Below are 461373 nucleotides of genomic sequence, written 5' to 3' on the forward strand. Positions count from 1 at the left end.
ATCTATTTTTTCTACAAACCCTTAATGAATTGAAAATTGGAAATCACAACTTGATTTCAATTTTAATATAGAATTCAATAGGAGCGGGCTTTAGTCCGCTTTTTTGTTAATCAATCAGGTTAGTGAAAGCATGAAATCTGTAGAATTTGTGAATTCATCGGAGATTGAATCAATAAGATACACCGATAGGAGCGGGCTTTAGCCCGCTTTCATTTTTCCGTTAACCATTCGGCTTTAGCCAAAACCTGAAAATTTACAGAAAATTGTCCATAAAAAAACAATTCATCCCCCCGATAAAAATAAAATGCTCCACATTCACCAAAACTTATCTTATCCATTTTTTTAACAATAATAACATTAGTATTTTTGCAGCAAATTATTCACATGCAAAATTATTTAGAATTCGATTTCAGGATTTCGCCGCTTCAGCCATGGAACGAAATATTAATGGCAGAACTTATAGAAATAGGTTTTGACAGTTTCACGGAAGAGCTGGAAGGAATTTTAGGATATATCCAGACAGATGTATTTAATGAAGAAGAACTGAAGGCTTTACCGCTTTTTCAAAATGAAGAAGTGAAAATCGAGTATACTTTCCAGGAAATGCCCAATATCAACTGGAATGAAGAATGGGAAAAGAATTTTGAACCCATCAATATCGATGATAAAGTAATGATCAGAGCAGAATTCCATGAATCTGTACCGGGAATGCACGAAATTATTATCCAGCCGAAAATGTCTTTTGGAACAGGGCACCATCCAACAACCCACCTGATGATCCAGCAGATGATGGATATTGACTTTACCGGTAAAAAAGTACTGGATATGGGTTGCGGAACTTCTGTACTGGCGATCTACGCAAAACAGCAGGGAGCGGGAGACACAAAAGCAATTGATATTGACGAATGGTCTGTAGAAAATTCAAAGGAAAATGCCGTGAGAAATGGTGTTGAGCTTGATATAGAACAGGGAACAGCTGAAAACCTGGGAAATGAAAATTATGATATTATTTTAGCCAATATCAACAGAAATATCCTGATTTCCGATATCCCGACGTATGTGTCCGTGCTGAATGCCGGAGGTAAATTATTACTTTCAGGATTATGTTTCTTTGATGTAGATGATATTCTTGAAGTTTGTAAAGAGAACGGTCTTACCTTGAAAAAGCAACTGCAGCGTGAAGAATGGGTAAGCCTGTTATTGGAAAAATAAAAAAAACAAAATAGTAATATGAAAACTTTATGGACAGCTTTATTTTTGCTGACTCTGCAGTTTTTTGGAGCTCAGGAAAATGAAGTTTATGCAGATGGAATCTTCGGGTTTGAAGAAAACAAAACCCAGAAAATTTTTACCGATTGGACAAGAGTCAGAAAAGAACCGATGGCCAATTCTCCGATTTTAGACTCGTTACCAACCAATCAACAGATAATGATTCTGAAGAAAGATGAGACAGTTCCTGTTTTGCAGCTGGGGGAAAGAAAAGCAAACTGGTATAAAATCTCCTACCAGAAAGGGGATGCAACCGCCGAAGGCTATGTGTGGGGAGGAAATCTCTGTGTAGGCTACCGCAATAAGAATGGTTATGACTTCCTTTTTGGACTTTCAAAAACAGTCAGTCAGAAAAGCAAAGACTTTGATGGTTTTGAAAAACAAAATATTGCCGGAGTAAAGGTACTGGAAGGACATAGACTTGTAGATGAGGTATATTTCAACACAGGAACAGGAGAGGAGCTGAGCTATGCAACGTTCAATATAGAAAGCAATCATCAATTACAAAATGTTGAGCTGACCCTGAAAGCAATGGTTTCCGGTGAAGCGTGCGGTATTGCAAGCTATGATCAGTATATCCTCTTTAAAGACAAAAAGCTTATTGCGCTTCCTCAGTTGATGAATGTAGGAGATGCAGATGTCTATTATCACAGTGAAGTATATGTTTTTCCAAATGATAAAGGCGGAATTCCAAATACTTTCGTCTTTAAAATGGAAGAAATGGAAAAAGACGACAAAGACAGAGAAAAGAAAAAGCATTCTTCCAAAACCTATCTATGGAATGGAAGTTCATATAAACTGAAATAAAACTTTTTCATTAAATAAAAAACCGTTGTACTATACAGCGGTTTTTTATTTTTATGTTCCGTCAAGAAGCAAAAACACCTCTTGGGTACCTGGAAAAAATCAAATACATTTATACTGACAAAATAAGTACGCAAATGGATTTACTTGATGATATACTTCCGATTCTTTTTTCAGTGATGGTAGGCGGTATTATAGGCATTGAAAGAGAATACCAGCTGAAGTCCGCAGGACTACGAACGATGATACTGGTAACGCTGGGAGCTTGTATTTTTACTATGCTTTCCCAGAACCTGGGTGGATCAGGCAGTCCGGATCGGATAGCTGCGAACATTATTACAGGAATTGGTTTTGTAGGAGCAGGAGTGATTTTTAAAGAGGAAAACAGAGTTTCGGGCCTTACCACAGCTGTTACCATCTGGATATGTGCCGCATTGGGTATGACTATCGGAGCCGGATATTATCAGGAGGCTACAGTAGGTTCTGTTGTCGTATTCTTACTGTTGATTATGTTTAAATATATTCAGGATGTGATCGATAAAATCAGTACCCGTTATACCTATCAGATGACTCTTTCCTATGAGGACGGTGTAAGGGAAAAATATGAAAATCTCTTTAAAGAGCACAATCTGAAATCAATGAGAGGAAAACAGATGAGAAACGGAGAAAAATATACTATCATATGGCGTGTACAGGGAGCCGCCAAAAATCATGACATTTGTACAAAAATTTTACTGAATGATTCGTCCATAGATGAATTTAAGTTCTGATAAAAAACATCAATTTGGTGTTATCATAAAAAATAGGACTGGAACGAACCAATCCTACCAAACTTGATTAAGTGTATAGATTAGCCATAATGAATGGCTACAAGGAGCTTAAGAAGCACAAAAAAGATTTTTATTGATCCTTAACCAATGTTTCATTAAATTAATTAAACTAACTTTTTAATGGTCTATTTTTGTTTACCATGTAAATGTAAGATGAATTCTCGCCAGTAAAGGTAAAAGTTAAGTTGATTCAACAAAATAAGGAGGTGAAACGTAGTTTTCATTGAATGAAGTGTTGAGGATATCGGCTTGCAAAATATTATTCAAAGATTAACATCACAGTTCCTGCAATAATCAGTAAAGCGCCGATAACTGTTTTTATCGTCAGAGATTCACCAAGGAAAATGACAGATAAGAAAATAGTCAGGGCAACACTCAATTTATCAACAGGAGCTACCTGAGTTACTTTGCCGGTTTGAAGTGCTTTAAAATAAAATATCCAGGAAAGGCCTGTTGCCAGTCCTGAAATTACAATATAAATCATGTTGTGACGCGAGAGGGCCGGAATTCCCTTGTATTCGCTACGAGCCAGAACGATTCCCCATGCAACAAATAAAATGATGATGCTTCTGATCGCGGTAGCCAGATTTGAATTAACCCCGGTGATTCCAATTTTAGCAAAAATTGCGGTTAATGAAGCAAAAAAAGCCGAGAGAATTGCGTATACCCACCACATAATTTAAAATCTTTTAAAATTATTGAAATGCTTATATATTAATTTAAAGGTAGTTATAAAAGTAATAATACATTTAATGTTACTTTAAATTTTAATCTTCCATAAAAATAAGCATAGGAAATATACCTCATGAGTCCTTTCTAAAACATGTAACCGTATAATGAATTAGGCCATTAATAACTCAGGTTATGTATCGGGATGCTCTATCCTTGTTGAGGTATTGCTATTAAAAATATAACACAAAAAAAGACCCTCATAATTGAGAGTCTTAGAAGTGATCGCGAAAGGATTCGAACCTTTGACCGTCCCGATCTGTATCGTGATGCTCTATCCTTGTTGAGGTATTGCTATTAAAAATATACCACAAAAAAAGACCCTCATAATTGAGAGTCTTAGAAGTGATCGCGAAAGGATTCGAACCTTTGACCGTCCCGATTTTTGATCGGGATGCTCTATCCTTGTTGAGGTATTGCTATTAAAAATATAACACAAAAAAAGACCCTCATAATTGAGAGTCTTAAAAGTGAGCGCGAAAGGATTCGAACCTTTGACCGTCTGCTTAGAAGGCAGATGCTCTATCCAGCTGAGCTACGCACCCTAAAAAAAGTCGGGGCGGCAGGATTCGAACCTGCGACCTCCTGGTCCCAAACCAGGCGCGATGACCGGACTACGCTACGCCCCGATTGGTGGTCATCTTATCAACTTTGATTTTGCTATGGCAAAGATACAAAGCTTTTTTGAAAAAGAAAACTCACAATAAGTTGTGAGCTTGTAGTGAGCGCGAAAGGATTCGAACCTTTGACCGTCTGCTTAGAAGGCAGATGCTCTATCCAGCTGAGCTACGCACCCTAAAAAAAGTCGGGGCGGCAGGATTCGAACCTGCGACCTCCTGGTCCCAAACCAGGCGCGATGACCGGACTACGCTACGCCCCGATTAATGGTCATCAATAACGAATTTTACTTCGTTTTTGCGGTTGCAAAGGTACAATACTTTTTGAAATAAAAAAATAAAATTTACGATAATTTTCAATTAATTTTTTGAGATAACGCAGTTCTTACCTTTACCCTGTTAATAACCATTGACTTATCGCGGTATAAAATAGACACCCATTTTTTTGATGATTATCTTCATTTTACAAGGTTCCTGACTTTTAAGGTATAAATAAAACAGTAAAATTCAGATAGAATACAAGTGGACGTCAACAAAACATCGCAAAATAAAAGGTTTTTATCCTTACAAAAAGTACTAATTCCTATCTTTACCCCATGAAACGATTAATGCTAGTGAGTTTATTTTTCCCATTACTGATATTTTCTCAAAACAGTGGAAGGGTAATAAAAATTTCAGATGGAGATACCATTACCGTACTTATAGACGGAAAACAACAAAAAAAATTAAGACTTGCGGAAGTAGATTGTCCTGAAAAAGGCCAGCCGTTCGGAAAAAATGCCAAACAGTTTACTTCAAATCAGGTTTTCGGTAAGACGGTCACTTTTATCGAAACCACTACAGACCGTTATGGGCGCTCTATCGCCAAGGTATACTATGACCAGGATAAATACCTTTCCAAGGAATTGATAAAGGCCGGAATGGGATGGTGGTATTATCCTTATTCTAAAGATCTTTCTTTGGGGAAATTACAGGAAAACGCTCAACGTAATAAGACAGGACTTTGGCAGGATGTGCATGCCATATCTCCCTGGGAATACAGAAAAATGAAACGTGAAGAGTACAAAAATAAAAAATATGAAGCATCCAAAACTCAATGGAAACTCAAAGAAGCTTAGCACAGGAGATCTTTAAATGAATATTTTAGGTTTCTTCTTTGTCATTTTCAATAACGTAATTTGTTATATTTGTAACATTCACATTTCCTTTAGTCTTAACAGGGAAATATGATGAATAAACTAATTAATTATGAGGGCAAGCAAATTTACGATCCTGTGTTTTTCTTTATTTTTTTACTCGATAAACGGACAAAGCCCGCGAATTTCACATGATAGCATTTCCGTTTTTTTTAATGAACTTAAAACAGCTTCTCAGAAAAGTGCTTCGTTATGGAATGAAGCATTATACGGTCCGGTTCTTTTTATTGATCCAAAAACCAGAGATATTTTCGCAAACGAAAAGGATGCAGAAGGGTTACTACAATTAAGTGCTGATGTATATACGGGGATTTTACCTTTAAACATTAATATTGCCAATACAGCGATCAATTGGAAGGGAAAAAGATGGGCAATGATTATGTTGCCGCTTCCTGAAAATAAGCAAAAGAGGATAGGCTTACTGGCTCATGAATCATTCCACCGTATACAGCCGTTATTAGGATTTGAACTTAACAATAAAGAAAATAACCATCTGGATCAAAGAGATGGTAGAATGTATCTCCGGTTAGAACTTGAGGCACTGAAAAAAGCTATTCAATCAGTCTCAGATAATGAATTAAAGGAACATCTTACCCGTGCGCTGTCTTTTAGAAAGTACCGGCACAACTTGTATGACGGATCTGCATTAAGTGAAAACCTTCTGGAATTAAATGAGGGAATGGCAGAGTTTACAGGCGTAATTGTCAGCAACAGAAATAAAAGGGAAACAGCAAAGTTTCTAACCGACGGGATTAATGGCTTTTTCAATAATCCAACATTTGTCCGGTCGTTTGCCTACCATACAATTCCTGTTTATGGATATTTGCTTTATGATAAAGATAAAAACTGGAATAAAAACATCACGGCAAAAACAGATTTAACAGATTATTTTGTGAAAGCATTCAAGATCAGTATCTCATCAGATTTAGAAAATGCTGTCAAAAAAGAGTCTTTGCTATATAACGGTTCATCAATTGCTAAAGAGGAAGGAATAAGGGAAGAGAAGAAAAAAAACGGATTGCCGAGTATAAATCTCAATTTATTGAGCAGCCTCATTTTGAAATAAAATTTGAGAAAATGAATGTCTCTTTTGATCCAAGAAATATTATTCCGGTAGAAGATAAAGGAACGGTTTACCCTGTAATCAGAGTTACGGATAAATGGGGAGTACTAACCGTTGAAAAAGGAGCGCTGACGAGCCCCAATTGGGATAAAATTTCCATCACCAATCCGAATCAGGCAGAAGACAAGAAAATATCAGGTGAAGGCTGGACACTTGACCTAGCCGATGGTTATATGATAAAAAAGGATGAGGTAACAGGGAACCAAACGTTGGTAAAAAAATAATTCTGTGATATCCTTATCAATACGAAATTAAAGGTACGCATAGAAGGGCAGGAATAAAGAAAATAGATATTTGTAACGTCAAATGAGCGGAAAGAAGTAGGGCGTGTTCCGACGGAATACCTAAAAACCCCACCACTTGATGGGTGAGGTTGCAGGTATTATACGATGTGTTATATGACTAAAATTTGCATCCGAAAATTTAGGGAGTACTTTTCACAGCATTATACATCAATGAATCTTTTTTCTGATCAGTGTAGTCGTATCTATAGTTGTAGAATGAGGATTCCCAGTCTCCATACCCTGTGTTGGGGATGATAATGAACCTTTTACCAAAGTCTTTAGCAGAAGATTTTACTGCTGCAGACCTTTCTGCTTCGGTCTTTTTATCAAATATCGCGGCAAAGTCTGAAAGATTATCTCCTAAGAGTAAAACGATATTGTAATTTTTGGCAACATCATTACGACGGTTTTCCTTACTGCTTTCTTTTGACCGAAGAATAAGGTTGGTATCATTTTGAATAGGAAAATTATACTTTTTTAAATTTTTCAGAGTTCCTGCACGCTCATGCTCGGCACGATTGGTAATGTAAAAAACCTGAACGCCTTTGCTTGCTGCATACTGATAGAATTCCTGCGCACCTGTAAGAGGTGTAGCAATTCCTTTTGCTGTCCATTCTTCCCATGTTTTCTGATCATAGTTTTTTCCCATTTTTGAACGCTCAACGGCATAATAGGAATTGTCCAGAAAAGTTTCGTCAATATCTGAAACAATAGCTAGCTGCCTGTCTGATTTTTGTGTCAGAGCTTCATCCAGACGAAATTTAGCGATATTGTAAGCTTGCAGACAAAGCGCTTCATATTCTGCGGCTCGTTGCTGATAAAAGGCAGAGTAAATCTTTCCGTTATGTCCCAGATTTTGATAAGGAGCGTTTTGACCTGTTGTGGCAGATGTTGGATTTACTGTCTTACACGAGGTCGTCACAGCAAGTAAACAACTTGCGATAATGAAGTTTAAATTTTTCATTGAATTAAAATAAAGAATGACAAAATTATGACATTTGAATTTGATAGCAGCTATTTTGCTACTATTTAAGATTGTTGTATTGCTTGTTGTTTTCTCAGTCTTTCCTGCAAGTCTTCACATGAATGTCCGATATAATATTTATCTAAAGACTCTGAATAAAGAATATAGCAATAACACATGAAACGAATATAAAACAAAAAATCTCACCATAGAAATGATGAGATTTTTTGTGAGCGCGAAAGGATTCGAACCTTTGACCGTCCCGATTACAAATCGGGATGCTCTATCTTGAAATCCTGGGAAATAAGTTTTTGTATTTTGACTTTACTTTTCCATGCTTTGATCTCCCGTTCTCTGTGGTATGCGTCAGCTTTAGAGTTGAACTCTTCCGTATAAACAAGTCGCCAGTCTTTAACTTTAGCAGTGAAGCCTTTGTGGTCTGAAAGATGTTTTCTAAGCCTTTCCTGCAAGTCTTCACATGAATGTCCGATATAATATTTATCTAAAGACTCTGAATAAAGAATATAGCAATAACACATGAAACGAATATAAAACAAAAAATCTCACCATAGAAATGATGAGATTTTTTGTGAGCGCGAAAGGATTCGAACCTTTGACCGTCCCGATTACAAATCGGGATGCTCTATCTTGAAATCCTGGGAAATAAATTTTTGTATTTTGACTTTACTTTTCCATGCTTTGATCTCCCGTTCTCTGTGGTATGCATCAGCTTTAGAGTTGAACTCTTCCGTGTAAACAAGTCGCCAGTCTTTAACGTTAGCAGTGAAGCCTTTGTGGTCTGAAAGATTTTTTCTAAGCCTTTCCTGCAAGTCTTCGCATGAATGTCCGATATAATATTTATCTAAAGACTCTGAATAAAGAATATAGCAACAACACATGAAACGAATATAAAACAAAAAATCTCACCATAGAAATGATGAGATTTTTTGTGAGCGCGAAAGGATTCGAACCTTTGACCGTCCCGATTACAAATCGGGATGCTCTATCTTGAAATCCTGGGAAATAAGTTTTTGTATTTTGACTTTATTTTTCCATGCTTTGATCTCCCGTTCTCTGTGGTAAGCATCAGCTTTAGAGTTGAACTCTTCCGTATAAGCAAGTCGCCAGTCTTTAACGTTAGCAGTGAAGCCTTTGTGATCTGAAAGATGTTTTCTCAGTCTTTCCTGCAAGTCTTCGCATGAATGTCCGATATAATATTTATCTAAAGACTCTGAATAAAGAATATAGCAACAACACATGAAACGAATATAAAACAAAAAATCTCACCATAGAAATGATGAGATTTTTTGTGAGCGCGAAAGGATTCGAACCTTTGACCGTCCCGATTTGTAATCGGGATGCTCTATCTTGAAATCCTGGGAAATAAATTTTTGTATTTTGACTTTACTTTTCCATGCTTTGATCTCCCGTTCTCTGTGGTATGCGTCAGCTTTAGAGTTGAACTCTTCCGTATAAACAAGTCGCCAGTCTTTAACTTTAGCAGTGAAGCCTTTGTGGTCTGAAAGATGTTTTCTCAGTCTTTCCTGCAAGTCTTCACATGAATGTCCGATATAATATTTATCTAAAGACTCTGAATAAAGAATATAACAATAACACATGAAACGAATATAAAACAAAAAATCTCACCATAGAAATGATGAGATTTTTTGTGAGCGCGAAAGGATTCGAACCTTTGACCGTCTGCTTAGAAGGCAGATGCTCTATCCAGCTGAGCTACGCACCCTTAGAAGTTGATTCTCGCTTAGTTAAATAAGCGCATTAAAAAAAGTCGGGGCGGCAGGATTCGAACCTGCGACCTCCTGGTCCCAAACCAGGCGCGATGACCGGACTACGCTACGCCCCGAAATATATAGAGTGCGGAGGGTAAGGGATTCGAACCCTTGCGACACTTTCAGCGTCGACAGTTTAGCAAACTGCTCCATTAACCACTCTGGCAACCCTCCTTTTTGTTTATTTTTTAATGATCGTTGTTCCGTTATTGCGAGTGCAAATATAGAATAGATTTCTTTATTTACCAAATAAAATTCAAGAAAAATTTGTGTATTTTTGAGGTAATAAATCATTCAAAAACCAAACTGATGCGTAAGACATTATATATCATCGGATTAAGCACATTCGTTTTTTCGTGTACTTCCCAACAAAATGTAAAAAAAAATACATACAAACCGAAAACCCCCGTGGTACAGCCAAAACCGGTCGTTAAAACACAGACTCCCGAAGGCAATAAACCCAAAGTTGTCTCGGAGCATGGAGTAGATTTTTTTACGACTAATATAGCAGACCCAACAAAAAATGACAATACCGCAAGTTATGGTTCAATCGTAACGGCAAAACCTATAGGGTATAAAGTAGTGAAAACCTATTTTCCGGCTATTGCACAAAACTTCAGACAGCGTTATCTGATTTTACATTACACCGCACTTCCTGATGATAAATCGGTTATGGTTCTTACCCAGCAAGCGGTAAGTTCACATTACCTGGTAAACAATACCGGTGATAACGAGATTTATCAGCTTGTAGATGAAAACAAACGTTCTTATCATGCCGGTGTAAGCTCCTGGAGAAATGATAAAAACCTTAATGATACCTCCATCGGAATTGAAATTGTAAATGCAGGCTATTCTACAGATGCCAGCGGTAAAAGAATATTTGCACCTTTCAGTGATGAGCAAATAAGGAAAGTAGCTGCATTGGCAAAGGATATTGCGACAAGGTATCAGATCCCGGCAACAAATGTTTTGGCACATGCTGATATTGCACCGACAAGGAAACAGGATCCAGGGCCAATGTTCCCATGGAAAAGACTATACGACCAGTATCAGCTGGGAATGTGGTATGATGAAGCTGCCAAACAAACTTATTTTGATCTTGCGGAGGAAGAGTTACCTGCCAGATACAATGATTCTTCATTTATCTTCCTTATCCAGACGGCATTGCAGAAATTCGGATATGGGATAGAACCGAGTGGGAAATGGGATGATGCTACGAAGAAGACTATTGAAGCTTTCCAGTATCATTACCGTCCGCAAAATTATGATGGAATTATGGATGCCGAAACATGGGCAATACTTCAATCTTTAAACCAAAAATATCCGGTAAAATAAATCAAATTAAAACGCATCGTTTAGATGCGTTTTTGCTACCTTTATGCCATCAAAAACAGTAAAATATCTGTAATGGAAAATTTCAGAAAAGAAAGTGATCTTTTAGGGGAACTGAACGTTCCAATAGACGCTTATTATGGGGTGCAGACGCAAAGAGCGATCAACAATTTTAAAATTTCGGGGCAGCTGTTGTCTTCATACCCGGATTTTATCAAAGGGTTGGCTTTTGTAAAAAAAGCTGCCGCAAAAACAAACTATGAATTGGGGCTTCTTGATGAGAACCTTTATTTTAAAATAGCAGAAGCTTGTGACGAGCTTATTGCCGGAAAATATCACGAACAGTTTCCGGTAGATATGATCCAGGGTGGGGCAGGTACTTCAATCAATATGAATGCGAATGAAGTTATTGCCAATATCGTATTAGAAAAACTAGGAAAAAATAAAGGAGAATACGAATTCTGCTCACCTAACGACCATATCAATCTTTCACAGTCAACCAATGATGCATATCCTACTGCGATCAAAATGGGACTATTGCAGATGAATATCGGTTTAGTGGAAAGACTTGAAAAAATCGTAGATGCATTCCGTGCCAAAGGAGTGGAGTTTCAGGATGTCATAAAAATGGGACGTACTCAGCTTCAGGATGCTGTTCCGATGACATTGGGGCAGGAATTTGAAGCTTATGCAGCTACTTTAGAAGAAGATATTTCTAAATTAAATAATAATGCAAGCCTGTTTGTAGAAGTAAATATGGGAGCAACAGCCATCGGTACAGGATTGAATGCTCCGGTAGGCTATGCGACTCTTTGTGCGAAAAACTTAGCCCAGATTACAGGTTTTCCTATTATTTCCGCACCGGATTTAGTGGAAGCTACGCCTGATACAGGATCTTATGTGATCTATTCTTCAGCAACAAAACGTCTTGCCGTAAAACTATCCAAAATCTGTAATGATTTGAGATTACTTTCTTCAGGACCAAGAGCAGGTCTTTTTGAGATTAACCTTCCTCCGATGCAGCCGGGATCTTCCATCATGCCAGGGAAAGTAAACCCCGTAATTCCTGAAGTGGTCAACCAGGTTTGTTTTAAAGTCATCGGAAATGACCTTACCGTGACTTTTGCTGCAGAAGCAGGACAGTTGCAGCTTAACGTAATGGAGCCGGTACTTTCTCATGCAATCATGGAAAATATCAATTTCCTTTGCAATGCTCTGGATACCCTGCGTGATAAATGTGTAGTAGGAATTACTGCCAACAAAGAAGTGTGCCTGAATATGGTAAAACACAGTATTGGTATTGTAACAGCCCTTAATCCTTACATCGGCTATAAAAAATCGACAGAGATTGCCAAAGAGGCCCTGGAAACAGGAAAAAGCGTTTACAATCTTGTATTGGAAAAAGGAGTTCTTTCTCAGGAAAAACTGGATGAAATTCTGGATCCTAAAAATATGCTGAAACCGCATAATAAGTAATATAAAACAATAAGTGATAAATGAAAGGGTACTATCATTTATCACTTATCATTCACCATTTATAAATTAATTCGTGAGGTTTTTAATCATAATTCCGGCCCATAATGAAGAACAGAACCTCTCATTTACTCTGGATTCTTTATTACAACAAACCTGTAAAGATTTTAAAGTAATCGTTGTCAATGACGGTTCTACAGATAAGACTTCCGAAGTAATCAGGAAATATACCGGGACTGATTTTCGTTTCGAAACGGTGAATCTGCAAAAATCTGAGCACCAACCCGGCTCAAAGGTTGTACATGCCTTTAAAAACGGATTGCAGACCCAAGTTTTGGATAAATTTGACGTCATCTGTAAATTTGATGCAGATATTATCTTACCTGAAAATTATTTGGAAACAGTAGCAGACACCTTTGTAAAAAATCCTGAGTACGGACTTGTAGGAGGATTGTTGTATGTAGAGAAGGGCGGAAGCTGGATATATGAAGGAAATTCTAATAAACATCATGTAAGAGGCCCCATGAAAGCTTACAAAAAGGAGTGTTTTGTGCATATGGGCGGCTTAAGAGAAACGCTGGGATGGGATAATATTGATGCCATTCTCCTTGAGAATCTCGGTTGGAAAGAAGTGGTCTTACCGGAACTTCATGTAAAATTAATTAAAGTAAAAGGAGCGGACTATACCATAAGGCCTGCAGATTATTACGGCAGGTATTTTTATTTCTTAGGATTAAACCGGTTCCTTGCTTATATTGCTTCTTCGAAAGAGGCGATGAAAAGTAAATCCCCTTCATTCTTTTTTGATATTGTCAGATCTTATGAAAACTGCCGGTCAAAAAAACTGGAACTGAAGATTACAAAAGAAGAACAGAAAGTAATCAACGACCAGCGCTGGAAAATGTTGAAGAAGAAGTGGCTGAAGATGTGATGACGATGATCAAGGAATACTATAAGTATCGATAAAAAGGAAAGCTTGTTTCATAAATCAAAAACTAAGTCGAAATTAGCCGAAATAAAGATTTTAATCTCAATTAATCAGTGAAGAAAATAGCTTACATAGAAATAGACACTCATGCTGAGATCGCACAGGCTTTCATGAATATTATGAAAGGTGCCGGAGACTTTGATGTAGACTATTATTTTTCAAAAAAAATTAAAGATCAGGTCAGTCACAAAGATGAGCCTGTATTTTTATCTGACAGTTCTATGATTTTGGATCAATTGAAAGGCAAAAACTATGATCTGGTGATTGTAGGTACAGTTCATCGTTTTTTCAATACCTTTTTAGCAATTACAAAAAAATACAATACTGCTGTTATTACCCATAATCTTAATTTTAGCAAAACCTCAAAATGGGATCTTACAAAAAGTATTTTTAAAGGAGATATCATTTACAGGTTAAAATTATTGTTGAAAGAAGGGTTGTTTTATTCTTCAGCGGTATACCGGAAATCTGCTTCCCGTTTGGTGCTGGATGAAGCATTAAGCTCAGACAGATATCAATTTCTTCCCATTTTTTATACAAAAGATTTTGAGAAGCCCGAAAATAAAAAACCGGTTATTGTTATTCCGGGAGGGGTTTCCCAGAAGAGGAGGGATTATCATTATATTTTTAAAACAATTCAGGAATTAAAACCGGATGCGTATGGTGAATTTGTATTTCTGGGAAAGGCAAAAGGCAACGAATTGAAACAATTGAAGAGCCTTTCTGAAAAAGCGCCGGAAAATATTGTGATCACCTGCTTTTCTGAAAGAGTTTCCTCACAAGAATTTGAAAAATGGATGCAGAAAGCTGATGTTCTTTGGTGTCCCATCCAACAGGAAACAGAATTTTTCAGTGTCAATGAAAAATACGGTGTGACCAAAATGACAGGAAATCTTGGAGATGCGATCGGATACGGCAAACTTGCTGTATTCCCTAAAAACTATCCTTCAACGCTGGAGTTTATCATTCCTGAAAAAGAAAACATTTTTGACCAGCTTGAAGAGCTTTCGGAAAAGACATATGATTTTCAGAAAAATTACAGTAAAGCACAGGTTCAGAAAAAACTGAAACAGGTTTTAGACCAATTTATTTCCTCTGATTAAGGCAAAAAATCAGCCTTTCATTTCCTTTTTAAAATTTAAAAATACTCTTAATAAATCTCATGTTGAGGTAATCTTCCAGCGGGAATATCTTTGTGAAATAATTTCCGATGTAGATCAGCAGCAAAACAACTGAAGGCTTGTATATCATGTTGATCAGGTTGCTGCTAAAATTCGGAAGTACGATCGCAACGGTAATCGCTAAGGTACAGATGATCGAAACAAAGATCATTTCAATACTCAAAGGAGAAACCTTGAATACAATGTAATTGAAAACAATTTTGATAATATTGTAGATCGATAATGAAATAGCAGTAGACAAAGCGATTCCGATAAGCTTTAATGGGGTATTCTTGATGAAGTAATAGTTTAACCCAATCGTTAATCCGGCTAATAAAAGCATCACCAGGATATTGAAACGGTAGTATTTTGAGAGTGAGATGATATTCCCGTTGAAGCCGGTGGCAAGATCTATCAGAACCGCAGATCCCCAGATCCAGACTACAGGCTCATATTCTCTCAGCATCGTTCCGTTTTTCGGCATAAATTGCGTCAGATAAGGAAATCCAACCATGATACATGAGAATAATACAGCTCCCAAAAAGTATAATGATAAAGATGTTTTTTTGTGGAATCTGTCAAGTTCTTCCATATCTCCGTCAGCAAGGGTCTTGTTGATAATAGGAGCGGAAATATTAAATAATCCAAGTTGTGGGATAGAGATCAGGGAAATCAGGGCGTATAGCACAGAATAGATTCCTACCTCTTCCATTCCCATAAACTCTCCGATCATAAAACTGTTGATAGCCAGATAATTTCCGAAAGTCCCCAGGAATCCAAAAAAGCTGTAATTGAAAAATTCTTTCCAGAAATTATTCTTTTTGAAGTAATCGGTATTAAAATCCAGCTGTATCTTTTCAAGCTTATTGGTGTAATAAATATATCCGAAAAGCATCAGGGTAAATATTCCGAAAAAGAAAGCAAAGGCTATTTTCTGTGATAACGCAAAATAATAAAAAAGGCAAAATGCCCCGAGGTTAGCTATTTTCGGAAACAGATTGTCAAAAATATTGGAAACAACAATTCTTTTATAGTTCGAAGTATACTTGTTAAAAATAGCGCAGAAAGAAAGAATTAAAATTAATGGAAGAATCATTTCTTTGATCTTCCATGCTTCTGAATGTTTGAATTTAGGGTAAAAATAAGGCAGGATAAAAAAAACAGCCGTGAAGATCAGAAAATTGATAAAAACGGTCAGCAATGACAGCGACAGCATATTTTGTTTCTTACCGTCCTTTTCTACCGTATGAAAGAATTTTACGTTAGAATAAGAGATTCCCAATACCACAAAGGGTACCAGCATTTCAGCAGTAGGAAGGATATAGCGAAGTTTTCCATAAAATTCAAAATCATTCGGGAAAATGAAAATTGCGGAAACTGTGCCCAGCAAAAAACCAATATAGCCGATAATGGAATATTTGAAGCCTTGTCTCGCTACTACACTCATAAAGTTATTTTAAGGGTTTCTAGGTATAAAAATAATATTGTTGATGTACTGAGTTTTATTTTTTTCGTCGTTTGTATTTTGTGATATGATTTCCTCCGTAAGTGTTTCCAGGGTGAAGCTGTTCCTGTTAAGGTATTTCGCCTCATATCCCCAGCTTTTTACTTCAGATATCTCGTTCCATATAGGTGTTTGGTGGTGTCTTTGTTCCATTTCAACCATTAAGGTAGGAAGGAACTGTCTTATGGTTTCCCTGGCTCCGGAAAGGGTCTTGATCTCATTTCCTTCAACATCAATTTTAATAAAATCAAGTCTGTTGAAATGCTCCAAAGCTGCCCAGTCATCGAGTTTAATCACCTTTACTTGCTCGGTGTAGCTTTTTTCTTCACCTTTTTCTTTGTAAGAAGTGTTTAAGGTCCCACGGGATGCAATTGTTTTTCCATTGATGACAGGAACTTTAAATTCGGCCATCATATTTTCGTCAGAAAGGGCCAAAGGAAGTACACGCATGGAAGGAAATAATCTTTTTAATCGCAAGAATAGCTTTTTATTAGGCTCAAAAGCGTAAATATGCTCATGATCCAGCTTGTTTTCCAATTGATAAAGAAAGGTTCCTACATTCGCACCAATATCAAGTATTACAGCATTTTTGGGAAGGTACTCTTTGATCCATACCAGTTCCGGTTCTACATTGCGTGCCGAAAAATTATCCTTATTAAGATTATTTAAACTTTTAAAGTATCTTTTTTATAAAAACTCGGACTTATATATTGTAGGTTTTCTGCAATTTTTTGGTATAAAGACATCCTTGACTTTTTGACGAACAGCAAAGATAAACAAAAATGTAAAATATATCTTAAAAAATGTTAAATATAAAATACTGATAGTCAGTAAGTAGTGTATGTGAGTTATTTCTGAGAGATATGAGTTTTGACAGGTTAGAGGTTTTATTCTGCTCTATGATAGTTTCTTCACAGGGTCTGAAACAAGCAGTAATGATAAGGTGTATACCTAAAAGCTTATGTAATGTCAAAGAAAAGGAGTGTTGAGGAAATCATTAAATGGTTTCATGAGTTTAAATATCTTTGACATTTTGCCGGCGGCATTTTTATCCAGGACCTCTTCGTCCTTAAGATGATAAAGAACAATAAAATTTTTAAGTTTCAGATATTCTCCCATCGGATCTTCTTTTTCAAAACCCTGAGGTATCTTTTTCAGCTTATCCTGCTGATCAAGTTCAGGAAAATGTTTTTTAAAATCTTTCTGATTTAAAATGTTGAGAAAGTCATTTCCGTACAAAGATATTTCCTTGCGTACTTCTTTCAGTACCGAAGGTTCAGGCATGTAAATTCCTCCGGCCAAAAAAGATTTGCCGGGTTCCATATGAAGGTAATAGCCTCCTTTCTGGCTTCCTTTTCCCATTCCCAGGGAAGCCCCGAAATTGGTTTTATAAGGACTTTTATCTTTTGAAAACCTGGTATCTCTGTAAATTCTGAATAGTGCTTTTTTACTGTCAATTTTTGCAAGCCCTGCATCGAATGATGACATTTCTTTAAGCAGGTCATCCAGAAAACTGATCACATTTCCCTGAGATTCTGTGTAGAGATTTTTGTTTTCATTGAACCATTCTCTATTATTATTTTTGTTTAATTTTTTTAAAAAACCGAATGTATCGGGAGAAATACTTGCTGACATAATTTTGTGTAGTGTTTTTGTGGGTGGATGGTTATCTGGTTGCTCTTTGTGAGTTGCTTGTTACTGCCTGTTATTTGTGGCAGGTTAATGATGTTGGTAAAACAGCTGTTTTTCATTTTCAACGTTCAATTTTCAACTTTTCCAAAAAATCAAAGCCTGTAAAAGGGTATTTTAAATGGAATAATCCGCGTTCTGTGGTTTTATTTTTAAAAGTTCATACATAATACATAAAAAATTAATCCAATTTAATAAAAAAAAATAATATTTAATAATACCTTAATGTAAGGGTGTTTTTTTTTGGATTTAATTTTCCAAAAATTAAAAAAATAGTAAAAGATTCTGAATTTAAGTTTGTATATTTAAAACTTTGTTCAAAAACAAGTCAAATATTTATTGTATCTTTGCAAAAATTTTAAAATAGTTAATGAATTTATTTACGGAAACCAATTTAAGTCCTGATATCCTTAAGGCAATTGGCGAACTGGGTTACGAAAGCCCAACAGAAATCCAAAAACAGACTATCCCTTTTATTCTTTCAGATATTCGCGATTTGATCGCACTTGCGCAAACAGGGACAGGCAAGACAGCAGCGTTTTCGCTTCCGATTTTGGATATGATTGACGATACGAGTCGCAAAATCCAATTATTGGTGCTTTGTCCGACACGGGAATTATGTCTTCAGATTTCGAAGGACATAAAGAATTACTCTAAGTACATGAAAGACATCAAAACTACAGCAGTTTATGGTGGAAGCAGTATTGTAGATCAGATGAGATCTTTGAAGGATAAGCCACAGATTATTGTGGGAACTCCTGGTAGAGTAATTGATCTTATCAACAGAAAAGCATTAGACTTTTCTGCTATTCATTGGTTGGTATTAGATGAAGCCGATGAAATGCTTTCTATGGGATTCAAAGACGAATTGGAAACCATTCTGAGCGAAACTCCGGAAACTAAACAGACTTTCTTATTCTCGGCTACGATGAATAAAGAAGTGGAAAGAATTTCCAAAAACTATCTTACCAAGCCACACCGTATTTCAGTAGGTTCTATCAACGAAGTGAAGAAGAACATTACTCACGAATACTACGTGGTAGGTTACCGTCAGAAAAAAGAAGCGTTGAAGAGATTGATCGATGCTAATCCTAACCAGTATTCTATTATCTTCTGCAGAACGAGAATGGAAACTCAGGAGGTAGCTGATTTTCTGATGCAGAACGGTTATGCTGCTGATGCTCTTCACGGAGACCTTTCTCAGGCGCAGAGAGATACGGTGATGAAGAAATTCAGATTAAAAAACATTGATATTCTTGTAGCAACAGACGTTGCAGCAAGAGGTCTGGATGTAAACTCTCTGACTCACGTGATCCATTTCTCTTTACCTGATGATCCTGAAGTATTCGTTCACAGAAGCGGAAGAACAGGTAGAGCAGGGAAGGACGGTATTTCTATGGCTTTAATCAAGCCGGAAGAAAGCAGAAAGCTGAAGCAGATCAAATCTGCTACAAAGATTGAAATTAACGAAAGATTTATTCCTACCGGTGAAGATATTATCAAAGCTCAGGTAGGTGGTGTTTTTGAAAAATTATTCACAGAGCACGAAGATCTTTTCGAATTTGATGATAGCTTAATTCCTGATTTGAGCAACTTCACAAAAGAAGAATTGGTACACCAGTTGCTGCAGTTCCAATTGAAAGATCTTGCTTTATATTACAAAGATAAGCATGACCTTGCTGAGCAGAAACTGAGCAGCAGAGATGACGATTACTCAAGAAGAGACCGTGGCCGTAACAGAGATAGAGACAGAGGTCGCGACAGAGATCGTGGAAGAGACAGAGACCGTGGTGGAAAACCAAGAAGAAAAGATGAAAACATGGTAAGATTCTTCTTCAACCTTGGGAAAAAAGACCATTTGAAAAAACTCGATGTTTTAGATATTATCAACAAAGCTACCGCTGGTGGAAAAACCAAGAAAAGAGCTGAAATCGGTGATATTGAAATTTTAGAGAAATTCTCTTTCTTCGAAGTTGAAAAATCATTCAAAGACAATGTCCTTAGCAATATTCAGTCCATGAAATTCAAAGGAAAAGATATGAGGGCTGAAGTGGCAAACTAACCCTTGTGTAAACCATATAAAACCGGCAGTAATGTCGGTTTTTTTATTTGATAATCAGAAGGTAAGCGAATGTTAACAAAACTTAATGTTATATAGTTTCGTGGGCGGTCCTTTTTAGGAAATTTGCACACGAATTATAAATACTAAAAAATGGGAATTGGTAATATTTTCCACGCTTTTCAACCAAAAGATAAAATCTTCTTTGTACTTTTTGAAAAAGTAACTGAAAATCTAGTTGCAATGTCTGAAGAATTCAATACAGGAATTAAAGATTTCGATCTTAATGATGATTCTATGTTGAAGAAAATGAGCGACTTCGAACATAAAAATGATGAACTTACGCATGAGATTTTCGTAGAATTAGGAAAAAACTTCATTACTCCTTTTGACCGTGAAGACATTCACACCTTGGCAACAGGATTAGATGATATCGCTGATTATATCTACGCTTCTACAAAATATATTTTCTTATACAAATCGCCGGAGATGAAGGCGTATTCCGACTTCTCTTTACTGATCCACAAAGCATGTCTTGAAATTCAGAATGCCATGAAAAACCTTAAAGGTTTCAAAAATATGGAGCAGGTGAAAGAAGCTTGTATCAAAGTAAATTCTATTGAAAACATTGCAGACGATTTACTTTCCAATTCAATGGTGGAACTATTTGAAACCAACGATGCAATCAATATCATCAAAGTTTCATCTGTATTGAACTATCTTGAAATTGTAACTGATAAGGCAGAAGATGTTGCCAATACCATTGAGAACATCATGATTAAATACGCATAATACATCGCAAAAAATGGAATTTCCTATTTTACTTGTAGTTATTATTGCGCTGGCATTAATCTTCGATTACATCAATGGTTTTCATGATGCAGCCAACTCAATTGCAACTATTGTTTCTACAAAAGTTTTAACTCCATTCCAGGCCGTACTATGGGCAGCCCTATGGAACTTTGCAGCATTCTTTATTGCTGCTTATATTATTGGAGAATTCAAAATCGGTAATACAATTGCCAAAACAGTTAATGAGAATTTTATCACCCTTGAAGTCATATTTTCCGGTCTGGTGGCAGCAATTGCCTGGAACCTGTTGACATGGTGGTTCGGAATTCCTTCATCATCTTCACATACATTGATCGGTGGATTCCTGGGAGCAGCATTAATGCATGCTTTCATGATGGATTACCATGAGGTGGCAGCAGCGCAGCCGGCTCTTGGTTTCTGGGATACGGCTAAAGAAGCTTTCAACCAGGTGACTCACCAGAGTGTCGTGAAGTTTGATAAAGTGATTCCTATCTTCTTATTCATTTTCATGGCTCCGATTATAGGGATGATTATCTCAATCATCATCACTCTTATCATTGTACACCTTTATAAAAGATCAAACCCTCACAAAGCTGATAAGTCCTTCAAAAGATTACAGCTGGCTTCTTCCGCTTTGTTTAGCTTGGGACACGGTCTGAATGATGCTCAGAAAGTAATGGGGATCATTGGGGCAGCGGTTATTTATTATCACGTTAATATGCTTCAGGATACCCAGTATTTGAACATCCCTTCAGCAGAACGTTTTGATTACTTTGCCCAGCACTATATTTGGGTTCCTCTCGTTTCATTTATTGCAATCGCTTTAGGAACAATGAGTGGAGGATGGAAAATCATTAAAACAATGGGGACCAAGATTACTAAAGTAACCTCATTGGAAGGGGTAAGTGCAGAAACTGCAGGAGCTATCACCTTATTCATTACAGACCATTTCGGTATTCCTGTATCTACAACACATACGATTACAGGTTCTATTATCGGGGTAGGATTGACAAAAAGAATATCGGCAGTGAGATGGGGGATTACAGTAAGCCTTCTTTGGGCCTGGGTACTGACAATTCCGATTTCAGCTATTGTAGCGGGAGTTACTTATCTTATTGTAACCTTCCTTTTCTAAGATAAAAATTGAAATAAACATATAAACTTTGTCCGTTTGGGCAAAGTTTTTTGTTTCTATAAATGAATGTAGTTGGATAAGACAAATGCTATTTCAATGTGAGTTAGGATTTGTTTTAAAAAAATATGTTTACTTAAAAATGTTTTTGTTGTTTTAAAAAATAATAGCTTTTTTAACTGTAATTTATATTTTTTTCCAAGAGATATTTTTTAAAAAATTAATAATAAGATGAAGAGATCAGATATTTACACTAGTTTTTTTATTATATTTGAAATTAGAATCACAATTGATTAAAGATTTCTTTAATGTTTGTGATTTCAAAAAAAACTAGTGGAAGAAAAGCAAAATACTTAGATCTTAATCTAAAAAACTTTAAGATTTAAAGCTATAAGTTAAGTGCTTTTACTCCATCAAAATAACCATCTATGAAAACAAAACTCCTTTCAATGTTCTCTCTATTGATAGGTTTTCTCGGCTATTCACAAACTGAAGTCTATTTTAAATATGATGAAGCTGGAAACCAACGATACAGAGGAACAAACAGTACCGGGAAAAAATCGGAAGAAACTGTACCAAAAGAGATTAAACTACAGGAGCTGTTAAAACCGCAAACAGTTACCCAACAATCTTCAACCATTGATGAGAAAGCCTTCTGGAAACAGATCAGGCTTTATCCTGTTCCGGTAAATGACTATTTGACCATAGACTGGACGGAAGAAGTTGATAATCTGATTGAATCTGTCTCATTGTATCAACATAGTACTGTTCACTGGAAATTCCAGCAGCAGAATACACCAGGATTAAATCGTCAGGTGAAAATCAATATGACAGGCTATGACTGGGGCGTTTACATACTACGCTTTACATTAAAAGACGGAAGAGTTTTTAGTAGAAATATTACCAAACGATAAGAGTAATATTCAAGAATTGGGACATTGAAGATTAAAAATATTCTTTTTCTCTATTCAATACTATTTCTACAACCTATCAATTATCACTTATAAAATAATTATATGAATATGAAATTTATTTCATCTTTTATACTATCCTTATGTTCTGTGGCGGGATTTTCGCAAACCATACTTTATCAGGCAGAAACTACATCCCGAACAGTTCAGGATCCGCAGAGTATAATATTTGCACAAGGTTTTTCTGCTAAATCAAGCAGCTCTAATCCATTTATTGCTAAGATCGGGCCATCGACTGACAACCCAGGTGGTGGGCCAGCAGATTCAAATGCTGGCGCTAATAATCCAAGTGGTACCAGTGCGCCACAAGGCCAAAGCTTTCATGATACGAAAGGAAATATTGATGTCAATGTATCGGGACAGCTACAATTTACCGTACCAGTTGCTTTACCTCCGGGAGTAAAAAGCGTAGCCCCACAAATTAACCTGGTGTATACAAGTGGCTCTGGAAATGGGATTGCCGGATATGGCTGGAACTTAGCCGGAATCACATCGATAGCCAGAATCGGAAAAACCGTTGAAAAAGACGGAGAACTTAAAGGGATTCAGTTAGATTATTCCGATTATTACACCTTCAATGGTCAAAGATTAATCTTAAAGTCAGGTGAATATGGAAAAGACGATGCTGAATATGTGACAGAAAGGTTTTCAAATGCCAGAATAAAATCAAAAGGAGCCATTAGTGGGCAGGCATGGCAAGGACCTGAATATTGGGAAGTGACTTTTGAAGATGGATCTCAAGCCTGGTATGGGGCCGTAGCTTCAGGAACAAGCCAGGCAAGAACCCCGATAGAATATAATATCGTAAAATGGAAAGATAGCAAAGGAAACTACATTACTTATAACTATACTCAAAGTAGTAATACAGCTGCTATTAACACCATCCAATGGGGCGGAAATGAAACACTGGGGAAAGCTCATTACAATCAGATTAACTTTTACTACGCTCCCAGAAATATCCAGGAATCATCTTATGTGAAAGGGGTGCCATTCTTACAGAGTAAAATATTAACTACAGTAAGAGTTAACGCAGGGAGTAGTACCTTCAAAAGCTATTCTATGAACTATTCCGTGGAAACTGTCAATAGTGATCCCAATAACAGGGTTAACTATCAGTTTGTAAAAAGTGTAACGGAAGGTAACAGTATAGGAGATGCAGCCAATCCGGTTACCTTTACTGCAAAACCATTAACCACCACGAGCAGTGAAAGTAATTTTGCTGATTACAATAATATTGTGACGACCGGAGATTATAATGGAGATGGATTGGTTGATTTTATCGTAATGCAGCCTGCTCAGAGTGGCAGACCTGATGGATATTATATTTATTTCGATGCTATCAACAGCAGCAGTCCTTCTTTTGTTTATTTGGGCGCTTCAACCACTTTTTGGCCTAGCAGCAGTTTCACCACTTTTAATATAAAATCAGCAGACAATTATATTAAAACGAAACAAGGACTTATTATTTCCAAAGCAAACTCAAGCTCTAATCCTCCGTCTACAGGAAATATAGAATTAAAATACTACTCTATAAAAAGTGACGCTTCTGTTTTAAATACTTATAATAATCCTCTTGTTTTAGAATATTCTAAAACGATAGCCAACAATACCTATGAGTTTGGTAATGGTATATATCCGCCTGATCCGGATCCTGAGTATGAATATGGAAGTAACAAATCAAGTCTTATCACTTTAAAAGAAGCAGATATCGATTCTGATGGAATGTCTGAACTTGTAATGGGAATACAAGATAGTAAATGCAAATATGTTGTGATTGTTCCAGATCCGCCTAAAGGAAGATGGCAATGCAAAACAGTTGGGCATAGATATGTAGTTGTAGATAATGATGATATAAAAAACAATACAATCCATATTATCCCCGGTACTACACCTAAAGATATTCTCAGTAAAGGGGGAATTATGGATTTTGACAACGATGGAACACAGGATGTTGTTTTTGTAGAGGCTACCGGTGGAAATACGGATGTAACTTTTTTTACCAAAGAATACATGAACGAGAATGGTTCATCTACTACTAGAACAGTTAATACCCCATTAAACAGTGTTCGACAATATGAACTGAAAAAGCAAAACAATACCTATGTTCTCAATCTGAAAAATTTACATACCGTAAAAGGATTGATAGATGGGCTACAATTTGGAGATCTGAATGGGGACAGAAATATTGAAATGCTTCTGCCTTTGCATGAGAATGCAACCAACGATATCTATATGACAGGATGGTCTATCTATTTAAATACCGGACTGTCTCTATCTGAAAGTGTTCAGGGACTAATGTATTACAAAAAGGTATCTCAGAACCCTACCTCTCTTGTCAACTATTCTCAACCGGGATTGATTGATCTGGATAATGATGGGAAAAGTGACCTTGTCAATTCTACAATAATATTTGCAGCTAATAATAATCAGTTGTCTACATGGTCTATTGACAATTATGCAGAACCGTATTATAATGCTGCAGATACAGAATTTAAATGGCGTTTCACCAGGAAACGTATTTATTATTCGCAGCGAGCTAAAGTAGTTGTAAACCCGCTATTTGGTGATTTCAGAGTGAATAATAAATCATCTAAAATATTATTTTTATTGAAGAGTGTTGATAATGGAGAAAGAAAACTGATCAGTTACCAACATTATAATCTCAATGCTGATAAAAATATTTCAGGTATCTTTCAGGGTGGTATTCAGTATGATATTGATTATAAAGAACTTGATCCTGTCATCAATCCCAATATATATTCTCCGGTAAAAAAGGAACTTTATCCGTACATGGAAATGGATAGATTATCTCAGATGTATGGGGTAAGTCAGATCAGGATGTCAGGCAGGAAGCAGGATTTCAGATACAGAGGATATATTGCTCATTTACAGGGGAAAGGTATAGTAGGCTTCCGTCAGACAGCCCGCTCTTCCTGGTATGCTGATGGGCTTGAAAATACCAAAGTATGGACAGGAAAAGAGATTGATCCTTTAAATGACGGGGTTCCGCTAAAAGAATGGTCAATCAGAACTAATAATGAAAATATGATTTTCCCGGGAGATATCTCTGAGAATAATTCGCAATTATTAAGTTTTAAATTTACACAATATCAAATCGATAAATTGCTGAACGGACAGGTTGTCACTTCCATACCTAATGCTGATAAACCGAAAATTGTTACAGCACTGCTACCAAAAGAGATCAAAACCAAGGATTTTTTAACAGGCATCACCAATGTGAATAATATCACTTATGGAGAATATTATCTTCCGTCAAAAAGCATTTACAATGTTAACAATGGTTATGGTATTACTACGTCTACTTTTGAGTATATTCATAATCCATCTGGAATTGGAGCTGATTATTATATTGGTCTTCCCAAGTCTAAAACTGACATAGGACAGGCCTATGGAGATAACAAATCTGCAAAGGAAGAATACACATACGAAAACAACTTACTGAAAACCCAAAAAACATGGAACAGAGATAATTCCGGATATATACTGGATACCTACATTTATGATGGGTTTGGAAATGTTATTCAAAGAATCATCACAAATAGCATAGATTCTCAGAGCCAGACTACGCAGGCAGAATATGATAACAAAGGTAGATTTGTCGTTAAAAAAATTGATAATCTCGGATTGCAGACCAACATTACTTATAATGATTGGGGGCAAATTTTAACCCAAACTGATCCTCTCAATAATACCCTTATCAACACCTATGATCCATGGGGTAAGCTTGTGAAGGCTAAAACCAATTTACTGGGTACAACAACATATCAGTATGAAAAAGATTATTTTACCAATTTGATTATTACACAATATGATCCAAGTGGAAATATTTCAAAGAAATACACCAATACACTTGGTCAGGAAATAACTTCTTCAACCAAAGCTTTTGGACAGGGATACTTTGTTTTAAAAGCTACGCAATATGATATTTTAGGAAGAAAATCAAAGGAATCAGAGCCCTTTTTCGAAGGGCAGGGGGTAAGTGATTGGAATATCATAGAGTATGACGATACTTTTTTCCCGGCTAAAATAAAGGCTACTTCTTTTACAGGGAAACAAATGGAGACCAGCGTTTCAGGGTTAACTACCACAGTGAAAGAACTGAACGGATATGGTAGGGTGACAACTAAAACTGCGGACGCCTTGGGAAATATCTTAACAACTACCGATAAGGGAGGAACCGTTACATTTTCCTATAATGCTGCAGGAGAACAGATAAAGGCTCAATATGCCGAAAATATCGTGACTACGAAGTATGATGCATGGGGAAACAAATCGGAATTTAATGATCCTTCCAATGGGTTGTATCAATATGAATATGGAGGATTCGGACAACCAAAGAAATTTATCAGCCCAAAAGGTACCAAGGAGTATGCTTATAATAATTTAGGACAGCTAATTAATAAAAAAGAAATTTCTACCGTCGATGGTGGGCAGGCAACCAATAAAACTATTTCTTATTCATATAATGACAAAGGAAAACTGATTTCCAAATCCGGAACTTCCAAAGGAAAGGCATTTGGTTACAATGTTTCTTATGATCCCCAGGGGAGAATTTTATCTTCTTCGGAAAGCAGTAATGGTAAGTATTTTATCCAGAAAGGCATGACCTACGATGATAAAGGAAGAATAGTTTCTTATGAAAAACAGGTCTACTCTTCCGGTACTCTTACCAAAGTGAACATAGAAAATGTATACAGTACATGGAATGGTGAGCTTTATCAGGTCAAAGATAAAAACTCAGGGAAAATCCTTTGGCAGCTTGATGAAGTCAATGTAAAGGGACAAATATCGAAAGCTAAATTAGGATCGACGCAGATTAACAATACTTACGATACTAATGGTTTCTTAGTTGGTATCAACCATTCTTCCCAAATAAAGCCGGGCATTCTACAGCTTTCCTATTCATTCGATGCCATCAGAAATGAATTGAAGAGCAGAACAACAGGAGGCGACTTTAATATTGTTGAGACTTTCGATTATGATGATAACAATAGATTAGTCAACTGGACAGATCCTGTAACAGGAGTAAAACCTGCGGCTTACAGAAATGTTTATGATGTTAAGGGGAGAATCATCCAAAATGATCAGGTCGGGACGATTAAGTTTGAGAATTCTGCCAAAATTTATCAGGCAACAGGAATGACCTTAAATGCTGCCGGAACTCAAAATTACAATAATGATCTCATTCAGACTATTGTTTATAATGAAAATAATGATCCTGTATTCATTGATGGAGAAAAGGGCGATGTTGCCTTCCAATATGGATTAACAGCAATGAGGCAGAGGGTTACTTACGGAGGAAACTTCGCTGCAGAAGCTGATGGTAAATTTACCAAATTCTATAATGAAGACGGAAGCTATGAAATCATTACTGACAATACGACAGGAAAAGAAAAACATATACTGTATATTGGTGGGAATCCTTATGAAAGCAATATTATCTTTGTGAAGAATTATACGGAGGCTAACGGATCTTATAAATTTTTGCATAAAGATTATTTGGGAAGTATCTTAGCGGTGAGTGATGAAGCAGGAAATAAGCTTGAACAAAGACATTTTGATGCATGGGGGAACTTCACTCATTTACAAATAGGAAACGGAGCGATTATCACAGATAAAGCTTCCATCCTCAGCCAGTCGAATGATCTTATGATTGATCGTGGGTATACCAGCCATGAACATTTTGGAGAAGTAGGAATTATTCACATGAATGGAAGATTATATGATCCGTTATTAAGAAGATTTTTAAATGCCGATGAGAATATTCAGGATCCTACCAATACCCAAAATTATAATAAATACGGATATGTGATGAATAATCCACTGATGTATAACGATCCGAATGGAGAATTTGTTTTTGCTATTTTTGCAGCCTTGCCTGTCTTTTGGGGAACAGTTGCTACAGCAGCCGTTATAGGGGCGGCAATAGGAGCCGTTTCTTACATCATTAGTGCTTCTTTTTCCAGCAACTGGAGTTGGGGCGGATTCTTGAAATCCATTACCTTCGGAGCAATAAGCGGAGCCGTGACAGCAGGAATAGGAGGAATTTTTACTACTGCAGCAAGTGGATATACCGCCGCTACACAGTTTGCTGGGACGACGTTAGGTGTTTTAGCACAAGCGGGAGCGCATGCGGTAGCTCAGGGTGCCTTATCTTTAATGCAGGGATATAATTTCGGACAAGCATTTTTATCAGGTGCTTTAGGAAGTTTGGGAGCAAGTGCTTTTGGAGCTATCGCCAAAGGAGCTGCTGGTTCTGCTGTAGGGCAGATCAGTTTCGGAGCTTTAGCAGGAGGTGTAGGTTCAGCTTTATCAGGAGGGAATTTCTGGCAGGGAGCTCTGATTGGAGGAACTGTAGCAGGGCTGAATCATGCGCTGCATACAATGGCTGCAATGTCAGAGTATAAAGAAAAACTAAACCAATTTTTAATAGATAATAAAGTAAATCCAAAAGATAAGGCAAATCAAACAACTTTAAATGCCTATAAGACCATATTTAAAGAATATTGGGATAATAGTGCACAATGGGCAGAATTTGCTGACGCCAATACAATTGCCGAATGGGAAAAAGGTGATAATGCAAAACTAACGATTACAGCAAGAGGTACTTTGAACTCTGGTGGAAAAGATTCTGCATGGGGAATTACAAATGCGGAAGGAAAAGTTATATTGGCTCCTGGACTGACTTCAAAGTCTAATTATAAACTGGCCACAGTATTTATACATGAAATGAGGCACTCTATTGATTATGTTTCAGGATTCTATAAAACATTTTGGCAGCTTTCTAGCATTACTGATATTATGGAATATAGAGCCTATTTTGAAGAATATAAATGGACAGGAGTTATGGATTCAACAGGTCTTGATCATAAAGTGAAAATGGGTTTTGTACCATCATTTTTGCTTATTAAATAAATATAAAATGAAAAGAACTTGTATATTGATTGCAATATGTATTTACAGTTTTTATTTGTCTCAGATAAAGGTAAATACTAGAAGTGATCTGGAAATTATTTTACTAGATTCCAGTGTGTCAATGCAAAGATATTTGGACGGAGCTAGCCCCTACACATATAAAATCATTAATCATACAGACGATAATTATATTATAGATCCCCAGGGATTTATTGGTAAAACATATGTGTACGAGAATAATGAATTGTATGATGTTCCAGAAAAAATGATCCCGAAAGGCTATTATTCAAGAGATCTGGAAGATTGCAAAGCCGATTTATTATTGGTAAATAAAAAAGATTCTTTGATAGTGCAGCTTGACATTTTAAATATAAATTTTTACTATAAGATCAAAAAAACGGAAAAATATGATTTAGAAATTCAATCTAGGCATAATGAATATACTGCAACTCTATTAGGTTGTTCAAAATATATAAAAGATCTTAAACGTAAAGGGTATAAAATTTTTGATGACAAAATCAATATTAAAATACCATTAAAATCTTAAAAGTGATTATCAAAGTTCTTAAAATGAAACTTGATTTTGTCACACAAATGATCAGATATTCAAAGCTAATACACTAAAATAGCATTACAGTGAATTATCTTGATAAATACCAAGCCATCTTATGTTTATCATAAGATGGCTTTTAATATATTATACATACCATTGGTTTTGTTCTATGATTAATCTATAAAAAAATAATTTATCATAGTCATTCATTGCTTCCAGAAAAATTAGGCAACTTTTACCAAAAAGAGTCTGCATTTTTATTTTCCTAACTTTTTAAAAATCGTATTTTTGTTCAAATTATAAGATTTTATGGAATTTTTAGACAGATACCAGCAGCTTGTTGGGGAGGCCATCAATAAGTACACTTTTAAAGATAAGCCAGCGGAACTATATGAACCGATGAATTACATTATTTCCCACGGAGGAAAACGTCTTCGTCCCATTATGGTACTGATGGCTTGTGATTTGTTTGGCGGCGACCTTAAAGAGGCTATAAAGCCCGCGTTGGCAATTGAGTTTTTCCATAACTTCACGCTGATCCATGATGATATTATGGACGAAGCCCCCTAAGAAGAAATAAACCTACCATCCATACTTTACACGGAATCAATGTGGGAATCCTTTCAGGAGACGGATTGATGTTGAAAGCATATAAATTCTTTGAAGATCTGGAACCTGAAATTTTCAAGGCATGTATCAGGATTTTCACTCATACAGGTCTTTTATTGTGTGAAGGGCAGCAATATGATATCAATTTTGAAACTCAGAAAGATGTAACTTTTGATGACTATATCAGAATGATTACTTACAAAACAGGAGTTTTAAGCGCCTCTTCTTTTGAAATCGGAGCCTTGATCGCAAGAGCAGATTTTAAAGATGCAAAAGCCATCTTCAACTTCGGAAAACATATCGGAATCGCCTTCCAGATCATGGATGACTATCTTGACGTTTTCGGAGATCAGGCACAGTTTGGAAAGAAACATGCAGGAGATATCTACGAAAATAAAAAAACGGTTTTGTACCTGCTGGCAAGAGAACATGCTACAGAAGAAGAAAGAAAAGAGCTGGATTACTGGTATTCAAAGAAAACTGAAAATATTGACAAGGTATATGGCGTTGAAAAGATCTTCAGAAGAACGAAAGTAGATGAAAAAGCACTTCGCCTTATCGAAAAACATAACGAAATAGGACAAAGCTATCTTCAGAAAATCGATATTCCGGAAGAAAAGAAAAAACCGTTTATCGAACTGGCAAATTATTTGTTGAGAAGAGAAAGTTAATAGAGGGAGCAGAAGGCATGCCGCAGGTAACAGCAATTTACCTGCAGCGTGTTTCCTGCAATCTAATACCTGTACAATGAAATTCAGAACAGAAGTTGATATTCCGGCATCAGAAAAGAAAATTGAGATTGAAGATAAAATATTTTCAGTAGGTTCTTGTTTTGCTTCCGAAATGACCGACCTGTTACAGCAAGGTCAGCTTCAGACACTTAATAATCCTTTTGGAACCATTTTTAACCCGTTTTCAATTCATAATGAAGTCAGGATACTTCACGACTCAGCATTTTATGAGGAGGAAGATTTAATCACTTATCATGATCAATACATCTCTCTCGATCACCATACAAGCTTTGATACCCGATATATTCACCAGACCCTAGATAAGATTAATGGGGCTATTGAAGCAGGTAACGCTTTCCTGCAGGAAGCTGATTGGGTGATTGTAACCTACGGAAGTTCGTTTATCTACGAATTTCTCCCCCAAAAAAAACTCGTTGCAAACTGTCATAAAATTCCACAGAAGTTTTTTGAAAAGAGATTGCTGACCCATCAGGAACTTACCGCCGCCATTTATAATACCATTCTGGATCTGAAGGATATTTGTAAAGAAGGAGTTCAGATTTTATTTACCGTATCACCTGTACGCCATACCAAAGATGGCATGGTTGAAAATCAACTCAGTAAGTCTAAGCTGATTACAGCCATCCACGAGTCTATTTCGATGTTTGAAGATTGCCAATATCTGCCGGTGTATGAAATATTGATGGATGATCTGCGGGATTACCGCTTTTATAAAGAAGATATGATTCATCCCAGTACACAGGCGGTTAATTATATTTTTGATAAATTCGGGGATGCTTATTTTTCAAATGATACCAAAGATTTTATCAAAGAAAATTTTAAAATCATGAGGGCGCTGGAACATAAAACAAATGATAAAAAAGATCCGAAATTTATTGAATTCAGAGAAAAACTGGATCAAAGGATTGAAAAGCAACGCGAAAAGGTAAAGCATAAAATATTTTAAATGATCGATTTTACCAGGATTAACTATTTGAGAAATGGTAATGAACGACAGAAAAGAGCGCTTGAAGTTCTTACAAAATATAAAGTTTTAGAAAAATTAAAACCATACTCTCCATTACTGACAGGTACAGTTCCTATACAAATTGATATTGAAAGCAGCGATCTCGATGTCATTTGTGAAGTAGATCTCAGATTTGAAAAAGAATTTTTGGAAGATATAGTACCCTTACTACCGTCCGGTACCGATATGAAAGTGGAAAACACGGTCATAAATGGAGAAAAAAGTATCGTTATAAACTTTATGCTGGAAGAATTTCCGATTGAAATTTTTGGACAGAATAAACCTTCTGAGCAACAGAATGCATACCGGCACATGATCGCCGAGTACAAAATACTACAGGAGAAAGGAGAAGAATTTAAACAAAAAATAATAGAACTTAAAAAACAGGGCATAAAGACCGAACCTGCCTTCGGAATACTGATGAATCTTGAAAATCCGTATGAAGATCTGTTAAAACTATAAAAAAATGATTGATACACATACCCACCTCTATGCTGAAGAATTTGATGCGGACCGAAAGGAAGCCATCCAGAGAGCTTTAGATAAAGGAATTACAGAATTTTATCTTCCTGCCATCGATTCCGAATCACACGAAAAGATGTTGCAGCTGGAAACCGAATATCCGGGACAGATTTTTTCAATGATGGGATTACATCCATGCTATGTAAAACCGGAATCCTGGGAAAAGGAACTGGAAATTGTTAAAAATTATCTCGATCAAAGGCAGTTTCCGGCCATAGGAGAAATAGGAATTGATTTGTATTGGGATCAATCGACTTTAGATATACAGGTGAAGGCTTTCGAACAACAGATCGATTGGGCTATAGAAATGGATCTTCCCATTGTCATCCACACAAGAGAAAGTTTTGATGAAACATTTGAAGTATTGGAACGAAAAAAACATCCCCAATTAAGAGGTATTTTTCATTGTTTTTCAGGAAACCTTGAGCAGGCAAAACATGCCATTGATCTGAATTTTATTTTAGGCATAGGTGGAGTAGTCACTTTTAAAAACGGGAAAATTGATCAGTTTTTACAAGAAATCTCTTTAGATAAAATTGTATTGGAAACAGACTCTCCTTATCTGGCTCCCGTTCCGCACAGAGGCAAGAGAAATGAAAGCGCTTACCTTGATCTCGTCGCCGGGAAACTTGTGAATATCTACGGAAAAGATTTTTCTGAGATAGACAGGATAACGACAGAGAATGCCCGGAATCTTTTTAAATAAACTCCACGAAGATTGATCATCAAAATAAAACCCTTTTCAGATCTGAAAAGGGTTTGTCTTTATTTTTTTCTTGTGAAATTTTTGTTTTTAGGTTTTTTAAATCCTACGGAAGCGGCTGTAGAAGGTTTCTTTTTCCTGTTTCCATTACTTTTAGGCGCTCTTGAAGGTTGTTTTGGTCCCTGCGATTCCCCACCTGAACGTACAGGTTTGTTATTGGAATCTCTTTTCTCAGCAACAAGGTCATCAGTATGGAAAGGGTGGTCTTTTATGATAGGAATTTTCTTTCCGATAAGCTTCTCCGTATTTTTTAAATTTAACAGGTCAAGACCATCCACAAAAGAGATTGAAGTCCCTTCAGCTCCGGCTCTTCCTGTTCTTCCGATTCTGTGTACATACGTTTCGGAAACATCTGAAAGTTCAAAATTGATCACGAATTTCAGCTCATCAATATCAATTCCCCTTGCAGCAATATCTGTAGCTACCAGAACTCTGGTTTTCCCGGATTTGAAATTATTCAGTGCATTTTGTCTTGCATTCTGAGATTTATTACCGTGTATCGCCTCTGCCGAGATATTATCCTTTTGAAGTTTTCTCGCGATTTTATCTGCACCGTGCTTTGTTCTTGCAAATACAAGTACAGAATCAGCGATATCATTTTTCAGGATGTGAGAAAGCAGATTCAGCTTATTTTCACGTTCCACGAAATAAACAGATTGTTTGATGGTATCTGCAGTAGAAGAAACCGGTGTTACTTCTACTTTTACAGGATTATTAAGGATAGAATTAGCCAGTTTCTGAATTTCTCCGGGCATAGTTGCAGAAAAGAATAACGTTTGTCTTCTCTGTGGTAAAAGCTTGATGATTCTTTTTACATCATGTACAAAGCCCATATCAAGCATTCTGTCCGCTTCATCAAGAACAAATATCTCAAGGTTTTTAAGGCTGATGATTCCCTGAGCAATAAAGTCAAGAAGCCTTCCAGGCGTTGCTACCAGAATATCGACCCCTTTTTTCAGGGCAGCTTCCTGGTTGCCTTGCTTTACGCCTCCAAAAATAACAAGTTGTTTTAAAGGAAGGTATTTTCCGTATGCATTAATGTTTTCTTCAATCTGAATAGCTAATTCTCGCGTAGGAGTAAGAATTAAAGCTTTTATATGATTGTTTGAAATTTTATTTTTTGATAAATTCTGTAATATAGGAATAGAAAAGGCTGCTGTTTTACCTGTTCCGGTCTGAGCACACCCTAAAAAATCTCTCCCTTGTAAAATATCAGGAATAGATCTTTCCTGGATAGGGGTAGGAGTAGTATATCCTTGTTCCTTGATTGCCTTGGCAATAGGTTCTATTAAGTTTAAGTCTGTAAAATTCAAATGAATTATTTTAAAATTTAAATAAAAAATTCCTTCAGTATGAAAGAATTACATTTTGCAAAGGTACTCTAAATATTTTTAAGAATTTTAGCTTATTGCTATGTTGTGTAAAATGCTTATTTATAGTTGGTTATATTTATGTTGAAAGAGCTTCTTTTTAATGAACAAATTGGAATCCTGGAACTTTATGATTTTTTAATGTCACGTACTGGTAAGCTATCTTGGTTATGCGTATATTTGGAGTAAAACTAGTAAATAACTATGAAAAAAATCGCTATTTTGCTTGCGGCATTGCGGGTCTGCAGGTACATGCTCAATCATGGAGCACCACCGGAAATGCCGGAACAAACTCTGCAACCAACTTTATCGGAACTACAGACAATCAACCATTGGTTTTTAAAATAAACGGAGCTGAAAAAATGAAACTTTCGCCTAACGGAAGGCTGGTTTTTTTGATACGCATTCACAAACCTGGAGCAATAATCTATACATCGGAGGAGGAAATGAGGTACCCTCAAACAATGCCGGAGGAATTAATTATGCTAACGTAGCAGTAGGACTGGGATCCATGAGCTCCAATACAACAGGAAATGCCAATACAGCCGTAGGTTTTAATACCATGACAAGGAGTACTACAGGATCTTTGAATACTGCTTTGGGAATTAATTCAATGCAAAATTCAGTTACCGGTAACAACAATGTAGCTGTAGGACACAATACATTGGGCGGTATGATTGCCGGAGAATATAATACAGCAGTTGGATTTTCAGCAATGCGTACCTGGGGAAGCACCAATTCAGTTCCGTTGGTGGGAAACACTGCCATAGGAAACAGTGCTTTAATGGACCTTAATAATGGTTCCTTTAATACTGTAATGGGACATAATTCATTCCTGAGAACGGTAAATGCAAACTATAATGTTATAATAGGAACAAATAATGCTCCTTTAATCAATAATGCTACCGGAAATATTTATATAGGAAATAATATTGCTGCTGTAGGCACAAGCCCTTCTAATGAATTGAACATCGGAAACTGGATTGTAGGGAATAACGGAACTATCGGTATCGGGCAGTTTACCACTCAATTGCCAGCGGATGGTGTTGCTGCTGACGGACAAAAATATAAATTATTCGTAAAAGATGGAATCAGAACAGAAAAAGTGAAAGTAGATATTGCTTCAGGTAACGGCTGGGCTGATTATGTTTTTGAAAAAGACTATCAACTAATGTCGTTGAATGACCTTAAGGAATTTATTGATAAAAACGGACATTTACCTGAAGTTCCTACCACAGAAGAAGCCATTAAAAATGGCATTGAATTAAAGGAAATGAATATCCTCCTGCTAAAGAAAATTGAAGAATTAACACTCTACACCCTTGAACAGGAAAAGAGGATAGAAGCCTTAGAGAAAAAGGTAAAATAATACAAATTAATTACAATGTTTCAAATGCACAATATCTTTCTGATGATGTTCTGAGAAGCATGATATATATTATTTTAATTGTAAAGAGAATGGCTGCCTGAATTAGCGCAGCCATTTTTTATGAATAACAGAGTTTTAATTTGGATTACGCTTATTCTACCTTGGTCCACTGTTGATTTTTTCTAAGGTCTTCAAAAAAATGATAAACTTCTGAAAGTTTTTCACTTCCTCTTTTCCATAATCTTCTACATTTTTTGAAGTTCCGTCGGTAAATTTAATTCTTAAATAGGAGGTAGGTAAGTCTGTGATATTCTTTTCACCATAGTTATCCTTTAAGTTTTTGATATCCAGGCCATTCAAAAGGCTTATGAGTTTTTGATAATCCGCTTCTTTAATCGTTCCTTTAAAAGTTCCTTCGCGTGGTTTCGAGAACTCATCCTTTGAAGGTTTATCCGTGAAGTTAAAATGCTCGGCTTCGAAAACAGCTGTTCGGTCCGGATTGATCGTCATCTTAAAAACAGGGCAGAACCCAAAACACGGGCTAGCCTGGTATTCAATTTTAGAATATCGATTAATATTTTTCTGTGAAGTACAGGACAATAAAAATACAAATGCACATAGACCTAATAAATATTTCATAGTTTTTGAATTTGAAAAGGTCTGTCAATAATTATTCCAAAGAGAGCCGGCAAACCCTATTTAAAAAGAAACCCCGGAAATATTCCCGGGGTTGTATCATATTATAGATCAGAATTTTTTCTTATCCATGCAACTGTTTCCAGATGGCATCTTTTAGTTCTGTAAGACCTTCTCCGGTAACCCCTGAAAAGAATAAAGGCTGTTTATTCTCAGGAAATTCAGCTGCGATCTCTTTTTTCAGCTCACTGTCTAAAAGGTCAGACTTGGAAACAGAAATAATGAAATCTTTATCTAAAAGTTCCGGGTTATATTCCTTCAATTCATTTTCAAGAATTTTAAACTCCTGATAATGATCTTCCGAATCTGCCGGAATTAAAAATAAAAGAATGGAGTTTCTTTCAATATGCCTCAGGAATCTGTGTCCCAGTCCTTTTCCTTCTGCTGCACCTTCAATAATCCCCGGAATATCAGCCATCACAAATGATTTGTAATTTCTGTAATCTACAATTCCTAAGTTGGGAGTCAGCGTGGTAAAGGCATAATTGGCAATTTTAGGCTTCGCTGCCGAAACAGAAGCTAAAAGTGTAGATTTTCCTGCATTTGGAAACCCAACCAATCCTACATCTGCCAAAATTTTAAGTTCGAAAACAACATAACCTTCTTGACCATCCATTCCGGGTTGGGCATATCTTGGCGTCTGATTGGTAGAAGATTTGAAGAATTCGTTTCCTCTTCCTCCTTTTCCTCCTTCCATTAAAATGATTTCCTGCTTGTCTTCAAGGATCTCGCCGATAATTTCTCCTTCTTCATTTTTAGCAATAGTTCCGATAGGAACATCGATGTAAATATCAGAACCGTCAGCTCCGGTAAGCTGGTTTTTGGCTCCGTTTTCACCACGCTCTGCTTTGATGTGGCGGGTATAACGAAGCGGAAGTAAAGTCCATTCCTGGGCATTTCCCCTCATGATAACGTGGCCTCCACGACCTCCGTCACCACCGTCAGGACCTCCCTTGGGAATATATTTTTCACGGCGAAGGTGTGCAGAACCTGCTCCTCCGTGTCCGCTTTTACAATGAATCTTTACGTAATCTACAAAGTTTGACATATTTTTTTAGGCTTTAGGCCTTAGGGGTTAGGGAATAGATATTTAACTATGCTAAATCCTAATCCCTAAATCCTTATTTAATTTTCTCTATCTCAGCGAAAAGTTTTTGGGAAATCTCATCAATTTCTCCAACACCGTTTACCTCTACATATTTTCCCTGCTGCTTATAAAGTTCGGCTACCTCTGCTGTTTTAGTGTAATATTCTTTAATTCTGTTTTCGATGATCTCTACATTGCTGTCGTCAGATCTTCCGCTGGTTTCACCTCTTTTCAGAAGTCTTTCAACCAAAATTTTATCTTCTACTATCAATGAAAGACAGATATCAATCTCATCATTCAATTCTTCTTTTACGATTTTTTCCAGCGCTTCTGTCTGAGCAGTAGTTCTCGGGTATCCGTCGAAGATAAAACCGTTGGTATCCGTTGGTTTTCTGATCTCATCAATCAGCATATCTGTTGTTACCTGATCCGGAACCAATTCTCCCTTATCGATGTAAGACTTAGCCAGTTTACCAAGTTCAGTGTCATTTTTCATGTTGTATCTGAAAAGATCACCTGTTGAAACCTGTTTTAAGTTGAATTTTTCGATTAGATTCTGAGCTTGTGTTCCTTTTCCACTTCCTGGAGGGCCGAACAGAACAATGTTTATCATAATGTTGATTCGCTTACGGCAATGGGCATTGGGCTTCTTGTTTTGGCGGCTTGCTCTTTTGCTTTCAGCTTTTTTAAGTTAATATTTTACTTTCTTTAGATATTGATTTAAAAGCTAATAGCCAAAAGCTAGAAGCTTATAGCAATTAATGATTGATTTGTCCTTCCTCTAATTGATATAGGTTAGGTAAATTTCTTCCCAATTCATCATAATCCAGTCCATAGCCAAGAACAAATTTGTTGGGGATTTCCTTTCCGATATAATCCAGTTTGAAGTCTTTTTGTAAATCTCCGGTTTCAATAAGAAACTGGCCAGTTTTACAGATTTAGGACGCTGAGTTTCCTGGAAATATTTAAAAAGACTTTCTACAGTATTTCCTGTATCTACAATATCTTCTACAAGAATGATGTGACGGTCTTTTACTTCTTTAGTCAGCTCCATTTTCTGATAAACGATTCCCGTAGATTCTGTTCCTACATAAGAACTCATTTGAATGAAAGCAATCTCGCATTCACCCGGGTAATATTTTAAAAGATCTGAGAAGAACATAATAACCCCATTCAATACTCCAATGAAAACAGGAACTTCATCCTTGTAATCTTCATAAATTCTTAACGCTGTCTCTTTTACAATTTCCTGAATTTCGGCATCCTTTAAATAGGGAACGAAAGTTTTGTCGTGAACTTTAATGCTTTCCATAAAATTTTTAGTAGGAGGCAAAGTTACGGATTTTTGATTTTTGATTAAAATCTTTTTGTGTTTAATCCGGGATTTATACTATATTTGTTCTTTCAAAACCCATAAATACAGACATGTAGGATATAATTTCTTTCAGATTCAATAGGACAGTAACCGGTGAGTTGCTGGTGTTTAACCATAATTAAGAAAGAAATCATGATTTTACTACAAAATATATCCTTTGGGTTTCCGGGAGGAGATCTGCTTTTTAATCATATAAACTTATCCATACAATCTCAAACCAAATCAGCACTCGTTGGAAGTAATGGTATGGGAAAATCCACGTTGCTGAAAATTATCGCACATACCTTACAACCCTTGGAAGGAAGTATCAGTATTCAGGGCGAAGTGTTCTATGTGCCCCAGATGTTTGGGAATTTTAACCATCATACCATTGCAGAATGTCTGAAAATAGACAAAAAACTGGAGGCTCTTCAGAAAATAACAAATGGGGAGGTTGAGGAACACTATTTTGAAACTTTAAATGACGACTGGGATATTGAAGAACGCTCTCAGGCGGCTTTACAATATTGGGGCCTGGAAGATTTTGAGCTCACCCAAAGACTTGATGAGTTAAGTGGCGGGCAAAAGACCAAAGTATTCCTTGCCGGAATTCAAATTAACGAGCCTGATATTGTCATATTGGATGAACCTACCAATCATCTGGATCACGAAGGAAGAAAGCTGTTATATGATCTTATCGATAAAATGAAGGCAACGGTTGTTATTGTGAGCCATGACAGGGCATTATTAAATCTGGTGGATACAATTTATGAGTTGACCAATCAGGGAATTGATACCTATGGAGGCAATTACGATTTTTATGCAGAACAAAAAGAGATAGAAGAAGAAGCTTTACACAATGATATCCATGCCAAAGAACGCGCTTTAAAAAAAGCAAAGGAGAAAGAACGGGAAACTTTGGAACGTAAACAAAAGCTTGATGCCAAAGGAAAACAAAAGCAGGAAAAATCGGGAGTGGCTAGAATAATGATGAATACTATGCGGAATAACGCAGAGAAAAATACCTCAAAACTCAAAAGTGTGCATGCTGAGAAAATCAGTGGGATATCCGGAGACTTAAGGGATCTGCGTTCTTCTTTAAAAAATTCTGATCAGATGAAAGTTAATTTTAATGATTCAGGTTTACATTCCGGTAAAATCCTCATTGCAGCGGAGGACATTAATTTTATATATCAGGATAAAAAGCTTTGGAAGGAAAATATAAGTACTGAAGTTCGCAGCGGAGACAGAATCTCTGTTAAAGGCTTGAACGGATCAGGAAAAACTACATTAATAAAATTATTACTGGGAAATCTTACCCCTTCGTCAGGAATAATAAAAAGGGCTGAATTCAATAGCATCTATATCGATCAGGAATATTCCCTGATTCCTTATGATGTAACAGTTTATGATTTTGTTCAGACCTTCAACGATAATGGTTTGCAGGAATCAGAAGTCAAAACACTGTTGTCGAGATTTCTGTTCGGAAAAGAGACCTGGGACAAGAAGTGCGGGGTACTGAGCGGAGGAGAGCGGCTCAGGGTACTCTTGTGTGCATTATCAGTAAGCAACAGGACTCCCGATATGATTGTTCTGGATGAACCTACTAATAATTTAGACCTCCAAAACATTGAGATTCTTACAAATTCCATCAAAGATTATCACGGTACGTTATTAGTGATTTCCCATGATAAAGTCTTTTTGGAGGAGATTAAGGTGGATCAGCAATTGATCCTTGGCTGATCTTTTTTAAATTCAGGGGCGGGCTTTAGCTCTCCTGTCAATACAATAAATCCCATTGGCTTTAGCCGGAACTTTATCAAAAAATAAACCTGGAAATTTATTTCCAGGTTTATTTTTATCCCTTGAAAAACTTTTTCTTTTCTTATTGTGGTATCAAGACAAGGCAAGCCTCAGTTATTGCGAGTATAGCGAAGAAGTCTCTATTTCACCTGCAGGTTTCCCTGTTTTACCTGATTCAATATAATCTCCATCTTTTGAGTCAACTCATAATCACCGGACAATTCAATTAAAGGTGTATCTATATCAGACAGCCATTCAAGATGAGCTTTTAAAGTTCTGTTGGCAATACCGGTATTATGATCATAATCTTTAGCCCAATCCATAAATTCTTGGAACTTTTTAGATTTTTCAGGATGCGTGATGATGGCATCGCCGTATCTTTCTAATTCTCTTTTTCTCAGCCTTTCCATTCTGAGTTCAGATGGCAGATAGAGAAATATGATCAGATCAAATGGTGGAAATACATTCTCACCCCAATGAATGATTGAACCCCCAAAAATCCAGTTGTCGGTGGTGTGAAGCTTCTCCGATACCATGGTATTCCTTACTTGAGGATGTTGTCTTTGCGTAAATGGATGTTGGGTTTTAAGCCAGAAAAAATCATCACTGTCAAAGTATTCAATATGGAGTTTCTCAGACAGTGCTTTTCCCAAAGTGGTAACACCGGAACCGGAAGCTCCGAAAATATGTATTCTCATTATTTTTAACTTGATAAAATCTTTGGAATTTCCATAATTTATTGGTTTTTAGTATTTTAGAATCCAATTGTAGATTTCCTTTAACACTTCTTCCCGTATTTCTTCATTCAAAATCTCATGACGCATATCCGGATAGATCTTTACGTCTACATTTTGAAAACCATCAGACTTTAAATGGTCTACAGTCTGCGTTACTCCTTCACTGAAATTACCGATCGGGTCATTCTCTCCGCTCACAAATAAAAAAGGAAAAGATGGCGGAACGGAAGAAGCCCAGTTTCTTGCCGTAGCCCTTTTATAAATGGTAAACAAAGTATAAAAAGCATTATTAGTAAAAGGAATTCCGCAAAGGTCATCCTGCTCAAAAGCTCTTCTGTTTAGGGTATTGATACTTAGCCAGCTCGTTTCTCCGAAGTCTTTATCCTTTTTAAACCTTTTATTATTCACTTTAGTAAAAACAGAATTCAGGAAAGTACGATGGTGAGGAGCAATAAAATTAGCTAATGATAAATACCCTTGTAATAAACTGATGCCGCGCAGCGGTCCACCGGTTCCGGTAATGATGGCTCCCGTAAATTTTTTTAGACGCTGTCTGAAGCAGACAACGGGTAATAAAGGATCCCATGGAATGGCCGAGAATAAAGTGGGGAACATCAGGGTATTTTCCTGCAAGATAGTCAGCCATCATTTCGGCATCGGCAACCAGTCTTTTGTCCGGCTTACTGAGCTGAAAAAAGCCAATTTCCTTTTTTCTTCTCACAGATCTTCCATGTCCCAGATGATCATAGGTTACTACAGCTATTCCATGATTGGCAAAATATTCTGCTATTTCTGAATATCTTCCGCTATGTTCCTGCATGCCATGAACAATTAGCAGGGTTGCTTTTACGGTTTCCGGTGAAAAGAGAGTAAAGAAAAGTCTCGATTCATTATTCATATTAGAAGGCAGATACGCTGATGTTGGAGATGAAGTCATAACAGTTCGGGTATTATATTATTGTATCTCAATGTCAGGGATTTTGTAATTTCCAACGGTTTCTATTAGTTTTTGATGAATTATTCTTTTTGCCCCAAAGCAATAGGTCCCGGCATGCTTAAATAATCCTTTGCCGTCGTAGCCCTGCTTTGCGCTTGTATGCAAAATATCGGTACTATCAGAAATAAGATTAGTATTTTGAATTTCATCACTTTTAGCTTAAATTTTAAAGTAAATATAGTGGATTTATAGAAAATAGAATGTATAATTAATATTAATAATACTTTCCCAATCTCATGATTTTCATACCAAATCAAAATAAATTCCTCTATAATTTGGTCGTCATTTTTTTTAAAAGTAATTTTGCACGAATCTTAAAACAAAAGTAAAATATGTCAACTTATGTAGTTGTAGGTCTTCAGTACGGAGATGAAGGCAAAGGTAAAATCACGGATGTTTTATCGGCAAAATCGGACTATGTAGTGCGTTTCCAGGGAGGAGACAACGCTGGTCACACGGTTTATGTGGGAGATGAAAAATTCGTTTTACACCTTCTTCCTTCAGGAGTTCTTCAATGCAAAGGGAAATGTATCATTGCAAACGGAGTAGTGGTAAACCCTAAATCTTTCATTAAAGAAGTGAATCAGATCGAAAGCAAAGGCTTGAGAACAGATCACATTTTTATCAGCAGAAGAGCGCATGTCATCATGCCTTACCACATCCTTTTGGATACTTACCGTGAAGAAGAGCACGGCGGAACTCAGATCGGAACTACCAAAAAAGGAATCGGACCTTGCTACGAAGATAAAATAGCAAGAGTAGGAATCAGAATGGTAGACCTTCTTAATCCTGAGATTTTAAGAGATAAAATTGAGAAAAACTTAAAAGTTAAAAACTCTCTTTTGAAAAATATTACGGAAAACCTGTTTTGGATGTTGAAGAAATCTATAACGAATTTTTAGAAATCGGAAAACAACTTCAGGACAGAATCGTTGATACAGAACTTGAACTAAACGAAGCGATACAGGAAGGTAAAAATGTCTTATTCGAAGGTGCTCAGGCACTAATGCTGGATATCGACTTCGGTACTTATCCGTATGTGACTTCATCTTCTCCGTCTACAGGAGGAGTGTGCTCAGGAGCGGGTGTACCACCAACTTCACTTCAAAACCTTATCGGGGTGGCAAAAGCATACTGTACAAGAGTAGGTAACGGACCTTTCCCATCCGAATTGGATAATGAGCTGGGAGAAAAAATCAGACAGATCGGTGGTGAGTTCGGAGCTACAACGGGTAGGCCGAGAAGAACAGGTTGGCTAGACCTTGTTTCTTTAAAACATGCTTGTATGATCAACGGGATCAACAATCTTGTGATTACGAAACTGGATGTTCTTACAGGAATTGAAAATCTTAAGATCGTTACTCATTATAAAACTGAAGACGGAAAAATTATTGATTATTTCACATCTTCAACGGAGAAATTATACAACTACGAACCTATCTATCACGATTTACCGGGTTGGGAAGAAGATATTACCAAAGCGAGAAGCTATGATGAACTTCCTGATAATGCTCAGAAGTATATCGAGTTTATTGAAGAGTATTTAGGAATCAATGTATATCTGGTTTCTGTAGGACCTGAAAGAAGTCAGAATATCATCAGAAAAGAATTGTTCTAATTCATTTACCTTAAAAATAAACTAAAAAGAGACTGTCTTATCGGATGGTCTCTTTTTTTATGTCACTAGAATCACTTATCTTTATTTTTACATGGAAAATAATAGTAAAGCAACCGGACCTGTGAACAAGATCGTAATAAGCTCGATTCTCAGTCTCGTCTATTGTCTTGTAATGATCATTTATAATGCAATGCCATTATCGATGATTTCTAATTTTCTCCTTGTTTTATTTATTGTATCTACTTTAGTCTTGAGTAGTGCTGCGATCTATTTTGCGGTTAAAAACTATCGTAGAACAAAAATCTTATCCATTATCTTTATCATTATGAATTCCATAGGGTTGCTGATCCCCTTAATACTTCTGCTTTTGCTTATGTGATGTCTATTTTTTTTCTGGCTATTTATAAGACATTTTTATCCTTAAATACCTGTATGTTTGTAGATTAGTCTATGTTTTTTGTAGAGTTTTTTGTTATGTTGAAATGTTAAAATTTAAACTTTGTCATAAAATATTATAATATTATGTTGTTTTGATAAAATTGTGGCAGATATTTTGATATTGATACATTGCTTATCGATAAGAACTAATCAAACTAATAATCACATTTTAACCGTTTAAAAAAAGAAGTAGTGATGAAACAACAGAATCAAAACCAGGAATTTCGCTTCAACGAAGTTCTTTTTGAGCACCGCAACAAAGAATATGGTGCCTATGCATTAAGAAACGAATCAGACAGAATATTAACCAAAGCACTTTTTGTGGGAGTAAGTTTAATGGCTGCAGTATCCATTACACCGTTTGCTATGTCAGCATTTACAACAGATGTACCACATGAGGGACTAGGTGGAGTTGTTATAGATTTTACTCCAGTTACACCTGATGAACCAGCTCCTCCTGTAACTATTGTACCTGTAAAACCAGCAACAGCTCCTAATACAAAAACGTTTGACAGTACAGTGCCAACTCCATCAAAAACAGCACCCGATGATCAGACGAAAAAGGATCCAGTACCTGATGACGCTGTGGCAGGTCTTGCTAATAATTTAAAAGGAGATGTGGTAGCCCCCAATACATATGTTCCGACAACAGCACCTGTAGGAACTGGTCCGGTAATCAATACCGCACCACCAACAATTCCTGAGGCTGTAGATAAAAATAAAATAGTAGAAGCAGGGGATCTTGGGATAGAAGCTAATTATGCAGGAGGAATAGACTCATTCAGAAATAAAGTAATGAACAGTTTTGACAGTTCAGGATTTGAATCAGATGGAGTTATGAAAACTATAGTGACTTTTATTGTAGAAATGGATGGCTCAATTTCAGGAATAAAAGCCAGCGGAACCAACGCTGATTTCAATAACGAAGCGATCAGAACGATCAAATCCGTGAAAGGAAAATGGGTTCCTGCCAAAAATAAAAAGGGAGAGTTCGTAAGAAGTTATTTCAAATTTCCGATCTCAATGAAGTTTGAAAATTAATACAGAAAAACAAAATTTAAATAGTTATCCACAAAGATTTTTTTTGTGGATAATTTTTTTAACGGTTAAGGCTCTTATTAACAGTATTTTAACTCAATTTTGATTTTCGTCACTCACCAAGAGCAAAGAAAAAAGTGTATTTTTGAAACTTAAAGTTCTAATAATGGCAAAAATCATAGGTATTGCTAATCAAAAGGGAGGTGTCGGTAAAACTACCACAGCCGTAAACCTGGCAGCAGCATTAGGAGTATTGGAAAAAAGAATATTAATTATCGATGCAGACCCGCAGGCGAATGCTACATCAGGTCTGGGCGTTGAGGATGTTCAGTATTCTACATATAATCTACTGGAGCATAGTGCAGATACAAGAGTTTGTATCAAGAGAACTGCAACTCCAAACCTGGATATTATACCGTCACATATCGATCTGGTAGCTGCGGAAATTGAATTGGTTGACAAGGAAGACCGTGAATATATGCTGAAAAAAGCATTAGCCACCGTAAGGGATGATTACGACTATATCATTATCGACTGTGCACCGAGTTTAGGACTTATCACAGTAAATGCACTTACAGCAGCTGATTCTGTGATTATTCCGATCCAATGTGAATACTTTGCGTTAGAAGGACTTGGGAAACTTTTGAATACCGTTAAGAATGTTCAGAAGATTCACAATAAAGATCTTGGAATTGAAGGCCTCCTTCTAACAATGTATGACAGCAGGTTAAGACTATCCAATCAGGTAGTGGAAGAAGTGAACTTACACTTTCCAGAAATGGTTTTCGAAACCATTATCAGCAGAAATGTAAGATTGAGTGAAGCTCCAAGTTTTGGAGAAAGTATCTTGAATTATGATGCTGAAAGTAAAGGAGCTGTTCAGTACATTCAGTTAGCAGAAGAAGTTCTTTTGAAGAACGAAAATTTAGTAAAGAATTAAATTAATAATAAATGGCCACTAAGTGAATGTTAGCCATCACTTATCAAACATCATTTATCAATTATATCTATGAAGGACAAAAAAAGAGCTATGGGACGCGGCTTGGGCGCCATTTTAAGTGCAGAATCCAAAGCAACTGTCAACTCCGCTACTGATGAAGGAGCAGATAAGTTTGTAGGAAATATTGTTGAAGTAGCACTTGAAGACATCTATCCGAACCCGACGCAGCCGAGAACTTATTTTGATGAAAAAGCATTAAACGAACTCGCCCAATCGATTAAAAACTTAGGCGTAATCCAGCCGATTACCTTAAGAAAAGATGGTGAAAAGTTTGAGATCATATCCGGGGAAAGACGTTACAGAGCCAGTAAAATTGCCGGTTTAACGACTGTTCCTGCCTATATCCGTTTAGTGAATGATCAGGAGCTTCTTGAGATGGCTCTTGTGGAAAATATTCAGAGAGAAGATCTTGATGCGATCGAAATCGCTTTGACCTATCATAGGCTTTTAGAGGAAATCGGACTTACTCAGGAAAACCTGAGCCAGAGAATAGGAAAAGACAGAAGTACCATTACCAACTCAATCAGGTTGTTGAGGCTGAATCCCGATATTCAGAATGCCATCAGAAGTGGTGAGATTTCTGCAGGACACGGTAGAGCTATCATCAGTCTCGAAAGAGAAGAAGATCAGCAGGTTTTATTTGATCTGATTATTAAAGAAAAATTAAACGTTCGTCAGGCAGAGCAGGCTGCTGCTGCATTGAAGAATCCTAAGTCTCCGGCAGCTAAAAAAGTAAGTGCCGAGCTTTCCAATAATTACAAAAGAGCCCAGAAGACGATCGCTGACATCTTAGATGTGAAAGTAGAGATCAAAGCTTCTGGAAATGGTAAAAAAGGTAAAATTGTCCTCGACTTCAAAAATGAAGAAGAATTAGAGTATATTTTATCCCATATTAAATAATGAAGAATATATTTTTCACATTTTTCCTTTGTATCACTTCGCTGGCTTATTCACAAGTCGGTCCTATCGATACTGTCCGGGTACAGGCGCTTCCACAGGAAGAAACTGCCAAGGTAAAGCCGGGGAAAACCGAAGCCAAAATTATCGCTGATCTCGAAAAAGCCAATGGACCCACAAAAAAGACCATAAAACTAAATCCTACGAGAGCAGGGCTGTATTCAGCTGTTTTTCCGGGATTAGGGCAGTTCTATAACAAAAAATACTGGAAAATTCCCATCGTTTGGGGAGCTGTAGGAGCAGGAGTTGGTATTGCTATCTGGAATGATAATCAATACAAAAAATATCGTGAATATTATATAGCCAAACTTAACGGTACCCCTAATGAATTTGTTGACAGCCGTCCCTGGTTGGATAAAAAAGCTTTAGGTAATGTACAGGACAGAGCAAAACGACAAAGAGATTATGCCATTGCCATTACAGGATTGATCTACATCCTGAACATTGTAGATGCTGTAGTCGATGCCCACCTGTATGAAAGCCGTCATGATCCGGACCTTACTTTTAAGCCGTCAGTGATTCAGGATCAGTATGGTTATGATGCACCAAAGACGGGTTTCAGTTTAAGTTATAGATTTTAATACAATAAAAATGCACAGACGTACTGTTTCTGTGTCAAAAAAATAGAATATAAGATATGAAAATAGCATTAGTTGGTTATGGGAAAATGGGTAAGATCATTGATGAGATCGCTCAGAAAAGAGGTCATGAAGTGGTAGCCCGCCTGAAGGAGACTCCAACTGCTGAAAATCTTAATAACCCGGATGTTGTTATTGAATTCTCTTTGCCGGAAGTTGCATATGATAACATCAAAGCCTGCCTTGAAAATAAAATTCCTGTAATCTGCGGAACAACAGGCTGGCTGGAGAAAAAAGCTGAAATTGAGCAACTGGCTGTAGATAATAACACTGCCTTCTTGTATGGCTCCAACTTTAGTCTGGGAGTGAATTTGTTTTTTGCTTTGAACGAAAAATTAGCCGCTTTGATGAAAAATGTTGATGAGTATTCCTGTCAGCTGGAAGAAATTCACCACATTCATAAAAAAGATGCACCCAGCGGAACCGCTATTTCTATTGCGGAAGGAATCTTTAAAAACAATCCGAAATTCGATGCATGGAAACTGGAGGAAACAGAGAATAATCAACTGGGAATTTTTGCTATTCGTGAAGATGAAGTTCCGGGAACCCACAGTGTGTTTTACAGAAGCGAAGTAGATGAGATTGAAATCAAACATACCGCTTTCAACAGAAATGGATTTGCATTAGGAGCTGTAGTCGCTGCAGAATGGATTAAAGATAAAAAAGGGAACTTCGAAATGAAAGACGTTTTAGGGCTTTAATTTGTAACAAATTATTTAAATTGCATACCAATAACAGGAATGATGAATAGTAAATTGTAAATAGCACAAGCTGTACTCATTTATTACTCATCATTTATCATTTATATTTAGAATAGGCACAAAAAAATTATGAATTATTTTTTAACTTATACAGTGTATGTCCTTATCTTATCCGTATTGATGGGGATTTCAACATGGAAGTTGTTTAAGAAAATGGGGTATAGCCCCCTATTTGCATTTATACCTTTCTATAATTATTTCATTATCCTGAAAGAAACCAAACATCCGAAGTGGTGGGCCATCCTGTCTTATCTTCCGATTGTAGGACCAATCATGATGTCTGTTTTCCACCTTTATTTAGTGAAAAAGTTTGGAAAAACTCTTTTTAAAGATCAGATTCTTACGGTAATTCTGCCGTTTATCTATATGGCCATCATCAACTATTCTAAAGATGCAGAAGTGGAAGATGAAAATGCCAATGATCTTTTCCTTACAGATGAAGAAAAAGAGGTTAAAAAGAAAGATACCTTTTTGGGATCTATTACTTTTGCGGTAGTATTTGCAACCATTATCCACGTTTTTGTAACCCAGCCATTCGGAATCCCTACAGGATCCATGGAAAGAACTTTATTGGTAGGAGACTTCCTTTTTGTAAACAAATGGAGCTATGGATACAGACTTCCGATGCGTCCGGTCGCTATCCCTTTCCTTCAGGGAACCATTATGGATACGGGACAAAAAGGAAATCCGAAAGATGACCCGAAATCTTACGTTGACGGCGTGAAATTACCATACACAAGAATTTTACAGTTTAACAAGCCTCAGAAGAATGATGTCGTTGTTTTCAACTATCCTCAGGATTCTGTACATACAGCGATCGACAGAAAAGATCCTTATGTAAAAGATGTGTGGCTACCGCAGGGGATACTTTTGAAATGAGAGCCGGAAGACTTTTCGTAAACGGAAAACCGGAAACTGTTTTAGGAGACCAGGAAGTACAGCACCGATATATGGTAACGACAGGAAGCCAATTGGATATTCCTGCACTATATAATACCTACGGCTTTTTACCCGTACAGGAAGTACAAACCAATAGCGGATATTTATATGGATTCCAGGGATTAACTGATAAGACGGCTAAAGAGATCAAAGCACTTCCGCAGGTAATTGATATGAAGGAAGAAGTTTCTGCCAAAGGAGAAGCTGCGGTATTATACAGAGATGAAGCTAAAACAAAGATCGATACAACACAGTCTATTTTCCCGATCAACAAACCTTGGAACCAGGATTGGTACGGTCCGGTAAGAATTCCTAAAAAAGGAGATGTGGTAGCTATTAATAACGAAACACTTCCAATGTTCCAGTGGATCATTTCCGAATATGAGCATAACAGCTTAGAAAAGAAAAACGGAAAAATTTTCATCAACGGAAAAGAAGCTAATCAATACACCATCCAGCAAGATTATTATATGATGGTAGGAGATAACAGAGATGCTTCATTAGATGCAAGATTCTTTGGCTTCGTTCCTGAAGAAAATATTGTAGGAAAACCAATGTTTACCTGGATGAGTCTTCAAGGAGCTTTTGCAGACAGTGGTTCAACCTATCAGGCCCCGTTTAAAATCCGTTGGGAAAGAATGTTTAAAGCAACCAATACAGGAGAAGCCAACAAAACTTCATACTGGTGGATCGCTGCAATGATTTTAATATTGTTCTTCGGATGGGAGTATTTTGTAAAATTATTCAGAAAGAAAAATACTGAAGACGAATTGTAAATAAAATTAAACTTAAAATAGAATGAAGTATTTGAAAAAATACTTCATTTTTGCATTATGAATATGAAGAATGTATTATTACCGGTATTTTATATGCCCCCGGTTTCATGGTTTTCAGTCCTTTTGGATACTGAAAACGACATTACACTTGAACAGTTTGAAAATTTTCCCAAGCAAACCTACAGAAACAGAGCTAATATCTATGGAGCCAACGGTAAGCTGTCACTGATTATTCCCATTAATCATAACGGAAAAAGAGAATTCAAGGATATCGAGATTTCTTACAGAGAAGATTGGAGAACCCTTCACTGGAAATCCATTCAGACCGCGTATCAAAGTTCTCCCTATTTCGAGTATTATGAAGACAAGTTCAGGAAAATATTTGATTTGAAAGAAAAATTCCTTTTGGATTTTAACCTTAAAGGGATAGAAATCATCCAACAGATACTGAAAACAGAAAAGGCATACTCTTTGAATGAAGAATATATCAAAAATCCCGAAGGGATCAGTTTCAGAGAAAAATTCTCAGCAAAGCTTCCTTCAGAATTTGGAATGGAAGACTATTATCAGACATTCTCAGATAAGTATGGATTTCTGGAAGATTTATCGGTTTTAGATCTTATTTGTAACAAAGGACCGGAATCTCTTACTTATATAAAAAGTATTAAATTAAAATAATTTGAAAAAATTGCCATTCAACAACAGTTAACAGATAAAATGGCAACCCGTTTCACTTTATAAAATAAATATCAACATATGAAAAAGGTATTATTAGCTGCTGTTTTTTTAGCAGGTTTTAGTTTCTCTTATGCTCAGGAATCCAAAGCAAAGAGTATTGATCCAAAAGAAGATAAAGATCTGATGACTTGGTATCATAAAGATTTTTCTGGTACAAAAGTATATGGAGTAAATACGGAAAACGCATACAAATATCTTGAATCTAAAGGCTTAAAACCTAAAACGGTTGTCGTTGGAGTGTTAGACAGCGGAGTTCAGGTAGATCACCCTGGATTAATTAAAAACGTATGGTCCAACCCTAATGAAGTACCTGGAAATGGTAAAGATGATGATGGAAACGGATACATTGATGATGTACACGGATGGAACTTCATCGGAGGGAAAAACGGAGATATCGATATAGATAATATGGAAGTAACCAGAGTGGTTGCTAAATATAAGCCGCTTTTTGAGGGAGATGACTCCGCAAAAAACAAAGCAAATCAGGTTAAAATGCCGGAAGATTTTGCGATGTACATGAAAGCTAAAGAACTTTTTAATAAGAAAAGTATTGAGGCAAAACAAGGTCTTCAAACCTATACAATGATCAATGAGGTCGTTCCGAATATGGTTAAACTATTAGGAGGAAAGCCGGTAACTGCCGAAACGATAGCTTCCATTAAAGCTCCGTCTGACCAGAAAGATGCCATTGCTTTACAGGTTTTAGGGCAGGTATCACAAAGCCCTGAATTTAAAGGAAAATCATCAGCTGATTTTGAGAAAGCAATCAGAGAGCAAATGAAAGAAGCTATCGATTACTATTCTCCGCAGTCAAAACAATACGACTTAAGCTATGATCCGAGAAAAGAAATCGTAGGTGATAACTATGATGACTATTCTGAAAAAAATTATGGTAACAACCATTACGAAGGACCGGATGCAGAGCATGGAACACACGTAGCGGGGATTATTGCAGGACTTCCGCAAGGAAAAGAAGTACAGTATGGTATTGCATCCAAAGTAGCCAAAATCATGTCTGTAAGAACCGTTCCCAACGGAGATGAAAGAGATAAAGATGTTGCCAATGCCATCCGTTATGCAGTAGATAACGGAGCAAAAGTTCTGAATATGAGCTTTGGAAAACCCGTTTCACCCGGTAAAAACGTAGTTTGGGATGCATTTAAGTATGCAGAAGATAAAGGGGTACTTTTGGTAAAGGCAGCAGGTAACGAAAATGAAGACGTAGCAGAACATTTAGCATATCCTACCAACTTTAAAAATGTGGCAGATGAAAAACCATTTGTAAACAACGTTTTGGTTGTAGGGGCAAGTACCAATAAAAATAGTGCTTTGAGAGCAAGTTTCTCAAATTATAATAAGAAAATGGTCAACGTTTTCGCACCGGGAGAGGAGATTTATTCTACCGTTCCTAAAAACGAATACAAGTACCTTCAGGGAACTTCAATGGCATCACCGGTTGTAGCAGGAGCAGCAGCTGTTTTATTAGCGTATATGCCAAATCTGAAACCTTATCAGATCATTGAAGCGCTTGTGAAAAGCAGCAACCCGAGTACAGAAAATGGATTTACCGATTATTCCCAGGCTGGAGGAGTAATAGATTTGAAAAAAGCAGCAGAATATGCTTATAACAATTTCTATGACGGAAAATCTACAGCTTCAGGGAATGCAAAACCTTCGAAATCCACAAAAAAGGCTGTTAAAAAATAGTTTATCTCCCTGTGTTTAAGGAGAAACCATAAAGAGTCCGAATTTTTTCGGACTTTTTTATTTTTTATTTTCAAATTTGGCACGGTTTTTTGTAACTTTAATGTAACAAAATAATAAACAACAAAATGAAAAAGTTACTACTTGCAGGGATGTTGGGAACATCACTTTTTGCAGTGTCGTGTTCCTCTGTAAACAAAGCAGCTACATCTCAGAATCAGAGAGCTGATTTCCTTAAAATGAAAGGAGACTGGCAGATTGTAAGCATAGATTACGAAAAAGGATATAAAATTAAACCTTTCGATGAAGGAGCAGATGCACAGTGTTTTGTAGGAAGTCACTGGAGACTTATCCCTAACAACTGGACTGGTGCTTATACGTTAAATGGAGGAGGAAGTTGTCCGGCTATCACACAGCCTATCAAATTTGAAGTGAAAAACGGGAATACATTTATGTTTAAAAAAGTTTTAGATGGTACTAAAGCAAAACAAAACATAGCAGGGTATACATTGACATTAATTAACCAGACTACAGATCAGTTTTCACTTCAGCAAGATGTTCCTTTCGAAGGAGGAAGCGTAAAAGTTGTTTACAACTTTGAAAGAGCAGGAATGAAATAATTCAATAACATAAAAGATCAAAAAAAATGAAATTTACTAAAACATATGTAGCAGCCCTTTTCTTGTCATCAGCTTTATTATTGACAAGCTGTGAAGCGGTTCAGAATTCAAATCACCAGCAAAGAGGAACAGCCGTAGGTGTTGCTTCAGGAGCAGTACTTGGAGGTATTCTTGGAAATAATGTAGGAAGAGGTGGAAACGGAGCTATCGGTGCTGTATTAGGTGGTATTATCGGTGGTGTTGCAGGGAACGTTATCGGTAACAAAATGGATAAACAAGCCAGAGATATTAAAGAAACTTTACCAGGTGCTCAGGTTGAAAGAGTAGGAGACGGTATCAAAGTTACTATGAACGAAAGTATTGTAAACTTTGCATTCGATTCTTCAAACCTTACTTCTGTTGCACAGGGGAACCTTGATAAATTAGCTAAAGTATTAAGTGATAATCCTGATACCAATATCAACATCTACGGACACACAGACAGCGTAGGTAAGGATGCTTACAACATGGCGCTTTCTCAAAGAAGAGCGGATGCTGTAAAATCATATTTGATAGGAAAAGGAATCGCCGGTAGCAGAATGTTCACAAAAGGTGAAGGTAAAAATATGCCGGTTGCGAGCAATGATACTGACGAAGGAAGAGCTAAAAACAGAAGAGTTGAATTTGCGATTACTGCCAACGAGAAAATGATTAATGATGCCAAGCAAGGACAGTAATTAATTTAACATATAAATATTTTCGTAAAAGACCGCCCCGGCGGTTTTTTTTGTATTTTTATGCAGGAAATTTTGAATTTATTACTTTTGCAATTGAAATAACATAAATGAAGAAATATTTAAAACTGCTCCGGGTGGAGCAATGGGTAAAAAACCTGTTTGTATTTGTCCCTCTGTTTTTCTCAGGTAATATTACCAACTTAGATTTACTTGCCAAAAGTATCTTTGCTTTTATCATTTTCTCACTGGCTGCCAGTGTCGTTTATATTTTGAATGACTACAATGATATTGAAGCAGACAAAAAACATCCTGAGAAACGAAGACGCCCTTTAGCAAGCGGTGCCATATCAAAATCAAAAGCAATTGCCATTTTAATTGGATTGGTTGTTGCAGATATTGCCCTTGTATTCTTTGCTCAACTTTATTTTCATGAATTTTTATGGAAGTTTGCTACCATCATTGGCTTTTATGTGGTGATGAACCTAGCCTACACATTCAGGTTAAAGCATGTTCCGATTATTGATATCTTTATTATAGCCATTGGTTTTGTATTAAGAGTATTGGCCGGCGGTTATATCACGGGAATCAGTATTTCACAATGGGCTATTTTACTGACTTTTGTGCTGGCACTGGTTCTGGCTATCGGAAAAAGAAGAGGAGAGCTTATCAATGCACAGGTTTCCGGAAAAACACGAAGAGCACTTGACGGTTATAATGTACAGTTTGCAGACATCGCCTTATCAATATCGATAACCCTGGCAATTGTTTGTTATCTGATGTTTACCCTGTCACCTGAAGTACAGGCCAGGTTTCATGAAAGAGTATTTTATACGGTTGTCTTTGTAGTGTTTGCTCTTTTAAGATATCTGCAGCAGACACTGGTGTACAACAGAACAGAATCTCCTACAAAAATTGTCTACAGAGACCGCTACATACAGGTTACTTTATTACTTTGGGTTGCCGCATTTTTAATTCAAATTTACTTTAAAAAATGAAGCCGAATTTTACACAGAAAGTTACAAACTGGGGTAATTACCCGGTAGTGGAAAAAGAAATGAGATCTGAGGACAGCTTCAAAAAAATAAAAGAATTTGTACTCAATCACAACGAAGTTATTGCGAGAGGGAACGGAAGATGCTACGGAGACGCTTCATTGGGAGAATCCATATTTTCTACCAAAAAATTAAATAAGTTCATTAGTTTTGACCGTTTAAACGGAATTATAGAATGCGAATCAGGTGTATTGCTTTCAGATGTTCTTGAAATATCTGTTCCGCAGGGATACTTTTTGTATGTAACTCCCGGAACGAAATTTATTTCCGTTGGAGGAGCCATTGCTTCTGATGTTCATGGAAAAAATCACCATGCAGAAGGATGTTTTTCAGAATATCTGATCGAATTTAAGCTGATGACAGAGAACGGAGAAATCATGACCTGTTCAAGAGAAGAAAATTCAGAAAAGTTCTGGGCTACGATTGGCGGAATGGGACTTACAGGAATTATCCTTACTGCAAAATTTAAACTTAAAAATATTGAATCTGCCTACATTCGTCAGGAAAGTATCAAAGCTGATAATCTGGATGAGATTTTCAGATTGTTTGATGAAAGCGAAAGCTGGACGTATACGGTAGCCTGGATCGATTGCCTTCAGAAAGGACAAAATATCGGGAGAAGTATTCTGATGAGAGGTGAACACGCTTTTCAGCACGAGCTTCCTCAACACCTTGGAAAAACCCCTTTACGATTAAAGAAAAAGTTGCAGCCTACAGTTCCTTTTTATTTTCCCGGATTCGTATTGAATGCATTGACGGTGAAAATTTTCAACTGGTTGTATTATAAAAAACAGACTAAAAAGGAAGTGAAGAATTTTATCGATTATGAAACGTTCTTCTATCCGTTGGATGCTATTAACGAGTGGAATAAAATCTACGGAAAATCAGGTTTTATACAATATCAGATGGTGATTCCCAAAGAAGCAGGGAAAGAAGGGATGAAAAGAATCCTGGAAACCATTGCCAAGAGTGGAAACGGATCCTTTCTGGCGGTGTTGAAACTCTTTGGAAAAAATAATCCGCAGGCTTACAATTCATTTCCTGTAGAAGGATACACGCTGGCACTTGATTTTAAGGTAAATTCAAAACTAAAAAAACTGGTAGATCAGCTGGACAGTATCGTCCAGGAATTTGGAGGGAGAATTTATCTTACCAAAGACAGTATGAGCAGATCGTCTCTGACCAATTACCTGAAAAATATTCAAAGTCCTAAATTTGTGTCTTTACAGCACAAAAGAATCATAAACAACAACTCATAATGATAGTCCTGGGAAGTACATCTGAAGTGGCACAGGCTTTTGTGGAAAAAGCACTTCAGGAAGGAGAAAAATTTGAAAAAATCTATCTTTTTACCTCAAATAAAGAAACTACAGAAAGGTTTGCAAGACATATTGACGTCAAGTTTCTGCAGCAGTCTGAAGTGATTGAACTGGATCTGACAAAAGAAATTGATTACAACAGATTTGATTATGTCAATTCAAATGTATTATTTTGTGCCGTAGGATATTTGGGCGAAGGAACGGAGGAAGGCCTGTATGATAACAGAAACACACAGCGTATCATTGATATTAATTACTCAAAGCTGGTTCCGGTTATGAATTATTTTGCCCAGAAGTTTGAGAGCAGAAGGTCGGGGACGATTATCGGGCTTTCTTCAGTAGCAGGAGACAGAGGAAGGCAGAGTAATTTTATCTATGGAAGTGCTAAAGCTGCCTTTACAGCGTATCTGAGTGGTCTAAGGAACTACCTGTTTGATAAAAAAGTACATGTCCTTACCATAAAACCCGGATTTATGGCTACCAAAATGACAGAAGGTTTACCGTTAAATCCTAAATTAACAGCTACCCCAAAGCAAGCTGCTGCCAGTATTTATAACGCTTTCAAAAAGCAGAAGAATGTGGCATATGTTTTGCCGGTTTGGAGTATTATCATGATGATTATCAGGAATATCCCTGAATTTATATTTAAAAAATTAAAGCTTTAAAAAATGAAAAAATTGTATTGTTTTGATTTTGACGGAACCCTGACTTATAAAGATACTATGTTTATGTATCTTAAGTTTTACGATTCTACAAGATATAGAATACAGTTTTTAAAGCACGTTCCGCTCTTTATTTTATTGAAACTGAAACTGGCGGAAACTGAAAAAGTAAAAAAAAGTTTCATAGGTTCCATTCTCAAAGGACAAACCCAGGAAAAAATTGAATTAAAATCTAAACAGTTTTTTGAACATCATTATCCTAAAATTGTAAGGGAGAATGCATTAGACTTTATAAAAAATATCGATAGGAATAATACACAAAGTTTATTGGTGACAGCTTCACTGGATATTTGGGTAAAGCCATTTGCAGAAGAATTGAAAATGCAGCTTGTTTCTACACGGGCAGAGTTTAAAAACGGTGTTTTCACCGGGAATTTTATTGGCAAAAACTGCAACGGAAAAGAAAAACTGGTCAGAATAAAGGAGGAAATTAACGATTCTAAGTACGATAAAATTATTGCATTCGGTGATACTTCTGGCGATCGGCCAATGTTGAAGTGGGCAAATGAGGGACATTACCAATTTTTTCATTAATTTTGGATGATAAAAGTGTAAAAAATGAAAAGGCTGTTAATCGTATTCTCTGCAATCATAATGAGCTGTACAAATGTACCCTCTCAAAAGTCATCAAGCATGCAAAATAACGCAGAACTCCTTGCCTCTGAGTCACAAGGTGGAACAAAGCAGCCTGGTTTTAGAATCATTAAAGACGAGACTGATTTTCGTAATGTCATGAAGGCAGGCTTTCAATTGGTGGAAGAAGGAAAAGAATCTTCTCATTCTCCGGAATTCCCAAAAAACAAGAAAGTTATTGTCTATAATTTGGGAAGCTTCAGATCAGGAAGCCACAAGATTTCGCAGATCAAAAGTATATCGGTGAAAAATAATGTCCTGTACGTAGAAGTTCCTGCCGGCCCGCCATCCGGTGGAATGGAGATTCAGATGATTTCTAATCCCTGGTTTATGTTTGCAGTCCCTGCAGATTTTCAGTTTACCTCAGTAGAATTAAAATATTCAAAATAATAATGGATAAAATATATTTAGATAATGCCGCAACCACTCCGCTTGCAGATGAAGTTATAGATGCAATGGTAGGTACGATGAAGATGAATTTCGGAAACCCGTCTTCAACTCACAGCTTTGGCCAGGAAGCAAAAATCCTTATTGAAAATGTAAGAAGACAGGTTGCAGACTATCTTCATGTAACTCCTGCTGAGATCATTTTCACTTCCTGCGGAACAGAATCCAATAACATGATCATCAAATCTTCGGTAGAACACCTTGGGGTTGAGAGAATCATCAGTTCTCCTCTCGAACATAAATGTGTCTCTGAGAGTATTTTGGATATGAAAAGCAGAAAAGGAGTGGAGGTAAACTACATCCGTCCTAATGAAAAAGGAGATATTGATCTTAATAAACTGGAAGAATTATTAAAATCTTCAGATAAAAAAACTTTGGTAAGCTTAATGCATGCCAACAATGAAATCGGAAACATCATCAATTTAAAAAAGGTTGCTGAGCTTTGCAAAGAGAATAACGCGCTTTTCCATTCGGATACCGTACAGACTATGGCCCATATGAACCTTGATCTTTCCGATATTCCGGTTGATTTTGCTTCCTGCAGTGCCCATAAATTCCACGGTCCCAAAGGAGCCGGCTTTGCTTTCATCAGAAAGGCAACAGGTTTAAAAGGTATCATTACAGGAGGTCCTCAGGAAAGAAGCCTGAGAGCAGGTACGGAAAATGTAGCAGGAATTGTAGGACTTGGAAAAGCATTAGAACTTTCCCTGAATCATATGGAAGACTATACCAATCATATGCAGTCAATCAAAGATTATGCTATTGAAAGGCTTTCTGCTGAAATAGAAGGGATAAAATTCAACGGACGCAGTGCTGAGAAAGAAAACAGTCTTTATACGGTATTAAGTGCATTATTACCCTATAAAAACCCATTGATCGGCCTTCAGCTTGATATGAAAGGAATTGCGATTTCCCAGGGAAGTGCATGTTCTTCCGGAGCCTCAAAACCTTCTATGGTGATGATGATGGTACTCAGTGAAGATGAAATGGATCATTGTACCCCTTTACGTATATCTTTCAGCCACATGACGGCAAAATCAGATATTGATGCCCTGGTGGATGCCCTGAAAGAAATCTCAAAGGACTTTGCTATAGAAAAAACTAATGTTGAGCATAGATAGTCTTATGATGTAAAAATCGTAATTTTGACTGCTCAATAAGAGTAAACAAGAAAATAATATTAATTAAAATAAAAGAAACAAAATGGCTTTAGAAATTACAGACAGCTCATTCCAGGATACGGTATTAAAATCTGATAAACCGGTATTAGTAGACTTCTGGGCAGTATGGTGCGGACCATGTAGAACATTAGGACCAATCATCGAAGAAGTTGCTTCAGATTTTGAAGGAAAAGCAGTAGTTGGAAAGGTAGATGTAGACAACAACCAGGAGATTTCAATGCAGTATGGCATCAGAAATATTCCTACAGTTCTTATTTTTAAGAATGGAGAAGTAGTAGACAAATTAGTAGGTGTAGCTCCAAAAGAGGTAATCGCTGAAAAATTAAGCGCTCACTTATAAAAAAAATAAGTTTGATAATGAATGCCTTCCAGTATTGGGAGGCATTTTTTCAAAAATAATTTGCAGATAACAAAAAAAGATGTAATTTTGCAACCACGAAAAAGAAACGACGTTCTTTAAAAAAATGATCCGGTAGTTCAGCTGGTTAGAATGCCGCCCTGTCACGGCGGAGGTCGCGGGTTCGAGTCCCGTCCGGATCGCAAAAAGTTTTTTCAATTACTTTTAAAAAAATTGATCCGGTAGTTCAGCTGGTTAGAATGCCGCCCTGTCACGGCGGAGGTCGCGGGTTCGAGTCCCGTCCGGATCGCAAAAAGTTTTTTCAATTACTTTTAAAAAAATTGATCCGGTAGTTCAGCTGGTTAGAATGCCGCCCTGTCACGGCGGAGGTCGCGGGTTCGAGTCCCGTCCGGATCGCAAAAAGTTTTTTCAATTTCTTTTTAAAAAAATTGATCCGGTAGTTCAGCTGGTTAGAATGCCGCCCTGTCACGGCGGAGGTCGCGGGTTCGAGTCCCGTCCGGATCGCAGAAGTTTTCTCAATTTCTTTTAAAAAAATTGATCCGGTAGTTCAGCTGGTTAGAATGCCGCCCTGTCACGGCGGAGGTCGCGGGTTCGAGTCCCGTCCGGATCGCAGAAGTTTTCTCAATTTCTTTTAAAAAAATTGATCCGGTAGTTCAGCTGGTTAGAATGCCGCCCTGTCACGGCGGAGGTCGCGGGTTCGAGTCCCGTCCGGATCGCAAAAAGTCTTCTAGAAATAGGAGACTTTTTTTATGGTGCAAAACTGGTATATATACGATTTATTGATATTTTAGTCGTTAAAACAAAATCAATGTCGAGAGGAAAATTTATTCTGCTTTATATTCTTAAGACTTGGGGCATTTCCCTACTTATTTCTGTTATTTTTCTGATCATCTTTTTATATGTACTCCAAGGGGTAAAAGAACGTCCAAGAAATTGCGATATGAGTGGATTGGCTTATGTTTTTGTAGTTTTTTGGATAACATTTCTGAGTTCGGTTTCATTGAGCAGTCTTTTGTCACTTTTAAAACAGTTTCAAAAAGGAATAATGTCAGGTTTGTGCTGGTTTTTATTACCGGCAGTAGTGATCCTTTATTCTTTTTTTGCGATAACCAACGGAAAGATCAACGGGCAGGAAACTGTACTCTTTTTAATCTTGAATATTCCCTGGATACTGGTTTGGATATTTTATTATTACAGATTTACCACTGTATTCAAGTGACAATTTTTTACTTCAATTGTGAGCTATAGAATCCCGGCTGATAGAATTTTCTGCATCTGAGGTAGAAAAAAACCGATATTAAACTTATTGCTTGGCATTGAATGTTATGATGGAAGAGATCTCATATGATAAAGTAAACCTAACAGGTTTCAATAACCTGTTAGGTTGGTTGGTTGGTTGGTTGGTTGGTTGGTTGGTTGGTTGGTTGGTAAATGATTGCGGATATTAGTAGGTCAGTTGATTATTTACATAATGAATTCAAAGGGTAAAGTATCCTTTTCCTGAAGGTGGCTGTACAAAATAGGACGTCCCGTATGTATTTCCTGCCCGGAAAAAATCTGTTGACATAACATGAAAATGATATTTTGTCAAAATAATAGATAATCTATGCATCAATTCTTTAACAAATTATTAAATATAAATTGCTGTGTTTGGTTGATATTTTCTTTATATTATAGAGAAATAAGTGATTTTTTTAATTTAGTTTTGCGGTTTAGAACAGCAGCTAGAGAATTTTCAGGATGTTTACCAACAGAATAAAAGAGCTTATTTTCCGTGCATTTACGATAAAAATAGATTCAGAAAGAATTTTTGGACTGGACGTACTGCGTTTTTTTGCAATAGGCTTCGTCGTGATATCTCATGGTTTACATTATCTTCCTTATGCTGATTTTTTACTGAATTTTATGCTGGATGGGGTCACGCTTTTTTTTGTTTTAAGCGGTTTTTTGATCGGAGGGATATTAATAAAGATTTTAAACCGCAAATCCTTTGACAAAAAAGCATTGCTGAATTTCTGGATCAGAAGGTGGTGCCGAACGTTGCCCGCTTACTTTTTGGTTCTGGTTATTTTACTTATTTTGGATATCCTGTTTACTCCCGGGTTTTCCATCACTCATGAATTCAGATACTTTCTCTTCATTCAGAACTTTGCCTTTCCCCATCCTGAATTCTTTGCTGAAGCATGGAGCTTGAGTATTGAAGAATGGTTTTATTTATTAATTCCTATTTTTCTATATGTTTTGATCAGCCTAATGAAACGGGATGTACGGTCATCAGTACTTCTGGTTATCATTTTCATTATTCTTTTTACGACTTTGTTCAGACTATACCGTTATTCGGTATCAGATATTCCCCATGATCTCAATTTCTGGGATCTGAACTTCAGAAAACAGGTTGTCACAAGACTGGATAGCCTGATGTATGGCGTTTTGGGAGCGTATATAAAATATTATTATTCAAAAATATGGAATAGCTATAAGAAGAAACTGTTTTATGTAGGCCTGGTCCTGATCCTGATCAGTCAATTGTCTTTTATAGAATTGCTTTCTCACGCAGGGGACCTCTTTTTTCTGTATTTTCTTTTAGCGTGATGTCTGTCGGAACGCTCTTGCTTTTGCCCTTACTGAGCACTTATAAAGACGGACCATCTGTCATTTCCAAACCGGTAACCTGTATTAGCCTTATCTCATATTCGATGTACCTTGTCAATCTGACATTTATCCAGACATGGATTATAGGCCGGATGTTTGTTCATAAGCATATATTTCATTATTTCATTTCTTCTTCTTATGTTTTGTTTGCAGTATATCTTATCCTGTGTTTTATACTATCTTTCTTTTTATACAAGTATTTTGAAATTCCGACCACTCAGCTGAGAGATAAATGGGTAACAACCAAAAAAAACGTGACTCCATGTGACGACGGTCAGATCTTCTGATAAAAAAAATTACTGCCATAAGACAGTAAATAATGTTTTGTGATACGGTGCAGATCAGTGACTTTTAGTAACACAAATGTGTATTATTTAAAAGGCTGATCCTTTTGAGCTGCTGTAAATTCGGTCGGAATCACTTAGTATTTTGTATGGATAAGGTATCATTGTCTGAGTTTATTTTACGATAAAAACTTTAATTGACGAATCAACTTTGGCAGACCGAATTGTTGGTGCAGCTTCTTTATGTCATGGTTATGATTATATTGTAAAGCACTGCTGTTCTGAGTAATATTTTTTTTAAAAAGCATCAGAGTTCTCATTGAGCAGTTTTCTCCGTGTTTTCAAAGAAAGTACAATCATGAAAGCACTTTGCAAATGTAAAAGTCTTCATTTTGAAAAATACTACACTTTTGTGTAGATTTGTACTACGGATCTTAAAACTACTCTTTGGGGTAGTGCCTTGATGATACTAAAGAATATGAAAGAGATTGACCGGTTTTTTAACGATAAAAATGAAGTAAGCAAGAATGCCGAAATTGATTATAGTCAGTCCACAGATTATCTGGAGGGAATAAAAGCTCTTGCCCGGACTACATATCAGAGTTTATATGTCATTAACTACCAAACCAGGGGATTTGAATATGTATCTGAAAATCCGCTTTTCCTATGCGGGAAAACTTCAGAAGAAGTAAAGGAATTGGGATATGCTTTCTATTTTCAGAATGTGAAACCCGAAGATGTGGAAATGCTGATCAAAATCAATAAAGCAGGATTTGAATTTTATGAAACAATCCCTGTTGATGAACGAAAATTATATTCTATTTCTTACGATTTTTATCTTATCAACAGTGGAAAAAACCTTGTTCTGGTTAACCATAAGCTTACCCCCATGTTTCTTACCGAAGAAGGACAGGTCTGGAAGGCATTATGTGTAGTCTCTCTTTCTAACAGTAGCTCTTCAGGAAACGTTGTTTTGAGTAAAGAGGGAACTGATGTAATCTGGAAGTACGATCTCACCGAAGATATATGGGTGAAAAGTGAGAAAATCAGGTTGTCGTCAAGAGAGTATGAGATCTTACGCCTGTATGCGAGTGGAATGACAATTAATGAAATTTCCGGGAAACTTTTTATTACTGCAGATACAGTGAAATTTCACCGGAAAAAACTATTCGAAAAAATTGGAGTTAATAATATTGCGGAAGCGTTAGGATACGCTAAAACGAATAAATTACTATAAAACGCTGTTTTTTCTTACCGTTTTTTTACGGTATTTTTAATAATCTCTTTTGTGATTCAAATTTAGGTCTGATATTTGTACTGGGTAGCCAAACTAAATGACCTGATCTATTTATGAAGAACATATCTGTGAAAAAAACAATTTTATTTGCCTGCTTTTGTACCCTGTTTCTTATTTCATGTAAAAAAGAAATAGAAAAGGTAAGTGATACATTCAAAGAGACGGTTTCCGGATCTGATGTATCCGAAATAGAAAAAGATTCTGTAAAAAAAGATTCAGTACCTGCAGTAAAAAAAGAATCCGTTCCGCCGGTAATGCAGGAGAATGGTTTCTATAATGCCTTTGTCATTCCTAAAGACAAGAAGGTAAGAGATTCTGTATATTCTGCTTTCAGCAAAAAGTACAGCGTTGAAGAACGTACTGCTATTCTCGCTTTAAACAGGCTGGACTCCAAGAGTAAATGGAATGCCGATACTTTGGTTGTTCCGGCTAAAATAGATACAACTTTGATGGCCTACTCACCATTTCCGATGCAGCTGGATGTACTGAGCGGTGTGAAGAAATTCGTCATCTTTTCATATCCTATACAAGCTTTTGCCGTATATTCCAACGGAAGTCTTGTAAAATGGGGTCCTACAAGTATGGGTAAAAAAACAGCTCAAACGACCAGAGGACTTACTTTCGCCAACTGGAAAAAGAAGTTGTCTATTTCTACGGTAAGCACAGAATGGAAATTACCTTATAATTTTAATATTCACAATATCGGAGGAATCGGATGGCACGAATATACGCTTCCGGGATATCCGGCCTCACATTCTTGTTTAAGATTACTGAGAAAAGATGCCCAGTGGCTATATTCCTATGCTGATACCTGGATCCTTAATCCCGGAGGAGCTACGACAAAGGCAAAAGGAACAGCTGTGATGGTGTTCGGGGATTACAAATGGGGAGGGAGAAAACCTTGGAGAAAGCTTTTGGATGACCCTAATGCCAATAATATTTCAGTGGAAGAACTCACTAAATTATTAGAACCGGATGTTCCTAAGATGTTGAAAGAACAGGCAAACAGGGAAAAAGTAGCTGACTCTATTAAAACAGCAAGAGCAATGGCTCCGGCTGTTCAAAATAAAAGTGGAGATTCTTTGTCTAGGTAATTTTCTTTTCAAACTGTAAAGTAGATTCTTCAGCAAATTTTCTGAGTTTAAGCATCTCATCTTTCCCTTTATGTTGTCCAAATCTTGCAGCAGCATAAGTAAGAAGAATAAAAAATAACATGACAAAAGAAGCGCTCAGTGCCCAGGGGTACTCGGCGCTTTTTATTTGTTTTTCCACGTAATACATGGTAAAAAATGTCATCCAGAAAATAGAAAAAGAAAAATACAGGAACATAAAAAAAGTCCACACCGCTGAACTGGGACCAAATACTCCGCGGATCACCGTTTGTTCGTCCTCGATCTCTACCCGTAATGAGAGACGCGGTTTCCAATAGTTATCATACGGCGTTTCAACACTGATTGTTGCCACCTCCTTATTGATATTTCCCGAGAATTCATCTTGATGTTCTGCCAGATATTTTTTTAGATTTTCAGCATACTCTTCTTTTGTCAGATGAGTAAACATCTTAAACCTGGGCCGTGTTCTTATTTTATCTAACGTTGTTTCTTCTGTTTTCATATTCTATTCTTGATAAGGAATCGGATCTTCCAACGTAAACCTGATGGTCAGTATTTCGTTTTTTCGCTGGATTTCCATGTTGATACTTCGCCCTTCCTCGGATTTCATAAGTTCAATCATTCTTTCCAAAGTCATCTCAGAGGTCTTACTCCCGTTAATGCTGATAATACGATCATCCCTTTTAAACCTGCCTCATAGGCAGGTGAGTCTTTCCGTACTCCGGCAATAGAAAAGATGGGCTTTAAGGAAAACTTATACTGAATAGCATCCCTGTGTATGATATTGCCACCATCTGCATTCTGGGTTTCCACACTGATCTTGTCCGGTTGCCACTCTAAACCATCCTGCTTGAAATCCAATCCGCTCATATTAAAATGGAAGGGGTCGGTAAAATTCCTGTTTTTTTTCAAATATAACTTTTTGTTGGCATAATCAAAAATAACAGTAAACCGGCGCATGATTTCCCCGCCAATGGAACCTTTTCTGTCTTCTACTAAATTCACATGTTGAATAGAAAATTCGTCAGGCATTGCGGTAAGGGGTTTTTCAAATACAAAACTTCCCAGATAAAAATTGTGAATCCTGCTCCTTTTGCCATAGATGTCACCATTGAACCCGCGTCCCAGAAAATCCTCAATATTGGGTCTGTTGTACACGAAATCTTTAATAAGAGCCGGGAAAAGCCATATGGCATCACTATTCCCGAGATCAATCAGTAGTTTTGAGTCTTTTTTCTCTTTCGTCATTTCTACATCGGCGTGGAGATAGGGCTTATTTTTTTCAATAGTAATCGGAAATTCTTCAAACCTTCTGATTTTTTTTTGGAGAAGATCTATGCTTTCATATACGGTTATTTTCTTTGCCATATAATCGATGACAACCGGATGATCTTTAAAAAAATGATAACCGATGACTCCGTTGACCGGGATTCCTATGTGGGCTGAAATATTAAACTCTTCATTCATAATGATGTAGAGCGACATGGACGTATTGATGATAGCATCTCCGATACGAACTACATTCCGGTCAGATTTCAGACCATCCATACTTAAACTTCCTCCAAGACCCGAAAATTTTATTTTTTCAACATTTTTTAGGTTAATTTCTTTATTTTCCAGACTGAAGAGAATCGTTTCTGCAACTCCTGTATCAAGTAGCAAAGTAAGTTCGGCTCCATTGACGGTGACGGGAATAAAGATAAGATTGTTGATAAATTTAAATGGAATAACCGCTTTCTTGGCATTAATGAGTTCAAATGAGTTTTGAGCATACATGAAAATGCTGAAAAATAAACTCATCAAAAGAAGCTTTGGTTTCATTTACTGAATTTACTAAAATTATCTTTATCATAATAAAAAACCATTCCAAATACAGGAATGTTTGTATGAACTTCAATGAAGTGCTATGTTTTGTTGAGTTTTTTTGAATGGAGGATCTTTGGTTATTTGGAGAAAAACTCCATTAAATCCATATAATTTTTCTGATTAACCCCATGACCACTCATATATTCTCTGAAAGTGAAATAACAGCTCAGGTCATATAACAAATCAGCAGCTTTTCGCCCCCATTCCAATGGGATTACAGCATCATCCGTACCATGGGAGATAAAAAAGCGAAGCTTTTCCAGTTTCTTTTTATCCTTCACAATATGATCAAGAATCTTTTCTTCCGGATAGGCACTCATACAAGCCACATAATTAAACAGGTCAGGATATTGTAAAGCTAAAGCATAACATAATATTCCACCCTGGCTGAAACCGCATAAATGAGCTCTGCTTTCGGTAAGGCCATAATGATTGATGATTTTTAAGATGTTTTCCAATACTGCACTCAGAGATTCCTTTGCCTGCGGTAAATCAATAAAGCTTTCAGGATCATTAAAATTGATATCATACCATGAATATCCTTCAAACTGAGTATTTCTTGGTGCCCTGAAGCTGATGATAATCCAGTCTGCAGGAAGCGTTTCTCTGAAACTGAAAAGGTCCTGCTCATTACTTCCATAGCCATGAAGCATAAAAAGAATAGGAGTGTTCGGGGTAATATTTTCGGGTTCTCTTACTAGATAGTCTAAATTCATACAGCAAATATACTTAATAAATTATTTTGTAAATCTTAAGTTTTATTATTCATATATGGAATTCAAATGATCCTGTGTTGTCTATGTAATGATTATTTGAATGTACTGTTTTATTGGGTTTTATGTCTTGATTCGTAATTTTATTAATTTCATATTTTTTGTAAATTTCTAATGAAAATTTTACAAAAAAAATATTTTTATATTAATAAAAAACTTATATTTGGAACATTAAAAAATCTATTTGAAGAAATGAAGCAATTTTACAATTCAAAAAGTTTACTCAGACTTTCTCTTTTATTCGTTTTATTATTTTCTGTATTTAACGTGGTCAGTTCTTGTAAAAAAGATGACGATGACGACGGGTATAAAGACCATTTGGTTCAGTTTGAAGTGAAAACATCTGCTGGCGGAGAGATTATCGGTATCGCCACACAAGTCGGTACTACACAAAGTATGATGTTTAATACTCCTACAACACCTTTAAATTCACCATGGTCTAGTGGAGAATTCTTTGTAAACTCAAGTCAGGCCCAGCTCAATCTGGATGCTAATGCGAAATTACCGGCTGCGGATTCAGAATTGATTATCAACCTTTATATTGATGGAGAAGTTGTGAGAACAGTTAAGAAAAAAGGACAAGGAGAATTGGTTGCTTCAATTGACTATAGCTTCCTGGAACCTTAATCTTACTATGTATATAAAATAAAAACCGCTGATAAGCGGTTTTTTTATTCCTCTATCATACGTTGTTGTATAGCACGATTGATCAGTTCTGTTGAGTTTTTGGCCTGGAACTTCTGGAGCAGATTTTTGCGGTGAGTATCTACGGTAAGCGGACTTAAAAATAATTCTTCCGCGATGACATTACTCGTCTTTCCCTGCGCTACCATTTGCAGGATCTGTTTTTCCCTTTTGGTGAGTCTGGGAATGGGCAAGTCATTTTGTGACGGTGGCCGGCTGATAATATGCTTGGTTTCGTTACAGAATACAATATTTCCTGAAAGAGCTCCTTTAATGCATATGACCAGTTCATCTATCGAGGTATTTTTCAGCAAATAACCGCTGGCTCCATTTTGTATAGATTGCATAATGATGCTTCTCTCAGAGCGGTTGCTAAACATAATCACTGAGATTTCCGGTGATATTTTTTTAATTTCTCTGCAAAGCTCAGTACCATTGCCGTCAGGTAAGGCAATATCTAAAAGGATGATGTCCACTTTATGATTTTTCACAAAACTGATGATTTCTGAGCCCGATGTAAACGTTTCAGCAATATTAAAAAAGATTGGCTGCCCAGCATCATTTTCAATCCTTCAATCACAATGGGGTGGTCATCTACAATGACAATATTTATTTTTTCATTCTCCATCTATATTAAGTTCTATATTAATGGTTGTTCCTTGAGGATCGGAGTTGACTTCCATTTTCCCTTTCAGATAATTCACCCGGTTATTAAGATTTCTAAGGCCCAGACTTTTTGTAGTCTTTTCAATATCTTTATTAAATCCTTTTCCGTTATCTTCAATGGTGATGAGGAAACTTTCACGGGATTGAGAGCATTGCAGCAAAATACTGCTGGCCTGAGCGTGTTTTACCGCATTGGCCAGAAGTTCCTGTACAATCCTGTAAATATTAAGCTGGATACTTAAAGGAAGCTTTTTTTCAATATCCATAGGCTGAAAGTAAATATCGAGGTCTTTACGTGCATAAAACTCACAGAGATCACCCAATGCGGTCTCCAATCCGAATTTCAGGAGCGATTCCGGCATCAGGTTTCTTGCTACATGCCTGAGCTCCGTTACAGAATTATCCAATTGATTCAGGATTTTATAAAAATCTTTATCATGCTCCGGATTTAAATGATTGGATGACCAGGTTGAAAGGTTGATTTTAACTCCTGCCAGCATTCCCCCAAGACCGTCATGCAGATCTTTTGCAATGCGTTCCCGTTCTCTTTCTTCCCCGTCCAGAATTGCCTTGGTAAGGGCTAATTGTTCTTTTTGCTTAATGTCTTCTATTTTTTGCTGAAGATTTATTTCTTTTTGTTCAGACAGCTTTTTGTTCTTCTTATACAAAATGAACAGGAATATTAAAAGACTTAAAAAGAATAACAAAATGAGACTTAGCACCCATAAATAGGAGTCTTTTTTGTTGACCTCCATTTGCTTTTGGTTCTTTTCAGCATTCAGGAATGCTATTTTTTTCTCCTTTTCCAGAGCACTAAATTTAGTTTCCAGTTTATTGATTTCAAGTTTTACGTTTTCTGCATTCAAACTGTCATTTAACTTTGAATATTTCTTTTCCCACACTAAGGCCTGGCCGGGATTTCCCATAATTTCATTGATCCCTGACAGATGGCTGTATATTGTTTTTCTGTTATTAAGATCCTGGGCGAGCGTTTTTTCTGCCAGGATTTCTTCCAATAGATTTTTGGCTTCCTTATATCTCTTTAATTTTTTAAAAATGTCATATTTATGGAAGTAAAACATCTGCATCTGTAGTTTCTGATTGTATTTTTTAGCATATGACAATCCTTTTTCTATCATTTCTAATGCTTCTGTATGCTCCTGCAGACCTATAAAGTACAGGGCTTTGTTATAATAGTACAAAGTATTTGAAGATGATTCGCGATAAGGACGAACCATTTCTCCAGCTTTATTCAGAAACTGTTTTCCCGAACTGCATTTTGCCTGATAGCAATAATTGCTGCTGGTATTGAGGTACGCATAGAACAGCTCGGTGGAGTGAGGGGCATTTTTCTCAAGAATCTGAACCGCTTTTTCATTATAACTTTTTGCTTTTTCGAATTCGGCATTGTAGGTAAGCATCAGGGCAAGTTGAGTGTACAAAAAGCCGAGAACTTTAGTATCTCCGTATTTTTCTGCAGTAGGAATGCTTTTTTCAAGCATGGTTTTGATCAGGAAAGGATAGCCTTCCTTATTTTTTTGTACGATACCGTAGTTATACCAACTCATGGAAGTATACAGGGCGGCTTTTTTGCTTTTTAAAAGAGATAAAGATTTAATAGCTTTATCAAAGGATTCTGCTGCTTTTTCTTTGTTGACATCCTGATAATATTGCCCCTCATAATAATAGTAAAGAGCAGCTACAAATGGGCCGTTTCCGCCACTTTTCTTTCCGTTTTCCAGATAATTTCTGCTGAGAATTGTATCGGTATTTTTATAATAGGCGGATAACAGGAAGTACGTATGGGCCTGGGAAATATTGTTTACCTTATTGTTGGCGGAAGATCGCAGACTGTCTATATATTTTTTCTCATTCAGGGGAAACAATCCTTGTCCCTGTAATAAAGGGTGCAACAGAATATATAAAATGCACAGCAACCGTTTCATGGATCTTAATTTCAGTATGAAAAGTTTAGTTTTTTAGTAAATGTGAATATACTTAAAATAATAAGGATGAAAAATACCTAAAACTGGGTAGAAATGACAGGGAAAAATGGGCGGAATGACCAGCCGTGCTATGAGAGCATTAAATTAAAAATCCTTACTTGATCATCAGTCCTGATGTGATACAGATGAAAATAATATTAATATTTTGATGTGTTTGTTGTAATAATTTTCATTTATATAGATTTATATTTTTGAAATTATTAATTTCGTATTTAAAATCACAGTGTAGTGAAACATCAGGAAAAAACCAGCCTGATCAGGAAGGAGATTAATCAGTCCTATCAGCAACTCAAAGAAAGATATCCTTTGTTGAAAAAGCAGGATAGTATTGGATTGGGTATTTTTTTAGTCTCAATCGCAGCGATTATTAGTACTTCAGTCAGTTGGTCCCAAGCTGTTGTTCCAACATGGCTTATGATTATCATTAATGCTTTTTTTATGGGGATCCTTCATGAAATAGAGCACGATCTTATTCATTGGCTTTATTTCAGAAAACAGAAAGCGGTGCATCATTGTATGCTTTTTACAGTATGGATTTTACGTCCGTTAACTGTTAACCCCTGGATCAGGCGTACATTGCATTATCATCACCATAAATTCTCAGGAACATTGCATGATGTGGAAGAGCGGAGTGTAACCAATGGAGAACGATGGTCCGTTAAGCGATTGCTGATGACCCCTGACATTGTATTTGGAGGTCTGCTTCGCCTCCATCACATGCATAAGGATATGGACAGGGAAGTGGCAAGCGGCAATCTTAAAGAGGAAACTTCAGCTGCTTTAAAAAGAATTACTTTTTTAAGTATAATACCTGTGACCATTTTTGCCCATATTGTATTATATCTGTTTTTTGCAGACTTATTAGTAAAGCTGATCAACGTTCAGCTGGGGACAGATGTTAGTTTACCATACTACATTAATGGTCTGCTCAGTTCTCTGAATATAATAATTTACACCATTCTATTGCCTAACCTGTTGAGACAGTTTTGTTTGCATTTTATCACTTCCAATATGCATTATTTTGGAGATGTTGAAGAAGGTAATGTCATCGAGCAGACCCAGGTATTGAATGTTTGGTGGACTTTTCCTATGCAGCTGTTTTGTTTCTTTTTCGGGTGGACGCATAGTATTCATCATTTTGTAGTGAATGAAACCTTTTATGTACGTCATATCGGCCGGAAAAGGTCACATGAAGTGCTGAAGAAATATGGAGTGCGTTTCAATGACCTGGGAACCTTCAAAAGAGCCAACCGTTTCCGGGAACAGGCACAATAAGAGAATATTTACAGATTGATTTTTAAAAATCCGGTGAATAAACTACCCAAAAGCAGGTAGAAAAAAATACTTTTTTTTGATGATTGCGATGCCAAAAAATCTATGATAGTTTTGGAGGCAGAAACCATAATAGAAAACGTAATTATTACATGGAAAAAAGAATTTTTATACTGGGAATGGTATTCATTTTTAGTAGTATGTATGCACAGAGAATCCAGAAAGGGGAAGCACAGGTCAATGTGGATATTGGGGTGGCCAACGATTGGGGGATACCTGTTTCAGTAGGAGTAGATTATGCAGTGCACAATGATATTTCTGTAGGTATTCAGGCCAGTTATACTACTAAGAAATATACAGGTGATATTAAAGGCAGCTGGTTCGGAGCCGGGATCAATGGAAATTATCACTTTAATACATTACTTAAGATTCCCAACAAATGGGACGTATATGCAGGTGCAACACTGGCATATAACTCTTTTTCCTATAAATACAACGGATCAGACTACGATGATTTTGACGGAAAATCTTCAGGCGTAGGTTTTGCCGGACAGGTAGGCGGAAGATACTTTTTTACCAACAATCTTGCTTTTCATGTAGAGTTGGGAGGTGGAACAATAGCTTCCGGTGGCAAAGCAGGACTTACTTATAAATTTTAAATACGGCAATCAAGGTAAACAAATAATATTTTCAATAAAACTTTTCAGAACTTGCAATAATGAAAATTGATGTCAGGGCTAAAAATGACAATTTCTCAGGAAAGTACTGAAGTTTTTCACTACTTTTTTAACGGAATAAAAAAAGAGGCTGTCTCAAAAGACAGCCTCTTTTATGAAATAATATTTTTGTTTAAAGTTATTGAACTTTAATAATAAAGTAACTTTTTTTACCTTTCTGAAGCAATAAGAACTTACCGTCAATAAGATCTGTTTCGTTTGCTGTAAATGTGTCGTTTATCTTTTGTTTGTTCACAGAAATTGAATTGCCTTTGATTTCTCTCTGTGCCTCACTCTTCGATTTTAAGAATCCTGATTTTTCAGAAAGAAGATCAACAATACTGATTCCCAATACATCAGCTTTCGCCACTTCTTTTTGTGGAACGCCGTCAAACACTTCAAGGAAAGTTTCTTCATCAAGGCTTACAAGATCTTCAGCAGTAGATCGCCCGAAAAGAATTTCAGAAGCTTTAAGTGCCTTTTCGTATTCTTCTCTTCCGTGTACCCAAACCGTTACTTCCTCTGCAAGCTTCTTCTGAAGTTTTCTTTCATGCGGAGCTGTTTTATGCTCTTCAATTAAAGCTTCAATTTCCTCTTTTCCTAAGAAAGTATAGAATTTGATGAATCTTTCAGCATCCTCATCCGTTGCATTCAGCCAGAACTGGTAGAATTTGTATGGAGAGGTTTTCTTTTTATCTAACCAGTAGTTTTCTCCGCTTTCAGATTTTCCAAACTTGGAGCCATCCGCCTTAGTGATCAAAGGAACCGTCAGTGCAAAAGCTTCTCCTTGTGCTTTTCTTCGGATTAATTCTGTACCGGTAGTAATATTTCCCCACTGGTCAGAACCTCCCATCTGAAGCTTTACGTTATTGTTCTGATATAAATGAAGGAAATCATATCCCTGGATCAGCTGGTAGGTAAACTCTGTAAAACTCATTCCATCCGCACCGGATTCTCCTGAAAATCTTTTCTTTACAGAATCTTTGGCCATCATGTAGTTAACTGTGATGTTCTTTCCAACATTTTTTGCAAAATCAAGGAAAGAGATATTTTTCATCCAGTCATAATTGTTTACCAATTCAGCCTTATTAGGACCATTTCCGGCAAAATCTAAAAATTTTGAAAGCTGGTTTTTCAAACAATCCACATAATGTAAAAGTGTTTCTTCATCCAGAAGGTTTCTCTCCGCCGATTTTCCGGATGGATCACCAATCATTCCTGTAGCTCCTCCTACCAATGCAATAGGTTTGTGGCCATGCTGCTGAAAGTGCGCCAATATTTTTATCTGAATAAGACTTCCGATATGTAAAGAATCGGCCGTTGGATCAAAACCAATATATGCAGTAGTTACCTCTTTGTTCAGTTGTTCATCGGTTCCGGGCATCATATCGGCAAATAGACCACGCCATTTCAGTTCTTCTATAAAGGAATTCATTGATTTTTACTTTAAAATTTTACCGTGCAAAGATAGTAAATTCAGAAGGAAGAGAAAACGGTCAGAAAACTAAAATTGTAAGGATGGAAATTTCATAATTTGCTTCCCGCTTTCATTTGCCTTTTCGAGTCAAATGCTCTATATTTGTTATTAATGAACGACGAACAGCTATTCCTGCTCATCCAGAAGGCCAAGGAAAAAGACCAGAAGGCCCAGACTAAACTCATTAATATTTTTTGGGTGGATGTTTTCTCATTTGTGATGAAGAAGGTAAGGGATGAAAATGATGCAGACGAAATCACGGTCAATGTTTTTTCCAAAGTTCTATCAAAGCTTGACATGTTTGACCCGCATTTTCAGTTTAAAACATGGGTTCTGACCATTGCCCAGAATACAGTAATCGATTTCTGGAGGAAGAAAAACCGCGATAATGAAGATGCTGTTGAAAACCTTGATGAAGTCAAAAATCAATACGCAAAATCGCCCGAAGAGCTGATGATTTCTGATGAGGAGCAAAAGAAAATCATTAAAACCATAGAATCTCTCGATGCCAACTATCAGGACATTATCAAACTGAGATTTTTTGAAGAAAAAAGTATCAAAGAAATTGCCGAAGAATTGGGGATTTCTGTTGCAAACACAAAAGTACGCGTGATGCGCGCCAAAAAAGTCCTTGCCGAGTTGTTAAAGAACAATGAATTTGATGATAATTAAACCCAACCATTCAATGGAAACGGGCCTTAGCCCGCTTACTAAAAATTAAAATTCAAAATTGGCTTTAGCCAAAACTTAAATCTTCCGGCTTTTATTTACAGATAAACCTTTTCCTTCGTTTTTGGAAGTGTAAACTCTATATGTTCCTTCTGTCTTCTGTTTTGCAAGTTGAGTTTTATTCCTTTTTTGATGTACGTTTCCTGGGTAGATTTACCGTACTCTTCCGTATTTGCAACCTCTTTTTTGAAATTAAGCTGTCCTGTTGACAAGTTGAAATCTACTTCTGTGGAGTATTCTTCAGGTTTTCCGTACTCCGAAAAATACCCGATTAACTCAAATTGTCCGTTCTGAAAACGATATTTGTCGGTATGTCCCCATCTCCATGTGCTACCACCTGCCTGAGTAATCATTAAAATGCCTTTTTCAATAGTAGTATTCTGGTAAGGATCTCCCATCATACCACCGGCATTGCTTTCCAGGATCGCATGTCTTGATTTTTCAAGCACCGTCCATTTGCCTTTAACCTTTTTCAGAATCTGGATTTCACGGATATTACCGGATTCATCTTCACTTTCATCTTTTGTATTGTAAATAATTACTTTTTCAGGAATTTGATCCCCATCAAGGTCACCTTCTACAGTTTCAATAATGGTAGATCCGGCAGGTTGAAATTCTTTTTGGGCGAAGCATAATGCACTTCCAGTAACGGATAAAGCGAAAAGTATCTTTTTCATGGATAAAATTTTGTGGGCGAAATTTACAACGAAATTTTGAATTATTATTTCCATCAATATTTCCGGTAGATGGTTTCCATTAAAAAATCCTTAACTTTGAACTTCAATTTTAGAAATGGAAAATTCAGTTCAAGACACTACCGTTCAAAAACCAAAGTGGATCCGAGTAAAACTTCCTACCGGAAAAAACTACCGGGAGCTAAGAACTTTGGTTGATAAATATAAATTAAACACAATTTGCCAAAGCGGAAGCTGCCCAAACATGGGAGAATGTTGGGGAGAAGGTACAGCCACTTTCATGATTTTGGGAAATATCTGTACGAGAAGCTGCGGATTTTGTGGAGTGAAAACAGGAAAACCCCTGGATGTAAACTGGGACGAACCTGAAAAAGTAGCACGTTCGATCAAATTAATGAAGATCAAACACGCAGTGCTTACCTCTGTAGACCGTGATGACCTGAAAGATATGGGATCTATCCTGTGGGGAGAAACCGTCAATGCTGTGAGAAGAATTTCTCCGGGAACAACCATGGAAACACTGATTCCGGATTTCCAGGGAATTACAAAACACCTTGACCGACTGGTAGAAGTTGCCCCTGAAGTAATCTCTCACAACATGGAAACCGTAAAACGTCTGACAAGAGAAGTGAGAATCCAGGCTAAATACGAAAGAAGCCTTGAGGTTTTAAGATACTTAAAAGAAGCAGGACAAAGAAGAACCAAAACAGGTGTCATGCTTGGTTTGGGAGAAACAAGAGATGAGGTTTTCCAGACGATTGAGGATATCAGAAACGCCAATGTAGACGTTATTACCTTAGGACAATATCTTCAGCCGACTAAAAAACACCTTCCGGTGAAGAAATTTATCACGCCTGAAGAATTCGATGAGTTCGGAGATTTTGCAAGAAGTTTAGGATTCAGGCATGTTGAAAGTTCTCCTCTTGTAAGAAGTTCTTACCATGCAGAAAAACATATTCACTAAAAATAATAAAACCGCTCAACAATGAGTGGTTTTTTTATTGATCATAGGAGCGGGCTTTAGCCCGCTTTAAAAATGTAAAAAATTCATCCGGCTTTAGCCGAAACCTATTATTTCATCTAAAAATCAATTGTAATTTGTGGATTAAAATTCTTTATGGCATGATGATTCCCGTGTGATCACCCCAATTCTTCCATTGATTTCAATCGCTTTGAAATGTTTCTTTTTAAACTCCGAAGGCGTTTCACCGGTATGCTGCTTGAATAATTTGTTGAAATAGGAAAGGCTTTCAAAACCCACCTGAAAACAAACTTCCGTTATAGAATAATCTTTCAGCAAAAACACTTTGGCCTGATTGATCCTGTAATTATTGACAAAATCTGTAAACGTCATATTCGTCTGCTTTTTGAAATAACGGCAGAAGGCTGGCGTGCTCAGGCTCACAATTTGGGCAATCTCATTTACATTGGGCTTTTTATCATGATTTTCATGAATATAATCGTAGATCGTTCCCATTCTTATTTTATCATTCAAAAACCATTTGATCCTTGTATCTTCTTTGTTGAGTTCCTGTACTTCACTTGAATCAGCGAGGATTTGCAGTATCTCAATCAGTTCCATCAGTGATTCGAAAGAGCTTTTATCCCGCATCCGTTGAAGTTTCTCAACCACAATTCTTTTGGTTTCACCCGAAAATGACAGCGCCAGATATGATCTTTCCAAAAGATTTTTAATATTCTCAAACTCCGGAACAGGGAGAATAACATCGTGAAGGAAATTTTCCCTCATTTGCAATACCAGCTGATTACACTCTGTCTGGATTCCATAATCGAAATTAAGATGAGGTACATTGGCACCGATCAGCAGCAGATCACTATCCGTAAATCCTGAAATATTTTTTCCGACATGCCGGATTCCGTTTACGGCTTCTACATATACCAACTCTATCTCAGGATGGTAATGCCAGAAAAAACAGTTCTTAAAACTGGGTGAAAAAAGCTTGAATGATTTTCCTTTTTCAAACTCAATAACTTCTTTCTGGATTTTCATTTTGTTCTGTTTTGATTGTTTGTGGATTTAAATTTACATAAAAAGGTTAATGTGGAGCAAATTTTTATCATTTTAAAAGAAGTGAAATTCAATCTTTCTTTCGAATTTTGCACTTTCAAATAATGATTCAGAAAAAAGAACATACTCATGAAGATTGATAAAAGAATTATACCGCTGGCAATTGGCGGTTTAGGGATAGGAACAACGGAATTTACCGTGATGGGATTGTTGCCGGATATGGCAAAAACGTTACAGATTTCGATTCCGCAGGCAGGACACTTAATTTCTGCTTATGCCATGGGAGTTGTTATAGGGGCTCCTCTTCTGATAGGATATTCTGTAAAATTTCCACCTAAAAAGGTTTTGATGGCTTTCATGGTGCTTTTCACTTTATTTAACGGACTTTCTGCCGTAGCACCAGATTATACGTCAATGCTGATCATAAGATTTATGTCGGGACTTCCTCATGGAGCATTTTTTGGAGTCGGAACTGTGGTGGCGTCGAAGATGGCAGGAAAAGGGAAGGAGGCATTCTATATTTCCATGATGTTTACAGGGCTTACAGTGGCCAATCTGGCCATGGTACCTTTGGTAACTTATATCGGACATATCTACCATTGGAGATGGTATTTTGCTATTGTAGCGGTAATCGGGCTTTTTGCTTTATTATTTCTAAAATTATGGTTACCTAATATGGAAGCCAATCAGAATACCCACTTCCTGGAAGAATTGAAATTCCTGAAAAATAAGCAATCATGGTTGGTGCTGGGAATTACAGCAATAGGATTTGGAGGGCTGTTTACCTGGTTAAGCTATATTACTCCTTTGATGACGGGTATCTCCGGTGTGCAAAGTGATCAGATGGCTTATGTGATGGTTCTTGCCGGTGCCGGAATGGTGGTCGGAAATCTCGTGGGAGGACTTGTTTCAGACAAGCTTGGCCCTGAAAAAACTTGTGCTCTGTTGATTTTCCTGATGATGATTTCATTGACCGGAGTGTTTTTCCTCTCTGAACATCAGAATATTGCTTTTGTACTGACCTTTATGTGTGGCGCGTTATCCATGTCTATTGCAGCACCGATCAATATTATGATGATGAAAGCAGCCCCGAAAAGTGAAATGATGGCCGCCGCTTTTATGCAGGCAGGTTTTAACATTGCCAATGCCCTGGGAGCTTTTCTTGGTGGAATTCCATTGGAATACGGATTACCCTTCAACTATCCTTCGCTGGTAGGAGTAGGAATGACATTTATCGGGTTGGCAATAAGTGTACGATATATGTATGTGTACGGTAATCATTCTGGCGAAGAAGAAACTGTAGCAGAATGTGTGTCTTGCGATAAATAAACAGAAAGTTTTGATCAGAAAGATAAGAAACTGAATGCAAAAGCAGCTGATTCACTATGAACCAGCTGCTTTTCTTTTGTATAAAATAATGTTATGCCTCTACTTCATCTCCATTTTTGCACCAGTAGAGCGCATTGTATAAGTTTTCTTTTGGGAAAGATTTAAACTCTCCCGGCATTACAACGCTGAAAATGTCTGTGAAATTCTGTACGCCTTCTTTATCCGTTACAATTGCCGTACGATTCCATTTGGTAAGATTCGTTAATCCCAGTAAAACATCTTCAAGCCATGCCCCCATGGTAAACTTATCCAGATCGGTATCCAAATACAATAAGTAATTCAGTTCGCCAAATTGATCTACTTTCTCTTTGACACGCGGAATTACCAATTTTTCAAAATCTTCTTTCGTCACTTCTCCCGTTGCATTGAATGCTGCAACATTCTCCGGAGCTTCTGGAATAATTGTTATCATAGTCAATATTTTATGGTGGTTTAGTTATAGGTGCCAACAATAATTACACCAATGAACGCTCGTGTGGTAGTTAAAATATTCACAAATATTCCTATTTTAGTTCAAAATATTAATTATGGATTTGAAATCGAATGAACCTTTCTGGCTTTTAAAAAATGGATTAATCGCCTCATACCCGTCTCTAAAATCCGATGAGGAATGCGATGTCCTCATTATTGGTGGCGGAATCACCGGAAGCCTGATTGCCCATCAAATGATTAAAGATGGATACCATACGATTTTAATTGACCGACGCGAACTTTGCAACGGAAGTACGTCTGCCACCACTTCAATGTTACAATACGAAATAGATGTTCCTCTTTTTGAACTGATTGAGAAAATCGGTAAAAAAGGAGCCATTGAAAGTTATAAAGCATGTTCTGATGCAATTGACCGGGTAGAGAAACTGGCAGGGCTCATTAAGTCTGATGCCGGATTTAAACGGAAGAAGTCATTGTATTTCGCTTCCAAAAAGAAAGATACAGAATGGCTTCAAAGAGAATATCAGGCAAGAAAGGACGCGGGATTTGATGTGAAATGGCTCAAGAGTGAACAGGTTTTAAAGCAATTCGGATTTGAAAATACCTACGGCGGAATCCTATCCAAACAAGGAGCGAGCATCGATGCTTTCCGATTTGCTCATGAATTGTTCAGACACAATGTAAAGAAAGGTTTGAGAATCTTTGATAAAACCGAGATGGTGAAAGTACAATATCACAAAGGTTTTAATCTCGTTTCAACGGATAAAGGATATCAGATTAAAACAAAAAAAATCATCTATTGTATCGGCTATGAAAGTAAAAATCTGATCAAAGAAAACTTTGTGGATTTGAAAAGCACCTATGCTGTAGTTTCTGAAATCGACAATGATAAATTTAAAAATATCAGCAATACATTGGTCTGGAATACTGATGATCCCTACATTTATATGCGAACCACAGATGATGGCAGGCTTCTTATCGGCGGAGGTGACGAAGATTTTTATGATGCTGAAAAACGGGATTCCCTACTAGAGAAAAAGGAAAAGGAAATTATAAAATCACTTAAAAAAATAAAACCTGACTATCATTTCTACCCTGATTTTGTCTGGGCCGGAACTTTCGGAGAGACAAAAGACGGGTTACCCTACATCGGTGAACATGAAAAATTTAAAAATTCATATTTCGTCCTTGGCTTTGGCGGAAACGGGATTACCTTTTCAGCAACAGGAATGGAAATGACTTCTCTGTTTATGAAAAATAAGAAACATCTGTTATCAAAGTATTTTAAATTCGGAAGATAGCAGAAACAGTCGTTGTATGCCTTCGCTTAGAAAGAATCAATTTCATTGATCAACTCTTTGTTTCTTAAAATATAAAGCATATTAAAAAGTAAAAGGTGGCTTCAAAAACTGAGGCCACCTTTTTTAGCATTATCTGTTATAATATTGTATCTGCATGTCTTTCGGATATTTTACTTCATAGGAGAAGTTGATTTTATCCGATCCTCCGGAACCGATATTCTTATTCCACAGGATGCTTCCTGTTTTCTCATCGAGATTTCCACCACCGGAATCAATGGCTTTTACCTGGATTTTGGAATTTTCACTGATCGGAAGCTGATCAAGAATTTCCAACTCAATATTTTCTTTGGTATTATTTCTAATGTTGATCTGATACGATTCATTTTCCCATTTATTAGAATTCATCGCTTTTTGAGAAGTTTTATCTTCGAGCTTGATTCTCTTAACGGTAATTCTTTCATCCACACCAAGCGAAATCGGGAACTCATCTTTTACGTAATTGTTTGTCATGGTTGTTTTTCCGATATAATTATCTTCAAAATAAATATTTGCTTCTCCGTTGATCAGGTTAAGGTTCTGCCAGTTTTTTACAAAAGCCATGAGAAACACATGATTATTAATCTTAGGAACCGTGTGATATTTATAAGTAGCATCAATTTGTCTTTTATCGAGAATAACATACTGCTCTTTTTCCTGGCTCAGAATCGTTTGGTTATAATTCAGTTCATACATCACGTTCATCTGATTGTCAGAAACAGAAGCAACCGGGATTTGGCTTGGTTTTACAGCGATGTCTTCTCTCATCTGGTATGCATTCACTGCAGCAGTTTCTTTTTTAAGCCTGTAGCTTGAAGCTATTTCGACCTGTGGACTGTAAGGTGTATATTCCGCGACATATAAAGGTGATAGTATAGGACGATCCTGATTATACGATGGTCTGTATGTGGAAACAAAAAGTTTCACATTCTTCCAGTCCTGTCCGGTTTTTTGGTAGATTTTTCCTTTGTACACCATTTCAAGAGGTTTTTTTACAGATTGTGCCCGGAGGTCATATGACGGAACCCAGCCGGCATCAGAAACAATATAGCTTACCCCAAGATTCAGATTGGTATCATTATCAGCCAGGATTTCCAGTAAAAGTTCCTTTCTGTTGGTGTTTTTGTGGGTTTGTTCTTCAGCAGATTGTTGATCAATCTTTGCGATGCCTTCATCCAAAGTTGTTTTTTGTTCATTTAACAGGAAAACCTGATTATCGATTTCAAGCATTCGTTTTCTGTAGAACTCTGTAAGCTTGATGAGTTGTTCCTGTGGAGTAGATTTATCGTTTGTCGAAATTTTTAGATTATCATTGATGATAGTTTGCTCCCCGGTCAGGTTTTTAATCTGAATATTCAGCAGACTGGCCTGTCGCTGAAGTTTTTTCCTTTCCTCATCCAGTTTCTTTTCAGCACCGGATAATTCATCTGTTTTTAAAAAATTACTTTGTGGAGTAATGGAAAGAAGGGTCGTATTTTTTTCAAGATTGATTTTGTAGGTATTCTCATCCAGATTGTTGGGTAGATTGACAATTCTCACCATATTTCGTCCTTTTTGAAGGCTGACACTGGTACTGCCATATACTTTTGCTCCCTGAAGGAATACAGTGGCCTGCTTCACTTCAATTTCCTGTTTGATTTCCTGGGCCGTGATCAGTGAAACCGAAAATGTGATCAGTATTAAAAGATAGCGTTTCATCGTTTATTATTTTAAATTATACTGTAAAATTATCCCTAAACAAGTCTGAAAACTCGGGAACTTGGTGAAACTGTACTTTGACTTGGTGAGTTTTAGAACAACATATTATCTACAAATACACGAACGATAAAAATCTATTATAATCTATGTGTCTATGTGGTAAAATATAAACCACATAGGCACATAGACAATCAGAATAACTTAAAATACACTGATTGGTTAAAGCTAATTGTACTGTCGTTGCTAAATAATAAAAAGCTGCCACACAATGTGACAGCCTTTGCTAAGTTTCTATTTTAAAGGATTTCGTATCTCGTTTTGATGCTGTATTTAAGCTTGATATTTTCGATATTGTCAAACGAATAATCTAGCGGAGCATCTGCCATTTCCATTTGCACATTGGCCATTCTGCCTTTGTAAGCGAAAGGGATGATAATATCGCTGGTATAATCTTCTATTTCTACAATTTCAAGAGCACTTCCCGTTTTTTTACCCATGCTTTCCAACAGGTAGTCTGCCTTTTCTTTGGCGGCTTTCAAAGCATTGATTTTGACTGCTTTTCTAAAGTCTGCAATTTTTGTGCTTTTTACCTCAGCAATATTCAGGCTGCTTACCCATTTCTGGTTAAGGTCTTCAAAGATCTTACTGATGTTTGCCTTTTTACCAATCTTAAACTGATAGTTTTTACTGAATTTCGCCGTTTTGGAGTAGATATTTTGATACATAGATTTAAACTTGATATCTTCATTCTTCACTCCGGCACTTTTTAAGGTCTCAAATAATTTCTTTTCATTATCTGCCAGATCATTTTTATTATCTGCCTTTATTCCGATGCTGAATATGATTTCATCAGGTTCTACTTCCATTTCGGCAACGCCTGTTACTTCAATGCCATTTTTCTTTACTTCCTGTGCGCTTGCAAAGCTTCCCAAAGTTAAGATTCCGATCAATAAAAAATGTTTCAATTTCATAATTTCTTGTTTTTAAATTTTAAATTCTGAAGTAAAATTAGTCAGTTCTGAAACCAAAAACCGGGAGACTTGGTGAAACTGACTTTTCACTTGGTGAATGACTACGAAAAAAGCAACCTGTAGAAGATTGCTTTAAAAAATGGAATATGGAATGTAAAATGAATCGTTATTTAATGAAGAAAGTACACCTTTGATATCTTATCATTTTTGATTTCATAGATGGCTGTAGCTTCTACTTTTTGACCGGGTCTCATTCCTGAAACACTTTCCTTATCTATGACCGTATTGCTATTGATGATCCTTTGTCTGATCTCACAATGCAGATCAGGTGCTTTTTTGAAAAGATTGTCATAGGTTTTTCTCATCCCTTCCTTTCCTTTGCTTACCAATGTGTTGGGAAAGTTGTAGATTTCTACATCTTCAGCGTACGGTTCAAGGAAGGCTTCTAAATTTCTTTCGTTATAGCCGTTTACCTGTTGTTGTACCAATACCTCGGGCGTTATTTTTAAAATTGTATGGGGATCCATGGGTAGCCCATTCTTTATTACGGTATCTATTTGGGTAAGGTGATTCAGATTCTCAATAGGATTAGCATTCAGGAGAACCATGTCTGCCACCTTTCCGGTTTCGATACTTCCATACTGACTGTCTTTATTCAGGATTTTTACAGGATTGATCGTTGCTGACTGTAAAATCTGCCAGTTGTCCATTCCGCTTGCTTTCATCATATTAAGTTCTTCCATAAAAGAAGAAGCGTGCTGGGTGCCGATATTTCCGGCGTCCGTACCTGCAGCAATAATCACTCCGCCATCCGTTAGTTTTTTCAGGTTAATTTTTCTGATAGAATCTACCTTGGAAACATAGGCTTTGATCTGAGGTGAGTTGAATCTTGTTTTATATTTTTTAATCCATGTCGAATCTGAAGTGTCCTGCAGATGTTTCAGGTCGGAAATCGAGCCTACACTTTTCGGATTGGAGTTTTCCAGCTCATAGGTATTGTAATGTTTTTTCTGACCATAGGTATCATAATAATTGTCTGATACAGTCATCGTAGGACAAACAATCACTTTTTTAGATTTTAAAAGCTTAACGAAATCATCGGAAACCACCTCATCTTCAATATTGTGAACAAGATAATCGGCTCCGTTTAAAACAGCTGTCTGCGCAGTAAAACGTTCCGTAGCATGCACAGCGACCTTTAAATTGTTCTTGTGAGCTTCATCAATAGCAGCTTTGACAACCGGCTCCAGCTTTTTGGCTTCTCCCTCTTTTTTCTGAGCTTCCCCCAGTACGATATACCATATTTTAATAAAGTCTGGTTTATAAGGAAGCTGTTCCTGAACATATTTCCTTGCATCTTCAGTGGTCAGAGTCAGTTTAAAAGGTTCATCCTTTCCGAGATTTTTGAAAGCATCAGGCTCATATGTTGTAATAAGCGGACCGGACATATAAACGGATGGCAGGTTTTCTTTCTTTTTCAAAGAATCTCTGAGCTTTAGAAAGTTGTAAGTAGCTCCGGGATCAATCACAGAAGTTATACCCGACCGAAGATAATAGTGAAGGAAATTTTCCATATTCTGATGACCCCAGTCGATTTCCTCCTGATAAGGAACATGCTTTTTTAGATTAAGCGCATCAGGCCTGGTGTACAGACCGCCACTCTGAAAAAAGTGAATGTGGGAATCCGTCATTCCGGGGATAAGGTATTTTCCCTGACCATTGATCACCTGCGAGTTTTGAGGAATTTTAACCTGTTTACCGGGCTTTACAGCTGTAATAGTGCCATTGGTGATGATGACCGTTTGGGAAGGCAGCATCTTTTTATGGATGACATCCGCAACGGTTACATTTTGAATATAAGTTTGTGCCTTCATGCTGCTCATGCAGAAAAAGACCGCCACAATGATAAGTTGGAATTTTTTCATGATGTCTATTAGATGAAGTAAAAATACAAATATTATTACAAGCAATATTTAATTACCTGTTGATGTTTAAGTGACCTTATTATGAAAGACTTGGTGAAAGGAGGTTTTGACTTGGTAAAGAATGAAAGAAGATCGCTAAAGTTTTACTTACTTTGCAGTAAAGATCCGAAATCCGTGAAATTGATTTTTAAATTACTATTTTTATTCATATTTGTCAGTGCCGCAATGGTGCAGGCACAGGATAGTACGCGGGTTACCCAGGCTCTTAAATCAGCCGCAAAACTGAAAAAAGCGGTAGATAAAAATGATAATAAAGGAGTAGCCGATGCCTATGTTGGCATGGCCAATGATTATTACAATCAGGGAAATTATGCCAAAAGTGAAGAGTTCCTGATCAAAGCTAAAAACCTCTATCAAAACCTTAACGATAAAAAAAATCTGGAAGCTGTCACCAGAAAACTGGCCCAGTCACAGGAAAAACAGAATAAAATAAGTCCTGCCATCAGCAATTACAGCATGGCTGCCCAAATGGGATATAGTGAAAAAAGCCGGACGGTGAATTCCAATGATGTGGCCAGGCTTTCTTCTCCCACTCCCGAGATGAAGGCTGAGGCCATTCAGAATAATATCAATCTCAGCAAAAAAGAAAACGTACAGGCCGAAGTAGCAGCTGGATACAGCCAATTGGCAGACGTGAATATTCAGCAAAAGGATGTTTCCAAAGCAGAAGAAAACCTTAATGCCGCTTACAGGATTTCAAAGAAAGAAGCTCCTCAGCAGGCCTTGGAAATCAATCAGAAGCTGGCGGATCTGTATGTGGAAAATAAAAAATTTGATAAGGCTATTGAAGCAAAAAGAAAGTGCTGAAAGAAGACTTTGTGAAAGAAAACTCACAGGAAAAAGTCAATCAGATTCAGGAGCTGGCAAATATTTATATTAAGAAAAATGATCCCGAGGAAGCGGTCAGTTTATTGAAAAATGCTTACGGCATTGCCCTGAATAAAGGACATACCATGGAAGCCCAGAAAAGTGTGAAAAAACTGGACAGTTTATATGCGATCTCAGGAAATACCGATGCTTCGGTTCATCTCTACAGGGATTTTCTTGGAAGATTGCCGGATCTGGTATCAAAAGACAGAAGCCTTGTCGACAATAAAATTCTTGCAGATACTGAAGAGAGGGTTTCGCAGCTGGAAAAAGAGAAAGAACTGAAGGATGAGCTGATCCGTAAGAAAAATGTTTTCAATTACGGATTAATAGGAGCTTTGGTATTGTTGACAGGACTTATTGTGATTATTTTCAGAACCCTGAAAAAAGTTCAGATTAAAAATAAAAAGATTGCCCTTCAGTCGCTTCGCCGCGAAATGAATCCACATTTTATATTCAACAGCCTGAATAGTGTCAATCATTTTATTGCCACGAATAATGAACTGGAGGCCAATCAGTATCTTACAAAATTTTCCAAGCTGATGCGTGGCGTGATGGAAAACTCCACAGAAGATTTTATCCCTTTCCAACAGGAACTGGATCTTCTTCAAAACTATCTTGCCCTGGAAAAAACACGTTTTGCAGATAAATTTGACTATGAAGTTGAGGTGGATGAAAACCTGAATATGCAAAACCTCCAGGTACCCGGAATGCTGGTGCAACCTTTCCTTGAAAATGCCATCTGGCACGGATTGCGTTACCGGACAGACAAGGGTTTTTTAAAACTCAATTTCGAAAAAGATGAATCTTTCCTGAAGGTAATTATTGAAGACAACGGCATAGGGATTGAAGAAAGTAAAAAGCAGAAAACTGCACATCAAAAGACCAGAGAGGGCAGAGGAATGAAAAATACCCTCGAAAGAATTCAGCTGCTGAATGATTTATATAAAAAAGAGATCACCTGCTCTGTAAAGGATAAAGAAAATAACGGTGGAGTTCTGGTAATAATTAAAATTAATCTGGGCTGAAATCAGTCAGATATCCTTAATTTGCAACCGTAATCTACCATTTAACACCTGATTCTGATGAAAATAAAAGCCGTCATTGTAGATGATGAAATAATGGCAAGAGAAGTACTGAGAAGCTATCTCACGAAATACTGCCCGCAAGTTGAACTGTTGGGAGAAGCAGAAAACATTAAAGAAGCAGTCCCGTTAATTACTGAAAAGCAGCCTCAGCTGGTATTTCTGGATGTAGAAATGCCTTTTGGGAATGCCTTTGACGTATTGGAAGCAACGAAAGATTTTTCCTATGAAACCATTTTCATTACTGCATTTTCACAATATTCTTTACAGGCCTTAAATAAATCTGCAAGTTATTATATCCTAAAACCTATCGATATCCAGGAATTGATACTTGCCGTCAATAAAGTTGCTGAAAGTCTGGAAAAGAAAGAAGAGCTGAACCGGAACAAAATTCTCCTTGAAAATCTGAAATTAAAGCCGGAAAAACAACAGCTTATTCTTCCCACTTTACAGGGTTTTGATGTCGTGAAAACTGAAGATATTGTCCGCCTGCAGGCAGATGGAAACTTTACGCAGGTATATCTGACTGATGGTTCCAAAAAGATGGTATGCCGTTTTTTGAAACATTTTGATGATTTGCTGGAAAACCCGTTTGTGAGAGTTCACCGTTCTCATATTATCAATACTACATTTGTGAAATCATACCATAAAAGTGGAACGGTAATGCTTGCTGATGATACTGAAATTGAAGTTTCAGGCAGCTTTAAGGATAATTTCCTGAAAGTTTTCTCCTAGAATTTATTGTTCCTTAACAGCCTAAAGGCATTATTTTTGACGGTTTTATCCTAACCATTACAAAATAATCAGGCTATGAAAACGGTTCACAAAATTATACTTCCCGTCTCTCTGGGAGCTTTGGCACTCATTGCTTTTAACTCATATTCGGTCGGAATTCCAAAAGGAGCTGTTGCTGTGAAGGGTTTTGATCTTAAAAAATATTTGGGAAGATGGTATGAAATCGCCCGATTCGATTACCGCTTCGAGAAAAATATGGATAATGTCACCGCTGAATATTCAGAAAACTCTAACGGAAGTGTGCGTGTCCTTAATAAAGGATATGATTACACCAAGAAGTTGTGGCAGGAATCTATTGGAGAAGCAAAATTCGTAAAAGATCCTAAGGAAGGCCGGCTCAAAGTTTCTTTTTTCAAACCCATCTGGGCAGGATATAATGTGATAGATATTGATGAAGACTATCAATATGCTCTTGTTGCCGGCAGCAGTCTTAAATATCTGTGGATTCTTTCCCGAACAACCACTATCCCTGAAAGTATCAGACAGCGTTTTTTAGAAAAAGCAAAAAGAATAGGTTATAAAACTGAAGACCTGATCTGGGTAAGACATAATCAATGAAACGAAAAAGTCTGAGAGAATAAAATAACAGAGTAATAAACTGACTTAGGAAGCAGTAGCGTTAATAAAATATAAAATAGAGATTGAATCCGTTAAAAAATTTCCACTGTCTGAGCATGGATGAGATTTTGAGTCGAAAAGAATCGTTGGATTCCATGCGAGTTTGGAAATTTTAGGAGTCAATCTTTATTTTTAGCGGATGATTCCAGTCTTGAATTTTTGTATACTTTTGTGTCAAGACAAAAGTATAAATAAGAAAAAAAAGTTCAATTTACATCCTTATACTCTATGTTTATATCCAATTTTTAATTTAGATAGGGATTAATCTAAATTTAGTTTTGAGTCTGATCTATTGCTTTTAACTTCCCACATACTCTTTCCATTCTTCAAAACGGTAATCAATGACCTGTTTCATCAGATCATAGTTTTCATACGTATCTTCGATATGATAAAAGGTGTCGTATTGGTAATCATTTTCTTCAGCTTTGGTATCAAAAAGATTGACATAATCATCCGCAAATGAGCTGTATTTATTTCCAAAATCAGTATCGTCGGCATAATAATCTTTTGCAAAACTGTTTCCCAGGTCACTTAAGTCAGATTCTGAGAATTTTCCGTCGCGTGATTCCATCACAAATTCTGCTCCTGTGATTTCCCTTCTTTTTACTTTTTCAATTTCTTCCGCACTATCTTCCTTTAACTCTTCAGAAATCAGATCATTATTGATACACCAGTTCAGGAACATCCCGGTGTGGGTAGCTCCGTTTTTCTGGGGAAGTCCTTCCGGAAAATCTCCGCCATAATGCCATGAAGCATCATCATATTTAGACATATTCTTTAATTATAGTTTTAAACAATTTTTGCCAAAAATAGAAAAAATCAATTTATATTGTCGGTCACAGAGAATTTTCCGTCATTTGTATCAGAATTTTTTCGAAAACAAAACATGGAAAACGCAGTTCTGATTACCATTGGCGACGAGATCCTTTCCGGAAATACAGTGGATACCAATTCCAACTTCATCGCTACCGAACTAAAAAATATAGGCATTAAAGTGAAGCAGATTTTCACAATCTCTGATGAAATTGAAACCATTAAAAATACTTTGCATGAGGCTTTTGAACTGGGAGATCTCGTGATCACTACAGGTGGACTGGGGCCAACAAGAGATGACAAAACAAAAAAAGCTTTAGCTGAATTTTTTGAAGATGAAATTGCTCTGGATGAGGTTACTTTTAATCACCTTAAAGATTATATGCAAAGACGCGGAAGAGCAGATATTCTGGAAAGAAACAGAGAGCAGGCTTTTGTTCCTACAAAATCCGTCGTTTTTCAAAACCACTTTGGTACCGCACCATGTATGATGATGGAGCAGAACGGAAAACTGTCTTTCAGCTTGCCCGGGGTTCCTTTTGAGGTAAAACCATTGATTAAAGATCAGATCGTTCCGTATTTACAGGAAAAATTCAGTCTTCAGTTTATCCATACCCGGATCGTTTCTGTGGTAGGTATTCCTGAAAGTATTCTTGCAGATATTATTGAGGACTGGGAACTGGCTCTTCCTGAAAATATAGCTTTGTCTTATCTGCCGGTTGGAACACGGGTGAAGTTAAGAATCACAGCATCCGGAGAAAGTGAAGACGCATTAAAAGAGCAGACTGAGAATGAAATACAAAAGTTGCTTCCCCTCATTGAGAAAAACGTGATTGCCATATCTGAAGACAAAATTGAAAATATTCTGGCAGAAATACTTACTGAAAGAAAACTGACGATTTCCACAGCAGAGAGCTGTACCGGAGGTGAGCTGGCCAAAATGATTACCTCTGTTTCCGGAAGCTCAAAATATTTCCTTGGAGGGATTGTTCCTTATGCTACAGAAAAGAAAATCAGGATTTTGAATGTTTCCGGAGAAACCGTAGATCGGTTTACCGTAGTGAGCGAGCAGGTTGCCCGGGAGATGGCAGAAGGTTGTCAGATATTGTTTGATACCGATATTTCCCTCTCTACAACAGGAGTGGCCGGCCCGGGAAAAGGAGAAGACGGAAAAGATATAGGAACAGTTTTTTACACGATAAAGATCAATGATGAAGAAGTAACCTCAAAATTATACATGCCCCATCTGGAAAGGACAGACTTTATGAATTTCGTTTCCCAGAAGGTGATTCAGGATCTGGTAGGCCTTTTGGTAAAGAGCTAGGAACCAGCGATTTTTTTTAATATTTTTTTAATGAATTTTAAGGTAGATTTTCACACTTTTTGAAAACATTCATTAAAATTTTAAAATCGTGGAAAATTCCAAACAGATTTTTCAGACCAACAGTAAGAAACGCTGGAAAAGCGTACAATGGGGGAGCCGCTTCTTTATTTTTGTAGGAGCTCTGCTATTTCTTGCTTTAGGGCTGATGATGACACTGGACAGAAGTCCGAAAATTCCTTTCAAGGAAGACTATAAAGCAGTGATTACTGCCAATAAACCTTATCTTCAGGAGAACAAAATTTCAAAAGAATATAAAGGCTTCAGAAGCTTTATTTCCGAAAAGACAATGCATACCAGTCTTGCTAAAATTGAAAAGGCAAGAGAAGAAAGATTTAAAAATCAAAACAGAAACTGGGCACAATTTCCCGGAGGAATCCGTTCTGCTTTTTATGTGGCATGGGATCCGCAATCGCTGATGTCTCTGAAAAGAAACATCAGGCATGTCAATCTGGTCTTTCCGGAATGGTTTTTTATTGATCCTAAAACCGGAGATCTGAAAACCAATGTAGATCCGGAAGGGTATAAAGTTATCAGAAGAACCGGTGTGGCAGCCATGCCCATGTTAAGTAACAACTTTGACCGGGAATTCCGTGCTGAGGGTTTAACCAAGGTACTTAATGACCCGAAACGAAGAACCAATCTGATTCAAAAAATTACACAGCAATGTAAAAAATACCGTTTCAAAGGAATCAATATCGACTTCGAGGACATGAATCTGGATTCTGATGAAAATCTGATAGCTTTTATGAAAGAACTTTCAGAAACCTTCAAACAGAACCAGCTGCTTGTTACCATGGATATTATGACGGATAATGATGATTATAATATTCCGGGATTAGATCCTTATGTGGATTATTTTGTACTGATGGCCTATGATGAGTATTCTCAGGGCAGTGATGCAGGACCGGTTTCTTCCCAAAAATGGATTGAAGCCCAGACAGGGAAAATGATAAAACAAACCTCACCCCAGAAGATTATTCTCGGTCTCGGTGCTTATGGTTACGACTGGAGTTCCAATAAAGATGACAATACTTCCGTTACTTACATGCAGGCAATTACCAAAGCCAGTGCCAGTAAAGCGGTTATTGATTTTAATGATAATACTTTTAATCTCAATTACTCTTATACCGATTCTAAAAATAATATGCACACGGTATTTTTCAATGACGCAGCCTCTGTCTTCAATACGATGCGTTTCTCATCGGAATATCCGTTGGCCGGAACCGCTCTCTGGAGATTGGGAAGTGAAGACAGCAGAGTGTGGAACTTTTATGATAAAGATCTTACGTTTGCAGGTCTCTCCAAACTTAATCTGAAAACACTGGAAAATGTAAAAGGCCAGACAATGGTCGATTACATTGGTGATGGTGAGGTTCTGGATGTACTGAATACGCCTCATGACGGAAAAATTGCCCTGGAAATTGACCCTAAAGAAAAGATCATTACCGATGAAAACTACGTTACTTACCCAAGCTCATATGAGGTGAAAAAATACGGAAGTGCTCCTCAAAAAGAACTGGTGCTTACATTTGATGACGGGCCGGATGAGACTTACACACCACAGGTATTGGATATATTGTCCAAATACCACGTTCCCGCAGCTTTCTTTCTTGTCGGATTAAATGCTGAAAAAAATCTTCCCCTGGTCAAAAGAATTTATCGTGAAGGCCATGAAATAGGAAACCACACATTCACCCATGAAAATGTTGCTAAAGTAAGTCCTGAAAGAGCTTTGCTGGAATTAAAATTAACCCGTCTGCTGATAGAATGTGTGACAGGCCACAGTACCATTCTTTTCAGAGCACCTTATAACGCAGATTCTGAGCCTACAACTTCAGAAGAAATTATTCCCGTAGCGCTGGCAAGACAACAGAATTATCTTGATATCGGGGAAAATATTGACCCCGAAGACTGGCAGCCGGGCATCAAAGCTGATGAAATTGTAAAACGTGTAATGGCCGGAATCAGACAGCAGAGAGGTAATATCATCCTGCTTCATGACGCAGGCGGAGATACCAGAGAAGAAACGGTGAAAGCTCTAAAGATTTTAATTCCGACACTGCAGAAACAAGGATATCATTTTACCAATCTTACAAATATTTTGCATAAAAGCAGAAGCGAGCTGATGCCTGAAGTTCCCAAAACAAAGTCTTATTACATCATGCAGCTGAATTTGGTTTTAGCCACAGCAATTTATGGAATCAGCCATTTCCTGGTTGCCCTGTTTACAATCTTTATCATCTTAGGATTGATCAGATTGTTGTTGATGGCGTACTGGGCTTTTAAAGAAAGAAAAAAGAGAAAAAACTCGGTGAGTTTCCGGTTCTGGAATCTTATCCGAAAGTCTCCATCATTGTACCGGCTTATAATGAAGAAGTAAACATTGTGTCTTCCCTCACCAATTTGTTGAAACAAACCTATCCTAATTTTAATATCATCATGGTAGATGACGGAAGTAAAGATTCAACCTATGATAAGGCAAGAGAAGCGTTTCCTGATCATCCGAAACTGGAAATTTTCACCAAAGCCAATGGCGGAAAGGCAACCGCGTTAAACTATGGTATATCACAGACTGATGCAGAATATGTCGTTTGTATTGATGCAGATACCAAACTGCAACAGGACGCGGTAAAATATCTGATCGCAAGATTTTTAAATGCAGGTCCGGAAGAAAAGATTGCCGCTGTGGCAGGAAATGTAAAAGTAGGAAACAGGGTCAACTGGCTTACAAAATGGCAGGCAATAGAATACACGACAAGTCAGAACTTTGACAGACTGGCTTACGCCAATATCAACGCGATCACTGTAATTCCGGGAGCGATAGGAGCTTTTAAAAAATCAGTGATCAGAGAAGTAGGAGGATATTCTTCAGATACATTGGCGGAAGATTGTGATATTACGGTAAAGATTTTAAAAGAAGGATATACCGTTGCCAATGAAAACAGGGCCATTGCAGTAACCGAAGCACCGGAAACGGCGAAACAATTCCTGAAACAACGTTTTCGTTGGACCTACGGAATCATGCAGATGTTCTGGAAACAGAGACAGACCTTCCTTAACCCCAGATATAAAGGATTGGGACTATGGGCCATGCCGAATATTTTATTATTCCAGTATATTATTCCATTCTTCTCGCCACTGGCAGACATTATAATGGTACTGGGAATTTTATCCGGAAACGGAGGCAAAATATTCACTTATTACCTTCTTTTCCTTGTAGTAGATGCTTCCTTAGCTTTAGTGGCATTTGTAATGCAAAGGGAAAAACTGAGTAATCTGCTGTACATTATTCCGCAGCGGTTCGGCTACAGATGGCTGATGTATATAGTACTGTTTAAAAGTTTAAGAAAAGCATTGAAAGGCGAAATGCAGTCCTGGGGATTCCTGAAACGAACAGGAAATGTGAAGGAGATAGCAGCTTCTTAGGGAGAGGCGGGAAGTTACCTACAATTGTTGTTTGAGTGAAATTTCCGTTCAGATGAATTGGGAAAAATAATTGGAGCATTCATTATTGATAACTTCCATTTTTCCCGCTCCTTCAGGCCTGGCATGTAGGTTTTTATGAAGTTGTGAGTTTGTGTTTAATTTTTTTTCACAAAAAAGTAACAAAAATGAAATAAATCATACATATTGTATAAATTGTTATCATAATGAAAAAATTAACGCTTTCTTTGTTTTTAATAGCAGGGATCTGCTCTCAAAATACCATGAGCGCACAAGCTAAAGCTGCAAAAGTAGCTGTGAATACTACGGATAAAGGCTTAGACCTTAGTTTGATGGACACTTCCGTTCGTCCACAGGATGATTTTTATAACTACGTAAGTGGAACATGGATGAAAACTGCCAAGATTCCATCTGATAAACCAACGTGGGGAAGTTTCAACAAATTGGCTGAGGATACGGATAACAATTCCATGACCATTCTGAATTCTCTTCTGAAAGATAAATTTGCTGACGGAAGTGAAGGTAAAAAAATCCAGGATCTCTATGCTTCCTATATGAATATGCAGAAGAGAAATGCTGACGGAATCAAGCCTATTCAGGAAAACCTGGGTAAAATCGATGCCATCAAAAATATGGCTGACCTTCAGAACTATCTTGCTTCTGTAACAAAAGAAGGAGAAAACAATTTCTACGGATGGGGCGTATATGCAGATTTGAAAAACTCTAATATGAATGCCGTTTATCTGGGAGAAGCTTCTCTGGGATTAGGAAGAGATTATTATCAGAAAGTCAATGATAAAAATACAGAAGCTATTGCTGAATATCAGAAATATGTAGCTTCTATGCTAACTGAATTAGGATACAAAAATGCAGATGCCGCAGCAAAAGGTATCGTAGACTATGAAAAAAGCATCGCAAAAACTTACCTGACTAACGAGCAAAGCCGTGACAATACGTTACAGTACAACCCTCAGACAATGGCTGAACTTTCAGCTTTGGTAAAAGGAGTTGATCTTCCTGCTTACCTTAAAAAAGTTGGAGTAAATACCGATAAAATTATCATCGGAGAATTAGGATACTATAAGAACTTTGATAAATTGGTAAATGCCCAGAATCTTCCTGTCATCAAGGATTACCTGAAATTCCATATGATCAACGGTAGTGCTTCTTATTTAAGTGAAAAACTTGGAGATATGAAATTTGCATTCTTCGGGAAATACTTAAGAGGTCAGCAGGAACAAAGAGCATTGAATAAGAGAGGTTTTGAACTCATCAACAGAAATCTTGGTGAAGCTTTCGGAAAATTATACGTTGAAAAATATTTCCCTGCAGAAGCTAAGGCTCAGATGGTAGAACTGATCGATTACTTAAAGAAAAGTTTCGCTGTTCACATCAACAACCTTGCATGGATGTCTTCTACTACAAAAGAAAAAGCAATGCAGAAGCTGAACAAGTTTACAGTGAAAGTAGCTTATCCGGACAAGTGGAAAGATTATTCAAAACTACAAATCACTCCTGAAGCGAAAGGAGGTACTCTATATCAGAACCTTCAGAACGTTGCTGAATGGCAGTACAACAAAGACCTTGCTAAAGTAGGAAAGCCGGTTGATAAAACAGAATGGGGAATGACTCCACAAACTGTAAACGCATATTATAACCCGGTATTTAACGAAATCGTATTTCCGGCAGCTATTCTTCAACCGCCGTTCTTCAACCCTAACGCCGATGCAGCTGTAAACTTCGGAGGAATCGGGGCTGTAATCGGTCACGAAATGAGCCACGGATTTGATGATTCAGGAGCTCAGTTTGATGCTGAAGGAAACCTGGTAGACTGGTGGACTCCTGAAGATAAAGCTAACTTCGAAAAAGCAACAAAAGCCCTGGCATCTCAGTATGATAAATATGAGCCTGTAAAAGGAACTTTTGTAAACGGTACATTCACAAACGGTGAGAATATTGCTGACTTAGGTGGGGTAAACATCGCTTACGACGCGCTTCAGATGTATCTGAAAGATAAAGGAAATCCAGGGAAAATCAGTGGATTTACTCAGGATCAGAGATTCTTCTTAAGCTGGGCAACCGTTTGGAGAACTTTATCAAGTGAAAAATATATGGTGAATCAGGTGAAGACTGACCCCCATTCTCCGGGATATTTCAGAAGCTTTGGTCCGCTCATCAACGTTGATGCTTTCTACAAAGCTTTCGACGTGAAAAAAGGAGACAAATTATACAAAGCACCGGAAGACAGAATCAAAATCTGGTAATAAAAATAGAAACCGTTCATCATTGGACGGTTTTTTTTATTCTTACTGCAGACTTCAAGCGTTAGACTTCAATTTTTACCCATAGCATTCATTATTTTCAACTTTCAACTTTCAATTTTCCATGATTTCACAATTATCATTAAAGTTTGTATATTTGATACGTTTGTGTAAAATCAAAAATTATCTTTAATGAAAAAGCTAAATATTGGAGTACTTGCCTTTTCGGGTATTGTATTTCTCAATTCGTGTGGTGCTACAAAAACTACAGCGACAGAGACAAAAACTGAGACTGCGAAGGTAGCAGAACAGGTGAAGGAAGAAGTAAAAGAGGAGGGAATCAATTTATCCTATATGGATAAGAATGTTCGTCCACAGGATGACTTTTTTAGCTATGTAAACGGAAATTGGGTGAAAACGACTCAGATTCCTTCAGACAAAGCCAATTGGGGATCTTTCAATGCATTGAGAGAAAATGTGGATGATGCCTCATTGGATATTTTAAACAAAATTCTTACCGAATCTTATTCTGCTGGCTCCGAAGGAGAAAAATACAGAATCTGTATGCCTCCTTTATGGATACTGCTAAAAGAAATGCAGAAGGTCTTGCCCCTATTAAAGGAGATCTTGCTAAAATTGATGCGATTAAAAACATCAACGATCTTCAAAAATACCTTTTAGAAGCGACAAAGCTAGGCGATAATTCTTTCTATGGATGGAGAGTAGGAGCTGATATGAAGAATTCTAAAATGAATGCAGTCTATCTTGGCGGTCCTGATCTGGGTTTAGGAAGAGATTATTATCAGAAAGTGAATGAGGCCAATACGAAGACTTTAGCAGAATATCAGGCATATGCAGGGAAATTATTCGGAGTTTTAGGATATAAAAATTCAACTCAGGCAGCGCAGAATGTGGTAGATTTTGAAAAGCAACTGGCGAATTATTTATTAACCCTTGAGCAGAACAGAGATGCCAATTTACGGTACAACCCTAAGAATGTATCAGAATTGTCAGGCCTGGTTAAAAATGTTGATCTAGCGAAATATCTGAAAGAAGCCGGAGTGAATACAGACAGAGTGATCATTGGTGAACTGAAATATTATCAGAATATGGATCAGTTTGTGACCCAGAAAAATCTTCCTCTGTTAAAGGATTATTTGAAGTTCCATTTAATCAACGGAAACGCCAGCAATCTGGATGACAGTCTTGAGCAGATCAGATTTGATTTCTACGCAAAATATTTACAGGGCCAGAAAGAGCAGCGTCCGATGAACAAAAGGGGATTAACTCTTGTGAACGGTGTGCTGGGAGAAGCTTTCGGTAAGCTTTATGTTGAAAAATATTTTACTCCTGAAGCAAAACAGCAGATGGAAACCTATATCGATTACCTTTTAAAATCGTTTAAGAGCCATATTGCCGGTATCGACTGGATGTCTCCTGAAACAAAAGTAAAAGCTCAGGAAAAACTATCCAAGTTTACGGTAAAAATTGCATATCCTGATAAATGGAAAGACTATACCCAGTTAAAAGTAGAATCTCCAAAACAGGGAGCAACATTATATTCCAACCTTCAGAATGTTGCTGCGTGGCAATATCAGAGAAGTCTTGATAAAGTAGGGAAACCGGTTGATAAAACAGAGTGGGGAATGTCTCCGCAAACAGTAAATGCTTACTATAGCGGATCCAATAATGAAATTGTATTCCCTGCGGCGATCCTTCAGCCTCCTTTCTATAACCCTAATGCTGATGCCGCTGTAAACTTTGGTGGTATTGGTGCAGTAATCGGACACGAAATTTCTCACGGGTTCGATGACAGCGGTTCCCGTTTTGACGGCGATGGAAACCTGAATAACTGGTGGACAGATGCTGACCGTAAAAACTTTGATGCAAAAGTAGGACAACTTGCTGCCCAGTACAGTGCCTACGAGCCTGTAAAAGGAAGTTTTGTAAACGGTAAATTTACAAGTGGTGAGAACATTGGAGATTTAGGTGGAGTCGCAGTAGCGTATGATGCCCTTCAAATGTATTTAAAAGACAAAGGAAATCCGGGGAAAATAAGCGGATTCACTCAAGATCAGAGATTCTTTATGAGCTGGGCTACCGTTTGGAGAACGAAAGCAACCGATCAGTATATGATCAACCAGGTGAAAACGGACCCGCATTCACCGGGAATGTACAGGGCATTCGGACCGTTGGTGAACCAGGACTCGTTCATCAAAGCATTTGATATCAAACCGGGGGACAAAATGTATAAAGCTCCTCAGGACAGAATAAAAATTTGGTAATCATTGTACCAAAAATTGTTAGAAAAGAAAGAATCCGTCTCATAGACCATGAGATGGATTCTCTTTTTAATATTCTTTCTTATAATTCCGCACTACAAATCTGATTCCCGTTTCTATAATATCCCCCATGCTTTTACAATACTTGAAATTCACATCGTAAGTAAGCTTTTGCAAAGCAGTCTTTAATTCTGAAACATTGGCTTCAGGCGCGATATTATCTTTTTCATAATAGAAATGAGTTCATCGAATCTGGTTTTGCTGCTGGTCACTCTTTTTACAATCTGTGAGCGTACTTCCTTACGATACTGTTCGATAGAGCTGGGTTTCAGTTTTTCCATCACCATAGTAACCATTTGGTTGTTTTCTTTGAAATACTGGGGAAGATACACTTTCAAATTACCTTCATAGGTCTGCTGGTCAAAATCGATAGGCCGGATCCTGTAAATAACCTGGTCAAAATCGTGTATGGGAATCACCACATAGTTGTAAGAACGCATGTCACCGAGAAGCCCAATGAGACAGCGTTCATTGAATTTTACAAATTCCTTGGAGATCTGTGCTTTTTCCAACTCTGTACAATTGTGCATATGCTTCTGAATAAAAACATCTCCGGGAATTCCTAAGATGTGCTCTTCGATCAGGGTATTTTTATAAATCAGAAAGTTAATCCGGTTGGGAGAAAGCAGATCTTCGAGCTCCAGCCCGTATATGCGGGAAGCATCGGCTTGTTTAATGTAAAAATTAGTATAGTTATCGTTCAGAATATTCCTTACCCGAACCCGGAAAGGTTTAGAATTCCCGAAGGTACAAAAGTCGATTGTATCTACTTTCAGATAAGGTAAAGTAGCGGTGTCTCCGTCGGAATGGAGTAGAGTATAGATTTTGTTTAAGTTTGCCTCAATTTCTTTGAATTCATACTCAGGATACATGACCCCGAGCCACAAAGTATCTTTACCCTCTTTGTCCAGAATATTTACACTGTCGCTGAATCTCAGAAGATCTTCATACAGAAACTGAATTTTAGTCGTTCTGTTATATTTTTCCAAATACTGTTGTAATGCCTCCGATACAGGAAATATGGGTTTTCTAAACGCTATTTTTACATCTTTCATGACTCTGTTTCTTTGTTTAAATATAAAGAATATTTATTCACTATCTTTCCTGAAAACCTGAGGAACTTTATATCTCATTCCCTATATTTTTTCATAAAGGAGAAATAGTACAACGTTTTTATTTATTTTTTCATAGCTTAGTGATATCATAAGTGGATGATTACATGGTAAATAATTCCATATAAAATTAAATAGTTCAAGAAAAAATCTTGACAAAATTTTGTATGTTATAGTTTTTTTTAAATTTAAACACTGGATTGGTCATTTATTCGATTCGTCGGTAAATTGCTCAAAAAACAGATATTAACCAAAATAAGAAATCTCAAAATAATAATAATATGGCAATGTTTAATTATGGTGTTGGCGGAAACGAGGTAAAAGTAGACGCTAATGAAGCGATTCAGGAAATACAGGAAAATAAATCACTGATAGTAAGCCAGCTTACAACAGAAGAATCGTACACTCCTGAAATCGTGACAGGATTAAAAACCGTAGAGGACGTTTTCAGACATTTTCAACCTTCTGTAGCGGTACAGCATGAGACGGAAGATGGAAGTGTTGTTGAAGAAGAATTCCGTTTTCAAAATCTTGGGGACTTTACTCCTAAAAGCCTTACTCAAAAATCAGATTACCTTCAGCAACTGAGTATAGAACAGGAGCAGTACAACAAAATTGTACGTCAGCTGAAAACCAATAAAATTCTGCGAAATATGTTGGAGAACGATCAGACCAGAGCTGCGTTCATCGAGGTATTGAAAGAAGTGGCACAAGAACTTGAAAAATAATTAAAGACTTAAATCAAATCATGGATAGCAAATTACAGGCACAAGAAAGCCAGCAGCAGGGGCAGCAGCAACATTCCGGGCAGCCGAAAGGTAACCCGCTTGCAGAGCTCAATAAAATGGGAGGATTTGGCTTTGTTGAATCCGTTGTAGACGGTATTGCCAATATGAACCCAACCAGAAAGGCAAGAAAAGAGATCTTCCTGAACGACAACAATAAAGCAGACGAAAGAAAAGAACTTCTTCAGAAGATCAATCTTTGGGTAAGCCTTTTAGAGGGTAATGAATCAGCTGATAAAATGGCAGATACGTGCAAAACTAAAGCACAGCAAGCCGATCAGAACCTTAAAACAAATTTAAAAAATACACTGGATGCCGTTCGTTTGTTGGAAACCAACTACAGAACCGTAGCTCAATTCTATAAAAATACAGAATTGGATAAAGTGGACAACGTAAGTATTGTGAATGCTAGTCTGGAACAGGTTTCGGATTTAGATAATCCTTTATTTATCGATGCAATCTCTGAAGAATTCAAAAACTATTATGACCGTTTAGATCTTAGAGATAACTATTCAATTCTTGCAATCCCGGGATATTTAGGATCCAATAAAGTGATCGAAAAATGGGCAAAAATCTGTAACGAGAATAAAGTAATGATGGTTACAGACTTCGCCAACCTTGATAAACCGGATGATGTTGTAGATTTATTCCACTCTGCAAACCTTACCGGAGGTGAGCTTCACAGAAGTAATGTGATCATGACGTGCAACTGGTTGGTAGGCAGAGGAAAAGCTGAAGAAGTAGGTGAAGAAGAAAATGTAGAACTTCCACCTTCCACTTCATTGGCAGGAAAAATCCATAAAACACTGATGTCTCAGGTGGCAGCAGGTAAAAAACATGGTAACATCAACGAAGTAGACGCTGTAAAATTCGAGTTGAAGAAAAGTGAAATTTCTCAGTTAGAAAAAATGGGTCTTGTTCCGATGGTCAACGAATACGGAAAAATTATGGCATTCTCTGCGAAAACATTATTTACAGGAGACAATATCGGTCTTCAGACGTATTCCGTAGTTCGTGTATTCGACTACGTTACCAAAGTGTTGCTTGACTTCCTTAACAGAAGAGCTTTCGAAAACTGGAATGCCAAAAACGAAGATGATCTGAGAAGACAGATCGTCACATTCCTGGACAATATCAAAGGCCCGGATAAGTTGATCGAGAAATTCAAGATTGTTCGTTTCGAACAGGATAGAGTGAATAAAGATAGAGTATGGCTGGACATTCGTATGACGCCCTATTTCCCGACAAAAAGTTTCGTTATTAAACTGGACGGACACAAAGGAGATGATGGTAACGAATGGGATGCAGAATACACTCAGGAATAAAAAAATTACTTTTAATACTAAAAACCGATGCAATTTTACATCGGTTTTTTTCTACCAACACCTATGAATATTAAAATGAATAAAAGACTTTTCATTGGCTTGCCGGTCATATTAATGACTTTTTTGACAAGTTGTGAAAAAAAATATCAAAGTCCCGGTCATTACGAAGAAGATCTTTTTGCTGATGAACGGCAGGAAGGGAAGGCCTACATCATGAGCGAAGAAGAATGCTTCGATGGCAGCGAACTTGTGATAGCTGGTTCCGGGGTAAAACTAACTGATAGTTCAAAAGGCCGCGGAAGAGGTTTTTTTATCTATAGAGTAAACTCCGGTAAAGTATTAAAAACAGTGAGAGATTCTACTGTACAATTTCCTATGCAATTTCTTTCTCCTCAAAGGTTAAAATTAAAAGGCCACGGTAATGATTCAATCTATGTTTATCTAAAGCAACTTAAAGGTTACCGTTTTATTGCCAAAGACAAAAATCTTAAATATCAATGGTTGAAAGCGGCTCCGGTATATTCTGTGAAAGAAAAATAAAACTACTATTTTGATGAATTAAATTCATCAATTTTATAAAATTGAAGTGGCTTTTGCCACTTTTTTTATTTATGTATAGTTGTTTTTGTTGTTGTATGTATTTGATATATAAGTTAATGTGTATTTTTCTCGTGGGGCTTCTAAGATTAAATTTATAAATCTGATGATAGAACACTTACCATGATTTTAAAAAAATATTACACTTGTGATATACAAATACATGAATGGTGTTATGAAGGTTCACCTCCTGATTTTATGCGACTTAAGAGCAAGCAACGACTCTTATGTTCGAATCGAGTTGTAATAACTAAACCTCAATGTAAAAACTATGGAATTAAAAAGAACATTCAAGTGTATCGCCCCTATTCTTTTAGTAGGTATACTTTCATTTGTATTCATGTCTAACAGGATAAAAGGATATTTTCCCTCGACAGGGGGAGGCGGAAGCAGCAGTAATGTTGCAGACAAAAATTTAACGGTTAATTTATATGGTATTTCCAGTTTACCTAAAGTAAATTACAGAAACTATCCATGTCCTGCAACTCCTTACTTGGGTATGGGGTCTAACAACTATGCATCAAGCTTAGACGATCTCCCATTTGAAAAATTCTATTGTGTAGTCACCGTGACGAATATGACCAATTCTTCATGGGGAAATAACGGAAAAAAGACCACTATATGGAATACAGCAAGCAACCAGAAAGTGATATCTGTTCCTGGTAACTCTGCTTATCGAGTTACCGTAGATTATTATGAGCAGAAGAACCAATTTTGGACTAATACAGCTCAATCTGCGAGGGGAAAATGGACTTCAGAATATACGTTTTCTTCGGGATATTCGGGAACTTACAGTTTTAGCTTTTTTACGTTTGTACAACAATTATTTTAAATTAAAATCATATGAAAAAAATATTTTGTTTTTGGATGTTGGGTGCGCTCATGTTATCCTGTAAAGATGAAAATATAAGCATAGAAAAAGGTAATAATACTGCTGAAGCAGCACAATCCAACTACTATAAAATTTATAATTCGGAAGCGAAAAATCACCTTTTAATAGAAAACCTAAATGGCATTTATGATAAAACCAATATTTCAAATATTACCTCCCGGTCTTTAGATGGAAATCCAATGAGTTTAACTTTTAATGGACGCACCCTATCACCGCAAGTCAATATTGTCGGAAAGGGCGGTTTATGGACTGCTTCTACGGCTGATGTGAAATCATTATTTGGAAAAAAACTATTCCTACAAGTTGTTAATAATAAGCTGGTTGCCACAACCAATACTGGAGCTGCAGGAAAAAATGCAGGAGATGGCTTAAGTGTTTATATTCCGGAAATTATCAATGCTGAAGTTTCAGGTCTGAATAACGGAAGCGTTGCTCCCGGAACTGTGGTCACTTGGAATAGAGATATGAATAATGTTATGGGAGTCTCGTTGATGATTGAATATAATCCATTTGAACAGACTATGACCGGACCTTACGCTGGTGTTAACCCAAATACTCAGCCATTCAAATCGAAGTATCTTGAAATTGAAGATGTAGGAAGCTATACAGTGACCGAAGAAGATCTTACAAGTTTTCCCAGTGGATCCAATCTGTCCTTTTATATCTCGAGGTCAGCGTATGCTGTGGGCTCTGATCCAACTATTGGTACGATGCCGGGAAATGACACTTCCATAGGTGCGGTTACGGCAACAAGAGCTGATTTTCAAATTAAATACTAATTTTTTAGGGCTGTAACGGCCCTTTTTTTCTTTCCAATACTGAATATTGTAATGTTTAAATATAGTAGTTATCTTTTTACGTTTTTGTTGTTCTCTTTTTGTCATGGAACTATTATGGAATATTTTTTTTGGTTAATATTATTCTTCTGTTTTTTATCATTGATACAATAAAAGATAAATCTTTTGGTAAAAAAATACTTTATGTCTATCCATTTTTTCTATCCCTGAATGTCGGTGTCACTTTCTGGCTTTATCAATCTGATCCTTTGTATTTTATTATTACGTTTATTTCTAACGCCCTCATTATGACTTTCTTTTTCATAATGGCAAATCTTCCGTTGTGGAAAAATACAAAGGTGGCATTTATTATTATTTGGTTTGCTAGTGAAATTATTCTCACCAAATGGGATCTATCCTGGCCTTGGCTGATTTTTGGAAATGTATTGAGCAACCAGTGGTATCTTATTCAATGGTATTCATTTACAGGAGTATATGGAGGTTCCCTATGGTTATTGTTGTTAGCATTTATTATTTATATGTTAATTACAGAAGGATATTCTCGATTAAGGGTTAGCATGTTTTTATTATGTTTGATCTTCCCCCTATTATCACTTGTAATGTACAATTGGGCCCTTCCTGAGACTAAAGAAAAAGAAACGATCATTTTGTACACTCCTGATGCAGCCACTTTTGGAGATAGCAGCTATCAAAAAACAAGAACATTATTATCTGTTTTATCTCAAAAAAAAGTTGATAAAAGAACTAAAATCATAACAACTGAATTATTTTTTCAGATTAAACCTTATGATCTTATTCACGGGAATATTCATTACTTAATGGATAGTTGGATGACTGATAATGATCTCACCTTCGTAATGGGGTCGCAAATTGAGAATGATTCAGCCAACAAGTTTAATGGAATATCCGTGATTAACAAAAGAAATACTATGTTCAGAACAAAAAAGAAATATGTTCCGGTAAGCGAATACACTCCAAAATTATTAGTTCCCATGTTTGGAAAGTCTTTCTATGTTAAAAATCAGGATGATGATTCAAAAAGAATAACAGGTGAGTTAAATACATTTCCATTCGTATGTTATGAAATCCTGTTTTCTGATTTTGTTGCCCAAAAAACATCTGACGTCAATATGATCATGGTGCTTGCCAGTGAGGAATTTATGAATGGTTCTTTTTTTGGAAGTTTACAATACAATAACATTATCAGGATAAGAGCAATTGAAAACAGTAGATATCTTATTAAAAACTCATTTTTAGGAAAATCATTAGTTGTGAATCCAAAAGGAGATATTATAGACGTCATGTCTTCTAATTTTCATCAGGTTACAGTTCCGGTTTATCAAAAAAACTCTTTCTATCAAATGCTGGTTACGAAATTGTTTTCTGACGAATAGTATGCCGCTCACAATAGAATAAAAAAATAAAATAACCTTATCTTTGCTTCTTCAAAATAAATGAAGAGAAAATAGTCTCTTAAAGATTAAATAGTTTAAGTTTTTGGAAAAAAATAGAGCAGCCTCAGATTTTCTGCATGTGGGAAACAGGCTTTTGGAATGGTATAGGAATAATGCGAGAGATTTGCCTTTCAGGCAGACGAAAGATCCTTATAAAATCTGGATTTGTGAAATTGTCTTTCAGCAGACCAGGATTAATCAGGGACTCAATCACTACAATAATTTCGTTACAAGATTTCCGGATGTAAAAACTTTGGCAGAAGCTGAAGAGAACGAGGTGTTACTCTATTGGAAAGGGCTGGGCTATTACTCCAGAGCCATTAATATCCATACCGCTGCCCGGCAGATTATGAATGATTACCACGGCATATTCCCTTCTCAATATGAAGAAATTCTAAAGTTAAAAGGAGTAGGGAAGTACACCGCTGCTGCCATTTCAAGCATTTGTTTTGGAGGTAAAATGCCGGCTGTTGACGGTAATTTCTACCGTGTCCTGAGTCGTCTTTTTGCAGATGATTTTGATATTTCAAATTCAAGGGCTTTTGCCTATTTTTCGGAATTGGCAACCTTGGTGATGCCGGATAATGTAGGAGACTTTAATCAGGCCATGATGGATATAGGTTCTGAAATTTGCAAACCCAAAAACCCTGTATGTGGTGAATGCCCGATTAATGAAGATTGCCTGGCTTTTTCCATGCAAAAAGTTTCACAATATCCTGTGAAAACTAAAAAAGTAAAGGCAGAAGACCTCGCTCTGACCTATTATTTTGTACATAGAAACGGAGATTTTTTGATTCAGCAGAGAAAAGATGACTTTATCTGGAAGAAACTATTCGAATTTCCGACTGCCATTACAGCTGAAATGGAACCCTTTATTACCGGTTCAAAGACCATTACCCATAAACTGACTCACAAGAACTTAAGTATAGAAATTTTTAAGGTTGAAATAGATTCAGAAGAAGTATGGAATGATTTTATCGCTGAAAATCAGTACATGATCACTGATGCGCAGGCATCCCACGATAAATCCTTCCCCAAGCCTCTTGAAAATTACATTCAAAACTCTCTGAAAGACTGAAATTTGTCTTCCTAAATCTAAAATCTAATTTGTACTTTTGCAAAATGATAAAAAAGGTCATTTTTATTTTTGTATCGCTGCTTTTAATTTCATGTGGAAAAGACCAGGTTCCGAAACCTTACGGAGAATTGCGCCTGGAATATCCTGCACCGAAATATCAAAAGTTTGAAAACAACTGCGCCTATACTTTTGAATACTCAGATTTTGCTACTATCACAGATGCTAAAAAGCCATGTTGGTATTATCTGAACTACCCTTCAATGAAAGCGAAGGTCTTCCTGACTTATTATCCGATACAGAATGACTTTGCTGCACATATCAAAGAAGCAGAAAAAATGGTGTACGAGCATACCATTAAGGCGAGTTCCATAGACACAAAATCTTTCGAATACCCTGAAAAAAAAGTATACGGGAATTTTTATGAGCTTAAAGGACAAAGTGCCTCCAATCTTCAATTTTACATTACAGACAGTACGAAACACTTCGTGACTGCATACTTATACTTTAATACGAGACCGAAACCGGACTCCCTGGCTCCTGCGGTAAACTATATCAAAAACGATATGAAACACCTGCTGGATTCTTTTGAATGGAAAAAATAATTACTTTTAATATACATTGAAAAATATATGAAACTTTTAGTTGTAGGAAGTGTTGCATTTGATGCAATTGAAACACCATTTGGTAAAACGGATAAAATTTTAGGCGGAGCTGCCACTTATATTGGGATCACTTCATCTATTTTAGGCGTTAAATCCGGTATCGTTTCTGTAGTAGGAGGAGACTTTCCACAGGAGCATCTGGATATGTTCACAAACAGAGAAGTAAATATCGAAGGAATTGAGATCGTAAAAGATGGGAAAACTTTCTTCTGGTCAGGGAGATATCATAATGACCTGAATACCAGAGACACCCTGGCTACAGAAGTAAACGTACTGGAAAACTTTGATCCGAAAATTCCGGATTCAATGCAGGATGCCGAAATTTTATTACTTGGAAACCTACATCCTGGAGTTCAGTTATCCGTACTGGAAAAAATGAACAACCGTCCTAAGCTGGTAATCCTTGATACCATGAATTTCTGGATGGATTGCGCTTGGGATATTCTGATGGATATGATCGCAAAAACAGACGTAATCACCATCAATGATGAAGAAGCAAGACAGCTTTCAGGAGAATATTCTCTGGTAAAAGCAGCTAAAAAGATCCACACGATGGGACCGGAATATGTAATCATTAAAAAAGGAGAGCACGGGGCTTTACTTTTCCATGACGGTAAAGTATTTGCAATTCCTGCACTTCCTCTTGAAGATGTATTCGATCCAACCGGTGCCGGAGATACTTTTGCGGGAGGTTTTGCTGCCTATCTTGCCAAAAAAGGTAAAATTGATTTTGATACCATGAAATCTGCTTTGATCGTAGGATCTGCCATGGCATCTTTCACCGTAGAAAAATTCGGAACACAAAGAATTCAGGAAGTAAACGAATCGGATATGTTCAGCAGATTGAGACAATTTAAAGAATTGACGACATTTGATGTTGAACTGCAGTAAATAAGTCTTTTTAAGAAATATTTATAATAAAAAATTGAGTAAAATTCGTTAAGAATTCTAAATTTGCAACTTGTTTAAAATAGTAAAATGACAAATAGACTAAAAATCACTTTTCTCCTTGGGATTTTCATGATGATATTCTCTTCAAATATGATGAATGCCCAATTAAAACCGGGAGATTTAGTGGATGGTATTGCTGCTGTTATCGGGAACGAAATTGTTTTGGAATCTGATGTAACTGAACAGATGAATTATGGGAAACAGCAGGGAGCTTCAAACACAGATAAGTGTGAGTTCCTGGAAAACCTGATCAGTAATAAACTTCTTGTATACGAAGCTAAAAAAGATACATTAATTGAAAACCGTTCTGCTGCTATCAAAGAGCAGGCTAATCAGAAATACCGTCAGTTGCTATCTCAATTTCCTGATGAAAAAACATTATTAGCTGCCTATAAGTTCAGAAATGCCTATGAAATGAAGAACGCGATCGAGAAAATCGATACAGATCAATATTACGGGCAGGCAAAATATCAGAGAGTTACCGATAAAGCTGACGTAACTCCTAACGAGGTGACCGATTTCTACAACCTCTATAAAATGCAGCTGCCTCAGGTAAAAGATGAGGTGACACTGGCACAGATCATGATGTACCCGAAATTAACGGAAGCTCATAAACAAGATCTTATCAACAGACTGAAAAAGATCAAACAGGATATTGCCGGTGGTGAAACTTTTGAAAGCCAGGCCAGAATCTACTCCGAAGACGAAGGCTCAGCTTCCAACGGAGGACTTTATAAAAACATCAACAAAGGACAGATGGTAAAGCCTTTCGAGGCCGCAGCACTGAACCTTCAGGAAAACGAAATTTCTGACCCTATAGAATCTGAATTCGGATATCACATTATTCAGCTGGTTAAGAGATCAGGTAAAGTTTATGATGCGAGACATATCCTGTTGAAAGCTACCCCTACAGATGATGAAATGAAAACTGCCAAAGCAAAATTAGACAGTATCAGAGGCCTGATTTTAGAAGGTAAAATAACATTTAAAGATGCTGCATTCAAATTTTCAGATGATAAAAGAACCAAATTCAACGCCGGGATCATTCCGGGAGCAGATGGTTCTGATAAAATCGAAAGAGAAAGCATCCCTGGAACGATCAGCTATGAATTGGCAGGATTGAATAAAGGAGATATTACCACTGCTTTTGATGAAGAAGAAAACAGAAGAAAGGTAGTAAAGATCATTAAACTGGATGATGTTATTCCGGCCCACCAGATCACGCTTGAAACTGACTTTAGCAGAATCAAACAAATGGCGCTTAATAAAAAGAAAAATGAAATGGTTGAAAAGTTTGTTAATTCCAAACTACCGACAACTTTCATTTCCATAGACGGACGTTACGACAACTGTAACTTTAAGGCCAACTGGAAGAAAGACGCAATCAAAAAATAATATCAAAACCTTCAGAATTTCTGAAGGTTTTTTTTATTGCTGCAAAACAATACTTCTTTAGCGGATCACCTGATCCGGTCATATTATTTTTAGGCTGCCTGGCAGAAAATCTACTAATATTTCGCCCATCAATCCTATGTTTTTATTATTTTTACATATGAGCAATTTTATAGATTTTAATTCGGCAAAAAAACTTCATGATATGCAGGCCAGTCAAAATAGAATTACAGAACTTTTCAATATAAAATACCCGATAATCCAGGCAGGCATGATCTGGCACTCAGGATGGAGGCTGGCGTCTGCTGTTTCTAACTGTGGAGGTCTGGGTTTAATAGGAGCCGGAAGCATGTATCCCGATATCCTTAGAGAAAATATACAGAAATGTAAATTGGCGACTGATAAACCTTTCGGAGTAAATGTTCCGATGCTGTATCCAAATCTTGAGGAAATTATCCAGATTATCATAGAAGAAGGGGTGAATATTGTTTTTACATCTGCCGGAAATCCGAAAACCTATACAGAAACCTTACAGAAAGAAGGGATAAAAGTTGCTCACGTCGTTTCCTCTACCAAATTTGCAGTTAAATGTGAAGAGGCCGGAGTAGACGCTATCGTAGCAGAAGGATTTGAAGCCGGAGGGCACAACGGAAGAGATGAGACGACTACCTTCTGTCTTATTCCCAATGTGAAAAAACATATCTCTAAACCCCTGATTGCAGCGGGGGGAATTGCTTTAGGCTCCCAGATGAAAGCTGCCATGATATTAGGTGCGGATGGTGTACAGATTGGTTCCCGATTTGCTGCGACTACCGAGGCAAGTGCACATGAAAACTGGAAAAAGAAAATCACAGAGCTGAAGGAAGGAGATACCCATCTTACCCTCAAAGAACTGGCACCTGTCAGAATGGTTAAAAATAAGTTCTTTAATGAACTGGAAGATATTTACCAGATCGGTAGAGATAAAGAAGCATTAGTCGCATCATTAGGCAGAGCCAGGGCAAAGCGTGGAATGTTTGAAGGTGATATGGAAGATGGAGAATTGGAAATCGGTCAGGTATCCGCTTTAATAGATGAAGTTCTACCTGTAGAAACTGTTTTCAATCACCTTTTAAAAGAATTTGAAGAAGTAAAAATGCCGGCTTTTTAAGAATGGATACACGAATAATTGAGGTAAAAGGACAAAAGCTATACATAGAATACCAACATATAAAAGAGAAAAGACCTACCATTGTTTTTTTGCACGACTCACTGGGTTCTGTGCAGCTTTGGAGAGATTTTCCGGGAAAAGTATCCGATGCTACAGGATGCAATATTCTCGCGTACGATAGATTAGGATATGGAAAGTCAAACCCAATGCCTACCCACGAAAGACCTGTCAATTATATGGAACTGGAGGCAGATCTGTTGAATGATCTTCTTGATCAGCTGAATATCAGCAATGCTATTCTGTTCGGGCATAGTGATGGTGGTACCATTGCTCTGACTACCGCCGCAAAATATCCGGCAAATGTGAAGGCCGTGATTTGTGAAGCAGGGCATATCTTTGTAGAAGAAGTAACTCTAAAAGGCATTTATAATGCCTGGGATGCTTATAAAACCACCAATCTGGCAGAACGTTTACAGAAATATCACGGAGACAAAACAGATACATTATTTAAAGCCTGGACGGAAACCTGGACTTGCGACGAATTCCGAAACTGGAATATTGAATACCTTCTGAAAGATATTACCTGTCCGCTCCTATTCATCCAGGGAGAAGCAGATGAATACGGTAGTTTAGATCAGGTAGAAAAAACGATTACCCAGACAAGCGGTCTTGCGGAAAAATATATCATTCCCGGTATCGGTCATACACCACATAAAGAAGTACCTGAGCAGGTATTGAAGGCCACAGCCAGATTTGTCGGGAATTTGTAGTGACTTTTAAATGTATTAATTATGTAAAAATATTATTTTATGAATGCTTTTTTTTTAAAAGAGATTTTTGAGCCAAAGGAATATTTTTTAATTTTAATACACCAAAAAAATAAATATTTATGAAAAATGCAGACTTAAAAAACAAACTGAACCTGAAAGGGAAGAGGTTAACTTCTGAACAGTTAAAAACCGTTCTTGGAGGTATATCAGAATTTGATTGCGCTTATAAATTTGATTTCACCTATGTCCAAAGTTATATGAATGAGCTTAGAGCAGAGGGCCACTCTGATGTGGAAGCAATAGCCATACTCAGGGGCAAGCTTTTAGCCTGTGGAATTCATCCGTAAATGAGTTTTTTTGAAAATTCCGGAACCGGATAAATCTTCCGGCCAAATAATACACCGTCTGCAAAGGCGGTTTTTTTTATGAAAATTGTTTTTAAAGCAATCCTATCTCATGACTTATATTGTCTCTTGCCTGCATTTCGTATTTCTCTTTAAAATAATCTGTCTTAAAGATACTTTCAAGTTCCAGAAAATGTCTGAGTACTTTTTTCCTTCCCGGATTGTACAGAATATTTGGATAGATAGAATACTCTTTTCTGATCTTTTGGGTATAATCCAGATAGGTTCCAAGATCCTTTCCAAGGACAGAAAGATCTGCATCCAACAGATAATTGGTATCCGTATGCTCAGATTTCAAATGAGCCTTTGTAGCGATAATCTGGTCAGAAATAAGACTGATTTTATCTTGATGTAAACCCAACCGGACAAGTCTCGTTTTGGCAACCGCAGCACTCTTTTCCTCATTAGATTTTGAGGTGGCATCATAAATAATATCGTGGTAAAATACAGAAAAAGAAACAGCTGTACAATCTGAAATTTTATCTTGTACAGATTCAAGCTCAAGAAACATATTTTCAAGATGGGTCAGGACGTGATAATGTCTGCTTTTTTCAGTATATTTTTTCTCGATTTCTTTCCATAAGGTAGAAATTAAATTTTCATCCGTTGTCAATGATACACAAAGCTGTTCAAACTGATTTTTTACATTCATAATACATAAGGGAATAAAAAAAGGAACTTTTAAAAAGTTCCTCTGTTTGCTTCAAGTGCAGCTTTCAGCTCAGCCCAGCCTCCGCCGTTATAACCGTCTTTTAATCCTTGAGCGGTAAGGTATTCTAACGCTTTTCCACTTCTGTTTCCGCTTCTGCAGAAAATGATTACCGGTTTTTCGATAGATAAAATTTCATCCTGTCTATCTTCTACTTCACCAAGAGGAATATTCTTAGCACCTTCAATATTTCCGTCCATTTCAAGCTCCATAGGCTCACGAACGTCGATCAATTCATAATTTCCGGATTGTATTACTTCTATTAAAGACATAGTTGTTTGTTTTAAACATTAAATTATAAACGAAATTACGTAATTTTTTATGAAAAACTCTCTGCCTGATCTACTATTTAAAATAGAGTATACCCCAAAATGAAAGATACGGTATTATAATCCGAACCTATACTTACATAATTGCGAAGCAGAGTTCTTGCTGTTCCCACTCTGACCTCAGCACTGAATTTGTCATTGTACTTATAACCGGCTCCGAACACAAAATTATTTCCTGATGAAACTTCCAATTCTGACCGATCAAATTTGATAGACGAATTCATATTAAAATCGATGACGTAGGCTGCATTTAAAAATAGCTTGGAACGGTCACCCAAAAAGAAATAATGCCTTAATCCAAGAGGAAGTTCTATAGATTTATAATCTGTTGTAGCAGTATATTTGTATTCAAAATAAGTTCCTGCATTCTCTGTGATTTCCTTACTTCCTTTGTAATACTGGTAAGTTGGTTCTGCAAAAAGGGCCCATTTGTTCTTGTTAAAAGGAAGAACATATTCCAGTTCCAGTCCGATTCTGAAAGAGGTATGGCTACCAAAATTTGTTTCTATAGATTGCCAGGTATAATTATGAGTCGTTTTAAAAGATGAAAAATTAACTCCCGGTCTGATGTTCAGATGGAAAAGGTTTTTCTTAACATTATAATTGGTATAATCTGCCACCAGGTCACCTGAGCACTGATTATACTGTGTAAAAACCTTCGTAAGATCTTTTGTTGTATAGGTAACGTTCTGAAGCGGTATACCGTTGCTGCCACATTTCAGGTGTTCAGTAATCTGCTTTTTATAATCTTCATTATATCCTATACTTCCTTCGTTGATATAGTATGCTTTGTAAATAAGCTGTTCCGGCTCAGAGGTCTCAGAATTGTAAAAATACCTCCTGAGATTGCCGTCTTCATAATAATAAAGATCAGCTTTTCCTTCAACGATATATTTAAGGAAAAGAGTTTCCTTTTGTAATTCCGGAGCCTTGTTTTCGGACATGGAGTTGAGGTTCATAGAAGAACGGTCAACCATTACGGTAGCTCTTAGATATTTGCATTCACCATCGATGCTGAATTCCTTTACATTATTGATGCTTTCTTTTTTAATTTCCGAAGAAGTATCGGTTTTATATTCAAAATCTACAGGATTGTTTTTCCAATCCATATTTCTGATTAAAACCTCCTTTTTTTCACCACTGTTGTTTATGAAATATCCTTTTTCAAATTTAATTTGTGCATAATGCATGCCTGCAGCAAGAAGTCCTGCCAGAAGAGCTGCTTTTTTCATAAGTGTTGATTAGTAGTTTTTTTATCGGGTTATTTTTATTCTAAAATTGTAAAACGCGCAAATTTATAAAATAATCTTAATTTTGCACTGTGAAATTATGAATGCAGGAGCAGAAAAATATTCCCAACTGATAAAATCCAAGGCCAAAAGTTTTGGATTTCAGAGTTGTGGTATTTCCAAAGCTGATTTTTTGGAGGAAGATGCAAGACCTCTTGAAAAATGGCTTAAGAATAATTTTAATGGCGAAATGAAATATATGGAAAATCACTTTGATAAAAGACTCGATCCGAGGCTTTTGGTAGAAGGTTCCAAATCGGTAATTTCACTTTCGTACAATTACTTTCCCGAAGAAAAACTCTCCGTTCTGGAGAACTTTAAAATATCAAAATATGCCTATGCTGAAGATTATCATGAGGTCATCAAAGAAATTCTTCGTGAAATGGTAGCTGAGCTGCAGGAAGAAATCGGCGAATTCGGTTTCAGAGTATTTGTAGATTCTGCCCCTGTTATGGAAAGAAGCTGGGCAAGGAAGTCTGGAATTGGCTGGGTAGGAAAAAATGCCAACCTCATTACCAGACAAAACGGTTCCTTTTATTTTTTGGCAGAAATTATCTGTGACCTTGAGCTGATTGCCGATCATGCCACAACAGATCATTGCGGAACATGCAGGAAATGCATTGACGCCTGTCCTACAGGTGCTATCGTTTCAGAAAAAATTGTCGACGGAAGTCGATGTATCTCATACGCTACCATCGAGCTTAAAGACGAAATACCCGATCACTTTAAAAATAAAATGGAAGACTGGATGTTCGGATGTGACATCTGCCAGGACGTATGCCCCTGGAATCGTTTTGCAGCACCCCATAAACAGAGCAGATTTACCCCTAATGAAGCTTTGAGAAATTTTAAAAAAGGAGAATGGAAAGAGCTTACTCAGGAAATTTTCTCTGAAATCTTCAGGAAATCACCCGTGAAAAGAACCAAATTTGCTGGCCTGAAGAGGAATATAGAGTTTTTGCAGAGATCTTCAGACTGATTTTAGCTTAAACTTTTGGTGACAATCCCTCCTTTGGAATTTTTCTGAGTTCCAAACTAAAGCTGATAATCGACCATTCCTTAAGTTTTCTACCTTAAAGAGGTTAAGATTTTTTTGAATAAGTTTCTTAAAAAAGCCTTTCCTAAAAAGAAAAATTGACTTTCAGGAGATTAAATCTCACCGAAAATCAACGTTTTTTTTGTATTCTTTTGGAGCAGTTTTTACTCTTACTTTAAATCTTTTTTGGGACTTGGTATTTTTACGCATATTTATGAATATTTCGTAACTAAATATAGCCATTTTTTCGATAAAAACAAATACTTTTACCAAAAATTAAAGATTAAATTTTATTAAAAAAACATGACTGGGAAAACCATACTCATCTACGCTCTGAAAGTTTTGGGAATTATTTTGGGAATTGTGATTATTTACGTGATCCTGGGACTGCTGATTCCTTTTATACCGGTTTCTGCTAAAAATGATGGCGAAAAGAAAGATATCCCCATTTATATTTATACCAACGGTGTGCATACTGATATTGTGATGCCGGTAAGGAATGATATGCAGGACTGGAGCCTGAAAATACCTTTTGCCAACGTCAAATCAAAAAAAACAGATTACAATTATATAGGAATAGGATGGGGTGATAAGGGCTTTTACCTTGATACCCCGACCTGGGCTGATTTAAAATTTTCCACCGCTGTAAAAGCAGCCTTTTGGTTAAGTGATTCGGCCATGCATTGCACCTACTATTATACCATGAAAGAAGCAGATGACTGCAAAATGATTATGATCAGCAGAAGTCAGTACAAAAATCTTGTACAATTTGTAGAAGATAAATTTGACAGAGATCAGAATGGAAATTTCATGCTGATACCTACCGACGCGGTGTATAGCGATAATGACGCTTTTTATGACGCAAAGGGAACATACAGTTTCCTCTATACCTGCAACACCTGGACAAATGATGCTTTGAAGGCGGCAGGACAAAAGGCAGCTCTTTGGACTCCCACTGATTTTGGGATTTTTCAGCACTATAAATAAAGATGAAAAGGATTTATCTGTTTCTTTTGCTGAATTTTATTTCTTTCTCTTGTATCAAAGAAAAAGCTGCAACGGATTTTATTACTGTTAATCCTGTTCCAAAGGCTGAAAAGAAGCCGGAAGCTGACCTTTCTAAAATGAAAATAAAAGGTCAGGAAGCCTTGAAATTTTGTATGTCCAAAGATCTGAATACCGATTTTTGTATTCTTATTGATATGAGCCTGCATTCAGGGATCAAACGATTTTTTGTCTGGGATCTAAAGACACAATCGGTTACAGAGAAATACTTGGTAGGTCATGGTTGTGGCCCAAACTCATGGAGTAAGGACGAATCAAAAGATCGCCCGGAATTCAGTAACGAAGACGGAAGTCATCTGTCTTCACTGGGAAAGTATAAACTGCAGGGAAGAGGCTACAGTGAATGGGGAATTAATATAAAATACCTGATGCACGGGCTTGAAGAAACCAATACCAATGCATTAAAAAGATTTATTGTCTTTCATTCCTGGGACCTGATGAGTGATGAAGAAACTTTTCCCAAAGGATCACCGGAAGGATGGGGCTGTCCTACCATTTCAAATAATGCTATGAAGAAAATTGATCCTATGATTCAAAATTCAGAAAAACCGGTTCTGATGTGGATTTATAAATAAAAAGAAATACGATGAAGCATATCCTTTTCCGGGAGCAACAGCTCAACTGTGATATAGAAACTGCCTGGAAATTTTTTTCTTCGGCTAATAATCTTTCTGAGATTACTCCCAAAGACATGGGATTTACTGTTCTTACAGAGATGGAAAATGATGAAATTGATGAAGGCATGATCATCGATTATTATATTTCGCCTTTATTCGGGATCAGAATGAAATGGCAGACAGAGATCACCCACGTGGATTTTCAAAAAAGCTTTATCGATTTTCAAAAAAAAGGACCTTACAAATTATGGAATCACCATCATGAATTTATTCCTAATGAATATGGAGTATTAATGCGCGATACTATAGAATATGAGCTTCCTGTGGGATTCCTGGGGGAAATCGCCCACAAACTGTTTGTTAAAAAGAAACTGGAGTATATCTTTGATTACCGTTTCAGGATACTGAGTAAGTTGTTTTAAACACCGTAATTCGTCACCTTAAAATTTGCCAGAGCCTGAAATCTTTATACAAGCTAAGGATTCCATGGTGATACATAGCCATTGTTTAAGTTTTTTTAACAATTAAAAGACCGCTTTTCCGCACAAAAATCCCTATTTTTGCGGCACTATCGTTTTTACACAAAACACGTATTCTTGTTGACATGGCAGGTCTGAGGTCATTTATCATATTTTATATTATACTGGTTTTTACCCTTTTCAATTCGAATTGGGCAGAAAAATCATTAAATAATATTCCTCATGTTCCCCATGTAAGCAATATCCACTTGTTGGATGTTTACGAGGAGGCTGATATGAATACACATGCATTGCCCGCAGCCTCAAAAATTGTAAAACACTCCGTACGCAAAGAAGAAGATGCTCCGGGAGACTTTTCGGCAGTTCTAAAACTAAGCCCGAAAATCAGCCTTCCTGAAATTTCACTCTCTACCATTTGCGGCGTCAGATCTTTTCTCCATCTCCTCCAGCTCTATTAGTTTAAGGTATTGAAAACCAGTTTTATTTTAACGAAATTTTTATAACTTAAACATTGTAAGATGTATTTTAAAAATGTAATAATTTGCACTTTTGCAACATTATTCGCTGTGTCATGCAGTAAAAACAAGGAAAGAAACAATCAGAACGAGAAAGAAGTCCCGGTACTTGAAATCACAGAAAAAGATACTTTAGTAAGTAACCATTTTGTAACAGATATTCAGGCCAAAAAGAACGTGGAAATGCGTTCCAGAATAGGAGGGATTATACAGCATATTTACGTTAACGAAGGTCAGTTTGTACGCCAGGGCCAGGCTCTCTTTAAAATTAATGATGCCGAACTTCAGATGGAATTACTTAAAGCCAACGCAGCCTTAAAGCAAACAGAGGCTGACGTCCGTATTGCTGAAGTGGAACTGAAACAGATCCAGAGCCTGCACGCCAAAAAATTTGTGGCCAATAACGAACTGGAGATGGTAAAAGCAAAATTATCATCCGCCAAAGCCAGGCACGCCTTTGCTGATGCTGAGAAGAAAACCGTATTGCAGAAGATTAGCTTTACAAAAATTACAGCCCCTTTCGATGGAGTTATTGATGTTATTCCTCACAAAGACGGAAGTTTGGTAGAAAATGGTACCCTTTTGACAACACTATCTCAGCTGAATGAGGTGTATGCCTATTTTTCCATTCCGGAAAATGTATACTTTGAACTCTTGGCTAATGATAAGATAGGTAATCATCAGAAGATTGAACTGACATTACCCAATGGCGTAAATTACCAGTTTAACGGAGCCTTGAAAACAGCAGAAGGAGAAATTGACAGGGCCACAGGCTCCATCCGGTATAAAGCCTTATTTCCCAATCCGGACCGTCTGATCAAACATGGTACTTCCGGGAAGCTTATCATTTCCGAACAACAGAATAATGCCATTCTTATTCCGCAAAAATCTACATTCTCTATTCAGGATAAAACCTACGTTTTTGTACTCGATAAGCAGAACAAGGTGAAAATGACCCATATTAAGATCGGAAATACTCTGAGGGATTCCTATTTGGTGGAAAGTGGTCTTAAAAAAGGAGATTTAATCATTTATGAAGGTACTCAGTCTTTAAAAGATGGTGATGCCATTAAAATTAAAAAGAAGGTGTAAGCTTTCATAATCTTTAAATCAATTTATAATGGTAGAAATGTTTATAAGACGAAAGGTTCTTTCGTTGGTTATTTCCATAGTATTTGTACTCCTGGGAATTATGGCCTTGCTGAAGATGCCGATTACCCAGTTTCCCGATATTGTACCGCCTTCTGTAACGGTAACCGCAAAATATACAGGAGCCAATGCGGAAGTGTCAGCTAATGCTGTAGCACTTCCTCTCGAACGGGCCATCAACGGAGTGCCGGGCATGACCTATATGTCTACGGTTACTTCAAATGATGGGCTTACCCTTATCCAGGTGTTTTTCGAAGTCGGAACAGATCCTGATGTAGCAGCAGTCAATGTACAGAACAGGGTAACTACAATCCTTGATGAACTTCCCGAAGAAGTAATCAGGGCCGGAGTTACCACTGAAAAGGAGGTGAACAGTATGCTGATGTACCTCAATATTACCAGTACTGACCCAAGCCAGGATGAACAGTTTATTTACAACTTTACAGACATCAACGTTCTTCAGGAATTGAAACGTATTGATGGAGTAGGTCGTGCCGAGATCATGGGACAGAAAGAATATTCCATGAGGGTGTGGCTCGATCCCCAAAAGATGGCAGCCTATACTATCTCTGCAGATGAAGTGATCAGCTCACTCCAGAAGCAGAATATTTCCGCAGCACCCGGAAAAGTAGGTGAGACCTCAGGAAAAACTTCCAGTCAGCTGCAATATGTAATCAAATATAAAGGTAAATTTTTCGAACCTAAGCAGTACGAAGAAATTCCTATCCGTGCTGATATAGACGGAACGATCTTAAAACTGAAAGATATTGCAAAAGTGGAATTCGGAGCAATGAATTACGGAATGGTTTCCAAAACAGACGGAAGACCTTCTGCGTCCATTATGATGAAACAACGTCCCGGGTCCAATGCTTCTGAAGTGATTGAAAGTGTCAAAGCCAAAATGGAAGAACTGAAAGTCTCCTCTTTCCCTCCGGGAATGGAGTATAATATGGCTTATGATGTGTCCAGGTTCCTTGACGCATCCATCAGTGCGGTATTGACAACTTTGATCGAAGCATTTATTCTGGTAGGAATTGTGGTATTTATCTTCCTTCAGGACTGGCGCTCAACATTGATTCCCGTACTGGCGGTTCCGGTAGCATTGGTAGGAACTTTTGCCTTTATGAATATGCTTGATTTCTCCGTCAACCTGTTGACCTTATTTGCCCTCGTCCTCGCCATCGGAATTGTGGTGGATAATGCAATTGTCGTCGTGGAAGCCGTTCACGTTAAAATGGAAGAAGGAATGAATGCCATGGATGCCACAGTGAGTGCTACAAAAGAAATAGCGGGAGCGGTCGTAGCAATCACCATTGTAATGTCTGCCGTATTTATTCCCGTAGCATTTCTGGATGGGCCGGTTGGTGTTTTTTACCGTCAGTTTTCACTGACGCTGGCGATCAGTATTGTGATTTCAGGGGTGAATGCCTTAACGCTTACGCCTGCGCTGTGTGCTATTATTTTAAAGCCTCATGCGCATGATAAAAAGAAAACCATTATCGACAGGGCTTTCCAGAGCTTTAATACAGGTTTTGAAAGATTGACTAACGGATATGTAGGTATATTAACAAAATTTGCCACAAGAACAACTGTTACGTTCGGCTTACTTTTCTTATTTATAGCATTAACTTTTGTAACCAGTAAATTCCTTCCGACCGGATTTATTCCGATGGAGGACCAGGGAATGGTGTACGTCAGTGTTACCACACCACAGGGAGCCACGGTGGAGAGAACAGAAAAAGTACTGGACGAAGTGACAGTGATGGCTAAGAAAATTGAAGGTGTGGAAAACGTAACAACACTTGCCGGATACAGTATTGTAACAGAAATTGCAGGTTCCTCCTACGGAATGGCAATGATCAACCTTAAAGACTGGAAACAACGAAGTATTTCAGTGAATGATCTAATTGCTCAACTTTCAGAAAAAACAAAAGGTATTGCCGATGCCCAGATAGAAATCTTTGCTCCACCAACCGTTCCCGGATTTGGAAATACCAGTGGCTTTGAATTGCGTTTACTGGACAGAACCGGCGGAACAATCGAAAATACCGATAAGATCACGAAGGATTTTGTTAAAAAACTGAATGAAGCACCGGAACTCCAAAACAGCTTTACCAGTTTCGATGCTACCTTCCCGCAATATATGATCAATGTAGATTACGATATGGCCGCGAAGAAAGGAATTTCTGTAGACAATGCAATGTCAACACTGCAGACTATGTTAGGTTCCTATTATGCAACAAACTTTATCCGTTTTAGTCAGATGTATAAAGTGATGGTTCAGGCTAGTCCCGAGCACAGGGATACCCCAGAGAGTATTTTGAATTTATATTTAAAGAATGACAAAGGCGAAATGGTCCCTTTTTCAACATTTATCACTATTGAAAAAGTATATGGTCCCGAAGTGCTGACAAGGTACAATATGTATATGTCGGCCATGATCAACGGGGAACCTGCGGAAGGGTATAGTTCCGGTGATGCCATTGCAGCCGTAGAACGCGTAGCTAAAGAGGTACTTCCGAGAGGTTTCGACATAGAATGGTCGGGAATGACAAGAGAAGAAATTTTGTCCGGAAACCAAACCGTTTATATTTTCCTGATCTGTTTATTGTTTGTATACCTTTTGCTGGCGGCGCAGTACGAAAGTTTCCTTCTTCCTATGCCCGTACTCTTAAGCCTGCCAACCGGGATCTTTGGTTCATATATCGCACTGGTATTGGCCGGACTGGATAATAATATCTATGCACAGGTTGCTCTGGTCATGTTGATCGGGCTTTTAGCTAAAAATGCCATCCTGATTGTAGAATTTGCCGTAGCCAGGAATAAACAGGGCTTTGATATCATTCCGGCCGCTATTGAAGGGGCAAGACAGCGTCTTCGTCCTATTCTGATGACTTCTTTTGCATTTGTGGCAGGTCTTATTCCTCTGTGTATTGCATCAGGAGCCGGTGCGATAGGAAACCGGTCGATTGGTACGGCAGCAGCAGGAGGAATGCTGATCGGAACTATTTTCGGATTGGTAGTCATCCCCGGGCTGTATATATTCTTTGCAAAACTTGAAAATAAGAAGAAAAATGAAACGACTAAATCATAGAAATATAGTATTCGGAATTGCTGTCATAAGCCTTAGTTCCTGCGCAGTACCTAAAGTGGCTGATGTAAAAAAAGCCCGGGAGCTGCCGCAGGAAATTCTCAAAAAAGGGAATAGTACAAATTCAGAGGAATTTCAACAACTCAATTTGAAAGCGTATTTTACAGAACCACAATTGTTGGAGCTCTTTGATAAAGTAGTTCAGGCTAACCCTGATTTTCAGATTGCCCAACAGAGAGTAGAAATTGCCAATAGCTTTCTTCAGCGTTCCAAAATGGATCTGTTGCCCTCTTTGGAAGTGGGAGTAGAGGCTTCAGGCAACCGTTACGGAAAATATACCATGGAAGGAGTAGGAAATTATGATACCAATCTTTCTCCTAATATCACTGAGGAACAAAAGATCAACAGAGACTTTACACCCAATTATTGGCTGGGGGCAAGGAGCAGCTGGGAAATTGATGCCTGGGGTAAGTTAAAAAATAAAAAAATTGCAGCTCAAAAGAAATTTCTTGCTTCTGCGGAAGGGCTAAGGCTCTTACAGGTAGAGCTTTTTACTGATATCGCCAATTTATACTATCAACTGGTGGCTTTAGACAACCGTCTTGCCATTTATCAGAAAAATTATAACCTTCAGCAGCGCGCCTTTGAGATTGTTTTGGCCCAGCGTGAAGTCGGAAAAGCAACAGAACTGGCGGTACAGCAGTTTAAAGCTCAGAATAATAACTGGCTGGCTGAAATTGAACACATCAAAGTTGAGATTGTTACCGTTGAGCAAGCCATTACTACCCTCACCGGAAGCTATGGTGGTGATGTAAAACGAGGAAAGACCTTGATGCCTACCAATATGGATGTTTTAAATAAAAATATTAATGTGGAAGCTGTTATTCACTCTCGTCCTGATGTTGCAGCCAATTATTATGTGCTGGAAGCCTCGCAGGCCGACGCCAAAGCGGCAAGAGCTGCCTTCTACCCTAAAATAGACCTTGGTGCCGGTTTCGGGCTGAATTCTTTTTCCGTGGAAACGTTATTCAAACCAAGTTCCTTAGCAGGGCAATTGCTTGGTGGGCTTATGGTGCCCGTCTTTAATAAAGGACAATTGAAATACGAATTTAAAGTAGCAAGCAAAGAACAGGAAATCGCCTTTCTGAACTATCAGAAAAGTATTACCACCGCATTCAATGAATTGCAGTCTATTCTGAAGCAAACTAAAATCTACGAGAGGGTTTTGCAATTAAAATCTGAAGAAGTGGGATTTCTGGATCGGGGAGTAGAAGTCTCTAATGACCTCTATCTGACAGGATATGCGAATTATTTTGAACTGATCAATTCTCAAAAGAGCAAATTAACTGCTGAACTGGATTTATTACAGTTCCAGCATCAGAATACCAGGAATAACGTCCTTTTGTTTAAAGCACTCGGAGGGAAACTGGATTGATTATACTTTTTTACGATGGATGAAGCTGCCTTTTCAGGTGGCTTCTTTTCTTTTTGTGAAATATCATCCGGAATATTTATAACTATATGATTCGGATATAAAAAAGAGACTGCCCACGGGCAGTCTCTTTCTGTATTGTTTACAATAAATCTGCTTTGAATGACAGAAATATTTTATCGGTAAATATTATTTGACAATCTGAATTTCAACAGCTGAAAACCCTTTAGGAGACTTCTCTTTTTCAAAAGATACCTTGTTTCCTTTTTTCACAGGTTCCGCACAGTTGTTGTTGTGGAAGAAGATATTTTCTTTGGAATTATCTTCTGTAATAAAACCATATCCTTTTTCACTCAGGAACGTAACAATTCCTGTTTTTCTTGGATCTTCTTCAATGATAGGAGCTGCACCAAGCTGAATATCTTCAAGGTTGATTTCCTGTCTTTGCTCAGGGGGAGTAGATGTTAATCTTCCGAATTCATCTACGTACATGAATACATCTTCCATGTCCTTCCCTTTGTTGTTGTTCGTTTTACGTTCTTCGCGTCTTAGCGCCTTTTCTTTTTGCTTTTGAATTTTTTTCTTGAAATTTTCCTTTTTAGAAAAAGAATCTGCCATAAATTATTTTTAGTATTTAGTTTCTATAAATTGTTAAGTTCAATCTGGTCTCTTGCAGACCTTTAAAGCCCGTCGATGTTTCCTGTCCTTGGATTTTTTTCCAATCATCCAGAGCTTTAAAATTCCGACAAGTATTGTTCTTAATAGAAGAATAAAAGTTAAAAATATGGCTGCTCAAAAAGCAATGACTGAATGAATTATTCGAGTCGTTACAGAAAACAAAGTAGTGACTTGATTATAATATGCAAATATACAACAATAAAATGAATAATCCTGTTTTAAATGATTGATTATCAGAAAAGGTTATTATTAAGAATTTTATAAATCATTTTATAGTAATGATGATGGAGTATTCAAAAGGATTTACCAAAAAATCCCCAGAAACCTGAGGATTATGAAAAAAATATATTTTTGTATGAATGTGGTGTGCGATACTCGCCAAAGTATCAAATGCTGTGCCTAAAATTCTTTATTGATGGGGGTTTTCAGTGTAAATTTCATTTTATCCTGGTCTCTTAAAATGTATCTGTCTGGTAAATAATACCATAATGATAAAATTGTTTGTGATAAAATTTTGATTTTTATTTTGACCTGATTCAGGAAACGGTAACTGATACTTTAGACAACTTCCGAAAAATTCACCATACTGTAGTGCGTTTTATTGTTCATCTTTGCTGTATTAACATTTAAAAATTACAAAATGTCAACACAAAATGTACAGGGAAAAGTTGTTTTAATTGCCGGTGGAGGCAAGAATCTTGGAGGATTATTAAGTAAAGATTTTGCCGCAAAAGGAGCAAAGCTGGCCATTCATTACAACAGTGAAAGTTCTAAGGCCGAAAGTGAAAAAACTCTTGCAGAAGTTCAGGCATTAGGTGCAGAAGCATTCCTGTTTCAGGGAGACCTCACCAAAGTAGAAAATCTTACAAAGTTTTTTGATGAAACGATTTCCCGTTTTGGAGGAATCGATATAGCTATCAATACCGTAGGTATGGTCTTGAAAAAGCCGTTCACCGATACTACGGAAGCAGAATATGATACCATGTTCAATGTCAATTCAAAATCTGCTTACTTTTTGTTACAGGAAGCCGGCAAAAAACTGAATGACAACGGAAGAATATGTACGATTGTCACTTCATTGCTGGCTGCCTATACCGGATTGTATTCCACCTATGCGGGGGCAAAAGCTCCTGTAGAACACTTCACAAGGGCTGCATCAAAAGAATTTGGTTCAAGGGGTATTTCGGTAACTGCTGTAGCTCCGGGCCCTATGGATACTCCTTTTTCTATGGCCAGGAAACAGACGACGCCGTTGCTTATCATAAATCAGCAGCTGCATTAGGAGGCCTTACCGATATCAAAGACATTGCCCCATTGGTAGAGTTTTTAGTAACCGACGGATGGTGGATCACGGGGCAGACCATCTTTGCCAACGGAGGATATACCACAAGATAGGTAAGAAATACCATAAAAAACTCATTGAAGCCATTTTCAATGAGTTTTTTTTATTTAACAGAAAAGTGGAAATTATGAAGTTTTCATTTTCCCTTTTTCAACTATACTTTTGATGATAAAAAATAAGCCAAGGATAATAAAAGGAATGCTTAAGAGTTGTCCCATATTTAAGCTCATACCATGTTCAAATTCAACCTGATCTACCTTGATAAATTCAATCAGGATACGCATGACGAAAATTAAAAGAATGCTTATCCCAAAGTAAAAGCCTTTTCCGATTTTGACGAAGTTTTTCTTATACATCAAGTAAACAACGGAAAATATGATCAGATAAGAGATCGCTTCATAGAGCTGGGCAGGATGCCTTGGAAGGTCGTCTACCTGTCTGAAGATAAAAGCCCACGGAACATTCGTTGGTACACCTATAATTTCTGAATTCATCAGATTCGCCAATCTGATAAAGGTACCTCCCAATGGTAATACAATAGCGATAGCATCCAGTATGGTCATAAAGGGGATCGCATACTTTCTTGCATACAACAGCAGCATAATAATCAAACCGATACCACCACCATGGCTGGCAAGCCCGGCAAAACCTGTGAAATGATAAGCTCCATCAGGGCCTTTCTGGATGGGTAAAAGTATTTCTAAAGGATGTTGTGAGTAATAATCAAAGTCATAAAAAAACAATGGCCCAGACGTGCTCCTAATAATATTCCGATCAGAGCATATGAAAACAGCGCTTCATGTGCCTGCATACTCAAATTTTCTTTTTATAAACACTTTTTAAAATGTTGAAGCATAAAACAAGGCCTGCAAGAAATAATAGACCGTAATATTTTAAAGGAATTCCCAGAATATTTGCAATTTCGGGATTGACATTCCAGTCAATGTATAATAAACTCATTGTGCAAATATAAGAAAATACGAACTTTCACGTGATAAGACAGTAGATGTCGGGTTCTATGATCTGAATCATAAAGTGTTAACTGTATTTTTTTACCTTCGGTCAGATATGTTCTGCAAGGGTTGCTTTCTAAACCTACCACATTTTTCGTAAAGGCTTTATTTCTGATTGAAAGATAACTGCTGGAAAAAATCAATCTCAATCCGGGTTGTTACAACCTGTTGTAAGCTCAGTAATTTTAAAAAATAATGTTATGATAAAAGATATGTTGAATAGTGTTACCACTGGAGCTTTTGTTAAAGGAAGTGCAGTTCTGGGAATTGCCGCTTTTGCGGTAATGATGATCCGTAATGCACAAAAAGATTCAAAAGAGCTGCAGCTGAAACTTGATGAGCTGATTGCGGCTATTGAAAAAAGTAAGCATGATACCCTGGATGATCCAAAAGACGATATTACGCTCCAAAAAACGTCATATGAGCAAGATCCGGAAACTAAGAGGGACAATGAAGCCAGTCTGACAGAGGAAAGTATAACCTATTACAGATATAAATAATCCATCAGGATACTATTTCTTTTTACTATTCGTCACGTTATTTCATAGGATTTTATGCATGTACAGAAGTTTCTTGCTTCTAAGTCTTCCAAGTTCCTCATTGTACAATTTACTTTCTTTCCCAAACCCGGGTAATTTAAAATGATTCTTGAAGAAACATTTTATAACTTTAATAACAATATCAACGCCGAAACAAGTAAATATGCATCATCAGTTAGAAAAGCATTACGTAAACAGAGTGGGATGGCTCCGTGCGGCTGTATTGGGAGCAAATGACGGGTTATTATCTACAACAAGTATTGTCATTGGTGTTGCCGCAGCAGAACCGGAACGTCATATTATTATTCTTGCCGCATTAGCCGGAATGATTGCCGGGGCAATGTCTATGGCAGCCGGTGAATACGTGTCCGTAAGTTCCCAGGAAGACACCGAAAAAGCAGACCTTATCCGTGAAAAACGTGAATTGGAAGAAATGCCGGAAATAGAACTGCGGGAACTTGCTAAAATTTATGAAAAAAGAGGATGCAGCAAAGAAACGGCATTGCAGGTAGCTACAGAGCTTACAGAACATAATGCCCTGGAGGCCCATGCAAGAGATGAGCTGGGAATCAATGAAATAACACAGGCAAAACCTTTGCAGGCAGCTATTGCTTCATTCGCATCATTTGCTGTAGGAGCCCTATTGCCTTTTACGGTTTCCCTCCTGGCTCCGATTAAACAAATGGTTTATTTTCAATATGGTTTTTCAATTATATTTTTGATGCTTTTAGGAGCTGTATCAGCAAGAACGGGAGGCTCACATATGGGGATCGCCATGGTGAGAATCTGTTTTTGGGGTACTGTAGCAATGGGAATCACAGCACTGGTAGGACATTTTTTTGGCGTTCATGTGGATTAAGTGTTTGTGTTTTTGCTATTGTCTATAATGTAAAAATAGCGACAAATACATGGTTTAAATTATGCAGGTTTTAAAATGTTTTTATTAATTATTATTTAGAATTAATAAAAATAAATACCTTTGCAGCAAAAATAAACTATGAAGAAGCTATTGTGTTCAATACCCTTATTGTCGGGAGTATTGATCGTTGCACAACACAAAAAAGACACAACGGTTCAATCAAAACACATTGAAGAGATTATTGTTTCGGGGGTAAAAAAATATGCCGAGAAAAAATCTGAATATGTTGCCAAAATGCCTCTTAAGAACCTGGAAAACCCGCAGGTTTATACCGTTCTTCCCAAAGAATTAATACAACAGCAGGTAGCGACCGACCTCCAGAGCTCACTGAATCTCCTTCCCGGAGTAAATAACGTATCCGTAAGTGTAGGAAGCGGAGGGGTAGGCCTCGGTCTTACCATGCGCGGATTCAGTTCGAATGCCTCGGCAGGAGCGCTGCGAAATGGTATGGCGACAAACTTTGTCTCTCTATCCGATCCTGTAAACCTTGAAGCTATTGAAGTGATCAAAGGGCCGTCCGGAACCTTATTCGGGTCTGCATTATTGGTAGGCTACGGAGGATTTGTTAACAGAGTAACCAAAAAACCATTACACCATTTCAAAGGTGAAATAGGGTATACTGCGGGAAGCTGGAGCAGCAACCGTGTCACGGTAGATGTGAGTACACCGCTTAATAAGAACAAGACTTTTCTGGCCCGTATCAATGCCGCCTATAATAACGACGGAAGTTTCCAGGACTTCGGAAAATCAAAATCCGTGGCCATTGCGCCTTCTTTTTCCTTTAAAGTAAATGACCGCCTGGATATTAACCTTGATTTTGAATATTTTGATATTAGCCGTAATACTACTTATATGGGGCTGATAACAGGAAAAGATATTGTCTTCAAAGATAAAAGTATCAATGATTTTAATCTGGATAAAAAAATATCATACGCAAGTGATGAAATCCAGAGTAAAGCTAAAATATTCAACACTTTTGCCACGGCAAACTATAAAATATCAGATAACTGGGTTTCTCAAACCAGCTTCTCTTCTGCCAAAACAGAGAATGATGCCCATTATCTTTTCCTGAATTTATCCAACAAAGGAACTATAAGGAGAGATTATTACCATATCCCCAGCACATTTAATCTGAATGAAATTCAGCAAAACTTTATCGGCAATTTCAATATTTCGGAAAAAATTAAAAATAAAATATTGGTAGGATTTGATTATACTACTACCAAAACGACAGATAAAAGAGGGGTAGTACAGGATATTGACCAGCAGATTTATAAAAATAAATTTGGTAATCTGGATAAGTTTGTTCCGGTTATGTTTAATGATGAAAGCTCACCTTATATTTCGCAGGCTGCCTATCAGGATATATTGGGGCGAACAAACTATAGAGGCTATAAGCGTGATTACAGAAACTTCAGTGTGTATGTTTCTGATGTGATCAATGTCTCGGATCGTTTATTTGCGATGGCTTCCCTTAGATATGATCATTTCAACAGTGTTTCCGATAAAGATATTCAAAACTCGTGGTCTCCAAAACTCGGATTGGTTTATCAGGTGATAAAAGATAAGGTGTCTTTGTTTGGAAATTATATGAACGGTTTTAAAAATATAGCGCCAAGCAGCTCATTAGGTGAGATAAGAACTTATAAACCGGAACAGGCAAATCAATGGGAAGGAGGTGTGAAATATGAGTTACTGGACGGTAAGCTTTCCGGAACTCTAAGTTATTATAATATTCAGGTAAAAGATAAAGTACGCAGTACACCTACAGAAAAAGACCCCACCCTTACCATCCAGGATGGAACCCAAAGAAGTCAGGGAGTGGAAATGGATCTGATCACATCCCCATTTCATGGATTTAATATTATTCTGGGATACGGCTATAATGACAGTGTCTATGAAAAAGCAAAAGCAGATGTACAGGGAAGAAGACCGGCCGGACAGGCAAGACACGCCGGAAACTTCTGGTTAAGTTATACCATTCCTTCTGGGAAATACTCAGGTTTTGGTATCGGCGCAGGGGGAAATGCACAATCCCAGTTCTATCTTGTAGACAGTTCTGATGTCGTATCTAAAGGATATGCAAAGTTTGATGCTTCTGTTTTCTATGATCAGTCATCATACAGAATTGCCCTCAAACTAAACAATTTTACCAATCAGCAGTATTACCTTGGCGATTCCTGGACGTATGTGCAGAATCCACGCCAGCTTTTACTTTCATTAAACTATAAATTCTAACTATATAAATAAAACAATTGCTAATGAGAACCGGATTATTATTTATAGTACTATGGGCGGGACTGTTACAGTTCAAAGCACAGGCAACTCAGATTGAAAATATCAGTATAGGAATGAAAATTCCATTGAAATCGGAGTTTCTTCATGAAGAACGTTCCGTTTACGTGTCTCTTCCTGAAGGATATGATCAGTATACCAAAACAAGCTATCCCGTGATTTATGTATTGGATGCTGAAAATAATTTCAACTACCTTTCCTCAGTATATCAGTATTTGAGTAAAGAGCCATTTGGCATTTTACCACAAGCCATTCTGGTAGCGATAGCCAATACAAACCGTACCAGGGATCTGACACCTACAAAAGCTTCGAAAGAAATGAACTTTGCGGGTAAAAAACAGACAATGTTTACAGAAAGCGGAGGCAATGAAGTATTTATGAAGTTTATCAAAGAAGAGCTCTATCCGTTCATTGAAAAGAAATATCGTTCAAATGACTACAAAGTTTTGATAGGTCATTCATTCGGAGGACTTACAGCAGTCAATAACCTTTTGTCAGATCCGTTTTTTAATGCTTATATAGCCAATGACCCAAGCCTTTGGTGGGATAAAGAGCTGATGGTCAGAAAAGCAGAGAACTCGACAAAAGATTTTAAAAATATTAAATTTTTCCTCGCTCAGGCCAATAATGCAGAGGCAAGAAATGTTAAAGACGATGAACATGAAATCGCCATTGGTAAATTCAAAAACCTGCTGGAGCAGCAAAAGCTGAAAAACCTCAGCTGGAAATATGAATTCTATCAAAATGACGACCATGGAACAGTTCCTTTACCCGGTAATAATGACGGACTACGCTTTATATTCAAATCAAATAAATGGAATTTCAGGGAGGCTCTGAAAGATCCTGCACTTATCAACCAGCATTATCAGGCATTTTCCAAAGATTTGAATCATACTTTTAAGCCTACCGAATTATTCTTTAAAAAGATAATTAACATCGCCAAAGAAAGAGGTACACCGGAATCGGTAAAAGCCTTGGAAAGGCTGGAAAAACAATATTATCCATCATGAAAAAAACAAACATGAATGATAAAGCGAAAATTCCAAAGAAAAAAGGAAAATCTCTTTTCAGCAGGATTGTAGCATGGCTTCACTTATGGCCAAGTATTGTTGCAGGAGTGATTCTGGTCGTGGTATCTCTTTCAGGAACCATTATTGTTTATTGCGACGAAATTATGGACTGGAGTGCCGGCAAGGCAAGATACGTCGCTGTTCCCGACAATGCAGAGCGGGTATCTTCTGACGTACTAAAACAGAATTTCAGGAAAGCTAATCCGGGGTACGACATTTCAGAGTTTGTGTTCTTTAAAGATCCGAAAAGAAGCGTCCGTATCAGGGCTTTCAGTCCCGAAGGGCCAAAGTTGGCCATGGTCTACGCAGATCCGTACACAGGTAAAATTCTCAAAAAAGATGAATCACTCCAGTTTTTCTTTGTCATGGCTCATTTTCATGCCTCATTTCTGGCGGGAAAGACAGGAGGTTGGGTGGTAGCCTTCGCTACGATTATTTTTGTGATCAGCACGGTCACGGGGCTTATCTTGTGGTGGCCCAAAAAATGGAATAAAACCACGAGGCAGGCGAGTTTTACGATAAAATGGAAAGCACGATTCAAAAGATTTAATTATGATCTTCACAATGTATACGGCTTTTATTCGCTTCTTGTGTGCTTCATGCTGGGAATGACAGGGCTTATTATTTTCTTTGAACCTCTGATGAATACTACTGTAAAGATGACCAACGGGACTACAGAACATTTAATGGACATTCTACCCAGGCAGGATTCTACGAAAACAGCAAAGGATATTGTTCCGTTCGCTTATGAAGTACTGAACAAAAGTGGTGAAAAAGAAGTCAGTATCTGGAATTTTGAAAGAAAGAAACTGGGAGCCTATATTTTCACTTCAGGAAAAGTAGGACTTAAAAGTATTGAGCATGCCTCTTTGAGTATTTATGATATGTATTCAGGAAAAGAGATACATATCGGAAGAAAATATCTGCAACATGAAAAGACCGAAAATATAGTCTGGCAACTGCATATGGGGCAATGGTGGGGACAGATCGGAAAATTATCTACATTTCTGGCCGGTATCATCGCTACTTCATTACCTATTACCGGGTTCCTGATCTGGTGGGGAAGAAGAAATAAATCCAAAAAGAAAAAAGAAACAAAAAATAATCATAAACACAGAGTATCGGCCCATCAGGGGCAAACTACCTGAAGCTTTATGTCTGATAGAAAAAGGTTATCTCACTGAGGTAACCTTTTCGTTTTACATCTAGTTTGTGATTTTTTTGGAATTTATAAATAATTGATTTACAGACTGTATTATACCTAACAAGTGTTAGTCGTAGAAATACGACACTTTTTCATATTTAGATAAAAATATTCTTCCGGTCAAATATTTACATCTAAATTTGGTGATATAACCAACCATCAATCATCAAATATTAACGATTAAAATTTACCATCATGGCAGAAAGAAATTCAAGAGGAATCTTAAAATTCAACAACGGGGAAGGTCAGAAGCTCTTAAAGCTTAACTACAGCGTATCAAGATCTACAGACGTTTCAGGACGTGTAGCATCAGATCCTTCCAATGCGTTAATCAAAATTACAGTAGAAGCTACAGAAAAAGCAGATATTCTGGAAAGTCTTCTTAACGGAAAGTACAAGCCTACAGTGGGCGAAGTAACTTTCAACAAGTCTCATGAAGAAGGAACTTTAACAACATTGAAATGGCAAAACGGATACGTGATTCAGCATGAAGTGGATTTTGATGCCGTGGATGAAAACAGTATGTACATTTCTTTTGTTATAAGTGCTGAACAGATTGATCTGGGAACCTCTTCTTATCACGGAGCATGGCCTACTGCATAAGAATCTGATCACTTTAAAAACTTACATAAGAAAACAGAATAGTTCATCCGTCAGGACGCTGTTCTGTTTTTTTGTCTCCAATGATCATCAAATCTATGTTTTTAAATGTCTTGTATAAATTGCTGTTATTTTTTAAATATGATGGATATTAATTGGTTTTATATTGTGAAAAATTTATAACTTTATAAAAGGACGCTTATTTTTAGAATTATTTTTAAAAATAAAAACCTTTCAAAAACACCTCATCTCCTATGAATAAAAATACCTCGAATTCTGAAAAGATTTCGGAAAATCATATTCCCGGAATCAACCGCGTGGTGAAACTGGATATTGTGATTGAAGGGAAAATAATCAAGCACTTCAAACACTTCCGTTTACAGCAGAGCGTAAAAAAACACCATGACTTTGAATTGACTCTAGCCCACGATACACTTGATGGAATACAAAACCATGATCTTGAAGAAGCTCAGCAGTTTTTAGGAAAACGCCTAACTGTAGTTTTTAAGTATAAAGATGTAGAAGGCAGCCCTGAAAGAACCTTTGTGGGAGTAATCACAAAAGTGGGCTTCAGCCAGGAACACCATAGTCTGGGAAATATTGTACTAAAAGGACAGAGCCCAACTATTTTATTGGATGCCGCTCCCCATACACAAAGCTTTGGTGGAGAACAGCCTGTCAACATGGGAATTATTGCTGCCGAAGTAATTAAACAGGGGATTGAAAGCAGTAAGTTTGACGTGAAAATAAACGCTAAAGCATCCGCTCAGATTCTGTACAGTGCCCAGTATAACGAAACCCATTACAACTATCTCTGCCGGATGGCAGAAGCTTACGGAGAGCAGTTTTATTATGACGGCGAAGTATTGCACTTCGGAAATATGCCTCCACAGAACAAAGCACTTGAACTTATCTACGGAAGTAATGTCTCTGATATCAATGTTGAGTTGAAAGCTGTGCATATCAAACCTAATTTTTACGGATACAACAGCAGCTCCAATGCTAAACTGACTTCAGGAGAAACGCCCATAAAGCATGTGGGGAATTTGGCACAGACTGCTTATAAAAATAATGACGGAATTTTCAAAACACCGTCTTTACAGGTTGCCCCCATAAAAGCCGCGACTGATATGGATGTGGTTATTTCTCAGACCAGCAAGGCAGGAAGCAGGGCTGTAGAAGTATTTACCGTTTCGGGAGGTAGTACCATTCCGTTTTTATATCCGGGATGTGTTGCTGACATCAATATGAGAAAGAATGATACCAACAAAACAGCTTATTTTACAAAACTTATGATGACGGATATCATTCACGAGGTAGATGCACTGGGACGCTACGCAGGAAGATTTGAGGCTATAGCTTCGGACACCGGATATATTCCTACTCCTGATTTTACCCTTCCTATTGCACAGCCACAAATTGCAACCGTTATTTCCAATACAGATCCGCTGGGCCAGGGAAGAGTAACGGTGAAATTTGACTGGCAGCTGCATGATACCACCAATTTTATCAGGATGATGGCCCCTGATGCGGGAGGAACAGATCAGATTACTCAAAACAGAGGCTATGTAGCAATACCGGAAGTAGGAGATCAGGTTATGGTAGGATTTGTACATAATCATCCGGACCGCCCTTTTGTGATGGGAGGAATGTTTCACGGAGGTGTTGCTTTGGGTGGCGGAGTGAATAATCACTTAAAATCCATACAAACCCGAAGCGGAATCAGGATTCTGATGAATGATGCAGAAGGAAGTGTCAATATTATAGACCCCAGCGGAAACAACTATTATATGGACGGAAAAGGTAATATTGTCGTAACTGCCCCTAAAAATATGACATTCAATGCGGGAGAAGATCTTAACATCAACGTCGGAAAAGACATGAAAACAAGCGTTGGAAATGATAATACCACCCATATTATCAATGATCATAAATTTACCTCAAAAAATTATAAACAAACTGTGAACGAGAATAAAACCATTAATGTGACAGGTGATTTAAAGGAAACAACGTCTACCACAACACATAAAGCAAAAAATGGCGATATCTTGTTACAAAGCTCCGGGGTTGCCAAAATGCTGGGGAAAATAGACGCTAAAGTGAATAAAGGCTAAATGTATGTTGAAAAAAGGACTTATTGCTCTATTGTTATCTTTAGTTTCCGTCATCCTCACTGGTATCATTACATTAAGTGTCATGGATTGTACAGGATATGGTGACGGCGATTGCGGCTGGCTGGCTGTATGGCTCTGCGGTGCTTTTTTGCCCGTATTGTTTTTTCTGCCGTTTATAATAGCAGCTCAGAAGAAGAAAGATGCAATAGGTGATTTTACATTATTTGGTATGTATTCAGGGGGTATCGGTTTTATCATCATATCCGTGATCCTGTTGATTATAGTTCCCCGATTATGCTCCTGAAGACAAACATTGTTGTACTAAAATGGTGTCATAATGACTTTATAAGATTGTAAGAATGAATAAAATATTAAAATATCTACTAAGCTTTTTATTTTTTACCCAGATGTCGTGTCAGGAAAAAAAAAGCTCCTAAAAAAACTGAAACTATGACAAAATATGAATGGACTGAAGCAACTTCTGCTTCCTTAGGATATCCCATGGAAGTATACAAAGGAGGAATTGAATGCGAAGGTGGGGAATGGGTAAGTTTAGGTTTTGGGATAGCTCCCGGTGGTAACCGTTGGGGTACCATCAACAATGGGATGGGAAATGGTTTTAAAAGCCTCCCTTCCCGGTTGGATTTTGTGTGGATGTCTTATATGGAAAACCAGTTTTATATGATTGATACACCTATCGATACCGCTAAAATTAAAGAATACTTTAGTAAAGGATATCAGGTAAAAGTAACTAATGGCAGTGGTGAAACAGAACATTTAAATTATAATAAAATTTGTGTAGGAATGGCTCCGGGAGGAGTAGTTGTCGTTTGGGTAGCCGGTGTTGGAGTTCAGAAAGAAGTGGGAAGGTATCAGGCGAAAAAAGTAACCATTCCGGAATCTGAAATTGCGACATTGGACAGTCATGAAAATCGCTTTTGGAGGAAAGATTATTTGGAAATGGTGCAGACTCGCGAACAGATTATTCCGGCAAGGATAAGGGAAGAAAATAAAGGAAAACCTATTCCTTTCGGCTTGTGGGATCAATATAGAATACGATACAGCTGGAAACCTGTTTTTGAACTTCCGGAAAATGCCGGTCTCAATCCTTTGACAGATGTTGGTATGTCATTACTTAATGGGGAACAGGAACAGCTCGATGCGGCGAAAATTTCTCTAAGTGAAAATGAAATGAGGGCAATACCGAGAAGCATCGGTTTTGATTTTATTGGCGCAGACAAGAAGAAATACGGGGCAGATTGTGATCTGAATGAGAAATCGGCTTTTGAGGCCTTTGCTAAAGTATTTGGTGATGATCCCAAATCAACAAAGGCAAGTCTTTTTATTAAAGTAAATGAGGCATATAGCTTCTTTACCGTCTTATTGAAGGGTGAAAATGGTAAAGAAGCCTTTATAAAGACTGACAAAGTAGAGGTTTTCTAAAAACAAGAACTATGGGAAAAACTTTTGTATACAACACGGGCAATCCTAAAACTCCTGTAGATGAAATGCATCTGGAAATAGGAGTATTCTTTGATGGTACTTTGAATAATTTGAAAAACAGCGAATTAAGAATGAAGTACAGAGATGGAAAGAATAAAATGACAAGTACTGATACAGAGGATCAGATCAGGGAAAAAGAAAAGGCAATCAAAGACACAAGGATCCTGCAGGAAAAAGAATATGAAAGATTGAAAAAGAAAAAGCTGCTGGATGATAATTCTGAATACCACCAGTATCTTAAATACAGTCATCAGGAATGGCTGGACAAACAGGGGGTGGATAACAGTTTCAGCAACGATTATACGAATGTAGCAAGGATGTACCAATGCTGTGAGCAAAATTCATATGGCATTTATGTGGAGGGTATTGGGACGCTCAATAACAATCGGGATGTTGATGACGGTTTCCAGTATGGTTCCGGTAAAACCGGAGTACGGGGGAAAGTAAGGAAAGGGTGTGAAATGGTGGCCGATAGGATTGGCGATTTAAAAAAACAACAACGCGATAAAAAAAAATTGGTTAAAATAATCGTTGATACCTTCGGATTTAGCAGAGGAGCCGCTGCGGCAAGAAATTTTGCCTACGAAATCAACGGAAATAAAAGACCCAAAGATGTTGAGATCAAAAAAATCAGAAAAGTAATAGGATATACCCAGACCTATTCTCCTTATGGTCCGGTATCGGTTCCCGAATATGGAGATTTCTGGATAGATAAAGACAATATTGAGGTAGATCCGAAATATATCAAAGATGGTAAACTTCCAAAATTTGGCTTTTTGGGATACTATCTTTTAAGTAAAAAAATCTTATCAGAACAACAACTTGAAGACTTAGATCTTGATGTTCGTTTTATAGGGGTGTATGATACGGTATCTTCTTATGAAGAGTTTGGTGATATGGGAACATTGAAAAGAGTAGGCTGGCAAGGAATGAAGCATTCTGTTTTGGGACCAAATTATAATTTCGGAGATGATGTAGAGCAGTTACAGCTTAAGAATCCGGGACCTTACTTTAAAGCTGTTCATTTTACTGCAGCCAATGAACATCGGGAAAATTTTTCATTAACGAGATTTCCGGGGAGTATTGAAAAAGAATTTCCCGGAGTGCACTGTGATATTGGTGGTGCTTATGAGAACGGAACGGAAAGAGTGGATGAAATAGAAACTTCCAATCATAAACCCGTATGGTTCCTGAATAAACGCCGGCAACAACTGATTGATGAATGCTGGTTTGATAGTGAGCAGATCGAGATCAATAATAGCTTCCTGAATGTCCTTACCTTCGGAGGAGTATACCGTAAAATTACCGGAACCCGTTTTCTAAGGAAAGAATACAGCTATATCCCGCTGCATTTTATGGAAGAACTTGGTGAAAATCTTTACAATCATCAGTTAATGACAAAAACAGAAATCACCTTTTCCATAGAAAATGATAAATATTTGCCTCATGCAAAAGATCTTTTACACGGGTATGTATTTGAAAATGAGGGTAAATGGGATTTCAAAACAGATGAGGTGGTAGAAAAAGAAAAACAGGAGAAAGCCCTGCAAAGACTGTTGCATCCTGAGCCCGTACAGGAACCTGCTCATGAAGAATCTCCCGAAGAGAAACTGGATGAAAACGGGAATAAAATGAAAACCACAACATTGGAAGAAGTGACGGTTACTGCTTATCATCCCCAAACTCTATTACGAATTATGCGTAAGCAATACCTTCACTGGTCTGCCAACAGAGACTGGATGGGAATGGACCCCAACAATGATTATCAAAGAAGAATATATTAAGAATGACCTACAACATATTGCAGAATCTTCACCGGAAAACATACAGACACGAAACGATTGTTATAGAACAAAAAAATTCGTTCTATACGACCCAAAAGAGCTTTGCAAGGCAGATTGAGATATACTATCTGGGAAAAGCAAAGGAAGAATACAGGTTCCAGGTCCTTGTGGTTGATTTTGATTTTTCTGATGATGAAGATGCAATGGGAAAATTTTTAAAAAAGATCAGTTATTTATTTGATGAAATCGAATGTAAAGTGGATGAAGATGGGAATATTACAGCCATTGACAATCTGCTTTTCCTTCGTCTGAGATGGGTGAAGATTCAGGATGAATTAGTAAAAACACATCAGGGAGAAGCCGTAGAAAGTTACTTCAGTCACATAAGCAGTTTGCTTGAAGATGAAGCAAAACTGATCGATTTTTTAGGAGGATATAATATGTTCGGATTACTCTTTAACGGGCTGCTACAGTCGTTTGAGACTAAGAGAAAAAGAGAAACGACAGAAGGATTTACAGAAATAATGACTCCTGTAAAGGTGGGTGATAAAATGATTTTAAAAATTTCCGCCCAAAATCTGGAGGAAACAGACATTGATCATTTTACAGGACTGTTTGTCTGCAAAGGAGACCTGTATGAAGAAGGTTTTATAGAAATCAAAAAACAGAATTCTCATTTAAAACATTCATTATTATGGATAGGATAAAGGATGGAGGAGTAGGAGAAGCTCCTGAAGTTCAAAATCAGGCTCCGGCTCAGGATAATGATCAACAGAAGGCGGAAAATAAGCAGAAGATGGATGATCAACGGGCGGAAAATGAGGCGAAAGATAAAAAGGATGAAGGTTTATTACTGGCCATAGATGGTGCCAGAATAAAATTCAATGCCCACCTTGGAACCTTTAAAGTGTTGAGCAATGTACCGACAACTCAGGATAAACTTACCGCAACTGTTGTGGAAAAACAAATTCCGAATTTTATTTTTGATGATGGTTTTCAGATGATTTCCATGGCGGACTGGCAGGATTTTGGAACAGTAAAAGTTCAGGACAATTATGTGCTGCTAAAAAAATCTACTTTACCGGGAACAGGAAAAATGCCGGGAAGTATACCGCCTGAAACAGGCAAAATAGAATTTGTAACCTCCGGACAGGTACATGCTCCGGAAAGTATAGATGCGAAGGGAGCACCGGTGCCGGAACAGGAAAAGAAGAAGAGTTCGTGTTCAGATGATTTTACTCTATTACAAATAAAAAAAGTCTGGCCTAATGCTTCCAATACTTCTTGGTTACAAGGTATAGTAGATGAACTAAATAAATCATATATAGTAAAAGGCGAATCTAAAAAATTATATGAAGTATTTGAACTTAATACTTGCCTTAATAGAGCTCATTTTTTTGCACAGGCTTTTGTTGAAAGTAGTGATGATTTATCGGGAGCGTTTAATGGGGAAAGTTTAAACTATTCTGTTGAAGCTTTAAGATCTGGCTACCCCTTTTCCGTATTCAAAAACAATAAAAAATACTATGATTATGCTGATGAAATAGGGCGGAAAAGTGAAGTTGATCCTAAAACTAAAAAGAAAAAAATTGTGCATGCTGCAGATCAGGAGAAAATTGCAAATATTGCTTACGATGATGCGAATCGGGGAAAGGATTATAAGTTAGGAAATGTAAAAGAAGGTGATGGATGGAAATTTAGAGGAAGGGGGCTAATGCAAATTACGGGAAGAAGTAATTACAAGAGTATTCAGGAAATAATTGACTCAAGATTGCCCGATTCCGGAATTGATCTGTCATTAGGTAAATCAATGTTTACAGCAAAGGAAGCTGTTTTTGCTGGATTAGGAGACTGGATTTTAAAGAAGGCTAATACATTGTCTAAAAATGGGGCAACCCATGAAGTAGTGAATTCAATTACAGCAAAAGTAAATTATGCAACTAAATCATATAGTAACAGAAGAGATGCATTTGACAGAACGGTTAAAATATTTAAAGATGAACAATAAATTTTTTTTACTGCTTTTATTATCGGGGATAAGTTGTCACTCTCAAAGTAATCATTTATATTCCTTATTAAAAACAAACGAAATTGTAGCTCAACTGCATAATGATTTTAATAATGATGGTTTGCGTGACGATTTATATGTTTTAACATTAAATAATAAAAAGCAGCCTCAAGACCTTACCAAAAGAAAGCTCATCATTGTTTTCAAAAATAAAAATAATACAGAACTTGTATATGAAAATGATAATATTTTTCCATGTAAGGAATGTAGTGGTAAGTCAGACGGAAATATTGAACAGGTTAAATTTGAAGATAAATTACTCTCATATACGACATCAGTTGCGCCTTTTGCTTCTGATAAATATTCAGTAATCGACTTTAAGCTACAATTCTCAAATAATAATTTTGTTCTTCATCAATATAAAGAAACTTACTTTGCTACAGAATCTGATGATGACGCAACAATAGTACTGGATACAAAGGATTTTCTGAAGGTAAATTTTAATTATTATGATTGGGTAGCCAACAAAAGCTGGTTAGATCATGTCGATATTTCTGCTGATAATATTACTAAGATTAATGATCTTGCTTTTAAGCTCGAAAATGTTAATCCGGAAGTTTCAATTACAGTGCTAAAAAAAATACTTCAAAAATATCCGGATCGGATCGTTGCTTATCTCAATATCGCAAATAGCTATTGGAATGTAGGTGAAAAAGAAAAAGCCATAGAAAATTACAAAACATATTACTCTTTAATGAAATCTCAAAAGAAGGACCTTAATAAAATTCCAAAATATGTCGGGGAAAGAATAAAATAAGAAATTTTTTTCTATCATTTGAGGAGGGAAGTATTTTTAGTCAAAATCATATCTTGTAATTTGACAGAACTATGGTGCTGAATGTATTGTATGATGTTTCAACTGATATAGGAAATGCACAGGAATATATTTATTCTTCTAAATATAAAAATTGTATATTAACTGAAGATGAGACTTTTTATAAAGAGGGAAATGGGAAAATAGAAAATAATATGAAATGCTCAGGAAAAACAGTTATGGATACAACCAATAAGAAAAATATACTGCTATTGATTTTACTGCTTTTCCAAGCAACGTTTGCTCAATCCGGAAAAACGTCTCCTATTATTACAATATCCGGATCCTGTAAGTTAGGATTCAAAACTTATGATAAGGAATTTAACATGTATCAGAATCCTTTTATTTTGAACGACGGAAAAAAATATAGTATAAAAGGATATAATCATGCTAATTACTCCGGTGGAAAGATTCTCAGTATTTCGCCAGATAAAAAATATATAGTCCTTGATTATATTTCGAAAGGATATGTGGATGATGGAATCAATAAAACATTATATGAGAATTATCTATGTGTTATTGTTGATGTTGCCAAAAGAAAAGTGCTTACTGAATTGCAGGGAGACTGTGGTGGTCATTGGAACAAACAAAACAGATGGATAAATGATGGAAAGATAATATTTTGATGAAATTGATTACTGGAATGTACAAGTTAGTAGCTAAGAGTAAATCAGTGAATTTTTCCAGATGAACAATAATTTTTTTTACTGCTTTCATCTTCAGGGCAAGTGATCCGTCTCAAAGTAATCTTTTAGGTTATTTATTAAAATCAAACGAAATCGTAGTCCGGCGGCATAATGATTTTACTTTTTAACCTACATCATATTTTATAATTTAACACTTTCATTACTATGGATAGAGTAAAGAACGAAGGAGTCGGAAATACTCCTGAAACTCAGAATCAGGCAGCTGCTCAGGATATTGAGCAAATGAAGGCCGGCAATAGTAAAAAGATGGAGGAAAAGCGTGCTGAAAATGACGAGAAAGATAAAAAAGAAGAAGGTTTATTATTGGCCATAGACGGGGCTAAGATAAAATTCAATGCTCATCTGGGGACATTTAAAGTTTTAAATGATGTACCGACCACGCAGGATAAGCTTACAGGAACTGTCGTAGAAAAACAAGTTCCCAATTTTATTTTTGATGATGGTTTTATCCTGACACAACCTGCGGAATGGCAAAATTTTGGAACAGTAAAAAGTACAGGACAGCAAAGTTTTGCTGAAACAGTCATTTTTACCGGGAGTAGGTGCTATACCCGGGACACCTCCCGAAACCGGGAAAGTTGAATTCGTAAACTCAGGACAGGTGAATATACCTGACAGTATTGATACAAAAGGAGCTCCGGTACCTCCTGCTCCTGTTCAGGTAAGCATAGGCAGGGTAATCAGAGGAAATCCATATGTCGGAAAAAATGCAACATCCGTGACAGGGCTGCCTGATAGTGTTCCTTTAAATAAGACTTACGAACTTAAAGTTACAGTAACCGGAGCAGGTTCCGTTAATTTATCAATAGTAAACTCAAGTCCAGATAATGGAAATGCCAGTATTACACCTTCTACTATTACAGCTACCACTAAAGTAACTATAAAAGGAACGGCTATGACAAAACCGGGACATGGAGGACAACTTAAGATCGAAGCTAAAGTAGGAAACGCAAGAAAGGCCACTTCCCAGGGTTTCAGCGTGTGCTGCCATCCTATCAATTATACAGACACCTATGTTGGCGAAGTGAATACTTCCACAAGACTGGGAGTAATTGTTCAGGATGGGTGGAGTTCTGATAATGGTGTTTTTGCAGATTTAAAGGAAATTGAAATTAAAGAGGTGGTTGATTATGTAGGTAGAAATGATAATCCCCCTTTTCCTGCCAGAGGCGGGTCAGCTGATAATTCAGGATATCTGGCCGGGGATCAGCTGACTCAGGATACCCATTCAATGGCGAGAGCAAATATTACGTTGGGCAGAGCAGGAATTTCAGAAGCCAATCAATTGTGTATATATAAATGTAAATGTTGTGGAGCTGTTGATATTGTTCATCCGAATTCCGGTTTTAAAAGAATTCATGAAGTATATAATAAAGGAACTGCCAGCGCACCACAATGGAAACATCGCACAAGAAAAATAGGAGCTGCAGTAACAATAGGTGGGTTTATAACCGGTGCAGGAAATGCAAATGTAACAAGTCAGGATCATAATTTGCCTTAAAAATAGTATTATGAAAAACTTATTAATTATCATTATCTTATTCATTAATGCACAGTGTGCTTCACAAAATACTACTAAAATGAACAGTAACAACAATATAAGCGTTAATATTACACCAGGTCAGGGAAAAAATCTGCTTAATGGAGTAGTATCCTCCATCCTGACAATTACTAATAATTCTTCACAGGATATCAGTATTTTATTATTTTACCCTAACCCGAATGATCTCTCTTTTACATCATCATCTCCGTTGATAAAAATAAAAGATAGACAATGGAACGACAGTGAGCGCTCGGCTCCTATTAAAATTGGGGCTGGAAAGTCATACCAGGCAACGTATTTTTTAAACAGATACTTTAATTTTCTTCAAGAAGGAGAAATCAGCATGCAATATAATTTAGATCTGTTTGTTGCAGCAGATGGAGGCTCCCCGAAAAGTTCAGCTTACCATGGTACTTTCAATATTAAAGTTGTTAGGGGCTCAAAAGATGAAGTCTACCAGCAAATCTTATATTATCAGAATAATTTAAAATCTGATCATCCCAGTTTAAAAAGGAAGCTGAAGAAGCCCTTCTTTATTTAGCTGCAGGGAGTGAGAATTAAGTTAGGCTCATTTCAATCGATAAATCCTGCTGTTACCTGGAGGTCATAAAATTTAACGGAAATTATACAAAAGCATATGAAAGTTTATTCTCATTAAATATTGATGCTTTTAATGATACCGTTATCTGGTGTAAGTTCAAATTGGAAAAAATAGTATAAATAAAGTATGAAACTGACAAGAACTACCATGTTATTAGTGCTTTAAAATAAAAGAATACCTTAACCTCCTAATGCTTTGGGAGGTTTTTATTACCATTTACCAAACAAATGAATACGGACATAAATGCTTATAAATATCACTGTTCGATGATATATTTTTTGTATATTTAAACGTTCGATTATTTAATTTCGGATTTTATGTATTCTGCCCCCGATGAGCGGGCTGTGTATATTTTAAGTATCTGCAGCTGGAATTAGCAACTGCTTAATTTACTTTTGTCCTTTTATAACGAGGTTTTTTATACGAAATAAAACCACATGATGAAATGTTTCGTATATCAACATACTACTCATTTTTTGAGTTTTTATGGTTATTAGTTTTTATCTCCAGAGAAATCCGGGGATTTTTTATAGCATGTATCTTATTGTATTTCAGGTTTATTTGTGAACTATTTTTTTGAATGGACCACAAATATAAGAATTTCATTAAACGGTGAGCGTATTGGCACATGTATTGTTAGTATTGATGAGGGTTTTTAAATAAATCCTGTTCAACACCACATCATTTTTCTATAATTAATCACACACTTAAACTTCATTTTTTAATGAAGTTTTTTTATTTTTTTAATTATTTATGGTTTATATATATACTATTTGTTTACTGTGCCTTTGTTTTATGAAAAGGAGTTTTTTATCAATATGCAGTGTAAAGACTTATTTCAAACTATTATTGTGAATCTTATTTATTCATCGAAGAAAAGCCTTAGCTAAAAACTGCTTTTACCTGTGGTGGAGCAGAAATTTTTGAAAATATTCCTAGAGGTTCCGGTTGTTTTGAAACAAATACCTGGATTAACAATAATATTACCTGGACAGCTTCTGACTCAAGAACTGATCAATTTATTAATGGTAAAGCAATTACTATCCGGAATGGTAATTTAATGAGTTCTGTAATTAATGGAGGAATTAAAAGTCTTACTATGACTACATAACTGAAATTTGCTGGAAACCCTGGTGAACTTATGGTAGAAATAGATGATATTCCGGTTGGGACAATACCTTTCAGTTCCATTGCAACTGTGACTACTATTGATAATTTGAATGTAACCGGTGATTTTGTAATTAAAATTTTGAACCCAAATACAGGACAGCGAATTGCAATTGATGATTTGACCTGTACATGTTATTCAACTTTAGGAGTTAATGAAAGCACTAAGTCGGTTCAGGTTCCAATTTATCCTAATCCGATTAAAAATGGTGAGTACCTACATCTTAATACAATAGTAAATGAGGTTAGTATTTACGATAGAGAAGGGAGGCTAATTAAAAGGTCAAATGTGAAAGACAATTCTCTATTGGTTAATAGTCTTTTAAATGGAGTATATTTCATTAAGATAGGTAACTCTATATATAAATTTGTTGTTATATAGCCTTATTTAATAAGTGAAAATAAAATGTAAAGTAAAAAGAATGAAAATAATTTTGATATTTAAAATGTAAAGTGTAACTTTGCACTTAACAAAACAAATAATAACCATGAAAGCGATTAGTAAAACAAAAAAAGTAAACAAAATTTTAATAATTAAATTATGGGTATTGAATCTATTAAGCATAAAGGCTTAAGATTGTTATACGTCGAAGGAGACGTAAGTAAGGTTCAACCACATTTAGTGAAGAAAATAAAAATTATACTATCTGTGATTGATACATTAGAAAAAGTTCCTGAAGACCTTAAAGGTCTTAGACATTTAGAACCTCATAAATTACAAGGCAATTTATCTGAGTTTTGGGCAATATCTGTTTCGGGAAATTATAGAATTATTTTTAAGTTTGACAGTGATACTCAACAAGCCACACATTTGGATCTTATTGATTATCACTAATACATAAAGTATTATGACAATTGAAAGACACAAAAGTATTAATGTCCATGCTGGAGAAGTTCTTAGAGAATTTGTAATTGAGCCAGCAGAGCTAACAGTGGGAGAGGCTTCTACATATTTAGATGTAACAAGAGTTACTCTTTCTAATATTCTTAATGGGAAAAGTGCAATTACTCCAAATATGGCCCTTAGAATAAGTTACGTCTTTGGAGGTACACCAGATTTTTGGCTTCGTTTACAAAGAAAGTATGACCTTATGAAAGCCGAAATAGAATTTGAAGAAAAAGGTTTGAAAAAATTTATCGTAGAAAAGTAGAAATTAATAGCGCTTATTTTAAAATTAAAAATAAATCTGAAAAAAGTTGTTCTAATATTAGAACAACTTTTTTGTTTTAAAATAGTGTATTTATTCTTATAATTAATAAGTTAGAAATATTTCAATTAAAACTTATCAGAATTAATAATGGGAATAGATTTATTAAACAGTTTGTAAATTACTATAATTAAATATTTATGTATTAATTAATTTTCCGACATTTTCAAAATAAATTTAAATACGACATGTTTTGTCGTATTTGGGGTTGAGATTTACATTTTATTTATTTCGCCAATATAATTTAGTTTTTTATATTAACAAATAAAATTCATATAGTCAATTAAAAAAGTTAACTTTGCATCAAATAATGGCTCAATTAGATTACATAAAAGATATTGCTAAATATGGTCTTGAAAATGATCAAGAGCGTTTATTATCTGTATTAAATGATTTAATTGAATTTTCAAAAAAAAATAGAAAACTCAATTTTGCAATTCAACTTCAATCAATACTAAAAGACTCTTTACAATATCAAAAGAGTAATTCTTTAACAAAAATCGGTTCGGAAGTACACTTAAATCGAATTGAAGACAAAGAGATTTCCGAATTAATCTTAGAAAAAATCACTTCGGATTATACTTTAAATAATATAATTGCAAACGAAAATATTTATAATGAATTAAAGTTTTTCATTGAAGAGCATCAGAAAATAAATATCTTACAACAGTTTAACTTGCCGGTATCCAATAAACTACTTTTACATGGACCTTCTGGGTGTGGAAAAACCTTAGCATCTTATGTAATTGCGGGCGAATTAAATAAAATGATGGTTGTTGTTAACTTAGGAGCTATTGTGTCTTCTAAATTAGGTGAAACAAGCAAGAATTTATCAAAGATATTTAAGAAAGCAGCCATTGAAGACTGCATTATCTTTTTGGATGAGTTTGATAGCTTAGGTAAGATTCGAGATTACAATCAAGATCACGGAGAAATGAAACGTGTTGTTAATACTATCTTACAACTATTTGATTATTTACCTCAAAATAGTCTTGTCATTGCGGCGACTAATCAAAAAGATATGTTGGATGAGGCTTTACTTAGAAGATTTGATAATATTATTGCTTTTCAACTTCCCAATGAGCAGGAAGTTAAAAAGCTAGTTGATTTAGTATTACAAAATGGTAATTTTAAATTTGATAGTAAGATTAGCGCAAATAAGATTATTAAATTATGTTTAGGACTATCTTATTATAGCATTCAAAAGACGTTAATTACTGCTGTAAAACGAAGCCTTTTTGCTAGTAAAGAACCAGAAAAAATATTATCTACCAAAGTAAGTACTTCTATTTGGCTTAAGCTTGTTGAGGCTGAAAAGCGATCTTTAAATATCTAATTCATTGATTTCAGAAGTTAGGTCTAATTCAACATGTTGAATTGCCTCTAGTTCATTAAATAATTGTATTTCATCATATAATTTTCCTTTCGGATCTTTAACGGTTTCCTCAATAGTTAATGCAATTGAAAATGGAAACTCTGTAGGATAGCTATCTGGTAGCCCACCAACAATTTGCTTGGATAATTTTGCATGAATTGCTAATTTGAATGTGCTATCCTCTTTAATTAAATCATCAACATTTACACGTAATTCTATTTTTTGAGTGTTAGAGTATGGTAAAGGTTTGGAAACGTATCTTCCGTTTTCAGACCAAGATAATGTTGAACGAAGTTTAGATGTAAAACCAGCATCTTTATCATCGGCTTTTATAATATCATCAGCAGAGTGGTTTTTGAATATTGAAAAAGCCATGTGTATTGGATTATAGGATAGTTGATTATTTCTGAGTGGTAAGAATTTAAAACATAAGGTAGCTGTAATTTTAAATCTCTTTTTTACTACACCAAAATTTTCTTCAATTAAATATTTCGGGAAATTGATAGGATATACTCTTATTTTACCGCTTCTTATTTTATCCTCTAAAATTAAGGTTGCAGTATTTTCATCAGAATAAAGGCTTTTGGAATCGTTGATTAGACCATTTCCTATAACCCTTTTATGGATATTTTTAGCATCAGAAGGGAAAGGTATTAATTTTATTGAAGCACCATTTATTATCAAAGCTTTTATGCTTTCATTGGATAGGTTGGGGTAATTTTTTATAATTCTTGCAGCAAGGTTAGCTACTAATGGTGTAGCGAAACTTGTACCTACCTCTTGCATTATGCCTATATCTGGACGAGCTGATAATAAGGTGAGAGCTGGTTCATCCATCCAATCCAAAGCATTTTGTCTGAAATATCCTACATCGCCACCGCTTTCTATAACATCTGGTTTAAAATAGTTTTTATTGGTTTTCTTAGGGTTATAAATTGCTGATAAATCAATGTGTCCCTTTCTCGTATATAATGTAGGAAATTCCCTTCCTGTAGCAATACCAAGAAACGCTCCATCTTTTAGATTATCTGCAGCTGCTCCAATAGTAATATTATTTAGACTATCAGAAGGAGTTGATAGGTTGGTGTCTTCTCTATGAAAATAAGATAAATCGTAATTGGTGTTATCATAAATACAATTATTGTTATTGCCGGTGCAAATAAAGATTAAACTATTAGTTTCATATGAAAATTTATCTAAGCTATATGTATAGTCTGAAAATGTTTCATTATTTTCCAAAAATTTACCATAGCATGTTGTTAGAGTAAACAATCTAATTTCTGGATATTTTTCTTTTACATCATATAGCATTTTTAATAAATCTACTTCTGAGATATATCCACTTCCTGTTTCACTAATTTTTATTGATAACAATTTTGCATCAGCAATAATATTGCCTTCAAAGTTATTTCTATGATTATATTTTCCTAAAGCGGCTAAACCTGCAACTGCAGTTCCATGTCCCAATCTATTTCTCCCTGCTTGATCAATTAACGGATTTCCTGCAAGAGAAAATGTTGTATCCTTGATAATTATATCTGACAGTGCTGAATCGAAACTAATTCCAGTATCTATAATTCCTATAATTGGTAGGTCTTCATCTTTATTATCAATATTAAAACTGAATTGGCGTTGGACTGTGTTGAATTCTCCAGGGCGAACAGTGGTGAAGGCTGAGCAAGTAGCACTTTCAATGATATCATAATTTTGAATAATTGTTTTAATATCTTCAGCTGTGGGATGGTGTAATTCTATTCTGTTATTAACATTGTCGTATTTATAGTTTAATTCATTATCTTCAAGATAATGAATTAAAGAATTGATTATTTCGTGCTTTACTATTTCATCTAATGGTAGATCTATTAAGGATAATTGTACCATGTCTCCTGTTTGATCTAGTTGAAACTTTAGAATATCCGAAAATCTTAATAGTTGAAAGTTTGAAATATATTTAACGTGGTTATTATATTCTACATTGTGGCTTCCATTCAATTCCTTTTTAATAAATAACGTAATCTGTTCAATAAATTTTTCGAATTTATCTCTATCAATAATTGCAAATAAACCTTTTTTGCAAAATCATAGAAAGCTGTAGCTTCTAAGCCAAAATTATTATAATAATCATCAAAATATTTATCTATAATAAATTGATCCTGAAAAGTAAATACGATATAATCTATATCATGAGGAACTTCTAATTTATAATCTCTATTGCTATATTTTGTGTTTATATCTTCTTGGTATCTTTTTAAATCAGCTCTAAATGACATAGCCAATCTAAAATAATTCTTAGGAGTAATATCTTTTTTTTCCTCTTTTTTGGGATCAAAACCATAATTGTAATTGAATTCTTTTATTTCTGGTTTTTGTTGTTCATTTAAAAATTTTAAATGTGATTTATTCGACATATGGTTATAATTTTATATAAATATATGACAGAATATAGTGAATATCAAATTTTGTGTAAATAAAGAAAAAGAACATTTAAATAATAGCCACCCTTTTGACCACCCTAAAAAGCAAAAACCTCTGAAAATCAAATGATTTCAGAGGTTTTTTGTACCCAGGACCGGGATCGAACCGGTACTCCTAAGAACTGGTGTTTGAGACCAGCGCGTCTACCAATTCCGCCACCTGGGCTTGATGTTGAGTTCAAACGTGATGTTTGTTTCAAATTGGTGTGCAAATATAGGAACTTTTTTCAATGTTCAAAAGCTTTTTTGAATAATTTTTTAAAAATTAAGTTCCAAACCATCGTAGGCAAGATGGATTCCGTCCGGAAGCTCCTTATCTTCAATATCATGCAATCCTAAATGATGACTGATATGAGTGAGAAATAATTTTTTAGGTTGCAGCTCTTCAAAAAGTTTGATAACGTCCGGAAGAATAAAATGAGCCGGATGCGGATCAAATTTCCGGATACAGTTTAAAATTAAAACATCAAGATCTCTTAATTTTTCCTTTTCCGTTTCAGAAATAAAGCCGGCATCTGTGATATAGGCCAGTTTTTTAAACTTATATCCAAAAACGGAAATTTTAAAATGAATGACCTCAATTGGTGTAATGACGGTATCTAATACTTCAAACGGTTTATTTTCAATCTCATGAAGCTCAAAAGCCGGAGCTCCTGGATATCTTACATCCGCAAAAGCATAGGGAAAACGGTTTTTTATCTCATGAGCCACTCTCTGGTAACAATACAGCGGAACATCCTTGCCACTTTTAAAAATAAGCGGTCGCATATCATCCAGCCCGATCACATGGTCATTATGCTCATGGGTAATCAGGGTGATGTCTACCGTATGCTCATGATTGGTAAGCATCTGCTGCCTGAAATCAGGACCACAGTCGATCAGTATTTTTTTATTTTCTTCCGTAGTAATCATCACGGAAGAGCGTAAACGTTTGTCTTTGGGATTTTGAGAAGTACACACTTCACATGTACAGCCTATAACTGGCACACCTTGCGAAGTACCCGTTCCTAAAAATTTCAACTTCATTTTGTTTTGAGGTTGGTTTAATTTTGGTAAATTTACAAAAAATTTCATGTCCTAATGTATCAGAAACTAACTCCCAAACAAAAAGCATTAACAATTAACCTAGATCCTACTATTTATGGTACTTTCGCAGAAATTGGAGCAGGGCAGGAGACTGTTCGGCACTTTTTTAGAGCAGGGGGGCTTCCGGTACGATTGCCAAGGCAATGTCTGCTTATGACAAAGATTTTAGTGATGCTATCTACGGAAAAGAAGTAAAAAACAGGTACGTCACCCAAAACAGACTTCGAAAAATGCTCCGTTATGAGGTAGCTTTGATCGAAGAAAGAATTTCAAGGGATAATAACCCTGATAGAAAGTTTTTTTCTTATGCCAATACGGTTACCACCATCAACTTTGATAAGACGGTAAGAGGCCACGGCTGGGTAGGAATCCGTTTTCAGACCAAAGAAAATGAAGACTACAACGAGATCGTTATTCATGTGAAATTCAAGGAAAACGACGCGACCTTACAACAGGAAACGTTAGGAAATTTAGGGGTAAACCTTATTTTCGGAGCCTTCAACTATTATGACAATCCAAGAACTTTAGTAGAATCCTTATACGACGACGTAGCAAAAGACAATCTGGAGATCGATATGATTGACTTCAGCGGGCCTGCTTTTGCCTATGTTGATAACAGACTGATGTCTCTTCAGCTTGTGAAAAACGGAATGACAGATGCTGTTATTTTCAATTCACAAGGGAGTAATATGCTTCCGGCAGATGTATTGTATAAGAAAAATATTTTTGCAGTAAGAGGAAGTTTCAGACCCGTAACGAAAGTTAATATCGATATGCTTCAGAACGGGATGGATATGTTTTTTAAAGACGCCATCTGTACCCACGAAGAAACTGAAGTCCTTATCGAAATTACCATTTCCAATCTTAGAGCAGATGGGGATATTGATGAGAGAGATTTCCTTGACAGGGTAGATATTTTAGGTAAGTTGGGATATACTGTTATCATTTCAAATTTCTCGGAATACTACAGGCTCATTGACTATTTCGCTTCTTACACGACAGGTGATATAGGGGTGGCGATGGGAGTGAATAACCTGTTGATGGTATTTGACGAGAAATATTATAAAGATTTATCGGGGGGAATCCTGGAAGCATTCGGGAAATTCTTCAGAAACGGAATGCGGGTATACCTGTATCCGTACAAAGATCCTGAAACCCATGAGTTATTAGACTCATCGAATCTTAAAGTAGAAGAAAATCTTAAAGAATTATATAAATATTTCAAACGAAACGAGCGTATTGTGGATATTACCAACTATAATCCGGAGTTTCTTGAAATCTATTCCAGAGAAATATTAAGAAAAATTGCATGTTGCGTTAAAGGCTGGGAAACTCAGGTTCCGGAAGGCGTTGCAGAAATGATTAAAGAACGTGGAATGTTTGGGTATAAAGAAGAGCTTTCCCTAAAACAATTCTCTTAAAAAAATAAATATAATGTCAGAACTAAAGAAAAGACTTTCCTCAATTCTTGAAAGTCCTAAGCATAATACAGAAGAAAAACTTGAAAAAGTTTGCCACCTGCTGGATCAGGAAATTTCTTATTTCAACTGGACAGGTTTTTATTTCAAAAACGGAGATAAGGATGAATTGATCCTTGGTCCTTATGTGGGAGCTCCTACAGACCATACCATTATTCCGTATGGAAAAGGTATTTGCGGTCAGGTTGCAGTTTCCAATGAAACATTTGTGGTGCCTGATGTACACGAAGAAAGCAATTATTTAAGTTGCTCCATCGATACAAAAGCTGAAATTGTAGTTCCCATCTTTAAAGACGGAAAAAATATCGGCCAGATAGATATTGATTCTCATACGATTGATCCTTTTACAGCAGAAGATCGTGAGCTTTTGGAATGGCTTTGTAATGAAGTTTCCAGGATTTTATAATCAGAATCTGACAAAAATATAATAAAAACTCCGGCTCAAAAGCCGGAGTTTTTTATCAATATAGATAAGAACTTTTTACGGATTGTTTGTCGTAATCACAAACATGATTAAAGGTTCCTGACCGGTATTTTCAATGGAATGATAGCCTATCGAATGAATGGCGGTAATATCACCCTTCTGAAGCATTTTTTTGCGTATTGGCCCTTCTTTTCCCATTCTTTCCCGGTATTCTCCGGTTCCGTGTACTACGACATATAATTCCTGCTCGTTTCTTTCATTATGAGTATGAAACCCTGATTCATCACCTTTATTCAGTAAAACCATATAGGCAGCGAGACGGTTATTGGCCAGCTCTTTTTGATCAAACATCTGAATCATATAGACGGTTCCGTGACCACCATACATACTTTCACGTTTATCAATACGTGTAAAGCTTCTTTCGTCCTTTTCAAATGGCATTACATAGAGGTTGATATACTTTGCAACTTCTTGTATAACGTGGTCAAACTCTGCTCCTTCAGACAATATAATAGTTCCGGACATGTGTTTTTTTAATATTATTCAGACCAATTTACCAAAAATTACAGAATAAGACAAGCTGCATTTTTATCAGAAATGTTTTCTATTAAATTAAAGATATCTCAACAGGAATTTCGAATATCTAGCCATTATAAAAATCACATTCTTAGGAATCCAAGTGTATTCCACAACTGTTTGGTATCAGTTGAAATAGTTAAGAGGTTTTGCGGTTAAGATCAATCTGCGCGGAGTCTATCTCTGCCAATAGTTCTTTAAAGTAATTTTCACATTTTGCCATATGCGTTCCGTACCATGAAAAGGCCTCACCATCGACAATCATGATTTTTTTATCAGGATAAAAGACTTTCAGCTCTTCAATATGTTTTTCTTTAAAAGGGAAGGGTTCAGAGGAGAGCATAATGACATCGGCGTCCGCCAGATCTTCTGGGGCAATCACAGGATAACGGGTTTTATCCTTAAAAATATTTTCAAAACCTATTTCGGCTAAAATTTTATGAATAAAAGTATCTGCACCTATTGTCATATAAGGATTTTTCCAGATAAGATAGGCTGCCTTTACCTTTGTTTCAAGTTGAGCCTGGTTGAGAATTTCATAAATTTTAAGATTGAAAAGTTGCGCTCTATCTTCTTTTCCTAAGATTTTTCCAAGGTTTTTAAGCAGGTAATAGTTGTCTTCAATCGTCTCTACGTTAGTCACTATAACCTTACAATCTTCCATTAAGGCCTCCACCTGTTCCTTTACATTTTCCTCCTTATTGGCGAGAATAAGATCCGGTTGCAAAGCTTTTATTTTTTCAATATTGATATTCTTGGTACCGCCTATAATTGTTACATTTTTTACACATTCATGTGGGTGAATACAGAATTTTGTTCTTCCGATAATTTCGTGTTCGCCCGGTCCCAGATCAAATAAGGCCTCCGTAATAGAGGGTACAAGAGATACAATTTTCATATTGGCATGTTAGATGATGCCTAAAATTACAAAAGTTTTCCCGTTAAGAAAAGTCCGGCTACGGTAAAATAAATGATAAGTCCTGTCACATCCACCAAAGTGGCTACAAATGGAGCTGAAGAAGTAGCAGGGTCAAGTTTTAATTTTTTAAGACAAACGGAATCATAGATCCCGATAAAGTACCCCAAAGTACAATGGCGATAAGAGAAACGGAAACACTTAATCCAACATATGCCCAGTACTGGCCGTAATCAAACAGACCTATTTTTTGCCACAACATGATCCTTACAAAACCAATGATTCCTAAAATAGCACCCAGGCATAATCCCGAAATGATTTCCTTCCTCATGACATACCACCAGTCTTTAAGGCTTATTTCCTGAAGAGCCATAGCACGGATAATCAGGGTAGCAGCCTGTGATCCCGAGTTTCCTCCACTGGAAATAATTAAAGGAACAAATAAGGCAAGAACAACCGCTTTTTCAATTTCTTTATCAAAATATCCCATAGCGGAAGCGGTCAGCATTTCAGAAACAAAAAGAATAATCAGCCAGGTGGCTCTTTTCTTAATCATTTCCGTCCATGAAGTTTGGGTATAGGGAAGGTCTAATGCTTCCAACCCCCCGAATTTCTGAATATCCTCGGTGTTTTGTTGCTCAATTTGGTCAAGGATGTCATCTATTGTTACAATTCCTACCAGGACGCCGGCTTCTGTAATGATGGGAAGAGCGCCGCGGTCATACTTTTCAAAATATGTTACCGCATCCTCTTTTGAAGTGGTCGTTGTTATAGCTACGAAATGATTATCTGTAATGTCAGAAACAAGAGTATCCTCTTCTTCCAGCAGTAAAGTTCCGATAGCAAGGTCATCAATGAGTCGGTTCCTTTCGTCTACCACATAAAGATAGTTCATGGTTTCCACTCTTCTTCCGACCTTTTTGATTTGCTGAAGACATCTCTTTACAGTCCATTCCTTACGGATCTGAATATAATAAGGAGTCATCAGACGGGCAATAGAATCTGAGTTGTATCCTAAAAGTTTTAAGGCAATTCTTCTTTCCTGAGGGTTCAGGTGATTGATGGAATATTTGATCAGTTCATCAGGAAAATCCTCGAAAAGTGCAGTCCTGTCATCAGGAGTCATGGCGTTCAGGATTTCCGAAACATCATCACTTCCAATACTTCTGATGGTATCTTCCTGGAAATCAGGGTCAAGATGAGAAAATACTTCCGCTTTATACTCTTTCGGAACTTTCAGGAACGCGAGCAGCCTCTCATCAGCTGGTAATTCGCTGAGAGTTTCGGCAATATCGGCAGGGTTGAAGATAAGTTCGTCTCTAGAATTCAAAACGTGAAATTTTTTAGGATATGCAAAAATAATTCAAATTTTTAAGACTGACGAACAAACTGGGAAAATTAAGGATTAATTAAAGTGCAATGCCATGTAATAATAATAAAAAACACCCGCCGGAGCGGATGTTAAAAAAATTAAATTTTAAAAATTTATGTATGTCTATTTATTCTAAAAAATAGGCTCACATTCTGTAATAGGAGAAGGAAGGCAGAATCCTCCGGTACAACATGTACCCGGATCACACTTTGGTTCAGTGCTTCTGCATTTTTGCATCTGAAGGCTTCCTTTGATTTCTTTTTGTACCTGCCTGCTCAGTTTTTTAAAATTTGAAGTTTTCATGGCTATTGATTTTTAACAATTAAGAATATAATTTTTAATCCTCAAAACATGCATATTCCATACAAACTCCTTTGCAGCACATTCCATAAATACATTGTGAATGTTCTGTACATCTTTTTGGTCCTGCACCTTTAATTTCCTTGGCTGCTTCTCTGCTAAGCTTCTTTAGATTTTTCATATGATTTAGTTTTAATGTTTGACTAAAATAATAAATATTTTTCATGTATTCAACGGTGGGTGAAAATATTTGACTGTAAATCAAATTATTATGGAGTGTATTGCAATACCTGCCATAAAAGTCACTTGTAATAAACAGGTGTTGTTCTTATGCATTTATTCCAGAGGACAAGGGTATAAAACACATCTGTTTCTGCAACATGATCCACCCGGACATTCAAAATGTTCTGTACATCCTCTGATTATTCCGCTTCCTTTCATCTCTTTTTGCTCTTCTCTGCTGAGCTTTTTAAGGTTTTTCATACGATATGGTTTTTGATGAAATGATAATTTAATAAAATGATAAACTGCATCTTACTCTATACAGATAAACTCTTTACACATACCATTGCAGCACCATCCTACTGGACAAGGATCTGTATCGCTGCATCTTTGAAATCCTCCGCCTTTAATCTGCTTTGTCATTTCTCTGCTGAGTTTCTTTAAATTTTTCATATGATTTAGATTTTAATGTTTGTACTAAAATAGTAAATAATTTTTAATTACTCATTGTTTGGTGAAAATATTTAATTGAAAATCAAATTATTGTAGTATGTTTTTTAATTTGTATGACAAAAAAGCACCTGTTAAAAACAGATGCTGAAATGTATTTTTCTAATTGATAGGACACCTTTGTGGACTACAAATTCCCTCACAACACCAACCTACGGTACATGGTCTGGTATTGCTACATCTTGCAAGAGCTCCTCCGTTGATCTGTTTTGCCGCTTGTCTGCTAAGCTTCTTTAAATTTTTCATATGATTTAGTTTTAATATCAGACCAAAATAGTAAAAAATATTCAATTATTCCTTTATTGGTGAAAATATTTACCTGATATACAGTTGGTTGTATTGTTTTTGAAAAAATACTATTTGGCTAAATCCGGGGAGAAGTGTCTATAAATCCGGACACGCAGTAGAAATACAGACTCTGAAACAACATGATCCGCCGGGACATTCAAAAGGATATGTACATTTTTGAAGACCTCTTTCCGCTCCTGAAATCTGTTTCTGTTGATTTCTGTTGAGCTTTTTTAAATTTGAATTTTTCATAATGATGACATATTTTGTAAATCAAATCTAAAAAGTGATTCAACGGGCAGGTGTCGGTTGGATATATTCAGCAGGGTAGAGGCTATCAACGGCAAAAGATGATAACGGGAAGGATGTAAAGTTTAATAGAAAATTGATAGGTAAGGTGAAAACTACTCACAAACCATACGTGATAAATATTATAAATTTTCAGCTGTTAAAGTTCAGTTTCTGCAGGTTTCAGTTTCCTGAGTTTTTTGATGATATCTTTAATGGCTCCATCAGTGCCTATTTTAATCGAATTTACTGTTGATCCCAGTAAACGCATATTTTTTCGGTAGGTATCATAGTCAGATTCGGTAATCAGATTTCCGTCAGCACCGAAAAGCTTCATGCTTACAACTACCTGGTTTGAGAAAACATATTTTCCGATTCCCACTTTGAAATAACGAACTTTGGAAACAATAGCAAAATCAGCATCATTATTGACACAATAATCCGTGATAGTCTGCTTATCTATACTATCAAATGCAACCTGAACTTCTGCCCGGAGCATTTTTTTTTTTCTTCCACTGAAATTATCAGAAACAGCACTGAAAAAGGCGTTGTTGGTAGGCTCTTTTATTTCGTCAATATCAGGCTCTACCTCGGGATTGAAGTATAGAACCTTTCTTATTTTGTCTTCAGCGCTTTTTTGTGCTTTCACCAAAGTAAAGCCCACTGATAAGAAACTAACAACTGCTGTAAAAAATATAATTTTTCTCATTTGTAATTCGAATGCAAAATTACTGCCTTTTCGTTAAATTTTGTAAAATTTATTAAGAAATTTTTAACATTTTTTTCTATCAAATTTGATTTATGAAATCAATAATGTGAGAAGATGTTTGCAGAATCAAAAAATAGTTGTAATTTTGCACCCGTTACATAATAATCATTAAACAATATTGGAATGTACTTAACAACAGACAAAAAGCAGGAAATTTTCGCAAAACACGGAAAATCTGCACAAGACACAGGAAGTGCTGAAGGACAAATTGCTCTTTTCACTTTCAGAATCAACCACCTTTCTGCTCACTTAAAGAGTAACCACAAAGATTTCGCAACTGAAAAATCTTTGGTGAAATTGGTAGGTAAAAGAAAAAGATTACTAGATTACCTTAAGAATAAAGATATCGCAAGATATAGAGCGATCATCGCTGAACTAGGTTTAAGAAAATAATCTACAAAGATTTTCAAAAACAAGGCAACTTCGAAAGAGGTTGCTTTTTTTATTATACCGAAATTATAGCAGTCAACTGTAAATTTACTTCTCTGGAGAAGAGCCCGTAGTTTATATCTTTTTCCCGATCTTCCCTAAATGGGTATTCTGGAAACTATCCGGGTATTTTAAACCATATCCCAATAACCTGTCAAAAGCCGAGTGTGAAAATAAAATGGCTCCTGCCATTTGTAAATAAGGCAGAGATAAGGCCGCACCGGCAAGATAAACAATAATAGCCACACCGAGATGATGAAATAAATTGTAGCAAAAAGCACCTACTTTGTTGTTAACCGTATAACCCAACATGGAAATGTCGGGAGCAAGGAAAAATCCGGCAAACCACCACCAGGAATATTCTGTATGGGCAAAAGCTACAATTCCAAGAACTAAAAATGCCACGTATTCAAGATTTAACTGGATTTTCATAAGGATTATGGTATTTAGGTGATCTGTAGGGTAAGTCGGGATTTTGGGAATAAAGTTACACACTAATGTATACTAAAGGAATTTGAAGCTCTAAAATATTGGAAAATGCAAAGACACAAAGTTTTTTAAGCTTCATTTTTTAAGCGCAAGGGTTTTATCTTCAATAAAATATGTGATCAGCATATTGGTTTGCCACGAATGCACGAATAAAAAAGCGTTTTTCTATCCTATTTGCCTGTGTGGTTAAAAACAACAACAGGCCGTTTCCCGGTGGAAACAGCCTGTTAATATATTTAGTAAATATTATGTAATATTAATGCCCTGATTTGGCCTCCGTACTTTCTACATGACTTAGATATTTTGTGCAATAAGCACCGAAGATAAGAATCACCAGATAACAGAATACAGGAATAATAAATGAATGTTGTACGCCAAACTGATCTGCAAGATACCCCTGGAAAATAGGAACGATAGCCCCTCCCAAAATAGCCATTACCACCAATGAAGAACCCTGACTCGTATATTTTCCTAAGCCTGAAATGGCCAACGTATAAATGTTAGAGAACATAATGGAGTTGAAAATTCCGATTCCCAGAATACTGTACATAGCCAGCTCACCATGATTCACCATGGCTGAAATCAACAATATAACATTGATAGCTGCAAAAATAGATAACGTTCTTGCCGGAGCGGCTTTACCGATGAAAAAGGCAACGAAATTAAGAACAATAAAAACCAGGAAAAAGCTGATCTGGGCAAAGGTAAGATTCACAATGCTGAAAATCACAAGAAAAACTGCTGCAGCTGCCCCCAACATATAAACTGCTTTTTTCCCCTGACTTAATGATTGATTGAGAGAAATAGCTCCCAGGAAACGACCGATCATCGCGCCTCCCCAATATAGGGAAAGATAGTTTTTGCTGATAATTTCGTTAAAACCCATAATTTGGGGCTGTTCAAGGAAACTGATGATAAAACTTCCCACTGCAACTTCTCCGCCTACATAGCAGAACATCGCAAATACTCCGAATTTAAGATGACTGAATTCCAGAGCTCCCCAGCCTTTTACGATTTCTTCTTCTCCTATCTGAAATGACGGAAGCTTTACCCTGGAAATCAATAAAGCAACCAATAAAAGAATTCCCGCAAAAATCAGATAAGGAATTCTGGTCGCTACAGCACTGAATGAGCCATCCGGAGATGAGAAAAATTCAAATATCAGATGTCCTCCCAATACCGGAGCAATTGTTGTTCCGAAGGCATTAAAAGCCTGGGTCATATTTAAACGGCTGGAAGCAGATTCTTCACTACCCAATAAAGAAACATAAGCATTCGCTGTGATTTGTAAGACGGTAAAACCAAGCCCCAGAATAAACAATGCTCCTAAAAACAAAGGATAGTAGGAGAAAGTAGCGGCCGGATAAAACAGGATACAGCCGAAAGCTGCAAGAAAAATTCCAAATAGGATTCCTTTTTTATATCCTAATTTATTGATGGGATCTCCCTTGGAAATAGAGATCAGAAAATAAATAAGCGATCCTATAAAGTAAGCCCCGAAAAAACAGAACTGTACCAGCATGGATTCGAAAAAGGTAAGATTGAAAAGTTGTTTCAGATAGGGGATCAGGATATCATTCATACAGGTAATGAATCCCCACATAAAAAACAGCAGGGTGATGGTAATCAACGGGACCGTGTAATTCCTGCTTTGCGGTTGTACTTCTTTGTTCATAAACATTTATTTATCTGTGGTAAGGATGTATAAGTCCTTATCTTTTTTACTACAGCATTGTATTTTGTGAAGTAGGGCAAATATAGGGATCAACCCCTGTTTTTGCAATTATTTTAAAGGCTTTTATAATGAAATGTATATTTTTTATCATATAAAAACATTATTTCCATTTTTTGAGACAATAATACAAAAACAACATGATTTATCAACAAGATATATTCAAAAAAACGGTTTTTATTTTTATAATAAAGAACCGGTTTTTAAATTAATAATGATAAGTTTTTAAACTTTCATAAAACTGATAGCCAAAATTTTGTATTTTGACAGCCTATTTATGCAATCGAAAAATTTAATATATCATTATTATATAGTACCTTTGCACACGAAATTTAAAGAGTTTAAATATTAATTCATACTCAATACGGAGTATTAAGAAGACAAATTTATGAGTATACCTCAAGCGTTTACAGAGTTGATTACTCTTGCTGATGGCAGAGAAATCACTATTGAAACAGGTAAATTGGCCAAGCAGGCTGATGGATCTGTGGTAGTAAAAATGGGTGGAACAATGCTTTTAGCAACTGTTGTAGCCAATAAAGAAGCAAATCCCGGTGTAGATTTCTTACCATTAACAGTAGATTACAGAGAAAAATTCTACGCAGGCGGAAGAATTCCCGGCAATTTCTTCCGTAGAGAAGCAAGACCATCTGATCAGGAAATTTTAACAATGCGTTTAGTAGACAGAGTACTGCGTCCGCTTTTCCCTGAAGATTTCCACGCGGAAGTACAGGTGATGATTTCCTTAATTTCTTATGACGGAAAAACAATTCCTGATGATTTAGCAGGTTTAGCTGCTTCTGCAGCGATTGCTATTACTGATATTCCTTTCAACGGACCAATGTCTGAAGTAAGAGTTGTAAGATTTGACGGAAAACTTTCTATCAATCCTAGCTATGAAGCACTAAAAGATTCTGAATTGGATATTATGGTTGGAGCTACTAAAGATTCAATCGTAATGGTAGAAGGAGAAATGAAAGAAATTTCTGAGCAGGAAATGTTAGAAGCTATTAATTTCGGTCATGCTGAAATTAAAAAGCAGATTGAAGCTCAGGAAAGACTGGCAGAAAAAGTTGGTAGAGCTTTCCCTAAAAGAGAATATTCCCACGAAACTCACGACGAAGAAATTCGTGAAAAAGTTTGGAAAGAAACTTATGATAAAGTATATGAAGTAGCAAGAACTCCATCCGGAAAAGAGGAGAGAGGTGAAAAATTCAAAGCGGTTCGTGAAGAATTCCTTGCTCAGTATGCTGATAACGAAGAAGAATTGGAAAGAGTAACTCCTTTCGTAAAAGTATATTATCATGATGTAGAGAAAGAAGCGATGCGTCAGATGATCCTTGAAGACAATATCCGTCTTGACGGTCGTGATCCTCAGACGATCCGTCCGATCTGGTCAGAAATTGACTATCTTCCGGGAGCTCACGGTTCTGCAGTGTTTACAAGAGGTGAAACTCAGTCTTTAACGGCAGTAACGTTAGGTTCTGTAAAAGATGCCAACATGGTAGACAGCGTCATCACGCAACACGACGAAAAATTCTTCCTGCATTATAACTTCCCTCCATTCTCAACAGGTGAAGCAAGACCTTTAAGAGGAACTTCAAGAAGAGAAGTTGGACACGGTAACCTTGCTCAAAGAGCATTACAGGCAGTTATTCCTGAAGAAAATCCATATACAATCAGAGTTGTTTCCGATATCCTTGAATCAAACGGTTCGTCTTCAATGGCAACAGTTTGTGCAGGTACCTTAGCATTGATGGATGCCGGAGTACAAATTACAAAACCTGTTTCAGGTATTGCAATGGGATTGATCACGGATGCAAAATCAGGTAAATTCACAGTACTTTCCGATATCTTAGGAGATGAAGATCACCTTGGAGATATGGACTTCAAAGTAACAGGTACTGCAGACGGTATCACAGCTTGTCAGATGGATATTAAAATCCAGGGACTTTCTATGGATATCATGGAAAAAGCTTTGATGCAGGCTAGAGACGGAAGATTACACATCTTAAATAAAATTACTGAAACTATTTCTGAGCCGAGAGCAGATGTGAAGCCTCACGCTCCGAAAATGGTAGTAATGGAGATCTCTAAAGACTTCATCGGTGCGGTAATCGGACCTGGAGGAAAAATCATTCAGCAGATGCAGAAAGATACGGATACCGTTATTGCTATTGAAGAAATTGGTGAGATCGGTCGTATCGAGATTGCAGGAACAGACAGAGAGAAAATCAATGCTGCTGTTGCCAAAATCAACGAAATTACTTTCGTACCGGTTGTAGGTGAAGTATACAAAGGTAAAGTGGTAAAAGTAATGGACTTCGGAGCTTTCGTAGCGATTGCTAAGGGAACTGAAGGACTTCTTCACATCTCTGAAATTGAATGGGCTCGTTTAGACAAAGTTCCTTACGCAGAAGGGGATGAAGTAGAAGTTAAATTTATGGGTTACGATGATCGTAAGAAAATGAAACTTTCCCGTAAAGTTCTTTTACCAAGACCTCCAAGACCAGAAGGAAAACCAAGACCAGAAGGTCAGGGTAAGCCGGACGGACAAAGAAGACCGGACGGACAAAAACCACAGGGTGAAAAACCTGCGGAAAGCCAAACTCCTTCTACAGAAGCATAAGATGAATTCTTAGTATAAAGAAATCCCTCAATACGAGGGATTTCTTGTTTTTATAAGTCATTGCAAACCGAAGGTAAAGCAATCTCAGAAAGTATTTGGCATGACCCACACTGGAATCTTTTTTTTACTATAAAATCTTCTGTACAATGATTAAAAACTGTCGATAGGACTGTTCATTTTTTCTTTTACGGAAACACTTTCAGATGTGCTGGATGCAGGTGTATCTCTGGTGGTTTTAAATAGAAAATCAATCTGTTTTCTGATATCTGGATCAGGTGAGACTTTATAAAATTCATTAAGTAAATCTACTGATGTCGGTTTCTTAGGGTACCGGTTGTTGTTAAGAAAATTTTTGAGAGCCATATTGAGTTTATCTTCACCTAACAGGTCACTCAATCGTACCATAGCAACGGCTCCTTTTGAATATGCGATATGTGGAACATCTCCGGTTGCTTTGTAAATAGCCCTGTTTTCAGAAAGGCCCTTTTCATTATTGTAAATTTGTTGATGTACCAGTATTCTTTCCATCATTTTTTCCCTGCCATACATTTTTTTATACAGCATCATTTCTGTATACATCGCCAGTGTTTCGGTAAGCATTACTGATCCTTCTCTTTCATCCGGATCAATCTGGTTGTTACCCCACCAAAGATGAGAAAGTTCGTGTCCTGCAAGCTCATTGATGACATCCTGCTTCTTATCCGCCTGGATATTGGCGTGAAAAATCATATCCTCGGGCATAAAGATCGCAGAAGGATAAGCTGTAGCGGCAAAACCTCTTGTAAATGAAGAAATTTCTGCAAAACTGATGGTTTTAAAAGGATATTTTGCGAAATTTTGCTGGCAGTAATCTAAAGTAAGCTTTGCATTTTTCAGAAGATGATTTACATTTTCAAAATGTTTTTGGTGATAAAAGATATTGATGGTAATTCCTTTATAGCGCTCACTTTTTATTCTGTAGTTAGCTGAAGAGACTGCGAAACGACAGGGAATTTGATCTGCTTTGTACTTAAAATAAAGACGCCCTGATTTTGTCCATTTCTTTACCAGATCTCCGGTTCCGATGGCGGTTTGATTTTTCTCTGTAGAAATGGTCATATCCAGATTGATGAAGTCTTTTTAAATACCTCAGGATCTTCAGGGCTTTTCATTGGGGTGAGTTTTCCCAGCTGGAAGTGATTTCTCTGTTGTTGATCCTGAACCTCGTTGTGCTTCTGATAACCGAGGGTCGGATAATACCTGCTGATGCGCATAAAAGAACCGTCACCAATGATCGCATTGAAAGACTGATGACCATTGACTGCATACCATTTATAAAATAATTTAAAATTAAGTAGGCCTGTATCATTGGGCTGCATAGGATTTTTTAGCATAATCTCTGCCGTGGCAGCATTGACCTTTATAACTTCATTACCCAATATAAACGTAGCATTTTCCACATGTAAATCAGGATGAAAGTTGATGAGAACTTTATGAACAGGCTGGCCGGTTTGGTTACGCACTGTATATTTTCCGGTAATCTGATAGGCATTTTCTGAAGGATAAAGCTTAATTTCTGTAGTAACATCGGTAATATCAGGTTGTGGCAGATTTTCATATTTACGGTATTTTTTCTCGTATTCAACAGATTCCATCACTATTTTATCCTCATCTTTGGGAAGGTAACCTTTCATGAAATACATTCCTGCGAACAATCCGAAAATTAGCAAAATAGTGATAAGTACAGCATGAAGAAGAATTCGTCTTTTGGAGATAATGAATGTATTGATCGTCCATAAAGAAGCAATTACACCAACTCCAAAGACCAGTCTTTGAGTGAAAGCCAACATATAAGTTCCGTACCCGTTAAAATCACTGTAACTGCCCTTAAAGTCTGAAAAAATTCTCAAAAGAGGATAAGGAAGGATTTTGCCCGAAGCAGGACCTGCCAACACTAAAACAGCGAAAACAGATATTCCCAGGGCAACAAACTTATTCCGGAAATTGTCATTGATTAACAGAATAAAGCCGGAAAATAAGATGAGAGGAAAAGTAGTAAAAAGAAAGACGGGAAGATAAGCGTTCCAGTCAATATAAAAGTACTGATATACCGCCTGAAAAATAATCCCTTGGGCAATCAGAATTCCTGTCAGGAGGAATAGCAGGATACTGATCGCAATTAAATGCCCGGAAAGTTTGTTCTTACGGAGAAAAGCAGTGTTTTCAATCATACAGAATGCTGAAGAATGACTTCTCCAGTACAGATCATTGAGAAAATAAGCGGAAATCAGTAATCCGAATAAAGGAAAATTCTCAGAGATCGTGGTTGCCATAAGACCCGAGCTTGCATATTTTTGAGGAATACGAATGCCTTTTTCAATTTCCGCATACAGCTCCATTCCAATGCAAAAAAGTAAGAGAATCGATATCGCAGGTACGGTAATGCTTTTAAACAGGTAAATGAGATCAATTTTTGCATAAGAAAGTATAGAGGCTATATAAGCTTTTAAACCGAAGTCAGGAACAATAGGTTGATATTTTGAAACCAATGATCTTGATGAAAGATCTGACACTTTCAATATCTTTTTTCCCTTTTTTCCGGCGAAACTGCTGAAAGAAAATAGCCGGATAGACAGGGAGATAAAAATTACGGATATGAGTACGAATAGTATTCTGTTTAATAACAGATATCCTGATAAATGAACAAGCTCTGTGTTCTTTTGAAGAACAGTGGTTGTTCTTGCGTCAAAAAAATAAGAAGAAAGCCCGAACGGATCTACTATTGCAGAAAATTGCTGCGCTTCCAATGATTGTGGAATACTTCCGGTCATAAAAGGTGAATTGGAAAATAGTAAAACAATCATATAAAGTATGTATAGCAATAAACCGGATATAACGACGAATAACTTTTTACGAACACTAAGGGCAATCAGAAAAAGAAAGCTGCAGACTAAAAGGCTGTTGATAAGGCCGAAAATCAATATCGGATAGAGATAGTAGATGATCCTGAACCCTTCCTGCATTTCACTTCCCGTGCGAAGGAGCTGACCAATAATAAACCCGCTCATCATGAGACAGAAACTAATGAAGGTCTTTAGAAAATACATGGTAAATCTTCCGGTTAGATATGTCAGCTTTGACACAGGAAACGAAAAGAGAATCACTGCAAAACGGGTATCATGATCTTTAAAAAGCAATTGCAAAGCATAGACTGTGGCAAATAAAATAATGGAAAGACTCAGCATTCCGGTCATAAAACCGACGGTATAGGGCGAGTTTAAATAAATTCCTTCTCCTACTGAAAGATTGAACCGATTTCCGCAGAAAATACCGAGAGCTATCAGAAGTAAGGCCACAAGATAGGTGAGCCAGTGCTTGGAAGAGCGTCCGGCTTCAAATAAAAATATAGTGTTCATGATTAAGGTTTTAGGGTGAGTGTATGGAAATAAACGTGTTCCAATAAAGGAGTTACGGAACTGAAATCTTTCGGAGATTCTTCAGAAAATACAGTAATATGAAGTTCTCTTTCGAGAAGCTGTCTGCTGATGATTTCATAGCTGGAACTATAGGTTTCCAGTTCGGTTTTGTGAATCGGTTTTGTCCAGATTTTATTTTCCAGCTCTGCGATTAATTTTCCAGGATTTCCTTTTCTGAGAATTTGTCCGTGATTCATCACCGCCATTTCTGAGCAAAGATTTCTGACATCCTCAACAAGATGAGTGGACAGAATAACGATCACATCCTGACTGATATCATTGAGCAATGTATTAAAACGGTTTCGTTCTTCAGGATCCAGTCCTGCAGTAGGTTCATCCACAATAATAATCTTCGGATCTCCCAATAATGCCTGAGCTACGCCGAAACGCTGTTTCATTCCTCCGGAGAAGGTGTGTGCTTCTTTTTAGCAAAATCAGAAAGATTGACCTTCTCAAGCAGGCCCAGAATTTGATTTTTACGATTATTTTTGTCGGTAATACCTTTTAATATGGCTATATGTTCCAATAGATCATAAGCTGATACTTTTGGATACACTCCAAAATCCTGAGGAAGAAATCCAAGATTCTGTTTGATATAATCAGGATTTTTGATAATATCTACCTCATTGAAAAGCAGTGTTCCCGATGTAGGTTTCTGAAGCCCGACAATGGTTTTCATCAGAGAAGACTTTCCGGCTCCGTTGGGACCCAATAAACCGAACATGCCATTGTTGATTTCCAGAGAAATATTTTTAATAGCTTGAAAGCCATTTTTGTAGGTAAGGCTTAGGTTGTTGATGGTTAATGTATTCATAAGGTTGTGTTTGGGGAATAGAATGACCGGCCACCTTTTGGCAGCTCATTTTTAATGGATCTCTTGTGATGTCTGAAACTTAAGGCCGGAAGTTAAAAGGTAAGAGAAGATGATTTAATCTCAAGGTCCTTCTGGGTAAATTACTCTTTAAATTCAAGAATATCTCCGGGCTGGCATTCAAGGATTTTACAGATAGCTTCCAGCGTATCAAAACGGACACCTTTGGCTTTTCCGGTTTTAAGGATAGAAAGGTTTACAGGGGTGATTCCCAGTTTTTCTGCCAATTCTTTACTCTGCATTTTTCGTTTGGCAAGCATCACATCTAAGTTGACTATAATTGGCATTTTATATAAATAGGTCTTGTTCGTTTTGCAAATGTAGCCCTTGCTTAAAGATATTGGCAAGAAACAGACAGAAAATTCCAAGCATAAAGTGAATAAACACCAGGCCCCATATAAAAATTTCCACTTCTACAAAGAAACTCGCGATCATAACTACGGGAACCGGAATGAAAATATTATACAGGTAAAATCTCTTGAGCTTTTGTATATGTTCTCTGGTAAATAGCTTATTCTGAAAAAATACCCTGAAAACTTTAGCGGAAAGCCAGAAAAAGATGCCATAAGAAGCTAAAACCAGGAGAAATGAAAAGAAAATATATGGATAATTGTTCTCAATATTCAGAAAAGGACTTTCTGTAAACGGATAATTGATATGAAGGTATTGCCCGCCTTGGTAAGGGGTAACCGAAAAGTCTGTAGCCAGGCAGAGAATGGAATACACAAATGTTATTAAATATCCAACGGAAAGTAGGGTGCAGATATAAAATAAAATCTTTGAAATAATTTTGGTCTGGTTCATGTCATGATCATTATTTATATTGCAAATGTATAATTAATTATCGTAAAACAATAATTAATTTAAATAAAATATTATTTCAGAAAGATAGACGTATTAAAAAAATATGGGTAAAAGACAGTGTTGAACGTTGTTTTTAAGTAATTTTAATTGATAAAAAAATAAAACCATGGCTTACAATATTGAGTTGGCCGACAGAGTTCGTGAACGGCTGGCGAAAGTTCCTGATATTGAAGTGGAAGAGAAGAAAATGTTCAGTGGTTTATCATTTTTGATTAATGGTAAAATGTGCATTAATATCAGTCATGAAAATCTTATGTGCCGTTATAACCCTGAACTGGAAGATGTGGTCTCGGAACGAAAAGGTTTTCTGCCTATGATCATGAGGGGCAAGCAGCTTCCGGGTTATTGCTACGTAGAGCCTGCCGGATTTCGCCAACCTGATGATTTTGAATATTGGATAAAAATCTGCCTTGATTATAATCCGGTTGCAAAAGCTTCGAAGAAGAAGTAAGTATGAAAAGTCTTTGGATATCCTAGATTGGAATATGAGAGTGGGAGGCCGTCATGGTGACTCTCCACTCTGTTATTCGTTATTGATCTCTGTATAGTTTTTCTCTTATTTGAACCAGAATTTGAGTTGATTCTTGTAAATTGGGCGTATCGGGAAGATCGGATGTAGTATGGTAGGAATCGATGGATTGTATCAGAGCTTCTGCTTTTTGCATCAGCATCTCATACGGAAGATTTCCGGCTTTAATATTGAGCAGTTCTTCACGATTGTCTACCCGAATACTAAGCGAACCGGTTTTAAAAATTTGCTCACACGATTGCAATAAACGGATGGTGTGCATCATGTTTTTACTGTCGTAATTCTGTCCGTGTTCCTGATTTACATGATAACGGTCTTCGTTTCGTTCATGCACCCATTTCCAATATTCTCTGTAATCTTTGCAGTATGTAGAGTAGGCATCAAGATTACAGAAGAGATAAGCTAAGGGTTTTTCAGTTTTTGGAACAGATGATACGCAAACCTGATTAGCCTCTTCATTTTGAACTATTCCTTTGTAGTTTAATGTTTGGGAAGCATCATAAAATAAAGCAAATATTCCCTTGGTATGATCGATATTGACCAATCCGCAAAGATCCTGAGTTTTTCCCTGTTCTGAAAGCCAGTTTTTTAACGGTACGGAGCCTTGTCCCTTAAGAATAAAACAAAAGTCAAGAATAGATTTTCTTTCCTTCTCAATAGGATTTACAATTTTTTTGTTGAGACCTTTCGCTTTTTTTATCTGAGAAATGGCATATCCGGCAAAAGTATCTTTACATAATTTGGATAAAAAATCTTCAGGTTTTAAAAGATCCATTACAGAATTTTTGTATTGAATACAATTCTCAGGGCTCGCCAGAATTTCCAGAATATTGGGATTGTTTTTCTGCAACAGTTCCACAAATCTTCCGATTTCATAATAGATGATATCATTGGTCTCGTTAGAAACCTGCGGAATATAGTTCAGTCCGAAGAAATCTTCTTTTGGCAGATAATATACCCCGCGGATATCGGTATCCGAGGTTTCAGTATCCAGTCCGAAAGCACGGCTTCCGGAAATAGCTTCAAAGAGAATAAGGTTTTTATTTTTTAAGTCTTGTATTGTCATGATTATATCGGAAACAAAATATTATTTGTTTCTCCGGCATTGTATTTTAGTTTGGATCTGAATTACTTATACTCCTTCTGTTGATTGTTCCAGTTCCCGGGCTGTCTGCAGGAATTCTTCCACATCCATTTCCTTAAAAAAAAGTAATCCGTGGGTAGCCCTTAACCGTGGACTGTCATTGTCGTAGAAGTATGGTTTTCCCAATATCAACTGGGCAGCCTGAAGCTGTTCTACCCATGTTTGTATAGAAAGGTGACTGAACTTTCCATTATACCGGTAGCTCGGGAAAGAGGCATTCACCTGGCTCAGGTAACTATTGGTAAAGCTTTCGTCCATTGTGCTCATGGCATTCAGTGATACAGGGAAAATATGAGTGACATCAGCGGCATTGAACTGATACCAGACATTTCGGTACCCCCCATATTTTAAGCTGTGACAGGTCTTTTTCTTTACTCCATTCCCGTACTGCCGCCGCAATAGCCTGCAAAACTTTGTAATGGGTATCCGGACCGCTTCCTTCAGGATCAAATGCCAGACTGATAACGGTCGGATTGATGGCTCTCAATTCTTCCAGGATGGGATATACATCTCTTTCCCTGTTGGGTTTTTCGGTGAAAATAGCACCTGTGTAAAAACCGAGCCTCAGGTGAGATACATTTTTTGTTCTTACCCCAAAATGAGCCCATACCAGTTCTTCCTCATATTCGCGGATCATTCCTTTAAGGGTCTGGATTTTCGGTTCCGGATTCTGGCCGTCATAGCTTGATCTGACCACAGAAATAATCCCATTGATTCTCTCTTCCAGTTCCTGCTGACTTGTAATATTCCAAAGCTCAACAATGTTTCTTACCATTCTGTGAGATACTGCTCTTGACCTCTCTGTTGCATTTTCAGAGGCTATATTGATGAGGTAATGATAGACATCTTTATCCCTTTTATTTTTGTATCCCACTTCAAAAAAGTCTGGATAATTAATCATTTCCACGTCTCCTTTTTGAATGAAAGAGAGGGTATTTCTAAGGATATCCGTTAAAAATTTATTCGTTACAGCCGTGAAACCTGAAGTCAGTACAGAATAATGAGAGGTATTGGTTTCGTTACGGGATTGGTAATGGATATAAGGTAAAAGCCCGAGTGAAATATCATCATGATGCGGCCCTGTGTGATAAAAAACTTCGTGCGTAAGCTGCTCTGTCCCTTTTTTTATTTTATTTTCAATGGAAGTGATGACAGATTGCACCGTATTCTCATCAAGGCCCGGAATGAGCCGGGTATGGGGATCAGATCGCAGGTCCCCGATGGTAAGATGTTCTGCATATTTGTTGAGTTTTTGAGTCAGCTGCATGACAGCTTTATCCGTTTTTTCCTGAGACCAGCTTCCGGATTGATAATAATCGTCAATAAAATCATTCAGCATACTCGCTGCTCCCAACGTGATATAAAACCTGCTGTTGGGCAGTTTGGAAAGAACTGATGCAGGGTATAAATTGGAGGGCGGAAGTTCCAACGCATTTTTTATCATAGGAGCTTTGGCTTCTCCGGCGGCAAAAATAATGGCAACCGCATCTTTGTTATAAGTAATGGTTTCAAGTCCTATCGTGATGACCAGCCGTTCCCGGGAGATTTCAATTCCTCCAAGGTCACCTGCTGCAACGGCTTGTGTTTCAAAATTCGTTGAGGTCAGTCGGGTGGTCGAAAAAGGATCAGAACCTTTGATGTTGAACGCTATATGGCCATCAGGACCTATTCCTCCAAGGAAAAAACCGATTCCACCCAGGTTACGGATCTTCTGTTCGTATTCCGAACACCAGTTATCGATGAGAAAAATAGACTCTTTCTGTAGTTTTTCGAAAGGGGTTTCCGGTTCATAATACCTTAATTCAAGATTGACCTTATGATCAGGAAAAATTTCTTCAAAGCTTTTACCTTCAGCCAGAGGAATTTCATCACAATTGATCAGGATCGCATTTTCTCTTTTCAGCCCCAGGCCTTCGATGTAATATTTATTGACATAATGATAAAAACTATTAGCCTGAGATGATCTGATAGGGTAGAATTCATCGATCTGCACAAAATGAAGCTCGGAGAGTGAAGGTTTAACATTCCCTAAACGATGCTTTTTTCTAAGCTCGGCAATCTCTTCTTTTTCCCAGTTTTCAAGGATATGCTTTGTCCAGAAAATGAAATATTCCGGAGTTTTTCCTGTTGGTAAACTGATGACCCCTTTGGGGTTTAGAGATACCCATTCCAGAAATCTAAGGGCTGTCAGCATCCCCAGATTAGGGAAATTATCGACCGCAATATAAGCGATATGGGTACTGCTGTTTTTCGAAAGATCTGTTACAAATGATTGTTCTACAGGCGTAAAGTTTTTGTTTTCCATATTTATGTTCTTTGATAAGGCTACTTAAAGGTATTGATAAATTTCTGATCCGCAATGGCTGTTATTACCGGTTTGGAATAAATAATTGTTAAGAAAAAGCGGAGAGAGGGGAAACAAAAAAGCTTTACCGGCCTCCTGATCTATTGGATAATTATTTTAATATCTCCCTGAAAATCCTTTCCATCTCAACTTTATCCGCATTACTTCCTCGCAGACTTTTTGATTTATTCTCGTTTTCTTGTATGGTCTTTTCTAAAAAGTCAAACAATTCCCAATCATTAGCATGAAAGTAAGCCTCTCCCTTGGTGGCCTTCAAAGCAACCAGGTGTTCTATTTTACGTCTGGTTGCATCATCTGTTAAGACAAGAAGGTCACTGAACAATACGGGAGGAACTGTTCCTTTGTCTATGATCCACTTTCCTGTTAATGCCGTCCGAAGACAATAAAAGTAACTTTTCAGCTTTACTTCATCGTTTCTGCAGCCTTCAAGATACTTTTTACTCATGCTTACATAATGGTAAGAAACAGCTATCGGAGAAAAACAGGCATCTGTCAATGGTTTGAAAAGTTCTACGAATCTTTCGTTTTTCATATACACAATAGGAGAATAGAACCAGCTTAACAAAGCCGCATTCGATTTCAGGAGAAGATGAAAGGTTTTCCTAAGGTCCCATCCGGAACCATCGAGATCATCTTCCGTCATAAATTCTATAGTTTCATCTTTATCCCAGGGCGAAAGATACCAGTCTTTTTCATGCCTGTATATAAAGCGTATATCATAGTCGCTGTCAGGAGATGCAAAACCCCAGGCCCTGCTCCCTGATTCTACAGCCAAAAGGACTTCTACGCCCTTCGACGTTTCAACTTCTTTTATTTTTTTCAGTATTTTCGGTGTCATTGTTTTCGATTTATAATGCAAAGTAAATAAAGAAGTACGCAGTGTAACTACGTAGTGTTTGTAAACGAAGAAAAGTATAATAGATTGCTTTGAGTTGCAGGATTCAGCAGTAACCGGATTCTAAAGTTCCAGGTTTAAGATGTAAAGCTGCATCGGGTCCAAGTTTTTTGCTGGTTGCTTGTCCCTTATCTCTTCGTCTTTCGTCTATCTGTCTCATACCTTTTTCTTCCCATTACATTGTATAAAACGGCCTATTTCACTAATATTGTACTTTCTCTATTTTAATATTACTAAGTTTATACATCCATGTTATCAAACGAATTACAGCATACAATTGATTTTAAAACGAAACCTTTAGGAGCATTAGGATATCTTGAACACTTAGCCCATAAAATAGGTATGGTCCAGAAGACGACTTCCCCTCAGTTGATAGCTCCCCATATGGTTGTTTTTGCAGCTGATCATGGGATTGCTACAGCAGGTGTGAGTGCTTATCCGCAGGAAGTTACTTACCAAATGGTGATGAATTTTCTGGGTGGCGGGGCAGCCATCAATGTTTTCTGCCGGCAAAACGGTATTGCAATTAAGATTGTAGATGCCGGGGTAAACTTTTATTTTCCTGAAGACCTTGCTTTGATAGATAAAAAAGTCCGGAAATCCAGCCGTAATATATTGGAAGAGCCTGCAATGACGCCTGAAGAATACCTGAAAGCTCTTGAAAATGGAAGGCAGGTCGTGAAAGAGATCGCAGAAACAGGCTGTAATATCATCGGTTTTGGAGAAATGGGCATTGGAAATACTTCTGCTTCTTCACTGATGATGAGCCAGCTGTTTGGTTTACCAGTTGCCAGTTGTATCGGACGAGGTACCGGTTTGAATGATGACCAGTTACACAACAAGGTCAATATTCTTTCCACGGCCATTGAAAAATATCCCGACATAGCAACACCGGATGAAGTTGCCCGGATTTTTGGCGGACTTGAAATCGCACAGATGATGGGCGCTATGGAAGAGGCTTTCGATCAGAATATGCTGATCATGGTGGATGGATTTATTGCTAGTGTTGCCGTTGCCGCTGTCTGGAAAAAGAATTCTGAAGTCCTCAATAATTGTATTTTCTGCCATGTAAGTGATGAAAATGCCCATCTTCAGCTGATAGATTTGTTGGGGCAGAAAGCGTTACTCAACCTGAATTTAAGGCTGGGAGAGGGAACCGGCTGTGCATTAGCCTATCCGCTTATCCGGAGTGCAGTTGGTTTCCTGAATGAAATGTCCAGTTTTGAAGATGCTCATGTTTCCAATAAAGAATAAATGAAGATCCTGAAAAACGAACTGATTTATTTTGCAACGGCTCTGATGTTTTTCACGAGGATTCCGGTGCCATTTACAATTCCTTATTCCAAGGAGATTATGAATAAATCTCAAAAATATTTTGCGTGGGTGGGTATGCTGGTGGGCTTGATCAATACAGTAGTCTTGTATTTTTCAGCTCAGCTTTTTAACCTTGAAATTGGAATTGTCCTCATGATGATCATCAGTGTTTTGCTGACCGGAGCCTTTCACGAAGACGGTTTTACAGATATGTGTGACAGTTTTGGTGGTGGCTACGGAAAAGAAAAGATTCTTACCATTATGAAAGACAGCAGGGTAGGAGCCTATGGAACCATTGGGATTATTCTGCTCTTTGCCCTGAAATTTTTCAGTATTCAGACTTTGGGAACTGCTGATTTGGGTAAAACTTTAGCAATTATTATTCTGGCTCATACGACAAGCCGTTTTATTTCTGGCACCATGATCTACACGCATCAGTATGTAACGGATATAGATGTCAGCAAATCCAAACCGCTGGCCAATAAGCCTTTGGATGGAGTAGCGTTGGCTGTTGGATTTCTAAGTGTTTTGATTTCCTTTGCCTTAATTCCGGACTGGAGACTGGTTTTTGCTTTTGCTCTGGCCTATACCGGTAAAATCTATATGGGATGGTATTTTAAAAAACATATCGGTGGCTATACCGGAGATTGTCTGGGTGCTGTACAACAGGTTTGTGAAGTGTTATTTTATCTGGGAACAATTATCGCATGGAAATTCATCTGATTCGTCATACAGCTGTCGACAATCCTGACAACCTATGTTACGGTTTTGCTGAAATGCCTTTAAAACAAAGCTATGATGAAGACTTTAAAAGCCTTGATCTTGATCATGATTTTGATCTGGTAATTTCAAGTCCGTCACAGCGTTGTTGCCTTATGGCAGAGCATTTTAAGTTTAATTATAAAACTGATGAAAGAATCCGGGAAATGAATTTCGGAAACTGGGAACTGAAAAAATGGACTGAAATTCCTGAGCAGGAAATTAATCCCTGGTATAAAGATTTTGTCAGTATAAAAACTCCGGAAGGAGAAAATTTGCTTGAAATGCAGGCCAGGGTACTCAATTTTTGGAGTGAACTGATAAAAACCCAGAATATTGATAAAATTCTGATCATCACCCATGCCGGAGTTATTCGTCTGGTCATCCAGTCGATACTTCAGTTTCCTCTGGAAAATATGTTTAATATCCGCATTGATTATGGGAAAAAAGGTATTGTGAAACTGGAAGGAGAGGTATTTTCAATTCACACAATAAATGTTTAGAAACATCTATGTTTTAAAATAAAAAAACCGCCCATACCGGCGGTTTCATTTTTATAGAGTATTTTTTAAAACCTTCTGACAGGTCTTACCATCACTTTGTTATAATCTTTTTCGTAATTTGAAAGGTATCCGTTAAATCCGTCTATCAGGGTCGCTTTGTTCAGGCCCGGTACTTCGGTAGAACTCCAGTAATAGTCATTCCATTGAATGGTAGCGATCGTGTAAACATTCTTTGAACTTTTATAAAATGCTTTAAGTTCTTCTACAGATGGTAAAAACCAGCCTGTGATGCCATTCACAGTATAATTGGCACATAGTCTCGCCGCACAGTTGGCTTCGGAACATTGAGAAATAATCCTTGCCGTATTAGCCGGTCCTGATCCCATCACCGACTGTGTCTGATTCACAACGTCGAAAGGACATCCCCATTGTACTTTAACCGAGCCGTTATAAGTAAGATTGGCAGGTGCGGCCTCCAGATATCTCCAGCCATCCGTAGCTTCTCCCTTATCATAGAAAATATATCCGCCTGAAGCTCCTATCGCTCCGGCTGTGGTAAAGGTTTTTTCAGCTGAATAATATACATTAGACCCTTCTTTTACATAGGATTTTACATAATAGGTTGTGTTCGGAAGCAATCCTGTCACTTCCAGCTCATACGGTGAATAATTACCGGGATTGTCAACTTTGACAGTCTGGCCGTTGGCAATATCAACTCCGGTACTGGTTCTGTAGCAAAAACCTTTTTCGTTCGGAAAGAAACTTTCAAGATAATTTACAGAAATCTTTTCTGTAACTAAAGTGGCTGAAGTAGTGTATATCTCTTTAGCCATCTTGAAGGTAATATCCATTTTTGCAGGAGTCATGAACGATACATTATCTCCATAGATGACCTCCCCGTTAAAGGCCTGAACATAAGCTCTTACATAATAAGTGGTCGATTTATCAAAATCTGTACTATAAGTAGCCATCAGCTGATAATCACCTGTAGTATTGGTAAATTCCTCAATGTATTTTGAATTGCCGATCGTCGGATTGATGTTTTTGCTCCAGCAAAACCCACGTTTTGAATAACCAGATCCCGTGGAAGTTACCGTTCCTGCAAATTTGAACTGGGCGTTCGCGATGATGGGAGTGCCTGTGACAACTTTCGGAGCTGCATTGGCTGTATTGTTAGACCCGTTGTCATTATCCCTGCCTCCGTCTGATCCGCATGACGCGAGCGTGAGAACGGCTAACATTACGAATACTATTTTCTTCATGATTAAAAGTTTTTTTGTTTATTATTTAAGGTCGGCAAATGTATAAAAATATCCCCGGCTGAACAAATGCTGATAGATTGTTTGTGAGTTGGTTATGTCGTTTAAAGGATCAATATAAAAACGCCATCCAATAAAATTAAATGGCGCATTTATTATCTGAAAATTTTAGTAAAACTATCTTTTTCAAGATTTTCAAGAGAAAAATCAAAATCGGCTTCTGACTTTTCTGCGGTCACTGTAGCTCCTAATTCTCTGATCAGCTCATTGAAAGACAGAGGCTCATACCATTGCTGATACAAAGCTTCTGTTGCCATAGCTGCCACTTTAGAGTTTCCGGAAACCTGAGCCTGGCCTGAACCGAAATTCAACAGCACAAAGCATTGGTTTTCACCTTTTGGTAGCAGCATTCCTAGAATTGTTTGTCTCTGTACCGACTTACATTTCACTTCAGCAAACAGATGATCAGGGTTCATCATATAGTCTCTTGAAATATCATCTCCTTTTCCCACAACAATTTTATATCCGCAATCCGATGCTCCCGAATAAACATTGTTCATGATCAGCGTAGGAGTATTCAGCCCTCTGTTGGCGTAGAGATATTCCACAGCACCTTTAGGCGCAGAGGTCATATCTCCCGAGTACATTAAACTTCCGTTTCCCTGATTATAGGCGGCATTCCATCCGGTTTTCCCTGAGATATTCAGGCCGGAAAGGTCAAGGTCATAGGCTCCCCATGCATTTTCCCAGTATATTCCCACTGCCAGTTTTTCCCCTGTAAATCTTGTTCCTGTCGGGAAATTTCCTACAAACATTTTCTCAGAGGTGGGGAGCCCGTAGTCTATATTTTCAGGGAAATAGAATTTCTTTCCTGAGAAATCAAATCTGGATTGTAAATAGCGTAGGATAAAGTCATAATTCATCTCATTGACATCCGTGTTTTTTCCGTTTTTTACCCATGATTTCCCGTTTCTTATCCTATAGACGAAAGTATTCTGACCATACATTCTCTGATAACAAGCCGATAATGCTTTAAACAGTGCAAACGGTGTTGCATGTTCCAGCCAGTGTCTATCACTTTCTATCAATAAAGTACTTGTTGCATCATTCAATGGGTTTGAAACCAAAGGCTGATGATATATTTTTGACAGTTTTGAAATCTTATTGACCGTCTTTGACGACCTGTTTTTGTAGGCCAGAAATAAGGGCTTGAATCTATTGAAAATTCCGGCAAGCTTTTCAGTTCCGAATGTTTCAAACAGGTCAGATGGATCAAATTTACTTAATTTGATATTTTCAATCAGTTCCTGATTTTTAATCAAAAGACTGGTATCTGTTGTTTTAAAAATAACATATCTCAGAAATTCGACAGGATTTTCAGGATAGATCTCAAAAAGATCAGCTATTCTTACCATCGCTTCTTTGTTTCTGATATTTTCTTTTCCAGTAAATTCATACTCAAGTTCTTCCGTTAAAATATAGAACAGGTCATCAATGGTTTCTTCAGTTAAAGCTATCCCTGACTGTAATAATGACAGGCATTTTACTGTCATTTCATCAGGAGAATAGGCTTTGATTACTTTAAAAATAAGCTTCGTTCCAGGAACGTTCAACACTTCATCAGGAATGTAGATCTCATCCTGAAAATGACTTCCGTACGTAGAAGAATAGTGAAGAATCTGTTCCATTAACAGTTCAAATCTTGTACTGTTTTTAATTTTCTCCCACGATTTATGGAAGGTTTTATTCAGGTCATTTCCATTTAATTTTTCTTTCGAATAATATTTGATGATCTGTTTTTTTGCCCAAAGTGCATCAGGTTCAATTACAAATCCGTCCTGTGAAATGAAAGGTTTTTCATCAGATTTTTTAGCCAGTACGGCATTAAATAATTTAAGTGTTTTCATGATATAAAAATTAAATAAGTGAGGAGTAGATTTTTTAATAGAAAAATGATATAGGAACTCCTTTTACCTATAATTTTTGAAAAAGCGGGGAGTAGAATCCAAATTGTATAGGAACTCCCTTTGCCTTATTTTTTATTGACAGGATACTTTCATTTTGCAAGGAAGACAGGCTTCCAACCTGCGTCCCACGAGTAAGGGAACTTTATATGCCAATGGCGCACAGTGATTGTTGTTCTGCCTGCTGAGCTCCTGCCCATCCTGTTTGTTTCCGGAAACCTGACAGCTCTCAAAACCTGTCAGGTTTATATATTGAGTTTATGCTTTTCTGAATTTCTTTTTTCTCTTCCACGGTGCATTTTTCTCCACATCGCCGGCCATGATACATCCGTAAGGCATCACTTCATCCAGGACTTCACAAAGTCCGTATTCTTCAATCTGTGCTCTTACGTTTTTAGCACTTTTATAAGCGCTTGGCAACTCAGAAATGTCAATTTCATTAGAATAAAAACGGATATCCAATCCTGCTGTTTCTTCTTCAAAAATTTCTTCCGTCGTTTTATGAGCCATTGATTTTTTATGCTGACTTCTGCTGAAATTTCTTCCCGCTCCGTGTGGGGCAAAACCCAGATTTCTTTCATTGGTTTTTCCCTGAACAATCAGTACAGGCTCTGCCATATTCAACGGAATCAATCTTGGTCCCGTAATATCAGGCATGAATTTATCATCCAGTGGAGTAGCTCCTTTCGCATGGTAAAACAAATCTCCGTCTTTGAAGACAAAATTATGTTCATTCCAGTAACGGTTTTCCTTCTCCATTTCCAGTTTGTTTAGAACGGCATCATGAATAGAAGTATGGTTTTCCTTAGTCCATTGTCTGATCAGTTGCAGCGCTTCCCAGTAGGCTTTTCCTTCATCGGTATCATAGGGGATCCACGCATTTTCTTTCAGGGTTTCAGGAGAGATATCCATTCTGAATCTGTTGGCTGCTTTCATTCCCTTATCATATAATGCAGCACCCGGTGCTCTCGAACCATGATGGGTTACCAGCATCGTGTTTCCCGTATTTTTTGAAGTTCCTACGAATAAGAAGTGATTTCCATCTCCTTGTGTTCCCATATGAGAACGGGCGATACTGATCAGCTTTTCATCATGTAAGAAGTCATTGGCTCTGAATGCGTCCATCAATTCCTGAGACATGGGCATCTGTTCTCCTCTCGGTCTTCCTCCATATCCGAAATGGGTCACAGCGTGAGCCGCATCCAGCACCTCTTTTGGATTGATCTTACCAAAATCAGTCAACATCACGGAACAACAGATATCTGCGCTGTGGAATCCCGGATGAATTGCATTTTGAGCCACCACAACACCTCCTACGGGAATCTGACCTGCAGGTCCTGTTGGACAGGCATCCGGCATAATAGCTCCGTTAATCAAGGTAGGTGTTTTCATCAGGATATTCATCGTATTGATTACTTTTTCTACATTGTCTGTTTCACTTTCATGTTCAGCTCTGATATTGATGATAAAATCTTTAGCTGTTTCATGAAGAGGCATCAGGTCCGGTTGTTTAAACTGTTCAAGGTATTCTTTGATCTTAATTTCATCCAGATTATTTTCGTTGATATAGATAATGGCATCTTTAAACCATTTAGCTGGTCTATATCCTAATTCGATTAAGTGATTTCCATTAAATTCCATTGTTTTGTCATTTTGATAGTGCAAAGTAATTACGTTATTGCGCAATAGTTTTGCGTACATATCTTTTTTTTAATTATTTTTACAAAAATTTAAAAAAAGCAGATTCAGCAGTGGGGAAAATTACTGATCTGCTATATACGTTAAGAAATAAAATCCTACCATTATGATACTATTAGAACAATTAAAACATTTTCCTGAAACCATTCAGTTTAACGATGTGATTGCTTATATTGATGAACATTATCACTTTGTTCCGACAGCTTTTAAAAACGGAAATATCATGAATGAAGCAGGGCAGAACAACGGCTCTTGCAAGATCTTCGGTTTTGCTGCATATGAAGGTATTTCAAAAGAACAGACTCTTTATCTTTTCGGCGATTTTTACAGAGAAGATGTTTTGAAGAACCCGGATGGAACCGATCATCAGAATATCAGAAACTTTATGGAGTTCGGCTGGGAAGGGATTACTTTTGAAGGGGATGCGGTAGTGAAAAAGTAAATTTCCGCAGAAGATCAATTAAAACTAAACATCATGTCATCCAATAAAAACGCGCTGATTCGCTATAAAACACTGGACAAGTGTCTTAAAAACAAGTACAGGAAATATACCCTGGAGGATCTTATTGATGAATGCTCCGAAGCCCTTTTTGAGTTTGAAGGCAAGGAATCCTATGTCAGCAAGAGAACAATTCAGCTTGATCTTCAGAATATGAGGAGTGAAAAATTCGGGTATGAGGCGCCTATTGAAGTATATGAAAGGAAATATTACCGTTACAGTGATCCGGAATACAGCATTCATAATATTTCTGTGAATGAAAGTGATCTGAAAGCAATGAATAATGCGGTTCAGATTTTAAAGCAGTTTAAAGATTTTTCAATGTTCAAGGAGATGAACGGGGTTATTCAAAAACTGGAAGATTCCATTCATTCCACAAATCAGAAATCGATTATTCACCTGGATAAAAATGAACAGCTGAAAGGATTGGAGCATATTGATATTTTGTATGAAAGTATAGCCAACAAAAAGGTATTACAAATTCTATATAAAAGTTTTACTGCAAGAGAATCCAGCGTGTATACAGTTCATCCGCAATTGTTGAAGGAATTCAATAACCGTTGGTTTCTGATCTGTCTCTATAAACAGACAATGTATAATCTAGCTTTAGACAGAATGGAGACTATCGAAGTAGCGGAAAAACACCAGTATATTGATAAAGAGCTGGATGGGGATGTTTATTTTAAAGATATTATAGGTGTTACTGTTTCCGAATCGCTGGCTCCCAGGAATGTTGTTTTTTGGGTAGATGCCCATAACGCACCTTATGTGAAAACAAAGCCATTGCACAGAAGCCAGGAAATCGTAAGTGAAAATGAAGAGGGAACTCTTTTTAAAATCTGCGTTCAGATTAATTTCGAGCTGGAGAGATTATTATTAGGCTTTGGGGACTCTCTGCTTGTTCATAAGCCCAGAAAATTAAGATTGAGAATGGAAGAAAAATTCAAGACAGCAAGTACAAATTACCAAAATCTCATTGTACCTGAAGAAACTGAACCGGGTACAAAAAATGAAGGTTAAACAAAAAAATATTGTCCTTGTGTGGCATTTAAATGATATAGTAAATGTTCCGGATTCCCAAGTTTTTAAGATAAGAAAATTAATCACAAAAAAAGAGACTGTACATAAGGTGACAGTCTCTTTTCAATAATTTTAAATTCTAACTACTTTTACGTTTATGCAGTAATCTGCTTAGGTTCTTTTTCTTTCTTTTCTTCGTTTTTATCTATTTTCTCAGATATTTTTTTTACGATATATTCAATCGCTATTGGGGCTAAAATTGCAATTAATGCTTTAAATATTCTTGATTTCATAGTGCTATTTTGTAGAGACTTATGCAATTTCCAAGCCAAGATAAAAATGTGTGGGGGAATTTTTATCTAAACGAAATCATAAATCCCGTTTTTCCAGCCCAGAACCTTAGAGGAATCTGCTTTAAGCCAGTTTTTTAGAATAGTGGCATATACTTTTCTGAAATCTTCAGTATAAATAAGGTCGCCCTCGTTCAGGTGTTGCAAATCAGGAAGAGCGTTGAGCAGACCTTTTCTTTTGAGATTTCCACTGATAAAAAACATCTGATTGGCAGTGCCATGATCAGTGCCATTGCTTGCGTTTTGCGCAACACGGCGCCCGAACTCGGAAAATGTCATCAGCAGAATATTGTTAAACAATCCATTGCTTTTCATATCTGCAACAAATGATTTTACAGCCTCATCAATATCAGAGAACAACTTCGACTGCCTGTCGCTTTGATTGACATGGGTATCAAAACTTCCGACAGATAAATAGTAAACCTGGGTATTGATATCGGATTTTATTAATGAAGCTACCGTTTTAAAATCTTTTCCCAGTTGGGAATTGGGGTAGGTTTGTTCCGTTTTTTTAGCTTTACTTTTATCAAATATATATCCTGCATTGTTAATGGTTGACTCTAATGTCTGATAAAGGTATGATACCGTTTCATCATCGTGATGATGATCATAAAGGGATTTGAAATATTTTTCCTGGCTGGTTTGGTACAGTCTTTTGGGATCCTTAAAGGCAAATGCTTTATTGTTTTCCCCTTTTAAGGCAAGACTCAGCATATCATCTACTTCCAGTGCCTGTGTAGGATGCTCGCAACGATAACATTCTTCGTCCAGAAATCTTCCCAGCCATCCGGTATCCAGAAATTCGTCGCTTCGGCTTGCTGATTGCCAGATATCCATACTTCTGAAGTGGGATTTGTCCGGATTAGGATAGCCGACATTATTCAGGACAGAGAGTTCACCATTGTCAAAAAGTTCTTTAAAATAAGAAAGAGAAGGATTGATCCCTGCCTCATCTGTCAGAGGTAACGAATTTTGAACGGCAAGGGTTTTCCGTTCTCTGAAGTAAATATCGTTTTTTGCAGGAATAATGGTATTTAACCCGTCATTGCCTCCTGTAAACTGCAGAACAACAAGAATGTTCTGGTTGGTTGATAGCGCATCGTCCAGAGCCATTGCTTTTAAAAAATTAGGCATCATCAATGAAGCCGTTGCCAGTGAACTTATTTTGAGGAATTCTCTTCTTTTGATTAACATAATTTTGTTTTTTTAGGGTAAAGGTGGCACATGTTAAGTTGTGGGTTGCAGGGCTAGTCTATATTTTTACTATTATTTGTTTTTATAAATTTTTACAGAATTAAATAGTAAATAAAAGGTTGTAAAGCGAAACTGCGAGTCACTATTACCTGTTGCCTGCAACCTGAAATCTTCTACCTAACATAACTGATATTCCGGAGTTGACATCAGGTTGATGACAGTCATTTTAATACTCTTGTCGGAAAAATTCTTTACCGTATTAATATCAAGACTTTTAGTTTTTTGAAGTATATAATCTTCACAGTTCTTTTGTGCAAATATTGTATCAACCCGATTCCAGTCTATGGTAATATTGGGATTTTTAAAGCTTTTATTGAGAGCCGTTTCACGGGATTTCATTCCCATATCAATATCATCGTCCTGGCGTGGACTATACTCCAATGGTCGCAGCCCGGACCATATCTGAGGAACCTGAAGCCTCAGCATCAGAGTAGAGCTGTCTATCCATGATTTTCCACTGGGCCATCCCGAAACATTCGGTGGATACAACAACATTTGCCCCAATAGCTTCTGGTATACGATGAGGTTTTCCGGATTCTGGATTTGCATGGGAAGAATTCGCATGATCCCGACCATCAGTTCGACTGGTGACTTGATCCTGTTTCCGATATTCTTTTCATCATAGAACCAGGAACTTGAAAATATCTCCGTCAGAAGTTTTTTTATATTGTAACCTGAATTGTAGAAATTTGTACTCAGTCTATTGACGATTTCATGATCTACGTTTTCATTGACAAAAAACTTATAGATCTTCGTTGTGATGAATTGCGAAGTTGCTTTTTGTTCCAGAATACTATTTAAAATATCTTCACCATTAAAATTTCCCGTTCTGCCTAAAAAATTTTTTACTCCTTCATCATGCAGGTTTTTTTCTTTCCTTAAAGTTTCCTTCCTTATCATAGCTCCAACCGGTAAATGCGCGTGCACCTTCTCTTACATCTTTCTCCGTGTAATTTCCTCTGCCCATGGTGAAAAGTTCCATGACTTCACGGGCAAAGTTTTCATTCGGATGATCTTTCTTATTCTGCTGGTTGTTCAGAAAGTTTAGCATGGCCGGTGACTGGCTCACTTCAAACAGCAGGTCTTTAAAACTACCTAAAGCGTTTTTACGGATCGTATTCAAAAGCTGTTTGTTGAATTTCGGATTGATGACTCTGGAGGCAAAATGCCCGTGCCAGAAAAATGCCATCTTTTCTCTTATTTGTTCCTTACCGTTCACCATCTGATTCAGAAAGTTCAGATTAAGTTCGTTGTTTTGCTCCCTGTTGATGCGCTGCATTTCCTTTTTCCTTTCTGCAGGAGTATTTGCGTTCATATCATCTGTAGTTGGATCTACATCCGGGGTATCATAGCTGATTTCGGTAAATTGATCTTCTTTAAATAATTCGCCAATAAGCGTTTTATTGCTTTTATTTTTCAGCTCCGAAATTTGGTTGATGCCAATCCCGAAACCTGCACGCCAAAGGAGATGTTTGTTTTTTATTAGTGAATCAGCCATCGTGAGAAAATTTATTTTTTTGATGTATTTGTAGTAAAAAGGTTAAAATAATAACGGGTTAAGGTTTGTTAATATTACTGTTGGATGATCAAAATATGGTCTGAAGGAAACATCGGCACTTCAAAAGATCAGTGCAACAGCTACCAACACACCAATGATTATAATGACGAGAAAGGTTCTGATATATCTATTTACAGGATTTACTGGATCTGATATTATAATTTGTATCAGTGATTTTATTCGTGCATTCGTGGCAATACTACAGAAGTACTCATTAAATGAAGCTATTCCTAGTGAGAAGGCATAACAATTACCAACATACTAATGATCATATTATGAAAGGACTTTAGAAACATTCTTATAGACGGGATAAATAACTGATAGGGTGTATTTTGACAAATCGTATCCGGATTTTACTTTGCATTTTTAGACTTAATTCACTTTTTAATATAAGTTTTTGATAATTTTGTTAAACAAACATTTAAAATTTGTTAAAATTAACCTGTTGAAATTCATTGTTTTATGGTTTTATTGAGTGTTAAAATCGAAAATACCACGGTGCTTGGCACGATTTTTACATCTTACCAGTTTAGTAAAATTTAAAAATTAGAGTTATGAAAATGTTTAAACAAGCAATATTGCTGGCTGGAATTTTAACAGCAGGTTTAGCAAGCGCTCAAAGTGCACAAATGAACAATATGCTTAAAGTTGGCGCAAATGTTGGTTTAGCAGTTCCTTCAGATAACCTTTCTGCTGCAGTAGGAGTAGATGTGGCTTACCAGAACCTGATCACTCCAGGATTCGGATTGGGTATCGCAACAGGATATTCTCACTATTTTGGAAAAGAAAATAACGGTTATAAAAATAATGACGTAGGAGTAGTTCCTGTAGCTGCTTTGATCAGAATTTATCCAAAACAAACCGGTTTCTATTTCGGAACAGACTTAGGATATGGTTTTCTGGTAGGAGATAAAACAGTAGCTTCCAATACCAATGTAGAAAGAGCTAGCGGAGGTTTCTACCTTAAGCCGGAAATCGGATACCACAACAGAGACTGGAACTTCTTCGTACAATACCAAAAGGTTTTTGTAGGAACTAAAGGAGATCTTCCGGGTCAGGACTATAATGTGGGGAATATCGGAGTAGGCTTCGGTTATAATATTCCATTAGGAAAGTAGTTAGATTTAATATAAACAATTATTAACCAAACCTTTTCACTTTTGTGAAAAGGTTTTTTTTATCTCTAAAGGATAATTATTATATTTGGTAAAATTTGAGGTTATGATTCTGAATCCAAAATTTCCACTTTATTTACCAGGAGTAGAGAACAGTAATAATGATAACGTTTCTATCATTGGGGCAAGCCTCCGTGAAGATATAACAATCTTAGGCTATTTTGTTTCCGGTGACGGAGGTCTTGAGATAAAAAAACAAAATACGTATGTAACCAAAGAATATACTTCTTTTGCTGATATTTTAAAGAAGTTTATTCAGGATAACCAGCTTGAAAACGTAAAACGTTTGGGAATGGCTGTACCGGGGCCGGTATTTGACGGCAAGAGTACTCCTCCACGATTAGGCTGGCATTTGGATATCGAAGTCTATAAAAGAGATTTCGGGTTTGAAAAAGCAGATATGCTGAACGACCTTGAAGCTTCCGCATACGGAATGGCTCTTCTTGAAGACGACGATCTTGATGCGATCTATACAAGCGGTCATCTCGAAAAAGGCAATGTAGCGATCCTTGCTCCAGGAAACGGACTGGGAGAAGCCGGATATTTCTTTGACGGGAAATACCTGAGACCATTTGCCACAGAAGGCGGACATTCTGAGTTTTCACCAAGAACCAACGTAGAAGTTGAGTTTTATCAGTTCTTAAATAATATCTACGGAATTGTAAGCTGGGAAAATGTATTATCTAAATCCGGTTTATTTAATATCTACAGATTTTTAAGAGATGTGAAAAGACATCCTGAGCCTGAATGGCTGGGTGAGCGTCTTGCCAGCGGTAACTTTGTAGACGAACTTTATAAAGCAGCTGTTGAAGAAAATGTAATGATCTGTAGAATTGCTTTAGATACGTTCCTGGAGTTTTTAGCAAGGGAAGCAAACAACTTGACGTTAAAGTTAAAAGCGACAGGTGGTTTACTCATCGCCGGAGATATTCCTCAGATGCTGAGAGAATATATGGATAAAGCCAAGTTCTATGAAAAGTTTAAGATCAGCGATAAAATGGAAGAGATGTTGAAAAACATTCCGATTTATCTGGTCAAGCAAAATCATACAGCTATAAAAGGAATTGCCCTTTATACAGCTTATTATCAAAATTAAAATACAAACTCCGGATTATTTCCGGAGTTTTTTATGAGATGATATTATTCATAAAAATAATCAATTTTCTTGATATACATCAATGTCATCTATCAAATAAGATGGCTACCTTTGCTTTGTTAAATAAACAAATCTATTCAATGAAAAAAATATTTTTACTGGCAGTATTAGCCGGTGGTTTAGCTTTCGGACAATCAAAAAAAGTGGTAGCTTCTGATATTCACTGGTGGGGATACAAAGTTGCAAAATCTGAGGCAAGCTCTCATGATGGAACGATTAAAGTGAAATCAGGAGATATGGTGATGAAAGGAAACCAATTGGTAGGAGGAAGCTTTGTTCTTGATATGACTTCCATCAACGCTACTGACCTTACAGGTGAATATCAGCAGAAATTAAACGGCCATCTTAAGAATGGTGACTTCTTTGAAGTGGAAAAACACCCTACAGCCACTTTCAAAATTACAGGAGTAAAGAAAAACAACGATAAGATCTACAACTCTTTAGTAACAGGAAATCTTACCGTGAAAGGAAAAACAAATCCGGTTACTTTCCCTGCTAAAATTGCTTACAGCAAAGGAGTAGTGAGTTTAGTATCCAACAAATTCTCTTTCGACAGACAGAAATTTGATGTAGCATACAAATCTACAATGCAGGATGTTTTTGTGAAAGATGATATAGATATGGTAGTAAAGGTAACTGCTCAATAAATTAATCAAAAAATATTGTTAAAAGTGTAGAAGTTCTACACTTTTTTTTATTTTTGTTGAATTGTAAATAAAAAAGAATGAAAAGATTACTATTGTTTGCTTTGGTGTGCGCAAGTATATCATTTGTTTCTGCCCAAAAGAAATTTGATAAAGTGTCTAAAGTGACCTCGTCAGAGATCAGATGGTGGGGATATAAAGTGGTAAAAACTGAAGCTTCATCTCACTCGGGAACCGTAAAATTAAAAAGTGGAAAATTTAATTTTGACCACACTGTTTTGGTAGATGGAGAGTTTGTAATAGATATGAGAAGTATGATGGCGGGCGATGTTTCTGATGAAGATCAGATCAAGCTTACCAATGATCTGAAGAGTACAAACTTCTTTGAAGTAAAGAAATTCCCGATTGCCAAATTCCATTTGACCAAAATTATACCGTTAGCAAACAGTGAGTTTAATTCTACCGTATATGGAGATCTTACCCTAAAAGGAGTAAGAAAGACAATTTCCTTCCCTGCGAATGTATATGTTACACAGTTTACCGTAGTAATTGAATCTGCCAAATTCTCCCTGAACAGGAGAGATTTTAAAGTATTCTACCAGTCGTCATTGAAAGATTATTTCATCAAGAACGAAATGGATATTCAGTTTAAAGTATCTACCGAAAAACTGGATAATGAAAACAGAATCCCTGTAAAAAAGAAATAGATTAAATACGATATTGAGATAAAATGAGCAGTTTTTTTTAAACTGCTCATTTTTTATTGAAAGCTGTAGCTAAAACTAAAGTAGAAATTCCTGTACTACAAATTCTATCCGCTCGGATCTGTTTTCATTACAGTATTTTTTATAAATTAGTCCTATGAAAATTTATATGGTAAGTGGCCTTGGCGCAGACTTTAAGGTTCTGGAAAGAATAGAGTTTCCCAAGCACTGTGAATTGATTTTTATAGACTGGCTCATTCCCGAAAAAAATGAGTCTTTTCATGCCTATGTGGAGCGGATGGCTGAAAAAGTAGATGATTCTGAGCCGTTCTATCTTTTGGGCTATTCTTTCGGAGGAATTATAGTACAGGAAATAAACCGCCTTAAACCTGCTGAAAAAGTCGTTATTTTAGGTAGTATAAAATCAGATAAAGAAAAATCAAGATTTATAAAAACCGGAGAGATCACAAAAATTCCAAGAATATTACCTGTAGGGCTTTTTAACGAAAGAGCAGCCCATGCATATGCGGTGGTAAGAAAGCTTTTTGATCCTAAAAATCCCAGACTTCTTCAGTATTTTAGAGTGAGAGACCCTTATTATCTGAAATGGTCTGTGGAGAAGGTTGCCGAATGGAAATTTGAAGAAACCCCAAACGTTGTACAGATATTGGGAGATAAGGATATTGTTTTTCCAATAAGGTATTCAAAACCTGATTATGTTATCAAAGGAGGAACTCATCTTTTTCCTGCCACCAAATACAAAGAAGTTTCTAAAATCCTGAATGAAGTTTTTGTGTAATATTATTCTTTGAATATTATTTTAATGGGGGTGTTGTGTTAAAAAACACTTTTTTTATGAGATTTATATTTAAATTTGATAGGGTTAAATATGAATTATCATGAAAATTGGTTTAAAATGGATCGTTTCATTCTCTCTTATTGCTCTTGTGGCAGTGGGAGGATTATTTTGGAATCCGGAAATACCTGTCGTCAATACCGCAGATTTTCTTTCCGAAGATAAAATTGTAGGTGCAGATGTAGCATGGATTCTTGCCGCCGCCGGGCTGGTGCTTCTCATGACTCCGGGACTATCTTTTTTTTACGGAGGAATGGTAGGTAAGAAAAATGTCATTTCTACTATGCTGCAGAGCTTTATTGCTCTGGGAGTTATTTCCATAGTCTGGATAGTCGTGGGCTTTTCTCTTTCTTTTGGAGAATCATTAGGATTTACTTTTAACGGAAAGCACTATGGAGTTATAGGAAATCCATTAACCTATCTCTTTTTTACTGGAGTAGGAAATCTTCCCCATAAAGCGATGGCCTCCACCATTCCTTTTATCTTATTTGCCCTGTTTCAGATGAAATTTGCAGTGATTACTCCTGCCATTATTACCGGATCTTTTGCTGAAAGGGTTCGTTTTATATCCTACCTTTTATTTATTGTACTTTTCAGTCTTTTTATTTATACTCCGCTATGCCATATGGTATGGCATTCGGAAGGCCTTCTGAATACCTATTTTGGTGTCAAAGATTTCGCCGGAGGAACAGTGGTGCATATGAGTGCCGGTTTTGCGGCTCTTGCAGGAGCTCTTGTGGTTGGAAACAGAAAGAATCCGCATCATGAGCCTTCCAATATTTCGTATGTACTCTTAGGAACAGGCATGTTGTGGTTCGGCTGGTTTGGATTTAATGCAGGATCTGCCTTGAGTGCTTCTGCTTCTGCAGCAACGGCATTTGGAACGACGACTATTGCTTCAGCTTCCGCGATGATGACCTGGATTTTTTTGATAGAATCAATGGAAGAAGTGTCTCGGCTTTGGGTGCCTGCATCGGAGCAGTGGTTGGATTGGTGGCCATTACTCCCGGATGTGGTTTTGTCAGTATCCAGGAAAGTCTTTTCATAGGGTTTATTACGGCTATTGTTTCCAATATAATGGTCAACTGGAAAGCTTTAAAAAAAATAGATGATACGCTGGATGTTTTTGCCTGTCACGGCGTAGGAGGAATTATGGGGATGATCCTGACAGCGGTCTTTGCCCACGGGGAAAACGCAAGTCTTTTGCATGGAGGAATTGATGTTTTTCTTCACCATATGGCAGCGTTGGTTCTTGTTTCTGTATTTACATTTTTCGGGTCGCTGGTATTGTATAAGGTTACAGATTCCATTATTACATTACGGGTATCGGAAGAAGCTGAAAATAAAGGGCTTGATCTCTCCCAGCACGAAGAGAGCCTGACTTGATTTTCTCTATTTTTATATTATCATTAAACCTCCGTGAAATCCTGGATTTTATTAAGATTTATCATGTATCTTTGCTTTAGAGGAAAATGACGAATCATTTATGGAATCAATATCGGTTTTTGAGATTATTAAAGTAGGGATAGGCCCGTCCAGTTCGCATACGATGGGGCCGTGGAATGCTGCATCTGCATTTATCAGAATTATTAAAAGAGAAAGATCAATCGAAGAAGTGAAAGAGGTTTTTCTTGAGTTTTTCGGCTCACTGGCAAAAACGGGGATCGGACATGGTACTGATATAGCAGGAATGCTGGGTTTAAATGGAGAAGATTTTAAAACAATCGATACTTCAAAAATTGATGAGAAAATTGACCACATAAAAAATACTCAAACCATTAACTTAGGTGGTGAGAAGCTGATCCCTTTTGTTTACGGGCATCATTTGATCTTAAACATGCAGAAATCACTTGATTTTCACCCCAACGGAATGATCTTCAGAGCTGTTTTTGAAGATGGTACTGAGCTTGTTCAGGATTTTTATTCTGTGGGAGGAGGTTTTATTGCAAGCCAGGAAAAGAACTCCATTGAAAAACATTGTGTCCGTACATTGTACCCGTGTCACCATGGCTCAGACCTTACAAAATATTGCCAGAAACTGGGATTTGATAAAATTTCGGATTTAATTTTAATAAATGAAGAAAGCTGGAGAACCCAGGAAGAAACAAAACAGGAAGCCCTTTATATCTGGCAGCAGATCAAAGAATGTATTTATAAAGGAGTTAATAAGGAAGGTATTCTTCCCGGAGGCTTAAATGTTTCCCGAAGAGCTGCCGGAATAAACAGAAAGCTTTTAGGGGATAAAATTTATAAAAATATTGACGAATGGTTCCAGCTGGTAGTAGATGCGGAAGAGAATTTTACCAATATCAATAAATGGATTGCCTGCTTTGCACTGGCAGTAAACGAAGAGAATGCAAGCTTCGGAAGAATCATTACCGCGCCTACCAATGGTGCTAGTGGAGTAATCCCGGCTGTATTAATGTATTCACAGGCATTTACACCATTTACAAGCGAAGAGGATATTGTAAGATTCCTTCTTGTGGCCGGTGAAATAGGTACATTGTTTAAGAAAAATGCAACAATATCTGCGGCAATGGGAGGTTGCCAGGCAGAAATCGGGGTGTCATCAGCCATGGCGGCGGCAGGACTTACAGAAATCCTGGGAGGAAGCGTAGGACAGGTGATGATGGCTGCAGAAATTGCAATGGAACATCATCTTGGATTAACATGTGATCCTATCAAAGGACTTGTGCAGATTCCTTGTATTGAAAGAAATACAATGGGTGCTATGAAAGCAATTACGGCCGCTAATATTGCTCTTGAAAGTGACCCGACCAAAGCAAAAGTAACATTAGATGAGGTCATTCAGACGATGTGGGAAACCGCACAATCGATGAGTGATCGCTTCAAAGAAACTTCAGAAGGCGGATTAGCTATTGCGGTAAACGTACCGGAGTGTTAAAGATAAAAACGTAATAAAAAAGTCCCCGGATACAGGATCCGGGGACTTTTTTATTGCCGGAGTTCCATAGTTTTTAGGCTATTGCAGAATCAGAATCATGTATAATTTAAGTATTTTTATCTGTAAGAATTGTGTTATTGTTTGCTTGGAATATTTTCTTATCACCTGTTAGAAAAATTCATCCGAAAGCTATAACGATTCATTTGTGTCTGATATTTATTTTCCAAAATTATCTATATTTATAAAACAGATTCCCTTGTAATAAATTGATTTTCAAAATGCACTTATATTTATTAAATTATTGATAATGAATATGTTATTTAAAAAAAATGATTGGAAATGAATTGCTTGTCGGTTGATGAAAAAAAATTATAGCTAAAAATGGAAGACCTTAAACATCACTTTATACATCAATACGTAATTCTTACCTGTTGCTTTTTATTGCTGAATATTTTCATTTATCAATTTTTTATGTCCGGTTCTTTTCTGGTATTGTATTTTAGTATGGCGCTGTTGATTTTATCTTATACCTATTTATTAATAAGAAAAAAATATAATGCCAATAAAATTATGCATATCTATATGATCATTGGCCCGTTATATATATCTTATATTTTGGTTGCATTTTGGGGAACTTCGGTGGGGAGTTTTGTAATGTTGCTTCCCCTGCCACTTGCTGCTTATATTTTTTTTTCAAAGAAAGAGGCTATGGCTTATTCATTCTATTTACTGCTCATTGTCATTGCTTGTTTTCTGGTTCATAAATATTCAGGATTTACATTTGAAAGATTTCCTGCAGATAAAATTATGATTACAGATATTCTTCTTTTTTGTTATAACCTTCTTGTCATTGCCGGTTTGCTTGTTTACAACAAAAAGCTTAACAGATTGGCTTTTTTATCGGATATTCAGGCTCTAAAGATATCGGCAGACAAAGAAGAACGGAAGAAAATAAAGGTTTCAGAAAAGGCAGGTGAGAAGGAAAATATTGATGAAGAAATAGTAGATAAACTCACTCACGTTATGGAAACCGAGATGCTGTTTAAAAACCCGAATCTGAATATTGCCGGTTTAAGCAGCCGCTTTCATGTAAATTACACTTACATTTCGAAGATTATCCGCTATCTGGGGTATACGAACTTTAATCATTACCTGAATGCATACAGAATTCGCCATGTGAAAATGCTTATCGGTGAAAGTGACCTGCAGAAAGTGACATTGATGCACATTTATACCGAGGCCGGGTTTTCCAATCAGGCTACTTTTAACAGAGTTTTCAAACAAATGGAAGGTATTACGCCAAGTGAATATATAAGTTTGACAAAAGAAGAAAAGACAGAATTGAATTAGTCCGGGTTTTGATACGAAATTCTAAGAGAAAATCCCGGTTATTTATCCAGGATTCCTCTTATTTTGTTGGCGTTGGTGATCAATTCTTCCAGGTATTCATAGTTTTCTTTTTCCAGGGCAGACTTGAACTTTCTGAGTTGAGTGATGTGCTCGTTCAGTACATCAAGCACATTTTCTTTGTTTTGTTTGAAAATGGGAACCCACATTTCAGGATGAGATTTGGCAAGACGTACCGTACTGGAAAAACCTGAACTCGCAAGCTGAAAGATAGTCTCCTCTTCACGTTCTTTCTCCAACACAGTATTGGCAAGCGCATATGATGTGATGTGGGAAATATGTGATATATAAGCTGTATGAATGTCGTGATCCTCAGCATTCATATAGATCATATGCATATCTAAGGCATTTACAACATCTTTCACAGTTTTCAGTGCGTCGTCTGCAGATTCTTCCTGATTACAGATTACCCCGGCTTTACCTGAAAAGCTTTCCGCAATGGCAGACTTCGGACCTGAGTTTTCCGTTCCCCACATCGGGTGAAAGGCCACAAATCTTGAACGATTTGGATGGTTTCTGACAGCACCAACGATTCCCGCTTTAGTAGAACCCGCATCCATAACAGTCTGATGGCCGGAAATCAAATTAAGAACTTCAGGTAGTAATTTTCTGGCGGCATCTACCGGAACAGCTATGATAATCAGATCGGCATTTTTAATGCCTTCCTCAAGGTTTGCCTCTGCGTCAATGATTTTCAGATCAAGAGCATCGGTGATATGTTGTTTGTTGTAATCGATTCCGTAGATAAAACTGGCGATTCCTTTTTCTCTTAATTTTAATGCCATTGAACCTCCGATTAGTCCAACTCCTATAATACTTATTTTCATCTTTACAATTTGTTTAAAATAAAAAAACCTCGTCCAGGACGAGGTTTTAAATTATGTTCATAAGAATCCCTATCCCAGATCTGAGGTAAAAATTCTATAATAATATGTTCCGTTGTTAAAATTCACAAGGCGAAGTTATAAAATATTTTTGAATCCGGAGAAATTTTAATGAAAATTTGTAATTTAATAAGTGAACAGGTTTGAATTTTTCCCCTCTGTACATTGTTTTAAAAAATCATCGGTTAATTTCTTCTTCTCGGTCCTCCCGGATAATTACAGTGCTTTGACGTATTGCCGGCAAATAATAATATATTTTTTGGAAAATGATAGGGCGGTTTGGGAGCTTTGATGATCTTCCATTCTAAATAATTCGAATTAATCAGCTGAAGCTCTGCCATCCCTTTATTCTCTTTTGATCCTAAAAAACTGTAAAATTCAGCGATGATTTTTCCATTGACGATTCGTCCATGAATATTATACCCGGTGTTGCTGCAGTCCAGTATTTTTCCTTTATCAGCTTTTGCACAGTAGCGTCCTATTACAGAATCTTTTTCATTTTTCAGGTCTAAGGTAAAATATTCAAACATGCTGTCACTGGAATCCGAATAAGTATCATAGGTCCATTTTTTTGTTATTAATGTTTTGAGCCTATAATTTCTTACGCTGATGATGGAATCATTGAGAGAAATGGTATCCTGAAAAGGATTGATCTGGGTTTCCATTGGATTATTGCTTTTTTTACAGGAGATCAGCCCCAGAACAATAAATAAGAGCAAGAATCGGGTAGTCATTTGTTTTTTTATCATTTATAATTAGCGAAGCTATGGTTAAGACATAGATACGTCTTTTAACGTAAACTTACAAAAATTACACAGTCATTATTAATGGGTATTCTTTTATCATTTTTTTTGATAATTTTAAACAAATATTTTACAGAAATACCAAGTGATGAAAAACAGGTTTTTATATTTTTCTTTTATTTTATTCATTGCCGGTAACACTGCGTTTGCAAAAGGATTTTCTGATCAATCAATTGGTATTTCCGCAAGAAAGGATACATTGAAAATGAAAACTGTTGTCAACGGAGAAGTCCCGAAATCCAATGAATACCTGAAAGAACGTCTTAAGCCTATTCAATCCGGTTATAAAAGAATCAATTCTATCAGACAGTGGACTGCAATCACGAAGAAAAATATTGAAGGCGAGTCGACAGAAGGAGGAGAAGCGGCATTTTACTATAAAAATAAACGATTGGAAAAAGTGATTGCCAGACATTACGGGGAAATGGGCCGGAAGCTTATAGAATATTATCTTTTGAACGGACGTTTATCTTTTGTTTTTGAAAAAGAGTATACCTACAATCGTCCTTTGTTTTACGATCTGAAAGCTATGAAAGAAAACGGTGATACTGAAGCATTTGACCTTAATAAATCAGATATCATGGAAATCAGGAGTTATTTTGAAAAAGGAAATCTGATATATACGGTCAACAATAAGGATACCGTGGCTTCCTTTGGGAATGATCATACACAGAAGAAAGAACAAAAAATCTCCGAAGACTTTCAGAGACTTTTAAAACTTTCACAGGAAAAATAATCGATGCAAAAATATTTTTTTTTACCCTCACATCAAGAAGCTTTAATGCTGGCAAGTCTTTCTTCTACCTCTTTGATTTTATTTAGCCAGTAATTTATTCCTTCCTGATTGGTTACCGTTTGCTTAAAAGCATTATTACTGACTGTCCGCAACTGAGAACCGTTTTTCTGATACTCCAGTTCGCGTTCCTTTTTATTTTCGGGCTCAACACGGTATCTCCAGAAAACAAGGGCATGCATGTATTCTGAACGGATTTTTTCCAGGTAAGCAATAATGGCCTTTCTGTCCTGAGGAATATATCCCGGCCCTGAGCATCCGCAGGAATGGAACGTTATTCCGACAGTATATAAATCTTTGATGTGTGCCCATTTTTTATCATCGTTTTTTGGAGGAGATTCAAAATCCAGCCCCATACTGGCCATCAAATTTCCGCATTCGGGACATTTGGCTTCTACAGAGATCCGGGCATCCCGGTCCACATCTTTTAAGACGCGGCGTTTGAATGTTTTCCGGCAATTGAAACAGGCATAGTGACGTTTATAGATCGTCATGGCGTATCGGCACATTGTGTTTTTTATTAATCGTTAGTGTTTTATTTATATGGGTGTTTATTTTTGTGTAAAATTATGAATTTTTGTGAATTGTTAGAAATATAATTGTCAGGAATATAATTGTTGGATTTGAACTTTTAATGGTTATTTTACCGGATCAGGAACGAGCCGGACCAAATTTTTACCAGTGATCAGTTCCCTTATTGTATACAGAACACAGGCGATTCCCAGGTCGCCATAGCAGCATGTAAGTCTTGAAGCATATTTTGAATTTTCCTTACAACCTTCCATATAAACATAGTACGCAAACTCCGTTATCGTATTTCTGACAAAAGAAAATCTCTCCCAGAATTCTTATTGAAAACAAAAATCGACAGCATTTACTTGAAATACTGTCGACTTGATATGGTCTTTATTTCATGGGGCATAATTGATAATTGGGATCATCAAAAATTGCAGAAATAGTAAGACCGATCGGAACTGTTTACGGGTTTGAAATGATTAATGTAGAAGGGATGTCAGATAGCCAAAGACTCTTTGTGTCAATCAGGTTTTTCCAGCTTTTGCTGCTGATCAGCATCAGGTCCTGTGAATTCAGGAATTCTTTCTCAATTTTCTTTTCGTTATATAAAGTGATGTGATTGGGTGCTACCTGTTCAATGCTTCGGATCAGCTCTTTTACTTCGATATTGTTGCGGATCTGTCCTGCTGCATCAAGAATGATAACCTGAGAATTGTTATTATTGATAAGCCTTTTCGCATATTCAAGCAGGTAAAAATCACTGAGGTTAAAGATCGGGACAAATATTTTGTCTGCAGTATTGAATTCTTTATCAACCAGGATACCGACAGGAATGGTTGTTTTATCCAATACCTGGAGGGTGAGGTCATCAAAAGGAGATGTGTTGAAAATATTTCCTTTTCCTTTTACGGTATTTAATAATTTTTCAGGATTAATTATTTTTGTGGTAAACCCTAATAATCTTCCCAATAAACTGCCTTCGTACATCGATTTTCCGAGCATGATCAGCAGAAGATCATAGTTTCCTTTATTGGTAATATTGGTCAGATCACTTTCTACATCCGTAGATGCCTTGAACAACGTCGTCACTGCAAGTTTAAGTTCCTGGGAAGTTTCAATTACATTTTTAAACTGTTCTTTTTCAAAATTTTCGATATCGAAGGCATGAAGTTCGTCAACCGGAACAATATTCATTGCGGTCACACTTTTATTGCCATTCATCTTATGAGTGAAGTTGTCTGCCAGTCTTAAAAGTTTGCTTCCTGATTTTGCTGTTTCAAATGATAACAGAACTCTGTATTTGGAATCATGATCATCTTCCTGCTCTTCTTCAATCATTGATTTTTTTCCTTTAAAAAGGTAATTGATCAGATCAAGGCACGGTCCGGTCATAAAAGTGGTAAATAAAGCCATGATGACAAGCATAGCAAACAATTCAGGACCTAAAACTCCAAGATCATAGCCGATATTCAGTACGATAAGTTCGGTAAGACCTCTGGTATTCATCAGCGCACCGATCGTGAGACTGTCTTTCCAGCTGATTTTCAGAAATCTGGCGGTAAGGGCGCTTCCCACAAACTTTCCGGTAACAGCAGTAAGAATGATCAGGCCTCCTATTTTCCATAGATGGATATCATTCAGCAATCCGATCTGCGTTCTTAATCCGGTAAATACAAAGAAAAGCGGGAGTAGTAAAACCAGCGCAACATCTTCTACTTTTTCGATAAAAAGGTTTCTGAATTTTATATTCTCAGGCATGATAGCCCCGGCCATAAAGGCTCCAAAAAGGGCATGAATTCCGATAACTTCTGTTGCATATGACGAGATAATCAGAACCAGAAAAAGATTGCTACCAATGATTTACTGATAAAGCCTTTTCCTTTTTGTGATTCTGCAATTCTGTTCAGGAATGGTCTCACTGCTTTGATCATGATAAAAACATACAAGATAGCCATGATGATCACAAACAATGATCCCGAAAATGATCCGGCTTTCACAACAGCGATTACAGCGGCTAAAATACACCATGCCGTAATATCATCTGCTGCTGCACAGGTAATAACAACTGTTCCTATTTTTGTTTTGTGAAGATTTCTTTCCTGTACAATTCTTGCCAGAACAGGAAAAGCGGTAATACTCATGGCAATAGCAATAAATAAGGCAAATGAACTGAATTGAATGCCCTCAGGAGCAAATTCCTTATAAATAAAATAGGATAAACCGACTCCCAGCGCAAAAGGAAAAATAATACTGGCATGGCTGATGACTACAGCATCGTGAGCTTTTTTTCTCAAAACACTCAGGTCAAGTTCCATCCCTACAATATACATGAAGAGAATGAGACCTATCTGGCTTAAAAACTGCAAATTTCCTAATGACTCTTTTGGAAAGATAAAGGCAGAAAGTTCAGGAAAGTATAATCCGAAAAGGGAAGGCCCAAGAACAATACCTGCGATCATTTCGCCAATTACTGATGGCTGTTTTAGTTTTATACAAATCCATCCGAATAGCTTGGCGACAAGGATAATCGTAACAATCTGTGCGAGAAGAAGCGCCAGAGGATGATGGAGGTTTGTTAAGAATGAATCGGCAAAATTTTCCCACATGGTAGAACCTGTAGTTTTAGGAAGCGCAATATTTTCCCCAATTTCCAGTGTTTTTCCTTCCACAAAAAACCAGTACATCAGGCATGAAAAAAATGCAATTGTACTGATGTAAAAAATAATATTTTTATATTTCCCCAAATTCATGATTCCTTTATTTTGATGCAAAGTTGATAAGAATAAACTTATATTAAAATACCCTGGTTTTTAAAATGTAATGAATGTTCTAAAAAATGTAATAAAAGCTATCTGAAAGAATAGCCTATACCAATTCCTATTTTCCATTTTCCATTCTGATCTGCAGTTTTGGAATTATAATAGACCGGAATCTGCAGCGCAATCTTTTTATAAACTGTAGTAAGACCGGCTCCTAAAGTAGGAGTAATAGGACTATTTCTGGTTCCTGAAGAGCGGTCTTCTTTAATCCTCAATGAGGGAAGCATTCCCAGAATAAATTTAATGTTTTTGTGGGTGAGGCTTACGTTGGGCCCTGTAAAGTTGACGAAAGCACCATGATCTACATATCCGGCTACTGCGATTCCGTCGAAAAAGGAAGCTTTAATCCCGGAAGAAGCTTCTTGCGAAAAACACAGTCCGGATATGAGAATTCCTGCTGCATACATGAAGTTTTTCATTATAAAATCAATTAATTCGCAGTAAAAGTACATCCGTCGGATGTTTTAAAAAGGGCATGTGTAATAAAGCGAAAGTTTTCTGTAATGAAACCTGAAATGTTTGAAAAGTCTATTTTCCAAACAGCTCCATTAGTGAGTTTTTGTAGGTGTCACCGATCTGTAGTTTAAGGAAATTTTCACCCTCGGTGTGTATGCTGGTTATTATTTCGCTGGTGGTAAATACTTTTATCACAGAGAGGGCAATGATCTCTTTCTTATTAACTTGTGCAAAATCCTTGGCAGGAAGCATTTCAAGCAGATTTTTAAAATTGAGGTTTTTCAGTACAATCGTCGTTCCGTCGTTCAGGGTGATATCTTTGTCTCTGCTGTCGATTTCCGAGGTTTTGATATATACGATCTGTTCAGTAAGAATAATAGTTTTCCCGATATTGGTATTCCACTCAATGAATGCTTTTTTCTGCGGAATCTCGATCTGTTCTTTGGCCTTTTCAAATGCCTGCATCAGGCGTTCTTTTTTGATGGGCTTCCTTACATAATCGACAACATTAAGATCAAAAGCTTCTGCAGCATATTCTTTATAGGCAGTGGTGAAAATTATTTTTTTTGAACCGGAGATCAGTTCTGCGACCTGAAGGCCTGTCATCCCAGGCATTTCAATATCAAGAATACAAAGATTACAGTCAAGATGATGTATTTCTTTCAGAAAGAGTTTAGGATCGTTGAATGCTTTTACCACTTCCACATCGTCGATCTGTTCGCACAAAAGCTTTAAATAGCTGATGGCTAGTAATTCATCATCCAGAATAACGCATTTTATCATAGAATTCACCTAAATTGATTTTTAATTCTGCTGTGAAGATACCGTTTTTTGAACTCTTTTCGAGTGAATAATAAGAGCTGTAGATCATCTTAAGCCTCTGATCCAAAGACTGACTTCCAAAGCCACTTTTTTCTTTTTCCAGACTATTTCTTAAGGAAGCTTTGTTGCCCACTTTCATCGTGAAAATCCCGTTTTCAAGCTCCAGATGAATGGAAATAAAAGAATCCTGTGCAAGAAAATCAGTATGTTTGAAAGCATTTTCAATAAGATCCACAGATATTAAAGGAGCAAAAACCTTCTCTTCATACAGAGAATCAGATTTATTGATCCTGGATTTAATCCTGAAATCAAAAAGAGGATTGATCTTGATCTTATTGATCTCAATCAGATTTAAAGCGAAATTCAGTTCCTCTTTTGGACTTACATATTTATTATTGCTTTCATATAAAATATAATCCAGCACATTAGCCAGTTTATCCAGAGACATATACGTCTGATACGCATGAGACTGCACCGAATTAAGGATGTTTTTAAATAAATGCGGATTCAGTTTCGTACCGATATGTTCCAGGCGTACTTCATTCAGACGCTGTTCAATAATTTTATTGCTTTCTGATAACTGGGTGTTTTTCTTTTTGGCTTTCTGATGCTCATTAAAAAGGTAAATACTGGTCGTCAGAAAAAGAAAATGGCAAAAACTCCGATGAATATCAGATAATCATGGATCATGTAGTAATTGCCTCCCATATATCAGTAGTTATAAAGACTATTTAAGTTTTTTTAGCCCGTTTATGGTTACACTTTCTTCACATTTTTCAAAAGTGATCTCATAGATAGGCTTTTTTTCAGGGTAGACGATCGTATATCCCGGACATGGTTTTTTTTGTGCCTGGCTTCGGTCAAAATCTACTTTTCCTTCTGTGATGATGCTGTCTTTTACAAATTTTTCATCAATTCTGTAAGTGCTCATAGCGGCTTTAGCCTGTTCAGAATATTTAAATTCTTTGGAAAGGGTTTCTGCAATGACACGGCTATTCGGTAAATATCCGCTGCAGCTGGCTCCCTTCTTGTTTAAAATAAAAAATACGAGTAAAAGCCCCGGAACGAAGCCTATGGCATAAAATTTCAGTTTTTTCATTAGAAAATTAAAAGATTGATATCGTGGTACGTAAGTCCGAAACGGTCACAGATGATCTTTTTAGTATGTCTTCCCTTGTACATATATAAACTCTGCTTCATTTCATTTTTGCGGATCAGCATGTTTTCAAAACCGCCTTCTTCATCATAATTTAATATATAGGAAAGGAAGAAATTCGAAATGGCCTTTGTGGTAGTTCTAGGCATTCTAGACGTAAGGTTGGGAAGTCCGCAATGAATCACCCCGTGTTTGATCACATAAGGATTTTCCATGGTAGTCAGTTCAGAGGTTTCAATCACCTTACCGTTGTCTATGGTAATATCAATGATGACACTGCCTTTTTTCATTTTCATCACCATATCTTCAGTGACGATCGGGGTCATATTCAATCTCGGAAGAGCTCCTATTACTACATCTGCTCGTCTTAAACTTTTGCTCAGCTCTTTAGGATCAATGATTGAAGTCGGAACACGGCTGTCTACCATGGTATGAAGTCTTCTTAATTTTGATAAAGAATTATCGAAAACCTTTACACTGGCACCCAGGCCAATGGCTGCTTTTGTAGCAAATTCACCTACGATTCCGGCTCCCAGAATAACTACTTCTGCAGGTCTTACTCCTGTAATTCCTCCCAGCATTAAACCGTTGGAAAGAGCCAGTAGTTCTGATGCATATAAAATAGAAACAGTTCCCGCAATCTCGCCGATGAGTCGTACCAAGGCAAGTTGTTTGTATTCGTCAACGATAAATTCAAAAGCAATGGCATTGATTTTCTTCTCTGCAAGCTTTAAGAAATAGGATTTTTCTCTAAGGTTGATCTGAAGCGCTGAAACCAGATAGGTATTAGGTTTCATAAAATCAATCTCGTCTTCTGTAGGAGGATTGACCTTTAGGATAAGGTCCTGCCCGAAGGCTTCCTTAGGATCATTCGTGATCTTTGCCCCGGATTCAGAATACTGTAAGTCTGTAAAAAATGAACCCTGACCGGCTCCTGATTCTACAATGATCTCATGGCCGTGCTCTACCAACACCTGTACGGCGTCAGGAGTAATGCAGGTTCTCCTTTCGTTAAGACAGGTTTCCTTAGGTATTCCAATACTGAATTGTTTTCCTTTTTTTATCACCTCCAATTTTTCCTCTTTCGGCATCAATTCTTCTTCTGTGAAAGGAGTAAAAATGTTTGTACTCATCCTTAAATTAAATTATGTCTTACAGATTGTTATTTACTGTTGAATTAATAAGCAAAGATACATAATATTTAATCGAATAAGATTTCTCTGCTTTCACCGGTATTCACAATACTCATTGTGTGGTACTTGAGACCGTAAAGTTCTTCTTCGTATACTTCCGGCCACTCAATAATACATAGAAAAGAGTTGTCCAGGTACTCTTCGATACCGATATCATAAACTTCTTCAATATTTTTCAGACGATACAAATCGAAATGGTAGATTTTTCCTTTTGATGTATTGTATTCATTGACAATCGAATAGGTAGGAGAGTTTACTTCATCTTCACTTCCTAGGTTGTTAAGTAAAAACTGGGTAAACGTGGTTTTTCCTGCTCCCAGATTTCCTTTTAATAAAAGGATGTTATGTTGCAGCTGAGGAAGGATACTGTCTACTACTTCCTGCCAGTCTTCTATTGTATGTATTGTAAATTGCATAGGCTAATTTGTTGCAAAAATAATCATAAAACACATCAAATATATACTACACTTATATAATTGCCGTGTTTTTTTTAATGTGTATTTTTGCAGTATGATTTCTAAGCAGACCATTGATAAAATATTTTCTACAATCCGTGTTGAAGAGATTGTGGGCGAATATGTGCAGTTGAAAAGAGCGGGGTCTAATTATAAAGGACTCAGCCCGTTTCATGAGGAAAAATCTCCAAGTTTTGTTGTTTCGCCAAGTAAACAGATCTGGAAAGATTTCTCTACAGGAAAAGGAGGAACGGCGATCTCTTTCCTGATGGAAATTGAAAACTTTACCTATCCTGAAGCATTGCGCCATGCAGCCAAAAAGTATGGAATTGAAATCGAAGAAGATCAAAGAGAGATCTCCGAAGAAGCCAAAAATGCCCAGACAGAGAAAGATCTCTTATATAAAATCCACGAAGTTGCCAATACCTATTTTCAGGAAGTGCTTTGGGATGATGCTGATGGAAGAAGTATAGGACTGTCGTATTTTAAGGAAAGAGAACTTAAAGATGACATCATCAGGAAATTTCAGTTGGGATATTCTCCGGAAAAGAAAAATGCCTTTACCCAATATGCCCTGGAAAAAGGGTACACCAAAGAGATTCTGGAGAAATCGGGACTTTCCATTTTTCCTGAAAATACACCTGCCGGAGTTGACCGTTTCCGCGAAAGGGTGATTTTCCCTATTCATAGTTTTTCAGGAAGGGTGTTGGGCTTTGGGGCCAGAATTCTTAAAAGTAATGTTAAAACAGCCAAATATCTCAACTCACCGGAAACTGAGATTTATCATAAATCTAATGTCCTTTACGGATTAAATCAAAGTAAACAGTCTATTTCAAGGAAAAATGCCTGTCTATTGGTTGAGGGATATATGGATGTGATCTCACTTCATATGTCGGGAATTGAAAATGTGGTGGCAAGTTCCGGAACTTCCCTGACAACAGAGCAGATCAAGCTGATAAAAAGGCTTACAGAAAATGTGACGATTCTTTTCGATGGTGATAACGCCGGTATTAAAGCGAGTTTCCGAAGTATCGACATGTTGCTGACAGAAGGGATGAACATCCGTGTACTTTTATTCCCGGATGGTGATGACCCGGATTCTTTCGCCCGAAAACATCCGCAGGATTATGTAGAGAAATACATCGAAAATGAAGCGATGGACTTCATTGATTTTAAGGCGGAAATCCTGCTGAAAGATATCGGAAATGACCCGATAAAAAAGGCTGAAGCGATCCGTGATATTGTAAAATCTGTTTCCTTTGTACAGAATGCCCTGAAAAGGGAAGTATACCTTAAGGAAGTTTCCAATAAATTTGGACTTTCAGAGCAAAGTCTTTTCAATGAGCTGGATGTTCAGAAACAGATTACTCAGAACCAGACCCATCATGTTCAGCAGCAGCAAAAAGAAAAGGAAGCTCCGAAAATGGAGATTGTTCCCTTGGATCAGGAAAAAGAAGATCCTTTCTTATTTGAGGTATTGTTTATGGAAAATAAGCTTGTTGAGCACATGCTTGCGTTCGGAGATATTGTTCTGAAACGCAGGACTGAAAATAATGAAGAATATCAGATCACGGTTATCGAAGAAATTCTGCATCATTTTGAAGAAGAGCAATATGCATTTTTAGTTAAAGGAAATGAGATTATTATCAATCAGGTAAAAGAGGGAATTCAGAAAGAGGAGTTGAGGAGTGGAAACTTTTTCGTATCTTTTATGGATGAAGAAATTACCTCAAAAGTTGTAGATGCCCTGATCCCTTTAGACGAGCTTGAAAATTGGGCTTCCCGGAATATTTATCCCCCAAACTACGGAGATAAAGTAGCAGATCAGATTACAGGCGATGTTTTGCTGCATAAATACAGGTACATTGACTATCTGATCAAAGAAACTGCAAAAGAACTGGATCAATACAGCAATACCGATGAAGGAAAATACTATGAGCTGATCAAAAAAATCACCCTACTGAAACAGGCTTCCATGCGATTGAGCAATATCATCGAGTATTCGCCTATCAAAGGAATCTATGTGGATAGAAAAAGATAGATCAGCAAAACGTTGAAGGATATTGTGACAAAAAGTCCTATTAAATTTTAGGAATAAATATTGTAATTTAACCTTCACGAATATTTGTTAAAATAATACATAATAGAAATATGGACATTAAAAAGGAATTCAGAGATTTCTCTGTAAAACATTTAGGAAACAACGGTTTGGTTACCGATCAGTATATGGGCATGTATGGCCCGACGAATCTTACTCCGTACATCATGGAAGAAAGAAGATTAAACGTTGCTCAGATGGACGTTTTCTCCCGTCTGATGATGGACAGGATTATCTTCCTGGGAACAGGAATTGATGATCAGGTAGCAAATATCGTTACAGCGCAGCTTTTATTCTTGGAAAGTGCAGACCCTTCAAAAGATATTCAGATTTATATTAATTCTCCCGGAGGAAGTGTATACGCAGGACTTGGAATTTATGACACAATGCAGATCATTAAACCAGACGTAGCGACAATCTGTACAGGTATGGCTGCTTCAATGGGAGCCGTATTACTGGTTGCCGGAGAAAAAGGAAAACGTTCTGCTCTTAAGCACTCAAGAGTAATGATCCACCAACCTTCAGGAGGGGCACAAGGTGTGGCTTCTGATATGGAAATCAACTTAAGAGAAATGCTGAAATTGAAGCAGGAGTTGTACGAAATTATCGGTCACCACTCAGGACAGACGTATGAGTGGGTGGAGAAATCTTCTGACAGAGATTACTGGATGACTTCTGAAGAAGCTAAAGGCTACGGAATGGTAGATGAGGTTTTACAGAGATCTACAGAGAAAAAATAAGTGATGGTCACATCATGAAAAAACGCACCAATTTGGTGCGTTTTTTTTGTCAAATTTTGATTTTTTATACATAAAATCCTTCTGACTGATTAGCCTTATCCTGTTATCTACATGGATCAAATTGAAGACGTGATAATTCCCCTCCGGCGGGGTGTCAAATCGTAGATTTGACGGGGTGGTCAGTAACTCCCAAAATGACTAAATTATGAATTTAGCTGATTCATGGTAAATTAAAGCAAAGTCATTAATTTATTACGTTAATTTTTATTTTTTGTTGTTTATCTTTAATTTATTGTAGAAATTTCATTGTTAAAATACAATTATCATTGTGTTCAAGATCAGTTTACAATCAATTTATACTTTCGCGCCATAAAAAGTATTATGAAAAAACTATTATTATCAGTGCTGGTAGTAACGGTAGGAATATCGTGCAGCAAAGATGATGACCATTCCAATAACCAGGATATTAATTACTCAAAACTTCCTCAGGAATTTCCTTTTTCCACGTTGGCAACAATCAATGGAGTAGATGTGATCAATGGCGGATTCGGCTCCGGAGCCGCAGCTCACCCTTCCAGAAAGGGAGAATTTTATGTGATTACCGATAGAGGACCCAATACAGATTATTTAAACGGAAAGAAATTTCTGACTCCTAATTTTACCCCAACCATTATGCATTTTAAGATCAATGCAGAAGGAAAAGTAGAAGTCATTCAATATATAAAACTTAAGAATCCATCCGGTCAACCGATCACCGGATTACCCAACCCGGTAGGAATGGGAAGTACGGGTGAAGTAGCTTACGATGCATCCGGAAACGTTCTGGGAACTGATAAATATGGGTTGGACAGTGAAAGTATTGTCGCAGCTCCGGACGGTACATTCTGGGTTTCCGATGAATACGGACCTCATATCGTACATTACAGTGCAGAGGGAGTTGAAATGGAAAGAATAAGCCCGGTCGGCGTGAATACAGGCACCAGAAAACTTCCTGCTGTATTGGCCAAAAGAAGAGCCAACAGAGGAATGGAAGGACTTTGCCTTACACCGGATGGTAGAACCTTAGTTGGTACAATCCAGTCTATGATGTATGTCCCGAGCAAAGCTGCCGCAAAAAATACAACGTTAACCAGAATTGTAACTTTTGACACGGTTACAGGTCAGACCAAACAGTTTTTATATAAACAGGAGGGCGGTGGCTCAGATTCTGTTTGTGATATTACAGCATTAAGCAACACCGAATTCCTGGTAATCGAAAGAGATGGAAACTTCGGATCACAAGGAGGAATTAAAAAAGTATACAGAATCAATATCAGCGCAGCTACAGATGTTACAGGAACCGATATAAATGCTGTTGACGGAATGAAAGTGAATAATAAAGCACTGGAAGAATGCACCTGGGACGAATTAAATACAGCGGGAATAAAAACTGTAACTAAAACGTTAGCGGTAGATCTTGTGGCAAAACTGGGATATGAACATGATAAGTTTGAAGGAATAGTTTATCTGGGAAATAATAAACTGGCCGTTTTCAATGATGATGATTTCGGAGTGGTAGATGATGGAAACGGAAACCCGAAAGCAAAAATATTACCTAAAACAGGTAAAGTAGACAAAGGAACTATGTACATAGTCGATATTCAGTAATTAGATTTTTTTAAAGAAAACGGCGAACATTTTGTTCGCCGTTTTTATTTGGAGTTGGGAATAACATTTTCCATCATAGCGGGCTTTAGCCCGTTTTCAAAAATACAATATTCCATCGGCTTCAGCCAAAACTTACCATGACAGGATTAGTTAAAAGCTTCAATAATCTTAGAGAAATCTTCCAGTTTTAAGGCAGCTCCACCGATAAGACCACCGTCAATATCCGGTTGTGAAAAAATTTCTTTAGCATTATCCGGTTTTACAGAACCTCCGTAAAGGATAGAAACTTCGTCAGCAACTTCCTGTCCGTATTTCGCAGCAATAATGCTTCTGATGTGAGCGTGGATTTCCTGAGCTTGCTCAGGACTCGCTGTTTCTCCTGTTCCGATAGCCCATACAGGCTCGTAGGCGATAACCACTTTCTTAATTTCTTCAGCAGAAAGGGTAAATAGAGCAACTTCAGTCTGGTTTTTTACCACTTCAAAGTGCTCTCCTGCTTTTCTTTGCTCAAGAGTTTCCCCGTTGCAATACACAGGAATAAGACCTTTGTCAAGAGCCAGTTTAATCTTTCTGTTGCAGTGAGAATCTGTTTCACCGTGGTATTGTCTTCTTTCAGAATGTCCGATTAATGAGCCGGTTGCATCGATAGATTCAAGCATATCTGCAGAGATTTCTCCGGTATAGGCACCGCTCTCATGCTCGCTCATGTCCTGGGAAAATACCCCGATTTCATCCTTTTCAAAGATGTCTTTGGCCATCATCAGGTATAATGAAGGGGGAGCAATCCAAACCTCACAGTTGGTAGTATTGTTATTTTTATAGCTTAGTAACTGAATCATCAATTGTTGTGCATCAATTACATTTTTGTTCATTTTCCAGTTGCCTGCAACTATTTTTCTTCTCATAAGATTTATTATATTGATTTATTTACTTTTTATTCTTTCTCACCAGATAATCTGAGGGCTTTTTTATCTCTCGCTGATTAGATTGATTGAGCAGATTATTGGAGTCATAATACACATTTATAGATTGTTTACAACTCTTTTTATACTGTCTAATATATTTGCCGTATTGAAGTTAATCAATAATCCTAATTTTTTATCAGATAACTTTAAATAAGTATTCAATTGTTTATAGTGAACGTTATCTAATTCTTTTACCGATTTCAATTCCAGAATGACCTTATCTTCAATTAAAATGTCAATTTTAAAATTGATATCAAACTTTTTGTCATCATAATAAACAGGAAGTATAACTTCGGATTTAACATTCAGATCATTTTTTTCTAATTCATAAATCAGTATTTTTTGATATACAGATTCCAATAAACCAGGTCCTAACTGGTTATATACATTGAAAACAGATTTTCGTACGATATATGAAATTTCGTTTTCTGTCATAATAAATAATCTGCGTGATCTGCGAAATCTGCGAGCAAAATATTACGCAATCCCCCAAAGATTCTTCAGCAGAATATAGAATGTATGCTCCTCTTCAGTTACTTTATTATCTGCTTTGATAAGTGATTTGGCAAACTGAACAAACTTTACACGCTCATCTTCTGTAGAATCATCCAGGAAGCATCTTGCATGAAATTCAAAATGATCTTTCCATTCCTCAGGCTGTAAAAGAGCAAGGGTTTCAAGTTCATTGTCAAGATTCATTCTGAAAGGAAATTCGTCAGCAAGATATTGTTGTACAAGCATCCCTTCTTCCGGAGCAAACTCTCCGTCTACAGAAGAAAGGATCATTAATAAGTGGTATCCTGCAATTGATTTATTTGATTTTTGCATTGTTTTTTTGAATTTATAGTTTAGTGTTTACGTCTCCCGATTATTTCTTACTTTATATAATCCTTTGCAGGCTGTTTATCTACAATTTTTCCATTTTGAAGAATCAGAACAAACGGGTTGCTTCTTGCAATGGTTTTAATAGCAGTACCGTCCATCATGGCATTTTTAATCGTTTTAAAAGTATTCTGATCTGTTGAAACGCCATATATAACTGCTCCTTTCTGAGTATTGACTTTGGTTTCTACCTTTTGAAGAAGATCGGCAGAAAACTCTTTCGGATGATAAGAAAATACTAAAACAGCTTTCGGAGCTTTGATGATCTCATCCGTAAGTTCCATTCCCGCAGGATCTTCAATCTTGAATTTTACAATCTCAGATTTATATCCTTCTTTTACAAGAACAGATTCATTTTTTCCTTCTTCAATCTTCCATGGAGAACCTTCTGCCCAGTATTTCGTTTCTTTGATGTAATCATCCTGGTTTACCTTTAAAATTTCTCCTGTTTTTTGATTTTTCAGAGAATAAAAGGTCTTATATTCAGAAGGATTTTTATTGATTTTTTCTTTTTCTCCTTTAATATCTGTTCCAACTTTATAATCACGGAAATCGATGATAGGTTCATGCATAATTCCTTGAGCCATAATGTAAATCATTCCCAAAGAAAATACAGCGAAAAGAGCATATTTGAACTTGCCTGTAGATTCTTTTTACTGCTTCCGTACTCATCCGTTTTACGGAAATCTTTTTATACAGAGCAAACAGAAGGATAAGTCCCACCAAAAGAGCAACATCTTTAAAGAAACTCTGCCAAGGCGTAAATTTAATAGCGTCTCCGAAGCATCCGCAATCTGTAACCACATTGAAATAGGCAGAATAGAATGTAAGGAATCCAAAGAACACACAAAGCGCTATCAATGCTGATAAGGTCAATTTTAGCTTCAGTTTAAGCAACAACATAAATCCGAGGAAAAGCTCGAGTACAACAACAATAATTGAAAACAGCAACGCAAATTTTTCAAAAAACGGCATGTTGAATACAGCAGGTGAAAAATATTCCTCCATTTTGAAAGAGAATCCCACAAGATCCACAGCTTTCACAAAGCCGGACAGGATAAAAATAACTGCGATAATAAAGCGTAATAAACCTTTGATCATATTAAATAGTTTTGGGTTCGAATTGATTTTCTTTTTCCGAGAACTTAATCAGACAGAAAACAGCATAGTTCAGCATGTCGAAATAATTGGCATCAAGACCTTCAGAAACAATCGTTTTGCCCTGGTTATCCTCAATCTGCTTCGTTCTCAGTACTTTCTGATAAATAAGATCTGTGATGGAAGAAATTCTCATATCTCTCCACGCCTCACCGTAATCATGATTTTTTCGCTCCATTAAAGCCTGGGCTTCATGAGCATATTTGTCATACAGACTTATGATCTCTTCTTTATTTTCGTTGAAATCATTGGAAAACCCTTTTTCAAGCTGAATAAGACCAATGATAGAGTAGTTGACAATTGCAATAAATTCATCCTCCTCACTTTCATCTACCATCTTTTTATCGGTCATTTGCAATGTACGGATTCTGTTGACTTTAATATAAATCTGATCCGTAATGGAACTCGGTCGCAAAACCCTCCATGCTGCCCCGTAATCCTGTAGCTTTTTACTGAAAAGGTCACGACACTGACTGATAACTTTCTCGAACTGTACTGATGTTTTTAGCATAAATTTTCTTAATCTTCCAAATATACGAATTGTTTTAGATTGGTAGCAAAGTACGGAGGTGAGAGGGAAGGTGGGAGTATTTGAGAGTCTGAGAATAGGAACGTTAAGCTGTAAGGGTTTGCAGCCACCGGTAAAAAGGATCCGATTCTTTACACTGATCTTCGTGTTTCAGGTACAATTTATTAATTTTGCAGCAGATAAATCTTGCTCTTATGCTCTCCAATCCTCCAATTCTCCAACCCTCCGACAACCCAACTTACTCAATCAACTGCAACGGCCGTTTGGTACAGCTTGATACTCCAAAAATCATGGGAATTCTCAATCTGACTCCTGATTCCTTTTCGGACGGTGGAAAGTTTAACACAGAAAAAAGGGCATTGGAACATGCGGAAAAGCTATTGAGTGAAGGCGCCGAAATTCTGGATATTGGACCACAATCCACACGCCCGAATGCAGAGTTTTTGACCAGTCAGGAAGAAATACAAAGAATCGGGAATACCATTTCCCAGATCAAAAAAGAATTTCCTCACACATTGATCTCTCTGGATACATTTTATGCAGAGACCGTACGCTTTGGCTTTAATGAAGGCATAGATATTATTAACGATATTTCCGGTGGACAATATGATGCACAGATGTTTGATGCGGCCGCGGAAACTGGTCTTCCCTATATTTTAATGCATGTAAATCCGTCTTACGAATCAATGCATGACAAAATTAAATTTACAGATATTACCTTTGAAGTCAACAGGTATTTCTCTCAAAAAACAGCAGAACTTTTGCAAAAGGGAGTAAAAGATATAATTCTTGATCCTGGTTTTGGTTTTGGAAAAACAGTAGAAGATCAGATGAAAATGATCCATGAAGTGAAGTATCTTGGATTTGAAAATTTCCCTTTATTAATCGGGATTTCGAGAAAATCATTTATTTATAAACCCCTAGGGAAGTCACCAATGGATATCAATGAAGAAACTCAGAAACTCCATCAGACAGTCCTTGAACAGGGAGCCAAAATTTTGAGAGTGCATGATGTCGCTCAGGCAAAGGAAACTTTAGTGCACTTTTTACAAAAAAAATAAAAAGTGTTAAAAAAACTTGTGAGTAATTAAAAAGTTTATACATTTGCAACATGAATTTTACGAATCAGAAAAATATCATCGTCATTTCTATTATTGCTGTTGTCATTAACAACAGTAAGGAAACGGCATTTTAAATAGATTTTAAATTTAAATTATATACAGGCCGTTTCAATTTGAAACGGCTTTTTTTATTTTAATTTTTTATTGTACAAAGTATGTATCAGTTATTAAGCGTAGTTATTATCGTCATTATTATTCCCTTGCGTCTGTGAGAAGGAAAGTGTATGACTTTACATATATCGGGCCCTCTCACAGCGTGAGAGGGCTTTTTTTTATTCCATTTGTTAATTTTTTAAACCAGTACAGCATGTATTACAACGACGACACGGTCATCTATTTTAACGGTAACTTCAGAAAAGCAAAAGAAGCCGGAACCGATCTTTACGGGCAATCTCTTCACTACGGATACTCCGTTTTCGAAGGAATTAAATCTTACAGTACCGATAACGGAACGAAAATTTTTAAAGCAAAAGAACATTACGAAAGGTTAAAAAGATCCGCCGACCTGATGCATATTCCGTTTGAATATTCTGTAGAGCAGCTTACAGATCTTACCTATGAACTTTTGGAGAAAAATGGATTTTCAGATGCTTATATCCGTCCGTTGGTGACCTGCTCACCCAATATGTCACTTTCAAAAGGGAAAGAATCTTACCTCTCCCTGTTAGCATGGGAATGGAATAACGGTTATCTGGCAGATAAAATGAAGATCGTGACTTCAGAATTTCAACGCCCGAATCCCAAAGCTTTTAAAGTGGAAGCCAAAGTAGGAGGGCATTATGTGAATTCGATCCTTGCTTGTCAGGATGCCAAAGACAAAGGCTACGATGAAGCTTTGGTTCTGGATGAAAACGGAAATGTTGCCGAAAGTTCAGGAGCCAATGTTTTCTATGAAAAAGACGGTACATTATTCACTCCCGCCAAAGGAAGTATCCTTCCCGGAATTACCAGACAAACAGTGATGGAAATCTGTCATGAACTTCAGATCCCCGTGAAAGAAACATTCTTTAAACCCGAAGAAATGCGTGGTGCTGATGCAGGCTTTTTCTGTGGTACCGCAGCAGAAATTGTTGCTCTTGATTCATTGGATGATGTTTCCTTTACCAAAAATTGGGAAGATACGCTAAGTCATAAAGTACAGGAGGCTTATTTAAAATTAGTAAGATTTTAGTCATTGTAGATTTTTAAAGTATAAGTATTTGATTGTTAATTTTTTATGTGTTATTTATAAACGATTGAATATTGTAGTTTTCAATAAAATCGAAATTAAGGAAAATATGACAAGCTGTAGTTTTGAACCAAAATTTAGGAAAAAGCTTCATTGATACGTTATGAAAATCTAAAACTTTCAAAATTTTACTGAGAAATAGACAACGCATGTAAGGAAACTCGGGGAATAGTAAAAAGAACCGGATTATAACGAACGGATATAGATAGCTAGGGATTTGTTTAACGCTAACAGAACCTTATTTAGAGGAAGAAATAAAAAAAAGGATAAATATGTTGAATAAATATTCAAAAACATTCACCCAAAATAATGAGCAGCCTGCTGCAAAAGCGATGTTGTATGGAATAGGCTTTTCAGAGGAAGATATGCAGAAGGCCCAGGTTGGCATTGCAAGTATGGGATATGACGGAAATACCTGCAATATGCATTTAAATGATCTGGCAAAAGTAGTCAAAAAAGGAACCTGGAATCATGGTCTTGCTGGATTGATTTTTAATACAATCGGCGTAAGTGACGGAATGAGTAACGGCACAGACGGAATGCGCTACTCACTGGTCAGCAGAGATGTCATTGCAGACAGTATAGAAGCAATTTGTGGAGCCCAGTATTATGATGGCGTCATTGCCTTACCGGGATGTGACAAAAATATGCCGGGCACGCTCATAGCGATGGGAAGACTCAACAGACCTTCGATCATGGTCTATGGAGGAACAATCGCTCCGGGCTGTTATAAAGGAGAATCATTGAATATAGTTTCAGCATTTGAAGCGCTGGGAAAAAAAATTGCAGGGGAGATCACGGATGAAGATTTTGAAGGAGTAATTAAAAACTCGTGTCCGGGAGCAGGAGCTTGCGGAGGAATGTATACAGCCAATACCATGGCTTCGGCCATAGAAGCACTGGGAATGAGCCTTCCGTACTCATCTTCAAACCCTGCCTTAAGTAAGGAAAAGAAAGAAGAATGTCTGGAGGCAGGAAAATATCTTAAAATATTATTAGAAAAAGATATTAAACCTTCCGATATCATGACCCGAAAGGCTTTTGAAAATGCGCTTCGCTTAATTGTAATTCTTGGTGGAAGTACAAATGCCGTTTTACATTTTATTGCTATGGCTAAAAGTGTCGGAGTATCCGTTACCCAGGATGATTTTCAGAAAATGAGCGATTGTACACCCGTTCTGGCAGATCTCAAACCAAGCGGAAAATATCTGATGCAGGATTTGCATGACCACGGAGGTACGCCGGCTGTCATGAAATATCTCCTGAAGGAAGGATTACTGCATGGAGACTGCCTTACCGTCACCGGAAAAACAATAGCAGAAAATCTGGAAAATGTTCCTGATCTTGATTTTAGTCAGCAAAAAATTATAAGACCGCTTTCTCAACCTGTAAAAGAAACAGGACATCTCAGAATTTTATACGGAAATCTTGCAGAAAAGGGAAGTGTTGCAAAAATAACAGGGAAGGAAGGTGAGCGGTTCACCGGAAAAGCAAGGGTCTTTGACGGAGAAAAGAATCTGATCCAGGGTATTGGAGACGGAACAGTACAACATGGAGACGTGATTGTAATAAGGCATGAAGGCCCGAAAGGAGCTCCCGGAATGCCCGAAATGCTGAAACCAACAAGCGCACTGATCGGAGCCGGATTTGGAAACAGCGTAGCACTTATTACCGATGGCAGATTCAGTGGAGGAACCCACGGTTTTGTAGTGGGTCATATTACTCCTGAAGCCCATGAAGGCGGATTGATTGCTTTCGTAGAGGACAATGATCTTATTGAAATCGATGCCGTAAACAATACGATACAACTGAAAGTTTCAGAAGAAGAAATCGCTAAAAGAAGGGAAGGATGGCAAAAGCCTGAATTAAAAGTAAAAAAAGGACTGTTGTATAAATATGCTCTCACTGTATCATCAGCAGCTGAAGGTTGTGTAACAGACGAAATCATGTAAATAAAAGAATAATGACGAATTGGAATTTATCAACAGAAAAAGAGCTTAGCGGCAGTCGGATCATTCTTGAAGCTTTTCTTCAGGAAGGGGTGAAGACCATTTTCGGATATCCCGGAGGAGCTATCATTCCTATTTATGATGCCCTCTACGACTATAAAGATAAGCTTGAGCACATTCTGGTACGACACGAGCAGGCCGCAGTACACGCGGCGCAGGGGCTGGCAAGGGTTTCGGGAGAAGTCGGTGTGGTAATGGCAACCAGTGGCCCAGGTGCTACAAATCTGATAACAGGACTGGCAGATGCCTTACTCGATAATACACCAGTAGTCTGCATTACAGGACAGGTTTTCGAACACCTTCTGGGAACGGATGCTTTTCAGGAAATAGATGTGATGAATATCAGCAGCCCTGTGACCAAATGGAATTACCAGGTCACTGATGCCCGTGAGCTTCCGGAAGTCTTGGCCAAAGCATTTTATATTGCCAAATCAGGACGTCCGGGCCCGGTTTTAATTGATGTCACTAAAAACGCTCAGCTGCAAACTGTTGAATACCAGGGATACACTCCTTGTGATTCTTTGAGAAGTTATAAGCCTGATCCGGTTCCGGATTCGGAAAGCATCGAAAAAGCCGCAGCTTTGATTAATGCCGCAAAGAAGCCGTTTGTAATTGCTGGTCAGGGAATTCTGTTGGGAAAAGCTGAAAAAGAATTCCTTCAGTTCGTCGAGAAATCAGGAATTCCGGTTGCCTGGACGGTGTTGGGAATGAGTGCTGTTCCCACTGATCATCCTCAGGCTGTAGGAATGGTGGGGATGCATGGAAACTATGGACCCAATGTCCTTTCTAATGAATGTGATGTATTGGTTGCCGTAGGAATGCGTTTTGACGACAGGGTTACAGGAAGGCTCGATCAATACGCCAAACAGGCAAAAATTATTCATTTTGATATTGATAAAGCTGAAATTAATAAAAATGTAAAAGCAGATGTACCGGTTCTTGGCAATTGTAAACATACGCTCCCTCTTCTTACTGAGTTGATCCAAAATAGAGCACATCAGGATTGGCATACAAAATTTAAAGATTGCCATGAAGTGGAAAGTATTAATCTGATTCAGGATGAATTGTACCCTCGGGAAGGAGAAATTACGATGGGGGAAGTGATCAGGTGTCTCAACGAAATGACTGCAGGAGAAGCAATTATTGTCACAGATGTAGGACAACATCAGATGGCTGCCTGCCGATACTCAAGTTTTAAGTATTCCCGTACCAATGTCACAAGCGGGGGATTGGGAACAATGGGATTTTGTCTTCCGGCAGCAATTGGGGCCAGCTATGCAGCAAAAGGTCGCCCGGTGATAGCGATCATGGGAGATGGAGGTGCGCAGATGAATATCCAGGAGCTGGGAACAATCATGCAATATCATCCGGAGGTGAAAATTTTAATCCTGAATAATTGCTATCTCGGTATGGTAAGACAGTGGCAGGAATTATTTCATGAAGAAAGATACTCTTCAGTAGATATTCAGAGTCCAGATTTTGTACAGGTCGCCAAAGGATATCATATTCAGGGAAAGAGAATTTCCCAAAGAGAAGATCTGGAAAACGGACTTCGTGAAATGCTTCATCACCACGGAACTTTTCTCCTTGAAGTCATGACAGGGAAAAAGCATAATGTATTTCCTATGATTCCCCAGGGAAAAAGTGTCTCAGAAATTGTATTGAGTAACAAATTTTAAAAAAGAAAAAGATGAAATCGCCATGACTGCATAACATAAACACTATGAAGGTGAAGCGATTCCATATGACTATTGAAAAACATTAAATATCTGCATATGAAAACAGAACATAAAGAATATACCATCACAGCCTATACAGAAGATTATTTCGGATTGATCAGTCGTATCAATGCTATCTTTTCAAGAAGAAGGATTTCCATACAGACCTTTCATGTAGGACCTTCAGAAACAGAAACGGTGAAAAAGTTCATCATCGTCATCAGAGAAACTGAAGAATCTGTTCAGAAGATTACCCGTCAGATGGAAAAACAGGTCGATGTACTGGAAGTGCATTATCACAAAAATCCACATTTCACAGCAATGGAATATGCCAGCTGAACGTAACAATGAAACATTTCAGTGGAGTTTAAAAGACGAACACTTAAGCTTTTAGAAACCTTTGATTTTCGCCTTATTTAAAGTAAGGTGAAGCGCTTAAGAAAAAAATGAATAGTGAAAAAATAAGATCAAAGAATCTTTATCATCAAAATAATATATAATAATTAAAATCAAGAAAAATGGCAAAATTGAATTTTGGAGGAGTTGAAGAAAACGTAGTAACAAGAGAAGAGTTTCCATTACAAAAAGCCCAGGAGACCTTAAAAGATGAAGTGGTAGCCGTAATCGGATATGGAGTACAGGGACCGGGCCAGGCATTAAATCAGAAAGATAACGGAATTAATGTCATTGTAGGACAGCGTAAAAATTCAAAATCATGGGATAAAGCAGTAGCAGACGGATTCGTACCGGGAGAAACCCTGTTCGAAATTGAAGAAGCTTTACAAAAAGGAACCATTATCTGCTATCTTTTAAGTGATGCAGCACAAATTGAATACTGGCCAAAAGTAAAACAGCACCTTACACCTGGCAAAGCGTTATATTTCTCTCACGGTTTCGGAATTACATTCAATGAACGTACGGGAATCATTCCTCCTGCTGATGTTGATGTTTTTCTGGTAGCTCCTAAAGGTTCAGGAACTTCTTTGAGAAGAATGTTTCTTCAGGACAGAGGTTTGAACAGCAGTTTTGCCGTATATCAGGATGCCACAGGAAAAGCAAGGGAAAGAGTAACCGCTTTGGGGATTGCCATCGGAAGCGGATATTTATTTGAAACAGATTTTAAAAAAGAAGTATACAGCGACCTTGCAGGAGAAAGAGGAACATTGATGGGAGCTGTACAAGGAATATTTGCTGCCCAGTATGATGTGTTGAGAAAAAATGGACACAGTCCGTCAGAAGCATTTAACGAAACGGTAGAAGAACTTACCCAGTCTTTAATGCCATTGGTAGCGGAAAACGGAATGGACTGGATGTATGCGAATTGCAGTACAACCGCTCAGAGAGGAGCATTAGACTGGTGGAAACGCTTCAGAGACGCCACATCCCCTTTATTCGAGGAGCTATACGATAATGTTGCCAAAGGAAATGAAGCCCAAAGATCTATAGATAGCAACAGCAAACCTGACTACAGAGAAAAACTGGAAGTCGAATTGACCGAGCTTAGAGACAGTGAAATGTGGCAGGCCGGAAAAACGGTCCGCAGCCTGCGACCGGAAAACAATTAATCAATCGTAAAAAAATGATGAAGGAAGAAATAAGCTCCTCCGTTTTGGAGAAGGTCTGCAATGCGGAGGAGCGTCTTAAGAATGTTATTGTAAAGACCCCTCTGGCAGTAAATGTAAACCTGTCATTTCTCTATCAGGCCAATATCATGTTTAAAAGAGAAGATCTTCAGCGGGTAAGGTCTTATAAAATCAGAGGAGCTTACAATAAAATGGCTGGTATGTCTCCTGAAAGCCTGGCCAAAGGAGTGGTATGTGCGAGTGCAGGGAATCATGCCCAGGGAGTGGCGTTTGCCTGCCATACGATGAAAGTGAAAGGAACGATCTTCATGCCTTTACCGACACCGGGACAAAAACTGGAGCAGGTAAGGATGTTTGGCGGTGAATATATTGACGTTGTTCTTTACGGAGATACTTTCGATGAGGCTAAAGATGCTGCGTTGAGGTTTTGTAAAGATCACGATGGTGTATTTATTCATCCCTTTGATGATCCTGCGATTATTGAAGGTCAGGCAACAGTGGCACTGGAAATTCTTGACCAATCGGAGCATTCTGTAGATTATCTTTTCGTACCGGTAGGTGGAGGAGGGCTGGCAGCAGGAATTTGCTCCGTCTTCCGGGAGTTGTCCCCTAAAACAAAAATTATTGGCGTAGAACCTTCTGCCGCTGCCAGTATGAAAAAGGCAATGGAAAAAGGTAAACCGGTATTGCTGGAGAAGATCAGCCGTTTTGTTGATGGAGCCGCGGTACAGCAAGTGGGAAACCTTACTTTCGAACGGTGCAAAGATGTACTGCACCAAATGGCTACTGTAGATGAAGGATTGGTCTGCCAAACTATTTTGTCCTTATATAATAAGGATGCCATCGTCGTTGAACCTGCGGGAGCGCTTTCTGTTGCCGCATTGGAAAAGTATAAAGATGAATTAAAAGGTAAAAATGTAGTATGTGTGATCAGTGGAAGCAATAATGATATCACCCGTATGGAGGAAATTAAAGAAAAAGCTCTTTTGTATGCAGGATTGAAGCATTATTTTCTGGTCAGGTTTCCGCAGCGTCCGGGAGCACTCAAAACTTTTGTAATGGATGTACTGGGGCCTGATGATGATATCACCTATTTTGAATACACCCAGAAAAACTCAAAAGAAAAAGGAATAGCTGTCGTAGGAATCGCTTTGAAACAAAACGGAGATTTTACACCATTGATCCATAAAATGAAAAAGTACGATTTCTTTGTCAATTATCTGAACAATGACCCGTCTCTGATGAACCTTCTTATTTGAGAAGGTTGCAAGCTGCAAGCTGGAAGCCGGGAGAGGGAAGTTGGAAGTACTGTTAGGCGAAATACATTTTGGATGTTTGTAATTCCTGAAATGGATCAATACTAGTGCGCGAATCTCTGATTAAAACTACAAAAGTCACAAAAGCTTTTGAATACTTAAGTTATTTAAAAGTGACAAACTTTGTGGATAGCAAGTTCACTAAAGTTTATGAAAACCTTTGATTTTCTTTTAAAGTGAGTTAACGCTATAGTCGCAAAGATCTTTTACTGAATTAAAAAAAAATTTCGCAAGGGCTTTCACTCAACTAATTGTCAATGATACTTTGCTGGGCAGAGCGCCTTAGCAAACGTAAAATAGGAGAATATACTCAGACACTTAGCGATCGTAGCGTTATAAAGCACAATTTTTATTGAAAAAAATCTGCGTTATCTGCTTGATCTGCGAGGGGTTCATTCGGTTAGTTCAACGAAATTCTAAAAACACAATGATGAAAAAAGCTTCACAAATTCTTGTGAAGCTTTTTTATTTATCGTTCAAGCGAAAAGTTAGTAATAACCTTCGGACGTCCGGTCTCATTAGCTACTTTCCAGGATGTTCTGTACATCCATTCAGTCATTTTATAGAGCTTTTTATAATTGATGTTTTCAGATTCATCCTGTGGAGTATGGTACTGATCATGTAGCACACTGGTAAAGAAGATAGCAGGAATTCCGGCTTTAGCATAAGGAAGATGATCACTTCTGAAGTAAAAATATTCCGCATGATTCGGGGAGTCCCAATCTTTTAAATAGTTGAATTTTGTACTTTCATTATTAGCCTCTTCAGCCATTTTTACCAATTCTTCAGAATTTTTATGAGGCGCGTTTCCACCCAGTAAAGCTGCTTCATTATTATCATTTCTTCCGATCATATCCCCATTCAGGACGGCTACAATTTTTTCTTTCGGAACAACAGGGTGGGCTACATGCCATCTCGATCCCAGCAGACCTCTTTCTTCAGCACCGTGGAACACAAACAGAATACTTCTTTTTCCCGGTTGCTTTTTGTAGGCTCTGGCCATAGCGAGCATGGCAACACAGGTACTGGCATTGTCATCAGCTCCGTTGTAGATGGTGTCATTTTTCACTGGATGTCTGATCCCGTCGTGATCCTGGTGTCCGCTTAATAAAACATATTCATCCTTAAGAACGGGATCTGTACCTTCTATTTTTCCGATGATATTGACCGAAGGATATTTGTAAGTTTCCGTAACGAGATTCAGGGAAACCTTAGGATTGCTTTTTACCCAATCTGCATTTTCTCTTTTGATCCATAGAACAGGGATATTCTGGGTTATTTTTTCCCGTAAACCTTCCACCCCATAGCTGCCTCTTGTCATTTGAGGAAGAACTTCGACCCAGCTTTTTTCAGAGATATCGTCGGTAATGAAGACAATTGCCCTGGCTCCCAGTTCATAGGCTTTGTTATAATACTTGTTTCGCACAAATCCGGGATATCTTCTTACAAAAAGGGTCATATCCTTATCTATATTTTTATCGGAAGCGTTAACGGCAAGTACTTTCCCTTTAATGTTCAATGCGGAAAGGCCTTCGGGTTCTGTATTTCTGGCATAGACAATTTCAGCATCAAAAGCCGTATTTACTGGTTCCGCAACCAGAAAATCTTTCCATAATTTCAGGTTTTTATCACCAACCTTCAGACTGCTTTGAGGCGTGATCTGATGCCTGTACATTTCAAAAAACTGAAAGAAAGTTCCATGATCACCGGCGGGCTTCATTCCTGCTTCTTTAGCTTTATCTGCGAGCCACATCGATACTTTCAATTCATCTAAAGTTCCTGCTTCACGGCCCCAGAACTGATCTGCAGCCAGTTCATACATATCCTTTCTGAGATCGGTTTCTTTGATGGCCGACACCAGAGGCTTTTTGTAATTCTGGGCATTTCCGATACTGAATAAAACTAAGCTCAGTACAGAAAAAATATAGTTTTTATTCATGGGCTTTCTTTAGTTCAGGTTAGCCAGTTTGTCTGAGAACTGCTTTGAGAATTCTTTTCTGTCTTCTTCCAGTTTTTCAGGATCAGAAGGCAAAACATAGTTAAAAAGGATTTTATCTTCGTTATCCAGGAAGATGATTTCCTTCTCATTTCCGTCAATCATTTGGGAGAAGATCGCCCACATGGAAGTGTCTTTTAATTTTAATAATTCAAAGAACTGTTCTGCTTTTATTTCGATTTTTTGCATGCGATGTTGTTGTATGATGAATAATATAATTGTTGAAAAAGGTATCTCGAGACTAGAATTCCAGGAATTTAAGTTTAAACTGAATGGCAAAATTCTGTCTGAAATCAGGAGTTGCGTAATATCCGACTCTATAAAAGAATCCAAGGTTGAAATAACTTGAAAGGAAATTGTTCCATTCCAGACCGACTTCCTGATACAGGTGATCCAGTTTTTTAAATTTGAACTGGTGGTATTCAGGATGTTTCATATCTCCGATAGTTCCCCGAAGTACGAAATCAAAGCTGGAAACATTATGCCCGAAGCTTTTGAAATAGAAAGGAAGCCTATGGGTAAAATAATAGGCTACAAACCTGTCGTTATAATACTTCCCGCCTTCCAGTGTTGCAAAACCAAGGAAAGAGGTAAGGTTAAAATTAAAATCTTTACCCGGAGACGCAAGACCGTTCATCGTAAAGTTCTTCCATATCGGTGCTTCCCCGAAAACCATCCCTCCGTACAATCTGAAACCTGTAGTTCCGATCGGGGTTTTAAAATTGTGAAGGAAAAGAGCATCAAAGCGGGAATAATTAAAGTTTCCTCCCAATGCTTTATAGCTTTGCTCGTAATTGAAATACAGCTCAGGATACTTCTGATCAATCAGAGATTTGCCCTGCGGCGTCATGATATTGGTAGAATTCGGAGAATATTTTAACGTGAATAACGTATTAAAGTTTTTAAATGAAGATCCACCATTTCTAAACTGATAATCAAATTCAGCTTCTTCAATATTTCTTCTCACGGCAAAAGCCATGGTAAGTCCGTTGGTCACATCATTCAGATAAGAAAGGGAAGCCCCTTTAAAGTGATAATATCTATCATTATTAAGGTTATTCCCGAAATTCATCATCCTCATTTTAAACGTCCACAGTCGCCGGTAGAATTCTCCGGAGGCCGTTACATCGTCATAAAATTCAAATCTGAAGAATGAATTTTTATCCAGTGTCGTCTTCATATCAAGCCCCATCCCATATTTCCACCTTCTGTCTTTAACTCCGTAGGCAAAATAGTAATCAGGAGAGAAATAGGGATTGAAATTTTCATTCATTTTGGCTTTTAATCCCAATCTGAAACCCTCATATGAGTTGTAGTTCACAATCTCATCAACGGCAAAATCTACAGAATTAACCCTGATTTGTCCGTTAAGAAGACCTGAGATGATCTGAGCTTTGCTGTCAATTTTATATTTTTTACCTAAACTGTCGATCGTTTTATAGGTATTCTTTTCTCTGTCAGTTAAAGGGTCTGTCCTGTAATACTCAAGGGAATGGCCATCAATACTTTTGATATCGAAAGTGTAGCCTTTGAAATCTTTTGGATTTTCTTCAATAGGAGATTGGAAGTCAAAATATTTGGATGTCAGGAAGGCGTAGGTTCCGAAGCTTTTTTTATCCTTCTTGTCTTCACGGTCTTTATCGCCCATCGCCATTTTTCCCATTTTAAGCTTGGCGGTTTCATGAGCCAGGAACCATTTGTTATTATAAAATACCCAGGTACTGGTGATGATTCCGTCGTTCTTGTTTTTACTGAAATTTTCAATCTTTTTTACTCCGTAGGTTTCAGTATCTACATAAATGGCACCTTTGTATTTCCTTTTCTTATCCATTTTTTTGTAATTCACTTCACGGAAGCGGATCACAAAGTTTTTTCGTCCGTCAAGCTCAATCGTATCTGAAAGAAAAAACCTGTAGAGCCCTCTGTTTTCCTGTTTAATCTGTTCAGGCACCACATCCCTGTTGCTTTGCTGCAGGGCGATCATTTCATAGACAGGTTGTTTCAGGCCGGAGATCCTGTTGTCCAGGATATTGATTTTTTCACCATATTTTTTTGAATATAAAAACTCCTGTGCTCTTTCCCAGAGGAAAAGTTTGCTTTTTGAAAATATCTTTCTTGCATTGCTGTTGTTTAATGAGTCTTTCTCCCTTTTTTTCTTGAAAAGGTTTAAATCATTAAAATACTGCTTGAATTGTGTAAGGCTGTCCTGATCAATATCCAAAGATACTTTCTCATAAGATTTGTAGGAATAGGAACCTAAGCTCTTGGGAGAATTCTGGCTGAACAGTTTATTTACTTTTTTAAGAATTTCCAGGGCTCGGGGATCACTTTTATCTTCAATGATTACCGTTTCAATAGCTGTGGTATTCTTCAGAGACTTTTTTACCAGTGATACTTCGAAACTGCTGTCTACTGACGCCGTTTCTTTCTGATACGTATCTGCTTCGATATCGATGTTTTTACAGGATGTCTTAAATTCAAGAATGCCCTGAACATTAGTATAGCCCAGAATACTGCCGTTACAGGATATCTTAACGTTGGAGACAGGCTTATTACTGGCATCATCAACAACTTTAATTTTCGATTGTGAATGACCCAAAAAGCAAAGTAAAAAAAATAGTAATGCTAAACCTCTTTTCATGTGAAAAAACTAGGTCAAAAATAATCATATTTATTGTGCTGGAAAAGTTTTTAACATAGTATAACATTGATTTGATCTAATTTATCCATGGAAAAATTGAACCGGGAAAAATTGTATTGATGATACCGGCATTCTGGATTACAGAGATTAAAATCATCTTTTTTACCCGATCACCCGGCTTTCTGTTTACGGTTCCAACTTTTATCTGTCATCCAGCGCTTTCATAAAATCAATAATATCATCAATTTCTTTATCGGTAAGCTGTAAAGGAGTATCTGAAAGGGTCTGATTCTCTACGGCAAATCCAAAACCTTTACCACCGCCTTTGTTATAAAAATTCATGATTTCTTTCAATGTTCTGTAACCTCCATTATGCATATAGGGAGCCGTTTTATTGATGTTTCTGAGGGTTGGTGTCTTAAAGGAATGCTGCAATGTAGCTACAGTTTCATGAAATTTTCCTCGCCCGGGATCCCGGTCAAAAATCCTATTATCCCCTTTGACGGCTACCCCAAGAACTTCCTGCTCCGTTTTTTTGAAGGTAGGAGGAACAGTTCCGTTGAATAAAGGAAGAAAATGGCATATAGCACACTGGGCTTTCCCGACAAAAAGATTGAAACCTCGTTTCTGGCTTTCTGTCATCGCCGATTTGTTTCCTCTCATATAATCATCAAAATTTGAGTTAAATGTGGCCAGGGAACGAATATAGCTTGCCAGTACATTCTGAAGTTGCCAGACTTCTGTTTTTTGAGTCTGATAGATTTTTTGGAAAGCTTCCTTATACTTTTTATCCTGATTAATTTTAGCAAGAATTACATTAAGGTTACCATGCATTTCCTCCTTATTGGAAATCACATCAGAGCTTTGGCCCTCCAGGTCATCTTTTCGCATATCCCAAAACTGGCCGTGTTGAAAACCCGCGTAATTGAGGGAAGGAGCATTTCTTGCCAATTCTGCATTTTCAAGAGACATTGATCTCGCCAGGCCATCTGTGAATGCTTTCTCAGGAATATGACAGGTTGCACAGCTTCTGTTGTTATTGTTGGAGAGAATTTTATCATTAAAAAGCTGATGTCCGAGACGGGCTTTTTCATCCGAGTACGCAAATTCTTCTCCGGGAGTAAACGCATTAGGATTAAACGCATTTTTAGAAAAAAAAGTAGCCGCATTTTTATTCAGAGCAGTGGTCACCTCTACATCCTGAATCTGCTCCTGTTTTTTAAATTCCTGAAGTAAGGCTGTAATTTTATTGAGATGATCGGGAATGAAATTCACATAATCGAAGGTGTTTTTATCAGTGTTTTTCTTTAAAAAAGCATTGGCAGAGCTGATTTCTGAAACAATGGCTTGTAAAGATTTATCTTTTGACTGCTGAGTTGAAATCTGCTCTAAAGTGTGTTGTACCCCGCTAAGAGAGTAGGGGATTTCTTCTAAGAATGTACCGGAAACAGGGGTGTCAAAGCCAGAAATTCCTAAACTGGAAATTCTGAAAACCTCCTGTCTCAAAGCATCGAAAGCCTGGTTTTTACTTACTGTAATAACCTGGAAATTCGTAGCGATCGTATTACTTTTATTGATTAATTTTCTGAGAAACCTGATTACTTCCTCTTTATTCTGTTTTTCATAGGGGTAGAACATTTCTTCCAAAACCTGCAAACCTTCAGGCTCTATTTCAGTATGCTCATCCATTTCAATCTCAGGAAGGGCAGCGCCATTGATGAATCTTGCCGAATGAGGAAGGAAATATTCAACGGCCCATTCCATTTTTTTGTAGGTTTTTCGGAGATCCTGAAATTTTTGCTGAAGGGCCTTTTCGTCAGCATCTTTAGATACCAGGCCAATCAATTCATTGATCTGTTTTTCAAATACGGAATTGTTGTTGAGGATTTCCTTTTTTACAGAGCCTAGATCTTCATATACAACCTGAGGTTTTTCATTCTTACAATAAGCCAATATGAAAAGAGCGGCTGCACAATATAAAAACAGAAGTATCGGATATTTTGAAAGTTTCTTCATAGGTATGAAAAAGTATCAACAGAAGAATTTCCATTGATACTTTGAAGTTTTATGAGTAATTAAAGCTATTTTTCTACGTTTCTGATGATGACAACCTGTCCTCCTTCTTTGTTGATGTTCACTCCGGATCCGTCTGGATTTTTGAATTTATCCAACTGCCATGTATGCGAATGAATATTTACGGTAAAGGTGTTTGGAACTCCTATGATGTCAGAAATATCTGTCATGGCACCAAATTCCCATGAACCGAATTTCTGAAGATCACCGGACTGGTTGTACGCTGTCTGCCATGCCTGATCATTTCTGTTGTGCTTCATATTCAACCATGGTTTGTATTGTTTTGTAGCAATATTAAGCTGCCAGATGTATGAATCATGATTAGCTCCTTTGTAGTAAGAGTCTCCGTCTTCCTGGATGTAAACGAAGTTTTCAGTTACACAAAGGTTATCAGGGTTGATCAGGTTATTACCAGGATTAGAATCTCCTTCAGCAACGACTTCCAGTTTTCCTGTCAGCATATTATTGGAGTTAAGAACCAGTTTGTAGACTCTTCCCCACATTGTTAATCCCGGTTTTGGATTCACTCCATCGGACGATTCTCCGGTAGCGGTAAAATAGATTTCTCTTCCTTTTCCGGCTCCTTTTCTGTAATCTACATCTTCAACCCTTGAAAAGCGGATCGCTTTATTATTAATGTTTTTTTGGTTGATTTCGGCTCCTGTAAGATTCTTGGCGTTAGGAATTTCAACAAACTCTACATCGTAGCTGTTTCCTTTGGTCATATCAGTTTCCGTATAGTTGTCGTTGGTTCTTTTTAAAGCATATAATTTTCCGTTATCAAGGTCGCCTTGAATATCAGCTACATACATGATCAGCTGTCCTGCAGACTGGTGAGAAGAAGAATACGACTGATCTTCACCAATAATAATATAAGATTTTCCGTTGGATACATCTTTAGGAAGCGGAACGGCATTTTCCATTGAAGCTTTTCCTAAAGCAGGCTTTACCCTCGATTTATCCGAAGCCTGAGAAGCTGGTGCTAAGGGATTTAAAGCATGAACCATACTCTCTTCACCGGATTCGCCTGCAGTAAGGAATGCACTGAAACCGTGAGTTTGAGGAGTAGCCAGGGTAGCCGAGCATAATCTTGTTATGCCTCCTGTTCCGTTCAGAATATATTCACCTTTTACAGGTCTGAATGTTTTATCTAAATACACTCTGGATACCGATTGCTTGATCTCATGGTTTGTGATCATCAGGTAACCGTCAGAGTTTGGATCTTTCATAATCCCCATTCCGTCCGGCTGACCACCAAAGACAAAGTCAGGAGATCCGGGTAAAATGTCAGAACTTGAAATAAGAGTGGTAATGTTTAAGTTTTCAAAACCCTGCATAGCGTACACAAAAGCGGATTCTTTAGAAAAATTTTCAAGTTTAATCTGGTCATTAACCGGAGTGTTTCCGTCTCCGTTATCATCATTACAGCCTTGAAATACAAGAGCTGCAAATAACAGAGCACCGATAGTTTTGTTAATTTTCATAATTGTTTTTTGAATTTCGATTGAGACAAAACTAAAACTCTCGTGTTAACTGGACTTTACGAAGACAAAACAAATAGTTTAAGATTCGCTCATGGTTTGTTAAGCGAAGGTCAATAATTAGAATGGATATAAATAGAGAGACTTTGATGAATATCTGAATAATAAGGAATGCCCTATTGTAACGCAGAGACGCTAAGACTTATAGATATCTGTTTTTTTGTTCGCAAAGGCATTCTATTTAGCAAAAAACGCAATCATTTCATGGCTGAGTGTAGCGCCTTTGCGAACGAAAATATCTATGATGATATGAGGGTTTCTTGCGTCCTTAGCGTTAAATAAAAGATAATAGTTAAAACTAAAACAGGCTGTCTCAAAATGAAACAGCCTGTTCTAATATTTATAAAAGGTATTCTATTTTAGATATTCAACGCTTTTTGATAAGCGTTTTCTAATCCTTCAAGGTTTTTACCGCCTGCAGTTGCAAAACCTGGGTTTCCACCACCACCACCTTGGATTTCTTTTGCAAGATCCTTTACGATAGCGCCAGCCTGATAATCAGCAGCCAGATCATCAGAAACTCCAACAGTAATCATTGGTTTTCCGTCCGCATCAGAAAGAATGATCGTTACAGAAGCAGGTATTTCTCTCTTCAGCTGGAAAACGATATCTTTTACAGATCCAGCATCCAAAGATGTTTTCTTCACTAAAAGCTGTTTGTTTCCTTTTTGCTCGTAAGCATTCTTCCAGTCGCTGATTTCTCCTTTTGCTTTTTCTTTCTTCAGAGCGTCTACTTCAGCCTTTAAAGAAGCATTTTCCTCGATTAGTTTCTCGATAGATCTTACAACGTCTTTAGATTTTAACAACTGGGAAAGTTCAGCCATTTGTTTTTCAATATTGTTGAAGTATTCCTCAGATTTATCTCCGGAAATAGCCTCAATTCTTCTGATTCCTGCTGCAGCAGAACCTTCGGAAACAATTTTGAAATGACCGATTTCGCTGGTATTTTTCACGTGAGTTCCTCCACAAAGTTCTTTTGAACTTCCAAACTGGATCATTCTTACGTTATCACCATATTTCTCACCAAATAAAGCCATTGCTCCTTTCTCTAAAGCTTCCTGAATAGGGATGCTTCTGAATTCCTGTAAAGCAATGCTCGCTTTGATTTTTTTATTGACTTTATCTTCAATTAAAGCAAGCTCCTCTTCATTGATTTTATTGAAGTGAGAGAAGTCAAAACGTAAATAATCAGGCCCTACATAAGATCCTTTCTGCTCTACGTGCGTTCCCAAAACTTCCCGTAATACCTCATGCAGAAGGTGAGTCACAGAGTGATTTCCCTGTGAATTTTTTCTTTCCGTTGCATTCACACGAGCGTAGAAAAGAGCACCTGCATCTTTCGGAAGACCGTTGATTAATGAAATAATTAATCCGTTTTCTTTCTTGGTTTCCAGTACTTCGAAGCTGTCGGCAGCATTTTCCAATACTCCTTTATCACCAACCTGTCCTCCTCCTTCAGGATAGAATGGGGAACTGCTCAGGACAACCTGATAAAATTCTCCGTCTTTATTTTCTACTTTTCTGTATCTTGTAATATAAGTTTCAGACTCAATCTGGTCATACCCGACAAATGTTTCCGGTTTTTCTTCCAGCACAACCCAGTCGTATACTTTCTGAGCAGAATCAGATTTTGAACGCTGTTTCTGTTTTTCCATTTCAGCATTAAATCCAGCTTCATCAATGGTTAATCCTTTTTCCTCAGCAATAATTCTTGTTAAGTCATCAGGGAAGCCATAAGTATCGTATAGTTCAAAAACTTCTTCGCTAGGCAATACTTTCTGATTGTCAGCAATTGTTTGTTGAATTAATTTTTCAACCCTGATCAGTCCGTTTTCAATTGTTTTTAAGAATGATTCTTCTTCACTTTTGATCACTTCTGTTACCAGTTTTCCTTGTTTTCCAAGTTCAGGGAAGAAGCTACCCATTTGTTCCTGAAGAACGGCCACCAATTTGTAAAGGAAAGGTTCTTTCATATTTAAAAATCGATAAGAATAAGAAATCCCTCTTCTCAAAATTCTTCTGATAACATAACCAGCTCCTCCGTTGGAAGGTAATTGGCCGTCTGCAATGGCAAAAGAAACCGCTCTGATGTGATCGACAACTACACGAATTGCAATATCTTTTTCATCTTCTAAAATTCCGGTATACTTCTTTCCTGACAGTTCTTCCACTTTAGCGATTAACGGAGTGAAAACATCAGTGTCATAGTTGGACGATTTCCCTTGAAGTGCCATACAAAGACGTTCGAAGCCCATCCCGGTATCTACATGCTGAGCAGGTAATTTTTCCAGAGATCCATCTGCTTTTCTGTTAAATTCCATGAAAACGAGATTCCAGACCTCCACCACTTGTGGATGATCGTTGTTCACCAATTCCAAACCAGAAACTTTAGCTTTTTCTTCCGGAGTTCTTAAATCGATATGAATTTCCGAGCAAGGTCCACAAGGTCCGCTTGCACCCATTTCCCAGAAGTTATCTTTTTTATTTCCGTTGATGATTCTGTCTTCTGAAATATGAGATTTCCAGAAATCAAAGGCATCCTGATCCCTGTTAAGGTTCTCAGAAGCATCACCTTCAAAAATTGTAACATATAAATTTTCTTTTGGAATTCCGTATACTTCAGTCAGTAATTCCCAGGCAAAAGCAATAGCCTCTTTTTTGAAGTAATCCCCGAAAGACCAGTTTCCCAGCATCTCAAACATGGTGTGGTGATAGGTATCTCTACCCACATCATCCAAATCATTGTGCTTTCCTGAAACTCTCAGACACTTTTGTGTATCGGCAATTCTAGGGGCGGTAGGCGTTTTGTAGCCTAGGAAAAAGTCTTTGAACTGCGTCATTCCTGAGTTGGAAAACATAAGGGTAGGATCGTCTTTCAGCACGATAGGCGCCGAAGGAACAATAAGGTGATCCTTACTTTTAAAATAATCTAAAAATTTTTGACGTATCTCTTGTGATGTCATAGTATTGCTTTTGCTTTTTTAAATATCAAATTTTGATAAGATGCAAATTTAGGATTTTTAGGCGATTTAATATCTACTATTTGATATTTTCAAGTACGTTTTATCAAATATCTGACCTCATAGTCAATCATCGTTTTTTTTATAATTGGTTATCGGCCATAAGGAATAGATTTTTATGTTTATAGAAACCTGTTAGGTTGGTAAAATTGAAACATAACAGGTAAGGAGTTAATTAAAACAGCAATTCCGGACTTTAATTCTACAATAAAAAAAATCTTATCTTCGTTTATAATTTCCTTGTGATGATGAAAAATGAAATTCTTAAAAGTTGGATAGAACAGTATTCCGGGGCACTATTGAAAAGAGCGCTCTATATGCTTTCCAACAAAGAAGATGCCCAGGATGTAGTGCAGGAAGTTTTTCTGGCTGCATTTTCAGCATATGATTCTTTCGAAGGAAACAGCCAGCCGCTGACCTGGCTGATGGGTATTATGAACAGAAAAATTGCAGACTTTTACCGTAAAAAATATAAATCTGAGCCTAATATACGGCTTGATCATTTTTTTGATGAAACAGGTTCATGGAAAAATAACGATGTTTTAAACGATTGGAATGTTTCGGGAAAAGAATCTGAATTGCTGGATGATCAGGACTTCAATAAAACATTGGAGGAATGTATCGAAGAATTGCCGTCCAGGTGGAAGATTCTATTAAAAATGTATTACATCGAAGAGAAAAAAGCACCCGAAGTCAGTCAGGAATTAGATGTTTCTACGACTAACCTATGGAAGATCTTACAGAGGAGCCGCATGCAGCTGAGAGAATGTCTTGAATTTAACTGGTTCTCAAACAGATAATGATTTAAAATGATACGAAGAATTTTACATATTTTATTCTTACCATGCAGTGAAGCTACTTTACTGATGGAAAAGCGGAATGCCAGTTCTATTTCTCCAAAAGAGGACAGGAAACTGAGCATGCACCTGATGATTTGTAAATGGTGTAAGATGTATAACAAAAAACTGAAAGTACTGGATAAGGTATTTAAAAAGACCTTATCCAAAAATACAGCTGAAATAAATGACGTTGAAATTCAGGATTTTAAAGATAAAATGATTAAAAAATTAGATTTTTAAGAAAAATTTTGTCAGGATTTTGAAACAGCTCCGACTATACTTTTGAAAAACAACATAAGTATTCATTCAAAATCTTAAAAAATATGGTCGGAACTCAAAACACTTCAAACAAGAATGCAACGTATCAGTCAGGATACTATATTTCGCTTTTCGGAGCAGCTCTTATCTTACTGTGGATAGGTATTTTCAAATTTACTCCTACTGAGGCAGCAGGAATAAAACCTTTGGTCGAAAACCATTTTCTGACCTTTTTCGTATATAAGATTATGAGCGTCCAGACAGTGTCAAATCTTATCGGAGCGATAGAAATTATCATTGCCTTACTTCTCATATTTAGTGCGAAATTTGCTGTATTAAAAAGATATGCAGGAATAGGAATGGTGGTAACATTTACGGTGACGTTAAGCTATCTCTTTACAACTCCCGGAATGTGGAAAATAGTAGATGGAGTTCCGGTAACGGACTTCTTTATCGTCAAAGACCTTATGTTTTTAGGATTTGGACTGATTCTGCTCCAAAATAAAAAGTCATGAATAAAAAGAATAAAATGAAAAATATACTCATTGTGCTCGGAATCGTTCTGGGTATAGCAGTTTTTGCTGCAGGATCGGGGCTTTTTAAAAAAAAATAAGCCTACACAGGTAAAAGAAGAAAAACAGGAAATTATGGATATTAAAAATGCTAGAGAAATTTATTTTGCAGGCGGATGTTTTTGGGGAACAGAACATTTCTTTCAACAAATTCGTGGAGTAGTAGGTACAGAAGTAGGATATGCCAACGGAAATACTCAGAACCCAACCTATGAAGAAGTGGTAAGCCATACGACAGGCTTTGCGGAAACGGTAAAAGTAAAATACGATCCTGAACAGGTGGATTTAAAACTGTTGATTGACCTTTATTTTAAAACCATTGATCCCACCAGTAAAGATCAACAGGGAAATGACAGAGGAAATCAATACAGAACAGGAATTTACTTTACGGACAAAACTGATGAAGCGGTTGTAAAGAATGAAGTTCAGAAATTGTCTAAAAATTATAGTAAACCAATTCTGGTAGAAACAATTCCTTTGAAAAATTTCTACAAAGCAGAAGATTATCACCAGGATTATCTGGATAAAAATCCGGGAGGCTACTGCCACATAGAACCGGGACTTTTTGAAATGGCGAAGAAAGCCAATCCGCTTCCGAAAGCAACAACCTACCAGAAGCAGGATAAAAAAGTCTTAAAAGAAAAATTATCTGCAGAACAATATAATGTCACTCAGGAAAATGGTACGGAGAGACCTTTCCAGAATGAATACTGGAATGAAACCCGCGAAGGAATCTATGTAGACATTACCACAGGGGAACCTCTGTTTGTATCAACGGATAAGTTTGAGTCAGGCTGCGGATGGCCGAGCTTTTCAAAACCGATTACCAAAAGTCTGATTAACGAAAAGCTGGATCGTACCCACGGAATGGACAGGGTAGAGGTAAGAAGTAAAACGGGAGATGCCCATCTGGGACACGTTTTTACAGATGGCCCTCAGGATAAAGGAGGACTTCGTTATTGCATCAACAGTGCCTCTCTGAAATTTATTCCAAAAGCGGAAATGGAATCTAAAGGATACGGAAAATATCTTCCGTTGTTAGATAAAAAGTAATGTGAAAGAAGGCTGCCGATCGGCAGCCTTTTATTCTGAATTAATGCTGCAGTTGAAATCTTTCTTTGATACTGAGCATTGAGAGGTTTAAAAATAAAAGAAATCCAAAAACAAAATAATATACATTTTGGGGAAGGATCGTAAACATTGACTGCATTTTTTCAAAAAAATCAGGTTTATATTCAGTAATGAGAACATCATTACAAAGTAAGCATTCATATTCAGATTCTTTTACATTGGGATCTTTGTAAAGTACGGTAGCAAAAATATGTCCCGTTTTTTCCATATCAACGGCATATTGTTCATGATTCGATATATTCATGTCATTTAAAACAGATACAAAATCACCATAAGTATTATCATTGTTTAAAATAAACTCAATTCCTGTATTTTTCTCATTTTTCTTTTGGAGATTTTTTAGTTCAGAAACATATAGCTTTGAATGATCTTTGGCAGTTCCGGGAAGTATATTTATTTTTTTATATTCCCAATTTCTATAGGGTTCAAAAGTAACATAGAGAGATGAGGTTTCTTTTCTGACTTTTGCCGGAAGTCCAATATCTACTACTGAAACATTAATTTCTTCAAATTTTTGATTTCCATAGTACCAAAATAATAATGGAATCAGAATCGCACTGATAAGTCCAGGGACATAATATATTTTCCTCACTTAGTTTTTTGATAAAAATAATAAAAAAATATACCTAGAAAACAGGAGTTAAAACACATGAAATTATATCTAATTTTATAATCCTAAGATCACATCAAAAAAATAAATAACCCATGAAAATATTTAAATGGATAAAAAAATTACTCCCGATAGTACTGGCTATCCTTATTTTTGGGTTAATTATCGGTTTTGTTTTTGAAAGAATCTCCCGCTCAAAGGCAGATACAATTCAGCCTAATGGTCAGCTTGTAGAAGTTGAAGGTCACCAAATGCATTATCTGAAAAAAGGAACCGCTGGTCCCACCTTTGTTTTTGAAACAGCTTTTGACCCTGCAGGGCATCTGCAGTGGTATCATATCCAACAGGAACTACCTGATACCTTTACTACTTTTTCTTATGACAGATCAGGAATTTTGTGGAGCGAAAGAGGCCAAGCACCCAAAACCGGTGAAGAGACGGCTGAAGAACTTCATACATTATTGGAGAAAGCAAGAGCTCCCAAGCCTTATGTGCTTGTTGGTCATTCTTTTGGAGGAACATTGGTTAGGTTTTTTGTTAATAAATATCCAAAAGATGTTGCCGGTATTATTTTAGTCGAGAGCCAGTGTCCGGATGATAAAAAATACCTTTCGCCTGAACTATATACTCTCGTTAACCAGGGGTTGCCGGGAGGATTGCTGAAATTTGCCAGTACTTTCGGACTGGCGAGACTGATGTTTAAGAATATGTTTCCTCCACAACCACAGTACAAATATCAGAATTCCATAATGCCTGCATTGATACACAAAAGTGCTTATGGCGTACTTGAAGAGCAGGATCAGATGAGTGCTGTTAAAAAAGAGGCCACGAAAATAAAGTCCTTCGGTGCGATTCCGCTCTATGTGATTACAGCAGGTGATACAACACGATTTGATGCTTTTATTAAGGATCCGAAATTAAAAAATGAAATGCTTGGAGCATGGGATAAAATGCAGAAAGATCTGTTGAAAATGTCTACAGATAGCAAACAGGTTATCGCTACATCAAGTGGACATTATATTAATCAGGATCAACCAATAATTATTGAGAATGCAATTAAAGACATGTATAAAAAGGTAACAGCACCTTAATAGTTCAGTATTCCCGTAAGTTCTTTGCCCATCAATTGTATGATGATACTTTTCAAAAAGAATGTCAGTTTTCATAACATCTTTAAGATTAAAATATTAAATTTGATAGAACTAATAAGGATTTATGAAGTTAATCGAACTGGCAGAAGAACTAAAGGTATCTGCAGAAGCTATAAAACAATTTATACAGGATTTTGACCTTGAATTGGTAGACTGTATCAGTACCAATTTCGAAGTAAAGGAGGATTTTGAAAAATTTGCCCGTGAGAATCTGGATTTTTTAAGGTTGTATGAAAAAGATCTTGATAAAAATAAAACGGTAGAGCAGATTGCAGAAGTTATCAATCAGCCTAAAGAGAAAGTAGAAAAAGCCATAAAAGAGAACAATCCCAATATTTTTGATAACGGTTTCTTTAAATCTTCGATCTCAAGTTATGGGATTGATCATAAAATAGGTGGTAATTATCAGTTTGTCTACGACTATTTCGGGCATAAAACAAGCCTGCAGAAAAGAGATTTTATAGGATACAGGGATCTTTTCTTCTACACTTCATCTGTGCTTGAACCTTTTTTAAATCCTCAGCAGATCAAAGACTGGGGGATCAATAAACCTGCGGGAATTGTATTGTACGGTCCTCCCGGAAGCGGAAAGATTTTCTGGGCCAATAAAATTGCTGAAATCATAGGCTATCAATTTAAAGAAGTTAAAAAACATTATTTAGGAACTTCCTTTGTGGATGGAAATGAGGTTAACTTCAGCGATTTTCTGCTGTCTATGCTCAAAGAAAATAAAATACTTCTTTTTCTTGATGATTTTGATGAAATTATGATGCAGAGAAAGGCAGAAACCGATGTTGCTTCCTGCAATCTTGAAGTACAGGAGCTTATTCTTCATTATATCGCCAAATTTGAAAAAGAAAATGTGTTGATGGTGGGATCTGCCAATTCTGTATCAGAAATTGACGAAGAGATTCTTGCTCCCGGAAGATTTGATGTCATGATTCCGGTCTTTCCTCCCAATGCGTCAGAGCGTTCAGAAATTATCCTATACGCGATGACCCGCGGCCTTGAAGAAGATTCATTGTTATATAAAATTCTTAAAAATAATAAAGCCGATAAAGTTCCGTTCTGGCAGGACATTGCTTCAAAAATGAAAGTTTTTAGCAATACGATGTTAATTGATTTTACCCAAAGCCTCAAAAAGAGAATCAAAAACCTGTATCAGAAAAACAGAAATGAAAAGCTTAAAATTGATCAGAACCTTCTCAATGCGGCTCTGAGAGATGCTGCAGGAAAGCTTACCGGCGAATATCTCGATCAGGTAGCCCGGTTTTTAGCCGATGTCGTGATCAATAACTTTGATGAATTTCAGTTCAGAATCAAAGCACTCAAGACAGAACTGGAAACCTATAAAGTCGTTGAGGAACCCAGAAGGGCAATCGGTTTCTCCCACAACGAAGAAGAGGAAAATAAAAAGAAGTAAAGAATTAATCTACTGCTCCATTACTCATGAACAGCATCTGGGAACTTGAGACTTTTTACCGGAAGAGAAATATAACCATTGTAGGATCCGGATTTTCCGGACTCTGGACGGCGATCTCCCTTAAAGAAAAGTTTCCTGAAAAATCAGTTTTAGTGATTGAAAGAAATCATATTCCTTTAGGCGCTTCCACAAGAAATGCAGGTTTTGCCTGCTTCGGCAGTCTTACAGAAGTGATTGCCGATTCTCAGAAAATGGGTTGGGATAAAACATTGGAGCTGATCAGGATGAGGTTTGAAGGACTTCAGAAAATCAGACACTATTTTACAAGGGATGAAATAGATTTTGAACTTGACGGAGGCTATGAAATTTTGAATGATGATCAGCCTTTACAATATCTTGATTCCGTCAATGAACAATTGAAATCTATAACAGGATCAGATCATACCTATACTCTCACCCAGAATAAAATCAGTGAATTCGGGCTCGGAAAGTCTCGGTTTCTCATTGAAAATGCCTGTGAAGGAAGCCTGCATTCCGGTAAGTTGTTGCAGAAACTTCTTGAAAAATGCCACGAACTCAAAGTTGAATTTTTATTTGGGACAGAGGTGAAGACCATTGAAGAAAAAGCGGATGAGATGCAAATTTTCCTTTCAAATGATCTTACATTGAAATCTGACCGGCTGATCTACTGTACGAATGCTTTTAGTGACAGATTTTTGAAAAATGAAGAAATAATTCCGGCTCGCGGGCAGATTATTTTAACAGAGCCTGTTGAAGATTTAAAATTAAAAGGAACATTCCACTATGATGAAGGCTTCTATTATTTCCGGAATCTGGGAGACAGAGTATTGCTGGGAGGTGGAAGAAATCAGGATTTCAAAACCGAAGAGACTGCAGCATTTGAAACCACTGAATTTCTGCAGAATCATTTAGAAAATTTTTTGAGAGAAGTCATTCTACCGGGCAAAGAAGTAGATATTGCTCTCCGATGGTCAGGAATTATGGCGATGGGCTCAGAAAAAATACCTATTGTAAAGCAAGTTTCTGAAAGACAGTTTTGTGCGGTAAGACTCTCCGGAATGGGAGTTGCCCTGGCTCCAAAGATTGGAGAGATGGTTGCTGAGATGATAAACATTATATGACGGAGAGTAGATAATAGACAGATAGATAATAGACGGGGAGATTATCACACTCTCACACGCTGCAACACTCTTATTCTCGAACCCGCCAACTCTCTCAATCAACCCCTTTCCACTCCAAAAGAAATCCTTATTTTTGCAAAAAGAAAATATTCGTGATCAACAACGACCAGATAAAAGACGTTCAATCCAGAATTGAAGACTTGCACAGATACCTTCAGATTGACAAAAAAAGATAGAAATTGCCAATGATGATGAAAAAACGGCGGCACCGGAGTTTTGGGATAATCCCAAAACAGCGGAAACATTTCTGAAGCAGCTTCGTTCCAAGAAAAAATGGGTAGAAGACTACGAAGAAATCAACACTCAGTTTGAAGACCTTCAGGTTTTGGCAGATTTTGCCAAAGAAGATCCCGATTCTGAAAAGGAATTGGATGAAACCTTTCCGCAATTGGTTGAAAAAATCGAGGACCTGGAATTTAAAAACATGCTTTCCAATGAAGGCGACGAGCTTTCTGCGGTTCTTCAGATTACTGCCGGTGCCGGTGGTACAGAAAGCTGCGACTGGGCTTCCATGCTGATGAGAATGTATACGATGTGGGCAGATAAGCAGGGATATAAAATCCGTGAACTGAATTTCCAGGAAGGAGATGTAGCAGGAGTAAAAACAGTGACCTTAGAAATTGAAGGCGAATATGCCTTCGGATATTTAAAAGGAGAAAACGGAGTGCACAGGTTGGTAAGAATTTCCCCTTTTGACAGTAATGCTAAAAGACACACGAGTTTCGTTTCCGTATACGTGTATCCTCTGGTGGATGATACGATTGAAATCAATATTAATCCGGCAGATATCAGCTTTGAAACAATGAGGTCTTCCGGAGCAGGAGGGCAGAACGTAAACAAAGTGGAAACAGCAGTACGTCTTCGCCACGCACCTACAGGAATTATCATTGAAAACTCCGAATCCCGTTCGCAGCTTCAGAATAAGGAAAAAGCGATGCAGCTCCTTCGTTCGAGACTTTATGAAATGGAACTTGAAGAACGTATGAAGGCCAGAAATGAAATTGAAGCCAATAAAATGAAAATCGAGTGGGGAAGCCAGATCAGAAACTATGTCATGCACCCTTACAAACTGGTAAAAGATGTACGCTCAGGCCATGAGACCTCAGATGTGGATGCCGTGATGAACGGAAATCTCACTCCTTTCCTGAAAGCCTTCCTGATGGCTGATGGTACAGCGGTTTCCGATGATGATCTTGATCTATAAAATATCATGTCTGAATTTTAGTTAAAATCTTATAATTAATTTTTGTTTCAGACATTTTAGACTTATTTTTGTTGGACATCGATATATATGGAAGATTTCAATAGCTGGAAGGATTTGTTAAACCCTGAATTTTATATTAAAATGGGAGGGTTTTGGTTGATTTTATTTATTGTTTTTGCTGAAACGGGTCTTTTTGTAGGGTTTTTCTTACCTGGAGATTCATTATTATTCGTTTCAGGAATTTATGCTGTTGAAATCATCAAAGAGACATTTGGCTCCACAGGGAGCGATTTCCTTGATACGACACTCTTAGCTTCTGGAGTTGCCTTAGCGGCAATCGTTGGAAATGAAGTAGGATATTATTTTGGAAGAAAGGCCGGACCTGCTTTATACAAGAGACCGGATTCAATGCTTTTTAAGAAAAAATATTTGTATCAGGCTCATGATTTCTTTGAAAAACATGGGGCATTAGCCATTATTATGGCAAGATTCTTACCGGTCGTGAGAACATTTACCCCGATCGTGGCAGGGATTGTAAAAATGGATAAAAAAGAGTTCCTGAGAGATAACGTGATCGGAGCTGTTTTATGGTCTTTTATTTTAATCTTTGCGGGTCATTACCTTGACAAGCTGTTTATGGAACAGTTTGGAATCAATTTAAAAGAAAAACTGGAATACATCATTATTGTTATCGTGCTTGTGACTACACTTCCGGTGATTATCAAATTTATGTTCGGAAAAAAGAGGATCTCTCTAAATATGAGAATAAAGATTTTGAACAATAAAATTAAAAATACAAATAGCCTGCATTTAGCAGGTTATTTTTTTATCCATTCCAGAATATTCGGATAGATAATACTGTCTCTTTTCCTTTTGCTGAACAGTCTCGGTACATGCCCTGTTCTTTCCATGAAGACAAATTTGTGCGGTATATTCATACTGGTGAGAGCAGAATCCATAGCGATTCCCTGATGCTGATTCACAAGAAAATCCTTATTTCCCTGAAATAACAGTGTAGGAACATAGGTAATATTGGCAATAGGGCTGGCTTCTCTAAAAGCTTCAGAAACATTCTTCCGGTCAAAAGGGATTCCAACCACTTTCTGAATCGTGGGTGAAGTATATTTGGAGTAAAAAGATTTTAAATAGTCGTGGCTGTAGAAATCGGTCGGGCCACTCAGGGAAATGATTTTTTTGATCTGATGAGGATGTTTGTATCCGTATAAAAGAGCAAGATGCCCACCGGCACTTTCTCCCAGAATAATATAATTGTTGGGAAGAAGCTCTGCTTTTTCAGTTAAAGAATTAAAACGGTCAATGGCCGAGCTGATATCTTCTAGCTGTTGTTTATAGGTTATTTTCTTTTTTTTCGAAACCAGGCGATAGTTCATATTGATACTGGGGATATTATTCTTAAAAAGCATTTTCTGAACCTGAATCATGTGTTCTTTTTTACCTAAAGTCCATGCACCTCCGTGTACGATAAGCAGTACCGGAGAATCTACAGGATACTCCTTCGGCAGAAAAATATCCATTTTCTGTCTTTTATGGTCTCCGTATTTTAAATTATAGATTTTTTGCTGACCGCTGGGGCCTACCCAAACTCTGAATTTCGTATTGCAGGACTGCAGTATGAAGCCAATGCATCCCATAACGAAAAAATGATACCTGAGAATGAGTTTTTTCATAAGGTAAAAATAAAGAAATATTATTACAATTCTTTATTCAAAGCCATTGCGTAGTTGCAGACAGATCGGTTGTATCTGGGCAAATGATGAGAAAGGGCTTTTAAACTTAATGATAATGCTTCCTTATGTTTTCCGGCTGAAGAAAGAGAAAGAGCTAAAAATGCGTCTACTGCATCATTCAGCTCATCAGAATAATTTGCTTTTTCTTCTCTTAGAATATGAATGCTTTCCTCTGTTTTTCCATTGTTTCTTAATGTACTTGCCAGCTGTATTCTTGCCCTCCTTCTCCGCAATCCCGATAATCCGGCGTTTATTGCGGCTCTGTACAAAGGTTCCGCTTCTTTTTCATGTCCCGTTGAGTCATAGGCGCATGCCATTTCGAAGTCAGCAATAGCCTGTGGAACTGAAAATACATTCATATGCTCTCTGATCTCTTGAATAAACTCTTCGCTGCGAATACTGCCAAGTCTCAGCCATATATCCTGCAACAGGATTTCCCAGTTTTCATCCATTGAATAGATTTTAAACAAAGATATAAAATATTGAAACTGAAGTATTACTTTATTGTTCGCATAATTTTCAAAATTATTGTCAATTTGTGAATCCGAAAACGGAATTAAATATTTATTTTTGTTGAACTTAACAAAGATTAAAAAATTATTAAAATATGGCATCAGGCTTTTTTGCAATTTTAGACGATATTGCAGCATTGATGGATGATGTAGCAGTTACCAGTAAGATCGCTACCCAGAAAACAGCAGGTATTTTAGGGGATGACCTGGCTGTGAATGCAGAAAAAGCCACGGGCTTTCTTTCTTCAAGAGAACTTCCTGTTTTATGGGCAATTACCAAAGGGTCTTTTATTAATAAACTGATTATTCTTCCTATAGCATTTCTCTTGAACTGGTTGTACAAACCGGCTATTGAGATGATTCTTATTCTCGGAGGCTTATATCTTGCGTTCGAAGGAGTAGAAAAAATCATTGAATTCTTATTTCATCGTTCCAAAAAAGGACATGAAGTAATCAAAGAAAGTACGGAAGAAGAAAATTCAGAAGTTTCTGAGAAAGCTAAAATAAATTCAGCGATCAGAACCGATTTTATTTTATCTATTGAAATTGTAATTATTGCCCTGGGAACGGTAATCCAGCAGGAACATCCGCTTCTTACACAGATTCTTACCGTAACTTTTGTTTCATTTATTGCGACAGTAGGGGTGTACGGAATTGTTGCCCTTATTGTAAGAATGGATGACGCGGGCTTTAGCTTAATCAGAAAAAGCCATGATAAAGGTTTCTTTTCAAAGCTTGGGCATTTACTGGTGAAAGCATTACCGGTAATTATTAAACTGTTGGGAATCGTAGGAACAATTGCCTTAATATTAGTTTCCGGAGGTATTTTCGCTCACAATATTCATTATTTGCATGACCTTCTTCCAAGCTGGCCATCAACGCTTAAAGAGTTTACATTCGGAATTATAGGCGGATTGGCTGCAGTGGCTGTGTTCACCGTAGGAAAAGCAATCTATTCGTTGGTAGCAAAGAAATAAAAACAGAATTAGAATTAAATAACCAAAAAACCTGTATTCGAAAGAATGCAGGTTTTTTATGGTCTGGCTTAAAGGTCATTTTGAAACTTTAAACACAAAAAAGAGACTTGTAAAAGTCTCTTTTTTATATTAATTGAATAAATCTTTTACTTTATCAAAAAAAGTTTTTTCCTTTCCGGACGGTTCTGCAACCATTTCTCCGCTGGACATCTGATTTTCGAAGAAGTCTTTTTGCTCTTTTGTAAGCTTTTGTGGAGTCCAGACATTGATATGAATAAACATATCACCTTTTCCATAGCTGTCAATACTTGGAAGTCCCTTTCCGGCAAGTCTTAAGATCTTTCCGGACTGTGTTCCCGGATCAACCGTAATTTTTACTTTTCCGCCTACTGTAGGAATTTCTTTTTTAGTTCCTAAAGCTGCTTCAGCAAATGAAATGTACAATTCCTGGTGAAGATTATCGCCTTCTCTTTTGATCGTTTGGTCAACCTCTTCTTCAATAATCACCAATAGATCCCCAGGAGTTCCTCCAAAAGGAGCATCATTTCCTTTTCCTCTTACATTAAGCTGGATTCCGTCTCTTGCTCCTGCAGGAATATTGATGGTGATTTCTTCCTCATCTTTTATCAGACCCTGTGCATTAGCGCCGGCTGGAATTTTATCAGCAACTTTTCCGATTCCCTGACATGTGGAACATGTTGTTTGAGTTTGCATCTGACCAAACATGGTATTCATTACTTTTAATTGAACACCGGAACCGTTACAGGTAGGACATGTTTTTGAAGTTGCCCCTTCGGCCATCTTCATTTTTTTTTACTTTAATGGTCTTGTGAGTTCCGTTTACCATTTCCTCAAGATTCAGCTTGATTCTGATTCGTAAATTAGAACCTTTCACCTGCTGGCGTCCGCCGCCGCCAAAGCCGCCTCCTCCGAAGCTACCGCCGAAAATATCTCCAAACTGGCTGAAAATATCCTCCATGTTCATTCCGCCTCCGAAGCCACCGCCTCCGAAGCCGCCGTTTCCACCCATTCCTGCGTGGCCGAACTGGTCGTATCTGGCGCGTTTCTGATCGTCGCTTAATACCTCATAGGCCTCAGCTGCTTCTTTGAATTTTTCTTCAGCCTCTTTGTCACCGGGATTTTTATCCGGGTGATATTTGATGGCCATTTTACGGTATGACTTCTTTATTTCGTCGGCTGATGCAGATTTACTGATCTCAAGAACCTCGTAATAATCTCTTTTTGACATGACAATTTTATAATTGATTATTGATAAATGATAAAAGATACTTTAAAATTTAATAAGTGAATATTCATCCATTATCACTCATCATTTATCATTTATGAATTTTAGTTTCCTGTTACTACTTTTGCAAAACGAATCACTTTATCATTTAAAGTATATCCCGTTTCAATAACGTCTACGATTTTTCCTTTTAAATCTTCTGATGGAGCAGGAATTTGAGTGATAGCCTCATGGAAATCAACGTTAAAGCTGTCACCAGCTTTTACTTCCATTGCTTTCAGTCCTTTTTCAGTAAGTTTATTTTTGAATTTCTGATAGATCAATTCTACTCCTTGCAAATCAGCCGGATTTCCGTTTTTAGCGATTTCTTTTAATGCTCTTTCGAAATCATCTAAAACACCCAGCATAGAAACCATCATGTCCTGATTGGCATACTGGAAAAATTCCATCTTTTCTTTAGATGTTCTTTTTTATAGTTTTCGAACTCAGCATACAGTCTGATGTAACGGTCTTTTTCTTCTGCCAAAAGTTCTTCCGCAGAAGGAGTCGCTGTCACATTGTCCTGAGACGTTGCTTCGTTCTGAACGTTGTTTTCTTCCTGATTATTGATGCTTTCTTCGTTAATATCCTGGTTTTCCATAATTCAATATTTATTTACTGAATTGTTTGACAAAAGGTCTGCCAAATAAAAAAATCAGGACATTAAGTCAGAAAATGAAAATTCAGGGTAAAAATTGAAAGTTGAAGTTGAAAATTTCTGATACTTTTTATTGTTCACCTGTGAATGTCTGATAGAGCAGATAAAGGTTTAAAACAATGATGATAGCAGAGATAATCCAGACACAGATTTTCAGGAAAGGTTTATTCACAAATTCTCCCATCTTCGCTTTATCATTGGTAAACATCACCAAAGGAACAACGGCAAAACTCAATTGCATCGATAAAATGACCTGACTTAAAACCAATAATTCTGTGGTGCCTTTTTCGCCATATAGAATAGCCACAATTAATGCGGGAACAACGGCGATAAGTCTGGTGATTAATCTCCTTAACCATGGTTTTAATCTGATATTCAGAAAACCCTCCATTACGATTTGTCCGGCAAGAGTCCCGGTAAGTGTAGAATTTTGTCCTGAAGCTAATAAAGCGATAGCAAATGCAATACTTGCCATGGAGGCCCCTAAAATAGGAGTCAACATTTTATAAGCGTCATGAATGTCTGCAACATGCTCGTTGCCTGTCGTATGGAATGTGGCAGCAGATAAGATTAATATGGCTCCGTTGATGAAAAAAGCCAGCATCAATGATACGGTACTGTCTAAAGTCGCAAATTTGATCGCCTCTTTTTTCCCCTCCCTGTCACGGGTATAATCACGGGTCTGAATAATACTGCTGTGGAGGTACAGGTTGTGAGGCATGACGGTAGCTCCCAGAATTCCAATGGCGATGTAAAGCATAGCCGGATTCTGTATAACTTCTTTCTGAGGAACCAGTCCTCCCAGGATTTCATTGACAGCGGGTTTTGAAATGACAATTTCATAAGCAAAACAAGCGAGAATAATGAAAATAAGACCACCTACAATACTTTCTATCCACCTGAAACCTTTAGCCTGAAGCAAAAGGATGACCAAAACATCTACGGTGGTGATGACAATTCCCCAGGTGAGAGGAATGTGAAAAAGAAGGTTGAGTGCAATGGCGGATCCAATAACTTCTGCAAGGTCACAGGCGGCAATGGCTATTTCACACAAGATCCAAAGAATAAAATTAGTGGTCGGGCTAAAGTGGTCTCTGCAGGCTTGTGCCAAATCTCTTTCTGTAGCCACTCCAAGTTTTACCGACAAATGCTGTAAAACCATGGCAAAAATATTAGAAATCAGGATCACTGAAAGTAGAGTGTACCCGAACTGCGCCCCTCCGGCAATGTCGGTAGCCCAGTTTCCGGGATCCATATATCCTACGGCAATCATTAAACCAGGGCCTGTAAATGCCAGATATTTCCTCCAGAATGATCCGTTTTTGGGAACTTTTATGGAAGAATAAACCTCTGATAGAGAATGATCTGTTTTATCTTGTCGCCATGCGCTTTTTAAATTGAAACTCATAAATGTTAGAAATGACTAACAAATTTAATTAAATAAATGTAAACACAAAAATCAGAGCATGAAAAAATCCCGGAAAATGCTTTCCGGGATTCTATTTTTATTGATTCTAAAGATTATTTTGAGAATCTTACAGACATTTTTCTGTCAGAAGCTCTTTCAGCATCAGAAGCTTTAGCATCTACAGTAGCAAATTTGCTTCCGTATCCTTCAGCTCCAAGTACTTGTGCTCCAACGCCTGCTTTAGCTAAAGCAGCTTTGATAAAGTCTGCTCTTGCCTGAGATAATTTTACGTTGGAAGCTTCGTTTCCTGTTTTATCAGTATATCCGCCGATTTTGATTTTAGCGTCAGGGAAAGCCTTTAGGATAGCCACTAGGTTATCCAATTGTCCTTGCGAACCAGCTTCCAGTTCAGTAGAACTTCCCATTTTGAAGTTTACATGATCAAAATCGTACCATTTATCCTTCAAAGCTGAATCATCAGCGGCATTTTTATAACCGTCAGATTTCAGGAAAGCAATCATCTGATCTTCCATTCCACCTTTATAACCTTTTAACATTACACCGTTCAGATCAATGTTTTCATCGGTTCTTGTTGCAGGTGTTGCGGTAGAAGTTGATGGAGCTGTTGTGGCAGAAGAGTCAACACCGGACGCTGCAGTTCCTGTAGAATCAGTGGTCGTCGTCGTTGTAGTGGTCGTCTGCTTTTTCTCGCACTGTTTCCATAAGAAATACCCGGCTGCAATTAACAATAAAAGCGGAAGTAACCATTTCCAGATTGACCCTCCGCCTTGATTGTTATTATTGTTGTTATTGAATTGCTCTCTGATTTCTCTTGCTCCTTCTGAAACATTTTCTCTGGCTGTTGCAACACCTTCAGAGATATTGTCTTTAGCCGTGGAAGTTACTGAAGAAACAGTTTCTTTAGCCTGTCCAAACCAATTCTCAGCTCCTAATCCAAAAGAAGCTAAAGAAAGACCTGCCGGCAATAGAGAAGAAATAATGCCTTTCTGGTCATTCAGTAAGCTGGAAATACCCGAAGCACCCAAATTGTTGTCTGCTGCGTATTTTCCTACAGTGCCTACTGTAGCCCCGGTCACCAGGTTTAACAAAGAACCTGCAGAATTGTTGCTGATTCCTGAAAAACTGGCAATGGAATTTACTAATCCTCCTACCTTATCTCCAAAAAGAGTAGTTAGCAAGTTGGTAATAATAGGGTTACTGGAAGATCCTCCTAATAAATTCCCTAAAATACCACTTGAAGAGGCTTTCGTAATAGCATCCACAACACCAGGATTGTTTGCGTTATTGGCCAATCCACCTACAACAGCAGGTAATAAGCCACCAATTGCTTTAGAAATTCCGGATTCGCTTTCTCCAAACTGTGATGCAGCCTGTGAAACCAAAGCGGGACCTAATTGTCCTTTAATTAAATCAATGACATTTAAAGACATAATAAATTTTTTTAGATTAATGTTGAGATAAATTTAAAAAAAAATCTGTCCAAATGTCACTTTTTTTTGAATATTTCTTTAAAAAATAATGAAGTTTTTAAAAATCACTAAATTTATTAGTAAGCTTTTGCGAATAATACACGTCTTTTTGATGGTTTTCCGGAAACCAAAGAAATACCTTCTTCTACATCATTATCCAGAGGAATACATCTGATGGTAGCTTTGGTTTCGTCTTTTATTTGCTCTTCTTCTTCTGCAGTACCATCCCAATGTGCATAGATGAAGCCTCCTTTTTCTTCTAAAACCTTTTTAAATTCTTCATAGGTATCCACTTTTGTGATGTTTTCTTTTCTGTAATTGAAGGCTTTATTGTAAATATCCTGTTGGATTGTTTTTAATAATTCTTCAATATAAGAATCGATTCCCTCAATAGAACGCACTTCTTTGGTAAGATTGTCTCTTCTTGCAATTTCTACAGAATTGTTTTCAAGATCTCTTGGGCCCATAGCGATTCTTACAGGAACACCTTTCAATTCATATTCTGCAAATTTCCAACCTGGTTTGTTCTGAGTATCATCATCAAATTTAACAGAAATACCTTTTGCTTTAAGCTTAGCCTGAATATCCAGTGCCACTTCGCTGATCTGGTTCAGCTGCTCTTCACCTTTAAAGATAGGAACTATAACGACCTGAATCGGCGCAAGGGTCGGTGGCAATACCAATCCGAAATCGTCAGAATGCGTCATGATCAAAGCTCCCATCAGACGGGTAGACGTTCCCCATGAGGTTGCCCAAGCATATTCCTGTTTTCCTTCTCTGTTGGTAAATTTTACGTCAAATGCTTTTGCAAAATTCTGACCCAGGAAGTGAGAAGTCCCTGCCTGAAGTGCTTTTCCGTCCTGCATTAATGCTTCAATACAATACGTTTCATCTGCACCGGCAAATCTTTCCGATGGAGTTTTCAATCCCTTAACAACAGGCATAGCCATGAATTTTTCTGCAAAATCAGCATATACATCATTCATTTTTTCTGCTTCTTCCACTGCTTCTTCTTTCGTAGCATGAGCAGTGTGACCTTCCTGCCACAAAAATTCTGCTGTTCTTAGGAACAAACGGGTTCTCATCTCCCAACGCACAACATTTGCCCATTGATTGATCAATATCGGTAAATCTCTATAAGATTGAATCCAGTTTTTGTAAGTATTCCAGATGATTGCTTCAGAAGTAGGACGAACGATCAGCTCTTCTTCCAATTTTGCATCAGGGTCCACGATAAGTTTATGAGGATTATCAGGATCTGTTTTTAGTCTGTAGTGCGTTACTACAGCACATTCTTTTGCAAAACCTTCTGCATTTTTTTCCTCGGCCTCAAATAAGCTTTTGGGCACAAAAAGCGGGAAGTATGCATTAACGTGACCAGTTTCTTTGAATCTTTTGTCCATTTCATCACGCATTTTTTCCCAGATTGCATAGCCGTATGGTTTGATGACCATAGATCCACGCACTCCTGAATTTTCAGCTAAGTCAGCTTTTACAACCAGCTCATTATACCATTTGCTGTAATCTTCGCTTCTTGAGGTTAATTTTGCCATTATCTTTTAAAATTTTTTTAACTTTTGTACAATATTGTTATCTAAAAATAAAAATCTATTTTTGATAGATTTTTTTACCGGTATTTTGGTACATTTTTGGTACAGATTGCAAATATAATTTAAATTAAAAATTTTTACGTTATCATGAAAAGAAATATACATAAAAATTTGCTTGGCTTGCTAAGGTCTAAAGGGATTTTAGCAATATCAGGCGGATTATTGCTTATGTCTTGTGGTGCTCAGATGGGAGGGTATAGCGAGACAGATGGGGTATATTATGACCCCAACAAGGATACGCTGCCCGAAGGAGTAATCATTAATGGTGGCGGAAACAGAGTAGGCGAATATTACGACTACTATCAGGATTCTAATATAATCCAGAATGCACAAACAAATTCAAGAGAACAACAAAATAAATATAATGAATGGGGAGGAACTGATCTGGGCTGGAGCGGAAATGCAACAGACTCTGATTGGGGCTTATATGCTGGATCTCAAACCAATTATTACGACAATTCATGGGGATGGGGATCTCCATGGGGCTGGTATGGCGGTTATAGCCCATACTGGGGTATGAACCGCGGCTGGGGCTGGGGTCTTGGCATGTCCTGGGGTTGGGGCGGATCATTCGGCTGGGGCTGGGGAGGCTCTTTCGGATGGGGAAGCCCGTACTGGGGATATTCTCCTTATTGGGGTGGATATTATGATCCGTTCTGGGGAGGATACTACGGTAACCCATATTGGGGATATGGTGGCGGTTATTGGGGTCACAATTACTACAACAGACCCTATCACATGAGAAGTGGATCTACAGGAGGTTTTGTTGGAAATCCGGGTATCGGTAGTGCAGTGTATAGAACGAATACTGCCAATACAGGTTCCGGATTCAGAAACGGAAATAATAATAGCGGTGGTTTCAGAGATGGTAGCTCAGGAGGATTCAGAAACGGAAATTCAGGAGGATTCAGAGATGGAAATTCCGGAGGTTTCAGAGATGGAAATTCCGGCGGATTCAGACAAGGAAACTCTGGTGGCTTCAGAGACGGTAATTCCGGAGGTTTCAGACAAGGAAACTCGGGAGGATTCCGTAATTCTGTACCGCAATCAAGACCGGATTATAATTATCAGCAGCCAAGAAACAACGGCGGGTTCAGATCTATGGATTCCGGTGGTTTCAGATCCGGTAGCGGCTTCGGCGGTGGCGGAGGCGGCGGCTTCAGAGGTGGCTCCGGTGGTGGAGGCGGTGGCTTCAGATCAGGTGGTAGCGGTGGCTTCAGATAATATAAAATCTAATAAACTATAAAAAAATAATGTTAAAAAAGTCTTTAGTATTCATGAGTATTTCTGCTGCATTTTTTGCGCAGGCTCAGGATGTCTCTGTGATAAGAAATACTGTTGAAGTGTACTCGGGTTCTCCTATGGTAGGATCAGCAAAGTTTAATGCGATGGCCGGTGCAAATGGTGCTTTAGGAGGTGATGCTAACTCGCTTCTTACCAACCCGGCAGGTTTAGGGGTTGCTATTTCCGGGGAGGTTTCTGGAACTTTATCTATTTCAGGAAACAAAAATAGCAGTTCATTAGGTGGGGCTACAGTAGATTATACCAAGACCAAAGGTGATTTGGGGAATGCAGGAGGGGTGATCGCTTTTCCGCTGATGACGGAAACAGCCTGGAAGTTTATTAATATCGGGATCAATTTTTCAAACCAATCTTTAGATAACGTGATACAATCTCCGGGAAATGCTACTATTACAGCCGACTTACCGGATGGACAAGCTGCATTAGCCGGACATGCCTACTCAAGATACGGAAACCTTTCGAAAATGAGTTTTGGGGTTGGAGCAAATTACAATCACAATCTCTATATCGGTGCCGGATTTAATTTCTTAAGTGCTTCGGTTGATCAATATGATGAATTGGCATTCCGAATGTTGAATAACAACGCTGTTGATTTTTTTAGTAAGCAGGACAGTCCTTATTCTGAAAGATCTTCAGGATTTTCAGCTTCATTAGGGGTGATTGGAAAATTAAGCCCTAATTTCAGATTGGGAGCATCCCTTGAAACACCCACTTTCTGGAATATAGACAGAACGTTTACTTTCTATAATCATCCTACTTATGGTAACGGCTCGGCGGCTGAAAGCAGGAAATATACTTCCCCGCTTAAGGCGACCGTGAGTGCCGCATTTGTAGCAAACAAAAACTTCTCCTTAAACGTAGATTATACTTTAGGACTTACAAAACCTGATTACAAGGTATATGGAAATCCTGAAAGAGAATTGAATGATTTCTTTAAAGACAATTACAAAAATATGTCTGAAGTGAGAGTAGGTGCAGAATACAGACTACAACAGTTCAGACTGAGAGGTGGATATTCATATTTGTCTAATCCTGTAGATGCTATTAATATTACAAGATTTGATAACAGTACGGGCATTAAAGGTGATGAAACTTACAACAATCTTATGTTGAGTGACCGAAACCTTATTTCATTCGGTATCGGGTATGATTTCAAATCATTCTATATTGATGCTTCATACCAGAATATAACTTCCAAATACAATAATCCTTTTATGAGAGGTGTAGCCGGAAGCAATTTTGATTCAGCATATTATTCAATAGATTCAAAATCTGTGTATGAAAATGATGCGTATGCAGTCAGTAACGTGAAAAACAGTAGAAATAATTTCTTCCTGACCGTAGGCTGGAAATTCTAAATTTTACTTATAATATCAAAATAAAGCTCCGATCTCGGAGCTTTTTGTTTGTTTATGAATTTATACAGTTAGTTAGCAAAAATATTAATTCATCATTTTGCAATGACGAATATTTTAAATCATTTTTAGAATAAATTTTATATATAAAATGATTTAACAATGAGATATTTAAACTTTTATTCAGATGGTTCAGTTTTTTCTCTAGTATTGTATACTTTCTTTGCTTTACAGATAATAGAAGATATAAAAATCCTTCTAAATAAGATTGTGTCTTCTGCTTAATAAGGATATCAGAGTCGTTATAGGAAATACAACTTTATTTAAAAAGGAAAATTGCTTCCAATGTATTCCTAGAGATTGGTAATTTTTTAATTGTATTTCCAACTGCCATATAAAGTACTTGTCATCTGGTTGTGCAGAGAGAAAAATCATACTATTAAATTTTATTTTAATAAATCAATTTCAATGATATTATTATCTTTTAAAACTATTTCTTTTCGTTCTGATTCTAAATTTTTTATTATTTGTGAAGGAGTAATTATATTTCCGGATTGATCAGTATAACTAACTAATTTTCCTTCATTAAATAATTGTCTTATATCTTTAATAGGATCTTCTCTATATTCTTTAAATAATTTTATATATTTTTTTTGATCGATTTCTATGGTTTTTTTTGATTGGTTTACTTCAGGATAGATAAAATCTTCTGATAATGATTTAATTCCCTTTAGTGCAAATGAGTGGCTTTTTGTCTCATCCTCTATTTTCAAAATTAAGCCTGGAAGTCCATGAAATTTGTATGGCCCATCTTGAATTGGCACTTGTGGGGTGAACCATGCTATCCATTTCCTACCTGCAAAATCGAGAGTTGCTTTTTGTACTTCAAAGTTTTCTAGCTTTTCTTTTTCCTTCAAAATTTGCCATTTTTGTACTCTATCATCTGAAATTTTATATTTTTCAATATAAAATTTTGTAAAAAGAAAGACTTTGTAATCAGGATAAGTTTTAATGATGCGTTGATCAATTTTACCTTCAATGGGCATTGTCATTTTTCCTGATTTTGCATCTTCAATCATTATAGAATCATTAACAAAAGAGCTGCGGCTATAATATACTGAACCTTTTGGAGAAGTATCCAAATACATTATTTCCATATTTATATCTGAGCAATTTGTTGAATCCGGTATAAAATGATACTCATAAATAAATCTTTTATTTTGAGCATTAAGACTTAAGATTAAAAAAAGTAAAATAAATTTCATCATTATTGTCGCTTCTTTAATAAATTAAAGAGGGAGATTTGTCATCCCACTCCATCTAATTTTCTTTAACAAGGAGCCGGTCAAGCTCCGGTTACATCCTCAAGCTGGAATAGCATTTATTCATGTACTACAATCATTTCCATTACAACACATATAACTCCTTCTTCATTACCGGTTCCTGGAGATGTAGGAGGGCTCCACCAAAAATATTTCCTAACTCAACTCTGGATAGAGGTTTTGAACCTTGTAGGTGTTCCTGTTTCAGTTTAATTTTTTGCATGCTTTTTGAATTTTAAATTTGGAATTTATGTTATTATAGCTTTTTAAAAGTATTAATAATAATTCAAAATGTAAAGAAATGTTTTGTTGTTTTTTTAGAATAAAAAGTATTTAAACTATTGATAAGTAGAATATTGATTTTTTTTCTTAAAGGTAAAAAAACAAAAGAAACAATTTCTTCCTGACCGTAGGCTGGAAATTCTAAATTTTACTTATAATATCAAAATAAAGAGGCTGCCTTTTGAGACAGCCTCTTTATTTTTTGTAAGAGTTAATCCGGATTCTGCACCAGGTTCGGTTGGATCTGGATCTGTTGTTCCGGAATATATTCTATAATTCTATTGTTTGTGTAAGGAACGGTGTAGAATGGATTATTTCCATTCAGGTGAGTTCCGGGATAATTTCTGTTGAGATCTAATTTATTCCTGAAAATATCATATTTACGTTGAGCTTCAAAGGCCATTTCAAGTCTTCTTTCTTCCAGGACTATGTCTAAGGCGGTCTGGCCTGCCGGAAGAGAAGTGTAGGCAGGAATTCCTGCTCTGGTTCTGATGATATTGACATCAGCCAATGCAGAAGTCGTTACTCCTTTTTTGGCCAATGCCTCCGCTCTGTTCAGGTACATCTCTGCCAATCTTAAAATAACCGGCGACCATAATTGTGGAATACCTTCCTGTAATGAGCACTTTAAAATATAGAATTTAGGATATCCATTCCTCTTATCCATATCATTATCCAAATTGACATAGACTTTGGTATTACCCGAGTTCATAAAATAATAATTTGTCTTATTAGGGAGTACTTCCGGATAGATCTGATAATTCACATTATTCATGCTGAAATAGGTATTACCGCCTTGCTGAAAGGTCTTCTGGAAACTATAATTATAAGTTATTCCTCCAGAAGCGTTGGTTCCCTGTTGTACCCAATAAGCAACGGGTGTCAAAGGGGTAGTGTATTTGGGAGAGATAAATTTCAACCTTGCATCCTGAGGATTTTTGTTGATGAGATCAAGATAAGAAGAAGATGCATACATCTCTCCCCAGCCTACATTTTGAATAGTGGCATACATTGATCCTATGGTATACCATCCGTCGCTGTAATCGCCATCCCTGTTGTATTTAAACGCGAAGATCGTTTCTTTGTTGGTTTCCGGTGTTTTGGTCGCATAAGAAGGAAGTTCAGCATTAGATAATAATGAGTACTTCCCTGAATTAATCACCTTATCTGCATATTCAATGGCTTTATCATTATTTTCCATATAAAGATATACGCGGGAAAGCAGTGCCTGAGCGGCCCGTTTAGAGGCATAAATATTGTCTTTATTGATTGTCATGAGTTGTTCTGCTTTTTGCAGGTCATTGACTATCTGATCGTAAATCTGCCCAACTGTTGCCCTTGGTGGCAAATCGTTCACGTCATCAGAAGTTTTCAGCGGTACTCCCGGATTGCCGGTTCCCTGATTGTAAGGTTTGCCAAATACATTGACCAGGGAGAAGTATACATAAGCCCTCAGGAAATAATTCTCTCCGATCAATTGATCCGTTGTGGCATCTTTTCCTTCAGAAGTTTTTAAAATTACCCTGTTGCACCCAATAATTGACTTATAGCCTGCATTCCATATGACATTGGAGCGCCCGTTATTTTTAATACTTCTGTAATTATAATAATAGAAAAACTGATCGGTGGTCGTTCCGCTGATATCGATATTATCTCCGCCATACTCACCAATTCTGTAAAGATTATTGAAAAAGCCTCCTCCGGATGCATCTCCCTTCAAAAGGGCGTAATTTCCAAGGGTAATGGTTTGTAAGCCTGTAGGATCGGTCAGTATGACTTCGGATTCCCGAGAATCATAAGGTGAGAGATCTGTACTACAAGATGTTATAGTTAATAATAGTAATGGTAAGAATATTTTTTTCATGATTTTTACATTTTAAAAAGAAAAGTTAAGGCCTAAAGAAAATCTTCTCGGAATAGGATAAATTGCTCCCGCATTTCCCGAATACGGATTGCCATCCCGTTTATCTGCATCAGAAGGACCCACTTCCGGATCGACCCCTGAGAACTTGGTAATTGTAAATAGATTTTCTCCCATGACATATATACTTAAAGACCGGACATGGAGCTTTTCCGTTAAAGACTGAGGAAAATTATATCCGAGCCTCAAAGATCTAAGCTTGACATAGCTGGCGTCTTCCAAGTACCGGGAAGAAGGTTTATTTGTCAACGTATTGTTGTTAAAAATGGGAAGCGGATGTGTGGCTACATCTCCAGGTTTTTCCCATCTGTTCCAGTCATTTTTTAATACCATCTGGTTGTAATACGGATAAGCACCATCCGAATCAAATAATTCCCTGTATGAGTTATAAATCTGTCCTCCCTGTGAGAAGTAGACATTAGCGTTAAGGTAAAAGTTATTGATGCTCAGATTTGTAGTGAAAGACCCGTAATAATCCGGTGTAGCTGCGCCTACAATCTGTAAGGTTGCCTGATTGTAATTGGAGGTAATGCTTTTGCTGCCGTCAGCATTTACGACTTCCCATTGCGCTGCACCGTTGTCGGGATTTACGCCCATCCATTTTCTCATATAGAAAGAAGTGACATCATTGCCTGCGATTGCCACCTGGTTATTAGACAACAGCTGTATACTGTTATTTATGGTTGACAGGACTCTGTTTTTGTAGGTACTTACATTAAAACCTACATCCCAGTTGACGCTTTGGGATTTAATAAGGGCATAATTGAAATTAAATTCCCATCCTTCATTCTTTACATCTCCCACATTCAGATATTGTCTGTCAACCCCGGTTAATGAAGGAAGGGTAACCAGCACCAATAAGTTTCTGGTTTTATTATTGAAATAATCCACATTGATACTTAATCTGTTATTAAAAGCTCTGATATCCGTACCAATATTATTCTGATAAATAGATTCCCAGGTGAGATCCTTATTACCCAGTTGATTCCATGTTGCTCCGATTTGCCCGTTATATATCTGTGTTAAAGCATACAGGTCCTGCCATCCGTAATTGGGGCTGGGCGTATTTCCTACAAGTCCTCTGCTTGCCCTGAGCTTCCACTCGTTAATTTGCTTTACCTGGAAAAAGTTTTCTTTGTGAATATTCCATCCCAGACTATATGAATAAAATAAACCATTTTTCTTACTCGTACCGAATGCAGACGAAGATTCGCTTCTTAAAGATCCCTGGACAAAATATTTTTTATCATATACATATTCGGCATTGAATAAAAATGCATTGAAGGCCCTGTCGTATTTTTTTCCAGACGGCTTCTGCCCTGTGATAGCTCCGTTATCGAAGATTTCTGCTCCCGGAACAATGGCATATACGCCTGCTTTGGATATTTTATACATTCTGTCAGTATATTCGTATGCCGCTAAAGCATTGACATTATGCACGCCAAAATCCTTGTCAAACCTCAGCATGTGGTTAAAGAATTTGCTGACATCTTTCACATAAGATTCTGCCAGTCCGCCCTTATTACTGTTTCCTGAGATAGATCTGGGATCTGTATAATACATATCATCATAGTTTTTGTATGTGATATTATTAGTAGTGACAAACTTGAGATAATCTGTAAGCTTAATTTCCGCATCAAAATTTCCGATAAGGTCTAATTGGTTGCTCTTACCGTAATTCCATTGCAGGTCGTACAAGTAATTGCTATAATCTCTCCCATACCATTTTCCGGTATAGGCATCATCAAGTCTGATAAGATCCCCGTTCTGGTCTCTTGGGTTGTCCCAAGGCATATTGAGGTACATCTGCTCAAGAGAACCCTGCCTGTCTTTTTTTGCAGTATACGACAGGCTGAGTTTTGGTTTTAAAATTAGCCAGGGTTTTACTGTTTGTTCGTGGTTAATTCTGAAGGACAATCTGTTATAATCATAGTTTTTTACCGTTCCGCTTTCGTCATAATAATTCCCCGAAATATAGGTTTTTGAATTTTCAGAGCCTCCTCTGAAGTCTATTGTATAATTTTGCACAGCTCCTGTCTGGGTGCCGTCTTTCAGCCAGTTGTAGCCGGGATTTCTCAGTTCCCCGGGAATGGTCGGTGCATTTTTTAATGAAGTGAAGTAATCATATAGCTGAGTGCCATCCATCAATTTAAAACGCCCGTTACTAAATGTATTAAACGAATTATTTAATGAAATAGTAAGAGAGCTTTTGCCTGAAATTCCGGCTTTTGTGAAAACCTGCACAATTCCGTTCGCTCCGCGGGAACCATATAGGGCCGTTGAAGTTGCGTCTTTTAAAATATTAATACTTTCAATCTGGTTTGGATCAAGATTAGGTACTCCATTCATCATCACACCATCTACAACCCATAAAGCCTGGCTGGGACCATTAATTGTTGAGGTTCCTCTGATTTTCACGCTTGCTGTAGAGCCGGGGCTGCCGCCTCCCGGCAATATTTGGGCGCCTGCAGCTTTTCCCTGTAAGAGACCTGCAACATCAGGAGTGTTGGAATCTTTGAGCTTTTTGTCTGAAATAACCGAAACGGCCGCCGTAAGGCTGGATCTTTTTGTGTTTTATATCCGATAACGACGATATCTTCAATTTGTTTCGATTTAAGAGAGTCTTTTTCCTTGGTGTTCTGTGAATATAGCAATCCGGGTACTGCTATAAAAAAAGGGCCTACTTTTCTGAACAAGTAAGTTTGTTTTTTCATATATATGATTTGTTATTTCAGCTAATATATGAAAAAAACACACTTTAGTGATTTTAATATGTTAAATGGTGTTAATTAATTGTATTTTTTATATCACTATAGATGGATACACATAAACTAACGGGATTTGTTGAGTTGTACTGATATAATCTGAAACAATATACCCTCTAAAATGTAGAGGGTATATTGTTTTATAATTGTTATTATATATCTAATGTGGAACCTGGGGATGCTGGTGGAAAAGGTGCATTAGTAATGCGAGAGTAACTCCCAGTACAACCAATCCGATCTTTATCCAGTCGATATTGTGATTTTTATTGCTTTCAAAAATAATCACTGATGAGATGTGGAGGAATATTCCACCCACAATAGCCAGGAAATATGGCTGCAAATCAGGATTAAAATAATTCCCTAATAACATTCCCATCGGCGAAGCCAAGGCAAATAAGGCTACGATGAGCAGGGAAGGATACGAAGAACTTTTTGAATCTTTTTTCCCATTGAATAAAAATGCTCCCAGAATGAATGATATCGGCAAATTATGAAATACTATTCCCAGCAGATAAGGAGATACTTCATGTTGTTCATTTGCTAAAGGGATTCCTTCAATAAAAGCATGAACAAATAAGCCTACCATCAAAGCAACCGGCAGGATATTGTGTTCGTTATGATGGTGGAAGTGTCCGTGTTCAAATCCCTTGGTCAATGCTTCAAGGATCATCTGTAACAAAACACCTATAATAACGAAAACGCCAAGATTACTGCCTTCCCCTGATGTGTAAACTTGGGGAAAAACTTCATTAAGGCAGATGGTAATCAGAAAGCCGGCACTTAATATCAATAGATTTTTAGCCAGTTTTTCCTTTTTACCAAAGTGTTTTCCAAGAAAGACTCCTGAAATGACACTTAAAATCAGTAAAAGTACTGCTATCATTATTTTTTCTTAAATAAATTGATACAACGCGGAGAGGTTTCTTTTTCAAATTCGTTCAGCTGATAATCTCCCCAGATTTTTACCCTTTCAAACCCACATTCGGAGGCATATACATTGATCGCTTCCAGAGTGTGAAGTTTTACTTTTTCAAAGAAATGAAAAGGTTTCCCGTCAGCTTCAAAACGGATATCTTTGATCACGTGTCTTCCTTCAATCTTCTTAAGGATTCTGAAATCAATCTCACCACGGGTAATGATCGTTTCCGGAACCAGTGTTTTTCTTACATATTCTTCATTCAGGTAGTCAAGGACAAAGTATCCTCCGGGTTTCAACACATCGTAAACCGATTGGAATACTTTTTTATCATCATTTTCATTGTTAAAATATCCGAAACTTGTAAATAAATTGAATACAGCATCCATAGGGTCTGCATCAATCGGATTTCTCATATCGTGAACTTCAAAAATCAGGGTCTGATTTTCATATTGCTTGTCTGATTCAATACTTTGTCTCGAAAGGTCAAGTCCCAGTACATCGTATCCTAATTTGTTGAGAAAAACTGAATGTCTTCCCTTACCACAGGCAAGATCTATGATTTTAGACTGAGGCGGAAGCTGAAGGTCCGCAGTCAGTTTTGTAATGAAGTTTTCCGCTTCCGTATAATCTCTATTGCTATAGAGTAAATGATAATAAGGGGTATCAAACCAAGATTCAAACCATTCCATAATGCAAAAATAACTAAATTTGTGCGGTTAAAAGCAAAGTATTTTATAACATGGCAAGATTGAAAAATTCAATTAATTTATAGTATTTAATACTAATGCCGTGATTGTTAAAACTTTAAATCTTTTAATTATTACTTATGGATACAGAAAATTTAAAAATACAGATAAAAACATTCTTCGGACTGGAACAAATTCTGGCTGAAGAAATCAAAAAACTGGGAGGAAGAAACGTTGAAATTAAAAACAGGGCGGTAAATTGTGAAGGAGACCTTGGTTTTCTTTATAAAATCAATTATTCAGCACGAACAGCATTGAAGATTCTTGTGCCGATCCACGAATTTAAAGCTTTTAACCAACATCAGTTTTATGACCGTTTGTTCAAGTTTGACTGGTCAGAGTTTATGGATGTAGACCAGTCTTTTTCTATTGATGCTACCGTAAATTCTGAGACTTTCAAACATTCTCAGTTTGTAACATTGAAAATGAAAGATGCTATTGTTGATTATTTTCAGGACAAATTCAAGAGACGCCCGAATGTTGAAACAAGAAACCCTGATATCAAATTTCACCTTCATATTGACAGAGAATTGGTAATGATTTCGATGGACTCTTCCGGAGATCCTTTATTCAAAAGAGGGTACAGAAGAGAGCAGGGAGAAGCACCTATCAACGAAGTTCTGGCCAGCGGAATGCTTCAGCTTGCAGGCTGGGACGGAAAAGGGAATTTCCTTGACCCAATGTGCGGTTCCGGTACCTTATTGATTGAAGCGGCTATGATTGCCATGGACCTTCCGGCGCAGCTCTTCAGAAAAAGATTCGGATTCCAGAACTGGAAAAATTATGACGCGGAACTGTTTTCGAAAATAAAAGAATTCAGGGTCAACAGAATCAGACAGTTTGACGGAAAAATCGTAGGATATGACATTGATGCACGAATGCTGAACGCAGCAAGAATGAATGTGGAAGCCGCAGAGATGGAAGATGTTATTGAAATCAAAAAACAAAATTTCTTTGATTCTAAAAAGGAACTTTTCCCTTTATTAATGGTGTTTAACCCTCCATATGATGAGAGAATTTCTATTAATGATGATGATTTCTATAAGAAGATAGGGGATACCTTTAAAACCCACTATCCCAATACCCTTGCATGGTTGATTTCATCTGACCTGGAAGCTGTGAAAAAGATCGGTCTGCGTCCGTCAAGAAAAATCAAACTTTTTAACGGAAAATTAGAGACGAGATTCTTACAGTATGAAATGTATGAAGGGACGAAGAAGGTGCATAAATTAGAAGATAAGAATAATTAATAGCTTAAAATAATATATGTCCTGGAGTTTTCTTGATGTATTGGAAGGAGCTTTGAGCATCCTTGAGTTATTCGGTTCAAAGTCAGCTCCTGAAGGAAAAAGCCTTAATTATGATGAGAGCGTTCAAAAGAAATCTTCTGTGCGATCAAAATATTTTACAGAGAAAGCCAGTGCAGGATTTATTCTTGTATCTGTCGTTCTCTTTTTTATTGCTTTTCATAGACCATTCCGCGCAGAAGATCAAATGCAGGCTATAATGGGAGCTTCACTGATAGGAGTTATCATTTCTGCATTATTTTTCTTTGTTTTGCATGTCATGGAGCTTTATTATTTTAAAAGTGCTTTTCAATGGCTTCTCTTTAGTTGTTCTGTGATTGTATTTTCTATTGCGTTGGTGCTATGTATCTATTATAAATCAGAAGTGTTTATTTAAGAAGATAAAGTTAATTTCTCCGAATAAGCTGTTAAACTGTTTGCTGGTTTTTCTGCGAATAAGTAATTTTGAAAAATTTTCAATTTGAATCCTAGTATTTCCATTGTTGTTGCTATTTACAACCGAAAAGATGAGCTTTTCGAGTTGCTGACTTCTCTTACCCGGCAGACAGATAAAGAATTTGAGATCATTATCGTTGATGACGGTTCTCTGATTGATCTGAAACCCACCATCAGGAATTTTGAAGAAATTCTTGATATAAAGTATTTCAGGAAAGATAATTCCGGGCCGGGACTCAGTAGAAATTATGGAGCGGCAAGAGCTGAAAATGACTGGCTGGTATTCGTAGACAGTGATGTGATCGTTGAAAAAGACTATATTGAACACATTAAAAGTGATATCCTGGCTATACCTTGTGATGCATTTGGGGGTGCTGATAAAGCCCATAAAGGGTTTAACCTGATGCAAAAAGCTATTTCGTATTCGATGACCTCGGTATTTACTACAGGCGGAATCCGGGGCAGTAAAAAAGCGGTTTCAAAGTTTCAGCCCAGAAGTTTTAATATGGGCGTTAAAAAGTCAGTATTTGAAAAAGTAGGAGGTTTTTCTGAGATGCGGATAGGAGAAGATCCTGATTTATCAATGACGCTCTGGGAAAATGGTTTTACTACCGCTTTTTTTGACAATATTGCAGTATATCACAAGCGTAGGGTAGACTTTGGAAAATTTTCAAAGCAGGTGTATCAGTTTGGCTGCGCAAGACCAATTCTTAACCAAAGGCATCCGGATTATGTGAAGATTTCTTTTGCATTTCCTACTTTGTTTATGCTGGGCTATATTCTAGGCTTTATTGAGTATTTTGTGCTGGGAAGAGGTATTATCCTTGCCTTCTATGGCTTGTATACATTTCTGGTGCTTTTCCATGCTCTATGGATTACTAAAAATATAAGCATTGCCGGAATGGCGGTGATTTCCACTTATATTCAAATGTTTTCATACGGATACGGATTTTTAAAATCCTGGATCTTGTTGAATGTTTTGAAAATGAAACCCGAGGAAGCTTTCCCTCATCACTACCATAAAAAATAAATAAAAAGGTTGCCCCAAAAGAGCAACCTTAACTGTACAATAAAATTTAAAATATAGAAATATTTTCATGGCTGAGCACGCCTGTTTTCAGCATGCATTCTTTCATTTTTTGATAAGTTCTCTCGATATCATGATCCAGACCGATGGAGAATCTGATCAGGCCATCAGAAATACCTATGGATTCACGTTCTTCTTCCGGGATCTCTGATGAGGTCGATTTTCCGGAACATGAGAATAATGTTTTATAAAAACCTAAACTTACTGCGAGATAACCGAGATTTTCTGTCTGCATCATCTCCATCAGTTCGTTGGCTTTTTCGGTTGTACCTGCATCCAGGGTCAATAAACCTCCGTATCCGTATTCCTCATGAAGCATGCTTTTCATCAGTTCATGATTTTTATGGGAAGGTAAGCCCGGATATGATACTTTCAGTCCGTCTTTTTCGAACCTCTCCGCAAGATACATGGCATTGTGGCTGTGCTGTTTAATTCTGATGTGAAGGGTTCTGAGGTTTTTTAAAATACTGGAAGACCTTAAGCTGTCCATCGTAGGTCCCAAAAGCATACAAGCGCCGGAGTTTACATTTTTGGTATTGTCAATAAATGCCTGTGTACTGCAATACACACCACCCACCGTGTCACTGCTTCCGTTGATGAATTTTGTTAGACTGTGAATCACAACATCAGCTCCAAACAGGGTTGGGGAAATAGAAAGGGGTGAAAAAGTATTGTCAACAATTAATTGTAAATTATGTTTTTTACAAATTTCAGATAGCCTTCTCAGGTCGGCTACTTCAAGAAGCGGGTTGCTGACACTTTCGCAGTAGATAACTTTTGTATGAGGACTTATAGCGTTTTCAATGCTCTCAAAATTATTGATATCTACAAAAGTAGTAGACACATTAAATTGTGGGAGAAAGTTTTTAAGGAAAGCATAGGTTCCACCATATATTGTTCTGCTTGAAATAATATGGTCACCACTTTTGCATACCTGCATCAACACAGAAGTAATAGCACCCATTCCGGAGGCGGTTACATTTGCAGATTCTGTATTTTCCATTTTAGCCAGTGCCTGTGCCAGATAGAGATTCATAGGAGATGAATGTCTGGAATAAAGATAGCATCCTTCGGCATTGCCTTCAAAAGTATCAAACATTGTCTTTGCAGAAAGGAATGTGTAGGTAGAACTGTCAGAAATTGAAGGATTCACTCCTCCAAATTCACCAAAATATTGTAGATCCTGGATTTCGTTGGCTGCATTAAAGTTTTCCATATAAATCTGTTTTTATTTTATCCGCCTAATTTGCGCTATTTTCCTAATAATTACAATGTAAATTTGAATTTATAGAATATAAAACTGTAAATTTTTGTTTATTTAGAAAATATATTTGGTATATTCGATATTATTAATTTTTTACCAAAAAATAATCTATGGAACTTGATGAAACTGATAAGAAACTGCTTCTGTTTTTACAGGAAGACTGTAAACAAACCACCAAAGAGCTGTCCGGAAAGCTTGCGTTGTCTGTGACAGCTGTTTATGAACGTGTAAAAAAGCTTGAGCATTCGGGAGTTATCTCTAAATATGTCGCGCTGCTCGATAAGAATAAAATAGACCGGAATTTTATTGTTTTATGCCACGTAAAATTGACACAGCACAAAAAGAATTTGTTCTACAGTTTGAAAGAGAAGTAATGAATCTGCTGGAAGTGACAGAATGTTTTCATGTGAGCGGTGATTACGATTATATCCTTAAAATAGGAGTGAAGAATATTGAAGATTACCGGAATTTTATGCTGACGAAATTAACAACACTTCAGCATATAGCCAGTACACACAGCTCTTTTATGATTTCTGAAGTGAAAAATACTACTGCAATTGTATTATAATTCATTCATAAAAAAACTTCCCAAATCTAAATTTTGAGAAGTTGAATTTTATTGTATTAAAAATTTTTATACCAGTACACCGTTTTTCGATGCAATAGGTTCCGGAAGGTCTGTTTCTCCGCCCATTTGAAGCAGGTCAATCTCAATCGTTCTGCATATCGAAAGCATCGGAACATCAAACATCAGTCCTGCAAAAGGGTTTTCTGAGTAGTCTCCCACCAGTTCCATAATAATATAGATCCATCCGATAATGATACAGAAAGGGATGGATGTCCAGATTCCCCAGTCTCCCAGCTTGGCAAATTCATTCACTAATCCTAGCGGAAGGAGCAGGATAAACAGGATGTTGAAAACAAATGCTGTACTTGCAAATTGTCTTGGGGAAGGAAATTTTTTAATTCTTTCGGCCTGTCCCTGGAATCCATAGAAATCATTCAGTGCGTTTTGAAGCTGGGTCTGATTGAAATCGGTTATAGCATTCATATTTTTAAGCTCATTGATGTCTTTTGCCTGCTGAGAAATCAGATAAGTGGCAAAATTTTTATACTGGCTCTTCAGGTCATATTCTTCCTCTGACAGATATTTGTGCAGGAAGATAGGAGCTCTTCCGTAATCAGGGAAGCCGGCTTTGATGAGTCTGTTTCTTCTTAAGTCGATGTTTCCAAATTTATTTTCACTGCTGATGTGTTCCCATTCGGTTGGAACCAAAAGCTGCTCACGGAAGGTGTACAGCCAAGCAATATGACGATTGACAATTCTTTTTTTCCGGTCTTCCAGGTCAAAAATACCAATTTCTTCATTTTTAGTATCAAAAGCATAGACCATTGAGGCAAATGAACGGCTGGAATTTACAATGCCTCCCCAGATTTTTCTGGCTTCCCAAAGTCTGTCGTAAGCCTGATTGTTCTTAAAACCAACAAGAAATGCCTCAGCAGTACCTATCAATGCAACGGGAACCCATGGAATAGTCATCCATTGCCAGTTGAAAAAATAGAAGAGCACCGCTATCAGTGTACACCAGATAGAGATTAAGATAAGATGAGCGCCTGATAAATTAAGAACCTGTTTAAAATTGACGTATTTTGTAGTGATCATAAAAGATGAATGTGTTTTGGGATTGCCGACAAAATGAATACCAAACTACAGGAGTATGGGCAGAGTATGTCTGCGAAATGAGGGGCGGTTAATTTTTTTTCGTTGTAATCTGTTAACATTGAGATTGATAATCCTGAATAAAAGTAATAAAAAAACCTCTAAGAATTTTTAGAGGTTGAAATTTTTATTTAAAATTTTATTGCTGTAGCATTTCTTCAATCTTTTTACTGAGTTTTTCCGCATTGGGAAGCATTTCTTTTTCAAGGATAAGATTGATAGGAACGGCAGGAACATCAAGGGATCCCATTGTTTCTACCGGGGCATCAAGGTATTTGAAGCAGTTTTTCGAAATACGGTGTGCAAATGCTTCCGCAAAAGAATTAGTAAGCTGCTCTTCAGTAAGAACTATGCATTTTCCGTGAGCTTTTACTCTTTCAAAAACAAGTTCTTCATCCAGCGGAATCAGAGTCCTTAAATCGATCACTTCAACTCTTCCATTGAAATTTCTGGCAGCTTCTTTTGCCCAGTAAACTCCCATTCCGTACGTTACAACCAATAAAGTTCTTCCTTTTTCAGTTTCATTTTTATCGGCTTCGATGATAACTTTACCTTTTCCGAACGGAAGAACGTAATCTTCTGCCGGTTCGATAGTTTTAGCATCTTCCGTTCCCGGTACCTTACTCCAGTATAAACCTTTGTGTTCCAGCATGATTACCGGATTCGGGTCGTAGTAAGCTGCTTTTAACAGACCTTTGAAGTCGGCCGCATTACTCGGATATGCTATTTTTATTCCTTTTATATTCGCAAGAATGCTTTCAACACTTCCACTATGGTAAGGTCCGCCGCCGCCATAAGCTCCGATCGGAACACGGATGATATTGCTCACAGGGAATTTTCCACCACTTAAATAGCTGGATTTTGAAATCTCAGTAATAAGCTGGTTGATTCCCGGATAAATATAGTCGGCAAACTGAACTTCTACAATAGGTTTTAATCCTACGGCACTCATCCCGGCTGTGGAGCCGATGATATATGCTTCCTGGATTGCGGTATTGAAAACCCTTTTGCTTCCGAATTTTTTCCTAAAGTCACTGTTTCACGGAAAACGCCACCGATTCTTTCTCCGACATCTTGTCCGTAAAGAAGAGCTTCAGGATGCTTCCACATCAATTCCTGTATGGCGTGAATAGCAGCATCTACCATGACGATCTTTTCGCCATTGGCAGGCTCACGTATTCCTGTCTCCTCGGTAATTGGCGTCGGAGCAAATACATGTTGCATTACAGTTTCAGGCTTCGGATCTTCAGCATTTTTAGCTCTTTCAAAAGCTTCTTCAGCTTCAAGACGTGCTTTTTGGTGATCTGCTTCAACAGATCTTCATCAACTCCTGAATCAAGTAGTTGTTTTCTTAGAATTTCTCCCGGATCCTTCGCCCTGTGTTTGGTTAAATCCTCTTCATCTCTATAAAATTCTCTTCGGACTCCGGATGTATGGTGACCGATAAGTACTGTTTTTGCACAGACAACCAACGGTTTTCTTTCTGTTCTCACGAAGTCTACCGCTTTTTTCATCGCTTCATAGCTTTCTGCGAAATCAGTTCCATCCACCCGCATTCTGCTTAATCCGTTGAATCCGGATACAAAATCATATGCATCGCAGGTTCTTGCTTCTTCCTTTGTTACGGAAATTCCCCATTCATTATCCTGAACAAGGAAAATAATAGGAAGTTGATGTAAGGCTGCAAATTGTAAAGCTTCGCTTACTTCACCTTCTGTCACTGAATTATCTCCAAGGCTGCAAACGACAACCGGATTGTTTTCAAACTGTTGAAGATTAAAGTCCTGGATATACTTTAATCCCTGTGCAACCCCTGTTGTAGGGATTGTTTGCATTCCTGTAGCGGAACTCTGGTGAATGATCTTTGGTTTATTTTCATCCCTGCTTGAAGGGTGAGAGTAGTAAGACCTTCCTCCTGAAAATGGATCGTCAGCTTTAGCCAGCAATTGAAGCATAAGTTGATAAGGCTCAAATCCTATCCCTAAAAGAATACTTTCATCCCTGTAATAAGGAGATACCCAGTCTTCTTTTTTCAATTGATATGCTGTGGCAAGCTGAATGGCTTCATGGCCTCTTGAGGTGCTGTGGACGTATTTGCAAACATTTCGGTTTTCTTCATAAATGTCTGCCATAGCCTTGGCAAGCATCATATGATTGTACGCTTTAAGTAAAATATCCTGAGAAACTTTTTCGTGAAGTGCATTTTCCATAGAAAGCAAATATACATTAAAAAAACAAAATACTAACAACTGTTAGTATTTTGTTCGTTTTGTCGTATTAAATGCCTGATATTCTTTGATAAAAAGTAAAAAAAGGCCTTTCTGTCGATCATTTTTTATAATTTTCTGTGCAAATTTCAGGATGTTGTTTAAAAAAAAGCGATATCGGTACTAGCCGATATCGCATATCAATTTTATGTGCGGAAAATGATTATTCCTTGATTACTTTCTTGGAAATTGTTTCTTTTCCTGTTTTTACTTCAATGATGTATACTCCTTTTGTGTAAGCAGATAAATCAAGAGGTTCCTTATCGTTGTTTACCACTCCGTTTTGTAATTTCTTACCTGATAGATCATATACCGTGAAGGTTGATTTTTTAGGAGCTTTCAGGATATTCGTAACATCTTTTGTGATGGAAGGAGCAATAGCAAGCTCATTGAATACGCTGGTTTTCGTATCCTGAGTCCCTAATACCTGATTGAAGCCGGTAACAATAATTGAATAATCCTGAGGAGCTGTAGCACTTGGTGTGGCATTATTCTTTAATGTTCCTTTGTGTGATATTTCAATTTTGTAGGTTCTTCCTGCTACAGGAGCGTCTATAACGACTTGCTCTACGTTGTCTACCGTGTTGTCTCCTTTAATCGCCGGAGTCATCGGACTAGTGGCGTTTAGCTTCCAAGGCAGATATACTGTATTTGTAGTTACATCAGTGATTTTAAGATCCAGGTCATTAACCAGTCTTGATGCTCTGTTGTTGTATGCATCATCCCAGGATACGCCGGCTGCCGGTAATTTGTACTCAGGGTCAATCCATGAGATGGTAACTTTAATTGGAGTATCACCTGTCGCTAAGATATTTTTCGTGTTTACAGCTCCGTTATTTAATGTTTCATTATTGAAAATTACCGTATTGTTAGATTTTCCTACTAATAATTCAGCTCCTTTTTTAGCATCGATGAAACCCCATCCGAACCATGGATCCGGGCCTACATTTCCAGCTTCTGCAGCAGAGTGGATCATTAATGTTTTCGCAGCAGCAGCATTTAATTCCGCATTGTTGAATAATTGCTTATTGATCTGTGTCCAAAGACCGATTACCCCTGTAACGACCGGTGCTGAATAAGAAGTTCCGTCTCCAACTGTTAAGCTTTGGCTACCTGTAGTATCCTCTGCTGTAGAAGCGCTTCCTACACCTGTTCCTACTGCTGTAATATCCGGTTTGATTCCTCCGTCATCTCTAGGACCCGCGCTGCTGTAATTTGAATGAACGACATCTCCGGGAACGGTATATCTTCCTGAATTGGCTGTAATGATATCTGTAGCACCTACTACGATAATATTTTTTGCCAAAGAACCAGGTCCGATACAGTCAAATCCTTGAGAACAGTTGGTTGTTGGTTTTGTGTCTGTGGCAGCAAATGCAACAGGAGCGTTGTTATTATCTGTATAATAGGTAGGTAATGGAGTCGGAGTTGGATAATCAGGGCCATATCCAAAATAATTTCCTGATGACTTTACTATGATATACGTTGGATTATTATAGACAATAGCGTCATAATTCTGATCATTAATAAAGTAAGTTCCTTGTAGGTCCATTGAAGTATTCGGACTGTCAAATATACCACCCCAAACCCATGCGTTGGATCCGTTTACTGTTTTTACATCCCAACCTGCGTTTACACCATATGAATGGTTTGAAATCTTAGGCTGTGCAGTCAGTATCTTTTGGAATACTGTACTGGTAGCAGTTTCTCCAGGTAGTATTGAGCTTCGGAAAGCATAAGAGTCAATAGTTGAATTTTTTGCTATCCCCTGAAAATTAATTGTTTTGGTAGTTCCATTGGTAAAGGTTACTGTCTGGGTATAAGGTTTAGCTCCAATAAATCCTGAAACCGAAGTGGCATGAGCAGAATAGTTCATTGTACTTGCTTCCTTATTGGTAATTCTGTTGGTTGCGTTATTAAAGAAAACATGTCCCGCAAAAGCTCTTCCACCGTCAAATATTGTGTACTTAATATTTTCACCATTGAAAGACCCTGTCAGGCCGGTTACCGTCCCATTTTGAAGAAAATCAGAATTTGAATTTTTGATCTGATCCATATCTTCATTTTTGTTAAATAATGGCTTCCCATCTGGCGTAAATCCAACTAAAGTAGATTTTTGTTCTTCAATTTCCTGCTGAACTTTTAAATCTCTACTAGTGTTTCCGTAGCGTTTTGCCGCATAATTATCAAATTTTGCGTTGTTTTCCCGGTTCTGTTTCGCAAACTCTCTTTTTAGTCCTTCATTGTTTTGCGCACTTATCAATGTGATGGCTAAAGTGCTGATCAAAAGTAAATGTTTCTTCATAATGGTTGTTGAATATTTAAAAAATGTAATTTGTCAAATGTATGGCAAAATATTTTAAAATCGAATATTTTCATTAAATAATTCTAATTTTTTATTGTTAAAGTTTAAAACGTTTATAGATTGGAGTTATTTTGTTTTTTATAATCTCATGGTTGTTATTAGAGATTTCATAATTTTATAGATACGGTCTATATCTCAATTAAAGTATTAATTAGAAAAAATGAAGTAACTTTACATTCTATTTCCTAAAAAAGTTAGAAAATTATATGTATTTAATTTTTGACACAGAAACAACCGGTTTACCAAAAATTTCAACGCTCCGCTTTCAGATTCGGATAACTGGCCCAGAATGGTTCAGATTGCATGGCAGTTACATGATGATGATGGGAACCTGATCGAAAACCAGGATTATATTATAAAACCTGAAGGATATGATATTCCCTTTAACGCAGCAAGAATTCACGGGATTACTACCAAGATTGCCAATGAAGAAGGTCGTGATCTTGAAGAAATCCTTAAGGAGTTTTCTGAAGTACTGAACAGAGTAAGGGTAGTATCCGGACACAATGTTGAGTTTGACTACAATATCGTAGGTGCAGAATTTTACAGAAAAAATATAAAAGATAACCTCCAGGAAAAACCAAGAGCAGACACCATGATTCTTGGAACTGATTATTGTCAGTTAGGCGGTGGGCGTGGAGGCCGCTATAAGTCTCCTAAACTTGAAGAGCTTTATGAGAAGCTTTATGGTCATAAATTTGATGAAGCACACAATGCTGCGGCCGATGTAAATGCTACAGCAAGAGCTTTCTTTGAGATGATGAGGATTGGTGTCGTTCCCGCTGAGGTACTCAAGATTTCTGAAGACCAGCTGGCTTATTTCAAAAGCCTCTATCCGGACCCGATAAAGCCTTTTAATATTGTTGTCAGAAGACAGGTTGCTGATTTTAATAATAAAAAGAAACAACAGGATTTCGGGAGTATTGATGAAATTGACTTAGGTAAATATTTCAATTTTGACAATCATAGTGTGTTCTCAACATTGATGGCGACTACAAGCATCAACGATTTGATTAAAAAAGCTTCTGATGATAACTTTCCTGCCGTAGGAATGGTGGATCTCGGAAATATGATGGGAGCTTTTAAATTCGTTTCTGCAGTAGAGGCGGCCAATGGAGACAGGGCAAAAAAACATAAAGAATATTTAGCAAAAAAACAGGAGGCCGAAGAAAACGGATTGGAATTTAATGAAGAAGAACCGCTTTCCGAACCGTTGATTCCTGTTGTAGGTTGTGAGTTTTATATCTCAGAACGTTACGAACAGAAGCAGTTTACCAAAGATGATCCGGATAGAAGAACGCAGGTGGTACTTTTGGCAAAAGATTTTAACGGATACAAGAATTTAGCAAAACTTTCAAGTATCGGTTTCCTGAAAGGTTTCTATTTTGGGGTACCAAGGATCAGCCGTGAACTGATTGCTCAGTATAAAGAAGGTGTCATTGCCCTTACTTCAGGAATTCACGGCGACATTCCTGATGCGATATTAAATACCGGTGAACAGAAAGGGGAAGAGCTTTTCAAATGGTGGAGCGATACTTTTGGAGAAGACTTTTATGTTCAGCTTCAAAATCATAAGCTGCCGGAAGAAGAGCATTTGAACGAAGTTTTATTATATCTTGCTGATAAATATAATGTTAAAATATTAGCGCAGAACGAAACCTATTATTCTAATAAGGACGATGCGAATATCCAGGATATTGTAAGCTGTATCAAAGATGGTGAAAAATTAACAACCCCTATCGGAAAAGGATTTGGTAAAAGGAGAGGGCTGACTACAGGAGAGTATTACATTAAAAATTCTGATGAAATAAAAGAAGCTTTTCTTGCTTATCCTGATGCATTTGAAGCCTATGATGAATTTTTTGCGAAGTTTAAACCTTATACTTTAAAAAGAGATGTCCTCCTTCCTAAATTTGATATTCCTGAAGAATTTATCCATGCAGAAGATGATATAGATGGAGGTAAAAGAGGGGAGATGGCTTATCTTACCCATCTTACCTATGAAGGTGCAAAAAAAAGATATGTTGATACAGGGATTACCGATGAAATTAAAGAACGTCTTGATTTCGAACTGGAAGTTATTGCTAACACCGGATATCCGGGATATTTCTTAATTGTACAGGATTTTTGTAATGAAGCCCGTAATATGGGGGTGTGGGTCGGTCCCGGAAGGGGATCGGCTGCAGGATCCGCAGTAGCTTACTGTATCGGAATTACGAATGTTGATCCCATTAAATATGACCTCCTATTTGAGAGATTCCTGAATCCGGAAAGGATTTCGATGCCGGATATTGATATCGATTTTGATGATGAGGGAAGAGATCGTGTAATCAAGTGGGTCATTGAAAAATATGGACAAAGTCAGGTCGCTCAGATCATTACTTATTCGGTTCTTGGGGGGAAATCGGCTATTAAAGATGCCGGAAGGGTTCTTGATGTTCCGATTCCGGATACCAATAATATTGCCAAGCTTATTCCTTCAACGCCAGGGATGAATATTGCGAAAGCACTCGCAAAATATGAAAAACTGAAACCTGAAGAACAGATGCTCGTTGATGAGATGAGGTATGTTCTTAATAGTCCTGATGACTCACGTCACGGAGTGCTGGCAAGTGCCAAGAAGATGGAAGGATGTATCAGGAATACCGGTATCCATGCCTGTGGAGTTATCATTACTCCGGAGGATGTAAGTAATCTGGTACCTGTAACCATAGCAGCGAAAGATGCTGATATTCTCGTTTCACAATTCGATAACTCGGTAGCGGAAAGCGCGGGACTCCTGAAGATGGACTTTTTAGGTCTTAGAACTCTTACAATCATCAAAGATGCCTTGAAGCTCGTTAAAGCAAGGTATGGTGTTGATATTGACCCGGATCTTATTCCGTTGGATGATGCCAAAACCTATCAGTTGTTTAAAGAGGGAAGAACGGTTGGGATCTTCCAGTACGAAAGTCCCGGAATGCAGAAGTACATGCGTGAGCTTAAGCCTACGGTTTTTGCCGATCTTATCGCCATGAATGCCTTGTATCGTCCCGGTCCGATTAAATATATCCCGAACTTTATTAACAGGAAGCACGGGATTGAAGAGATCGTCTATGATTTACCGGAAACAGAAGAATATTTAAAGGAAACATACGGAATTACCGTATATCAGGAGCAGGTAATGCTTCTGTCTCAGAAATTAGCCAACTTTACGAAAGGTGAAGCCGATACCCTGAGAAAAGCGATGGGTAAGAAACAGATCGATGTCCTGAACAAGATGTATCCTAAATTCATTGAAGGAGGGAGAAAAAATAACCTCAATGAAGAAAGGCTCGAGAAAATATGGAACGACTGGAAAGCCTTTGCAGAATATGCCTTCAATAAATCTCACTCGACCTGTTATGCGTTTATTGCCTATCAGACCGCATTTTTAAAAGCAAATTATCCTGCAGAATATATGGCGAGTGTGATGAGTAATAACATCAACAACACCGACTCCATTACCATGTTTATGGAAGACTGTAAAAGTATGGGCGTAGACGTTCTTGGGCCGGATGTGAATGAATCTCAGTACAAATTCTCTGTAAACGAAAAAGGGCAGGTTCGTTTTGGCTTAGGAGCCATCAAAGGGATTGGTGAAGGTCCGAGTGAGGCCATTACAAAAGAAAGAGAAAACGGAAGGTTTAAAAATATCTATGATTTCTTTGAGAGAATCCTACCTTCCCAGATGAATAAAAGAGTGGCAGAAAGTTTAGTGCTGGCAGGAGCTTTTGATGAATTGGACTCTTTCCACAGAGGCCAGTATTTTGATATCGATATGGCCGGAAAAACAAATCTGGAACGATTGATAAGATACGGACAGAGCTTTCAGGAAAGTAAAAATGAAATGGAACATTCCCTGTTCGCCGATTTTGCTGAGGAAGTTCAGATCGAACAGCCTAAACTGGCCCCTTGTCCTGAATGGCCTAATATGCATAAACTTAATAAAGAAAAGGAAATCATTGGTTTCTATCTTTCTGCCCATCCATTGGATGAATTTAAATTCCAGTTTCAGTTTATGCAGGGGCAGCTTTCAAAAAAAGCGGTGCTGGAAAAGGATGTAGAGGCTAAAGTATCACCGGATGAAACTCCTGTTTTGGAGCCGGATTCACAAGATGATACCGTGGATCTCGTTGAGATTGTTTCCGATGAATTGCCAACCGGGGAAGAAGAGGTGGTGGAAGAAGTTACCAAAAAAGCAGAGCCTAAAGGAAACTTTATGTTTCTGAACCTTGATGAGGTGGATGCTTATAAAGAACAGGCTTTTGCCAATAAGCAGGAAGAGCTGTTTGAAGAAAAAAGAAAGACTGGAAGACCATTCAGAAAGAAAGAGAAAATGGCGGTGGCGGAAAAGAATATACTGTAGCCGGGCTGATTACCGAATATGTGGTAAAAGATGGTTTCAGAAGCGGTGAAAAAGTAGCATTTGTGACGCTGGAAGATTATTCAGGTTCATATTCTTTCCGTTTAGGAGACAGAGATTATATGAGATTGAAGGAAAAGCTCGAGGTGCAGAGATTTGTTATTTTTAAAATAAAATTTGCCCAGGTAAAAGATGGAAGGGTTTTCGTGAATGTAAATGATGTCATAGAACTTCAGGAAGCCTTCGAAAGGTTTGCGAAAAGTATTTCATTGGTGATGGATGTGATGGATGTACGACCTGAAGACCTGGATTTTTTCAGAACAGTTCTTGACAGAAATAAAGGAAATCAAAAACTGAAGTTCTTCATTAAAAATATAGAAGATGATTCTCATATTGAAGTGCAGTCAATGAAACATTCTGTAGACCTGAATGGAGATTTGATTAAAGAAATTCAACTGCTGAACAAGTATGAGTTCTATCTGAATTGATCAGTAGGAATCTATAAATATCTGAAAAAGTGGCTTTTTGCCACTTTTTTTATGCCGTAATGTAAGTTCAAAGCAACTTTTTTATTATGTTAAATTGGTAGACTGTTGGTTGGGATCTTAATTTTTGTTTCATATTAACTTATTGTATTCCAATTGTTTAAAAAAATAAATCTATTGATTAAATAATTAATAAAATTAAATATTTGTTTAAATTTCATTAAAAATAATGTTGTTTTATTGAATAATATTTACTCATTTTAACTTATTTGTGATTTTGGATTAATTATTTTTTTACATTTATCCCCTAATTTTATTTTTACATGTATGAAAAAACTTCTACTATCGTGTATGATGTCACTGGGAATTGGGGCATCAGCACAAATTTTAGTTAATGAAGGGTTCGAAGGTTCAAGCTTACCTTCCGGTTGGACAAGCACCAACGGGGCAGGGACTACTCTGGCAGCAGGAGGTTACGGATCAAGTGCCGGAACCGCTTGTCAGGGAACTAAGGCCGTGTACAAGAATATTTATGACGGTGTACCAAGTTGGAATATGGTGTATACTTCTACAGCTTCCAATGCTACAGCGCTTAATTATTCTTTTAAATATCTCGCCAAGGGATATAACAGCACTGCCATAATTGATGGAACGGTAGCAGCGGATTATTCCGTAGATAATGGTGCAACCTGGGTCACTATCCTTAGCCCGCTGGCGATTAGTGGATCTGCCAATACCATCATACCCTGTACTACAGTTTCCGGATCAATTCCTGCAGGAACGATTCCTGCAGGTGCAGGTTTTAAACTTAGGCTCAAAAGTACAGCAGTAGGTACCGGTGATTTTTATATGGGATTTGACGATGTTCAGCTTACCCAGGATATAATAAGCCCGCCGGCGTGTAACACGATTTCGACTCCTGCCAATGCCGCTACAGGAGTTTCTGTTACCCCTACTATCACCTGGGCTGCAGGCACAGGAGGAACTAATGGATATAATCTGTATTTAGGGACAACGCCGGGCGGAAACAATATAATCAACGGATTGGATGTAGGAAATGTTACCAGCTATTCAATTACAGCAGCTAATGCATTGAGTTATTCTACCCAGTATTATGCAACGATAGTTCCGAGAAATGTTATAGGTTCTGCAACAGGATGTAATGGATCCAGTTTTACCACAACAACAGTTCCTTGTCCTGCTGTTTCTGCTCCGGCAGCATCAGCTGTAAATGTATCGGTGAATCCAACTTTCACCTGGTCAGCCGTAAGTGCAGCGACAGGATATAAGTTGAGGATAGGAACTACAGCAGGAGGTTCTGATGTACTCAATGATTTTGATATGGGTAATGTTACCAGCTATACCTTGCCAACCTCTCTCAATAATGCCACCACTTACTACTATACAGTAAAATCATATACGGCGACCAGCCTTTCCGCATCCTGTACTGAAAAAATTTTTACAACAGTATGCTTACCTACTTCGGCGCCTTATTCTCAGAATTTTGATACTACCCCCACAGGTTCATCGTCAAACGTTAATGCACCAACGTGCTGGTCATACGTAGAAACGTCCGGCAGTGCAGGTTACGGATATGTATCTTCTACCTCTCCATCTTCCACTCCGAATTGTTACATTTTATTTAACAGTACGGATACTACAGGAAATGTGATGTTGGTTTCTCCGCAGACAACCAATTTGACAAATGGAACAAAAAGAGTTAAATTCATGGCAAAAGGCGGAAGTACAGGATATACGATGTTCGTAGGAACTTTGTCTGATCCTTCTAATCCGGCGTCTTTTGCAGCAGTAGGTAATAGTATTGCGATCACAACTTCCTGGGCGTCATATGTTGTTAATATTCCTGCGGGATCAAATCAGTATCTGGCTTTCAAGCATGGCTTGGGAGGTACTTCAAGATCAGTGTATATTGATGATGTTGTGGTGGAAGATATTCCTTCATGTCTTGAGACTACCGGGGTTACGGTTGGTGCTGTTACCCTGAATTCTGTCGATATTTCATGGACAGCTCCTTCCACACCTCCGGCAAACGGATATGATATTTATTACAGTACGACCAACGTAGCACCTCTGCCTGCTACGGCGCCAAGCATTACTGCTGTTGCCGGTACATCTGCAACTATTCCCGGCTTATTACCATATACCACTTATTATATCTGGGTGAGATCAAGATGTAGCGGCTCAGATCAGAGTGTATGGACCTCTGCCGTGTCTGCTTATACGGGACATTGCATTCCTACAGGAGGTAGCAGCAATACCTTATATTACTATAATAATATTACCACGAATACTTTAGGGTATAATAACCTTGCCTACACGGCTGCATCATATTCGGCATACGTAAATAATTCATCTACATCATTCTCCGGAACTGCAGGAGGAAATATTGATTATTCATTAAAAGCATCAGGAGGAGGTACGTACTACTATTATATCTGGGTAGACTGGAATAATGACCTTGACTTTAATGATGCGGGTGAGACTATGCTTGCTGCTACCGCAGCCTATGCTGCAACGGCTTCAGGATCTTTCGCAATTCCTGCCGGCCAGCCGATGGGAGACTACAGAGTGAGATTCGGGCAGTCTTATAGTGGTACTATTACATCTTGTGGACCGGCCCCTTCAGGAAACTATGTTGACTTTACCCTGAGTGTTGTTGCACCGGCAACATGTATTCCTCCGACGGGAGTTGCTGTTTCAAATATAGCCGCAGATTCTGCTGCAGTGTCTTGGACGGCTTCTACAACGCCTCCGGCCGCGGGTTATGATATGTATTACAGTACTTCAAATACGGCTCCTACAGCATCTACGGTTCCTGTTATTTCGGGTGTGACCGGAACATCTCAGGTTCTTACTACGCTTACTCCTGCAACTACATACTATGTTTGGGTAAGATCCCACTGTAGCGCCAATGATACGAGCGCCTGGTCTGTGTCTGCTAACTTCAAAACAGCTTGTGCAGCGGTATCATCGTTGAATGAAAACTTTGATTCATCAGTTGTTGGAGCGCTTCCTTCATGTTGGCTAAGTATCGGTTCTATGGCGAGCTATGCCAAAGTTTATGCCCTTTCCGGAACAATGATAAGTGCTCCTTATGCATTGTATCTTTATACTGATAATTCTGGTACAGGAATGGTATCTACCCCTGAGCTCCTTAATCTGGATTCTAATAATTATATGATTAGCTTTAAAGGAAGAGCAAATCTTACTGCAGGTGGAGTTGTTCAGATAGGATATTTAACGGATCCTGCCAATACCGGTAGTTTTGTGATATTGGGTACTTATACAACCACAGGTACTACGGTTATTGATAACTATTCGTTGAATATTACCGGAGTTCCTGCCGGTGTTAATAAGCTTGTGCTTAAGCATACAGGATCTCCTGCCAATAGTGTGTTGATTGATGATTTTAATTTCCAGCTTGGTAATCTGTCAACTTCTGAGGTGACAAGGGATAAAAACGAAATCAGACTTTATCCTAATCCGTTCTCTGAAATTGTAAACATTTCCGATGTTTCTAAAGTAAAATCAGTTCAGATTGTTGATGCGGCCGGCAGAGTGGTGAAAACCATTGAAAATCTTTCTTTATCTCTTCATGTGGGAGATTTGAAACAAGGAATGTATTTAGTGGTCTTGAATATGAAGGACGGCACCAAACAAACGATTAAAACCATTAAAAAATAATATTTATAAACATCATAAATGAGAGACTTCCTGTAGGGGAGTCTCTTTTTTATTGCCTTAATTTTAAAATCTGTAAAATATTTTTAATGCTATTGGTTAAATATTGAAATTATCTCATATTAATTAAAAATTTATTTTTAATGGTCTTGATTTAATTTTTTTATGTATTTATTGCTTAATTTATTTAAATTTGAGTAAAATAATAATATTATATGAAAAATATTTTACTTGTTAATTTTCTTGCAATCGGAGCTTTATCCTTTGCCCAAACCTATTGTATTCCCGAATTTGCCAGTGGTTGTGATGGGGGGAGACCAGATAGACTCCTTTATAATTCCTTCAGTAGGATTTACCCATCAGGGGACAGGCTGTTCTACAGGTGCTTATGGAGATTACACCTCCATGACTATTAATCTGAATGCCGGATTAAATTATGATTTTTCTGTAACGCATGATTACGGAGATCAAAACGTACGTATTTGGATCGATTTTAATAATGACGGAACTTTTGATGATACGGATCCTGAGCTTGTAGCATTGGGAACGAGTGAAGAGGTGAATGGTACAAACGTTACGTTAGGTACAATCAGCATTCCCGCTACCGTTACTCCCGGCACCTACAGAATGAGGGTCGCAGACAGGTATTCAAGTCAGCCAATCCCTTGTAACATCTCAGGATATGGGGAAGCACATGATTATACGGTTGTTATTGGAGCGGCTCCAAGCTGTCTTGCTCCGGGCGGGTTAGCTTTATCTGCCATAACGCCTAATTCTGCGCAGCTTTCATGGACAGCATCTACAACTGTTCCGGCTAATGGATATGAGTACTATTATTCTACTTCCAATACATCGCCTACGGCAACTACCGTTGCCTCAGGAGCCAGCAGTACATTGACGGCTACTTTATCATCACTGTCACCGGCCAGCGTCTATTATGTATGGGTACGTTCGGTTTGCAGTACTACGGATAAAAGTGCGTGGTCGCAGCAAAAGACATTTACTACAGCCTGCGGGGTAATGAATGTTCCATACGTGCAGAATTTTGAATCTGCGGCAGTGCCCGGTTTACCATTATGTACGGAAGTTGTCAATAGTGGAACAGGAAATGAGTGGGAAACTTACAATTACGACGATAATGGATTTACAGGGAAGACACTTCGCTATTCATACAGTTTCTCAAATGCGGCCGATACATGGTTTTTTACCTCTGCTATAAACCTTACTGCCGGGGTTAGCTACAGAATAAAGTACAAATATGCCAATTCAACCGGAACTACAGTTTATCCTGAAAAACTAAAAGTAGCTTATGGTACTTCCGCCACAAGTGCAGATATGACCCATGCATTGGCAGATCATCCGGATATCGTTACAAGTACTGCTACCAGCAATTTTGTAGATTTCACCCCTACGACTACAGGTGTATACTATTTTGGATTTAATGCCTATTCTGATGCCAATATGAATCAGTTATATGTGGATGATATTGCAATCGATGTAACACCTACATGTAGTGAACCTACGGCACTGACGGTTTCAAATATAACTACAACGGGAGGTACGGTATCCTGGATAGCAGCAACTCCGGCTCCTGCAAACGGATATGATATGTATTACAGTACAACGAATACCGCTCCAACTGCAACAAGCACTCCTAATGCTACAGCAATTACCGGTACAACATATACAATCCCATCATTATCCCCTTCCACCAAGTATTATATCTGGGTAAGATCTGCATGTAGTGCAACGGATAAAAGTGCGTGGAGTGAACTCACTACCTTAACTACCTTATGCTCAACCGGTAATCTTCCGTATATCGTTGATTTTGAAAATGCTAGTATTCCTAACCTTCCCGGTTGTACAGAAAATGTGAATGCCGGATCAGGTAATGATTGGGAGACAGATTCTGAACCTTTTGATATTCAGGGGTTCTCAGGAAATGTACTGAAATACGGATATAGCTTTTCCAACCCGGCAGATGCATGGTTCTTTACACAGGGCTTAAGTCTAACTGCGGGAGTGCAATATACCATCAGCTATAAATACGGAAATAATTCAACTACTTATACTGAAAAGATGAAAGTAGCTTTTGGAACCTCAAGAGATGCTTCAGCAATGATTAATCCAATTGCAGATTATCCGTCAATCAATGATAATACGGTAAATACAGCATCTTTAACATTTACCGTTCCTGCAACGGGAGTATATTATTTCGGTTTTAATGCTTATTCAGATGCGAACCAGGATAATCTTTATCTTGACGATATTACTATCACGAATGGAAACCTGGCAACTTCAGAGATTGGACCGAAGAAGAACGATCTTAAAGTATACCCGAATCCGTTTACAGATGTACTGCATATTTCTGATAGTAAAAATGTAAAAAATGCTTTTGTAACCGATGCTGCGGGAAGGTTGATTAAAACAATCGAAAACCCAGGTACAACAATTTATTTGAACGATCTCAAACAAGGACTGTATCTGATTACTTTAGAAATGAAGGACGGCGGAAAACAGACTGTTAAAGGAATTAAAAAGTAAATACTCCTTTTGTATAAAGACAGAAAAGCGGATCATCAGGATTCGCTTTTTATAAGACAAATCGAGACATAGAATTAAAACAATCAGGTAGTAGAAGTACTTAACTGGTTTATAGAAAAAAGGTTGGGCGAAAATTTTCGCCCAACCTTTTATATTATGAGTTATCCTTTACTTATCAGGAACGGGCTGTACCTGTCCCGTATTCATCCAATCGAAAACGGTTGGAAAAAACATGACTAGGAAGAAATAAATAATGATCATCAGCACGACTAGTGCAAAAAGAATAACGACTAGACTATTCGGTTTGTTTTTCTTTTGTGGTTCCATGATTTTGTGGTATTTGGTGAATAAATTATATCGATATCAAATATCAAGCTAATTTCTTGCCACACTGTTTGCAGTACCTTGCATCATCATCAATATCTTCGTTACCACAACGGTCACATATCTTTTCAAGGTTCTGCCTTTTATTTCTCATTTCTGCAGTTACAATCCCGGTGGGAACAGCAATAATAGAATAACCGGCCAGCATGAGAACAACCGCGAAAAATTTGCCTAATGGGGTGATAGGAGACACATCACCGTATCCTACAGTGGTTACAGTAACTACAGCCCAGTAAATAGACTGTGGAATAGTTTCAAAGCCCTGCCTGCCGCCTTCTACCATAAACATCAGTGAGCCTACGATCACGGAAAAAATAATAAGGAATAAAAGGAAGATATATATTTTTCTGGAGCTGTTTTTTAAAGCCCGTACGATGAGGTAGCCATCGTTCATAAAATCCAGTAAATTAAAAATCCTGAAGATTCTCAACATTCTCAGCATTCTGAAGATCAGAAAGTATTTGGTGACCGGAAAGAAAAAGCTAAGATAAAACGGAACCAACGCCAGGAAATCAATGATTCCGAAAAAGCTGAAGATATAGGACCGCTTATTTTTTAATACCGCAATACGCATAGAATACTCGGCTGTAAAAAAGATTGAGATAATCCATTCAAGGATGATGAACGTATAATGGAACCTTCTGTCGAGCTGTGGTACACTTTCCATCATGATGATGGCTGTACTCGCAAGAATTAATGATAATAATATAATATCAAAAAGTTTTCCGAGCCTGGTATCAGAGCGGTAGATAATTCTATACAGATATCTTTTCCAAAGTTTATCCTCAGGAACAAGATTATGTTCTCTTTCCATGTAAGTTAAGTTATTTCACAACGAAGTTAGTAATTTACATAAAGTATAAGGTAAATATATGATTGTTAAAATGAAATTCCAAATGTTAAAAGTTTTTTAGTCGTTAAAAAGTGAATTATTGATATTTAATTTTTTGATTTACAGTTGATTATATAATATAAAATACGAATAAAAAATGAGAAATAAAAATTTATTTTTTAACATATTTTAGAATCTAGTTCGTAATTTTATTCAACAAAATCTAATATCATGAGAAAAATATTAACATTTTTTATTCTTTTGTTCATATATGGTTTTGTATATGCACAAGTAGGTATTGATACTACCACTCCCAATGGGGCGACAGTATTAGATATTGTTTCCAATCAGAAAGGAATTCTTATCCCTCGGCTTACCGATACCGACAGAGATACATACCTCGCTGACAATAATGCTTCCACAGTGCCACCTGCAGGTGTTGTGAATGCTAATCTTACTGCAGGAACTCTTATTTTATACGACAACCAACAATTTCCAGTATTGGGACGGTACCCTCTGGAGACAGCTTTTTGTTCCCACATCCTCTCAGGCTGGTAATGACGGTGTCGTTAAGGTGAATTCTGGAAACGCAAATGTAAAACCCTCTTTTAGTTTAAGTGCAGCAGGCAGCGGCTACGGGGCAAGACAACAGGTAACGTATACCGTACCATTGGTCTTTGCTGCAAGCCCTACGACCAGTTGGCCGGAAACTACTGTTCCTTTTCCGGGAGTTACAGCAAATATTTATACTGCTGCTACAGGAAAATGGAGGGAAAATGAAATTCACGGGCAGGTCCATATCTGGAGACTTATTGCCAATATTACTCCGGGATCCAATTCCTCAGGGTCGGTAAAGGCAACGTTTAAAAACCCCGATTCCGGGTTTGAAGTCAATTCGATCCAACTTGTTCCGAGCGGTTCAAACGGGGTGGGTAATCTTCTGACATTTTACTTTTATACCATTGCTGATCCTGCAAGTTTAGATCCCGGAAGAGGATATCAGCTTTTTATGGAATCTGATATAAGCTGTACTGTAGTAGTAGATTCATTTACCAGAGTGTCACTTTTCAAAGACTAGTTATATTTATTTTTCATGTTCAAACCGGCCACAGCAGGCCGGTTTTTTATAATATATTCTGCACTATTTTTTCTTTAATCATGGTAAAATTAATATCTTCGCCGTAATTGTAAATTTTAGAAACCCATGAAGCTAAGGACTGTAATTGCAAAAATTGAAGAGGAAATAAGTATCAGACAGGCAGAAGATTTTGATAATGTAGGTTTATTATGTGGTGTTCCAGATCGCGATGTTTCCGGAATTCTTGTGTGCCACGATGCATTGGAAAATGTAGTACAAGAAGCTATAGACAAAAATTGTAATCTGATTGCCTGTTTTCACCCCATCATTTTTTCGGGACTAAAGTCTCTGACAGGAAAGAATTACGTAGAAAGAGCAGTGATGAAAGCCATTGAAAATAAAATTGCCATCTACGCTGTTCATACAGCCTTTGATAATGATTTTTTTGGTGTAAACTATGGAATATGCAGCCAACTGGGGCTCAGGGAAATGAAAATCCTCCAACCGAAAGAAAACAACCTCAAACAACTCACCGTCTTTGTTCCTAAAGATCACTCGGAAAAAGTGAAGGAAGCTATGTTTTCAGCCGGAGCAGGAAATATCGGATTCTATGATGAATGCAGTTTTACCATCAACGGAAACGGAACATTCAGACCGGTTGAAGGGTCAAATCCTTTTTCCGGACAGCAGAATATCCGCGAAAATGCTGATGAAGATATGATCTCCGTAATTTTCGAAAATTATAAAGAAGGACAAATTGTCGGCGCCATGAAGACAGCCCATCCTTATGAAGAAGTAGCGCATCAGATCTATACCCTTGATAATAAAAACCACCACGCAGGACTAGGGATGTATGGTGACCTGGAAGAAGAAATGGACGAAAAGGACTTTTTGAATTTTGTAAAAGGAAAATTTAATCTGGAAGTCATAAAACACTCTTCCTTTACCCGGAAAAAATTAAAAGGGTAGGGGTTTTAGGCGGTTCAGGAGCCAGCGGCATCAGAGCTGCCCTTTCTAAAAAATGTGATGCTTACCTCACCGGAGATATTAAATACCATGACTATTTTCTGGCTGAATCTAAAATGCTGATCTGCGATATAGGGCATTATGAATCAGAACAATTGGTAAGCCAACAATTATTTGAAATTTTATCACAAAAATTTAGTACATTTGCAATTTCAAAATCTATTGAAAAAACAAACCCAGTAAATTATTTCATTTAAATATGGCAAAAACCAACGATATTTCAGTTGAAGAAAAATTAAGAGCTTTATACGATTTACAGATCATTGATTCAAGATTGGATGAAATCCGAAATACTAGAGGAGAATTGCCAATTGAAGTTGAAGATCTTGAAATCGAGATTGAAGGTCTTGAAAAAAGAGCTGAAAAATTTCATGCAGATATCAAAGATCAGGACGATCAGATCAAAACAAAGCATGAAGTTATTAACCATGCTAAAACTTTAATTGAGAAATACAAATCTCAGCAGGATAACGTAAGAAACAATAAAGAGTTTGAAGCATTAGGAAAAGAAATCGAATTCCAGGATCTGGAAATTCAGCTTGCTGAAAAAAGAATTAAAGAATTCGGAGCTAAAATTGCTCACAAAAACGAAACTTTAAGCGAATTGAATGCAAAGATCGAAGATTTGAAAAGCCACCTGAAATTCAAAAAAGAAGAATTGGATGGTTTGATCTCTGAAACTCAAAAAGAAGAAGAATATCTTTTAGAGCAGTCTAAAGAATTTGCGGGTAAGATCGATGAAAGATTATTAGCTTCTTACAACAGAATCAGAACAAACTCTATCAATGGTTTAGCGGTAGTAGGATTAGAAAGAGGAGCTCCGAAAGGATCTTTCTTTACCATTCCTCCTCAAAAACAAATGGAAATTGCTCAGAAAAAAAAATCATTATTGATGAGCACTCTGGGAAAATCCTTGTTGATGACGAGCTGGTAATGGAAGAAAACGAAAAAATGAAATCTGTAATTAAATTCTAATTACTGATTGTTTACATACTAAAAAGCTGTTTCAGAAATGAAGCAGCTTTTTTATTTTGCTAAAACACGTACCACACCAATATCTTCACAAATAGCAACGGATTATTCTTAAGCTTTTTTGTCATTCTGACGAAGGAGGAATATCAACAGAGTATTCAGGAGTACAAGGCTACTTTTGTTACGGAATGATAAATAACCATTAAGAGAAACGGGTCTTTGAATTATCCTCCTGCTTGGCTATACTTAAAAGATAAAAATACACAGAAAAAAACCGCTTCATTTTGAAGCGGTTATTATGTTATTCATGATGCTCATACATCTTGTTATACAGACTAATAAATTTCTCTTTGACAGCTTTCCTTTTCAATTTCAGGGTCGGGGTCAGAAGTCCTGCTTCAATACTCCAGACTTCAGGGGTAAGCTCTATTTTTTTGATTTTCTCCCAGTTTCCAAGGTGTTCGTTGATTCCTTCAATCTCTTTCTCAATCCTTTGCTTTAATTCCTGACTTTGTGCAATTTCTTCAGGGGCAGAACCGATGTTCAGATTATTTCTCATCGCCCAGCTTTTGGCAAATTCAAAATCGGGTTGTACTAAGGCACATGGCATTTTTTCGCCATCACCAACCACCATGATCTGCTCAATAAATTTGGATGCTTTTGCTAAATTTTCAATCGTCTGCGGAGCAATATATTTTCCGCCGGATGTTTTGAACATTTCTTTTTTACGGTCTGTGATCTGCAAGAAACCATCACTGTCGATATGTCCTATATCTCCCGTTTTGAAAAATCCGTCTTCCGTAAATGCTTCTTTTGTCATTTCTTCATTCTGGAAGTAACCTTTAAACACAGAAGGGCCTTTTACGGTAATCTCTCCATCTTCCTGAATTTTTACCTTTAAATTATCCAAAGGAACTCCTACCGTTCCCACCTTCATTTTTTCAAAGCTGTTTACGGAAATTACCGGCGATGTCTCTGTCAGTCCGTACCCTTCCAGTATAGGGATTCCTGCATTCTGAAATATCAGATTCAGTCTGGTAGATAATGCGGCAGAACCCGAAACTAAGGTAACAATTTCCCCGCCAAGACCTTCTCTCCATTTAGAAAATACCAATTTATCAGCAATAATCTGCTGGATCCCCGAAGGTTTCGAAATTTCCTTTTTCTTTGAGATTAAATTTAAAGCCCAAAAGAATATTTTTGATTTTAATCCTCCAGCCGAAGAACCCGTGTTGTAGATTTTATCATATACCTTTTCCACCAGTCTCGGTACAACAGTCATGTAATGAGGCTTTACCTCTTTTACGTTTTCGCCCATTTTATCAATGCTTTCTGCAAAATAGATTGAAAAACCGTTGTATTGGTACAGGTAAAAAAGCATTCTTTCAAAGATATGACAGATCGGAAGAAAGCTTAATGCTCTGCTTTCTTTATAATCTAAACTTTTTTTCTTCGGAATCCTCGGAATCGAACCCAAGACGTTAGAAACTATATTATTGTGGGTCAGCATTACACCTTTTGGCCTTCCTGTAGTTCCTGAGGTATAGATGATCGTTGCCAGATCTTCGGTGTTGATGGCATTAGAAAGGTCATCAACTTCAATTTGGGTAGACTCATCCTTACCCAGGTCAAGAATCTCCCTCCAGTTGGCAGCACCGCTTATGTTGTCGAAAGTAAAAATACCCTGTAGTGTAGGAATATTATGTTTTACTTTCATAACTTTATTCAATAGCTCTTTATCAGAAACAAAACAGTACTGAATCTCCGCATTATTGAAGATAAATTCGTAATCTTCAGGGGAAATGCTTGGGTAAACAGGCACCGAAACAACCCCGATCTGGGATAGTCCGAAATCCATAATCGCCCATTCTGTACGGGAATTGGTAGTTATCAAAGCGATCTTATCACCCGGCTTTATGCCTAGCTTTAGTAATCCACGGGATATTTTATTTCCCTCATTAATAAACTCCTGTGTTGAAGTTTTTTTCCATTCACCATGATATTTGGTTACAAACATGTCCGTTTTAGGATATTTTTCTAAAGCGTAATGTGGAATATCGAATAATCTCTTGATCGTCATGATTTTTTAAGTAATTTATAAAGAATTCTAAATATAAGCATTTTTTTTAATTGTAAAAACTAGAATTCGATAATCGGAAATAAGTTGAATGTCTGCCATAATATTTCCGATCAGATGAAGGATATCGCCGGCAGAAAAAAATTGACTTATTATGAGGTTGTCTTTATTCAGCTTATTTTGTTACACCATTTTTTATTCCATAATATGAGGCGGAAGCTAATGGAAAGACATTTGTTTTCATGACTTCCGGCCTCCTTTATCTCAGCTGTTTTCCCAATTTTAATTTATTTTTCATATTTGTCTAAAAAGTGTAAATTTACGGCTATCTAATTATTTTTTTTATGGACTTTAATTTATCAGAAGAACAGCTGATGATTCAGCAGGCAGCAAGAGATTTTGCACAAACCGAACTATTACCGGAAGTTATCGAAAGAGACCGCGACCAGAAATTCCCTGCAGAACAGGTGAAAAAAATGGGCGAAATGGGCCTTCTGGGAATGATGGTTGACCCAAAATACGGAGGAGCGGGTATGGACAGCGTTTCTTACGTGCTGGCAATGGAGGAGATTGCAAAAATAGATGCTTCTGCAGCTGTTGTAATGTCTGTAAACAACTCACTGGTTTGTGCCGGTCTTGAGAAATTTGCTTCCGAAGAACAAAAAATAAAATATCTTACACCATTGGCAAGCGGAAAAGTGATCGGTGCATTTGCTTTATCTGAGCCGGAAGCCGGTTCTGATGCAACATCACAGAAAACAACAGCTGAAGACAAGGGTGATTACTACCTTTTAAACGGGATCAAAAACTGGATCACCAACGGTGGAACAGCTTCTTACTACATTGTGATCGCTCAGACAGATCCTGAGAAAAAACATAAAGGGATCAACGCTTTTATCGTAGAAAGAGGATGGGAAGGTTTTGAAATCGGGCCAAAAGAAGATAAACTGGGAATCAGAGGAAGTGATACACACTCTTTGATCTTCAATAATGTAAAAGTTCCGAAAGAAAACAGAATCGGTGAAGACGGGTTTGGTTTCAATTTTGCAATGGCTGTATTGAACGGTGGTAGAATCGGTATTGCTTCTCAGGCCTTAGGTATTGCTTCAGGAGCTTACGAATTGGCATTGAAATATGCTAAAACAAGAAAAGCGTTCAAAACTGAAATTATCAACCACCAGGCAATTGCTTTCAAATTAGCTGATATGGCGACTCAGATTACTGCAGCAAGAATGTTGTGCTTCAAGGCAGCATGCGAAAAAGATGCAGGAAAAGATATCTCTGAAAGTGGAGCAATGGCAAAATTATATGCTTCTCAGGTAGCAATGGATACTACTATTGAGGCGGTACAGATTCACGGCGGATACGGATATGTGAAAGAATACCACGTAGAAAGATTAATGAGAGATGCTAAAATCACTCAGATCTACGAAGGAACTTCCGAAATCCAGAAAATCGTGATCTCCAGAAGCATCGCAAAATAACAATTGAATAAAACACACATTACTTATGAAAAAATCTTTGTGGATCACCCTTGGGGTCGTACTGCTATTGTTAGGAGTATTCGTATGGTATAAATATTTCTTCGTATTCGGAGAAGGAGTAAAGTCTGGATATCTGAACTATGCCATGAAAAAAGGGTATATTTTCAAAACCTATGAAGGCAAACTGATTCAGGAAGGCTTTGGAAAAGGAAGAACAGGAGGTATTACAAGCTATGAGTTTGAGTTTTCTGTAGATGACCCGGAAGTTTTCAAACAACTGGAAACCAACAGCGGCAAAACCTTTGACCTTCATTACAAAGAATACAATGGCGCTCTACCGTGGAGAGGAAACACAAAGTTTGTCGTAGATAAAGTTGTGAATATGAAATAAAGAAAGGCTTCCAATACCATTGGAGGCCTTTTTTATGAGTAATAAGTAATAAATGATGAATGATGAATGATGAATGATGAATGATGAACGATAGTGCTGTTAAGTATCAATGGATAGGTTTTTTGTATCATAACCGTTGTGTCATAACCACTTTTTTCATCCTGTAAGGATCCAAGTCAGGTATTATTATTTTACAGATCAGTAGTTTCCATTTGTATCAATATCAATATCAATATCAATAGGGGCGGGCTTTAGCATGCCCAAATAAATAAACCCCGTTCCATTGGCTTTAGCCAAAACCTAATTACTAAGATACAACCAAAACAAAAAAAATCCACCCTTAAGGATGGATCCTGAAACTCTAATGGGAATCTTTATCAGGAATGCTGTTTTGTTTCTTTTTATAAAAATAATATCCAATACCGCCAATCAAAAACACAGGCCACAAGGGAAGAAGAAAAAGAAAGATGGAAGTAATCACATCCCAGCCCGATTCAATAGCGGCTAATGATTTTCCGCCAAAAGTTTTAGGTTCCTTTTCCACTTCAGTTTTATCTGTAATATTGACATTGATACTGCAGATCGTATTATCTGTATAATTATGCCCTGTAACCTGGATATCTTTGGTGTCAATATCTTCTATATTGCTGCTTAAAGCTTCCATTAAACCGTCAAAATGCTGAATTGGAACCTTGATATTCAGATTATAGACCTTTTGATTCTCATCACGCTGATTAGCAGATTCAGCATAAGACTGGTTTTCACTTTTAACATACCCGTTATTCCTGATGGCTTCTTCTCTGATGATTTCTTTTACCGTTTCAGCGTTATCTGCTCTTACCACAAGATATCCTGTTTTTACCATCTTATCTTTTGACATATTCAGTTCATAGCTGTCGTTCTTAGGCTGTGCCTCTTTGTAAATGATTTTGGTTTCCTTAATAACTTTAGGAGCTGGAACGTTTGTAGCAACCTTTTCAGATTTCTTAACTGTGGAATCCTTTTTCTCAACCTTTGATTCAAGTTTTGTAGAAGCAATTTTGTCCGATAATGAATCTACCATTTTGGAGGTGCTTTCTATTTTTTCCTGAATATCGTTTTTAGCTCCTTCAATATCTTTTATTCTGATACCTGCAGAATCAAGTGCCCGGTTGGCTGTTTTGCTGACATTATCAATAGCATCTGATGCAACTGAAACTGTACTGTCTATGCTATTGGCAGCTTCTTCCGCTTTAGACACTCCGCCTTTCTGGCTGCACGCAATAAAAGCACCGGATATTGTAACAAGTAATATGAACTTTTTCATAACATTATTTTTTTGATGAAGTAAAATTAGTCATGAAGACTTTGAAGCATTTGTAAATAGAATGTATTCTGGTCGTAAAATTGTAACTGTTATATTTTCAGTATTTTGTATTTGTTTTACAAGAGATTTACAAACTATGCTTATACTGAACTCTGGATTTTAAACGCTCAAATTCTACTTGCTATAAGGTCCAATCGAAGACGTTATGACCACCCCGTCAAAAATTCTCTGAATTTTTGACGGGGTGGTCATAAAAAAGTCCGCAGAAAAACTTCTGCGGACCTATATCTTTAAGCAATTTCGCTTTTAATTAGTTATCCCTGAATTCACTGATAAAGTGAAGCTTCACATTTGGGAATTTCTCCTGCGTCATATGAATCGTAAATGACGAGTCTGCCAAAAATACAAGCTGGTTGTATTTATCTCTGGCAAGGAATCTTTGCTTTAATCTTGCAAATTCTTTGAACTCTTCCGATTTTTCATCAGCTTCCACCCAGCATGCTTTATGCATTGAAAGTGGTTCATAGGTACATTTCGCACCGTATTCATGCTCCAGACGGTACTGGATAACCTCATACTGAAGAGCTCCTACGGTACCGATGATCTTTCTTCCGTTCATTTCCAAGGTAAATAACTGGGCAACCCCTTCATCCATAAGCTGATCAATACCTTTAGCCAATTGTTTAGCCTTAAGCGGATCGTTGTTGTTGATATAACGGAAATGCTCCGGAGAGAAGCTTGGAATTCCTTTGAAACTTAGTTTTTCGCCACCCGTTAGAGTATCACCAATTCTGAAACTTCCTGTGTCGTGTAAACCTACAATATCACCGGGAAAACTTTCTTCTACAACCTCTTTTTTATCAGCAAAGAAAGCGTTTGGAGATGAGAACTTCATCTTTTGCCTTCTCTTACCAATAGATAATTTTCATTTCTCCTGAATGTTCCCGAAACAATTTTTACGAAAGCCAATCGGTCTCTGTGTTTAGGATCCATATTGGCGTGGATCTTAAATACAAATCCTGTAAAAGTACTTTCTTCAGGCTTCACCAAACGGGTATCGCTTTCTTTAGGCTGTGGCATCGGAGCAATGTCGATGAAAGCATCCAATAATTCACGAACCCCGAAATTGTTCAAAGCAGAACCGAAGAACACAGGTTGTAAATCCCCTTTCATATAATCTTCACGATTAAATTCCGGGTAAACAGACTGGATCAGATCAAGCTCCTCTCTTAAAGTAATTGCTGCTTTTTCGCCAATTACATCATCTATTGAAGTATCATTAATATCATCAAACTTAATAGAATCTCCAACTTTCTGTTTTTTCTCTTCCAGGAATAACTGGATATTGTTTTCCCAGATATTATAAATTCCCTGGAAGTCACTTCCCATACCAATAGGTAAAGAAAGCGGGCAAACCGTTAATCCTAATTTCTGTTCTACTTCATCAAGCAAATCAAACGCATCTTTTCCTTCACGGTCAAGTTTATTGATGAAAACCAGCATCGGAATGTTTCTCATTCTACAAACCTGAACCAGTTTTTCAGTCTGCTCCTCAACCCCTTTCGCGACATCAATAACAACGATTACAGAATCTACAGCAGTTAATGTTCTGTAAGTATCTTCAGCAAAGTCCTTGTGACCCGGAGTATCCAGAATGTTGATTTTATGGTCTCTGTATTCAAAAGCCAATACGGAAGTCGCTACCGAGATTCCTCTCTGTCTTTCGATTTCCATAAAGTCGGAGGTAGCTCCTTTTTTTATTTTGTTGGATTTTACCGCACCCGCTTCCTGGATTGCACCCCCGAAAAGAAGTAACTTTTCTGTAAGAGTGGTTTTTCCGGCATCCGGGTGGGAAATGATCCCAAAGGTTTTTCTTTTTTGTATTTCTTTGATTAAGTCTGACATATCGTATTTTGAAGTTGCAAAAATCGGGAATTTTTATGAGGTTTTCAAATTTAAATTCATACAATATGGATCGGAGACCAATCGAAATGGGTGATTGTCTTTAAATAGCACTTTAAATAAACAACGAAACAACATAAATTAATCCAAGGATGGCAAGCGTGAAGAATCCGGCTATGATATACTCAAATGCTTCAAAATTTTTAACCGGTGGAAAGTCTGGTGTGAGGCTGTATTCTTCAATAGTTTGCCGGCTTATAGTCAGATCCGGACGAAAGCACTGGACTCCTCTCAGAAACTGACGGTACATTTCAAACTGATTACTCAGAATAACATATTCAAAGTTGAAATCTATACTTGTTAGTACAATTTCCTCGGTTGTATTTTTAAGATAGATTTTCAGAAACGTTTTCGAATACCTTCCTGTTGTAGTGTACATAAATAAGTCTGCTTTCGAATTTCCCGACTGTTGAAGTTCACGGTATAAAATGGTATTGATAATATTATCCCGGCTGTTGTAAAAAGTGACACCACTCTCATTAATGACAGCCTTTTGTACTTTTTCTTCCTTTCGATAGGTTAAAGCGATCATCAGGGCTGCAAAACAGAACATCAGCAGGAATTGGGCCAGAATAAGAATGAAAAAAGTACCCTGATCATCTTGTAAATATTTTCTGAAGTTGCTATACATATCTTCGGCAATAATTCCTACTACAATAAGAATAATAGCGATAACCAGCCATAGGATTCCGGTCAGAAAGTAAGTAACCGGCTGGTTAATTTTAGACGTAACGGATTGGAATTTTTCTGTCATATCATTTTTTTTGTTTCAGCTAATAAAATGACAAACCCGATAATGACACAGGTAATGAGAAGTACCATCAGAATAAGTAACCAGCCGGCCAATGAAACCCCTTTGTGATCAACCTTCCAGGTATCTGAATTAACGGAAAAGCTTTTAAGGGCTGACGGATCTATCCTTAAATCAGGGCGAAAGACGGAGATTCCGTGCATGAAATGGGCATATAAACTGGGTTTATTTTTTACGATGCGAAACGGAAGATTCATATCGATTCGTTGGGTAGATTCATTTTTTTCTCCGGCTGCACAGTGATTTCCAATAACGGAGCGATTCCGGATCCTATTGGTGATATGGTGTAGACATCAAAATTTTGCTTCGAAGGCCGTAGTGCTGTATACAATATTTTTTCTGTGATTTCATTTTTTGAGTTATAAAATAAAATTCCCGTACTGTCTACAACAATCCTTCTGGCAATACTTTTTCTTTTGATGATGTATTGTCGCGTGACAGGAATGAGGACGAAAAGTGAAATGATCCAGCAGATCAGAGCTGTAGAGAGCATCGTTTGAAATCCTCTTTTATAAATTCCATAAGCAGGGCCGACAACAAAAAGACAGAAAAATAAAACAAGGATTCCCCAGAACGTTATCTGTAGCATAAATGTACCGAACTTGCTAATTTTAGACTCAACCCCCGGAAAAATGACTTCTGTATTTATTTTTGTAATGTTCATGGTATCGGGCTAAATTAAGTATTTTCTTTTTTAGTTGCCTGTAGCAATCAAAAAAATTATCTTTGTTTTCGTTAAATTTTTACAGAAAAAAGCATGGAAAATAGCAAATATCCGAAATTTACTTTCACATGGTGGGGCGCTGTTACTTTGGTGGTGGGATTGTTTGTAGGAACAATGGCTGTTTCGCTGTTCAGCCTTTTTTGGAAAGTTGCTTTCAGAGAAAACCTTGAGCTTAAAGAATGGTTTTTTATGTTGGCTAATTCAGCAGGCTTTTTATCGGCTATTGCTTTTTTTGACTATTTTATGGTGAGACGTACCACAGGGAAAAAACTGAATTTTAACCTGTCGTCAGTTAATTTTTATACCTATCTTTTAATCTTTCCGATGATGGCCGGGATGATGCTCATCTCAGAATTTGTAACCTCTCTTATTCCGACAACGGGATCTTTTTTCGGAGAACTTTATGAATATTTCATGCGGCTTATGAATCAGCTGACGGATGATCCTGTGGTCATGATTGTAATGACCGCGTTGCTGGCCCCCGTTTTTGAAGAAATAATTTTCAGGGGAATTATTCAGAAAGGATTGATTAATAAAGGGGTAGAGCCGTGGAAAGCTATTCTGTACGCTTCCATAATTTTTGGAGTCGTGCACGGAAACCCATGGCAGTTTATCAGCGCTGTAATGTTGGGATGTGTTCTCGGACTGGTATATTATAAAACAAAATCTTTATTAATGCCGATGCTATTGCACGGATTTAACAATCTGGTGCTCTCAGTACTGGTTCTTTACGGTAAAGAAGAAAGTTTTGCAAAAGTTTTTAATGTTTCAGAATGGCTTATATTACTCGTAGGACTTGTGATTTTTTCATTGTTCTATTATCTTTTTATGAAAAAATACAAAGTACATTACGCTGAACTGTAGACCATTTACAGCTAAAAAATAAAATTGAAAATGAGTATAGATATGGAATTATTGGTAGCTACACACAACGAGCATAAAAAAGAGGAAATTCAGCAGATTCTAGGCGGTGATTGTATCGTAAAAAGCCTTACAGATTATGATATTCATGAGGAAATCGTAGAAGACGGAGATTCTTTTCATGCCAATGCTTTAATTAAAGCAAAATACTGTTTTGAAAAGACAGGAATTCCAAGTTTAGGGGATGATAGTGGTTTGGTGGTAGAGTCTCTGGACGGAAGACCGGGAATATTCTCAGCACGATATGCCGGAGATCATGATTTTGCTAAAAACATTGAGAAAGTTTTGGAGGAAATGCAGGGCATAGAAAACAGAAAAGCATATTTTGTTACCGTTTTATGTTATTATGACGAAAATGGAGCTCAATACTTTGAAGGCAGGGTTCATGGAAATTTACTTACCGAAAACAAAGGATTGAAGGGCTTCGGATATGATCCTATTTTCGTTCCGGAAGGATACGACAGAACTTTTGCAGAAATGAATCCTGAAGATAAAAACAAAATCAGCCACCGCAAGCAGGCATTAGATTTATTTATGGATTTTCTGAAAGTAACAGATTGAAAAATTAAATACCATTCAACAAGCTGATCATTCCCCTTCTGCAACAGGTAAAACTCTGATCTGACGGGGGAGATTAGTCTTCTTTCTGATAAAATTTATTGTACATTTGTTATCCTAAACTATTGATTTGAGTACTTATTTAACGATATTAGGCTTTAATTCGGCAATTCCGACGATCAATTCTTCCCCCACAGCACAGCTGCTTGAGATGGAAGAAAGGCATTTCCTGATCGATTGCGGAGAAGGAACACAGGTTCAGCTGCGAAAAGCAAAAGCAAGATTTTCAAAAATCAATCATATCTTTATTTCCCATCTTCATGGGGATCACTGTTTTGGCCTTCCGGGGCTTATTGCTTCTTTCCGTCTTCTGGGAAGAGAAAACCCTTTGCATGTTTACGGTCCCAAAGGAATAAAAAAGATGATGGAAACTATTTTCCAGATTACAGAAACACACCGCGGTTTTGAAGTGGTGTATCATGAGCTGGATAAAGACTACTCCGAAAAAATTTATGAAGACAACAGGGTAGAGGTGTACACCATTCCTTTAGATCACAGAATCTATTGCAATGGGTATCTGTTTAAGGAAAAGCCTAAAGACAGGCATCTTAATATGAAGGAAATTGCCAAGTACAGCGAAATTGAAACTTGTGACTACCACAATATAAAAGCAGGAAAAGATTTTGTTTTAAGCGACGGTTATGTCCTTAAAAATGAAATACTGACTGTAGATCCGGCCCCGTCGGTATCTTATGCTTTCTGCAGTGATACCCGTTATCTGGAAAGTGTACTGCCGATTATAAAAAATGTGACCGTATTATATCACGAATCCACTTTTCTGCATGACCTGAAAGAAATGGCAGATTATACAGGACATACCACAGCTTTGGAGGCTGCCACTATTGCACAGAAAGCTCAGGTCGGGAAATTAATTTTAGGACATTTTTCCAATAGATATGCTGATCTGACAGTATTTACCGATGAAGCCAGAACTGTCTTTCCAAACTCATTCTTACCGAAAGCTTTGGAAAGTGTAAAAATTTAACTCAATATGCTGAAATTTGAAGAACTGAGAAGTTTTCTTGATGAAAAAGCAGATCAATATAACGCTCCGGATTTTGTTGAAAATGATCCCATACAGATTCCGCACCGTTTTTCATTAAAACAGGATATTGAAATAGCCGGATTTCTGGCTGCAACCATTTCCTGGGGAAATAGAAAGTCGATTATTAAATCTGCAGATAAAATGCTGGATATCATGGGAAACTCACCCTATGATTTCGTACTGAATTATTCTGAAAAAGATTTGAAAAGTCTTGAAGATCAAAGTATTCACAGAACATTTAATGGGCAGGATTTTTCTTATTTCATTAAACAGTTTCACAGGATTTATAATGAAAATGAAAGCCTGGAAAATTTATTTAAAGTAAAAGATCCGGAAGACAATTTTTACCATGCTATTGAAAGGTTCAGAAGTAATTTTCTGGAAGTTGAAAAACACAGAAGCCATAAACATATTAGCTCGCCATATAAAAATTCCTCCGCCAAAAGAATTATTATGTTTCTGAGATGGATGGTTCGAAAAGATAAACGCGGAGTGGATTTCGGAATCTGGGAAAATATAGACCAAAAATACCTTTCGATTCCTTTGGATGTACATACAGGGAATATTTCCAGAAAGTTAGGCTTGGTTTCAAGAACGCAGAATGACTGGAAGACTGTAGAAGAACTGGATGTAGCAATCCGGAAGTTTGATGAGAAGGATCCTGCAAAATATGATTTTGCCCTGTTTGGATTGGGAGTAACTAAGGAATTATTGTAAAAAAACATAGGATGAAAAAATATAACGAGAAAACAGAAATTCTTGAAAAAATAGCAGATAGTATTACCTCTTGGATAGGCTCCATTCAATCGCTGATTGTACATACGCTGCTTTTTATGACTTCGTTTCTGCTTCCGATGGTGAATCTGGTTTCATTTGATAAAATGTTACTGATTTTAACCACTGTACTTTCCCTGGAAGCAATATACCTGGCCATCTTTATCCAGATGTCTGTAAATAAAAGTCACGAAAAAATTGAAGATATCCAGGAAGATATTGAAGAGATCAGTGAAGATATTGAAGATATTCAGGAAGATATCGAAGAGATCAGTGAAGACATTGAAGAAATCAGCGAAGATATTGAGGAGATCAACGAAGACATTGAAGATATCCAGGAAGATATTGAAGAGATCAACGAAGATGAGGACGAAGAACATCATAATGAAAGAGCAAAAAATGTCATCCTGAAAAGTAACGTAAGCTCGAATAAAAACGAAATAAAATCTTTAAAAGATATCATCAACAAGCTCCAGAACGAAATTGAACAGTTGAAAAAAAATGAAGACTAGAATATACCGGAGATAAATTATTGTAATGAAACATGAAAAACAGATCTTTTTATTGGGATCTGTTTTTTATTTGGGGGATTTTATCTGGTCATTTGCGAAAATTGTAAAAATAAAAAAGATTTATTGCTGATAATTGTGTTGGAATAGAGATAAAGCAGGTTATACATTGAAATGTTACGAATAATTTTGTTACATTTGGACAAATGAAAACAAAATGTTAAACTATAGATTAAAAAGCTACTTTTTTTCTTTTCATATTTTTATTGACTTCAGTTTCTGTACTTTCGCAGACTGCACCCAACAGAAAAGTGTCGAAAATAAAACCTTCTGCTGAAAGCTTACGGGCAGGAGCATTTATTGATGTAAATGTGGCGTCATATCCTCCTTCAGGATACTCTCCCGCACAGCTCGTTACCGATGTTTTAATCAATGGAGGAACCACCTGTACAACAGCGAGCGTTACCAATGTTACGGTAAGTCCTAATCATGCAGTAGATAATGCCAATAGATTTTGGGGATACTTCCATAAAGGCACCACGAATTTTCCTTTTACGGATGGAATCGTATTAACAACAGGACAAGCAAAAGAAGCAGGGAATTCCTTTATCAATATGCTCAGTAAGAGTGTAGGGACGGGAAGCGATCCTGATCTTGTGGCAGCTACAGGTAATACCTCCACATTGAATGATGCCGTAGCTCTTGAATTTGACTTCGTTCCCAACTCAACCCAGGTGAAGTTTAATTATATATTCGCTTCCGAAGAATATGAGCCGACGAATGACTATCCTTGTACAGGATTTTCTGATGCTTTTGCCCTGCTATTAAAGAAAGCGGGAGATCCTACCTACACGAACTTAGCTATTTTACCGGGAACAGCAGGGCCGGTAAGCGTTACCAATATTATTCCCGGAGGAAATGTGTTCAATTGCGGACCAGTGAATGATGCTTATTTTGCAGGAATGAACAGCCCTCACCTTCAAGTTAATTATTACGGAAGAACAATTCCGTTAACAGCCGTTGCTGATGTTATTCCGGGTCAGACTTATCACTTTAAAATGGTTTTGGCAGACGCCATTGATACCGGACACGATTCGGCAGTTTTCCTGGAAGGAGGTTCCTTCGATATCGGGATCAAAATTGTAGATGAAGCAGGAGCAAGTTTGCCGGGAACAATTAATATGTGCGACAATACCCCGAAAGTATTAAAGGCTCAGGTAGCTGCAATTCCGGGTATGACTTTCCAGTGGTATAAAGATGGCGTTCTGATTCCGGGAGCAACCAATGCTACATATACTGCCGTTGCACCGGGAGTGTATACGGTAAAGGTAATGATACCAGGGAACAACTGCCCGGGAGAAGCTTCCATTACCATTGTGGGAGGAACAAGCCCTACCGTACATGATGCTGTACTTAAGCTTTGCTCAACTCCGGCTCTTACTACTTTTAACTTGGAAGATGCAAAACCCCTTATCAGTACCACTGCCGGTGCCGTATTTAAGTTCTATGCCACCCAGGCAGATGCACAAGCTCAAAATAACAATAATATCACCAACCTCACCAATTATAGCGGAACCGACGGGCAAATACTATACGTACTTGTTTCCAACGGTGCTTTTTGTAGTAAAATAGCTACTTTAACATTAAGAAAAGAGGAAACCCCTGTTGCCCTGCTTACCGCCCCGAGGTTAAAAATATGCGCAGGAGAATCAGTATTATTAACTGCTTCAGGAGGGGTAACCTATCAGTGGGGAGATTCATCAAGTACAGGAGCAATCAGAACCGTAAGCCCAACCCAGACGACAACGTACACCGTGTATGCGATCGGCGCACAAGGATGTAAGTCTTTACAACCGGCTCGGATCACAATCGAAGTGATACCTGCTATTGTCTCCAATGTAAAAGGAGGATATATTTGTAGAGGAGATAAAATTCTTCTGGATGCCGGTTCCGGCCCCGGATATACCTACCAGTGGAGTACAGGCGAAACAAGCCAGACAATCACGGCGGATACTCCCGGAGAATATTCCGTTACTATAAGCAATGGAACATGTTCTAAAGAGTTTAAAGCGCAAGTTATACAAGCCGTTATTCCACAAATTATAAAAGTGGATTATAACGATAAGGGAATGATGGTTCTTACTGCAAGTAATCCTAGTAATGGTACTTTGGAGTATTCGATAGACAATGGCTCTACATGGCAGAGTTCCAATGTATTTACAAATGTACCTCCTAATAAAGTTATTTCCATTCGTGTGAAAGTTAAATTTACCAGTTGTGAAGGTTTCCTTGAGTATTTTACATTTGTCATGAGAAATGTGATTACCCCGAATGGAGATAATATTAATGATATCATTGATTTTAGAGGAGTTAGTAATTATAAAGATTTCCAAGGTCAGATTTTTGACCGCTATGGAAAAGAAGTGTTTAAAGCCGAAAAAATCAGACCCTATTGGGATGGCTTTTTCCAGGGTAAACGCTTACCGACCTCATCATATTGGTATCAGATTACTTTTGAAGATCCGGCGAGTAAACAACTCACCGTGAAAACCGGATGGATTCTGCTTAAGAATATAGAATAATTTTAAGTAATGATTAAAAGACTGACTATTTTGTCAGTCTTTTTTTGTTATATTGAGAAAAATTAAGTTGATATCCTACGATAAATAAATTTGCGTTAGTAGCAATGTAAATTATGTTAAGTTGAATTTCAATCAAAAAAATAGTATTTTTGTTTAAAATAATATAAAATGTTAAATAGGAGGACGGAAAATTTATTTTTAGCGTTATTTTTTGCTTTTGTAGGATGCTTCGCTCTTGCCCAAAACAGAGAAAGAACAGCAGTAGCCGTAAAACCTACTGCTGCCTCAATGAGAGCCGGAAACTTTATTGATGTCAATGCCCTCAGTTATCCTGAATCCAGCTACAATATTACCCAACTGGTAAAAGACGTGCTGATCTCAGGAGGAGGATGCGCTACTTCCAATGTAAGCAATGTAACAGTGTCTCCTAATTTACAACCTACCAACCAGAATCGGAGCTGGGGATACTTTAATAAAGCCACTACAAATTTTCCTTTCAGTAAAGGAATTATTCTCTCCACAGGATATGCCTATAAAGCAGGAAATACAAATTACCCGGATCTGAGCGATGCTTTGGGAACCGGAGGCGACAATGACCTGGCAGCCGCATTAAATATTCCGGCTACAGACCTGAGAGATGCTACCTACATAGAATTTGACTTTGTGGCAGCTTCAACAGAAATTACATTCAGATATTTATTTGCATCTAAAGAATATCAGCAGAATTTTCCGTGTACTATTACCGATGGATTTGCACTCCTGTTAAAAAAAGTAGGTGATCCTACTTATACGAATCTTGCGATATTACCCGGAACGGCAGGGCCGGTAAGTGTAACGAATATTCACCCGGCTTACCCAAATTGCGGGCCAAAGAATGAAGCATACTACGGAGGTACCAACACCGCTCAGATCGAAACCAATTTTAATGGACGTACAATTCCGTTGACGGCAAAAGCTACTGTTGTACCGGGACAGACGTATCATTTTAAAATGGTGCTGGCTGACTATCAGGATCCTAATTTTGATTCCGCTGTATTTCTTGAAGCAGGATCATTCGATATTGGAGTTAAGATTTTAGATCCGGCAGGAGTACAGCTTCCGGCTTCTGTGAATATGTGTGACAATACTCCACAGACTTTCACAGCCTCTGTTCAGGCTCCTAACGTTACCTATCAATGGTTTTTAAATAACAATCCGATTAATGGAGCAGTGAATGCCAGCTATACGGCAACACAACCCGGTGTTTATTCCGTTAAAGTTTACGTTCCCGGAAATAGCTGTCCTGGTGAAGCCACTGTTACTGTCGTAGGCGGAACTTCCCCCACTGTGCAGAATGCTACTTTGACTGCTTGCTATGCAGCAGGAAACGCTACTTTTAATCTACAATCAGCTCAGGGATCTATCAGTACTACGCCTGGAGCCGTGTTTTCATATTATGCAACATTGGCAGATGCCAATGCAGGGAATACCAATACCATTCCGAATCCTACAGCATATCCGAGTCCGGGAGGTCAGACGGTATATGTAAGGGTGAGAAACGGATTCTGTGCTAAAGTGGCAGAACTCCAGCTAATAAAAGCTCCGCAGATGACAGGATCTATCGTACCTCCGGTCGAACTGACATGTACCAATTCCCAGATTACCCTGGATGCTTCAGCTTCAGTATATCCTGCAGGAGCGACTTTTAACTGGACAACAACCGGAGGAAATATTGTTTCCGGAGGGAATACTCTCAATCCTGTTATCAATGCTCCGGGTACCTATACTTTAACTATAACAAAAACATATCAACCGGGAGATGTTACCTGTACAGCAGTGGCCAATGTAACTGTTACCGGAGATAGTGCACCCCCAAATACAGGACTTACTGCTACAAAAATAAAGATATGCAAAGGTGAATCTGTAACATTAACTGCAACGGGCGGAGTTACTTATAATTGGGGAGGTGGGCTTACAGGAACAGGAAATACCCAGACTGTTTCACCTACCGTTACCACCACATATACTGTGACAGCAGTAGGGGCCAATGGATGTGTCTCTCAAAATCCCGGGACGATTACCATTGAAGTATCAGAACCATTTACAGCACAAAACGCGATATTACACAAATGTTATCAACCCGGGCTGGTATATGATCTGACAGAAGCTCAGCCCCAGATAACAACCGCTACAGGTACTATCACTTTTGTATATTATGTAAATCAGGCAGATGCTAACGCTGCCAATGGTAACTTTATAGCGAATCCTACTTCATACTCACCACCGGGTGGAAATCAGACCATATTTGTTTTGGTGAGCAACGGAGGATGTAGTTATGTGGTTTCTTTACAATTGTTGAGAACTGCTGAAACCACATTGACGATTGCAGCACCACAAACAGTGACTTGTACCACTCCGCAGGTGACATTAAACGCTTCTGCGTCTGTAGTTCCTCCGGGATCTACCATTAACTGGACGACAACAGGAGGAACCATTGTTTCAGGAGGAACAACGCTTTCTCCAGTGGTAAGTGCCGGAGGGACCTATACTTTGACAGTTACCAATGTCTCCCAACCCGGAAATCTAAGCTGTACCTATACCACAAATGTGACTGTACAGGAAGATAGGGTGGTTCCTGTAGCTGCCCTTGTGTCATCGCAACCTCGTATATGTGAAGGTGAATCAGTTACATTAACGGCTTCAGGAGGGGCTACCTACAACTGGGGGAATGGTCTTACCGGAAATGGTAATACCCAGGTTGTCTCCCCGACAAATACGACGGTATATACCGTTTTTGCCGTAGGAGCGAACGGATGTATTTCCGCTACTCCCGCTACAGTTACGGTTCAGGTAGGACCTCCTGTTGCAGGAATTGCAGCTTCTAAAACAAAAATATGTGCCGGAGAATCGGTTACACTTACCGCTACCGGAGGTATTACTTATAATTGGGTAGGTCTTACCGGAAACGGAAACACTCAGGTGGTAACCCCTCCAGTAGGTACAACTACTTATTCGGTATATGCTTTAGGAGGAAACGGATGTAGTTCGCTGGCTCCTGCGACAATCAGTATAGAAGTCGTTCCAGCTATTGTCTCTACACTAAAAGATGTCTATGCCTGTGCCGGCGACAATGCAGTATTAGATGCAGGGCCCGGAGTGAATTATACCTACCTTTGGAGTACAGGTGCTACGACTCAAACGATAACAGTGAACACTGCCGGAACCTATTCTGTAACGATTAGTAACGGGGTATGTTCTCAGGTATTCTCAGCCCAGCTGATTAACCCTGATTTACCACAGTTTACCAATGTTGTTTATGAAAACCATGTTCTTACGCTTACGGCAAGTAATCCAACTAACGGAACACTGGAATATTCTATTGATGGAGGGCTGACATGGCAACCGTCCAATATATTTACCGGACTCCTTAATAATACCAACTATCGTTTAATGGTAAGGGTTAAAGATGCCAAATGCGGAACTTCACTTGATTACTTTACATTAATTATCAATAATGCGATTACCCCTAATATGGATGGCATCAATGATACGATAGATTTTACGGGAATCAGCGGATATAAGAACTTTGCAGCTTCTATTTTCGACAGATATGGTGCAGAAGTCTTTAAGGCTACAAGGAATGATGCCGTCTGGAGAGGATCGCTAAGAGGTTCGAATTTGCCTACCGGTACCTATTGGTATAGAGTACAGTGGGAAAACCCGGCAAGTAAAAGGCTTGAGGAACGCTCAGGTTGGATACTCCTGAAAAATAGAAACTAAATCAGTATTAAAATATAAAAACAATAACAAAATCTTTCAGAAATGAAAGATTTTGTGGTTTAAAAAGTAAACCATTCTCTATTTTTATGATTTGGATAGGAGGCTGATGTATTTGACATAATGACTTGTTATGAGAAAATATTATCATTTTGTCTGATCCTTTTATTCGTTACGATTTTATATATACCAATTCCCTGGCGAAGGGCAACTGGAGGAGAATACGGATCAGAAATGTTCGGAAGAGCGGGAACTTTTATAGATGTTAATACCCCGGATATGACATGGTTGATGTATACTTTTTATACTAGAAATCAATTGCCGGAAACTATCCGGAATCTTTCATTTTAAAAAAATATATATTCATGGGTTTTATTCATTAGTGCTTTATATTTTTATTGTTTTGTTGTAAAAAAGTTAAATATGTATATGGTATATTCAAAAAAAATTAAATTTGTTGAAACAAAAATATTATGATAAGAAACCTACCGTTTTGTCTATTTTTTTTAGTCGTATCAACCTTCTTATTTTCACAAACACCCCAACCAAGAAAAGCTGTCAAGGAACATAAATCCTCATTATCCGCAAGGGCAGGGAATTTCATTGATGTAAACGCTCCAGCTTATACAGAAACAACTTACAATATTGAAAAATTAGTAAAAGATGTTTTAATTTCCTCCGGAACCAATACCTGTGTGACCCCAAATGTGAGTAATGTAAAAATTACTCCTAATCATGCAGTAGGTGATGCAGACAGAGCATGGGGATATTTTAATAAAGCAACAACGAATTTTCCTTTCAAAGATGGTATTATTCTTTCAACCGGATATGCGAGGAAAGCAGGTAACAGTTTCGAAAGTTTTACCCTGGGAGATACCAATGGAGGAGGTTCTGATGCTGATTTGGCACAGGTTATCGGTGTTCAGGAAAGCAGATTGAATGATGCTGTATTGCTGGAATTTGACTTTGTACCTACTACTACTCAGATTAAATTTAATTACTTAATTGCATCTGAAGAATATACCGGTTCTTTTCCCTGTACCTTTGCAGATGCTTTTGCAATTTTGTTGAGGCCTACATCGGGAGGACCTTATGTAAATATGGCAGTACTGCCCAATTCAGCAGGGCCTGTAAGTATTACCAATATTCACCCTGCAGTACCGGGATCATGTGCTGCTGTTAACGAACAGTATTTCGGAGGGTACAATACCGCCAATATAGAAACTAATTTTAACGGAAGAACAGTGCCGCTTACTGCAACCGCTACTGTAACGGCAGGGCAGCAATATCACTTTAAAATGGTGATTGCAGATTATAGTGACCATAATTACGACTCTGCTGTATTTTTAGAAGGTGGATCATTTAATATAGGGGTAGAACTTTTAGATCCTAGTGGTGCGCAATTACCTTCTGATATCAATGTTTGTGACAATGTACCTCAGGTAATCACAGCATCTGTAAGCGATCCGAACTTAGTATATCAGTGGTTTCTTAACGGAACTCTTGTTCCTGGAGCCAATACCAATACAATTACGGCTACACAACCGGGAACATATACTATTGAAGTAAGCGTTCCGGGGAACCCCTGTCCCGGTAAGGCCAGTATAGAAATTCACGGAGGATTTACGCCTCAGGCCAACGATGCAACATTGCTTTTGTGTACGACTCCTGATATAACAACTTTTGATCTGGAAGCCGTAAAGCCGTCGATCAGTACAACGGCAGGAGCGGTTTTCAAATTTTATGAAAACCAGGCTGATGCTACTGCACAAAATAATAACTACATTCAAAATTTATTGAATTATAATGGTAATGACGGACAGATTCTGTACGTTGTCGTTTCGAACGGTGGGTTCTGTAGCAAAATGGTAGAACTTAAATTATTAAAAGAAGCAACGCCGACGGCAAAATTGAAAACTTCCAAAATAAAAATCTGTCCCGGCGAATCTGTAACGCTTAGTGCTGAGGGAGGGAATACCTATTTGTGGAGTAACTTTTCAGGAACAGCAGATACCCAAACGGTTACTTTGTATCAGACCACGGTATTCACCGTGTATGCCATAGGAACAAAAGGTTGTAAATCTTTGAATCCTGCTACGATCAGAATAGAAGTCACTCCGGAAATTACTTCTCCTTTAACGGATGTTGAAATGTGCGTAGGAGATATCGTTACCCTGGATGCCGGAGCTGGTCCCAATTATAAGTACCTATGGAGTACAGGAGCTACTACCCAGAAGATCAATGTAGACCAATGGGGAATTTATACAGTGGAAATTGATAATGGCATCTGTAAAAAGGTTTTCCCTGTAAAAGTGATGGCTGCCGCAAGGCCTTATGTTACAGCAGTAGATTATCAAAGTTCTAAAAGACGCTGACGGTTATTGCCGAAAACCCTCCGATGAATAATACACCAAGTACTTTGGAATATTCTATTGATAATGGAGTTACCTGGCAACAGTCTAATATATTTGCCAATCTTTTAGATAATCTGAACTACACTATCTTAGTAAGAAGAGTAGGAACACATTGTGTAGGAACTTTTGATTTCTTTACACTGCAAATTAATAATATCATTACCCCGAACAACGATGGGATCAATGATGTGCTGGATCTCACTTCTCTTGGACAGTTTAAAAACTTTACGGGTTTAGTATTTGACCGTTATGGTGTAGAGATATACAGATTCTCAAAAGACAACCCAATCTGGGATGGAAGTGTGGCAGGTAAGAAGCTCCCTACAGCGACCTATTGGTACAAGTTTAATTTTGAGTATCCGAAATCCAAAACCCAGATGAACTGGTCCGGATGGATTATGCTGAAGAACAGAGAATAAACAGGATATGTGAAAAATAAATTAAAGCCTTTCAACTCAGTTGAAAGGCTTTAATTTTATATGATTAAACAGTTCTTACTTCCCTTTAGGAAATTCCTGATGAAGAACCTTTATACTTTATGGATTTTCTTTCCAGAGGTTGGCGAAATGGATAAAGTCTGATACGCTAAGTTCTTCCGCTCTTTTATCTAAAAACTCGTGTCCCTTTAATGCTTCAGGAATATTTAAAATTTTTAGGGCATTAGAAAGTTTTTTTCTTCTCTGGTTGAAACCTGCCTTTACAATCTGCTTAAAGAGAACCTCATTACCTGCAAGACCTTCTTTTGGATTTCTGGTCAGTCTGATCACTCCCGATTTTACTTTAGGAGGAGGATTGAAGACGTTTTCATGTACCGTAAACATATAAGAAACGTCATAATAGGCCTGTATCAGTACGGAAAGAATACCATAGTCTTTAGTTCTTGGTACTGCAGCAGTTCTTTCAGCAACTTCCTTCTGGAACATACCAACCATTTCCGGGATGAGTTCATAATGGTCAACGATCTTGAATAAGATCTGGGAAGAAATATTATAGGGGAAATTACCGATAATGGCAATCTGCTCCTTTCCGATAAAATTAAAGTCCTGCTTCAGAAAATCTCCTACAAAAGTATTTTCCGTAACCTTTGAATAATTTTTTTTCAGATATTCGATGGACTCTGTATCGATTTCAGCCAGGTAAATGTTCTGATCTTTTTCCAGCAGATATTTGGTAAGAACTCCCATTCCGGGACCAACTTCCATAATGTTATTATAGTTCTCAAAACTAAGACCTTCTACAATTTTTCTTGCGATGTTTTCATCTGTCAGAAAGTGCTGGCCGAGATGTTTTTTTGCTTTTACACTCAAGGTTTTTTATGATTTTATTAACAATGATTTTCTTTATTTCGTCCCAAATTTCGGAAGATTTTTTCTATTTTAGCCAAAAATTTTAATATTAATGGCTAAATCTGTAGATGAGTTTAATAAGAAAAGGCTTCGGTCCAGCAATATTACAGTAGTGATAAGTATTGCCTTAGTGTTATTTTTGTTAGGGTTAATGGGGCTTATTTTAATCAATGCCCAAAAGTATTCTGACTATATCAAAGAGCAGTTGGTGGTGAACGCCTACTTTGATGAAAATTATGACGCTAAAGATTCTGTAAAAATTGCAAAACTAGAGGAAGAAACTTTTAAAAAGATCCAGACGTTAGCTCCTGTAAAAAAAGCAACCTATATTTCAAGAAGTATGGCTGCCAAGGAAGCCAAGAAAAGTATGGGAATCGATAGCGATGCGTTATTTGAAGAAAATATTTTCCCTTCGTCCATCGAAGTTGCTTTGAAACCGGAATATGTTGACCCGACCAAAATTGATGAAGCAATCAAAGTCATCAAGTCCGTTCCGGGAATTATTGATGTGAAGAATGACAGCACGCTGATGGTAGACGTTTACAATAACCTGAGCAGGATCTTAAAATGGATCTTAGGGTTTTCTATCCTGTTTTTAGTATTGGCTGTCGTATTGATTAATAATTCAATCCGTCTGAAAATATTCTCCAAGAGATTTATTATTAAAACAATGCAGCTTGTGGGAGCAAAAAGAAGATTTATTCTTAAACCTTTCATTATCGAAGCCGTTGTTTTAGGAGCAATTGGATCAGTAATAGGTCTTTTGGCATTATTCGGTGTTTGGTATTACTTTACAAATCAGATCGGATCTGCATTTGTACAGGATAACCAGCAATATGTTTGGTTGGTGCTGCTGGTACTGGGCGTAGGTATTTTTATTACCGTCCTAAGTACTATCATTGCAACATGGAGATTCTTAAAATCAAACGTTGACGATTTATATTACTCTTAACAATGAGCAAAAAAACAAATAATTTTTCCGCTTCAAATTTTGGAAATGAAGCAGAAGCACCCCAGGAAAATACCTTCTATTTCGGAAAGGAAAACTTCAAATGGATGCTGATCGGACTGGCATTTATCGTTGTAGGATTCCTCCTGATGATGGGACCTGATGCCAATACGGTAGACGGTAAATTTGATCCGAACTCATGGAATGACGATATCTTCTCAATCAGAAGAATCAGGATAGCACCTTTATTCGTTGTCATTGGATTTGTGATAGAAGTTTACGCGATCTTAAAAAGGAAATAAAATAAAACGTATACGAAGAGATTAAGAGATCAGGAAATTTGGAACATTCTAAATTTCCGAGTCTCTTAATCTTTTACATTTTAAAACATATGGATTTAATCAAAGCAATTATCATTGCCATTGTAGAAGGGCTTACAGAATATCTTCCTATTTCTTCTACTGCACATATGGGATTCACAGCGAATCTTATGGGTCTGGAAGAAACAGAATTTTTAAAAATGTTTCAGGTTTCCATTCAGTTTGGAGCCATCCTTTCTGTAGTGGTAGCCTACTGGAAGAAGTTTTTTGATCTGAATAATATTAAGTTTTACTACAAACTGGCTTTTGCGGTAGTTCCCGCGTTGGTTTTGGGATATTTATTTGATGATAAAATTGAGGCTGTTCTGGGCAATCAGATTGCTATCTCTTCGGTGTTGGTACTGGGAGGGGTGGTGTTGCTTTTTGCAGATAAATGGTTTAAAAATCCTAAAATTGATGACGAAAAAGGAATTACTATCAGAAATGCTGTGACCATCGGATTTTGGCAATGTCTGGCCATGATGCCGGGAACAAGCCGTAGTGCAGCCTCGATCATCGGTGGGATGGCACAGGGACTTACCAGGAAAGCGGCGGCTGAATTTTCATTCTTCCTCGCAGTTCCTACGATGCTGGCGGTAACGGTATATTCTGTTTTTGTTAAAACATGGGGCAAAGAAACTCCAAATCCGCAGAAAGGTTACGAAATGATTATGGCTTCACAAGATCACATCATGATTTTTGTAATAGGAAATATAGTCGCATTTATTGTCGCTTTGATTGCTATCAAGGCCTTTATTGGAGTCCTTAACAAGTATGGTTTTAAACCCTGGGGATGGTACCGTATCTTTGTGGGGGTAGCTTTGTTGATCTATTTTTATTTTTTTAAATAAGAGGTTTTTCTTTTATATCTCCACACATGACTGCTGAAGAACTGAAATCAGGATACATTTTTTTATTAGACAAGCCTTTAGACTGGACTTCCTTTCAGGCTGTCAATAAAATGAAATATAAACTTAAAAGGGAATTTGATCTTCCTAAAAAATTTAAAATAGGCCACGCCGGAACTTTAGACCCGAGAGCTACAGGACTTCTTATCGTGTGCTGTGGTAAATTCACAAAAAAAATTCCTGAGATTCAGGATGCTCCCAAAGAATACTGGACAGAGATTAAAATAGGAGTGCAGACAGAATCTTACGATACCGAGAAACCGGAAATTCTTCATCAGGATATTGCCCATATTTCGGAAGAACATGTGACGGAGGCTTTAGAAAAATTCGTAGGAGAGATTGAGCAAAAGCCGCCAATTTATTCCGCTATTAAAATTGACGGTGAAAGAGCCTATAATCTGGCCAGAGCCGGAGAGGAAGTAGAAATGAAGTCCAGAAAAACAACCATTTACTATATCCGGGGTATTAAAATAGATTTTCCTTTGATAAGCTTTACGGTGGGATGTGCAAAAGGTACGTACATCAGAAGCCTTGCTCATGATATAGGACAGGAATTGGGAGTAGGGGGCTTACCTGACGCAATTGAGACGTACCAAAATCGGTGATTACGCCATTGAAGATGCTACAGACCAGTTTTTAAATAATGATTACAGATTCGAAGGTTTATAAAAAAATAATCGATCGTATTACAGAGACTAATGGAAAAGACACGTATCAATAAATATTTATCAGAAGTTGGCTACTGTTCAAGAAGAGCAGCAGATAAACTTTTGGAAGAAGGAAGGATCAAAATAAACGGAAAAATTCCTGAGCTGGGAACAAAAGTATCCGATGAGGATCTTGTAGAAGTAGACGGAAAACCAATCAGAGAACAGCAGGAAAAACCTGTATATATCGCTTTTAATAAACCTGTAGGGATTGTTTGTACTACGGATACAAAACGTGAAAAAAATAATATTGTAGATTATATTAATCATCCTCAAAGAATTTTTCCGATCGGAAGGCTCGATAAACCCAGTGAAGGCTTGATTCTTTTAACAAGTGACGGTGATATCGTTAATAAAATTCTGCGTGCCCGGAATAATCATGAGAAAGAATATCTTGTAAGGGTAGACAAACCTCTTACACCAAGATTTTTGGAAAAGATGAGAAACGGGGTTCCTATTTTGGATACGGTAACCAGGAAGTGCGAGGTCGAGAAAATTGATGAAATGAATTTCAGAATCATCCTTACACAAGGGCTAAACAGGCAGATCCGTAGAATGTGTGAATATCTCGGATATGAAGTGAAAAAGCTGAAAAGAATCCGTATCATGAATATTAAACTTGATCTTCCCATCGGTAAATGGAGAGACCTTACGGAAGAAGAACTGAATACTTTAAACAGTCTTCTTACAGACTCCAGTAAAACATTCGATTAATGTTATATAATTAGCAACCTATATATGATAAGCAGGAATATTTTCCTGCTTATTTTTTATAGTCTGTACTGAATGTATCTGTTGTTATGAGGTGATTCCTGTTTTTGTTTACTCGATATAGAATGAAAAGTTTAAACATTCAGGTATCAATATTCCAGGCTTTTAATTTTGAAACCTCAATTAAATATTCACTATTTTGTGTAATATTTTCGTTGTTTTACAATTATTTGTTATTTTTATAAAACAAATAATTGAAAACCATGAAATTAAAATTTAACAAAGTTCCCTTGTTTATCAGCATTCTGATCATATTTTCCAATTGCCAAAACGATAATCACCCCGAAATTCCTCATGACACTGCTTTTTATATTGATTATAGAAGCCTGACAGGGCAGCCGGATGGAATAGCCGTTATAGAGCTTGATCCCGATGCTCCGGATTTTGGTAACATGAGTAGTAAGCTGGAATTAGGTATTGGTGTTCTGCCTCATCATCTCTATTATAACCAGAATGCAAATAAATTGTATACCACGGCATTAGGCGGCAGTTATCTCTATCAGATAAAAACCGAAAAAGACAAAATAGGACAACCAAAATTAGTAAGCGCTTCCCCCATTGATACAGGAGAGAATACGGTAGGGGAAAATTTATTTTTTACCGGTGACGGACGGTTCTTTATGACCTTTATGGGAGGTGCAGGAGGACCAAAAGACGGCAGTGTCGGAGTTTTTAATGCCAATACCAATCAGCTTATTAAAACAATCAAAGCACCCATTCAGGAAAATCCCAATAAATTTATAATGTATCCGCACGGTATTTCAATTAATGAAGAAAAGGGATTAATGATGGTATCCTCCACCATCCACCCGGATCTTACCACAGGAATGGGAAACACCTGTACCTTATTGGATCTGAATACCTATGAAATAAAGGAGACCTATCAGGTAGCAGATTCTCCGACAGACCTGTCAGCTCCTGTTGAAGTCTTATTATTGCGTGGGAAATTTCCACAATATGCCCTTGCCACTACAATGCTTGGAGGTGATATCTGGATTGCCCCGTACAACTCCACCACCAAAAAATATGATGCTTTTACCAAAATATTTGACGGAAGTACGCAAGGTTTAGGCTGGACTCTTGAAATGTATATTGATGATAACAGCAGGCTTTACGTAAGTTTTGCAGATCCGGGAAAAGTCCTGGTCTTTGACATCAGTAATCTTCCGCAACTGAAACTTTTAAAGACCCTTACGGCAGATAAAGGAGCACATCATATGGTTTTCTTTAAAACCAAAAAAGGAAAAGAAGTTGTAGCAGTACAAAATAATCTTCTGAATATTCCTAACTTAAATTCCGGTACCATTAGTGTCATTGAAATTGAGACCGGAAAAACATTAGGTACAGTCGATTTACGTAAGCGATATGGAATACTGCCTGAATCCATCGAAGGAACCAACGGTCCGAGCAATTATATGCATCACTAAATTTTTGAATATTGTGGTAATGTTCTGATCTGAATTCCGGGTAAAATATTTTACCCGGAACTCAGATTATTCTCCCATACTGAATGATTTTATTTTAGGTATAATCTCATTCTTTCCTCATATTCAGGCTTTAGTTTCAGGAACTTCCATATTTTTTTATCATCGAAATTACTGATCCTGTAGAATATGATTTTTTCGGCAGAATATTTAAAATACGGGTGATTTTTAAGCCAGTCTTCTGGAGCGTCCGCTAAAGTATATTTAGCAACAGCCGAAGCATCCAGCGGAGCAATACTGAGCAATTTCTGAACGGTTTCTTTGTCTATATTATAAGTGTCCAGAATCTGTTGCTTATTGACGAAACCACCCAATTTCTTCCTGAATCCTATCATGGATCCGGCACTTTTCTCATCCAGACCAAATTCTATCAGCTGTCTAAAAGTAATTGAATTAAGATCAGTTTTTGAAAAATCTGTTTTCTGTTGCTGATTATTTTCTCTTTTCTCAGGAATAGGAGTGAGCTTAATGTAGGGCCTTAATTCTTCAAATTTCTCAGGTGATATTACAAAGCATTTTTGTAAATCTTCTGCGTTTTTAAAGCTGCCATGCAGGTTTCTGTCCCGATAATTTACAATAGTTGTAGCTTGTTTTTCCGAAAAACCAAGGGCTTTCCATCCTTCCAGATTTAAACTGTTGGGATCAAATGAATGGTAGGCTATTTTACTTTTTCCCGGATAATTTCTTGAAATATTTTTGAAGTTCTCGGGAGTTTTCACCGGTAGCATTAAATAAGGTTCCAGCTTTTTATAATTGTCCGCAGAGATGATAAAACACTCTTTAAACTTTTCTTTACTGATAAAGCTTCCTCCAAGATAATTTTTATACTTTAAAATTGCCTCTGCCTGCTTCTCGCTAAAGCCCATTTTTATCCAGTCACTTCCGGAATACTGATCAGGATTAAATGTATGGGCAACAGCAATGGCGCTTTTTTCAAAATTTTTAAATTGTTTTGCCGAAGATTCCTTACCGGTTTCCGGAAGCAAGATGAATGATTCTATTTCTCGGAATTTTTCGTCTGAAATAGCATAACATTTTTTCAATTGTTCTTTTGAAGTAAATGCTCCGCCCACAATATCCTTGTATTTAAGAATTGTGGATGCCTGTTTTTCAGAAAACCCAAGGGCCTGCCATTGTGTACGATGTAAAGCATTGGGATCAAATTTTGTGAATGCAGTGGAAGCTGAAGAATTCATGATGAAGTTAACCTCAGGGAAAGGTTCCTTTTCCCTGCTCGTATATTGCTGATAGACCAATAAAACTGTCAGCAGCATTATCATAAATGCTAATTTTTGGTAATAGCTTTTTCTCATTATAAAGTAAACTTACCAATAAAACAAAAGTATAGCAATGGGAAGATATAAATTGGTTGAGTTTAGAATATAATTGAGTAAACTTCCCAAAAAATATAAATAAAATATATATTATACATAAAATAAAATCCTCCAATGGGTGTCGGAGGAGGAAGTATCGTATGTCAAATTTTGTCAGGTTATTCTTCAGAATCCCTGTCGCCTAAAGATTCTTTTAATTTAAGAAGCTCTGCTTTTACAAATTCAAGTCGGTCAATAATGGTAATCGTTTCTGAAATCCTGCTGTTGGTCGTTAAAGCTACCCGCGCGCCATCCAGTGTATATCCTTTCTCCTTTACCAGATGGTAGATCATCTGAAGGTTTTTGATGTCTTCAGGAGTGAAATATCGGTTTCCTTTCCTGTTTTTTTTAGGTTTAATGATAGGGAATTCCTGTTCCCAATAACGTATTAATGAAGTGTTTACGTCAAAAGCCTTAGCCACTTCCCCTATAGAATAATACAGTTTATCAGGTAAATTTATTTTCATTTTACAAATCCTAAACTTCAAAGATAAAAATTTTTTAAACTTGCATCCAAATATATATGGCAAAGTCCTGGTATTACATACATTTTAACACGTTAGAAATAAAAAATCAGAATCGTATAAAAAAATAAGAATGACAAGTCATTTTTTATAATTTAGTGAATGACGAAAAAGTACAATGATTATGAAGCATTATTTTTTTATTGTAACACTTATGATTCCCTTTTTAGGATTTTCACAGTGGACGAGGACCGAGCTCAGGTCTCAGAGAGTTAAAAAGTCTCAGGAAAAATTAGAATTTTCAGGACTTTATACATTAGACTCTCATAAGTTAAGCCAAATTCTGAAAAATGCTCCGCAGAGGTCTTCCGGTTCCAAAGGAGTCATTATTTCACTTCCCAATGTCCATGGAAGACTTGAAAAGTTTCAGGTCTGGGAATCTTCGAATATGGCTCCTCAGCTGCAGGCTCAATTTCCGGATATCAGATCATATGTAGGAACGGGGCTAGACGATTCAGGGGTGTATTTGAGGTTTAGTCTGTCTCCCGAAGGATTTTCATCCATGCTTACCCGTTCCGGAATTTCTGAATTTATAGAACCGTATACGGAAGATAGAATGGTGTATGCTGTTTTTGATTCCAATGCAAGGAGAGGGCAGGATAAGGAGCCTTTTGAATGTACTGCAAGGGATACTGTGAAGAAAACTGATTATAAAATAACAGACACAATCAAAAATTAAAGCAGCGACGGGCGTTTCTGCCGGTCCTTTTTTGTTTAACTTTGTGGTGAGGCCTTATTTATAGTACCTTTATAAATGTTATCACTCCTTTTGTTAAAATATAGATGATGAAATCTATCTCTGTTCTTCATATTGACCTATTCCAGACGGGCAGAAGCACCTCTGATTTCTATTTTAATACCATGAAAAATCATTTGGTTGTAGGTCACAAGCATATAGAGAAACCCCACAGGCATGATTTTTATGCCGCTGTACTTTTTACCCGAGGAAAAGGCACTCATGAAATCGACTTCCAGAAATATGAGGTCTCGGAAGGAAGTCTTTTCTTTTTGTCACCCGGACAGGTTCACAGTTGGGAACTTTCAGAAGATATCGATGGTTATATATTCTTTTGCTCACAGGAATTTTACGAGATACATTATGTCAATCAGAAGCTGAGGAATTTTCCATTTTTCGGATCTGTTACTTTTCCCAGAAAACTTCAGCTGCATACTGTGGAATTAGAGGAAACCGTTAGATTGTTTGAAAAATTAGGCAACGAATATCAATCTAAACATATCATGAAAGAAGGTCTGATCCTTTCATTGATGTCTCAGCTGTTTATCTATGCTGCCAGATTGTTTTCAAGAGATACTGATTTTCTGGAATCTTCAGCCGGTCCTTCCTATTTTAAACATTATCAGGATTTTGAAACCCTTATTGAAGAACATTTTACAGAGGAAAAATCGATTGCGTACTATGCTTCATTACTCGAAATATCCTCAAAGCACCTTAACAGGATCGTAAAGACCGTGGTTCAGAAAACCGCCACCGATGTTATTACAGAAAGAGTAGTCCTGGAAGCTAAAAGAATGCTGATGTATCTTGATGAAAGCCTTGTAGAAATTGCTTTCAGACTTGGCTACGAAGAATATTCCTACTTTGTAAGAGTCTTCCGGAAAAGTTCCGGAATGACCCCTACGCAGTTTATGAGGAAATATAAGGCTTAAAAGAATTGATAATTGAAAGTTGATAATTAAAAAACGGGGAGTTGAAGGTTTTTCTGAGAACATAAGATAATATGGGTAACCTGTAACACTCAAACACTCCATGCCTATAATGCCAGTTTAAACGGTCCTTCAAAAGTGGTTTCAAAAGAGTCTACGAGTTTTCCTTTTTCATCAAAAACACCAATGACCATATTTTGTTTTGAAAATTTGATGTCTTCTTCAGGAAACGTAATATTAATATTTCCTTTGAGGATTTCATCACCCTTCAATATGATTTTTTCATTTCCGAAATAGGTGATCTCTGCATGATCCGGAGTGATAACTTTAATGGTTAAGGTTTTCTTTTCATTGGATTTGTTTAACAGAGTATAAATAAAGGTATTCGTAATCTTTCCGTCTTTAATAAAAAAGGTAGAACCTGCAGGTTTGATAAACTTTGCTTCCATAGACCCACGGTCATACATCAGGAATCCAAGGAATCCGATAAGAAGAGCAAGAATGACCGAGGTAGCCTTCATTCTCGGAGTAAATCTGAATTGATCCTGGTTTTCAATTTCAGATTCTGTAGCATAACGGATCAGACCTTTTGGCAGACCTACCTTGTCCATCACTTCATCGCATGCATCAATACAAGCTGTACAGTTGACACATTCAAGTTGTTGCCCGTTTCTGATATCAATACCGGTAGGGCAAACGACAACACATTGGTTGCAATCGATGCAGTCTCCCTTTCCTGCTGCTTTCCGGTTTTCATTATTTCTCCATTTTGAACGACCTTCGCCTCTTTTAAAATCATAGCCCACATTAATGGTCTGCTTATCAATCAATACCCCCTGAAGCCTTCCGTACGGGCATACCAAAGTACATACCTGCTCACGAAGCCATGCAAAAACAAAATAAAAAGTCATCGTGAAAAAAATCATCGTGATAAACTTCAGAGGATGCTCGGAAGGGCCTTCAATCATGATACGGAATACCTGCTCATAGCCTACAATATACATAAACATGAAGGTAGAAATGACCAATGAAATGAAAAGAAATACAGACCATTTTGTAAGCCTTTTTCTTATTTTTTCAGCATCCCATTCCTGTCTGTCGAGCTTCATCTGCTTGTTTCTGTCACCTTCTATCCAATATTCAATTTTACGGAAAACCATCTCCATAAAAAGGGTTTGCGGGCAAAGCCATCCACAGAATATTCTTCCGAAAACTACCGTGAACAGCATCACAAATATTACAGAAGTCACAGCTCCCAATGCCAGAATAAAAAAGTCCTGAAGATAGAATGGCTGACCAAGGATAAAAAATCTTCTGTCGATAACATTAATCAGTAAAAAGGATTATTATTGATTTTTACAAAAGGAAGCCCAAAGAAAAGAGCAAGAAGGATATAGCTGGTATAATTCCTGTAATTGGTGTATTTTCCTTTAGGTTTTCTGGGGAATATCCATTTTCTTTTTCCGGTTTCATCCATGGTTCCCACTGAATTTCTGAAATCTTCATTTTCAATCTCCAAGGATTTGATGTTGTTAGACTCTGCACTCATTATTGTATGCTATAAAAGTATTATGGTAGTATTTATACACAGGATCAATTCTTTGATTTTGTGCTGTTTTTTATAGAACAAATAATATCAATCCCTTTGGCACAAAGCTCTGAATTATATCAGTGGTCTCCTAATATGATCTACTTATTCAATAGGACAATTAGGACATTTTTCTTTTTCTGTTTTATTAGATCAAAATGAGAAAATATTTTGGGATCCTGTGGGGCATATCGTAAATTGCAGATCTAAAAATGAAGTATGAAGAATATCTGTACAATAGTTGGGATTGGTTTGGTTTTCGCATTGGTAAACTGCCAATCAGTAAATAGTAGTAAAATGTTTTATGAAGGTGTACAGCCGGAAAGGGTATCGGACCAGTTTAGTTTTACCGAAGGACCATCGGCAGATAAAATAGGAAATGTATATTTTACCGACCAGCCCAATGATAAAATTTATTATTGGGATTGGAAAACGAATAAGATCATAAAATTCCTGGACAAAACGGGAAGAGCAAACGGAACTCATTTTGATAAAGATGATTTTCTGATCACCTGTTCGGATGATCAGGGAGAAATGTGGAAAATTTCAAAAGATAAAAAAGTAGAGGTTTTGTTCAAAGGTTTTGAAGGCAAACGATTTAATGGCCCCAATGACGTCTGGAATGACACTTCAGGAGGTATGTATTTTACCGATCCGCTATACGAAAGAGACTACTGGGTTAATTTTAAACAGGAACTATCCCATAAAAGTCTTTATTACAGGGATAACAAGGGCAAAATCGTCAAACTGGAAACATTTACGCAGCCCAACGGAATTATTGGTAGTGAAAAATTAAAAAAGCTATATATTTCAGACATTGATGCCGGAAAAACTTATGTTTACGATATACTCGGAAATGGAAAACTTTCTCCCAAAAGGTTATTCTGTGAAATGGGTTCTGACGGAATGACGCTCGATAAGCACGGAAACCTTTATTTGACAGGAGACGGAGTACATATTTTTAACCGAGATGGCAAGAAAATATACCATATTTCTATCCCTGAAAAATGGACGTCGAACGTGACTTTCGGTGGGGAAAACAATGATATCTTGTTCATTACAGCTTCAAAATCGGTGTATACTTTTCCGATGAGAGTGAGAGGAATAAAATAATTTTCGTGTCATTGCGAGGAGCGTAGCGACGAAGCAATCTCATACCTACAATTATATTGAATGATAAGAGATTTCTTCCCTTCGCTCGCAATGACTATATATTATTGAGGAGTATTTTAATAAGCAACCTCCATCTTTATCTTTTTCCCTTTCAGTTTTTCATTCTGGAGCTTTTTTAACACAGCATTGACTTTACTTCTGGAAACGGCTACATAAGAGGTCGTGTCTTTTACTTCAATCAATCCGATGTCTTCTTTCTGAAGGTCTCCTTTTTTGATCAGATATCCTACAATATCAACTTTATTAACTTTATCTTTTTTGCCGACACTGATATAAATAGTCTGGAAAGGTGTTTTTTCAGGAACTTTAGTAAAACCGGCTACACTTTCTTCCTGAGTATCATTTTTAATGAATGGGAAATTTTCTTCTTCAGTCATAATCAGATACACAAATCCTTTGGCATTCATTCTTGCCGTACGTCCGTTTCTGTGGATGAAGGCATCTTCTTTTGGCGGAAGCTGGTAGTGAACGATAGATTCTACTTCGGGAACATCAAGACCACGGGCGGCCAGGTCGGTAGTGATAAGAATTCTCGCAGAATCATTTCTGAACTTCAGTAAGGCACGCTCCCTTTCATCCTGTTCCATACCACCATGAAAGGTTTCTCTGTCGATCCCCATCTGATGAAGAAGCTCAGAAATACGATCAACGGCATCACGGTGATTACAAAAGATCAAAGTTCTTTTGTTCCCGATTTTACAAACCAGATTGAAGAGTGTGTCCAGCTTTTCCTCAGGAATAGTCATCACTTTTCTTAACTGAATATCGGGTTTTACTTCATTTTCTTTAAGGAAGCTGATTACTTTTTCATCTTGTAAGCCTGTAAATGCTGGGATTTGATCCATTGCTGTTGCAGACGTTAAAATCCTTTGAGAAAGTCCTTTCAAAGAATTGCAGATAAATTCCATATCATCATGAAATCCCAGTTCCAAAGCTTTGTCGAATTCATCCAAAACCAATGTTTTAATCGTCTTTGGGTCAAAATTGTTGTGTCTCAGGTGGTAAGTTACCCTTCCCGGAGTTCCGATTAAAACAGCAGGAGCTTCAATTAAATTGTTGACTTCAATCTTTTTATCATGCCCGCCATAGCAAACAGAAACTTTAAAGTCTGTTCCCATAGCTTTAAAAACCTGCTCAATCTGTAAAGCCAGTTCTCTGGCCGGAACGAGTATCAGAGCCTGAACTCCCTGCACATTTTTCTTCAGGTTTCTCAGAACCGGAAATAAAAAAGCAAGTGTTTTTCCTGATCCGGTAGGAGAGAGCAGTACAATGTCCGTATTGTTTTCAGAGGCTTTATAAGTTGACTTCTGCATCTGATTCATATCCTGAATCTGCAGCTTTTGATAGATTGATTGTAGTTCCATGGTGCAAAGGTAGTGAATTTTGGAGTTTGGAAGTTTTAGGATAGGACGGTTTGAAAATTGTGAATGGGAAGCCTTGGGAATAGCATCTTTTGTATTTCGATGTTGGTGTCATTCTGAACGGAACGGAATAGTGAAGAGTCTCAAAACTGTATATAAATCATTTTACGGAAAGCCGTAATGTATTTGTATGTCCTTCCAATAATTTTGAAGCAATAAACTTAATGTCATGAAACTCTATCAAACCCTTGAAAAACAGATTAAGAAAGAACCTAATTATATTTCTGATAACGGAGAAATTAAAAAATGGGTGGTTTTGAATAAAGCACAAAACTTTGATGAAGAACTCATTGGATTATTGTTGGAAGACCCTGATTTGAAAGCAAAATTTTTCATCCAAGTAAAAGAGGTATGGGTGTTCAAACAAAACCTTTTCATCCAGTTTCTTGAGCAGAAAAATTATCTGAATGACAGCTATACCCAGTTTAAAAACAAAGTAGGATTAACTATTGATGGTAAGCATCTGAAGCAGCGCAACGAAGTGTCGTTGGTCTGGCCATTTAAAGACTGTATTTTGGAAGGCGGACAAAGCCGTGAGGAAGATAAAAGAGAAGAGATTTTCTTCAATGAAGTGCTGGCACAGGATGAAATTACCGAACTGCTGGATCCAAAAGTGCTAACCAACACCAAACGCTTTGATAAAGATGGTGAACATCATTTTGCCCGATTCAATAGAAATGAAAAGGGAACGATTACTGATAATTTAATTATTAAAGGAAACAATTTGCTAGCCTTGCATTCTCTCAAAAAGGAGTTTGCTGGAAAGGTGAAGCTTATTTATATAGACCCGCCTTATAATACAGGAAATGATGGGTTTAAATATAATGATAGTTTTAACCATTCTACCTGGCTGAGTTTTATGAAGAATAGGCTTAGTGTCGCACGAGAATTATTAAGAAATGATGGGCTTGTTTTTGTTCAGTGTGATGATAATGAACAGGCATATTTAAAAGTATTAATGGACGAAATTTTTGCAAGAGAAAATTTTGTGAGTAATATTGTTTGGAAAGGTAGAGGTGGAAGACAAGATAGCAAATTCATTGCACAGATTCATGAAACAATTATTTGTTTTTCAAAAAATATTTCCAATTTAAAACTGTTTAAAACTACGGTTGAGGATACATCTACATATTCATTAAAAGATGAGAAAGGTAATTATAAAACTCAATTGATTAGAAAATGGGGAAGTAATAGTAGAAGAGCTGATAGACCTAATTTGTATTATGGAATTGAATTTGAAAATGAAATTATTTTCCCTATTCTACCAGATGGAACCGATGGCTGTTGGAGATGGAGTAAAGCTAAACTTAGAAACTCAATTGAAAATGGAGAAGTGATATTGATTGAAAAAGAAGGGAGGAAAGAATTGTATGAAAAAATACGCGAAAAAGATGGAACCAAACAAATTGTTTTTAACTCTTGGATTGATGAATCATTTTCTGGACAGGGAGCAAAAACTATTCAAGATATTTTTAGAATAAAAGTATTTGATTATCCTAAACCAGAACAATTAATAGCTAAATTAATTGAAATATCAACGCAGGAAAATGATATTATTCTCGATTATCACCTCGGAAGTGGTACCACAGCATCCACAGCTCACAAAATGAATCTTCAATATATCGGAATAGAGCAAATGGATTATATAGAAACGGTTGCAGTAGAACGCTTGAAAAAAGTAATTGATGGCGAACAAGGCGGCATCTCCAAATCCGTCAACTGGCAAGGCGGCGGCTCCTTCATCTACCTCGAGCTCAAAAAATACAACCAAACCTTCATAGAAAAAATAGAAGAAGCAAAAGATGCAAAAACGCTCCTTCAGATTTGGGAAGAGATGAAAGAAAAGTCATTTCTTAATTATAATATAGATATCCAAAAGCAGGAGGAATATATTGAAGATTTCAAAACATTAAGCTTGCAGGAACAAAAGCAGCATCTTTGCGAACTGCTCGATAAAAACCAGCTCTATGTAAACCTTTCTTCTCTTAAGGATGGGAATTTTGCATGTACTCCGGAAGAACAGAGAGTAACCCGGGAATTTTATCAACTTAAAAACTAGGCATATGGCATTTTTACATGAAATATTCAATAATCCGTTTGCCCGTAAGGCTCTTGCAGAAGTTTCTTTACCTAATGGAATCACCGATAACCTGAAGTTTGGAATTCGCCCTTATCAGGAAGAAGCATTCAGACGTTATTTGTATACGGAAAGGGAAGATTTTGATGGGAAGCCTAAGAAACCCTTACATCTTCTTTATAATATGGCAACGGGAAGCGGGAAAACAATGGTGATGGGTGGTTTGATACTTCACCTTTATCAGAAAGGATATCGGAATTTTTTGTTTTTTGTCAACAGTAATACTATAATTCAGAAAACGACGGATAATTTTCTCAATCCCCATACTTCTAAATATTTATTTCAGAATAAAATCGTTATTGATGGGAAAGAGGTCTTTTTAAAGGAGATTGATAATTTTGATGAATCAGACCATGAAAACATCAATATCAAATTTACCACCATTCAGCGGCTTCACACTGATTTAAATAACACCAAAGAAAACAGCGTTACCTATGAAGATTTTCAGGATAAAAAGATGGTATTGATTGCCGATGAGGCCCATCATTTAAACAGTGGTACCAAAAGCGGAAACCTGTTTGGAAGCTGGGAAGAGACCGTTCTCGAGATTCTGCATCAGAATTTTGAAAATATCCTTTTAGAATTTACGGCCACTCTGGATTATGAAAGCCGGGAAATCGCAGAGAAGTACAAAGACAAGGTTATTTATAAATATGATCTGGCGCAGTTCAGAACAGATAAATTTTCTAAGGAAATCAACCTTGTCCGCTCCTTATATGATGAGCAGGAAAGAATTATTCAGGCTTTAATTCTTAATCTGTATCGCCAGGAATTGGCTACTGTTCATCATATCAATCTGAAACCCGTTATTCTTTTTAAAGCCAAGAAGACCATCAAAGAATCTGAACAGAATAAGGAAAACTTTCACAAGCTGATCGATGCTTTTTCTGAAACGATGGTAGATAAGATCAGGAAAACATCAACCGTTCCTATTGTTCAGAAAGCTTTTGATTTCTTTGAAGGCAGAAATATTTCAAAAGGAGATATTGTAAAACGGATACAGAATCATTTCCGGGAAGAAAATTGCCTGAGTGCCAATAATGACTTAGAAGCAGAGAAAAACCAGATTTTACTCAATACATTGGAAGAAGAAAACAATCCTATCCGTGCTGTATTTGCAGTGCAGAAACTTAATGAAGGCTGGGATGTTCTCAATTTATTTGATATTGTAAGATTATATGAAGACCGGGATGGGAAAGATGGTAGACCCGGAAAGACAACCCTTTCCGAAGCACAGCTCATCGGACGTGGAGCAAGATATTTTCCTTTTTCTGTGAAGGAAGGTGAAGATAAGTTTGTAAGGAAATATGATGATGACATTTCAAACGATCTGAAAATCCTGGAAGAGCTGTATTATCATACCAAAGAAGACAGCCGCTACATTTCAGAGCTTAAAAAAGCGTTGGTAGACTCCGGAATATATGAAGATGAGGCCAATCTTGAAACAAAGCAGTTAAAATTGAAGCCTGTATTTAAAACCACAGAATTATACAAAAACGGACTTGTATTTTCCAATAGCAAAATCCCAAAAAGCTTTACTCATATAAAGTCTTTTGAAGATCTGGGAATGAGCAGACCCAATTTTAAATACCAGCTTTCTTCGGGAAATGGCAGGACTTCTAATGTGTTTTTTGAACCGGAGAAACCCGCCTCTCCTGATGAAGGAATAAAATCTAAAGGAGTCAGAATTCAGGATATTCAGAAGCATGTAGTAAGATATGCCCTAAGCCGGAATCCTTTTTATTACTTTGATAATCTTTCGCGCTATTTTCCCAATATAACATCGATCTGGGAATTTATACATGATACAACCTATTTGGGTGGAATGGAAATCATATTCTACGGAACCCAAAGCCGTCTACAGGAAATTTCACATTTTGATTACCTCCAGGCTCTGAATGGATTACTTCAAACTATAGAAGCCGATATTAAACATAATACTCCGGATTACGAAGGTTCATCGTTTCAGCCGCAGCCTATTCATAAGGTTTTCAGAGATAAGGAGATCAAAGTTACCAAAGGCAGTATAAGAGCAGATGGGCAGGAAAGTGTGGTTTCAGATGAAGCTTGGTATGCCTACAATGCTAATTATGGAACTATTGAAGAAAAAAGGTTTGTAGACTTATTTTCCAGGCGCTTCCAGGGGCTGAAGCAAAAATTTCAGGATGTTCACCTGATCCGTAATGAAAGGGAGGTGAAGATCTTTGATAAACTGGGACGCGCTTTTGAACCGGATTTTATTCTGTTTTGCAGCCAGAAGAAAGATAAACAGCTGACATACCAGGTGTTTATAGAGCCTAAGGGAACCCATTTAATTGATTACGACAGATGGAAAGATGATTTTTTGAGAAAAATGGGCGATCAAAAGAAAACCATTACGATTCATACGGATGAGTATTTAATTACGGCAGTGCCGTTTTATAACCATGAAACTGAAAAAGAATTTGACCAGGCGCTGGAAAAAACCTTTATGGGCTAATTTTCCGGCTTCTCCTTATTTTTAAATCCGTCAATCTTTTAATAAATCTCTTTGAACTTCAGTTGTTTAACGGGAAATTATGAATATGTAAAACTATTGCTTATCTCAAATAAAAAACATATCTTTGCACCCACTTTTTGTGCTAAAGGTCTAAGAAAGTAAAATATTAAATATTAATAACTTCCGTATTTTTCAATCACATTTGTTAAGACCGTTGAAAGAGAAGGAATACAAATTTATTTAGAATTATGTCAAAAGAGACAAATTCAGCAGAATTATTATTAAACCAAAACGTAGCACCAGAACAATTTGATTGGGATTCTTTCGAATCAGGTCTTGATGCAGATGCGAGAAAAGAAAAAAGCGATTTAGAAGAGATCTACAACGGATCATTAAACAACTTAGACGATAATGACGTATTAGTTGGTAAAGTTGTAAGATTAACTGACAAAGAAGCTATCGTAGACATCAACTTCAAATCTGAAGGTGTTATTTCTCTTAACGAATTCCGTTACAACCAAGGCCTTAAAGTAGGTGATGAGGTAGAAGTAATGGTTGACAAGAGAGAAGACAAAACTGGTCAGTTACAATTATCTCACAGAAAAGCTAGAACGCTTAAAGCTTGGGATAAAGTAAACGAACTTCACGAAACTGGAGAAATCGTTAACGGTTTTGTTAAATCAAGAACTAAAGGTGGTATGATCGTTGACGTTCACGGAATCGAAGCATTCTTACCTGGTTCTCAAATTGACGTTAAGCCAATTAAAGATTACGATCAGTTCGTAGGAAAAACTATGGAGTTCAAAGTTGTGAAAATCAACCCTGAGTTCAAAAACGTAGTAGTTTCTCACAAAGCATTGATCGAAGCAGATATCGAAGGTCAGAAAAAAGAAATCATCGCTCAGCTTGAAAAAGGTCAGGTTCTTGAAGGTACTGTTAAGAATATCACTTCTTACGGTGTATTCATTGACTTAGGAGGTGTTGATGGATTGATCCACATTACAGACCTTTCTTGGTCTAGAGTGAACCACCCATCTGAAATCCTTGAGGACGGACAGACTGTAAAAGTTGTAATCCTTGATTTCGATGACGAGAAAACAAGAATCCAGTTAGGTATGAAGCAATTAGAAGCTCATCCTTGGGATGCTCTTTCTGCTGACATGAAAGTTGGAGATAAAGTAAAAGGAAAAGTAGTAGTTCTTGCTGACTATGGTGCATTCGTAGAAATCGCTCCAGGTGTAGAAGGATTAATCCACGTTTCTGAAATGTCTTGGTCTACTCACTTAAGATCTGCTGGAGATTTCGTAAAAGTAGGTGATGAAGTAGAAGCTGAAGTATTAACTTTAGATAGAGAAGAAAGAAAAATTTCTCTTGGTATCAAGCAATTGTCTAAAGATCCATGGGAAAACATCGAAGCTAAGTATCCGGTAGGATCTCAGCATGTAGGAACGGTAAGAAACTTCACTAACTTTGGTGTATTCGTAGAGTTAGAAGAAGGTATCGACGGGTTAATCTACATCTCTGATCTTTCTTGGACTAAGAAAATCAAGCACCCATCTGAGTTCTGCGCAGTAGGTGATAAATTAGATGTTGTAGTTCTTGAACTAGATATCCAGGCTAGAAGATTATCTCTAGGTCACAAGCAATTGACTGAAAACCCATGGGATAAATTCGAAACTAAATATGCTGAAGGAACTATCCACGCTGGTAAAGCTGTAGAAGTACACGATAAAGGAGCTTCTGTACAGTTTGAAGATGCTGAGGTTGAAGCGTTCTGCCCTTCAAGATTATTAGAGAAAGAAGATGGATCTAAAATCAAAAAAGGTGAAGAAGCTCAATTCAAAGTAATTGAATTCAACAAAGAATTCAAGAGAGTAGTAGTATCTCACACAGGGATCTTCAGAGACGAAGAAAAGAAAAACGTTAAAGAATCTTCTTCTAGAAACGTATCTTCTTCTTCAAACAACGAAGAAAGATCTACTCTTGGAGACATTGATGCATTAGCAGAGTTGAAAAGAAAAATGGAAGAAGGTAAATAATCTTTGAACCATTCATAAATAAGGAGCCGCTCATTTGAGCGGCTTTTTTTATACCTTATTTTCAGGAGCTTTTTCCCGCTATCCACTCATACTCCTCGCGCCTTCTCACTCCGCTCCTAAATCCACTAAATCTCCAGCCTTTGCTGTGGGGTAACCGTTCCTATCGGGGCTATGACAGACGTCCTGCTATACATTTGGTAAGATAATATGGAATAATTATAAACCTAACAGGTTTTCAAAATCTGTTAGGGTTGTCGTTTAAGTAAAATTGATATGATTGATTTTATTATCCGGCGCAGCTACATTCCTCAAAACTTTAATTTATAAGTCGTACCTTTGCAGGCTGAAAAAAATTATGAAGAAGCAAAATATACTAAAAGGCGTTTTATTTGTTGGGATTGGAGCTAGTATATACGGTATGTTGGCCACGTTTGTGAAAATGGCTTACCATGACGGTTTTACAACTTCGGAAGTTACTACATCCCAGTTTGTGTTAGGTTTGACAGGATTACTGATCCTTAATTTTATCCAGACCATTACCTCGAAGCAGAAATTATCATTACCCAATTCTAAAGAAGTCAGAATGCTGATGCTGGCAGGAACTTCATTAGGAGGAACCAGTTTATTCTATTATATTGCTGTGCAGTATATCAATGTTTCCATTGCGATTGTATTATTGATGCAGTCGGTATGGTTCAGTGTGGTAGTTGAGAGCATTCTTACAAAAAAATTGCCCAATGCAAGAAAGGTGATTTCGGTGATTATAGTATTATTGGGAACAGTATTGGCGACCAATCTTATCAATATGGAAATAGAGCTGGATTGGCATGGGGTGTTCTGGGGGCTAATGGCTGCCGGCTCTTATACTTTGACTATGTTTACCTCAAACACGATAGCTACTCATTTACCGGTTTTCAGAAAGAGCCTTGTAATGCTTGCGGGAGGTTCTATTATCGTTTTTTCGTTCTTATTCTTTGCTCAGATAGGGCCAATGTATTTTGACGGATTACAATCTTTATATTTAAATTTTACCGAAAATACGGAGCATATTCATCCTTTTAATTATTCGATCTTCTGGACATATGGAATTATTTTAGCTCTGTTCGGAACCATTATTCCCCCAATTCTGTTTAATGTCGGTTTCCCGAATGCAGGATTAGGATTAGGAAGTATTGTTTCCTCTTTAGAGCTTCCGGTTTCTGTAACGATGGCGTTTGTTTTATTGGGCGAAAAAGTGTTTTTAATACAGTGGGTAGGAATCGTGCTGATCCTTTTTGCTATTGTATTAATGAACTTACCTTCCAAAAAAGAAAAGGAAGTCCAGGTCCCTGAACTATCTTAATGAAATGAAATTTAAATAAAAATACCAGATAAAAAACCGTTCTTTATGGAACGGTTTTTTTAATTTTAATCATCTAAAATAAATTTTCATGAAATATGTAAGGAATGCAGTAATGGTTATAATGTTGGCTGCAGGAACAGCAGGCATTTCCGCACAGGTAAAACCTCTCGATGCTCTGCTCTCTGATTATAAATATCCTTTCGAAGTTCATTATATCCATTTAAAATCTCAGGATAATGATTTGAAGATGGCATACATGGATGTAAAACCTCAAAAAAGTAATGGAAAAACAATAATGCTGCTTCATGGGAAAAACTTTAACGGAGCCTATTGGGAAAGAACAGCTAAAGACCTTTCTGCAAAAGGGTTCAGGGTGATAATTCCGGATCAGATAGGATTTGGAAAATCTTCAAAACCTCATGCTTACCAGTTTTCCTTTTCTCAGCTAGCAGAAAATACAAAGGCAATTCTGGATGATCTTAAAATTGATAAGACCATTGTTTTGGGCCATTCTATGGGTGGAATGGTGGCGACACGCTTTACATTATTATACCCGGAAAAGGTTCAGAAGCTGATATTGGAGAATCCTATCGGTTTGGAAGATTATAAAACTTTTGCTTCTTATCAGACCATTGACCAGGCATATCAATCGGAGCTTAAAAATACCGCAGAAACCTATAAAAATTATCAGCTTACATTCTATTATGACAATAAATGGAAAGAAGAATATCAGCCCTGGCTGGATCTTATTGCCGGCTGGACATTACATAAAGATTATCCTCAGGTCGCATGGGATGCTGCCCTGACCACTGACATGATTTACAATCAACCTGTTTGTTATGAGTTTAAAAATATAAAAACTCCTGTATTACTGATCATTGGGACAAGAGACAGGACGGCAATAGGGAAGGATAGGGCTCCTAAAGAGCTTCAGGCGAAAATGGGACAATATCAGGAACTTGGCAAGAAAACACAACAGGAAATAGCCGGTTCTAAACTGGTGGAAATTGAAAATGTAGGGCATTTGCCACACATTGAAGTTTATCCTCAGTTTTTTAAAGCATTATATGACTTTATAAAATAAGATATAATAAGTTGAAACATTAAGACGTGTATCTCCTTATCGGTTACAGGCAGAGCAGGCAGCCTATACATATCTTAATGTTTCAAATATTGATGCTATTATGAAGCAACACAGGTTATCTTTTCCTAAATAGTAAGAGTGAAAATACCCCGATTCCGGAAAAAAGAGTACAGGCAATTCCAAGGTGCTGAATAAATCCTATACTTACCAATCCCAGTCCAATCATCACATAATAGATCAATCCCAATAATGCTCCAGCGCTTCCTGTTTCATTTTTATATTGTATCAGGGCCGTGCTCAGGATATTGGGAATAGCCATACTGAAAGCCATGACAATAAAAAAGTATGGGATTACAAAATAAATTCCTTCTCCTGTTAATATCCAGACCATTACAGAGGCAATGAAAGAGCCAAGAGTACTGATTTTTATTAAACCTGAAGATTCAAGCCCTTTTAATAACAGGCGTCTGTTGAGCTGTGCGCCGGCAAAAGTGCCTGCTGCAAGTACAATGCTGCTGTATCCGAAAGCGTACGATGAATATTCCTGCTCTTTAAAAATAAAAGGAGCCAGAGAATAGTACGAAAATAATAAAACATTAAAACTCATAATCAACAAACAGCACCTGATGATTTCATGATCTGTAAGCATTCGTTTTAATAAGCTGATCAGTGTTTTGAAGCTTATTTGTTTTGGAAAAGGAAATGTTTCAGAGACTCTTTTCTGGGACAATATATAAAATAGCGCGGCCACAAGACATAAGGTGATAAAAACACCCTGATATCCGGAGACTGAAGCCAGCAGCGACCCTGTAAGCATACCGATAACAGGGCTGACGGATAGACCTATTCCGATCCAGGAAAATACTTTGCTGATGTGTTCTCTATCATAAGTATCACGTAAAATTGTTTGGGTAACAATAGAACCTACTGAAATACCGAATGCGGAGATAATCCTCGCGCTAAGCAATATCATGAAACTGGGTGCGAAAACGGCTGCAACTGTTCCGATTCCGTAAGTTATTAATCCGTATTGCAATGATTTTTTTCTTCCGATCCGGTCGCATTGTATTCCCCAGAAAGCGACTCCTAAAGCGAAGGCTATAAAATATAAACTTATCGTCAGTGTCGCTGATTCTTCTTTCACTCCAAAATATTCCTGTACCGACGGCAAAACCGGACTGTAAATAGTTTCCACAAATTGAGGAAGCATCACCAGTAATGTCAGCAACCACAACGGATTTGTCTTTTTCATTTTTTTCTGCAAAGTTTCCAAAAATTCAATGTATATTTATAATGATATAAAAACAAAAAATATCAAAAATAGGACATGGCGATTCTAAAACAAAATCAGGAATTTGATGCAGATTCTCTACCAGGGAAAGTAATAGGAATCGCTTCTGATATGGTAATGCATGATTCCGGTTTTCATTGCCATGTGACGAAAACCCAGCTTTTATATGCCCCTTCCGGTTGTATGACGGTTACCACTTCAGACAGGCAGTTTGTGCTGCCGCCGTTCAGAATGTTGTGGATTCCTGCCCATGAGGTTCACAGGGTAAATTTCCGTAATATGGTAGCGTACAGATCCATTTATTTTGATAGGGAATATGCTGCAGGTTGTATAAATTCAAGCCTTAAAGTTTTACATGTCAACCCTTTGCTGAAGGAGATTATTGAAAGAATGTGTTTCTGGGAATGGAGTGTTCCTGACGATTATCAGGAGAATATTATAAAGGTATTCTGGAATGAAATGAATGGAGCTCCTGAAGAAAAACTGGTCCTTAAAATGCCGCAGGACACACGTTTGAAAAAAATTTCAGAAGAATGGACCAAACGATTATCGATGCCTCCGATGTTGAAAAATCTCGCCGAAAATACAGGGGCGGTTGAAAAAACAATCACCCGGATTTTTAAGAAAGAAACCGGATTATCCTATCAGGAATGGAGGCAGCAATGGCGTCTTCAGAGATCCATCGAATTGTTGGTGGAAGGAAATTCGATAGGGGAAGTTTCTCATATTTTAGAATTTTCCTCCGATAGTGCCTTTATTGATTTTTTTAAAAAACAGACAGGATCAACACCGTTACAATACCTCATGCAGAACGGGTAAATCTTCAATTTTTACTGATACCTTAAACCAACGGTTATTTCTGAAAAGTGACCGAAAGCCGGTTGGGTGCCGGAATGACCGGTCAAAAATGTTCCAGAGTGTTTCTTGCCCTATGCAAAGTCTGTTGATGAATAATTTGCATAACATTGTATGACCATATAAAAACAAATGTCATGAACGATTATACCAATACAATAGAAGTAAGTACTACACCGCATCGGGTGTATGAAGCCCTGACTCATAGTATTCCTCTCTGGTGGTCTGCGTTGTTTACTGGGTCATCATCAGCAATTGGGGATGTATTTACCATACGGTTTGGAGATCATATTCACAAAACATTTAAAGTAGAGGAGATGATACCTGATTCAAAAGTTGCCTGGTATGTGGAAGATTCACTGATTGCCCTTCCTGAATTGAAAAATCAAACCGAATGGATCGGAACAACGGTAGTTTGGGAAATAGTAAAAAAGAAAACAATGCTTTGATAAAGGTAACTCACATCGGATTACGCCCTGCAGTTGAATGTTATGAAATATGCTCTACTGGCTGGGTGCAGTTTCTCGGTAGCCTTAAGCAGTTTTTAGAAACGGGAAAAGGATCTCCGTATGAAAAATAACATCTCGTTTTGGTACAATGCAATATTTAAAAAAGTAAATTCTCTATTCTGGAATTACCTCAATTCTAAACCTGACAGGTTTATCCACTTTATTCTCAGCCTCGGTAAAAAATAAAATTGCTGTAGCTCAAAAAAAGAAGCTGTCTACACATGGTAAACAGCCTCTTTTTGCATTTATTGTTGTCTGAATTATTTCTTCTTGTAAGCAGCGTCTTTGATTCTTGCTTTCTTACCTCTAAGGTCTCTGAAGTAGTAAATTCTAGCTCTTCTAACTCTACCTCTTCTGTCAACTTCAATTTTTTGAAGTGCCGGCATGTTGATAGGGAATACTCTTTCTACACCTACATCACCAGACATTTTTCTGATAGTGAAAGTTTTTGTAGAACCAGTACCTCTTAGTTGAATAACTGTTCCTTTGAAGAACTGAGTTCTGGTTTTTTGTCCTTCTTTAATTTCGTAATACACAGTAATTGTATCACCTGCTTTGAATTCAGGGAATTCTTTTTAGCAATGTACTTGTCTTGTACGTACTTTAATAAATCCATTATTAATAAAATAAAATGTTAAAGCTAAGCAACTTACACGCTTTTCGTCAGAGGTTGAATAACAGGTTGCAAATGTACAAAATAGTTTTTGAATATACCAAACAATTAATGTGTTAAAAACTATAATTTTTCAATTTCGATTTTGTTAAAAAATTAACAGTTTGTTTAAGATTCCATCAGCCAGGATTTATATACGTAATTTACTTTTGCCCGAAATAAAAAATAGGATGCTTATTTTTTAAATCCTTGGTTTCCAATTTATCTGTAAAATATATACTATTTAAATAAATATATTATGAAACATTATTTCTTCTTTTTTTGTTTCGCGGTCCAGATGGCATTCGGACAGGTTTTGTTTCCTTATTTGCAAAACCCTACACCCAATTCCATGATCGTCAACTGGAAGACGGCTTCCAATAACGAGACTATCGTGATCTACGGAGATTCTCCCACAAATCTGAATGTCACTGTGACCGGTACAACCAATATCTTTTCTGATACAGGATACAATAATAACTACTATTACCACACAGCAAAGATTACCAATCTACAGCCCAACACCAAGTACTATTATAAGATAAAAACAGGAACGAGTGAATCTGCGGTCTACAACTTCAGAACTCTTCCACAACCGGGACAGGCAGTTACTGCCAATGGAAAAATCCGTTTCCTGATCATGGGAGACAATCAGATCAAAGCTGAACCGAGATATGATAGCCTTACTTTAAATGCCTATAAAAAATTAAAGGAAAAGTTCGGAGCCAATACCGATCCTTCTGATAATATCGCGCTTACTTTTATGGTAGGTGATCAGGTAGATGTGGGAACGTTAGATCATTATGAAAACGTCCACTTCAAAAAGAATATTAAATTATCACCTTACCTTCCTATCCAAACTACAGTAGGAAATCACGAAACCTATGCTCCGGTACCCGGAGGTATTCAGGGAATGGAATCTTATTATGCCCACTTTTATATTGATGAGATTAAATATAAAAATATCAGTTCCGGAAATGAAAATTACTATGCCCAGCAGGCAGGAAATGTGCTATTCATCAGTTTAAGTTCTGAGCATACGGGAGCAGCACAGCAAACTTGGCTTCAACAGGTTCTGAATGCAGCAAATAATGATGCTACGGTAGACTGGATTATTTCTTTAAGCCACAGACCGTATCAGGCAGAACAGTATGTAGGAGATATTTCTACATGGGTAAGGAATAATGCAGTGCCGCTTCTGGTGACTTCCGATAAATACCTGATGCATGTCGGAGCCCACCATCACCTGTATCACAGGGGACAATTAAAAGATACCCCGAATTATCAGATTATTTCAGGAGGAACAGCCTGGGACCAATATTGGGGAATGTCTAATGAGAAGGATTTTGATGATGTTCAGAAAACATTGACAGACTGGACGTATCAAATCATTGAAGTCGATATCCCGACAGGAAAAGTAGATGTGGAATGCTATTCTATCGGAGGAAAATATACCAAGAAAGATAATGTATTAATCGATTCTTTCCATAGGTATAAAAACCAGCCCAAACCGGCAAAACCATCAATCACCAATACATTTTCTGGAGCAATAACCCTGCCTTTGACATTGAACGGAAGTACATTTTCTTCGTCAAATAATGAACTTTTAAATACCACTCAATTTCTGATCAGTAAGGCTCCGGATTTTTCCGTTATTGAAAAAGAAATCTATCGCGATTTTGAAAACTGGTTTGGAAAAGACGGAAACGGAAATCCAGATGTCACTAAGAACTTAAATGCCGGCGTTGATATTACTCAGGTTCTCTTGCCGGGAAATTCAATTCCGAACGGAATATATTATGCAAAAGTGCGTTACAGAGACAGAAACCTGGAATGGAGTGACTGGAGTGACGTGAAACAATTTGAAATTACAGGAAGTGTAGTTTCTAATCCTACATTTACTTTAAATAAAACTGAATATGCACAAAATGAGCCGATAATCGGTACGTATACAGGAGGACCCGGCAATCAGCAAGATTGGGTAGGAATTTATAAGAAAGGACAGACTCCGGGGGCTTCAGTAACCTCTCAGGGATATGTTTATACTAACGGGCAGACAGCGGGTACAGCTAGCTTTAACAACGGTTTGGCGACTAAAGGACAATATTTTGCAGGATTCTTTGCCAATAACGGTTATACGGAAATTACCCCAAGGAAAAATTTCTATGTAGGTCCCAATGTAAAGCTGCAGGCAACTGCCGATAATTATCCCGTAGGAGGAACGGTTACGATTAATTTTACGGATGGGCCAAATCTTCAGAAAGACTGGATCGGAATTTATGAAATGGGGCAAACTCCGGGAACCACAAATTCAATCAAATGGAGCTACGTTACCACAGCTGCCGGAACCGTTAATTTTACAGGGCTTCCAAAAGGATATTATTATGCCCAGTACCTGCTGGAAGACGGATACAACGGAATCGGAAATAAAGTATTCTTCAAAGTAGGAGATATCGTTACTGAACTGTGGACGAATAAACCGGTTTATACTTTAGGCGAAAATATCACCGCTTCATGGACAGATTCTCCGGGAATTATCAAAGACTGGCTGGGAATTTACCCTCAAAGCATTCAGTCTCCGGATGATAATTTTGTATCGTATACTTATTTTGACGGAATAACGCAGGGAACCAAAGCAATCCAGGGAACAGCAGTGCCAAGTACACCGGGGAACTATTACATGGTCATGTTTACCAATGACTCTTACACGGAAGTATCAAATAGGGTGCAGTTCCAGGTGACATCCTCAACCCTGGGAACGGATGAAACTAAAAGTACAGAGAAAAATGTAGTATTATACCCCAATCCTACAAAACCTGGTGAACCTACATTCATTAAAAGTGATTATCCTATTGAGAAAATCGAATTGGTATCCGCCACAGGAGATTTGTTGTATGAAACGAAAAATATCAATAACCAACGCTTCTCGCTGGTCAATGAAAATCTTCCGAAAGGAGTGTATTTTGTAAAAGTTCACGCCAGAAAGTTGTTTACTTTAAAATTGATTATTCAATAAAAAGTTTATTAAAAGATAATGCTAAGCAGGCTGTCGGTAACGACAGCCTGCTTTTTTGTGAGTAGCTAGGGAAATTTTGATCACCAAAAAACCTCTGAAAAAATAAAAGCAGCTCCAAACGACTGAAACTGCTTGTAATACTAGTGATTCTGATTAATCAAAGCTATTGTGTAAATCATCCTCAAGGATAATAGTCTGATTGGCTACAGAAAAAGAATCATCTCCTGTCTGTGCCAGAACCTTGGAATCCTGTACCAGCTTTCCTTCCTCATTATATATTTTTAAAAGGATCCATTTTCCGCTGCGTTCCAGTTCTTTTGATCCGTCAGCGGTTTTCAGTCTGATCTTTCCGCTTTGAAGAATACCTTCTTTTATAGAAACTTTGCCGGCAGGCTTTCCTTTTACATATTGTACGACCTGGCCTGTAAAGTTGTAATCATCACCTTCTGCGCTCAGGGGCTGATTGAACGTGTATACAATAAGCCCACTGCTGTTATAGATCGTTCCGTCGTACGCATCTTGTTTTGAGTTGAGCTTTTTCTCAGATTTCAGCTTGCTGTCTTCAGAATAGGCTTTTAGATGTACCACGGTTCCTTCTTTAAAATGTCTTTCACTCAGCCCATCATACGCAATACCATTATAGGGAAGATCATCTTTATACGTTAATGTAGATTTTAATTTTCCTTCAGGGGAATAATATTTGATTTCCTGAGTAGAACCTTCTTTTAAAAATACTTCACTGGAAAGTTTTCCATTTTCATCAAATATCTTATTCTGGATAGCCTCCCCGTTTTTGTAAATATCTATGGTCGAAATATTAATATTATCATAGCTGAAATGATAGTCTTCTCCATCCATGGGATTAAAGACATCACCTTCCTTATCATATGCATAGGTAAGATGAGCAATTTTTTTTCCCGATTCGTCATAAGTGGTTTTGTAGCCGTCTTTTTTGCCAACCTTATGTTCCTGTATAATTTTCCCGGTTTGAGAATAAATTACACTTTCTTTGATGGTACCGTCGCTCTTGTATTTATCGATTTTGGAAACCCTCATCGGGTTATAGTAATAATCTACCTGCGTGCTTTCTTTCCCTGATTCGGAAGTTGCACTACCGATATATTTACCTTTTTCACCGTAATATTTATTTTCATAGTTGCCGTTTTTGATCACTGATTCACTTCTGATTCCTTTAATGTCATCGTCATAAATAATCGTTTGGGCAGGATTGGAATTTTCATAGACGGTGATGCTGTTATAAAAAATCTCATTTTCAGGATCTTTATAGCTAAACGACTTTCCGCTGAAGGTACCATCACCATGGTATACGAGATCCTCTATCAGCTTACCGTTCACATCGTAGGATTGGGTAGGTCCGATTTGTGTACCTTTAGCATAGGTGGTGGTACTCATTACTTTTCCCTCAGGAGTATATTATGTTACTTTACCGTCAAAAACTTCATTACCAGGCGTAGTATCTGAAGCCAGTCCTTCCATTTGAAGCGTTCCGTTTTTATAAAAATCTTTGATCAGTGTAAGTTTGCCTTTTGAAGTAGATTCCCGGTAATACTCCATTTTATCTTGGGTGGTTTTCTCCCAGTTTTCATCGAAATAAGTTTTTTCCTGTCCATATACATTCATGCTGAGTACCAGGGCAATAAATGCAGATGTGAATAATTTTTTCATGTTTTGATCGTATGTTATAATTAATGTGATTGCAGATGTTGAAAATAAAGGTCAGAAAGGGAAGTGACAATTAGGTCGTCGCAAAATAATTTTACATTGAAATTGTGTTTAAATAAATAATATTCTAAATACTGTAGTATAAAGGCATTTTTTAGCATTTAAAACCCCAAATATAAGTCTATTTAATGAAAAATAGGTAAAAAACGAACCGATCTGTTCATTTTTATTTATAATTAATTGAATTTTAAATAGTTAATCTTTTATGGTTACAATTCAAAATTGGAACAATTTCCGCTGTTATTTCTGGCCATGGGAGATAAGAGAAAATTTATTAAATTTAGGCAATAGAAAAATCTAATATTATCATGATAGATAAAAGAGTAAAAAATGCAAAGGAAGCCATTGAAGGAATTAAGGATGGAATGACACTGATGCTTGGCGGATTCGGACTTTGTGGTATTCCTGAAAACTCAATCAATGCCTTGGTGGAAAGTGATGTGAAAGATTTAACCTGTATTTCAAATAATGCAGGAGTAGATGATTTCGGATTGGGATTGCTGCTTCACAAAAGACAGATTAAGAAAATGATCTCTTCTTATGTAGGAGAAAACGCAGAATTTGAAAGACAAATGCTTTCCGGAGAACTAGAAGTTGAGCTGACTCCGCAAGGAACTTTAGCCGAAAAATGCAGAGCTGCTCAGTCAGGCATTCCGGCCTTCTATACACCGGCAGGATACGGAACTGAAATTGCTGAAGGGAAAGAAGTAAAGGAATTCAAAGGAAAACCTCATATTTTAGAACATGCTTTTGATGCAGATTTTTCTATCGTAAAAGCCTGGAAAGGAGATCACGTCGGAAATCTTATTTTCAAAGGATCTGCCAGAAATTTTAACCACCCGATGGCAGGAGCAGGAAAAATTACCATTGCGGAAGTAGAAGAACTGGTAGAACCCGGAGAATTAGATCCTAACGAAATTCATATTCCGGGCATCATGATTCAGAGAATTTTCCAGGGAGAAAAATTTGAAAAAAGAATCGAACAGAGAACAGTAAGAACTAAAGAATAAAGTAAATCCAATTACAATAAAAAAGCGCTGAAAATAACTTCAGCGCTTTTTTTATGCTTGAGGACTGAGCGTCTTCCTTTCTCCGATCTGTTGTCTCCACATGGCATAATAAAGCCCTTTTTCTGCGATCAGATTCTCATGAGAGCCTGTTTCTATAACCTTGCCGCGTTCAAGGACATAAATTTTGTCAGCATGCATGATGGTACTGAGACGGTGCGCGATAAGAACGGTAATCTGTTCTCTTTCTTTCGAAATATCTTTAATCGTAGTCGTAATCTCTTCTTCTGTAATACTGTCCAGTGCTGAAGTAGCTTCATCAAAAATCAAAAGATGAGGTTTTCTCAAAAGAGCCCTTGCAATGGCGATCCTTTGCTTCTCTCCACCACTTAATTTTAGCCCACCTTCACCAATCACGGTTTCTATACCTTTCTCTGCCCTTTCCAAAAGTGCAGTACAGCTGGATTTTGTAATGCCAGAGCCAGTTCGGATTCAGTTGCTTTCGGATTTACAAAAAGAAGATTTTCTTTAATCGTCCCTGCAAAAAGCTGAGTATCCTGAGTTACAAAGCCGATTTGATTTCTCAGTTCATCAAAATCGAATTCTTTTCCATTCACTTTATTGTAGAAAATATTTCCCTCCTGAGGTCTGTACAGGCCTACCAATAGCTTTACCAGGGTGCTTTTTCCCGAGCCGCTTGGCCCGACAAAGGCGATGGTTTCTCCGTTTTTGACATCAAAAGAAATATTGTTCAAAGCTTTATACTGAGCCGACTGATGTTTAAATGAAACATGCTTGAATTCCAGCTCCTCAATGGCACCAATCTGCTTTGGATGAAGAGGTTTTTCTTCTACCTCTTTTTGCATCAGATGATCAAAATTCTGAAGAGAAGCCTCCGCTTCACGATACGAAATGATGATGTTTCCGATTTCCTGCATCGGTCCAAAAATGAAAAAACCATAAAACATCAGAGATAAATATTGGCCAGGAGTTACAATGTTTTTAAATATTAATAATAATAAAGTAAGAGTAATCAATTGTTGAAGGAAATTAACCATTGTTCCCTGGATAAAGCTTAAAGAACGGATGCTTTTAACCTTTCTCAGTTCCAGTCCGAGAATTTTGTAAGTATTATTATTCAAACGGATCACCTCCTGTTTGGTCAGCCCCAGACTTTTGACAATTTCTATATTTCTCAGGCTTTCAGTAGTACTTCCTGCTAAAGCCGTTGTTTCTGAAACAATATTTTTCTGAATGATTTTAATCCTTTTACTCAGTAAATTGGTGATAAAAGCAATCAGAAAAACTCCGCAGATGTAAACGGGCATGATCGACCAGTGCAGACGGATCGCATACACGGACACGAAAATGATACTCACCAGAATACCAAAGAAAATATTAATAAAATTGGTAATGAATTTTACAGAGTCTTCTCTTACTTTCGTTAAAATAGAAAGCGTTTCACCGCTTCTCTGATCTTCAAACTCCTGATAGGGAAGGGCCATCGAATGTTGTAAACCGTCAGTGAATATTTTTGCTCCGAATTTCTGTGTGATCACACTTACCACATAATCCTGAAAGGCTTTGGCAATTCTGCTGACCATCGCTGTTCCGATCAATAATCCCAGAAAATAAAAAGCACCATGATAGACTCCGTTGCCATATAAATACTCATTCAGATTCCTGGCTAAAAGTTTTTCTTTGTCAAAAAAATTGGGATGAGTGACCAGCTGATCAAGGATATTTCCTGTAATAGCCGGGGCAAATAAAGAAAAAACCTGATTAATGGTAGCCAGTAATAAAGAAATAATGATCAGCCACTGGTAAGGTTTAAGGTATCTAAAAAGTATTTTCATTCTGATAAATAATGTTACAAAATTACAGATATTATTTTAACTAACAGTGTTAATTATTAAGACCTGTAAAGCCCTTTTGTATTCAGTTTAAAATAATTAAATTGCAGTCTAAGTTTTTATTATGCTTACAAAAGAACAAATTGCCAAAAGAATTTCAAAAGAACTGAAAGATCGTTATTATGTAAACCTGGGAATAGGAATCCCTACTTTGGTTGCCAACTATGTTCCGGAAGGTATTTCTGTAGAATTCCAGAGTGAAAACGGAGTTTTAGGGATGGGACCTTTCCCTTTCGAAGGAGAAGAAGATGCTGATATCATCAATGCCGGAAAACAAACTATTACTATTTTAGACGGAGGCTCATTCTTCGATTCTGCTTTCAGTTTCGGAATGATCCGTGGTCAGAAGGTAGATCTTACCATTCTGGGAGCCATGGAAGTTTCCGAAAACGGAGATATTGCCAATTGGAAAATTCCGGGAAAAATGGTAAAAGGAATGGGAGGTGCCATGGATTTAGTTGCTTCAGCCGAAAATATTATTGTTGCCATGATGCACGTTAATAAGGCTGGAGAAAGCAAGATCCTGAAAAAATGTACCCTTCCCCTTACCGGAGTAAACTGTGTGAAAAGAGTCGTTACCGAATTAGCTGTTCTGGATGTGACTCCCGCAGGGTTCAAACTGGTGGAAAGAGCTCCGGGTGTTTCAGTAGAACACATTGTGAACGCTACAGAGGCAGATCTGATCATTGAAGGTGAAATTCCTGAAATGCAATTGTAACCCATTACGAAAATAAATGATTATAAATAATAAAGCAGTGGAGATTCACCTCTACTGCTTTTTCTTTTGTCAATGTTCAGTATGGAGTTTATTCGAAAGAATGATGCTCAGCAAAAGCCTGCTCTATAAAATAGCAAAGTTACAGGAGTATTCAAAAAAAATTGCTGACAAAGATGCGTAGCAGAAAGGGCTGCTTCATTATGAAACAGCCCTTTTATATTGTAAAGTTTAACTTTAAATATATAATTCTTATTTATTATCCTGTGCTCCGAAAACCTTCTGCAAAATACTTGTCGTTCTCATTGCAGGGGTATTTCTGATCCCGCTTTCTTTCTGGGCTACCATTTTGAATACCCCGTTGATTGTTTCTGTAGTTACATATTCATTAAGGTCGGTGGTTACGGCCTGTCCTGTGAATGTATTATATTTTGAGATCAGGTTTTTCCATACTGTGTCTGCACCTACTTTACCCAGTGATGCTTTTACTTTTGGCTGGAAAGCCGTAAATAGCTGGTTCTGAGTTTTGCTTTGTAAATAATTGGTGGCAGCATTATCAGTTCCTAATAAAATATTTTTAGCGTCGTTGATCGTCATTGACGTAATCGCGCTGGTGAAAATAGGGGCAGCTTCGGTAACGGCGTCCTCGGCAGCTCTGTTTAAAAGCTTTACTCCCTCATCAGCAAGACTTCCCATTCCCAGAGAACGTAGGGTAGTATCAATTTTTCTTAACTTTTCAGGCATCAGAATTTTTACAGCCTCATTTTTAAAAAAGCCATCCGTTAAAGCCAGTTTTTTTACTCCATCCGTTACTCCAAGGGTTAAAGCTTCTTTTAATCCTGACGAAATCTGTGGCGAAGTAAGGTTTCCAAGATTTACAGGATTGCTGGTGGAATTAACGTTTGTAGAAGGTTGAGGTGTCGTGGTCGTTGCAGCTGTTGTTCCTTTTGTTTTGACAGGAGCATCAAGATCCACACCTGTTTTATTTTTGACGGTAGATTTTATAATATCGAAAAGCTGTGCTTGAGCAGATACTGAAAATAATAATCCGGCTGCTAATAAAATGTTTTTTCTCATTGTATTTTTTTACAAATTTAATTGTTTATTTACGTATAGTCGCTTACACTTAGCAAAAAATAAACCACAATTTTATTGTTGCGTTTTTTTTATTGAAGTTCAGCGTAAAGGACTTAGATCTTTATTAGCCCATAATAGTCTGTGCAATATCTTTGATTATTTCTTAAAATCCGGAATAATTGATGAAAATGAGTCAATAATTTTTAGAAAATATTTATCTTAGCTAAAACCTTAACCACATCTAATGATACGGACTTTTTTTACATTCTTTCTGTTAATGTCAACGGTAATTCTTGCACAAAATAAATTGAACTTAATTCCTTATCCTCAAAAAATTGAATTTTCTCAGGGTGAATTTATCCTGCCTGAAAAAATCATTTTAGATGAAAATCTTTCTAAATCAGAACGCGAATACTATTCAAAATATTTCGGTAAATTTTTTACACTGACGTATGGTAAAAAAGAAAAAATGCAGCTCATCAGCGCATTGTTTTCTCCATCCGTTGTCCCTTTAAGCGAAGAACAAAAAAAGAAAAATATGCCATTGAAATCTCGCCGGCAAATATTGTAATCCGCTCTTATACAGACCAGGGGCATTTTCTGGCTCTTCAGACCCTGATTCAGATTTTTGAACAATATAAAGACAGTAAGAAAATTCCGGCCATGAAAATCGAAGATGAGCCGAAGTTTGCCTGGAGAGGAATGCATTTGGACGTATGCCGTCACTTTTTCACTGTAGATGAAGTAAAGCAGTATATTGATTATCTGGCCATGTATAAATTGAACACTTTTCATTGGCATTTGACAGATGATCAGGGATGGAGAATTGAAATTAAAAAATATCCTAAACTAACCCAGATTGGTTCTAAGCGTAAAGAATCTATGATAGGTGCCTATGCTGACAATACTTTCGACGGGAAACCTTACGGCCCTTATTTTTATACTCAGGATCAGATTAAGGAGGTCGTAAAATATGCACAGGAAAAACATATTACCGTCGTTCCGGAAATAGAAATGCCGGGACATGCCTTGGCAGCATTATCTGCATATCCTGAACTGGCATGTACAAAAGGCCCTTTTGCAGCTGCCACCAAATGGGGTGTTTTTGATGACGTATTTTGTCCTAAAGATGAAACATTTACATTTCTGGAAAATGTCTTAGATGAGGTGATTCAGTTATTCCCCTCACAATACATCCATATCGGTGGTGATGAATGCCCGAAAACACGATGGAAAGAATGTGCTCATTGCCAGGAATTGATAAAGAAAAATAATCTGAAAGATGAACACGGCTTACAGAGCTACTTCATTCAGAGAATTGAAAAATATGTCAACAGTAAAGGCAGGAAAATCATCGGCTGGGATGAAATTTTAGAAGGCGGGTTGGCTCCTAACGCTGCTGTTATGAGCTGGACAGGGGTAAATGGAGGAATTGAAGCTGCAAAATCAAAACATTTTGCCGTAATGACCCCTGGAGCGTATTGCTATTTCGACCATTATCAGGGAGATCCACAGTCAGAACCTAATGCCTTTGGAGGATTTACTCCACTCGATAAAGTATATTCTTATAACCCGATTCCTTCAGAATTAACTCCGGAACAGGGAAAATACATCATGGGAGTACAAGCGAATCTGTGGACAGAGTATATTGACAATTTTAAGCAGGTTCAGTATATGATATTTCCAAGGCTAATGGCACTTTCGGAAGTAGGGTGGGGAACATCAGATCCTGAAAACTATAAAAATTTTGAAAACAGAGTCATCAGTCAGTTCAAAGTGTTGGATAAAATGGGCGTCAATTATGCCAAAAGTATTTATAATATTTCAGGAAAAGTAGTGCCGGCCGGCACAGGAATTACCTATGAGCTGTCCACCTCACAAAATTCAAGCGGCATCCGGTATACAACCGATGGTGCTGATCCTACAATCAATTCAAAAACATATCAGGGTGCTATTCCGGTTCCTGCATCAATGACAATAAAATCAGCCTATTTTGAAAATGGTCAGCTGAAAAGTTCAATCACTTCACAACAATTTACCATTTCAAAAACAACAGGAAAGAAAATTAATCTTGAAAATCAACCGAGTGAAAACTATTCATTCGGGGGCGCAGCTACTCTGGTAGACGGTATAATAGGTAATTCAAGACAACTTGGTAAAACATGGCTGGGCTTTAACGGTAAAGATGTGGTCGCTACCATCGATTTCGGACAAAAAACAGACTTTTCGCAAGTGTATTTCAATACCCTTGAAAATAAAGGAAGCTGGATTCACCTGGCAAAATCTGCAAAAATCTTTACCTCCGAAGACAATAAGAATTTTAAACTGATCAAAGAGATCGGAAAAGAGGAAATTCAGAATGCCAAAGGAAAAATGCTGCTGAACGTAGGAAAACAAAATTCGAGATATTTTAAAATAGCCATTGAAAATGCGGGGATAATTCCGGCCGGAAATCCGGGAGCAGATTCTAAAGCATGGCTTTTTGTCGATGAAATTGGCGTAAATTAGCACGTAGAATTTTTTACCCATGCAGAACGATATACTATGTTCAGAATTCTCTTCACCCGATCTTGTGGAAAAACTGCATCGTTTCGGGATGTTGAAAAACTATAGGGAAGGAGACATTATCTTAGATGAAAATGCATCAATCCGCTCTATTCCTATTGTGATGAAAGGAATGATCAAAGTGATCAGGACAGAAGAAGACGGAAGAGAAATCCTGCTGTACTACATTAAAGCCGGAGAAAGCTGCATCATGTCTTTTCTCGGCGGAATGCACAACGAAAAAAGTATAGTAAAAGCCGAAGTGGAAGAAGATAGTGAGGTACTTTTTCTCCCTTTAGATAAAGTTTCTTTGTTTATTAAAGAGCATCCCGATTGGCTGGACTATATTTTCAGGCTTTATCATAAACGATTTGAGGAACTTTTAGATATTATCAATGCCATTGCCTTTAAAAAAGTAGATCAGCGGCTATTGAACCTTCTTCATAAAAAGTCTGAGCTCACAGGCTCCGATACCATCCAGACCACTCATGAACAGCTTGCCAATGAATTGGGAACAGCGAGAGTTGTTGTGTCGAGACTTCTCAAACAGCTTGAAGAAGAAGGAAAACTGAAACTGGGAAGAAATAAAATACTCCTTCTCAAAACGCTCAATCCGTAATTGAATTCGCACATAATAAAAAATGGTTCCGGCAAATCGAAGATTTGCCGGAACTATTTTTTAATAGCTCTGATGTTTACATTAAAAACGTCTTATGTAACAAAAGTAGCTGTAGACTTTCCCAAACTATCCCATTTTTGTACCAACATTCTTTAAGCAGTACAATGGAAATTTTAGCATACACAGCATCAGTTTTAATAGGAATTTCACTTGGTTTAATAGGAGGCGGTGGCAGTATTCTCACGGTACCGGTCTTGGTTTATCTTTTCGGATTGGATGCCTTATTGGCTACAGAATATTCTCTTTTTATCGTCGGGGCAAGCAGTATCGTCGGTTCTTTCTCTTATTGTAAAAAAGGATGGGTCGATTTTAAAATAGTTCTGATATTCGGAATTCCTTCCGTTATGGCAATTTTTCTGACGAGAACCTATTTCCTGCCATTCATACCCGATATCCTCATTAAGATCCATGATTTTGCCATAACCAGAAATGTTTTTTTACTCTTACTTTTTGCGGGTTTAATGATTCTGGCCTCCTATAAAATGATCCGAACTCAGGCTACTTTAGGAATTTCAGAGGTTGATCATGGAGAAAATAAAACTTTACTGGCAATGGCGCAGGGAGCTGTTGTCGGTGTTTTAACAGGGTTGGTAGGAGCCGGAGGAGGTTTTATGATCATCCCTGCACTGGTTAATTTATTGAAAGTTTCCATGAAAACAGCAATAGGAACTTCATTGGTGCTTATTTCTTTCAACTCTCTGATCGGATTCCTTTCATCCGTCAACGATGCAAAAATAAACTGGAATATACTTTCGTCTGTTACAGCCATTGCCATCATAGGAATTCTGATAGGTTCTCAGCTGTCAAAGAAAATTGACGGTAAAAAATTAAAGCCCGCATTTGGATGGTTTATCTTGATAATGGGAATTTATATTATCACCAGAGAACTGTTTTTCTAGTCTCCTTATGTAACAAAAGTAGCTGTGGAGAATTAAGGGAAGTCGGAAATTTATATCAAAGAACAAAATCTAAAATAAGTACAATGAAAATAGAACAGATCTATACAGGATGTCTGGCGCAGGGAGCGTATTACATCAGTTCAGGTGGAGAAGCTGCAATCATTGATCCTCTGAGGGAAACAGCTCCCTATCTCGAAAAATTGAAAAAGGACGGACTTGAACTACAATATATCTTTGAAACCCATTTTCACGCTGATTTTGTCAGTGGCCATCTTGATTTAAGCAGAAAGACAGGAGCTCCGGTTGTCTATGGACCTACAGCAAAAACTGACTTTAAAGCAAGAATAGCAGAAGATAATCAGGTATTCAAAGTAGGAAATATTACAATAAAAGTCCTTCATACTCCCGGGCATACGCTGGAAAGTTCATCTTATCTGCTGATTGATGAATTTGGAATTGAAAAAGCCCTTTTCAGTGGTGACACCTTGTTCCTTGGTGATGTAGGGCGCCCGGATCTTGCCCAAAAGGCAGGAAATCTGACAAAAGAAGACCTCGCTGGAATGCTTTATGACAGCTTGTATGAAAAAATTCTGCCTCTACCGGATCACATTATTGTATATCCGGCTCATGGCGCAGGTTCCGCCTGTGGAAAGAATATGCAGAAGGAAACTCTTGATACGCTGGGAAATCAAAAGAAAACAAATTATGCCCTCAATCAGAAAAATAAAGCAGCTTTCATTAAAGAAGTAACAGACGGGCTCTCGCCTCCGCCTGCTTATTTTGAAATGAATGTCATGATGAATAAAAAAGGATATCATAGCTTTGATGAAGTATTAACAAGAGGTTTACAAGCCTTGGAAACAGCAGCCTTTGAAGAAATCGCAGAAATGTCTGGAGCATTAATTCTCGATGTGAGAAACAGCGATATATTTGCCAGAGGCTTTATTCCACAATCTGTAAATATAGGTTTGGATGGTGATTTTGCCCCTTGGGTCGGAGCTTTAGTTGAAGATGTTAATCAGCCGATTCTTTTAGTGACCGGAAAAGGAGATGAAGAAGAAGCGGTAACCAGGCTGAGCAGAGTAGGCTTTGATCATGTTTTAGGATTTCTGGAAGGAGGTTTCGAAGCATGGGAACAGGCAGGAAAAGAAACGGATTCAGTCAATCGTATTTCTGCTGAAGAATTGGAGAAGGACATTAAAGGAAAATATGCAAAAATAATCGATATCAGAAGAGAAAGTGAATACCACGCAGAACACATTGAAGAAGCATTCAGTAAGCCTTTGGCATATATCAATGACTGGGTGTCTCAGCTGAATAGCGAAGAACATTTTTATATACACTGCGGCAGTGGATATCGAAGTACTATCGCTGCAAGTATTCTTCAGGCGAGAGGATACAGGAATTTTACCGAAATTGAAGGTGGTTTTAAAGCAATCTCTGCCACGGGTATTCCTAAAAGTGATTTTGTTTGTCAGACTAAAATTTTAAAATAATTAAATATGTTGGAGATCATAAAAGAACCATGGCCCTGGTATATTGCAGGCCCTTTAATCGGACTTACCGTTCCCGCTTTGCTGATCATGGGAAATAAATCCTTTGGAATAAGCTCAGCCTTAAGACATGCATGTGCAGCTTGCGTACCGGCCAATATTGATTTTTTTAAATATGACTGGCAAAAAGAAGCCTGGAATTTATTCTTTGTCCTCGGGATTTTTATCGGAGGAATAATTACAGCCAATTTTCTGATGAATACTTCCGAAATTATCGTTAACCCCGAATTAAAAGCGGAATTGACAGGATACGGGATTACGGATTACAGCAATCTCGTTCCGAAACAATTGATGAATTTTGAAAACCTCTTTACCATCCGGGGATTTATCATGATGGTAATCGGTGGTTTTCTGGTTGGTTTTGGAACACGCTATGCCGGTGGATGTACCAGCGGGCATGCCATCATGGGACTTTCTAATCTACAGTGGCCTTCGTTGGTCGCCACCATTTGTTTTATGATAGGAGGATTTTTAATGGCGAACTTTATCCTGCCCCTTATTCTTTCCCTGTAAGTATAATTATAATGAAACTAAGCAATGATAAAAGAACAGAAAAAAGAAATACGGGATCAGGATGAAGTTTGTGTGATAGAAAATACAAAAGACCAGAATGAATGGTATCATCAGTTGAAGTACCTTGCAGCAGGAGTTATATTCGGAATCATATTCATCAAAGCTGAAGTGATAAGTTGGTTCAGGATACAGGAAATGTTCCGGCTCCAGTCTTTTCATATGTATGGAGTCATCGGAAGTGCGGTTTTAGTAGGAATGATCTCCGTATTTCTGATTAAAAAACTGAAGATCAAAACTATCAATGGAGAACATGTTACCTTATCTCCCAAAAAGTTTAATAAAGGACAAATTTATGGAGGATTGATCTTTGGTTTTGGCTGGGCGCTCACAGGAGCCTGCCCCGGACCTCTCTTTGCACAGATCGGAACAGGAGCCCTGGCGGTATCTGTTACGCTGGTAAGTGCCATCGCCGGAACATGGGTATATGGATATTTCAGAAATAAATTACCTCATTAATAGACCTTATAGAATTTAAAAGTCATAAAGAAAGCCTGCCGATACTATCCGGCAGGCTTTAGTATAAAATTATGAAAAAATGAAGTTCTGTGCTCCCAGAGTCATATAAAGGTTGATGCGTTCCATTTTATCCTGAAGCTACAGGTTGATGAGGTTCATCTCGTTTTTAAGAAGTTCCCGCTGCGTTTGGATCAGAATAAAGCTATTACTGGTTCCTACTTTAATTTGTTTTTTAGTAAGATCAATATTATTTTTCAGCTCACTGATTGCCTTTCGATTATATGTTATTTGTTTTTCAATTGAATGCAAATTGGTCAATGAGGTTTCCACTTCATTCAAAGCATTTGATTAAGGACGTCCGGGTTCAACCAACTTTTCCTTTTTTTGGAGAAATTTTGGAATACTTATGCCAATCAAAATATTTATTTTCTCATCAGAGAGTTCCTGAAAGAAAACAATATTTCAGAAAATGGCAAAAGTATCCATTGCACCCGTAAAGATAAATAAAAATTATATAAGGCTTAGTCAGGGCATATTGAGGATTTCATTGATTTTTTTTAAGATATTTGTCAGGTAGTATATAATCTCAAAATACGATGAACAATAACCGAAGAAGTTTTATTAAAAAACTGGGGATCGCAACGGCAGCACTTGCGGTAAACCCTTTAGATATAATGGCTAAAGACCTACCCGAAGACTATAAAGCAGTAAACAAACCCATTGTTTTATCTACCTGGAATTTCGGGTTAAAAGCCAATGAAGAAGCTTGGACGATCCTCGGAAAAGGAGGGAAAGCATTAGATGCGGTGGAAAAAGGAGTTCGTCTTGTAGAATTAGATCCAAAAGAAAGAAGTGTCGGGTATGGCGGCCGTCCTGACAGAGACGGAAGGGTAACGCTGGATGCCTGTATTATGGATGAAAATTATAATATCGGTTCCGTAGCATGCCTGGAACACATTAAAAATCCGATTTCCGTAGCAAGAGCAGTGATGGAAAAAACTCCCCACGTCATGCTGGTAGGAGACGGAGCACTGCAATTTGCCCTTTCACAGGGTTTTAAAAAAGAAAACCTTCTTACCCCCGAATCAGAAAAAGAATGGAAAGAATGGTTGAAAACCAGCCGGTACAAGCCTGTTGCCAATATTGAAAATCATGACACCATAGGAATGATTGCTTTAGATGCCCAGGGAAACCTTTCCGGTGCATGTACCACAAGCGGTATGGCATTTAAGATGCATGGCAGGGTAGGAGATTCACCGATTATCGGAGCCGGATTATTTGTAGATAATGAAGTGGGAGCCGCCACTGCAACGGGACATGGTGAAGAAGTAATACGTACAGTAGGCACTCATCTGGTTGTAGAATTGATGAGACAGGGCAGAAATCCTCAGGAAGCCTGTAAAGAAGCAGTAGAAAGAATTGTTAAAATCAACCGGAGAAGAAATAAAAACCTTAAAGATATTCAGGTAGGCTTTATTGCTATTAATAAAAAAGGGGAATACGGATCATACTGTATCCAGGACGGATTCAACTTTGCCGTATACGATCAGAAAGGGAACCGTCTTGAAACACCTGAATTTGCCTTAAAATAGTAAAAATATTATAGAGACGGTCTTTATTCCATTTAAAAAAATATCCATTGGCTTTAGCCAAAACTGATAGAACAAAAACAAAATGAAAAGAATGATTATCGCTTCTTTGTTTTCAATCATTGCATGCAAGGAAGAAAAGAAGGAAAATATAACTCAAAGCAGACCTCAGGTAAAGGAAGAAGTGGTTCAGGAAGCAAAATCTCAGGCTAACGGGTCTGAAGAGGCTAAAAAATGGCTGCAAAAAAACATTGAAGATTATTTTAAAGCTGATCTTGTTGCTCAGGAAAAAGTAATGCAAAAAATAACAACCAAAGAGTACTTCGATTATAAAACGGACGCAACCAATTTTGATCTTGATGTGGATGGAAGCCTTACTGAAAAGGAATTTGAGGATAAGTGGAAAAAGAAATTTGATATAAAAAAAGCTGGAATTGGCGTAGGCTTTCTGATAAGCGGACAAGACTGGGATGAGATCAAAGTGTCAGAATGTAAATTGCTTGAATCAAAAAAAAATGACTTTTTATTTGATGTTGTTCTTGCTGATGAAAAGATGAAGGCAAAATATCCGATAAAAGTTAAGGTGATCAAAAACAAGGACTCCTTTGTAATTGCCGATGTCTGGCAGGAAGAATCTAAATTAAATTAAGTATACCAAGAAAAAATGTCAAAAATAGAAATAGCTTGCTTCAATCCCGAATCAGCAATAATTGCTTTTGAAAACGGAGCGGACAGAATAGAATTATGTGACGGTTTAAGTGAAGGAGGAACAACTCCCGGCTTTGATACCACCAAAGAGCTCAGGCAGAAAATAAATATTCCGATTTTTGTAATGATTCGTCCAAGAGGTGGTGATTTTACCTATTCAGATGAAGAGTTTGAGCAGATGAAGGAAGAATTGATGCGTTTAAAATCTTTAAAAGTAGACGGTTTTGTTTTCGGAATTCTGAATGAAAATGATGAGGTAAACATAGAACAAAACAAAATGTTGGTAGAAATGGCAAAACCACTTCCCTGTACGTTTCACAGAGCGTTCGACAGAGCTTCAGGTCTTGAAAATACATTAGAAAATGTCATTGAATGTGGTTTTAAAACCATACTGACTTCCGGCCAGAAATCCAATGTTTCAGATGGTAAAGAAAATCTGAAAAAATTAGTTGAGCTTTCCGACGGAAGAATTGAAATCTTAGTCGGTGGAGGATTGCGCTCTTCCAATATTGAAGAAATAAGAGAAGTGACGAAAGCTGGCTATTTTCATTCTTCTGCAATCACTGATGGGGGAGCCTTTGCGAACGCTTCAGAAGTTGTCGCCTTAAAAAGTAAATAATATAGTTTATCATTCGGAAGGTGAATGTAAGGGAATTTATACTATTGAAATTCCTTTACTATTCGTAATTATGTTGTTATTATTCTTAAACGCAAAGTTTTAAAATTATATAGAACTAAGTGAGCCGGGAAGGCGGCTACGCCGCTAATGAAGTGAATGGTTAAAGCGTTCGCTCCGTCCAATCAATTGCAAATTGGATCATTCTTAGCTCCTTTGAAAGTAATAAGAATAAACTTTGCGTTTAAGAAAGACATTACTGCCGGCTAAGATTAGCAAATGCTGGGATTCGATGTTAAACAATAGGTTTCCCAACCTTTAAAATATAAAAGTATAACCACAGATAATGCCTATAAAATTGATTTGATTGTTGAAGATAAAGTTATTATCGAAGTAATTCGATGTTGGAATTACATCCGATTTTTTATTCCCAGACACTAACTTATCTGAAACAGACCCATATAAAACTAGAACTGCTGATTAATTTTAACAGCGAACTCATTAAACATGGAATTCATAGAATTGTAAATAAACTTATTGATGAATAAAACGATCCTTTTTTCTTTCTTTTTCATTCAGAACTTCATTTTTGCCCAATTTTCGGAGAGAAATCTGTCATCTGAAAACTGGCAGTTTAAAAATTCAAAAGATAATAGCTGGTTACCCGCGAAGGTTCCGGGGACCGTACATCTGGATTTGATGAACAATAAAATCATTCCTGATCCCTTCAAAGATGACAATGAACATAAAGTACAATGGATAGAGAATGAAAACTGGGATTATCAGACTGTCTTTAAGGTTTCTTCCAAAGAATTACAAAACAATAACATTGATCTGGTATTTAATGGACTGGATACGTTTTCAGAAATTTACCTGAATGGAAAGCTGTTAAAGAAAACAGACAATATGTTCAGGAAGTGGTCTTTTCCGGTCAGACAAAACCTGAAAACAGGGGAGAACCTTCTACAGGTGAAATTTAAATCCGCTGTTACTACCGGAAAGGAACTGGCGAAGAAAGTTCCGTTTACAATGCCTGAATCCCCGAGAAGCTTTGTGAGAAAAGCTCAATATCAATTCGGATGGGACTGGGGGCCAAGGCTTGTTACAGCAGGGATCTGGAAAGATATAAAACTTGAATTTTGGAACAATGCTAAAATTGAAAACGTAAAAATCGAGCAGAAAAACCTGTCGGATAAAGATGCTGAGCTCGCTGTACACACCTCTATAATTACCCATAAAGAAGGAAAATATACAATATCGGTGAATAATACTGCTGAGGTTGTTCAGTTAAAAAAGGGTAAGAATCTGATCTATATTCCTTTTCATATTCAAGATCCGAAACTTTGGCAGCCCAATGGCTGGGGAGAAGCACACTTATATGATATAAAAGTTTCCCTGAAACAAAAATCTACAACGCTTTCCGGTGAAACAATGAAAATTGGGTTAAGAACGATCGAGCTGGTTCAGGAAAAAGATGAAAAGGGCAGATCTTTTTATTTTAAAGTCAATGGAAATCCACTCTACATCAAAGGGACAAACTGGATTCCTGCTGACAGTTTTTCACCAAGAATCACCAAAGAAAAATACCGGAAGTTAATCAAAGATTCGAAGGATGCTCACATGAACATGATCCGTATCTGGGGTGGTGGGATCTATGAGGATGATGAATTCTATAAAGCCTGCGATGAAAACGGAATTCTGGTGTGGCAGGATTTTATGTTTGCAGGAAGTTTTTATCCGGCAGACGAGACATTTCTTACCAATATAAAAGAAGAAGTAAAAGATCAGGTAAACAGACTGCAAAATCATCCATCCATAGCCTTGTGGTGTGGAAATAATGAAATAGATGAAGCGATTGTCAACTGGGGATACCAAAAGCAGTTTAAGTATTCTGAAAACGATTCTTTACAGGTTTGGAAAGATTATAAAAAGCTTTTTCATGAAGTGATTCCCTATTCATTAAAAGAACACCTTACCAATGAAAAAAATATTTATTGGCCGAGTTCGCCTTCTATCGGATGGGGGCACAAGGAAAGCCTTACAGAAGGAGATTCACACTATTGGGGTGTCTGGTGGGGAGAACAGCCTTTCGAAATTTACAATGAAAAAAGTAGGCCGTTTCATGTCTGAATATGGCTTTCAGGGAATGCCTTCCCTGGAAACAGTCAAATCAATGTTTTCCGGCACTTACGATTTAAGTTTACAGAACCCTGTCATTAAAGCTCATGAAAAACATAGCCGGGGATGGGATATTATCAATGAATATATGAAGCGGGATTACAAAATTCCGACTGATTTTGTGCAGTACAATTATGTTTCTCAGCTGCTACAGGCAAGAGGTATGGAGATTGCCATTGAAGCCCACCGCCGTGCAAGACCGTACAATATGGGAACTTTATACTGGCAGCTGAATGATTGCTGGCCGGTAGTTTCATGGTCATCCATCGATTATCTTGGCAATTGGAAAGCATTCCATTATCAGGCAAAAAGAAGTTTTGAACCGATGTTGATTTCTGTTTCTGAAAATGATAAATCTTATGATATTTATTTTATCAATGACTTGCTTGAAGATGCAAAAATCACTTCAAAAGCTGAACTGATTGATTTTAAAGGAAAAGTTCTTTGGGCTGCAGGTGCAACTGATCATGTAGCAGCTAATTCTGCTGAGAAGCATTTAGAAATTAAAAAAGAGAATTTTTCTACAGTTGATTTATCTTCGGCTGTTTTGAAAATCTATTTTGGAAATGAGGTATTTACAACTGAAAAGCTCTTCTTTTTTAAGAAACCAAAAGATTTAAAATTATCAAAGCCAACACTCAGTATAAAGAAAATATCTCCAACCGAAATTGAGGTATCAACGGATGTTCTGGCAAAAGACGTTTATCTAACCGGAGAGGCGAATTTTAGTGATAACTTTTTTTGATATGCTCCCCAAAACATCAAAAAAATCATTCTTTCCAGACCATTGGAAAAAGTTGAAGTAATGAGTCTCTGGGATGTAGTGGAGAACTAGTCATAATAAAAGAAAGCTACCTGTGAAGGTAGCTTTCGTCGATAGTGAGGAGAAAATTTAAACAATTGTTTTCATATCTTAGTTTTCAATCAGCCAGTTTTCTACGGCTTTTGAAAAATCAGCCAGATCAATCGGGTGTCTGCTTGTAATAAGATTTCCATCTGCTACAACCGGCACATCAGATACGATACCTCCTGCATTTTTCAAATCAATCTGAATATTCCAGTATCCGGTAAGTCTTTTACCCTTAATGATTTCAGCGTTGATCAATACAACGGTTGCATGACAAATTGCAGATACCAATTTACCTGAAGCACTGAATTCTTTAACAAATTTTACTACTTCTTTGTCGTGACGAAGGTTATCCGGATTCCATGCCCCTCCGGGAATGAAGATTGCATCATAATCTTCTACTTTGATTTGATCTATCGTACGGTCTACTTTTATCCAGCCTACAGGTTGAAGATATTGGATCGCCATTATGTGGGTTTTAGACATTTCTTCCGGCATACTCAATCCAAAGTTGGCGGGAGCTGGAGCATATTTAGGGGCAATGATATCAACCTGTGCTCCCAATTGACGGAAGTACCAGGCTGGCCCTGTTAATTCAATTTCTTCAAAACCATCCGATGAAATGATGGCAATTCTTTTTCCTTCAAGTGTTTTTTCTGTTACAGGTGTGAAAAAGAAGTCTCTTACCTTTTCATTTCCCGGCGCGTTCAAAAACTGAGCAAGAGGAAAACTTCCCACAGCCGTTTTTGATGATAATTGGCTTAATATTTCTAAATGATTTGCTACTGTTTGCGAATTTGCTCCTTGTTGAGCATTTACATTTGTTTCCATTTTTAAATTATTTAAATGTTAATTTGATTGTGTTGCATGATAAGTTTCCCAGTCAAGATATCCTTCCATTGTTAATCCGTAATGAAGTTCTCTTTTGGGAGGAGTAAGAGGCCAGTTGTTTTCCAGACGGCTGACAAGATCCGGGTTTGAGATAAACGCTTCACCAAAGGCGGCAATATCAATAATACCTTCATTGATCATTTTTTCAGATTTTTCTCTGTCCATTCCGCCGGCAAGGATGATTACACCGTTGTACCAGGTACGGAAACGCTTCATGAAGCCTTCAGGCAATGCAAAGCTTCCCCTGGATTTCTGATCCATGATGTGGATGTAGACAATATTTCTTTTGGAAAGTTCTTTTGCCAGATATTCGTATGTGGCCTCTATTTCATCATAATAAGGCATTTCATACAAGCCTCCGTAGGGAGTTAAACGAATAGCCACTTTATCGGCACCGATTGCTGCAATGACAGAATCCACGGTTTCCAGTAAAAAACGGGAACGGCTTTCGATGCTTCCGCCATATTCATCCAGCCGATTATTGACAAACGGGTTCAGGAACTGTTCAATAAGATAACCATTCGCTCCGTGAAGCTCAATTCCGTCAAATCCGGCTTTCACAGCATTTATAGCAGCCTGAGTAAAGTCCTGAATGATTTGTTTTACCTCTTCAGTTGCTAATGCTCTTGGTTTCGAGTTAATGACAAAACCCTCTTTTCCGTTCTCATCATATCCCCACGCGTGGGTTTCTCCTGCCTGAATGTCTGAAGAAGATACCGGAGCCTGTCCGTCCGGTTGATTGGTAACGTGAGAAACACGACCCACATGCCATAGTTGGGTGAAAATTTTACTTCCTTTTTGATGAACGGCATCCGTAACCATTTTCCATCCTTCTACCTGCTCATCGGTATATAAACCGGGAATGTGAAGTACTCCTTTTGAGGTGGAGGAAATAGCGGTTCCTTCTGTAATGATAAGCCCCGTATCAGAACGTTGTGCATAATATTCTGCGTTAAAAGCTTTCGGAATTCCGTCTTCATTTCTTGCTCTGGTCATAGGAGCCATAGCGATTCTGTTTTTAAGGTTCAGAGAACCTATGCTTGCTTCTTTAAAAATATTAATATTCATAGTTTGAAATTTTATGTATTAAAAAAATAATATAAATACTATTGTTTTATAACTTTACAGATATGTTAGGTTCTGAATAATCTGTTGTTATTAATTAACGATACAAATTTCTGTTATAATTTTATATTATAAAAATTATTTAAAATATAGTTTATTATCATAAAAATAATAGTTATGAAATTTTCAGTAATAAGAAAAATTGTCAATTATTACATCAAGGAGGAAGCTCAAAGGATAGATATGAATGATTTCTAAACTTTATGAGTTCTAGGTATTCAAGGAATTTGAATTCAATAATAATGAGAAGCATAGAAATTCTACTCAAAAAAAGATGAATTTTACCCTTTCAACCAAAAAATCAGCCGTAAATTTGCATCATATTCTTTTCAATTATGGTAAATTTTGTTTTGATCGTGGTATGCATTATTGCAGGAATGGTTTTCAAAGCAACAAAATCTATCCATCCCGATGCCCACAAGGGGATCAATACCTGGATTCTTTATCTTGCTCTGCCTGCAGTATCATTTAAATATCTGCCAAAAGTACACTGGACAACGGAAATGCTTTTTCCTATCGTCGCCACTTTTCTGGTCTCTGTGTTCTGCTTCTTTTACGTATTGTTTTACAGCAGAAGCAAAGGATATTCAAGACGTTCACGAAGTACTTTAGAACTGGCAAGTGGTTACAGCAATACTTCTTTCATTGGTTTTCCTTTGATCAGTGCATTTTATGGAGAAGGTCTTTTGAGTATTGCCATTATCTGTGATCAGACGATGTTTTTTGCCCTTTCTACATTAGGAATCATTGCTGCGGTAAAAGGAGGAAGCAGATCAGGGAAAGTGAGTGCAGCCTTTATTCTGAAACGACTGGTTACCTTTCCTCCGCTCATTGGCTGTATTTCTGCTTTGGTATTATCACAATTTATAGACTTTTCCCCTGCAGAGCCGTTCTTTGATAAATTAGCCGCTACGGTAAGCCCTTTAGCCTTATTTTCCGTGGGATTACAGCTTAAATTTAACGGCTGGAGAAAATTGATCCCGCAAATGTCGGCGTCAATGCTGTATAAACTGATTTTAGCACCTGCCATAGTGTTGGGACTTGCTTTACTTTTAGGAATAAAAGGTGATATAGCTAAAATTACAATTTTCGAAGCAGCAATGCCTACTTTGGTGACTTCCAGTATTATTGCGGAGCAGTTCAGGCTGAATACGAAACTGACGAACCTTATCATCGGGGTCAGTATTATTGTAGGATTTTTTACCTCGGCATTTTGGTATGAGATGACCCAGTTTTTCTTTTAAACAAGTGGAGTATAAAAGATTTACATAGCACCGAAACATGTACAAAAGTTGCAGTTCTCTGAAGAAACATCTAATTTTACATTTTAAATATTTCCCTTGCAGTACGCTCAAATTGTTTTACCATTAAAATTAAAAGGATCTTTCACTTACAGGGTTCCGGAAGAACTTGCTGCTGATATCCAGCCAGGAATGCGCGTTTTAGTTCCGTTCGGAGGCAAAAAGATTTATACAGGAATCGTTTTTGAACTTCATGACAATACTCCGGAAAATTTTGTGGCAAAAGAAGTGATCAGCCTTTTGGATGATAAACCTATTCTTCCCGAAGAACAGATCCGTTTCTGGAACTGGCTTTCAGGGTATTATTTATGTGGTCTGGGCGAAATTTACCGCTTTGCATTTCCTTCCTCTTTAAAACTGGAAAGTGAAACCTATTTAAAATTAAAACCTGGAGTAACGGTTGATTTTGAAAATCTGGATGTGAATGAAATGTACATGATTCAGGCCCTGGAAGTACGCCAGCTCATTAATTTGACGGATATTGAAGCGTTCATTCCGAAAAAAGATATTATTAAAACCATCAATTCACTGATTGATCTTCAGTATATAGAAATTGATGAAAAAATAGCTGAAAAGTACAAAGCAAAAGAGGTCGCTTACGCCAGAATCAATAATGATGTTTTAGGCAATCAAAATCTTACAGAGATCCTGTTGAAGCTTAACAAGGCACCGAAACAAAAAGACCTGTTCCTTGCTATTCTGGAGAAACAAACGGAAGATCCGGAAGGGCATATTAAAAAGTCTGACCTTTTTGAAGATGGCTATTTTGGAAGCTCACATTTCAAAGCACTGACAGATAAGGGCCTTGTGGAGGAGTATTACATGCAGAAAGACAGGATTGAAAGTTATGAAGGTGAAATAGAAGAACTGGAAGAACTTTCTGACAAACAGAAAGCAGCGAAGTCCGAGATTGATGAAGCTTTTAAGGAAGGTAAAAATGTGCTCCTTCACGGAGTGACCTCTTCAGGGAAGACTCATATTTATTTAGAGAAAATTGAAGATTGTATCAGAGAAGGTAAAAATGTACTGTTTTTACTTCCGGAAATTTCTTTAACAAAGCAGATCACCCAACGGTTAGAAAAAAAATATGGCAGGCAGCTCGGCTTCTATCATCAAAAACTGACCGATTTTGAAAGGGTCGAGTTGTGGAGAAGAATTAGGCAGGATGACATCCGGATTCTTATCGGAACACGGAATGCTTTGTTTCTACCTTTCCGGAGTTTAGGGTTAATCGTAGTGGATGAGGAGCATGATTCAGCGTACAGACCAAGAGAGGTTAGTCCTTATTTCAATGCTAAAGATGCAGCGTTGGTGCTGGGAAGTTCTTATGGTGCAGGAGTGATTCTGGGATCTGCAACTCCTTCTGTGGAAAGTTATTATCGGGCCAGAAAAGATAAAATGAAATATGTTTTCCTGAATGAAAGATTCGCAAATGTGAATCTGCCTGAATATGAGCTGATAAATTTTAAAGAAGCACAGGATTCTAAAAAAGTGTCCGGAAACTTTTCTTTGAGACTCATTGAAGAGATCAAAAAAACTCTGGGTGAAAAGAATCAGGCTATAGTTCTTCACAACAGACGCGGGTATGCCAATGTCATAGAATGCGAAAGCTGCGGATATGTGAATTATTGCTCGAATTGTGATGTGGTAATGACGTACCATAAAGCAGCCAATGAAATGAAGTGCCATTACTGTGGCCAACGCGCTTCAAAACCGAAGACCTGCCCGAAATGCTACTCTGAAAACCTGAACGAAAGAGGAGTAGGAGTAGAGCAGATCCATGAAGAGGTTACTAAATTGTTTCCCGATCATGAAGTGGATAGGATGGATGTAGACTCTATGCGTAAGAAATTCGCTTATGAAAAACTCTACGAAAAGATTGAAGAGGGAGAAACAGATATCGTCGTGGGGACCCAGATGATTTCCAAAGGGCTTGATTTTGATCATATTGAGCTGGTTGTCATTCCGAAAGCTGATTCTATGCTGTATGTACAGGATTTCAGAGCTGAGGAGAGAGCCTATCAACTGATTACACAGGTATCCGGGCGGGCGGGACGAGTTTCAGGAAAAGGAAAGATTCTGATACAGACCTTTAATCCTGATCATTCCGTTTTTCAGCTCATCAAGCTGAATAATCCGGCAAAAATCTATAAGTATATCCTTACCGAGCGTCAAAAATTTCATTATCCGCCGTTTACCAAGCTGATTATGATCGAACTGAAGCATATAAAAGATGATAAAGTAGACCGTGCCTCACAATTCTTAGGTTCTGTATTAAGAAAATACCTGCCGGAAGACTGTATTTTAGGCCCTGAAAGAGCACAGATTGCAAGGCTGAATAACTTATATCAATTCCAGATTCTGCTTAAATTACCTCGTGGAAAAAACTATGAGAAGTTCAAGAATATGGTTTTGTTAAGTTTGAAAGAATTTGACGAAATTACTGCTTATCAAAGCATTAAAAAAGATGTTTTTGTTGATTTTTAACAAAATTTAACAAATTTTACACTCTTTTATAAGAGCCCCATAACCCTTTTTCTCACAATAATTTCTACTTTTGGACGTTGATTAAGTGTTTGACCGTTATATTGAATGATTTAACTTATCGTTTTTTATAGCCTCAAACTATAGAACAAAAAAAGGATAGATGGTAAATTACAGAAAATATATTTCAAGTGCGGCGGTATTGGCTTCTGGTTTTTTCCTGGCTCAATCTACCGTTTCTACCGTTCTTTATTCTCAAAATTATGACAATCAGAAAAACAGTTTAAACCTCCCTTCACCCGTTAGCTCGGTAGCGGAGAGAGCTGTATTGTCGGCTAAAGAACTCGTAGATATTAATGTAAACACAATGATGGCGGATCCTGTGCTGAAAAATGCAACATGGGGATTCGTAGTGTATGATCCGAAAACGAAGAAAGTGATCTCTTCGTACAATGAAAGCACTCCGTTGGTGCCTGCTTCTACCACGAAGCTGCTTACCACAGAAACGGCGATGAATCTTTTAGGGGAAAACTACCGTTGGATCACCCAGCTGGAATATTCCGGTACAGTGGACGAAAACGGTACATTAAATGGAAATCTGTATGTTGTAGGCAGTGGAGACCCGTCTTTAGGAACCAATAAAGCAGGGGCATGGTCATACAGAGACATTATTTCAGATTTTATAGGAGGACTTTCGCGTGAAGGAATCAGAAAGGTAAATGGTGATATTATCATTCAGACAGCGCTTTTCAAAGGCAATATTTCAATGCTTCCGGAAAATGTTGTATGGTTGGAAAATAATAATTACTATCTGCCGGCAGGTACAACACAAGGAATCAATCCGGCCAACGAAAAACTGATCGTAAAAAAAGCAAGCTTCTCACCGGAAAAGAAATTCTTCTACGTTTCACCTTACGCCCATCAGATGGTGTACGCAGAGAAGTATGACGGTGAAGGTATTCTTACAACAAAACTTCCTGATGCTCCGGCTTATCTGGCCAATTCTTTCAGAACTACATTGGTGAAAAGCGGAATTCCCGTTACAGGAAAAGTAAGCCCGAAAATGACTGATGCAACTCCTGAGAACAGAAAAATGATTTCAGCATACAAGTCTCCTACTTTGGGTGATATTATATATTACACCAACCAGCATAGTGATAATTCACTGGCTGAAGCTCTGTTGAAAACGGTTGGGTTCCAGAAGTTGGGTGACCAGACTTCAGAATCAGGAAGAACAGTAGTAACAGGACATCTAAGAGAAGTTGGTTTTGATATGGATGGGTTGAATTATATGGATGGAAGCGGCCTTTCAAGAGGGAATAACGTGACACCGATTTCTCAGGTGAAGTTTTTAACTTCTTTGATGGATGAGAAATATTATAAGTCTTACCTTAAGTCATTACCTGTTGGCGGACAATCGGGAACTTTAAAAAGAATGTTTAACGGAGAAGGAAACGGGCAGATTTTTGCTAAAACAGGAACTTTAAATAAAGTAAAGACTTTAGCAGGGTATCTTAAAACCAATTCCGGAAAAACGTTGGTCTTTTCCCTGATGGTAAATAATTATGCCGGATCAGTAGATATGGTGAAGAAAAGAATGGAGAAAATTCTTGAACCTGCATTGAATCTTTAGAAAAATTATTATTTTATATATTGTAAGAGCCTTTTAATTATTGATTAAAAGGTTTTTTTTATATTTGAATTATAATTTTTAAAATGAAAAAAATATACTTTCTGATGTTGGGATGGCTAATGTTTCAACAGGCTTACGGACAGAAAAACGAGCTTAATATTGAAATGAAAGGGATACGGGAAAAAGAAATGAAGTCTTTTGCGAATAAAATGGCAGCAGGCAATACCAATCCCAATACACTTACCTATGATTTGCAGTACCAGAGGATGGATGTCACATTGAATCCTGCTGTTAACAGTATTTCAGGATCTGTTACCTCACATTTTAAACCTAATCAGGCTATCGGAAGTATTTATTTTGACCTGAATAATACCCTGACGGTTTCTCAGGTACAATACCACGGAGGTAATCTTGCTTTTCAGCAGCTTGCGACAAAAGAGATTAAAATTGATTTTCCGTCATCTGTTCCTGCCAATATTTCAGATTCGCTGACAATCACGTATTCCGGAGTTCCGTCTCCAACCTACGGTGCTTTTTTAGCAGGAAATCAGGGGGAGCGCCTATCATTTCGACCTTAAGTGAACCTTATGGAGCCCAGGACTGGTTCCCGACCAAGCAAAGTTTGAATGATAAGATCGAAAAGTTTGATTTTAAAATTACAACCCCTCAGCAATATAGCGTGGCAGCCAATGGGAAATTGATGTCTGAAACCATTCAGAACGGGCAGAAACTTACTTTCTGGAGAACTATGTATCCTACACCGGCTTATCTGATCGCTTTAGCGGTTACTAATTTTGTGAAGTCCACCGATACCATTGGAAATCCTCCGTTTCCTTTTGTAAACTATATTTTCCCGTCTACCAATAATGATAATACGAGTCTGGCCAATATTCAATGGACCAAACAGATCATGAATACTTTTGAAAATTATTTTGGTGCGTATCCGTTCCGAAATGAAAAATATGGCCATATGGAATACATTAACGGAGGAGGAATGGAGCATCAGACGATGTCATCCATGGGAGGATGGAGTAAGACACTTATTGCCCATGAGCTTGCCCATCAGTGGTTTGGTGATAAGGTAACCTGTGGTGCCTGGAACGATATATGGCTGAATGAAGGTTTTGCTACCTTCGGAGAACATGTTGCCTATGAAAAACTAATCATGACCAATGCTGAATTTATGAGTTATTTAGCCGGTCAGATTGATTACATTACAGGTAGTGTCGGAGGAAGTACGTATGTTCCTGATGCCAGTCTTACCAATGTCAACAGAATATTTGACAGCAGATTAAGCTATGCAAAAGGAGGCTATGTGTTGCGAATGATGAAATGGATATTGGGTGATGATGTTTTTTATCAGGCCCTTAAAGACTATCATGCCAGACCTGCGTTAGCCTATAATTATGTGCGGACTTCAGATTTAAATGCATCTTTTCTTCAATCTACAGGAAAAGATTTCACTGAATTTTTTAATGACTGGATTTATGGTCAGGGATATCCTACCTATACTATTAAATGGAAGCAGACAGGAAATCAGATTCTGCTAAATGTTTCCCAAACGCAAAGCCATTCATCGGTGAGCTTTTTTGAAATGCCTTTACCGGTAAAAGTGAATGGAACAGGAGGGCAAACCGCTTATTTGGTTTTAAATAATAATTCAAATAATCAAAATTTTGTAGAAGCTGTACCTTTCCCGATCGCGAGTGTTCAGTTCAATTATGACTATCAGCTGTTAGAAAAAAACTCTACCGTTACTCAGGATAATACGTTGAGTGTTTCTTCCGTACAGAAAGATGAATTTGCTTTATATCCGAATCCTGCGAAAAACGAATTATATCTGAAAGGAGTTAAAAAGGAGACGAAATTCTCTATTCATGCGATCGATGGGAGATTGGTGAGAGAAGGTATTTATCAACCCGGAAAAACAATCGGAGTTTCAGATCTTGAGCCCGGAGCTTATGTCTTTACAGTTAAAGAGAAAAATATTAAATTTATTAAACAGTAAAAAAACAAAGAAGCTTTCAGATTTGAAAGCTTCTTTGTTTTTTTGAGGCTCTTGTTCCCCGTGATTTGGCTATTTTTATTTTATATTGAAACCATTTTTCTTTAAAAAGCCGACGCATTATAGTGTCAAAGTTTTTGGTGAATATCAGATTTTTAAAACCACGCCACTTTTCAATAAGTGCTGTGGGAAGTGCTCTGACTGATACCGAATATCCTTCTGTTTCATATTGTATATAATGCCACCATCCGGAGGGAATATAAAGTGTTTCACCGGGATGTAATACTGCCTCGTAACCATTTAAATAGAGCAATCCCGGAAATTCCCGGTAATCAGGATTTTTGATATTAGGTAAACTGTGGAAATTATAAGGCAGCTTATACATGAGATCAGACTGTTCCCAGGGAAAGAGCCAGACCCTTTTGATGCCCTTAAACTGAGTCATAAAAACATGGGACATGTCTATATCGATATGGTTCCTGGTAATTGAGCCCTGGCCGCCAAAAAACATGAAAGGAAGCCACTTTAAAATTTTACCGTTGGTAAGGTCATTATAAAGAATATCTTTCTTGAGTTCAGGTTTAATGGTAAGCAGGTTAAATAAAAATAACCTGTGTTCTGTGGGGGCCGTACTGATCTCATTCAAATAATCAGAAAAAGTTGTCTGTGCAATAGGATCACTGGCAACCCTGTCTATGGATTCCAGCTCGCTCCCGTAAATATTGACTTTATGATCTCCGGCTATCTTTTTGAAATAATCATAATTCCACTTTTCAAATGCCGGACTTTCCGAACTGACAAAGTCTTCAATAATAAGGGGAAGTCTTGGCTTCATATAATTGTTGATGAAATTTTTCGAATTCAACTTCTTTGCTTTTTGTACCGGCTCTAATCTCATGTTCTCAAATTTTAAACAAATATAATTATTATCCTACTATTTTTGTAGACTAATAATGTTAAAACTGAGTTTGAAATGACATTTTTAGAATTAAGCTTATAAAAGGTTTTATTTTACGGCCTTTTTAGTAAATTAGCACATCTAAAAAATTACTAAAAATGATCTCTGAAAAATATCTTCAACATTTACAGAATGAACTTCAAAATATTGAGAATGACGGACTTTACAAAAGAGAAAGAATCATCACTTCTCAGCAAAGCGCAGAAATTGAGGCGAACGGAAAAAAGCTTTTAAACTTCTGTGCCAATAATTACCTGGGATTATCAAACAATCCGGAAGTGATGAAAGCTTCTCAGGATATGATTGAATCTCACGGATACGGAATGTCTTCCGTACGTTTTATCTGTGGAACACAGGATATTCATAAAGAACTGGAGAAAAAAATTGCCGACTTCCTTGGTCTTGAAGATACAATCCTTTATGCTGCGGCTTTTGATGCCAACGGAGGAGTTTTTGAACCTTTATTTACCGAAGAGGATGCGATTATTTCAGATGAACTGAATCATGCTTCTATTATCGATGGCGTGCGTCTTTGTAAAGCGGCAAGATATAGATATAAAAACAATAATATGGCTGACCTGGAAGCTCAGTTAATTGCAGCTTCTGAAAAGAATCACCGATTTAAGATTATCGTAACAGACGGAGTGTTCTCAATGGATGGTATTGTGGCAGACTTAAAAGGAGTTTGTGACCTTGCTGATAAATATGATGCTTTGGTAATGGTAGATGATTCTCATGCTACAGGTTTCATCGGGAAAACAGGTCGTGGAACTCATGAAGCGAATGAGGTGATGGGCAGAGTGGATATTATCACTTCTACATTAGGAAAAGCTCTGGGAGGTGCTTTAGGAGGGTTTACTTCCGGAAAGAAAGAGATCATAGATATGTTGAGACAGCGTTGCGTCCTTATTTATTCTCTAATTCATTAGCTCCCGGAATTGTAGGGGCAGCTTTGAAGGTATTGGATATGATCTCGGATGATACTACACTTCGTGATAAAGTAATGGAGAATGCAGACTATTTCAGAACAGAAATGAAAGCAAAAGGTTTTGATATTCCTGATGGTGATGCTGCCATTGTTCCGGTGATGTTATATGATGCTCCGCTTTCCCAGAAAATGGCTGAAAAGCTGATGGATGAAGGAATCTATGTAATCGGATTCTTTTATCCGGTGGTGCCGAAAGGAAAAGCAAGAATCAGGGTACAGTTATCTGCTGCCCATACAAAAGAACATTTGGACAAGGCTATTGCTGCTTTTGAAAAAGTAGGGAAGGAACTTGGAGTGATCGCTTAGCAGTACGACCTGATCCGAACAATAAAAATATACTCTTCGGCTCGGCAGCTTCGCTGCCCGAGCCGAAGTATTTTTTATATAATTCTGTTTTACTTATATCTTCCTGATCAAAAGAAAATTATTTTTAACAATTACATAATAAGCTTATCTTTGCTTTTAATTTTTTCTGAATGCTTTATACAATAATCAAAGCGCTGCACATTATTTTTATGGTAAGCTATTTTGCGGGAATTTTTTATCTCGTGAGGATTTTCGTGTACTATAAAGATACCGATGAATTTCCGGAAGAAAAGAAGAAAATTCTCAGAGAGCAGTATACGTTTATGGCCAGAAGACTGTGGAATATCATTACGGTTCCTGCAGGAGTTATTATGGCTGTATGTGGTGTTGTGATGATCTTTTTAAATCCGGGGCTTATGAAAATGGGATGGTTTCACTTAAAACTCACATTTCTGATCGGACTCGCTGCCTATCATTACTGGTGCTGGAAAAAAGTTCTTCAATTAAAAGAACTGAACGGGAATACCCTGGGAATCCCTAATATTAAACTGAGACAGGCTAATGAGATCGCCACCTTCATTTTATTTCTTGTCGTATTTACTGTCATCTTAAAATCAATGGTAATTGAATACTGGTGGCAATTAATTGCAGGATTTTTCGTTCTTGTATTTCTGATTATGATGACTGTAAAACTTGTTAATAAAAATAAAAAAAACAAATAATTGTGGAATAGGGGAATCTCTTAATATATTCGCCCCTTGACACGGTACTAAAAAAAACTATGATTGCAATTTTAAAGAAAGAACTTTGGAGTTACTTTGGAAACTGGAGCGCATGGGTGATTATTGCTGCTTTCAGTCTGATCGCCACCCTATTCCTGTTCTTTTTCGACAACGATTCTAATATTTTTGAGATCGGAATGGCTTCCCTGCAAAGCTATTTTGTATTGGTTCCATGGTTGCTGATGTTTATCATTCCGGCACTTTCAATGAAAACTTTTGCAGAAGAGCAGCAGACAGGAACGCTAAACTGGCTCTTTTCACAACCTTTAAAAGTTTCTGATCTTGTGACCGGAAAATTCCTTTCCGTATGGATTGTGGGTATTTTATGCCTTATCCCTTCACTCATTTATCTTTACACCGTTTACGTTTTAGGAGTTCCGGCAGGAAATATTGACCTGGGAATGACTTTCGGAAGCTATATCGGACTGATCCTGCTGATTGCAGCATTTGCCGGAGTGGGAATTCTGGCATCATCACTTTCTCAGAATCAGATCATGGCTTACCTGTTGGGTGTTTTTATGTGCTTTATCATGTATTTTGGAATTGAACAGCTGGCGAGCTATAAATTGTTGGGCGGAGCAGATTTTATTCTCCAAAATATTGGGTTCTACCAACATTTCTTAGGTTTCACCAGAGGTCTCATCGATTCTAAAGATATTGCTTATTTTATCTTGGTCATCGGTGCGTCATTAGTATTGTCCAATCATTTTATTAACAAAAAGAAGTAGAAGCATGAAGAAGATCAATGCTAAATCTCCACTGGGAATATTCTTATTTGTCATTATTCCTTTGGTTGTTATTCTTGTGTATTCCGGAATCAGATTAGACTTAACAAAAAAAAAAGATACACCCTTTCTGACAACACAGTGAAAGTATTGGAATCCGTTAAAAAGCCATTGACCGTTGAGGTGTACCTTGAAGGAGATTTCCCGGCCAGCTTTAAGCAGCTTCAGAGTGAAACCAAGTTTATGCTCGAAGAATTCAGAAAGATAAATCCGAAGATTGATTTTAAATTCATCGATCCGATTAAAACCAAAATGTCTCAGGATACTCTGATGGCGATGGGAATGCAACCTTCCATTCTGCCGGATGTAAAAGACGGAAAGATTTCTCAGATTACCCTTTTTCCTTATGCTGTTATCAAATATGCAAATGACGGGGTTTCTATCCCTCTCGTTGTACAGCAGGCCGGTATTGATGCTGATCAGCAATTGACAAGATCAATCGAAGGCCTTGAATATAGCCTGGTTTCTAACATTAAAAATATAGCAGCTGCTAAGAAGAAAAAAATAGGTATCCTGGTCAATCACGATGAATTGAGCCCCGATGAATTTCAGGGATTCATGCATCTTGCACTCGAAAACTATGACGCCGGTCCTGTTATTCCTAAAAACCAGACAGAATTGAGCATTGCTGATGTCCCTCTCTTAAAGCAAATGAGTGCATTGGTTATAGCAAAACCTAGAAAAGCTTTTACTGATAATGAAAAAGTAATTCTCGATCAATACATCATGAATGGTGGGAAAACGCTTTGGATGATTGATGCGGTAAATGCTGAAATGGATACGCTGACAAGATCGAAAAAGGTAATGCCTTTCCCTATAGATGTGAATATGACCGATTTCTTTTTCAATTATGGATTAAGAATCAATCCAGCACTGGTAAAGGATCTTAAGAAATTTGCTTTATTAAGGCTGGTAACGGGAGAGGTAAGCGGCAACCCACAATATACGAGCTTGCCGTGGCCATATTATCCGCTCGGAATAGCTGAAGATAATAATCCTGTTACTAAAAATATCAATCCTGTAAAATTTGAATTCCCAACTTCTATTGATACCCTGGGAGGAAGAAAAAATATCAAAACAAAAGTTCTTTTCGAATCAAGTGAGAGAACATTGCTGAAGCAGGTTCCCAATTATGTGGATTTAAAAGAAATTGCAACGGTAGACAGCCTTGGTCAAATGGAAAAACCAAGTACCCCGAAGATATTTGCCGTGGCATTGGAAGGAAAGTTTAATTCCGCATATGCATCAAGGATAGAAAGAAAATCTTATCCGGGTTTCAAAGCCGTAAGTCCGGAAAATAAGATGATCGTGATTGCAGACGGGGATGTAGGCAGAAATAAGGTAATCAAAGGAAAACCTCTTCCTTTAGGAGTAGATTTACTCACCAACGAGCAGTTTGGAAATGAACAGTTTCTGAGAAATGCTTTAGACTATCTTTTGGACGACAGCAATTTGATGGAATTAAGAAATAGAAACATCGAAGAACGACTTCTGGACAGACAGAGAATTACCGAAGAAAAAACCAACTGGCAGTGGCTGAACTTATTGCTTCCACTGGCTATCATCGGTCTTATTGGAGGATTATTCTTCTGGCTGAGGAAAAAGAAGTTTGGATAAAAAATAGAAAAAGAGAAGCTGCAAGGCTTCTCTTTTTATTTCTAGTCCCTAATAAACTTAGAGCTCAGATTCCTGTTTTTTATAATAATAAAGTTCGCGGTTTAACCTTTCAACGTTTATAATGATGACTTTTTCTAACCCGGGATTTCAAGTAATAAAAAAAGAGAAACGCGATGTTTCTCTTCTTATTTTTTTAAAGTATAAACTAGTTTTAATATCGGAATAAGATCTTTCCAATGTTTTGCGCATCCAACGCATTCTTTAAATCTCCGGGCAGCTGTTTCAAGGTACACCGCGGTTTGAATAAGGGTCTGTAGCAGTCTGACTATGCGTGAGAAGCTTCTTTAGACAGTAAAATAGCTGTTTTGTAATAGCTCATGTCTGTTCCGATCTGATTTTGAAGATCCTCAAAGGTATCATAATCATAATGTGACCAGTTTTCCTCATTTTCAGGGTCAGACGTCTTGTCAATCGCTAGTTCAAGCTTTCCGTCTTCCTGATAGCTACATTCTATCGCCGCATACTTTTCACCATTTTTATCGGTGGTATACCAGCATTTGACTGTTTTTTCAAGTTGAGGTTCTCCGGTTTCATTATCAATAACCTGAGAACAGATGAAATTTTCCGGATCATCTATTTTGAAAACAGTTTTGGAAACGAGAGGGAGATCATCAACAGATAAAGAATACAGCTTGTTGGTAGAGATAATAAACCCGTCTGCCATTTCTTTCTTTTCAATGTCGAAGAAGTCAGATTTTTCCTTCAGATAATTCAAAACTTCATCCTCATTTTCTCCTTCACTAAGGAAATAGTTGATGTTATACACACTATCCTCGTTGATGAATTCAATTTCCTTAAGGAAGTTTGTTCCTTCCTCATAATAATGCAGATGATACTCGTCGAGTTTCACAGCATTACTTTTGGAGATAACTTCTCCAAAAATGTTTTTGTACACTTTTTTCATTTTTAGTCATGTTATTTAGTTTCATCTATTAGTTTAAGTGGGTAGGACAAATATAAGTTTCTTTTTTATCTTAATGAGACATTGAAATCAGTATTTATTTCATAATTATTTCATATGTCCTTTATAAAATCCTCATATTCGTAGTAAAAACGTTCGAATCCGTTCATTTTGTCTACAAAGAATTCAAAAATTTCTTGCCATGTATTTTTGTTAAAAATAGATACCCCACTTTTTTCTACCCAGATTCTGCTGATCACCTTTCCGTTTTCAAGGGTGTAATATTCCTCTTTATAGAACTCTCCAATCTCCTCTTTCAGCATGTCTTCCAGGGACCAGATCTTGTCGTAATAGGCATTCCGGAAGATTTCATCCTTCATCTCAATATCCAGAGATACTTCGGCTTTTTTATTATCTGCGCTGAATTTAAATGCCATATCCTTTACTTTAGTATCATACAGGATCCATTTTCTTGGAAAAGATTTTCCAAAAGCTGTCCAAAATTCTTTTTTTAACTGCTGAGCTTCTTGTTTACTGAACATATGACAAACATAATGATTTAATGGCAAAAAGACAAGGTTGACAACGGGTAAAAGGGCAAAATAACCGGATAGGCAATTGGCCATTTTATTTTTCATTTAAACATTTGAAACAATTTTCTTATTTTTGTACTAATGCTTTCAAAAAAATCTCAATATGCGTTTAAGGCACTTTCATATCTTGTAGAAAAAAGGAATGAAGGTCCGGTTCTTATTTCCGAAATTGCGGAACACAAAAAGATTCCTTTAAAGTTTTTAGAAAATATACTGCTTGAACTTAAAAAAGCAGAAATCCTGGATAGTAAAAAAGGAAAAGGAGGAGGGTATTTTCTCAGAGAAAATCCTGAAGATGTAAAATTAGCCAAGATTATCCGTCTTGTGAATGGTCCTATTGCCATGCTTCCCTGTGTAAGTCTTAATTTTTATGAAAAGTGCGAAGACTGTAATGAAGATCACTGCGGACTTCACGATGTGCTGATCGAGGTTCGCGATGCCTCACTCAATATTCTTGAGAAGAAAACTTTAATGGATCTGGTCGACTAACCTGATCCTTTTTTTTGAATTATTAGTCTACTTCTTTGGTAGGATAATTATTTTGTCAGATATTTGCAGAACTTCAAATGAGCTCATAACTCAGGAGAAATGACAAATACACTGAAACAAGATATATGGTAATTTCAAGAAAGATTCAGATCAGACTTAATGTACTTTTTGTGACTCTGGCAGCCCTCGGAATTGTAGGCTTTTCTATGTACGAGCTTGGTTATATGGATGAACTCATTACGATTTTAGCGAAAGACAATTATATTTTTTACTGGATGCTTCTCGTAGGTGTATTTGCCGAGATCGTTGCCGGATCCATGGGAATGGGGTATGGAGTGATCTGTACAACAACGCTGATGTTCCTGAACATTCCGCCTCACATTGTAAGCGCAAGTATACATTCTGCAGAAAGCTTTACTACTGCTGCCGGAAGTATCAGTCATATTAAGCTGAAAAATGTAAGCAAAAGTCTGGTGAAGAAATTGGCAATTCCTGCAGTGATCGGAGCAATTATCGGAGCAATATGCCTCACTTATCTGGGGGAATACTACGCGAAGATCACCAAAACAATTATTGCTTTTTATACGCTTTATCTGGGTTTTCAGATCTTGTCCAATGCTTTTAAGGAAAAACAAAATAAAGCGATGAAAAGAAAAACCAATCTCACAAGATTAGGCGTGATAGGCGGCTTCATAGATTCTTTTGCCGGAGGTGGATGGGGGCCGTTGGTGACTGGAACATTGATAAAGAATGCTTTTACTCCCAGGTTTGCAGTAGGCAGCTCTACGGTAGCCAAGTTTATTCTGACAATTACCGCTGCCGTTACCTTTTTCTTTACACTCGGAATCCAGCACTGGAACATCATTTTAGGGCTTCTGATCGGCGGAATTATTACAGCTCCTTTTTCTGCAATGCTGACCGCAAAGCTTCCTGTGAAAAAAATGTTTTTTGTCATAGGATTATTGGTAATCATCATGAGCTCCATAACTATTTATAAATCAATATTAAATTAAAAAATACTGAAGTGAAGTGAAAATAAAGGTCCGAAAAAACACATTCGGTTTCGAAAATATTTTACTTTTACATCACTAAATAATAAAAAATGAATTTACATATCATTGCACTTTTTAAGTTTAATGAAAATTATCTGATGGATGCTGTAGAATTGTTCCAGAATCTTGTAAAGGAAACAAGAAAGGAAGAGGGTTGCCTGCAATACGATCTTATTGAAGATAAAGACAACAAAGGCACTTTTTTCCTGATCGAGTTATGGGAAAGTGTAGAGCACCACAACAGACATATCGGGCAGGATCATTTGTTGGATTTCAGAAGAGATGCTTCAAAAATGATGGAAAGCTCAACAGAAGTATATAAAGGTTTTAAAATATATTAAATACCTACATGTAAAAGGCGGTTCCATAAAATGAAACCGCCTTTTTATTAGAAAAAAATAGAAAGTATTAAAATAAAAGTTTTATTTTACGATAAGTTTTTTCGTTTCCGAACTGCCACCGTATGTAATTTTCACCATATAATTTCCTGACGGAAGGTGTGATAGATTCATGTCTTGTTTGTAGAAACCTGCCTGATTGATCAATTCTGCCGCATATACTTTTTTCCCCGTAAGGTCGTATACTTCTACATTACCCTTATTGCCAGATTTTTCTTTAATATCAAAGATAACCGTCACTTTTTTGTCAGCAGGAGCGGGATTGGGATAAATACCGAAAGAAGCTTTCTTGCCCACCTCTGTAATTCCAAGGGTTGCCGTTATTTTTTTATACTTAAAATACATATTTCCGGTACTTGCTCCTCCGTTGGTTACAAAATACATCCTGTAATAGTCGTTTCCTTTTTTAATATAATAAACGACATCAGGCTTAACGGTGCCGATACCTTTCCATGAATGGCCTACCGTGGTAATGTTTCCTGAAAAACTGTTACTAGCCGGAAGTGAATAAGCTGCAGTTTCCTGGCTTTCGGGCTGAACCATTGCTACTTTAATGTTGGGGCTCTGAATAGCCCCGGAAAGCGGGTACATCTGAACACCCATATAGAATGTATAATATTTTGTAAATACCAGATCCCATGCAGATCTTGACGGTTCCAGATCAGGAACTTTTTCTCCTGTATCAAAAGAGAAATAATTGAAGAAGGCATCATCATTTCCGTTTGCTATCGTTTTGGTTTCAGTAGGGCTCCATGAGCTTCCATTCCACTTGGAGTATTTAAAAGTGTATCCTGCAAAAGCATCCAGAATGGCAAATTTCATATAAGTACCATTCGCATATTTTAAAACAAAAATGGCCTTTCCTTCAATATGGTGGGTTCCCCCGTTGTAAAGCCCCCATCCCGTAGAAGGAAGATTAGGATTGGGTGATGTAATCGGACCCTGTTCAAAAGCTCCCTGGCTCAGGTCAGTGGTCTGATCCGGGTTGTAAAGAGGTTCTCCCCACGATCCTTCATTGCTGATATTGATAGTATCCCAGTCTGCTAAATTGGTGGAAGCAGTGTACACCTCAATATCTTTAGCATCATTGATTCTTGTTCCTACCTGATAAGCAGAATTTCTGTAGAATGCAACATCCCAGCTTGTGGCAGGCTGAGAAATCATATTACCGTCTGCCAGGTTGACGAATACACGGTTCTGATATCCTGCTCCCATCGTCATATTTACCTGTGTGTATCCTAATGCATCTGTTTGCGCAATAACTGCCTGTTGAACAGTAAGGGCAAGCATCGACGCCAATAATAGTTTTGTTTTCATAAATTATTTTTTAGATCCTTATTTAGAATTGTTCTACAAAAGTATATAATTATTTTTAATCAGTCTAAATAAAAACATGATTTTTATCGTGTTTGTCATTTAAAATAGTGAGCAATATCAACAAAAAAGCCGGTAGGATAGGACCCTATCGGCTTTTAATATAAATAACAGTCTGATGCATTTTATTTTTTTATAAATTTCGATTGAACGGTTTTACCATCTGCTGTTTCAATGTTCAAATAATAAACTCCGGTTTGTAAATGACTGATGTCAAATTGTTTTCCGTTTAATTTACCTTCAGAGACTTTTTGTCCTGAAGCAGAGTAAACCAATATCTTTTTAGGATCTTTCCCTGTAATAAATTCCAGTATTGTATTGCTTGGATTAACAGCGAATCTGATCTCGTTTTCAGATTTTGTTTTTTTCAATAACAGCCAGAGTGGCACTATCATACACCACATCATCCATCTGGATAGCGGTATGCATGGCGCTTCCGATCATTTTAAAGGCTATATACTGGTTAGCTGAAGCCGGTACCTGCAAAGAATACTGAGTATTTGCAGGATTTAAATTGATCACACTTCCTATTGGGGTAAATGATGACATATCAGAAGTACTGTTAACCAACCCCACCTCTAAAGTTCCGGTGGCCCCTGATGCAGACCCCGAAGTAAGAGCAGCAGTAAATGAAACTGTCTTGGTTCCGTCCGGAGCTACAATCTGTGGCGAGATGAGATATCCTGCTGTATTGGCAGAACTGAAGCTATAATACTGAATGGTCTTATTAGCTCCCCCTGCTGCATATACCCACGGACCGTCCGTTGCATTTTGAACTCTATTCCAGTTTTTTTGTGGCCAAGCTGCTGCAGGACCTGCAGGACCGGCAACGAATGTATCAAAATTTTCATTGATAGAAGTGAGTTGGGCATTAGCTGTAACAGCTGTTAGCAATAAAGTTCCTAAGAGTAGTTTTAGCTTCATAATATTTATTTTTATTTAGAATTGTTATACAAAAGTATATATTTATTTTTAACTATTCTAAATAAAGCTTTATATTTGTCGAAAATTTTTTGCCTTTATGAAGAAGAAAGTACTTTCCATACTGTCACTGTCATCCATTTTCCTGGTGAATGCGCAGCAACAGGATTCTCTTAAACATAAAAAAATAGAAGAGGTTGTCGTTACCGGACAATATACTCAGCAGTCTATTAATAAATCCATATATAAGGTTGAAGTTATTAATGCGGAACAAATTAAGAATATGGCGGCTACCAGTGTGGCAGATGTTCTTAACCAAAGTTTGAATGTGCTGATTATCTCAGATCGCAGATCAGGAAATTCTACAGCCAACCTGATGGGACTGGGTGGAGAATATACGAAAGTACTGATCGATAATATTCCCGTTGTGGGAGACATAGGCCTTGGAAATAATATAGATCTTACCAAGCTGAATATCAATAATGTTGAAAGAATAGAAGTGGTAAGAGGCTCTATGGGGGGTTGATTACGGTAGCAACGCAGTTGCGGGAGTCATCAATATTATTACCAGAAAAAACAGTCAGAAAGCATTGACTCTTAATGCTTCTGTGCAGGAAGAAACAGTAGGAAAAGAGTATGATTTTAAGAAAAAAGGGGAAGGACGGCATATTCAGACTTTGAATGTAGGATACAACATCAACGAAAACTGGTATGTCGGGGCTAATATTAATCGGAATGACTTCCAGGGATTCAAAGGAACGCAGGAAGGATATAAATATTTTGAACAGGACGGCAAAAGAGGATACCTTTGGCAGCCTAAAGATGTCCTGAATGTCGACGGAGTTCTGAGATACAGTAAAAATAAGACATCCATCTTCTATAAATTTGGCTTTGTCAACGAAAAACTCAATTACTATAATCCGACCGTAGGAGAACATTTTTATAGTGTAACCGACAGAACCTACTTTTCAAATGACAGAGATTATCAGACGACACGATATCTACACCAGCTTAATGTACAGACTAAACTGGGGGCTGTAAACTATACCGGAGATTTCTCTTATCAGACTCAGGACAGAAAATACAGAGATTTTAAATACGATATTCCTAATCGAAAAGTAATTGGAAATAAAGATGACTACCAATCTTATAATAAAGCAGATGTCTTCTATTCAAGAGGAGTATTCAGCAACTTTTTAGATAGTAAGAAAATTGATTTCCAGTTAGGGTATGAATTGGATCATACCTCAGGATATGCCGGCAATATAGCAGGCACTTTCAAGGGGACGGATAATGTGAAAAGGAAGATATTTAATTACGCCAATTTTATGTCCATCGAGTGGAATGCCACGGATTGGTTATCACTGCGTCCCGGATACCGTCTTGCTTTGAGCGATAAGTTTGATGCCCAGCATAATTATTCATTGACTGCCAGAGTGAAAGCTACGGAAAATGATAACCTTAGATTGGTAGTAGGAAGCGCCAACCGTTTCCCGAATTTTGATGAACTATATACCTATATGGTAGACAGTAATCACGATATCAGAGGAAATGAAGACCTGACTCCCGAAAAAGGAATGACCGTTTCTGTAAACGGAGAAAAAGAATCAGTACAGATTCCGGATGGAACCTGGGACTGGGAGCAAGCGCTACTTATCTTCATGTAAAAGACAGAATAGAATCGGTAACTGTTAGCAGACAGCCTTTGAAATATCAGTATCTCAATCTGAATAAATATGAATCCTTCTTATTTGAAGCCAATTTCAAAGCACAGAAAAAACAGCTTGCTTTAGCGGCTAACGTTGCATATTACGGAATTTCCAAAAATTAAAAGACGGAGACGCCGTTTCTCCCAATGATTTCTTCTTTACGCTGGAGGCTAATGCTGTGGTGAATTACACCATTCCGAATGTCAATACCACACTTTCTCTATTCTACAAATATACCGGAAAAACCCAGGAGTTCGTATTATCAGGTGACCTCAAAAAGCCGGAATACAGAATCGGAGAACGGGATGATTTTCATATGATGAACTTCATTGTAACGCAACCTTTCTTTAACAACCATCTGGAGCTAAGTCTCGGTATTAAAAATATCTTCGATGTTTCTTCAATAAGAGATACCACACTTCCGGGAAATGCCCATGAAGCAGCAGATCCGAAAATTAACCTTTTCTATGGCAGAAGTTATTTAGCCAGATTAAGCTACAATTTTTAAAATTCTAAAAATGAAAAAAATACTATTTTATCTTTTGCTGGGAGTGTCGTTTGTATCACAATCCTGCGTCAATGATAATGAAGACCCGGTACCCGTAGCTCCTTCCGAAGGAGTATCCGTAAAACCGGATGTAAGAGGTTCAGCACAACCGAATCAGGTGTGGATTGATTTTAGTGATGTAGATCAGAATGGCCAACCAAGGCAAACGGTTAACGTCCGAACAGATTGGGATCTTGCCTTTTATTCCGGTGCTGAATTTAAGGTAGTCCTGAATTCATCTATCATGATGGCAGCCACTAAAATTCCTGGTATTACCAATATAGAAGCTGTAAAAGAATCCGACGTTGCTACTCTGAAAGAAGTGGTACAGGTGGCCAACTTTGATACGGAAAATACCATATATATTGATGATGTAAAAGGAAATTATCCTTCCGGGTATACCGCAATTGGAGAAATCAAAGCCAACGAAGCCGACAATGGAGTATATCTTGTCAATTTAGGTAAAGAACTTTACAAAGGGAGTATTGCCGTGGGATCTACCATCACAGGAGGAGACGAAAGAGGTTGGATAAAAATACAGGTGACAAGACAGGCAGATGGTTACAAAGTACGATACGGCGATATTAATGCCGTTGGAAATGCTATTAAAGAAGTCGTAATCAAGAAAAATAATGCCTACAACTTTGTTTTCTTCAATTCTAAAACAGGAAAAGAAGTACTTGTACAACCTGAGAAGAATAAATGGGATATCAGTTTCTCCGTATTTACCAATATTGTGATGGGAGCGGGAAGCTATGTGAACGCAGACTTCGTCACCATCAACAATATCGCTAATGTGGGGGGCTTATGAAGTGAAAATAACCTCGGGATCTGCTGTAGAAGCTTATAATAAGTTTAAAAGAGCAGATGTAAATGATTCAAAACTGGTTTATAATGAACAAAGAGTAATCGGAGGGAACTGGAGAGAAGTAGGACCTTCAGGATCTAAAGTAAAAGGAGATGTTTTCTATATCATTAAAGACTCTTCCGGAGCGTATTACAAGCTAAGATTTGTACAGCTTACCGATGATAAAGGAGAAAGAGGACATCCGATGTTCCAGTATAAAGCATTATAAAAAATCAAATAACCCCATCTTATGAGATCACCCCACGACCGTATATGAGTGCAGTGATTTTCATCAGATCTAAAAATAAATCTGTACTTATGAAAAAATTCATCCTTGCAGCGTCTGTTCTCGCAGCAGTATATTCTTGTAAAAAAGCAGAAGGCTCAACAAAAGAAAATACAACGGAAGCAACTTCCGAAGCTCCTAAGAGCAATAATAAAATCGTAACACTAAATGGTGGTATTACAGAGATTGTAAGTGCCCTGGGCCACGAAAAAGAAATCGTAGGAACTGATGTTACCAGTACATATCCCGCATCCTTAAAGGCTACTGCCAAAGATTTAGGACATGTAAGATCGATCACTATAGAACCGATTATGGCCGTTAATCCTACTTTGATCCTTGCCTCTGATAAAGATATCAATCCTGAATTAATGGGTAAAATTAAATCTTCAGGCATTAAAGCTGAAGTCTTCAAACAAGAGTTTACTGTCGATGGTACTAAGAAGCTTATTGCTGATGTAGCAAAAGCTATAGGAAACACCGATTATCAGAAGTTAAACGATAAAATCGATGCAGACCTAAAACAGATACAGCCAATGGCTAAAAAAGCCTAAAGTATTATTCATCTATGCAAGAGGAAATATGTTGATGGTTTCCGGTAAAAATACTCCGATGGCTTCCCTTATTGAGCTTGCAGGTGGAGAAAATGCCGTTAATGATTTCGAAGATTTCAAACCATTGACTCCCGAAGCGGTTGTGAAGGCTAATCCTGATGTATTGTTCTTCTTTGAAACAGGATTGCAGGGAGCGGGAGGAAATGAAGGTGCCCTTAAAATGCCGGGAGTTTCCCAGACCAATGCCGGGAAAAATAAGAAGATCATCGCAATGGATGGAGGATTAGTGTCAGGTTTCGGACCGAGACTGGGAGAAGCAGCAGTTGGATTAAACAAACTTTTAATTGAAAACACAAAGTAAACTATACTTTTATCTTATTGTAAGTGCAGTGCTGCTTGTTATCATAGCAGTACTGTCACTTAATACAGGAGTTTATGACTTCGGCGCAAACTCTGCTTTTAAAGTATTATGGCAATTTATAAAAGGAGATCCCAATTTATCTTTAAGTGATAAATATGTGGTCTGGGACGTTCGGGCAGCCAGAATTATAATGGCTGTTTTAATAGGAAGTATGCTAGCGGTTTCAGGAACGAGCCTTCAGGGATTGTTCAAGAATCCTTTGGCAACGGGAAATTTAATTGGACTTACCTCGGGAGCAACATTATTGGCAGCAATTGCAATTGTTTTAGGAGGATATTTCAAAGAGTATCTTCCTGAAGCTGTGCAGTTTTCACTGGTAGGAATCTCCGCTTTTATAGGATCTCTTTTATCAATGATGCTGGTGTACAGAATTTCTACAAGCGGAGGAAAAACCAATGTAGTCATGATGCTTCTGACAGGGGTGGCCATTACTGCCATTGGATTCTCCATCACAGGATTTCTGATCTACATTTCAAAAGATGAGCAACTCAGAGACCTCACCTTTTGGAATTTAGGGAGTCTTGCTGCAGCTACCTGGACGAAGAATATCATTTTAGGAGTTGTTTTAATCCTTGCATACATCATTCTGCTTCCGAAAGGAAAGGCTTTCAATGCCATGATGTTAGGCGAAAAAGATGCCCAGCATTTAGGAATCAATGTGGAAAGACTGAAAAAACAGATTATCATTATCGTAGCCTTGATGGTGGGAAGCTGCGTTGCATTTTCCGGAACAATTGGCTTTGTAGGACTTATTGTACCTTATATATTAAGGCTTTTATTCAAATCCAATTATACATTCATTCTGCCACTTTCAGCGGTATGCGGAAGCATATTACTGTTAACGGCAGATACCTTCAGCAGAAGTATTGTAGCACCATCAGAACTGCCGATAGGAATTCTTACCGCATTAATGGGAGGACCTATTTTTATCGCTATTTTAGTTAAATTTAAAAAAGCATTGTAATGATCAAGGCACACCAGATTAATTATAAGCATAAAGATTTTCATATTCTGGATGGAGTAGATGTTGCTCTGGAATATGGTGAGTTCCTGGCAATCGTAGGACCGAATGGAGCCGGGAAATCAAGTCTGCTGAGTGTTTTGGCAGATGAGGTGAGAACCGGAAAACAAAAAGTCCTGTTTAAAAACAAACCCATTGCCGAATGGAATGTAAAAGAACTCTCCAGACATAAAGCCAAATTTTCCCAGCACAACAGCAACGATATTCCTCTGGAAGTAAAAGATGTGGTGATGATGGGAAGATATCCTTATTTTGACTCCCAGCCTGCAAAAGAAGACCTTGAAGCGATGAATAATATGATGTATGAAACAGATGTTTTTCACCTTAAAGACAGAGAATACAATACCCTTTCAGGAGGAGAAAAGCAAAGGGTACACCTTTCCCGTGTGATGGCTCAGCTGCAGAATGATATTGCCCATAAACTGATGTTTCTCGATGAACCCCTCAATAATCTTGATATAAAACATCAATACAAAGCATTGGATATCATCAAAAAATTCACGCTGAAAGCCAATAGTGCGATTGTTGTTTTACATGACCTGAATCTTGCGGCACAGTTTGCCGATAAAATTTTATTGATGAAATCAGGGAAAGTTTCAGCTTACGGTACACCACAGGAAGTATTTACAGCAGAAAATATTACTAATGCCTATAACTTTCCTTGTACCATCTGCGATCATCCTATTACCAATAACCCAATGATCATTTTCGGATAACTAATGGAAAAAAAAGAATTAAAGATCCTTGCCCAAAACCTTGCTCATCCTCAGGGTGAAAAAGGGATAGAAATCGGTGAAATGATGAATGCCACCAACATCGGAATGACGCTGGAAAGCATCAAAGCACTTATTATAGAAGACAACGAGACAATCCTCGAAATAGGACATGGAAATGGCGGTCATGTAAAAAGTATTTTCAGTCTGGCAAAAAACCTGAAATATACAGGAATCGATATTTCTGAAACCATGTACCATGAAGCCCGGAAATTGAATAAAGATTTTGAAAATCAGGCCAATTTTGTCTTATACGACGGAAATAAGCTTCCCTTTGAAAACAAGGTTTTTGATAAAATTTTTACCGTCAACACCGTGTATTTCTGGGAAAATCCGATTGAATTTCTAAATGAAATCTACAGGGTTCTGAAGGATGACGGAATATTTGTCCTCACATTCGGACAAAGAGATTTTATGGAAAAATTACCATTCACAGCCTATAATTTTACCCTCTACAACAATGATGAGATGGAAGAATTAGTATCAAAAAGCCACTTTACAAGGATGAAGACTTCTGAAAAAGAAGAAGAAATAAAAAGCAAAACAGGAGAAGAAACAATACAAAGAATTTATACAGTTTTAACCATTAAAAAGTAAATAATGAGCACATTAGTTAACGACCTAAAAGAAAAATGGGAAGCTTTGAAAGCTGAAAATCCACATCTAAGAATAAGAAATGCAGCAGCGCAATTAGAGGTAAGTGAGGCAGAATTATTGGCTACAAGCCTAGGAGAGGGAGTAACGATTCTGAATCCGGATTTTCCCGCCATCCTTACTGAAGCAGAGCAATTAGGAAAAGTAATGGCGCTTACCCGTAATGATGAATGTGTTCATGAAAGAAAAGGAACTTACCTTAACGGTGATTTCAGCAGCCCGCATGCACAGCTTTTTGTAGGGGAAGATATTGATTTGAGAATTTTCCTGAACCACTGGAAATTTGCTTTTGCTGTCGTGGAAGGTGATAAAAAAAGTCTTCAGTTCTTCGGCAAAGACGGTTTGGCTCTTCATAAAATCTATCTGACTAAAAACAGTAACGAGGAAGCTTTCGATGCTGTTGTCGAAAAATTCAAGGCTGAAGATCAGAATCAGATCTTAACATTTGAAGCTGTAGCGCCAAAGCAGCCGGAAAAAGCAGATTCAGAAATCGATGTGGAAGGTTTCAAAAAAGCATGGACAGAACTGAAAGATACTCATGATTTCTTCATGATGACCAGAAAATACGGAGTGAGCAGAACGCAGGCGCTAAGATTGGCTCCGGAAGGGTTCACCCAAAAAATTGATAATGCTAAAGTGGTGAATGTTTTGGAGGAAGCTTCAGAAAAAAATACACCTATTATGGCATTTGTAGGAAACAGAGGAATCATTCAGATTCACACCGGAAATGTAAAGAAGACACTTTGGCACCAGCAATGGTTCAATGTAATGGATCCTAACTTTAACCTTCACCTGGATGTTACCAAGATTGCTGAAGCATGGATCGTTAAAAAACCTACAGAAGACGGGGAAGTGACAGCAATTGAAGTATTCAATGCAGACGGAGACTTTATCGTTCAGTTTTTCGGAAAAAGAAAGCCCGGAATCCCTGAACTTCAGGAATGGAAAGATTTGGTGGCAAGCCTGGAAAAATAATAATTAGATGATTTGAATAAGACCGTTTTGTTTATAAGATTCAAAGCGGTCTTTTTTATGGTGGATAAACCTTGTGATCATGAGGTTATTGTAATATATTTAAATGATGAAAATATAAAATGTACTAAATAATAGTAAAAACAAAAATGAAAAATATTCTCATAGGAATGCTTTTGACGGGATTTTGTACTTTACAGGCGCAGAATTTTAAAGCATATCAGTTTTATGATAAAAAAGGGAAGGAGGTAAATACCGATAAGATCGTTAAAGAATTAGCAGACTATGATGTTGTTTTCTTTGGTGAAAATCACAACAGTTCTGTCAACCACTGGCTTCAGTTAAAGATTACAGAAGCCTTATATGAAAAGAAAAAAGGACAGCTGATTTTGGGAGCTGAAATGTTTGAAAGAGATAACCAGCCTCAGCTGAATCAGTATTTAAAAGGGAAGTTTGATGCTAAGACCTTCAAAGATTCTGCCCGTTTATGGAATAACTATGCCACTGATTATAAACCGTTGGTCGATTTTGCTAAAAATAAAAAACTGAATTTTATTGCGACCAATATTCCAAGGAAATATGCTTCCCAAACAGCAAAAGAAGGATTGGAATCATTAAATAAATTAAGTGATAAAGAGAAAGCTTATATTGCTCAGTTACCCATTAACGTAACCCTGGATACACCGGGCTATCCTGAAATGAAAGCCATGATGGGAGATCATGCTGAAGGTACAAAAGTGATGAACTTTATTTCTGCACAGGCCACAAAAGATGCGACAATGGCAGAATCAATCGTGAAAAATTTTCAGGCCGGAAAGACATTTATCCATTACAACGGAAACTATCACAGCAAGGAGTTTGGTGGAATCTACTGGTATATCAAACAGAAGAATCCCAATATGAAAATGGCGGTAATCTCTGTTTTCGAATCTGAAGATCCTGAGCTGAAAATTCCGTCAAAAGATTATATTCCGACTGATTTTAATCTGATAATTCCGGGAGATATGACCAAGACTTTTTAAAACAAAACATGTTTAGATCAATAGAAACGGGCTCTAGCCCGTTTTTTTTATACAAAAAATACAATGGCTTTAGCCAAAACATAATGACATTATTTACCTTTGTACAACATTCAATTACTATGAAAAAAATATCCATTCTGTTTATCTTTTATATCGGTCTGTTCAATGCGCAAAATTTTACTTCCCATGAACTTTCAATAATCAATCAGGGAGATGTGCATTCTGCGCTGCCTATTTACCAGACAACAGATGCCAATCAGCATAAAACACTGTTGAATTTTTCCTCTGAAGCCAATCCTACAGACGCAAACACGGTTGTTTTGGTGAAAAGAATGAAAGAATCACTGCTGTCCACAGATGGGGGAGTAGGTATTGCAGCTCCGCAGGTAGGTATCAACAGAAAAGTAATCTGGGTGCAGCGATTTGACAAAGAAGGAGCTCCGTTAGAATATTTTATCAATCCTGTGATTGTGTGGAAATCTGATTTACAAAACCTGGGACCGGAAGGAGATCTTTCCATTCCTGATTTCAGAGACCAGTTCTACAGGAGTAAAGTCATTCAGCTTGAATATGTAGATTTAAAAGGGCAAAAATATTCAGAAATAGTAGAAGGTTTTACAGCAGTTATTTTTCAGCACGAGATAGACCATCTTTTTGGAATACTCATTTCCGATAAAAAAGAAAAAGAGAAAAACAATTCCTATAAGAAAGTCGATGCTTACCAGAAGAGTGATCTCAACAAAAGATAAAACAGAGACAACCAGTAAGTACCAAGTAATACATCAGCGAAGCAGTATGAATAGAGATCCATCCAATAGATATATCGATTAAATTCTTAGCGCTCTTTTTCCAGTCTAAATCTTTTTTTTTTTGGGTTTCGTTTAAGAACATAAGCCTTGAACTTATACATAATCATCTGTAAAATCCTTGGTTAAAAAAATAAAAAAGGAGCTGTTTTCAATCTGAAAACAGCTCCTTCCATTATAACTATGCTTAAAAAAATTGGATTAATCGTTGTTGGTTACTGAAAGCTTCACCTCAATATTATTTCTTGTAGCATTAGAATACGGGCAGATCTGATGTGCTTTTTCCGTTAACGACTGCGCCTCTTCAATAGAAACTCCGGGTATATTAACGTCCAGCTCTGCTGCCAGTCCAAAACCTCCGTTTTCCAATTGACCAATGCTAATCTGTGCCGTTACTGTGGTTTCACCGGTCTTTATTTTTGACAGACTGATCACACGGTTCAGAGCACTATCAAAACATGCAGAATATCCTGCTGCGAAAAGCATTTCGGGGTTGGTAAAATCATCATTTGCTCCACCAAGAGCTTTAGGCATTTTTACTTCAAGATCAAGAACATTGTTTTCACTTTTTACATGACCGTTTCTTCCGCCGGTAGCGGTTACTTTTGTGGTATATAAGGTTTTCATTATTTTTCTATTTTGTTTAATATTTTGAGTACTGTGTCCTTAAGATGCAACAATTCCTCAGGTTGTATATCGAGTTTTTCCTGGATTTTTCCCGGAATTTCACAGGCTTTTTTCTGAAGTTGTCTTCCGGATTCTGCTAAAAATACTTCAACCACTCTTTCGTCCTCCTTTTTTCTTTTTCTGACGATAAATCCTTTTGCTTCCAGCCTTTTGAGAAGTGGAGTCAGAGTACCACTGTCCAGAAACAACTTATCTCCGATATGACTTACCGCAAGTCCATCATTTTCCCATAATATCATCATGACAAGATATTGGGGATAAGTGATGTCTAGCTCATCGAGGAAAGGACGGTAAAGTCCTGTAATCTCTTTGGCGATCACATACAGAGGAAAGCAGATCTGGTTTTCCAGTTTAGGTGTTTTCGGAGTTTCCATAAGTTTAAATACGAAAGATTCGATGAAGGTATTACTTTTTTATGATAAATTCATCCATAGGAACACGGACTTTTTTCATGCCGGAAAGCCAGTCATTAGCTTCGTCACGGTATCCCAGGTACAGAAGACTTACACTTTTTAAGCCCAATTCTTTCAATCCCAACACTTCATCCACCACTTCATTACTGAAACCTTCTGCCGGAGTGCTGTCGATTTTAAGTTCTGCAGCCTGTGCCAAAGCAATTCCTAACGCAATATATGTCTGGCGGGCTGTGTGGGCAAAATGTTGTTCAGGAGTCTGTGCTCCGTATATTTCTTTGATTTTATCCGTATAGCTTCCGAAACGACCTCTTGGAAGATCTCTTACATCGGTGTGATAATCATATACTTTGTCAATTTTCTCATTAGAATAGCTGTCCCATGCTGCAAAAACCAATACATGAGATGAGTCTCTCATAACTTCAGGGTTTAAAGCGCCAGCCACCATTTTTTCTTTGAGGTCCTGATTTTCTACAACGATAACCCGGAAAGGTTGCAATCCTGATGAAGTAGGTGCCAGTCTTGTAGCTTCTAAAATAGTTTGTAAATCTGCTTCTGAAACTTTTTTGGACGGATCATATGCTTTTACGGCATGTCGCCAGTTTAAATCTTCTAGTAATGACATTTTTCTTTTTGTTTTTAAATTAAACTATCTGGTGTTTATTTCTTATAAATTAACTATGCAAATATAAAACCAATTAAATTGTGTACAATTTAATTTTGATAAATTTTATTGATAATGATTATTTATGAAAAGAAAAATGTTTACCAATTGAAAAGCTGGCAGATAAATTCATTGTTCTTGTTTTGCTCCTGTTATCACGATTTTCCCATGATTTGGATTTTTTATTTTTTTAATTATTCTAATATTTGCAAAAGAACATTAAACTAAAAACAATGCAAAAATTTAAAAACAAGACGGCTTTAATCACTGGAGGAACGAATGGGATGGGATTGGCAACAGCTCAGCAATTTATTGAACAGGGGGAACAGTAATTATTACCGGGAGAAGTAAAGAAACCATCAACAGAGCTTTAAACCAACTAGGAGAAAGGGCTCATGGAATTGTTTCCAATGCCGGAAATATGAGTGACATAATGAATTTACAGACTGAGGTAAAGAAATATACAGAACAGATTGATCTGCTCTTTCCTAATGCAGGGTATGGAAAACCAGCTCCAATTGAATTTGTGGAGGAAAGCCAGTTTGATGAAATATTCAATATGCTGGTTAAAGGAACTTTTTCACGGTACAACAGATATTACCATTAATGAAAAAAGGAAGTACTATTGTTTTAAATACTTCAGTAGCTACGGAAATTGCTATGAAAAATTTTTCAATTTATACTGCTGCAAAAGCAGCTGTACAGTCTTTTATTAAAACATTTGCTTTAGAACTTACAGACCGCGGAATCAGAGTCAACGGGATCAGTCCCGGGCACATCAATACCAATATCTTTAATAATACCGGGCTCACTGCTGAACAAATAGACAATGCCGTGCACCATATCATTCCTACGATACCGTTCAAAAGACAGGGAGAACCTGAAGAAATAGCGAATGTCGTTCTTTTTCTTGCCTCCGATGAAGCTTCCTATATTCATGGAGCAGAGATAAGAGTAGATGCAGGAATTTCTGTGATAAGATAAAATAGGGGTAGAAATTACTTCACCTCATTGATTTCTTTCACCATATTGGTTTTACTATCAACGCCGATATTGTAGGTTTTACCTTTTTTAAAGCTAAGATTAGCCTTTTCGATCAAGTTTTTATAATTGGAAGATTTCTTGGAAATATAAAAGACCTGAGCACTTATTCCGATGGCTACCCGTACAACTTCCTCCGGTTTATCAGGATCTTCAAGGATATTGTTGATGCTGGCATTATTGTACCAGGTTAGTTTCTGGGACTCTGAGCTAGAAGAACAGGATGTGATCATGATAAATACTAATAATAAATACGTCCAGACTTTCATAAATAATACATTATTGAGTAAAAAGCTCCTGTAATATACTATTATTTGCAGGAGCTCTATAAAAAGTTAGTTAGAATCCGCAATGTGCAGTACTTGGTACCGGAGCTGAACAACCTGACAGCGCTGAAAATGCTGTTAATGTACAGTTGGTATTTACCAGGTTATTATCATACAATAAAGAGCCTGCAGGATTTCTGTAATAGACATTCCCTGCAGTATTAGCATAAGAGGATACCGAAGTTGATCCACAAGTAGAGTTTGTACATAAAGCTCTCCATGCAGTATCGGTGATGGGACCTGTAGAGTTTAAAGAAGGGTCAATAATTCTTTTTTCAACAACTCCGGAAGCATTTTTAAAGCTTACGAGCACGGCCACGTGATATACCCATGATACACAGCATGTACCGGTAGATGCTCTCAGATTGCCATATACAAATTGTTTTTCACATTCATATCCGGCATTGTTTAATATTTGTCTCATTTTATGGGCCCTTGCATAGCATCCGTCTACAGGATATCTGAACGTGATGCAAGGAGAAGATGCGGTGGAAGTTCCACAAGATTGATTTTTGATTTGCGTAAATAAGCTGTTTAAGGTAGCCAGATTAGGGATAACACTAGCTAGTTTGCTTGTCGTTGCATCTGATTTTACCTCTTTGGTTAAGATAGATTTAAAATACCGAACATCTGCTTCGGTAGCTTTTTCCACTTTTGCAATTTCATTCGTGTTTGCTTTAGTAAAGACATGAATGGGTGACTCGCTTTTTACTGCCTGACTGATCATGGCGATAAAGTTTTCATTTTCTTTAGTATCCTTTATTGAAAAAGGTTGTGCACTAATCATGAAGGCGACCCTGTAGCTGTCATTCTCTTTTTGTATTCCTACCGGAACGGTTTTTCCAAAGTCTTTTACGACAACGTTTTTAGATTCATTAGATGTGAGGTTAGCTTCTTGAGCTGCATTTGAATCTGAGCAGGCATTGAATGACATTATAGTCACAAATGCCATCATGGATAGCAGAAATTTTTTCATAATTCTCATAAATTTGGTGGTTAAATGATTTTTTAGTGAATTAGTTCACTATTTTGTGAGATTAAAAGTAAAAAAAAATAGAATACCTGCAAATGTTTTTTGTAAAAATTTCAAATTAAACAAATAATTTTACTTTTTAAATTGTGTTTTTAATGTGAAAAATAGTGGTTTTGTTGATTATTATTGCGTGTTTTATAATTTTAATGATAGAAAAAAAAGGGGTAAAAAAAACCAGTTTCAATTTTTGAAACTGGTTTAAATATATTTTCCTACACCTATTTGTACATCAATTCTGCCTGGAATACATCTGCAAAATGCTTTCTGATTTTGGCCTTGATATCTTCCATTTCCTCAGGAGTCAATTCTCTTTCAAGCTCTCTTTTTAAAGAAGTCACCTGTTTGTCTTTGATTCCGCACGGAATGATATATTCGAAGTAACGCATATCTGTATTGACATTTAAAGCAAAACCATGCAGAGTGACCCATCTTGAAGCTTTTACACCCATCGCACAGATCTTTCGTGCATAGGGTTTCCCAACATCCAGCCAAACTCCTGTTTCTCCCGGAGAACGTTCTCCTTTAAGGCCATACTCACCGATCGTTCTGATAATAACTTCTTCCAGATTTCTCATATATAAATGAATATCCGTGAAAAAGTTTTCAAGATCCAGTACCGGATATCCTACGATCTGTCCGTAACCATGATAAGTGATGTCACCACCACGATTGGTCTTTACATAGGTAGCCTCCAGTTCTTTTAATTGATCAATACCGGCCAGCATATTTTCTTCATGCCCGCTTTTCCCTAAAGTATACACATGAGGGTGTTCTACTAAAAGAAGATGGTTCGGGGTGGTGATATGTTGCTCTGCCGGAAGATCTCTGTTTTTTATCTTGGTCTCAATAATATCTTTCATCAGTTTTTCCTGATAATCCCAGGCGGGCTGATATTCTTTGATGCCTAAATCTTCAAACTCTATTACTTTATTCTGATTTGTATTCATTTCAATTTTTGATATACAAATTTAGTGAATTTTACCCTTTTATGGAATGGATAAAATCTATGGCACTTTTCTTCCAATCTTTATCCTGTAGTAAAATATTCACAAAAGCCGTTCCTATGATACCTCCGTCTGCTCTTTCCGTTACATTTTCAAAATCCTCTTTGGATTTGATGCCGAAACCGATCATCACGGGATTTTTTAATGGGAGAGCAGCCAGTCTCGAAAGATAGTCTTCATTTTTCAATACAGCCTGATCATTTCCTGTGGTAGAAGATGAGCTTACCGCATACAGGAAACCTGAACTTAAAGAATCAAGGTACTGAATCCTTACATCCGATGTTTCAGGCGTAACCAAAAAGGTAAAGTTGAGGTTATATTTTTGCAATATCTGCTGATAGTTTTTTTCAAATTCGATGGGAGGAAGATCAGGAAGAATTAATCCTGAAACCCCGCTTTCTGCACATGCTTCACAGAATTTTTCAAATCCGAAACTCAAAACAGGATTGATATATCCCATCAGTATTAGAGGAATTTTTACCTCATTCTTAATTTTCTTTAACTGAGATAACAGTTTTTCTATAGTCATACCGTTTTGTAAAGCCAGCTCATGGGCCTTTTGAATGACAGGTCCGTCTGCTACCGGATCAGAGTAGGGCATTCCGATTTCAATCATATCAGCCCCTGAATCCTGGATAAGTCGTATAATATCAGCGGTGTCTTCCAGTCGGGGAATTCCTGCCGTGAAGTATATATTTAGTTTTTTCATTTTTTTATTGTATTGATGTATTCATGTAGAATGTGTTTATAACCAGGCTTTTATCTCTTAGAATCATTGTACATGCGTACTTTTTACATTTTACAAATTTTTAAGATACGTTTCCATATCTTTATCTCCACGGCCGCTCAGACAGATCACTACAATGTCATTTTCATTGAATTTCTTTTTGTCTAAAACCGCCAATGCATGGGAGCTTTCCAAGGCCGGAATAATCCCTTCCAGCTTTGTGAGTTCGAATGCAGATTGTAATGCTTCATCATCATTAATACTGAAAAATTCTGCCCGTTTTTCTTTGAACAGGTGGGCATGGAAAGGGCCGATCCCCGGATAATCCAATCCTGCAGAAATGGAGTGAGGCTCGATAACCTGTCCGTCTGTCGTTTGCATGACAAGACTCTTACTTCCATGAAGAACTCCCAAGGTGCCGAGGAATGTTGTGGCTGCAGATTTTCCGGAATCAACACCCAATCCTCCTGCTTCGGCAGCAATAATTTTCACGTCATTTTCTTCTACAAAATGGTAAAAAGTTCCTGCTGCATTGCTTCCTCCGCCAACACATGCAATGACATAGTCGGGGTTTTCTCTTCCGATTTTTTTCTTTAAGCTGTTCCTTAATCTCTTTTGAAATAACACTTTGAAATCTTGCCACAAGATCAGGAAAAGGATGAGGTCCCACCACACTTCCAATCACATAATGCGTGGTTACAGGATTGTTGATCCAGTCTCTTAAAGCTTCATTCACTGCGTCTTTAAGCGTTTTTGAGCCTGAAGTAGCCGCTACTACTTCTGCACCCAGCATTTTCATTCTGGCCACATTCGGAGCCTGTCTCTGAATATCGATTTCGCCCATGTACACGATGCACTGAAGACCCAGCAATGCGCAAGCTGTGGCCGTGGCCACACCATGTTGTCCCGCACCTGTTTCTGCGATGATTCTTGTTTTTCCCAGGCGTCTGGCAAGCAGAACCTGCCCCAAGGCATTGTTAATTTTATGAGCTCCCGTATGATTAAGGTCTTCTCTCTTTAAGTAAATCTTTGTGTTGTATTTCTTACTTAAATTTTTCGCAAAATATAATGGCGTAGCACGACCTACATAATGGGTAAGCAGGTCCTGGTATTCATTTTGAAAATCTTCAGATTCAATGATCTCCAGGTAGTTTTTTTGTAATTCTTCTACATTCGGATACAGCATTTCGGGGATGAAAGCTCCTCCAAAATCTCCGTAATATCCGTTTTCATCGGGGTTTTTATAATTCATTTTTTTATTCTTTAGTCATTAAATAAGCATGATTCTGAGCACTGAGCCCATTAAGTAATTTTTTCCTTTCATCAGATAGATGAAAGATTAAGATATCATCATCGTCAGAGTTGACCCATTCGGAATTAATATTCTCTTTGATTGATTTTGCTTTATCATATAAAATCTCAATATTACATTTTTCATAAAACGGACGGAGGTCTGTATGACAAAATCCAATGGTTTCCATATTTCTTTCCCTAAGATTCTCTGTAAAATACTCAACCAATCTGGCTCCATATCCTTTTTCTTCTGAGCAGCGACCAATCCGACTGCCTCGGCCAATGAGATTTCCTCTCCTGAAATATTTAGCGTAAAATCAAAATTTACCCGCAATACCGCTAAAATGGCCTCTCCAGCATCTACCAGGAAATGAAACTCGGAATCTTTAAAAAAGATTGAAAATAAGCTGCTTTCATCGTGTTCCAGGCTGAAATATCCCAAAGCCGGAGGATATGTTCTATTTCCTGTTCTGTTAATTCGGTTGTTTTTTTGATCTGATATTTCATGATTTTTAATTGTGGTTAAATTTAATAAAGAGTTCCGAAGGGACGATTTACCCGGCAAAGCAGATAAACTCTTTGTCACTTAACGAAAATACTCCATAACAACCTCTTAAAAGAAATTTTCATATGTCTTACCTTTTGTTTTCATCCATTTGGATGGATGTGCTTTTATTTCCCGAACCAATTTCATTGATGAAATCATTTCTGTACTTCATACTGAATACAATGTGTGGATTTATCCAATCCCGGTTTAAATCGTACCGTTGGGGCTTTTTTGAATGGTTTGGCTGAATTTTTTTATTCGTTCAATATCTTTATTACCGGGTGATGTTTCAAATTTTGAATTGATATCCAGGGCAAACGGTTTATGATTCAGGGTTTCAATATGACCGATATTTTCTTCTGAGATGCCACCACTCAGGAAATAGGGCAGAGGGATATTCAGCTCATTTAATATTGACCAGTCAAACTGTTTTCCGGTTCCGCCGAATGCTTTACTGTCAGTATCAAACAGATAATAGGCAACCGGGAGCTCAGGGGTTAAGATGTTTATAATTTGTTTTATTTTGTTTTTATTTTCAGCCGTGTTATCGCCAATTCGTATCACCTTGATAATTCCGGTTTCCGGGTGTAATTTTTTCTTTAATTCAATCATAAAATCATCACTTTCATCGCCATGAAGCTGGATGAAGTTTAATCCTGCTTTTTGGGTTATTTCAAAAATTTTATCAACCTCTTCATTAACGAATACTCCAACTTTTCCGGGATAGTCAATCAGGGATATTTCTTCCAATGTCAGATGATTCAGAACATATCGTGGGGATTTTTCATAAAAGATGAAGCCCAGAAAATCCGCATTCATGGCAATCAATTCCTGAATCTGATCACGTTTTGTTAACCCGCAAACTTTGAGGGAAGGATAAAAATGATGGGCTGACGAATGATGTTTCATATCTTTTGTAGCAGGTTATTTTGAAATTTGCACACTGAAATCTTCAAATGCTTTGGCGGGATCAGGATTTCTCATAAAATATTCTCCCATCAGGAATCCTTCAAAACCTTTCTCTTTTAAATACATAAAATCCTCAAGGCTATAAATACCACTTTCCGCCACCGATACGACATCTTTCGGGAGAAGATTCTTCAGCTGAACAGAATGTTGTAAATCGACTTTAAAATCTTTCAAATTCCTGTTGTTGATTCCTACAAGATCAATATTTGAGTTAAAATGCTTCAGTTCTTCTTCCGTATGAATTTCCAGCAGAACCTCCATGTTGAGTTCATGGGCAAGGTCTGTAAATTCCTGCACCTGAGCAGGGGAAAGACAGGAGGCGATCAGTAAAATAACATCTGCCCCGATACTTTTTGCTTCGTAAAACTGATATTCATCGATCATGAAATCTTTTCGTAAGAGGGGAATATGGAGATGATTTCTTACTTTAAGAACATCTTCAGAACTTCCTCCGAAAAAATCTGTATCTGTCAGAATAGAAACACCGCTGGCTCCGTAGGTTTCATACGCTGAAGTCACTTCCAATGGTGAAACACTGTTGTTGATAATACCTTTTGAAGGAGATTGTCTTTTAAATTCGGCGATAATGCCGCTCTTATTTTTTACAGATTCTTTCAACGACAGGGTTTTCCTTTCAAAAAACTCCGTACTTTTTAATTGTTCCACAGGAATATGGGATTTTGCTGTTGCAACTTCCGCTTTTTTCCTTTCAATAATTTTATCGAGTATGTTCATTTTTAAATATTAGAAGATGGAAAAATTGTCAATTTATTCATCAATTTAACTTTCAATTTACCAAAAGTTCAAAGCTTTTTAATGCTTTTCCGCTTTCCAGGCTCTCCTTCGCTAAAAGAAGACAATCGTTATAAGTTCCGAATTTATTCGTGTGATATAATGCGACTGATGCATTGGCCAGAATCACTGAATTTTGCTGTTCTGTACCATTGCCTTCAAGAATATTCATAAAGATTTTTGCTGTTTCCTGGATGGTTTCTCCGGCTTTAATATCTTCCAGGGTAACCGGATTGAATCCCAGATCTTCCGCCGAGTAGATTTCTTCTCCCTGTTTTGTAATTATCTTACTGTCATGGGTTAAGCTTATTTCATCATAACCGTCCAGACCGTGAACAAGAACAAAGTCCTGAGCTTCTTTCTGCAGGAGATATTGATAAATTCTTGCAATTTCAAGGTTGTAGACTCCAATTACAGAATATTGCGGTTTTGCAGGATTAACTAATGGCCCCAAAAGATTGAAAAAAGTTCTTAGTCCCAATGATCTTCTCAACGCCCCAACTGATTGCAGCGCAGGATGAAAGTAAGGTGCATGCAAAAAACAGATATTTGCTTTGTCAAGATCTTCATTCAGCTGATCAGAATTGTTTTTGAACTGATATCCAAGTTCTTCCAGTACATTCGACGAACCTGTAGTGGTAGAAGCCCCGTAATTTCCATGTTTTGTAACCTTCTGTCCGGCTCCGGCCACTACAAAGCTGGCCAGGGTTGATATATTGATTGTGTTTTTTCCGTCACCTCCTGTCCCTACAATATCTATAGCATCACTGGCATCGATATGTACAGGAACAGCCATTTGCAGTAGAGCTTCTCTGAAGCCTTCCAGCTCTTTCAGGGTAATATTACGCATCAGAAAAACACTGATAAAAGCAGTGACCTCTGCTGTATTGAATTTATTTTGTGCAATTTCGGTCATCGTTGCTTTTGCCTCAGACTTCGATAAGGTATGATGATTGAAAAGGTATTGCAGGATTTCTTTCATTTGAGGAGTTTTTATTGTTGAGGGAATTTCTGTTGTATTCACGATAAAAGAAAATTTTTGATAATGGTTTCTCCGTCAGGAGTTAAAATACTTTCAGGATGGAATTGTACCCCGTGTACATCATAGGTTTTATGTTGTAAGGCCATGATCATTCCGTCTTTGTCTACAGCTGTGATTTCCAGTTCTTCCGGGAAACCTTCGGGATTCACTGCCCAGCTGTGGTATCTTCCGACTTCAATTCCGGAAGGCACTTCTCTGAATAATTTTGTATTTTCTTTGACCAGTTCAGTAGTAGTGGCCACACCATGAAATATTTCAGAAAGATTGATAAGGCTTCCACCAAATGCTTCCGCAATGGCTTGTTGGCCAAGACAAACTCCCAAAATACTTTTTGTAGGAGCATATTCTTTTATTAAGTCTAATAAAATTCCGGCTTCTTCAGGAATCCCGGGGCCCGGTGAAAGGATGATTTTATCGTAAGCATTAATTTCTTCCAGGGTAATCTTATCATTTCTTACCACGTCCACTTTTTGATTCAGAATTCTTTCAATGATCTGGACAAGGTTATAAGTAAAGCTGTCATAGTTATCAAAAACGAGAACTTTAAGCTGTGGTTGTTGAGTGTTTATCGTGTTGTTCATCTCTTTTTATTATTGTAAATTAGTTTTATAGTTAACTGAATAGTTGTCGGTTTTCAATTTTCAACACTCAATTTTCCACTATTTTTTCCGCTTTCTCAACTGCTTTTTTCAATGCATTAAGCTTATTGTTTACTTCCTGTAATTCATTTTCAGGGACAGATTTCGCCACAAGGCCGGCTCCCGCCTGATAATAAAGTGTATTGTTTTTGCTCAGGAAAGTTCTGATCATAATGGCCTGGTTGCAGGTTCCGTTTAAGCCGATCATACCAATGCAGCCTCCGTAATAGCCCCGGGAATCTTTTTCATATTGATTAATAAGCTGAAGGGCTTTGTGCTTCGGGGCCCCGCTTAATGTTCCTTGCGGGAAGGTGGCAGAGACCATTTCAAGAGGATTGATATCATTCTCAACATCGGCTGTCACTTCGCTTACCATATGGATAACATGTGAAAAGAGCTGAATCTCTTTGAGCTTGGTTACCGTTACATTTTTTCCGAGTTTTCCTAAATCGTTTCTTGCAAGGTCTACCAGCATGGTGTGTTCTGCATTTTCTTTAGGATCAGCTTTCAAAACTTCAATCGCTTCAAGGTCAGCTTCGAAATTTCCTGTTCTTTTGGAAGTTCCGGCGATAGGGTGAATGATCGCTTTGTTGTTTTTAATAATCAACTGGCTTTCCGGGCTGGAGCCGAATAATTTGTAATTTCCGTAATCAAAATAAAACAGATAAGGCGAAGGGTTGATGTTTCTCAACGCTCGATATACATTAAACTCGTCTCCTTTGAATTTCTGTTCAAATCTTCTGCTCAGCACCAATTGGAAGACGTCACCTCTCATACAATGCCTTTGAGCGGTTTTCACCAATTCGATATAGTCTTCACTGGTAATATTTGAGGTTTCCTCGCCGTTTTTTTCAAAAGGATAAACGGGTGTATTTTGATTTTTGATGAGTGTTTCTAAAAGATGAAGCTCAGATTTTACCCCGTCGATCTGGTTTTCAATAATGTACATTTCATCATTAAAATGGTTGATGGCAATGACATATTGGTAAAGTCTGTATCTGAGAATAGGAATTTCCACTTCAGGGCTCTGAGCTTTAAGACTGATATTTTCAAAGAACTGAACGGCTTCAAAGCTGGTGTATCCAAAAAGGCTCTGTGCAGTTTCTTCAATAGGATCATTGGTCTTTTTACAGTCAAAAATCTTACGGAATTCTTCAAAAATATCAGTGATATTGCGCTCCATGATAAACTGTTTTACCGGCGGAGTGGTAGGCAGTTTAATTTCAAATTCGTTCAGGTTTTTTACTTCAATTCCTGCAATGGCATTTACTGCAATAAAAGAAAAGTTGTTATCAATACTTTTTGAATCTGAACTTTCCAGAAGGATGGTATCCCTGAATTTATCTCTGATTTTAAGGTAGATATTCATGGGAGTATGAAGGTCTCCCAGTGTTTTTTTCGAAACGGTTTTTATGTTAATTCTATCAGTAAGCATCTGTAGTTTTGTTTTTAATGAAGGTAAGGAATAAAAAAAGGCTTTAACGTTTCCGTCAAAGCCTATATATTGTTTATTTGATTATTTCTATTGTATAATTAACAACATGACAATACCTCCAGACCCGACGAAGAGTTTGAAAGCCACCACCAATTATTGTTGTTTATTTTTAACATGTGACAAATGTAGAAAATTTTTTAATACAAAAAATAAAAAATATCAAAAAATAAAAAAACTTAATATCAAAATGTACTTATTTCAATCGTTTACGTTCTTCTTTCAATTCTTTGAGTTTTGACTGGTATCCTTCTTCATCATAGTACTTTACATAGTTTTCCAGTGCAGAAATATACTCATCAATGAATTCTTTATTGGTTCTGTCTGCTTCATATTTGATCCTTGCAGAATTCACCGGAGCAAGCTTTGAATATTTGTCTGCCATTTTTCCTTCTTCGGATTGTCCGTAAAGAATGACAATGTTTTTTTCATATCCGGGAATGTATTTCACGGGAAAAGAAACTTCCATCTGGGGAATTCTAATGGCATTTTCAATAGGATAAATGGCTGCAGTGGTGGTAGAAAAAAAGTTGAAATATATTTTCCGTTCTGCAACTTGACAATGGCTTCATAATCATGAATATACATTTCGTTTAATGTGGAGTTGGTTTCCACATCAGAAGTTATAATTGCGGTACTTTCTACTCCGTATTTGTTCAAAAACCATGCATTTATAAATTGACCTGCCACTCCGTTTAAGATCGCCAGAGGAATGATGGGAATCAGAAACCATCCTTTCTTTGTCAAAGCAGAGAGCCCGCCAAAGAATACCAAAAGCAGTATCACAGTATAAAAACCATGATGACTGGCAAAAAACAAAATTTTTGAAATCAAAACCATGTTTAAAGATAAGATTATCTTCTGACATATCGTTATAATAAACGCTAAGTTCACAAACGGTCATTATTAAAGATTTTAAAATAGGTTTGTGGCCTTAGCGTTAAATAATAAATTAATGTACAGGTTCTGAAAGTGGCAGGTCAGGAGACCCGCTGTAAAAAACAATCAGAGTGGCTCCCTTATCTCCCGTTTTGCCGCGGTGGGCCATGTTAACCATTTCAGGAAGTACTTGCCCTTGCTTTATCCATTGGGTTTTGCCGGTTTCCTTCACTTCGATCTGGATTTCTCCTTTTTCTACGTATGCCGCATTGATGACAGGATGCTTATGCCAATCCAATGCTTTGTTGGGAGGGACGGATATCTTAAGAACTGATATCTCAGGTTGCCCCGTCGGATAAGCAGGGTAGAGGGTACCTTCCCAGGATTTGGAAGTCTTCAATAACGTTACCGATTCAATTTTATCAGAATATTCAGATTTCTGATCATCAGATGAAGAATTGTCACAAGACAGAATGAGGGTAGAAAGTACAGCAAGCATTGATGTACTGAATAAATTTCTTTTAGTCATAGTTATAAATTATGAGTTGATGAACCTTTATGATCCGTTTCACAAAAATAATAATCAGATTTAATTTTCCCTAGTAAATGAATTATTTTTTGCTTTTTTACATAAAAACTACCTCTGAAAAAATATTCTTCAAAGAAAACATTTGTCATAAGTTTAAAAGTTTATTTTTTATATTTTTGCTACCAAATTAGAAAACAATGAAAAAAGTATTAGCAATCGCATTTATCGGAGGTTTATTATTAGCTAGCTGCTCTAAAAAAGTAGATCATTCATTACAAGACAGCAATACCATGCTTGAAGAGCCTGCAGCAACTACTGTTGTAGATTCTACAGCTAAACCTGCCGCTGCTCCTGCTGCAACTCCTACTGCTCCTGAAGCTGCTAAAACAGATTCTACTGCGAAGAAATAATGAAAAAAATATTTTTGGCAGGAATTGTAGGTCTTCTGACCATTTCCTGTTCTAAAAAAGAAAATACAGCTGAAGTGGCGACTGCTTCTGAAACACCAGCTGTTTCAGAACCTGCAAAATCTAATCTTTCCGGTGATCAGATCATCGAAACATTAGATTGTTCAGGATGCCATTCGGCTACCGAGAGAATGATAGGACCTTCTTATCAGGAAATCGCCAACAAGTATTCTGAAAAGGATATTGAACTGCTGGCTTCCAAAATTATAGAAGGCGGAAGTGGTGTTTGGGGAGGTGTCCCTATGGCTGCCCATCCACAGGTATCTAAAGACGATGCCAAAAAGATGGTAGAATATATTTTAAGTCAGAAAAAATAAATGTCTACTGAAAAATCCAGTCTGCACACAAGAAATCTGCATCGCGATCCATACGATTTTGAGCAGCTTATTTCTTGTGTGCCGGAACTGAAGCATTATGTATTTGTCAATGCTTATCAGACAACAACGATTAATTTTAGCATTCCTAAAGCGGTAAAGTTGTTGAATAAGGCATTGTTGGAGCATTTTTATCATGTTAAAAACTGGGATATTCCCGATACCAATTTATGTCCTCCCATTCCCGGCAGGGCAGATTATGTGCACTATATTGCAGATCTGTTAGCAGAATCATCCGGTGAAATTCCGGCAGGAGTTGCTGTAAAAGGTCTGGATATAGGAACCGGAGCGAATCTTGTATATCCTTTAATTGCTCACCGGTCTTACGGCTGGCAGATGCTGGGAACTGATATCAGTGATGATTCTCTTAAAAATGCACAGGAGATTTTAGACCAGAATCTGGATCTTCTTCCGGTAATTCAATTACAACAACAGCCGGATCCAAAGCATATCTTTAAAAATATTCTGAAATCTGATAACCGGTTCACATTTTCGATGTGTAATCCCCCTTCCATGATTCCGAAGAAGCTGCGATGAAGGGAAATATCAGGAAAACAAAAAATATTAACAGATCAAAGAAACAAAAACCTTTACTCAATTTCAGCGGCCAACAGTCCGAATTATGGTGTGAAGGTGGTGAACTGGCTTTTATCAGCACAATGATTCGGGAAAGTGCAGAATTCGCATCGCAGGTTCTCTGGTTTACCTGTCTGGTTTCTAAAAAAGATAACTTACCCAAACTCTTGGAACTTTTAAAGAAAGTAAAGACTGCAGATTTCAAAATCATTGATATGGCTCAGGGACAGAAAGTAAGCAGAATGCTGGCCTGGACATTTATTCCTCAACAGAAGCAGAAATACTGGTTTACGTAAAATAGACCATGTCATTGTTTTGAACGTTAACATGATCTATTTTTAAATTTCTGAAAAAATCAATTTGATGGTCAAGGCAAAAATGCCTAAATTTGTACGCTTTTAGAAAAATAAGAAATGCAATTATCAGAACAAGAAATCATTAGAAGAGAAAAGCTGAATAAGCTTACTGAAATGGGGATTAACGCATTCCCTGCGGATGAGTATACGATTACAGATACTACAGAATCTATAAAACAGGACTTTTCTGAAAGTAAACAGGTGAAGATCGCTGGTAGATTAATGTCCCGCAGAATTCAGGGGAAGGCTTCTTTCGCGGAATTGCAGGATTCTAAAGGAAAAATTCAGGTTTACTTCAACAGAGACGAAATCTGTCCGGGTGAAGATAAAGAATTATATAATGAAGTGTACAAACACCTTTTGGATATCGGTGATATTATCGGTATTGAAGGAGAATTGTTCACGACTCAGGTAGGGGAGAAGACGGTTTTAGTAAAAAACTTTACGCTTTTAACCAAAGCTTTACGTCCGCTTCCTCAGGCAAAAACGGATGAAAACGGGGTAGTACATGACGGATTTACAGATCCTGAATTGAGATACAGACAACGTTATGTGGATTTAACGGTAAACCCTCAGGTAAAAGAAATTTTCGTGAAGAGGACAAAATTGTTCAATGCGATGAGAACTTTCTTTAACGATGCAGGATATTTTGAAGTGGAAACTCCGATCTTGCAGTCGATTCCCGGTGGAGCAGCGGCAAAGCCTTTTATCACGCATCACAATGCTTTAGATATTCCATTATATTTAAGAATTGCCAATGAATTGTACCTGAAAAGATTGATCGTAGGTGGTTTTGACGGAGTATATGAGTTCTCTAAAAACTTCAGAAACGAAGGGATGGACAGAACCCACAACCCGGAGTTTACTGCTATGGAAATTTACGTAGCATATAAAGACTACAACTGGATGATGGATTTCACTGAGAAGTTATTGGAATTCTGTGCCATTCAGGTAAACGGAACTACGACTGCTACATTTGGAGAACATCATGTAGACTTTAAAGCTCCGTATCCAAGAGTTTCCATGACAGAAGCTATCCTGAAATTTACAGGTTTTGATATCACAGGAAAAACAGAGAAGGAATTGTATGATTTTGCAAAATCTATCGGTATTGAAGTGAATGAAACAATGGGGAAAGGGAAATTAATTGATGAGATCTTCGGTGAAAAATGTGAAGGAAACTTTATTCAGCCGACTTTCATTACGGATTATCCTGTTGAAATGTCTCCATTGACTAAAAAACACAGAAGCAAAGAAGGTTTAACAGAGCGTTTCGAATTGATGGTATGTGGTAAGGAAATTGCCAATGCTTATTCAGAGCTTAATGACCCGATTGATCAGAGAGAACGTTTTGAGGCTCAGATGGCCCTTTCTGAAAGAGGTGATGATGAGGCTATGTTTATTGATCAGGATTTCTTAAGAGCTCTTGAATACGGTATGCCACCAACCTCAGGATTAGGAATCGGAATGGACAGGCTGATCATGTTCTTAACGAACAATGCATCGATCCAGGAAGTATTATTCTTCCCTCAGATGAGACCTGAAAAAGCCGTTCCGCAAATTGAACTGGGAGAGGATGAGAAAGTAATCCTAGAAATCCTAAATTCTCAGGAAGAACCGATGACTTTAGCTGAAGTAAAGGAAAGAAGCCAGTTATCAGGTAAAAAATGGGACAAAGCTTCCAAAACTTTGACAAAGAATAATATTGTGAAAGTAGAGAAAATTGACGAAGTTCTTTTGATGAAGCTTGTATAGTTTTATTAAAACAGATATAAAAAAAACCGGTACAGACTTAGTGTGTACCGGTTTCTTTTTCCATTTCCGGAGCTGCGTCCTGAAGTTTTTAAATGGGGCCACGGTATTGATATGAATCCATTTCCAAACCGGCCATTTTGCAGGTGTAGTTGCCCATTTTCTTTGTTCAGGAACAAATAAGATTTCATGATCAAGGCTTTCAATCCAGTCAATAATTTCGTTTACCTGACTTTGTAACAGTTCTCTTTGCTGTTGCAGGCTGTAAGAGCCATATTGTTCGTAGAAAGACTGATATAATCCTTTTAAATTATTCCATTTGTAATCAGGGGTCGGTGTTTTTACTTCGATTCCTTTTCTTTCGTCAGCTTCCCATTGCAAGAGTAAATGGCTCCAGCCGAGTTGATAAGCTATGTTTTGTGAAGGCGTTTTGTCGACTCCATGTTTATATAAACTTTTTTCGATTTCTTTTATATCATCAAACTCCTTATCATACAATTCATATCTTTTTCTAAGCTCATCGATGAGTTCTTTTTTATCCTTATATGTTTGCATAAGTTTTACTTTCTCAGTTTGCTGAATGAAGCCATCAGATAAAACAAAAACGGTAGAATAAATAATGATCCCAGCATTAAAGCCCATCCTAAAGCAGAGATTGTTTTTTCAGGCGCCATATGTTCTAAAAGTGAAAGATGCTGCCCATTTCCCAACAGGATAATATTCGGGTTATGCTGATAAGTGGCAGCCACAAGGATCATTACCATCTGGAACCCTGCCAATGCACGTACAGGAAGCAATTTCTGGCGGTTCAACGCCCGAAGTATCAACAGCAATGCAATGGTTGCAAAAGCAATAGCCATAATTCCCAAAGGTTTTGAAAATACCCACATCAAAAGGGGAATATCTGAAATATAGGCAGTAGCAAAGACGAGAATTCCTGTAATCACTACAAAAATCATGGTTTGTTTTGATTTTCTGATCATCAATAGCAGTTCCTGTTTATCTCTGGTTTCTCTTAAAGAAAAAATAGAGGCCAGATAGGCACAAAGAGCTACCGTAAATAGACCAACCGAGACCCCAAACCAGTTGAGCCAGCTAAAAATATACAGATCCGGAAACGTGGTTGCATCAGGATTGATGGAATGCGAAACCGTTGCCGCTGCAATGAGCCCCAGGAAAAAAGGGGTCAAAAGACTCGCATAATAAAATATCTGTGTATATAAAACCTGCCAGTTATCTTTTACTGCATCATAATGTCTGAAGGTAAACGCTGTTCCTCTCGCAATAATCCCAACAAGCATGAGCACTAAGGGAATGTGGAGATACGTAGACATGGTCGTATAGATCTCAGGAAAGCCTACAAAAAGAATAACAATGGCAATAATAAGCCACATATGATTGGCTTCCCAGACAGGAGCAATAGATTCGTACATGATCTCATGGGTTTTATGCCGGGCTTTTTTATTGGTAAAAAGTTCAACAATACCTGCCCCAAAGTCAGCGCCACCCAAAATAATATAAAGACAGATGGAAAGCCATAGAAAGCCTATAACAATATAGATCATGATTTTTTATTTTTATCGTTAAACTGTGGGTCTGTTGGGTCATAAAGTTTTGGTACCATTTGTACCTGTCTTCTTAATAGGAATATCAGAATCAATGACAACGATATAAAGATCGCAGTGAAGAAGTAGAATGAATATTGTATTCCAGGCATGGGCGTTACCGCATCCACTGTTCTCATGATACCATAGATAATCCATGGTTGTCTTCCGACTTCTGTGACAGTCCATCCTGCTTCAAGCGCAATGTACCCGAAAGGAGTCGCAATTAAAAACGTTTTTAATAACCAGTGTCTGGATAACCATTGCTTTTTAAAGAAGAACGCATACAGGTAAACCGCCCCGATACAAATCATAATAACTCCAAAGAAAATCATGATCTGAAAAGCGTAATGAACTACCGCAACCGGAGGCCATTCGTCCCTCGGGAAATCTTTAAGTCCCTTTACTTCCGCATTAAAATCATTACTTACCAGAAAGCTGAGAACCTTTGGAATTTTAACGGCATATTTAATTTCACCTTTTTCTTCATCAGGAATTCCCCCAATGACAAATGCTGCCCCTTTTTCTGTCTCAAAATGAGCCTCCATGGCAGCCAGTTTAATGGGTTGTCTTTCAGCTACGGACTTCGCAGCTACATCACCGCTTAAAGGCGCACCAAATGCTCCGATAAGGGCGAAACCGACAGCAATTCTGAAAGCTTTGGTATGAAACTCAACATTCTTTTTCGCATGATCATAAAGGCATGAACTCCGGCTACAGCAAATCCCGTGGCACAAAAAGCGGCCACTGTCATATGGAGTGCCTGTGGAAACCAGGCTTCATTGAACATCGCTTTGATAGGATCTATATTGAGATATTGCCCGTTGATATAATCGAAGCCGGCCGGAGAGTTCATCCATGCGTTGGCGGCTACAACCAGAATTCCTGAAGCTAATCCGCTTACTCCTACCAGGAAACCACAAAACCAGTGAAACCATTTGTTGAACCTTTCCCAACCATACAAGAAAAATCCGATGGCAATAGCCTCAATGAAGAATGCTGTTCCCTCAAGAGAAAATGGCATCCCGAAAATAGGACCGGCATGTTTCATAAATCCAGGCCACAAAAGCCCCAGCTCAAAAGAAAGCATAGTTCCTGAAACGGCTCCGGTGGCAAAAAGGATAGCGACTCCCTTGCTCCAGGCTTTGGTAAGACCTTTATAAACTTCATTGTTTGTTTTAAGATACTTCCAGTGAGCAAAAGCCATTAAGAAAGGCATCACCATACCCACACAGGAAAATATAATATGAAAGCCCAGAGAAAGCGCCATCTGGGCACGGGCAGCAATAAAATCATCCATAATATCAACTTTTCAGTAAATAAATTTACGCATAAATTATGGATGTGGAATATGATTTACAACAGTCTAGATGTAAGAAATAGATTTTAACTTTAAAAATTTTGACAACATCTAAATTAAGCTGGGTTAAGTGGATTTAGGATTAGTATTCTATGCAAAATAAATAGTAAATATTTGTACCTTTGCGAAAACTAAATATTATGAAATTGAGAATCCTTTTTTATCCTTGCTATTTCCTTTCATGGCGCTTAGTCAATATTATGTAGGGCGCTTAAATAATTACAATTCACGGGAGTATTATTCTGCTGAGAATTTAAAAACTGCAATAAATGGTGATGGCAGTATGTATATTTTTTATGGTAGTAAAATAAGTAAGATTCTGCCGAGTGGTTTAATAGATTCCAGTTTTGGAATTGGGGGAATTGTTGATGTTGGTGTTTACAGTTCCTATGGTACTAACATTTTTGCTAATGATCAAGGAATATATTTGTTATTAGTTAATAAGATTGCAAAATATAGCTTAACGGGTACTCCTGATATGTCATTTGGTGTGAATGGGATTGTTACATATTCTCAAAGTATTTCCAAAATATTTTTAAATTCTGATTCTTCTTTATATTTTTCAAGTAATAAGGAAATAAAGAAAATACTTCCTAATGGGCAAATCGATAATTCATTTGCAATTAGCGTTCCTGCAAATGATTTCTATTTTATAAATAATGATTTTTATGTGTTCCGCCTTGAATACCCTTCTTTTTTATATGTAACAAAACATGATTTAAATGGAGGACAGGACCTTACTTATGGTAATTTGGGAACCTTTACCGGTCTAAATCATTATATTATAGATACTACTTCCGGTAATATCTATGCAAATAATTCAACAGGAATTACAAGATATACATCTGCAGGAGTAGAGGATAGTACTTTTGGTACTGGAGGAACAGTTTTAGGAAATTTTCCAGGTAGTATTAAGAGCGTGAAAATAGATTCAAATAATAATATTCTTTTTTTTGGAGGAGGTCAGGCATATGGATATAACCAGACTGTAATTTATAGGTTGAAAAATAACGGAGATCTTGATAATACATTTAACAACGGAAATTATAAGTATGTTTCGGATCATGGTATTATATTAAATGCAAGTTTGATAGATGATAATACTTATGTGTGTGTAGATAATAGAAGGTACAGTTTGAACAGTTTTGTTGATAGAACAAAAAAATATGTAAGAACGCAGGATCAATCAATAATAACTGTAGATCAGAATCTCAATTTAAATGAAGTAAGAAATAATAAAACAGACAATATCAAGGTTTATCCAAATCCTACAACAGAAGTTCTTTATGTTAAAGTAGAAAATAATGAAAAGGTTAATAGAATAAATGTCTATACTATGACGGGAGATTTCATATTGTCTACAAATAAAACCGAAATTAATGTTAAACATCTTACTACAGGTAATTACGTAATTGAAGTGGTTACAAAACATAAAAATTACAAAACTAAATTTGTTAAAAAGTAGAAATATGAAAAAATTCCTTTTTGTAATGTTGTTTGCTGTGAGTTTACAAGCTCAAATGCACGTGAAAAAAGACCAAACATATGAAACGAATCCGTTTATTCACACTACAATGAATAACACTAACAGAAACCCGTTGCAATCAATATTGCAAAACGGAAGTATTCTCTGGCTTGACAGTGATATTACTAAATATCGACCAGATGGAAAAAAGATATGACATTTGGTGTTAATGGATCTTTAAGTGTAGTAGCAAATGATTTGACATATGCTAGTTTGATAAAAGTTGTAAATAATAGTCTATATGTTTATTCATTGAATCCATATTGGACTACTCCGGTTGAAAGAGTAGGTAAGTTTGATTTTAATGGAGTGAAAAGCACAAGCTTTGGGACAAATGGTATTTTATCTTTTTCTAATAATCGCTTGGCAAATTTTAATTATATGATTGAAAATGTAGATCAATCTTTATTTGTCATAGCTATAAGTGGTGGAAATAAAAAAATTCTTAAGATAGATGCTAATGGAGTAATAGATCCTAATTTTATTAGCTCAGATTTAGATGCAAAACCTGTTTTTGGGTTAACACAATTATCTAATAACAATGTATTAATTACATACAATGATTCTTCTGTTTCCAAGAATTATCTAAAAAGATATACTTATCAAGGACAGACAGATAATACATTTGGTGATCAGGGGATTACTTACCTTGATTCTAATAATAACCAAATTGTGGTAAATAACTTAGACGAAATATTTGTATTTAACAAAATAGGAACACAACAGATTATAAAAAAGTATGCATCTAACGGGCTTATTGATACTACGTTTGGGACTAACGGGGTATTTGATATTGCATCATTCAATACAGGAAAAACAATAAATATAAATAATATAGATTTAGATTCCAATAGTAGTGTTCTTTTGTTCGGAGGAGCAATAGGAGTAGGAGAGACTAATTCGTTCATAGCACGAATAAATTCTAATGGAAGTTTGGATACCAACTTTCATGGCAATTCATCTTATTTCATGGCTCCTGATTCGTTTGCGGATAATCTTTTAGGTAAAGTCATCAATGATAATGAGTATATATGTTTTAACAAAGTAGCAGGAAGTAGCATGGTTTCATACAAAAGCCTTAAATACACAAGAAATGGTACTCCTGCGTTAGGCCTTCAGGATATGAAATACAATAATAGTATTAAGATCTATCCTAATCCTGCATCCGATTTTATTACTATTGAAGTTGGAAAGAATGATAAGATTAACAAAATCAATATTTATACAATGACAGGTGAATTTGTTCTTTCTAGTAAAAAATCTGAAGTTGATATTAAAGATATAGCAACAGGAAGTTATATGATAGAAGCAACTGTAAATGATAAAATATATAAAAGTAAGTTTATTAAGAAATAATGATAATTTTATTAGACTTACCTAAATTACTCTAAAAATAACGATGCTGTTTAGCATTCTTTTTTATGCTGATAACAATACTTTTTTGACACTTTTTAACTTTCATACGTCGAAAAAAATCACGATATTTGTAAGTCTTTGCATAGAGCAGGATTTTTAATATTTAATATGAGTCAAAAACAATATACAGCTAGTAGTATTCAGGCATTGGAAGGAATGGAGCACGTTCGTATGCGTCCTTCAATGTACATTGGTGATGTAGGAACAAGAGGACTTCACCACTTGGTTTATGAAGTAGTAGACAACTCTATTGACGAGGCATTGGCAGGATACTGCGACACAATCTTCGTAAGCATCAAGGAAGGAAACGGAATTGAAGTTATTGATAATGGTAGAGGTATCCCGGTTGATTTCCACGAAAAAGAGCAGAAATCAGCCCTTGAAGTTGTAATGACAAAAATTGGAGCCGGAGGTAAGTTTGATAAAGATTCTTACAAGGTTTCAGGAGGTCTTCACGGAGTTGGAGTTTCGTGTGTGAATGCACTTTCCAACGAAATGGTAACTACTGTTTACAGAGACGGAAATATTTACCAGCAGATATATTCTAAAGGAAAAGCGCAAACTCAGGTTGAGGAAATCGGGCATAGCGAGAAAAAAGGAACCAAGCAGTTTTTCCAACCGGATGATACAATCTTTACGGAACTGGTATATAATTATGATACATTAGCAAGCCGTTTAAGAGAACTTTCTTATCTGAATAAGGGAATTACAATTACCCTTACCGATGAAAGAGAAAAATTAGAAGATGGATCTTTCCGTTCAGAAGTTTTTCATTCTGAAGGAGGTTTGAAAGAATTCGTTGCCTACATTGACGGAAACCGTGAATCTATTATGGAGCACGTGATTTTCATGGAAGGTGAAAGGGATGATATTCCGGTAGAAGTAGCTATGCGTTACAATACTTCTTTCAACGAGAATCTTCACTCGTATGTAAATAACATCAATACTCATGAAGGAGGTACTCACCTTGCAGGTTTCAGAAGAGCTTTAACAAGAACTCTTAAGAAATATGCCGATGAGTTGGGATTGCCTGCAAAAGAGAAAGTTGAAATTACAGGTGATGACTTCCGTGAAGGATTAACCGCTGTAGTCTCTGTAAAGGTAATGGAACCTCAGTTTGAAGGACAGACGAAAACTAAATTAGGTAACTCTGAAGTTTCCGGTGCTGTAGATAAAATTGTAGGGGAAATGCTTACTAACTTCTTAGAAGAAAATCCTAATGAAGCTAAACTGATCGTTCAAAAGGTTGTTTTGGCGGCTAAAGCAAGACAGGCTGCTAAAAAAGCACGTGAAATGGTTCAGAGAAAATCTCCGATGGGAGGTTCCGGTCTTCCGGGAAAACTATCTGACTGTTCTTCAAAGGATCCGGCAGAGTCTGAAATATTCCTTGTAGAGGGAGATTCCGCAGGTGGAACGGCTAAACAAGGGCGTGACAGACACTTCCAGGCTATCCTTCCACTAAGAGGTAAGATTCTGAACGTAGAAAAATCTATGCTTCATAAAGTATATGATAACGAGGAGATCAGAAATATTTATACGGCTCTTGGAGTTTCAGTAGGTACGGAGGAAGACAGCAAAGCATTGAATATGGCTAAACTGAGATACCATAAGATCGTAATCATGACCGATGCCGATATTGACGGTTCTCACATTTCTACGCTTATCCTTACTTTCTTCTTCAGATATATGAAAGAATTGATTGAGAACGGATATATCTATATCGCTCAGCCACCTTTATATCTATTGAAAAAAGGAAATAAAAAAGTGTATGCTTATAACGAAAAAGAACGTGAAGAGTTTACCTTAGATATGTCTCCGGACGGTAGAGGAGTGGAAGTACAACGTTACAAAGGTCTTGGAGAGATGAATCCTGAGCAGCTTTGGGAAACAACGCTTAATCCGGAACATAGAATTCTGAAGCAGGTGACAATCGACAATGCCGTTGAAGCAGATAGTATTTTCTCAATGCTGATGGGAGATGAGGTTCCACCAAGAAGAGAGTTTATCGAGAAAAATGCAAAATATGCAAAAATTGATGCCTAGGCATTTGTAAAATATACCCTAAAAAGCTTCTAATTATTTAGAAGCTTTTTTTATATTTGGAGTAACCAAAAAAAACAAATAAATATGTTAACTCTTTTACAAACAGACCCTTATAATGGGATGGATGCGGCTAGCGGTGCAGCTGCTGCAGGATTTGGTATAGGAACGATGATCATGAGCTTATTGTTCTATGTTTTCTATGGATATTGCATGTACAAAATCTTTCAAAAAGCCGGAAGGCAAGATGCATGGGCTGCTTTTATTCCCATTTACAACACGATTGTACTTTTAGAGATTGTTAAAAAACCCATATGGTGGATTATCTTATTCTGTATCCCTTTGGTAAATATCTATGCCATCTGGGTTACCTATGATAGATTAGCTAAAGGTTTTGCAAAAGAAACTCCTTTGTATACAATCCTGTTACTCTTCCTCGGGTTTATTTTTATTCCTGTTCTTGGGCTGGGGAGTGATACTTATGATAGCAAAAGAATTCCAAATGATTAAAAAATTGGAAAAAGACTTCAGAAACGAAGTCTTTTTTATTTTATAAAAGTCTTTTTAATGGAAATTTTTAACAGTTGTTAAGATTTCATTATTTTTGCCTACTTTTAATAACTATGATGAAAATATTATTTCTAGCGGCCATATCTACGGCTCCATTCTATTATGCGCAGACATATGCGGTTTCTGCAATTCCTGAACATTTAAAGAAAAATGCGAATGTTGTCATCAGAAAAGAAGATCAAGTTATAGAAATTAATAAGATTGATGATATTCAGTATAAAAAAACATCTGTAATTACAGTTCTCAATAATGATGGAGTTTCATATTCTATTCCGAGAATAGGCTATAGCAAGGGAGGGAATATATCAGGGATAAAAGTTATAATTTATGATGAAAAGGGAGTGAAAGTTAAAACTTACTCAAAGAGTGATTTTGTTGATATTGCAGCCAATCCTCAAGGATCATTTTACTCTGACAATAGGATGCTTATTCTTCCTTACAATTATTCACAATTTCCTTATACGCTAGAATTCACTTATGAACTTAAGGATGAAACTACGGTTTTTATTCCAGATTTTATTCCTTTTTATACTTATAATATTTCATTACAAGAAAGTAAGTTAAATGTTATTAATAAATCAAACATTAATCTGCGGTCAAAAGTCTATGATTCTCAGTTCTCTTATGGCCAAGTAGAGGTAAAGACTGACAAGATTGCCTCATCATACTTTTTAAGGATATACCGGCTATCGATAATGGTAAAATGGTGCCTAGCCCTCAAACAATATTACCAAAGGTTAGTTTCTCTCTGGATCAGTTTAATCTTGTGGGTAAAAGGGGGAGTATCACTTCGTGGCAAGACTTTGGAAAATGGTATTACGAAAATCTGCTTTATCCTGTTTCTATTTCTACTCCGAATATTAAATCTGAAATTGCTTCATTAAATCTGACAGGAACAATAGAAGAGAAGGTAAAAAAAATATATCAATATATGCAGAGTAAAACCCGATATGTATTTGTTGCTCTCGGAATAGGTGGCTGGCAACCCATGCTGCCAGATGAAGTACAAAAAAAAGGATACGGGGATTGTAAAGGTTTAACTAACTATATGAAAATACTTCTTGATGAAGCTGGAATTCAGTCTAACTACTGTATTATTAATTCTGATTATTCTCCTGTAAGTTTTGATAAAGATTTTCCAAAAATGTCTGGAAATCATGTTATACTCATGATACCTACAGAAAAAGGAAATATCTGGCTGGAAAATACCTCTCAGGAGATAGCATTTAATCATTTAAGTTTCAGTACAACAGATAGAAATACTTTGGCCGTAAAATCGGATGGAATAGAAATTATACAAACTCCCAGTTATACTGCGGAGCAGAGTGGAGATAATCAGACTGTTGAAATCCAATTAACAGCAGGTAGCTCTGTTTCGGGGAAGGCTAGATTTTCATATCGGGGAAGCCAATATGATTATCATCTAATGTATGTTATGCTTTCTGAAAAGGAAAGAAAAGATCGATTGGTAAAAAAGTTATCAACTTTAGATTTTGAAAATCTAGATATAACGAAAATTACCAATGATAAGGATAAAGCGATGATAGATTTGGACATTGATTTTAAGGCCGCTAATTACACTAAGATGCTGGGAAATGATTATGTTTTTAGAGCCGTTCCTCTGTATGATGATATTTTCCATACCGATGAGAAAGATAGGGCATTACCTTTTGAAAATAAATTCTCTTTTCAGGATAACTATACTATAGATTATAAACTTCCTTCCGGTTATTATATAAAAGCTATTCCCGAAGATGTAACCCTTAATTCGGAATTTGGTATTTATAGTATTGCCTTTTCAAAAATAGCAGATAAACTTATTGTAAAAAGAACTCTTAAAATTATAAAAGGAATATACCCCAAAGACAAGTATAAAGATTATATAAATTTTAGAAAGAAAATACGTAATGCTGATAATGCTAAAGTTTTGATGTCCATTAGAGAAAATATTTAGAATGAATTATATATTTTAATTTAAGTATAACACTTATTATATTAATTAATAACCATAATAAAAAGCTATGAAATTTAAGAATGTAGCCTTAAATGTACTCCTTATTACATCTTCTAATTTGATGTGGTCACAAACCCATAAATTTCTTTCGTTTCCCATTTTCAATGAAACTGATGTAAAAAAAAACGAGCTCCTTAATTGAAAAGGATGCCCCTGCAGAAATATTATATAATATTGTAAGGTTTAATATCCTTCCAAACCAATCATTAGAAAAAGAATATTATTCTAAAATTAAAATTTATGATAAAAATAAAGCTGAAGAATGGCTAAATCTTGAAATTCCTATGCAAACTGGAGAAAGATTATTAGAATTCGAAGCTACAGTATATAATCTGGCAGGAGACAAGGTAGAAAAAGTTACTGTCGATAAAAAGATCAGTTAAAGGAAAATTTTATAAAGGGCCTTAAATTTTATAAAATTGCTTTTCCCAATATTCTAAATGGTTCTGTGATTGAATATAGATATAAAGTAGGAGATGCTAATTTTTTCAATCTTAGCCATGTGCTTGAACATAATATTCCGGTTGTATATCAGGAGTTTAATCTGGAATATCCTGAAACTTTGGCTTATACCTTTAACAACCCTGGAAATATGCTTGTTCCAAAATATAATATTTCAATTACGGAGAATAGGAGTAATCTTTTATATAATATTTACAGATTTGGTTATGAAAATGTAAAACCAGTTAAAAATGAATTATTTGTGAAAGATTTAAGCAGGCATAAAGCAAAATTAAAAGCTCAATTAGCTTATCTATTAACGCGATATCGATCCAGAGAATATACTTATGATAAATCTAAAGATTGGAACAATGTTGCAGAATTATTATCAGAAGATGATAAATTTGGAGGATTTTTAAAAAGTGATGTTAAAGGAATTTTACCCGAAGAAATTAAAAATTAGGTAATTATACGCTAGTTTACACTAACTTGTTAAAAATAAAAGAGGGCTAAAATTAATTAGTCCTCTTGTTCTATATGGTCACATGAAAAGAAATCATTAACATTGTCCTTAAAATTATAACAATCCTTATCTGCTATAAAATACATGTTGAAACAATCACTTCCTTCAAAATCTTCACAATGGCTCCTTACAAATCTTTGTACTTTCTCGTCAGCCTCATCTTCTGCTTCATACCATCTGTTAAAAAGTATTTCCCTACATTCCGCTTTTCCTCCCTCGTTATCACAAAAAAACACTAAGCTCTGGCATCGTTCAGTTAAAACTTGTTTTAAAATAGCAATGACAGTTTCTTTGACTCTTTCGTCAGGTGTAGGTTTTCCAGAAACACATTTTAAATCTACCTCATAAATATCTTTACATTCCGAGCAAAAATCAGCAAAATGATCTTCTTTTGGTTTTAGGTAAAGATAATAAACATCATGGTTATCTGTGAAAAATTCAAATACATAGTTACCTTTTTCTGTCCAATCGTACATTTGCTTTATTTTGAAAAACAGTATCTATCATTTTACCATTACCTTTATCTCTATTAGGTAATTTATCAACCAAATACACTACTTTTTTAGGGTATTTTATTCCATCTATTATAGTCCATTCAAGGACTTTTTTATCCTTATATTTCATATTTACAATTAAATACAAATATAGAACCATTCTTTTATATTACCAAAAACCTTGATTTTTAAATTAAGATTCTTTATCTTTCTTTTTAGGTTTAAAGTTTAAAACCTTTTTCATACTCAAATCGAATTCCACTAATTTAAGCACATGTTTGCCGTCAACTAAAGGAATATCGTCTATGTAAATTATTTCAGTTCCATCGAATGCAAAGTATTCATAATTTTTCTTTATATCTTCAACATAAAAATAATCTACACCATCTTTTGTAATGTATCTCACATTTTTTTCTTTAAGCACTTCACCTAATGACATAATTCTTTATACTTAGTTCGGACATTTGAATTTGACAACAAATATCTGAATTTTTCTTGGTCTGTGACCTTTCTCAGGTTAAATCTATACACAAATTCATCAACATATTTTTGAAGATGCTTTTTAGAAACGTGATTATACATTCCTGAAATACTTCTTTTCAATATGTTCCAACTTCCTTCTATGTTGTTTGTGTGTATATTATTGTCCTGCAAACTTACATACTCTTTTTTTTAGAATGGTCTATTACATTATGAGTATAATATTTATCTAAGCCTTTATAAGCCCACCATTCATCACTTATTAATATTGTTTTCTCAGGATTTACATATCTGCAAATCAAAGGTTGAATACTTTTTCTTTTTGTATCATCTACAACATATGCATTCATTTTACCATCTCTTTGCAACATTCCCATTACAGGAACTTTGTCTTTGAAACTTCTGCCTTGTGAGTGTGGAACCTTCTTGTCTTTGTGACGGTTCTTGTTCTTGCCTCCAATAAAAGTTTCGTCACATTCTACAATACCTTCAAGCTCATTATTATTCTCAATACCAAAACAGGCTCTAATTCTTTGTAACATGAACCATGCTGTTGCTTGTCTCACTCCAATATCCTTTCCTAATTGTATAGAACTAATCCCTTTTTTGTGGGAAGTAACAAGCCAAATAGCCATAAACCATTTGCGAAGACTAACTTTAGAGTTCTCAAACATTGTTCCTGTCTTAACATTAAAATACTTGCCTGTATTCTTACATTTATATTGATTATTCTTACACTTATATACTTTTGAAATTTCATCAAAAGGACTTACAGGAAGTTTGTTCCATTTCAACATTTCCAAATAATCAATGCAATCCTGTTCTGTTGAAAAGGTTTGAGTTAATTCAAATACTGATTTTATGTTGGTGTTAAACATATTTCCTAATTTGTATTCTTAATGATTGTATTAGCAGCATCATAAAGCCAACTAACATTACCTCTATAAAGGCTTTCCATATTATTAATAACAGTCTTGTTAAAAGATTCAATGATCCTGTTTTTACGATCATCAGATATATCTAAAGACTTTATTTGATAAAGAATATCATCTACAACAGATTGAGCATTTTTTTGATTGCTATTATATCTGTTTTGCAAAGTGGTTGCAGCGTTCCCCAAATTAGAAATATCTAATTGTTCAGGATCTTTATACTGATAAGGTTGCCTTGATTGTTGAGGGCTTTTTAAGCTATAATACTCCCATCTTCCAGAGTAACTATTGTATTTTTCATAACCTATGAGGTTTGATGAAGAATCGAAATAATCATATCTGTTATAATATGAGTTATACTTTTTAGTTACAGTTTGGGAAAAGCAAAAAGTTCCCATTAACATAAATAAGGAAAAGATAATTTTTTTCATAAGTGAATTTTCTAATCCACTCAAACCCAAAGTAGAAATATTTTTGGTTTAAAAAAGAAAGGCGTGGGTTTGTAGACTATAATCCTGTTCTGAGGTTCTGACAAAACCTGCCCCAATGATAAATAGCAACATATACCCACACCATATGGAGTGAGCATCAGTTACTTTAATCGTGTGGGGCAAAGTGTCGAAACTGTCAGATTTCAGAACCCAGATTAAAATAGCTTAACGCTTTCTGTTCGATAAATATTCCTACAAAAATACAAAAATTATACCTTTTTATTGTAAATTTAACCTCAAAAAATTACTAATTTATGAAAGGATTTATAGAAGTTTATGCCCTTGATACTGAAAGGTATTATATAAATGTTACTCAAATAAAATATTTCTATGTGCCAGTATTTCAAGAAAATGGAGAAAGAAACATCACTATTGTTCTGGGTGATGGAAGACAGATTCAATCAAGAATGTCAATAACAGATTTTCAAGATTTAATTAACAGATCTTTTGAGGATTGATGAGCTCTCAAGTATTTCATTAACTTTTTCTAAAATCTTTTTGTTTTCATATAGACTTCTTTCATTTAAGATTTCTAAAATTTTTCTTACTGCTTCTTGAAAATCAGTAAAAGATTCTTTTGTTTCCATTTTGTAAAATTTAAAATTGTTAATAAAAAAGACCTACTAATTTAATAGTTGGTCTTTGTTGTTTTGTTCAAAAAAAATCTACACAAAATTAAACTTGTGTAGAATGGCGTATAGTTACCAAAAATTATTATGAGGCTAATGAAAGGGCTAATAAGGTATTTAATTTTGTTAAAACAAATTATAAATGGAATAAACAAAGTAGTATCATACCAAGTCAAAATATTAAACAGTTATTAAAATCAAAAACAGGAAACAGTGCAGACCTCAATTTATTTCTTGTCATGTTACTTAGAAATTCAGGTATTGAAGCTAACCCTTTTCTAATTTCAACTGTGGATAACGGAATTTTTAATATTGCTTCGATTGATCTTAACAGTATGAATTATGCATTGGCGTCAGCTAAAATTAATGGTAAGATTAACCTTTATGACGCAACTTCATATAATGCAAAGGCAAATTTGATGCGTCAGAGGAACTGGAATGACTTTGGGATTTTATTTGAAAAGGACAAAGGGACTGAGATGACTTTTGTAAATAATAATATAAGTGAAAAAAAAATATTTTATTCAAGCAACATTAAACCCGGAAGATTTAGAGGTAACAGGTAATTTTGTTCAAGAAGAAAGTGGAATGTATGCTTTGGAAACATACGAAGATTTTGACTTTAATAATGATAAATATAATCAATCTTTTAATAATAAATTTGGTATAAATAGTGTGGACGTGGGCTCAAAATTATTGGACAATTCAAACTTTGAGACTAAGCTAAAATTTTCCAGCAGCAATCTTTTGGATAAAGTTGGAGAGAAGTTGATCATAAATCCCGTTTTATTTCTTAAAAATGATGTTGAAATTTTTAATCAGGTAGAAGCTAGAAAGTATCCTATTGATTTCATTTCCGGATTTGTTAAAGAGAAAAGAATCGAAATCAACATTCCTGAAAACTATAAAATAGCTGATTTTCCAAAGAATAAGAAAATTAAAACAGATGATAAAGAGATTGGTTATTCATATATTATAGAAGAAAAAAACGGAAAGGTTATTTTAACAACTAAGGTAGAAGTACAGCGTGCAACTTACCCTAAGGAGTTTTATCCGGCTTTTAAACAAATTTGGAAAATGATTTCAGATTGCGAAAACCAGGTAATCAGCTTAAGTAAGAAATAATTAGTGTATATTTTCTGAAATGAGTATCTTTAGAATAAGATTTTATAAAAACCGTTCATGTTTTGAATGGTTTTTGTATTTACCATTAAAATTGAAACTATGAGAAATACAGTTGCCGTTTTGGCTTTATCCTCATTCTTAGCATTTACTGCCTGTACAAAAAATGAAAAAGCAGGAACAGTTACGGAAACGGCTGAAAAACAAGCAGAAGACTTTGCCGTAGATTCTGTTAAAATAAATGACTCTACGAAGGTTGCCGATTCATTAACGCTTGCTTTTACTTCAAAGCTTTTGGTTTTTCCTTCAGTAAAAGATAAAAAACTCTTAGACAGTATTTATTTTCAGGATCCGAAAATTAAAGATTTTTCCAAAACAGGACTACAGACCTTTCTGGAAAATCAGAAAAATGAGTATTTCAATTCTATAAAAAAGGAGAATCAGGACTGGATTACTGAAGTGACCCGTGCTCAGAAGTGGTATTCAAATTCTTCCATGAATTTAAAATCCAATATCAACGGCTATATGCATATTCAGTATGAAACCAATGCCTATATTGGTGGCGCACATGATGAATATGGATATTCGGAGAGGGTTTTTGACCTTAAGAATAATAAAAAACTTGAATTAAAAGATATTACTTCCATGCCATCGGGCGCAATCGAAGCGATCCTAATGAAGAATATCAATACCATAAAAAGTGGAACAACGGATGAGAATGGCGAGGTAAAAAATTCTGAAATGCTGCTGGTTGATAAAATACCAGTCTCTGATAATTTCTATTTTGATGACAAAAACCTGTATTTCCATTACAGTCCGTACGAAATTGCGGCTTTTGCTGCCGGAGATATTACAATTCCTGTTTCGTGGGAAGAACTCAAAGGAACCTTAAATGCCGAATTTAAAGAAAGAATGAAAATTAAGTAAATAAATGCTTCCGGTTCAGGAAGCATTTTTTAATTTTGCGGTAATGGAAAAAGTAGCTTTTATCATCAATCCTTTTTCGGCTAAGAAAAATTATCAGCCGTTTCTCAGCGAACTGAAAAAAAAAGTTGATAACCCGTCATATTATATCTCCGAATCTATTGCCGGAACAGATGAGTTTATTCAGACATATTTTGATAAAGTGGATATTTTCGTAGCAATAGGTGGGGATGGTACCATTTCTACAGTAGCAAAAAATCTGATCAATACAGATAAAATTCTGGCCATTTTTCCGGCCGGTTCAGGAAACGGTTTTTCTAATGAAACCCGCTTTAATAAAAACCTCGATGAGTTGCTGGAAAAGATAAAAGCCAAAAAATCCAGAAAGATTGATACGTTCACAGTAAATGGCCGTTTGTCGATCAATGTATCGGGGACAGGATTTGATGGAAAAGTAGTTAAAGAATTTGAGAAAACCAGCCGCGGATTCAAAAATTACATTAAAGTTTCCCTGAAAACCTTCTTCAATTATAAACCGATCAAGGTGAAATTTTCTGATGAAGCATATAAGCAGTATAACGGTAAATACCTGATGCTGAATATCGCCAATACAAGACAGTTTGGAAATAATGCCTATATTGCTCCCAAGGCGAGTAAAAGTGATGGACTGGTGGATATGGTTTTGGTAAAAAAGTTTCCTCTTACTTATTCTGCTCTTTTTGCTTTCAGAATGTTTACCAAGAGACTGAAAGATGATGAATATGTGACCTATCTTCCCGTTTCCGAAATATCATTTAAAGTCAATACCAAAAATTGGCATCTTGATGGTGAGTTTAACAAGATTGAATCTCCTGTTCATGTGAAGGTACAGCCATCAAGCTTAAATATTTTGATTTAAAATCGCTGGTTGATCGATAACAGGCTGATTTCGTAATTCTTATAACAAATTCTCTGTTTGCAAACTGAAGTAACGATGGGCCAGCTTTAGTTTCTGCAGCCTGTCTACACTTCCATCTTTTTTCAACTTCCTGAGGATGATTTAAACAATAATGAAACTGTTCCTGGTCCAGTTGTTTTTCCCAATCGGCAACTACGACTGTGGCTACAGAGTTTCCGATAACATTCGTAAGCGCTCTGCATTCACTCATAAATTTATCAATTCCTAAGATCAGGGTCATTCCTGCAATCGGAATTTCCGGAACTACTGCTAATGTTGCTGCTAACGTAACAAATCCTGCTCCCGTAACTCCTGCAGCACCTTTGGAACTTAACATAGCAATCAATAACAGCATCAGTTGTTTGTCAAGAGAAAGATGAATATTTAATGCCTGAGCAATAAACAAAGAGGCCAGAGTCATATAAATATTGGTGCCGTCCAGATTGAACGAGTAGCCTGTGGGAACTACAAGACCTACTATAGCTTTCGAACATCCTGCTTTTTCCATTTTTTCCATAATTCCCGGAAGTGCAGATTCTGAAGAGCTCGTTCCCAATACCAAAAGAAGCTCCTCTTTAAGGTAAAATAAAAGCTTGAAAATATTGAATCCGTTATACCATGCTACCGCTCCCAGAACAAGAACGACAAAAAGAATGGAAGTAATGTAAAAAGTAGCTACCAGAAATATCAGATTCAGTACCGAATGAAGACCATATTTTCCTATCGTAAAAGCCATGGCTCCGAAAGCACCGATAGGAGCAAGTTTCATGAGCATATGAACAATTTTGAATACCGGAGCAGACAGATCCTGTAAAAAATGAGTGACATTCCCGCTCTTTTCCTTAGTTAAAACCAATGCAACACCCATTAAAATAGCAACCAAAAGAACCTGAAGTATGTTTTCACCTACCAAGGGGCTAAACAGTGTTTCAGGAATAATATTCATAATGAAGCCCGTCAGTGTTGATTCGTGGGCTTTTGCCTGATATTGGGAAACATCACCGGAAAGACTTGCCGGATCAATATTCAGACCGTGGCCGGGTTGCAGTACATTACCTACCACAAGGCCAATGATAAGAGCTAATGTTGAAAACGTGAAAAAATAAATCATCGCTTTTACAGCAATCCTTCCAACTTTTTTTAGGTCAGTCATATGAGCAATACCCAAAGTAAGGGTAATGAAAATAACCGGAGCAATGATCATTTTTACAAGTTTGATAAAACCATCTCCCAGTGGTTTCATTTTTTCTCCCAATTCAGGATAGAATTGTCCTAAAAGAATGCCCGAAACAATTGCGACGATCACCTGGAAATAAAGATGCTGATATATTTTTTTTGCTTTCAAAGTGAAATAATTTTACATTTCTGAAAGTGCGAAAGTATGAATTTTTTATAAAAACATGACGAATGTCATGAAAAAGTTTCGGCGGGGCTGAAAGCCCCGCCGAAATGTCATTATCAAATGTATTATTATAAATTTTGTAATTCCCTCCGATACGGGAAATGATTATTCAACCGCCACGGAGTCATCTCCACGACCATCTGCGACTGCATGGATATTCCCTTTGTCATCCAGAACAATCATCTCTGTTTTTCCAATATATTTTGTTTTTTCAATGACGTAATTTTTACTTTTCAGTTCGGTAATGGTACTTTCCGGAAAATTATTTTCTACCGTTATCGTTTCAGGAAGCCACTGATGGTGAAATTTCGGTGCATTCACTGAAATGTTGGCATTCAGTTTAAAATCTACAACATTCACAATAGACTGGTAAACTGAAGTGGGAATGGTTGTTCCTCCGGGAGTTCCTACCACCATAAAAGGTTTTCCGTTCTTAAGAATAATAGTTGGAGTCATAGATGAAAGCATTCTTTTATTAGGCTGAATGGCATTGGCTTCTCCACCAACGGCTCCAAACATATTGGGTACTCCCGGCTTGATAGAGAAATCATCCATTTCGTTATTTAAAAAGAAACCTGCGCCTGAAACCAAAACTTTGCTTCCATAATAACCATTAAGAGTTGTGGTCACAGAAGCCGCATTTCCATCCTTATCCAGTACAGAAATATGAGTGGTCTGCATAGATTCATTAGGCTGGGCTATGATTTTTCCCACTTCAGAGCTTGGAGTTGCTTTATCAAAACTGAAATTTTTCCATCTGCCTTTCAGGTATTCATCAGAGATCAAATAAGAAGTTTTATCCTGAATAAAATCAGGGTCACCCATATATTCTGCTCTGTCTGCAAAGGCTCTTCTTTCTGCTTCAGCCATAATCTGAACAGCCTTCGTGGAGTTCTGCTGATATTTTTCAAGATTTTCAAAACTCGCCATTCTCAGCATTTGGGCCAGAAGTACCCCGCCACTTGAAGGTAAAGGCATGGTGACAACATCATTTCCTTTATAGTCAAATTCAAGAGCTTTTCTCTCTGCGACTTTATAGTTTTTAAGGTCTTCCAGGGTAATGATTCCGTTGCCTCTTTTCATTTCTGCAACCAGCAGATCAGCTGTTTTTCCTTCGTAAAATCCTTTTGCTCCCAATTTTTGGATCAGCTTTAAGGTTTCGGCAAGGTCTTTTTGAATTAATAGATCTCCTGCTTTCCATGGAGCGTCTTTTACAAAAATAATAGAAGACCTATTATGTTTCTGAAATTTTTCTCTTTGGCTATTCAGCATTTCTGCCTCTTTATCTGTGATGGCAAATCCTTTTTCAGCAAGATCAATGGCAGGCTGAATAATCTTTTCCATAGGTAGCTTGCAGTGCTTTAAAGTAGCAAAAAAACCGGCAACACTTCCCGGAATTCCTACCGCCAGTCTTCCGTTCTGAGAAAGATCGGTATCGGCTTTTCCTTTTTATCAATATACATATCCCGGGAAGCTTTTTTCGGAGCTGTTTCCCTGTAATCTAATGTAAATTTTTCCCCATTGTTTTTTACCCCTACTAAAAATCCGCCGCCTCCGATATTGCCTGCTTGCGGATAGACAACAGCCAGTGCATACTGTGTTGCGGTAATAGCATCATAGGCATTTCCTCCCATCCTTAAGATTGCGGCTCCCGCTTCACTGGCTAAGGGATGTGCAGAAACTACAACGCCCTTATTTTTTACCTGAACTTCCTTAATAGTATTGAAATTGGTCAACTGAGCCCAGCTCAGTTGACTTATCAACAGGATCGAAGCAATTAAGATCTTCTTCATATGATTGTTTTTCTTTATAACAAAATTACCGATTTTTATGTAAACCGTTGGTGTTGATTGTTCTTGTAACAAAATTTCTTTGTGTATCTATCAACAAAAACTAATCAAAAATTAAGAAGAGCTAATGCCATATAAATTTTAACATTTTTATTGAATTTTCTAAACGTATCTTTTCCTTTCGTTTAATGTAGTTTTTGCTGTACGGATAGATTCCTTTTACACTTTTATTTTTGCTACAGATCTCACTATTCTTTTAGGAGTAGGTAATTATCTTTCGCTTGCGTAATTAAAGTAAAGGTGCCAAGCCATAGCGAGAAAACCCGTCACATTTTAAATTTATAGAAATCCTGTTTAAAAGACTAAGTACCAAGGAACCTGACTATTTCATTGAGAAATCATTTTAAGTTATAATGAGATTGAACAAAGAGCTCTTAAAAACGGATTAATATCAATTCTTTTTTTGGAAATATAAGTAATGCTCCCAATATTCCTTATTCACCAATGTGCTCTCTATGCGAATTATCAGTTTGTATATTCCAGGAATATTTCCCAGTTTGGAATGAACGGAAGATTTCTCTTTGTACGGTTGAATCTGAGCTTTTAACCGGATCCGGTTTACCTCAATTTTGAAATATTTTCCTACAGAAAATCAATGGTGTGTTTTTTTAAATACACCTTTTTTATTATGGTTAACATGTTTTTTTTACTTTTGTACAATTCTAAAAAAATCTGAAAAATGGAATCCTATACGGAAAGAATACTGATTACAGGTGCCTTGGGACAAATCGGCACCGAATTGACGAACAGACTTGTTGAAATTCACGGAGCAGAAAATGTTGTTGCTTCAGGACTGGACAGATGGCAGGAAGGAATTACTTCTGCGGGGCATTATGAAAGAATGGATGTAACCAATACACAGTTAGTGAGACAGGTGATTAAAGACTATGATATCACTACAGTGTATCACTTAGCTTCCCTTTTATCCGGAACTTCTGAAAAGCAGCCAATTTTTGCATGGAAATTAAATCTTGAACCTCTGCTTCATTTTTGTGAAATGGCAAAGGAAGGACTCCTTAAAAAGATCTTCTGGCCAAGTTCTATCGCTGTATTTGGAAAAGGAATTCCTAAGCATGATGTAGGACAGGATGTCGTTCTGAATCCTACTACCGTATATGGGATCTCAAAAATGGCAGGTGAAAAGTGGTGCGAGTATTATTTCGACAAATATGGTGTGGATGTAAGAAGTATCAGATATCCCGGATTGATTTCATGGAAAACTCCTGCAGGTGGCGGAACAACCGATTACGCTGTTGAGATTTTCTACAAAGCAATAGAGGAGGGCAAATATACAAGCTTCATTTCTGAAAACACCGGAATGCCGATGTTGTATATGGACGATGCTATTAACGCAACCCTGAAGTTAATGGATGCTCCCAAAGAAAGTCTGACCGTTCGTTCGTCTTATAATTTAGGAGGAATGTCATTTACGCCGAAAGAATTGGCAGAAGAAATCAAGAAAGAAATTCCTGATTTCTCAATCGATTATCAGCCGGATTTCAGACAGGCAATTGCGGATTCGTGGCCGGCTTCAATTGATGATTCCGTAGCGAAAAAGACTGGGGACTGTCTTATGATTTTGGAATTTCAGAAATGTCGAAAGATATGATCAAAAATCTGAAAGTGAAATTAGCAAAGAATTAATAATGTAAAGTAAAGCTTTATTTAAACTTTTATTTAACATCTGATTTTTAGTATATTATAATTTTCATCTAAAATTTAATTTAAATGATTTTATTAACTTTCAACATTATAGAAATTGAGGCTGAGGTACAAAACAGCTTCAAAATAACCGATGAAGAAAGATTGAAAATCACTGAAGAGAATACAAAAGCCATTCTCAGAATTTTAGATATTCATGACATAAAAGCAAGTTTTTTTTGTGGAGGTTTCCCTTACCGGAAAACTGCAGAATCTTATAAAAGCAATTTCATCCAAAGGGCATGAAATTGCTTTTTATAATAAAGATTCAAATCTTGATGACATTGAAAATGCCAAGAAGAATATTCAGGACCTGCTCGAAAAACAAATTCGGGGAATCCGTCAGAAGGATGTAAAGATTCCTCAGGAACGTCTTAAGCTTCTGGAATTTAATTATGTTTCCAATATCGACAATGCTAATATTCTTTTTCCTTTTAAAAGACTGAAAAGAGATACTGAAATAACGGAAGAAGACGGATTGAGTATTGTTCCTGAAAGCATCTCACCATACAGTCAGTTGCCCTATAATGATTTTACCTTTCAGATCCTGCCGATGAAATATTACCAGAATATGATGCTGGAAACATTACAGAATGAAGAATTTGTACTGATCTATCTCAATACCTGGCAGTTTACGGATTTTAAAAAATACCGTTTTCATATTCCTTTTTACAGAACTTTGTTTTCAGGCAGAAAAATGGAGGACAAATTAGATGCCCTCCTGAGTTTTATTAATGGGAAAGAGCTTGCTGTTTCCCGTATGAAAGATTATATTTTTTAGATGTTGGGTAGCGGTTATTAGGTAGCAGCTATTAGGTAGCAGGTGTTAAATTAAAGGGTTTAAGCTCAAGATTCAAAGTTTAAGATAGCCATCCACAAAAATAGTCATTGTCCACCACGTAACTCGTAACTCGATCCCGTATCTCTAATTCAGTTCAAAAAGGGTAATTTCCGGCAATACGCCCACTCTTCCAGGATATCCCAGTACCCCGAAACCTCGGTTGACATACAGCATCTTTCCCTCACTTTCGTATAAATCAGCCCACTTTGGATAGCGGTATTGAACCGGCGACCATTTTATATTTTTAAGGTCCAGGCCAAACTGCATCCCATGAGTATGTCCCGAAAGTGTCAGGTGAATGTTTCCCGGATGTTTTTTTACAACATAATCAAAATGAGTAGGGTCGTGGCTCATCAAGATCTTGGTTGCAGATTCAGGAATCCCCTTCAAAGCATCATCGATCTTCCCAAATTGAGGAAACGGTTTCAGTCCCCAGTTTTCAACCCCCAGGATGTATAGTTTTTCGCCGTTTTTCTCAATGACACGGTGCTCATTTCTCAGCATATCAAAGCCGGCTTGCTTTTCATAGTCGATAAGGGTGTCCAGATTCTGTTTTTTAGCATCAAGGGAAGTCCAGGTTACATAATCTCCGTAATCATGGTTTCCAAGGACCGCAAACTTGCCGTCTTTCGCTTTAATCTTCGAAAACAGAGAAATAAAAGGTTTGAATTCGTCCGCTACATTATTTACCATATCTCCGGTAAATAAAACAAGATCCGGATTCTGCTCATTGATCAGATCAATAGCATGTTGCAGTTTCCCCGGGTCTGAAAAGCTTCCGCTATGCACATCGGAGATCTGGATGATTTTGTAACCTTTAAAGCTTTTGGGAAGATTCGCCAGCTTTACTTTGATTCTTCTTACTTTATGACGGTATTTCCCGAACGTTATTCCGTCAATAAACAACAAAGAAAGCACTCCGCCCATTCCCAGTCCCGCAAGGCTCAGGAATTTTCTTCTCTCGGGAAAGAAATTGTCTGCAGACTGGGTAAATCCGATAGCATAACTTCCGATTCTGAAAATATCATCTATCAGTAAAAATAAAACGACAAAGATTTTAGGAAGGATAAATACCAGGAACAGTGAAATCATGATCTGTGCTCTTATCATACTGCGGTCCGACCTTTGATAATGGGTTACCTCGTAGGCGAAAATTCCGTAGATAACCAGAGATACTGCCCAGTAGCCGGTTCTCAGCCAGAAATTATCGGTCAGTGTTCTTACGGCCTGATAAATATAAATCTCCAAAAACAGGAAGATTCCGGCAATGATTAAAAGATTCTTTTGCATAATCTGATGTAAAAAAAGCACAAAAGAAGATTTCCTTTGTGCTTTTTTATATTTTTAATTGTTTAAATGCTATTTTTTAGGAAATCTGTAAACAAGAGCATTGATGTTCATTCCGGCACCTACCGAAGTCATCACAATGTTCCCGTTATCTTTAAACGATTGACCAGCCATTTTTCCTTTAATTATTAAATCATACATCGTAGGAATGGTTGCAACAGAGGTGTTCCCTAAGTCCTGAATAGTCATTGGAGAGATCGCATGATCATACTCTTTGATATCATAAAGTCTGTGAAGCCTTTCAATCATGGCATAATCCATCTTCGCATTAGCCTGGTGGATCAGGATTTTGTCAATATCTTCAATGGATAGTCCTGCATCTGTGATCGTTTCCTTGATGGCAACGGGAACGTTTTTAAGAGCGTACTCATAAATTTTTCTTCCCAGCATTCTTACGTAAAGGCGCTTTTGGTCAACTTCTTTATTGATAGACGGAGCATTCTCAAGGTAATTTAATTCAGGGCCATTGTCACAGATTGTATTGTGAGCAATGATTCCAACATTTTCATCGTCAGTGGCTTTTACGACTACAGCTCCCGCACCGTCAGCAAAGATCATTCTGTTTCTGTCATGTGGATCTGTTACACGGCTTAATGTTTCACCTCCAACAACCAGAATTGTTTTTGCTACGTTAGCTTTAATCAGGTTGTCTGCTAAAATCATAGCTTCTACCCATCCCGGACATCCGAAAAGCATATCATACGTTACACATTTTCTGTTTTTAATACCCAGCTTATTCTTTACTCTTGCAGCCATTGTAGGCATGAAATCAGCATATCCGTTCTCAGTAACTTCCCCGAAATTACTTGCGTAAATAATATAATCCAGTTCTTCGCCGTCTACTTTTGCATCCTCAAGGGCAATTTTAGCGGCTTCATATCCGATTTGTGAGTTGGAAAGATCATCCTCAATGAATCTCCTGTTTTCGATTTCTGTAATTTCTACAAACTTCGCAATGGTCTCTTCCACAGGCTTTTCAATCTTTACTCCGTCTTCAGTATAGAACTCGGAATTCATGAAGTAATCTCTACCAATAACTCTGTTCGGAATGTAAGATCCAGAGCCAATAATGATCGTATTCGGCATTCGTTTATATTGTTTTTTTAAAGATGCAAAGTTAATAATTAATATTAATAACGGAGAATTAAAAATATTATTAAATTTGCAAAAATTGTACTTTACAATCTATGAAAAACAACTCGTCCTTGAAAGGCTTACTTATTGCAGCTGTGGCGTTTATCGTTGCCTTTGGGATCTACTTCCTTTTTTTAGCCAAGAAGAATTATTATGTTGTAGATAATCCTACCCCGAATACCTATTATTTTAAGATTAATAATGGTTCCGAAGGAATCATTTCTGCGGGGCAGTATGTGCATGTGGATCTGAAGAAGGGGAAAAACTCTATTCAGGTTTTTGACCAGAATAAAAAAATGCTGTACGATTCGGCATTTGAAGTAAACAAACTTCGTGGTTTGCTGAACATTGCTCACCAGGATTACTACGTGAATGACCAGTACTACGGGTATAATCTTAAAAAAGATTCACTGTTGATGTCCCTTGACAAGACGGTGATTGATGGAAAAGATTATGTCGGAGGAGCAAAGCGTTTCAACAAGCTTTACACAGAAGATTTTTATTACAATGTTGATGAAGATTATGACAAAGTGATCAAAAATATCCAGAAAGTGGAATCGAGATCCAAAATCTTCAGAAAGCAGGATTACCTAAATTATTATAAAGAATATTACAAGTTTTAAGTTTTGACAAAAGATATTACCAAAGTTACTCCCTACGATACAGGGGCTACAAAAAAAAAGCCAGGTGGAGGATATGTTCGACAATATTGCGCCGAAGTATGACCTTCTGAACCATGTTTTATCCATGAAAATTGATGTTTTATGGAGAAATAAACTGGTAAAATGGATGAAAAATGATAACCCGCAGGAAGTGCTGGATGTGGCTACTGGAACGGGAGATCTGGCAATTACGATCGAAAAAGGAACCGGTTCCAAAGTAGTTGGTTTAGATTTATCACAACAAATGCTCAATGTTGGCGTTATTAAAATAAAAAAACTTAAATTAGACGGCAAAATTTCCATGCAAAAAGGAGATGCAGAAAATTTACCTTTCGAGGACAATAGATTCGATGCCGTTTCCGTTGCATTTGGAGTAAGGAATTTTGAAAACCTTACCAAAGGTTTGGCAGAGTTAAGAAGAGTAGTTAAAGATAACAAGAGTGTTTATATACTGGAGTTTTCAAAGGTTGAGGGTTTCATGGGGCCATTGTATATGTTTTATTTCAAAAATATATTGCCTGCCATTGGCAGATTGGTTTCTAAAGATAATAGGGCGTATACATACCTTCCGGATTCTGTAAATGCTTTTCCTTTCGGGGAAAAGATGAAGCAAATTCTTTTAGATACGGGATTTAAGAAAGTAGAATATAAAAAATTAAGTTTAGGTATAGCCACAATTTACAAAGCAACAAAGTAACCTATGAATAAATTTCTATTAAAAGCACTGGTTTTGACCTCAGTAAATGTTGCCGTTTTTGCAAACGCGCAATTTAGAACCCGAAACAGAATGGATAAGTTGGAAGATTTCGACGAACAAAAATTCAGCTGGGGGTTTTATCTGAACGGGAACAGACTAGACTACCGCATTGTACTGCACCCTAGGTACGGTATGAATGAAAATCAGAATCTTGTTACCTCTAAAGAAAGTTACAGTTTCGGTGCCGGTCTTATCGCAAAATGGAGACTGAACGACTATCTTGATGTAAGATTAGAACCTGGTTTACAGTTTGCTCAAAGACAGTTGACTTTTAATACGCAATCAAATGACATCTATGCCGGCGGATCTTTAACCAATCCTCCTTTCATGCCGATCCCTTTACAGGAAAAAGATAAAGTAAGAGAAATCAAATCTACCCTGGTAGATATTCCTGTAATGCTGGAACTTCATGGGCAGAGATGGTACAATTCAAGGCCTTATGTTGCTGCAGGGGTAAACTATATTGTGAACCTGCAGTCTAATGCATCTTCTACCGATGATAATATGCAGGGCATTTTCAGATCCACCACGCACAATTTTGCATGGTCTGCGGAAATGGGAATTCAGTTTTATTTCAATAAATTTAAACTGACTCCGGGAATCAGAGGAACGTTCTTTATGAACAACGAAAAAGTAGCGGATAATGCCACTACACCTCCGTACTGGGCTTCTGCGGTGTCTACATTACAGACAAGAGCTATCATGTTTGTCCTTAAATTTGAATAAGAAATATCCTATTGAAAAATACAAAGGAGGTGCTTTTGCATCTCCTTTTTTGTTGGCACCTCAAAATATAGTGGCTTTTATTTTTGTTAGTGTTATTATTTTTTTATTTTTGCTTCTAGTTAGAATATACAACCTGAAATGCTTCAAGATTTAGAAAACAATTTTTCAGAATTAGAGAGAAAGATTTTGGCTCTTCAAAAGAATTACAGAAATCTTACTGAAAAGTTAGCGGAATTAAGTACTGAGCATGAAGATTTGAAGAAGAAGTATGATGAGGAAAGAAGAAGAAATCAGGTATTAGCAGAAGAACAAAAAAATATAAAACTTTATTCAGCAATATCAGGAAATCCTGAACACAATAGGTTAATGAAAAATCATATCAACAGATTGGTGAAAGAAATTGATTTCTGTATTGCTCAGCTTCAAAACAGTGGACTATAATGGAGGTAAGGAGAATAACCGTAAACATTGCAGGAAGGGTATATCCGCTGAACGTACCGGCAGCAGAGGAAGAGACTTTGCGTAAAGTCGGGAAGCAGATCGAAAATATGATTAAAGATTTTGAACAAAACTTCGATGTAAGAGATAAACAGGATGCTTTGGCGATGTGTGCCCTGAAACTGGGAACCAATGCTGAAGTAGTATCTCTTAATTACGAAAAAAATATTAATTCTACCAACGACAGATTAACCCAAATTAATCAGTCATTGAATGAAATCGGGAAATAGATTTTTTTTCCTGAACAAGACTGCCTACAATAATTCTAACACATTAAAGGTAAACTCAACGCTAAACAATTACCGAACAAATGTCCATTGAATGGCGTGCCGGTCTCCGGATTACAGACAGTGGAAATCAGTTCAAATCGTGTTGATTAGGAGTTTACTCTCAATCTCTGGATTATTGTGGGCTTTTTTTATTTTAAAAAGATATGAATACAATTAAAACTCAATATATATTATGATAGAAGTTATAGTCGGCGTTATTTGTTTAGTTATTGGGGCCGTAATAGGGATATTTTTCTCTAAAAGCTCGCTCAATACGAAAGCAAAGTTTATCATAGACGATGCAAAGAAAAATGCCGAAAACCTTATAGAAAAAGCAAACGTACAGGCTGAATCCATAAAGAAAGAAAAGAACCTTCAGGCCAAAGAAAAATTCCTGGAACTGAAATCTCAGCATGATGCTGATATCCAGTCTCGTGAAAAGAAAATGCAGGAGGTTGAGAAAAGAACGAAGGATAAGGAACATAAGCTTAACGATGAGCTTAGTAAAGTAGGAAAGCTTGAAAAGGATTTAGACAAACAGATTGCAGATTATTCTAAGAAAAACGAAATTCTTGAAAGAAAACAACAGGAATTAGATACCGCAACTGCTAAGAAAGTAGAAATACTGGAAAAAATCTCTAATTACACTGCTGAAGAAGCTAAAGCGGAATTGGTGGAAACCATGAAGGCTGAAGCAAAAACAAGAGCTCAGGCACACGTTCAGGGAATCATGGAAGAGGCTCAGCTGAATGCTAAAAATGAAGCCAGAAAAATTGTTATCCAGACCATTCAGAGAATCGGAACTGAGCAGGCCATCGAAAACTCGGTATCTGTTTTCAATATCGAATCTGATGAAGTAAAAGGTAGAATTATCGGTAGAGAAGGTAGAAACATCCGTGCTTTAGAAGCGGTAACAGGAGTTGAGATCATTGTTGACGATACTCCGGAGGCCATTCTCTTGTCTTGTTTCGATCCTGTAAGAAGAGAGATTGCAAGACTATCTCTTCACAGATTGGTTACAGACGGTAGAATTCACCCGGCAAGAATCGAAGAGGTGGTGGAGAAAACAAGAAAACAAATCGAAGAAGAAATCATTGAAGTAGGAAAGAGAACCATCATTGATTTGGGAATCCACGGATTGCACCCTGAACTGATCAAAATTGTCGGAAGAATGAAGTATCGTTCTTCATACGGACAAAACTTACTGCAGCACTCAAGAGAAGTCGCCAATATCGCTGCAACCATGGCTGCTGAATTAGGATTGAACGTAAAATTGGCAAAAAGAGCAGGTCTTTTACACGATATCGGGAAAGTTCCTGAGCAGGAATCTGAACTACCTCACGCGCTGTTAGGAATGCAATGGGCTGAGAAATATGGTGAAAATGCAGAAGTAGTGAACGCCATCGGAGCTCACCACGATGAGATCGAAATGAAATCATTATTATCACCAATCATCCAGGTTGCTGATGCTATTTCCGGAGCAAGACCGGGAGCAAGACGACAAGTCTTGGAATCTTATATCCAAAGACTGAAAGACCTTGAATCTGCCGCATTAAGCTTTGATGGGGTATCGAGTGCTTACGCAATTCAGGCCGGTAGAGAATTAAGGGTAATGGTAGAGAGCGGAAAAGTAAATGACGAAGTGGCTTCTCAGCTTTCTTATGACATCTCTGAAAAAATCCAGAATGAACTGACCTATCCGGGACAGGTAAAAGTGACCGTGATCAGAGAAACAAGAGCAGTGAATATTGCCAGATAATAATCGGACAAAGATATTTTATAAAAACCTTTCAAGAAATTGAAAGGTTTTTTATTTTTATCAAAACTTAAAAATGCAAGAACTGTCCATGTCTTCAAAGCTGAAGTACATTTTCTCTATTCCCGTTATTATTTCTGCCTTAGGCTATTTCGTCGATATCTATGACCTTTTATTATTCGGGATTGTCAGAATTCCAAGTTTAAAGGCGTTAGGACTAAACCCTGATGCAGACGGAACCTTTATTCTGAATTGTCAAATGGTTGGTCTTCTGATCGGTGGTGTCTTCTGGGGGATTTTTGGAGACAAAAAAGGAAGGTTATCCGTACTTTTCGGATCCATTTTAGTGTATTCATTAGCGAATATTGCCTGTGGTTTTTTACCCTATTTTCCAAAAGAGCATTTAGTCTATCAATACGCCGCTTTAAGGTTTATAGCCGGTATTGGGTTAGCAGGGGAGCTTGGAGCGGGAATTACACTGGTTTCTGAAAGCCTGCCGAAGAGTTTGAGAGCCATCGGGACCTCAGTAGTTGCCGGATTCGGACTGATGGGCGCCGTTGTAGCTCAGCTTACGGTAGAGCTTGCAGGAGGATGGAATATATCTTTTATCATTGGCGGGGTAATGGGAATTCTGTTGCTGTTACTCAGGATAAGTGTTTCAGAGTCGGGGATATATAAGAATATCGTGCATAAAAATGTTTCTAAAGGTAATTTTCTATCCTTTTTCACGAATAAGGATAGACTGATAAGGTATTTAAAATGCATCGCGGTGGGATTGCCAACCTGGTATTGTATCGGAATTCTGGCCGTTTTGGCCAATCAATTTGCTCCTGAATTTGGAATTAAGGATCTTAATCCCGGAAAAGCCATTATGTGGGCTTATGTAGGGATTTCTGTGGGAGATCTGATGAGTGGTTTTATCTCCCATGCTTTAAAATCCCGTAAAATGGCTATATTTTATATGTTGATATTCACTTTGGTGGGCGTCGCCATCATGCTCTTTGGCAATACCGACACAGAAACTAAATATTACTTATTTTGTGTATGGTTGGGCTTTGGAACCGGATATTGGGCTATGTTTGTTACCCTCGCAGCAGAACAGTTCGGAACCAATATCAGAAATACAGCTACAACGACCGTCCCCAATATGGTAAGGGGTCTGGTGCCGGTTATGATTCTGGCATTTGATACGCTGAAAGATAATTTTTCCGTAGTGGAAAGTGCTGCTATCGTAGGCGCCGTAGTTTTTGGCCTCGCCTTTTATTCTGCCCTTACCATCTCAGAAACCCATGACAGAGATCTGGAATTTACAGAATAGTAACTTCCTTCTTGTACTATTACATGTCAGAATTTGAGTTAATTAACTTTTTTTGTGATTTTATAGAGCTATTTTTTAATTACTTTTGAAAGAAGACAAATTAAATTTTAACTAAAATCAAATCATCATGTCACAAAAAATTTTAAAAAACGCTAAAAAGCTAAAAAAGACGATCTTAAAAATATCGTAGGTGGTGTAGCGGGAATCGCAACCCCGGATCTTTCGCAATGCGGCTGTAGTTGTACAGGTGCGGTTACAGGTCCGGCCTATTGTGTGAAATACAAAAACTGTTTACAGGTCATCACCTGCTAATGAAACAATTTATAGTGTTAAACCCTCTCCATTTGTGAGAGGGTTTAATTTTTTTATTGAAATGAGATTATTCGCGATATTCGTCATTTAATTGGTGATCATACCTTTTGAATATGGTGCTATTTTATGTTGTTTAATTAATAAATAATGTGTATTCCTTGTTTTTTATATTTTAATAATTTAAAAATCAGGTTTTTATTAAAATTTTTATGAAAATATGTTGCGAATATTTAATATTTGTTTAACTTTGGGAAGTAACTAAAACTATATTGTTTAATTAAAACTAAATCACATGAATAGTATTAAAAATGCTAAAAAATTAAGAAAAGCAGATCTTAAGAATATCTCCGGAGGAGTAAGCGGAAATCCTGATTTATCTCTTTGCGGATGCAGCTGCTCAGGGTCTGTGACAGGTCCATGGTATTGTGTTCAATATATTGGCTGCCCTCAGGTATATACTTGTGGTGAAATATAAGAAAACATTTACATGAAATAAACATTTCCACATTTAATAAGCGGAACCCTTTTGATGATAAAAGGGTTCCGCTGCTTTTAATGGATGATATAAAGTAAGCTGCCAATACTTATACTGACCCAAAGCAGTACAGCGGTTAACAAAGGTTTACATCCTATTGTTTTCAAGGTTTGGATGGAAAGGGTAGAGCCAATGAAAAATAAAGTAAGATTTAAACCGGATTTAGCCACAGCAGTGATCGAAGTACTGAAAGCGTCAAGAACAGGAAAATAAGTATTCAGCAGAATGGCCACTATAAAATATCCGATAAACCATGGAATTTTTACTTTTGATTCTTTGTTCTTGAAAATAAACATCGTGATCAATGAAACCGGAATAATCCATAAAGCACGGGCTAATTTTACGGTAGTGGCCACTTTCAACGCCTCATCTCCATACTTGCCGGCTGCACCTACTACAGAACTGGTATCATGAATGCCCACAGCACACCAGAGACCAAACTGTTCCTGGGAAAGGTTCAAAAGGTGGCCGATAGCCGGGTAAATAAACAAGGCGATAGAGTTTAGGGTAAAAACAATAGCTAAAGCCAGTGAAATCTGTTTGGTACTTGGCTTAATGATAGGAGAAACTGCTGCGATGGCACTCCCGCCACAAATAGCAGTTCCGGCTGATAACAGATATGATAAAGGCCTTTCAAGCTTAAAAACTTTTCCAAGGATGAATCCCAAAAGCATTACGCTGACAATACTGACAACAGTTAACATCAATCCGGTTTTTCCTGCATGCAGGGCCTCATCAAGTTTTAGTCCGAAACCCAATCCGACAATTGAAATCTGCAACAGCAGATGAATATATTGATGCAAATGTTTTTCAAAAGAATTTCCTATAAAGACAGCCAGACCAAAACCAAGAACCAGGGCTATTGGAGATGATATAAAGGGAGTAAGGCATAAAATAGCCAGTATGATAAAAACGGCTTTTCGTACAACTTCATTTTGAATGAGATCTTTCATATTGCGAACTTTAATGATGGGTCAAAATTCGGCAATATATTATCACAAAGTAAATTGTATTTTGTTATATTGGATAACTATAAGTTATAATTAAAGATAAAAGATAAAAGATAAAAGATAAAAGATAAAAGATAAAAGATAAAAGATAAAAGATAAAAGATAAAAGATAAAAGATAAAAGATATTGCCGTTATACAACTACTATCCATACGGATATCAATATTAATAGAGGTGAGCTTTAGTCTGCCACCCAAATAAATTAAATACATTCACCTGGATTTAGCTAAAACCTGAAAAATATCGGAGTTATTCCGCAAACTTTAAAAATAGAGCTATCAGTTCGGACTGGTCACCCTTGGGAAGGATAAAATGAAAATTTCTTTCGATGCTGAAATTTTTAATATCAACAACGGTCAGGATATTATTTTTTAATTCGGTGAGAATCGTACTGATAGAAAGAAAGGCCATGCAGTCTGAGTAAAGCAGGTAATTTTTGATACTTTCACTGCTTCCAAGCTGTATGACTGTTTTTAATTCATTGATGTTAATTCCTTTTTCTCTTAACCTGTTTTGGATAAACTCCAATGTTCCCGAACCTTGCTCCCGGAAAATCATATCAATATCGTACAGGTCTTTGGTCTGTAAAGTTTTGTGGGCAAGTGGATGACTGGCTTTTGCAGCAAGCACAATTTCATCTGCCTTAAAGGTTTTATAGTCGAAGTAGGCAGATTGTGATTCGCCTTCTATGATTCCCAAATCAATTTTTTCTTCCTTCAGAAGAGCAGAAATAGCTTCGGTATTTCCGGTAAGAAGTTCGATCTTTATATCTTTATAATAAGTATTGAACTTGGCCAGGATTTCGGGAAGGATATATTGTGCAACCGTTGTACTGGCTCCGATAATCAATTTTCCCTTATGTTGTTGATTAACCTGGCTGATCTGAAACTCCAGATCGCGGTAAATATTCCGTATTTTTTCAGCATATTCATGCAATATTTTTCCGCTTTGTGTCAGCTGAATAGAAGTTCCCTTACGGTCAAATAGCTTGGCTCCCAGCTGAGTTTCAATTTCTTTGATGTGCTTTGTAACAGCCGGTTGTGAAATATGAAGCTCTTCTGATGCTTTTGTAAAACTTAGCCTTGATGCTACTGTATGGAAGACTTTTAATCTGTAATCGAACATAACGCAAAAGTACGGATTATAGTTGGAAATAGGGAGACACGATACTCTAGGGATAACCGTCAACCAGCAAAAAAACTATAAGAAATCAGAAATAGACCTGTCCTGCTGACTTTCATATCTGCGGTTCTTGGCTTCTCCAATTTTTTGTTTAGTGTAAATACTGTTGTGCCCCGAAAGAAGATAAGAAACAACACAGGCGATAGCTACATAAACACCGCATTCGGCTCCAAATAATTCTATCCCCATTAGCATACAGGCCAAAGGAGTATTGGTGGCTCCGGCAAATACAGCAACAAAGCCCATTCCCGCCAGCAGACCGAAAGGAAGTGGAATAAATAATGATAATGCGCTGCCTAAAGTAGCTCCGATAAAGAATAAAGGTGTGACTTCCCCTCCTTTAAATCCTGCTGAAAGTGTGATAATGGTAAAAATCATCTTTAAGGCGAAATCATATAATGGAAGCTGCTTTTCGAATGATTCCACAATAATCGGAACCCCTAATCCGATATATCGGGTCGTTCCCATGATCAGGACCGCTAAAGCGATGATCGTTCCTCCAACAATAGGCCGTAGAGGAGGATATGTAATCTTAGACTTGAAAATAGCACCCGCCCAATGAATAATTTTACTGAACGCTGCTGCGCAGATTCCAAATACAATTCCTGCCAGGATACTGTAAACAATAGGTAAAAACTCAGGTTTTGGAATAAGATCGATATGGTAATGTGTATGTGTCACATTCCAGAGATTCGTGATCCAATCTGCGAGAATAGCCGAAGCAAAAGCAGGAAAAATGGCAGTGTATCGTATTCTTCCGATCAGAAAAACTTCAAGTCCGAACACAGCTCCTGCGAGCGGAGTTCCGAACACAGAGCCAAAACCTGCAGCAATGGTGGAAATAATTAATACTTTTCTTTCGTTTCTGTCAAGTTTAAACGGTTTTGTCAGTTGGTCAGCAATAGCACCGGCCATTTGAAGAGCGGTACCTTCACGACCTGCCGAACCTCCAAAAAAATGAGTGGCAATGGTTCCAAGATAGACGAAAGGCGCCATTTTCAATGGAATAATACGCTGGGGATCATGAATGGTATCGATCAGTAGGTTATTCCCCGCCTCTACGTCTTTTCCCCAATAATAATATAAAAGTCCGATGAGAAAACCGGCGACAGGAAGCAAGGCAACCAGCCAGATATGATTTTCTCTGAACCGGGTAGCCCATTCCAGAGATTGCAAAAATCCTGCAGAAGCTGTTCCTACCAATACCCCGATAATAGTACTGATCAGCAGCCATTTAAAAATATAGGGCAGTGCCGGAAATTTCCTGAAGAAAAAATAAGTGTGAAAAACTGCTTTTTTACCAAGTGTCCGTTGATGTTTTGACATAATAATCCTGATTAGTTATTGTTAATAATCTCTCAATCAGGCGTCATCAGCTTCTGTAAAGCGGTTGGGTAAGGAAGAACACCATTTCCTTTTGGTACTGCAAATATATGAATTAAGATAAAAAGATAAAAGATAAAAGATAAAAGATAAAAGATCTTGCCGTTACACCACTATTATCCATACGGATATCAATATCAATAGAGGTGGGCTTTAGCCCACCCAAATTGGTAAAAACATTCCCCGGGCTTTAGCCCAAGCTTAGAAATGAAGCAAGTTTTTAATATATCGGGTAATGTATAGCCTTATCGATTTCAAGGGGATTGTTATATTTTCTGATCACCTCCTGCATACTTTTCGTTTGTGTATTCAGCTCATCAACATTATGTATTTCTTTTCCGTTGATATTGATTTTTAAATCATTATCTGTTTTGCTGAAGTTATTTCTTTCGTAGGCGAAAGGGTCATTATAGAATTCCATCATCAGCTTATGCTTTTGTTTTTCGTTAATAGGAATGGCTTTATTTCCGAAGTTAGATTCCACGAAAGATTCTGTGGAATAGCTCTGGGGAAGTTTCTGGCTTTTAATGAGATTGTAGATGAAATTTTTCTTTGTATCTGATAATTCAAAAATTAAACCGGGAAGTCCGCGAAATTTAAACGGGCCTTCATTAAAAGGAATATCTCTACAGAACCAGGCCGTCCAGCTTCTTCCTCCGAAATTTGCTGTTGCTTTTTGCAGGTTATAATGTTCTGCTTTCTTAGTTTCATCAGAAATATTCCAACTGATCTTATCGGTTGTTTTAAAAGTATAGTATCCCCGTTTTATATTGATGTAATTTTCGTGATCAAAAGAATTGATTTTTCTTTTGACGATCTGACCAGACATATCAGTATACTCGGAATTCATCCCGAATTTTTTGTTCAAAGAATCGGTAATCGCCAGGTTCTGACAATAAAATTTCACTTCTTTAGGGCCGATGTCTAATACCATATTCAATTTTTCAGGCATCATATCTGTAGAGTCCATTTTGTATTGCAACTCGTAGATAAATCTATTAGTCTGTGCGTGGATGAAAGCGATCATCAGCAAAGCAAAGATTGAGAAACTATTTTTCATCTTATGAATGTGAATGGTGTAAGTTTTCGAAGTTGAGATGTTATAAAAAAGGCTTCATTTCATCCTCAATCTGTGTTCTCAGCTCCATCAGGCGTTTGGCATACATTTCCTGCTGTTTTTCTTCTTCTGTGGTTGGAACCCATTTCGGAACAGGAAGTTTTTTGCCGTTTTCATCTACGGCAACAAATACAATAATGCAGTGTGTCTTTTTATCAAATGTAGGCTGCTTAAGGTTTCTTGAAAACACATTGATGGCAATATGCATACTTGATGTTCCGGTATAAATAACCTGAGCATCTACTTTTACTACTTCTCCGATTTTAATCGGTTCATAAAAGCGGATTCCTCCTACATACACCGTTACTGAATAATTTCCGCTCCATGTCGTAGCACAGGCATATCCTGCCTGATCAATCCATTTCATTACACTTCCTCCATGTACATTTCCTCCGTAGTTAACGTCTGAAGGCTCTGAAATAAACTGAAAAGTAATTGGTTTGTTCTCCATCTTTATAAAATTTGAATAAAGTTATTTAATAATTTTTAAAGTTTTAGATTAAATCCTACTTTTGAAAGACGAAACGTATTAACGAGAATTTTTAACACAATAAAAGACTTAGAAATTGTAATGAAGAAAGTATTCTATCTCAACACATGTGATACCTGCAGAAAAATTTTAGCACAATTTGACCTTACAGACTGGGAACTTCGTGAAATCAAAAAAGAGCCGGTCACAAAAGAAGAGCTTGCAGAAATGTATAAGAAAACAAAATCATATGAAGCTTTATTCAGTAAAAAATCAACTCAGATCAAGGTAAGAGGGTTAGATGTAAAAGCTTTAACTGAAAAGGATTTTAAAGAACTATTATCAGACCATTATACTTTTTTGAAAAGACCGGTTTTTCTAACTGACAAAGAAATATTTGTCGGCAATGACAAGAAGAATGTAGAGGCATTGCAGGAGTTTTTTAATGGTAAGTAAATCTTCCATCTTAGGATTTCATTTTTTAAAAAGCTGAAAAATTGATTAGTAGAGCAATTATTATCATCTCTTTGTTTTTGAACATTTATGGCAATGCTCAGAATAAAGCCGTAATGAAATCTCCAAAACGGGTTGAGAATAATAAAGCCCTGGATACATTGGGCTACCTCAAAACTTTTGAAGCGAATAAAGCAGAATATATAGGCAAAAACTTTTCTTATTTGTTATCAAAAATGAAAAAGCTGCAGCCGCAAACAATTTGGAGCGTTCCGAATTCAATGGATAGTACTGTGGTTACAAAATCTTTGTTTAGATTTTCTGATATCAATTATCCTGTCATGAATGAGACAAAAATGCTGATTACATGGGAAACGGAATTGCCTTTTAAAACTGTTAACTTTAATAATCAAAGGAACAAGTTTTATTTCTCGCAACCTGAAAGGCAGTTTTACGGATCTAAAATTGTAAGAAATATTTTAGTATATAGATAAGCAAACCAGAACAGACAAGCGCTACAGAATATCTGTAGCGTTTTTTATTGCTTTTTTTGTAAGTTGTTGATTTGCAGTTTGTGTATTGGTGTCTTGAGTTTGAATTCCTATATTTGTAACTACCAAAAACAAAACTATGAAAACACAGTTTCTAAAAACAAGAATTCTGAGAAGATCAGAATTAAAACAAATTAACGGAGGAATTGGTCCCCTGAATTCGTGCAACGTCCTATGTCCCGGTGGTGGGGTTGTTTCAACAAGACCGGGAATAGGAGATGTTTGCAATTCAGACAGATCCGTCTGTTGTATCTGCTATTAATTATCAGGATATAGGGTAGAATAGTATTGCCTTTTGTAGACCCTGAGGTCCTTATCATAAAAAAGGATGTTCTTCGATAAGAACATCCTTTTTCTATATAGAAAATAAACCATTACACAAAAGGAGCTTTCACTACTTTTGCAGGAATGTTTTTGTTTCTTACCTGGATAAAGATTTCAGAACCTAATTTGAAATGGGGCTTGTCCACATAAGCAAGACCTAATCCTATTTTTTTCATCGGAGACTGTGTTCCCGAAGTTACTTTCCCGATCACATTACCTTCAGCATCTACAACAGGGTAGTCATGTCTTGGTACTCCTTTGTCCTGTAATTCGAATCCAACCAATTTTCTGGTCACTCCTTCTTCTTTTTGTTTTGCAAAAATATCTTTAGAAACAAAATCTTTATCAAATTTAGTGATCCATCCCAGACCTGCTTCAATGGGAGACGTTGTATCATCAATATCATTACCGTAAAGGCAGAACCCTTTTTCTAACCTTAAAGTATCTCTAGCTGCCAGTCCGCAAGGAATAATCCCTTCTTCCTCACCTGCTTTCAGAATTTCATCCCACAGTTTTTCAGCGCTTTCATTGTTAAAATAGATCTCAAAACCTCCGCTTCCGGTGTAACCTGTATTGGAGATGATCACGTCATTCACTCCGGCAACGCTTCCCACTGTAAAATGGTAGTAAGGAATTTCCGAAAGATTCACATCGGTAAGTTTCTGAAGAATTTCCGTAGCCTTAGGGCCCTGGATTGCCAATAAAGACATATCGTCAGAAGCATTGGTCATTTTCGCCCCGAAAGTGTTATATTTTGAAATATGATTCCAGTCTTTTTCAATATTGGAAGCATTCACAACCACGAAATACTTATCATCATCCATTTTGTAAACGATAAGGTCGTCCACAATTCCTCCGTTTTCGTTCGGAAGACAAGAATACTGAGCTTTTCCATTTTCAAGAGCATCAACATTATTGGTAGTCACCAATTGTAAAAGGTCTTTTGAACCCGGTCCTTCGATGAAAAATTGTCCCATGTGTGATACATCAAACAATCCTGCTTTCTCTCTTACTGCAAAATGTTCTTCCGTAACTCCTGAATATTGTACAGGCATTTCAAAACCTGCGAAAGGTACGATCTTAGCTCCCAGAGAAGCATGTTTGTCGTACAAGGCTGTTTTCTTCATATTTACTTTTTATTTCTTTATTTTAAAACTGTTAAAAGTCTCGTTAAACAGAGTCATATAGTTTCCGTTCCAGAATTTCTGACCGCAATTGATGCTCACCAGATACAGGTCTTTTTCCCTTTGGAAAGCCCTGGTAATCCAGAATAGTTTTTCTTTTTCATCAAAATACTCGTAAAAATATTCTGTATATCCTTTCTTGCTTCTGTTTTCTTTTACCTTATTTTCGGGCTCTTCTGATTTATAGAGAGCGAGAATGAATTTCTTCATTTCTTCCTTAGGAAGTGCCAGATCATGGTATTCCGAAATGGTAATGGCCCCGATTTCATTAGTCGGAAAAATATTGACAATATCACTGTCATTGGTAGATCTCCAGCCTTGCGGAATATTGATGGAGTAATTCGGGCTATCATATACCTGTGCCTTTTGAGCAAAAAACAGACATCCCGTCAGAAAAGCGGTTACAAGGAATATTTTTTTCATCGTTAAAAATGGTGTTTGTATTCTTCAAGGATAATTTTGAACCATTCCGTGAAATTTTCCGGAGTTTCGGCTATTTCTTTATCCAAATCGGTAAGAGAAATAAATCGTACTTCTTCTACCTCTTCTTTATTTAAATTAAAATCAGATTCATGATTCCCCACAAATACATGGTCAAGCTCATGTTCCCAAAGACCTCCTCCAACATCTGCTTTGTAAATGAAATTGAATTTTTCCGTAAGCTCGGCTTCAATTCCCAGTTCCTCTTTCAGCCTGCGGGTAGCGCCTTCAAGATAAGTTTCTTCCTCTCTCGGATGTGAACATACAGCATTGGTCCATTGATTGGGAGAATGGTATTTTCCTGAAGCTCTTTTCTGAAGAAGCATTTCACCTTTACTGTTGAAGAGAAACACGGAGAAAGCACGGTGCAACAAGCCATTGATATGTGCCTGTTGTTTTTCCATCAGACCCAAGACTTCATCTTCAGGGTTTACTAAAACTACAAATTCTTCCATTCCTACAAATGTAAGTGTAATAAATGTATTTTGGAAATTTTTAGATAAACATCATGTTTTTGCTGGGTGAAAGGCAAAAATAAAGCGGCATTCTGAATATTTGTTGAACTCTATACCAATAAATGATTGAACTTCCGTGAAGATCCGCTACTGACCATTTTATTCATCAATTAAACCCCGAAAACGAAAATTTTTAATCAAAACCAATAAAAAAACGAATAAAATGTTTATATTATTCTTTAAATACAAGTTTTTATAGTATAATTTTAATATAAACTAAGATTAATCTGTCTGATATATTCAAAAGCCTTAACTTTGTTACTTAATGTTAACGGATGGAATTAGAATACATAGAGCATTTAAGTCCTATTCTTAAGGACGGAGTTAAAAATTACTTAATAGACATAGACGGAACCATTACAGATGACGTTCCCAATGAAGAACCGGAAAGAATGGTTACCTGTGAACCTTATCCCGATGCATTGGCTACCGTTAATAAGTGGTATGATGAAGGACACCAGATCTGTTTCTTCACATCTAGAACCGAAAATCTAAAACAAATTACAATTGACTGGCTGGATAAACATGGGTTCAAATACCATAGCGTACTCTGCGGGAAGCCAAGAGGGGGAAATTATCACTGGATAGATAATCACCTTGTAAGAGCTACACGATATAAAGGTAGATTTACAGATTTGGTAGAAAAACAAGTGACTATTGAAGTTTTCAAAGAAGACGGAGAATAAAATATAACTGAGAGATTTAAAGATTAAATGTGGTGTATACTTTAATTTTTAAATCTTTTTACTTTTTAATATACGAGTATTTATGAAGATTTTAGCAAACGACGGCCTGGATCAATCCGGAATTGATGCATTACAAGAAAAAGGCTTTGAAGTTATTACAACAAAAGTTCCACAGGAGTTTTTAGTGGATTATATCAACGAGCACAAAATCCGTACTTTATTGGTAAGGAGTGCAACGAAAGTAAGGAAAGATATTATTGATGGATGTCCCTCTATTGAAATTATCGGAAGAGGCGGTGTCGGAATGGATAATATCGATGTAGATTATGCAAGAAAAAAAGGAATTCACGTGATCAATACACCATCTGCGTCATCAGAATCGGTTGCCGAGCTTGTTTTTGCCCACTTATTTTCAGGAGCAAGGTTTCTTCAGGACTCTAACAGAAAAATGCCTTTGGTAGGGGATACTGAATTCGCAGGACTTAAAAAAGCATATGCCGCCGGTATTGAACTAAGAGGAAAGACGATTGGTATCGTAGGTATGGGGAGAATCGGGCAGGAGGTAGCCAGAATTGCTCTGGGACTCGGGATGAGAGTGATTGCTGCTGACAATAATGTTGGTAGGGCCAGTATTAAAGTAAAGTTCTACAATAATCAGTTTATCAACGTAGATATAGAAACTGAACCTTTACAGGATGTTTTGAAGCATTCAGATTTTATCACCTTGCACGTTCCGGCTCAGAAAGACGGATACATGATCGGTAAAAATGAATTTGACATCATGAAAGATGGTGTGGCGATCGTTAACTGTTCAAGAGGAGGGGTAATTGATGAAGCAGCTTTGATCGAAGCATTGGATTCAGGCAAAGTAAAATTTGCAGGACTTGATGTTTTCATCAACGAACCTACACCTTCGAAAGAAATTTTAAACCACTCTAAAATCTCTCTGACGCCTCATACAGGTGCATCCACACTTGAAGCCCAGGATCGGATCGGTCTTTCTCTGGCAGAGCAGATTTCAAGTATTTTACAGATTCATAATTAAGATATGATAAAGCTGTCCCATTATTGAGACAGCTTTTTTTACACATTGCAGAAGATAGACATACCATTAATCTGTAATGACAGGCGAATTTATAGGGGTGTTGTTTTTTGCAATAATGAATGTAAAAATCGCATAAAAAGCATTTCCGTTTGATCCGTTATGGGTCCAGTCCTGAAATTTGTATTCGTAGCTGAAATTAGCAGGGACTAAGCGGTAATTTAATATATTTTATCTTTTTGATAGTATCGTGAATTTAATGTTCTTATTTCAAATATATCAATATGATGAGATTTAAATTGTCTTTTTTGTAATAAATAACTTATTTTCGTTGCAGTATTTACAAGTTGAGGAAGTGTAAAAGGTATTTGATTATTTTATTTCAAAGCATAAAAAAACCGGAGAAGTAAAAACTTTTCCGGTAATACTATATAAATGCCGGTAACAGGCATTGGTGTTGTATTATATATTGTTTTTGCTTTTCAGAATATCTCTGATTTCTGCCAACAACTTTTGATCGTCAGTAGGTCCGGCAGGAGCAGGAGCTTCTTTCTTGATGATTTTGTTTGCTCCTTTGATGATCCAGAAAAGAACCATAGCAATACACAGAAAGCTGATCACTGCAGAAAGGAAATTTCCGTAGGCTACACCGTTCCATGTAAGTTTAGAAATATTTTCTGCGCCTGCAGCTTTTAACGCCGGGTTCAAAAGCAGAGGAGTCACAACATCTTCTACCAGAGAGGTAACAATCTTACCGAAGGCTGCTCCGATGATCACACCGACAGCCAGATCAAGCACATTGCCTTTAAAGGCAAACTCTTTAAATTCCTTAACAAATCCCATAATTTATATTTTTTTAATTGTATTTACACAAAAATATAATTAAAAAATGTAAAAAACATTACTTTTTACCGTTTTTTATTCTACAAATGTTGAATTTTGTCTTAAATTTAGGTATGTTGTTTTCATGAAAACAGCCCTTTATCATGTTCTATTATTTAATATGGATGTAGCCGTATAATTAAGATCTTTACTAACTGGTTTAAAAGTCCTCAACAAGCAATGAAAATATTTACAGCAGAACAAATAAAGAAATGGGATGAATTTACCATTATGAATGAACCGGTTTCCTCTATTCAGTTAATGGAAAGAGCTTCATTGGCGATTGCCAACTGGATCTCGGAGAACTGTAAAAATCACAAAAAGCTGGTGATTTTTTGTGGTAACGGTAACAATGGCGGCGATGGATTGGCCACTGCAAGGATATTATATCAAAAAGGTTTTGACATAGATGTTTTTGTACAAAACCCTAAGGGAAAGTTTTCGGAGAATGCTTCAGTCAATCTTAGAAGGCTGAGGGATATTTCGGGAATCAGTGTGAAACAGTTTAAAGATATTAATTCCTATTATTTTGATGATAAAACGATTATTGTTGATGCACTGTTCGGTACCGGATTATCCAGGCCTCTGGAAGGTGAGTATCAAAAAATAGTTGATCAGCTGAACGTAAAAAAAAATAATAAAATATCAATAGATCTTCCTTCTGGTCTTTTATCTGATGCAATAAGTGAAACTGATGCTTCCATTGTAAAAGCAGATTATACTTTAAGCTTTCAGTCCTGGAAAAGAAGTTTTCTTCATCCCGAGGCTGGTGAGTATACAGGAAAAGTGATCATTCTTGATATCGATCTACACAAAGAATATGCGCAGATAACGAAAACGGGATATCAGGTGGTTGATGATCCTCTTATTGAATCTGTTTTCCGGCCCAGAAAAGATTTTTCGCATAAGGGAAGTTACGGAAAAGCTACGATCATTGCCGGAAGCTATGGAAAAATGGGAGCTGCGGTACTGGCTACAAAATCAGCTTTGAAAACAGGAGCAGGGCTCACTTTTACCCTTGCTCCCCAATGCGGATATGATATCCTGCAGACATCCTGCCCTGAAGCCATGTTTATCAAAGGCGGAGAAGATACGATTGAATATTTTGAAGTTGATAAAGATACATTTTGTGGAATAGGGCCGGGTTTAGGCAACCATCCTGATACTAAAAAGGATTTCTGAAGTTTTTAAAAAACTATCAATTCCCTTTGGTTTTGGATGCCGATGCTCTGAATATGATTTCCCGGGATCCGAAAAACCTTACATTAATCCCGGAAAAATCTATTATTACCCCGCATCCGAAAGAGTTTGAAAGACTTTTTGGAAAAACAGACAATTCTTTTGCACGGTTAGAATTAGCCAGAGAAAAATCAAAAGAGCTGCAAATTTATATGGTTTTAAAAGACCATCATACCCAGATTATTACTCCTCAGGGAGATGTGTTCTATAATGTAACAGGAAATGCAGGATTGGCCAAAGGCGGTAGCGGAGATGTTCTTACCGGCATTCTGACAGCTCTTCGTGCGCAAGGATATTCTGAAGAACACACTTGTATTCTCGGTGTATGGCTGCACGGGAAAGCTGCTGACTTTGCAGCAGAAAAATATTCAAAAGAATCTATGCTTCCTACCGATGTAATTAATGAGTTGGGGAATGTTTTTGCCTTGCTGAATAAAGAAGTGACGAAAAATTTATAAGTATTGAGCAAAAAATAAGTAAAAAAGGCAAATTTGCTGGTATGCAAATTTGCCTTTTCTATGGTTGAATTAATATTTTATCTTATTCAGGTTTTTCGTTTTCCGCCTGAGTGATCTTAAATTTTTTGGAAACAATCATAATGATAACTCCGGCTATCATGAACGGGATAGAAAGAACTTGTCCCGTATTCAGGCTTCCGATCTGGATGAATTCATCTCCCTGAGGTTCTTTCAGGAATTCTACAAAGAATCTGATTGCCCAGAGAATAATAAAGAAGAGCCCGAATAACCAGCCTTGCTGATATTTTTTATCTGTTTTTCTATACAAAACCCATAATAAAATGAATAAGGCAACATAGCCTACCGCTTCAAATAACTGGCTTGGGTAACGTGGTACGGTAACCCCGTATTCACTGCTTTGCTGAGGGAAAAGTAATGCAAACGGAGAATTAGGATCTGCAGGCTTACCTACAATTTCAGAATTGAAAAAGTTACCCATTCTTACAAATGCGCCACCCAGGGCAACCACGATACCTAATCTGTCATATACCCAGAATGGATTTTTCTTAATGATTTTGAACGAATAATAGAGCGTCGTGAAAATAAGCGCAATCGTTGCTCCATGACTTGCTAAACCTGAAAATCCAGTGAATTTCAGTCCGTTTTTCGTACTGATGGGTAAAAATACACTCCAGAAGTCTTCTTTAAACAATTCCGGCTGATAAAAAATAACGTGGCCTAATCTTGCTCCAAGGATAGTTCCTATCAGGGTCCATGTAAAAAGCGGCTCAAGGTATTTCTGGTTGACATTATCTATTTTAAAAATTTTGGTCATTAAAAGATATCCGAAACCAAAAGCGAATACAAACATCAGGCTGTAAAAGTGAAGGGTAACAGGTCCGAGCTGAATACCTTTAGACGGATCCCATATTTTGAAAGGTGTTTCAAGTTCTACTTTGTCAGAAGCTGAAATTGGTTTTGCCGATTTTACAGCGTATTTGAATGTGGTAATATTATCTTTGGTAATATCGGTATCAATCATTTTAAAATTCTTATCAAAAAACTGATACTTAGAATCTCTGAATCTTGCTAAAGTAGAGGCTCCGTAATTGTAATAAGCAGGCTCAAAATTTGATTCATTGAGGATAACAAGGATATTATTGTTGATCGCTCTGTCAGGAAAAGCACTGAGATCGCCCAGTTCTGTAGTAGAATAGATCTTTACAGGAACATTATTTCCGTTGACTTTTAATGAGCCATCCGATAGCCCCTCAGAATATTGCTGAGCAAAAAAGAACTGAGTGACCAATGCAAATATGACAAGATAAATTCTGAAAAAAATAGTACTCATTTTCTATTAATTTAATAGTTTGTTTTTAATGTTTATGTTTAGGGGGAACAGGATCGTAGCCGCTTCCTCCCCATGGGTGACAACTTAAAATTCTTCTGAACCCCATCCAGAATCCTTTGAATATGCCATGAACCTGAAGTGCTTCGATCATATAATGGGAGCAGGTAGGCTGATAACGGCAATTTCTGGGAAGTAAGGGCGAGATAAACCATTGGTAAAATTTTATCAGAATTACCAGCGGGAATGTAATGATTTTATTGAATGTAAGTTTCAAAACAATGCAAAAATAGGGTAAAAAAATGAAAATTAGTTTAATTTTGTTAGAAGTTTCAGCGATCAGAAAGCTGAAGTATTTATCTCAAAAAAATAGCATTACCTTGAATCATAATATTCCATTAGCTGAAAAATTAAGACCCAAAACCCTGGATGATGTACTGGGGCAGGAGCATCTTACCGGAGAGAAAGGAACGATCAGGAAAATGATCGAAAATAACACCCTTAATTCCCTGATTCTTTGGGGGCCGCCGGGAACAGGAAAAACCACGCTGGCAGAAATTATTTCTGAAAAATCAGGCAGAAAGTTTTATAAGCTTTCGGCTGTTTCTTCAGGAGTAAAAGATGTGAGGGATGTGATTGATGATGCCAAGAAACAAAATCTGTTTTCGGGAAAATCACCAATTCTATTTATCGATGAAATCCACCGTTTTAATAAATCCCAGCAGGATTCTCTGCTGCATGCCGTTGAGAAAGGCTGGATTGTCCTGATAGGAGCTACCACGGAAAACCCGAGTTTTGAGGTGGTTTCCGCATTATTGTCCCGAAGTCAGGTGTATATTTTAAAGGCGCTGAGCTATGATAAGCTGGAAGAACTTATTGATATTGCTTCGGAAAGGTACAATAAAGATGAAGGAACTGATTTTAAAATTATAGAAAAAGAAGCTTTTATTCAGTATTCCGGAGGGGACGGAAGGAAACTGATTAATGCTGTAGAACTGGTTTTGAATCAATATAAGAACTCGGATATCCGGGAAATTACCAGTGCGAATGTTCTTGAAGTGCTTCAGGAGACGATGGCACTGTATGATAAAAATGGAGAACAGCATTATGATATTATTTCAGCTTTTATCAAGTCTATGAGGGGTGGAGATCCTAATGGGGCGGTTTATTGGCTGGCGAGAATGATTGCCGGAGGCGAGGATATAAAGTTTATTGCGCGAAGAATGCTTATTCTGGCTGCTGAAGATATCGGACTGGCCAATCCCAATGCTTTAGTCATGGCCAACAATTGTTTTCAGGCTGTCAATGTGATCGGGAATCCCGAGTCCAGAATTATATTAAGTGAAACGGCTGTCTATCTTGCGGTTTCCCCTAAAAGCAATTCAACATACATGGCCATTAATGAGGCATTGGCTTTGGTAAAACAAACAGGAAACCTTCCTGTACCGCTTCATTTAAGAAATGCCCCTACCAAATTGATGAAAGATCTGGATTATGGCAAAGAGTATAAATATGCTCATTCCTATGAAGGGAATTTTGTAGAACAGGACTTTTTACCTGAAGAAATTAAAAATGCCAAACTCTATCAGCCCGGAAAAAACTCTACGGAAAAGAAGATTTATGAGGAACTTAAGAAAAAATGGGGAAATAAATATTAAAAGAAAAAAGGATACTGTGTTTCAGTGTCCTTTTTTATATGATTGAGATCTTATTTATTTCAGGGTTATGAATAACGTTTTCTTTCCGTTGTAATCTTTTACTTCCCCATTGTCGATGATTTGGGGATATACCATTGTACTGGTGTCGCTAAATTCATGTTCACCCATAAATACGGGAGTATCTGTTGCAACCCCATATTGTGTATTGATTTCAGCAAGGGACATTCTGTCCATTACATTTTCTCCGTTTTTGAATTTATATTCGGTAACTCCTTTCGTAAAAATAGAACTGTATTTTTTCAGATCTGCCGGAAGATTGGCTGCCGTGTAAGTTTTTGAAACCTGCAGCACAGATTTTTTTGAATTGAACAGATTTACTGTCCCAATAGCGTTATCAGCAACTGCAAATTTCTGTTGAGCAAATAATGTTGCAGATGACAGTATTAAAAAAGAATAGAGTAATTTTTTCATAATCAGAATATATAGCTGTTAAAAACGAGATAAATATAGTTATTTTTTGTAAAATTTGAATTAAATATTACAATGTTTTAAATTTTGTTTATAAATAACGGCTTTTAGCTTCATTGTACGTCAGTTTCTTCTTCATTTTTATTCTTTTGTTCAACCATATTTCTGATTAAATTTTTAAAACGCTGAAAAGTAAATGAACTCACCAACAATATAATACCTAATACAATGAATGCACTGATTCTCGAAATATTATCCATCTGCCACACATCATAGGTGTAAAGTTTTAAAACCATAAGGGCTATTAAAGCAAACCCGATTTTATTATATTCCTTACTGTTCTTTTTTAACCCTGTGTAGATGAGTACACTGGCAAGAATCGTCCATATAATAGGTAAATATAAAATATTGAAATGCTTTTGTACTTCGAAATACTGTGTCAGATTTTGGGAGGTATTGAGAACATAGGCATGATGGAGCTCGCAGCTTACAGCCGTAATGAATGCTAGAGATAAAACCCAGTAAGATATTTTGTTTTTGTGAAAATCTGAATCTGGAATCACGGTAAAGCATAGATATATAAATGGTATCCATTGCAGGAGATGAAGTAAATAGAACCTTGAATCGAGTTCTTTTGATAAAACAGCTTTCACTACAGATGAAGTAGAAGCTGATATGGTAATGATTAATAATACCATGAACAGGTAAATTAATGCATTCTGAAAAGTAACATTAATATTGAGCTTTCTTCTGAAAACCAATAATATAAAAATATAGTAAAGACTGAATAACAAAGCTACATTGACAACAGCAGCCCAGGGCATGCTATGAATATGGTAAATGATTTCCAGCAATAAGGCGGTATAGATCATTCCGTAACTAACAACGCTGATAAGATCTTCAAAAAAAGTATTGTTTTCTGACGGAGTTTCTTTGCGGGTGTTTTTTAACAGATATAAATTGGTAATTGCTGAAACAACAGTAACCAGACTTGTTAAAAATACCGGATTTACTATAATGCTGAGATGTCTGCTATAAAAATATTCACTCCATGTGATGACCTGGGCGATAATAACCAGTGGAAAAAGAATATAAAAACAGGTTTTAAAAATTGTATGTCCGGTTCTCTTCCAGATAAAAAGAAGTAGAGTAGCTTCAATGGCCCAGACACTGGTAATAAGATGGGTTTTAAACTGAAGAGCAATAGCAATGGTAATAAGACTGACGCTGATACCTGCAAATACTGAAAAAGGAATTCCAAAATATTTTTTCCCGTATTCTCTGAACAAAAGAATGGTATTAATGATGGCAAAAACAAGTGGGAAAATAATAACCGGCTCGTATTTTAATTCGTTAAAAGTATAGACCAGTCCTGTAATACTTGTAAAATTAATTAAAGCAAGCATTAAAATATCCCAGGCTGACAGTATATTTTTCCTTATGTAATCGTGCAGCGCAAAAATGTAGAAAATAACATAACTGATCATATAAAAAACAATGCTTAGGAGTTCCGGTTTTTCTGAAGTCCAGTAAAGGAGATAAAGGGTGGTAAAGACATAAGCTGTCCATCCTACACTTTTCCAGTTTTTCAGAAAGGCGGTGGTGAGCATTCCTACATTAAGGAGACTTAGATAGATAAACAGGAAAAGATAGTTACTTTCTCCTGTACTGATCATTAAAGGAGCAGAAAAACCTCCTATTAATGAGAAAATAATCAATACCTCACTTTTATAATAATAGGAGAGAAGGATAGAGATGACTGTGATAAGGATAGTAATGGCAAAAGCTATATTCTGGGAAAAAAGATGGTATTCGCGGAATGCTATTGTAATGGTAAAGTACAGCACGGCAATCCCGCCCCCTGTAATGATAGAGGCAAAAGTGGTATAACTTTTTCTGAGAAAATGTCCCGTAAGAATAATGGCTGCGGCGGTACAAAAACCTATTCCTGCTCTTGCGGTTTCCCCGATCCAGTTTTTATCAATCGCGTATTTTACAAAATATCCTATCCCAAGTACAAGCGTGAAGATACCGATAATAGTAAGTGCATTCTGTTTTAGAAAGTCAAATACCGGGCTAAGCCAATCTTTTTGAGTTGGGAGAGGATCAGCTTCCCGGATTTTATGCTGCTGTGCTTCTTTTTGATAAGCGGATTGTGTTGGTAGTGGCATTTCTGCCTGAAGGGCTTCTTGCTTTGGTATTTCTGTCTGTACTAAAGGTTTTGTAATCTTGGCATTGAGGTCTGAGATCTCTTTTTCAAGTTTTCGGATCTTGTTATTCAGATTATTGAAGATGATAATAATCACCACGATTACTATGACAGCAAGAAGTTCATTCATTGTATAGTTTTTATCAAATATAAAGAAATTTGAAATGGGGGAAAAATTAACCCATCACAGAGACAGTGATGGGTTAACGATATAGATAACTAACAATATGTTTTAGTTGGATATTTTATAAATATAGAAAGATGAGGTACTGGATCCAAGTAGTCCTACATCCAATGCCGTAGACCCTGTCAATCCGAATGAGATTTTATCTCCTGCCTGAAATGAATATACAGAGCTAAGAGAGCTGTCCGAGATGGTTAAACTTAAAAGTACAAGGTTGGCTCCGCTGAACGGACGGCTATCGATTATAGTAGCGACACCGGCTCTGGTTCTTACAATTCCCACTCCGGGATTGTTTGCTAATAATGATGCCTGAAGCCCAGTTCCATAACGGAAAGAGAAACCTATCGCATATACTCCTGTTGAAGGAATTGTGTACGTATTGTCTGTGTCACTGAATAATGAAGCTGATCCGATTGTTCTTTCTGCGGCTAAGAAATTAACAGCTCTAAATCCGGAAGGAAAAAGACCAAGGCTTAAAAGACTGATCCCCGTATTTTTTTGGCTGCAAAAACTGAGGTGTTGGTGTTAGAAGCTGCTATTACAATTTGCGGATCCATGATGAAAACCTCATCATTCCCAAGATTGCTTGCCAGGAGTTGAAAACCGGGTAATGCTGTAGCTTGTGGAGTATCACGCACAATTAATGTTCCGTTGACATCAAGTGTTGCCGCTGGAGTTGAAGTGTTAATCCCAACTTGTGAAAACACAGGGAAACTTGCGAATGCTAAAAGTAGACTGTAGATTTTAGTTTTCATGATCAGATTTTTTTAATTAGTTTCTTAGGTATAAAGATAATAAAAAAATATATTTAATATTATTATATTTTCAATTTTAACATTAATATGGTGTTGATAACTTAAACATATGTTTATATTTTACCCTAAGATGTTTCATAATGTGATTACTGTTTATTTTTTTTTAATTTTAAATAATGGGTTAAAGGTATAAAAAAAACATATATCCTATAGTATTGAATTAATTTTTTTAAAAAAAATATCCATCACTTGTTAGGTGATGGATTTACAAAAAGATTATCGCTGATTGATGATCCTGTTTAGAGGTAAAAATATCAGCTCTCCAGAAGGAATTCTTTGTAATTGCCTAAAAAATCCACTTCAGCATGAATAGACTCAAGTTCTTTTAAAGCATTACCATGCAGTACTTCCTCCCATGAGCCTACTACATTGATAAAGAAGAAATAATTACCCAGACCGGTCTTCAATGTTCTGGATTCAATTTTGCTCAGGTTCATTTTCCTCCAGGCAAAAACTGATAAAACCTGATGCAAGCCTCCCGGATGATCCTCCGGCATGGTAATCAACATCCCTGATTTTTCACCTAATATCTCCAGTTTATTATTGTCATAAGTGCCTGGTTCTTTTGAGATAATGATAAACCGGGTGTGGTTTTGTTCAAAATCCTGAATATTACGGTTGATAATTTTCAACCCATATAAATTGGCCGCAAATTGATTGGCTACTGCTGCTATTTGAAGATCCGGATTTTCAGAAACGTATTTTGCTGCAGCGGCGGTAGAAGAGAAATCCTGTTTGGGAACCCCTTTGTAGTGGGTATCCAGAAAATGGAAGCTCTGTGCCAGCGCTTGCGGATGAGAATATATTCTCTCCATATCTTCAATAGCGTTTTCCGGATGGATCATCAGGTGGTGGGCGATAGGCATTACTGCTTCTGCCTGAATTTTAATAGACGGTGTCTTATACAGATAATCAAGGGTCATGGAAACAGTGCCTTCTATAGAGTTTTCTAAAGGAACTACTGCTTTTATTGCTTCTCCATTTTCCACAGCATTGAAACAATCCAGAATACTGGCCT

Annotated in this window: 357 protein-coding genes, 18 tRNA genes and 66 pseudogenes (2 of these 441 cut by a window edge); 255 read left to right on the forward strand and 186 right to left on the reverse strand. The window is 37.2% G+C overall.

Annotated elements, in window-relative coordinates:
* The 4 genes and pseudogenes from H3Z85_13200 to H3Z85_13215 all read left to right on the forward strand — a co-directional run.
* A pseudogene (locus H3Z85_13200) lies at positions 1-25 on the forward strand (3-ketoacyl-ACP reductase) (it extends 688 nt beyond the left edge of the window).
* Positions 26-384: 359 nt separating this feature from the next.
* Positions 385-1212: a 50S ribosomal protein L11 methyltransferase gene (prmA, locus tag H3Z85_13205; GenBank protein QPQ50445.1), complete on the forward strand. Its 828-nt coding sequence runs from the start codon at positions 385-387 to the stop codon at positions 1210-1212.
* Between the two features lie 18 nt (positions 1213-1230).
* Positions 1231-2076: an SH3 domain-containing protein gene (locus tag H3Z85_13210; GenBank protein ID QPQ50446.1), complete on the forward strand. Its 846-nt coding sequence runs from the start codon at positions 1231-1233 to the stop codon at positions 2074-2076.
* 134 nt (positions 2077-2210) lie between these two features.
* Complete coding sequence (locus H3Z85_13215; protein ID QPQ50447.1) at positions 2211-2843, forward strand: MgtC/SapB family protein; 633 nt, start codon at positions 2211-2213, stop codon at positions 2841-2843.
* Between the two features lie 319 nt (positions 2844-3162).
* Here the strand turns inward: H3Z85_13215 and H3Z85_13220 are convergent, their stop codons facing one another.
* The 5 genes from H3Z85_13220 to H3Z85_13240 form a co-directional block, all read right to left on the reverse strand.
* On the reverse strand, positions 3163-3579 hold the full coding sequence (locus tag H3Z85_13220; protein ID QPQ50448.1) for an EamA family transporter: 417 nt from the start codon (positions 3577-3579) through the stop codon (positions 3163-3165).
* 524 nt (positions 3580-4103) lie between these two features.
* A tRNA-Arg gene (locus tag H3Z85_13225) sits at positions 4104-4177 on the reverse strand.
* Positions 4178-4186: 9 nt separating this feature from the next.
* Positions 4187-4261: transfer RNA gene (locus H3Z85_13230), tRNA-Pro, on the reverse strand.
* A 93-nt stretch (positions 4262-4354) separates the two neighbouring features.
* A tRNA-Arg gene (locus H3Z85_13235) sits at positions 4355-4428 on the reverse strand.
* 9 nt (positions 4429-4437) lie between these two features.
* Positions 4438-4512 (reverse strand) — tRNA-Pro (locus tag H3Z85_13240).
* A 333-nt stretch (positions 4513-4845) separates the two neighbouring features.
* Here H3Z85_13240 and H3Z85_13245 point away from each other — a divergent pair.
* The 3 genes from H3Z85_13245 to H3Z85_13255 all read left to right on the forward strand — a co-directional run bounded on the left by H3Z85_13245 (position 4846) and on the right by H3Z85_13255 (position 6792).
* Positions 4846-5367: a thermonuclease family protein gene (locus H3Z85_13245; GenBank protein QPQ50449.1), complete on the forward strand. Its 522-nt coding sequence runs from the start codon at positions 4846-4848 to the stop codon at positions 5365-5367.
* Positions 5368-5497: 130 nt separating this feature from the next.
* Positions 5498-6511: a hypothetical protein gene (locus H3Z85_13250; protein QPQ50450.1), complete on the forward strand. Its 1014-nt coding sequence runs from the start codon at positions 5498-5500 to the stop codon at positions 6509-6511.
* A gap of 11 nt (positions 6512-6522) precedes the next feature.
* On the forward strand, positions 6523-6792 hold the full coding sequence (locus tag H3Z85_13255; protein QPQ50451.1) for a hypothetical protein: 270 nt from the start codon (positions 6523-6525) through the stop codon (positions 6790-6792).
* Positions 6793-6991: 199 nt separating this feature from the next.
* Here H3Z85_13255 and H3Z85_13260 read toward each other — a convergent pair whose 3' ends face one another.
* The 13 genes and pseudogenes from H3Z85_13260 to H3Z85_13320 form a co-directional block, all read right to left on the reverse strand.
* A complete protein-coding gene (locus H3Z85_13260) occupies positions 6992-7816 on the reverse strand; it encodes a 5'-nucleotidase, lipoprotein e(P4) family (GenBank protein ID QPQ50452.1) in 825 nt (274 codons plus the stop codon).
* A 65-nt stretch (positions 7817-7881) separates the two neighbouring features.
* Positions 7882-7995, reverse strand: coding sequence for a GIY-YIG nuclease family protein (locus H3Z85_13265; GenBank protein QPQ50453.1), 114 nt, complete (start codon positions 7993-7995; stop codon positions 7882-7884).
* 51 nt (positions 7996-8046) lie between these two features.
* Positions 8047-8165, reverse strand: a tRNA-Thr gene (locus H3Z85_13270).
* A pseudogene (locus H3Z85_13275) lies at positions 8119-8355 on the reverse strand (GIY-YIG nuclease family protein). The gene H3Z85_13270 and the pseudogene H3Z85_13275 overlap by 47 nt, the downstream one beginning before the upstream one ends.
* A 51-nt stretch (positions 8356-8406) precedes the next feature.
* Positions 8407-8525, reverse strand: a tRNA-Thr gene (locus tag H3Z85_13280).
* Positions 8479-8715 (reverse strand): annotated as a pseudogene (locus H3Z85_13285) (GIY-YIG nuclease family protein). Before H3Z85_13285 ends, H3Z85_13280 begins: the two are co-directional and overlap by 47 nt.
* A gap of 51 nt (positions 8716-8766) precedes the next feature.
* Positions 8767-8885, reverse strand: a tRNA-Thr gene (locus H3Z85_13290).
* Positions 8839-9075: pseudogene (locus H3Z85_13295) on the reverse strand (GIY-YIG nuclease family protein). The gene H3Z85_13290 and the pseudogene H3Z85_13295 overlap by 47 nt, the downstream one beginning before the upstream one ends.
* A gap of 51 nt (positions 9076-9126) precedes the next feature.
* A tRNA-Cys gene (locus tag H3Z85_13300) sits at positions 9127-9245 on the reverse strand.
* Positions 9199-9435, reverse strand: a pseudogene (locus tag H3Z85_13305) (GIY-YIG nuclease family protein). Before H3Z85_13305 ends, H3Z85_13300 begins: the two are co-directional and overlap by 47 nt.
* 51 nt (positions 9436-9486) lie before the next feature.
* A tRNA-Arg gene (locus tag H3Z85_13310) sits at positions 9487-9560 on the reverse strand.
* A 45-nt stretch (positions 9561-9605) separates the two neighbouring features.
* Positions 9606-9680: transfer RNA gene (locus H3Z85_13315), tRNA-Pro, on the reverse strand.
* A gap of 14 nt (positions 9681-9694) precedes the next feature.
* Positions 9695-9780 (reverse strand) — tRNA-Ser (locus tag H3Z85_13320).
* A gap of 135 nt (positions 9781-9915) precedes the next feature.
* On the opposite strand from H3Z85_13320, the gene H3Z85_13325 reads away from it, so the two are divergent.
* The 4 genes from H3Z85_13325 (at position 9916) to H3Z85_13340 (ending at position 14502) form a co-directional block, all read left to right on the forward strand.
* Complete coding sequence (locus tag H3Z85_13325; GenBank protein QPQ50454.1) at positions 9916-10941, forward strand: N-acetylmuramoyl-L-alanine amidase; 1026 nt, start codon at positions 9916-9918, stop codon at positions 10939-10941.
* A 72-nt stretch (positions 10942-11013) separates the two neighbouring features.
* Positions 11014-12414 (forward strand): aspartate ammonia-lyase, encoded by a 1401-nt coding sequence (gene aspA / locus H3Z85_13330; GenBank protein QPQ50455.1) that lies wholly within the window; start codon positions 11014-11016, stop codon positions 12412-12414.
* Positions 12415-12487: 73 nt separating this feature from the next.
* Positions 12488-13342: a glycosyltransferase gene (locus H3Z85_13335; protein ID QPQ50456.1), complete on the forward strand. Its 855-nt coding sequence runs from the start codon at positions 12488-12490 to the stop codon at positions 13340-13342.
* A gap of 110 nt (positions 13343-13452) precedes the next feature.
* Positions 13453-14502 (forward strand): hypothetical protein, encoded by a 1050-nt coding sequence (locus H3Z85_13340; GenBank protein ID QPQ50457.1) that lies wholly within the window; start codon positions 13453-13455, stop codon positions 14500-14502.
* A gap of 28 nt (positions 14503-14530) precedes the next feature.
* On the opposite strand, the gene H3Z85_13345 is transcribed toward H3Z85_13340, so the two are convergent.
* The 3 genes and pseudogenes from H3Z85_13345 to H3Z85_13355 form a co-directional block, all read right to left on the reverse strand.
* The gene (locus H3Z85_13345) at positions 14531-16006 is read right to left on the reverse strand and encodes a lipopolysaccharide biosynthesis protein (GenBank protein QPQ50458.1); all 1476 of its coding nucleotides are present in this window, start codon (positions 16004-16006) and stop codon (positions 14531-14533) included.
* A gap of 9 nt (positions 16007-16015) precedes the next feature.
* Positions 16016-16809: pseudogene (locus H3Z85_13350) on the reverse strand (FkbM family methyltransferase).
* 223 nt (positions 16810-17032) lie between these two features.
* Entirely contained in the window at positions 17033-17698 is a 666-nt protein-coding gene (locus H3Z85_13355) for a DUF2461 domain-containing protein (protein QPQ50459.1), read from the reverse strand.
* 424 nt (positions 17699-18122) lie between these two features.
* Between H3Z85_13355 and H3Z85_13360 the strand changes: the two genes are divergently transcribed.
* From H3Z85_13360 to H3Z85_13405, 10 genes and pseudogenes are all read left to right on the forward strand, one after another.
* The gene (locus H3Z85_13360) at positions 18123-19814 is read left to right on the forward strand and encodes a DEAD/DEAH box helicase (GenBank protein ID QPQ50460.1); all 1692 of its coding nucleotides are present in this window, start codon (positions 18123-18125) and stop codon (positions 19812-19814) included.
* Between the two features lie 150 nt (positions 19815-19964).
* Positions 19965-20603 carry a DUF47 domain-containing protein gene (locus H3Z85_13365; protein ID QPQ50461.1) on the forward strand — a complete coding sequence of 213 codons (639 nt, stop codon included), beginning with the start codon at positions 19965-19967 and terminating at the stop codon, positions 20601-20603.
* 13 nt (positions 20604-20616) lie between these two features.
* Positions 20617-21759, forward strand: a complete 1143-nt coding sequence (locus tag H3Z85_13370) for an inorganic phosphate transporter (GenBank protein QPQ50462.1) — start codon at positions 20617-20619, stop codon at positions 21757-21759.
* 425 nt (positions 21760-22184) lie between these two features.
* Positions 22185-22670, forward strand: coding sequence for a hypothetical protein (locus tag H3Z85_13375; GenBank protein QPQ50463.1), 486 nt, complete (start codon positions 22185-22187; stop codon positions 22668-22670).
* Between the two features lie 108 nt (positions 22671-22778).
* Positions 22779-29663, forward strand: coding sequence for a hypothetical protein (locus H3Z85_13380; protein QPQ50464.1), 6885 nt, complete (start codon positions 22779-22781; stop codon positions 29661-29663).
* Between the two features lie 7 nt (positions 29664-29670).
* Positions 29671-30210, forward strand: a complete 540-nt coding sequence (locus tag H3Z85_13385) for a hypothetical protein (GenBank protein ID QPQ50465.1) — start codon at positions 29671-29673, stop codon at positions 30208-30210.
* A 315-nt stretch (positions 30211-30525) separates the two neighbouring features.
* Positions 30526-31496 (forward strand): annotated as a pseudogene (locus tag H3Z85_13390) (polyprenyl synthetase family protein).
* Positions 31497-31572: 76 nt separating this feature from the next.
* Positions 31573-32523, forward strand: a complete 951-nt coding sequence (locus H3Z85_13395) for a GSCFA domain-containing protein (protein ID QPQ50466.1) — start codon at positions 31573-31575, stop codon at positions 32521-32523.
* Positions 32524-33045 carry a DUF4269 domain-containing protein gene (locus H3Z85_13400; protein QPQ50467.1) on the forward strand — a complete coding sequence of 174 codons (522 nt, stop codon included), beginning with the start codon at positions 32524-32526 and terminating at the stop codon, positions 33043-33045.
* Between the two features lie 4 nt (positions 33046-33049).
* Positions 33050-33811 carry a TatD family hydrolase gene (locus H3Z85_13405; GenBank protein ID QPQ50468.1) on the forward strand — a complete coding sequence of 254 codons (762 nt, stop codon included), beginning with the start codon at positions 33050-33052 and terminating at the stop codon, positions 33809-33811.
* A gap of 59 nt (positions 33812-33870) precedes the next feature.
* Here H3Z85_13405 and H3Z85_13410 read toward each other — a convergent pair whose 3' ends face one another.
* The gene (locus H3Z85_13410; protein QPQ50469.1) at positions 33871-35181 is read right to left on the reverse strand and encodes a DEAD/DEAH box helicase; all 1311 of its coding nucleotides are present in this window, start codon (positions 35179-35181) and stop codon (positions 33871-33873) included.
* A 227-nt stretch (positions 35182-35408) separates the two neighbouring features.
* On the opposite strand from H3Z85_13410, the gene H3Z85_13415 reads away from it, so the two are divergent.
* Positions 35409-35732, forward strand: coding sequence for a hypothetical protein (locus H3Z85_13415; protein ID QPQ50470.1), 324 nt, complete (start codon positions 35409-35411; stop codon positions 35730-35732).
* A gap of 17 nt (positions 35733-35749) precedes the next feature.
* On the forward strand, positions 35750-36607 hold the full coding sequence (locus H3Z85_13420; protein QPQ50471.1) for a hypothetical protein: 858 nt from the start codon (positions 35750-35752) through the stop codon (positions 36605-36607).
* 151 nt (positions 36608-36758) lie between these two features.
* Here the strand turns inward: H3Z85_13420 and H3Z85_13425 are convergent.
* From H3Z85_13425 to H3Z85_13440, 4 genes and pseudogenes are all read right to left on the reverse strand, one after another.
* Positions 36759-37246: pseudogene (locus tag H3Z85_13425) on the reverse strand (hypothetical protein).
* 121 nt (positions 37247-37367) lie between these two features.
* Complete coding sequence (gene obgE / locus H3Z85_13430; protein QPQ50472.1) at positions 37368-38351, reverse strand: GTPase ObgE; 984 nt, start codon at positions 38349-38351, stop codon at positions 37368-37370.
* A 73-nt stretch (positions 38352-38424) separates the two neighbouring features.
* Positions 38425-39003 (reverse strand): adenylate kinase, encoded by a 579-nt coding sequence (locus H3Z85_13435; protein QPQ50473.1) that lies wholly within the window; start codon positions 39001-39003, stop codon positions 38425-38427.
* A 145-nt stretch (positions 39004-39148) separates the two neighbouring features.
* Positions 39149-39702 (reverse strand): annotated as a pseudogene (locus tag H3Z85_13440) (hypoxanthine phosphoribosyltransferase).
* Positions 39703-39897: 195 nt separating this feature from the next.
* Between H3Z85_13440 and H3Z85_13445 the strand changes: the two are divergent.
* On the forward strand, positions 39898-41487 hold the full coding sequence (locus tag H3Z85_13445) for an ABC-F family ATP-binding cassette domain-containing protein (protein ID QPQ50474.1): 1590 nt from the start codon (positions 39898-39900) through the stop codon (positions 41485-41487).
* 200 nt (positions 41488-41687) lie between these two features.
* On the opposite strand, the gene H3Z85_13450 is transcribed toward H3Z85_13445, so the two are convergent.
* Positions 41688-42245, reverse strand: coding sequence for an AAA family ATPase (locus H3Z85_13450; protein QPQ50475.1), 558 nt, complete (start codon positions 42243-42245; stop codon positions 41688-41690).
* A gap of 48 nt (positions 42246-42293) precedes the next feature.
* A pseudogene (locus H3Z85_13455) lies at positions 42294-43221 on the reverse strand (alpha/beta hydrolase).
* Between the two features lie 392 nt (positions 43222-43613).
* Here H3Z85_13455 and H3Z85_13460 point away from each other — a divergent pair.
* The 25 genes and pseudogenes from H3Z85_13460 to H3Z85_13580 all read left to right on the forward strand — a co-directional run bounded on the left by H3Z85_13460 (position 43614) and on the right by H3Z85_13580 (position 62155).
* Positions 43614-44899 (forward strand): annotated as a pseudogene (locus H3Z85_13460) (adenylosuccinate synthase).
* Between the two features lie 633 nt (positions 44900-45532).
* A complete protein-coding gene (locus H3Z85_13465) occupies positions 45533-46378 on the forward strand; it encodes an energy transducer TonB (GenBank protein ID QPQ50476.1) in 846 nt (281 codons plus the stop codon).
* Between the two features lie 163 nt (positions 46379-46541).
* Complete coding sequence (locus tag H3Z85_13470; GenBank protein ID QPQ50477.1) at positions 46542-47315, forward strand: ParA family protein; 774 nt, start codon at positions 46542-46544, stop codon at positions 47313-47315.
* A gap of 69 nt (positions 47316-47384) precedes the next feature.
* Complete coding sequence (locus tag H3Z85_13475; GenBank protein QPQ50478.1) at positions 47385-48275, forward strand: ParB/RepB/Spo0J family partition protein; 891 nt, start codon at positions 47385-47387, stop codon at positions 48273-48275.
* The gene (locus H3Z85_13480) at positions 48275-48913 is read left to right on the forward strand and encodes a hypothetical protein (GenBank protein ID QPQ50479.1); all 639 of its coding nucleotides are present in this window, start codon (positions 48275-48277) and stop codon (positions 48911-48913) included. The genes H3Z85_13475 and H3Z85_13480 overlap by 1 nt, the downstream gene beginning before the upstream one ends.
* Before the next feature lie 56 nt (positions 48914-48969).
* Positions 48970-49671 (forward strand): 4-hydroxy-tetrahydrodipicolinate reductase, encoded by a 702-nt coding sequence (gene dapB, locus H3Z85_13485; GenBank protein ID QPQ50480.1) that lies wholly within the window; start codon positions 48970-48972, stop codon positions 49669-49671.
* Positions 49672-49800: 129 nt separating this feature from the next.
* A pseudogene (gene lepB / locus H3Z85_13490) lies at positions 49801-51446 on the forward strand (signal peptidase I).
* A 63-nt stretch (positions 51447-51509) separates the two neighbouring features.
* Positions 51510-52124, forward strand: a complete 615-nt coding sequence (locus tag H3Z85_13495; protein ID QPQ50481.1) for a WbqC family protein — start codon at positions 51510-51512, stop codon at positions 52122-52124.
* A 78-nt stretch (positions 52125-52202) separates the two neighbouring features.
* Positions 52203-53891, forward strand: coding sequence for a S8 family serine peptidase (locus H3Z85_13500; protein QPQ50482.1), 1689 nt, complete (start codon positions 52203-52205; stop codon positions 53889-53891).
* A gap of 125 nt (positions 53892-54016) precedes the next feature.
* On the forward strand, positions 54017-54508 hold the full coding sequence (locus tag H3Z85_13505; GenBank protein QPQ50483.1) for a lipocalin family protein: 492 nt from the start codon (positions 54017-54019) through the stop codon (positions 54506-54508).
* Positions 54509-54534: 26 nt separating this feature from the next.
* Positions 54535-55224: an OmpA family protein gene (locus H3Z85_13510; protein QPQ50484.1), complete on the forward strand. Its 690-nt coding sequence runs from the start codon at positions 54535-54537 to the stop codon at positions 55222-55224.
* 107 nt (positions 55225-55331) lie between these two features.
* Complete coding sequence (locus H3Z85_13515; GenBank protein QPQ50485.1) at positions 55332-56219, forward strand: decaprenyl-phosphate phosphoribosyltransferase; 888 nt, start codon at positions 55332-55334, stop codon at positions 56217-56219.
* The gene (locus H3Z85_13520; protein ID QPQ50486.1) at positions 56216-57535 is read left to right on the forward strand and encodes an FAD-binding oxidoreductase; all 1320 of its coding nucleotides are present in this window, start codon (positions 56216-56218) and stop codon (positions 57533-57535) included. Before H3Z85_13515 ends, H3Z85_13520 begins: the two co-directional genes overlap by 4 nt.
* On the forward strand, positions 57535-58260 hold the full coding sequence (locus H3Z85_13525) for an SDR family NAD(P)-dependent oxidoreductase (protein ID QPQ50487.1): 726 nt from the start codon (positions 57535-57537) through the stop codon (positions 58258-58260). Before H3Z85_13520 ends, H3Z85_13525 begins: the two co-directional genes overlap by 1 nt.
* A gap of 3 nt (positions 58261-58263) precedes the next feature.
* Positions 58264-58851 carry an HAD-IB family hydrolase gene (locus H3Z85_13530; GenBank protein QPQ50488.1) on the forward strand — a complete coding sequence of 196 codons (588 nt, stop codon included), beginning with the start codon at positions 58264-58266 and terminating at the stop codon, positions 58849-58851.
* A gap of 24 nt (positions 58852-58875) precedes the next feature.
* Positions 58876-59340, forward strand: a complete 465-nt coding sequence (locus H3Z85_13535) for a protease complex subunit PrcB family protein (protein QPQ50489.1) — start codon at positions 58876-58878, stop codon at positions 59338-59340.
* A gap of 2 nt (positions 59341-59342) precedes the next feature.
* Positions 59343-60518 carry a cysteine desulfurase gene (locus H3Z85_13540; protein QPQ50490.1) on the forward strand — a complete coding sequence of 392 codons (1176 nt, stop codon included), beginning with the start codon at positions 59343-59345 and terminating at the stop codon, positions 60516-60518.
* Between the two features lie 82 nt (positions 60519-60600).
* Positions 60601-60918 (forward strand): thioredoxin, encoded by a 318-nt coding sequence (gene trxA / locus H3Z85_13545; protein ID QPQ50491.1) that lies wholly within the window; start codon positions 60601-60603, stop codon positions 60916-60918.
* A 126-nt stretch (positions 60919-61044) separates the two neighbouring features.
* Positions 61045-61118 (forward strand) — tRNA-Asp (locus H3Z85_13550).
* Between the two features lie 33 nt (positions 61119-61151).
* Positions 61152-61225, forward strand: a tRNA-Asp gene (locus tag H3Z85_13555).
* A gap of 33 nt (positions 61226-61258) precedes the next feature.
* Positions 61259-61332, forward strand: a tRNA-Asp gene (locus H3Z85_13560).
* Between the two features lie 34 nt (positions 61333-61366).
* Positions 61367-61440: transfer RNA gene (locus tag H3Z85_13565), tRNA-Asp, on the forward strand.
* A gap of 32 nt (positions 61441-61472) precedes the next feature.
* Positions 61473-61546: transfer RNA gene (locus H3Z85_13570), tRNA-Asp, on the forward strand.
* Between the two features lie 32 nt (positions 61547-61578).
* A tRNA-Asp gene (locus H3Z85_13575) sits at positions 61579-61652 on the forward strand.
* 92 nt (positions 61653-61744) lie between these two features.
* Positions 61745-62155 carry a hypothetical protein gene (locus H3Z85_13580; protein QPQ50492.1) on the forward strand — a complete coding sequence of 137 codons (411 nt, stop codon included), beginning with the start codon at positions 61745-61747 and terminating at the stop codon, positions 62153-62155.
* A gap of 149 nt (positions 62156-62304) precedes the next feature.
* Here H3Z85_13580 and H3Z85_13585 read toward each other — a convergent pair whose 3' ends face one another.
* Positions 62305-62379 (reverse strand): PT domain-containing protein, encoded by a 75-nt coding sequence (locus tag H3Z85_13585; GenBank protein ID QPQ53896.1) that lies wholly within the window; start codon positions 62377-62379, stop codon positions 62305-62307.
* A 297-nt stretch (positions 62380-62676) separates the two neighbouring features.
* On the opposite strand from H3Z85_13585, the gene H3Z85_13590 reads away from it, so the two are divergent.
* The 3 genes from H3Z85_13590 (at position 62677) to H3Z85_13600 (ending at position 66263) form a co-directional block, all read left to right on the forward strand.
* On the forward strand, positions 62677-63528 hold the full coding sequence (locus tag H3Z85_13590) for an acyltransferase (GenBank protein QPQ50493.1): 852 nt from the start codon (positions 62677-62679) through the stop codon (positions 63526-63528).
* 822 nt (positions 63529-64350) lie between these two features.
* Entirely contained in the window at positions 64351-65109 is a 759-nt protein-coding gene (locus H3Z85_13595) for a helix-turn-helix transcriptional regulator (GenBank protein QPQ50494.1), read from the forward strand.
* A 113-nt stretch (positions 65110-65222) separates the two neighbouring features.
* Positions 65223-66263 (forward strand): L,D-transpeptidase, encoded by a 1041-nt coding sequence (locus H3Z85_13600; protein QPQ50495.1) that lies wholly within the window; start codon positions 65223-65225, stop codon positions 66261-66263.
* On the opposite strand, the gene H3Z85_13605 is transcribed toward H3Z85_13600, so the two are convergent.
* The 3 genes and pseudogenes from H3Z85_13605 to H3Z85_13615 form a co-directional block, all read right to left on the reverse strand.
* Positions 66256-66783 (reverse strand): hypothetical protein, encoded by a 528-nt coding sequence (locus tag H3Z85_13605; protein QPQ50496.1) that lies wholly within the window; start codon positions 66781-66783, stop codon positions 66256-66258. The two genes, H3Z85_13600 and H3Z85_13605, sit on opposite strands and share 8 nt — an antisense overlap.
* A 3-nt stretch (positions 66784-66786) precedes the next feature.
* Positions 66787-68102, reverse strand: a pseudogene (locus H3Z85_13610) (aspartyl protease family protein).
* Between the two features lie 122 nt (positions 68103-68224).
* A complete protein-coding gene (locus H3Z85_13615) occupies positions 68225-68863 on the reverse strand; it encodes a phospholipase (GenBank protein ID QPQ50497.1) in 639 nt (212 codons plus the stop codon).
* A gap of 171 nt (positions 68864-69034) precedes the next feature.
* Between H3Z85_13615 and H3Z85_13620 the strand changes: the two genes are divergently transcribed.
* Complete coding sequence (locus H3Z85_13620; GenBank protein QPQ50498.1) at positions 69035-69547, forward strand: hypothetical protein; 513 nt, start codon at positions 69035-69037, stop codon at positions 69545-69547.
* A 44-nt stretch (positions 69548-69591) separates the two neighbouring features.
* Here the strand turns inward: H3Z85_13620 and H3Z85_13625 are convergent.
* Both H3Z85_13625 and H3Z85_13630 read right to left on the reverse strand, forming a co-directional pair.
* Positions 69592-70232, reverse strand: a pseudogene (locus tag H3Z85_13625) (response regulator transcription factor).
* Positions 70222-72216 (reverse strand): sensor histidine kinase, encoded by a 1995-nt coding sequence (locus tag H3Z85_13630; protein ID QPQ50499.1) that lies wholly within the window; start codon positions 72214-72216, stop codon positions 70222-70224. The pseudogene H3Z85_13625 and the gene H3Z85_13630 overlap by 11 nt, the downstream one beginning before the upstream one ends.
* A 288-nt stretch (positions 72217-72504) precedes the next feature.
* Here H3Z85_13630 and H3Z85_13635 point away from each other — a divergent pair, with 288 nt between their 5' ends.
* Both H3Z85_13635 and H3Z85_13640 read left to right on the forward strand, forming a co-directional pair.
* Positions 72505-73551: a fatty acid desaturase gene (locus H3Z85_13635; protein QPQ50500.1), complete on the forward strand. Its 1047-nt coding sequence runs from the start codon at positions 72505-72507 to the stop codon at positions 73549-73551.
* A 149-nt stretch (positions 73552-73700) separates the two neighbouring features.
* On the forward strand, positions 73701-74207 hold the full coding sequence (locus H3Z85_13640) for an outer membrane beta-barrel protein (protein QPQ50501.1): 507 nt from the start codon (positions 73701-73703) through the stop codon (positions 74205-74207).
* A 196-nt stretch (positions 74208-74403) separates the two neighbouring features.
* Here the strand turns inward: H3Z85_13640 and H3Z85_13645 are convergent, their stop codons facing one another.
* Positions 74404-75699 carry a tyrosine--tRNA ligase gene (locus tag H3Z85_13645; GenBank protein ID QPQ50502.1) on the reverse strand — a complete coding sequence of 432 codons (1296 nt, stop codon included), beginning with the start codon at positions 75697-75699 and terminating at the stop codon, positions 74404-74406.
* A 153-nt stretch (positions 75700-75852) separates the two neighbouring features.
* Here H3Z85_13645 and H3Z85_13650 point away from each other — a divergent pair, with 153 nt between their 5' ends.
* On the forward strand, positions 75853-76413 hold the full coding sequence (locus H3Z85_13650) for a sigma-70 family RNA polymerase sigma factor (GenBank protein QPQ50503.1): 561 nt from the start codon (positions 75853-75855) through the stop codon (positions 76411-76413).
* Between the two features lie 95 nt (positions 76414-76508).
* On the opposite strand, the gene H3Z85_13655 is transcribed toward H3Z85_13650, so the two are convergent.
* Positions 76509-77147 (reverse strand): hypothetical protein, encoded by a 639-nt coding sequence (locus tag H3Z85_13655; protein ID QPQ50504.1) that lies wholly within the window; start codon positions 77145-77147, stop codon positions 76509-76511.
* A gap of 115 nt (positions 77148-77262) precedes the next feature.
* Here H3Z85_13655 and lipA point away from each other — a divergent pair, with 115 nt between their 5' ends.
* On the forward strand, positions 77263-78129 hold the full coding sequence (lipA, locus tag H3Z85_13660) for a lipoyl synthase (protein ID QPQ50505.1): 867 nt from the start codon (positions 77263-77265) through the stop codon (positions 78127-78129).
* 141 nt (positions 78130-78270) lie between these two features.
* Here lipA and H3Z85_13665 read toward each other — a convergent pair whose 3' ends face one another.
* On the reverse strand, positions 78271-79176 hold the full coding sequence (locus H3Z85_13665) for a helix-turn-helix transcriptional regulator (GenBank protein ID QPQ50506.1): 906 nt from the start codon (positions 79174-79176) through the stop codon (positions 78271-78273).
* A 147-nt stretch (positions 79177-79323) separates the two neighbouring features.
* Between H3Z85_13665 and H3Z85_13670 the strand changes: the two genes are divergently transcribed.
* Positions 79324-80523, forward strand: a complete 1200-nt coding sequence (locus H3Z85_13670; GenBank protein ID QPQ50507.1) for an MFS transporter — start codon at positions 79324-79326, stop codon at positions 80521-80523.
* Positions 80524-80614: 91 nt separating this feature from the next.
* Here the strand turns inward: H3Z85_13670 and H3Z85_13675 are convergent, their stop codons facing one another.
* Entirely contained in the window at positions 80615-80995 is a 381-nt protein-coding gene (locus H3Z85_13675) for an STAS/SEC14 domain-containing protein (protein QPQ50508.1), read from the reverse strand.
* 115 nt (positions 80996-81110) lie between these two features.
* Here H3Z85_13675 and H3Z85_13680 point away from each other — a divergent pair, with 115 nt between their 5' ends.
* Positions 81111-82316 (forward strand): FAD-binding oxidoreductase, encoded by a 1206-nt coding sequence (locus H3Z85_13680; protein ID QPQ50509.1) that lies wholly within the window; start codon positions 81111-81113, stop codon positions 82314-82316.
* Positions 82317-82445: 129 nt separating this feature from the next.
* Here H3Z85_13680 and H3Z85_13685 read toward each other — a convergent pair whose 3' ends face one another.
* From H3Z85_13685 to H3Z85_13695, 3 genes are all read right to left on the reverse strand, one after another.
* A complete protein-coding gene (locus H3Z85_13685) occupies positions 82446-84050 on the reverse strand; it encodes a DUF4139 domain-containing protein (GenBank protein ID QPQ50510.1) in 1605 nt (534 codons plus the stop codon).
* A gap of 296 nt (positions 84051-84346) precedes the next feature.
* Entirely contained in the window at positions 84347-85021 is a 675-nt protein-coding gene (locus H3Z85_13690; GenBank protein QPQ50511.1) for an SIMPL domain-containing protein, read from the reverse strand.
* Between the two features lie 170 nt (positions 85022-85191).
* Positions 85192-86946 carry an amidohydrolase family protein gene (locus tag H3Z85_13695; protein ID QPQ50512.1) on the reverse strand — a complete coding sequence of 585 codons (1755 nt, stop codon included), beginning with the start codon at positions 86944-86946 and terminating at the stop codon, positions 85192-85194.
* A gap of 81 nt (positions 86947-87027) precedes the next feature.
* Between H3Z85_13695 and H3Z85_13700 the strand changes: the two are divergent.
* From H3Z85_13700 to H3Z85_13710, 3 genes and pseudogenes are all read left to right on the forward strand, one after another.
* Positions 87028-88901 (forward strand): annotated as a pseudogene (locus H3Z85_13700) (histidine kinase).
* 57 nt (positions 88902-88958) lie between these two features.
* On the forward strand, positions 88959-89693 hold the full coding sequence (locus tag H3Z85_13705; GenBank protein QPQ50513.1) for a response regulator transcription factor: 735 nt from the start codon (positions 88959-88961) through the stop codon (positions 89691-89693).
* Positions 89694-89768: 75 nt separating this feature from the next.
* Complete coding sequence (locus H3Z85_13710; GenBank protein QPQ50514.1) at positions 89769-90311, forward strand: lipocalin family protein; 543 nt, start codon at positions 89769-89771, stop codon at positions 90309-90311.
* A gap of 358 nt (positions 90312-90669) precedes the next feature.
* Here the strand turns inward: H3Z85_13710 and H3Z85_13715 are convergent, their stop codons facing one another.
* Positions 90670-91143 carry a hypothetical protein gene (locus tag H3Z85_13715; GenBank protein QPQ50515.1) on the reverse strand — a complete coding sequence of 158 codons (474 nt, stop codon included), beginning with the start codon at positions 91141-91143 and terminating at the stop codon, positions 90670-90672.
* A gap of 114 nt (positions 91144-91257) precedes the next feature.
* Here H3Z85_13715 and H3Z85_13720 point away from each other — a divergent pair, with 114 nt between their 5' ends.
* From H3Z85_13720 to H3Z85_13735, 4 genes and pseudogenes are all read left to right on the forward strand, one after another.
* Positions 91258-92508 (forward strand): CinA family nicotinamide mononucleotide deamidase-related protein, encoded by a 1251-nt coding sequence (locus tag H3Z85_13720; protein ID QPQ50516.1) that lies wholly within the window; start codon positions 91258-91260, stop codon positions 92506-92508.
* 88 nt (positions 92509-92596) lie between these two features.
* Positions 92597-95994, forward strand: a pseudogene (locus H3Z85_13725) (glycosyltransferase).
* A gap of 224 nt (positions 95995-96218) precedes the next feature.
* Positions 96219-98276, forward strand: coding sequence for a M13 family metallopeptidase (locus H3Z85_13730; GenBank protein QPQ50517.1), 2058 nt, complete (start codon positions 96219-96221; stop codon positions 98274-98276).
* A gap of 189 nt (positions 98277-98465) precedes the next feature.
* Positions 98466-100558, forward strand: a pseudogene (locus H3Z85_13735) (M13 family metallopeptidase).
* A 66-nt stretch (positions 100559-100624) separates the two neighbouring features.
* On the opposite strand, the pseudogene H3Z85_13740 reads toward H3Z85_13735, so the two are convergent.
* Positions 100625-101670: pseudogene (locus H3Z85_13740) on the reverse strand (hypothetical protein).
* A 338-nt stretch (positions 101671-102008) separates the two neighbouring features.
* Between H3Z85_13740 and H3Z85_13745 the strand changes: the two are divergent.
* The 13 genes from H3Z85_13745 to H3Z85_13805 all read left to right on the forward strand — a co-directional run bounded on the left by H3Z85_13745 (position 102009) and on the right by H3Z85_13805 (position 113927).
* Positions 102009-102455 carry a type VI secretion system contractile sheath small subunit gene (locus H3Z85_13745; protein QPQ50518.1) on the forward strand — a complete coding sequence of 149 codons (447 nt, stop codon included), beginning with the start codon at positions 102009-102011 and terminating at the stop codon, positions 102453-102455.
* Positions 102456-102475: 20 nt separating this feature from the next.
* Positions 102476-103837: a DUF5458 family protein gene (locus tag H3Z85_13750; protein QPQ50519.1), complete on the forward strand. Its 1362-nt coding sequence runs from the start codon at positions 102476-102478 to the stop codon at positions 103835-103837.
* A gap of 27 nt (positions 103838-103864) precedes the next feature.
* A complete protein-coding gene (locus tag H3Z85_13755) occupies positions 103865-104377 on the forward strand; it encodes a hypothetical protein (GenBank protein QPQ50520.1) in 513 nt (170 codons plus the stop codon).
* A 328-nt stretch (positions 104378-104705) separates the two neighbouring features.
* Positions 104706-105266 (forward strand): hypothetical protein, encoded by a 561-nt coding sequence (locus H3Z85_13760; GenBank protein QPQ50521.1) that lies wholly within the window; start codon positions 104706-104708, stop codon positions 105264-105266.
* An 11-nt stretch (positions 105267-105277) separates the two neighbouring features.
* Complete coding sequence (locus tag H3Z85_13765; protein ID QPQ50522.1) at positions 105278-106105, forward strand: hypothetical protein; 828 nt, start codon at positions 105278-105280, stop codon at positions 106103-106105.
* Positions 106106-106461: 356 nt separating this feature from the next.
* Entirely contained in the window at positions 106462-107517 is a 1056-nt protein-coding gene (locus H3Z85_13770; GenBank protein ID QPQ50523.1) for a hypothetical protein, read from the forward strand.
* A gap of 103 nt (positions 107518-107620) precedes the next feature.
* Positions 107621-108655 (forward strand): A/G-specific adenine glycosylase, encoded by a 1035-nt coding sequence (locus tag H3Z85_13775; protein ID QPQ50524.1) that lies wholly within the window; start codon positions 107621-107623, stop codon positions 108653-108655.
* A 44-nt stretch (positions 108656-108699) separates the two neighbouring features.
* Positions 108700-109257 (forward strand): gliding motility lipoprotein GldD, encoded by a 558-nt coding sequence (gene gldD, locus H3Z85_13780; protein QPQ50525.1) that lies wholly within the window; start codon positions 108700-108702, stop codon positions 109255-109257.
* Between the two features lie 27 nt (positions 109258-109284).
* Positions 109285-110208, forward strand: coding sequence for a bifunctional hydroxymethylpyrimidine kinase/phosphomethylpyrimidine kinase (locus H3Z85_13785; protein ID QPQ50526.1), 924 nt, complete (start codon positions 109285-109287; stop codon positions 110206-110208).
* An 87-nt stretch (positions 110209-110295) separates the two neighbouring features.
* Positions 110296-111663 carry a peptidylprolyl isomerase gene (locus H3Z85_13790; protein QPQ50527.1) on the forward strand — a complete coding sequence of 456 codons (1368 nt, stop codon included), beginning with the start codon at positions 110296-110298 and terminating at the stop codon, positions 111661-111663.
* Positions 111664-111865: 202 nt separating this feature from the next.
* The gene (locus H3Z85_13795) at positions 111866-112810 is read left to right on the forward strand and encodes a nitronate monooxygenase (protein QPQ53897.1); all 945 of its coding nucleotides are present in this window, start codon (positions 111866-111868) and stop codon (positions 112808-112810) included.
* Between the two features lie 2 nt (positions 112811-112812).
* Positions 112813-113580 (forward strand): alpha/beta hydrolase, encoded by a 768-nt coding sequence (locus H3Z85_13800; protein QPQ50528.1) that lies wholly within the window; start codon positions 112813-112815, stop codon positions 113578-113580.
* A gap of 119 nt (positions 113581-113699) precedes the next feature.
* Positions 113700-113927: a hypothetical protein gene (locus H3Z85_13805; GenBank protein QPQ50529.1), complete on the forward strand. Its 228-nt coding sequence runs from the start codon at positions 113700-113702 to the stop codon at positions 113925-113927.
* A 91-nt stretch (positions 113928-114018) separates the two neighbouring features.
* Here H3Z85_13805 and H3Z85_13810 read toward each other — a convergent pair whose 3' ends face one another.
* From H3Z85_13810 to H3Z85_13820, 3 genes are all read right to left on the reverse strand, one after another.
* Complete coding sequence (locus H3Z85_13810; protein ID QPQ50530.1) at positions 114019-114636, reverse strand: hypothetical protein; 618 nt, start codon at positions 114634-114636, stop codon at positions 114019-114021.
* A gap of 29 nt (positions 114637-114665) precedes the next feature.
* Positions 114666-114965 (reverse strand): rhodanese-like domain-containing protein, encoded by a 300-nt coding sequence (locus H3Z85_13815; protein ID QPQ50531.1) that lies wholly within the window; start codon positions 114963-114965, stop codon positions 114666-114668.
* A gap of 77 nt (positions 114966-115042) precedes the next feature.
* On the reverse strand, positions 115043-116254 hold the full coding sequence (locus tag H3Z85_13820) for an autotransporter outer membrane beta-barrel domain-containing protein (GenBank protein QPQ50532.1): 1212 nt from the start codon (positions 116252-116254) through the stop codon (positions 115043-115045).
* Between the two features lie 97 nt (positions 116255-116351).
* On the opposite strand from H3Z85_13820, the gene queG reads away from it, so the two are divergent.
* The 8 genes from queG to H3Z85_13860 all read left to right on the forward strand — a co-directional run bounded on the left by queG (position 116352) and on the right by H3Z85_13860 (position 125698).
* Entirely contained in the window at positions 116352-117290 is a 939-nt protein-coding gene (gene queG, locus H3Z85_13825; GenBank protein QPQ53898.1) for a tRNA epoxyqueuosine(34) reductase QueG, read from the forward strand.
* 360 nt (positions 117291-117650) lie between these two features.
* A complete protein-coding gene (locus tag H3Z85_13830; GenBank protein ID QPQ50533.1) occupies positions 117651-118334 on the forward strand; it encodes a TIGR02117 family protein in 684 nt (227 codons plus the stop codon).
* Between the two features lie 2 nt (positions 118335-118336).
* Positions 118337-118987, forward strand: coding sequence for a murein L,D-transpeptidase catalytic domain family protein (locus H3Z85_13835; GenBank protein ID QPQ50534.1), 651 nt, complete (start codon positions 118337-118339; stop codon positions 118985-118987).
* An 11-nt stretch (positions 118988-118998) separates the two neighbouring features.
* Complete coding sequence (locus H3Z85_13840) at positions 118999-119451, forward strand: SRPBCC family protein (protein QPQ50535.1); 453 nt, start codon at positions 118999-119001, stop codon at positions 119449-119451.
* A gap of 182 nt (positions 119452-119633) precedes the next feature.
* Positions 119634-119966 carry a hypothetical protein gene (locus tag H3Z85_13845; protein ID QPQ50536.1) on the forward strand — a complete coding sequence of 111 codons (333 nt, stop codon included), beginning with the start codon at positions 119634-119636 and terminating at the stop codon, positions 119964-119966.
* A gap of 60 nt (positions 119967-120026) precedes the next feature.
* Positions 120027-121115, forward strand: a complete 1089-nt coding sequence (locus H3Z85_13850) for an efflux RND transporter periplasmic adaptor subunit (protein QPQ50537.1) — start codon at positions 120027-120029, stop codon at positions 121113-121115.
* 28 nt (positions 121116-121143) lie between these two features.
* Positions 121144-124266, forward strand: a complete 3123-nt coding sequence (locus tag H3Z85_13855) for an efflux RND transporter permease subunit (protein QPQ50538.1) — start codon at positions 121144-121146, stop codon at positions 124264-124266.
* The gene (locus tag H3Z85_13860) at positions 124247-125698 is read left to right on the forward strand and encodes a TolC family protein (GenBank protein QPQ50539.1); all 1452 of its coding nucleotides are present in this window, start codon (positions 124247-124249) and stop codon (positions 125696-125698) included. Before H3Z85_13855 ends, H3Z85_13860 begins: the two co-directional genes overlap by 20 nt.
* A 186-nt stretch (positions 125699-125884) precedes the next feature.
* On the opposite strand, the gene H3Z85_13865 is transcribed toward H3Z85_13860, so the two are convergent.
* On the reverse strand, positions 125885-126313 hold the full coding sequence (locus H3Z85_13865; GenBank protein QPQ50540.1) for a cold shock domain-containing protein: 429 nt from the start codon (positions 126311-126313) through the stop codon (positions 125885-125887).
* Between the two features lie 700 nt (positions 126314-127013).
* Here H3Z85_13865 and H3Z85_13870 point away from each other — a divergent pair.
* Positions 127014-127768, forward strand: a pseudogene (locus H3Z85_13870) (SDR family oxidoreductase).
* A gap of 72 nt (positions 127769-127840) precedes the next feature.
* Here the strand turns inward: H3Z85_13870 and lgt (H3Z85_13875) are convergent.
* Positions 127841-128675 (reverse strand): annotated as a pseudogene (lgt, locus tag H3Z85_13875) (prolipoprotein diacylglyceryl transferase).
* A 253-nt stretch (positions 128676-128928) separates the two neighbouring features.
* Here lgt (H3Z85_13875) and H3Z85_13880 point away from each other — a divergent pair.
* The 21 genes from H3Z85_13880 (at position 128929) to H3Z85_13980 (ending at position 150200) form a co-directional block, all read left to right on the forward strand.
* Positions 128929-129228 (forward strand): hypothetical protein, encoded by a 300-nt coding sequence (locus H3Z85_13880; GenBank protein ID QPQ50541.1) that lies wholly within the window; start codon positions 128929-128931, stop codon positions 129226-129228.
* Positions 129229-129430: 202 nt separating this feature from the next.
* Complete coding sequence (locus tag H3Z85_13885) at positions 129431-130126, forward strand: VIT family protein (protein ID QPQ50542.1); 696 nt, start codon at positions 129431-129433, stop codon at positions 130124-130126.
* 138 nt (positions 130127-130264) lie between these two features.
* Positions 130265-132424: a TonB-dependent receptor gene (locus H3Z85_13890; protein QPQ50543.1), complete on the forward strand. Its 2160-nt coding sequence runs from the start codon at positions 130265-130267 to the stop codon at positions 132422-132424.
* 23 nt (positions 132425-132447) lie between these two features.
* Entirely contained in the window at positions 132448-133491 is a 1044-nt protein-coding gene (locus H3Z85_13895; GenBank protein ID QPQ50544.1) for an alpha/beta hydrolase, read from the forward strand.
* Positions 133492-133502: 11 nt separating this feature from the next.
* Positions 133503-134699, forward strand: a complete 1197-nt coding sequence (locus H3Z85_13900) for a PepSY domain-containing protein (GenBank protein ID QPQ53899.1) — start codon at positions 133503-133505, stop codon at positions 134697-134699.
* Positions 134700-134950: 251 nt separating this feature from the next.
* On the forward strand, positions 134951-135358 hold the full coding sequence (locus H3Z85_13905; protein QPQ50545.1) for a hypothetical protein: 408 nt from the start codon (positions 134951-134953) through the stop codon (positions 135356-135358).
* A 251-nt stretch (positions 135359-135609) separates the two neighbouring features.
* Positions 135610-137469 carry a Vgr family protein gene (locus tag H3Z85_13910; GenBank protein QPQ50546.1) on the forward strand — a complete coding sequence of 620 codons (1860 nt, stop codon included), beginning with the start codon at positions 135610-135612 and terminating at the stop codon, positions 137467-137469.
* A 4-nt stretch (positions 137470-137473) separates the two neighbouring features.
* Positions 137474-137773, forward strand: a complete 300-nt coding sequence (locus H3Z85_13915; GenBank protein ID QPQ50547.1) for a hypothetical protein — start codon at positions 137474-137476, stop codon at positions 137771-137773.
* Positions 137774-137919: 146 nt separating this feature from the next.
* A complete protein-coding gene (locus H3Z85_13920; GenBank protein ID QPQ53900.1) occupies positions 137920-138912 on the forward strand; it encodes a DUF2931 family protein in 993 nt (330 codons plus the stop codon).
* Positions 138913-138923: 11 nt separating this feature from the next.
* Entirely contained in the window at positions 138924-140756 is a 1833-nt protein-coding gene (locus H3Z85_13925; GenBank protein QPQ50548.1) for a DUF2235 domain-containing protein, read from the forward strand.
* A 2-nt stretch (positions 140757-140758) separates the two neighbouring features.
* Complete coding sequence (locus H3Z85_13930; protein ID QPQ50549.1) at positions 140759-141463, forward strand: hypothetical protein; 705 nt, start codon at positions 140759-140761, stop codon at positions 141461-141463.
* On the forward strand, positions 141451-142764 hold the full coding sequence (locus H3Z85_13935) for a hypothetical protein (GenBank protein QPQ50550.1): 1314 nt from the start codon (positions 141451-141453) through the stop codon (positions 142762-142764). The genes H3Z85_13930 and H3Z85_13935 overlap by 13 nt, the downstream gene beginning before the upstream one ends.
* Complete coding sequence (locus tag H3Z85_13940; GenBank protein QPQ50551.1) at positions 142691-143581, forward strand: hypothetical protein; 891 nt, start codon at positions 142691-142693, stop codon at positions 143579-143581. The genes H3Z85_13935 and H3Z85_13940 overlap by 74 nt, the downstream gene beginning before the upstream one ends.
* 86 nt (positions 143582-143667) lie before the next feature.
* A complete protein-coding gene (locus H3Z85_13945) occupies positions 143668-144264 on the forward strand; it encodes a hypothetical protein (protein ID QPQ50552.1) in 597 nt (198 codons plus the stop codon).
* Positions 144265-144489: 225 nt separating this feature from the next.
* Positions 144490-144927, forward strand: coding sequence for a hypothetical protein (locus tag H3Z85_13950; protein ID QPQ50553.1), 438 nt, complete (start codon positions 144490-144492; stop codon positions 144925-144927).
* Positions 144857-145846 carry a hypothetical protein gene (locus H3Z85_13955; protein QPQ50554.1) on the forward strand — a complete coding sequence of 330 codons (990 nt, stop codon included), beginning with the start codon at positions 144857-144859 and terminating at the stop codon, positions 145844-145846. Before H3Z85_13950 ends, H3Z85_13955 begins: the two co-directional genes overlap by 71 nt.
* 10 nt (positions 145847-145856) lie before the next feature.
* Positions 145857-146429, forward strand: a complete 573-nt coding sequence (locus tag H3Z85_13960) for a hypothetical protein (GenBank protein ID QPQ50555.1) — start codon at positions 145857-145859, stop codon at positions 146427-146429.
* Between the two features lie 1201 nt (positions 146430-147630).
* Positions 147631-148038 (forward strand): T9SS type A sorting domain-containing protein, encoded by a 408-nt coding sequence (locus tag H3Z85_13965; GenBank protein ID QPQ50556.1) that lies wholly within the window; start codon positions 147631-147633, stop codon positions 148036-148038.
* Positions 148039-148197: 159 nt separating this feature from the next.
* Complete coding sequence (locus H3Z85_13970) at positions 148198-148491, forward strand: type II toxin-antitoxin system RelE/ParE family toxin (protein QPQ50557.1); 294 nt, start codon at positions 148198-148200, stop codon at positions 148489-148491.
* Positions 148492-148504: 13 nt separating this feature from the next.
* The gene (locus tag H3Z85_13975) at positions 148505-148807 is read left to right on the forward strand and encodes a HigA family addiction module antidote protein (protein QPQ50558.1); all 303 of its coding nucleotides are present in this window, start codon (positions 148505-148507) and stop codon (positions 148805-148807) included.
* A gap of 367 nt (positions 148808-149174) precedes the next feature.
* Positions 149175-150200, forward strand: coding sequence for an ATP-binding protein (locus tag H3Z85_13980; protein QPQ50559.1), 1026 nt, complete (start codon positions 149175-149177; stop codon positions 150198-150200).
* Here the strand turns inward: H3Z85_13980 and H3Z85_13985 are convergent.
* The 4 genes from H3Z85_13985 to H3Z85_14000 form a co-directional block, all read right to left on the reverse strand.
* Positions 150189-152120, reverse strand: a complete 1932-nt coding sequence (locus H3Z85_13985) for a S8 family peptidase (GenBank protein ID QPQ50560.1) — start codon at positions 152118-152120, stop codon at positions 150189-150191. The genes H3Z85_13980 and H3Z85_13985 overlap by 12 nt on opposite strands.
* Before the next feature lie 107 nt (positions 152121-152227).
* Complete coding sequence (locus H3Z85_13990; GenBank protein QPQ50561.1) at positions 152228-152647, reverse strand: hypothetical protein; 420 nt, start codon at positions 152645-152647, stop codon at positions 152228-152230.
* A gap of 152 nt (positions 152648-152799) precedes the next feature.
* Positions 152800-152879: transfer RNA gene (locus H3Z85_13995), tRNA-Leu, on the reverse strand.
* A 92-nt stretch (positions 152880-152971) separates the two neighbouring features.
* Positions 152972-153739, reverse strand: a complete 768-nt coding sequence (locus H3Z85_14000; GenBank protein ID QPQ50562.1) for an MBL fold metallo-hydrolase — start codon at positions 153737-153739, stop codon at positions 152972-152974.
* Between the two features lie 54 nt (positions 153740-153793).
* On the opposite strand from H3Z85_14000, the pseudogene H3Z85_14005 reads away from it, so the two are divergent.
* Both H3Z85_14005 and H3Z85_14010 read left to right on the forward strand, forming a co-directional pair.
* Positions 153794-155220, forward strand: a pseudogene (locus H3Z85_14005) (TonB-dependent receptor).
* A gap of 13 nt (positions 155221-155233) precedes the next feature.
* Positions 155234-155683, forward strand: a complete 450-nt coding sequence (locus tag H3Z85_14010; protein QPQ50563.1) for a GAF domain-containing protein — start codon at positions 155234-155236, stop codon at positions 155681-155683.
* A gap of 75 nt (positions 155684-155758) precedes the next feature.
* Here H3Z85_14010 and H3Z85_14015 read toward each other — a convergent pair whose 3' ends face one another.
* From H3Z85_14015 to H3Z85_14055, 9 genes and pseudogenes are all read right to left on the reverse strand, one after another.
* Positions 155759-156226 (reverse strand): cupin domain-containing protein, encoded by a 468-nt coding sequence (locus H3Z85_14015; protein ID QPQ50564.1) that lies wholly within the window; start codon positions 156224-156226, stop codon positions 155759-155761.
* 190 nt (positions 156227-156416) lie between these two features.
* Positions 156417-157175 carry an ABC transporter substrate-binding protein gene (locus H3Z85_14020; GenBank protein QPQ50565.1) on the reverse strand — a complete coding sequence of 253 codons (759 nt, stop codon included), beginning with the start codon at positions 157173-157175 and terminating at the stop codon, positions 156417-156419.
* 26 nt (positions 157176-157201) lie between these two features.
* A pseudogene (gene mgtE, locus H3Z85_14025) lies at positions 157202-158523 on the reverse strand (magnesium transporter).
* A gap of 174 nt (positions 158524-158697) precedes the next feature.
* Complete coding sequence (locus H3Z85_14030) at positions 158698-158868, reverse strand: hypothetical protein (GenBank protein ID QPQ50566.1); 171 nt, start codon at positions 158866-158868, stop codon at positions 158698-158700.
* Between the two features lie 34 nt (positions 158869-158902).
* The gene (locus tag H3Z85_14035; protein ID QPQ50567.1) at positions 158903-159046 is read right to left on the reverse strand and encodes a hypothetical protein; all 144 of its coding nucleotides are present in this window, start codon (positions 159044-159046) and stop codon (positions 158903-158905) included.
* Positions 159047-159201: 155 nt separating this feature from the next.
* Complete coding sequence (locus H3Z85_14040) at positions 159202-159348, reverse strand: hypothetical protein (protein QPQ50568.1); 147 nt, start codon at positions 159346-159348, stop codon at positions 159202-159204.
* A gap of 351 nt (positions 159349-159699) precedes the next feature.
* Entirely contained in the window at positions 159700-159843 is a 144-nt protein-coding gene (locus H3Z85_14045; GenBank protein ID QPQ50569.1) for a hypothetical protein, read from the reverse strand.
* A 138-nt stretch (positions 159844-159981) separates the two neighbouring features.
* A complete protein-coding gene (locus tag H3Z85_14050) occupies positions 159982-160137 on the reverse strand; it encodes a hypothetical protein (GenBank protein QPQ50570.1) in 156 nt (51 codons plus the stop codon).
* A gap of 196 nt (positions 160138-160333) precedes the next feature.
* A complete protein-coding gene (locus H3Z85_14055) occupies positions 160334-160882 on the reverse strand; it encodes a pyruvate decarboxylase (protein ID QPQ50571.1) in 549 nt (182 codons plus the stop codon).
* A gap of 183 nt (positions 160883-161065) precedes the next feature.
* On the opposite strand from H3Z85_14055, the gene rpsO reads away from it, so the two are divergent.
* Positions 161066-161335: a 30S ribosomal protein S15 gene (gene rpsO / locus H3Z85_14060; protein ID QPQ50572.1), complete on the forward strand. Its 270-nt coding sequence runs from the start codon at positions 161066-161068 to the stop codon at positions 161333-161335.
* Positions 161336-161446: 111 nt separating this feature from the next.
* Here the strand turns inward: rpsO and H3Z85_14065 are convergent, their stop codons facing one another.
* On the reverse strand, positions 161447-161803 hold the full coding sequence (locus H3Z85_14065; protein QPQ50573.1) for a DUF4260 domain-containing protein: 357 nt from the start codon (positions 161801-161803) through the stop codon (positions 161447-161449).
* A 313-nt stretch (positions 161804-162116) separates the two neighbouring features.
* The gene (locus H3Z85_14070; GenBank protein ID QPQ50574.1) at positions 162117-163541 is read right to left on the reverse strand and encodes a sugar MFS transporter; all 1425 of its coding nucleotides are present in this window, start codon (positions 163539-163541) and stop codon (positions 162117-162119) included.
* A 439-nt stretch (positions 163542-163980) separates the two neighbouring features.
* On the opposite strand from H3Z85_14070, the gene H3Z85_14075 reads away from it, so the two are divergent.
* The gene (locus H3Z85_14075; protein ID QPQ50575.1) at positions 163981-166221 is read left to right on the forward strand and encodes a polyribonucleotide nucleotidyltransferase; all 2241 of its coding nucleotides are present in this window, start codon (positions 163981-163983) and stop codon (positions 166219-166221) included.
* Positions 166222-166371: 150 nt separating this feature from the next.
* On the opposite strand, the pseudogene H3Z85_14080 reads toward H3Z85_14075, so the two are convergent.
* The 4 genes and pseudogenes from H3Z85_14080 to H3Z85_14095 all read right to left on the reverse strand — a co-directional run bounded on the left by H3Z85_14080 (position 166372) and on the right by H3Z85_14095 (position 171351).
* Positions 166372-169616, reverse strand: a pseudogene (locus H3Z85_14080) (aminopeptidase).
* A 2-nt stretch (positions 169617-169618) separates the two neighbouring features.
* Positions 169619-170490, reverse strand: a pseudogene (locus H3Z85_14085) (ABC transporter ATP-binding protein).
* Between the two features lie 140 nt (positions 170491-170630).
* Entirely contained in the window at positions 170631-170834 is a 204-nt protein-coding gene (locus H3Z85_14090) for a helix-turn-helix transcriptional regulator (protein ID QPQ50576.1), read from the reverse strand.
* Between the two features lies 1 nt (position 170835).
* Entirely contained in the window at positions 170836-171351 is a 516-nt protein-coding gene (locus H3Z85_14095) for a DUF2975 domain-containing protein (GenBank protein QPQ50577.1), read from the reverse strand.
* A gap of 166 nt (positions 171352-171517) precedes the next feature.
* On the opposite strand from H3Z85_14095, the gene H3Z85_14100 reads away from it, so the two are divergent.
* Positions 171518-171862 carry a TfoX/Sxy family protein gene (locus tag H3Z85_14100; GenBank protein ID QPQ50578.1) on the forward strand — a complete coding sequence of 115 codons (345 nt, stop codon included), beginning with the start codon at positions 171518-171520 and terminating at the stop codon, positions 171860-171862.
* 79 nt (positions 171863-171941) lie between these two features.
* On the opposite strand, the gene H3Z85_14105 is transcribed toward H3Z85_14100, so the two are convergent.
* The 3 genes and pseudogenes from H3Z85_14105 to H3Z85_14115 all read right to left on the reverse strand — a co-directional run bounded on the left by H3Z85_14105 (position 171942) and on the right by H3Z85_14115 (position 176287).
* On the reverse strand, positions 171942-173006 hold the full coding sequence (locus H3Z85_14105; GenBank protein QPQ50579.1) for a nucleotidyltransferase domain-containing protein: 1065 nt from the start codon (positions 173004-173006) through the stop codon (positions 171942-171944).
* A 66-nt stretch (positions 173007-173072) separates the two neighbouring features.
* Positions 173073-175389: pseudogene (locus tag H3Z85_14110) on the reverse strand (glucosamine-6-phosphate isomerase).
* 151 nt (positions 175390-175540) lie between these two features.
* Positions 175541-176287 (reverse strand): nucleotidyltransferase domain-containing protein, encoded by a 747-nt coding sequence (locus H3Z85_14115; GenBank protein ID QPQ50580.1) that lies wholly within the window; start codon positions 176285-176287, stop codon positions 175541-175543.
* Positions 176288-176593: 306 nt separating this feature from the next.
* On the opposite strand from H3Z85_14115, the gene cobT reads away from it, so the two are divergent.
* From cobT to H3Z85_14130, 3 genes are read left to right on the forward strand one after another with little or no spacing between them, the layout of a single operon-like run.
* Positions 176594-177598: a nicotinate-nucleotide--dimethylbenzimidazole phosphoribosyltransferase gene (gene cobT / locus H3Z85_14120; protein QPQ50581.1), complete on the forward strand. Its 1005-nt coding sequence runs from the start codon at positions 176594-176596 to the stop codon at positions 177596-177598.
* A gap of 6 nt (positions 177599-177604) precedes the next feature.
* A complete protein-coding gene (locus tag H3Z85_14125) occupies positions 177605-178381 on the forward strand; it encodes an adenosylcobinamide-GDP ribazoletransferase (GenBank protein ID QPQ53901.1) in 777 nt (258 codons plus the stop codon).
* The gene (locus tag H3Z85_14130; protein ID QPQ50582.1) at positions 178366-178920 is read left to right on the forward strand and encodes an alpha-ribazole phosphatase family protein; all 555 of its coding nucleotides are present in this window, start codon (positions 178366-178368) and stop codon (positions 178918-178920) included. The genes H3Z85_14125 and H3Z85_14130 overlap by 16 nt, the downstream gene beginning before the upstream one ends.
* Positions 178921-178985: 65 nt before the next feature.
* On the opposite strand, the gene H3Z85_14135 is transcribed toward H3Z85_14130, so the two are convergent.
* The 3 genes from H3Z85_14135 to H3Z85_14145 form a co-directional block, all read right to left on the reverse strand.
* Positions 178986-180182: a DUF1566 domain-containing protein gene (locus H3Z85_14135; protein QPQ50583.1), complete on the reverse strand. Its 1197-nt coding sequence runs from the start codon at positions 180180-180182 to the stop codon at positions 178986-178988.
* Positions 180183-180334: 152 nt separating this feature from the next.
* Positions 180335-182086: a hypothetical protein gene (locus tag H3Z85_14140; protein ID QPQ50584.1), complete on the reverse strand. Its 1752-nt coding sequence runs from the start codon at positions 182084-182086 to the stop codon at positions 180335-180337.
* 315 nt (positions 182087-182401) lie between these two features.
* Positions 182402-183784: an RtcB family protein gene (locus H3Z85_14145; GenBank protein ID QPQ50585.1), complete on the reverse strand. Its 1383-nt coding sequence runs from the start codon at positions 183782-183784 to the stop codon at positions 182402-182404.
* Between the two features lie 163 nt (positions 183785-183947).
* On the opposite strand from H3Z85_14145, the gene H3Z85_14150 reads away from it, so the two are divergent.
* Together H3Z85_14150 and H3Z85_14155 are read left to right on the forward strand one after the other, a co-directional pair.
* Positions 183948-184283 (forward strand): HopJ type III effector protein, encoded by a 336-nt coding sequence (locus H3Z85_14150; GenBank protein QPQ50586.1) that lies wholly within the window; start codon positions 183948-183950, stop codon positions 184281-184283.
* A gap of 33 nt (positions 184284-184316) precedes the next feature.
* Positions 184317-185360 carry a WYL domain-containing protein gene (locus H3Z85_14155; GenBank protein QPQ50587.1) on the forward strand — a complete coding sequence of 348 codons (1044 nt, stop codon included), beginning with the start codon at positions 184317-184319 and terminating at the stop codon, positions 185358-185360.
* 155 nt (positions 185361-185515) lie between these two features.
* Here H3Z85_14155 and H3Z85_14160 read toward each other — a convergent pair whose 3' ends face one another.
* From H3Z85_14160 to H3Z85_14170, 3 genes and pseudogenes are all read right to left on the reverse strand, one after another.
* The gene (locus H3Z85_14160) at positions 185516-185653 is read right to left on the reverse strand and encodes a hypothetical protein (protein QPQ50588.1); all 138 of its coding nucleotides are present in this window, start codon (positions 185651-185653) and stop codon (positions 185516-185518) included.
* Between the two features lie 66 nt (positions 185654-185719).
* Positions 185720-186904, reverse strand: coding sequence for a DUF1501 domain-containing protein (locus H3Z85_14165; protein ID QPQ50589.1), 1185 nt, complete (start codon positions 186902-186904; stop codon positions 185720-185722).
* A gap of 177 nt (positions 186905-187081) precedes the next feature.
* Positions 187082-188462 (reverse strand): annotated as a pseudogene (locus H3Z85_14170) (DUF1800 domain-containing protein).
* Between the two features lie 614 nt (positions 188463-189076).
* Between H3Z85_14170 and H3Z85_14175 the strand changes: the two are divergent.
* From H3Z85_14175 to H3Z85_14210, 8 genes and pseudogenes are all read left to right on the forward strand, one after another.
* On the forward strand, positions 189077-189640 hold the full coding sequence (locus H3Z85_14175; GenBank protein QPQ50590.1) for a hypothetical protein: 564 nt from the start codon (positions 189077-189079) through the stop codon (positions 189638-189640).
* Between the two features lie 103 nt (positions 189641-189743).
* Positions 189744-190793: a glucokinase gene (locus H3Z85_14180; GenBank protein QPQ50591.1), complete on the forward strand. Its 1050-nt coding sequence runs from the start codon at positions 189744-189746 to the stop codon at positions 190791-190793.
* 140 nt (positions 190794-190933) lie between these two features.
* A complete protein-coding gene (locus tag H3Z85_14185) occupies positions 190934-191500 on the forward strand; it encodes a YceI family protein (protein ID QPQ50592.1) in 567 nt (188 codons plus the stop codon).
* 77 nt (positions 191501-191577) lie between these two features.
* Positions 191578-192204 carry a YceI family protein gene (locus tag H3Z85_14190; protein QPQ50593.1) on the forward strand — a complete coding sequence of 209 codons (627 nt, stop codon included), beginning with the start codon at positions 191578-191580 and terminating at the stop codon, positions 192202-192204.
* A 154-nt stretch (positions 192205-192358) separates the two neighbouring features.
* A complete protein-coding gene (locus H3Z85_14195; GenBank protein ID QPQ50594.1) occupies positions 192359-193000 on the forward strand; it encodes an alpha/beta hydrolase in 642 nt (213 codons plus the stop codon).
* Positions 193001-193100: 100 nt separating this feature from the next.
* Positions 193101-194443: pseudogene (locus H3Z85_14200) on the forward strand (ammonium transporter).
* 100 nt (positions 194444-194543) lie between these two features.
* Positions 194544-195962: an L-serine ammonia-lyase gene (locus H3Z85_14205; GenBank protein QPQ50595.1), complete on the forward strand. Its 1419-nt coding sequence runs from the start codon at positions 194544-194546 to the stop codon at positions 195960-195962.
* Between the two features lie 381 nt (positions 195963-196343).
* Positions 196344-197312: a helix-turn-helix transcriptional regulator gene (locus tag H3Z85_14210; GenBank protein ID QPQ50596.1), complete on the forward strand. Its 969-nt coding sequence runs from the start codon at positions 196344-196346 to the stop codon at positions 197310-197312.
* 38 nt (positions 197313-197350) lie between these two features.
* Here the strand turns inward: H3Z85_14210 and H3Z85_14215 are convergent, their stop codons facing one another.
* Together H3Z85_14215 and H3Z85_14220 are read right to left on the reverse strand one after the other, a co-directional pair.
* The gene (locus H3Z85_14215) at positions 197351-198196 is read right to left on the reverse strand and encodes a prephenate dehydrogenase (protein QPQ50597.1); all 846 of its coding nucleotides are present in this window, start codon (positions 198194-198196) and stop codon (positions 197351-197353) included.
* A gap of 242 nt (positions 198197-198438) precedes the next feature.
* Positions 198439-198987 carry a hypothetical protein gene (locus H3Z85_14220; protein QPQ50598.1) on the reverse strand — a complete coding sequence of 183 codons (549 nt, stop codon included), beginning with the start codon at positions 198985-198987 and terminating at the stop codon, positions 198439-198441.
* 157 nt (positions 198988-199144) lie between these two features.
* Between H3Z85_14220 and H3Z85_14225 the strand changes: the two genes are divergently transcribed.
* Positions 199145-199792 carry a hypothetical protein gene (locus tag H3Z85_14225; GenBank protein ID QPQ50599.1) on the forward strand — a complete coding sequence of 216 codons (648 nt, stop codon included), beginning with the start codon at positions 199145-199147 and terminating at the stop codon, positions 199790-199792.
* A 32-nt stretch (positions 199793-199824) separates the two neighbouring features.
* On the opposite strand, the gene H3Z85_14230 is transcribed toward H3Z85_14225, so the two are convergent.
* From H3Z85_14230 to tsaE, 8 genes and pseudogenes are all read right to left on the reverse strand, one after another.
* Complete coding sequence (locus tag H3Z85_14230) at positions 199825-200358, reverse strand: hypothetical protein (GenBank protein QPQ50600.1); 534 nt, start codon at positions 200356-200358, stop codon at positions 199825-199827.
* 469 nt (positions 200359-200827) lie between these two features.
* A pseudogene (locus H3Z85_14235) lies at positions 200828-203109 on the reverse strand (cation:proton antiporter).
* 104 nt (positions 203110-203213) lie between these two features.
* Complete coding sequence (locus H3Z85_14240) at positions 203214-203603, reverse strand: hypothetical protein (GenBank protein ID QPQ50601.1); 390 nt, start codon at positions 203601-203603, stop codon at positions 203214-203216.
* Positions 203604-203712: 109 nt separating this feature from the next.
* Positions 203713-204423 (reverse strand): response regulator transcription factor, encoded by a 711-nt coding sequence (locus H3Z85_14245; GenBank protein QPQ53902.1) that lies wholly within the window; start codon positions 204421-204423, stop codon positions 203713-203715.
* A pseudogene (locus tag H3Z85_14250) lies at positions 204398-205170 on the reverse strand (histidine kinase). Before H3Z85_14250 ends, H3Z85_14245 begins: the two are co-directional and overlap by 26 nt.
* A 19-nt stretch (positions 205171-205189) precedes the next feature.
* Positions 205190-205561: a hypothetical protein gene (locus tag H3Z85_14255; protein QPQ50602.1), complete on the reverse strand. Its 372-nt coding sequence runs from the start codon at positions 205559-205561 to the stop codon at positions 205190-205192.
* Positions 205561-206751, reverse strand: coding sequence for an alanine dehydrogenase (locus H3Z85_14260; protein ID QPQ50603.1), 1191 nt, complete (start codon positions 206749-206751; stop codon positions 205561-205563). The genes H3Z85_14255 and H3Z85_14260 overlap by 1 nt, the downstream gene beginning before the upstream one ends.
* Before the next feature lie 68 nt (positions 206752-206819).
* On the reverse strand, positions 206820-207227 hold the full coding sequence (tsaE, locus tag H3Z85_14265; GenBank protein ID QPQ50604.1) for a tRNA (adenosine(37)-N6)-threonylcarbamoyltransferase complex ATPase subunit type 1 TsaE: 408 nt from the start codon (positions 207225-207227) through the stop codon (positions 206820-206822).
* Positions 207228-207321: 94 nt separating this feature from the next.
* On the opposite strand from tsaE, the gene H3Z85_14270 reads away from it, so the two are divergent.
* The 3 genes from H3Z85_14270 to H3Z85_14280 all read left to right on the forward strand — a co-directional run bounded on the left by H3Z85_14270 (position 207322) and on the right by H3Z85_14280 (position 211751).
* Complete coding sequence (locus tag H3Z85_14270) at positions 207322-209307, forward strand: DNA primase (GenBank protein ID QPQ50605.1); 1986 nt, start codon at positions 207322-207324, stop codon at positions 209305-209307.
* A 110-nt stretch (positions 209308-209417) separates the two neighbouring features.
* Complete coding sequence (gene clpP, locus H3Z85_14275; GenBank protein ID QPQ50606.1) at positions 209418-210104, forward strand: ATP-dependent Clp endopeptidase proteolytic subunit ClpP; 687 nt, start codon at positions 209418-209420, stop codon at positions 210102-210104.
* A gap of 381 nt (positions 210105-210485) precedes the next feature.
* Positions 210486-211751, forward strand: coding sequence for an esterase-like activity of phytase family protein (locus tag H3Z85_14280; protein ID QPQ50607.1), 1266 nt, complete (start codon positions 210486-210488; stop codon positions 211749-211751).
* A 146-nt stretch (positions 211752-211897) separates the two neighbouring features.
* On the opposite strand, the gene H3Z85_14285 is transcribed toward H3Z85_14280, so the two are convergent.
* From H3Z85_14285 to H3Z85_14305, 5 genes and pseudogenes are all read right to left on the reverse strand, one after another.
* Positions 211898-212656, reverse strand: a complete 759-nt coding sequence (locus tag H3Z85_14285) for a triose-phosphate isomerase (protein QPQ50608.1) — start codon at positions 212654-212656, stop codon at positions 211898-211900.
* A 117-nt stretch (positions 212657-212773) separates the two neighbouring features.
* Positions 212774-213151 carry a GxxExxY protein gene (locus tag H3Z85_14290; protein QPQ50609.1) on the reverse strand — a complete coding sequence of 126 codons (378 nt, stop codon included), beginning with the start codon at positions 213149-213151 and terminating at the stop codon, positions 212774-212776.
* Positions 213152-213193: 42 nt separating this feature from the next.
* On the reverse strand, positions 213194-213544 hold the full coding sequence (locus H3Z85_14295; protein QPQ50610.1) for a TerB family tellurite resistance protein: 351 nt from the start codon (positions 213542-213544) through the stop codon (positions 213194-213196).
* A gap of 47 nt (positions 213545-213591) precedes the next feature.
* Positions 213592-214699 (reverse strand): annotated as a pseudogene (locus tag H3Z85_14300) (DoxX family protein).
* A gap of 1 nt (position 214700) precedes the next feature.
* Positions 214701-215267, reverse strand: coding sequence for a DUF1599 domain-containing protein (locus H3Z85_14305; protein QPQ50611.1), 567 nt, complete (start codon positions 215265-215267; stop codon positions 214701-214703).
* 308 nt (positions 215268-215575) lie between these two features.
* On the opposite strand from H3Z85_14305, the gene folP reads away from it, so the two are divergent.
* From folP to ilvA, 7 genes are all read left to right on the forward strand, one after another.
* Positions 215576-216346: a dihydropteroate synthase gene (gene folP / locus H3Z85_14310; protein ID QPQ53903.1), complete on the forward strand. Its 771-nt coding sequence runs from the start codon at positions 215576-215578 to the stop codon at positions 216344-216346.
* Positions 216347-216713: 367 nt separating this feature from the next.
* A complete protein-coding gene (ilvE, locus tag H3Z85_14315; protein ID QPQ50612.1) occupies positions 216714-217577 on the forward strand; it encodes a branched-chain-amino-acid transaminase in 864 nt (287 codons plus the stop codon).
* Positions 217578-217906: 329 nt separating this feature from the next.
* Positions 217907-219586 (forward strand): dihydroxy-acid dehydratase, encoded by a 1680-nt coding sequence (gene ilvD / locus H3Z85_14320; protein QPQ50613.1) that lies wholly within the window; start codon positions 217907-217909, stop codon positions 219584-219586.
* An 11-nt stretch (positions 219587-219597) separates the two neighbouring features.
* Positions 219598-221322 (forward strand): biosynthetic-type acetolactate synthase large subunit, encoded by a 1725-nt coding sequence (gene ilvB, locus H3Z85_14325; GenBank protein QPQ50614.1) that lies wholly within the window; start codon positions 219598-219600, stop codon positions 221320-221322.
* Between the two features lie 96 nt (positions 221323-221418).
* Positions 221419-221700 (forward strand): acetolactate synthase small subunit, encoded by a 282-nt coding sequence (locus H3Z85_14330; protein ID QPQ50615.1) that lies wholly within the window; start codon positions 221419-221421, stop codon positions 221698-221700.
* 179 nt (positions 221701-221879) lie between these two features.
* On the forward strand, positions 221880-222926 hold the full coding sequence (gene ilvC / locus H3Z85_14335) for a ketol-acid reductoisomerase (protein ID QPQ50616.1): 1047 nt from the start codon (positions 221880-221882) through the stop codon (positions 222924-222926).
* Between the two features lie 14 nt (positions 222927-222940).
* Positions 222941-224203: a threonine ammonia-lyase gene (ilvA, locus tag H3Z85_14340; GenBank protein QPQ50617.1), complete on the forward strand. Its 1263-nt coding sequence runs from the start codon at positions 222941-222943 to the stop codon at positions 224201-224203.
* Positions 224204-224729: 526 nt separating this feature from the next.
* Here ilvA and H3Z85_14345 read toward each other — a convergent pair.
* The 6 genes from H3Z85_14345 to alaS form a co-directional block, all read right to left on the reverse strand.
* Positions 224730-226199, reverse strand: coding sequence for a M20/M25/M40 family metallo-hydrolase (locus H3Z85_14345; protein QPQ50618.1), 1470 nt, complete (start codon positions 226197-226199; stop codon positions 224730-224732).
* 9 nt (positions 226200-226208) lie between these two features.
* Positions 226209-226445 carry a hypothetical protein gene (locus H3Z85_14350; protein QPQ50619.1) on the reverse strand — a complete coding sequence of 79 codons (237 nt, stop codon included), beginning with the start codon at positions 226443-226445 and terminating at the stop codon, positions 226209-226211.
* Positions 226446-226497: 52 nt separating this feature from the next.
* Entirely contained in the window at positions 226498-228897 is a 2400-nt protein-coding gene (locus tag H3Z85_14355; GenBank protein QPQ50620.1) for a hypothetical protein, read from the reverse strand.
* 201 nt (positions 228898-229098) lie between these two features.
* Entirely contained in the window at positions 229099-230913 is a 1815-nt protein-coding gene (locus tag H3Z85_14360) for a c-type cytochrome (GenBank protein QPQ50621.1), read from the reverse strand.
* A gap of 65 nt (positions 230914-230978) precedes the next feature.
* Positions 230979-232454 carry a hypothetical protein gene (locus H3Z85_14365; protein QPQ50622.1) on the reverse strand — a complete coding sequence of 492 codons (1476 nt, stop codon included), beginning with the start codon at positions 232452-232454 and terminating at the stop codon, positions 230979-230981.
* A gap of 416 nt (positions 232455-232870) precedes the next feature.
* Entirely contained in the window at positions 232871-235474 is a 2604-nt protein-coding gene (gene alaS / locus H3Z85_14370; GenBank protein ID QPQ50623.1) for an alanine--tRNA ligase, read from the reverse strand.
* Positions 235475-235776: 302 nt separating this feature from the next.
* Here alaS and H3Z85_14375 point away from each other — a divergent pair, with 302 nt between their 5' ends.
* From H3Z85_14375 to msrB, 4 genes are all read left to right on the forward strand, one after another.
* Positions 235777-236331: a sigma-70 family RNA polymerase sigma factor gene (locus H3Z85_14375; protein QPQ50624.1), complete on the forward strand. Its 555-nt coding sequence runs from the start codon at positions 235777-235779 to the stop codon at positions 236329-236331.
* Between the two features lie 9 nt (positions 236332-236340).
* Positions 236341-236610, forward strand: coding sequence for a hypothetical protein (locus H3Z85_14380; protein ID QPQ50625.1), 270 nt, complete (start codon positions 236341-236343; stop codon positions 236608-236610).
* Positions 236611-236693: 83 nt separating this feature from the next.
* A complete protein-coding gene (locus H3Z85_14385; GenBank protein QPQ50626.1) occupies positions 236694-237143 on the forward strand; it encodes a DUF417 family protein in 450 nt (149 codons plus the stop codon).
* A gap of 132 nt (positions 237144-237275) precedes the next feature.
* The gene (gene msrB, locus H3Z85_14390) at positions 237276-238253 is read left to right on the forward strand and encodes a peptide-methionine (R)-S-oxide reductase MsrB (protein ID QPQ50627.1); all 978 of its coding nucleotides are present in this window, start codon (positions 237276-237278) and stop codon (positions 238251-238253) included.
* A gap of 40 nt (positions 238254-238293) precedes the next feature.
* On the opposite strand, the gene H3Z85_14395 is transcribed toward msrB, so the two are convergent.
* Complete coding sequence (locus tag H3Z85_14395) at positions 238294-238923, reverse strand: hypothetical protein (GenBank protein ID QPQ50628.1); 630 nt, start codon at positions 238921-238923, stop codon at positions 238294-238296.
* Positions 238924-239036: 113 nt separating this feature from the next.
* Here H3Z85_14395 and H3Z85_14400 point away from each other — a divergent pair, with 113 nt between their 5' ends.
* From H3Z85_14400 to H3Z85_14420, 5 genes are all read left to right on the forward strand, one after another.
* Positions 239037-240032 carry an alpha/beta hydrolase gene (locus tag H3Z85_14400; protein ID QPQ50629.1) on the forward strand — a complete coding sequence of 332 codons (996 nt, stop codon included), beginning with the start codon at positions 239037-239039 and terminating at the stop codon, positions 240030-240032.
* A gap of 124 nt (positions 240033-240156) precedes the next feature.
* Positions 240157-241515: an AAA family ATPase gene (locus H3Z85_14405; protein QPQ50630.1), complete on the forward strand. Its 1359-nt coding sequence runs from the start codon at positions 240157-240159 to the stop codon at positions 241513-241515.
* Between the two features lie 26 nt (positions 241516-241541).
* On the forward strand, positions 241542-242657 hold the full coding sequence (locus H3Z85_14410; GenBank protein QPQ50631.1) for an FAD-binding oxidoreductase: 1116 nt from the start codon (positions 241542-241544) through the stop codon (positions 242655-242657).
* A 152-nt stretch (positions 242658-242809) separates the two neighbouring features.
* A protein-coding gene (gene prfB / locus H3Z85_14415) for a peptide chain release factor 2 (GenBank protein ID QPQ50632.1) occupies positions 242810-243921 on the forward strand; the annotation gives its coding sequence in 2 pieces (ribosomal slippage) (positions 242810-242882 and positions 242882-243921; 1113 coding nt in all).
* A gap of 87 nt (positions 243922-244008) precedes the next feature.
* Positions 244009-244773 carry a VTT domain-containing protein gene (locus tag H3Z85_14420; protein ID QPQ50633.1) on the forward strand — a complete coding sequence of 255 codons (765 nt, stop codon included), beginning with the start codon at positions 244009-244011 and terminating at the stop codon, positions 244771-244773.
* Here the strand turns inward: H3Z85_14420 and H3Z85_14425 are convergent.
* Both H3Z85_14425 and H3Z85_14430 read right to left on the reverse strand, forming a co-directional pair.
* On the reverse strand, positions 244740-245609 hold the full coding sequence (locus H3Z85_14425; protein ID QPQ50634.1) for an alpha/beta hydrolase: 870 nt from the start codon (positions 245607-245609) through the stop codon (positions 244740-244742). The genes H3Z85_14420 and H3Z85_14425 overlap by 34 nt on opposite strands.
* 23 nt (positions 245610-245632) lie before the next feature.
* Positions 245633-246121 carry a tetratricopeptide repeat protein gene (locus H3Z85_14430; GenBank protein ID QPQ50635.1) on the reverse strand — a complete coding sequence of 163 codons (489 nt, stop codon included), beginning with the start codon at positions 246119-246121 and terminating at the stop codon, positions 245633-245635.
* Between the two features lie 155 nt (positions 246122-246276).
* Between H3Z85_14430 and H3Z85_14435 the strand changes: the two genes are divergently transcribed.
* Positions 246277-247158: a DUF808 domain-containing protein gene (locus tag H3Z85_14435; GenBank protein ID QPQ50636.1), complete on the forward strand. Its 882-nt coding sequence runs from the start codon at positions 246277-246279 to the stop codon at positions 247156-247158.
* A gap of 129 nt (positions 247159-247287) precedes the next feature.
* On the opposite strand, the pseudogene dnaJ reads toward H3Z85_14435, so the two are convergent.
* The 5 genes and pseudogenes from dnaJ to H3Z85_14460 all read right to left on the reverse strand — a co-directional run bounded on the left by dnaJ (position 247288) and on the right by H3Z85_14460 (position 253552).
* Positions 247288-248407 (reverse strand): annotated as a pseudogene (gene dnaJ / locus H3Z85_14440) (molecular chaperone DnaJ).
* A gap of 101 nt (positions 248408-248508) precedes the next feature.
* A pseudogene (locus H3Z85_14445) lies at positions 248509-249044 on the reverse strand (nucleotide exchange factor GrpE).
* Positions 249045-249171: 127 nt separating this feature from the next.
* Entirely contained in the window at positions 249172-250509 is a 1338-nt protein-coding gene (locus tag H3Z85_14450) for an Nramp family divalent metal transporter (GenBank protein ID QPQ50637.1), read from the reverse strand.
* A gap of 113 nt (positions 250510-250622) precedes the next feature.
* Positions 250623-251960: a DUF937 domain-containing protein gene (locus H3Z85_14455; protein ID QPQ50638.1), complete on the reverse strand. Its 1338-nt coding sequence runs from the start codon at positions 251958-251960 to the stop codon at positions 250623-250625.
* Between the two features lie 116 nt (positions 251961-252076).
* Positions 252077-253552 carry a proline--tRNA ligase gene (locus tag H3Z85_14460; GenBank protein QPQ50639.1) on the reverse strand — a complete coding sequence of 492 codons (1476 nt, stop codon included), beginning with the start codon at positions 253550-253552 and terminating at the stop codon, positions 252077-252079.
* A 144-nt stretch (positions 253553-253696) separates the two neighbouring features.
* On the opposite strand from H3Z85_14460, the gene H3Z85_14465 reads away from it, so the two are divergent.
* Both H3Z85_14465 and H3Z85_14470 read left to right on the forward strand, forming a co-directional pair.
* Complete coding sequence (locus H3Z85_14465; protein ID QPQ50640.1) at positions 253697-254833, forward strand: prolyl-tRNA synthetase; 1137 nt, start codon at positions 253697-253699, stop codon at positions 254831-254833.
* Positions 254834-254862: 29 nt separating this feature from the next.
* Positions 254863-256269, forward strand: coding sequence for a hemin receptor (locus H3Z85_14470; protein QPQ50641.1), 1407 nt, complete (start codon positions 254863-254865; stop codon positions 256267-256269).
* 443 nt (positions 256270-256712) lie between these two features.
* Here the strand turns inward: H3Z85_14470 and H3Z85_14475 are convergent, their stop codons facing one another.
* The 5 genes and pseudogenes from H3Z85_14475 to H3Z85_14495 all read right to left on the reverse strand — a co-directional run bounded on the left by H3Z85_14475 (position 256713) and on the right by H3Z85_14495 (position 264164).
* Complete coding sequence (locus H3Z85_14475; protein ID QPQ53904.1) at positions 256713-257531, reverse strand: GLPGLI family protein; 819 nt, start codon at positions 257529-257531, stop codon at positions 256713-256715.
* A 550-nt stretch (positions 257532-258081) separates the two neighbouring features.
* Positions 258082-259734, reverse strand: a complete 1653-nt coding sequence (locus tag H3Z85_14480; GenBank protein ID QPQ50642.1) for a RagB/SusD family nutrient uptake outer membrane protein — start codon at positions 259732-259734, stop codon at positions 258082-258084.
* Positions 259735-259746: 12 nt separating this feature from the next.
* Positions 259747-262505: pseudogene (locus H3Z85_14485) on the reverse strand (SusC/RagA family TonB-linked outer membrane protein).
* Positions 262506-262716: 211 nt separating this feature from the next.
* Positions 262717-263436 (reverse strand): ZIP family metal transporter, encoded by a 720-nt coding sequence (locus H3Z85_14490; GenBank protein ID QPQ53905.1) that lies wholly within the window; start codon positions 263434-263436, stop codon positions 262717-262719.
* A 2-nt stretch (positions 263437-263438) separates the two neighbouring features.
* Positions 263439-264164 carry a methyltransferase domain-containing protein gene (locus tag H3Z85_14495; GenBank protein QPQ50643.1) on the reverse strand — a complete coding sequence of 242 codons (726 nt, stop codon included), beginning with the start codon at positions 264162-264164 and terminating at the stop codon, positions 263439-263441.
* 137 nt (positions 264165-264301) lie between these two features.
* Here H3Z85_14495 and H3Z85_14500 point away from each other — a divergent pair, with 137 nt between their 5' ends.
* The 3 genes from H3Z85_14500 to H3Z85_14510 all read left to right on the forward strand — a co-directional run bounded on the left by H3Z85_14500 (position 264302) and on the right by H3Z85_14510 (position 266993).
* Positions 264302-265471, forward strand: coding sequence for an RNA methyltransferase (locus H3Z85_14500; protein ID QPQ50644.1), 1170 nt, complete (start codon positions 264302-264304; stop codon positions 265469-265471).
* 16 nt (positions 265472-265487) lie between these two features.
* Positions 265488-265904 carry a branched-chain amino acid ABC transporter substrate-binding protein gene (locus H3Z85_14505; protein ID QPQ50645.1) on the forward strand — a complete coding sequence of 139 codons (417 nt, stop codon included), beginning with the start codon at positions 265488-265490 and terminating at the stop codon, positions 265902-265904.
* Positions 265905-265988: 84 nt separating this feature from the next.
* A complete protein-coding gene (locus H3Z85_14510) occupies positions 265989-266993 on the forward strand; it encodes a glycosyltransferase (protein ID QPQ50646.1) in 1005 nt (334 codons plus the stop codon).
* A gap of 46 nt (positions 266994-267039) precedes the next feature.
* Here the strand turns inward: H3Z85_14510 and H3Z85_14515 are convergent, their stop codons facing one another.
* Positions 267040-268266, reverse strand: a complete 1227-nt coding sequence (locus H3Z85_14515) for an aminotransferase class I/II-fold pyridoxal phosphate-dependent enzyme (GenBank protein QPQ50647.1) — start codon at positions 268264-268266, stop codon at positions 267040-267042.
* 158 nt (positions 268267-268424) lie between these two features.
* On the opposite strand from H3Z85_14515, the pseudogene H3Z85_14520 reads away from it, so the two are divergent.
* Positions 268425-268882: pseudogene (locus tag H3Z85_14520) on the forward strand (Lrp/AsnC family transcriptional regulator).
* Between the two features lie 66 nt (positions 268883-268948).
* Here the strand turns inward: H3Z85_14520 and H3Z85_14525 are convergent.
* From H3Z85_14525 to H3Z85_14535, 3 genes and pseudogenes are all read right to left on the reverse strand, one after another.
* Positions 268949-269977 (reverse strand): hypothetical protein, encoded by a 1029-nt coding sequence (locus H3Z85_14525; GenBank protein ID QPQ50648.1) that lies wholly within the window; start codon positions 269975-269977, stop codon positions 268949-268951.
* A gap of 196 nt (positions 269978-270173) precedes the next feature.
* Positions 270174-272244 (reverse strand): annotated as a pseudogene (locus H3Z85_14530) (tungsten formylmethanofuran dehydrogenase).
* 220 nt (positions 272245-272464) lie between these two features.
* Positions 272465-274606: a S8 family peptidase gene (locus H3Z85_14535; GenBank protein QPQ50649.1), complete on the reverse strand. Its 2142-nt coding sequence runs from the start codon at positions 274604-274606 to the stop codon at positions 272465-272467.
* Positions 274607-274872: 266 nt separating this feature from the next.
* Between H3Z85_14535 and dnaE the strand changes: the two are divergent.
* The 3 genes and pseudogenes from dnaE to H3Z85_14550 all read left to right on the forward strand — a co-directional run bounded on the left by dnaE (position 274873) and on the right by H3Z85_14550 (position 285781).
* A pseudogene (gene dnaE / locus H3Z85_14540) lies at positions 274873-279538 on the forward strand (DNA polymerase III subunit alpha).
* Between the two features lie 324 nt (positions 279539-279862).
* Positions 279863-283240, forward strand: coding sequence for a fibronectin type III domain-containing protein (locus H3Z85_14545; protein ID QPQ50650.1), 3378 nt, complete (start codon positions 279863-279865; stop codon positions 283238-283240).
* 228 nt (positions 283241-283468) lie between these two features.
* Positions 283469-285781 carry a fibronectin type III domain-containing protein gene (locus tag H3Z85_14550; GenBank protein QPQ50651.1) on the forward strand — a complete coding sequence of 771 codons (2313 nt, stop codon included), beginning with the start codon at positions 283469-283471 and terminating at the stop codon, positions 285779-285781.
* Positions 285782-285949: 168 nt separating this feature from the next.
* On the opposite strand, the gene H3Z85_14555 is transcribed toward H3Z85_14550, so the two are convergent.
* Together H3Z85_14555 and H3Z85_14560 are read right to left on the reverse strand one after the other, a co-directional pair.
* Complete coding sequence (locus H3Z85_14555; protein ID QPQ50652.1) at positions 285950-286108, reverse strand: hypothetical protein; 159 nt, start codon at positions 286106-286108, stop codon at positions 285950-285952.
* A gap of 43 nt (positions 286109-286151) precedes the next feature.
* A complete protein-coding gene (locus tag H3Z85_14560; protein QPQ50653.1) occupies positions 286152-286979 on the reverse strand; it encodes an ion transporter in 828 nt (275 codons plus the stop codon).
* Between the two features lie 249 nt (positions 286980-287228).
* Here H3Z85_14560 and H3Z85_14565 point away from each other — a divergent pair.
* The 3 pseudogenes from H3Z85_14565 (at position 287229) to H3Z85_14575 (ending at position 290076) form a co-directional block, all read left to right on the forward strand.
* A pseudogene (locus tag H3Z85_14565) lies at positions 287229-288075 on the forward strand (hypothetical protein).
* Positions 288076-288201: 126 nt separating this feature from the next.
* Positions 288202-289298: pseudogene (locus H3Z85_14570) on the forward strand (Nif3-like dinuclear metal center hexameric protein).
* Between the two features lie 2 nt (positions 289299-289300).
* A pseudogene (locus H3Z85_14575) lies at positions 289301-290076 on the forward strand (hypothetical protein).
* A 298-nt stretch (positions 290077-290374) separates the two neighbouring features.
* On the opposite strand, the gene H3Z85_14580 reads toward H3Z85_14575, so the two are convergent.
* The gene (locus tag H3Z85_14580) at positions 290375-292153 is read right to left on the reverse strand and encodes a long-chain fatty acid--CoA ligase (protein ID QPQ50654.1); all 1779 of its coding nucleotides are present in this window, start codon (positions 292151-292153) and stop codon (positions 290375-290377) included.
* Positions 292154-292494: 341 nt separating this feature from the next.
* Here H3Z85_14580 and H3Z85_14585 point away from each other — a divergent pair, with 341 nt between their 5' ends.
* Together H3Z85_14585 and H3Z85_14590 are read left to right on the forward strand one after the other, a co-directional pair.
* A complete protein-coding gene (locus H3Z85_14585) occupies positions 292495-293634 on the forward strand; it encodes an acyl-CoA dehydrogenase (GenBank protein ID QPQ50655.1) in 1140 nt (379 codons plus the stop codon).
* Positions 293635-293659: 25 nt separating this feature from the next.
* Complete coding sequence (locus H3Z85_14590; GenBank protein ID QPQ50656.1) at positions 293660-294025, forward strand: hypothetical protein; 366 nt, start codon at positions 293660-293662, stop codon at positions 294023-294025.
* A gap of 361 nt (positions 294026-294386) precedes the next feature.
* Here H3Z85_14590 and H3Z85_14595 read toward each other — a convergent pair whose 3' ends face one another.
* The 4 genes and pseudogenes from H3Z85_14595 to H3Z85_14610 all read right to left on the reverse strand — a co-directional run bounded on the left by H3Z85_14595 (position 294387) and on the right by H3Z85_14610 (position 298693).
* Positions 294387-295331 carry a DUF4349 domain-containing protein gene (locus tag H3Z85_14595; GenBank protein ID QPQ50657.1) on the reverse strand — a complete coding sequence of 315 codons (945 nt, stop codon included), beginning with the start codon at positions 295329-295331 and terminating at the stop codon, positions 294387-294389.
* 310 nt (positions 295332-295641) lie between these two features.
* A pseudogene (locus H3Z85_14600) lies at positions 295642-297236 on the reverse strand (peptide chain release factor 3).
* Between the two features lie 112 nt (positions 297237-297348).
* On the reverse strand, positions 297349-298047 hold the full coding sequence (locus tag H3Z85_14605) for a hypothetical protein (GenBank protein QPQ50658.1): 699 nt from the start codon (positions 298045-298047) through the stop codon (positions 297349-297351).
* Positions 298048-298297: 250 nt separating this feature from the next.
* Positions 298298-298693 (reverse strand): hypothetical protein, encoded by a 396-nt coding sequence (locus tag H3Z85_14610; GenBank protein ID QPQ50659.1) that lies wholly within the window; start codon positions 298691-298693, stop codon positions 298298-298300.
* Positions 298694-298861: 168 nt separating this feature from the next.
* Here H3Z85_14610 and H3Z85_14615 point away from each other — a divergent pair, with 168 nt between their 5' ends.
* The 8 genes and pseudogenes from H3Z85_14615 to H3Z85_14650 all read left to right on the forward strand — a co-directional run bounded on the left by H3Z85_14615 (position 298862) and on the right by H3Z85_14650 (position 311866).
* Positions 298862-299692: a CPBP family intramembrane metalloprotease gene (locus tag H3Z85_14615; protein ID QPQ50660.1), complete on the forward strand. Its 831-nt coding sequence runs from the start codon at positions 298862-298864 to the stop codon at positions 299690-299692.
* A gap of 36 nt (positions 299693-299728) precedes the next feature.
* Positions 299729-300310: an RdgB/HAM1 family non-canonical purine NTP pyrophosphatase gene (gene rdgB / locus H3Z85_14620; GenBank protein QPQ53906.1), complete on the forward strand. Its 582-nt coding sequence runs from the start codon at positions 299729-299731 to the stop codon at positions 300308-300310.
* Between the two features lie 127 nt (positions 300311-300437).
* Positions 300438-301352: a ribonuclease Z gene (locus tag H3Z85_14625; GenBank protein QPQ50661.1), complete on the forward strand. Its 915-nt coding sequence runs from the start codon at positions 300438-300440 to the stop codon at positions 301350-301352.
* A 9-nt stretch (positions 301353-301361) separates the two neighbouring features.
* Positions 301362-302129: a TIGR02757 family protein gene (locus H3Z85_14630; protein QPQ53907.1), complete on the forward strand. Its 768-nt coding sequence runs from the start codon at positions 301362-301364 to the stop codon at positions 302127-302129.
* An 11-nt stretch (positions 302130-302140) separates the two neighbouring features.
* Entirely contained in the window at positions 302141-302698 is a 558-nt protein-coding gene (locus tag H3Z85_14635; GenBank protein ID QPQ50662.1) for a DUF1003 domain-containing protein, read from the forward strand.
* Between the two features lie 214 nt (positions 302699-302912).
* Positions 302913-305277, forward strand: a pseudogene (locus H3Z85_14640) (T9SS C-terminal target domain-containing protein).
* Between the two features lie 168 nt (positions 305278-305445).
* Positions 305446-309036, forward strand: a complete 3591-nt coding sequence (locus tag H3Z85_14645) for a choice-of-anchor L domain-containing protein (GenBank protein QPQ50663.1) — start codon at positions 305446-305448, stop codon at positions 309034-309036.
* Positions 309037-309506: 470 nt separating this feature from the next.
* Positions 309507-311866: pseudogene (locus H3Z85_14650) on the forward strand (gliding motility-associated C-terminal domain-containing protein).
* 117 nt (positions 311867-311983) lie between these two features.
* Here the strand turns inward: H3Z85_14650 and rsmA are convergent.
* Complete coding sequence (gene rsmA, locus H3Z85_14655) at positions 311984-312754, reverse strand: 16S rRNA (adenine(1518)-N(6)/adenine(1519)-N(6))-dimethyltransferase RsmA (protein ID QPQ50664.1); 771 nt, start codon at positions 312752-312754, stop codon at positions 311984-311986.
* A 91-nt stretch (positions 312755-312845) separates the two neighbouring features.
* Between rsmA and H3Z85_14660 the strand changes: the two genes are divergently transcribed.
* The 6 genes and pseudogenes from H3Z85_14660 to H3Z85_14685 all read left to right on the forward strand — a co-directional run bounded on the left by H3Z85_14660 (position 312846) and on the right by H3Z85_14685 (position 317914).
* Positions 312846-313745: an FtsX-like permease family protein gene (locus H3Z85_14660; protein QPQ50665.1), complete on the forward strand. Its 900-nt coding sequence runs from the start codon at positions 312846-312848 to the stop codon at positions 313743-313745.
* Between the two features lie 2 nt (positions 313746-313747).
* The gene (locus H3Z85_14665; GenBank protein QPQ50666.1) at positions 313748-314044 is read left to right on the forward strand and encodes a DUF3098 domain-containing protein; all 297 of its coding nucleotides are present in this window, start codon (positions 313748-313750) and stop codon (positions 314042-314044) included.
* An 89-nt stretch (positions 314045-314133) separates the two neighbouring features.
* Positions 314134-314952: an undecaprenyl-diphosphate phosphatase gene (locus H3Z85_14670; GenBank protein ID QPQ50667.1), complete on the forward strand. Its 819-nt coding sequence runs from the start codon at positions 314134-314136 to the stop codon at positions 314950-314952.
* Positions 314953-314978: 26 nt separating this feature from the next.
* Positions 314979-315678: pseudogene (gene truB, locus H3Z85_14675) on the forward strand (tRNA pseudouridine(55) synthase TruB).
* Positions 315679-315707: 29 nt separating this feature from the next.
* Positions 315708-316430: a 23S rRNA pseudouridine(2604) synthase RluF gene (gene rluF, locus H3Z85_14680; protein ID QPQ50668.1), complete on the forward strand. Its 723-nt coding sequence runs from the start codon at positions 315708-315710 to the stop codon at positions 316428-316430.
* Positions 316431-316690: 260 nt separating this feature from the next.
* Positions 316691-317914 (forward strand): hypothetical protein, encoded by a 1224-nt coding sequence (locus tag H3Z85_14685; GenBank protein ID QPQ50669.1) that lies wholly within the window; start codon positions 316691-316693, stop codon positions 317912-317914.
* An 89-nt stretch (positions 317915-318003) separates the two neighbouring features.
* On the opposite strand, the gene H3Z85_14690 is transcribed toward H3Z85_14685, so the two are convergent.
* Together H3Z85_14690 and H3Z85_14695 are read right to left on the reverse strand one after the other, a co-directional pair.
* On the reverse strand, positions 318004-319284 hold the full coding sequence (locus H3Z85_14690) for a helix-hairpin-helix domain-containing protein (GenBank protein QPQ50670.1): 1281 nt from the start codon (positions 319282-319284) through the stop codon (positions 318004-318006).
* 179 nt (positions 319285-319463) lie between these two features.
* Positions 319464-319811, reverse strand: coding sequence for a MerR family transcriptional regulator (locus tag H3Z85_14695; GenBank protein QPQ50671.1), 348 nt, complete (start codon positions 319809-319811; stop codon positions 319464-319466).
* Positions 319812-319992: 181 nt separating this feature from the next.
* Between H3Z85_14695 and H3Z85_14700 the strand changes: the two genes are divergently transcribed.
* The gene (locus tag H3Z85_14700; GenBank protein QPQ50672.1) at positions 319993-320547 is read left to right on the forward strand and encodes a hypothetical protein; all 555 of its coding nucleotides are present in this window, start codon (positions 319993-319995) and stop codon (positions 320545-320547) included.
* A gap of 107 nt (positions 320548-320654) precedes the next feature.
* Positions 320655-321536, forward strand: coding sequence for a helix-turn-helix domain-containing protein (locus tag H3Z85_14705; GenBank protein QPQ53908.1), 882 nt, complete (start codon positions 320655-320657; stop codon positions 321534-321536).
* A 104-nt stretch (positions 321537-321640) separates the two neighbouring features.
* Here H3Z85_14705 and ccoG read toward each other — a convergent pair.
* Positions 321641-323082 (reverse strand): annotated as a pseudogene (gene ccoG / locus H3Z85_14710) (cytochrome c oxidase accessory protein CcoG).
* Positions 323083-323340: 258 nt separating this feature from the next.
* On the opposite strand from ccoG, the gene H3Z85_14715 reads away from it, so the two are divergent.
* A complete protein-coding gene (locus tag H3Z85_14715) occupies positions 323341-324234 on the forward strand; it encodes an SMP-30/gluconolactonase/LRE family protein (GenBank protein QPQ50673.1) in 894 nt (297 codons plus the stop codon).
* Positions 324235-324350: 116 nt separating this feature from the next.
* Here the strand turns inward: H3Z85_14715 and H3Z85_14720 are convergent, their stop codons facing one another.
* Positions 324351-325658: a DEAD/DEAH box helicase gene (locus H3Z85_14720; GenBank protein ID QPQ50674.1), complete on the reverse strand. Its 1308-nt coding sequence runs from the start codon at positions 325656-325658 to the stop codon at positions 324351-324353.
* A gap of 226 nt (positions 325659-325884) precedes the next feature.
* Here H3Z85_14720 and H3Z85_14725 point away from each other — a divergent pair, with 226 nt between their 5' ends.
* The 5 genes from H3Z85_14725 to H3Z85_14745 all read left to right on the forward strand — a co-directional run bounded on the left by H3Z85_14725 (position 325885) and on the right by H3Z85_14745 (position 334796).
* Positions 325885-327774, forward strand: coding sequence for a site-specific DNA-methyltransferase (locus H3Z85_14725; protein QPQ50675.1), 1890 nt, complete (start codon positions 325885-325887; stop codon positions 327772-327774).
* Between the two features lie 4 nt (positions 327775-327778).
* A complete protein-coding gene (locus tag H3Z85_14730; protein ID QPQ50676.1) occupies positions 327779-330331 on the forward strand; it encodes a DEAD/DEAH box helicase family protein in 2553 nt (850 codons plus the stop codon).
* Between the two features lie 248 nt (positions 330332-330579).
* Entirely contained in the window at positions 330580-332370 is a 1791-nt protein-coding gene (gene rpsA / locus H3Z85_14735; protein ID QPQ50677.1) for a 30S ribosomal protein S1, read from the forward strand.
* A gap of 355 nt (positions 332371-332725) precedes the next feature.
* The gene (locus H3Z85_14740; GenBank protein QPQ50678.1) at positions 332726-333712 is read left to right on the forward strand and encodes an EamA family transporter; all 987 of its coding nucleotides are present in this window, start codon (positions 332726-332728) and stop codon (positions 333710-333712) included.
* Positions 333713-333800: 88 nt separating this feature from the next.
* Positions 333801-334796: an alpha/beta hydrolase gene (locus tag H3Z85_14745; GenBank protein ID QPQ50679.1), complete on the forward strand. Its 996-nt coding sequence runs from the start codon at positions 333801-333803 to the stop codon at positions 334794-334796.
* Positions 334797-334911: 115 nt separating this feature from the next.
* On the opposite strand, the gene H3Z85_14750 is transcribed toward H3Z85_14745, so the two are convergent.
* Positions 334912-336048, reverse strand: a complete 1137-nt coding sequence (locus H3Z85_14750) for an MFS transporter (protein ID QPQ50680.1) — start codon at positions 336046-336048, stop codon at positions 334912-334914.
* A gap of 75 nt (positions 336049-336123) precedes the next feature.
* Here H3Z85_14750 and H3Z85_14755 point away from each other — a divergent pair, with 75 nt between their 5' ends.
* Entirely contained in the window at positions 336124-336906 is a 783-nt protein-coding gene (locus H3Z85_14755; GenBank protein QPQ50681.1) for a helix-turn-helix transcriptional regulator, read from the forward strand.
* A 173-nt stretch (positions 336907-337079) separates the two neighbouring features.
* Positions 337080-337391, forward strand: a complete 312-nt coding sequence (locus tag H3Z85_14760; protein QPQ50682.1) for a hypothetical protein — start codon at positions 337080-337082, stop codon at positions 337389-337391.
* 320 nt (positions 337392-337711) lie between these two features.
* Here H3Z85_14760 and rplS read toward each other — a convergent pair.
* Positions 337712-338067, reverse strand: a pseudogene (gene rplS / locus H3Z85_14765) (50S ribosomal protein L19).
* A gap of 295 nt (positions 338068-338362) precedes the next feature.
* Here rplS and H3Z85_14770 point away from each other — a divergent pair.
* Entirely contained in the window at positions 338363-341119 is a 2757-nt protein-coding gene (locus H3Z85_14770; protein ID QPQ50683.1) for a fibronectin type III domain-containing protein, read from the forward strand.
* 153 nt (positions 341120-341272) lie between these two features.
* Here the strand turns inward: H3Z85_14770 and H3Z85_14775 are convergent, their stop codons facing one another.
* Both H3Z85_14775 and H3Z85_14780 read right to left on the reverse strand, forming a co-directional pair.
* Complete coding sequence (locus H3Z85_14775) at positions 341273-342532, reverse strand: hypothetical protein (GenBank protein ID QPQ50684.1); 1260 nt, start codon at positions 342530-342532, stop codon at positions 341273-341275.
* Positions 342533-342553: 21 nt separating this feature from the next.
* Positions 342554-342805 (reverse strand): hypothetical protein, encoded by a 252-nt coding sequence (locus H3Z85_14780; protein ID QPQ50685.1) that lies wholly within the window; start codon positions 342803-342805, stop codon positions 342554-342556.
* Positions 342806-343170: 365 nt separating this feature from the next.
* On the opposite strand from H3Z85_14780, the gene H3Z85_14785 reads away from it, so the two are divergent.
* The gene (locus H3Z85_14785; protein QPQ50686.1) at positions 343171-343872 is read left to right on the forward strand and encodes a CoA transferase subunit A; all 702 of its coding nucleotides are present in this window, start codon (positions 343171-343173) and stop codon (positions 343870-343872) included.
* Between the two features lie 51 nt (positions 343873-343923).
* Here H3Z85_14785 and H3Z85_14790 read toward each other — a convergent pair.
* A pseudogene (locus tag H3Z85_14790) lies at positions 343924-345725 on the reverse strand (ABC transporter ATP-binding protein).
* Between the two features lie 121 nt (positions 345726-345846).
* Between H3Z85_14790 and H3Z85_14795 the strand changes: the two are divergent.
* Positions 345847-346500 (forward strand): CoA transferase subunit B, encoded by a 654-nt coding sequence (locus H3Z85_14795; protein ID QPQ50687.1) that lies wholly within the window; start codon positions 345847-345849, stop codon positions 346498-346500.
* 249 nt (positions 346501-346749) lie between these two features.
* Here H3Z85_14795 and H3Z85_14800 read toward each other — a convergent pair whose 3' ends face one another.
* Complete coding sequence (locus tag H3Z85_14800; GenBank protein ID QPQ50688.1) at positions 346750-347574, reverse strand: DUF4197 domain-containing protein; 825 nt, start codon at positions 347572-347574, stop codon at positions 346750-346752.
* Between the two features lie 277 nt (positions 347575-347851).
* On the opposite strand from H3Z85_14800, the gene H3Z85_14805 reads away from it, so the two are divergent.
* From H3Z85_14805 to H3Z85_14835, 7 genes are all read left to right on the forward strand, one after another.
* The gene (locus H3Z85_14805; GenBank protein ID QPQ50689.1) at positions 347852-348145 is read left to right on the forward strand and encodes a hypothetical protein; all 294 of its coding nucleotides are present in this window, start codon (positions 347852-347854) and stop codon (positions 348143-348145) included.
* Complete coding sequence (locus tag H3Z85_14810; protein QPQ53909.1) at positions 348061-350082, forward strand: family 20 glycosylhydrolase; 2022 nt, start codon at positions 348061-348063, stop codon at positions 350080-350082. Before H3Z85_14805 ends, H3Z85_14810 begins: the two co-directional genes overlap by 85 nt.
* A gap of 19 nt (positions 350083-350101) precedes the next feature.
* Positions 350102-350737: a Crp/Fnr family transcriptional regulator gene (locus H3Z85_14815; GenBank protein QPQ50690.1), complete on the forward strand. Its 636-nt coding sequence runs from the start codon at positions 350102-350104 to the stop codon at positions 350735-350737.
* Between the two features lie 164 nt (positions 350738-350901).
* Positions 350902-351696, forward strand: coding sequence for a sulfite exporter TauE/SafE family protein (locus H3Z85_14820; protein QPQ50691.1), 795 nt, complete (start codon positions 350902-350904; stop codon positions 351694-351696).
* Between the two features lie 83 nt (positions 351697-351779).
* Positions 351780-353192 (forward strand): MBL fold metallo-hydrolase, encoded by a 1413-nt coding sequence (locus tag H3Z85_14825; protein ID QPQ50692.1) that lies wholly within the window; start codon positions 351780-351782, stop codon positions 353190-353192.
* A gap of 6 nt (positions 353193-353198) precedes the next feature.
* Positions 353199-353762 (forward strand): YeeE/YedE family protein, encoded by a 564-nt coding sequence (locus H3Z85_14830; GenBank protein QPQ50693.1) that lies wholly within the window; start codon positions 353199-353201, stop codon positions 353760-353762.
* A gap of 24 nt (positions 353763-353786) precedes the next feature.
* On the forward strand, positions 353787-354278 hold the full coding sequence (locus tag H3Z85_14835) for a YeeE/YedE family protein (GenBank protein ID QPQ50694.1): 492 nt from the start codon (positions 353787-353789) through the stop codon (positions 354276-354278).
* A gap of 138 nt (positions 354279-354416) precedes the next feature.
* Here the strand turns inward: H3Z85_14835 and H3Z85_14840 are convergent.
* Positions 354417-354737, reverse strand: a pseudogene (locus tag H3Z85_14840) (TolC family protein).
* A gap of 137 nt (positions 354738-354874) precedes the next feature.
* On the opposite strand from H3Z85_14840, the gene H3Z85_14845 reads away from it, so the two are divergent.
* From H3Z85_14845 to H3Z85_14865, 5 genes and pseudogenes are all read left to right on the forward strand, one after another.
* Entirely contained in the window at positions 354875-355870 is a 996-nt protein-coding gene (locus H3Z85_14845; protein ID QPQ50695.1) for a N(4)-(beta-N-acetylglucosaminyl)-L-asparaginase, read from the forward strand.
* Positions 355871-355952: 82 nt separating this feature from the next.
* The gene (locus H3Z85_14850; protein QPQ50696.1) at positions 355953-356516 is read left to right on the forward strand and encodes a hypothetical protein; all 564 of its coding nucleotides are present in this window, start codon (positions 355953-355955) and stop codon (positions 356514-356516) included.
* 15 nt (positions 356517-356531) lie between these two features.
* Positions 356532-357194, forward strand: a complete 663-nt coding sequence (locus tag H3Z85_14855) for a copper homeostasis protein CutC (protein ID QPQ50697.1) — start codon at positions 356532-356534, stop codon at positions 357192-357194.
* Positions 357195-357592: 398 nt separating this feature from the next.
* Positions 357593-357739, forward strand: a complete 147-nt coding sequence (locus H3Z85_14860) for a hypothetical protein (GenBank protein QPQ50698.1) — start codon at positions 357593-357595, stop codon at positions 357737-357739.
* Positions 357732-360204 (forward strand): annotated as a pseudogene (locus H3Z85_14865) (glycoside hydrolase family 2 protein). The gene H3Z85_14860 and the pseudogene H3Z85_14865 overlap by 8 nt, the downstream one beginning before the upstream one ends.
* 78 nt (positions 360205-360282) lie before the next feature.
* On the opposite strand, the gene H3Z85_14870 reads toward H3Z85_14865, so the two are convergent.
* Both H3Z85_14870 and H3Z85_14875 read right to left on the reverse strand, forming a co-directional pair.
* Complete coding sequence (locus H3Z85_14870; protein ID QPQ50699.1) at positions 360283-361047, reverse strand: type 1 glutamine amidotransferase; 765 nt, start codon at positions 361045-361047, stop codon at positions 360283-360285.
* Between the two features lie 18 nt (positions 361048-361065).
* A complete protein-coding gene (locus tag H3Z85_14875; GenBank protein QPQ50700.1) occupies positions 361066-362175 on the reverse strand; it encodes an alkene reductase in 1110 nt (369 codons plus the stop codon).
* 392 nt (positions 362176-362567) lie between these two features.
* Here H3Z85_14875 and H3Z85_14880 point away from each other — a divergent pair, with 392 nt between their 5' ends.
* The 4 genes and pseudogenes from H3Z85_14880 (at position 362568) to H3Z85_14895 (ending at position 369658) form a co-directional block, all read left to right on the forward strand.
* Positions 362568-363476, forward strand: a complete 909-nt coding sequence (locus H3Z85_14880; protein QPQ50701.1) for an AEC family transporter — start codon at positions 362568-362570, stop codon at positions 363474-363476.
* Between the two features lie 96 nt (positions 363477-363572).
* Entirely contained in the window at positions 363573-366020 is a 2448-nt protein-coding gene (gene priA / locus H3Z85_14885; GenBank protein ID QPQ50702.1) for a primosomal protein N', read from the forward strand.
* 160 nt (positions 366021-366180) lie between these two features.
* Positions 366181-367650 carry a D-alanyl-D-alanine carboxypeptidase/D-alanyl-D-alanine-endopeptidase gene (dacB, locus tag H3Z85_14890; GenBank protein ID QPQ50703.1) on the forward strand — a complete coding sequence of 490 codons (1470 nt, stop codon included), beginning with the start codon at positions 366181-366183 and terminating at the stop codon, positions 367648-367650.
* An 83-nt stretch (positions 367651-367733) separates the two neighbouring features.
* Positions 367734-369658, forward strand: a pseudogene (locus H3Z85_14895) (T9SS type A sorting domain-containing protein).
* 16 nt (positions 369659-369674) lie between these two features.
* Here the strand turns inward: H3Z85_14895 and H3Z85_14900 are convergent.
* Complete coding sequence (locus tag H3Z85_14900; GenBank protein ID QPQ50704.1) at positions 369675-370553, reverse strand: cupin-like domain-containing protein; 879 nt, start codon at positions 370551-370553, stop codon at positions 369675-369677.
* A 158-nt stretch (positions 370554-370711) separates the two neighbouring features.
* Here H3Z85_14900 and kbl point away from each other — a divergent pair.
* From kbl to gldG, 4 genes and pseudogenes are all read left to right on the forward strand, one after another.
* Positions 370712-371907 (forward strand): annotated as a pseudogene (kbl, locus tag H3Z85_14905) (glycine C-acetyltransferase).
* Positions 371908-372077: 170 nt separating this feature from the next.
* Entirely contained in the window at positions 372078-372629 is a 552-nt protein-coding gene (locus H3Z85_14910) for a CopD family protein (GenBank protein ID QPQ50705.1), read from the forward strand.
* A 59-nt stretch (positions 372630-372688) separates the two neighbouring features.
* Positions 372689-373417 (forward strand): ABC transporter permease subunit, encoded by a 729-nt coding sequence (locus H3Z85_14915; GenBank protein QPQ50706.1) that lies wholly within the window; start codon positions 372689-372691, stop codon positions 373415-373417.
* A 4-nt stretch (positions 373418-373421) separates the two neighbouring features.
* Positions 373422-375091 (forward strand): annotated as a pseudogene (gene gldG / locus H3Z85_14920) (gliding motility-associated ABC transporter substrate-binding protein GldG).
* A 325-nt stretch (positions 375092-375416) separates the two neighbouring features.
* Here gldG and H3Z85_14925 read toward each other — a convergent pair.
* Together H3Z85_14925 and H3Z85_14930 are read right to left on the reverse strand one after the other, a co-directional pair.
* Complete coding sequence (locus tag H3Z85_14925) at positions 375417-376055, reverse strand: hypothetical protein (GenBank protein QPQ50707.1); 639 nt, start codon at positions 376053-376055, stop codon at positions 375417-375419.
* 110 nt (positions 376056-376165) lie between these two features.
* On the reverse strand, positions 376166-376594 hold the full coding sequence (locus H3Z85_14930) for a DUF4268 domain-containing protein (GenBank protein ID QPQ50708.1): 429 nt from the start codon (positions 376592-376594) through the stop codon (positions 376166-376168).
* A 132-nt stretch (positions 376595-376726) separates the two neighbouring features.
* On the opposite strand from H3Z85_14930, the gene H3Z85_14935 reads away from it, so the two are divergent.
* The 3 genes from H3Z85_14935 to H3Z85_14945 all read left to right on the forward strand — a co-directional run bounded on the left by H3Z85_14935 (position 376727) and on the right by H3Z85_14945 (position 378527).
* The gene (locus H3Z85_14935; GenBank protein QPQ50709.1) at positions 376727-377134 is read left to right on the forward strand and encodes an Rrf2 family transcriptional regulator; all 408 of its coding nucleotides are present in this window, start codon (positions 376727-376729) and stop codon (positions 377132-377134) included.
* 125 nt (positions 377135-377259) lie between these two features.
* Positions 377260-378147, forward strand: coding sequence for a sulfite exporter TauE/SafE family protein (locus H3Z85_14940; GenBank protein QPQ50710.1), 888 nt, complete (start codon positions 377260-377262; stop codon positions 378145-378147).
* 89 nt (positions 378148-378236) lie between these two features.
* Positions 378237-378527 (forward strand): antibiotic biosynthesis monooxygenase, encoded by a 291-nt coding sequence (locus tag H3Z85_14945; protein ID QPQ50711.1) that lies wholly within the window; start codon positions 378237-378239, stop codon positions 378525-378527.
* An 81-nt stretch (positions 378528-378608) separates the two neighbouring features.
* Here the strand turns inward: H3Z85_14945 and H3Z85_14950 are convergent, their stop codons facing one another.
* From H3Z85_14950 to H3Z85_14960, 3 genes are all read right to left on the reverse strand, one after another.
* A complete protein-coding gene (locus tag H3Z85_14950) occupies positions 378609-379901 on the reverse strand; it encodes a T9SS type A sorting domain-containing protein (protein ID QPQ50712.1) in 1293 nt (430 codons plus the stop codon).
* 182 nt (positions 379902-380083) lie between these two features.
* Positions 380084-380329, reverse strand: a complete 246-nt coding sequence (locus H3Z85_14955) for a T9SS type A sorting domain-containing protein (GenBank protein ID QPQ50713.1) — start codon at positions 380327-380329, stop codon at positions 380084-380086.
* On the reverse strand, positions 380310-380882 hold the full coding sequence (locus H3Z85_14960; GenBank protein ID QPQ50714.1) for a hypothetical protein: 573 nt from the start codon (positions 380880-380882) through the stop codon (positions 380310-380312). The genes H3Z85_14955 and H3Z85_14960 overlap by 20 nt, the downstream gene beginning before the upstream one ends.
* 97 nt (positions 380883-380979) lie before the next feature.
* Between H3Z85_14960 and H3Z85_14965 the strand changes: the two are divergent.
* From H3Z85_14965 to H3Z85_15010, 10 genes and pseudogenes are all read left to right on the forward strand, one after another.
* A pseudogene (locus H3Z85_14965) lies at positions 380980-383096 on the forward strand (TonB-dependent receptor plug domain-containing protein).
* A gap of 10 nt (positions 383097-383106) precedes the next feature.
* Positions 383107-383946, forward strand: a complete 840-nt coding sequence (locus H3Z85_14970) for a hypothetical protein (GenBank protein QPQ50715.1) — start codon at positions 383107-383109, stop codon at positions 383944-383946.
* Positions 383930-384211: a hypothetical protein gene (locus tag H3Z85_14975; GenBank protein QPQ50716.1), complete on the forward strand. Its 282-nt coding sequence runs from the start codon at positions 383930-383932 to the stop codon at positions 384209-384211. The genes H3Z85_14970 and H3Z85_14975 overlap by 17 nt, the downstream gene beginning before the upstream one ends.
* An 89-nt stretch (positions 384212-384300) precedes the next feature.
* Positions 384301-385180 (forward strand): annotated as a pseudogene (locus tag H3Z85_14980) (ABC transporter substrate-binding protein).
* Complete coding sequence (locus tag H3Z85_14985) at positions 385164-386204, forward strand: iron ABC transporter permease (protein QPQ50717.1); 1041 nt, start codon at positions 385164-385166, stop codon at positions 386202-386204. Before H3Z85_14980 ends, H3Z85_14985 begins: the two are co-directional and overlap by 17 nt.
* Positions 386204-386977 (forward strand): heme ABC transporter ATP-binding protein, encoded by a 774-nt coding sequence (locus H3Z85_14990; protein QPQ50718.1) that lies wholly within the window; start codon positions 386204-386206, stop codon positions 386975-386977. Before H3Z85_14985 ends, H3Z85_14990 begins: the two co-directional genes overlap by 1 nt.
* Positions 386978-386980: 3 nt before the next feature.
* Positions 386981-387631 (forward strand): methyltransferase domain-containing protein, encoded by a 651-nt coding sequence (locus H3Z85_14995; GenBank protein QPQ50719.1) that lies wholly within the window; start codon positions 386981-386983, stop codon positions 387629-387631.
* Between the two features lie 3 nt (positions 387632-387634).
* A complete protein-coding gene (locus tag H3Z85_15000) occupies positions 387635-388663 on the forward strand; it encodes a hemin-degrading factor (GenBank protein ID QPQ50720.1) in 1029 nt (342 codons plus the stop codon).
* A gap of 146 nt (positions 388664-388809) precedes the next feature.
* Positions 388810-389682, forward strand: coding sequence for a ChaN family lipoprotein (locus H3Z85_15005; protein ID QPQ50721.1), 873 nt, complete (start codon positions 388810-388812; stop codon positions 389680-389682).
* 119 nt (positions 389683-389801) lie between these two features.
* Positions 389802-390431: a peptide deformylase gene (locus tag H3Z85_15010; protein QPQ50722.1), complete on the forward strand. Its 630-nt coding sequence runs from the start codon at positions 389802-389804 to the stop codon at positions 390429-390431.
* A 258-nt stretch (positions 390432-390689) separates the two neighbouring features.
* On the opposite strand, the gene H3Z85_15015 is transcribed toward H3Z85_15010, so the two are convergent.
* From H3Z85_15015 to H3Z85_15025, 3 genes are read right to left on the reverse strand one after another with little or no spacing between them, the layout of a single operon-like run.
* Positions 390690-391115, reverse strand: coding sequence for an organic hydroperoxide resistance protein (locus H3Z85_15015; protein QPQ50723.1), 426 nt, complete (start codon positions 391113-391115; stop codon positions 390690-390692).
* Positions 391115-391549, reverse strand: coding sequence for a MarR family transcriptional regulator (locus H3Z85_15020; GenBank protein ID QPQ50724.1), 435 nt, complete (start codon positions 391547-391549; stop codon positions 391115-391117). Before H3Z85_15020 ends, H3Z85_15015 begins: the two co-directional genes overlap by 1 nt.
* A gap of 31 nt (positions 391550-391580) precedes the next feature.
* On the reverse strand, positions 391581-392213 hold the full coding sequence (locus tag H3Z85_15025; GenBank protein ID QPQ50725.1) for an NAD(P)H-dependent oxidoreductase: 633 nt from the start codon (positions 392211-392213) through the stop codon (positions 391581-391583).
* Between the two features lie 272 nt (positions 392214-392485).
* Between H3Z85_15025 and H3Z85_15030 the strand changes: the two are divergent.
* A pseudogene (locus H3Z85_15030) lies at positions 392486-393236 on the forward strand (SDR family oxidoreductase).
* Between the two features lie 14 nt (positions 393237-393250).
* Here H3Z85_15030 and H3Z85_15035 read toward each other — a convergent pair.
* From H3Z85_15035 to H3Z85_15100, 14 genes and pseudogenes are all read right to left on the reverse strand, one after another.
* Positions 393251-393562, reverse strand: coding sequence for a hypothetical protein (locus H3Z85_15035; GenBank protein QPQ50726.1), 312 nt, complete (start codon positions 393560-393562; stop codon positions 393251-393253).
* 70 nt (positions 393563-393632) lie between these two features.
* Positions 393633-394595, reverse strand: coding sequence for a hypothetical protein (locus H3Z85_15040; GenBank protein ID QPQ50727.1), 963 nt, complete (start codon positions 394593-394595; stop codon positions 393633-393635).
* 275 nt (positions 394596-394870) lie between these two features.
* Positions 394871-395599 (reverse strand): lipoyl(octanoyl) transferase LipB, encoded by a 729-nt coding sequence (gene lipB / locus H3Z85_15045; GenBank protein QPQ50728.1) that lies wholly within the window; start codon positions 395597-395599, stop codon positions 394871-394873.
* Between the two features lie 31 nt (positions 395600-395630).
* Entirely contained in the window at positions 395631-396365 is a 735-nt protein-coding gene (locus H3Z85_15050) for a tryptophan synthase subunit alpha (GenBank protein QPQ50729.1), read from the reverse strand.
* 90 nt (positions 396366-396455) lie between these two features.
* Positions 396456-397635: pseudogene (trpB, locus tag H3Z85_15055) on the reverse strand (tryptophan synthase subunit beta).
* A gap of 4 nt (positions 397636-397639) precedes the next feature.
* Positions 397640-397864: a hypothetical protein gene (locus tag H3Z85_15060; GenBank protein QPQ50730.1), complete on the reverse strand. Its 225-nt coding sequence runs from the start codon at positions 397862-397864 to the stop codon at positions 397640-397642.
* A 172-nt stretch (positions 397865-398036) separates the two neighbouring features.
* Positions 398037-398183, reverse strand: coding sequence for a hypothetical protein (locus H3Z85_15065; protein ID QPQ50731.1), 147 nt, complete (start codon positions 398181-398183; stop codon positions 398037-398039).
* A gap of 247 nt (positions 398184-398430) precedes the next feature.
* On the reverse strand, positions 398431-399132 hold the full coding sequence (locus tag H3Z85_15070) for a phosphoribosylanthranilate isomerase (protein QPQ50732.1): 702 nt from the start codon (positions 399130-399132) through the stop codon (positions 398431-398433).
* Between the two features lie 15 nt (positions 399133-399147).
* Positions 399148-399927: an indole-3-glycerol phosphate synthase TrpC gene (gene trpC, locus H3Z85_15075; GenBank protein QPQ50733.1), complete on the reverse strand. Its 780-nt coding sequence runs from the start codon at positions 399925-399927 to the stop codon at positions 399148-399150.
* A gap of 52 nt (positions 399928-399979) precedes the next feature.
* Positions 399980-400966 (reverse strand): anthranilate phosphoribosyltransferase, encoded by a 987-nt coding sequence (gene trpD / locus H3Z85_15080; protein QPQ50734.1) that lies wholly within the window; start codon positions 400964-400966, stop codon positions 399980-399982.
* A 38-nt stretch (positions 400967-401004) separates the two neighbouring features.
* On the reverse strand, positions 401005-401607 hold the full coding sequence (locus H3Z85_15085) for an aminodeoxychorismate/anthranilate synthase component II (protein QPQ50735.1): 603 nt from the start codon (positions 401605-401607) through the stop codon (positions 401005-401007).
* Positions 401608-401674: 67 nt separating this feature from the next.
* On the reverse strand, positions 401675-403099 hold the full coding sequence (locus H3Z85_15090; protein QPQ50736.1) for an anthranilate synthase component I family protein: 1425 nt from the start codon (positions 403097-403099) through the stop codon (positions 401675-401677).
* 253 nt (positions 403100-403352) lie between these two features.
* Positions 403353-403996: pseudogene (locus H3Z85_15095) on the reverse strand (hypothetical protein).
* 112 nt (positions 403997-404108) lie between these two features.
* Positions 404109-404564 carry a cupin domain-containing protein gene (locus tag H3Z85_15100; GenBank protein ID QPQ50737.1) on the reverse strand — a complete coding sequence of 152 codons (456 nt, stop codon included), beginning with the start codon at positions 404562-404564 and terminating at the stop codon, positions 404109-404111.
* Between the two features lie 197 nt (positions 404565-404761).
* Between H3Z85_15100 and H3Z85_15105 the strand changes: the two genes are divergently transcribed.
* From H3Z85_15105 to lysS, 4 genes and pseudogenes are all read left to right on the forward strand, one after another.
* Entirely contained in the window at positions 404762-404974 is a 213-nt protein-coding gene (locus H3Z85_15105; protein ID QPQ50738.1) for a hypothetical protein, read from the forward strand.
* Positions 404974-405348, forward strand: a complete 375-nt coding sequence (locus H3Z85_15110; GenBank protein QPQ50739.1) for a c-type cytochrome — start codon at positions 404974-404976, stop codon at positions 405346-405348. Before H3Z85_15105 ends, H3Z85_15110 begins: the two co-directional genes overlap by 1 nt.
* Positions 405349-406277 (forward strand): annotated as a pseudogene (rlmF, locus tag H3Z85_15115) (23S rRNA (adenine(1618)-N(6))-methyltransferase RlmF).
* Positions 406278-406394: 117 nt separating this feature from the next.
* Positions 406395-408092, forward strand: a complete 1698-nt coding sequence (gene lysS / locus H3Z85_15120) for a lysine--tRNA ligase (GenBank protein QPQ50740.1) — start codon at positions 406395-406397, stop codon at positions 408090-408092.
* Here lysS and H3Z85_15125 read toward each other — a convergent pair.
* The 3 genes and pseudogenes from H3Z85_15125 to H3Z85_15135 all read right to left on the reverse strand — a co-directional run bounded on the left by H3Z85_15125 (position 407994) and on the right by H3Z85_15135 (position 410993).
* The gene (locus H3Z85_15125; protein ID QPQ50741.1) at positions 407994-408644 is read right to left on the reverse strand and encodes a ClbS/DfsB family four-helix bundle protein; all 651 of its coding nucleotides are present in this window, start codon (positions 408642-408644) and stop codon (positions 407994-407996) included. The genes lysS and H3Z85_15125 overlap by 99 nt on opposite strands.
* A gap of 5 nt (positions 408645-408649) precedes the next feature.
* Complete coding sequence (locus H3Z85_15130; GenBank protein ID QPQ50742.1) at positions 408650-409654, reverse strand: cytochrome d ubiquinol oxidase subunit II; 1005 nt, start codon at positions 409652-409654, stop codon at positions 408650-408652.
* A pseudogene (locus H3Z85_15135) lies at positions 409651-410993 on the reverse strand (cytochrome ubiquinol oxidase subunit I). The gene H3Z85_15130 and the pseudogene H3Z85_15135 overlap by 4 nt, the downstream one beginning before the upstream one ends.
* A gap of 241 nt (positions 410994-411234) precedes the next feature.
* On the opposite strand from H3Z85_15135, the gene H3Z85_15140 reads away from it, so the two are divergent.
* The 6 genes and pseudogenes from H3Z85_15140 to H3Z85_15165 all read left to right on the forward strand — a co-directional run bounded on the left by H3Z85_15140 (position 411235) and on the right by H3Z85_15165 (position 419522).
* Positions 411235-412518 (forward strand): T9SS type A sorting domain-containing protein, encoded by a 1284-nt coding sequence (locus H3Z85_15140; protein ID QPQ50743.1) that lies wholly within the window; start codon positions 411235-411237, stop codon positions 412516-412518.
* Positions 412519-412731: 213 nt separating this feature from the next.
* Complete coding sequence (locus H3Z85_15145) at positions 412732-413934, forward strand: T9SS type A sorting domain-containing protein (GenBank protein QPQ50744.1); 1203 nt, start codon at positions 412732-412734, stop codon at positions 413932-413934.
* A gap of 168 nt (positions 413935-414102) precedes the next feature.
* Entirely contained in the window at positions 414103-416037 is a 1935-nt protein-coding gene (gene gyrB / locus H3Z85_15150) for a DNA topoisomerase (ATP-hydrolyzing) subunit B (protein ID QPQ50745.1), read from the forward strand.
* Between the two features lie 84 nt (positions 416038-416121).
* On the forward strand, positions 416122-416544 hold the full coding sequence (locus H3Z85_15155) for a hypothetical protein (protein ID QPQ50746.1): 423 nt from the start codon (positions 416122-416124) through the stop codon (positions 416542-416544).
* Positions 416545-416657: 113 nt separating this feature from the next.
* Positions 416658-418558, forward strand: a pseudogene (locus H3Z85_15160) (DUF3857 domain-containing protein).
* A 454-nt stretch (positions 418559-419012) separates the two neighbouring features.
* Complete coding sequence (locus H3Z85_15165) at positions 419013-419522, forward strand: DUF3857 domain-containing protein (protein ID QPQ53910.1); 510 nt, start codon at positions 419013-419015, stop codon at positions 419520-419522.
* 56 nt (positions 419523-419578) lie between these two features.
* Here the strand turns inward: H3Z85_15165 and H3Z85_15170 are convergent, their stop codons facing one another.
* The 5 genes and pseudogenes from H3Z85_15170 to H3Z85_15190 form a co-directional block, all read right to left on the reverse strand.
* Positions 419579-420058 (reverse strand): hypothetical protein, encoded by a 480-nt coding sequence (locus H3Z85_15170; protein ID QPQ50747.1) that lies wholly within the window; start codon positions 420056-420058, stop codon positions 419579-419581.
* Complete coding sequence (locus H3Z85_15175; GenBank protein QPQ50748.1) at positions 420033-420206, reverse strand: hypothetical protein; 174 nt, start codon at positions 420204-420206, stop codon at positions 420033-420035. Before H3Z85_15175 ends, H3Z85_15170 begins: the two co-directional genes overlap by 26 nt.
* A 63-nt stretch (positions 420207-420269) precedes the next feature.
* Entirely contained in the window at positions 420270-420515 is a 246-nt protein-coding gene (locus tag H3Z85_15180; protein QPQ50749.1) for a hypothetical protein, read from the reverse strand.
* Positions 420506-421434 (reverse strand): annotated as a pseudogene (locus tag H3Z85_15185) (IS1595 family transposase). Before H3Z85_15185 ends, H3Z85_15180 begins: the two are co-directional and overlap by 10 nt.
* Before the next feature lie 5 nt (positions 421435-421439).
* Positions 421440-421919 (reverse strand): hypothetical protein, encoded by a 480-nt coding sequence (locus H3Z85_15190; protein ID QPQ50750.1) that lies wholly within the window; start codon positions 421917-421919, stop codon positions 421440-421442.
* Positions 421920-422233: 314 nt separating this feature from the next.
* Here H3Z85_15190 and H3Z85_15195 point away from each other — a divergent pair, with 314 nt between their 5' ends.
* Complete coding sequence (locus H3Z85_15195; protein ID QPQ50751.1) at positions 422234-422437, forward strand: hypothetical protein; 204 nt, start codon at positions 422234-422236, stop codon at positions 422435-422437.
* Here the strand turns inward: H3Z85_15195 and H3Z85_15200 are convergent.
* A complete protein-coding gene (locus tag H3Z85_15200; GenBank protein QPQ50752.1) occupies positions 422411-422566 on the reverse strand; it encodes a hypothetical protein in 156 nt (51 codons plus the stop codon). The two genes, H3Z85_15195 and H3Z85_15200, sit on opposite strands and share 27 nt — an antisense overlap.
* Before the next feature lie 110 nt (positions 422567-422676).
* Here H3Z85_15200 and H3Z85_15205 point away from each other — a divergent pair, with 110 nt between their 5' ends.
* From H3Z85_15205 to H3Z85_15220, 4 genes are all read left to right on the forward strand, one after another.
* Positions 422677-423174 carry a transglutaminase domain-containing protein gene (locus H3Z85_15205; GenBank protein QPQ53911.1) on the forward strand — a complete coding sequence of 166 codons (498 nt, stop codon included), beginning with the start codon at positions 422677-422679 and terminating at the stop codon, positions 423172-423174.
* Positions 423113-423733 (forward strand): hypothetical protein, encoded by a 621-nt coding sequence (locus H3Z85_15210; GenBank protein ID QPQ50753.1) that lies wholly within the window; start codon positions 423113-423115, stop codon positions 423731-423733. The genes H3Z85_15205 and H3Z85_15210 overlap by 62 nt, the downstream gene beginning before the upstream one ends.
* Positions 423734-423832: 99 nt before the next feature.
* Positions 423833-424657 (forward strand): DUF3298 domain-containing protein, encoded by an 825-nt coding sequence (locus H3Z85_15215; GenBank protein ID QPQ50754.1) that lies wholly within the window; start codon positions 423833-423835, stop codon positions 424655-424657.
* 43 nt (positions 424658-424700) lie between these two features.
* Positions 424701-425552 carry a YegS/Rv2252/BmrU family lipid kinase gene (locus H3Z85_15220; protein ID QPQ53912.1) on the forward strand — a complete coding sequence of 284 codons (852 nt, stop codon included), beginning with the start codon at positions 424701-424703 and terminating at the stop codon, positions 425550-425552.
* Positions 425553-425670: 118 nt separating this feature from the next.
* Here H3Z85_15220 and H3Z85_15225 read toward each other — a convergent pair.
* Together H3Z85_15225 and ggt are read right to left on the reverse strand one after the other, a co-directional pair.
* Positions 425671-426936, reverse strand: a pseudogene (locus H3Z85_15225) (dicarboxylate/amino acid:cation symporter).
* A gap of 162 nt (positions 426937-427098) precedes the next feature.
* Positions 427099-428786 (reverse strand): annotated as a pseudogene (gene ggt, locus H3Z85_15230) (gamma-glutamyltransferase).
* A gap of 736 nt (positions 428787-429522) precedes the next feature.
* On the opposite strand from ggt, the pseudogene H3Z85_15235 reads away from it, so the two are divergent.
* Together H3Z85_15235 and H3Z85_15240 are read left to right on the forward strand one after the other, a co-directional pair.
* Positions 429523-430487: pseudogene (locus tag H3Z85_15235) on the forward strand (NAD-dependent epimerase/dehydratase family protein).
* An 84-nt stretch (positions 430488-430571) separates the two neighbouring features.
* Positions 430572-431325 (forward strand): annotated as a pseudogene (locus H3Z85_15240) (polysaccharide deacetylase family protein).
* A gap of 144 nt (positions 431326-431469) precedes the next feature.
* Here H3Z85_15240 and H3Z85_15245 read toward each other — a convergent pair.
* Both H3Z85_15245 and H3Z85_15250 read right to left on the reverse strand, forming a co-directional pair.
* The gene (locus tag H3Z85_15245) at positions 431470-432675 is read right to left on the reverse strand and encodes a metallophosphoesterase (protein QPQ50755.1); all 1206 of its coding nucleotides are present in this window, start codon (positions 432673-432675) and stop codon (positions 431470-431472) included.
* Between the two features lie 69 nt (positions 432676-432744).
* Entirely contained in the window at positions 432745-433818 is a 1074-nt protein-coding gene (locus tag H3Z85_15250) for a ketoacyl-ACP synthase III (protein QPQ50756.1), read from the reverse strand.
* Between the two features lie 101 nt (positions 433819-433919).
* Here H3Z85_15250 and H3Z85_15255 point away from each other — a divergent pair, with 101 nt between their 5' ends.
* The 8 genes from H3Z85_15255 to H3Z85_15290 all read left to right on the forward strand — a co-directional run bounded on the left by H3Z85_15255 (position 433920) and on the right by H3Z85_15290 (position 440639).
* Positions 433920-434489 (forward strand): hypothetical protein, encoded by a 570-nt coding sequence (locus H3Z85_15255; protein QPQ50757.1) that lies wholly within the window; start codon positions 433920-433922, stop codon positions 434487-434489.
* Between the two features lie 73 nt (positions 434490-434562).
* Entirely contained in the window at positions 434563-435225 is a 663-nt protein-coding gene (gene ubiE, locus H3Z85_15260) for a bifunctional demethylmenaquinone methyltransferase/2-methoxy-6-polyprenyl-1,4-benzoquinol methylase UbiE (protein QPQ50758.1), read from the forward strand.
* A gap of 3 nt (positions 435226-435228) precedes the next feature.
* Positions 435229-436011 (forward strand): PorT family protein, encoded by a 783-nt coding sequence (locus H3Z85_15265; GenBank protein QPQ50759.1) that lies wholly within the window; start codon positions 435229-435231, stop codon positions 436009-436011.
* A gap of 138 nt (positions 436012-436149) precedes the next feature.
* Positions 436150-436452: a hypothetical protein gene (locus H3Z85_15270; protein ID QPQ50760.1), complete on the forward strand. Its 303-nt coding sequence runs from the start codon at positions 436150-436152 to the stop codon at positions 436450-436452.
* Positions 436452-436739: a cell division protein ZapA gene (locus H3Z85_15275; GenBank protein QPQ50761.1), complete on the forward strand. Its 288-nt coding sequence runs from the start codon at positions 436452-436454 to the stop codon at positions 436737-436739. Before H3Z85_15270 ends, H3Z85_15275 begins: the two co-directional genes overlap by 1 nt.
* A 232-nt stretch (positions 436740-436971) precedes the next feature.
* Positions 436972-438537 carry a ribonuclease Y gene (gene rny / locus H3Z85_15280; GenBank protein QPQ50762.1) on the forward strand — a complete coding sequence of 522 codons (1566 nt, stop codon included), beginning with the start codon at positions 436972-436974 and terminating at the stop codon, positions 438535-438537.
* 73 nt (positions 438538-438610) lie between these two features.
* Entirely contained in the window at positions 438611-439852 is a 1242-nt protein-coding gene (locus tag H3Z85_15285) for an MFS transporter (protein ID QPQ50763.1), read from the forward strand.
* Positions 439853-440456: 604 nt separating this feature from the next.
* On the forward strand, positions 440457-440639 hold the full coding sequence (locus tag H3Z85_15290; protein ID QPQ50764.1) for a hypothetical protein: 183 nt from the start codon (positions 440457-440459) through the stop codon (positions 440637-440639).
* A gap of 77 nt (positions 440640-440716) precedes the next feature.
* Here H3Z85_15290 and H3Z85_15295 read toward each other — a convergent pair whose 3' ends face one another.
* From H3Z85_15295 to H3Z85_15315, 5 genes are all read right to left on the reverse strand, one after another.
* Positions 440717-441652, reverse strand: coding sequence for a putative sulfate exporter family transporter (locus H3Z85_15295; GenBank protein ID QPQ50765.1), 936 nt, complete (start codon positions 441650-441652; stop codon positions 440717-440719).
* Positions 441653-441957: 305 nt separating this feature from the next.
* Positions 441958-442833 (reverse strand): LysR family transcriptional regulator, encoded by an 876-nt coding sequence (locus H3Z85_15300; protein QPQ50766.1) that lies wholly within the window; start codon positions 442831-442833, stop codon positions 441958-441960.
* Between the two features lie 75 nt (positions 442834-442908).
* The gene (locus H3Z85_15305) at positions 442909-444216 is read right to left on the reverse strand and encodes a voltage-gated chloride channel family protein (GenBank protein ID QPQ50767.1); all 1308 of its coding nucleotides are present in this window, start codon (positions 444214-444216) and stop codon (positions 442909-442911) included.
* A gap of 277 nt (positions 444217-444493) precedes the next feature.
* Positions 444494-445333: a GLPGLI family protein gene (locus tag H3Z85_15310; GenBank protein ID QPQ50768.1), complete on the reverse strand. Its 840-nt coding sequence runs from the start codon at positions 445331-445333 to the stop codon at positions 444494-444496.
* A 40-nt stretch (positions 445334-445373) separates the two neighbouring features.
* Positions 445374-445841 carry an acyl-CoA thioesterase gene (locus tag H3Z85_15315; GenBank protein ID QPQ50769.1) on the reverse strand — a complete coding sequence of 156 codons (468 nt, stop codon included), beginning with the start codon at positions 445839-445841 and terminating at the stop codon, positions 445374-445376.
* A gap of 120 nt (positions 445842-445961) precedes the next feature.
* On the opposite strand from H3Z85_15315, the gene H3Z85_15320 reads away from it, so the two are divergent.
* The 3 genes from H3Z85_15320 to H3Z85_15330 all read left to right on the forward strand — a co-directional run bounded on the left by H3Z85_15320 (position 445962) and on the right by H3Z85_15330 (position 447125).
* A complete protein-coding gene (locus H3Z85_15320; protein ID QPQ50770.1) occupies positions 445962-446315 on the forward strand; it encodes an arsenate reductase family protein in 354 nt (117 codons plus the stop codon).
* 41 nt (positions 446316-446356) lie between these two features.
* Positions 446357-446806: a hypothetical protein gene (locus H3Z85_15325; protein ID QPQ50771.1), complete on the forward strand. Its 450-nt coding sequence runs from the start codon at positions 446357-446359 to the stop codon at positions 446804-446806.
* A gap of 136 nt (positions 446807-446942) precedes the next feature.
* Positions 446943-447125 carry a hypothetical protein gene (locus H3Z85_15330; protein QPQ50772.1) on the forward strand — a complete coding sequence of 61 codons (183 nt, stop codon included), beginning with the start codon at positions 446943-446945 and terminating at the stop codon, positions 447123-447125.
* Positions 447126-447237: 112 nt separating this feature from the next.
* Here the strand turns inward: H3Z85_15330 and gcvT are convergent, their stop codons facing one another.
* The 3 genes from gcvT to idi are packed head-to-tail and all read right to left on the reverse strand — an operon-like array spanning position 447238 to position 449306.
* Positions 447238-448314, reverse strand: coding sequence for a glycine cleavage system aminomethyltransferase GcvT (gene gcvT, locus H3Z85_15335; protein QPQ50773.1), 1077 nt, complete (start codon positions 448312-448314; stop codon positions 447238-447240).
* A gap of 9 nt (positions 448315-448323) precedes the next feature.
* Positions 448324-448794 (reverse strand): hypothetical protein, encoded by a 471-nt coding sequence (locus tag H3Z85_15340; GenBank protein QPQ50774.1) that lies wholly within the window; start codon positions 448792-448794, stop codon positions 448324-448326.
* Between the two features lie 2 nt (positions 448795-448796).
* On the reverse strand, positions 448797-449306 hold the full coding sequence (gene idi, locus H3Z85_15345; GenBank protein QPQ50775.1) for an isopentenyl-diphosphate Delta-isomerase: 510 nt from the start codon (positions 449304-449306) through the stop codon (positions 448797-448799).
* Positions 449307-449641: 335 nt separating this feature from the next.
* Between idi and H3Z85_15350 the strand changes: the two genes are divergently transcribed.
* Together H3Z85_15350 and H3Z85_15355 are read left to right on the forward strand one after the other, a co-directional pair.
* Positions 449642-450052 (forward strand): phosphoheptose isomerase, encoded by a 411-nt coding sequence (locus H3Z85_15350; protein ID QPQ50776.1) that lies wholly within the window; start codon positions 449642-449644, stop codon positions 450050-450052.
* A gap of 82 nt (positions 450053-450134) precedes the next feature.
* Positions 450135-451097, forward strand: a complete 963-nt coding sequence (locus H3Z85_15355) for a D-2-hydroxyacid dehydrogenase (GenBank protein QPQ50777.1) — start codon at positions 450135-450137, stop codon at positions 451095-451097.
* 459 nt (positions 451098-451556) lie between these two features.
* Here the strand turns inward: H3Z85_15355 and mscL are convergent, their stop codons facing one another.
* The gene (gene mscL / locus H3Z85_15360; GenBank protein QPQ50778.1) at positions 451557-451937 is read right to left on the reverse strand and encodes a large conductance mechanosensitive channel protein MscL; all 381 of its coding nucleotides are present in this window, start codon (positions 451935-451937) and stop codon (positions 451557-451559) included.
* 219 nt (positions 451938-452156) lie between these two features.
* Here mscL and H3Z85_15365 point away from each other — a divergent pair.
* A pseudogene (locus tag H3Z85_15365) lies at positions 452157-453673 on the forward strand (NAD(P)H-hydrate dehydratase).
* A gap of 82 nt (positions 453674-453755) precedes the next feature.
* On the opposite strand, the gene lgt (H3Z85_15370) reads toward H3Z85_15365, so the two are convergent.
* Together lgt (H3Z85_15370) and yidD are read right to left on the reverse strand one after the other, a co-directional pair.
* Positions 453756-454715: a prolipoprotein diacylglyceryl transferase gene (gene lgt, locus H3Z85_15370; protein ID QPQ53913.1), complete on the reverse strand. Its 960-nt coding sequence runs from the start codon at positions 454713-454715 to the stop codon at positions 453756-453758.
* Positions 454716-455049: 334 nt separating this feature from the next.
* Positions 455050-455298 (reverse strand): membrane protein insertion efficiency factor YidD, encoded by a 249-nt coding sequence (gene yidD / locus H3Z85_15375; protein ID QPQ50779.1) that lies wholly within the window; start codon positions 455296-455298, stop codon positions 455050-455052.
* A 103-nt stretch (positions 455299-455401) separates the two neighbouring features.
* On the opposite strand from yidD, the gene H3Z85_15380 reads away from it, so the two are divergent.
* Positions 455402-456679, forward strand: a complete 1278-nt coding sequence (locus H3Z85_15380) for a replication-associated recombination protein A (protein ID QPQ53914.1) — start codon at positions 455402-455404, stop codon at positions 456677-456679.
* Positions 456680-456733: 54 nt separating this feature from the next.
* Here H3Z85_15380 and H3Z85_15385 read toward each other — a convergent pair whose 3' ends face one another.
* The 4 genes and pseudogenes from H3Z85_15385 to pheA form a co-directional block, all read right to left on the reverse strand.
* The gene (locus H3Z85_15385; GenBank protein QPQ50780.1) at positions 456734-457150 is read right to left on the reverse strand and encodes a hypothetical protein; all 417 of its coding nucleotides are present in this window, start codon (positions 457148-457150) and stop codon (positions 456734-456736) included.
* Between the two features lie 110 nt (positions 457151-457260).
* On the reverse strand, positions 457261-459486 hold the full coding sequence (locus H3Z85_15390) for a DUF2339 domain-containing protein (protein QPQ50781.1): 2226 nt from the start codon (positions 459484-459486) through the stop codon (positions 457261-457263).
* 102 nt (positions 459487-459588) lie between these two features.
* Positions 459589-460295, reverse strand: a pseudogene (locus H3Z85_15395) (hypothetical protein).
* A 314-nt stretch (positions 460296-460609) separates the two neighbouring features.
* On the reverse strand, positions 460610-461373 hold the 3' portion of the coding sequence (gene pheA / locus H3Z85_15400) for a prephenate dehydratase (GenBank protein QPQ50782.1). It continues 85 nt past the right edge of the window; only the last 764 of its 849 coding nucleotides appear in the window; the start codon falls outside the window, past its right edge — the gene reads right to left on this strand; its stop codon occupies positions 460610-460612.

Origin of the sequence: Chryseobacterium indologenes (assembly GCA_016025055.1) — a bacterium.
Lineage (GTDB): Bacteria > Bacteroidota > Bacteroidia > Flavobacteriales > Weeksellaceae > Chryseobacterium > Chryseobacterium indologenes.

Bases quoted from the DNA above. Each gene is read 5' to 3' on its own strand.
- H3Z85_13950 (QPQ50553.1), top strand. From the start codon at position 144,490: ATGGATAGAGTAAAGAACGAAGGAGTCGGAAATACTCCTGAAACTCAG.
- H3Z85_14960 (QPQ50714.1), bottom strand. From the start codon at position 380,882: ATGAAGCTAAAACTACTCTTAGGAACTTTATTGCTAACAGCTGTTACA.
- ilvD (QPQ50613.1), top strand. From the start codon at position 217,907: ATGTTGAATAAATATTCAAAAACATTCACCCAAAATAATGAGCAGCCT.
- H3Z85_15200 (QPQ50752.1), bottom strand. From the start codon at position 422,566: ATGGAAACAAAAGAATCTTTTACTGATTTTCAAGAAGCAGTAAGAAAA.
- H3Z85_14130 (QPQ50582.1), top strand. From the start codon at position 178,366: ATGGAAATTCATCTGATTCGTCATACAGCTGTCGACAATCCTGACAAC.
- H3Z85_15015 (QPQ50723.1), bottom strand. From the start codon at position 391,115: ATGAAAACCTTATATACCACAAAAGTAACCGCTACCGGCGGAAGAAAC.
- H3Z85_14425 (QPQ50634.1), bottom strand. From the start codon at position 245,609: ATGAAAAAACTCATTCTCAGGTATCATTTTTTCGTTATGGGATGCATT.
- H3Z85_13990 (QPQ50561.1), bottom strand. From the start codon at position 152,647: ATGTCGAATAAATCACATTTAAAATTTTTAAATGAACAACAAAAACCA.
- queG (QPQ53898.1), top strand. From the start codon at position 116,352: ATGAATGCAGGAGCAGAAAAATATTCCCAACTGATAAAATCCAAGGCC.
- H3Z85_14740 (QPQ50678.1), top strand. From the start codon at position 332,726: ATGAAGAAGCAAAATATACTAAAAGGCGTTTTATTTGTTGGGATTGGA.
- H3Z85_13855 (QPQ50538.1), top strand. From the start codon at position 121,144: ATGGTAGAAATGTTTATAAGACGAAAGGTTCTTTCGTTGGTTATTTCC.
- H3Z85_13940 (QPQ50551.1), top strand. From the start codon at position 142,691: ATGCAACTAAATCATATAGTAACAGAAGAGATGCATTTGACAGAACGG.
- H3Z85_13680 (QPQ50509.1), top strand. From the start codon at position 81,111: ATGGATTTGAAATCGAATGAACCTTTCTGGCTTTTAAAAAATGGATTA.
- H3Z85_13695 (QPQ50512.1), bottom strand. From the start codon at position 86,946: ATGAAAAAATTCCAACTTATCATTGTGGCGGTCTTTTTCTGCATGAGC.
- H3Z85_13345 (QPQ50458.1), bottom strand. From the start codon at position 16,006: ATGAGTGTAGTAGCGAGACAAGGCTTCAAATATTCCATTATCGGCTAT.
- H3Z85_14215 (QPQ50597.1), bottom strand. From the start codon at position 198,196: ATGAAAATAAGTATTATAGGAGTTGGACTAATCGGAGGTTCAATGGCA.
- H3Z85_14775 (QPQ50684.1), bottom strand. From the start codon at position 342,532: ATGAGTACCACCACCTATGCTAAAGGTACACAAATCGGACCTACCCAA.
- H3Z85_13600 (QPQ50495.1), top strand. From the start codon at position 65,223: ATGAAGAACATATCTGTGAAAAAAACAATTTTATTTGCCTGCTTTTGT.
- msrB (QPQ50627.1), top strand. From the start codon at position 237,276: ATGGATATTAAAAATGCTAGAGAAATTTATTTTGCAGGCGGATGTTTT.
- gyrB (QPQ50745.1), top strand. From the start codon at position 414,103: ATGAGTCAAAAACAATATACAGCTAGTAGTATTCAGGCATTGGAAGGA.
- H3Z85_13265 (QPQ50453.1), bottom strand. From the start codon at position 7,995: ATGTGTTATTGCTATATTCTTTATTCAGAGTCTTTAGATAAATATTAT.
- H3Z85_14385 (QPQ50626.1), top strand. From the start codon at position 236,694: ATGGTCGGAACTCAAAACACTTCAAACAAGAATGCAACGTATCAGTCA.
- H3Z85_14705 (QPQ53908.1), top strand. From the start codon at position 320,655: ATGAAATCTATCTCTGTTCTTCATATTGACCTATTCCAGACGGGCAGA.
- H3Z85_14255 (QPQ50602.1), bottom strand. From the start codon at position 205,561: ATGAAAAAACTGAAATTTTATGCCATAGGCTTCGTTCCGGGGCTTTTA.
- H3Z85_15285 (QPQ50763.1), top strand. From the start codon at position 438,611: ATGCAAGAACTGTCCATGTCTTCAAAGCTGAAGTACATTTTCTCTATT.
- H3Z85_14755 (QPQ50681.1), top strand. From the start codon at position 336,124: ATGGCGATTCTAAAACAAAATCAGGAATTTGATGCAGATTCTCTACCA.
- H3Z85_14915 (QPQ50706.1), top strand. From the start codon at position 372,689: ATGATTGCAATTTTAAAGAAAGAACTTTGGAGTTACTTTGGAAACTGG.
- H3Z85_15220 (QPQ53912.1), top strand. From the start codon at position 424,701: ATGGAAAAAGTAGCTTTTATCATCAATCCTTTTTCGGCTAAGAAAAAT.
- H3Z85_15255 (QPQ50757.1), top strand. From the start codon at position 433,920: ATGAAAAACAACTCGTCCTTGAAAGGCTTACTTATTGCAGCTGTGGCG.
- H3Z85_14610 (QPQ50659.1), bottom strand. From the start codon at position 298,693: ATGCTACAGATAACGTTCTGGGGAATCCTTGTTTTATTTTTCTGTCTT.
- H3Z85_13895 (QPQ50544.1), top strand. From the start codon at position 132,448: ATGAGAACCGGATTATTATTTATAGTACTATGGGCGGGACTGTTACAG.
- H3Z85_14195 (QPQ50594.1), top strand. From the start codon at position 192,359: ATGAAAATTTATATGGTAAGTGGCCTTGGCGCAGACTTTAAGGTTCTG.
- H3Z85_14410 (QPQ50631.1), top strand. From the start codon at position 241,542: ATGAACAGCATCTGGGAACTTGAGACTTTTTACCGGAAGAGAAATATA.
- H3Z85_15315 (QPQ50769.1), bottom strand. From the start codon at position 445,841: ATGGAGAACAAACCAATTACTTTTCAGTTTATTTCAGAGCCTTCAGAC.
- H3Z85_13815 (QPQ50531.1), bottom strand. From the start codon at position 114,965: ATGTCTTTAATAGAAGTAATACAATCCGGAAATTATGAATTGATCGAC.
- H3Z85_13670 (QPQ50507.1), top strand. From the start codon at position 79,324: ATGAAGATTGATAAAAGAATTATACCGCTGGCAATTGGCGGTTTAGGG.
- H3Z85_13685 (QPQ50510.1), bottom strand. From the start codon at position 84,050: ATGAAACGCTATCTTTTAATACTGATCACATTTTCGGTTTCACTGATC.
- H3Z85_15215 (QPQ50754.1), top strand. From the start codon at position 423,833: ATGAGAAATACAGTTGCCGTTTTGGCTTTATCCTCATTCTTAGCATTT.
- H3Z85_14855 (QPQ50697.1), top strand. From the start codon at position 356,532: ATGTCAAAAATAGAAATAGCTTGCTTCAATCCCGAATCAGCAATAATT.
- H3Z85_14830 (QPQ50693.1), top strand. From the start codon at position 353,199: ATGTTGGAGATCATAAAAGAACCATGGCCCTGGTATATTGCAGGCCCT.
- H3Z85_14245 (QPQ53902.1), bottom strand. From the start codon at position 204,423: ATGATAAAATGCGTTATTCTGGATGATGAATTACTAGCCATCAGCTAT.
- H3Z85_14220 (QPQ50598.1), bottom strand. From the start codon at position 198,987: ATGACTACCCGATTCTTGCTCTTATTTATTGTTCTGGGGCTGATCTCC.
- H3Z85_14010 (QPQ50563.1), top strand. From the start codon at position 155,234: ATGTCAGAACTAAAGAAAAGACTTTCCTCAATTCTTGAAAGTCCTAAG.
- H3Z85_15070 (QPQ50732.1), bottom strand. From the start codon at position 399,132: ATGAAACATCATTCGTCAGCCCATCATTTTTATCCTTCCCTCAAAGTT.
- H3Z85_13755 (QPQ50520.1), top strand. From the start codon at position 103,865: ATGCAATTTTACATCGGTTTTTTTCTACCAACACCTATGAATATTAAA.
- lgt (QPQ53913.1), bottom strand. From the start codon at position 454,715: ATGATTGATACCGATATTACCAAAGATAATATTACCACATTCAAATAC.
- H3Z85_15295 (QPQ50765.1), bottom strand. From the start codon at position 441,652: ATGAAAGATCTCATTCAAAATGAAGTTGTACGAAAAGCCGTTTTTATC.
- H3Z85_13385 (QPQ50465.1), top strand. From the start codon at position 29,671: ATGAAAAGAACTTGTATATTGATTGCAATATGTATTTACAGTTTTTAT.
- H3Z85_15390 (QPQ50781.1), bottom strand. From the start codon at position 459,486: ATGAATGAACTTCTTGCTGTCATAGTAATCGTGGTGATTATTATCATC.
- H3Z85_15300 (QPQ50766.1), bottom strand. From the start codon at position 442,833: ATGTTCGATTACAGATTAAAAGTCTTCCATACAGTAGCATCAAGGCTA.
- H3Z85_13405 (QPQ50468.1), top strand. From the start codon at position 33,050: ATGATTGATACACATACCCACCTCTATGCTGAAGAATTTGATGCGGAC.
- idi (QPQ50775.1), bottom strand. From the start codon at position 449,306: ATGGAAGAATTTGTAGTTTTAGTAAACCCTGAAGATGAAGTCTTGGGT.
- H3Z85_15270 (QPQ50760.1), top strand. From the start codon at position 436,150: ATGCTTCAAGATTTAGAAAACAATTTTTCAGAATTAGAGAGAAAGATT.
- H3Z85_14635 (QPQ50662.1), top strand. From the start codon at position 302,141: ATGAAAAAATATAACGAGAAAACAGAAATTCTTGAAAAAATAGCAGAT.
- rny (QPQ50762.1), top strand. From the start codon at position 436,972: ATGATAGAAGTTATAGTCGGCGTTATTTGTTTAGTTATTGGGGCCGTA.
- H3Z85_15085 (QPQ50735.1), bottom strand. From the start codon at position 401,607: ATGAACAACACGATAAACACTCAACAACCACAGCTTAAAGTTCTCGTT.
- H3Z85_13505 (QPQ50483.1), top strand. From the start codon at position 54,017: ATGAAAAAGTTACTACTTGCAGGGATGTTGGGAACATCACTTTTTGCA.
- H3Z85_14155 (QPQ50587.1), top strand. From the start codon at position 184,317: ATGTCATCCAATAAAAACGCGCTGATTCGCTATAAAACACTGGACAAG.
- H3Z85_13250 (QPQ50450.1), top strand. From the start codon at position 5,498: ATGAGGGCAAGCAAATTTACGATCCTGTGTTTTTCTTTATTTTTTTAC.
- H3Z85_13810 (QPQ50530.1), bottom strand. From the start codon at position 114,636: ATGAATGTAAAAAATCAGTTTGAACAGCTTTGTGTATCATTGACAACG.
- H3Z85_14290 (QPQ50609.1), bottom strand. From the start codon at position 213,151: ATGACAGAAAACGAAATTTCATATATCGTACGAAAATCTGTTTTCAAT.
- H3Z85_15060 (QPQ50730.1), bottom strand. From the start codon at position 397,864: ATGGAAACCATTGGATTTTGTCATACAGACCTCCGTCCGTTTTATGAA.
- H3Z85_14100 (QPQ50578.1), top strand. From the start codon at position 171,518: ATGGCTTACAATATTGAGTTGGCCGACAGAGTTCGTGAACGGCTGGCG.
- H3Z85_15275 (QPQ50761.1), top strand. From the start codon at position 436,452: ATGGAGGTAAGGAGAATAACCGTAAACATTGCAGGAAGGGTATATCCG.
- H3Z85_13525 (QPQ50487.1), top strand. From the start codon at position 57,535: ATGATAGTCCTGGGAAGTACATCTGAAGTGGCACAGGCTTTTGTGGAA.
- H3Z85_15100 (QPQ50737.1), bottom strand. From the start codon at position 404,564: ATGACTAAAAGAAATTTATTCAGTACATCAATGCTTGCTGTACTTTCT.
- H3Z85_15035 (QPQ50726.1), bottom strand. From the start codon at position 393,562: ATGAAAGTCTGGACGTATTTATTATTAGTATTTATCATGATCACATCC.
- H3Z85_14900 (QPQ50704.1), bottom strand. From the start codon at position 370,553: ATGAGATTAGAGCCGGTACAAAAAGCAAAGAAGTTGAATTCGAAAAAT.
- H3Z85_14930 (QPQ50708.1), bottom strand. From the start codon at position 376,594: ATGTTCAGTAAACAAGAAGCTCAGCAGTTAAAAAAAGAATTTTGGACA.
- H3Z85_15000 (QPQ50720.1), top strand. From the start codon at position 387,635: ATGAGCACATTAGTTAACGACCTAAAAGAAAAATGGGAAGCTTTGAAA.
- H3Z85_14365 (QPQ50622.1), bottom strand. From the start codon at position 232,454: ATGAAAATTAACAAAACTATCGGTGCTCTGTTATTTGCAGCTCTTGTA.
- H3Z85_14615 (QPQ50660.1), top strand. From the start codon at position 298,862: ATGGAAAATAGCAAATATCCGAAATTTACTTTCACATGGTGGGGCGCT.
- H3Z85_15330 (QPQ50772.1), top strand. From the start codon at position 446,943: ATGAAAACACAGTTTCTAAAAACAAGAATTCTGAGAAGATCAGAATTA.
- H3Z85_13445 (QPQ50474.1), top strand. From the start codon at position 39,898: ATGATTTTACTACAAAATATATCCTTTGGGTTTCCGGGAGGAGATCTG.
- H3Z85_15010 (QPQ50722.1), top strand. From the start codon at position 389,802: ATGAAAAAAATATCCATTCTGTTTATCTTTTATATCGGTCTGTTCAAT.
- H3Z85_13905 (QPQ50545.1), top strand. From the start codon at position 134,951: ATGGCAGAAAGAAATTCAAGAGGAATCTTAAAATTCAACAACGGGGAA.
- H3Z85_13730 (QPQ50517.1), top strand. From the start codon at position 96,219: ATGAAAAAATTAACGCTTTCTTTGTTTTTAATAGCAGGGATCTGCTCT.
- mscL (QPQ50778.1), bottom strand. From the start codon at position 451,937: ATGGGATTTGTTAAGGAATTTAAAGAGTTTGCCTTTAAAGGCAATGTG.
- H3Z85_14205 (QPQ50595.1), top strand. From the start codon at position 194,544: ATGGAATCAATATCGGTTTTTGAGATTATTAAAGTAGGGATAGGCCCG.
- H3Z85_13215 (QPQ50447.1), top strand. From the start codon at position 2,211: ATGGATTTACTTGATGATATACTTCCGATTCTTTTTTCAGTGATGGTA.
- H3Z85_14785 (QPQ50686.1), top strand. From the start codon at position 343,171: ATGATAGATAAAAGAGTAAAAAATGCAAAGGAAGCCATTGAAGGAATT.
- H3Z85_13395 (QPQ50466.1), top strand. From the start codon at position 31,573: ATGAAATTCAGAACAGAAGTTGATATTCCGGCATCAGAAAAGAAAATT.
- H3Z85_14685 (QPQ50669.1), top strand. From the start codon at position 316,691: ATGAAATTAAAATTTAACAAAGTTCCCTTGTTTATCAGCATTCTGATC.
- H3Z85_14535 (QPQ50649.1), bottom strand. From the start codon at position 274,606: ATGAAGAAACATTTACTTTTGATCAGCACTTTAGCCATCACATTGATA.
- H3Z85_14150 (QPQ50586.1), top strand. From the start codon at position 183,948: ATGATACTATTAGAACAATTAAAACATTTTCCTGAAACCATTCAGTTT.
- H3Z85_15145 (QPQ50744.1), top strand. From the start codon at position 412,732: ATGACATTTGGTGTTAATGGATCTTTAAGTGTAGTAGCAAATGATTTG.
- H3Z85_13375 (QPQ50463.1), top strand. From the start codon at position 22,185: ATGAAAACAAAACTCCTTTCAATGTTCTCTCTATTGATAGGTTTTCTC.
- H3Z85_15020 (QPQ50724.1), bottom strand. From the start codon at position 391,549: ATGGAAACTCCGAAAACACCTAAACTGGAAAACCAGATCTGCTTTCCT.
- H3Z85_14350 (QPQ50619.1), bottom strand. From the start codon at position 226,445: ATGCAAAAAATCGAAATAAAAGCAGAACAGTTCTTTGAATTATTAAAA.
- H3Z85_14035 (QPQ50567.1), bottom strand. From the start codon at position 159,046: ATGAAAAATCTAAAGAAGCTTAGCAGAGAAGCAGCCAAGGAAATTAAA.
- H3Z85_13890 (QPQ50543.1), top strand. From the start codon at position 130,265: ATGAAGAAGCTATTGTGTTCAATACCCTTATTGTCGGGAGTATTGATC.
- tsaE (QPQ50604.1), bottom strand. From the start codon at position 207,227: ATGCAATTTACAATACATACAATAGAAGACTGGCAGGAAGTAGTAGAC.
- H3Z85_14240 (QPQ50601.1), bottom strand. From the start codon at position 203,603: ATGAAAAACTTCATGTATGCAGCAGGAATTCTCATATCCGGACTGTGT.
- H3Z85_15180 (QPQ50749.1), bottom strand. From the start codon at position 420,515: ATGTCATTAGGTGAAGTGCTTAAAGAAAAAAATGTGAGATACATTACA.
- H3Z85_13745 (QPQ50518.1), top strand. From the start codon at position 102,009: ATGGCAATGTTTAATTATGGTGTTGGCGGAAACGAGGTAAAAGTAGAC.
- H3Z85_15090 (QPQ50736.1), bottom strand. From the start codon at position 403,099: ATGCTTACTGATAGAATTAACATAAAAACCGTTTCGAAAAAAACACTG.
- H3Z85_13520 (QPQ50486.1), top strand. From the start codon at position 56,216: ATGAAGCCGAATTTTACACAGAAAGTTACAAACTGGGGTAATTACCCG.
- H3Z85_14525 (QPQ50648.1), bottom strand. From the start codon at position 269,977: ATGATCACTACAAAATACGTCAATTTTAAACAGGTTCTTAATTTATCA.
- H3Z85_14405 (QPQ50630.1), top strand. From the start codon at position 240,157: ATGAAGTTAATCGAACTGGCAGAAGAACTAAAGGTATCTGCAGAAGCT.
- H3Z85_14585 (QPQ50655.1), top strand. From the start codon at position 292,495: ATGGACTTTAATTTATCAGAAGAACAGCTGATGATTCAGCAGGCAGCA.
- H3Z85_13860 (QPQ50539.1), top strand. From the start codon at position 124,247: ATGAAACGACTAAATCATAGAAATATAGTATTCGGAATTGCTGTCATA.
- H3Z85_13580 (QPQ50492.1), top strand. From the start codon at position 61,745: ATGTCGAGAGGAAAATTTATTCTGCTTTATATTCTTAAGACTTGGGGC.
- H3Z85_14180 (QPQ50591.1), top strand. From the start codon at position 189,744: ATGATTCTGAATCCAAAATTTCCACTTTATTTACCAGGAGTAGAGAAC.
- H3Z85_14050 (QPQ50570.1), bottom strand. From the start codon at position 160,137: ATGAAAAATTCAAATTTAAAAAAGCTCAACAGAAATCAACAGAAACAG.
- H3Z85_14160 (QPQ50588.1), bottom strand. From the start codon at position 185,653: ATGAAATCAAGAATATTTAAAGCATTAATTGCAATTTTAGCCCCAATA.
- H3Z85_14140 (QPQ50584.1), bottom strand. From the start codon at position 182,086: ATGAAAACACTTAAATTATTTAATGCCGTACTGGCTAAAAAATCTGAT.
- H3Z85_14760 (QPQ50682.1), top strand. From the start codon at position 337,080: ATGAACGATTATACCAATACAATAGAAGTAAGTACTACACCGCATCGG.
- H3Z85_14450 (QPQ50637.1), bottom strand. From the start codon at position 250,509: ATGAGTTTCAATTTAAAAAGCGCATGGCGACAAGATAAAACAGATCAT.
- H3Z85_13830 (QPQ50533.1), top strand. From the start codon at position 117,651: ATGACTGGGAAAACCATACTCATCTACGCTCTGAAAGTTTTGGGAATT.
- H3Z85_13380 (QPQ50464.1), top strand. From the start codon at position 22,779: ATGAAATTTATTTCATCTTTTATACTATCCTTATGTTCTGTGGCGGGA.
- H3Z85_14135 (QPQ50583.1), bottom strand. From the start codon at position 180,182: ATGAAGAAAATAGTATTCGTAATGTTAGCCGTTCTCACGCTCGCGTCA.
- H3Z85_13515 (QPQ50485.1), top strand. From the start codon at position 55,332: ATGAAGAAATATTTAAAACTGCTCCGGGTGGAGCAATGGGTAAAAAAC.
- H3Z85_14305 (QPQ50611.1), bottom strand. From the start codon at position 215,267: ATGCTAAAAACATCAGTACAGTTCGAGAAAGTTATCAGTCAGTGTCGT.
- H3Z85_14480 (QPQ50642.1), bottom strand. From the start codon at position 259,734: ATGAAAAAAATATTCTTACCATTACTATTATTAACTATAACATCTTGT.
- folP (QPQ53903.1), top strand. From the start codon at position 215,576: ATGGGAATTCTCAATCTGACTCCTGATTCCTTTTCGGACGGTGGAAAG.
- H3Z85_15065 (QPQ50731.1), bottom strand. From the start codon at position 398,183: ATGAAATATCAGATCAAAAAAACAACCGAATTAACAGAACAGGAAATA.
- H3Z85_13605 (QPQ50496.1), bottom strand. From the start codon at position 66,783: ATGAAAACAGAAGAAACAACGTTAGATAAAATAAGAACACGGCCCAGG.
- H3Z85_14795 (QPQ50687.1), top strand. From the start codon at position 345,847: ATGCTTACAAAAGAACAAATTGCCAAAAGAATTTCAAAAGAACTGAAA.
- H3Z85_15355 (QPQ50777.1), top strand. From the start codon at position 450,135: ATGAAGATTTTAGCAAACGACGGCCTGGATCAATCCGGAATTGATGCA.
- H3Z85_13800 (QPQ50528.1), top strand. From the start codon at position 112,813: ATGGATACACGAATAATTGAGGTAAAAGGACAAAAGCTATACATAGAA.
- H3Z85_13930 (QPQ50549.1), top strand. From the start codon at position 140,759: ATGACCTACAACATATTGCAGAATCTTCACCGGAAAACATACAGACAC.
- H3Z85_13590 (QPQ50493.1), top strand. From the start codon at position 62,677: ATGTTTACCAACAGAATAAAAGAGCTTATTTTCCGTGCATTTACGATA.
- H3Z85_14055 (QPQ50571.1), bottom strand. From the start codon at position 160,882: ATGAGAAAAATTATATTTTTTACAGCAGTTGTTAGTTTCTTATCAGTG.
- H3Z85_14175 (QPQ50590.1), top strand. From the start codon at position 189,077: ATGAAAATGTTTAAACAAGCAATATTGCTGGCTGGAATTTTAACAGCA.
- H3Z85_15320 (QPQ50770.1), top strand. From the start codon at position 445,962: ATGAAGAAAGTATTCTATCTCAACACATGTGATACCTGCAGAAAAATT.
- H3Z85_13690 (QPQ50511.1), bottom strand. From the start codon at position 85,021: ATGAAATTGAAACATTTTTTATTGATCGGAATCTTAACTTTGGGAAGC.
- H3Z85_13595 (QPQ50494.1), top strand. From the start codon at position 64,351: ATGAAAGAGATTGACCGGTTTTTTAACGATAAAAATGAAGTAAGCAAG.
- H3Z85_13495 (QPQ50481.1), top strand. From the start codon at position 51,510: ATGAAGAATGTATTATTACCGGTATTTTATATGCCCCCGGTTTCATGG.
- H3Z85_14435 (QPQ50636.1), top strand. From the start codon at position 246,277: ATGGCATCAGGCTTTTTTGCAATTTTAGACGATATTGCAGCATTGATG.
- H3Z85_13915 (QPQ50547.1), top strand. From the start codon at position 137,474: ATGTTGAAAAAAGGACTTATTGCTCTATTGTTATCTTTAGTTTCCGTC.
- H3Z85_13355 (QPQ50459.1), bottom strand. From the start codon at position 17,698: ATGTCAGCAAGTATTTCTCCCGATACATTCGGTTTTTTAAAAAAATTA.
- H3Z85_15290 (QPQ50764.1), top strand. From the start codon at position 440,457: ATGAATAGTATTAAAAATGCTAAAAAATTAAGAAAAGCAGATCTTAAG.
- H3Z85_15105 (QPQ50738.1), top strand. From the start codon at position 404,762: ATGAAAAAAGTATTAGCAATCGCATTTATCGGAGGTTTATTATTAGCT.
- H3Z85_14420 (QPQ50633.1), top strand. From the start codon at position 244,009: ATGGAAGATTTCAATAGCTGGAAGGATTTGTTAAACCCTGAATTTTAT.
- H3Z85_13470 (QPQ50477.1), top strand. From the start codon at position 46,542: ATGGCAAAAATCATAGGTATTGCTAATCAAAAGGGAGGTGTCGGTAAA.
- H3Z85_14700 (QPQ50672.1), top strand. From the start codon at position 319,993: ATGAAGCATTATTTTTTTATTGTAACACTTATGATTCCCTTTTTAGGA.
- H3Z85_14495 (QPQ50643.1), bottom strand. From the start codon at position 264,164: ATGGAATGGTTTGAATCTTGGTTTGATACCCCTTATTATCATTTACTC.
- H3Z85_15250 (QPQ50756.1), bottom strand. From the start codon at position 433,818: ATGCCGAATACGATCATTATTGGCTCTGGATCTTACATTCCGAACAGA.
- H3Z85_13245 (QPQ50449.1), top strand. From the start codon at position 4,846: ATGAAACGATTAATGCTAGTGAGTTTATTTTTCCCATTACTGATATTT.
- H3Z85_15050 (QPQ50729.1), bottom strand. From the start codon at position 396,365: ATGAAAAAACTAAATATATACTTCACGGCAGGAATTCCCCGACTGGAA.
- H3Z85_14870 (QPQ50699.1), bottom strand. From the start codon at position 361,047: ATGGAAACAAATGTAAATGCTCAACAAGGAGCAAATTCGCAAACAGTA.
- H3Z85_13450 (QPQ50475.1), bottom strand. From the start codon at position 42,245: ATGAGAATACATATTTTCGGAGCTTCCGGTTCCGGTGTTACCACTTTG.
- H3Z85_14295 (QPQ50610.1), bottom strand. From the start codon at position 213,544: ATGCAAAAATCAAATAAATCAATTGCAGGATACCACTTATTAATGATC.
- H3Z85_13465 (QPQ50476.1), top strand. From the start codon at position 45,533: ATGAAACAACAGAATCAAAACCAGGAATTTCGCTTCAACGAAGTTCTT.
- H3Z85_14045 (QPQ50569.1), bottom strand. From the start codon at position 159,843: ATGAAAAATTTAAAGAAGCTTAGCAGACAAGCGGCAAAACAGATCAAC.
- H3Z85_14990 (QPQ50718.1), top strand. From the start codon at position 386,204: ATGATCAAGGCACACCAGATTAATTATAAGCATAAAGATTTTCATATT.
- H3Z85_14820 (QPQ50691.1), top strand. From the start codon at position 350,902: ATGGAAATTTTAGCATACACAGCATCAGTTTTAATAGGAATTTCACTT.
- gcvT (QPQ50773.1), bottom strand. From the start codon at position 448,314: ATGAAGAAAACAGCCTTGTACGACAAACATGCTTCTCTGGGAGCTAAG.
- clpP (QPQ50606.1), top strand. From the start codon at position 209,418: ATGGACATTAAAAAGGAATTCAGAGATTTCTCTGTAAAACATTTAGGA.
- H3Z85_14595 (QPQ50657.1), bottom strand. From the start codon at position 295,331: ATGAAAAAGTTCATATTACTTGTTACAATATCCGGTGCTTTTATTGCG.
- H3Z85_13510 (QPQ50484.1), top strand. From the start codon at position 54,535: ATGAAATTTACTAAAACATATGTAGCAGCCCTTTTCTTGTCATCAGCT.
- H3Z85_14475 (QPQ53904.1), bottom strand. From the start codon at position 257,531: ATGAAATTTATTTTACTTTTTTTAATCTTAAGTCTTAATGCTCAAAAT.
- H3Z85_14225 (QPQ50599.1), top strand. From the start codon at position 199,145: ATGAAAAACAGGTTTTTATATTTTTCTTTTATTTTATTCATTGCCGGT.
- H3Z85_14995 (QPQ50719.1), top strand. From the start codon at position 386,981: ATGGAAAAAAAAGAATTAAAGATCCTTGCCCAAAACCTTGCTCATCCT.
- obgE (QPQ50472.1), bottom strand. From the start codon at position 38,351: ATGTCAAACTTTGTAGATTACGTAAAGATTCATTGTAAAAGCGGACAC.
- H3Z85_13540 (QPQ50490.1), top strand. From the start codon at position 59,343: ATGGATAAAATATATTTAGATAATGCCGCAACCACTCCGCTTGCAGAT.
- ubiE (QPQ50758.1), top strand. From the start codon at position 434,563: ATGTTCGACAATATTGCGCCGAAGTATGACCTTCTGAACCATGTTTTA.
- H3Z85_15140 (QPQ50743.1), top strand. From the start codon at position 411,235: ATGGCGCTTAGTCAATATTATGTAGGGCGCTTAAATAATTACAATTCA.
- dacB (QPQ50703.1), top strand. From the start codon at position 366,181: ATGGTAAATTACAGAAAATATATTTCAAGTGCGGCGGTATTGGCTTCT.
- H3Z85_13960 (QPQ50555.1), top strand. From the start codon at position 145,857: ATGAAAAACTTATTAATTATCATTATCTTATTCATTAATGCACAGTGT.
- cobT (QPQ50581.1), top strand. From the start codon at position 176,594: ATGTTATCAAACGAATTACAGCATACAATTGATTTTAAAACGAAACCT.
- H3Z85_14210 (QPQ50596.1), top strand. From the start codon at position 196,344: ATGGAAGACCTTAAACATCACTTTATACATCAATACGTAATTCTTACC.
- H3Z85_13985 (QPQ50560.1), bottom strand. From the start codon at position 152,120: ATGGTACAATTATCCTTAATAGATCTACCATTAGATGAAATAGTAAAG.
- H3Z85_13210 (QPQ50446.1), top strand. From the start codon at position 1,231: ATGAAAACTTTATGGACAGCTTTATTTTTGCTGACTCTGCAGTTTTTT.
- H3Z85_13785 (QPQ50526.1), top strand. From the start codon at position 109,285: ATGAAACTTTTAGTTGTAGGAAGTGTTGCATTTGATGCAATTGAAACA.
- H3Z85_14670 (QPQ50667.1), top strand. From the start codon at position 314,134: ATGGATTTAATCAAAGCAATTATCATTGCCATTGTAGAAGGGCTTACA.
- H3Z85_14935 (QPQ50709.1), top strand. From the start codon at position 376,727: ATGCTTTCAAAAAAATCTCAATATGCGTTTAAGGCACTTTCATATCTT.
- H3Z85_15130 (QPQ50742.1), bottom strand. From the start codon at position 409,654: ATGATCTATATTGTTATAGGCTTTCTATGGCTTTCCATCTGTCTTTAT.
- H3Z85_14345 (QPQ50618.1), bottom strand. From the start codon at position 226,199: ATGAATAAAAACTATATTTTTTCTGTACTGAGCTTAGTTTTATTCAGT.
- H3Z85_14925 (QPQ50707.1), bottom strand. From the start codon at position 376,055: ATGAAAAAAGTGTACAAAAACATTTTTGGAGAAGTTATCTCCAAAAGT.
- H3Z85_13665 (QPQ50506.1), bottom strand. From the start codon at position 79,176: ATGAAAATCCAGAAAGAAGTTATTGAGTTTGAAAAAGGAAAATCATTC.
- H3Z85_15245 (QPQ50755.1), bottom strand. From the start codon at position 432,675: ATGCAAAAGAATCTTTTAATCATTGCCGGAATCTTCCTGTTTTTGGAG.
- H3Z85_14860 (QPQ50698.1), top strand. From the start codon at position 357,593: ATGTTGGAATTACATCCGATTTTTTATTCCCAGACACTAACTTATCTG.
- H3Z85_14430 (QPQ50635.1), bottom strand. From the start codon at position 246,121: ATGGATGAAAACTGGGAAATCCTGTTGCAGGATATATGGCTGAGACTT.
- H3Z85_14605 (QPQ50658.1), bottom strand. From the start codon at position 298,047: ATGACAGAAAAATTCCAATCCGTTACGTCTAAAATTAACCAGCCGGTT.
- H3Z85_13705 (QPQ50513.1), top strand. From the start codon at position 88,959: ATGAAAATAAAAGCCGTCATTGTAGATGATGAAATAATGGCAAGAGAA.
- H3Z85_14515 (QPQ50647.1), bottom strand. From the start codon at position 268,266: ATGGAAAACTTTAATGCAGCCAACGAAATCCAGGATCTACAATATTTT.
- H3Z85_15005 (QPQ50721.1), top strand. From the start codon at position 388,810: ATGAAAAATATTCTCATAGGAATGCTTTTGACGGGATTTTGTACTTTA.
- H3Z85_13435 (QPQ50473.1), bottom strand. From the start codon at position 39,003: ATGATAAACATTGTTCTGTTCGGCCCTCCAGGAAGTGGAAAAGGAACA.
- H3Z85_13865 (QPQ50540.1), bottom strand. From the start codon at position 126,313: ATGGCAGATTCTTTTTCTAAAAAGGAAAATTTCAAGAAAAAAATTCAA.
- alaS (QPQ50623.1), bottom strand. From the start codon at position 235,474: ATGACATCACAAGAGATACGTCAAAAATTTTTAGATTATTTTAAAAGT.
- H3Z85_15110 (QPQ50739.1), top strand. From the start codon at position 404,974: ATGAAAAAAATATTTTTGGCAGGAATTGTAGGTCTTCTGACCATTTCC.
- H3Z85_14090 (QPQ50576.1), bottom strand. From the start codon at position 170,834: ATGCCAATTATAGTCAACTTAGATGTGATGCTTGCCAAACGAAAAATG.
- H3Z85_14590 (QPQ50656.1), top strand. From the start codon at position 293,660: ATGAAAAAATCTTTGTGGATCACCCTTGGGGTCGTACTGCTATTGTTA.
- H3Z85_13920 (QPQ53900.1), top strand. From the start codon at position 137,920: ATGACAAAATATGAATGGACTGAAGCAACTTCTGCTTCCTTAGGATAT.
- H3Z85_14720 (QPQ50674.1), bottom strand. From the start codon at position 325,658: ATGGAACTACAATCAATCTATCAAAAGCTGCAGATTCAGGATATGAAT.
- H3Z85_13885 (QPQ50542.1), top strand. From the start codon at position 129,431: ATGCATCATCAGTTAGAAAAGCATTACGTAAACAGAGTGGGATGGCTC.
- lysS (QPQ50740.1), top strand. From the start codon at position 406,395: ATGCAATTATCAGAACAAGAAATCATTAGAAGAGAAAAGCTGAATAAG.
- H3Z85_13370 (QPQ50462.1), top strand. From the start codon at position 20,617: ATGGAATTTCCTATTTTACTTGTAGTTATTATTGCGCTGGCATTAATC.
- H3Z85_13655 (QPQ50504.1), bottom strand. From the start codon at position 77,147: ATGAAAAAGATACTTTTCGCTTTATCCGTTACTGGAAGTGCATTATGC.
- H3Z85_14770 (QPQ50683.1), top strand. From the start codon at position 338,363: ATGAAACATTATTTCTTCTTTTTTTGTTTCGCGGTCCAGATGGCATTC.
- H3Z85_14880 (QPQ50701.1), top strand. From the start codon at position 362,568: ATGGTAAATTTTGTTTTGATCGTGGTATGCATTATTGCAGGAATGGTT.
- H3Z85_13645 (QPQ50502.1), bottom strand. From the start codon at position 75,699: ATGAATTCCTTTATAGAAGAACTGAAATGGCGTGGTCTATTTGCCGAT.
- H3Z85_13400 (QPQ50467.1), top strand. From the start codon at position 32,524: ATGATCGATTTTACCAGGATTAACTATTTGAGAAATGGTAATGAACGA.
- H3Z85_14745 (QPQ50679.1), top strand. From the start codon at position 333,801: ATGAAATATGTAAGGAATGCAGTAATGGTTATAATGTTGGCTGCAGGA.
- H3Z85_14360 (QPQ50621.1), bottom strand. From the start codon at position 230,913: ATGAAGAAACTTTCAAAATATCCGATACTTCTGTTTTTATATTGTGCA.
- H3Z85_14065 (QPQ50573.1), bottom strand. From the start codon at position 161,803: ATGAAAATCCAGTTAAATCTTGAATACGTGGCATTTTTAGTTCTTGGA.
- H3Z85_13530 (QPQ50488.1), top strand. From the start codon at position 58,264: ATGAAAAAATTGTATTGTTTTGATTTTGACGGAACCCTGACTTATAAA.
- H3Z85_14660 (QPQ50665.1), top strand. From the start codon at position 312,846: ATGGCTAAATCTGTAGATGAGTTTAATAAGAAAAGGCTTCGGTCCAGC.
- H3Z85_13415 (QPQ50470.1), top strand. From the start codon at position 35,409: ATGCGTATATTTGGAGTAAAACTAGTAAATAACTATGAAAAAAATCGC.
- H3Z85_14505 (QPQ50645.1), top strand. From the start codon at position 265,488: ATGTCCTGGAGTTTTCTTGATGTATTGGAAGGAGCTTTGAGCATCCTT.
- H3Z85_14750 (QPQ50680.1), bottom strand. From the start codon at position 336,048: ATGAAAAAGACAAATCCGTTGTGGTTGCTGACATTACTGGTGATGCTT.
- H3Z85_14075 (QPQ50575.1), top strand. From the start codon at position 163,981: ATGAGTATACCTCAAGCGTTTACAGAGTTGATTACTCTTGCTGATGGC.
- H3Z85_13615 (QPQ50497.1), bottom strand. From the start codon at position 68,863: ATGAATTTAGACTATCTAGTAAGAGAACCCGAAAATATTACCCCGAAC.
- H3Z85_14825 (QPQ50692.1), top strand. From the start codon at position 351,780: ATGAAAATAGAACAGATCTATACAGGATGTCTGGCGCAGGGAGCGTAT.
- H3Z85_14260 (QPQ50603.1), bottom strand. From the start codon at position 206,751: ATGAGTACAAACATTTTTACTCCTTTCACAGAAGAAGAATTGATGCCG.
- H3Z85_13980 (QPQ50559.1), top strand. From the start codon at position 149,175: ATGGCTCAATTAGATTACATAAAAGATATTGCTAAATATGGTCTTGAA.
- H3Z85_14580 (QPQ50654.1), bottom strand. From the start codon at position 292,153: ATGACGATCAAGAGATTATTCGATATTCCACATTACGCTTTAGAAAAA.
- H3Z85_15025 (QPQ50725.1), bottom strand. From the start codon at position 392,213: ATGTCATTACTAGAAGATTTAAACTGGCGACATGCCGTAAAAGCATAT.
- H3Z85_14850 (QPQ50696.1), top strand. From the start codon at position 355,953: ATGAAAAGAATGATTATCGCTTCTTTGTTTTCAATCATTGCATGCAAG.
- H3Z85_13650 (QPQ50503.1), top strand. From the start codon at position 75,853: ATGAACGACGAACAGCTATTCCTGCTCATCCAGAAGGCCAAGGAAAAA.
- H3Z85_14545 (QPQ50650.1), top strand. From the start codon at position 279,863: ATGAAAAAACTTCTACTATCGTGTATGATGTCACTGGGAATTGGGGCA.
- H3Z85_15175 (QPQ50748.1), bottom strand. From the start codon at position 420,206: ATGAAATATAAGGATAAAAAAGTCCTTGAATGGACTATAATAGATGGA.
- prmA (QPQ50445.1), top strand. From the start codon at position 385: ATGCAAAATTATTTAGAATTCGATTTCAGGATTTCGCCGCTTCAGCCA.
- H3Z85_14500 (QPQ50644.1), top strand. From the start codon at position 264,302: ATGGATACAGAAAATTTAAAAATACAGATAAAAACATTCTTCGGACTG.
- H3Z85_15040 (QPQ50727.1), bottom strand. From the start codon at position 394,595: ATGAAAAAATTTCTGCTATCCATGATGGCATTTGTGACTATAATGTCA.
- trxA (QPQ50491.1), top strand. From the start codon at position 60,601: ATGGCTTTAGAAATTACAGACAGCTCATTCCAGGATACGGTATTAAAA.
- H3Z85_14465 (QPQ50640.1), top strand. From the start codon at position 253,697: ATGAAAAGAAATATACATAAAAATTTGCTTGGCTTGCTAAGGTCTAAA.
- H3Z85_13220 (QPQ50448.1), bottom strand. From the start codon at position 3,579: ATGTGGTGGGTATACGCAATTCTCTCGGCTTTTTTTGCTTCATTAACC.
- H3Z85_13715 (QPQ50515.1), bottom strand. From the start codon at position 91,143: ATGTCTAAATATGATGATGCTTCATGGCATTATGGCGGAGATTTTCCG.
- H3Z85_14715 (QPQ50673.1), top strand. From the start codon at position 323,341: ATGAAGAATATCTGTACAATAGTTGGGATTGGTTTGGTTTTCGCATTG.
- H3Z85_14040 (QPQ50568.1), bottom strand. From the start codon at position 159,348: ATGAAAAACCTTAAAAAGCTCAGCAGAGAAGAGCAAAAAGAGATGAAA.
- H3Z85_14105 (QPQ50579.1), bottom strand. From the start codon at position 173,006: ATGACAATACAAGACTTAAAAAATAAAAACCTTATTCTCTTTGAAGCT.
- H3Z85_15195 (QPQ50751.1), top strand. From the start codon at position 422,234: ATGAAAGGATTTATAGAAGTTTATGCCCTTGATACTGAAAGGTATTAT.
- H3Z85_13935 (QPQ50550.1), top strand. From the start codon at position 141,451: ATGGATAGGATAAAGGATGGAGGAGTAGGAGAAGCTCCTGAAGTTCAA.
- H3Z85_14665 (QPQ50666.1), top strand. From the start codon at position 313,748: ATGAGCAAAAAAACAAATAATTTTTCCGCTTCAAATTTTGGAAATGAA.
- H3Z85_14270 (QPQ50605.1), top strand. From the start codon at position 207,322: ATGATTTCTAAGCAGACCATTGATAAAATATTTTCTACAATCCGTGTT.
- H3Z85_13630 (QPQ50499.1), bottom strand. From the start codon at position 72,216: ATGAAACGGTTGCTGTGCATTTTATATATTCTGTTGCACCCTTTATTA.
- H3Z85_14145 (QPQ50585.1), bottom strand. From the start codon at position 183,784: ATGGAATTTAATGGAAATCACTTAATCGAATTAGGATATAGACCAGCT.
- H3Z85_13640 (QPQ50501.1), top strand. From the start codon at position 73,701: ATGGAAAAAAGAATTTTTATACTGGGAATGGTATTCATTTTTAGTAGT.
- dapB (QPQ50480.1), top strand. From the start codon at position 48,970: ATGAAAATAGCATTAGTTGGTTATGGGAAAATGGGTAAGATCATTGAT.
- H3Z85_13925 (QPQ50548.1), top strand. From the start codon at position 138,924: ATGGGAAAAACTTTTGTATACAACACGGGCAATCCTAAAACTCCTGTA.
- H3Z85_13900 (QPQ53899.1), top strand. From the start codon at position 133,503: ATGAATGATAAAGCGAAAATTCCAAAGAAAAAAGGAAAATCTCTTTTC.
- H3Z85_13500 (QPQ50482.1), top strand. From the start codon at position 52,203: ATGAAAAAGGTATTATTAGCTGCTGTTTTTTTAGCAGGTTTTAGTTTC.
- H3Z85_13710 (QPQ50514.1), top strand. From the start codon at position 89,769: ATGAAAACGGTTCACAAAATTATACTTCCCGTCTCTCTGGGAGCTTTG.
- H3Z85_14815 (QPQ50690.1), top strand. From the start codon at position 350,102: ATGCAGAACGATATACTATGTTCAGAATTCTCTTCACCCGATCTTGTG.
- H3Z85_15190 (QPQ50750.1), bottom strand. From the start codon at position 421,919: ATGAAAAAAATTATCTTTTCCTTATTTATGTTAATGGGAACTTTTTGC.
- H3Z85_14380 (QPQ50625.1), top strand. From the start codon at position 236,341: ATGATACGAAGAATTTTACATATTTTATTCTTACCATGCAGTGAAGCT.
- H3Z85_14845 (QPQ50695.1), top strand. From the start codon at position 354,875: ATGAACAATAACCGAAGAAGTTTTATTAAAAAACTGGGGATCGCAACG.
- H3Z85_13965 (QPQ50556.1), top strand. From the start codon at position 147,631: ATGGTAGAAATAGATGATATTCCGGTTGGGACAATACCTTTCAGTTCC.
- H3Z85_13535 (QPQ50489.1), top strand. From the start codon at position 58,876: ATGAAAAGGCTGTTAATCGTATTCTCTGCAATCATAATGAGCTGTACA.
- H3Z85_14280 (QPQ50607.1), top strand. From the start codon at position 210,486: ATGAAAAAACTATTATTATCAGTGCTGGTAGTAACGGTAGGAATATCG.
- H3Z85_14645 (QPQ50663.1), top strand. From the start codon at position 305,446: ATGTTAAATAGGAGGACGGAAAATTTATTTTTAGCGTTATTTTTTGCT.
- H3Z85_14115 (QPQ50580.1), bottom strand. From the start codon at position 176,287: ATGACACCGAAAATACTGAAAAAAATAAAAGAAGTTGAAACGTCGAAG.
- H3Z85_13795 (QPQ53897.1), top strand. From the start codon at position 111,866: ATGCAGGCCAGTCAAAATAGAATTACAGAACTTTTCAATATAAAATAC.
- H3Z85_14555 (QPQ50652.1), bottom strand. From the start codon at position 286,108: ATGGAACCACAAAAGAAAAACAAACCGAATAGTCTAGTCGTTATTCTT.
- H3Z85_14285 (QPQ50608.1), bottom strand. From the start codon at position 212,656: ATGAGAAGAAAAATAGTTGCAGGCAACTGGAAAATGAACAAAAATGTA.
- H3Z85_14190 (QPQ50593.1), top strand. From the start codon at position 191,578: ATGAAAAGATTACTATTGTTTGCTTTGGTGTGCGCAAGTATATCATTT.
- rpsO (QPQ50572.1), top strand. From the start codon at position 161,066: ATGTACTTAACAACAGACAAAAAGCAGGAAATTTTCGCAAAACACGGA.
- H3Z85_14230 (QPQ50600.1), bottom strand. From the start codon at position 200,358: ATGTGCCGATACGCCATGACGATCTATAAACGTCACTATGCCTGTTTC.
- H3Z85_15385 (QPQ50780.1), bottom strand. From the start codon at position 457,150: ATGAAAAAATTACTCTATTCTTTTTTAATACTGTCATCTGCAACATTA.
- H3Z85_14725 (QPQ50675.1), top strand. From the start codon at position 325,885: ATGAAACTCTATCAAACCCTTGAAAAACAGATTAAGAAAGAACCTAAT.
- H3Z85_13975 (QPQ50558.1), top strand. From the start codon at position 148,505: ATGACAATTGAAAGACACAAAAGTATTAATGTCCATGCTGGAGAAGTT.
- H3Z85_14020 (QPQ50565.1), bottom strand. From the start codon at position 157,175: ATGAAAATTGTATCTCTTGTACCCTCTATTACGGAGGCCTTATTTGAT.
- H3Z85_14015 (QPQ50564.1), bottom strand. From the start codon at position 156,226: ATGTCCGGAACTATTATATTGTCTGAAGGAGCAGAGTTTGACCACGTT.
- H3Z85_13325 (QPQ50454.1), top strand. From the start codon at position 9,916: ATGCGTAAGACATTATATATCATCGGATTAAGCACATTCGTTTTTTCG.
- H3Z85_13910 (QPQ50546.1), top strand. From the start codon at position 135,610: ATGAATAAAAATACCTCGAATTCTGAAAAGATTTCGGAAAATCATATT.
- rluF (QPQ50668.1), top strand. From the start codon at position 315,708: ATGGAAAAGACACGTATCAATAAATATTTATCAGAAGTTGGCTACTGT.
- gldD (QPQ50525.1), top strand. From the start codon at position 108,700: ATGATAAAAAAGGTCATTTTTATTTTTGTATCGCTGCTTTTAATTTCA.
- H3Z85_14975 (QPQ50716.1), top strand. From the start codon at position 383,930: ATGTGGGGGGCTTATGAAGTGAAAATAACCTCGGGATCTGCTGTAGAA.
- H3Z85_15340 (QPQ50774.1), bottom strand. From the start codon at position 448,794: ATGAAAAAAATATTCCTTGTAACCGCTTTTCTGACGGGATGTCTGTTT.
- H3Z85_14460 (QPQ50639.1), bottom strand. From the start codon at position 253,552: ATGGCAAAATTAACCTCAAGAAGCGAAGATTACAGCAAATGGTATAAT.
- H3Z85_14690 (QPQ50670.1), bottom strand. From the start codon at position 319,284: ATGAGAAAAAGCTATTACCAAAAATTAGCATTTATGATAATGCTGCTG.
- H3Z85_13835 (QPQ50534.1), top strand. From the start codon at position 118,337: ATGAAAAGGATTTATCTGTTTCTTTTGCTGAATTTTATTTCTTTCTCT.
- H3Z85_14455 (QPQ50638.1), bottom strand. From the start codon at position 251,960: ATGTCTTTAAATGTCATTGATTTAATTAAAGGACAATTAGGTCCCGCT.
- H3Z85_15125 (QPQ50741.1), bottom strand. From the start codon at position 408,644: ATGCAAACATATAAGGATAAAAAAGAACTCATCGATGAGCTTAGAAAA.
- H3Z85_13760 (QPQ50521.1), top strand. From the start codon at position 104,706: ATGGAATTAAAAAGAACATTCAAGTGTATCGCCCCTATTCTTTTAGTA.
- ilvB (QPQ50614.1), top strand. From the start codon at position 219,598: ATGACGAATTGGAATTTATCAACAGAAAAAGAGCTTAGCGGCAGTCGG.
- H3Z85_15350 (QPQ50776.1), top strand. From the start codon at position 449,642: ATGGAATTAGAATACATAGAGCATTTAAGTCCTATTCTTAAGGACGGA.
- H3Z85_13805 (QPQ50529.1), top strand. From the start codon at position 113,700: ATGAAAAATGCAGACTTAAAAAACAAACTGAACCTGAAAGGGAAGAGG.
- H3Z85_15155 (QPQ50746.1), top strand. From the start codon at position 416,122: ATGTTAACTCTTTTACAAACAGACCCTTATAATGGGATGGATGCGGCT.
- H3Z85_14940 (QPQ50710.1), top strand. From the start codon at position 377,260: ATGGTAATTTCAAGAAAGATTCAGATCAGACTTAATGTACTTTTTGTG.
- ilvA (QPQ50617.1), top strand. From the start codon at position 222,941: ATGATGAAGGAAGAAATAAGCTCCTCCGTTTTGGAGAAGGTCTGCAAT.
- H3Z85_14000 (QPQ50562.1), bottom strand. From the start codon at position 153,739: ATGAAGTTGAAATTTTTAGGAACGGGTACTTCGCAAGGTGTGCCAGTT.
- H3Z85_13360 (QPQ50460.1), top strand. From the start codon at position 18,123: ATGAATTTATTTACGGAAACCAATTTAAGTCCTGATATCCTTAAGGCA.
- H3Z85_13365 (QPQ50461.1), top strand. From the start codon at position 19,965: ATGGGAATTGGTAATATTTTCCACGCTTTTCAACCAAAAGATAAAATC.
- lipA (QPQ50505.1), top strand. From the start codon at position 77,263: ATGGAAAATTCAGTTCAAGACACTACCGTTCAAAAACCAAAGTGGATC.
- H3Z85_14070 (QPQ50574.1), bottom strand. From the start codon at position 163,541: ATGTTTATGAACAAAGAAGTACAACCGCAAAGCAGGAATTACACGGTC.
- H3Z85_13845 (QPQ50536.1), top strand. From the start codon at position 119,634: ATGGCAGGTCTGAGGTCATTTATCATATTTTATATTATACTGGTTTTT.
- aspA (QPQ50455.1), top strand. From the start codon at position 11,014: ATGGAAAATTTCAGAAAAGAAAGTGATCTTTTAGGGGAACTGAACGTT.
- H3Z85_14355 (QPQ50620.1), bottom strand. From the start codon at position 228,897: ATGAAAAGAGGTTTAGCATTACTATTTTTTTTACTTTGCTTTTTGGGT.
- trpD (QPQ50734.1), bottom strand. From the start codon at position 400,966: ATGAAAGAAATCCTGCAATACCTTTTCAATCATCATACCTTATCGAAG.
- H3Z85_14730 (QPQ50676.1), top strand. From the start codon at position 327,779: ATGGCATTTTTACATGAAATATTCAATAATCCGTTTGCCCGTAAGGCT.
- H3Z85_14330 (QPQ50615.1), top strand. From the start codon at position 221,419: ATGAAAACAGAACATAAAGAATATACCATCACAGCCTATACAGAAGAT.
- H3Z85_14030 (QPQ50566.1), bottom strand. From the start codon at position 158,868: ATGAAAACTTCAAATTTTAAAAAACTGAGCAGGCAGGTACAAAAAGAA.
- H3Z85_13475 (QPQ50478.1), top strand. From the start codon at position 47,385: ATGAAGGACAAAAAAAGAGCTATGGGACGCGGCTTGGGCGCCATTTTA.
- rpsA (QPQ50677.1), top strand. From the start codon at position 330,580: ATGTCAAAAGAGACAAATTCAGCAGAATTATTATTAAACCAAAACGTA.
- H3Z85_14185 (QPQ50592.1), top strand. From the start codon at position 190,934: ATGAAAAAAATATTTTTACTGGCAGTATTAGCCGGTGGTTTAGCTTTC.
- H3Z85_13750 (QPQ50519.1), top strand. From the start codon at position 102,476: ATGGATAGCAAATTACAGGCACAAGAAAGCCAGCAGCAGGGGCAGCAG.
- trpC (QPQ50733.1), bottom strand. From the start codon at position 399,927: ATGAACATACTCGATAAAATTATTGAAAGGAAAAAAGCGGAAGTTGCA.
- H3Z85_13850 (QPQ50537.1), top strand. From the start codon at position 120,027: ATGTATTTTAAAAATGTAATAATTTGCACTTTTGCAACATTATTCGCT.
- H3Z85_13675 (QPQ50508.1), bottom strand. From the start codon at position 80,995: ATGATAACAATTATTCCAGAAGCTCCGGAGAATGTTGCAGCATTCAAT.
- H3Z85_13790 (QPQ50527.1), top strand. From the start codon at position 110,296: ATGACAAATAGACTAAAAATCACTTTTCTCCTTGGGATTTTCATGATG.
- H3Z85_14780 (QPQ50685.1), bottom strand. From the start codon at position 342,805: ATGAAAAAATTATTCACATCTGCATTTATTGCCCTGGTACTCAGCATG.
- H3Z85_15265 (QPQ50759.1), top strand. From the start codon at position 435,229: ATGAATAAATTTCTATTAAAAGCACTGGTTTTGACCTCAGTAAATGTT.
- H3Z85_13480 (QPQ50479.1), top strand. From the start codon at position 48,275: ATGAAGAATATATTTTTCACATTTTTCCTTTGTATCACTTCGCTGGCT.
- lipB (QPQ50728.1), bottom strand. From the start codon at position 395,599: ATGAATACAAATCAGAATAAAGTAATAGAGTTTGAAGATTTAGGCATC.
- H3Z85_14835 (QPQ50694.1), top strand. From the start codon at position 353,787: ATGATAAAAGAACAGAAAAAAGAAATACGGGATCAGGATGAAGTTTGT.
- H3Z85_15170 (QPQ50747.1), bottom strand. From the start codon at position 420,058: ATGTACGATTGGACAGAAAAAGGTAACTATGTATTTGAATTTTTCACA.
- H3Z85_14470 (QPQ50641.1), top strand. From the start codon at position 254,863: ATGTTAAAAAAGTCTTTAGTATTCATGAGTATTTCTGCTGCATTTTTT.
- H3Z85_14805 (QPQ50689.1), top strand. From the start codon at position 347,852: ATGTCAACGGTAATTCTTGCACAAAATAAATTGAACTTAATTCCTTAT.
- H3Z85_14400 (QPQ50629.1), top strand. From the start codon at position 239,037: ATGAAAATATTTAAATGGATAAAAAAATTACTCCCGATAGTACTGGCT.
- H3Z85_14165 (QPQ50589.1), bottom strand. From the start codon at position 186,904: ATGTTAATCAAAAGAAGAGAATTCCTCAAAATAAGTTCACTGGCAACG.
- ilvC (QPQ50616.1), top strand. From the start codon at position 221,880: ATGGCAAAATTGAATTTTGGAGGAGTTGAAGAAAACGTAGTAACAAGA.
- H3Z85_13720 (QPQ50516.1), top strand. From the start codon at position 91,258: ATGGAAAACGCAGTTCTGATTACCATTGGCGACGAGATCCTTTCCGGA.
- ilvE (QPQ50612.1), top strand. From the start codon at position 216,714: ATGTATTACAACGACGACACGGTCATCTATTTTAACGGTAACTTCAGA.
- H3Z85_14800 (QPQ50688.1), bottom strand. From the start codon at position 347,574: ATGAGAAAAAACATTTTATTAGCAGCCGGATTATTATTTTCAGTATCT.
- H3Z85_13255 (QPQ50451.1), top strand. From the start codon at position 6,523: ATGAATGTCTCTTTTGATCCAAGAAATATTATTCCGGTAGAAGATAAA.
- H3Z85_14695 (QPQ50671.1), bottom strand. From the start codon at position 319,811: ATGAAAATAAATTTACCTGATAAACTGTATTATTCTATAGGGGAAGTG.
- H3Z85_13420 (QPQ50471.1), top strand. From the start codon at position 35,750: ATGAGCTCCAATACAACAGGAAATGCCAATACAGCCGTAGGTTTTAAT.
- H3Z85_13260 (QPQ50452.1), bottom strand. From the start codon at position 7,816: ATGAAAAATTTAAACTTCATTATCGCAAGTTGTTTACTTGCTGTGACG.
- H3Z85_15310 (QPQ50768.1), bottom strand. From the start codon at position 445,333: ATGAAAAATAGTTTCTCAATCTTTGCTTTGCTGATGATCGCTTTCATC.
- H3Z85_13820 (QPQ50532.1), bottom strand. From the start codon at position 116,254: ATGAAAAAAGCAGCTCTTCTGGCAGGACTTCTTGCTGCAGGCATGCAT.
- H3Z85_13765 (QPQ50522.1), top strand. From the start codon at position 105,278: ATGAAAAAAATATTTTGTTTTTGGATGTTGGGTGCGCTCATGTTATCC.
- H3Z85_13880 (QPQ50541.1), top strand. From the start codon at position 128,929: ATGATAAAAGATATGTTGAATAGTGTTACCACTGGAGCTTTTGTTAAA.
- H3Z85_13620 (QPQ50498.1), top strand. From the start codon at position 69,035: ATGAAAATTTTACAAAAAAAATATTTTTATATTAATAAAAAACTTATA.
- H3Z85_14950 (QPQ50712.1), bottom strand. From the start codon at position 379,901: ATGAAAACAAAACTATTATTGGCGTCGATGCTTGCCCTTACTGTTCAA.
- H3Z85_14560 (QPQ50653.1), bottom strand. From the start codon at position 286,979: ATGGAAAGAGAACATAATCTTGTTCCTGAGGATAAACTTTGGAAAAGA.
- H3Z85_15305 (QPQ50767.1), bottom strand. From the start codon at position 444,216: ATGTCAAAACATCAACGGACACTTGGTAAAAAAGCAGTTTTTCACACT.
- H3Z85_14970 (QPQ50715.1), top strand. From the start codon at position 383,107: ATGAAAAAAATACTATTTTATCTTTTGCTGGGAGTGTCGTTTGTATCA.
- H3Z85_14875 (QPQ50700.1), bottom strand. From the start codon at position 362,175: ATGAATATTAATATTTTTAAAGAAGCAAGCATAGGTTCTCTGAACCTT.
- H3Z85_13840 (QPQ50535.1), top strand. From the start codon at position 118,999: ATGAAGCATATCCTTTTCCGGGAGCAACAGCTCAACTGTGATATAGAA.
- H3Z85_13970 (QPQ50557.1), top strand. From the start codon at position 148,198: ATGGGTATTGAATCTATTAAGCATAAAGGCTTAAGATTGTTATACGTC.
- H3Z85_14375 (QPQ50624.1), top strand. From the start codon at position 235,777: ATGATGAAAAATGAAATTCTTAAAAGTTGGATAGAACAGTATTCCGGG.
- H3Z85_14945 (QPQ50711.1), top strand. From the start codon at position 378,237: ATGAATTTACATATCATTGCACTTTTTAAGTTTAATGAAAATTATCTG.
- H3Z85_14095 (QPQ50577.1), bottom strand. From the start codon at position 171,351: ATGAACCAGACCAAAATTATTTCAAAGATTTTATTTTATATCTGCACC.
- H3Z85_14910 (QPQ50705.1), top strand. From the start codon at position 372,078: ATGCTTTATACAATAATCAAAGCGCTGCACATTATTTTTATGGTAAGC.